Below are 461,373 nucleotides of genomic sequence, written 5' to 3'. Positions count from 1 at the left end.
TTGAATGTAGATGATATTCCTCTATTGCCAGAAGGTAAGGCATGGTTGCTCGTTGAGTTTGGGGGCGATTCAAAAGAGGATTCCGACAACCAGGCAAAAGCATTAATCGAAGATTTAAAAAATGAAAAGAATCAACCCAGTTCAAGTCTTTTCGATGACCCCGAACAGGAAAAAATGTTATGGGAAATTCGTGAATCGGGCCTTGGCGCTACGGCGTGGGTTCCCGGCGAACCCAATGGTGGCCCGGGCTGGGAAGATTCTGCTGTTCCGCCAGATAAGGTTGGCGATTATCTAAAAGACCTCCGCGATTTGTTTACCCAATATAAATTGTATCCCTCTATTTACGGGCACTTCGGGCAAGGTTGTATTCATTGCCGTGTGGGTTTTGATTTTCTTACTGAGGATGGGATAAAGGCGTACAAACAATTTACGGTTGATGCTTCACATTTGGTTGTAAAATATGGCGGTTCACTTTCCGGTGAACATGGCGATGGCCAGGCTCGCGGCGATTTATTGGAAATTATGTATGGCAAAGAACTCGTGCAGGCTTTCAGAGAATTTAAAATGATATGGGACCCTGAGTGGAAAATGAACCCGGGAAAAATTATTGATACGTATGGACAAACAAATAATTTGCGTCTTGGCACCACTTATAATCCGCCGGATTTAAAAACACATTTTCAATTTCCAGACGAGAAATACAGCTTTGCACACGCTACTAACTTATGTGTTGGTGTGGGCGAATGCCGCCGCCATGAACATGGTACAATGTGCCCAAGCTACATGGTAACCCGTGAAGAAAAACACAGTACCCGCGGGCGCAGCCGCATGTTGTATGAAATGATGGAAGGCGATGTATTAAAAGGTCAGTGGAGAAATAAAGCCGTAAAAGAATCATTGGATTTATGTCTTGCATGCAAAGGTTGTAAGGCCGATTGCCCGGTGAATGTGGACATGGCAACGTATAAATCAGAATTTTTGTCGCATTATTATGAAGGAAGGTTGCGCCCACGCACCGCTTATGCATTTGGCTACGTATATTGGTGGAGCCGGCTTGCATCGTTGATGCCGGGTGTTGCCAACTTTATGATGCACGCACCTGTTATAAAAAATATTACTAAAGCGATTGCAGGTGTGGCCTCGCAACGCAAGATGCCAAAATTCGCAGAGCGCACTTTTAGAAATTGGTTTCAGGATAGAAATACTGGGCAAGGAAACAAGATGCGAGATACGGGCACCCAGAAACGTGTAATTCTCTGGGCTGATACTTTCAACAATTTCTTTTTGCCAGAAACCCTGGTTGCAGGCTTGCAGGTTTTAGAAGCCGCAGGTTTTGAAGTCATAATCCCTAAAAAAATATTATGCTGCGGAAGGCCATTGTATGATTTCGGCTTGCTTAACCAAGCAAAAAAAATGCTGCTGGAAATTATGCATGTTTTAAAAGATGAGATAAGAGATGGTGTTCCTATCGTTGGTTTAGAACCTAGCTGTATCGCGGTTTTCAGAGATGAGTTGCATAATTTATTTCCTCACAATGAAGAAGCGAAGAGATTAAGTCAACAAGTATTTACGCTAGCTGAATTTTTAGAAAAGAAAGCACCGGATTTTAAAATTCCACAGTTAAAAAGCAAAGCTATTATTCAAGGCCACTGCCACCATAAGGCCATTATGAAAATAGATGCAGATAAAAGATTGCTTAAAAGAACAGGTCTTGACTTTGAAGTTTTGGATTCTGGTTGTTGTGGCATGGCTGGTTATTTTGGTTATGAAAAGGGTGAGCATTATGATGTATCCATCGGCGCCGGCGAAAGGGTTTTATTGCCAGCTGTAAGAACGGCTGGAAAGGAAACTTTTATTATTGCCGATGGCTTCAGTTGCCGTGAACAAATAGCACAGGAAACTGACCGTAAGGGATTACATCTTGCGCAGGTATTGCAAATGGCTTTGAGGGAAAAAGATAGTCATTATGCAAATCCTTACCCGGAACGGAAATACGTGGATGGTATGAAGTTGAAAGATAAAAGTAAAACAGTCAGGAACTTAATTGGTCTTGCTTCTATAGCTATTGCTATTACAGTCGTTATAATTATAAAAAGAAAGAAATAAGTATACGAAATGAAAAAGATTTTATAAATAAAACAGTTGTAATTACAGGCGCTTCAGCAGGGCTTGGAAGAGAGAATTACTGTCGACAGAATGGATGGGAACCCACCTATATTTTTCGAATACACCTCTACGTTATAACAGTGCATCATCAATTCTTAGTAATTCGGAACTGTGGAAAAAGTTGCTGATCAAACTTTTCAAACTAATTTTTAATTGACTTCCACCATTGCTTTAATTACTCCGTTTGAAGGATCGAGCCAACTCTGAAAGTTATCGCTTACTTCTTCAAACTTCACGCGATGTGTTATGTAAGTGGAAGGATCCACCTGCTTTGATTTCATGCACTGCACCACAAAATCGAAATCCTGGCGAGTGGCATTACGACTACTCATTAATGTAGCCTCTCGTTTATGAAATTCGGGATGGCTGATTGTGATTTCCCCCTTCTGCAATCCCACCAGCACATATCGTCCTCCATGAGCAATATACTGAAAAGCATTGTTGATTGCCTTTAGGTTGCCCGTTGCGTCAATTACTACGGTGGGCATATCATTATGTGTAATCTCTTTCAGTTTACTGAGTACATCTTCCTTCAAAGGATTTACAGTGTGTTCTACTTTTAATTTTTCTGTACAAAAGGATAATCGCTTTTCATTTACATCCATAGCAATTACATGTGCCCCGGCTATACGGGCAAATTCCATTAGGCCCAACCCTATTGGCCCGGCGCCTACCACAAGTAGGTATTCTCCAGGCTGAATATTTGCTCTCCTTATTCCATGTGCACCTATGGCCAATGGTTCTATCAAAGCCAGTTCATTGAGCTCCATTTCATTTCCTTGCAGTAAATATTTTACGGGAACAGAAATATATTCGGCCATGCCTCCGTCAATGTGCACGCCAAAAACATTAATAGCTACGCAACAGTTAGGCAGGCCATTGCGACATGCAATACATTCCCCGCAATTAAAATAAGGAATTAGAGAAACTCTATCCCCGACTTTAAACAAATCATTTGGCTCAATATCATCAACAATGGCGGCGAGCTCATGCCCCAGCACCCTCGGATAATTAAAATATGGCTGAGTTCCTTCAAAAGCATGAAGATCTGTTCCGCAAATTCCAACACGCTTTACTTTTAAAATCGCTTTTCCTTTTTCTAAAATAGGTTTATCTCTTTTGATGTAATTGAGCAAACCCGGCTTTTCGCAAATCAGAACATTCATAAATTCTTTTTAGCTGCTATTAAATTAAAAGTTTCATAATTCTGAAAATAGATTTTGCTGACGCTGCTTCGAACTATTGATTTTATTTTCAACGAAGTTAACGAGAGCAGATAGATGTTGGTCGTGTATTTGCTGAAATTTCAACATTCAAATCAAAATTTTTTCCATTCACATGCCGCCCAACCTTGCCTTTTATTCACCGAATGCCAAAACGTATCTAATGTAATGTGGCGACAAACCGGAGCGTCATCTCAATATTTTCGCTTCGGTTTAACCAACTCAGGCAACCGTAAAACGTTTTCAAAAATCCAAAAACAAATAACAATCGTTTCCACATTTTACGGCTGTATTTTTGTATAATTCACAAAGTCCGGTTAATTAATTATCTCAATGAGCTTATCCCCCAAAAAAAATAATACAAAAGAAATATTTAAGATACTCCCCGGGGCAATCGCTGCCTTAAAAAAAAATTTGATAGAACCAGTTTTTGGAGATAGCATTAGTGGCAATGTTGCCGAGGAAAAACTTCCCCTGAGGTCAGAACTGTTTACAGAAGAGCAGCTTGAAAAATATGCATTATCGCTTGCCGAAAGGCATACGTTACTTTCTAAAAATACCGCTGAGAACCTGTTGAAGCGCCTCGATGAAAATGAAAAAATATTACTGGAAGTTCATGAGAATTTAACGGAAGCCGTAAAATCCAATGTACGTATAGTGCCGGCTGCCGAATGGCTGCTTGATAATTTTTATCTGATTGAAGAACAAATATATACTGCAAAAAAACATTTGCCCAAGGGTTATAGCAGAGAATTACCACAGCTTTTAAAAGGCGCTTCGGCAGGTTTGCCGCGCATTTATGACATAGCCGTTGAAATTGTTTCTCACAGCGACGGTCATGTTAACCTGCACAGCCTCTCTCATTTTATCAAAAGTTATCAATCAATTAAGTTTCTGCAACTGGGAGAATTGTGGGCAGTTCCTATTATGCTCCGACTTGCCTTACTGGAAAATATTCGACGTCTTTCTATCCAGATATCGATTGATAATGCCAATAAAACGTTGGCAACATATTGGGCAAAAGAAATGACTGACACGGTTGAAAAAAATCCTAAAAATTTAGTGTTGGTAATTGCGGATATGGCCAGATCAAAACCTCCCATGCAAAGTTCTTTTGTTGCTGAACTATCAAGAAAGTTGCAGGAGCGGGGAAGCGCACTTACACTCGCAATTAACTGGATGGAACAGCATCTTAACGAAGAAGGGTTAAGCTGCGAAGTTATGATTCAGGCTGAAAGCCAAAAACAGGCGGCAGACCAGGTATCGATAAGAAACAGTATCAGTAGTCTTCGTTTCTTAAGCACAACAGATTGGCGCGAGTTTGTAGAAATAAATAGTGTAGTAGAGCAAACTCTTTTGCAGGACAGTGTTTACGGCAAAATGGATTTTTACACACGAGATCAATATAGGCATGCCGTTGAAGCGATTGCAAAAAAAAGTAAATTACCAGAGCATGAAGTGGCTGAAATGGCTGTTGAATACGCAAACAAAAATGCACAAAATGGTTTCGATGAAAAGAAGAGCCATGTTGGTTATTATCTCAGTGGCAAAGGAGTTCGGCTAATTGAAAAGGCGGCACACATGCACGTTAGTGCATTTGAAAGTTGCAGAAGGTTTGTTAATAAAGTTCCTCTCCTTGTTTATGCCGGTTCGATTAATATCTTAACCATCCTTTTGAGCTGGGGCCTTATAGCAAAAGCACATGAAGAAGGCGTTAGAAACTGGATACTATGGGTTTTTGGCGTTATATTATTTTTAGGCACAGGGCAGTTAATAACATCTATTGTTAACTGGCTCACCACATTGCTTACCCGACCCTGCTTATTACCAAAAATGGATTTTTCAAAAGGCATTCCGGAAGAATACCGCACAATGGTCGTAATACCAACGATGCTTAATCATCCTGCAGGAATAGAAGACCTGGTTGAAAACCTCGAAGTACGTTTTCTTGCAAACCGTGATGCCAATCTTTCCTTCGCTCTGTTAACTGATTTTAAAGATGCCAAACAGGAAACGATGGCGGAAGATGAATCACTGCTTCAATTTGTAAAAACTAAAATCATTGAATTAAACCGAAAATATGAAAGACCCGGTAACGATACTTTCTTCCTGTTTCACCGGCCGCGCCGCTGGAATGCACATGATAAAATATGGATGGGCTACGAACGCAAGCGAGGAAAGCTTGGAGAATTAAATGCGTTGATCCAGGGAAATGGAAAAGATTTTTTTTCTTTGATAATAGGAGACAAAAGCGTATACACTTCTGTAAAATATGTTATTACGCTTGACACAGATACACAATTACCAAGGGACGTTGCATGGAAGATGACCGCTACAATGGCTCATCCTTTAAATCATCCTGTATATAACACAAAAAAGAGAAGAGTTACGGAAGGATATAGCATACTTCAGCCGAGGGTTTCAAATAGTTTACCTCTTGGCAGCAGCTCAATCTATGCAAAAGTGCATGGCAATGAAGCTGGAACAGATCCTTATACAAGAGCCGTTTCCGATGTTTACCAGGATTTGTTTAACGAAGGTTCATTTATCGGCAAAGGGATTTATGATGTGGCTACCTTTGAAAAAGCTTTGAAAAACAGGTTTCCTGAGAACCGCATATTAAGCCACGATCTTTTGGAAGGTGCCTATTCCCGGTCAGGTTTAATTACCGATGCACAACTGTATGAAGAATATCCTTCCGATTACGTGTTAGATATGCAAAGGCGCCATCGCTGGATAAGAGGTGACTGGCAAATTGCGGGCTGGATAACTCCGCTTGTTACCGGCTTTGACAAAAAATTACATAGAAATCCACTTTCGTTACTTTCTATCTGGAAGATAACAGACAACCTCCGCCGCAGTCTTATCCCAATTGCTTTACTATTAATCTTTTTAGCAGGCTGGACCATTTTATCAAACCCTGTATTCTGGACCTTGGTTGTATTAGGAATTATTTTTCTTCCGGCCATACTTCATTTCGGCTGGCAGGTTTTCAAAAAACCGCCAGATGTACTTTTCATCCAACACTTAATATTTACAAGCCGTTCCTTAAAAGATAATTTATTACAACATGTAATAGATCTCACTTGCCTCCCTTATGAAGCCTATATAAATGCACACGCAATCTTAATTACACAATGGCGCGTTTATATTTCAAGAAAAAATCTTTTGCAATGGAACCCTTATAGTAATTACCGGCTTGAAAGAAAAACCGTTACCAATGCATACATTAAAATGTGGTCTGCGCCTTTTTTATCTGTCGTTTCCTTCTTATACGTAAGTATATATTATCCCTTTACTCTTGTTATTGCTTTTCCGTTTCTGATTAGCTGGCTGGCAGCTCCATTCATTGCGTGGTACGTAAGTCTTCCTGTTCCAGAAAAAAAGATAGAATTATCTGTTCCCCAAAATTTATACCTGCACAAGCTGGCACGAAAGATATGGCGGTTCTTTGAAACATTTGTTGGGCCGGAAGATAATTGGTTACCGCCTGATAATTACCAGGAACATCCTGTTGAAAGAATTGCCCACCGCACTTCACCAACAAACATAGGATTATGTTTGCTTGCCAATCTTACGGCCCGAGATTTTGGATACATTACAAACAGCGTTTTAATTGAGCGTACAACTAACACGATTAATACACTAATGAAGTTGGAAAAATACAATGGCCATCTCTATAATTGGTACGATACGATTTCATTGATTCCCTTAACCCCAAAATATATTTCTACGGTAGACAGCGGAAATTTTGTTGGACATATTTTGATTTTAAAACAAGGTTTGTTAACCATCGCCGATGAAAAAATAATACCTGAAAAATTATTCGAAGGTTTGCTAGACACTTTAGAAATCCTTATAGAAAAAACAGGAGATGCTTCAGCGCTAAGGCAGTTTAAACAGCAATTAGAATACACATTTCCATTGAAGATTGATAGCTTAGCTTCTCTTAAATCTTATCTGGATGAGCTGGATGTATCTTTTAGACATATACTTGTTGAACTAGATCTGGAACCGGGAAATGAAGATGACTGGTGGGCAGAAAAGGTATCTGATCAATTAAATAACATGAAACGGGATGTATCAATCTTTTTATCATGGATATCGTTAACTCCCTTTCCTGAAAAGTTTCAGCATCTCTTTCCTCATCTTCCAATATCACCTACTTTAAATGAGGTAGCAAAAAATGAAGAATTATTACTCGAAGAAATAATTGCGTGTTACGATACAGGAAATAGTGCAACAGAAAATGAATGGCTGAACGGTTTCAGGGCATGTATTACAGAATCTGCAAGATATGCCAAAGAAAAACTGCGCAACATCAGGCAACTTGTAATAAGATGTACAGAACTTTCTAAAATTGAATATGACTTTTTATACGACAAAACGCAGCATTTGTTATCCATCGGGTATAACGAAGATGAACATAGAAAGGATAATAGCTTTTACGATTTGCTTGCCTCTGAGGCGAGAGTAACAACTTTTGTAGCAATTGCACAGGGTAAATTACCGCAGCAAAGCTGGTTTGCGTTAGGCAGGCAGCTCACCAACCATGGAGCAACGCCTATCCTTCTATCATGGAGCGGCTCAATGTTCGAATACCTGATGCCTTTGTTAATAATGCCTTCCTACGAAAACACATTGCTTGACCAAACCAATAAAGCTATTGTTCAAAAGCAGATAGAGTATGGGAAAAAACGGGGAGTACCCTGGGGTATTTCAGAATCAGGTTATAATTTGTTAGATGCAAATCTTAATTATCAATACCGGGCATTTGGTATACCAGGCGTGGGATTTAAAAGAGGATTGGGGGAAGATTTGGTAATTGCACCTTATGCTACGATAATGGCATTAATGGTAGCACCCGAGCAGGCTTACGATAATTTGTTGACATTGGAACAGGCAGGTTTTGCGGGCAGGTACGGTTTCTACGAAGCAATAGATTACACATCATCAAGGTTGCCAAGACGAACAAACCACGCAGTGATAAGGTCATTTATGGCTCATCATCAAGGAATGGGTTTTTTATCGATAAGTTACCTTCTTTTAAATAAACCATTGCAAAAACGGTTTGAAGCAGATCTTCAAATGAGATCTGCCCTATTGTTGTTGCAGGAAAGAATACCAAGAATTACGACTTTCTATTCGCCAACCATACATGAATCTGATATAAGTGTAACGCCTGGTGGCACTGAATTAATGAGGGTAATCAACACTCCTCACACTATTATACCAGAAGTGCAATTGTTATCCAATGGCCGTTACCATGTAATGATTACAAACTCCGGAGGTGGCTATAGCAAGTGGAAAAATATAGCCCTTACCCGCTGGCGTGAAGATTGCACATGCGATAACTGGGGCACTTTCTGCTACATTCGCGATCTTGATAAGAACAACACATGGTCAGCTTCTTTTCAACCAACGTTAAAACAGGGCGATAATTATGAAGCTGTTTTTTCACAGGGTCGGGCAGAATTTCGTCGCAGAGACGCATCAATGGAAACGCATACCGAAATTGTTGTATCTCCGGAAGATGATATAGAATTAAGGAGAGTGCATATTGTCAACCGTTCGCGTAAGAGAAGGTCAATTGAAATAACCAGTTATGCAGAAGTGGTATTAGCGACATCTATAGCAGACGAATTACATCCTGCGTTTAGCAACCTGTTTGTTCAAACTGAAATTAACGAGCACCGGCACGCTATCATTTGTACCCGCAGACCCCGTTCAGAAGAAGAACAAAATCCATGGATGTTTCATTTAATGAAAGTTCATCATGCAGAAATTCAGCATATATCATACGAAACAGCAAGAGATAAATTTATAGGCAGGGGCAATACTGTTAATAATCCCCAAGCGATAGAGCGGGAAAACGGATTATCAGGAAGTAGTGGTTCTGTTCTTGACCCCATCGTTTCTATTCAATACCGGATTTTGCTGGAGCCATATCAATCTGCAACTATTGATATGATTTTTGGAATAGCCGAAACCAAAGAACTATGCAATAACCTTGTGGAAAAATACCAGGACAGAAATTTAATAAATCGCGGACTGGAACTGGCATGGACACATAGCCAGGTAATATTACGGCAAATAAATGCAGTGGAGGCTGATACGCTATTATACAGCAAACTTGCAGGATCCATCATTTATGCTAATTCTTCCTTGCGCACAGACGCGGCAACCATTATTAAAAATCAACGAGGCCAATCTGGCTTATGGAGCTATGGAATTTCCGGAGACCTGCCCATCATTCTTTTGAAGATTGAAGACATTGAAAATATTGAGTTGGTTCGGCAAATGGTACAAGCTCATGCCTATTGGTACTTAAAAGGGCTGATTACTGATCTTGTGATATGGAACGATGATCATGGCGGTTACCGTCAGATATTGAACGACAGGATCCATGGGTTAGTAGCACCGGGAGTTTCAGGAAATTTAAAAGATCAGCCGGGAGGAATTTTTATAAGATCTGCTGACCAGATATCGAACGAAGACAGGATATTATTTAATACCGTAGCACACGTGGTAATTTCAGATTCACTTGGATCACTGGAAGAGCAAATTAACAGGACAAATAAATTAAAATCAACTATTCCTCTTTTTGCCCCAACTAAATTTTATCCTTCTTTAGATACTTCTATAGATGTTACTTCTTTTTCAAATGAACTACAATTTTTTAATGGGCTTGGTGGATTTTCAAAAGACGGAAAAGAATATGTTATTATTACAGCCCCCGGTCAAAAAACTCCCGCTCCATGGATTAATGTATTGGGCAATCCTCAATTCGGCACCATCGTTTCTGAAAGCGGCCAGTCTTATACATGGGTTGAAAATGCCCATGAAATCAGGCTTACTCCATGGAATAATGACCCGGTTACCGATTTAAAAGGAGAAGCTTTTTATATCAGGGATGAAGAGAACGGAAAATTTTGGTCACCAACTTCTTTACCATGCGGTGGTACATCAGCTTATGTTACAAAACATGGTTTTGGCTATAGCATCATTGAACATTTGGAAGATGGCATTGCGTCTTCAATGACTATTTTCACTGATATAGAGGCACCAATTAAATTTATCATATTAAAAATAAAAAATAGTTCCGGCAGGGCGCGGCGCATTTCTATAACAGGATATATGGAATGGGTGCTTGGAGACATCCGTTCAAAATCATTGATGCATACGATAACAGAGATGGATAAACGAAGCGGGGCCGTACTTGCAAGAAATGCATACAGTTTGGAATTTGAAAGTCGGGTTGCTTTTTTTGATACGGATGATACGGTAAGGACATTTACCACAGACCGTTCAGAATTTATAGGGCGAAATGGGACAGTCAGCAATCCAGATGCTATGAACCGCGTACGACTTTCAGGAAAAAGAGGCGCAGCTTTGGACCCATGTGCTGCTATACAAGTTGCATTTGATCTTGTTGAAGATGAAGTACGGGAAGTTATATTTCGTTTGGGGGCAGGTAGAAACATGGAGGAAGCCCTTGCTCTAATACAACGGTTTGAGGGAAGTATGGTTGCTCAAAATTCATTGGAAAAAGTAAAACAATTCTGGCAATATTCTTTGGGAACGATACAAATTGAAACGCCTGATGTTGCCACTAATATACTTGCAAACGGATGGCTGAATTATCAAACATTAAGTTGTCGCATTTGGGCAAGAACAGGATTTTATCAATCTGGTGGCGCATTTGGTTTCAGAGACCAGTTACAAGATGTATTGTCATTGGTTCACCTGAAACCTGCACTGGTAAAAGAACAGATATTGCTTTGTGCTTCAAGACAATTTATTGAAGGCGATGTGCAACACTGGTGGCATCCACCTAAAGGTCGTGGCGTTCGCACCACCTGCTCCGATGATTACCTCTGGTTACCTTATGTTACCTCAAAATATATAGATACTTCGGGCGATATCGGTATATTAAATGAGTCTGTCAATTTTCTTGAGGGCCGTTTATTAAACGCGGGTGAAGAATCGTATTATGATCTTCCCATAAGGTCAGATAAAATGGCAACAATCTATGAACATTGCGTAATAGCAATTGAACATGGACTGCGTTTCGGAGAACATGGTTTGCCTTTTATGGGTTCCGGCGACTGGAATGATGGCATGGATAAAGTTGGTAATCATGGCAAAGGAGAAAGTGTTTGGCTGGCTTTCTTTCTATATAATGTTTTAATAAATTTTATAGAAATAGCCAGGCGAAAAAATGACAAGGCATTTGCAGAAAAATGCAAGCTGTCCGCAGAAACCCTAAAAATAAATATCAATAAAAATGCATGGGATGGTGAATGGTATCGCAGGGCTTATTTTGACAATGGCTCTCCGCTCGGCTCTAAGGAAAATGAAGAATGTAAGATTGATTCAATATCACAGAGTTGGTCGGTTTTATCAAAAGGAGGCGAGAAAGAACGTTCGCTTACTGCTATGCAATCTGCCGGTAAATATCTTGTTCGTAAAGAAGATGGCATGATACAATTGTTCGATCCACCTTTTGATAAATCTGACATGAATCCCGGTTATATCAAGGGCTATGTACCAGGTGTAAGAGAGAATGGTGGGCAATACACTCATGCTGCTATTTGGTTGGTAATGGCTTTTGCTGCTTTGGGTGATAAGGAAACAACATGGGAACTATTGAAAATGATCAACCCGGTTAATCGCGGTAGTGATGCTTCAAAAATAGGTATCTACAAAGTGGAACCCTATGTAATTGCGGCCGATGTATACGCAGAGCCAAATAATAAAGGCCGCGGTGGTTGGACCTGGTATACAGGATCTGCCGGGTGGATGTACCAGTTGGTTCTTGAATCTTTTGCAGGGTTTAAACGCAAAGGAGATACTTTGTATTTTACTCCATGCATTCCTGCTGAATGGAATTCATTAAAGATTAATTATCGCTATATGGATACGACGTATGAAATTGAATTGAAAAAAGTACTAAACAATGAACCGGCCAGGTTAATAATTGATGGCAAAGAGCAAAGCAATACATTTATTTTTCTCATAAATGATGGAGTTACACATAAAGTGGAATTTTTTATATAGTGTTACAGGCGGTGGGCGATTATTTTAATTACGTTTGAGCTAGTATTAGCTATTCATGTTGCTGAATGTTTTTTTGCTTTTAGGTTACATTAAAAGTTATCCAGCTTTTACTGTAACTTTTTTATTTATCATCCGTACTACCTCTATCTCCAACAAAAAAATTATATAGTATGAAAAAGTTATTGATCGGCTTATTTACTCTAATAAGCATTAACTCATTTGCACAAAGATGGGAAACCATTAAAGGCGACGGGCAAATAAAAAAAGAAACCCGCGAATTGAGCAATTTTACCTCACTCGCTTCACAGGGTTCTATGAATGTTCAGATTGCTTATGGAAATTCAAACAGCATAACAATAGAGGCTGACGAGAACCTTCTCCCGTATATTGAAACCACAGTCGAAAATGGAAAACTATCTATAAAGCCAAAGAAGAATGTAAATCTTAGATCAAAGTCAAAAATGAATGTACATGTATCGATGACGAAAATAAATTCACTACAATTAAGTGGGAGCGGTAATATCAGCGGAAGTGGAGCATTCACCAATGATACTAAAACAGATATGGCCGTATCGGGTTCCGGGAATCTTACATTAGACTTTGACACCTTTAAAGACCTTGACCTTTCAATATCAGGAAGCGGAAATATAAATTTAAAAGGAAAGGAAACAAATACTTTAAGCGCTCATATAAGCGGTAGTGGAAATATTGATTGCAGCGACGTTAATAGTAACGACGTTGACGCAAAAATAAATGGAAGCGGAAATGTAAAAGTATATGCAAGCAACAGTATTGATGCAAAAATAAGTGGAAGCGGAAATGTTTTTTATAAAGGAAATGCTGCAAAAATAAATAGTAAAGTTGCCGGCAGCGGAAAAGTTTTGAAAATGTAATAATTGTTCCTTCAAAAAATATAAATGCCACAGCTCAAATCTGTAGCATTTATATTTATAAGCACTGGTTATTTTTAGTTCATTTTAATTTTTAAAAAAAGAAAAAGTTGGAGAAGTACAATATCTTTAAATTGTTTTAAAAATCTCTCCATAAAATAAATCAAAATGAAAAGACTGTTTTTTTTATTTGTATCCGTTCTTTTTTTTGTTACTAACGTTAAAGCGCAGACGTACACGCCAACTCTTGAGAATTTGAAGGCACGTGAAGTTTTCAGTAACGACAGGTTTGGCCTCTTTATACATTGGGGACCATTCAGCATTCCCGGCGATGGAGAGTGGGTAATGAACAACAGGAACATTACCGTTAAAAATTACAGGAGGCTAATGGACTTTTTTAATCCCATTGACTTTGATGCAGCAGCATGGGTGAGCATGGCCAAAAATGCGGGGATGAAATACATCACTTTAATTACCCGCCATCATGATGGATTTAGTATGTGGAATACAAAGTATTCTGATTTTAATATAATGAACACGCCTTTTAAAAAAGACGTGGTAAAATTAATTGCGGATGAATGTCATAAACAAGGCATACAATTATTTCTATACTATTCTTTGCTGGACTGGACGAGAGAAGATTACCCGCATGAAACCGGCAGAACCGGCCAGCATACCGGGCGAAAAGGAAAAGGAGATTATGCCAGTTATCTTCAATTCATGAAAAATCAGCTTACGGAATTGCTGACTAATTATGGAACAATTGCGGGTATTTGGTTTGATGGCTATTGGGATCAGACAGCGCCGGAAGGAACTGTTGATCGTTCACCAAGAATTAACTGGCGTTTAGACGAAATTTATGGATTGATTCATAAACTCCAACCACGATGTCTCATAGGTAACAATCACCATCTTACACCATTTCCCGGCGAAGATTTCCAAATGTTTGAGAAAGATCTTCCGGGTCAAAACAGGTCAGGATTAAGTTTTCAGCAACCATCGCAACAGCTTCCTTTGGAAACCTGCGAAACCATGAATAATTCATGGGGCTTTAATATTACTGATACCAGTTATAAATCAGTAAAAGAATTAATTCACTATTTAGTAAACGCTGCAGGCAGAAATGCTAACTTTTTATTGAACGTGGGACCTATGCCTAACGGTAAGATACAACCGGAATTTGTTTATACATTACAGGAAATTGGACAATGGTTAAAGGAAAATGGAAAAACCATTTATGGGACGAAAGGAAATATTGTTGAGCCGCAAAAGTGGGGAGTAATAACTGCTGAGAATAAAAAATTATATGTTCATCTTTTGAATGTAACCGAAAATGAAACCTATATTTTTACTCCGGATTTAAAAGAAAAGATTATCAGCGCATCAACATTTGCAGGTGGAAGCAAAGTGAAATTCAAGCAAATGCATGAAGGCACCTTTATATATCTGGATGGAATTAAAACTAATGATACAGATACTATTGTTCAATTAAATATCCAGTAATTATTTGCGGTTGTAAATTATATGCAATACAGAAAGTAAACTGGCTATTTATGATAAAAAAACAGTGTAAATATTATTCCCGCAATAATAATAAGTGAAATTAAAACCGGAATTAACAGGCGCCTCTTTTTTGGTTCAGGATAAAGTTCGGTTGCTTCTCCAAATGAATTTAATATTTCGTTACGTACCGCTACATTCTTTTGAAATGTTTTTGGAACAGGAGGCGGCGTAGCTTTCGGAGTAAAAAATTCTTTTAACTCATCAACGTTTCCTGCCATCAACCAGTCTTGCAGACCTTCATACCAAACGGGAGTCTCTTGATTTAGTGACTGCACTTTTAATTGCTCCAAGTCAAAAGGTCCTTTTTTCATTTGACCATCATAGATGTAGTATTGGCGCATAGAATTTCAGAAGTTAAAGTTAAGGACGTTCCGATACCTCCAAACATGCAAAGTTTATATCTTGTTTGAGGAGGAATCGAGGGAACAAATTTAATTTTTTATAAATGTAAATTTAAAAGCGATAATAATCTTCCCTGTTTTTTTGTTTGTTATTATAAAAGAATTTGTTCTCTCCTTCATTAAAATCTGTTTCTTTGCCACCAATGTCTTTATATGTAACATCATTAAACTCGGGAAGTAATGGCAATTGTTATTATGTAGGTACTGAAAACGAAGCCGTTCTTATAGATGCAGGTATTTCTTGTAGAGAAGTTGAGAAGCGGATGAAGCGACTTAATCTTTCCATGAAAAAAGTAAAAGCGGTTTTTGTTTCTCATGAGCATTCAGATCATATTAAAGGCGTAGAAGTTTTAAGTAAAAAATACCAGGTTCCTGTTTATATAACGGCAGCCACCTTATTAAATGCCGGTCTTACACTTGAGAAACATTTAATAATGACTTTCAGCCAACACAAGTTTATCACTATTGGTTCCATCACTATAACACCCTTTCCAAAATTTCATGATGCAACGGATCCTAATAGCTTTATTGTTGATTGCAACAAAATTAAAGTGGGAATTTTTACGGATATCGGATCAACCTGTGAAAATGTAATTAAACATTTTCAATATTGCCATGCGGCTTTTCTTGAAGCCAATTATGATGAAAAGATGCTGAATGATGGTAATTATCCATATCATCTTAAGAAACGCATTAGTGGCGGAATGGGACATTTATCCAATACCGAGGCATTGGATCTTTTTAGAAAACACAAGCCTCCTTTTATGAGTCACTTATTCTTATCTCATCTTTCGAAAAATAATAATGATCCCCAATTGGTAAAAGATTTATTTAACACTAATGCTGATGGTGTGGAAATAATTATTGCCTCCAGGTATGAAGAAACAAAAGTGTACCATATTCAAAATTTAAAAAATATCCAAAGCAAACCTAAACCGCTTCGTATTACGCCAAAGCAGCTGGCATTTTCTTTTGCCTGATTAAAAATTCAGCAGCTTTTTACAAGATGTTCATCATTCATTTCAATAATCTTCGTCGGTAAACACCCTTATTACTTTTACCAATCTTGTCTCAAAATACTTACTCATTCCTGAAATAATTACACCAATTGATTTTCCGGATGCTGAATGTATAAATTGTATTTTACCATTTTCATTTTGAGTTATAATCCCCATGTGACCTACAATCCAGCCGTTAGTATCTGTTCCGGTAAAAAGAATTAAATCCCCTGGCTTACTTTCATCTAAAGAAACAGGTGTGCCTGCATTAGTAAAATCTTTAGAAATGCGTGGCACCTGTATTTTGAAATGATTAAATACGTAGGTTATAAATCCTGAACAATCGAAACCCTGTTCCTTTATTGCTGAGCCATATTTATATCTCACTCCAATGAGTGTTTTCGCAAAATAAACAATAGAATCTGCAGCTATATTTTTTGTATTTATAATTACAGGTGGAACGGCGTTATTTACTTTATTTATTTTATCTGCTGCAACCGGTAGTTCAGTTGGGGATACTGCACCAGAAGATTTATTTCGACGTGTGGTACTGCACGATTGTAAAAAAAAGATAGCGCCAATTATTACAGTGATCTGTTTGACATATTTCATAACTAAAGATTCCCTAAAACTATTCTATTTCAAATTCTAATAAGGAATCATCTTCTATAAATGCTTCCAGTTTATCGCCGGTTAGTAATTCTCCGATATTTACCTGGGAACCGGTAAAAATTATATCGCCAATATTTAAAGAGTAAGAATTAGAAATAGTAGAAATGATTTTATTAAAATTATAAATCATTAAACCGGAATTGCAGAACTGAACCATCTCCTTGTTTTTATACAAACAAAAATCAATGTTTTGTTTATCACTGAAATCACTTGCCTGCAGCCACTTTCCTATAACCGAAGATTTGTTCCAGGCTTTGGTGGCGTTCCAAAACAAATTTTTATCCATGGATTCGGGGTTATCATCAAACGCGATAAAATTAATGCCAACAGTTACTGCATCATAAAAATTTGCAGCAAAATTTTCATCGACATTTTTTCCTGCTTTGGAAATACGCAGTGCTAACTCGCATCCACAATAAAGCTCATCCGCGAATTCAGGATAATAAAATGTTTCTCCTTTCTGCAATAATGCAGTGGCTGGTTTGGTGTAGATTAGAGGTGTGCTCTTAACAATATTTATTTGTTCCTTTTTATTTGAAAAATAATTTTGTTCTACACAGAAAATTTGCATCAAAAATTTAATTATTAAATATACTACTGCCTGAATGAAGCATCCGCATCAAATATATTTATTAAATGAATTTTTTCAACATTATAAAATTGATTTATTAAAATAAATAAGGTGAGAGAGCGATGATGTTGAATTTACGAAGGAGTGGTTTAATTTTTTACAATCCTGTACGATTCGTTGATACCATCCAGTTTGAAATAGAGCGTATAAATGCCCGCGGGCACATTGCCTAAATGGATGTGGCCATTATTAATTCCCTGCACCGCAGAAAGTTCTGATTTTAAAACAAGTTTTCCTTCTACATCCATGAGCCTGGCTAGCATAACACCAGGTCTATCAGCATTAAACTGAACCATTAAATGTCCCATGCTACTAACCGGATTTGGAGATAAAGAAACAATAAGCCTGGGGGTTGCAGTTTTATTTTTATAAATTTTAATTGGTGATAATTCTATTTTCCCATCTTTATCCACAATACCCAAAGCATAGTATACAAAACTAAATGCTGCAGAAATATTTCCGTCGGTAAATGAATAATTATTTGTTACAGGAGAATTTCCTGCAGCGGCAACCTTGCCAATTTCATTAAAATTTTTCCCATCGTTACTTCTTCTAATTGAATAATAATCAGCATTCAATTCGGTTTGTGTGCTCCACGATAATAAAGGCATATTATTTTTTGTAGTTATACTAAATGACGATAAAATTATCGGAAGAGCGCCTGATGCAGTAAAAGAAGCGGTCATTCCAAGGAAGGCATGAAAATTACACTGGTAAGAATAAACGCCGGGTTGTGTAACTGTATAATCATAAGTTGTATGAGTAATATCCATTGGCATATCCCATGTAGCAGCTCCTGCCGGAATTGTAACGGATGTCGTCGTATGAGTTCCGGCTACCCACACCCAATGTATTACGTCACCAACAGCAACATTAAGAGTTGCAGGACTAAATTGAAAATTTTGCACATCAACATTCCACGTTGTGGCCTTAGATTGAAAGAATAAAAGAGAAAATAAAGGAAGTAATATTTTTTTCATTGAACAATAATTTTAGGAGTTATTATATTTAAAATAATATCGCCAAAAATCTTACACGATTTTATTATAGAACGTGAGGTTGAAAAAAAAGGTTGTCTATGTAAAAAATAAGACTTGAATTAAAGATTTGGTTTCTTTATCATGAAATCTACCGGAATATTAAACCAGGCAAAAGAAAAGCTTCTTCAACAAGTGAAGAAGATCTTTATTAACCAAAAAAAGTATTGGAAAGAAAAGTTGAAATAAATAAGTGTGGGTTAGATTTAAGCCGGTACTTTGGCGACAGAGATATCTTTAAGACTCTGTTCTAATATAACATTAAGCAAATGATTTGATTTTTCCCCGGATTTGATAAGATCATTTAAAGTCATTTTATCTAATAACTGATCTACCGAAAATTGAACCATCTGCCAAAGAGAACGAACAGAACAATCTACGGAGTTTGTACAAAACTTTAAGGAACCTGAATAATCACCGCAAAAGCTTTTATCAAATAACGGGCCGCCTAATGTTTTCAGTACCTGGTTCATATTAATATTTTCCGGCGGCTGAGCCAGAACATAACCTCCCTTATTACCGGGAGTACTATTAATGTAACCTTCAATACGAAGTTTACGTGTAAGTTTCGCAACATAAGCACCGGTTAGGCCTTCAGCTCCGCTCAACTGCGGAATGCTCATGCCATTTTTATCCTGGCATCTTGCAATCCGCAGTAATATTCTTAAACCATATTCTTCCTGTGCAGTAATTTTCATATATCTTTTTTAGATAATTATACGCCCAATGGATCAACCTTATAGCGGTCGATAAAGCGGGAACGCATACCCGCAATTTCTTCTTCTGAATTTTTCTTATTACATTCTTTATTATAAAGCCCAACCAATTCATCAGCGATCTGCCCGGCTGATTTACCTTCTATCTGGTGGCGTTGTAAAATTTCTACCAGTTCGCCATCTTTTAATATAGCTATGTTGGGTGAAGTTGGAGTTACGCCTAAAAGAAAGTTTTCGCGGAAATGATTTACGGCTGCTTTTTCCATTCCTGCAAAAACAGTATAGAGATTATCCGGAACCACTTCATTAAATAATGATAAAAGTACTCCCGGTCTTGCTGCTCTTGCTGCGCAACCGCAAACCGAATTCAAAACAACGAGAGAAATTTTTCCGTCTTTTTTATTCAATGCATTCTCAACATCTTCCGGTGTTAAGAGTTGTTCAAAACCCGCTTCGGTTAATTCCAGCCTGAAAGGCGCTGCTATTTGTTCGGGATACGTGGGCGCTGTAGTACCCATTAATGAATTCAAACTTATCTGTGCCATAATTTTATTTTTATATTTTATATTTTTTTACATAAATCCCAATTCCAAAGATGCTGCCTCACTCATCATACTTTTATCCCACGGCGGATCCCAAACCACAGAAACATCAACCTCGTTAACTCCTTCTATCATTCTCACTTTTTGATCCACTTCAATCGGAATTTCCTGGGCTGCCGGGCAACTCGGCGCAGTTAATGTCATTGTTATCTGAACGTTGTTTATTGGCAAAATATCTATCTTATATATCAATCCCAATTCATAAATACTCACTGGAATTTCGGGATCGTATATAGTTTGCAAGCAATCAATTACTTTTTGTTTTAATGCTTCTTCATCCATAATCATGTCGTTTTTTCTGGCTCGTTCACTCCTTTATAAGCAAGCGCATAATTTTTCATTTGTTTTATCATTGCCAGCAAACCGTTAGAACGCGTTTGCGCTAAATGATTCATCATACCAATCTCCCTTATAAAATCCAGTTTTGCATTTAAAATTTCATCCGATGTATGACCTGACAAAACTTCAATGAGCATACTAACCAGGCCTTTTACAATCATTGCGTCACTATCCGCTTTAAAAAAAACTTTACCATCAGCGAAATCTGTAACCAGCCATACGGTTGACTGGCAACCTTTAATTATATTTTCAGCCACTTTATATTTTTCATCTAACGGGGGAAGTTTTTTTCCCAGGTCAATGATGTATTCATATTTTTCTTCCCAGGTATCGAATAAAGAAAACGCATCTATAATTTCTTCTTCAGCTTGTTCTATTGTCCTGTTATCATTCATTAAGAAAGCATTTTAATTGCCTTTTGTAACCCGCTAACCAATTTATCAATTTCTTCTTTTGTATTATACATTGCAAACGATGCACGTACCGTGCCCGGAATTTGAAAACGAGTCATTAATGGTTGCGTGCAATGATGTCCTGTTCTTACCGCGATACCCTGGTTATCTAATAAAACACCAATATCCTGTGGATGAATATTTTGCATTACAAATGAAACAACACTTACTTTTTCCTTAGCCTTACCAATAATACGTAAGCCTGGTAAAGTTTCTAATTGTGTTGTGGCATATTTCAATAAATCATTTTCATGTTTTCTTATGGCATCTTTCCCGATTTCATTTATAAAATCCAGTGCAGATTTTAATGCAACTGTATCTGCAATATTGGGTGTGCCCGCTTCATACTTATACGGCAAATCAGCATAAGTGGTTTTTTCAAAAGTCACTTCTTTAATCATTTCACCACCGCCCATGAAAGGCGGCATACTTTCTAAAAGTTCTTTCTTGCCATATAAAACTCCCACGCCTGTTGGCCCGTAAACCTTATGCCCCGAGAAAGCAAAGAAATCACAATCCAATTGCTGAACATCAATATCCAAATGAACCGTAGATTGAGCGCCATCAATCATAACGACAGCGCCTACCTGATGAGCGGAATCAATAATTTCTTTAACAGGATTTATCGTTCCCAGCGAATTTGATGCATGAACAACCGAAACCAATTTTGTTTTGGATGATATTAAATTTTTATAGGCCTCCATATCCAATTCACCTTTGTCAGTAACAGGAATAACTTTTAATATTGCTTGCTTTTCTTCACAAAGTATTTGCCATGGAACTATGTTGGAATGATGTTCCATTCCTGAGATAATAATCTCATCGCCGGAATGTATATTTTGCCTTCCCCATGTATAAGCCACCAAATTTATTCCCTCGGTAGCTCCTCTTGTAAAGATTATTTCTTCAGGCAATAGGGCATTAATAAATTTTCTAACCGTTACCCTGGTTGATTCATAAGCCGCTGTTGCTTCTTCGGCCAGCGTATGAATTCCACGATGAATATTAGCATTATAATGAGAATAATAATTACTTAATGCATCGATTACAACTTGTGGCTTTTGCGAAGTGGCGGCATTGTCGAGATACACCAAACGTTTATCATTCAACTCACGGTTAAGTATTGGAAAAAACTCCCTGATACTTTGTACATCAAAAACGGGTGATATGGTGGTTAATGTTTCCATTTTAATTTACAGAGAGCCTGTCAAAAATTAATTTCTCTACATAATTTCGTAAAGGCTCATTCTTTATTTGCATAACAATATCTTCAGCAAAAGCGCCAAGCAACATAGATTGGGCATGCTCTTTAGAAATGCCACGTGTTCTTAAATAAAACAATGCTTCTTCATCTAACTGTCCAATGGTGCAACCATGAGAACACTTCACATCATCAGCAAAAATTTCTAATTGCGGCTTTGTATTAATAGTGGCGTTATCTGATAATAAAATATTTTTATTGGATTGATAGGCATTTGTTTTTTGTGCATCGGGCCTTACAAATATTTTTCCGCTGAAAACGCCACTTGCATTATCATCTAATATTCCTTTATAAAATTCATTGCTAAAACAGTTCGGTTTCGTATTATCAACCAATGTATGATTGTCAACATGCGTATTTCCTTTCAATAAATACAAACCATACAAATGCGCCTCGTTACCTTCCGCTTCCATCACAATATTCATATTGTTACGAATCAGTCCGCCATTTAATGAAATCGTTACTCCATGTGCGTAGCTCTTTCCAATTTGACGAACATGCGTGGTAGTTACCTGGCTTGCATTAACAACATCATTTTGAATTTTATAGTATTCAACAATTGCATTAGTGTTAACCACAATTTCCATTACTCCATTTGTAAAACTATCCATGGAGCCAACTGTTGTGAACGATTCTATCAATTGTAATTTTGCACTTTGATCAACATATACCAGGCTTCTGGGCTGTGCAAGTGTATGATTAATCCTTGTATCAGAAAGATGATACAAATAAACGGGATGTTCCAATACCTGGTTTTTATTTAAATGAATAAAAACACCACCATAAATAAAAGATGTATTCAGGGCATGAATCCCATCCTTAATAAAAAGACTGCTTTTCCCAAGATGTTCATTTACTAAATCCTGGTATTCACTTTTTACCGCATCCTCCAATGGCATTATGATACATTCCTTTTCATTAGAACGAATAACAGATAATTCAGGAATAAATCTTCCATTTACAAAAACCAATTCATCTGCATTTCCAGAACCCGGCAGGCGGATGGCGTCAATATCTGAAGCAGTAATTTTTAAATTATCTGCTGATAAATCATATTCTTTTTTAAAGAGATTGCCTACACTGGTAAATCTCCATTCTTCATTACGGGCCGAAGGAATTCCATTCTTATTAAAAGCTTTAAATCCTTCTTTTCTGATATTATTTAAAATGTCATCAGATGTTGAAGATTGCAACTTCCTGAATTTATCTTCTAAATAATTTATGTTGATTGTATCCATTTCTTCTTTTAATAAAATTTTACACCGCTTCGGCTAAACTGAGTTCATCTTTAATAAAATCGTAACCCTTTTCTTCTAACTCCAGTGCAAGTTCTTTGGTACCTGATTTTACAATCCGCCCGTTTACCAACACGTGTACAAAATCAGGTTGTAAATAATCAAGCAATCTTTGATAATGGGTTATCACAATAATTGCTCTTTCATTATTACGTAATTTATTTACACCGTTGGCAACAATACGTAATGCATCAATATCCAAACCCGAATCTGTTTCATCTAAAATAGCCAGCTTAGGTTCCAGCATTGCCATTTGAAAAATTTCGTTTCTCTTTTTTTCGCCACCGGAAAATCCTTCGTTTATAGACCTTGTTAGTAAAGATTTATCAATCTCTACCAATTGCATTTTTTCCTTCATCAGCTTTAAAAAAGAAACTGCGTCTAAGGGTTGCTGTCCATGATATTTTCTTTTTTCATTCAATGCCGTTTTTATAAAATTGGTAGTGCTTACACCGGGAATTTCCACGGGGTATTGAAACGCCAGAAACAAACCTTCACGTGCCCTGTCTTCAGGAGATAATTCAAGCATGTCTTTTCCAAGAAAGCTAACAGAACCTTCGGTAATTTCATACTCTTCCCTGCCTGCAAGTATAGATGCCAATGTACTTTTACCAGAGCCATTTGGCCCCATGATAGCATGAACTTCGCCTGCTTTTACTTCCAGGTCAATGCCTTTTAATATTTGTTTCCCTTCTACTGATGCGTGAATGTTTTTAATTGATAACATGTCTCTTTTAATATATTTTATAAAATGATTTTTGTTGAATTAGCCAACACTTCCTTCAAGGCTGATGGCTAATAATTTTTGTGCTTCCACTGCAAACTCCATCGGTAACTGGTTCATTACTTCTTTTGCAAAACCAGTAACTATTAATGCCACGGCAGTTTCTGCGTCTATGCCACGTTGCCTGCAATAAAAAAGCTGGTCTTCGCCAATTTTTGATGTGGTTGCTTCATGCTCTATTATTGCTGTTTTATTTTTTGATTCAATATATGGGAAAGTATGGGCTCCGCATTTATCACCAAGTAATAATGAATCGCATTGAGAATAATTGCGTGCATTTATTGCATTCTTTCCGGCACGAACCAAACCGCGATAACTATTCTGGCTTTTGCCTGCAGAAATTCCCTTTGATACAATCCTGCTTTTTGTATTTTTTCCAATATGGATCATCTTCGTTCCGGTATCTGCCTGTTGCATGTGATTGGTCAGTGCAACAGAATAAAATTCACCAATTGAATTATCTCCTTTCAATATAACACTTGGATATTTCCAGGTAATTGCAGAACCGGTTTCAACCTGCGTCCATGATATTTTCGAATCATTTCCCTGGCATATTCCTCTTTTGGTTACAAAATTGTAAATACCGCCTTTGCCATTTTCATCGCCCGGATACCAGTTTTGCACGGTTGAATATTTTATTTCCGATTTATTATGTGCAACCAGTTCTACAACGGCTGCATGCAACTGATTTTCATCACGCATGGGAGCCGTACAACCTTCGAGGTAGCTTACATAAGCTTCATCTTCTGCAATAATTAATGTACGCTCAAACTGGCCAGAGCCTAATGTATTAATTCTGAAATAAGTTGATAATTCCATCGGGCAACGAACGCCTTTTGGAATAAAACAGAACGAGCCATCTGTAAATACCGCGGAGTTCAAAGCAGCAAAATAGTTATCTGTCATTGGCACAACAGAACCCAAATATTTTTTAACGAGATCAGGATGATTTTGTATCGCTTCGCTCATGGAGCAAAAAATAACACCAATTTCGGAAAGCTGTTTTTTAAAGGAAGTTGCTACCGAAACACTGTCCATAACTACATCAACCGCAACGCCGGAAAGCCTTTTTTGTTCACTCAAAGAGATTCCGAGCTTATCAAAAGTTTTCAATAATTCAGGGTCTACTTCATCGAGGCTGCCTAATTGCTTTTTTTTCTTTGGCGCCGCATAATAAATTACATCCTGGAAATTAATGGGCGGATAATGAACATTTGCCCACTCAGGCTCTTCCATTTTCAACCAGTGTGCGTAAGCTTTCAAGCGCCAGTTGAGCATCCATTCCGGCTCATTTTTCTTTTCAGAAATGATACGAATAACATCTTCATTAAGCCCTTTTGGAACAACGTCAGTATCAATATCAGTTACAAAACCATACTTATAATCACTGGAAACCGTCTGCTCCAACACATCTAATTCTTCTTTCATTATGCCTTATATTTTATAAAAATGCCAATTATATTGGCTAACAAAGATAAAGGTTCTATCCGTTTATACAAAATAGTATAAATAGATTTAAAGCTTTTTATAGGTTTTCTTGGGTCGATTCATTCAAAAAGATCAGCGAAGAATTAATGCCCAAAAGGGTTTTGGCGATTAGCCGTTAAATGAAGCCAAACAAAAAAATTTCGCATTTAGTAAATGATAAAATAACTACTTCTTAATTGGAGCCTGAGTAATGACGTTAATAACGGTTTATTTGTTCAACCCTTCGCTTTTCGGTAAATTACAGTCCAGGTTTTTGGTTAAAAGCTTCGAAACTGATAATTAAATTCAATGAAGCACTTATTATCGTTGGCAATAATTTTTTTTCTGCCAACATTGCTTTTTTCGCAAACGGTTGTTTCCATAAATATTAATGGCGGTATTAATCCTGCATCCGCTGAATATATACATCAATCTATTAAAAAAGCAGAAAGCCAAAAAGCTGAATGCCTTCTTATACATCTCAATACACCGGGAGGTTTATTAAATTCAACAAGAGATATAGTAAGTGATTTTTTTAAGTCAACCGTTCCAATAGTTGTTTACGTTTCCCCGTCCGGTGCCCATGCAGGGTCTGCAGGTGTGTTTATAACAATGGCGGCTAATGTAGCAGCCATGGCTCCGGGAACAAACATTGGTGCAGCACATCCTGTATCCATGCAGGGAACAACCGATACCATAATGAATACAAAAGGCACCAATGATGCAGCTGCTTTTATTAGAACTATTGCTGAAAAAAGGCACCGCAATGTAAAGTGGGCCGAAGAAGCAGTGCGCTACAGTGTTGCAATAACTGATGAAGAGGCCATACAGGACAGTGTAATCGACTATATTGCCAATGATGACCGTGAATTGCTTGTTCAAATTAATGGGCAAAAAATGGAAGTAAATGGCGGTATTAAAATATTACAAACCAAAAATGCAAGTATTCAATCGAGTGACATGGGGTTCTTTCAAAAAGTATTAGATAAAATAAGTGACCCTAATATTTCTTACATATTAATGATGCTTGGCTTTTTTGGGTTGATATTCGAAATGTTTAATCCTGGCGCCATATTTCCGGGCGTAGCCGGGGTTATATTTTTGGTTGTAGCGTTTTATTCCATGAGTTCCATGCCGGTTAATTATGCAGGATTATCTTTAATAATTTTTGGTATACTTCTTTTCTTGCTTGAAATAAAAATTATCAGCCACGGCATCTTAACCATTGGCGGAATAATTTCACTTTTATTAGGGTCAATGTTTTTATTCAGGCAAAGCCCAACCGAAAACATTGTTGCGGTTTCGTGGGGTGTGATTATAAGTACCACTCTTGTAACTTCGTTGTTCTTTCTTTTTATTGTAGGAATGGGTTTAAAGGCACAAGCGCTGAAACCCGTTACAGGTGCTGACTCGATGATTGGAAGCAAGGGAGAAGCCATGAACTTAATTGACCCTGCAGGAATGGTAAAAATTAATGGTGAAATGTGGAAGGCAGTTTCAATTTCAGGAAAAATTAATGCCGGCGAAAGAGTTATTGTAAAAGAAATAAGAGACCTTACGTTGTATATCGAACAAGTGTAAATTCATTAAGACATTTACATAAAAAATAAAAAATCATCAATTACATTTAAATAAAAATTATGCCACAGCAACTACCAATAGCGTTAATTATAATTGTTGTACTCATCTTATACATCCTCGCCAGTTCCATTAGAGTTTTACGTGAATACGAACGTGGAGTTATATTCAGGTTGGGAAGGGTTCTAGGTGGCGGAGTAAAAGGGCCCGGCCTTATTTTGCTGATACCGGTTATTGATAAGATGGTAAAGGTTACGCTTCGTACAGTTGTAATGGACGTGCCGCCACAAGATGTTATTACGCAGGATAATGTTTCCATTAAAGTGAATGCGGTTATATATTTTCGGGTAATTGATCCACAAAAAGCCATTGTGGAAATAGAAAATTATCTGGCCGGTACTTCACAACTCTCGCAAACAACTTTAAGAAGCGTTTTGGGACAATCGGAGTTAGATGAACTTCTTTCGCAACGCGAAAAAATAAACATACGCCTGCAGGAAATTATAGACAACCAAACCGAACCGTGGGGCGTAAAAGTTACTCATGTAGAAGTAAAACAAATTGATCTTCCGCAGGAAATGCAACGTGCAATGGCCAAACAAGCAGAAGCAGAAAGAGAGCGCAGGGCCAAAGTAATTTCTGCTGAAGGAGAATTCCAGGCTTCGCAAAGATTGAGCGATGCAGCAAAAATATTGAGCGAACAACCGAGCGCATTAACCCTGCGTTACCTGCAAACTTTACGCGAAATAGCTACTGAAAATAATTCAACCACCATCTTCCCGGTACCAATTGATATTCTAAAACCTTTTATGAAAATCAATGAAGATGAGCAAAAGAAAAAAGATGCCGTAGTATAAAGCATGCTTCTAAAAGAGATACGATTACAAACCAAAAATCTTTCAGCTTTATATAACTTCTATAAAGAGGTTTTGGAATTAAAAACGTTTTATTCCGGTGAAAAAAGTATTGCTATTTCAGCAGGAAAATCAAGTTTAATTTTTGAAGAAACTAAAGGCGATGTAAACCCATTTTATCATTTTGCTTTTAATATTCCCCCCAACAAATTTGAAGAAGCATTTGAATGGATGAAACAAAAAGTTGAGTTGCTCTGGCTGGATGACTATAAAGGTTACATAGCAGATTTCGTGAACTGGCATGCAAAATCATTTTACTTTCTTGATCCTGCAGGTAATATTGTTGAACTGATTGCAAGGTTTGATTTAAATGATAATGTTGATGCAAGGTTTTCGTCTAACCTTATCCGTAATACAAGTGAAATTGGATTGGTGTATCCGCAAAAAAGCTTTCAACATGACGTAGAAAAATTATTAGTGCAATACCATCTTCCCTATTTTGATAAACAGCCGCCGTTACCGCAATTTAAGGCCGTTGGCGATGATGAAGGTTTATTTGTGATTGTTCCAGAAAACAGGGTTTGGTTTTCTTCAAAAAATACAACTTCGCAAATTTTTCCGATGCATATTTTATTTATAGAAGATAATAAGTTGAATGAGTTAAAGATGTAGACTTTAGATTGAAGCCTGAATAATTTATTAAAACTTAAACTCCGCACTTACCTTAAGTCCAAACTTCGGAATGCCCGGATTGTTTAAATAATTCAATCTCCACACACCATCAATTCTTAGTGCATGAAAGATGTTATCTATACCAACTCCCGTTTCCATATAAGGTGATTTATCAGGAACAGTGAAATGATAACTTATTGTAGAATCGTAATAACCATTAGCGATTTTATTTGCCTCAGACATGCCGCCAACTACGCCTTTGAAAGTGATCAGCGAACGCCATTTTAACCGCTTCATCACAGGGATATATTTGAAAGGAAAACTGCCAAAATTTTGTTCAACAGAAAGACTTACATATTTATCAGTTACAAATTCAAAGCGATTCATATTGTTGAATGCATACTTGTTATAATAGTAAGTATCATTTCCCTTAAGCACATTCAGTAAAACAATAGGTAGTGTACCCTTAGTAATACCCGCATCAAGAAAGTAAGAAAGATTACCAATTCTGCCATCAGGAAAATTATGTTCTAAATATAAATTCCATTTGCTAAAATTAAAATCACTTTTAAGCAATCCGCTATTCGTTTTCACTCCTTTTGTAAAGCTCAATGTTATGATTGGGTAATACCCGCCAAGACTTCCCCTGCGATAGTGTTGCGTTATATATCTTTCCTTATGAGACCATCTTAGTGAGAATGTTGCATCATTAACTGTATAATGATTAGATTCGGAAAGACTGTCCAAATAGGGTTTAAAATCACCATTAGTATAATACACGCTAAAAAAAGGTGTTAGAACATTATGATTAATATCCGCCCGTATGGCCCAATCATCACTTAAATATTTCAGGAAATTAACATCCGTATACTGGCTATTAATAAGCCTTGACTGGCTATATTTAACTCTTCTTAAGAAAGCAGCAAATATTGAATTTTGATCCAATTCGTCACTGTGGTCATAGGTTCCTGAAATATCATTGCTATGTTCTAAAGTTAGGGTTGACCACTTATGTGGATTCAAAACAAAAACAGATCGCAGCAGGTAACGAAATTGTTTATCTCTGAAGGCATATCCTGCATAACCCTTTAACTGTATGCGACCGTTGAATTTGTAATTCGTCTTTAATCCAAAAGTGACTCGATCACCTTCAATAATATTATTAGTATAGGTATAATAAATATTACCGATATCAACATGGCCAGCAGTATAATAGCCAGTGGTTAAGGCCGAAATAATTTTAGCATAAGTAACTACCGCAGGAATCTTTGTAAGTGTATCCATTAAAACATATACGGATCTTTCAGATTTAGTTAAAGGCTCAAATCGCTGAATAGGATTGACTTTAGCAGAATCAGAAGAATATGCGGAAATGGGAATATATTTTTTCTCAAATGCCGTATCAATAGAATTATTATTCAAAATGATATCCTTATAAATGGTCGTTTTCCTTGCTATCACGCCGATCTTTGTTTTTAAAGGCACCATTACATCCATATATAAAATAGTTTTTTCAGGTAAAAATTTTTGTTGATTTTCTGCCTGAAAAAATTGCGATATCTCAAACTTTTTTACAAAATTGATATTGGCATTTTTATCCATGTGCATCACCAGCGACTTAATTGCATACGATGTATCTGCAATCCACAAATACCCGTTGAAAGTATTGCTTCCAAAATGCGCCGGTGAAAACTGGACCTGTATGCAACGATGACTGCCAAAGTAAACGGTATCTAATATATGATACTCATACGCGTTTAATGCATTATCTGCAATCGGGCTTTCAAAATTTACATCGGCCAGCTTAATGAAGTTGTCGTAAATATTTATTTTCTTATAAAGACCATCTACAAAAGTCAAAATAGATTTATTATCAAACCCTGAGCTTTTGATGGCAGTGTAGTCATAGCGGTCTTTTTCAGGATTCTTCCGATAATAATAATTGGAATTGGTTTCTGATATAAAAACCGGTAACAACTTGTCATGATCTGCTGTTGTATCCTGGTTATTGAAAGCAAATGCTAATGGTCGCATCAGCCTATTCTTCTGCAATTTCTCAGGAAGATTTTTAAGGTCTGCTTCCATTTTATCATATACCTGGCACTGGAAAGTTTTATTGTTAAAAGCATCATTAACGGGTTTGTTTTTGATAACTTTTAATATGAGCCTTTGTGCCTTTGTGTATTTAGGTTTTATAGACAGCACTACTGCAGCCATTTCATTAGCGGCATGCTCTGCCTCAAAATTAATCACCTGCTCCGGTGCCTTACTTACAGCTTTCGCCATGATCTGATACCCGATCATTGAAATAGCAATAGAATCAGTTTTATCGCTTATGCTAAAAGTATATTTCCCTTTTTCATCGGTAATAACGCCGTTGCCGGAATTAAGAGCGTATACGCTGCAGGAAAACAAAGGCTGGCCGGTTTTCGCGTCCGTGACTACGCCGGTAATTAATCGCTCCTGACCATACATGTTACCACATATGGCAAGGAACAGGAGGCACATAATTTTATATGGTAAATATTTTTTTATAGACGGGCAGGTATTAAAAATCACCTGTAAAAATAATTCACAATATCCATTCGGAAAATTTCGCTTTTATTTTTGCTTTCCGGTTTGAATAATTACAACTCAATTAATAAGAGCGGTATAAAAGAAGAATGGTTGGGTTATACGAGGCAAAATGCCTTCTCCGGTATATTTATTTACCCGTTCCTAATGCCTGTTACTTTTTATAAACTCCGCAACAGCAATCATTGGTGCAATCCAAATTTCATTTTCATGCTGTTTCAGATAATGCAATAAACCGCTATGGGCTTCCAGCGAAACATTCAGCGAATGTTCGCCACCAACACCGTGGAAAAGAAAAACAAGCAGTGTGTGACTTGCCATTGCTTTTCTTACAAGTGCAATCATCTCATCGGTTGATTGGCCATTCATCGTGTAGCATCCGATGTTATACAAATCTATTTTGTCCATCGGCAACATCTCCCCTTTAACACCACGTGCTGCAATAAATTCATTTTTCAACGGATCGAGGTAAGACGTATCGTGAATTTTTAAATCTCCGCAGGGATATGCAAACGTTCGTTTTGATTTTCCATCAATTGCTTTTAAAATATTATTCATGGCCAATATTTCATTATCCATTCTTCGCACATCATAAGTATGCAGATCATAATCCGGTTGTACAAAAGATCTGCCGGATAGGCTTCCATCGCAAGGATGCCATATGGTGTGGTTGCCCAATTCGTGGCCTTCTGCAGCGGCAATTCTCCATTTATTTATCTGCGCATTTAATCCATTAAAATAATCTGAAATATAGAAAGTTCCTTTTAGCCCAACAGAATCAAGCGCAGGAATTACGTTTGTAAGATCGATATTCAATCCATCATCGTAAGTAAGAACCAACGCACATTTTTTTCCATGCCATGAATTGTCAGTTTGTGCGCTGGCATTAAACATAAGAATGAGATGAATTAATAAAATGAGTGAAATCTTTTGCATATAAGTGGTTTTATTGTGCTGGCTTTTTTTCATAATTAAGAAACCTGGTCGCCCACGGAATAAAATATTTAAAGTTCGGAGCATCCGTATGCCCGCCATCATGCTGCCGCCATGCAAGTTGGCCGTCCAGCAGCCCGGTATTAACGGGCGGCATTTTTTCTTTCATATAATCATTGGAAACTCCAAGATCTTTAGCACCCAATAATTTGAAAACAGTGCCTGCGGCAATTGTAGCCATATAGCTGCCTCTATGGTCCAGCCAATTGGCATCGCCCTTTTCGGGTACGCCATAACTAAAGAACGTTAGTCTCGGTGCACAAAGAGCAATTAATTCATGAGAGTCGACAGGCAGGTCGCAGCCTGTTTTGCTTCCAAAGCTTGCTTCGGATGCACCATACTTTAAAAAGTTTCCAGCCATCCAATAATATTCACCACCGGTTAAACTTTCTACCGCTTCCCCAAAGTTGCGGCGAAGCAGTGTGGCACCGCCTTTACCGGATGAACCAATTAAACCAACTGCAAACCGCGGTTCAAATGCAAGTGTAACCAATGCGGCTTTACCATACCGGGACACGCCTTCAATACCTACCTTTTTTGCATCTACCAAACTGTCTGTCTCCAGGTAATCGAGCGCCCGCGCTGCGCCCCAAGACCAAGCACGCAATGCGCCCCAATCATCTGGTTTGCGTGGCTGGCCTTTATTTACTAAGCCAATTATACCGACAGTTAAGCCGGCTCCGTTGTCGGCCTGAATGCTTGTTGGATCAATAGTTAAATAACCCCAACCTGCAGCGAGCAATTGTCCTGTTGGTGGCGCATCGCCGACAGGCGGCGGCGCAAAAAAATTAATGCTTGATTTCGTAATAGGTGAGTAAGCAGGATACTTATCAAAAATATTTTTTACTGCAGGATTGGTTTTTATCATCACATCTTTAAACGTTGTATTCAATGTTTCCATGTCATCTGCTGATGGCTGCGCCGGAGAAGGAAATGAAGGAAAGCCAAACATCATCAACACAGGAACCGGGCCTTTTACATTCATCGGCACAACCAAAATCATTTTTATATCAACATTGATCAACGGGTATTCCCGGTTATCAACATGACCAACAATTTGTTTCGCGACAACCGGAATAAATCCCGGAAATATAAATTCGCGATCAACCACTTTTACTGTCCATGTTACTTTAGGTACATTGTGCGGAATTCTTCCATATACTTCGCGTTCATAATCTTCAATAATCTCAGGCCGACGCACTTTCCACCACATATCGGCTGTTGTAATTTTCTTTCCATTTTTTGCCGTTAAAATATCCGGTATTTGTGGGCAAGGATCTGCTTTTGTCGTATCATAATTCGCATGATCTGGTGCTGATGGATTTCCGCTTGGCCCCGGCCTTAATACTTTTATGCCCAATTGTTGCATCATGTTTTCCTGGTCCTGCTGTGCCGTAAATATTTTAAACGGGGGATATTTACTGCTGTCTATTTTTGAATCCTGCGCCAGCGCTACGTGATTTATACTTGCAGCAAGCAAGAAAAAAATAAACTTTTTCATCGTTTAAATTTTGCAGATTAGAATTTTAATTACCTGATTACGATACCTGAATAATTGAATATCAAAATGTCCTATTTATATTGATATAATTTAACCCGCTGGATATTCCACTCACTAACGGGCACCCTTATATGCCTCCCCTGGTGATCCTGGTCTCCGTTCATGCGCCTTCCCGGCTGCCATTTTCCATTTATATATTTACCCTCATTTGCCTGTAAAATGCCTGCGGAAATTCTGTTAGTTCCAATTACGGAAAACGTTACTACAACGCCGGTTCCCGCAATTATAAAATCATTTTCATTTTCCTGTATAATAATGCAGCCAGTTATCGGCCAGCCTGGTTTTAAAGCATCAGGAGACCAGCCCAGTGTATAATCATGCGCTACTGATAATTTATAATTGCCTAAAATTATTTCCTGCTTTTTGTTTTGTGAATCGAGCAATACCCCTTCCATTTTCCCCGTACCGGTGTACTTTAATATTTCAGGTGACAGTTGTGATAATATCGAGTAGGCTTTACTGATAGGTTCTTCCTTTGGCTTATCTGTGGATTCTATAGAAAAAGGAGAGTAACCAATGGCCTGGTAATGCCCAATTGCGTAAAATACTTTTGCAGCATCCGACGGCTCAAAGCGTATTTCAGGAATAAACAGCGGATTATTTCTTCTCGTATAGAGATCACAATATTGTTTAAAATAAGGGTTGTAAAAATCAGGTGATAAAATGTCGATAGAAGGAGCAGCAACTTGCCAGATATCCATTAAATGAGGTAGAGGTCCGGCACTCGGGTATTGGCCTGGCTTAACATTACGATAATTTAATGCTGCATTTACATACATGGGTAAAGAATATTCATTCTTTCCGGCCGCGGCAACCGCATTAGCATATTTTGCATAATACCACGCCTGGAATATTTCATCGGTTGCAGGGCTTTTACCAAAAACATTTTCCCAATTGCCGTTAGTTGTAAAATTTGTTTTTGACCATTGATCTTTCAATTCAGGAACGAGTGAGTCTTTATTTGTTATAAGATAATTCATTAGTTCACGGGGAACATCGCGGTCAAAAGCTTTATCGGCATCGGCGGTTCTCTCCCTTGCTTCCGTAAGCATTCCGATTTCATTTTCTACCTGCACCATAATTACGGTGTGGCTTTTGTCAGTTTCTTTTATATGTTTCATTAAAACTGCAAAGGCAGCTTCGTCAGCATCAAGATTATTTTTGCTGAAAGCTGAAAGTATTTCCAGCCCCTTTCTTGTATTGTCCTGTGCACGTGGAAAACGTGACTCGTTTGTTTTAATCCATGCAGGGGCATAACAACTCATGCTGTTTTTCCACGAACCGAACCATAAGAGAATGACTCTTAAATTATTTTTTCGAGCGGCTTTTATAATATTATCTACTAAAGTAAAATCAAATGTTCCTTCTTTGGGCTTCAGCAATTCCCAATATACAGGTGATAAAATCGTATTAAGGTTCATGGCTTTGAACTTACTCCAGACCGGCCTCATATAATCAAGACTGGAAGCAGTGGAATTGCCAAGCTCACCTCCTAAAACCAGGAAAGGTTTTCCATCCACTATCAATTGCTCGGTAGTGCCTTTTTTTATTAAATAAGGCATACGAATTTGTGCACTCACCGATGAGTGAATCAGAATAATGAAAGAAAAAATAATCCCGTTTTGTTTTCTCATTAGACCATTTACGACGGTTAATATTTTATTCAGAAAATATACTAACGATGCATTAATAAGTTCACTCAATAGAGGCTTAACGAAGCAATTAAAACCCAACTGAATTGCCTCCATCCACGGGCAAAACGACCCCTGTTATATATGCTGATGCTGCAGATGCAAGGAACACCGCTGCATCGCCAATATCAGCCGGCATTCCCAAAGCTCCCATCGGGGTTCTTGACATTACTTTGTCTTTTCTTTCTTTATCATTATTCAAAGCTTTGGCCGACATCTCTGTTGCAATAAAGCCGGGCGCTATACAGTTTACCCGTATTCCTTTTGGAGAAAGTTCCACTGCCATTGCCCTCGTCATTCCTTCAATTGCCGCTTTTGAAGCACTATAAGCGATTACTTTTGGAATCCCATATTGAGACGCCATTGAGCTTATATTAATAATACTTCCGCTACCATTCTTTATCATACATTTTACAACTTCCCTGGAAAGAGCAAACATGGCTGTTACATTCGTATGCATAATTCTTTGAAATTCTTCATCAGTAACTTCTGTAAATTCCTTCTTTAAATTAATGCCTGCGTTGTTTACAAGAATGTCAATTTTTTTATGCTTTTTTATAAGATCATTTATCAATTCCGGAACCGACGAAAGGTTATCTAAATCGAAAGCAACCGGAATGCAAAGTTCGCCTAACTTATTTTTGGCAGTTTCCAATTTCACTTGGTCGCGGCCAATTATTATAACCGTGATTTTATTTTGCACAAATTTTTCGGCTATGGCTAATCCAATTCCTGATCCGCCTCCTGTAACAATGGCAATCTTATTTTTATCGCTCTTCATATTTATTTTTTTTCAATGAAAAATTATAGCTCCACTTATTTTTTCGCTTTCCGCGTATATTAGTAATCGTTAGCGACTGGTATAATTGAAAAGTTTATTTGGCTTGCAAGTAGTATCCATATAAGTAAAACTATATAAAAAATCATATTTTCAAAATAAAAATGTAACCGTTTACATTTTTTAAAATAATTCCTCTAAATTAGCCCATTCATAGTTGCTTATTAATGTTGAATTCTACAGAATCATTTGCTTTTAAACCTCATTACGATTGAGCATTTATATTACAAACAGGTTAATAATTCATTTACAAATAGACAATCTGCACCATGTCGGTAACTGCACGCAGTGCGCATTTTCAAGCAAGATATCTTCAATAAGATATACGGAAACAGTTTGTAAAAAAATGAGAGTAGAGCAGTATGCAGCATTTGATTGCACTGAACGAAAAGAATTTGAAGAAGTACAATCAATATTTGAAAATATTTGGAATCATGCTATCGAAAGAAGGGAACGTAAAGCAATAAGTAGGAGGCAGGAACATGGAATATCATTAGGCGTTTTATCTAATTATTTATTTATAATTTAAAATCGAGATTATGCATTTTCTTGGAACGATTGATTTGCTTTTTGTAATTCTTTACCTTCTTATCATCGCAGCTATTTCCGTTTGGTCAATAAGAAAAAGTAAAGCATCGCCTTCAGATTATTTTTTAGCCAACCGCAATCTTGGCTGGTGGGTTATTGGCGCATCTATATTGGCTTCAAATGTAGGATCGGAACACATTGTAGGACTTGCAGGTACCGGTGCAACTTCCGGGCTTGTAATGGGTCATTACGAAATGCATTCATGGATTGTTTTGGTACTTGGCTGGCTGTTTGTTCCTTTTTACATGCGCAGCATGGTGTACACAATGCCCGAGTTTTTAGAAAGACGTTTCAATGCAAAATCCAGGAGATTATTATCAATTATACAGTTACTCAGTTATGTAATTGCTAAAGCGTCCGTAACCATTTTCGCAGGCGCACTTGTATTTAATTCTTTCCTGGGAGTTAACTTCTGGACAGGCGCTATAATTCTCGTGGTGATAACAGGTATTTACACCATCCTCGGTGGCTTACATACAGTAATGTACACCGAAGCCATACAGGCATTTGTGTTACTGTTCGGCTCTGCGGTTTTATTATTTATCGGGTTAGATAAAGTGGGCGGCTGGCATGGGCTCATCAATTCTGTTCCAAAAGAAAAATTAAATATGTTCCGTCCTTTAAGCGACCCCGATTTCCCGTGGCTTGGAATTACTTTCGCGGCTCCTATTGTAGGCGTTTGGTATTGGTGTACGGATCAACATATTGTTCAACGTTGTTTAGCCGGCCGCGACGAAAGGCAGGCGAGAAGAGGAACCATATTTGCCGCGTATTTGAAACTGCTCCCTTTCTTCATTTTCTTAGTGCCTGGTTTAATCGCCGTGGCCCTCGTTAACCAGGGAAAACTAACCTTAACAGATAATGATGCAGCGTTCCCAACTTTGGTAAAAGCGCTTATGCCTTTGGGATTAAGAGGTTTACTTGCTGGTGGTTTGCTGGCAGCATTGATGAGTTCATTAGCTTCTGTTTATAATGCATGTTCAACTTTGTTCACCATGGATATTTATCAGAAAATGAAGCCGGAAGCAAGTGGTAAAGAACTGGTAAAAGTAGGTCGAATCGCCACTGGCGTGGTGGTATTACTCGGTATGGCCTGGATTCCATTAATGAGCAGGATATCAGGTACATTATATCAATATCTTCAAAGTGTACAATCTTATTTGGCACCTCCTATTGCCGCTGTGTTTTTACTTGGAGTATTCTTTAAACGTATAAATGGAAAAGGAGCGCTTACAGGAATGGTAGCTGGTTTTATAATTGGCATTATTAAGTTGACATTAGAATTATTTCAAACCGATTTAACAGGTGTGTTGCATGAGTTCGCAACCATCAATTTCCTTTACTTCTGTATTTTATTGTTCCTTTTTTCAATTGCTTTAATGGTAATCGTAAGCCTGCTTACTGCAAAACCTAACGATGAGCAAATAAGAGGATTAACATTCGCAACTACCGTAGCGGAAGACAGGGCTGCGAGCCGTGCAAGCTGGAACAAATGGGATGTTATTCTTTCCCTGATAGTTGTGGCAATTGTGGTTTCTATCTTCGTTTATTTCTCACCGTTAGGTATAGCTTAATAGTGTCAATATTAAAAATAAGATCTTGTCTTTTACTCCTTTATTAATGTATTATGAAAAAGATTTTTTTCCCATTGATTTTTATTTTTTTTGTTTCAGCAACATTTGCACAAAAGAAATATGCATATCCTTTCCAGAATCCTTCGCTATCAATTGAAGCACGGGTAAATGATCTTGTTTCAAGATTAACGCTGGAAGAAAAGGTAGCGCAAATGCTTAATGCAGCACCGGCTATTGACCGTTTAGGTATTCCCGCTTACGACTGGTGGAATGAATGTTTACATGGCGTTGCAAGAACCAAATTTCATGTAACATCATACCCGCAGGCAATTGGAATGGCGGCAACTTTTGATGTTAACTCCATGAAAAAAATGGGGGATTTCACTTCCGAAGAAGGGCGGGCTATCAATAACGAAAGCATCCGTAAAAATGATCGTAGCAGGTACACGGGCTTAACTTACTGGACACCTAACATAAATATTTTTCGTGATCCTAGGTGGGGACGTGGACAGGAAACTTATGGCGAAGACCCTTTTCTTACAGGAAGTATTGCCAACGCGTTTGTAACAGGTTTACAAGGTGATGATCCCAAATATTTAAAAGCCGCAGCCTGTGCCAAGCACTATGCAATCCATAGCGGACCGGAATCTTCACGACATACATTCGATGTAAATATTACTGATCATGATCTTTGGGATACCTACTTACAGGCTTTCCATGAGCTAGTGGTGAATGCAAAAGTAGCAGGAGTGATGTGTGCTTACAATGCTTACGGAGGCCAACCCTGCTGTGGCAACGATAAACTTATGGTTAACATCTTACGCAATCAATGGAAATTTACCGGCTATGTCACTTCTGATTGCGGTGCAATCGACGATTTTTACGAAACACATAAAATGTTTCCTGATGCAGAAAGCTCGGCTGCAGATGCGGTATTGCATGGAACAGATGTAGAATGTGGTAATGCAACTTATAAGACTTTAGTGAAGGCAGTAAAAGATGGAAAATTAACCGAGAAAGACATTGATGCGTCATTAAAAAGATTATTTACGATTCGTTTTCGTCTTGGGATGTTCGACCCCGTTAGTATGGTGAAATATGCACAAATTCCAATTACGGCTTTGGAAAGGCAGCCTCATAAAGCACTTGCGTTGGAGATGGCAAAACAGTCAATCGTCTTGCTACGCAATGAAAATAATATATTACCTCTTAGTAAAAACATCAATCATATTGCGGTCTTGGGACCCAATGCAGATAATGCTAACACACAATTAGGAAATTATAATGGTCAGCCTTCTATTGTTACTACCGTATTGCAGGGTATAAAAGATAAGTTGAAAAATGCGGATGTGTTTTATTCAAGGGCAACCGACTTTACAGCAACGACGCCACAGGATTTTTCAAAACTAATTGACAGTATTAAAAATGCTGATGTTATTATTTATGTTGGTGGAATTTCTCCACGATTGGAAGGAGAACAAATGAAAGTGGACAATCCGGGATTTAGCGGTGGCGATAGAACAACTATTGCATTGCCAAGCGTACAAACCGATTTTATGAAAGCATTGAAAGCAACCGGGAAGCCGGTTGTATTTGTAATGATGACAGGAAGCGCAGTTGCTATTCCATGGGAAGAAGAAAATATCCCGGGTATTATCGATGCGTGGTATGGCGGGCAGGCCGCGGGTACTGCTATCGCGGATGTTTTGTTTGGCGATTACAGCCCCGCAGGAAGATTGCCTGTAACATTCTATAAAAGCGATTCAGATCTACCACCATTTGAAGATTATTCCATGCAAAACAGAACCTATCGCTATTTTAAAGGAGTTCCGTTATATCCTTTTGGATTTGGATTGAGCTATACAAAGTTTACCTATGGTAATCTTAAATTATCTAAGACAAAAATTAATAAAAATGAATCAATTGCAGCCGAACTAACGGTTACCAATAGTGGCGAAATTGCAGGCGATGAAGTCGTACAATTGTATCTTACGCATAAAAATGTATCGGCTGAAGATCCACTTTATTCTTTAAAAGGTTTTAAAAGAATTAACCTTAAGCCGGGCGCGTCTCAAAAAGTAAAATTTATAATTACACCCGGTATGATGAAAGTTGTAAATGACAAAGGACAAAGTGTTTTAAATTCAGGCGATATAAAAATAAGCGTAGCAGGTTCGTTACCGTCACAAAGAAGTGCAGAACTTGGAGCTGCAAAACCTGCAACAGCAATTTTAAGTGTGAAATGATTTCAATCTATTTAATAAAATAATAATAATATATGCTCCTTTTAGGAATTGATATCGGTACCTCTTTTATAAAAGTTTCCGTGGTGGACGCAGTTTCACAAAAATGTATTTCAACCGCACAATATCCCGAAACAGAAAATGCAATCACTTCATTACAATCCGGGTGGGCTGAACAATCTCCTGAAATGTGGTGGGACCAAACTGCAAAGGCTATACGAAAATTAACTGCTGCGAAAGCCTTTGACCCAAAAGATATAGCGGCCATTGGTATATCTTACCAGATGCATGGACTGGTTGCAGTTGATAAACACCAAAATGTTGTGCGGGACAGTATCATCTGGTGCGACAGCAGGGCTGTTGAAATCGGCGAAAATGCTTTCAATGCCATAGGTGAATATATTTGTTCTTCCTGCCTTTTAAATTCTCCTGCAAATTTCACCGCATCCAAATTGAGTTGGGTAAAAAATAATGAGGCGGGGATTTATGAAAAAATTGATAAGATAATGTTACCGGGAGATTTCATTGCAATGAAATTAACCGGGGAAATTACCACCACCAATTCAGCATTATCCGAAGGAATTTTTTATGATTTTCAAAAAGAAGAAATTTCCAAAGATGTAATGAACTATTTCGGTTTTGATGATTCTCTCATGCCTGATGTAAGAACCTTATTCTCTTCACATGGAAACTTATTGCCCGCAATTGCCAAAGAACTTTCATTAAAAGAAAATATTCCCGTAACGTACAAAGCAGGCGACCAGCTTAATAACGCCTTATCCTTAAATGTACTTGAGCCGGGCGAAGTTGCAGCAACCGCAGGCACATCGGGTGTAATTTATGCAGTTACTGACCAGTTATTCAACGATAAATATTCGAGAGTAAATGCGTTTGCACACGTAAATCATACGGCTATGCATAAACGCTTAGGCGTTTTGCTTTGCATTAATGGAACCGGCATTATGAATAGCTGGATAAAAAAAGTGTGTGGCGATGGCCTGACCTATGAAGAAATGGATGCAATGTGTTCAGGCATAGATCCGGGAAGTGATGGTTTGTTTATTCTTCCTTTTGGAAATGGAGCAGAGCGCATGTTGCAGAATAAAATAGTGGGCGCACATATAAACAATATTGATTTAAATAAGCATTCGAAGGCACATATATTCCGTGCAGTTCAGGAAGGAATTGCATTTGCATTTCGTTATGGGCTGGATATCATGCGTGAAAATAATTTACACCCAACTATTATTCGTGCCGGCCGATCCAATTTATTTTTGAGCGATGTATTTATACAATCATTTGTAAATGCAACCGGCGTAGCTGTTGAATTGTACAGCAATGACGGAAGCGTGGGTGCCGCGCTGGGTGCGGGAATCGGGGGGGGCATTTACAAAAATTTTAATGAAGCATTCAGCAACTTTAAGCCCATTAAAAAAATAGAACCCGGAAATACAGACCTTTATGATGAACTTTATTTGAGTTGGAAAAAGCTGTTAGAAGCACATCTGAAAAAATAACGTTAAAGGCTAAAGATTTCTTTTGCATTTCTGGTAGTTTGTTCCGCAACTACCTCTAAAGCAATATTTTTTATCTCCCCAATTTTTTGTGCTATATATATCAAATAACTGCTTTCATTTCTTTTTCCTCTATATGGCACCGGTGTTAAATAGGGAGCATCAGTTTCAAGAACTATATGTTTAAGGTCAATATCTTTAATAATTTCTGCCAGCCCCGAATTTTTATAGGTAACAACGCCTCCTATTCCAAGATAAAAGTTTTGAGCAATAATATCTTTTGCATTTTGCAATGTTCCTCCAAAGCAATGAAAGATTCCTTTTAATCCCCGGGCATTGTATGTTTTTATTACATCAATTGTTTCCTGGAGGGCGTTTCGTGTATGCAACACTAACGGTATGTGATATTGAAGCGCCCATCCTGCCTGGAGAGTAAGGCTTTCATATTGTTCTTTTACAAAAGTTTTATCCCAATAAAAATCAAGGCCTGTTTCTCCTATAGCTGCAAATTTTCTTTCGCTCAATAATTTTTCAATTGCTGACAATTCTTCTTTATAATTTTCTTTTACTGAGCAAGGATGTAAGCCTGCCATTGCAAAACATTTACCCGGAAATTTTTTTTCAAGATGAAACATTGCGCTCGTTTCAGCGCTATCAATTGCAGGAAGAAAAAATTTATCAACTCCTGCTTTTACTGCACGCTCTATTACCTCATCAACATCATTTGAAAACTCTTTTAAATATAAGTGTGTATGCGTATCTATAAAATTCATGAAGCAAAGAAAAATTAAAAATCTTTAACGGTTTATTAAACTTGCTGATGCAACCATTGTCATAGGAGCATTAAAAATATTCATCTTAATCTTATCATTTATGAAACAAGTAAATCAAATTTCGAAACTAGCGAGCCTGTTGTTAATTGCCGGTATTGCTACGTTTTCTTCCTGCAAAAAAGATAACAGTACGAACCAACCCGCAGATACACCAGCAGTTGTTGCCACTATGGATGCGACTCAAAGTGACGCGATTGCAGAATCGCAATATGACGATGTGTTTAATATTACCATGGGTGTTCAATCATCTGATGTGGGAGAAGACATAGGTATTGGAGCCGGCGTTGGCGTTATTTACAACAACGATACAAATCCTGATGGAACTCCAACAAACACGCCCGATTCTGCTTCTTCCCGTTGCTTTACAGTAAATGTTGTTCCTCACATTGCCCATCAATTTCCCAAAACCGTTACCATCGATTTTGGTACTGCCGGCTGCCTTGGAAAAGACGGAAAATTAAGAAAGGGAAAAATTGTTGACTATTTATACGGGCCCGATGTCTGTTCCCGGAAGCACCGTTTCAACAACTTTTATAGATTACTCAGTCGATAGCTTTAAAATTGAAGGCACCCACACCGTCGAGAATACCAGCCTTTCAAATAAAAAACAGTGGACTGTAAAAGTTATTGATGGAAAAATTACCAATACTAACAGCGGAAGCTGGAGAACGTGGAATAGCACTAGAATTCATACCCAGGTTGAAGGAAATGGCACACCACTTTATCCTTTGGACGATAAATTTGAAATCACCGGAAATTCTTCGGGTTCAAACTCAAATGGCAATTCGTGGAATTCCGAAATAGTAACTCCTTTAGTTAAAAGATTTACCTGCCCATGGAAAGTTAAGGGAACTCTGAATATCACCCGAGATACAACTATGGCGATCCTGGATTACGGTGACGGTTCCTGCGATAACAAGGCTACCGTTACAATAAATGGCGTAACTCACATTATTACCCTGCACAAGTAAAATTGTTGTTGATTTGTTAAAAATAATTATATAACTTCACAACAGTTTTCATAGGGTACGGATTAAAAACGGGCCTGGGTATCTACCCAGGCCCAATTTTTTTACGGGGTTAAAGAATTTTAAATTGAAACCCCTTTGCCGAAAAAAAATCCAAAAATTTTGGCAAGGCGTATTCCAGCCTGGGAAAGGCTTTCACGCTATCATGAAAAACGATAATAGAGCCTGCCTTCGCATTATTGATTACATTGAGGTAACAATTTTCCGGAGAAATTTTTACATCAAAATCGCCGCTAAGTACATCCCACATGACTGTTTTCAATTTAAATTTTTCTCCTTGCAATGCTCTTAGCTGAAATTTTGTAATTCTTCCGTAAGGCGGCCTGAAAAATCCGGAATCAATAATATTGGATGCTTCTGCTATATCCTCAAGATATTTTTTATCATCGGTCTTCCAGCCGTTTAAATGATTAAACGTATGATTTGCGGGCTTATGCCCATCAGAAATAATTTGCTTATAAATGTCAAAATGCTCCTTTACATTTTTGCCAATACAAAAAAAAGTTGCTTTGGCATTGTATTTTTTTAATACCTCCAGTACAGACGAAGTTACCTGTGGAGTTGGGCCGTCATCAAATGTGATGTATAAAATATTTTCATTTGTTTCTACGTTCCACAAACATTCGGGATACAATTTTTTAATAAAAGCAGGCGTTTTTACAAAATAAAGCATGTAAGAAAAATAAATCTTTTTAATGAATTAAACCTTCCCAATTAGAGGTTGTCTTAAAATTCATTAAAAATCACCTATAAAACCAACCCTTATGAGACTAAAAAAATTTTTGATCGCTTCTACAGTAGTATTTTTTGCTATAGGATTTGCTTCCTGCAAAAAAGACAACAACAGCAATACTTCTGCCGATACAACAACTGAAACAAAAATGCAGGCAGATGATCAGGCGTTCTTTTCCAATGAAACGGATATTGCTACCAACGACGTAAATGCCTCTATAGATATCAATGGCGGCTCTTACAACCAAACACCCGCCGGTATTAACTCGCCAATATTATCATTACCCTGCGATGCAACAATTACGGTAGATACAACAAGCAATCCACGTACTATTACAATTAATTATAATGGCAATAATTGTAATTTAACCCGTAAGAGAACTGGCAGCGTGGTTGTATCTTTCGCCCCTGCTTTTAAATGGGGAACTGCCCAGGCACAATTGACTGTTAAGTTTGTCAACTTCAAAGTTATCCGCAATGTCGACGGAAAAAGCATTGTTATTAACGGCACAAGAACTATTACGAATGTATCTGGCGGATTGTTGAAAAACCTTGCCACTTTGGATAGTATTGAACATAAGATTGATGATACTAACATGTCAATTACTTTTGACAATGGCGCGCAACGCACTTGGGAAACTCATTTTACTAGAGTTTTCACATATAACAACGGCATCGTAATTTCTACCACGGGTAACATAAGCGGCAAGAACCGTTTTAATGATGATTTTTCTTGTACGATTTTGCATCCATTAGTAATCGAGCAAGGCTGTGACTTTCGTTTAGTTAGCGGACAAGCAGAACACACGGGTCCCAAGGTAAATGCCACAATTACATTTGGGCTTGATACAAATGGAAATCCTGTTAACAGTTGTCCACTTCTTTTTTATCTTAAGGTAGCTTTTACAGGCTCCAATGGAAATACGCTTTCTTATTTGCTTCCGTATTAATTTAATTAATCAAACCTATTTGCAAAGTCGCAGTCTCAACAAGCTGCGACTTTTTATTTTCCTCAATTCTTTGAAAATTATCTCTATACGTATCTTTACACAATGAAAAAAGTAAGAGTAAGGTTTGCACCAAGCCCAACAGGGGGTTTGCATTTAGGAGGCGTTCGCACGGCTTTATACAATTATTTATTTGCAAAAAAACATAACGGTGATTTTGTGTTAAGAGTTGAAGACACTGATCAAAACCGTTATGTTGAAGGAGCAGAACAATATATAATCGATTGCCTTACATGGTGCGGTATTCTTCCCGACGAAGGGCCCCATCACGAAGGTGAATATGGGCCTTACAGGCAAAGTGAAAGAAAAGATGTTTATAGAAAATATGCAGAAGAACTTGTAAAAAAAGGTCATGCATATTATGCTTTTGATACCCCGGAAGAAATTGAATCTTTAAGAGAAAAATTAAAATCAGAAGGAAAAAGCAATCTGCAATATGGCTATCATGTAAGAAACGATATGCGTAATTCTCTTACCCTTCCTGCCGAAGAAACAGAAGCGTTATTAAAAATAAATTTTCCACATGTTATCCGTATTAAAATTGAGGCCAATGAATTTGTATCCTTTAGAGATATGATAAGAGGCGACATACAAATGGATACAAGCTCTGTTGATGACAAAGTATTAATAAAAGCAGACGGCATGCCTACGTATCATCTTGCCGTGGTTGTAGACGATTATTTAATGAAGATAACACATGCGTTTCGTGGTGAAGAGTGGTTGCCAAGTGCACCAGTGCATGTGCTTTTATGGAAATATCTTGGGTTGCAACATCACATGCCCGAGTGGGCCCATTTTCCTCTAATATTAAAACCTGATGGTAACGGAAAGCTAAGTAAGAGAGATGGCGAACGGTTGGGGTTCCCCGTTTTTGCAATGCAATGGAAGGATCCAAATACCGGTGATTTATTGAAAGGATTTAAAGAACTTGGTTTCTTGCCCGAAGCATTTATAAACCTGCTGGCCGTTTTAGGCTGGAATGATGGAACTGAACAGGAAATATTCACCATAGACGAATTGATAGAAAAATTTTCTATTGAAAGAGTGCATTCAAGTGGAGCAAAATTTGATTTTGAAAAAGCAAAGTGGTTCAATCATGAATGGATAAAAAAGTTACCGGTCACCAATTATCAGTCATCAGTAAAAAAATTATTGCAGGAAAGCAGCGTCACAATTGATGATGAAAATAAACTGGAAAAGATTTTGCAATTAGTAAAAGACCGGTGTACTTTATTAACCGATTTTGTGCTGCAATCATCTTTCTTTTTCAAATTTCCCGATACGATTGATATAACTGCCGTTAAGCCGAAATGGGATGATAAGAAAAATCAATTTTTTGTAGAATTGATACGGGCTTATGAATTTATGAATCAATGGCAACATGATGAATTAGAAAAAGAGTTTAAAGAAATTGCTGCCGCGAACCAGATAAAATCAGGCGAGTTAATGCTTCCTTTGCGCATCATGCTTGTTGGTGGAAAGTTCGGCCCCGGTGTATTTCATATAGCAGAATTATTAGAGAAAGAAGAAACAATTAAAAGGATAGAACATGGTTTATCTTTATTAATAAAAAACCATAAAGTTGCTTTGTAACAAACCCTTTTATCTTTGTACTGCATGTCAATAAAAAATAGTATTCTCATAGATAAAGATTCAATAAAGCAACGGCCTATAAGAGTTCTTATTGCCAAAGTAGGACTTGATGGTCATGACCGCGGCGCTAAAGTTATTGCAACTTCACTTCGCGATGCGGGTATGGAAGTAATTTATACCGGGCTTCGTCAAACTCCTGAAATGGTTGTGAATACTGCCTTGCAGGAAGATGTAGACGCGATCGGCGTAAGTATTTTATCAGGAGCTCATAATACCGTATTTCCAAAAATATTACACTTGCTTACAGAAAAAAAGATGGATGATGTGCTGCTTACAGGTGGCGGTATAATTCCTGATGATGATATGAAATCTTTAAATGAATTAGGCGTAGGAAAATTATTTCCACCTGGAACACCCACAGCAACAATTGCTGCATATATAAAGGAATGGGTAAAAGTACATCGGGATTTTTAGTTGATTAAAAGAAACTCACTTAATCATTTCTATTGAAATTAATTACTGATATGTACCAGACACTTTTAACAGGATTGGAAAATGGAATATTTACAATTACAATCAACCGCCCAGATAAATTAAATGCCCTTAACAAAACGGTTTTAGATGAGCTTGATCAGGCAATGCAAACCGTTTATGAGGATAATAAAATCAGAGCGGCTATCATTACCGGGCAGGGAGGCAAAGCATTTGTTGCAGGTGCAGATATAGCTGAATTTATAGGAATAAATGATGAAGACGGCCCAATGCTGGCAGGTAAAGGTCAGCAAATATTTTTTAAAATTGAAAATTGCCCGAAGCCAGTAGTTGCGGCTGTTAACGGTTTTGCTTTAGGCGGAGGATGTGAGCTGGCAATGGCTTGTCATTTCAGGCTGGCAAGCGACAATGCAAAATTTGGCCAGCCGGAAGTTAACCTTGGACTGATTCCGGGGTATGGTGGCACACAGCGTTTAACCATGCTTGTGGGGAAAGGTAAAGCAATGGAATTAATGATGAGTGGCAATATGATTGACGCAGTTGAAGCTAAAGAACTTGGCCTCATAAATCATGTTACAACTGCTGAAAGTCTTCTGGAAAAAACAAAGGAAATATTAAACGTGATTCTATCAAAATCTCCAACTGCAGTTTCAAAAGTAATACAAGCGGTTAATGCATTTTATGATTTTGATAAGAATGGTTTTAATGAGGAAATAAAATTATTTGGAGAAGTATTTTCTTCCGCTGATAAAAAAGAAGGAACGACAGCATTTATTGAAAAAAGAAAACCGGTTTTTAAAGGAAACTGATTTTGTTAAACGTGAATGGAGTTTGCTGAATGATTGTCTTTACGTTTATGATTCACCAGTTACATTAAAAATTGTTGCATTAACTTTGGGAAAATGAAGATGGCAATAATAGACAGAGTTTTTTTGTTGTTATTATCAGTAATAATTTTATTTACTGCCTTCTGGATCTTTCGTACACATACGGTTTTAGAAAATTCAGGTTCTCCAACTACAGTGGTTCGCCTGTTCGATCTAAACAATGATTTACTGTATAATATAGTTACCATTTTCTCTATTATATTATTATTGCTTTCAAATATTTTTTACTGGAGAACCGGTAATGGAATTTATTTTTTGTGGAGTGTCTTTTATTTTATGGCCGGCATTATAGCATTAGCTGTACTTGAAAACGCAAGATTTTATTATATAAAGCAAAATGGAATATGGAACGGTAAATTTTCTTCAGGATTTATAGTTTCAGTTTATTTAATATTAATCGTGATTATTATAACAATCATCGATTTCTTCATTATAAATTATTTACGAAAAAAAGCTATGGCAAAACGTAAAAAATACGGACGGTTTTTTGGTAAACACGCTGGAAACCTTAATTAACTATTTAAATTAATTACATCACCAAGAAGACATAAGATGGAATACAGAATTGAGAAGGATACAATGGGAGAAGTGAAAGTGCCTGCCACGGCTTATTACGGCGCACAAACCCAAAGAAGTATAGAAAATTTTAAAATTGCACAGGATATAAACAGGATGCCAAAAGAAATTATCCGTGCATTTGCCTATTTAAAAAAAGCAGCAGCAATTACAAATTTTGATGCCGGTGTGTTATCTAAAGAAAAATGCGATTTGATTGGAAGAGTATGTGATGAAATCCTTGACGGCAAATTAGATGATGAGTTTCCTCTTGTTGTATGGCAAACCGGAAGTGGAACGCAAAGTAACATGAACGTAAACGAAGTAATTGCGTATCGTGGTCACGTGTTAAACGGGGGTAAACTTACCGATAAGGAAAAAGTGCTTCATCCCAATGACGATGTAAACAAATCGCAATCAAGCAATGACACCTTTCCAACTGCAATGCACATTGCCGCTTATACGATCCTGAATGAACTTACATTACCCGCAATTGAAAACCTCAAAAATACTTTAGTTGCAAAAGCGAAAGCGTTTATGTCAATTGTAAAAATTGGACGAACCCATTTTATGGATGCAACACCATTAACGCTCGGACAGGAATTTAGCGGCTATGCGTCACAGTTAGAACATGGAATTAAGGCTATAAAAAATACATTGCCGCATTTAAGTGAGCTTGCTCTCGGGGGTACTGCTGTAGGAACGGGAATTAATACGCCTCCGGGCTATTCAATAAATGTTGCTCAAAATATTGCAAAACTTACGGGGTTTCCTTTTCAAACTGCGGAAAATAAATTTGAATCACTGGCTGCACATGATGCAATTGTGGAGGCACACGGCGCTCTAAAAACCGTTGCTGTAAGCCTTATGAAAATTGCCAATGACATCCGGATGTTATCGTCAGGGCCACGCAGCGGAATTGGAGAAATTCATATTCCGGATAATGAACCGGGATCTTCCATAATGCCCGGAAAAGTAAACCCGACACAATGTGAAGCTCTTACGATGATTGCTGCGCAGGTTATGGGAAATGATGTTGCAATTAGCATCGGAGGCGCCACCGGCCAATTTGAATTAAACGTTTTTAAACCGGTAATGATTTATAATTTTCTGCATAGTGCCCGGCTTATTGGTGATGGATGTAACAGCTTTAACGAAAAATGCGCCAAAGGCATTGAACCTATATTAGATAATATTAAAAAGCATGTTGATAATTCTCTGATGCTGGTAACGGCTCTCAATACAAAAATTGGATATTATAAAGCCGCTGAAATAGCGCAGAAAGCGCACAAGGAAAATACCACGTTAAAAGAAATGGCCGTGAAACTTGGCTATGTAACGCCTGAGCAATTTGATGAATGGGTAATACCAAAAGATATGGTAGGGAAAATATAGGTTTCTTAAACCAATAAAGTTCGACAAAGCCTAAACCAATTTTTAGGCTTTTTCTATTTAATCGAAATTCGGTATTAGATTTTTAATTTAATTCTTTTTTAAAATTTTATCTGATAACTCCCGTACCATCCGAATAAATCATCCTCCATTCAGCAGATATCAGCATTCCACAAACTGATAATTAAATGCGATTATTTATCAAGATAAATAGAGCATAAGTTATTTATTCCTTGTTAGTTGTAATATAATAAAGCGCCCGTTAAAACGTTTGAGCATATGAATATCCCAGGAAAATCCCTTTTAATCCGAAAAATACGGTAGTATGCAGAAAATCTACTCTGGAACATTCAATATTCATGTATTACCCATTATTAAATCTTCAATCTCACGGTTTTTAAACCACAGAAAGGGAACACTGAAGATATTTGTCTTTTTATTTTGCTCTCTTCAATTCATTTTACCGCTCCGGTCCTTTGCTCAAAAAATGCTGTTCAGTTACAGTTATTTTAATGTTACGCGTAATAACGGCGGAGGAACACTCGAACAAGGGGATACGATTGAAATACATGCATTAGTTAAAATAAACAACTCAAGCAGTAATTTTTATTATGTTGATACAATTCCTGCTGGCACTCAATATGTCAATAATTCCCTGAAACTCGTTACCAACGAAGGTCTTTTATATACAGGAAGCGGTCCTTATACAGACGCAAGTAATGATGATGCAGGAGCGTATGATGCAACTATACCTGGAGTTCGTGTTAATTTAGGCACAGGTGCTTCAAAGGCGCTAAGCGGCGCCGGTTTTGGTAATGCTACCGGCGGCGGAACTGTACTTGCAGGCAATGTTCCAAAATTTTATGGATCTACTTTATTCATTGTTGCTTACAGGTTGTTAGTGACAGCTAACAATGGGGATACAATACATCCAACCGGCAATTTTCATATTGACACAGCAGGCGTATATAAAACTTATCGTTTTAATTATGGCGCAATAAAAGTTATTCAAAACCAGGCATTATGCACCAACTTTTCAAGTGCTAGTTTTTCGGCTGAAAGTTCTTTTGGCGATGGTAGTATTAAAAACAGGGCCTTGGCGGCTATCGTTCCCGGCTACACGAAAGTTAACCTCGATTTGAATAACCCGCAGGATAACTATTATTCCATTGTAAATAATACAAGTGCTGATGGAACAACGAATAATGCGGGCCCGTATAAACCCACCACCAATAACTCCCGTGTATTTGGAGGATTTTGGGATATAATAGGCGATCATACAGGAGCTACAAACACCTCAACAGGAAATTTACCTGTTGCAACAGGCGGAACTGGTGGCTATATGTTAGTTGTAAACGCAGCATTTACTACGGGAGAAGTTTACAGAGACACTATAAAAAATGTATGCCCCAATACTTATTATGAGTTTTCAGCATGGGTTAGAAATATTTGCGGAGTATGCGGCATAGATAAAAATAGTGCGGCAACGTACACACCCCGAGTGTTGCCTAATTTGTCTTACACTATTAATGATGTCGATTATTATACGACCGGAAATATATCTCATGATAATACCTGGCAAAAACGGGGATTTATTTATAAAACAGGGCCGACCGGAACGCAATTTAGGATTACCGTAAAGAATAATGCGGCTGGCGGAGGAGGGAACGACTGGGTGCTTGATGACATAAAACTTGCCACTTGCTATCCCAATCTTATTAACAGTCCAAAAGATACTGCCACCTCGTGCGCTAATGTTCCACTCTCTTTGAGTGATACGGTAAAAAGTTATTTCAATAATTATACTAATTTTTGTTGGGAGAAAAGCCTGGATGGAGTAAACTGGATTGGCACCGGCGTTTGCAGTTCAAAATACCAACACTCGTAAATGGCGAATGGGTATATACAGTTGATACAACCTTTACGCCGGTAGCAGCCGACAGCGGTACTTTTTACCGGCTAAAGGTGGCAACCACTCCGGGTAATTTAAATAATTCCTTATGTTCTGTAGGCAACAGCCAAAAAATATTCGTGAAAATATTTAATGTCAATTGCGCATTATTAGACAATTTACTTTTGGACTTTGACGGCTATATTATAAACGAAAAAGCAGTTCTTAAGTGGACTTCATCCGGAAGCGAAACAAACCTTAAGGAATATGATGTTGAAAAAAGCCTCGATGGAATAAACTTCTCACGTACAGGGATAATCCCAACCATATTATAGGTTAAGGCTTGAAAGTTTATCAGGCAACAATAAAAAATATTCAAAAATTATTGCGCTATATAATAGAAATGCGCCATTTAAAGTAAATGCAGTCAATCCCTTTAAAGAAGATTTAAAAATAAATATATTTCTACCCAATGAGGGAAATGTCTTTATAAGCCTTTATGATATATTCGGCAGGATGATAACGAAAAAGAATATGCAGTTTAGCAAAGGAACATCGCAAATAACTCTTAATGATTTAGGAAGTCTCTCTCCCGGAATGTATGTTCTGAGAACAGAATTCAACAATAAAATAGTTCAAAACAAATTGTTTAAAGTGAACTAGTAAACAATAGCAATACAAAGAAAAAATATTAACTAATAGCTACTAACGTATTCTAATAAACGAAATCCTCAGCTTGTTCTTTAAAAATCCATTGTTTAAATTTCAATAAAACTTTAATGAAACGATTGCGCAGAAATAAATTATTCCATTATTATTCACACCCATCATAAAGAAAACTGCCGGATTTTATTCCAGCACTTTTTTTTAGAAAAATTTTATTTAAAAAATATGGTAATTACCGATATCATAGGCGATAGTTGAAATACCATCCGTAAGACTTGTATGTATTTCGCCGACATTATAGGCGAACCATCGTTCCGCAGTTGCTAATGGAGTAGGGCTGCCTAATACAAAGAACTCATATTTCACTTTTATAACATTAGGAAAATTAAAAGTTGCTATCGTTACCGGAACTGCTTTTGCTAATATGGTCATTTTAAAAAAGCCTGTTATAGGAATTCCCGATATAGTACCGTTGATGTTCGGAGAATTCCATGTCGAACCATTTACTACATTATCTTTTAAAAATATATACTCACCGAAAACAGGTTTATCAAACTGAATAAAATCTGAGAAGTTCATATATTGATAATAATCGCCACCGGGCTTACGGAAATATGCTGAATCGGTTGCGCCAGATGGCGGAACATCATATTGCGCTATTGTTTTATAGGTATTAGCTCCAAAAACGGGAGCATAATTAATTACTGTTAAATACATAGAATCCTGGGTAGTGCCTGCAGCCAGGCTAAACGTCCAATTGGAATTTGGTGTAAGTGGAAAATAATCTCCCGAAGGAGCCACGCCCGGTAAAAATGTAAGACTAAAACTGCAATTGCTGGTGCCAAAAGTTACCGTAAAATTTTGTACGCCCGGGGCTACAGGGGTGCCGCTTCCCGTTAGTAAAATTGTTTGTACTCCCGTTGCTGTAAATGACCCCGTTTTAGAAAATACAACTCCATTTGCTATATTAGTTGAAATGGAATATTTCCCCGCCGTAGTAACATTTACCTGAACTTGTATCGTATTTGAGGCATCCAGTGGAATTCCCTGCTGGTACGCTCCGGCAATTGCAAAAGAAGTACAACTTCCACCTCCGCCGCCAAGAGTTCCTGACGCGGGCGGAGCGAAATTTATTATAAAATCGCATTGGCTATTGCCATAACTTAAAGTGAAATGTTGATCACCCGCGTTTGTTGGTATTCCGCTTCCGGTTAACGTTATATTTTGTACACCGGTAGAAGTAAACGTTCCCGTCTTCGAAAAGGAAACTCCGTTAATCGTGTTTGTTTTTATAGAGTATGTGCCTGCCTTTGCAACGGTCACCTGCACCTGGACTGTATTTGAAGAATCCAGCGCAACACCCTGCGAATACGTTCCTGCTAATTTTACAGGCTTACACCGTCCTGAACTATCGCCTAAAACACCAGAAGAAACGCCACCTCCACTTCCGGTATTACTAAATGATGACGTAAACTTGCCCTGTGTTATTTGAATTAATTTATTTGACGAATTGAGTGCAGAACCGGAAAAAGTTCCAGATATGTTAGTGCTAGTTAAAGCTGTTATAATAACTGTAAACTCTCCTATCAATTGATTAGCCTGGTAAATATTGCTACCTCCCGCGGTATATAAAAAGGTTGATTGAAACAATGAAGCTTTGTAAGTCCCGGTTATAAAAGAAGGGGCATAAAGCTCAAGATTAAAGGTCTGCGTTCCATCAAGTGATTTTCCGATAAGATGAAGAATCTTTGTATTGAAAGATGTAGATGAATCAATGTACGAACTGTCCATATTCCCTGCAAACAATTGTGAGCTGTCGTTAAATTGCCAGGTACCGGTTGGAGTTGTCTTTTCGCCGTGTTCAATACTGTATTCTTTTTGGCAGGCATTCAATAATACAATAGCCGCAAAAAAGTAAAGTGCAATTTTGATGTGTTTCATTGTACGAATTTAAAATTAATAGCTTTCGGCAATTTTATGAAACCTGCATTTCATCATTAACCAATGCCCCCGTTTCCACACTTTTAGCAGGAACACTTTTAGAAGTGTGTTTAAAAAAACGTTTTTGGAACACGAGTATTGTGATGATGCCAGTAGATATAGCCGCATCTGACAGATTAAAAATAGGCCTGAAAAATTCAAAGTCTTCGCCTCCCCAGAAAGGAACCCACAAAGGAAAATGGGTATTTCTTATAACAGGAAAGTAAAGCATATCAACCACTTTACCATGTAAAAAACCTGCATAGCCATGAGCCGGAAAAATTTTTGCAACATTATAGGCAAACTGGCTGCTGTCTTCAAAAATGAGCCCGTAAAACATGCTGTCTATAAGGTTTCCCAAAGCGCCTGAGAAAATAAGAGCCGCACAAATTATAAACCCTGGATGATATTTTTGTTGAATAATTTTTTTTATATAAAATACCCCAAAAATTACAGCCGCAAGCCTGAACAAAGTCAAAATAATTTTGCCCCAATCGCCGCCAAATTTCCATCCATAGGCCATCCCTTCGTTTTCAATAAAATACAAACGAAACCAGTTTCCCAATACTGCATGGGATTCCCCCATATGATAATGCGTTTTTACATAAATTTTTAACGCCTGGTCAGCTATAACAATAAGGCAAATAATTAAAAAGACATTTCTTCCTTTCACGTAATAAATTTAAGGAGTAAAGATAACAAAATTGGGCAAGGCTGGTATTCAAATACGTTAATAATTAGCAAAGACGTATTAGAATTTGGACTGTAATAATTGAATAATTTTTCAATCTCACTCTTCAAAATAAACTCTTTTAACCCTTTGCGATATACCGGTCATTATTTCGTAGGGAATTGTTTGTGACCACGCAGCAAGTAGATTTAGCGGCAGGCTTTCCCCAAAAACAATCACCTCATCGCCTTCTTTCGCTGCCTCAAGTTCTGTTATATCGAGCATTGTCATGTCCATACATACATTGCCAACTACAGGCAACATTTTACCATGTAACATCATTTTACCAATCCCATTTCCTACACTTCGCGGATAGCCATCAGCATACCCGATACGCACTGTCGCAATAGTACTATCTTTTTGGAGCCTGGCATTTCTTCCATACCCAACAGTATCACCCGCCTTTACTTTTTTTATTTGCGCTACAGTTGTTGTAAGTGTAGTAACATTTTTCAACCGTTGTTGCATTTTTTTATTACCGTCAATTCCATAAAGACCAATGCCAAGTCTTACCATATCCATTTGCAAATGAGGATGACGGGTGATGCCGGCCGTATTAGATATGTGCTTTATAAATTTATACCCCAAAGTATCTTCAATTCTTTCACAGCAATTTTTAAAAATTTTTGATTGCTGTAATGTAAACTCATCTTCTTTTACATTTTCTGCTGCAACAAGATGTGTAAAAACACTTACCACTTTTATCAATGAGTTTCCTTTAAGCATATCATTCAACGCATCTATATCTTCGCTTGTAAAACCAAGTCTGTGCATACCCGTATCAATTTTAATATGAACGGGGTAATAATTTATTCCTGAAGATTTAAGAAAATTTCCAAACTCATTTAAAATATTAAAAGAAAAAATTTCAGGCTCAAGATTATAATTCACTATAGATTCAAATGTTGATGGTTCAGCATTCATAACCATAACAGGCAATGTAATTCCTGCTTTGCGCAACTCAACGCCTTCGTCAGCATAAGCTACCGCGAGATAATCTACTTTATTATATTCTAAAACTGATGCGATTTCAAAGCCTCCGCTTCCGTAACTGAAAGCTTTTACCATTGCCATAATTTTTGTTCCCGGTCTAAGCAAAGACTTGTATTGTTTTAAATTATGAACGATTGCATTGAGGTTTATGGAAAGCACCGTTTGGTGGGCTTTTTGCTCCAACTTATGGCTGATTTCTTCAAAGCTAAAACTGCGTGCGCCTTTTATTAAGACAGTTTCATCCTGGAAATTAAGATGGTTAAAACTCAACAGGAATTCATCAACATTTTTAAAAAATCGTTTCTCTTTTAAAAACGAAAATTCCATTTGCATGGAAAAAATATCCGTTCCAATCCCAATCAATCTATCGATTTTTCTATGCTTAAAAAGCTTTGCAACTTCTTTATATAATTCATGCGGATGTTTACCCGATTGCAAAATATCAGATAGAATAACTGTATGCTTTTTATGTTGCTTTTGTTGTTCTAAAAAATTAAGAGCAATTTCTAAAGAATGTAAATCATTGCTATAACTGTCATTTATAATGGTACAATGATTAATGCCCTGTTTGAGTTCGAGCCTCATTGCAATAGGGTAAAGAAATTCAAATTTCTTCCTTATTTGTTCATCGCTTTTATTTAATAACAGAAGAACACACCAGCAATTGATGGCATTTTCAATTGATGCTTCATCAGCAAACGGAATACTTATAGAAACATTTTCGTCTTTATAAATTGCTTTTATTTTTGTATGGGACTTGCTTTTATTTATTGCTAAAACCTGAAGTTTATTATGGCCGCTTTTACCCCACGTAAATAATTCCAACGCTTTATTCTTAGCATTTATTTTAGATTGAAAAGCAAGAATAACCTTCATTATTTTTTCATCATCTGCACAACAAACCAATTGTTTTGCATGAACAAAGAGTTGTAGTTTTTCATTAATTTTTTCCGTTCTATTTTCAAATCCTTCGTCATGCGCATTTCCAATATTGGTAAGCAAACCAATAGAAGGTTTAATTATTTTTTCAAGACGATTCATTTCTCCGGGCTGTGAAATACCGGCTTCAAATATGGCGAGGTTGTGCGATTTATTAATGTTCAACACACTTAGCGGAACACCAATTTGAGAATTGTAACTTTTCGGGCTCCTGACTATTGAAAAATTTTCTTCAAGCAATTGGTTCAGCCATTCTTTTACAATTGTCTTTCCATTACTTCCCGTAATGCCAATTACTGTAAGCTTTTTAAAAAAGGCACGATGATAGGCAGCAAACAATTGCAAAGCATGAACGGTATTGTTAACAAGAATAATATTTGCAAGAGGAAGTTTTTTAGTACTTATATTTTTATCGGTTGTAACAAAATTTCTTACTCCTTTCGCATACAATCCTTCAATAAATTTATTGCCATCATGATGGGAAGATTTAATTGCGAAAAAAATTGTACCGGTTGTATCAATAATTTTTCGGCTATCGAGCGAAAGAGATAAGGGAACAGGCAAATCAATATTTTTATTTATTAATTTCCCTTTGGTAACTTTTGCAAGTTCCTCCATTGTATAGTGAATCGTTTCATTCACAACAGCTCAATTTATTTGATTAATTTTTTTTAAATCCGTCTGCGTAGCGTTTCTTTTCTTGTTGAATATATTGAAAATAAAACAGCGCCAGTAATACAACTTACAATCACCAATAACGATACCCATATTGCCAGATGAATATTAAAAATTTCAATCAACATTTTTAATCCGATAAAAACCAAAACAACAGCAATCCCTTCTTTCAGGTGCCTGAACTTTGTAACCGCTCCTCTCAATAAAAAAAATAAAGAACGCAGCCCTAATACCGCAAAAATATTTGAAGTATAAATGATCATTTTTGTTTGCGTAATTGCAAACACTGCCGGTATCGAATCCAATGCAAACGCAATATCAGTAGTTGCCAGCATAATCATAACTACAAAGAGTATGGTAAAATATTTTTTACCGTTAATTACTTTCGTGAATTTTCCATCGCCGTAATCACTAGTTAATGGCACTATTTTTTTTAAGAAAACATAGATGCTGTTCTTTTCAGGTTCGAACTCATTTTCTTCACTAATTAAAAACATTTTAACTCCGGTGTACACTAAAAACACTCCGAAAATATAAAGCACCCATTCAAACCTTTGCACTATTGCAATGCCAACCGTTATAAAAATAACTCTTAAAATAATGGCGAGTAAAATGCCCAGCAGCAACACCCTGTTGGAATGTTTTTCAGAAATACCGAAGTAGGAAAATATTAAAATGAACACAAAAATATTATCAATACTAAGTGCCCATTCCATCAGGTAAGCGCTTATATACTCCAGCGCTTTTGTTTGGCCGTTTTCAAAATAAACAAATAAAAAAAAGCCCAGCGCAAGGCTCACCCAAAAAACCGTTTGAAGCGATGCTTGTTTTATAGAAACTTTTTTTGATCTCTTACTCAGTAACCCAAGATCGAAAATCAATGCAATGACAATTACAATCCCAAAAACCGCATAAGTCCATTCCGTTGCATTCATGTTTATTAGTATTGTAACAAAGATATGTTTTGGAAAAAAAGTTTAACCAGTCTGCATTTAATTTAGCAATTGATTACACGCTATATTTTTTTCTGCGCCACCATTGGTAAATAATTCCAATAAGTACAATTACCAATACCGGAAGTGCAAGATTTATTACCTGCCAGTTTGTTTTTTGTTCAGCAACTTTTTTAGGATCGAGCAGGCGAAGTGTATAATCTTTGGCCCTGGCTTCGCTAAGGTTGGCCGTATTGATAAGATATTCAATGCAGTTTTCAACAAATTGTTTATTGGCAAACTGGTACTCATACTGTGTTCCAACTGTATAAGAATTTACACCCATTGGTAACGGGCTGCCCTGCTGAACACCGTTTAAAACAATATCACCATCTGCAACAACAATCATTTTATTATTGTTTATGCATTGAGTTAAAAAAGGAGTGCCATATTTTTCCAGCGAATCCATTTCCTGCTGGCTCACCCTATTTTTATACAAAGAAGAAAATCTGCCTTCGAGCAAAACGCCTGCGGGAATATCTCTCTTTTTAAAGGCTTCATCTTCAGGCGCATTACGGTTTTCTTCGCCGCTTATTAACGCGGGAGTTTCAATGGTTCTTGAATTTGCAGATGAACTTAAAAGAATTATTTTTTTAATTCCTGCTGCGCCCACGGTGTCAATAGAATTTACGAATCTCCCCGCAACTAGTCCAACATTTTTATTGATAAGGCTGTTTTGTTTCGATTCGAATAATGGAAAATAATTCCAGTGTAAAAAATCAAACTGATCTTTTCCATTAACTGAAAATGGCAAATAATCTGATTGCAAATCCATGATAAGATCAGGATTAATTCTTACTCCATATTTAAATAAAAGATCATCAAGATTAAGATTACGGTCATAAGCAATTACCTGGTTTTTTATTTGCAGGCTGTCCATCTCGGCTTCTAACTTATCGATAAACCAAATTACTTTTCCCCCACGCATGACATATTGATCAATTTTTAATTTTTCATCTTCAGTAAAAGATACGGTGGGTTTTACAATCATCAACAGTTTAAAAGTATCAGGAATTACTGGTTCTTTGGCAATATTTAAAGTGAACAAACTATAGTTTTTTCTCAGCACATTTTCCACAAGGTCATATACATTGTCGCCGGTCGGTTCTCCATTCCCTACTGAGTAGGCAATCATCGGCTTTTTATTTTCCATCAGTTTATACAGCGCATCTGCAAACTTATATTCAAGTAAAGCTTCGGAACTGTTTAACTCCGGGGGTGTAATTACCGTTTGGGTTCCCGAATATAAATTAACGGGCAAGATTTTATTTTTATATTGAACTAACGCCGCCGGGTAAACGTACTGGGATTGTTCGCCAGCCTTTAACTGAACTTTCAAATTAATGGGAACAATCCCGAGAGATGAAAGTGTATCGGCATAAGTTCTGGTAGTTCCCGGCATTTGCTCGTCGGGCGAAATAAGTTTATAGTTTATTCTGCCATTTGCATACTCTTTAAATTCCTGCAAAAGTTCTTCTGCTGATGTAGAAAGATTTTTGAAACCTGCCGGCATATCGCCTTTTAAAAAAATAGTTACCTCTGCAACACCATCCATATTGCCCAATATTTTCTTTACAGGAGGAGAAATGGTAAACCTTTTTTCATTAGTTAGATCAATACGTTTATGGATTACTGAAGCAAAAAAGTTCACGGCAATAATTGCAGCAATCACAACTATCCACCACCATTTTTTATTTTTAGCTGATAAGGACTTCATTATTACAAAACGCTATTTTTTTGATAGATTTTTTTGGGCGGCAAAAAGGAAAAGAAAAATAATACTCAAAAAATAAATTACATCACGGCTATCTACAACGCCACGGCTGATGCTTCGGTAATGAAAATCAATTCCAAGCATTTCAATATAATAATCTGCATTGCCACTAAAAACCGGGAGCTTACTTATAGAATTAAATCCAAAGTATAAAATAAGGCAGGCGAAAGCGCCAATTAAGAAAGCGATAACCGCATTTGAAGTGAGCCCGGAACACCACATACTTATTGCTGCAAAAACTGCTGCTAAAAATATCAAGCCTATATACGAGCCCGTAATTCCACCAGTATCAATACCACCTGCGGCAGACAATGCATGGATTGTAAAAACATATAAGAGTGTTGGAAGTAATGCAATGAGAATAACAGAAAGCACCGCGAAATATTTACCCAAAACAATTTGCCATTTTGTAAGCGGCCGGGTTTGCAAAATTTCAAAGGTGCCGGTTTTATATTCTTCCGAAAAGCTGCGCATCGCTAAAGCAGGAATCAGAAAGATAAATATCCAGGAAGCCAGGTTAAAGAATTTATCAAGCGTTGCGTAGCCAAAATCAAAAATATTACTGTCTTTTAATACGAAAAGATAAATACCGTTTACAACCAGGAATAAAATAATTGTAATATATCCCGTTAGCCCATTAAAAAACTGGTGCAATTCTTTTTTGGCAATTGATATCATAGTATTAAAAAAAGTGCAATTTAGGTCTTGAAAAATAATTATAGACTTTTCATTTAGTTAATGCAGCGTTTTAAGACAAGCCTGTGTCATATAAGTAGCTTGCTGGCCAAAATCAGGCTAACACCTGTTTTACATTTTATTTAAAGAATCTCTGAAAGGAATTTTACCAAACGTTCCTAAGAATTGAAAAGTAAACATTCAGGGAATCGGTTATGAAAAGTTTACCTAAACCAACTGGATAAACCCTGTTACAACAGGGTTTTATTTTTTTATGGAATCGATAAAGTTTTTGAATCATAGTAAAAAAAATTATTATGAAACTTTTCAAATCAAATTTATTTGTTGTCTGTGTTTTGTTATCATCAGCAACATTTTCGCAAACAAATAAAACTGTTCCTCCACCGCCGCCGCCGGTTCCGCCTGTCGTGGTATTCAATGCTCCACCTCCGCCACCACCACCGATTCCCCCAGTTAGTAAAAAGGATAAGATGGTTCCACCACCACCGGCCTTACCGAAATTGCCTGCGCCTCCCCCGCCACCGCCGTTAAGTAAAATCGATATAATATAATTTCGTGCTCAATTAAAGAACAACCTATATTTTATATAAATCAAAATGAAAAAAATTAAACTCCAAAACTTTCGCCACATCCACAACTGCGGCTTGCATTAGGATTATTAAAATAAAATCCTTTTCCATTTAACCCTTCGCTAAATTCTAAAGTGGTATTTACCAGGTATAAAAAACTTTTCAGGTCTGTAACTAATTTTATTCCTTTATCTTCAAACTCCTGGTCATTAGGTTTTTTTTCATTATCAAAATCCATTTTATAACTCAATCCTGAACAGCCGCCACTAACAACACTTACTCTCAAAAAATATTCTTTTTCCGATAGATGAGCATCTTTCAATAAACTGTGGACTTTATCTTTTGCTTTATCACTTATGTAAATCATAAAAAAATTTAATTTTCTAATTTGATACTTTTTGCTGTTACAAATTTAATTCACCTGATGGCCATAGTGAAATTATAAATAGTATTACAAGGTTTTCATTTCAAGATCAATATCGGCACTCGTCATTTCTGAAAGACAATTCGTGTCTCTTAATTTTGAAACAGTTGCCGCCACCCGTTCTATCGCATAATCAATTTCCAATTCTGTAGTGAACCGACTCAGCCCAAAACGTATGGCCGCTTTTGCCAGGTCATCTTCAACTCCTAACGCCTTTAAAACATAAGATGGCTCAAGGGTTGCGGAGGTACAAGCAGAACCGGAACTTACGGCAATATCCTTATTAAATCCAAGCATCAAAGCTTCGCTTACCACGTGCTTAAAGCTAAGATTAACTGTACTGGGTAACCGGCTTTCTTTACTGCCGTTTACATAAACATCCCCAAGCGTGAGTAACCCCGATTCAAGTTTATCTCTTAATCTTTTTATTTGCTCTGTATCCTTCTTCATCTCAATCCTGCAAAGTTCACAAGCCTTTCCAAAACCAACAATGCCGGGAACATTTAATGTTCCGCTTCGCATATTTCTTTCGTGTCCACCTCCATCAATTTGGGCAATTACTTTAACTCTTGGATTTTTACGCCGTATGTATAATGCGCCCACACCTTTCGGGCCATACATTTTATGCGCTGAAAAAGCCATCAGGTCTATTCCATCTTTGTTTACATCAATGGGGATTTTTCCGGCAGCTTGTGTGGCATCTGAAAAAAATAATATGCCATTTTTTCTTGCTATTGCACTTATCTCTTTTATTGGTTGAATAACTCCTATTTCATTATTAGCATACATAACGGCAATTAAAATAGTATTGGGTTTTATTGCCTTTCTCAATTCATCTAAATCAATTAATCCATCTTTATTTACGTTGAGATAAGTAATTTCTCCGCCCAATTTTTCAATATGCTTACAACTATCTAACACCGCTTTATGTTCTGTAAATACTGTAATTATATGATCGCCTTTCGAAGCATACATTTCAGAAACGCCTTTTAGGGCAAGGTTATCAGCTTCTGTAGCGCCGGAGGTAAAAATTATTTCTTTAGGTTCTGCTCCTATTAATTGCGCCACTTGTTCACGGGCGTAATCCACCGCTTCCTCTGCTTCCCATCCAAAAGAATGGCTTCTACTAGCGGCATTACCATAATGTTCCGTAAAATATGGAATCATTGCTTCCAATACCCGCGGATCAACCTGGGTAGTCGCATTATTATCAAGATATACCGGCAATTTTAGCATGAACGAAATCTTATTTTACCACCTGCAAATTTAAGCCAAAAGCATGTAACATAAAGTTATACTTTACGTAATGATAGAACGGGGTTTGTTGAAAATTTTATACTTCACCTACTTTTGATAAAACTTCTTTATGAAAAAAATTGAACATATCGGTATAGCAGTTAAAAAACTTTCTGTTTCTATTCCTCTTTTTGAAAAATTACTGAATACGCCCTGTTATAAAACGGAAGCAGTGGAAAGTGAGCAGGTTAATACCGCTTTTTTTAAAAAGGGAGAAAGCAAAATTGAACTGGTAGAAGCTTACGCACCGGGAAGTGTAATTAATAAATTTCTTGAAAAAAAAGGCGAAGGTATTCACCACATGGCCTTTGAAGTTGACAATATAGAAGAAGAAATGAAACGCCTCCTAAATGAAGGTTTTACTTTAATAACTGAAAAACCTAAAGAAGGCGCCGATAATAAAATGGTTTGTTTTCTTCATCCCAAAGATACCAATGGCGTCTTGATCGAATTGTGTATGGAGAAAAAGTAAACTTTTAGTCTTTATTAGTATGTAAATTATATCAAATACGGATTATACTTTATTTCATCTCCAATAGTAGTTGCCGGACCGTGACCAGGATATACTTTCACCTCTTGCGGCAATACAAATAATTTTTCTTTTATGTTCTTTATAAGACCTTCGTGACTGCCCCCTGGCAAATCAGTGCGGCCAATGCTTTGATAAAATAAAACATCGCCGCCGATAATAAATTTTTGTTTCTCACAATAAAAACAAATGCTTCCCGGAGAATGACCGGGCGCTTCAATAACCTGTAAGGAATCTTCACCCAATGAAACAATGTCACCTTCTTTAAGGAAAATTAATTCGCCTTTATAATTATCAAAAGGAAGATTGAACATTAATCCCGATGCGGGAGCCATTTGTAAAACCGCTTCTTCGTTTTTATGAATCTGGAGGGTTAACTGGTATGCTTCAGCAATATATTTATTTCCGAATACATGATCCAAATGACAATGCGTATTAATCAGCAATTTGGGTTGTAACTCATTCTTATCAATAAAGCTTTTTAAAGCTTCTTTTTCTTCATCGGAATAACAACCGGGATCAATAACAATGCAGTCCTTATTTTCATTATAAAGAATGTAGGTGTTTTCCTGAACAGGATTAAAAGTTAAAACTTTGATAAGGAACATAGCGTAGGTAAAATTGAGTTAAATTCATTTTATCGATTAACCCGAAACGTTTAATTTTAGGCCAATTATAACTACCGTACATGCAAGATCATAAGAATCAAATTGACAAAAAAATTTTTCTGCTTCTTTCACTTTTTTTCTTCTTAGGATTAATAGTAAATGCGCAGGTAAGTAGCGTGCAATTTGGCAAAAACAGGGTGCAGTATAAAAAATTTAAATGGCAATATTATCAAACTAAAAATTTCAATAGCTATTTTAACCAAAATGGCCAGGAACTTGCAAAATATGTTGCGCAGGTGGCAGAAGAGGAATTGCCTGCGATGGAAAAATTTGTTGAGTTTAGTTTACAACGCAGGGCAAACATTATTATTTATAACAGCTTTGGCGATCTACAACAAAGCAATATAGGAATTGGTATCGACTGGCAAAGTACTGGCGGCGTTACCAAATTGGTCAATAACAAAATGATTGTCTATTTCAACAGTAATCACGCTGACCTGCGCCGGCAAATTCGCGAAGGCATTGCCAAAGTGCTTACTGAAAATCTTTTATTTGGCGAAGATCTTGGCGAAGTGGCGGGTAATGCGGCGCTCCTCGATTTACCACAGTGGCTTATTGACGGCTACGAGGCTTACGCCGGGCAGAACTGGAGTACCCAGCTTGATGATCAATTAAAAAGTGAAATACTCAGTGGTAAATACAAAAATTTTTACCAGTTTGCTTTTGATAAACCATTACTCGCAGGCCACGCCTTTTGGTATTACATTGAAGAAAAATATAAAAGAGAAAACACCACTTATTTGCTATACCTGGCACGTGTTTATAAAAGTTTAAACAGGGCTTCGCAAACGGTTACTAAAAAAAGAAAGTTTAAAGAAGTACTTGCCGATTTCATGACCTATGAGGAAGACAAATATGATAATGATATTTCGCGTCGTAAAAATTATCCTAAAGGAAGCGAGATAACAGAGTATACCATCGGGAAAAGAATAGATTATTTTCATTTTAACGTTAACCCAAATAAGCGTAATGGGTCTTTTGCTGTGGTTCAATATAAGAAAGGAAAGTACAGGTTATTACTCAACGAAGACGATAAGGATAAAACCTTATTGAAATTTGGAACCAATAGTAAGATTGATGAAATAAATCTTAATTACCCTATGATGGCCTGGGATCCTAAAGGCACAAGGCTTTCCGTCTTATATGAAGAAGAAGGGCATATCAAACTTTTCGTGTATGACGTTATCACCCGGGTAAAACCTTACAAGAGAGATCTTACTGACCGCTTCGACCAGGTTCAGGATATGAAATATATGGATAACGGGCAAAGTTTACTTTTCAGCGCCGTAAAAAATGGTCATTCAGATATTTATTCGTATGATATAGAGAATGATAAATTAAGACAGATAACCAACGATGTGTATGATGATCTTGATCCTTCCTTTGTGTCGTTTCCCAATAAGACAGGAATTATTTTTTCAAGCAACCGCCCTGCGGCAAATACAAAAGGCTCGGATACATCCTTGCTTAATAATCGTTATAATATTTTTATGGTCACCGATTTTGCAAGTGGCCGGCCGGGACTTAACCAGATCACTCAACTTACCAATTTGAAATTTGGTGATGCCAGATATCCTACGCAATACAGCAATGTGCATTTCACGTTCGTAAGCGATCAAAATGGCGTTGGAAACAGGTATGCCGGTTTATTTTCAACCGAAAAAGAAGGCCTCGATACCTTGGTTCTTATAGGTGATGATATTCTTCGCAACCCTACTGAACTTGAAGTAGATTCATTATTAAAAGTGTATAAGAAAAAGGATATCGATTCTGTTGCTATAGTTTCTGTTTCGAAAGATTCTGCTTATGTATTTCCCTTAACCAATTACGAGAGCAGCCTTCTAGAAACAAGAGAAGCAGGAGAAAATCACCAGGTGAGTGAAGTTACAAGGCAAAGTGATGATAAGATTTTATATAAATTAAAGATTGATGAAAATGCTTTGCAACGAAGAAATGTAGGTTCTACGCCCACTGCCTATATGAAGCACCTGATGGAAATGGATAAAATTTCGAAGGGAGAGGAAGTTATTAAACCCGGCACTGATACGAGCCAGAGCGAAGACCTTTTTCAAAATGAATTTAAGGATGAAAAACGGGATACTTCCAGCCAGGGAAAAATCTTTGATGGCGAAGTTCCGGGCGGCGAACCCACCGTTTTATCAGAAGCGAAATTATATCCTTACAAGCCATTGAAATTTGCTACTGATTATATCGTTGCAGGCTTTAATAACGACGTTTTAGGAACACGATACCAACTGTACCAGGGCGGTTCAGGTCCTGTAAACCTTTCCTCCAACAGTGGTCTTGACGGAACATTACGAATGGGAATTGCAGATATAATGGAAGATATTAAGATATCAGGAGGTTACCGGCTTTCTACCAATCTAAAAGACAATGACTGGTTGCTCCAGTTTAATAACCTGCGAAGAAGACTTGACTGGGGCCTTAGTTATTACCGCACTGTCCAGGCAATAAATTTCGGCATTGACTCTACCAGCGGAAGTTATCCCGGCAAAATATTTTCAAATCTTTACCAGGGAAGTATCAGTTACCCTTTTGATGTAACAAAAAGTATTCGTTTAAACGTGGGCGTTAGGAAAGATCGCGGCGTGGTAAGTGCTTTCGATAATATTTCTTTAACAGCACCGGAAATTTCAAAAACGTACGGATTATTACATTTGGAATATGTGTATGATAACACATTAAATCCTGCACAAAACATCTGGAACGGTATACGTTATAAAGCATACGTGGACTGGAATTCACAAATAAGTAAATTAGCGTCTACCGAAGGCCGTTATACTTTTAATTTCGGATTTGATGCAAGAGGTTATTATCCCATCTACCGCAATTTCATATGGGCAGGCAGGGTTGCTGGGGATTTTAGCTGGGGCAATCAAAAACTTATCTATTACCTCGGCGGTATAGATAATTGGTTTATGTTTGGTAATAATGTAAAATCCAATGGGTCTTATCGCTATTTTAACCAGGCAAATAAGCCAGCGCCCGATGGCAATTATGCATTTCAATCTCTCGCCGTAAACCTGAGAGGCTTTATTCAGAACGCGGCAAATGGTAATAACAATCTTGTAATTAACAGTGAATTTAGATTACCGGTTTTTACAACGCTTTTTAGTAAGCCTATAAACAACGCCTTCGTAAGAAATTTCCAGTTAACACAATTTATCGATTTGGGATCTGCATGGAACGGAGCTTATAATAAACTTATAAGGCCCAATATAACATACGCTGATCCAAGTGACCCAACCGTTACTGTGAATATTAAAGCACCGGGTGTTGGTCCTTTTCTTGGTGGTTATGGCTTCGGTGCAAGAAGTACCTTGCTTGGGTATTTTTTGAAGATGGATGCCGGCTGGCCGATGAACGGTTTTTTTAAAGGTAAGCCGATTTATTATTTTAGTATGGGGCTTGATTTTTAGTTATCGAATTTTTTTTAATAGCTAATTGCCCGGTTTAATTATTAAGCCGGGCAATTTTTTTATAATGAAATAAAATATTCCGAAGAAAAGAAAGAAAATTATTGTCACGCCCCATGTCCTTGGATGCTGTAATGGATTTATGAACGGCTGTATTATTTCAAAAAGAAATTTAAAAGGACTGAAAAAAATATCCCAGCTGTTCCATCTTAAGAATCTTCCAATATAAATTCCGAAAAAACTTATGAGTAAACAACTGTACAGGATCAGATTTGTTTTTTTGTTATTAAATTTTAATTGTAAAAATAATTCAACCTGGTAAAGAGATATAAATGCCATGATTAACCCATTAATTGCTGCAGAAAAAATTAATATTACATCAAACCAAAGAGGAATGTTATTTCTCTCTCGTAAATGTACCAGGTCAGTAATAATGTATAAGGCGTTTGGGAAAAATAAAATCCATGCTATAAAAATTATCCAGTGTAATTTTTTCTTTCGGGATTGAATTAAAGACGAGCTTAACATACATGGAATTACCGCAAGAAAAAGGTTCCAGACAAAAAATAAATACATCAAACTACCAGAATAAAGAATTCTAAATAGTAGCAGCAAAATAGTAAATCCTACAGACAGTAACAGAAGACGGAATATCGTAATCTTCATTCAAAAATATTTTTTATGAAAGGATAAATTTTTGGCAAAAAGATGATACACGCAATTGCCAAACTTATTATTGATACAAGAAAAACCGCTCCTGCAGCCACATCTTTAATCACCTTTATATCTGGATGAATTGAAGTGCTTACAACATTTGAAAGTTTCTCAATTGCTGTATTAATCATTTCAAGGCCGAGAACCAGTGCCCAACAAAATAGAATAGCAATCCATTCATTAGTTCCTATTTTTAAAACAATTGCAAATACACAAGCGATTAATACAATCATTACTTGAATCCGGAAATTTCTCTCCACCCTGAAACAATATTTTATTCCCTGCCATGCATAGCTTAGAGATTTTATAAATCGCATAATTAATTATTTATTCTGTGTTTATAATATTCTACAACACCGTAAAGTAATATTAATCCAACACATAGTATCCATCCAATTACAATCATAGTTACCAGGTTATGTTCTCTTATTTCAACCTCCTGTAACGATCTTCCTGCAGCAACAAAATTAACAGGAGAAGAATGTACTTTAACTATAACCATCGCTATTCTCACATCGTTTTGTGGTTGGCAGGTTACGTGGTGTTCCCCATTTTTTTGCAAAATCAAAAACACCAGGCGGTAATTCAAGCATCTTGCCATTAAGATATCCCGATGAACGTGTTGGCTTCCCATTTGCATCATACAATACTGTAAATGGAGAAAGACTATAGCCAGCTCAAATTAAATTATGGACATAATGAGAAGATCAGAATTTGCTTAACACGTCATTTATAATTTCACATGCATGCAAAATTTCTTCATTAGAAATTGTGAGGGGTGGCACAATTCTTAAGCATTCAGGGGCAAATAAAAACCAATCGGTGAAAACGCCATTATCAATTAATGCATCTATGACCCCCTTATTTTCTTCAAAATTTTTAAACTCAAGGGCCATCATTAAGCCCGCACTTTTTATACTGTTTATCTTTTTTGATTGCAAGCTTGTACGAAACAATTCTTCTTTTTCAAATACGGTTGCTACAATTTTATTCTCCAATAAAAACTTGAATGCTGCAAAGCCAGCCGCACAACAAACAGGATGACCACCAAAAGTATTAATGTGTCCAAGCACCGGATTATTTGTAAGACAATCCATAATTTTTTTATCAGCAATAAAAGCACCTAAAGGCATTCCGCCGCCCAAAGCTTTTCCCAGTAGCAATACGTCGGGGATAATTCCAAATTGTTCAAAAGCCCATAAGCTTCCATTACGGCCAAAGCCGCATTGTATTTCATCAAGAATTAGAAGGGTTCCCGTTTCATCGCATTTTTTTCTAAGTGCCTGTATCCATTTTTTACCAGGAACTATTACGCCAGCTTCTGCTTGTATGGTTTCTGCGATTACGCATGCCGTTAGTGTAGTTATTTGTTCAATGCTTTCGTAAGAATTGAAAGTAAGATGTAAGATATCAGGCAATAAAGGCCGGAATGCATTGCGCCAATATTCACTTCCTAGGATACTTAACGAGCCTTGCGTGCTTCCATGATAACTATTGTTGAATGCAGCAATTTGTGTACGCCCGGTATATCTTTTTGCAAGCTTCATGGCGCCTTCTGTTGCCTCTGTTCCTGAAGTTGTAAAGAACACCGCGTTAAGTGAAGCGGGCAAATTATTAGTGAGCAATTTCGCATAGTTGGTTTGAGGAGATAAAACCAACTCACCATTTACCATTACATGGAGGTAATCATTTATTTGTTTGTTGATGGCTCCGATGACTTTTTTATTACCATGCCCAACATTACAAACACTTATTCCACCTATAAGATCAATATATTCTTTACCGTCAACATCGTACAATTTGCAACCTTCAGCTTTTATAATTTCAAGCGCTAAAGGCGTTGGAGAAGTTTGTCCAATATGATTTAAAAATATCTGGCGGTTAGTCATAATGAATGTACGAGGTTCGATGTGTGATGTACGATGTTAAAACATTTTCCCGTTCGTATTTTTTTACGAATTTAGGACACTATTATAATTAAATTATTGGAAGAATTTGCCAGGTTAAAAAAAACACGTTGCAAAGAATGCAAAATAAAAGCAAAAGTGCAGGGATTTCCTTTTCGTTTCTTTGCGAAAGCTTTTCTTTGCTGTAGGCTTTATTTATAAATAATGGTCTTTAAAGATGCTCAATGAACCAACAGTACAAGGGAGTGACCGTTCGGCAAGCTCAGGGTAAACTTCATTGGGATGCCCAAAGTGCTATAGCTCGTAAACAAAAAATAATATTATGTCGTTAATTATTGAAGTAAAAGGTATTAATCCAACATTTGGAAATAATTGCTACATAGCGCCCAATGCCACTATTGCCGGAGATGTTGTAATGGGTGATGATTGCAGCGTTTGGTTTAATGCTGTCTTGAGAGGAGATGTAAACAGCATCCGCATGGGCAACAAGGTAAATGTTCAGGACGGGGCCATTATACACTGCACTTATTTAAAAGCAGCTACGTCAATTGGAAATAATGTGAGCATCGGACACAATGCAATCGTACATGGATGCGTTATACATGATAATGTACTGGTAGGCATGGGCGCCATTGTGATGGATCATGCCAAAATAGGCAGTAACAGCATTATTGCTGCCGGGGCTGTGGTACTTGAAAATACTGAAGTTGAGCCAGGTTCCATTTATGCAGGTGTTCCCGCTAAGAAGATAAAAAATATTCCCGAGCAGTTAATAAGCGGTGAAATAAACCGGATTGCTGATAATTATGTGATGTATTCAGAATGGTTTAAATAAGGTTGAGATTGAATTAAGATTTATATTTTGAATTTATTGAAATCTTAACAATGCTTTTTTAACGTAGGTAACAAATTTGCATCTAATAAAATGAAAAAAATTTTGGTCGTGGCGTTTTGTGCCTGGATGCTTCCGGGATGTTTCATTTTTAAAAAGAATGAAAAATACGGGTGTCCAACCAATGGCAAAAATATTGGTGCAGAAAGAATTTTATCAGGAGACAAAGCAGCCATTAAAGCCGCCAGGAAAGCAAAAAAATTTAAATCATAAAAAGGAATATTTTATACTCTATTAAAACACCAAAACAAATTGTATGTGTTATCATTTAAAAACAAATTTCGGTGGAACAGAAGCAGTCATAGACGATAATTGCGGCGTTTCAAAATTCTATTCAATTGCAGATATTTTAGCCGATGGATTGAAAGTAAAATTTATAAACCAGGTGGATGATGCAGATACTTTAGATTGGGACTTCAAGTATAAAAAACATTTTCTCACTTTACATTACAGTATTTTTAATGGTGTTTCTATTTTGCCACACAATACAAAAGGTATTGCTAAAGAAAACAAAGCTGTAATTGAAGTTGCAAGATTTTTAGAAAAGAATGCTTATTAAATTTCAATGGGCAGGACTAATAACTTTTTAACTAATTAACTTTTTATCACTACCATTTCTTCGTGTCTATAGTACCCAGGATATTCACATAGCTGACATAACGGTCGGCGGAAATTTTCCCCTCTTCTACAGCTTGTTTCACAGCGCATCCCGGTTCGTCAATATGCATACAATTATTAAACCGGCATTCATTTACCAAAGCTCTCATCTCAGGAAAATAATGCGACAATTCATTTTTTTCAATATCCATTAAAGCAAATTCCCGCAGGCCAGGTGTATCAATAATTTTTCCGCTAATCGGCAAATCGAACATTTCTGCAAAGGTGGTTGTGTGAAGACCTTTACCGCTCCAGTCACTCACATTTTGTGTTTTTAATAAAAGCTCGGGAAACACAATATTTATAAAAGATGATTTACCAACTCCTGAGTGCCCGCTCAATAAAGTCGTCTTATTTTTTAAAAGATCCTTCACTTCGTCTATGCCTGTATGTTGGGCAAGGCTCATTGATAAAACTTTATATCCGTTTCTTTCATAAATAAATTTGAGTTCTTCAAATTTGTCAAGCTCCTTTTTTTTATATAAGTCACTTTTATTAAAAACAATAATTGCAGGAACATGATAAGCTTCTGAAGCAACCAAAAACCTGTCAATAAATCCTTGCGAAGTTTTAGGATCTTTCAATGTTGCAAACAAAAGGCTCTGATCCAGGTTGGATGCGATAATATGATGCTGGTGTTTGTTATGCGGCGATTGCCTGGTGATATAATTTTTTCTATCATGAATATTGGTAATTACCATATCGCCATCTTCAGTATCCTCTTGATCCACATCAACGATATCGCCTACCGCAACAGGATTTGTTGACGTTATATTATCAATTTTAAGCTTGCCTTTTATGCGTGCATTAAAAAATTCACCATTCTCATTTTTCACTACATACCAGCTTCCTGTTGATTTATACACAAGTGCGTTCATGGTGATAAGTTAATAAGTAAATTGGTTGATAAGTTAGTTAGTAAAATTCGTGTAATTCGCGTAATTCGTGGCGATGATTCGCGATATTTCAATTATGGAAATTTTCTAAAGATGGTAAATCTTAAAATGAATTCGAGTAAAAGAAGCGCCATAGCAGCAAAAACAAATGGGTAAAATTTTTCGGTAAAACGATGAAAGGTTGTTATTTCCACCTTCGATTTTTCAAGATGATCTATTGATGTATAAATATCCTGGAGGCTTTTATTATCGGTGGCTCTGAAATATTTACCTCCTGTTTGGTCCGCAATATTTTTTAATAGCTTTTCGTCTATAGCCACTTTTTCATTTTGCATTACAATACCCATTGGAGTACTTACCGGGGTGGGCGCATAGCCATCTGTTCCTACGCCAATGGTATATACTTTTATCTTAAATGTTTTCGCAATTTCTTTAGCCGTTGCGGGGTCGATTAATCCGCCGTTGTTAACTCCATCGGTTAATAATATAACAACTTTACTTTTAGCTTTACTGCTTCTAAGCCTGTCTACGCTCGTTGCAAGCCCGGAGCCAATAGCAGTTCCATCTTCAAGCAACCCGTTTCTTATTTGTTCAATCTGGCTAATCAACACATGATGATCTGTTGTAAGAGGGCATTGTGTGAAACTTTCGCCTGAAAAAATTACAATACCAATCCTGTCGTTAGGCCTGTCATTTACAAAATTTTCGGCAACTTTTTTTGCAGCCTCCATTCGGTTAGGGGTAAAATCCTGTGCTGTCATACTGCCGCTTACATCAATGCATAAAATTATATCTACTCCTTCTCCTTCGGATTGTTCTTCATCAAACTTTACCTGCGGCCTCGCCAGCGCAATTATTATACAACTTATTGCAAGCAACCTAAAAATGAAAGGAACATTTTGAAAAGTATTTTTCCAGGAACGCGTTTTCGATAATCCCTTTGTTGTAGAAATTCCAATAGCAGCCGTTTGCCGTTTTCCTTTTACAATTTTCCAATAAATAAGAACCGGAATAATGGCAAACAAAACCAGGAATAGCGGTTGCCCAAATGTTGTATTATTGAAATAATCAAACAGCACTTTCAGTTTTTGTATTGAGTTTGTTATTAATTTCTGTTATCGTGTCTTTTATTTCCTGCAGGCATTTTTCGCTTTCATAATTTGCCGGAATATATTTTGCAAACTTTACCGCGCTGCTCATGCGAAGGCAATTTGCAAAGGCAGTAAGTTTTTCTTTTCCTAAATTATATTCATCAAGATCCATCAGCATTTCATCTGAAGTGAGATGCATCTTGTAGGTTTTTGTTTTTCTTGAAATATAACGTTTAAAAATATCAGTAAGTCTTGTATGATATGCTTTCACTTCATTTTGCTGCAACAATTGTTCTTTCTCCAGGTCATTTAAAGATTGCATGGCTTCATCGTAAGGAGAAAGTTTAGATTTAAAAAGATCCGGAGCATTTTTCTTCTTAAAAAATTTAATTAAAAATCTTATCCAGAAGAAAAGTAAAATGAGAGCAACAACCAATATAGCCCACCACCACCATGCCCATTCTTTTTTAACTTCTATAATTGACTTTATATCATGAAATGTTTGAACACTATCCATTGGGGAAAAAGAGACCTGGATTGGAATTGAATCAGTAAGAAGATTAAACGAAGAATCGCCTTGCAGCGTTTCCATGTTTAACACCAAAGGAGGAATTACCTGCCTCCCGGAATCGAAGCTGGTAATGGTTATATCCTGGCTGAAATTTAAATTTCCGTTCAAATAAGATGAATCAATTTTATTTTCCCGTACTACCTGGAAATGCCCAAGTGTATCCGGCATATTAAACCAGGAAAGCCTGTAAGTGTTATCAGGCATGGATGTGGAAACCTTGTAATGAAATTGTTCCCCGATTAAAATATTATTTTTATCAACAGTAGTTTGTATGGAAGGAGCCTGGGCAAAATTATTTTGTGCAAGCAAAACAGAACCCAAAAGGAAAATTGTTATAACTAACGGTTTATGATAAACGCTTCTCTTCAATTGCTTTTGTTTCACTTTATTTTCGTCTTAAAAAAAACTGCTGAAGAATTTTTACATAATCCTCGTCGGTGCGTAAATGCAATAAGTCAGCACCTGATTTTTTAAAAATATTTTTGCAACTTTCACTATGCTTCATAAAGTTCTGCTGGTAACTATGCCGCACAAGCGCATCTGAAGTATCGAGCCATTGAGTTTTGCCTGTTTCAAGATCTTCCACTTCCATTAACCCAACGTTGGGAAGCTGCATATCCATTTTATCATATATCTTAAGCCCAATCACATCGTGCCTGCTTGCCATAACCCGTAACGCGTCTTCATATTGTTCATCAATAAAATCACTCATAATAAACGCAATGCTCCGGTGCCGGTTCGATCTTGAAAAAAGCTTTAAAGCTTCATTAATATTCGTGCCCGTTCGTTTAGGCTGGGCCGTTAGCAGTTCCCTTACAATGTACAAAGCATGCTGTTTCCCTTTTTTTGGGGGAATATATTTTTCAATTTTATCGCTGAAAAAAATAACCCCTACTTTATCATCGTTATTGATTGCGCTAAAAGTAAGTACTGCACCGATCTCGGTAATAAGATTTCTTTTGGTGCTGTGCACTGTGCCAAACAATGCGCTCGCACTTACATCTACCAGCAGAATTACCGTAAGCTCTCTTTCTTCCTCAAAAACTTTAGTGAAAGGATGAGCATAACGTGCACTAACATTCCAGTCGATAAACCTTACATCATCGCCATGGTAATATTCACGAACTTCCCTGAAGCTCATTCCTTTTCCTTTAAATGCAGAATGATACTCACCTGTAAAAAGATGCGTGGTGATCTTTTTACTGATGATCTCCAGCTCTTTTACTTTTTTTACTATTTCCGCAGTGGTGAGCAATTGATTAATTGTTTATCGTTGAATTGTTACATTATTATAAAAAAGTTGCTAATTCATTAAATCAATAAAATATCATGGTACGTTCACCATCTTCAATATTTCTGTAATGATCATTTCAACATTTATATTTTCAGCTTCGGCTTCGTACGTGAGACCAATGCGATGCCTTAAAACATCTTTGCAAATATTTCTTACATCTTCAGGAATTACATAGCCACGCCTGTTTAAGTATGCATAAGCCTTTGAAGCCAAAGCCAGGTTAATACTGGCTCTTGGCGAGCCACCAAAAGAAATTAATGGTTTCAGTTTGGCAAGATTATACGTTTCAGGAAACCGCGATGCAAATACAATATCCACAATATATTGTTCTACTTTCTCATCCATATAAACCTGCCTTACCAGCTCTCTTGCATTTAATATTTCATGTGTTGATACAACTGCGTTTATGTCCGGATGTTTTAAACCCTGCACATTTTGTCGAATAATTGCTTGCTCCTCAGTTTTTGTTGGATAATCAATAATTACCTTTAGCATAAACCTGTCCACCTGCGCTTCGGGTAACGGATAAGTGCCTTCCTGCTCAATTGGATTTTGAGTTGCTAAAACTAAAAATGGTTCTTCTAATGCGTAAGAATGATTGCCGATTGTTACCTGTCTTTCCTGCATTGCTTCCAGCAAAGCGCTTTGAACTTTTGCAGGTGCCCTGTTTATTTCATCTGCAAGAATAAAGTTGGCGAAGATTGGCCCTTTACGAACCATGAATTCATTTTTCTGCTGGTTATAAATCATGGTACCTACAACATCCGCGGGTAACAAATCTGGTGTAAACTGAATACGGCTGAATTGCGCATTAATCGTATATGCCAGTGATCTTATTGAAAGTGTTTTGGCGAGGCCGGGTACGCCTTCCAGTAAGATATGACCGTTGCTTAAAAGGCCAATTAAAAGACGCTCCACCATGTGGTTTTGGCCAACAATTACTTTACCAATCTCAGCATGAATTTTATCAATAAACGAAGCGGAATGATTAATCTTTTCATTCAGTAAGCGAATGTCTTCTGCGGTTTGTAACATTTTATTCAATAAAATTTAAATTAAAAACTCAAAGGGCGCAAATTACGAACAACCTATAAAACAAAAGCGTTGCAATAAATCGCGCCGGGAAAAAGTATGTTAAATTTGAAGCATAAAACTATACAATTATGGTAGATGAACAACTTATTACATCCAGCAACCAGCTTGAAGGATATAAAATAACAAAGCATTTAGGCATTGTCCGCGGTATAACTGTTAGATCACGCAGCCTCTTTGGAAATATTGCAGGCGGATTACAAACGTTGTTCGGAGGAACTATTTCCATTTATGTTGACTTATGTGAAAAAACAAGAGCAGAAGCCTATCAACACATGGTTCAGCACGCCAATGAAAGAGGAGCGAATGCAATAATTAATATACGATACGATGCTAACGAAGTGATGAATGGAGTTACCGAAGTGTTATGCTATGGAACTGCAGTGCAGGTGGTGAATTTGTAATTGCATTAAAGATCATTCGCTGAAAAATGATTCAATAATCAAAAGTCTTTCCCTCTTCTTTATCATAGTTTTCATTATACTTTACAAAGAAGTTGAGATAGACGACACGACTGAACCGCATAAACCATGGTTGCAAAATCACTATAAGTACCGCATTAAAAAGCAACCAGAATAACACCCTGTTATCATCAGCCGATATGCCTATTATAATCCACCAGGCAACGAAAGTGATTGCAGAAAATAACACTACCAATGCATAGCTTACATAACCTGTTCCGTACCAAAAGCCGGGTTCCAGGTCAAATTTCTGGTTGCAGACAGGGCATCGTTCATGCATATCTAAAATAGAAGAAAGCTTTAGTTTTTTATAAGGATTACTGTTCTTAAACATATCACCTCTGCGGCACCGCGGGCATCGCATGGTAAACATGCTCCATAAATAATTCGGCTTTGGCTTTTGCTCTTCTGTCATGTTGCAAAGGTATTCATTTAGTAGGTCAGCCTTATTAAAACCGGTTCAGATATAATTCAATTTAAAACAGTTTGTGTTGATGCCGCTATTTTTTTCCTTTCGCCTATCTGCTGGCGCCACATTGCATAATATAATCCCATTTGTCCAATCAGGTTTTCATGTGTTCCTGTTTCAATTACTTCTCCTTTTTCCAATACATAAATTCTATCTGCATGCATAATCGTACTCAACCTATGGGCAATCAATATAGTTATCTGTTCTTTTTTAGAAGAAACATTTTTTATTGTATTAGTAATTTCTTCTTCTGTTAAAGAATCGAGTGAAGAGGTTGCTTCATCAAAAATTAATAAATGCGGATGACGAAGTAATGCTCTTGCGATGGATAAACGCTGTTTTTCTCCGCCGGAAACTTTTACACCGCCTTCGCCAATTACAGTATCCAGGCCTTTATCTGCACGGGCAAGCAAAGTATTGCAGGATGCTTTTCTAAGCACATCGAGTACTTCTTCGTCGGTTGCAGTTGGATTTACAAACAATAAGTTTTCTCTTATAGTTCCTGCAAACAGTTGTGTATCCTGCGTTACAAAACCTATTTGCGTTCTCAGCGCATCAAAGTCAATATCTTTTCCATCAATTTTATTATACTTTATATTGCCTTGCTGGGGAATGTATAAGCCAACCAAAAGCTTTACCAAAGTTGTTTTTCCCGAGCCTGAAGGGCCAACAAACGCAATAGTTTCTCCTTTTTTAACGTCAAAACTTATATTATTTAAAGCTGGTTGTTGGGCCGATTGATGTTTGAATTTTACATTGATGAACTCGAGTTCTTCAATGTTGCGGATAGCTGCCGGTTTAGCAGGTTTAACCTCCGGTGCCTTCAACATCAGGTTATGAAAATTATTTAAAGACGCTTCTGCTTCGCGATAAGAAATAATGATGTTGCCGATTTCCTGCATGGGTGCAAATAGAAAAAAGCTATAAAATACCAATGAAAGATATTGACCCGGCGTAATAGCATTTCCAAATATGAGCCATAGTAAAGTAAACGTAATTAGCTGTTGCAAAAAATTAACCATCGTACCCTGTATAAAACTTATCGTACGGATGCTTTTAACTTTACGTAATTCAAGCTTCAGAATTTTAAAAGTATTATTATTTAACCTGCTCACTTCCTGGTCAGTTAATCCAAGGCTTTTTACCAGTTCAATATTGCGTAAAGATTCCGTTGTAGAACCTGCCAGTGCATTCGTTTCGTTTACAATATTTTTTTGAATAAGCTTTATTCTTTTACTAAGTAAACTTGTAACAACTGCTATTAAAACGATACCTATAGTGTACACCGGCATAATTACCCAATGCAACCTGAACGCATAAATAGAAATGAAAACAATGCTTACAATAATTACAAAAAAAACATTGATGAAATTAGTAATGAATTTTTCTGTATCTGCCCGGACTTTGGTAAGGATAGATAATGTTTCACCGCTACGCTGATCTTCAAAATCCTGGTAGGGCAACATCATGCTATGTTTCAGGCCATCTGTAAAAATAGTGGCGCCAAATTTTTGAATGAGTACATTCCCAAAATAATCCTGGAAGGCTTTAGCAATACGGCTTACCATTGCAGTGCCTATCAATAGCAAGAGGAAAAACAATAAACCATGATACTGGCCTTTGCCAAAGAAAAATTCATGTTCAGTCCTTGAGCTCTTATCGGGAAAAACATGTGGATGATTTACAAATAAATCAAGAATGCGACCAGTAATCGCAGGAGCAAATAGAGAAAAGATCTGGTTTACCGCCGCAAGAAACAGCGCTAAAACTACCAGCCATTTATAGGGCTTTATGTATGATAATAATATCTTCATTTAATAAAATTGAATCTGCAAATTTCGGGAAAAGAGTTTAGAGTTAATAATGTATCATCCCGCCCATCCTTCTCTATCCAAACTTCTGTATTGAATGGCCTCTGCAAGGTGTTCTGGCTTTATGTCGTTACTATCTGCAAGATCTGCAATGGTCCTGCTTACTTTTAAAATTCTATCATAAGCACGCGCTGAAAGATTTAAACGTTCCATAGCAACTTTCAACAAATTAGAACCGGCCTGCGTTATCACACAAATTTCTTTCAACATTTTACTGCTCATTTGTGCATTGGAATAAACGCCGGGATTATCTTTATATCGTTCAGCTTGTCTCTCCCGTGCTTTTATAACTCTTTCACGAATAGATTCACTTTTTTCAAACTCCTGTTTTGAAGAGAGCTCACTAAAAGCAACAGGCGTTACTTCTACATGAAGATCTATCCTGTCCAATAATGGTCCCGATATTTTATTCAAATATTTTTGAACAGCTCCGGGTGGGCAGGTACATTCTTTTTCGGGATGATTATAATAACCGCAAGGGCATGGATTCATAGAAGCAATCAGCATAAAGCTTGACGGAAAATCCAACGCAACTTTTGCCCTTGAAATAGTAACTTTCCTTTCTTCCATTGGCTGTCGCATCACTTCTAAAACAGTTCTTTTAAATTCAGGCAATTCATCCAAAAACAAAACACCATTATGTGCTAACGAAATTTCTCCCGGTTGCGGCAAGCCGCCGCCGCCAACTAATGCAACGTCAGAAATGGTATGATGCGGAGACCGAAATGGCCTCTTTGAAATGAGTGTTGCATTTTCAGGAAGTTTACCGGCAACGCTATGAATCTTTGTTGTTTCTAAAGCTTCCTGCAAAGTAAGCGGTGGAAGTATGGTTGGCAAACGCTTTGCCAGCATAGTTTTTCCAGCTCCCGGCGGCCCAATTAATATTGCATTATGCCCGCCGGCTGCTGCAATTTCCAAAGCTCTTTTTATATTCTCCTGCCCTTTTACATCACAAAAATCAATTTCAAAATCACTTTGCGCATTCGCAAATTCTTCGCGTGTATTCACAACCGTTGGTATAATGGAATTTTCATCAATAAAAAAATCAATTACTTCATTAATGTGTCCAACACCATACACATTTAATTTATTGACCATCGCAGCTTCACGTGCATTTTCTTTTGGAAGAATTAAACCTTTAAAGCCTTCTTTTCGTGCCTGTATTGCAATTGGCAAAGCGCCTTTAATGGGTCTAACGGTACCGTCTAGACTAAGTTCTCCCATGATTACATAATCGGTAAGTTTTTCCGCATTTTCTAACTGCTCACTTGCGCCAAGTGTTCCCATGGCAATTGGCAAATCGAATGCCGTACCACTCTTCCTGATATCTGCAGGCGCAAGATTAACAACCACTTTTGTTCTTGGAAAATGATAGCCATTGGCTTTAATAGCGCTTTCCATTCGCTCCAGGCTTTCCTTTACAGCATTGTCTGCAAGGCCAACTATAGAAGTAAATTTTCCACTGCTCACATTTACTTCAACCGTTATAGTAATTGCTTCAACGCCATAAACAGCGCTGCCAAAAGTTTTGACTAACATGAAATGAAATTAGCCAAAAAATTATATAAAGAAAATAAGCGGAAAGAAATAATAAATGAACCTGTCAGAGTTTCTCAAGCAGGTCAATTACCTTTTCTCTTTTAAGAATTAAATACCCCAACCGGTCATTGCTAATGCCATCTTTAAGATTATAATTAAAGGAGAGCTGTTCGTTTTCAACATTGGTCTCAAAATATTTAAACTTTATATTTGGAAACTCTTTTAAAGATTCGGCTATTTCATACAAATGCGTAGAAAGAATAAATAAAGAGCCTTTTATTTTAATAAGCCCTTCAATGACAACCGTACTACATTTCATGGCATCCAGCACGTTAGTTCCTTTGAATAACTCATCAATAAGAATCAGCCATTTTCTCCCATCATTAATTTTAAGAATTGTATTTTTTATACGTTGCACTTCATTATAAAAATAACTCTCGCCCTTAGCAACATTGTCAACAACATTTATATTACTAAGCAAACCATCAAACAAACAAAGCTCCATCGATTTTGCAGGAACACCCATCCCAATATGGGCCAGGAAAACAGCGCCACCAACGGCTTTTATAAAAGTGCTTTTGCCGGCCATGTTTGCACCGGTTAAGAAAACAAAATTACTGTTCTCGTCCAAATCAAGATCATACGCCACCGGCTTATTCAATAATATATGATACAACCCTTTTACTTTAAGATCGGGCTTTGAAGATTCAATAAAAGTTGGGAAAACCAATTTAAATTCTTCAATCGCCAGCGCCATACCATACCACGCATCTAACTGGTAATAAATTTCAATAAGCTCTGATAAATTTTGTTTAAAATGATACCTTATATAATGCGCAAGCGCCAGCATCTCATGCATAGAAAGGTCACTCGCCTTTTCTTTCGTAGCAAGAACATCTAATTGATGTTTTTCAATTAAAATGTTCGCTTTCTCTAAAATATTTTTCAGGTTTTCCGGTGCATCATCCTTCATAAAATTTTTAATGATATGTTGCATGCCTTTAATAAAATCGAAGGCATGACCCATTGAATATTTTACCAGGGAAAAGTCAGGTGCGTGAAATATCTTATAATAATACGCAGTAGAAACAGTAGGCCTGGCGGGAATTTGGTCAATGCTGCTTTCGTAAAATTTATGAATCATTAAAACAGAACCATTACTTATAGTTAATGGCCACCCATCTTTTTTTTCAAGAAAAAGCTGTAATGTTTTTTGTACATTTTGAATGGAAACAATTTCTTTTAGAGATGAACTAAAAATATGTCGCAATTTTTCACGCCCGCCAACCGTACGGGTAAAATTCAACTTATGAAAAATTGAAAATTCTTCATCATGTTGAAAAACCGCCAGGTCATTTAACGTGGTTTTGTCTGTTTCCATGTATGGTCACTTTTATTTCGTATATAGTTTTACGTTAGTTACCTGTTAAATAAAAGCCTTTCTCCTTTTATAGATTCATCAAACTCAAACTTTCCATAATTATCCTTGTTTAAATAAACGCAATTCCCGTTCACAAAAGTTTGGATTACAGAGGCAGGAAATATATGTCCTTCTAACGGGCTCCATCCGCACTTATATAAAAGACCCTCCTTTTTTACTGTTGTTGTTTCATTCAGATCAATCATTACCACATCCGCAAAATAACCTTCTCTTATATAGCCCCGGTTTTCAATTTTAAAACACTCAGCAACAGCATGGCTCATTTTTTCAACTACTTTTTCAAGTGAAATTTGATCTTTTTTGTAATACTCAAGCATAAGCAACAGCGGATGTTGCACGAGCGGCAACCCTGAATGTGCGTGTTCATACGGACCTTCCTTTTCTTCTAACGTATGTGGTGCATGGTCAGTTGCAATTACATCCAAACGATCATCCAGCAAGGCTTTCCAGAGAGCGGTTTTATTTTTTGAATCCTTTATTGCAGGGTTACATTTTATTAAATAACCGAGCGGTTCATAATCGTCAGCAGTAAAATGAAGATGATGAACACACACTTCCGCGGTAATCATTTTTTCTTTTAATGGAATATCATTTCTAAAAAGCGCTAATTCTTTTTCTGTTGAGATGTGTAAAATATGTAGCCGGCTGTTATATTTCTTTGCCAGTGACACTGCAAAAGAAGAAGATTGATAACAGGCATTCTCATCCCTTATTATTGGATGGTCAGCAGGTTCAAGTATTTGCTTGTTATTCTTTAAACGTTGATAATTTTTTTTAATTATTTTTTCATCTTCACAATGCGTGGCTATCAACAATTCGCTTTCTCCAAATATCTTATTTAATTGCGACTCATTATCTACCAACATATTTCCCGTACTGGAACCCATAAATATTTTAACGCCACATACTTCTCTTTTTCTTCTATTCATTTTTAAAACCTCGTCGGCATTGTTGTTGCTGGTTCCCATAAAAAAAGAATAGTTGGCTAAAGAAGTTGCTTTCGCAATAGCGTACTTTTCTTCCAGTAATTGTTCAGTAAGTGCGTTGGGTATAGTGTTAGGCATTTCCATAAACGAAGTAACACCACCTGCAACCGCAGCTTTGCTTTCGGTATATATTGTTGCCTTATGTGTCAATCCAGGCTCACGAAAATGTACCTGGTCGTCTATTGCGCCCGGCAACAAATGTTTTCCATCACCATTAATTTCAGTTACTTTTTCTTTTACATTAAAGGAATTGTCAATCCTTTCAATACGGCCTTTTTTGAGGTATATAGTTTTTAATTCTATCTTACCTTCGTTAACTATTGATATATTTTTTAAAAGATAATTTTCCATATCTTGAAATTTAATAATAAAGCACCAAACCCAATGCAAATTATAAAAAGCCTGATTACATCACTCGTATTTATTTGCCCGCTCATTTTAAGAGCTCAAACGACTTACCTCCCCGAAGGATCTAAAGAATACCAGTTTATTGACAGGCTTGAAATTAAGCAAGGACATTTTACCGACTTAAATTTCTCTACCTTGAAACCTTACAGCAGGCGCTCTATTGTGCAGGAAGCTGAATTTTTAGACAGCGCACGCATTGCAAATTCCACTTCGCTTACAGAAGAAAATAATCAATGGGCCGGGCTTAATCTTACCAAGATTGATGATTATAATCTTCATAGCATTCTTATGGATAATTCAGAATGGGTAACCGGTTCAAAAGAAAGTTTTTTAAGTAAAAAACCTGTTCTTAAAAGTTTTTATACGACACAGCCAAACCTGCTCGAAGTGAATGTGAAAGATTTTTTTCTTGCATTGAATCCTGTAATATCTTATTCAATGAGTAAAGAATCATCAAACAATGAAAATATTTTTTATAACAAAAGAGGAATAACGGCAAGAGGCAGAATTGCCAACCGTATTGGATTTTCTACAACCCTCACCGATAACCAGGAAAGAGCTCCATTGTTTGTTCAAAACCGTATTACCGATTTTCATGCGGTGCCTGGAGTTGGGTTCTATAAAACTTTTAAAAAAACCGGGGTTGATTATTTTGATGCGAGAGGTTATATAACTTTTAATGCAACAAAATATATTGACATACAATTTGGCTATGATAAAAATTTTATTGGCAATGGTTACAGAAGCCTTTTCCTGAGCGACTTTAGTAATAGTTATTTGTTCTTGAAATTGAATACAAAAATCTGGAAATTCAATTACCAGAATTTATTTATGGAACTGATGCCGCAGTTTACGCATAGCGGGGATAATCTTTTAAGCAGAAAATATGCGGCCATGCATCACCTGAGCATGAACCTTACCAAATGGCTAAATCTTGGCGTATTTGAAAGTGTAGTTTTTGGAAGGAAAGATATTTTTGACTTGGAGTACCTGAACCCGATTATCTTTCTCAGGCATATTGAAGGAACCGTCGGAAGTCCCGATAATGCCTTTGCCGGCGCTGATTTTAAGGCCAATGTTGCGCATCATTTTCAGTTCTATGGCCAGCTGCTTTTGGATGAATTTATTTTAAAAGAAATTACAAAAAATAATGGTTATTGGGCAAACAAGTTCGGTTACCAGCTCGGTGGAAAATATGTAGATGCCTTTACCATTAAGAATCTTGATCTGCAATTGGAAATTAACAGGGTAAGGCCTTTCACTTATTCGCATAATGATTCTGTTGCTAATTACACACATTACAATCAACCGCTTGCGCATCCTTTGGGAGCAGGGTTCCAGGAGTTTATTGGTGTTGCAAAATATCAGCCAGCCCCCAAATGGTATTTAAATGGAAGGATGATTTATTATTACCAGGGACTTGATTCTGCAGGACAAGATTTTGGAAGCAACCCATTTGAATTATATACCGCCCGCCCGATGGATTTCGGTTTCTTTATAGGAAGCGGAGATAAAATAAAAGTATTCAATGCATCGCTTGCATTGTCTTATGAACTAAGGGAAAATCTTTTTGTGGAAGCATCCTATTTATTTCGCAAAACTTCTGTTGGCAGCGGTATAGGCTCAGGCAATACCAGCATCTTTGGTATTGGCGTGAGATGGAATGCTGCCAGAAGAGAGTACGATTATTAGTTTCGTTTACTCCACCGTTAGAGAGAACGTAATCATCTTGGAATTAATCTTATCAATTACATTAGAGTAGCGAAGCGATGGATCTCGGCTATGCAGGTTTACGATTCCGCTGCTGAGTTTTATTTCCGGCGATAAAACAAAATATGGAAAGTAAATATTGCATCCAAGGCCAAGCTCAACACTGAAATCATAAGGCCTTAATTTTATTAAATCTTCTGCTTTTCGTGCACCCGCATTACTGGCAAGGTCATAATCAAATTTGCCGCCCGCAATAGTATAAACTTTAAAATTATCTATTCTATCGCTGCTGAATTTTATTTGTACAGGAAAACTCAATGTTATTGATTGAACTTTCTTTTCAATCAAAGAATCGGTCGAATAATTTTCAGCATATAAAAATGCTTTTTCGGAAAAAGTGAGATCCAGCGGATGAACTCTTAAATCGAAATGATTGCTCATACGAAGATTAACGAGCCATGCAAGATTAATGCCCGTGCTGTTAATGCTTTCAACATCCATGATAGTATCTGATTGTAAAAACATAGGATGGTGGGTAAAATTAAAATGAGACTTATTATAGCCTAAATTAATTCCAAAATGATAAGGTTTATCATCATGGCCTTCCTGGTTAATTACATCGCGTAACTGTGCCATAGACGCAGTAGAACAAAACACAAAAGATAGTACCAGTAAAATTATTTTTCGCCGCAATAAATGGTGCATATACCTAAACTCAATGTTTTGTAAAAACTGTGTCTATATTTTATTTTTTTTAAGATGTGAATGAAATTTTCCCTTTCAGGAAATTTTTGAACGGAGTTATTTAAATATTTATAAGCGTCATTATTTTTAGAAATCAATTTCCCAATATTTGGAGTAATAAATTTCATATAAAAATTGTAAAGACTTTTAATTATTGGTGAAGAAGGTTTTGAAAATTCTAGAACTACCAGCTTTCCGCCGGGCTTTAAAACCCGGTATATTTCAGATAATCCCTTTTCAAGATCTTCAAAATTTCTCACACCAAATGCAACTGTCACAGCATCAAACGAACTATCTTCAAAATAAATTGCCTCACTATCTCCATTTAACAACTGAATTTGGTGCTGTAAACCCAAATTTTCAATCTTTTTCCTGCCAATATTGAGCATTCCTTCGCTTATGTCAATACCGGTAATTTTTTCTGGTTTTAATATTTTATAACTGGTAACTGCAAAATCGCCGGTACCCGTTGCAACATCCAATATATTTTTTGGATGCAATGACGATAGTTCCCTGATTGCCTTTTTGCGCCACGTAACATCAATACCTGCACTCAAAAACCGGTTCAAAAAATCATAACGAAAAGCAATTTTATCAAACATGCTTTCTACTTGCTTTTTCTTGCTTTCGCCGGAGTCTTTGAAAGGCACTATAGCATCATGACTATAAGTTTTCATCGGCTCAAAGATAGTTTTTTGATTTTACAACCTGCCCGGTTAACTATTCTTTCACTTTTATTTTAGATTTTATCTTTTAAGAGAAAATTTAAAGCCCATAATACATAATGTATATTGCAGTTTTTATGCACATTAAAAAAGCAACATATCTCATAAGCAGCCCTTCTTTTGAAAAATGCCCTGCCTCTGATAAAGCTGAATATGCCTTTATTGGAAGAAGCAATGTGGGCAAGTCTTCGCTTATAAATATGCTTTGCAATAATGATAAACTTGCAAAAACTTCTAACTCGCCCGGCAAAACACAAATGATTAATCATTTTGAAATTGCAAGCGTACTAAAAGCCGGCGAATTCAATGAAACCAAATGGTACCTTGTAGATTTACCGGGTTATGGTTTTGCAAAAATATCGCAAAGCAGCAGGAGAAGATGGGAGCAAATGATTGAGAATTATCTTCGCAAAAGAGAAAATCTTACAAATGTGTTTGTGCTGATTGATTCGAGACATACTCCTCAAAAACTGGATTTGGATTTTATACAAAAACTTGCGTTGTGGCAAATTCCTTTTACCCTTGTTTTTACAAAATCTGATAAAGAAAAACAATCAGTAGTGAGTAAAAATATAAAACTGTTTTTAGAGAAACTTAGAACCACTCAACAATTTTTACCGCAGCATTTCATTACAAGCTCTGTTAAGAAAACCGGCAGAACAAAAATTTTAGATTTGATTAATGAAATGAATATCGATAGTAAAGCCGGAAGATCATTATAATCTTGTCAATTCAAAAAAGTAAAGGGGATAAAATTTCTATTCCGTTTTCACCGGAATAAGCATTAAAGAAAAGAGAAATCAGTTCACAATTTTGTTGGCACAGCTGCTGCTTGCAAAAGCCTCGGGCTTGGCTTTAAAAGCAAATCCCATTCCGAGAATGTAGCCCATTGCTTCACGCAAAGCTTCGTTACTTTTAAAATGAGGATTTGTATTAATGTCGGCATGTACTTCCATGTCCACATCATACAGGGTAAATAAGTCGCAAAGCTCATAAGCAATTTCAATACTTCTTGCAACTTCAACCAGCATACGTTCTTTGATGCTGTACACAAGCTTTGTTTTGTCGTTGTGTATAAACATAAATCCTCCATGTCCTTCACGAAGAAAAACAATTACGGTGGCAAACTCTGTATCAGCGCCTTTTACCTGGCTGTCGGTACCAATACAAACTTTTAATCTGTAACCTGCATTTGTTTCGCGTTGGATGGCTAATTCTACTGCACCTTTTATCGGAAGGTCAATAATGTCTCCATTAAATTTTCTCCAGTACATAAATTAAGGTTTTTTAAAATTACCGAAATTCCTGTAACAAAACAGGCAAAAATTATTTGGTAAAAATTATTTAACTAAGCTTTGAAGTCGTTTATCATTCACTGTTATGAAGCAACAAGATGATTTTAAATACGGCTATTACCATCTCCTTATATAAAACAAAAAGGGCCAGCCCCTAACGCTGACCCTTAACTTACACATGAATCTACCTTACAGTTTTACAATTCTTTCTGTCAGTCTTTGATTATTACTTATTATCTGTATAAGATAAATTCCGTTAGGGTTGTTACTTATATTAATGTTATTAATTCCTGATTTTCCTTTACCCGCTTGTATAATTCTTCCACTCATATCTGCCAGGTTGTAGCTATAATCTTCGGATGCATTTACCGTAACTTCGCTGTAAACCATGGTTGATACTTTAAATAATTTATTGGCATCAGTTGATTTTAATGAAATCACATTAGAATAAATTGCCTGATCAGTAGCGGATACCGCTTTAAGTCGGTAGTAAATATTATTGGCTACCGGCGGCGCATAACTAAAGCTTTGCACGCCTTGCGGTAATTTTGCAAGCGTTGTGAAAGCCGTGCCATTGGAAGAACTCTCTAGCGTTAAACTGCTAACGGGTTCGTCTGTAACAATACTCCAGCTAAAACTATGTTTGTCTTTATCTGCTTTGCCCGAAAGAGTTGCCTGCTTTATAGGCATTACCAACAGCGGCGAAAAAGTACCTGAAATATTGTAAGAACCCAAGCTTCCATAGTTAGAGGTGTTTGTATTACTCGCGCCTTCAACAACTAAAAAATACACTCCAGAAGTTAGCGCGGTATCAACCGTGGCATTTAAAATACTAACGGGGTCGTATACCTGTATTGTCTGCAAAGATGAATTAAGTAGCTCTAGTTTAACATCGAGATCCGCCCCTTCATTATTAGTCCCAACGGAAAATGGTTTTGCATCAATATGCAGCTGCCCTGCTTCTGTAAGATTAAATTTAAAAACATCTTTATCAGAAGAAGTTGTGATAATACCGCTATCAGCAAATAATGTATTATTTATCGTTATCGATGTTGGATTTACATTTGGGTTATCGCTATGGTCATCCGCCCGGTAAGTAAATCCGTTTGAAGAGGTAATAATTGAAAGAGCGTCCTGGTCTGCAGCGCATCCGTATGGAGTTGGACCATTGTACCATCCTGAGAAATTTCTGTAATAGCTATTGCCCATAACCGGCGCCCATGCGGTTTCTCCGGTACCGACACCCGTATTATATGTCGCAAGTAAGTTGCAACTCCCATCATACTTAGCCTGGTGCGAAAGTCCGACTGTGTGCCCGCTTTCGTGGGTGCAACATTCTGCCACATCCTTTGTATTATAAGGCCCAAGCCTGTCGGGAAAAACAAAGCCCGGAGTATCGTCGCCCCAAGTAAATGACCCTGTATACGACACTCCCCCAACTCCAGTATACCATCCACTCGTAGGTGTTACAATTATCCTTACCCGCCGGTTAAGAGGGGCGGATAAAAATTTAGTTGAATCGGTAGTTATATCAAGATTAAAAGGCCTGAAGTCTTCGGACACCCGGTTAAATATTTCAACTATTTGTGCATCCGATAATCCTGATGGTGCACACGCCAAAGGCATACCGCCATTCCATAATGTTGATTGGACATACTGACCATCGAAATCAAGAAAAATAGCAGCCTGTGCTGAAGGTAAACTGCTCAACATTGGGAGGCAACTGGATTTGCTTGAAAATAAAGTGAGTAAAGGGATCAATATTAATAATAGTTTTTTCATATTCGAGGGATTTAGGGTTCCTTCAAAAAAAATGCGTGGTAGATTTTTCTTATTTAAAAGTCCTGTATAAGGTCTGCCATTTTGATTTTATTAAAAGAGTAGTTTCCTGTATTATCTTTTACCAATTCATATCCGTCAGCAAATTTTTCATTAATAATGTGGCCGACATAAGTGATGGTATTATCATCATTTATTCTTTTAGAAACTGAGAGCAATGAATTTTTTAATAAGGGGGAGCGAATTATAACACTCGAAAGGTTACTATATTTCTGAACCGATGAAAGTATTATTCCGCTAAAAGAAAATTTATTTGCAAAATTGAATTGAATTGAAGAACCAACTTTACCGGTAAAGGCTTTATTAAGCTCCGAAGTGGATGCCGCAATGTTGTTTGAATAACTACTAAATAATTCCGGCCTTGAAGAGGTAACTACCTGGGCATGTGTGTCAATTGAAAAGCTTAGTAACAAGCACAACACAAATAATCTGGATGTGGTTTTCATAGTCTGGAATTTTGGGTTTCAGTTGTATCGGACAATTATTTAAACGACACACAGGTATAAAAATTATACGAAACCAAAAAAAAATTCCAATTCAATAAAATAAGAGAAAAAGTACTCGAATGGACTGGTATTAATACTGCCCCATGCTTAGTAAAACCAACGTACACGCCTCTTTCGGAAGAATCCCTCTTTCCTGAGCCATGGTAAAAAGTTCTTTGTTTTCGGCACCGGGATTAAATATAATGCGTTTTGGATGCAGTGAGAATATATAATTGTAGTATTGCTTTTGGTGCGATGGATTTAAATATAATGTAACCGTATCCACGTTATCAATGTCTTTTGCTGTTGTTTCGATTTTAACTTTGGCTACCGTGCCGGGACGTTTACCAATAGCCGCCACATCATGACCTTTGGATTGAAGAGCATTAATTGCGAGATAGCTATAACGTGAAGGGTTATCCGAAGCTCCCAAAACCAGTGTTTTTTTATTTGGCATAAATTACTAGTTCAAAAATTTTGCTTTTAATTCAGGTGTTGGAATCATACATTCATCTTTCTTGCCAAACCATTGATACCTGTTTTTCGCAATCCAATTATAAACTCCGTCTCTTATAAATGCGGGAACTATAATGAAGCCATATAATAATGGCCAAAGCCCTGTTAGTCTTTTTACGACTCTTAAAGCTGCCGTTGACCGGTCGTATACTTTCCCGTTCTCAACAAGAAAAAAAGACTTCATTATATTTTCCGGGATATTATGTTCTTCCAGTATTTGTTTTCCTTCACCTGATTGGAGGGAAGCAAAAAGAAACTGGTTTTTATTATCGCGTTTTATAACAAACTTCACAGCACCATTACACAGGTTACAAACACCGTCAAATAATATGATTGAATGCTGATACATTGAATTACAAAATTACTAAAACTCTTGCCCATGCGTAGCTTTTATGATTTTGTTAAGTAAAGCCGGGAAAGGTTTTAGCATGCTTATAAAAAGGTTAGTAGTAAATTCTTTGCCAAACAATTTCTGTATAGTGCGCCCGGTTCTTAATCTTTTTTCAAAGGTATTAGTCCATTTTTCTACAAATCGATTTTCCATTTGATCTCTTGAAATTTGCCTGCCAAAAAAAGCCAGGATATTTCCTGACGCAATTTTTGCTGAATGAAGCGCCATGCTCATTCCATTGCCACAAAGCGGTGTTATCATTCCGGCTGCATCGCCAATCATTAGAACATGATTTTCAACGAGTGTCTTTCTATCAAAACTAATTTGAGAGATAGTTACAGGCTCTTTAAAAATAAATTCTGCGTCAGTAAATATTTTTTTTAGAAAAGGATTTTTATACAAAACATTTTGCTCCATTTCTTTGATAGAATTATTATCCTTCAGGTTTTTTGCGGTGGTTAAATAACATAGGCAATATTCATCTCCTTCCACTTTCGAAATGCCACAGTAGCCATTTTTAAAATTGTGCAAAGCAATCGTATCAAAGGGGAACGAGGTTTTAATATGATATTTCACACCAATATAATTATTAAGCTTTCCTGGTTTTTTTTGTATAAAATCCCTCGACCATTTTACATCAAGGTTGCTTCGCTTACCAAAACTGCCGACAGCAACAGCACAATTAGCTGTTTCATTTTTATATTTAATATTAAAAAACTCATCGCTAAAAGTAACGTCACTCACTTTTGTTTCATCCAAAACAAGTACACCATTTTCAAGGGCTATTTTTTTTAATTCATTATCTATAAAAAAACGGCTTATGCCGAAACCGCCTAAATCAAGGTTTGCGTGTATGGACGTTCCGTTAGGAGAAGAAACAATTAATTTTTTTATAATAGGCAAATTAAGTTCTGAAAGATTGAGGCCTAAGCTTTCAATAAACTTCCAGCTTTCAAGACTAATGTATTCGCCGCACACCCGATGAAAAGGATATTTTTCCTTCTCAAATAAAATTACTTTACAATTATTTTTAGCTAACAATGTTGAAAGAGAAAGCCCGGCAAGTCCGCCGCCAACAATACCTACATCAAATTTCTTTGAACCGGAATGTAGACTTTTATTTGTGTTAAACTCGGCCAATTTATTAACGAATTATTTTTCCCCTTCCTGGTGAAGAACGGTTATTAAATACCTAAATGCCCATTTCCATTGAATATGATAGTTGGTAATTCCAGCTTTTTCAAAAATATTTTTCCATTCTGTTTTTTTAAATCCTCTGAGTACCGACAGCGGCGCATCATTTTTTACAAGAAAGGATTTAGAAAAAAGCTTTGTAATATATTTTATAGAATGGTAAGCCAGTGGATGCCGGTGTAAATCATTAATAAAAAATCCCGTTGTTGAATTTGTCTTCATCCATTGAAGCATTTCCACGAGTTCATCATCGGTGAAATGATGACAGAAAAGTGAAGAAAAAATTATATCGGGTTTATTATTCCCGAAATTAAAAAGCATGTAATCGGATACTATAAAATTTACATTTTTATAGGTTGATTTTTCTTTTGCAAAAACGATACAATCCGCATTAATATCAATTCCGGTGAATGTTGCTTCAATTTTATTTTTTATGCAAAATGCAGCAAGTGCATTTATATTATCACCGCCACCGCAGCCTATTTCGCAGGCAGAAATTTTTTTATTGTTACCCATGAGCTTTTGAAATCCTTTTACAGTTATTGCATGGCCGCCAAGATGAGCATTAATTAAATCAAGCTCTCTCATATTTTCAGCTATATCCTTAAAAGGAATGGCGCTACTATCAAGCAATTCTTTTTTGTATGAACGATGGCTGTAATCAATCATCAGATAAAATAAATGTCTCCAACGTAAGACCGGGTCCAAATGCGGCACCAAAAATATTTGCTTTCTTTTCTTTTTTCTCTTTCAGAGATTCCATTATTTCTTTTAATACAAATAAAATGGTTGGTGAAGACATGTTACCATAATTTTTCAAAACATTATAAGAGTATTGCAGGTCTTCTGTTTTTATATCAATGCTTTTTTCAATGGAAGTAAGAATTCTTTTACCACCGGGATGAATACACCAGTGAGAAATATCTTCTTTATTGCAATCAGCATTTTCCAAAGCATTGGTAAGAAGCTTATTAAAATCTTCTTCGATAAGATCCGGCACATATCCCGATAAGGTCATCAAAAAACCTGAAGAAGAAAGTTCCCAACTCATATCTTTCTTTCCTTTAAAAGCCACTTCGCTGTAAAAATTATTTATTCTTAATCCTTCATCTTTATAAGTATTATGGGTAACCAATACCGCGGCGCTTCCGTCTCCAAACAAGAGGCTGGATGCAATATTATCTGTTGTATTTTCTTTTTGGAAGTGCAATGTGCACAGCTCTGTACAAACAACCAGCACCCTGGCATTTTTATCCTGGTTACAAAATGCATCGGCCAATTTAAGGCCATGTATCGCGGCATAACATCCCATAAAATTTACAGACGTTCTGAAAATATTGGGTGATAAATTCATTGCTTCTATCACCTGCAAATCAAGACCTGGCGCACTTAAACCGGTACAGCTCACGGTAATTAAATGGGTTATTTCTTCTTTGGCTATTTTATTTTCAACGCATTTTTCAACAGCGTTTACGGCAAGAGCAGGCGCAGTTTTATTAAACCATTTCATCCGCAGCTCAACATTTGGAAAGGGTTCCAGGTTTTCGGTAGCGGGATAAAATTGCCATTCACCAGCGTTTAAACTATAATCCGGTAATACAGAATATCTTGTTTCAATAGCGCTTTGATTATATAAAAATTTGAGTTTGCGTTTATCCGCTTCATCCATAGCATACACATTCTGCATAAAAGATAAAATGTTCTTTTGATCGTGCCTGTAAGAAGGAACCGATGTAGCTATGGAAATTATTTTACTCAATAAGATGTAATATTAAAATCGTTATAAAACCAAGATTAGTACATATGGAAGCTAAAACATTCATCTGCATTGTGTTTTTAAAATCAGCTTCGCTATTATTTTTTAAAACTTTTCTAAACCATATGAAAAAATATACAAGCACCGGTATCATAAAGATTTGCAGAATGAAAAATCTCGTCCATTCTAGATTTAAAAAAAATTGCAAACCAAGCGCACAAAAAGCAAACGCATATATGATGCCAGTAAAAATAAATGTTCCTTTATAACCCAATTTATAGCTAATTGTTTTCACGCCATCATTTACATCTTCCTCATGTTGATAGATTTGAGTAAGCGGGTAAAAACCACCTATCAGTAAGCTTGATGCCACCATAGAAATAACGGGGACATTTGTTGCGTGGTTGCTATCCGCGCCATGATACACCAAAAAAAAAGTTACCGCTCCCTGGAAAATGATAACAGTCAAATAACCGGTAACGGGATATTTTTTTAAGCGAATCTTTCTATAACTGTATGCTCTCGATGCCAGGATGTACAAAAGAATTCCTATAGCAAATAACCCCGAAACAAAGAAACTTAAAACCACAGCCGTTATATCCATACAAACAGTAACAATAAATAATTGTTTGGTTGGCTGAAGGGGATTTTTTATGCCACCTACCGGGGATGTATCCCTGTCCATATAACTATTGTAACCATTGCTTGCGGGATACACCAGCAAATGAAGTATTACGAATACTAATGCTGCACTGTACCAGTTAATATGATTAACCTGGCTTAATGCAAAGAAATAAACCGGCATTAAAAAAAATGAGAAATGAAAACGCAGTAATTGCAGTGTTGATTGCAGTGTTTTATTCACTCACTAAATTTAGTGAATTTTTCAAAGGCAATTTTGCGCAACTATAATTGATTCCTGTATTATTTTATACTAACATCGTTACAGGATTCTCCATAAACTTTTTGAAAGTTTGAAGGAAAGCAGCCCCCACAGCGCCGTCTACGCTACGGTGATCGCAGCTTAAAGTAACTTTCATTACATTAGTCACGCCAAATCCGTCAGCCTTTTTAACAACAATTTCTTTTATGCGGCCTACAGCAAGTATAGCGCTGTCTGGCGGATTTATAATAGCAGTAAAATCTTCAATATCCATCATCCCAAGATTAGAAATAGTAAATGTATTTCCACTAAATTCTTCCGGCTGCAATTTTTTATTTCTTGCCTTATCATACAAGCCTTTTGCATCCGAGGCAATTTGAGATAATGATTTCTGATCTGCAAAGCGTATTACCGGAACGATCAATCCATCGGGCATCGCAACAGCTGATCCTATATGTATATGTTTATTTTGCCTGATGAAATCACCCATCCAACTGCTATTAACGGCAGGATGCTGCCTTAGCGCCATAGCACAGGCTTTTATAACCATATCGTTAAAAGAAATTTTTACCGGGCTAATTTCGTTTATGGCTACCCGTGAGCTCATTGCATTATCCATGTTAATTTCCATGGTCAGGTAAAAATGAGGCGCATTAAACATGCTTTCTCCCAATCTTCTTGCAATAGTTTTACGCATTTGCGTATTGGGAATATCTTCATAGCTTTCTTTACCTGTTTGTTCAAAAGGCTGAACAGGTTTCAAATCCGCTTCCTTTTTCCCTTCTTCTTTAGCTTGTGCTGGTGCAGGTTTGTAGGCATCCACATCTTTTTTAACTATCCTTCCGCCATCGCCACTGCCTTGAATTTTAGAAATATCTATTCCTTTATCAGCAGCTAATTTTTTTGCAAGCGGGGATGCTTTTACTCTTCCGCCTTCTGAGGATGATTCTATATTTTCAACCTTTCCTTCATTTTTATCAATAGTGCTTCCGGAAATTTCTTCCGATTGTTTTTCTGCTTGTGGCTTATTTGCGGGAGTTTCAGCACTTTTATTTTTTTCAGCATTTACGTAAGCGCTTACGTCAGTTCCCTCTTTTCCAACTATAGCAATAATTTCATTTACTTTAGCGGCTTGCCCTGCTTCAACGCCAATATATAAAAGAGTTCCTTCTTCATAACCTACAACATCCATGGTTGCCTTATCAGTTTCAACTTCAGCAATTGAATCGTCACTTTTTACTTTATCACCTACTTTTTTATTCCATTGAACTATTTTCCCCTCGGTCATTGTATCACTTAAAAGGGGCATGCGTATTACTTTTGCATCCTTAGGCAATTCAGCAACAGCTTTAATTTCGACGGCTTTTTCTTTTTGCTCCTCTTTAGGTTTTTGTTCGGATTCCTTTTTTACCGGTTCTTTTTTCTTTTTATCCGAATTATCTCCGTCGCTTTCCAAAAGGGACTTATAATCTTCACCTTCTTTCCCAACGATGGCAATAATGTCGTTTACTTTTGCCGCCTCACCCGTTTTTACTCCAATATATAAAAGCGTGCCTTCTTCGTAACCTACAACATCCATTGTTGCCTTGTCAGTTTCCACTTCAGCAATCGTATCATCGCTCTTTACTTTGTCACCAACTTTTTTATTCCATTGAATAATTTTCCCCTCGGTCATTGTATCACTTAAAAGAGGCATTCTTATCGCTTTCGCCATAAAATATTTACTATTTTTTTATAAAATTGAGTGGTGAAATTAATGCAAAATCAGCAAACGATTTTCTCTCGGTTTTCAGAGGCCATGGATTGCGATTATTTGCACGTTTTTTAATGAAGATTTTTAATAATCGAAGGCGCTTTTCCGGAGACAAAATTCTCCGTACGGGTTCAATTGTTTTATTAAACTCCCTGCCATTGTACTTCATCAAATCTAAATCTCCTTTCAACAACATCTTTAGTAATGAGTTCTCCCGTGGATGAAATTTTTTTAATTTGTGTTTCAAAAACAATATTGTCTTTTTTAAGTTTCACCACTTTATTACGGCAAAATAAATTTTCATTGTATTGAGAAAGTAAGCTGGTGAATTTTCCCGATTCTAACTGACTAATCCGGCTTGTTACAGTCTGTATAAGTTCGTGTGCAAGTTCAACAACGTCATAATTTATACCGGTTACTTGTTTTAAGGAAATCGCTTTTATTCCCCTGTCGAAATTTTCCTGGTTAATATTAAGGCCGATACCAATTACAGCCCACTGCCATAAATTACCCTTAATTACGTTCTCTATAAGAATTCCGCCTGCCTTCCTGTCATTAACGAAAATATCATTAGGCCATTTTATTTTTATATTTTCTTTAATATATTCTGAAAGAAGATCGAAACACCCGAGAGCCACTGCGACACTTAATTGAAATTGTTGCTGAACACGGAGCCAGTGCATTTGGTTATTAATAGTTAGTATCACATTTTCACCGCCCTGGCTTTTCCAGGTTTTCCCCCTTCTCCCTCTGCCAGCCGTTTGCTCCATGGCAAATACACCCTGGCCACTTATTGCTTCTGCTTTTTGAACCAATGCCATGGCATAGTTGTTGGTACTATCCACCTTCTCAAGAATAATCATTTTTTTTGATGTGGCTGGCATTAAAAGACTATTAATAAAGAATTAGTATTTTTGATAAAAAAGGGCTGATAAAGGCTTAAAAAACTGCAATCTACCCTAATAAAATTATTTTCTATGTACACGAGGTGCTTAGAATTTACTTAAAATGAACAACGTTTGAATAATTTAACCGTATTGGCTTCCAGGAAAAAGCCTGCTCTTACAAGATTAACAAGAAATAGCAAAATCTTCAAGACCATTATACATGCCATCCAGGAAAAAAAGGGCGAAAAAATAATTAGCCTTGATTTGAAAAAAATACCCGAAGCAGTTTCTGATTTTTTTATTATTTGTGAAGCGTCTAATAATATACAGCTCAAAGCTATTGCAGATTCTGTAGAAATGGAAGTTAAAAAGAAATGTGGGGAATTACCTTACAAGCATGAAGGAAGGCAAGGTGAACAATGGATTTTAATAGATTATGTAAATGCTGTGGTTCACATTATGCTGGCAGAGCCAAGGAAATTTTATAAACTGGAAGAAATGTGGAGCGATGCTTCGTCAATGGAGCATTAATAAATCAGCAAGCTATTATTAAATAATAAAATAATAAATCAAGACATTCGTCTTATAATGAAAAAAATCCTGTGTAATGCGGGTAACAAAAATAAAATATTGCGAGGCAAGAATATATGGCAACTGAAGAACAGAAAAAGAAAATAGTCCCAAAAAGGTTAAATCCTTTAAACAATAATAAGGGTACTGAAGATGATCCAAAAAAACGTCCAAGGCTTAGCATTTACTGGGTTTACGGAATAATTTTCGCCGCTATAATTGGATATAATCTCTATCATAATAATTCAAGCAGCGGGGTTGAGATTGACAATACTCAATTTTTTGCCATGCTTAAGCAAGGTGATGTTGACCAGATAAAAACAGTAGGCAACAAAAAAATTGTAAGAGTATCTATCAATCCTCAGGCAATCAACAATAACCCTGATTTTTACAGAAAGGTTTTCGGAGCCGATTACGATGCTGTAAAAAAAATGCCGGAACCACAGGCATATTTTGGCATTATAAAAGATGAAACTTTTGCCAATACGATGCTCCAGTTTTATAAGGAAAATCCTAATGTAAAACAAGTAGCCGATAGGCCCGGAGATGAGGGTGAATTATTCGGACAGATAGTAAGTACGCTGTTGCCGATTTTGCTTATAGGTTTACTATTTATTATGATGATGCGTAAAGTAGGCGCCGGTGGCGGCGGAGGTGGCCCCGGTGGTATTTTCAATATTGGTAAATCAAAAGCAACTCTTTTTGATAAAGGTGCAAGAGTGAATATTAATTTTGGAGACGTTGCAGGCCTGGATGAGGCCAAAGTGGAAGTAATGGAAATAGTTGACTTCTTAAAAACACCGAAAAAATATACCGCACTTGGCGGAAAAATTCCTAAAGGGGCTTTATTAATCGGCCCTCCCGGAACCGGTAAAACTTTGTTGGCTAAAGCTATGGCTGGTGAAGCACAGGTTCCTTTTTTCAGTTTGAGTGGTAGTGATTTTGTTGAAATGTTTGTGGGCGTAGGTGCAAGCCGTGTCCGCGATCTTTTTAAACAAGCAAGAGAAAAAGCTCCATGTATTATATTTATTGATGAGATAGATGCTATTGGCCGTGCAAGAGGAAAAAATATGATGATGAGCAACGATGAAAGAGAAAATACACTCAATCAATTGCTCGTTGAAATGGATGGTTTTGGAACCGACCTTGGTATTATAATTTTGGCAGCCACTAACCGTCCTGATGTGTTGGATAATGCATTATTAAGGCCGGGAAGGTTTGACAGGCAAATAACTATCGATCGCCCTGATTTGGTTGGACGTGAAGCTATTTTTAAAGTTCACTTATTACCGATAAAGATTTCTCAAACTCTCGACGTACATAAATTAGCTGAGCAAACTCCTGGCTTTGCAGGTGCTGATATCGCTAACGTTTGTAACGAAGCCGCATTAATTGCAGCACGTAAAAACAAAGATGCAGTTGATATGAGCGATTTCCAGGATGCTATCGACAGGGTAATTGGTGGACTGGAAAAGAAGAACAAAATAATATTACCGGAAGAAAAAGAAATTATTGCCTATCACGAAGCGGGCCATGCTATTTGCGGTTGGTTTCTCGAACATGCCTACCCGTTACTAAAAGTTACAATTGTGCCAAGAGGTACTGCAGCTTTGGGTTATGCGCAATACACTCCTAAAGAACAATATCTTTATAATACTGATCAACTACTTGACCAGATTTGTATGACATTGGGAGGCAGAGCTGCTGAAACTATTTTCTTCGGGAAAATATCAACAGGTGCAAGTAACGATCTGCAACAGATTACCAAAATGGCCTACGCGATGGTAACGGTTTATGGAATGAATGATAAAGTTGGTAACGTTAGCTTTTACGACCCGGCACAGGATAATACATTTACAAAACCTTTTAGCGAAGAAACCGGTAAAATGATTGATGAGGAAGTAAGAAAATTAGTAGAAAAGGCATTTATAAGAACAAAAGAATTACTAACGGAAAGAAAGAACGAAGTTGAAATTCTTGCACAGGCGTTGTTGAAAAGAGAAGTTCTTTTTCAAAGTGACGTGGAAGCTTTAATAGGCAAGCGCCCGTATGAAGAAAAGAAAGCACTTGACTTTGTTGATAATCCGAAGGAAGCAATTATAGATCCGCCAATTCCCGGAGTAATTTCTTAAAAATGATAATGAGATGAGGGTTTCTTCTTCTAAAGAAAAAATTTTAAAAAAAATAAGAGAGGCACTGACTAACCCAGTGCCTTTACCTTTCCCAAAAAGCGAGGGAACAACTTCTGTTTTTCCACAACAAAAGGAAGATCTTGAAATAACGTTTGCAGAAGAGTTTACAAAGCTGTTGGGCAAGTTTGCTTTTTGCGTAAGCGAAGCTGACATGAAGCATCAGTTGCAAAAATTGCTTTCAGAAAAAAAATGGACAAATATTTTTTGCAAAGAAGATAGCTTGGTAAAAATACTTAATGACGGGAAGCTTCCTAAACTCAACCAATCAACATTGGCGGATTGCGATGTTTCCATTACAACATGCGAATACCTTATCGCACGTACCGGTTCAATAGTAATGACTTCGGCACAGCAAAGCGGCCGTACCGTTAGTGCGTATGCCCCCGTTCACATTTGCATTGCGTACATTAACCAGCTTGTTTACGATACACGGGATGCTCTTAAATTATTAAAAACAAAGTATGGTAATTCTTTCCCTTCTTTTATAACTTTTGCCGCAGGCCCGAGCCGCACGGCTGATATTGAAAAAACGCTTGTTGTTGGTGTTCATGGCCCTAAAGAAGTTTACCTATTTTTGATTGATGAGCAGGCAAAATAAATATTTGCAGATTCAAATTTTCGCATGACTGATTCGCTTAAAAAAATATATTTCCTTTCTGATTTTCACCTGGGTGCTCCCGACCATGCAAGTAGTTTGATTAGAGAAAAGCGAATCGTTCAATTCCTTGATGAAATAAAAAATGATGCTTCCCACATATTCATTCTTGGCGACCTGTTCGACTTTTGGTATGAATATAAAAGAGTAGTTCCAAAAGGATTCGTAAGAATTTTAGGGAAGCTGGCTGAACTTACAGACAGTGGCATCATTATTAAATTTTTTGTTGGCAATCATGACATGTGGATGAACGGATATTTTGAAGATGAGCTTGGCATAGAAGTTTTTCATGAACCACAGGAATTTGATTTTAATGGAAAAAAATTTTTAGTTGGGCACGGTGATGGGCTTGGACCCGGAGATCACCGATATAAATTCATGAAAAAAATTTTTAGAAATAAATTATCACAAAAACTTTTCGGTGCGTTACACCCCGCTACAGGCATTGGAGTTGCAGATTACATGAGCCGCAAAAGCAGGGCAGCAACCGGAAAAACTGATGAGCAATTTTTAGGAGAAGATAAAGAATGGCTCATTATATTCTGTAAAGAAATGCTTACAAAAAAGCATTATGATTTTTTTATTTTTGGCCACCGGCATTTTGCGCTTGATTATAAACTGAACGAAACAAGCAGGTATATAAATCTTGGCGATTGGATTAAATATAACAGCTATGCTGTGTTCGACGGAAACAATACTGAGTTGAAATATCATAAATTATGAACTATTTCTTACAAAAATATTTACGTTTTTTTATCCTCCCTTTATTTTCATTTACCACAATTACAGCCAGCGCACAGGATGATTCTCTTTTTCGCTTTTTAAAAAAAATCGAATACCCGATTGCTTCTTTTACCGTTGATAATCTTGGAGAACTTTATATTATTAATACCGATAACCAACTGAAAAAATACGATGAACAAGGCGATTCAATTGGCGTATTTAACCAGGTTACCAAATTTGGAAAACTTAGCTATGTAGAAGCCCAAAATCCATGGAAAGCAATTCTATTTTACAAAAATTATTCAACAATTGTTTTGCTTGATAAATACCTGAATGTGCTGTCCAGCATCAATCTTCGTAAGCAAAATATTTTCCAGGTAAACGCATTAACCACTTCTTACGATAATAACATCTGGCTGTATGATGAACAGGATAATAAATTAAAAAAGCTTGATGACAGCGGTAATAAACTTTTTGAAACAGTCGACTTCCGGTTGTTATTCGATTCAGTTCCCAGTCCTCAGAAAATTATTGACAGTAATGGCTTTGTTTATTTATACGACCCCGAAAAAGGCTTATACATTTTTGATTATTACGGAAGCTTTAAAAGTAAATTACCTTTTTTGCATTGGACAGATATAACGGTAATTGACAAACAAATTTATGGGTTCGATGAAGAAAATCTGTATCGTTATAGTCCGCCATTCCCTGATGCAAAAAAATATATTCTTTCTCCGGAACTGCAAAATAATAATTCAATAAAAGTAAGCAACCATAAGATTTACGTTCTCAAAAATCAGCAGCTCAGAATTTATTCCCTGCAATAGGTTGAGGACTTGTTTTAAATTGCATTATGAAATTTCTTGACCAGGTTTATTTTGATAATTCACTCCGCAGCTACATAATTGTTTGCCTCATTATACTTATTGCATTTGTATTAAAGAGAATAATTTCAAAGTATGCTGCTTCTTTGCTTTTTAAATTAGTGAAACAAAAGAATGCGGGAAGATTAGATAAGCTAAGATTTGACAGCCTCGTTATTGCACCAATTGAAAGACTGTTGTTTCTTCTTATAAGCATTGCCGCAATCGACCGCCTCAATTTTCCGCAGGCATTTCTGTTTTCTATTCACAAAGTTACCAGCCAGGATATTGTTGAAGGCATTGCTTCCGCGATTATTATAATAAGTTTCGTATCACTGATAATCCGCTTCATGGATTTTCTGGTTTTGCTAATAAAAAGCAAATCACTTACTGGAACTACGCCAGGAGAACATCAACTCCTGTTTTTCTTTAAAGACTTAATAAGAGTTGTAATAATAATTATCGGCTTTGTTTTTGTTCTTAAAGTTTCTTTTGGGTTAAACATTGGAAACCTGCTCACGGGATTAAGTATTGTAGGCGCTGCTCTTGCACTTTCGGCCAGGGAAAGTCTCGAAAATCTTATTGCTTCTTTTATCATTTTTTTTGATAAACCTTTTCAAGCCGGCGACCTGGTAAAAGTGAATAATTTTTCAGGAACGGTTGAGCGAATCGGGCTTAGAAGCACACGCTTACGCACTGTTGAAAAATCGATGGTTACTGTGCCCAATAAACAAATGGTAGATAGCATTCTTGACAACTGGAGTATGCGGGATTTGGTGAGAAACGAAATCAGGACTTATCTGTCACCGCACACCTCTTCGGACGAGCTTGAAAAAGTTATTACAGGCATCAAAGAAATTCTTTCATTGAAGAAAGAAAAAGTTGACTCGTATTCTGTCTATCTGCAGGAAATAAATAATGACAATGCAATAATTTTAATAATTTATTTTACAAAGTTTGCTTTGCCGGTTGATGATCTGAATCAGTTGAGACAGGATATAAATGTAGATATTAGAAAGCTCCATGAAAAACACGACATAAAACCTGCCGCTCCAACTTCGGTAAAAATTGTAAGCTAAATTTTTAAAACATTTATTGATTAATTATCGCGGCTAGTTCTGTATCCCAATGGCCTGTTTTTCCATATTCAACTAATCGTCCTATTTCTTTGCCGTCTTTCGTAACAACAATGGTGGGTGTTCTGGTTATATTCATCGCATGGGCCAGGTTTCCATTTACATTTTTTTTCCTGTCAACGGCGTAAACCGTTATGTGATCATCCGGAAACGCTGATGCTTCCTGCACTTTATAAAATTTAGGTAAAATAAAATGAGTGTCTTCGCACCAGGTGCCACCGAAAAAAAGAAAATATATTTTGTCTTTATTATTTCTAAATGCATTCACTAACGCTGTATCAGGGCGGGGATAAATTCTTTGGCTTTCTGTGTACCACTTGTTAAATGCAGTATCACCGGTTAAATCATTTTTACCAATGATACCCCTTAGCATTTTCGCATTATCTCCTGACGAATCTGCAAGTACAACATACTGTTGTTGTGCCTGAGCCTTAACCCCATGGACAAAATTTAAAGCAACTACAATAATAAAAGTTAGCAGTAAGTTCCTCATTAGCTTTATAAATTGTTTTTCAGTTCCAGTAAAAAAGATTTTATTTTTTGTAACGATCCAATCATTTCATGCTTCTCACCGGCTGCTTTATTATTTTTTAAAAATTCTTTAGCTCCGTTAATGGTATATTTTCTTTCGCGAAGCAAATGATAAATCATTTTAAGATTTTTTACATCTTCCGGCCTGAAAAAGCGGTCGCCTTTTTTATTTTTCTTTGGCTTTAAAATAGAAAATTCATTTTCCCAATATCTTATTAAAGAAGTATTTTCTTTAAACATTGCGGCTACGTCTCCAATAGAATAATATTGCTTTTTAAAAAGAATTTCATCTTCAGGAATTTCTATAAGATCAGCATCAATGCCCATGTCTTTTAAACTTTTTCTGCCTCTCTTTGACTTTTGCGGAACTAAAGTTTGTGGCACAATATTTTTATTCTCCTCCTCCTTTTTTTGAGAACCGTTTTCAAATTCAAATGTTATTTGTGACAGCGCCATTAGTCAAGACTTTTTGCACTTCCTGTAGAAGCTATTTTTAATATTCGGTCAAATTGCTCTGGTGTAAGATCGTTATAAAAAAAATAAACCGGGTCAACCTCCTGCCTGTTTATGTGAACTTCATAATGGCAATGCGGACCGGTACTTTTTCCTGTACTTCCTACCCATCCTATCACTTCGCCTCTTTCTACTTTTTCTCCAACTTTTACTTTCACTTTATACATGTGCCCGTATAAAGTTTCATAACCGTAACCATGATTTATTACCACATGATTACCAAAACCATCCCCCGTTTGCCCTGCAACTTTCACCGTTCCATTACCGGTGGCGTAAACAGGTGTGCCCTGTGGAGCAGTAAAATCAAGCCCTTTATGCATTTTTGGAGTTCCGTATACAGGGTCAATTCTCATGCCAAACCCCGATGCTATTCTATCTAAATCGCGGTTGCTTACCGGTTGAATTGCAGGAATAGAAGCCAGTTTTTGTCCCTGATTTTTGATAAGATTTTCTATCTCATTATAACTTGCAAACTGGTAATTAACCCTTGCGCTGATATTATTAAGCGTTTTTGCTAATTCACTTCCCAACTGCTCGTCATTTATCGCTTCTATTTTTTGAATTTCATTATTTTGCTCAGTTAGTTTTGCACGGGCGCTATCGGGTAACGGATTAGCCTCAAAGATTGACCTGTACACCTGGTTATCTCTTTTTTCAAGCGATGCCATTTGCTGTTGCAGCGTTTGTGCCTGCGATGCGAGCACCTCAAATTTTTTTTCCAGCTTTTCATATTTCCATTCGGCAAGCTTAGCTTGTGGCGAAGGAATAAAACGGAATGCAAGTACAACAAGAATAAAAGCAGTAACTATTGCCGCTGCAATAAAGCCAAAAAAACGTAGCAACTTTACCCGCAAAGGAGTCACGAGTTTTTCGTAGCGTAATGTATTTGTATTATAGTAGTACTTAATTTTTTTCATCTCTTATTAAAAACAGGAAAATATATTTACTGCAATCAATGTTTTATCTAATGGCACAAACGAAATACCTTTGCCATCTTAAATTTTATAACACGCAAAGGTAAGTTCATAATACCTACAAATTAATCTTAAAATTCACGAGAGCATGATGCAGAGCGCAGAAATACGACAACATTTTTTTGATTTTTTTAAATCGAAAGGACATACAATTGTCCCTTCTGCTCCCATTGTTATAAAAGACGATCCTACCTTATTATTTACCAATGCAGGAATGAATCAATTCAAAGATTATTTCCTGGGAAATAAAAAACCTTCTTACACAAGGGTTGCTGATACGCAAAAATGTTTACGCGTCAGCGGTAAACATAACGACCTGGAAGAAGTAGGTGTGGATACCTATCACCACACTATGTTTGAAATGCTGGGCAACTGGAGCTTTGGAAATTCAACCGAAAATCCTGCACCGTATTTTAAAGAAGAAGCGATTGCATGGGCCTGGGAATTACTTACTGAGGTTTATAAAATTGATAAACAGCGTTTATACGTTACCGTGTTTGAGGGTGATGCAAAAGAGGGTTTACCAAAAGATGAAGAAGCCATTTCTTTTTGGAAAAAGTGGATAGCTGAAGACCGGATCATCATGGGAAAGAAAAAAGATAATTTCTGGGAGATGGGCGATAGCGGGCCTTGCGGGCCATGTACAGAAATTCATATTGATTCAAGAACGGATGAAGAGAGAAAAAAAACAGACGGAAAATCTTTAGTAAATAATGACCACCCGCAGGTAATAGAAATTTGGAATGTGGTGTTCATTCAATACAACCGCAGGAAAGACGGAAGCCTTGAACCATTACCCGCAAAGCACGTAGATACCGGAATGGGTTTTGAAAGATTGGTAAGAGTTATACAAAATAAACAAAGCAATTACGATACGGATATTTTCTCGGGAACGATTGAAGCAATTGAACATATTACTAACAAACCTTACCAGTCTTATTTGCAGGAAGGGATCGCGTTTCGAGTTATTGCAGATCATATACGTGCTATTAGCTTTACCATCGCAGATGGGCAGTTGCCAAGCAATATAGGTGCCGGTTATGTAATTAGAAGAATTTTGAGAAGAGCAGTTCGTTATTATTATTCGTTTTTTTACTATAGGGAACCACTTTTGTATCAATTGGTCCCGGTGATAGCGAAAGAATTTAAAAATGTGTTTCCGGAACTTTTCAAGCAGCAAGATTTTGTTGCACGAGTAATTAAAGAAGAAGAAGATGCTTTTTTGAGAACGTTAGACAAAGGTCTTAAAAGGCTTGATGAACAATTCAAAAAAGAAAGAGATTCTTTGATTGTAAAAATTGAACAAGGCATAATAGAAAAAAGTAGCTCCTACAATATTATCCTCGATGGAAAATTATTATTTGAACTATTCGACACATATGGATTTCCTCTTGATCTAACAAAACTAATTGCTTCAGAAACAAAGTTTGGCGGTATCGGATTTTCAGTTGATGAAGTGGGTTTTAATACAGAAATGCTTCAACAAAAAACCCGTTCCCGTGCCGCATCTGTTGTTGATACAGAAGATTGGATAATCCTAAGCAATGCCGAAGGATCAAAATTTGTTGGCTATGATACTTATGAAACAAAAGGCAAAGTTTTAAAATACCGCAAAACAAAATCACAGGGAAAAGAATTGTATCAAATTGTTTTGGATAAAACTCCCTTCTATGCTGAAAGTGGCGGCCAGGTGGGCGATACAGGTGTATTAATTTTTGATGATGAAAAAATTCCGGTTGTAAATACAAAGAAAGAAAATGATCTCATCATTCACTTTACAAATGAGCTCCCGGCAAATATTGACACAAAAGTTATAGCAAAAATTGATGTCGATAAAAGAAAGAAAACTGCCGTTCACCACAGTGCTACACATTTAATGCATGCAGCTTTACGTAAAGTGTTAGGCAATCATGTTGCACAAAAAGGAAGTTTGGTTAATCATGAATATTTACGTTTTGATTTTTCTCATTTTGCAAAAGTTACGGATGAAGAAATACGAAAAGTTGAATCACTCGTTAATGAAAAAGTTCGTTTAAACGTCCCCGTTATTGTACAGCAGATGCCAAAACAGGAAGCATTAAAAACCGGCGCCATGGCTTTATTTGGCGAGAAATATGGCGATACTGTTCGCGTTGTAAAAATGGATGCTGATTATTCAATCGAACTTTGCGGTGGTACTCACGTTGGCAACACCGGTGAGTTAGGTTTCTTTAAAATTATTGCTGAAACTGCTGTTGGCGCTGGTATCCGCAGGATAGAAGCTTTAAGCGGCAAAGCAGCAGAAGATTATATTCAAAAGGAATTTACGGCAATGCATCACATTCGTGAAAGCCTTAAAAACCCAAAAGATATTAATAAAGCAGTTGAAAATTTTATCACAGAAAATAATGAATTAAAAAAACAATTGGAAAAGCTGGAAGCAAAACAATTGTCTTCAATAAAAAATGATTTGTTACAAAAGGTTGAAAAGATTAAGGATATAAATTTTATCGGGCAGTTGGTTGATGTTCCTAATGCTGATGCTTTAAAAAAGATTTGTTTCTCTTTAAAAACTGAATTAAAAAATTATGTAATTGTTTTGGCTGCAGTCATTGATGGCAAACCAAATGTTGCGGTAATGCTCGATGATACTGTAGCTGCTTCTAAAAATCTTGAAGCGCCAAAAATTATTAAAGAATATATTGCTCCATTAATTAAAGGTGGCGGCGGCGGCCAGAAAACGCTTGCTACTGCCGGCGGACAAGACGCATCGAAGCTTAATGATGTAATTGAAAAAGTAAAAAGCCTTCTTTAATTTTTACAAAGCTTGCTTATACATGCATGTAATTTTTGAAACCCCACGTTTATTCCTCAGGCGCTTTACTGAAGCAGATGCAAAGCTTATTTATAAATTAAACAGCGACCCGGAAATAGTAAAATATGTTCATGAACCTGTTCTTGAAAATGAGGAGCAGGCAAAAAAAATTCTCACAGACTTTATATTGCCTCAATACAAGTTAAACCTGGGAAGATGGGCAATACATACTAAAGCCGATTATGAATTTATTGGCTGGTGCGGTTTAAAATATATTAAGGAAACAGGTATAATTGACCTTGGATACCGCTTATTGAAAACCGCATGGGGAAAGGGTTATGCAACAGAAGCAGCACAATACACACTCATTTACGGCTTAAGAGATTTGAAGATTAAAGTAATAACCGGCATGGCTCATGTTGAGAACATTGCTTCTATAAAAGTGCTGGAAAAAATTGGGATGAAATTTACCAGGGATGAAATTATAGACGGGCAACCCGTAAAAGTTTATACACTTTCCCTGCCTGAAACCACAGACATTTGTTAAACAAAAGTAATTATTTGCGAAAGGTTTCGTAGTTCCGTAAAAGTCTTTACTTTTGTTCTACTAAACATTTCGTATTTAAAAACTTTTACAATGAAAAAGAATATTTTTTTGATGACTGCCTTAATAGTTGGAAGTGTCTTCACAACCCAATTGTGGGCCCAAAATCCGTCTCCTAAAGAGAAAAAAACTGAAGAAATCATTATCCGCAAAAATGGCGATAAGGATAACAAAATGACCATCCAGGTAGATGGCGATAGTATTACCGTAAACGGGAAACCCTTATCTGAGTATCATGATAGTGATGTAACTATCATGAAAAGAGATTTAAGGAATCGCAGATCAGAAAACTTTTTATATACCCCTGATAATAAGTCAATGAATTTTGATTTGTTTCAAAATGACGATGAGAGTTCATCTCCACATACTTTTTTAGGAGTGCTAACCGAAAAATCAGATGAAGGTGTAAAAATAAATGAAGTAGTTAAGGGAAGTGCTGCGGAAAAATCGGGTTTACTCAAAGGAGATATTATTACCAAACTGGGAGACAAAGAAACCAGCTCTCCTGAAGACTTAATGGATGCTGTAAAATCTCATAAAGCAGGCGATGAAGTGAAGGTTTATTATACAAGAGATAAGAGAAAGAAAGATGTAAAAGTAAAATTGGGAGAAACAAAAGGAAATAAAAAAATTTCTATTTATAAAAACTTTGGGCCAGGCATGGGGAACAACGATTTTAATTTCAAAATGCCGCCCATGCCGGGGATGAACAACAATAACTTTTTTAAATTCAGATATGATAACAAGCCTAAGCTGGGTTTGAAAATTGAAGACACAGAAAATAATAGCGGTGTAAAAATTCTAAACGTTGAAGAAGGTTCCCCCGCAGATAAAGCAGGCCTTAAAAAGGATGATATTATTACATCATTCAATGGTGAAAAAGTAAACAGCGTTGATGAAATAATGGACAAAGTGAATGATTCGGAAGAAAATCAAAATTTAACTATTAAGGCTATGCGCAATAATTCTGAGATGAACTTTGAAGTTAAAATTCCGAAGAAGCTTAATAGCGCTAATTTGTAAAACAATTAAATAATCCAATAACTTAAATATTCTCACGGGTTTTAGTTTTGATAAAACGGGCTGCCTTCGGGCAGCTTTTTGTTTTGTTTATATTTTCTTCTGCAAAAATGGAAATGTCTTTTCATACCTTCGCAGCCATGTCGTCTTTTGAAAAATATGAAGCAGTGATTGGGCTGGAGGTACATACGCAGTTGCTTACAAAAAGCAAATTGTTTTGTGGTGATAGTACCAGGTTTGGAAGTACCCCCAATACCAATATAAGCCCCGTTTCACTGGCACATCCTGGCACTTTACCGGTGATGAATAAAAAAGCTATTGATTATGCAATTAAACTGGGACTTGCTTTTAACTGCGAAATAGTCCGCAACAATTATTTTGCAAGAAAGAATTATTTCTATCCCGATCTTCCAAAAGGCTACCAGGTTTCGCAACATACAACTCCTATTTGCAAAAATGGATATGTTACAATTAATGTGGAAGGTGTTCAAAGAAATATATTATTAAACAGAATTCACCTCGAAGAAGATGCAGGAAAAAGCATTCATGATATAGATGAAAAATATACCTGTATTGATCTGAACCGGGCCGGTGTTCCATTACTTGAAATAGTTTCTGAGCCTGATATGCATACTGCTGAAGAGGCATTTGCGTATGTAACAGAGATAAGAAAGATTGTGCGCTACCTTCAAATATGCGATGGCAACATGGAAGAAGGAAGTATGCGTTGTGATGCGAATGTTTCTGTTAGATTAAAAGGTGAAAAAAAATTAGGCACCAAAGTAGAAGTTAAAAATCTTAACTCTATCAGAAATGTAAAGAGAGCCATTGATTATGAAATAAACAGGCTCATAGATTTAATAGAAACCGGGCAGGAGGTTATGCAGCAAACGAGGAGTTTTGACGCTTCAAACGGAACTACATTTTCATTAAGATCTAAAGAAGAGGCTAATGACTATCGTTATTTTCCCGAACCTGATCTTACACCATTTCTTATTACTGATGAAAAAATTACAACAATAAGAGAGTCTTTGCCCGATTTGCCGGCAGCGCTGGAAAAGAAGTTTATCAGCGAATATTCTTTACCGTTAGCAGATGCAAAAGTACTGAGCGACGATAGGGAAACCGCCACATTTTTTCAAAATATAATTAGCCACACAACAAATTACAAGGCGGCTGCCAATTGGGTTTTAGGCCCTGTTAAGTCTTATTTAAACGAAAGCGATACATCAATTGAAGATCTCCCGGTTAAACCCAAAAAATTTGCAAAGCTTATAGAAATAGTTGAAAAAGAAAGTGTGAGCTTTGGTATTGCTGCATCAAAGATTTTTCCCGTTTTATTGCAGTATCCAGCAAAAGAACCCATTGAAATTGCAGAAGAGCTAAATGTATTGCAGGAAAAAAATGATGACTCACTCAACACCTGGGTAGATGAAGTTTTATCCAAAATGCCGGATAAAGTTTTGGAGTATAAAAAAGGCAAAAAAAATTTAATAGGCTTATTTTCAGGTGAAATAAAAAAATTAAGCAAAGGCAAAGCCGATATGAAAGCCGTAAATCAAATTTTAAATCAAAAACTAAATCAATAATTTCAATCTCTATGAAAAGTATAATAATTCTCATAAGCTCGTTCCTTTTATTATCGTGTAGCAGTACCCAAAAGAAAGGGACGTTTACAGTAAATGGCGAGTTAAAAGGCGCTCCTGACCAAAAAGTTTACCTGGAACAAATTTCTTTCAATCAGCAGCCGCCGCAGGTTTTAGATACTGTTGAAATGAGCAAAGGAATTTTCAAAGTAAAAGCAACAGCACCTGAAGAGGGCCTTTACAGGCTTAGATTTGAAAAGACCGCGGGCTATATTTTTATTAATGATAAACCAGAAATCGATTTTAATGCTGATGTAAAAGACTCGACCTTACAATCTGCAAGATTCAATACGCCTGCTAACATTTCTCTTACAAAATTTCTCATTCTTTTAGATTCTGCACATACCGTTTTAATAGGAGAAGACCGCAACTTAAAAGAAATCGAGCAACAACATAATGATAGCCTCACAATGCAGGCGCAGAACTATTTTAATACAACTTACACATGGTATAAAAATTTTCTGTACCAATATATTGATACTACCAAAAGCCCGATCGTTGCAATGTTTGCATTGGGTTATTCCCAGGAAATTGGAATGGATAGTGTAAAAACGCTTATCACAGGGTTGCAAAAAAAATACCCCAATCAAACTGCAGTCGCTGAAATTGCAAAACAATTTCAGGAATATACTGCTTCGCAAAATCAGCCCCAAAGTCAATCGCAGTCAACTCAAATTGCAGAAGGGCAAACTGCGCCGGATTTTACCTTACCTGATGTTGACGGAAAGCCCTTCACCTTAAGTTCATTACGCGGTAAATATGTGTTGGTTGATTTCTGGGCAAGTTGGTGTGGCCCATGCAGGGAGGAAAATCCTAACGTGGTTGCCACTTATAAGCAGTTCAAAGATAAAAATTTTACTATCCTCGGTGTGTCGCTTGATAAGGATAAAAAAGAATGGCTGAAAGCAATTAAAGACGATGGACTGGTTTGGAAACAAATTAGCGATCTGAAATTCTGGAATAGTGAAGCAGCAGCACTGTATGGCGTAGAAGGCATCCCTTACAATGTATTAATTGATCCAAAAGGTAAAGTTATAGCAACATCATTACGTGGCCCTGATCTAATCAATAAGCTCAATGAAGTCTTGAAATAAATTTCCGAAGGAAATGAAGAAAGAAATTCTTAAATAATTCTAAGTGCTTTTGAAAAAGTGGTAACTACAAAAGGAAGCGCCATCCAAAAATATTCCCTTACAAAAACAAGCATCAATATTATTCCTATTACTGAAAGAAAAAAGTAAAGCCAGTAAGGAGCGGTGGATTGAGATTCATTCATCAGGTAAAAATTTATGCAAATATATAGGTTAATGACTTTTTAAGTAAAATTCCTTCTGAAATAATTATCATTCTGCTTTTCAATATCTAAAAATATAGCCCGACAAATTTTTCAAGCAAATTTTTTATAGATAATCAATTAGTTAGAAGGGTATGATAAAAAAATGTTGCCAAATAAGATTTTAATTAAGCTGTTTCACCCTACCTTTGCACTCCTTTAAAAAATTGCCGGGATAGCGGCAAATAAATAAAAATTAAAAATGAGCAAATTACATTTCACCACTAAACATGCGAACGAGGCTACCGTACAACGAAACTGGTACATTGTTGACGGCACTAATCAAACCGTTGGTCGCATGTGCGCTAAAATAGCGTCCGTTCTCCGTGGTAAGAACAAACCGTATTACACACCTCATGTTGATTGTGGGGACTTTATTATTGTTACCAATTGCAACAAAGTAAAATTTACCGGCAACAAGCTGGAAGATAAAATGTACATTAATTACAGCGGGTATCCCGGTGGTAAGAAAGAGGAAAGCGCTGGAGATCTTTTAAAGCGCAGACCGGATGCTATAATTGAAAGAGCTGTAAAGGGAATGTTGCCTAAAAATCGTCTTGGACGCAAAATGTACAAAAAATTATTTGTGTATGTTGGTTCAGATCATCCACATACTGCGCAAAACCCTAAACCTTTAACTTTCTAATTTAATATAATGGAAAAACAAAAAAATGCAGTAGGTCGTAGAAAAGAAGCAGTAACACGGGTGTTTCTTTCTAAAGGTGATGGAAACATCAGCATTAACGGCAAGGATTATAAAACTTATTTTCCTCTTGTTTATTTGCAGAACCAGGTAGAAGCTCCATTCAAAAGTATTGAAGCAGCCGATAAATTTGACGTTGTCGTAAATGCAACCGGCGGCGGTGTAAAGGGACAAGCTGAAGCGGTAAAACTAGGTATTGCGCGTGCCTTATTACAGGTAAACCCGGAGTATAGGCCCGCTTTAAAAGAAGCAGGTTTACTCACCAGGGATCCACGGTCTGTTGAGCGTAAAAAACCAGGTAAGAAAAAAGCAAGAAAAAGCTTCCAGTTCAGCAAAAGATAAGGAAACTGGTCTTATTTCTGAATACAAATGTTTCTTGCACAATTGTTACTATTTAATAAACAACTTAATAATAAATAAATGGAAAATAATACTTCTTTACAACAGCAGCTTTTAGAAGCAGGAGTTCACTTTGGTCATTTAAAAAAGAAGTGGAATCCTAAAATGTTACCTTACATTTTTGCTGAGAAAAAAGGTATTCATATTATAGATCTCAATAAAACTGTAGAAGGTATGCAGGAAGCTGCTGCCGCATTAAAGTCAATTGCCAAAAGCGGTAAAAAAATAATGTTTGTTGCTACCAAAAAACAAGCTAAGGAAATTGTTACTGAAGCAGCTAAAAGAGTTAATATGCCTTTTGTAACGGAGCGTTGGCTCGGTGGCATGCTTACAAACTTTAATACCGTTCGTAAAAGCGTAAAGAAAATGCAAAGCATTGAAAAGATGCTAAATGATGGCACACTCGACAGCATTACAAAGAAAGAGCGCCTTACGCTTACCCGCGATAAAGAAAAAATGGAAAAAGTATTGGGTGGTATTGCGCAGATCAGCCGTGTTCCCGCAGCTTTATTTCTTGTGGATATAGGTCATGAGCATATTGCACTTTCAGAAGCAAAAAGACTTAACATTACTACGTTTGGCATGGTTGATACCAATTGTGATCCAAATAAAGTGGAATTTGCCATTCCGGCAAATGACGATGCTACAAAATCAATTGCTATAGTTACGAATTATATTATTGCAGCAATAGCAGAAGGGCTTGCAGAAAGACAAGCTGAGAAAACCGAGGAAACAGATGAGAATGCTGATGATACAAACAGAGATGCTATAAAATTTGATTTGGGTACTGACGAGGAAAAAGAACGTCGCAGAGGTGGTGGACCCGCCGGTGGCAAAGGTCGTGGGCCAGCTGGCCCTCAAAAACGCCGTGTAGCAAGTGCTGGCCCTGGCGGTAACAGGCCTGGTGGACCCGGTGGGCGCAGGTAATTAATTTCAAAAACATTTTTGTTTTTCCAATATCATTTGATCAACCTTGGGATGATTAAATTTTATTATTATACTATTGAATACATAGTTCAAAAAAATATTTAATTAAATGAGTACAACAACGATAACAGCAGCAGACATAAATAAATTAAGACAGCAAACCGGTGCCGGAATGATGGATTGCCGAAAAGCATTAACAGAATCTGATGGCGATTTTGAAGCTGCAATAGATTATCTAAGAAAAAAAGGTCAAAAAGTAGCCGCGCTTCGTGGAGACAGGGAAGCTAAGGAAGGTGTTGTTATTGCACAAACTTCAAAAGACAATAAGACAGGATTTATTATTAACGTAAGCTGCGAAACAGATTTTGTAAGTAAAAATGCTGATTATATTCAATTTGCACAATCTATAATGGATGCGGCAGTTGCAAACGATGTAAAAAGCGTTGAAGAGCTTAACAAAGTCAAAATCGGTAACGAATCAATTGCAGATAAAATAGATGGACAAGTTGCAAAGATTGGTGAAAAAATAAGTGTTTCAAGGTTTGAAAGAGTTGAAGCGCCTTATGTGGCCGCATATATTCATGGCTCTTACAGGATGGGAGTTTTGGTTGGCCTAAGCAAAGAAGCTGAGGAAGCAGGTAAAGATGTTGCCATGCAAATTGCAGCTATGAACCCTATTGCCATTGACCAGGCTTCAGTGCCTGCTGAAACAATAGCCAGGGAAAAAGATATAGCAATTGAACAGGTAAAAGCTGAAGGAAAACCGGCCGAAATGGCTGAAAAAATTGCGATGGGTAAGATCAATAAATTTTTTAAAGAAAGTACTTTACTTGCGCAGGCTTTTGTAAAGGATAATAACAAATCTGTTGCGGACTACCTGAAAAGCGTAGACGCAGATTTAAAAGTGACAGAATTTAAAAGAGTGGCTTTAGGTTCTTAATCGCATTTATCAAAAGAGTTTCATTCCATAAAAAAGAGTTGTGCTTCGCAGCTCTTTTTTTATGGAATTGATTGTGCAAAATGAAAATGAAGTTCTTTCCTATAATAAATCCATTATCTTCGCCCCGCTAAACAAAAATTTCATTTCCGCACATGCTTCCCAGGTTTAAACGAATCCTTCTCAAACTTTCCGGCGAATCTTTAATGGGCGATAATAATTTCGGTCTTGATTCGCGGGTGATTTCACAATACGCCCAGGATATAAAGTTGATAACCGAATTAGGCGTACAGGTTGCTATTGTAATTGGTGGCGGAAATATTTACCGAGGCATGAACGAGGCTGAAACCGGCATTGAAAGGGCCCAGGGAGATTATATGGGAATGCTGGCGACCGTTATTAATGGCATGGCCCTACAAAGCGGCTTGGAAAGAATTGGTGTTTATACACGGCTACAGAGCGCCATTAAAATGGAACAAATTGCAGAACCATACATTCGCCGTCGGGCTATCAGGCATTTGGAAAAAGGCAGGGTTGTTATTTTTGGCGCTGGTACCGGAAATCCTTATTTCACTACGGATACTGCTGGCTCGCTAAGAGCCATTGAAATAAAAGCGGATGTTATCTTAAAAGGCACAAGGGTCGATGGTATTTATTCGGCAGATCCCGAAAAAGATAACCTAGCAAAAAAATTTGAAAGCATAACTTTTGCAGAATGCATTTCTAAGAATTTAAAGGTGATGGATATGACAGCTTTTACCCTTTGCATGGAAAATCAGTTGCCTATTATTGTTTTTGATATGAATACCCCCGGAACTTTACATCGCGTAGTTACGGGTGAAAAAGTTGGAACTTTGGTTTCTGGATAATATTTACTTAATTTACACTTCGTTTTTTTAACGGCTGACTTGACCAACCTGGAAATTCAGCAAACAATACCTATGAAGTCCTTCAGGATGTAATCCCCGGAATAATTATTGTTTTTATTACTGATTAAAAAGCATGCTTATGTGGGTATGGTGGATAATATCCTTTACTATTCTTATTGTGTGCAGCATATTTGCCTACCGTATGATCGTTAGCTCTTATGAGTTTTTGCCTGTTGATAAAAGATATTTTTTGGGGTTTTTCAAAAATCCTGCAGGCGCCGAAACAGGACCGCTTCAAAAGGAGTCTCTTAAAACATTAAAAAACAAAGTACAATCGGTAGAGGATAGTAATACATTTTATCAGATACAACTTTCAAAATTTCAACAACGTTTAAAAATTTTGGAGGATTTAAATACGCCAAAAAGCGCGGATGAAGCCATCTATCAGAAGAAAGCTAGGGTGGAAGAAGAAGACTGGAAAGAAATGTATTATGAAGAAAATGAGCAAAAAGAAAAACTTGAAAACGAACTTGATGTTACTAAACAGATGTTGGAACAGGCAGACAATAAACTTCAGGAATTTTCGGAGAATAATTTTCGTAGCACTCAACTTCAAAGTGAATATGAAAACAAATTATATGAAATCAATTCCCTTCAAAACGAGATAGAACTTTTGCAAAAACAACTGGTAGCTTCAACAGAACGTGAAAAAGAATTGGAGCAGCTATTACTTTCTGAAATAACCATCCGCGAAAAATATTCTATGCTGCAAAAAGAATATGTTCAATTGCAAAGTGATGCCGATGAACTGAGAAGAAGGATGCTTGAGCTTAATAAAAAAGATATGAATCTTGAAATGCGCCTTGCTCATCTTGGGGAGCTGGAAAGCAAACTTGCCATCTGCGAACAGGAAAAATCAAAATTAAAATCTTACCTTGAAAAGCGCCTTTTAGGATAAATGTTCCTTTTGATGAATAAGCAATGATCTGAATTGTTTTGTTTATCTAATTAACGAATTTGTTTGCAAAATCCCTCCCTTGTTTTATAATAAACAATTTTTTAATTTTCGGATCGACCTATGTTTCATGCCTTTAATATTCAGTTGGTAATTTAATTATCTCACTCTCTAAACTTACACTTATGAATTTTCAAACAATGAACAAGCAAAGAAAATTTGTTTTAATTGCCTCCGCAATTGGTGTCATTTCCATGTTTTTACCATGGGTTTCAATACCATTCTTAGGTAGCGTGAATGGTATGCATGGTAGTGGAATATTTATTTTTCTATGTTTTGTCGTGGCGGGCATTATTACCCTTTTAGGGGATCAAACTAAGAATTTTGACACCAGTATGTGGACCATTACTTTAGTTACAGGAGCAATACCTATACTGATTATTTTGTATTATTTGATTGATGCATCAGGCAATACTATTTTCGGATCCGTAATAGGTTTTGGCGTTTATATTGGTGGATTAGCAGCCATAGGCGTTTTAGCATCTGCTTATATTTTCCGGTCGCCAACAGATAATTTAAAAGACACTTTTAACACCATGAAGAAAAATATAGAAAGCAAAATTAATACTCACGACAATACAACTACCGGTTCCACTACACCCGATAATAGTAATAGTAGTCTTACCAACACAAACCCGCCGGCTTAAATTAAAATTGTTTCTTTATTTTTTTAAAGCACCTTTTTAGCAGGTGCTTTTTTTTCTTTTATACATCTCAGCGTTTTAATTCAATAGAATATAAGTTGTACGTTCGTTAATTTCGTGTATTGTTTTATCAAACCTATTTTAAAAAAAAATGCAAATAACTACAGACTTAGCAGGACTGAGAAAAGAATATCGTTTGCAATCTCTTCTCGAAAAAGACGTTGATGGCAACCCTATGAAGCAATTTGAAAAGTGGTGGCACGAAATAAACGAAAGCGCTATTGATGAAGCAAATGCCATGACGCTTGCTACGTGTACCCGTGACAGTAAGCCTACCGCACGGATAGTGTTATTGAAAGAGTTTAACAAAGATGGATTTGTATTTTTTTCAAATTATGAAAGTAACAAGGGCAGGCAACTTAACGCTAACCCTTTCGCATCTCTTGTGTTTTTTTGGAAAGAACTGGAAAGACAGGTGAGAATTGAAGGAACGGTTGAAAAAATAAGTGAAAAGGAAAGTGATGAATACTTTTCAAAACGCCCGCTTGAAAGTCGTATTGGGGCATGGAGCTCTCCGCAAAGCCAGGTAATAAAAAATCGCGAAGTACTCGAAAATAATTTTACCCGGTATTCTGAAAAATTCTCAGATAAGGAAATTAATCGGCCTCCTCATTGGGGAGGATATATTTTAAAACCTAACTTAATAGAGTTTTGGCAAGGCGGACCCGGCAGGCTTCACGATCGATTACGATATATTATCAATGAAAAAGATTCATGGATCATTGAAAGACTCGCTCCTTAAAGACTAAACTTAAGCTTCTTTTTTTGCCGCGCTTTTTTTAGCCGGTGCTACGGTTTTTGAAGGCCTGGATTTTCCAAAAGAGCCTTTAAATATTTTTCCTTTTTTTGTTTTTTTATCACCACGTCCCATGAAAGATTTTTTTATAGTTAAATATTATAGTTACAAATAGGTGCAGTTGTTTAACAACTACATAAAAAAAAGCAAGATACATAAATGCATCTTGCTTTGTAAAAATTTTACCAACAATCAGATTTTCGCTGATAATTCTTTTCCTGCCTTAAATTTAGCAACCTTCTTGGCTTTAATTTTAATAACAGCTCCTGTTTGAGGATTGCGACCATTGCGGGCAGCTCTTTTACTTACGGAAAAAGTACCGAAACCAACGAGGGTAACTTTGCCTCCGCCTTTTAAGGTTTTAGTAACAGCTTCTACAAAAGAATCTAAAGAAGCATTTGCTTGTGTCTTGGTAACTCCTGCATCATCGGCCATCTTGGCGATTAGTTCAGCTTTGTTCATAATATTTTTATTTGATTTTTTAACTGCAACAAATATATAAGGTTTTTCATTGCAACGAAATTTTTTACAATTTTTTTTTTAAACTTCTTTTGCTGAAATCCGCAATTGGCAAAGGTTTTACATCAAATCGCAAAAAGATCTTTACCAAAAAATTGATTTTTTATTAAAAGATAACGTCCGAAATTTTTCACTATTTTTTTCGGAAATCCTTTACAGTAAAGGGTTTTATAGAATAGTTGTATGTAGAGTGAACAATAATAAATTATACCAACAATTACTGCACAGTCTTTAGAAGCGTTCGAAATGCAATAAATTGATTTCCCCATTTTAAGAAAGCTTTCTCACGAAGAAGTGGCGCATAACCATGAATATATTCTTCGTAGTCTTTTTTTTCTAATGAAAAATATTGTATAACATAGGTCTTTCCTTCACTTTCATCCTGATCAAGCAATTTAAAAAAACGGTGATCATAAAAAAATCCTGTGGCAAGTATTTCAGGAATATGAATTTCTTTTTGCCAACGCAGCCATTCTTCTTCAATATTATTATCAACTTTTATGGTGATATTATATACAAACATATTCAGGGTTTAAGTTCGAGATACACCGGGCAGTGATCGCTGTGCTTTACCTCAGGAAAAATTTTTACATCTTTAATCATATCGCGAAGGCTTGTTGAAACATTGATATAGTCTATTCTCCAGCCCTTGTTTTCCAATCTTGTACTAGGCCGCATCACACTCCACCACGTATAGTGATCCGGCTCTTTATTAAGATGCCGGAAGCCATCAACAAAATCGTTATTCATAAATTTATCAAGCCACGCTCTTTCTTCAGGCAAAAATCCAGAGGTCTTTTTATTTGAAACAGGGTTATGAATATCTATATCCTTATGCGCAATATTATAATCTCCACACACAATTATTTTTGTTCGTGTTTTTCGAAGTTCATTCAGGTAATCAAGAAATTCATCGAGCCAAATGTATTTATAAGACTGACGCGGTTCACCAGTTGTGCCCGAAGGAAAGTATGCGTTAATTAAAGTAATATCGCCAAAGTCCGCCCTTAATACTCTTCCTTCAAAATCGCTTTGTTCCTTACCATGTCCATATTCCACGTTAGTAGGTTCTATTTTGGTTAAAATGCCCACACCACTATATCCTTTTTTCTGCGCCAGGAAAAAGTAAGGCCGGTAACCTGCAGATTCAATTGCAACGCGATCTATATCTGCTTCATGTGCTTTTACTTCCTGGATACAAACGATATCTGCAGGATCAGTTTTTAGCCAATCAATAAACCCCCTTTTTATTGCAGCTCTTATTCCATTTACGTTATAAGTAATGATTCGCATAAATAATCGTTTATAATATTTATAATTGTAAAATTAAACATCAATAATGGAAAACACAGATGATATTCAACAGGATTTAATTACGAATGACATTCACCCTTATTTTCAATATACGCAAGCCACGCAAGGGCAACGTTTCTTAAACTTTGTTATTGATAATCTTTTAATGCGTTTAACATTAACCTATGCATCAGGTTATGTAGTCGCCAGGATGTTGCTTTTTATAGCTCCTTCGTTTTTGTATTGGCTGGTTGATGACGATAGCAAAGTAGGTTTAATTGCATTATCCTATTTGATAATTATTGTAAACTATCTCGTGTATTATACACTGTGTGAAAAATTATTCAAAGGACAAACGCTTGGAAAACTTATAACCGGAACTATGGCTAGAAGAACCGACGGGGAGGAATTATCTTTCAAAGATGCGCTGCTAAGAAGCCTTTCCAGGTTGGTGCCACTTGAGATGTTTAGTGGGTTTGGTGTGCCATGGCACGATTCATGGACCCATACAATGGTTGTAAAAAAATAGTATCGTTAGAAAAATTTTTTTATGACTGAATAGACGTTAAGCATCATAATCTAATTGCGGCCTTAACCATCTTTCTATTTCTTCCACCGGCATATTTTTTCTTTTTGCATAATCTTCCACCTGGTCTTTAGCAATTTTTCCTACTCCAAAATATTTGCTTTCCGGATGAGCAAAATACCAACCACAAACAGAAGACGCAGGATACATTGCCAATGATTCAGTTAAAATAATTCCAGCATTTTGGGTGGCATTCAACAATTCAAAAAGCTTATATTTTTCTGTATGATCGGGGCATGCAGGATAGCCGGGTGCCGGTCGAATTCCCAAATATTTTTCAGCTATCAGTTCTTCTGAAGACAAATGTTCATCGGTGGCATAGCCCCAAAATTCTTTTCTTGTTTTTTCATGTAACAATTCTGCGAAACCTTCTGCGAGCCTGTCGGCAAGCGCCTGCAACATTATCTTGCTATAGTCATCCAACTCCTTATTAAATCTTTCTATGTGAGTTTCTATACCATGAATAGACACAGCAAATGCGCCTATGAAATCGCTTTCCGGCTTTATAAAATCTGCTAGAGAAATATTTGGTTGTCCCGGAGCTTTGGCCATTTGCTGGCGCAAAAATTCAAGGTTTATATTTTTACCGCTTTTTGTCTTCACCTGAACCGTATCATCATTACTCGCATTTGCTTCCCAAAAACCAATGACGCCTTTTGCGGTTAACCACTTTTCTTTAATTATTTTTTTCAAAAAAATCTGCGCTTCATTATAGAGTTTGGTTGCAGCTTCGCCTATTTTTTCATCGTTTAAAATTTGTGGAAACTTACCGTGCATTTCCCATGCAATAAAAAAGGGCTGCCAATCTATGTATTTATAAATTTCATTAAGATCATAATCTTCAAAAACCTTCGTTCCGGTAAAAGTTGGTTGCACAGGGTTAAAACTTTCCCAGTTAATTACTGGTTTATTTTGTTGGGCCTTTTCAAACGGCAATAATGTTTTTGCAGATCTTTTGTTACCGAAGTCCTTTTTCAGTTTGTCATATTCAGCTTTTATAGCTGAAAGAAAAGCAGGCTTCGTTTCCTTATTCAATAAGCTTCCCGCAACAGTCACGCTTCTTGAAGCATCAAGCACATGAACTACCCCATTATCGAATTCGGGGGCAATTCTAACGGCCGTGTGTAAACGAGAAGTAGTGGCGCCTCCAATCATTAATGGGATATCAAAATTTTGCCTTTTCATTTCTTTTGCCACATGAACCATTTCATCCAGGGAAGGGGTAATTAAACCGCTAAGGCCAATCATGGCAACTTTATTATCCCGGGCTGCCTGTAATATTTTCTCAGTTGGAACCATTACGCCCATATCAATTACTTCATATCCATTACAGCCTAATACAACCCCAACAATATTTTTACCAATGTCATGTACGTCGCCTTTTACTGTAGCCATTAAAATTTTTGCAGGGCCAGCGCCTTCTATATTTAATATTCCAGCTTTAATATTTGCTTGTTTTGTCTTTTCTTTTTCCGCTTCAATAAAAGGGAATAAATAGTTCACACTTTTTTTCATAACCCGGGCACTCTTTACCACCTGTGGCAAAAACATTTTACCACTGCCAAACAGATCACCCACTATATTCATTCCGTCCATTAACGGACCTTCGATTACATCGAGAGGTTTGGGGTATTTAAGGCGTGCTTCTTCGGTATCACCGTCAATAAAATCAGTAATACCATTTACTAACGAGTGGCTTAAACGCTTTTCAACCGGTTCATTTCTCCATGCTTCATCTTTTACAATTGCTTTATTTTTTGCTTTAACAGTGTCAGCAAATGCAAGTAATTTATCCGTGCCATCTTCACTCCTGTTAAGAATAACATCTTCACATAATTCTTTTAATACAGGATCAATCTGTTCGTAAATCTGTAACTGGCCTGCATTTACTATTCCCATATCCATACCTGCCTTTATAGCATGATATAAAAAAACGGAATGCATCGCCTCCCTAACGGCCTCGTTACCACGAAAAGAAAAGGAAACATTACTAACACCACCACTCACTTTTGTAAGCGGCATCAGCTTTTTAATTTCACGTGTTGCTTCTATAAAATCGACACCATAATTGTTATGTTCCTCAATACCGGTTGCAATAGCAAAAATGTTAGGATCGAAAATTATATCCTGCGGCTCGTAACCTGCAACAGTAGTAAGTATATCATAAGCACGCTTACAAATTTCAACTTTACGTTGCTTGGTATCGGCCTGGCCATTTTCATCAAAAGCCATAACAATTACTGATGCGCCAAAGCTTTTACAGATAAATGCCTGGTCTAAAAATTTTTCTTCTCCCTCTTTTAACGAGATAGAATTCACAATGCATTTCCCCTGCACACATTTCAATCCGGCCTCTATAATGTTGAATTTAGAAGAATCAATCATTATAGGAATCTTGGCGATATCAGGTTCTGCCTGCAGGAGATTTAAGAAAGTCGTCATCGCCTTTTCGCCATCAAGCAAAGCATCATCCATATTTACATCAAGAATCTGCGCACCGTTTTCTACCTGCTGTCTTGCAACAGACAGCGCTTCTTCATAATTTCCTTCTCTTACAAGACGTGCAAATTTTTTTGAGCCGGTAACATTAGTTCGTTCGCCAATATTTACAAAATTAGTTTCAGGACGAACTACTAAGGGTTCTAATCCTGAAAGACGTAAAAACGGTTTTATAATTTTATTTTCTGTCATCTTTATCTCGTTTTATCAGCCCTGAATACATCAGGCTTCTTCCAAAACCGGCAATTCTCTTGCTTTAAATTTTTTAACCTGTTCGGCAATATGTTTTATATGATCCGGGGTTGTTCCGCAACAGCCACCTACTATATTTACAAACCCTTCTTTTGCCCACTCTTCAATAATGTGCGCTGTTTCTTCAGGTTGTTCATCATATTCCCCAAATGCATTTGGTAAACCTGCATTAGGATATGCTGATGTGTAACAACCTGCAATTTCACTAAGCTCTTCAATATATGGGCGCATTTCTTTTGCTCCCAATGCACAATTTAATCCAACACTTAATGGATTTGCATGAGACACTGAAATGTAAAACGCTTCCAACGTTTGCCCACTTAAAGTGCGTCCACTCGCATCCGTTATAGTGCCACTTATCATGATGGGCAGTTCCTGTTTTTTTGTATTCCTGAAATATTTTTTAATTGCATAAATCGCCGCTTTTGCATTGAGTGTATCAAAAATTGTTTCAATTAAAAGCAGATCAACACCACCATCAACCAAGCCCCTTATTTGTTCGTAATAAGCGTTAGCCACTTCATCAAAAGTCACGGTGCGAAAGCCGGGATTATTTACATCTGGTGAAAGACTCAATGTTTTATTGAGAGGACCAATAGCGCCCGCAATAAATTTTTCGCTTTTACTGTTTGTCTCTGCAAGAAATTTATCAATTGCATTTCGTGCGCATTTTGCTGCCGCAACATTTAGCTCATACGCCAGGGATTGCATATCATAATCTGCCTGCGCTATAGATGTACTGCTGAAGGTGTTGGTTTCAATAATATCGGCACCGGCTTTTAGATACTCTTTGTGTATTGCCTCAATAATCTGAGGTTGCGTAATGCTCAGCAAATCATTATTTCCTTTTACATCTTTATGCCAATCTTCGAACCTTTCTCCGCGAAAATCTTTTTCTTCGAGTTTATAACGCTGAATCATAGTTCCCATAGCGCCATCAATTATAAGAATGCGCTCATTGAGACATTCCTTTATTGTTTTTTTCATTTGCAAAAATTAAAATAGACTTCAATTGAAAATACCTGATGCCAAAAGTGAAATGAAAAAGATAAACGAATTAAAAATCCTGGAGATCGGTGCAGAATGTTTCGTTTATTAGTTCAGATTAATTGACTTTTCGCATATCCCCGGATGAACAATAAACAAATCCGCCAGGGATGGTGCAAAATTAGACCAAAGCAGTTATATATCAAAATGGATTTACCCTACCTTTATGACGAAATTGAATTTTTTAACTCGTCTTTTTCGCGAAGCTTGTTTGCAAATTTTCCAATAGTAAGTCCTTGCACCACTATTGAAAATAATACAACGATGTAAGTTATAGAAACGAACATATCGCCATACATATACTTCGGCACAGACAGGGCCAGTGCTACAGAAATACCCCCACGCAAAGCGCCCCAGGTAAGAATTGGAATGGCATTATTTTCAAACGTTTTCTTACTTTTTAAAATAATTATTGGAATTGAAACCGAGATTAACCTTGCAAATAATACAATTACCACAGCAATGCACCCAAGCCAAAAGAGTGTAAGGTTAAACGCAACGATCAACATTTCAAACCCAATTAAAAGAAATAAGATTGCGTTCATTAATTCGTCCATCAATTCCCAAAACTTACCAAGGTAATCCCGTGTAATATCACTTACTCCTGAGTCCATCCCTTTATCTCCTGTTATTAATCCTGCCATAACCATCGCTAACGGGCCACTTACGTGCAATTCTCCTGCAAGTGAATAACCTCCCATTACAATGGCAAGCGTTATCATTACTTCCACAACATAATTATCAATAGATTTTATAGACCAATAACATAAATAACCTAACAACCAGCCCAGCAATAGTCCACCACCGGTCTCTCTCACAAAAAGCCATAAAACATTCCATACAGAAATATTTGCGAGACCAATTTTTGCAACTTCGTAGAAAGTTATAAACAACACAACACCAACTCCATCATTGAAAAGACTCTCACCACTTATTTTTGTTTCTAATGAGGCAGGAATTTTTGCTCTTTTCAAAATACCAACAACGGCTATGGGATCAGTAGGTGAAATTAACGCTCCGAATAAAAGGCAGTATAAAAAATTAACCTTCAGGCCAAAAATCAAAATAGTTAAGTAAAGAAGAAAACCAACTACGAGCGTTGATATAAGAATGCTAATGGTAGAAAAAGTGAGTATCGCTTTCCTTTCACTTCTCAATTTCTTTACATCGATGTGGATAGCTGCAGCAAATAACAGAAAGCTGAGCATTACTTTTAAAACAACTGTATTAAAATCTATAGCCTTAATTGACTCGATAGTGCTTACAAAAAATTTTGGGTAAATATTATCTAATGTGATTACAACTAGCGATGCAATAATCGAAATTATCATTATCCCGATTGTGCCCGGAAGCTTTATAAAGCGCTGGTTAATATAGCCGAAAACTGCAGCTAACAAGATGATTACTGTAATTATATTATATATTTCCATTGTGTTCTTGTAATATAAGAACTATTTACAGCAATCTTTTTTTCGCACAAAAACAGCCTTGAAAATTTTCCAAAGAAAACTACCAATGGTATTTATGACTGTCACGATTAAATGATTTTATTTGTAAAATAAAAAATGAACTCAGTCTAGCAATTTTTCTGTTCACATCCAGATAATTCAGTTTCTATCTCTATGGTGCTATGATGAATTTTATGATGCATTAATTTATGTTTTAAATTTTGAACCAGATCCATTTTTTCATTAAAGTTCAGGCAATCATTTAAGGAAATATGGGCAGTTAAAGCGTTTTCGGTTGTGCTTAGTGCCCAAATATGAATATGATGTACATCTGTGATGTTTTCCTGGTTGCCTATGAGTTGCTTTATTTCACTTATGTCAATATCAGGTGGAACAGCGTCTACTGATAACCGAAAGCTATCAGCGAGCAAGGACCATGTTCCCACCAATATCACAATCATAATAATAAGACCAATTACCGGATCAACCCAATACCAACCCGTATAAACAATCAAGATACCGCCGGCAACAACCCCGGCAGAAACCAATGCGTCGCTCATCATGTGCAGGTAAGCGCTTTTAATATTAAGATCGCCATGCCTGTTCTTAAAAAACATTAATGCAGTAACCACGTTTATAATAATGCCAACACCAGCCACCCACGCAATTACATCACCCTTTACGGCCTCTGGATTAAATAATCGGCGTACTGATTCAAACCCTAAAATGCCAATAGCAATTAATAAAAAAACTGCGTTGAACAATGCCGCCAGTACCGTAGTTTTTTTATAGCCATAAGTGAATTTTTCGGTTGACTTCTTTTTGGCTAAACGAAAAGCAATAAGTGATAACACAAGGCTGGCAACATCGCTGAGATTGTGCCCTGCATCTGTAAGTAACGCCATGGAATTATTTACAATTCCCACAACAACTTCTATAATTACAAATAATGCGTTAAGGCTTATTCCAATAATAAATGCTTTGCCATGATCGGGAGGAATTATTGCATGATCGTGATGGTGATTATGATTATGATGATGAGCCATTTATTTTAGCATTTAACAGGTATATAGCAAAGGTATCAAAGATGAAGTTGCAAAATTTACGGTTTTGGTAAAGTTTATAAACCTGGTTTTTCTTATTAGAGAATTTTTTAAAGGTTAAATCATGGATTGATTTTTCATATTATAAAATAGATTTACCACAAGTGCTGTCCATCCTGTTTGATGGCTGGCCCCCAATCCACGTAAATTATCTCCATGAAAATACTCGTGAAATAGAACGAGATCCCGGTTTTCATCTCTTTGGTAAAACCAATTGTAAGGCCCATTTACCAGTCGTTCATTTTGTTCATTCTTCTCAAAAATATTTAAGAGCCGACTGGTTATTTCCGTTGCAACTTCTGTGAGCGTTAGATAAATTCCTGATCCTTTAGGGCACTCAACTTTATATTCATCTTCATAAAAATATCCAAAGATTTTTATGGCGTGAATAAACAGAAAATTCAATGGCATCCACACTGGGCCGCGCCAATTGGAGTTTCCCCCGAACATGTTAGATGTGGAATCGGCGGGATCGTAGTGAATTGAATAATGAGAACCCTCAAAATCTAATGAATACGGATTTTCTTGGTAATACTTAGACAGGGCACGAATACCACCATTTGAAAGAAATTCGGATTCATCGAGCACTCTTTCAAGAATGGCAGTTAGTCTTTCTTTACTAACCATTGATAATAAAATACAATCATCATTACTTTTATCCTGGCTGGGAAGATAGTTGTGGTTTTCTTTTCTGTAGTTTTGAAACCATTGCATACGTTTGGTAAAGTCCGTCAATTTATCACGCTGCTCTTTTTCAATAACTGTTACAGCAAATAAAGGGATAAGGCCTATTGCAGATCGCACTTTTAACGGAAAGGCATCTGACTTATTTAGTGAAAGTACATCATAAAAAAACTTATCTTCTTCATTCCACAATCCCATTTCGTTCAACGCTTCGCCTATAATAACAAAATGCTCGTAGAATTTAGTACCCGCATCTTCAAACGATTTATCATACATAGCAATTTCAAGGGCAATATCCATCATTCCAAGCGCATACATGCCCATCCAGCTAGTGCCATCGGCCTGCTCCAAAAGTATATTCCCTTCTAACACCATGCTGCGATTAAAAAGCCCAATATTATCGAGTCCGAGAAAGCCTCCTTCGAAAATGCTATTACCATTTGCATCTTTGCGATTGATCCACCAGGTGAAATTGATGATCAATTTCTGAAATATTTTTTTCAAAAATTCTATATCATTCTTGCCGTACAAATTTTTTTCAGTTCGGTAAACCTGCAGTGCGGCAAAGGCATGAACTGGTGGATTTACATCACTAAAATTCCATTCGTAAGCGGGCAACTGACCTTGCGGATTCATATACCATTCTCTCATTAACAATACTAACTGGTGCTTTGCAAAATCAGGATCAATTAAGGCTAAAGAAATACTATGAAAAGCGGCGTCCCACGCTGCGTACCAGGGATATTCCCATTTGTCGGGCATTGACATTACATCCTGGTTTTTTAAGTATCTCCAGTCGCAGTTTCTGCCATTTTTTCTTTGGTCTGTAACGGGCGTTATTCCATCGCTGGTGTTGAGCCAGCGATCCAAATCATAATGATAAAATTGTTTATTCCACAATAAGCCGGCGAATGCCTGGCGCTGTATATTTTTTTGATCTTCAGAAATGTTAGATGGAATTACAGCATCATAAAACTCATCAGCTTCCTTTTTCCGTTTTTCAAATACCTGTTCAAATTTTTTAGGAAATGGCTCAGCAGTTTCAGTGTTTGTAAGCCGCAAATAAATCGCTGTACTATCCTTTGCCTTTATTTCAAAATTGTAAACAGGGGAGCATTTTGTTCCATCTTTTTTTTGTTTAAGCTTCTCATCATTTTTTCCATTAATGATAGCCTCATGAAATGCATCTTTTACAAATTCAGTTTTGTTTTCTCTATTAAAAAGTTTTTCAAAATTGGTTTCATTTTCTGTAAATAAAACTTCGTTAGCTTCCTGGAAATAAAGAAAATAATCGCCAAGCAATTTATGTTGGGCCTTTACAGCCCGGTTGCTTATAAAGCTTATTGAGGGCTTATTTTTTTCGCCGGCATATTGCCACCTGTTATAAAAAAGTAAAGTTGGTAAAACGGTGAGAGAAGCACTTTCATTTCCGCGATTAATAATTTCAATCTTTATAAAAATATCTTCACTATTATTTTTCGCATACTCAATGTACACATCAAAATATTTATTATCATTAAAAATTCCGGTATCCAAAATTTCATATTCAGGATCTTGTTTGGATAGGCCGCTATTCTTTTTAATAAGATCATCATAAGGATATTGCGACTGCGAGTATTTATACAAATATCTCATATAATAATGCGTCGGAATATTATCGAGATAATAATATAATTCCTTCACATCTTCTCCATGAACTCCCTGCGGATTACTGAGTCCAAAAAGCCTTTCTTTCAATATAGGATCCTTCCCGTTCCATAAGGCAATTGAAAAGCATAAATTTTGATATATATCTGAAATGCCCGCCAGGCCATCCTCCCCCCATCGGTATACGCGGCTTCTTGCATGATCATGTGGAAAATAATTCCATGCATCGCCATCTTCGCTATAATCTTCTCTTACGGTTCCCCATTGCCTTTCGCTCAGGTAAGGTCCCCATTTTTCCAAGGGTACTTCTTTCTTTGAATTTTCGTTTAATCTTTTATGTTCTGCTGTGTTCATCTTATAGATCATCGTTGGTTATTCGGTCAATTGCAAATTGCCAATGCTCATTTAATTAATACTGTAAGCCCATATTTTCTTCATATATGCTTAACCGTTAGTGGAAAAGCCTGGGTACAACAACATTCCTCCATCGGCAAAAATAGTGGTACCAGTTACATAATCCGATTCATCGCTTGCCAGCCATACGGCTACTTTTCCTATATCTTCCGGCTGACCAATGCGGCCATAAGGAATCAAAGTGAGCAACTTGTTTAGTGCTTCAGGAGTATCCCACGCCGGTTTATTTATGGGCGTTTGAATAGCACCGGGGCCAATGCTATTAACTCTTATTTTTTTAGGCGCAAGTTCCTGTGCCAAACTTTTCATCATCATATTAATACCTCCTTTGCTTGCTGCATAATTTGCATGGCCAGCCCATGGAATTACTTCATGAACGCTACTCATGCAAATAATTTTTCCTGCAGCACAACTGCGTTCTTGTACGATACCTCTTCTTAAAAATTCTTTTACTGCTTCTCTTGTACATAAAAACTGCCCGGTTAAGTTTACATTAATAACTAATTGCCAATCTGCCAGGCTCATGCTTTCAATTGGCGAATCTTTTTGAATGCCGGCGTTATTTACCAATATATCAATAGTGCCATATTTATCGTACATCTGTTGAAACATTGCGTGCACTTCATCTTCTTTGCTCACATCAGCTTTTAATGCAATTGCATTGCCCCCGTGTTTTTCAATTTGCTTAACCACATCATCTGCCACCTCGGGATGGCTAACATAATTCACAACAACGTTAGCGCCGTCATTTGCAAGAGCAATTGCCACAGCAAGCCCAATTCCGCTATTAGCACCGGTTACCAGTGCGCTTTGTCCTTTTAGTCTAGGATTAGAATTCATAATTCATAATTTTTAATTGTTAGCCATGGAATATTAAGTCAAATAAGGCATTTGTAAAAAAATAAGGCAATATGGTGGTTTTATTTATTTCATAAATGTTAATAATAAATTACAACCGCCTCAATTTTTCTGGGTTTCTTACGTTCTATCTTCATTCGGCCCTAATTCAAAAACGATAATTTCTTTATAAGAAAAACGCCTGCTTATGAAAATTTTATTTTGTTTTACATGCCTCGCCTTGTTATTTTCAAAAAGCTCTGTTGCACAGGTATCAAAAGTAATACCACAAGAAGCGAATGACTTCTATAATAAATCAATGCCTCTTTTGCGCACGCAGGTAAAAAATATTGTTTTACATACTGCGAAAGCTATTGAAAATCGCAAAATTAACGCAGATAGCCTTACACAAACTCTAAAAGCAAATAAGACATTGAAGCAAATTAGTAATAACGATATTGCAGGCATCATTGTTTTAATTATGGTGCAGGCATCGAAAGATGCGGATGCCGATTTAAAAAACATGGTACTTGCAATAAGCCATTCAAACGAACAAAAAGAGAATTACCAGGATGATGCAAACGAAAGGCAGAATTTGCAACTGCAGATGATAATGGATCGTAAAAGCGATATGGCAGAAGAAGTAAGTTATGTTATGAAAAAAATATCGGGCACACAACAGAACATTATTAATAATTTGAAATAAAATTTCTGAATAAGTAATTGGTGTAACAATATTATTTACTGCCAGATGAAATTATATGCCATCCATTTGACATCTTCTGCAAATAAATATAGCTGCAATGTTCACTTTCATTGTTTGTGTTGGTTAACGAAGTAACCGCTATTACAACTTTACTTTGTTGTGGCGGAATATCCTGTAAATTGAATTTATAGTAACCATTTCCTGCTTCAATAATTTCCTTTATATTTTTTGGATCAGTTTTGTCCATCATTGTTGTGTCCTGGAAATTATAGATTACATAACGATTTATTTTATTATTCACGGTATCCTGTTTAAAATAAAGATCAATAGAGTAATCGTAAATGGCAGGCCCGGAAGTATTCAATATTATTCCAGGCTGAGCCGGTTTTTCAGCATCAATCCAATTCATCGGAGGAACAATTGCCGGATACTTATAATAATTATTTCTCAGGCTATCGCTCCATCCGTTAGGGTTACTGTTAAACGAACTGCTGCTAAAGAAAACGCTTCCTTGTACTTGCGGGTATTCACGCAATCTTTTTATTTGATTCGGTAATTCATTTTTGTTTTTCCACGCATAAGATCTCGCTTCCATTGACCGGTAAATTCCCTGGCCAATATATAATTGCCTTCCATAAGTATGCCTGGCCCACCAATCAATTAGCACTTCGTACCCCACCACCTTTTGCCCAAATTCCCAATACAACTGAGGCACGACGTAATCGATCCATTTCATTTTTAACCATAATAAAATGTCAGCATATAGATCATCATAATTTGTTTGTCCCGCCTTTGTGTTACTTCCTTCCGGATCCTTATCAATATTGCGCCAAACACCAAATGGGCTTATACCAAATTTGCAAAGAGGCTTTTCCTGTTTAATAGTTTTACTAAGCATTAGTATAATAGAATCTACATTACTCCTGCGCCAGGTTTCTCTATCCAATCCATTTCCATATTTTCTAAACGATGCAGTATCCTCAAATTCTTTTCCTTTTATTCTGTAAGGGTAAAAATAATCATCAAAATGAATGGCGTCGATATCATAACGGCTCACCACATCTTTCACAATATTGCATACATATTTTTGAACGTCCTTATTTCCCGGGTCAAAAATTTTATTGCTCCCGTAATTTATAAACCATTCCGGGTGAATCTTTGTAACGTGAGTAGGAGAAATTGATGACGTATTTATATTGAAAACAGCTCGGTATGGATTCATCCATGCATGAAATTCCATTCCGCGTTTATGGGTCTCCGTTATCATAAACTCCAGCGGATCGTAATAAGGGGACGGGGGTTTTCCCTGTGTGCCGGTAAGCCATTCACTCCACGGTTCATATTGAGATGGGTAAAAAGCATCAGCGGCCGGACGTATCTGCACCACAACGGCATTCATTCCATTTCTTTTATGCATATCGAGCAGGTTAATGAATTCGGCTTTTTGGCTTTCTGTACTAAGAAATTTTGTTGAAGGAAAATCAATATTATCAACGGTGGCAACCCACACTCCCCGAAATTCATATTTAGGTTGAGCAGCTATTTTTCCTGATAATAAAAAAGTAATGGCGGTTAAAATGTAGCAGAGGTATTTCTTCATGAATCAGTAATTGAAAAGGGCTAATTTACGTAAACCATTTTTATAATTAAGGCATACCTGTTTTATTTAAACACGATAATAACAAATTATAAAAAAGTGGAGTAATTGAAATTGAAATTATTCGCTCTTGTGATGCAACGGAATTATAGATTCAGCATTAAATTCGTTGCGGTATATCCTTATCAATACAATAAAGTAAGTTATTAATAATGGCCCAAAAACCAATCCTAAAAATCCAAACATACTTAACCCGACGATTACTCCAAAAATTGTAATTACCGGGTGCACATTACCAATTTTGCGGAGCACTGTTATACGGGCAACATAATCAATATTAGTAAGCACAACCAGCGAATAAATGCCAAGACCAACGCCTTGCCAAACATGATCAATAGCAAAAAGATACACTGTAAGCGGTACCCAGATGAGTCCTGTGCCAATGATAGGTATTAAGGAAGCTACGCCTGTAAGAAATCCCCATAGCGCAAAATCGCCCACGCCAAAAATAGCATATCCGAGGGCTCCAACTAAACCCTGTATTAGTGCAAGTAATGGAATACCTATCGCATTAGCTCGTATCATTATATCAGTTTCAGCACTTAGCATTGCCCGGTTTTTTTCTTTTAATGGAATAAAATCGTTTAAATATTTTTCCATTTCAATCCCATGCACCAACATATAATATAAAACAAAGAACATGAGTATTAAATTGGTAATAAAATTTGCTGTACCGCTAAGAAACAGAGGAAGACTACCAGCTATTTGCTTTGTTGCATTTTTTAAAGCCTCGGTATTAAAAAATTCTATGCCTGTTGCTTCTTGTATCTTTTGTGAAAAGCTCTTCACTGCTACCAGCAACTGAACAGGATTATTAAAAAGTGCAACGAGTTTTGGTGTTACCAAAACAACAGCAAGATATACCGGCAGGCAAATAAGGATAGTGTAAGCAAGTATGTAAAGCAAAGCCGTCCAGCCCGGGCTCCATTTCCTTTTTTCAGTAAGCTTTAAATAAGATTTCCTGCTTAAGATGTATAATGTTATCGCTCCTAAAACTCCCGGTAAAAAAACATAGAAATGTTTAAGCATTAATACACCTATAAGTATGATAAGTGCCAATAACATTATTTGCCGCAAGCGGTTATTAAATCCTGTCATTGGATAAAACTAATAATAATTTTATGAAATCAATAGCAAGGCTAAGCTCAATCCTTCCACACAGAAACGCCTTCGCTGCAATTGGCGCAGATGTCAATATTTTTACGGCTGGTCATCAATTCTTTTCGAAATTGTTTATAGTTGTCATTATTCCATATCTCTTTAAAAGACTGATTTTTTAAATCTCCTAATTGATGAGAGGCATCTTTATCAAAGCAGCAGGGGACAACCAATCCATCCCATGTAATAACGTTAGCCTGCCACAGTTTCCAGCAATGATTAGCCAGTTTATTTTTGGCAATGTATTCACCATTTTTGTTTTTCTTATATCGGCTGTACTTTTCGTTTATGGGTATCAGTTGATTTGGGTCATTTTCATAGTCATACACCTGTGCCGTTTTAAAGCGGACTTCATCAACACCTACTTCTTTTGCTAGTTTCTTTATTTCTCCCACCTGGTGTTCATTAGGCTTTACCACGAGAAACTGAAAAAATACAAATGGTGTTTTGCTGTTGAGTTCTTTCTTCCATTTCACAATATTCCTAGCGCCTTCTATTACTTTATCAAGATTGCCACCGATGCGGTATTGCTTATATACTTCCTGCGTAGTTCCATCAATAGAAATAATGAGCCTGTCTAACCCACTCTCCACGGTTTTTCGTGCAACCTCGTCCGTTAGGTAATGAGCATTTGTAGAAGTGGCCGTGTATATTCCTTTGTCTGAAGCATACTTAACCATATCTAAAAAATTCCTGTTAAGGTATGGCTCGCCTTGGAAATAGAAAATCAGGTAAAGAATATCTTTATAAATATCATCAATCGTTTGCCTGAAGAAACTGTTTTCCAACATTCCTGTTGGTCTTGTAAAAGCACGAAGGCCACTGGGACATTCCGGGCAACGAAGATTGCAGGAAGTGGTAGGCTCAAATGAAATAGACATTGGTAAACCCCATTGTACCGGTTTATTAATAATTCTGCTTACATAAAAACTGGAGAGTACTTTAGCTGCATTCCATAATCTGCGCAGGGTAAGTTTTCGTAAAAATCCAATGCTGTCGTTATAATTTATCCGGGGCATACAGCGCAAAGATATATTAACTAAACTATGCAGTGAGTTAAAGAGCCTTTACCGTAAGCGAATCAGTATTGGTGATCAAATCAGGGGAGGTAGTTGCAACCTGTATTAAAGGAGGTTGATTGAAATCCATTTTTTTATTGAGAAATTTATCATAGTTGGCCGCTATAACATTAAACGTAATAAAGTCCATCACAAATCTTCTTGTTTCGTAAGGAAGGTATTTTTTAATATCCCAGAAGTTTGCATTTTTTTTACCACTCTTTTTAATTCCAGACTGTACCCTGCCAGGGCCGCAATTGTAAGAAGCAACGGACAATAAAAGATCGCCATCATAATAAGCTAATTGATCTCTAAAAAACTTAGCGGCAGCCACGGTAGACTTAATAAAATTTTTGCGTTCATCGTATTTACCACCAATACGCAAACCATAATCCCTGGCAAGCTCACCCATAAATTGATAATAACCCACAGCACCCACCGGAGAAACTGCGTTAGCGTGAAACTGCGATTCCAATGCAGGAATCATTTGTAATTCTAAGGGAACTTCGTATTTGTCGAAAATATCAACGGTTTTGGGGAAAAAATTTTCGCCTTTGTTGAAAATATAAATAATGTATTCGCGTTGTTTCTTAGAATAAGACTTTATATATTCTTTAGTTTGCGCTCTATATTCCTCCAGGGTAGCTGGATATACCACTGAAAGTGGATTTATAGCCATAGATGGTTCAGTTCCACGCATCGTTTCAATAGCGCTGAAATCAGGTGAATCAATAATTGATTTTGCTGATGTAGTAAAGCCAACTATAAAAAAGGTTATAATCAGGCCGAATAAGATCTTTGATTGAATAGTTTTCATCACTAATAATTTAAGTGTACTGATGTTCCTGATATTCGCAGGATTTTGTTATAAGCAAAAATTTTCCATTTAAATTCTCAACTTCGTTATTGGAATCAAAAATTTCTTTTGGACAAATCACCAGATTTTTCAGTGTTATTTACTTACGCCTGAAAGCGTAATTAAAAAAGAAGGATAGCAAATTATTAATCAATTAATGAACTTCTTTTTTTTCGCAGGATGTTGCAAAAGTAATACCGAAAATTGGAAGATGCAAGATTTGGGGTTAAAAGACCGTTAAAGAAACAACATGAAAAAAATTATTTTTTTTATAATCAGTTTTATATCAACTGCGTATGCCCAGTCTTCTAAAGAATATTTTATTTCACAAAAAAATATTATTGCCGAAGAAAGGCAAGCCTTTACCAATGCTTTAAACACCGAAAATGCCTCCGGAGCCTCTCAAAATTTCAAAGTGAGCTATTATAGATGCGAATGGAAGGTAGATCCTTCGGTGCGTTATATAACCGGAAATGTTACTTCTTACTTTAAACTTACTTCCGCTACTGATACCGTTTCTTTCGATTTAACTGATAGCCTCATTGTTGACAGCGTAATTGAGCATAGCAAAAAGATTGCTTTTACTCATTCCAATAATATCTTAACAATAGATTTCGGTGCATCAAAATCAAAAGATTCATGGGATTCTGTAAGCATCTGTTACCAGGGCGTTCCTCCCACAACCGGTTTCGGGTCATTCATTAACTCCGTACATAACGGCATCCCTATAATGTGGACCTTGAGTGAACCTTATGGAAGCCGCGACTGGTGGCCTTGCAGAAACGGACTGGATGACAAAGCAGATTCAATTGATGTGATTATTACAAACCCGGCAGCATATACCGCGGCCTCCAATGGGCTAAGGCAAAGTGAAATTATTAATGGTCCGGATAAAATTACTCATTGGAAACACCGCTATCCCATTGCAACTTATTTAGTATGCATGGCAGTTACAAACTATGCGGAGTTTAAAGACAGCGTGCAGCTTGGAAATATTAATTTACCGATGCAAACTTTTTGCTATCCTGAAAATCTTTCTCTGTTTCAGGCAAATACTCACCTGGTACTCGAAACTCTTAAATATTACAGTAGTGTATTTGGCAACTATCCATTTATAAAAGAAAAGTATGGGCATGTACAGTTTGGTTGGGGAGGCGGGCAGGAACATCAAACATCCACATTCATTGTAAAGCCCGATGAAAACTTAATGGCTCACGAGCTCGGGCATCAATGGTTTGGAGATAAAATAACCTGTGCCAGTTGGCAGGATATCTGGTTAAATGAAGGCTTTGCCACGCACCTTGCCAGCATGGATTTCGAAAGAAAATATCCCCTTTTGGTTACGGATACCCGAAAAAAAGAAATCGAAAACATTACTTCCCTTCCGGGAGGTTCTGTTTGGGTTGATGACACCACTAACGTAAACCGTATTTTTAATGGAAGACTTACCTATACAAAAGGTTCTCATCTTTTGTATATGTTACGGTGGAAACTGGGAGATAGTATTTTTTTTAAAGGAATGAGAAGATATTTTAATGATTCCTCTATAGCATTTGGTTTTGCAAAAACAGGCGATTTTAAAAGAAACCTGGAAGCAGTAAGCGGAGTTGTTTTAACAGAATTTTTTGATGATTGGTTTTATGGACAGGGATATCCTTCTTACAACGTGCAATGGACGCAGATTGGAAATGATTATGTAAAGGTAAAAATGAGCCAGGTTACATCAGATCCTTCTGTAAGTTTTTTTGCACTGCCGGTTGCGTTAGAATTTAAAAATGCCACGCAACAAAAAACAATAGTTGTTAACAACACTTATAATGGAGAAATATTTTTCAATCACATCGGTTTTATTGCTGACAGTGTAATTATAGATCCGTATTATTGGTTGATTACAAAAGATAATGTTTCACAAAAAATAAACGATAATATTAACAGTGAAAATTTTGTACAGGCATTTCCAAATCCCTTCACAAATAACCTGAGTATATATCTTCATAATTTCAACAACACAAAAGTCTATTTCAAAATTTATGATGTTAATGGAAGGTTGATGTATCATCAGAATTTTTCAATCAATGAATCATTGTTCCGGGATATTAATACACAATTCTTTTCCAAAGGAGTTTATCTTTTTAGTATACAAACAGGCAACGGATTCAAATCTGTAAAAAAGATTTTGAAACAATAATTTCAGATGCATATTATTGCATGGAATTATTAAGAATAACCTGTGGCAAGAAAAAAGAAACGCTCTTCTTCTAAATATTTTTTCAAAATAATTTTTTGGCTGGCATTTGCATCTGTTACGGCTTATTATGTGGTTAATTATTTTACACAATCATCCGATGTTTTTTATCCTGATTTTCAAATTGCCATTCCGCGTGGATATCAAATCCATGGTATAGATGTGAGTAAATATCAAAATGTGATTAACTGGAAGGAAGTAAAAGCAATGGATGCCGATGGAATTAAAATTGGCTTTGCATTTATAAAAGCCACTGAAGGTGTTGGCAATGTTGATAACCAATTCAGGCGTAACTGGCTTAAAGCCGGGGAGCAAAATATTTACAAAGGAGCTTATCATTTTTTTATTGCCGGCAAAAGCGGAAGAAGGCAGGCCGCCAATTTTATAGAAATAGTAGATTTAAAAAACGGAGATCTTCCCCCGGTAATAGACATTGAAAAAACATTTGGTGTTTCTCCTGCCGAAATAAAAAAAGAAGTAACAGAGTGGCTTACCGTTGTACAAAAATATTATGGCGTTCGCCCGGTAATATATACCAATATCGATTTTTATAGTAAATACCTGCAAGACTCTTTTGATGATTACCCTATTTGGATAGCGCATTATTTACAACCCGTAAAACCACGGATTGACCACAAGTGGATGTTTTGGCAGCACAGCGAAAGCGGCAGGGTAAACGGTATTAAAGCTCCTGTTGACTTTAATGTTTTTTCAGGTGATAGTACAGATTTTAAAAACCTGCTTATTCAATAATATTTATTTGATAATGAACAGCAATTAATCGGTATGATCAGCTATAATAAACCAGTTTGTCTTTATTTTTTTGAATAATAAAGTAAAATAACCCCCAAGGCTACCCGAAGATCTTTGCAAATCCCATTTACCAATAACATAATAATATAAAGAAGAAAGAGGTTTCATTTCAAGCACATCGAAGTTAAGTCTCCCCATGGATGCAGTATCCGGATAATGTTTTTTATAATTATTGAGCGTGGTATGCCAGCCGTATGTAATTCCTGATTTTCCTATAAACATTAAAGAATCATTTTGCCAATAACCTTTCATAAAATCATCAATACTGCCAGAGTTCCAGGCATTCACTTGTGTAGACAAAACTTTACGAATAGCAATTTTGTCTTTCCTGGATTGAGCAAACGATGATAAAAAAGAAAATATTACCAGGCCTGCAATAAAAAGTTTTTTCATGTACCGAAAAAAAATAAAAATAATAATTTAATCAATGAGCGTGTGTATTACCTGTGCGAAACTGGCCGCAGTAACGAAAATTTAAAAAATGGGCAAATAAAATCAGCGAGACAGCAGGAACCAAAAAAAGAAATTCGTGTGAGTAAAATACCTGTTTTAGAACTAAAAACATAAATCCTCCCGTAAAAACAATTAACGGTTTCCAATTTTGATGATGGCGCCGGTATCCGTGCGATAGAGAATAACATCCTACTACAAATGCAATCCCTATCATCGTCCATTCGAATAAAGAATTATTAATGATGTTTATCCCAAATAAAGGAAGGGAGGTTAAGATTAACGGCAATATGGCGCAATGGATAGCGCAAGCTACGGACGTTATCATGCCCATCAAATCCCAATTAATACGTTTTAAAAAACTTATCATAAAAGCAAAAATAAGTATATTTGCAACAACGATGCATAATTATAAAACAATTTTTTTAATCATGGTTTAAATTTGCACTTTATATATTACGTACAGTAAAATCTACTACCTCTTTAAAATATGAAAAAGAAATTATTTATATATGGAAGCTTCTTTGTTATACTAATCACTGTATTCTATTTTTTGCTTTTTGCCGGTAATGATTATTATAAAGTAAAACTGCCGGTGATGAATTATGTACAAACCTTTTCGTTTACCGGGCAAGATGGAAACATAGTTAACGAACACAACGTAGATGGGAAAGTATATGTAGCTGATTATTTTTTTACAACCTGCAAAGGTATTTGCCCAAAGATGAATGCAAACCTTGCTACAATTTTCGAAAAATTCAGAAACGATAGTGACTTTGCTATAATCTCCCATACTTCTATGCCTGAAACAGATTCGATTCCTTTGCTGAAAGCTTATGAAGGAAAGATGGTTGGCCTGAATCCACAATATGCAGCTAAATGGTATTTTGTAACAGGCACAAAAGATTCGTTATATAAAATGGCCCGGCAAAGCTATTTATTGGATAATGATAAAAATAACAACGATAATATAAAAGATCATTTTATTCACACCCAATTTTTTGCACTGGTCGATAAAGCAAGGAGGGTGCGTGGAATTTATGATGGCCTTAAAGAAGATGAACTGCATCGATTGCAGCAGGATATTGAAAAATTATTAAAGGAACCTGCGGGGGATAATATTTTTAATCATTCAAATTTTAGCAATACACCGGGGTAATATTTTATGACCGATGAAGTAAAAAACATATTAAAACAAAATCGTTTAAGCGTAACTGATAGCCGCTTAAATATTCTCGAACTTTTTCTTAAGCACACTAGTGCGCTTTCGCATGCTGATATTGAAAAAAACAGTGCTGAGCCTTTCGACCGGGTCACTGTTTACCGCACTTTGCAAACGTTTGTAGAGAAAGGTATCATTCATCTTATTCCTACAAAAGATAATTCCATTAAATACGCCTTATGTAAAAACGATTGTGCACCGGGCCACCACCACGATAATCATGTTCATTTTATATGTGATGAATGCCACAAAACCATTTGCCTCGATGAAGTAAATGTGCCGGTAATAAAGTTACCCAAAGGATTTAAACCACAACATTCGGAGATGGTTGTAACGGGGGTTTGCGGCGAATGCAAGTAAATTATTTGACAACATCTTCTATCCAGTCGCCCATAACTTTTAATGCTTCAGGAGCAAATGTTTCTTCAAGTTCTCCATATTCGCCAATGGTGCATTTTCTACAATGCTGAAATAAATGATTAAGCCCCGGCAGCTCTATTGTTTTGTAATTTTTGGACTTACTTTTTTTAAGCGCTGATTCAATGGCCGGCAAATTTATTTTTGGATCAACCTGTATATCTTTTGAACCATTCAATGCAAGAACCGGTATGGAGAGTTTCTCCAGGTCTTTTGCAGGATCATGTGTTAAGAAAAATTTCCACCATTTGGAATGGAATAAAATATACCTTGATTGAAAAGAAGCAATGGCTTCTTCATCTGTTCCATGAATGAGAGCTTTCAATGTTTCCGGCGATTGCTTTTTTTTCCAATCGTAATATATTTTTGATACTTCATTTTTATAATCACCCACATTTACATAAGATATGGCAGCATTAACGATTGCACGATGGAGGTCAAGAAATTTTTGAATCAGAACCTCACTCATGCCGGCACTTTGCATAGGTAAACTATTTTGGTAATCGTTTATTACTGATCCCGGAACTCCTGTGCCAGCGAGTAATACAATAAACGATACATCCTTGTCTCGGGCGGCTACCATGGGCGCAATCATTCCTCCTTCACTATGCCCAATTAATCCAATGCGCTTAACATTTACATCTTTCCTCGATTCAAGATATTTAATCCCGGCTTCAACGTCATTGGCAAAATCCGCTGACGAGGACGTATCAAAGTTGCCCGTAGTTTCTCCCATTCCTCTATCGTCCACTCTTAAAACTGCAATTCCTCTTTTGGTTAAGTAATCTGCAATTACAGCAAATGGTTTATGTTCAAAAATATTTTCATCCCTGTCCTGTTTTCCACTTCCTGTTATTAATAAAACCGTCGGGTATTTTTTATTTAAAGGTCCCTTCGGTTTTGTAAATGTTGCGCCATATTTCATTGAATTATCGGCATTGGAATATACCACGTCTTCACTTAAATAATTAAACGGCGGCTTTGGGGTTTGTGGCCTTTTCGGTGGCTCAAAAGTTGATCCGTTTGTTTTTGAAATATTAAGAGCCAATTGCCCATTGCCCTGGTGCCACAAACCTGCTATGGAATCTTTTGTAATAAATTTTCCCTTATAAAATCCTGAAATAATTTTTAAACCAATGGTTATACTATCATCGATAGCGTCAATCTCGCTGCATGGCAGATTTTTAGCATTTTGGGAAGGGCTGTCCCACTTTCCATGCACTTTTCCTAAACTGTCATTGTAAAAATGAAATACTATTGGAATTTGGTTTCCATTCACGCTGATATTTCCACTCCAGTTACCAATAATATTTTGGGAGAAGGAAAAAGATGAAACCAGCACGAGAATGTTTACAAAAAAAAGTTTACGCATTTTTCATAAAAATACATAAACTTCTTTCAGAGCTCTGTTGAGATAATTTTTTTGAATTGATTTTATTTACTACCAAAAACATTTTTCAAAATATCTGTCACCCGGGCTGCAGGGTCTTTCCTAATGTTTACTTCTTCTTGTGCCACATAATAAAATAACCCATCAAGTGCTTTCCCCGTTACGTAGCTGTTAATGTCGGCATCAACAGGCTTACTGGTAAATCTATTGTAAGTACTAAACACGTCTTTCCAGTATTTATTAGCGTCTGTTTTTTTAAGAGATTCTTCAATAACCGGGCGAAACGCGGTAGTTAATGCAGGCGAAGTAGTTTTTCTTAAATAGCCGGTTGCAGCCGTATCGCTTCCTCTTAAAATATTTAATGCATCCGTTACAGTCATCTTTTTTATAGCATCCAAAAAAATAGGAGCCGCTGCTTTTGAGGCATCTTCTGCTGCGCGGTTCATGCTTAATTCAGCATTATCCACCAATTTTCCAAAACCTAACATTCGGATTTTATTTTCAACATCACGTATCTGTTGTGGCAATAATATTTTTACAGCAGCATCTTTAAAAAATCCGTCAGTAGCAGATAATTTATCGCCGCTTTTTTTTGCACCTAATGAAAGAGCTTCTTTTAAACCTGAAACAATTTCATTGCTTGATAAATTAGAAGAAGATTTGGAACCTGATTTTTTTCCAAATAAAGAACTTGCTTTTTTGAACATTCCATTCAGGTTACCCGATGAATCTTTTTGAGCAAATAATAAAACCGAAGCAAGTAAAAAGATAATTGAGGTAAGAATTTCTTTCATAGAGAAGTAAATTAAAATAGAAATCAAATCTACCCTTTAAACCATAAACCAAATGTGAAAATTAAGTAAGGATCGATGTTTGAAAGGGGCCAAATAAAAACGCATTTTCTATTTCTTTATTATGAGATTGGCTTCCTTTACATTTGAAATTTATACCCAACACCTTTAACAGTTGTGATACAATCGTTACCAAGCTTCTGTCTTATTTTCCTTATGTGTACATCAATAGTTCGGTCCCCAACTATAACATCAGATCCCCAAACTTTATGTAGAATTTCATTACGTAAAAAAACTTTAGATGGTTTTGAAGCCAGCAAAGCAAGCAATTCAAATTCTTTGCGGGCCAAGATAATTTCTTCATTATTGAAAGTAACAATATATTTTTCCCGGTCAATTTTAAGATCGCCAATTTGCAAAACGCTACCTGATTCTTTTATAATCCTTCTAAACAATGCATTCACACGGCTTACCAATACTTTTGGGCTTATAGGTTTGGTAATATAATCATCACCGCCTGTTTCCAGTCCTTTAATTTCAGTACTGTCATCGTTTAACGCCGTTAAAAACATAATGATGGTATGTTCAAACGCAGGAAGTGTTCTTAGTATTTTACAAACCTCAAATCCGGTTTTACCCGGCATCATCACATCAAGAATTATTAAATCAGGATTGTGGATTTTAGCTAATTCTATTGCTTCATTACCATTCCTGGCAGTAATAACTACATACCCCTCAGATTGCAGGTTAAAGCTCACAATCTCGAGGATATCGGGCTCATCATCCGCAATTAAAATTGTCCTCGGCTTGGTTTCTTGTGCCATAATAGGCAAACCTATATTAAAAAAAATTCTGATGGAAACTGTTTACAATTTTTTAATATTGAGTTTATACGTAAGGGGATTGATCACCATTGACATATCTTCTTAAAAAAAGGTTAATCCCAATTATGAAGCAGCCTTTTGGGTGCCTGTAATCTCTTATAAATCAGGCAAAGCAATAAATTTGCAACCATTGGTCGTATTTTTGCTACTTAGCTTATACAAATTATGAGGCTTACTTTTTACATTTTCACTACTTATTTTTTTATTCCGCTTTTTACCCTTGCTAACGGCGATACTACAACTATCCCTTTAAACAGGCAGGTTTTTCATGACAAGATTATTGCGCAGCAAAAAAGAGCGGATAAGGCCGATGGCCGTATTGACGGATTGATAAAAGTTTCTACCAATCCTGAAATAAATCTGCAGGTAACTGATGCTATTTTCAGAAAAATAAATGTTTTAAGGAACGATATCGAAATTAATGCCCAACTCGCTACTAATAATGATAAAATACGTTACTTGCGTTATGTGGAGTACCTGGTAAGAGATTTTACCAATAACTGGAGATCCCACAAAATTGAACCTGCGCTTGCGCCGTTGCTGGTTGATAATTTTGCCGACATAATGTATGCCAATCTAAGAGGTGAAAGTATGGCAACGCTCATTCAAAACGTGCCTTACGAAGTAGGGTTAATTAACTCGCAAATATTTGATGAAAACCCCGGGTACAAAGAGAGTCAGAAGATCTTATTCTTGAAATTTTGCAAGCTTTATCCGGATAAAATTTTAGCGTATATAGGGCCCTATGTAAATGAACCATTTGCTGATTCGTTAGTAATTGCAGCCTTTATAAATAATCCGAGCCAGTTATATTCTTATGCGCAGGCAGTAGGTAGCCCTCAGGGGAGGTTAATAAGACGAAATAATGATGTACGGGTAAAAACCATAGTAGCATTAAGCAACGTTCAGCGTGCACTTTTCTATTTTCCTTTTTTAGATGATCTCATTAAGGGACGTCAAACAATAGAAACCATTGCGAAGTACGCAGGCTCTTCAGACAAAACTTATGACAGTGTGGGCTATTTTAAATTACTAGTAAGAACAGAGGAAAATTATTACCCAAGGCTTGTGGCCGGTGACACGCCTGTTGCTATGATTGGTTCAGATGGATTAATAGACATGCTGAAGAGAAAGGCTGTTCAACATTTTATTAAACCTATAAACGATCTGCATGAAAGCCCAAATCCTGCTGTACGGTTCCGCGCCATTGAACCCCTTAGCGCTGAAGATTTATATTATATGATGGTATTTGGAGAAAATGATATTTATACTTCGAGCTATAAATATGCATTTGACAGAATGATGCAGAAAATGGGGCCCGTGCCACATGGAGATTCTTTGCTAATGACCTTAAACTTTGACCATTTTAAAAAGTTTATTAAAATGGCAGCAGAATACAACAAGCTGGATGTCTTTTTAAAGAGTATGCCCGCGGGTGAATCCGAAACGTTGATGCAGGCTTTTGTTTCTAATCTTGAAAAAACCGGAAGCCTTGAGGACGCGGTTGATGTTGCTGATGCTTATGGAAGTATCGCTAACCCTGTATTGCAAAAATCAATGCTGAATAATGTTGAAGCAAATGAGCAGAGATGCCTGAAAGATAATAACGAACATGGAAGTAAAATCTATAATCTTTTAAGAATTATATTTCTTTCTTCTGATGAAAAAAATGGAATTGATCTTTCAAAAGAAATTGGAATTCCACCGGTGTTTACAGTTAATTATAATTACCTGGCAGATGACTCGGGCCGCATTATTGAACAAGTATTTTTCTATGGAGATAAGGATGGCAAACAATCTTACAACAGCTACCTTACTTCTTTTCCGCGAAGTGACTGGCAGATTACACAAAAGAAAGAATGGATAGAAATAAAATCGATTAAAGGCAAGCCCATCTGGATATTTGCCAACCTCCCGCTGGACAATGAAACTGATAAAGACGCAGACGCTCAAAAAGATCTCATTAATTATCTGGAGGCTATTGGACTGAAACCGTCAATTGTTATACATCGTGGCCATAGCTATCACCTGCCTTATACCATACAGCAGCTTTCCGAAAATGCAAAAATCATCATGTTGGGTTCATGTGGTGGATATCAGAACCTTAAAACTATTTTGAAATTCGCCCCGGAGGCTCACATCATTTCAACAAAACAAACAGGTGCAATGGATGTAAACAAACCTATTATTGACGCACTGGATAATACGCTGCGCAATGGGGAAAATATTGACTGGAGGCAAATGTGGGCAGGACTAACCAACTACTTTAATAAAACTTCAAGAGAAACAAGGGAAACTTTTGAAGATTATATTCCACCACAAAAAAACCTCGGCGCCTTATTGATAAAAGCGTATAGCCGTGGAGGTGAGGTAGTACAATAAGCCACATCATCCGTTTAATTCTGAATTGGTTTCCGTAATTTTTGAAATCACTTGTTCTCTTAACCTGTAAGTTTTCATTTAAATTTGCGAAATGTCCGAAAAAAAAAAGCGCAAAAAACTATTGGATTTCAGTGTGCTTAGAAGAGTTTTTGCTTTTACCAAACCATACAAAAAGAAATTATATTTATCGATATTCCTTTCGATACTCCTCGCAGTTGTTTCACCGCTGCGCCCTTTCTTGATTCAATACACAGTGAATGTTTTTATCAAAGACAAAAACATTCATTGGCTTATTCTTATAACCGTTATACAAATAGGAATTTTATTAATTGAAACAGGCATGCGTTTCTATTTTGCTTTTTTAACCTCGTGGCTTGGACAAACAGTTGTAAGAGATTTACGAGTAAAGGTTTATAAAAAAATTCTTGGGTTTAATCTTTCTCAATTTGATAAAACGCCGATTGGAACATTAACTACACGAACCATTAATGATATTGAATCGATCAATGATATTTTTTCTGACGGGCTTATTCCAATTATTTCAGATCTGCTTTCAATTGTTTCTATTTTGTTATTTATGTTCTTTGTCGATTGGAGATTAACGTTAATAAGCCTTGCGCCTTTTCCAATATTAATTATTGCCACTTATTTTTTTAAAGAAAGTGTAAACAAATCGTTTATAAAAGTAAGAAATGCAGTTGCGGCGCTTAATGCTTTTGTGCAGGAACACATTACAGGAATGAGCGTGGTACAAGCTTTTGCTGTAGAAGATAAAGAATTTAAAAAGTTCAGAGAAATAAACAAGGAACACCGCAATGCCAATATCAGGGCAATACTTGCTTACTCAGTTTTTTTTCCTGTGGTTGAAATCATTTTGGCATTTTCAACCGGTTTGTTAGTATGGTGGGGCGCCAATAACGAGTTTAATGCGGGAGTAATTATTGCCTTCATTATGTACCTGAATTTATTATTCAGGCCGCTTCGCGTGATAGCAGATAAATTTAATGTATTGCAGATGGGGATGATTGCGAGCGAAAGAGTCTTTAAAGTTTTGGACAATCCTGATGTAACACCGGAAACGCATAATGGAATTAGTCAAATTAACATGCTGGGTAAAGTGGAGTTCGATAAAGTTTGGTTTGCTTACATTAGTGAAGACTACGTTTTAAAAAATATTTCATTCTTAATTAAGCCGGGGGAAACGCTGGCCATTGTTGGGCATACAGGAAGCGGCAAAACCTCCATCATCAGCCTTATAAACCGGTTGTATCATATTAATGAGGGAACAATAAAAATTGATGATAAAAACATAGAAGCTTACGATATTGAATTTTTAAGAAGTAAGATAGCCGTCGTGCTGCAGGACGTTTTTTTGTTTGGTGGTTCGGTTTATGATAATGTAACTCTTCGAAATCATTCCATTTCAAAAGAGCAGGTGGAAGAGGCTGCGAAAATGATTGGCGTGCATGATTTTATTATGCAATTGCCCGGCGGATACGACTACAATGTAATGGAACGCGGTGCCACACTTTCTTTGGGACAAAGGCAGTTATTATCTTTCATAAGAGCTTTACTTTTTAATCCCGCTATTTTAATTTTGGACGAGGCAACTTCTTCTATCGATAGTGAAAGTGAAGTACTGATTCAGCATGCTATTGATACATTAATTAAAGGACGTACCTCAATTGTAATTGCCCATCGTTTATCTACTATACGCAAGGCCAGTAAAATTATGGTTCTTGATAAAGGCGAAATTAAAGAAACAGGAACTCACCAGGAACTTTTACAGCTTAAAGGACATTATTACAAATTGCATAAAATGCAGTTTGCAGAAAAAGAAAATGTCGTTTAATTATTTGGTTGCCCTGTCACCCGTTTGAAATTCTTTTTCCGGCCGCATTTGAGGAAATAACAATACATCCTGTATAGAAGGTTGATTCGTAAGTAACATACACAGCCGGTCAATTCCAAAACCAATACCACTGGTTGGCGGCATACCATATTCCAAAGCACGCAAAAAGTCATAATCAATAAACATTGCCTCATCATCCCCGCGTTCCATAAGCTTTGCCTGTTCTTCAAAGCGTTCTCTTTGTTCCAGGGGATCATTGAGCTCACTATAAGCATTAGCGATTTCCTTACCGTTAACTATCAATTCGAAACGCTCAACCAGGCCGGCCTTGCTGCGGTGCTTCTTTGTAAGCGGGCTCATTTCTAACGGGTAATCAATTATAAAAGTGGGTTGTATAAAATGATGTTCGCATTTTTCTGAAAAGATTTCATCAACCAATTTCCCCTTTCCCATGGTTCTATCTGCGTGTATGCCTAACTGTTGGCAAACTTCTCTTAACCCTTTTTCATCTTTTTCGCTTATATCAATTCCGGTATATTCTTTAATAGCATCGTACATTGTTATTCTCTTGTATGGTGCTTTAAAATCAATTTCATTTGCTCCTGACGTTACCTTAGAAGTACCATTAACAGCTATGGCAGTTGTTTCCAAAAGTTGCTCGGTTGTTTCCATCATCCAGATATAATCTTTGTAGGCGGTGTAAAATTCAAGCACTGTAAACTCCGGATTGTGGGTACGATCCATTCCCTCGTTACGAAAATTACGGCTGAATTCATACACCCATTCAAAACCGCCAACGATTAATCTTTTCAAAAAAAGTTCATTGGCAATGCGGAGATAAAAAGGAACATCCAATGCATTATGATGTGTTACAAAAGGCCTTGCTGCCGCACCTCCGGGAATATTTTGCAATACAGGTGTATCCACTTCAAGTGCCCCACGTTCGTTTAAAAAGTTGCGAATGGTATTAATCATTTTAGTACGCCTTATGAAGGTTTCCTTCACATGCGGGTTCACAATCAAATCAGCATAACGCTGGCGATACCTGAATTCTGCATCAGTAACTTCATCAAATGTTTCTCCGTCTTTTTCTTTTACAACCGGCAATGGCCTAAGCGATTTGGAAAGCAATGTAAACGACGTAACGTGAATTGAAGTTTCCCCGGTTTTTGTTGTGAAAACATAACCCTTTACACCGATGATATCCCCTATATCCAGGAGTTTTTTCCAAACAACATCGTACAGCATTTTATCTTCACCGTTAGTAACATCATCTTTCCGGACATAAATCTGTATTTTACCACTATAATCCTGCAATACGGCAAAAGAAGCTTTTCCCATATCCCGTATGCTCATTATTCTTCCGGCAATACACACATTTGCAAAATCACTTTTATTTTCTTCTCCTGTATAGCTTGATTTTATAAAAGCTGCGGTACTGTTTACCGGGTATAACTCAGCCGGGTATGCATCAATCCCAAGTTTTGAAAGTTCTTTTAATTTTTCTCTCCTGATAGTTTCTTGCTCTGATAAATGTTGATTATTCATAATTGTAAATAAAAAAGTTTGTCGTTATAAAGACAAACAATACTAAATTTTTTACAAAGGTAACTTTTGGCGTGGAGACGAACAAAGTAACAAATTCTGCTTAAAGCCTGGCAGTAGGTTCATTAAAAAATTTGAGGCTGCAGTTACCCCATTATCATGTAGCAATTTTTTCTCCGTAGTTGAAATTTTTCTTACACGGGCGGAAATATCTCCATAACTAATATAAATCGTTCTGCCTTTTTCGTTACTCAAATCACCAGATTTGCGATTGATATTTTCCATAATCAGGTTCATAATTGCGCGGGTGTACTGCTTCATGTTTTTAATATCGTAGGGTGCAATAGCCGTGTTACCATCACTTAACGCTTTTATTTGTTCATCTCTTTCCAACTTAAGGCCAAGAGTTTGCGGATTATAGATTACTTGTTCGCTTGTTAAAGGATTGCCATTATCTCTGCAGGAGTCAAACATATTTATGGGATAATTGCATAAAGTTCCTCCATCGACATATAAGTCATATTTGCACAATGTATCTTTTAATGAAACTTCATTACCCAAACTATCAATAGGTACAGGTTTAAAATAAAATGGAATGCATCCGCTTATGTGCACAGCTGTTTTTAATGTCATGTGTGGCCATTTTTCCCAGGATAAAATCTCAAGTTGCTGTTTAGTAACATTGGTTCCGGTACAATAAAAATCTTTGAAGTCAGTGTTTTTTTTATGCAATTCATGCAGTTGGAGAAAAGTTGTATTAGGATTTCCGGTCTTTCTTACAATAAGCTCTGCAAGCCAGTTTTCAAATTTATCTCCTTTGTAAACTCCGTATTCTTTTTTTACTCTCTTTATTTTTCCAAAAATATCTTTCCCATCGTTAAACTCCTGGATCTTTAAAGTCTGCAGGATAGAATCAATTTCATTTGCATTATATCCCAGAGAAATCATTAAACCGGCAATAGCTCCTGCTGAAGAACCAGCGACTCTTTCTACGTGCGAAAGGATACCTTTTTGTTCCAAAACTTCGAGTGCGCCTCCATAAGCAAGTCCGCGAACGCCCCCGCCTTCAAGGGCTAAATTTTTATATTGATAATCATATTGAGAAAAAACCAAAGTAGGAATTAGAAGTATTGCTACAAAACATAATTTCATTTGGTGAAATTACAATAGTTAATAACCCTCAGCGAGATATAAAACCTGATGAAAAGTTAAAAATTTCGGGGTAGTTTTTCAGGCTAAAGCCAATAAAACCTGCCACGCCTCATTCACTTTTCCTTCATTTAGCAATGCGGCAGCATACAGATGCAATTCTGTTTCCATTTCTTCAGGATTCAATGAATAATATTGAAAAATATTTTTCAATATTTCATCTTCAAATGAAGGATCAACTGAAGGTAATTCATGAACATTGGCCAACTGGCCTAAATGATTTCCTGTTAATATGTTGCTATGTTTAATAGATTCAGGGAGGTTATCTATTCCAAGGCCAATTAATATAGTTGGTTTTTCAACTTCAAATAAATTATCTCTGTTTATTCTTGCATACCAATTACCACCTAATCGTGCAACAAGATCTAGCTTTTGTTGATCAATCTTACCGTTTTTATCAAGAATATTTTCACTGATATGCATCAACAGTACTTCTGCAATAATGAGATTTCCTGCGCCCGGTTCCTTACCCAACGATTTTATTTCAATTACTTTACATTCCATCTGCACAGGGCTTTCTTTAACTCTTGGTGGTTTTATTACACTTGAAGGTTCTTTGGTAAAACCAGTTTTTATAAATTCATCTGTGCCTTTTGGAAATTCGCAACTGCTGAGACTTACCTGCTGCACCATATTATAAGTTACAATGTTTACAGCCACTTCAGGAACTTCAAGCAAATTTTCGAATGTATGCTTGGTTGTGTTATCTCTCACCTTCCTTGAAGGGGAAAAAATAATTACCGGCGGATTGACGCTGAATAAATTAAAATAGCTAAAGGGACTAAGGTTTACAGATCCTTTTGAATCTATAGTTGAAGCAAAACAAATTGGCCTTGGCGCTATAACATAATTAAGAAAATTTTGTACTTCTGCAACTTTAATATCTTTTAATAAAATTGTTTTATACATACAATTAAATACTCTTTTTTAAAGCCAGAATCGAAAAATCACTTTCATCTTTTACAATTGTATTTTTTAATCTCCCAAGATTTTCTATTTCCATCTCTACTTCATCACCTTCCTTCAACCATTGTTCCTTATATTCCGGGTTATTGAGTTTTCCTGTTCCGTTTAATTCAAGGAAACAGCCCGTGCCTACTGTTCCGCTTCCGATAATATCACCAGGATATAATTGCACGCCATAACTGCAACGTTCAATAATTTCTGCAAATGTCCAATCCATATCACCAAGATTTCCTTCACTTACCTGCACTCCATTTACCCAACATTTCATAGTAAGATTATAAGCATTGCCAATATGATTTTCTTTTGCCGGAATTAAATATTCTTCCAACTCATCTGGCGTAACCAACATAGGGCCTATTACTGTAGAAAAATCTTTTCCTTTTGCAGGTCCCAGGTTTAATTTCATTTCTTCCATTTGTAATTCTCTTGCACTAACATCATTCATGATCATATAACCTCCTATATATTCATCAGCTTCTTCAGCTTTAATATTTTTTCCAGGCTTACAAATAACAATGGCCGCTTCCAACTCAAAATCAAGTTTAACAAGATGATCCGGCATACATACAATTTCGCCAGGGCCTTGTATACTATTGTGATTGGTAAAATAAAATATCGGGAACTGGTCAAATTCAGGTATCATATCCATTCTCCTATTTTTTCTTGCGGCTGCAACATGCTGACGAAAGGCGTATCCATCCCTGCAACTCGTTGGATTAGGAACGGGGGCAAGTATTTCAACATCTTCCATTTTAATACCTGTAAATTTTTTGTTGCCGTCTAGCAATGAACGGTTTATAGAATGAGCCAATGGAAAAATATCTTCCCAATAATTTAAAAACATCGTCATAGAAAGTGGAAGGTCCGGATGCATCCGATCTGTATCATATAAAATTCCATCTACCAAAAATGCCAATTGCGCATGGTCTTCCTTTAAATAAGAAACTAATTTCATCTGTAATTATTTATTGATGGCGCAAGGTAATTTATTTTATAAAGGCAATAAATTATGCCTGAAAATTGAAAAGAATTTCAACACCTCATTAATTGTAACCAAATACAAATGATCTTTTTTTATATTTTATTAAATTTGGGTAAAGAATCGCCTTTATGAAATTCGAAAAAATAAATAACAAAGGGCAGGCTCAAATATTCACAAATAAAACACTTGAATTTTTTACAAGAACACATCCGTTGGTCATCTGGAGTATGTACCTGCCCTTCATCGCCTATCTGCCTTATTATGCATCGAATAAGTATGGATTTAGTAGTTCAAGAATTGCTTTGATTTTTTTTGCAGGCGTTATATTCTGGACTTTTTTTGAATATATGGTTCATCGCTTTATTTTTCATTTAATTACCGAAAATCCGCGAACTAAAAGAATTGCCTACATTCTGCATGGCAATCATCATGAATTTCCCAGGGACCGCACCAGGCTTTTTATGCCTCCTTTACCAAGCATAATTATTTCTTCGGTAGTTTTTGTAATGATGTATTTATTAATGCTGGAAAATGCGTATGTTTTTTTCCCTGGATTTATTTTAGGATATCTTCTTTATGCAAGTATGCATTATGCTATTCATGCGTGGCCTCCGCCGCTTAAATGGATGAAACCCATCTGGCGGAATCATCATTTGCATCATTATAAAAATGATGAAAAAGGCTTTGGAGTAAGTTCCCATTTTTGGGATAAAGTTTTTGGAACAGGTTTCGATTTAAAGAAAGAAAAAGAAGATAAAGAGGCTGTTAAAAATCTAATGTTTAAAGACTGATTTTTTCAAAACATTTTTCGGTAAGTCCTGTGAACCTTTTCACGAACGGCACCGGTGGCATCATGCAAGGCAATCATTTTCTTGTTGAAATCCCCTACCCATGCAAGTTCCGCTTCCGTTATTGTATTCCTGGGTACTACTTCGAGTTGTAACTTTCTTATCATGCCGCTTTCTATTCCTTTATTCTGGAATTTCTTTTTGCAGCCCATAACTATAAAGCGTATACGATGAATTTTCGTTGTTTTTTTAAGCCATAAAAATCTTATTTTATTCAACAGGTTGAGTTTTCCTTTCAAAGGCTTTAGAATAACGTTGATGTCAGGAACTGCGAGTATGAAAGCAATTGGTTCGCCATTATAATAAGTAAACCAGATTATTTTTTCATCTACAATTGGCCTCATTTCTTTAAACGATTGCTTTATCGTATCTAATTTAATTGGCGTAAAATTTTCAAAATCGCTCCAGGCATCATTATATATTTCCATAAAATCTTTCGCAAATTTTTCAAAATTTTTCATTTCAAAATGAACAAAAGAATATTCAGGTTTATTACCAATCCAATCTGCAATTTTTGTAAACCGATCAGGAAACGGCTTCGTTACATAAATGACATTTGTGTACTGATCGTAAAGAGTTTTGAACCCATAGTTTTCAAAAAATTGCTGGTAGTATTTATGGTTATAGCTCATGCCCACACCTGGTGGCATAAACCCCTCAATCAGCAATCCCCAGTATTTATCATTCTCCCCAAAATTGACCGGGCCGTCCATTCCCTTGGCATTATGTTGCTGTAGCCATTGCTTTGCCGTATCAAAAAGTTCGAACGCTGCGGCCTCATCATTTATACATTCAAAAAAACCGATGCCACCAATTATTGCATCAGGATTTTTATTTTTTTCGTAATTAATAAAAGCTGCAATGCGGCCAATGGTTAACTGATCTTTTTTTAAAATCCATCTTTTGCAAATACCATGAGAATGAAAATTATTTTTTTCAGGATCAAAAACTGATTCTATATCATTATGAAGCGGAGAGATAAAATTGCGGTCATCTTTATATAATCTATGCGGAAGTAAAAGAAATTCCTTTCGTGTTTTTTTATCGTTCACTTCTAATATCATAGATGCCTAAGATACAAAAATCGTTTACTTACCAACTATCCTCAGCATCGCTTTTTTTTCTTTGGCTAAATTGTTTTTTCGATTCAATTTTTTGCAATTGCCTGGTTATAATAAGGTCGGCAATTATTACAGGAGCGTCAGCATTTTCATTTTCTTTCAGAAGCTCTTTCAGCTTTTTTTCATTGACATCAACGCGGTAAAGTAATTGAACCAAAGCATTAAAATCTTCGTTGATTAAATCATTTATAAAAGAAATCAGTTGGTTCCTTAAGTCATTAGAAGGAACTTCCCGGATAGAATTTGTGAGAACAATTATTTTATCCGGTGTTGATATTCTATTTTCTTTATCCATTATTACATCATTTATTAATGTTCGTAAAACACCAAAGACTTTCTCAATATTTCCCTAAAGCTCCTAAACTAAATAATGCAAAATCATATTTTACAGGATCCTGTACATCAAATTTTTTTAAGGCTTCAGTTAATTCAATTGCGGCCCGCCAATCTACCTGTTTTCTTTTTAGTAAATTAAAATGTTTAGCAACTCTTGCCACGTGTAAGTCTACCGGGCAAATCAATTGTGAAGGTGAAATTTTTTTCCAGATCCCAAAATCAACACCTTTATCATCATTACGTACCATCCAGCGTAAATACATATTTAAACGCTTACAGGTTGAATTTTTTTGTGGCGAAGCAATATGCTTTTTGGTTCTCGCAGGCACATCTTCCAAAGAAAAAAAATATTGATTAAAATAGTTTAAAGAATGTTCAACTACATTATCAAACTGTTTTATTGTTTTATTGTTGAAGAAAGCAACTTCCAATGAATTATGTTTTGAATAGTGAAATTTAAAGAACGAAATAAAATATAAAAGATCAGTATCATTAAAAGTACGGTGACAAAATCTCTCTACTTTTTTTAAATCTTCATCATTGTGATGCAAACAAAAATCATAAGGTGCATTATCCATTAATTGCAAAAGCAATTTGCTTTTATTGATAATAGTCTTCCTGATTCCCCATGCAAATGTTGCAGCAAAAAAACCCGCAATTTCTATATCTTGCTTTTTTGAAAATAAATGTGGAATGCAAACCGGATCATCTTTAATAAAAGATGGATTATTAAATTGAATTACTTTTTGATCAAGGAATTTTTTTAAGTCTCTTGCTATATTCTCTTTTTCCATTCACGCGGATTTCTCGAATGATGAAATATAGCGATGATTTGAATTTGATTTCCGGAAACTTTATAAATAATATTATAAGGAAATCTTTTGATTTTTGAACTTCTCAAATTTTTGTATAAGTATGAGGCTGCTAAAGGATTACGTTTTAAAGATTCGATTTTAGAATCCAAACATTCCTGAAAGCTCCTGGCTAATCCGATATTATGTCGTTCATACCAATTACGAGCTTTCAACGTGTCATTTTTGGCTTCAGGAGTAAAAAGAACTGAAAAAACTTTCATCTTTTATTCATTTCCTTTTTTACATCTTCCCAAGGAATAAGAGATTCAGGATTTTCATCAAGGTCGCTTAATCTTTTATCTAATTCCTGCATTTGCTCGGTACTCAATTTACCTATTAACAACTCATCATCAATACTATCCCACAAAGCCTCTACAAGTTCTAATTTTTCCTTCGGCGGCAATTTCAAAAGTTCATCTCTGTTGTATGACATAATTCTTCATTGTTTTTTACAATTTACAAAAAGATACATAAACCTAAAAGCTAATTCTTTTATCCAATCGCATTTGCCAAATCATCAATTAAATCATCGGCATCTTCAATGCCTACACTCAATCTTATCAACGAATCGACCAATCCGTTTTTAATTCTTTCTTCACGCGGTATGCTTGCATGCGTCATACTTGCAGGATGCCCGATAAGGCTTTCAACACCACCAAGGCTTTCTGCCAATGCAAAAAGCTTAGTTGATGAAAGTACTTTATAAGCAGCTTCCATACTGTCATCCTTCAAGGTAAAACTCATCATACCACCAAAGCCACGCATTTGCTTTTTAGCAATTTCATGATTAGGATGATCTTCAAATCCGCACCAAAAAACTTTATCAACCTTTGGGTTTTTTTTGAGCCACCTGGCAATTTTTTCTCCATTCTCACAATGGCGTTGCATTCTTACATGCAATGTTTTTACTCCTCTTAAAATTAAAAAGCAATCCTGTGGGCCAGGAACCGCACCTGTGCTATTTTGTATAAAGGCAAGTTGTTCATTAAGTTTTTCATCATTCATAATTAAACAACCATGCACCGAATCACTATGGCCGCCAAGATATTTTGTAGCAGAATGTACAACGATATCAGCGCCAAGATCCAAAGGATTTTGTAAATAAGGTGATGCAAAAGTATTATCAACACAAAGCAAAATATTATGCGGCTTTGCAATAGATGCAACCGCTTTAATATCGGTTATGTTCATCATTGGATTAGTAGGAGTTTCTGTCCAGATGAGTTTTGTATTTGCATTTATATATTTCGAAATTTCATTGGCGTCCTGCATATTTATGAAATGAAATTTCAATCCATATTTTTGAAATATTTTAGTAAACATTCTATAAGTACCTCCGTACATATCATTGGCTGCAATTACTTCATCGCCCGGGTTTAGAAGTTTTATAACTGCATCAGTTGCTGCCGAGCCACTTGCAAAGCAAAGTCCGTATTTGCCATTTTCTATTGATGCTAATGCATTCTGCAATGCATGCCGGGTGGGATTTTGCGTTCTGGCGTATTCATAACCTTTATGAACACCCGGGCTTTCCTGCACATAGGTAGATGTTTGAAAAATAGGAGTCATAATGGCTCCTGTTGAGGGATCGGGCTCGAGGCCTGCATGTATTAATTTTGTTGAAAGTTTCAATTCAATTTAAATTTTAATAACCCTGTTAATCACCAGGAATAGTTTGTTAATTGGAAGATGTAAAAAGTGATTGATTTTTTTGCAAAGATAGAAGGAATTAATCTGCCAGAAGTTTGTCTAAATTTTCAGAAGCAAATTGCAACAGCTCGGGAAAAAATTCCCTATAACAATTTTGAAGTTCGGCGTAATATTCATTAAATATTTCATAAGCAATTTCAGATTCATTTAGGTAAGCTGCCCTGTAAACAAGCCCTTGGAAACTTCTTTGGATACCTTCCTTATATTGGTAGTTATACAACCAGTTTTGCGACCTCATGTGAGAAAACATTTTTTGAAAACGCAAAGGAAGCAAAAGGAGATTATTATCAAGCAATTGATAAACCTGTTGTGAAAACGCTTCGATATTTCCGTATTCCCCAAATTGCTTTTCGTCGATCGCAAGAAAATGATCATAAACAACGTCAATAAAAGCGCCGGAGTATAAGCGATACTGAGGCCTGAAATAAGTTTTTGCTTTTGCAGTTACAGGATGTGCATCAGTAAATTCATCAATTAACCGATGCAAATAAATTCCTTTTTGAACTTCTTCGGGGTAATCATATTTTGTTTTTCCTTTTACAAAATCACTAATCATATTTCCTGCAAGTATATCCGTTTTGTTAAAAGAGAGAAACGCATGAGCAAGGTAATTCATCTCCAAAATAACATTATTCCTTGTTAAGAACTGGTTATAAAGTAGGGCTTTTGATTATTGGCATATAATTTTCACTAACAAAATATTATTCACTTTTAAAATAATTGTTATGGCAGACAGAGAACAAATAACGCAACCGTCTATGGGGAGTAATGAATTAGGAACAGAAACAAGTGATACTCACTTAGAAGGTGGGGTTTCGGCAGGAAGCGATACCCAACTGCATCTTGCAGCAAAGGCCGGAAATAAACATAAGAAAGATAAAAACGTCAACGACGATGAAAAGGTTATAAAAAAATCCAATGGCGAAAATGAATTTATCCAGGCGAATGAAACCGATGAATAATTTTTCATCATAAGCTATAAGGCGGGCGCACAGCCCGCCTTTTGTTTAAATAATAAATGGTTGTAGAATAATTTCCTCAAGAAGAATAAGCACCAATGAACGAAACCATTGAAGTTCCAAAAATTACTAAAAGGATATTAAAAAGTATTGTAAAAGATGAAGAGAAAACTGCAAGAGCAGCTAATTTAGTTTATGTAACCGACCAGGAACCCGGCATTGAAAGAAAAAAGAAAGGCGATAAGTTTGAATACTATTTCAATGGAAAAATTATTAACGATGATGAAGAACTGCTTCGCATAAAACATTTAGTAATTCCGCCAGCATGGACTAATGTGTGGATCTGCAAAAAAGAAAATGGTCATTTGCAGGTTACCGGTTATGATATTAAAAACAGGAAACAATATAAGTATCATCCACACTGGAACTCTCTACGAAACCATACAAAATTTTACAGACTTTTAGATTTTGGAAAAGTACTTCCTGCCATAAGAGAGCAACTGGAAAAAGATATCAACTCACCTGAGCTATCATTAAAAAAAGTGCTGGCAGCAGTGGTTAAATTAATGGAACGCACTAATATTAGAATTGGCAATAATTATTATGAAAAAACTTATGGCTCGTTTGGACTAACCACTTTAAAAGATAAACACGTGAAGTTTAATGGCCATTCTGTAACCTTTGCCTTTGTTGGTAAAAAAGGAGTCTCACACAACATCACACTTAAAAATAAAAAACTTGCAGGCATTATAAAAAAATGCCGTGATATACCAGGGAAAGAATTATTCCAATTTTATGATGAAGAAGGCAATCATCAATCAATTGACTCCGGACTTGTAAATAATTATATCAGGGAAATAAGCAATGCAGATTTTACGGCCAAAGATTTTAGAACGTGGTCAGGAACGGTGCAGGCTTTTCTTGCATTAAAATCAATAGGATGTTGTGATACGCAAACAGAAACCAAAAGAAGAATCGTTGAAGCGCTTGACACCGTTTCGGAGCAATTAGGCAATACGAGAACCGTTTGTAAAAAATATTATGTTCATCCGCTTATCCTTTCATTGTATGAAAGTAAAGACCTGGAAAAATATATGAATGAACTCGACAGGATTGAAAATAGTAATAATAAAATTGACCTTACGCCGGAAGAAAAAATTGTTCTAAAAATTTTAGAATCCAATTAAAAAAAACTTTCTGTAAATTGGCGCATTATGTTTTCTATTTATAAGAAAGAAGAGAATGGATTTGAAAAATTTATTTTAAAAGATAACGATTCAAATACATCTGCAGTAATACTTCCGGCTTGTGGCGCCATTCTTCATTCGTTTGAAACCATCTATAACGGGGATCGCATAAACGTAATTGATAGTTATTCAACAGCGGATGATTTTAAAGAAAATGTTGAAACCAAAGGTTTTTTAGGTACAAAATTGTCTCCATTTGTTTGTCGCTTAAAATACGGGGCTTATCATTTTGGTGAAAAAAAATATACGTTTGAAAAATTTTATCTTGGAAAAAATGCTTTACACGGCATTTTATATAACAAGCCATTTAAAGTAACGGGACAAACCTCCAACGAACTTCATGCTTCTCTAACGATGAAATATGAGTACCGGGCCGAAGATGGCGGCTTTCCTTTTAATTATGATTGCATTGTTACCTGGCAATTGGAAAACGATAATAAACTTTCAGTAACTACAGAATGTATTAATAAAGACGAAGGATTAATTCCAATACAGGATGGATGGCATCCATATTTTAATTTGGGCGATTCAGTTGATGAATTACAACTTGAATTTCAATCGAAGGAAATGGTTGAATTTAACAGTGAATTACTACCAACACAAAATCTTATTCCATACGCTGAGTTTAATTCGCTTAAAAAAATTGGTACCATTTTTCTTGATAATTGTTTTACACTGAATATGGAAGCCTGCCAGCCGCTGTGTGTTTTGCGCAATCCTTCAAAGAAAATAGAGATAGAAATTCATCCTGAAAAATCATATCCTTATTTGCAAATTTATATTCCTCCGGATCGCAAAAGTATTGCGATAGAAAATCTAAGCGGCGCACCCGATGCTTTTAACAACGGTATGGGTGTTATAACACTTGAACCCGGAGAATCGACGTTATTTAAAACGACTTACAAGATTAAGCTTTTATTACAGGTTCATACTTTTATATAAATTTTCTTTTTATCCATCCACCGGGCAATCAGCCATAAAAAAGTAATCATACAAAGGGCATATAACAACGAGCCATTTTTTAAATTGGAAGAAAAAATGGGTTTGCATACATGTTCATAAAACCAGCTAAAAGGAGTGAAATAAACCGGCTTTCCTGTTGCATCTGTTTCATTTGCAGGGATTTTTATAAGTCCTAATGCACGCGGTAAAAACCCACTTAATATAAAAATAAAAAGCGGGTTCTTGCCAAACACATCAAAGAATCTAGTAAGCCATCCTTTTTTATTTTTTAATTCAATTAAATAAATCATGACGGCAAGAATAACCGTGGCTAGCCCTGTAGTGTAGACGACGTAAGAGCTTGTCCAGATTTTTTTATTAATCGGGAAAACCATATCCCACGCATATCCTGCAAAAAGAAATATCGCGCCTGCCACAAATAGCCCGTTAACCATTTCTGGTGTTTTTCCTTTTTTAATAATGTAATCACCAATGAGGTATCCAAAAATTACCTGCACGATAGCACCAAATAAACTCATGAATCCTTCCGGATCAAATGCAATTGGATGGCCATTTAAAGATTCACCGTGGTACATGTGAGCCTCACCCAGAATTGATTTATCCACATTGGTTCCAAACCAGCCGGTTAAACTAAATGGATCCGCAGGATTGCCAGCCACACATAAAAACCAGTAACCTAAAAGAATAACACAAGCTACAAAAAATGCCCCGCGAATTTTTAAGAAATAAATAATTATGGATGCAAAAAAATAAGCAAGAGCGATACGCTGCAATACTCCTAAAATTCTTACACCCGCAGGATGCCCTTCAGCATTAATATAACTCCAGCGCTTAAACGCTAAATAATTGTTGTCCCATTGTACAAAAGGCATCCAGTTAAGAAAAAGGCCTATTAGAAAAATAAGTGTAGTTCTTTTAATTATTTTTTTCCAGAATATCGAAGGACCTGCCACTTCGAGCCGTGGCATTACAAAAGCCAATGCATTTCCTACTGCAAAAAGAAAAAAAGGAAAAACAAGATCTGTAGGTGTACCGCCATGCCACGGCGAATGATCTAAAGGAGCGTAAATATGCTCCCAGCTTCCGGGGTTATTTACCATAATCATTAAGCATACAGTGGCTCCCCGAAAAACATCAAGCGAGTAAAATCGTTCCTTCATTATAAATTATTATTTAACGAATGTACTTAATTGTGTAAAGAAGTAATCTTTGATTATTAACCTTTAGAAATAAAATTGTTGATATAAAATAACATGCACAAAAAAGCAACCTTTCAGTTGCTTTGATGTTCAATTTTCATGGGCTTAAGACATTACGGGTTCATAATGTTGAAGATTACCTAACGTGGATTGTTCTACTTCTGCAAAATATTTTTTTTGAATTTGATTCAATTCTATCATACCAACATTTATCCAAGATCGATAATGCATATTTATAAAACAAATTGATAATATTTATATTTACATAGACAAAATCTATACAATGAACATTCAGCATTTAAAATATATTCTTGAAGTTGATACACAGAGACATTTTGCAAAGGCTGCACAAAAATGTTTTGTTACACAACCTACGCTTAGTATGATGATCCAGAAACTGGAAGAAGAACTGGGTGTGAAAATTTTTGACAGGAGCAAGCAACCCGTTGTGCCTACGGAAGCTGGCGAAGCGATAATAAAGCAGGCAAAAATAATTTTACAGGAAGCTGATAAAATGAGGCTTATTGTGGATGAACTTAAAGGAGAAATAAAGGGCGAATTAAAGCTCGCTATTATACCCACCGTAGCACCTTATCTATTGCCATTATTTTTAAATTCGTTTTTAAAGAAATACCCATTGCTGAAAATAAAAATAGCTGAATTTACCACCGAACAGATTATCGAAAAGTTGAAAAATCATCAACTGGATGCAGGTATACTGGCTACTCCACTTAATAACGATGCTTTAAAAGAACAGCCACTCTATTATGAACAATTTGTAGTGTATGCGTCCAGGAATGAAACTTTGATGAAGAAAAAGTTTTTAATTCCAAATGATATTGACATTAATCATTTATGGTTATTGGAAGAAGGGCATTGCCTTAGATCTCAAATTTTAAATTTGTGCGAACTAAGAAAAAAAGGCTTGGGGGTCAGCAACCTTGAATACGAAGCAGGAAGTATTGAAACATTAAAAAAAATGGTAGATATGAATAACGGTATTACAATATTGCCGGGACTTGCGTTGAATGAACTAAGCAAAAAAGATAAAAAGTTCGTGCGTCATTTTAAACCGCCAGTTCCGGTTCGCGAAATAAGCATTGTTACTTACCGCCATTTTATAAAACAAAGAGTGATTGATATATTAAGAGAAGAAATTTGCAATTCAGTTCAAAAAGAAATGCTTTCCGCAAAAAGAAAACAGGTTACTCAAATTGAAAAATAAAATTTTGCTTTTATAACAACTTTAAAAATTTAATTTCTGTATTTTTTTATGCATGGAAGGTATTTCCTGCACAGATGCCGAGCCATACCAGAGATACATTTCGGGACCAAGTAAATTTGCTTTTATAGCCGGATCAGTTGATAAAAGTTTTTTTGCATCTTCAAAATTGGAGACGTTTAGAATAAAAAGCCCGCTGTATAATTTATTTTTTCCAAACGGCCGGCTAACACGAGGTCACCATTATCCGCAAGCCTGCCAATGTTATTAAGATGGCTGTGAAAAATAGAATCTTCGGTTGCCTTATCAAGAGTCGTGTTACTTCCGGGCTTCAGCAATACCAGTATATAATTTTTCATTCCATAATCATCAGCATGTAATTTCTTTGCAAGTACCGAATCGTATTTTTCAGCAACAGATTGTGCATTAACTGATATAAGAAACAGGAAAAAACAAGACAACAGAACGGACAGCTTTTTCATAATTATTTATTTAAACCAAAACGGAAAAAATAAGAGATTGCCTTAAGGATTAGTTTACTCATACCAATTTCTTAAAAATAAACCCAGGTAACTAAACTAACACTCCTGCATGAAAAGCTATTACCGTTTGTAAAAAAATTATTGGTTGATTATTTAGCAACAGATTTTATTGCCAACTATAATAAAAAACTTTAGTTACCAGATGAAACCAATTGGTTGATCTCCTGTAAATATTGTTGCTTTTTATGTTCCCGGTGTTTCTTACCAAATTCAGTGTGGTATTGGTGCTTATCGAGAAATTTCTTCTGAATTTTATTCCATTCTTTTTCATCGTGAAGATTGTTATAAATCTTCATCTCTTCAAATAGCGTATTGCTTATTTCATAAAAATCATTTCGGCCAAGATAATCCAGGTCTGCATCGCAAATTATTTTTTCCAAAATAGTTTTCGGAGTCTGAGGAATTTGAGTGGCCATTATCATTCCGCAAATAATTTTAATGTCGCCATCAGTATAACCAAATGAAGGCAGATTTTTTCTTGCCATTTCACATCCTTTTTCTTCATGATCTTTATATTTTGCAGTAAATCCTGCATCATGATAAAGAATCGCTATTCTTAAAAGTTTTATTTCTTCGGCCGATAAATTTTCAGTTGCTGCAATTTTCATTGCTGCATTAAAAACATCGAGTGTATGATGCAACCCGTGATAGCTGAGATTACCTGGCAATTCCTTTTCCAGGCATTGCAGTATAAATTTTTCTTCGGGGGAATATGTATTCAAAACCATGTGATTTTAAAGTAGCTTCTATAAAACGATCTAAATTATTGATTATTACAAAATAATTTAATCGAAAAATCCTATTTACTATTTATAGTATTCACATTATCCCAATTATCGGTCCGAAACAGGTTTACCGGCAGGCCTTCTTTGTTAAACAATTCTGCAATTGAAGAATTTGTAAAGTCGAAACGAACCGCTACCGGATTCTTTATATTTTCATTCCACACTTCAACTGTATTGCCAGTAATCTTGGCTGTAGCGGGTAAAAAAATCTTATCAGCACCTGCTATATAAAAACCATTGATGGTATCGCCTTTGCTCTTTAAACCATCGTTGGCATTTGTAAAATAAATGGTAACTCTGTTCCTTTTAACATGCATGCTTTTTAACATCGGGTATTTATAAGGGAAATTAGTTTTACCATACGTTTGAGAAAGGGCAAGATTAGCCAAACGATAACCCACATCTTTTTTATCTTTTGGATGAATATCTTTTAAGTCGTTTACAAGGTCGGTTATAACAACCATTCCTGTATTTGGCACGTCAAGGGTATTAGTTTGTGCTTCCTGCAATAATGCTGCAGAACCAGAACCATAACCTGAAAACGGAGCAATTTGAACAAAGTAAAACGGAAAATCCGTTTGCCAGGCTGTTCGCCATGATTTTATCATGGTTGAAAATAATTGGTGATAAGTAGATGCCGTGCCAACATTTGATTCTCCCTGGTACCAGATAACTCCGGCAATATTATAATTTGTGATTGGGCTGATCATTGCATTGAAGGTTACAGACGGCTTGATAGGCCAACCCTTCGACGGCTTAAGACTATCGGCTGCCTTTTTTAAAACAGCGTTATTATCTACAGAGTCTTTTGGCGTCCACACTTCAGCGGGTGTACCACCCCAGCTTGCCTCAATAAGCCCCACAGGAACTGATAATACCTCGTGCAATTTCTGACCAAAAAAATAACCGGCAAGGCTGAAAGTTTTTAAATCTTCCGGGTTACACACGACCCAATAACCTTTTAAGTCATCCTGAGGAAAGGCTGCTGTTAATTTTGGAACATGAAACAATCGTATACTTTGATTAGCCGATTTTTCAATATCATTTGTATACTGTTTAATTCCCCAGCTATAACTCATTTCCATATTGCTTTGGCCGCTGCAGGCCCACACCTCACCAATCAAAACATCATCAATTACAATTTTATTATTGCCTTTTATTGTGAGTGAATATGGGCCACCAGCTATTGGAGTTTTAATTTTTAAAATCCATTTCGCTTCAGGAGAACCTGAAGTTGTATAACTTGTAGTATCCCAGGATGGAGATATAATTATTTTTTCTCCAGGTTCGCTCCATCCCCAAATATTTACATACGTATTTTGCTGAAGCACCATATGGTTGCTGATGACAGCTGGTAAGCGTACATCTGCTTTTGCATGTAAAAAAAAGGTGGAGCAAATAACTATTGAAAAAAAAGCAATCGTAAATTTTTTCATTTCGAATTATATTTTATAATGATATTCGGTATCTAAATTTTTTCACTCAACTCAAGCCACCTCATTTCTTTTTTATCAAGAAGAACAATTATGTCGCTCACTCTTTCTGCCGCCTCCTGTAATTTTTCAAAATCCAAATTACCGTTATTCATTTTTACTTCTAATAATTTTTTTTCTTTTTCCAAAGCAGGAATTTCTTTTTCCAGTAACTCAAATTCATGTTTCTCCTTAAAAGTAAATTTTTGACCAAGCCCGTCTATATTTTTAGGTTTTACTTTTTCAATATTGTTTTGTGCGGTAGCTACAATGGCCTTGGGTTTATTTTCTTCCAGTTGCTTCCATGTTCTGTACTGTGTATAATTACCCGGGAAATCTTTAATCTCTCCATTGCCTTCAAAAGCAAATAAATGATTCACCAGGCGATCCATAAAATACCTGTCGTGACTCACAATTAATATACAACCGGGAAAATCCTGCAGAAATTCTTCGAGTGTTCTTAAGGTCTGTAAATCCAAATCGTTGGTAGGCTCATCCAACACTAAAAAATTAGGATTACGAAATAAAATACTCAATAAATGTAAGCGTCTTTTTTCACCCCCACTTAATTTACTTAATGGAGTAAATTGCTGTTGGGCCGTAAAGCCAAATTTTTCCATGAACTGGGTTGCGCTAATTTTACTTCCATCGGCCAGGGGGAAAAATTCTGCAAAATCTTTTACATATTCTATGGCTCTTTTATCTTCTTTATATTGCAAACCTTCCTGTGCAAAATTTCCAAATACAACTGTATCACCATGATTAATTTTTCCACTATCCGGCGGAATAAGATCAAGTGCAATTTTAAGAAAGGTCGATTTTCCGGTTCCGTTTTTACCAACAATTCCTATACGTTCTCCCTTTTTAAAAGTATAATCAAATCCTTTCATTATAACTTTATCTCCATAAGACTTATACACTTTTTTCATCTCAAGAACCTTACCGCCGAGACGTGTCATTTTAACCTGTAAAGAAACCTCGGCTGTATCTTTTCGCTGGCTCACCCTTTCTTCAATATCAGCAAACGCATCCTGCCTGCTTTTTGATTTGGTAGTTCGTGCCTTTGGTTGCTTACGCATCCATTCCAATTCTTTCCTGAAAATATTTTTATCTTTTAAAAGCTCACTTTGCTGCACCTCAAGCCGTAATGATTTTTGTTCCAAAAAATAATCATAATCCCCTTTGTACACATATAATTTTTCATCCTCCAGTTCAATTATTTCATTACAAACCGTGTCTAGAAAATACCGGTCATGGGTTACCAATAACAATGTACTTTTATTGGAAGCCAGAAAATTTTCAAGCCACTCTATCATTTCAACATCAAGGTGGTTGGTAGGTTCATCGAGAATAAGCAAACATTTACCTTCATGCAATTGAGCTTCTATTAAAGCCTGGGCTAGTGCAACTCTTTTTCGCTGGCCACCACTTAAATTTTTAACCTGCTCATTAAGATGGTGAAGATCCAGTTTTCCTAAAATTTGTTTCAAATCACTTTCAAAACTCCACGCATTAGCTTCGGTGAGCTCGGTAACGAGCTCGCTTATACGATGTTCATCATTGCTTTCACTCTCCAGTAAAATTTCATATTCCTTAACAATACGCACAACGGGATTATCGATATTTAAAATATTGTCCCAGATAGACCGGTCGTTTTCAAAGGCCGTTTCCTGCTGTAGCATAATAACTTTTACGTCCTTATGTATCCAAACAGTTCCGCTATCAGCGGTATCCTGACCCGCAATTATTTTAAGTAATGTTGATTTACCGCTTCCATTGCGTGCTACAAAGGCAATTTTATCTCCTTCTTCCACATGAGAGCTTATATTGCTGAAAAGTTTTCGAACGCCGAACGATTTACTTAAGTTTTCTACTGAGGCATAATGCATGCTGCGAAGGTACTTGACACGCAGAGGTAATTAAAATAATATATTAAAAAATTATCATTTTGTGAATTCATTTAGCAAAAAATACTAACACTATTACGTTTTCGTTTTGTGTTCGGTAACATAAATCGATTGTTGACGCTCAGCACATTTATCCTAAGTCAGAAACTTTAAAAAAGGCAATAGTTCATTAACTTTGCGCCCACTCAAAAATATAAATGAATTATTTTGCACATCCCACAGCCGTAATAGATGATGGCTGTGAAATAGGCCCTGGAGCTAAAATCTGGCATTTTTCTCACATAATGCCCGGTTGTGTCATCGGCGAAAATTGTAACATCGGGCAAAACGTAGTAGTATCGCCAAAAGTAGTTCTTGGCAAGAATGTAAGAGTTCAAAATAATGTATCTATTTATGAAGGTGTTATATGCGAAGATGACGTTTTCCTTGGCCCCTCAATGGTATTTACCAACGTAATTAACCCAAGAAGCGCCGTTAGCCGGAAAGAAGAATTTAAAAAAACGATTGTAAAAAAAGGCGCTTCAATTGGCGCAAACGCAACTATAGTTTGCGGGCATAATATTGGTGAATATGCTTTTATAGGAGCTGGCGCGGTGGTCACTAAAGAAGTGGCTCCTTATTCGCTGGTTGTCGGGAATCCTGCCCGCCACGTTGGCTGGATGAGTGAATATGGAATTAAGTTAAGTTTCGATAAAAATAATATTGCCGTTTGTCCTGAAAGTAAGCAGGAATATTTACTGGAAAAGAATCAGTTGAAAAGAATAAAATAAAGATGAAAAATTTTGCACTAATAGGCGCCGGAGGCTACATAGCTCCGCGACATATGAAAGCCATAAAAGATACAGGTAATAATTTAGTGGCGGCATTAGATAAAAACGATTCCGTAGGGATTCTTGACAGTTATTTTCCGGATGCAGATTTTTTTACAGAATTTGAGCGCTTCGACAGGCATTTGGAGAAATTAAAACGCCAGGGCACAAAAATTGATTACGTATCAGTATGCAGCCCTAATTATTTACACGATGCGCATATCCGATTTGGGCTGCGAATAGGCGCAGACGTTATATGCGAAAAACCTATCGTACTAAATCCATGGAACATTGACGCTTTAGAAGAAATAGAAAAAGAAACAGGCGGCAGAGTCTTTACTATTTTGCAACTACGCCTTCATCCCGCCATTATTGCTTTAAAACAAAAAATTGATGCAGCACCTCGCGGGAAAAAATATACAGTAGATCTGCAATATATCACTTCACGAGGCCATTGGTATCACACCAGTTGGAAAGGAGATATTACAAAAAGTGGTGGCATTGCTACCAATATCGGTGTTCATTTTTTTGATATGCTAATGTGGGTTTTTGGCGAAGCGAAAGAAAATATTGTCATGCAACATACAACAACCACTGCATCCGGTAAGCTTGAATTAGACAAGGCAACTGTGACCTGGATGCTGAGTATAGACGTTAATACACTTCCTGCAGATGTAAGAGCGGCGGGTAAACGCACTTTCAGAACGTTAACTATTAATGGAGATGCTTTTGAATTCAGTGAAGGCTTCACAGAATTGCATACACAATCCTATAATGATATAATTGCAGGGAAAGGGTTTCCAATGACCGAATCAAAAAGAGCAATTGAATTAGTTCATAAAATAAGACAAGGCTGATAATGAAAAAAAATATTTTGATTACCGGGGGAGCTGGCTTTATAGGTTCCCATCTCACAAGGCTTTTTATAAATAAATACCCTGATTATACAATAGTTAATCTCGATAAACTTACTTATGCCGGCAACCTGGAAAATTTGAAGGATATTGAAGATAAACCCAACTATACTTTTATAAAAGGCGATATAGAAAATATGGAATTAGTAAAAAGTCTTTTTATAAAGTATGATTTTACCGGTGTTTTACACTGCGCTGCAGAAAGCCATGTTGACCGGTCAATAACCGATCCGTTAGCATTTGTAAAAACGAACGTATTAGGAACCGTATCATTATTGCAGGTAGCTAAAGATGCATGGAAAGATAATTATGAAGGAAAATTATTTTATCATATTTCTACAGATGAAGTGTATGGAAGCCTGGGTGAGACAGGTTTTTTTACAGAAGAGACTGCTTATGATCCCAGGAGTCCTTATTCTGCGTCGAAAGCTTCCTCTGATCATTTTGTAAGTGCCTACCATCATACTTATCACTTACCCGTAATTATATCCAATTGTTCCAATAATTACGGCCCTTATCATTTTCCTGAAAAGCTGATTCCTCTTTGCATCCATAATATTATTAATAATAAACCATTGCCTATTTATGGCAAAGGTTTGAATGTTCGGGATTGGTTATTCGTTGAAGACCATGTAAGGGCTATCGATACTATTTTCCATAACGGGAAGCCAGGAGAAACTTATAATATCGGTGGCCATAATGAATGGAAAAATATTGACATCATAAAAGAACTTTGCCGGCAGATGGACGAAAAACTCGGCCGGGAAAAAGGAACTTCTGAAAAGCTAATAACTTTTGTAAAAGACAGGGCCGGTCATGACTTACGGTATGCCATAGACGCAACTAAGTTAAAAAATGAATTGGGCTGGCAGCCATCACTTCAATTTGAAGAAGGCTTATCCAAGACTATAGACTGGTATTTAAATAATACTGAATGGTTGAATGATGTAACGAGTGGCGCTTATAGAAGTTATTATGAAAAGCAGTATGGGATATAGTTTGTATAACTTCATAATCTTAATACAATATTAAAGACTCAAATTCTAACTAAATGAAAGGAATTGTTCTCGCAGGTGGGAGTGGAACCAGGTTGTATCCTATAACAATGGGTATTAGCAAGCAACTCATGCCTATTTATGATAAACCAATGATCTATTATCCGCTATCGACATTAATGCTTGCAGGCATAAAAGAAATTCTTATCATAACAACTCCTGAAGATCAACAACAGTTTAAGCGTTTATTAGGCGATGGGAGCCAGTGGGGATGCAATATTCAATACGAAGTACAGGAAAAGCCAAACGGGCTTGCCCAAGCATTTGTAATTGGTGAAAAATTTGTTGGAAAAGATCCGGTAGCATTAGTCTTGGGAGATAATATTTTCTATGGAAGTGGCTTTTCGAACTTGTTACAAAAATCTGCAAATCCTGATGGAGCAGTAATTTTTGCTTATCCTGTTAGCGACCCTGAGAGATATGGTGTGGTAGAGTTTGATAAGGATCTTACCGCTGTAAGCATAGAAGAAAAGCCATCAAAACCAAAATCTAATTATGCGGTGCCCGGCTTATATTTTTACGATAATAGCGTTGTAGAAATTGCAAAAAATATTGCGCCCTCAGCCAGGGGCGAATATGAAATTACAGACGTAAACCGCAAATATTTATCAGATAAAAAATTAAAAGTGGCTGTACTTAACCGCGGATTTGCCTGGCTGGATACAGGAACTTTTGAATCACTTCACGATGCTTCAGAATTTGTTAGAGTGATTGAAAAGAGGCAGGGCTTTAAAATCGGTTGCTTAGAAGAAATTGCTTATCGGATGGGATTCATTAATAAAGAGCAATTGAATATTCTTGCGAAGAAATTTGAGAAGAGTGGATATGGGGAGTATTTGAAGAATGTGGTATAGAGCTTCGGTATTATTATTAAACAGTTTTTCAACTTCCAGGACTAAGTTGGGCGCCAATAATTGCCCTGTTGTAAAACAATAATTGCCCTGTTGTAAAACAAGTGAAGAAAAAAATATTATATCTTCGGTCGCTATTTTATCAGCCTATTCCGTAATATCGAAATCAATTAAACAAAGAAATCAATGAAACTCATTGGAATTGCTGTATTTGTTTTGTTTACAATTTGTTTTTGTTCTACCGGTTTGCATGCGCAAGCTAATTTATTTAACACAAATGATCTAAGTAATACTAATATAGATAAGTATAGTGATGATGATATAAGTTCTATGCTTAATAAAGCAAAAGAGTCAGGCTTATCAGAATCACAATTGCTCAAATTAGTTGCCGATAAAGGTTTACCTCCGTCCGAAATAACCAAGTTGCGTAACAGGCTGCAATTTATCAGTAAAGAGAATTCTTCCAGCGGAAGCAATTTTTTAGAAAATACAGCAGAAGATTCTTCGTCCGGACATGAATATAACACTTCAGTTTCTGAAATTCCGACACAAGCATTTAAAACTGATCCAACCATATTTGGATCTGAACTTTTTGCGAGCAGCAGTTCAGTTTTTGAGCCTAACCTTCGCATTCCGGCGCCAGCTGGGTATATGCTAGGGCCAGACGATGAAATTGTCGTTTCTGTGTATGGATATAGTGAAAAAAAATACAATCTCCGGGTAAATGAACAAGGCGAAATTTATATACCCAATGTGGGTCCTATAATGGTGAGCGGATTAAGTATTGAAGAAGCCAGGGACAAAATAAAGGCCAGACTAGCCTCAACAATATATAAAGCCATTAATAACGGTCGGACTGAAGTACAGGTTACTTTAGGAAAAATAAAAAGCATTCGTATAACGGTAATTGGCCAAGCTAGAAAGCCAGGAACATTTACTGTATCATCCTTAACTACTCTTTTCAATGCACTTTATTTATGTGGTGGTCCTACCCCTATGGGAAGCTATCGGGATATCGAAATTATTCGTGGCAATAACATTAAAAGAACAGCAGACCTGTACGCATTTTTAGTAGATGGTAATCAGAAAGACAATATCTTACTTCAGGAAGGCGATGTAATACGGATTCCATATTACAAAAACAGGGTAACAATTTCAGGTAACGTCAAACGAGAGGGCAAGTTTGAATTAGTTGATTCCGAAACATTCAGCGATCTTCTTAAATATTGCGGAGGTTTTACTGATAATGCTTATAGAGGAGCTGTTACAGTGACAAGAATTACAGACACAGAAAAGAAAATCATCGACATTCAATCATCGGACTACAATAATTTCAAACCAAGAGGCAGTGATGAATATATCGTTAGAAAATTACAGGATGAGTATGCTAACCGGGTTGTTATCTCCGGTGCTGTAAACAGGCCTGGGCCATACCAATTAACTTCAGGTATAACTGTTAAAAATTTGATCGATAAAGCAGGCGGATTAACGAAGGATGCATATACAAAACGAGTTACTATTTTCAGATATCATGCTAATAAAACGCCGGTATCTGGTTCTATAAATCTCGATTCTGTTTTGCAAAGTAATCAAATTGTTTACTTGCAAAAAGATGATTCTCTTTATGTACATTCAATTTTTGAATTCAATGATAAAAATTATATTACCGTTGAGGGCAATGTAAGAAAACCAGGGAACGTTCAATGGCGGGAAAATTTTACACTTCATGATCTGCTTCTTTCTGTCGGAGGTTTGACAGAGTCGGGTGACTCTTCTAATATTGAGATTTCTAGAAGAATAAAAGATGCAAATGTTGATAAAGCTAATCATAATGAAAGCACCATTTTTAATGTAGACCTTTCTAATAACAATCAATCACAAAATGATGTACTCCTGCAGCCATTTGATATGGTAATAATTAAAACACTGCCCGGTTATACGCCACAAAGAAGTGTTTTAATTCAAGGGGAAGTAAAAAGCCCTGGAAGATATGGTTTAGAAAAAAGCGGCGAAAGAATCAGCGAAATCATACAAAGAACCGGAGGATTTAAAGCATCGGCTGATAGTAATTCTATTACTATTAGAAGAAGGTCAAAATCCAATTTAACTAATCAGGAAAAAGGAGGGCTTTTCCAAAGAATTCTAGATATTAGTCCCGATAGTCTTGCTCAAAATTCGAGGCTCTCCCAAGAGATAAATAAGACCTACGATTTGATTAGTGTTGATTTGGGCACAGCACTCTCGCATCCTGAAAGTTCTGAAAACCTCGCCTTGGAAGATGGCGATATATTGACGATAAACCGAAGCAGCAACTTGGTGAAGATATCCGGCGAAGTTTATTTTCCAACAATTGTAGCATATAAGGTTAATAAAAACCTCAAATACTATGTGCAACAGGCAGGTAATTTTACAGGGTATGCCCGTAAAACAGGGGCGTTGGTAATTTATCCAGATGGGAAAGCCGCCTCAGTAAAACATTTCTTATGGTTCAAAAGTTATCCTTCTGTTACACCAAGATCAGAAATTTATGTACCCCAAAAGGAAAAAAGTAACAGACCCAAACTTAGCATAGCAGAATTGGCATTGCTTGTTTCGTCGTTGGGAATTATGGCAAATGTGCTGAAACTATAACAACTACTTCAAATAAATAACGCATAATGCACCGTGAGGAACTACAAATAACGCAAGATCAAACTACGGAAAGTGTTATATTAATGCGCATCTTTAATAGTATCGTGCATAAATGGTGGCTTTTCTGCATAGTTGGATTGGTGGGGGGGATTATCGGATTTATATATGCCAAACTTCAGAAGCCAGTTTACGAAAGTTATCTTTCATTTGCGTTAGATGAAGGTGGTTCAGAAGGAGGTGCATCGGGAGCTATGGGACTTGCAGCTCAATTTGGAATATCAATTGGCGGATCTCAGGATGTTTTTACAGGGGATAATATTTTAGAAATAATGCAAAGCAGGCGGGTGATTGAAAGAGCATTGCTTTCTGTAGATACTTTTGACAACAAACCCATGACTTTAATTGAGTATTACCTGCAAAACAATCCACGAAAAAACAAAGAGGTTAATATTCATTTTTATCCTGGCGAGCAGAGAAGCAGCTTTTCGTATTTAAAGGATAGTATACTTTATAATACGTATCTGGAATTTAAAAATTATCATATTACTGCCAGAAGACCGGATAAAAGACTTAATATTTATGAACTTTTAGTTACCAGTAGATTTGAAGAATTCTCAAAAGTTTTTACCGATAAATTAATATTGGAAACAAACAGTTTTTATACGGAAATACGAAGTAAAAAGTCAAAAGAAACTTTAGAGATTTTGGAAAAAAGAGTTCCGGATATGAAGGAAAAATTAGACGCAACAATTACAAGTAAGGCAGCCATACAGGATGCTAACCTGAATACTGCCTTTGAAAATGCTCGAATCCCTTTATTAAAGCAGGAGAGCAATGGACAAGTTTATGCGGCGGCTTATGCAGAAATGTTTAGAAATCTCGAGCTTGCCCGCTTTCAATATTTGAAGAGCATTCCGCTAATGCAGGTTATTGATAATGCAGATTATCCGATGAAAAAAATTAAGATGAGTAAATTAAAAACTGCAATTATTTTTTCAGTGATGGCGGCTTTCATCTTCTTAGTGATTTTTATAATTATGAATTTTTTTAGATTTAGAGCCTCATAACACATCACAAATTTTTTTGCAACAATTTCACATAGCACATTTTGTATTTTTCGCCCACCACCTTTTCTTTACAATTTAATATTTCCGGATTTATCACTTGAAGAACGCTCATTGTCATAGCTCTTTTAAGTGCCGTTTCTATATTTTTAACAGAGGATGATTTGCTTAGGATTGCTCCCTGGTAAAAACTCTGGTGAGCGTACTCTCTATCAATCAAAACCAATGGTTTTCGCATTGCGATCGCCTCTAATGCGCTAATTGGCTGGGTTTCTTCGTTGCTGGGCAATGCATATACAGAACAGTTATAATACGCCGCCACAAGTTCTTCCGAAGCTTTCGGCAACTCCCTGATCCACAAAATATTTTTATTGTCTGCTATAAGTGTTTCCAATTGTCTCCCATAAGTCAATTCACCATCGAGCAGGTTTCCTATAATTACAAGATTTGCATTTAAATTTATGCAAGCTAGTGCAAGGTTATACTGATTTTTTCTAGTGCAGATATTACCAACGCAAAGAACATAATTGTCAATGCGGTATTCCATCTTAAAATTGAAATTGGGAATTTCAAAATATTTATCTTCTACAATATTTGGTATTATTTCCATCTTAGAAGCAGGCACACGGTAATATTTATTCAGCACATTTAACTGCAGATTATTTAAAACAATAATTTTATCGATGATTTTGTAGTAATGAATTAATTGTCCGACATAATCAGGGAAAAAGTGTCGATAATAAAACCCTAACTTTGATTTAAATGTGTCATGATAAGGTGATAACACTGTTGCGACTATTTTTTTTTCCGCTTTTTTAGCCCAATCGATTAGGTGATAATTATGAGGGCCAACTCCCCATAAATGAAGAATGTCAAAGTCGCTATCTCTGCTCCAAATATCCAGTTTACTTGCTTCAACTCCTGCTTTTATTACAGCGTCTAAAGTATTCAACATTTGCAGATCAAATCCGCCAAAGGCAAAACAGTGTGGCTGGCATGGAAAATATTTTACTTTCACTTTATAATTTTAAAACTTAGGACTTTGAACTAGGTTTTGATAATTTGCTATTTTATATTTTCGTGAATTTCACCAAAATAACGTTTGAAGCTCTTTTCCCTGATATCCTGGTTCGCTTAGATTGTTTTAATAAATGGGTGAAAAATTTACCCGGGCGGCGACCTATCGCCTTCAAAATTTTCATTTTTGATTCTAATTGTGCAGACCCATAAATAGAAAATTTAAAAGACAAAATAGCGCTTCTTAACAAGCCGGGATATTCGGGCATAAAAAACTCGGGTTTTAGTCCAAGAATTTTTGCAATTTTTATATAAGAATTCATGTTCCAGCGTCCCATATGATGCGGGGGATGGTTAAGAACATCATACCAATCGAGTTCAAAATCCATTGGTGAATAGGGTGTACTTATGAATATAGACCCAGCGGGTTCTAGTAAATCTGCCATTTCAGCTAGAAATTTTTTCGGATCTGCGATATGCTCCAGGACATGAAATGCAGTTATAGTACTGAAAAGAGTTTCTTCGTGCACCGATTTAAATTTTTGTATATCCATACAAAATACTTTATAGCCTTTATTTCTGCATATTTCAATACTCGCATCTGTCGTATCCAGCCCATATAAATCTATTATGAGACGCCCGCCTTGGTTAATTACATCAAAAAACTGACCATCACCACATCCAACGTCAAGCAATTTTATTCCTTTTGAGCCCTTTGCTAAAAGATCAAGAACCTTATAATATTCCCATCTGTTTTCAACATAATATTTTGGTTGGGAGGTTACCCAATCATAAAAAGACCTGGACCCTTCGATTTGAGGAAATGCAAACTCGAAACTGCATTCATTACATCGCAGCAATTCATAGTCAACAATTTCTACATCTTTAAGCACTGGAGTATTAAATTGTATTGATAATTGACTTTTGATATAGGCCGAGTCAAGACTTTTGATTTTTTTGGACAATCCGCCACAAATAGGGCAAATAACGCCATTATCGATTTCCATATTTTATTAACTTCTTAAAGAAAATTTTAGCCAAATAAAGAACTAATTTGACACGATGTTTTATTATAGTGAAAACATTATTTATATTTAATTTCCACACACTATAATAAGGCGTATTATAGGTCTTCATGTCAATCCCGTAAAGTTCTTTTTCATTGAGGACGTCAGCATAATTGTTACGAATAAAATTTATGTTGCGCTTCTGAACCTCGGAAACATTTTGTTGTATTCTTCTGGTTCCACCCCATTCTTTTTCCGAATGGAATTTTAATGCAAAGACTCCATTCTTATATCCTGCCTTAATAAGTCTTAATGAATACTCCACGTCATCATAGGTATGTGGCGACAGTTTTTCTTCCAAAACGCCGAATTTATCAATCACATCGCAAGGGACACAAATCGGGCTTTTAAAGGGGAAAGCCCGATAATTAAATTGACCTGGTATAACAATTTTCGTACTAACTGATCCATGTCCACATATATTCTCAATGAAATCTTTAAAGGGCATATTTTCTTCATTCGTCAACCAGTTTCTTTTGAAATTCGCCCCCATTCTAAACGAAACAATTCCCAACGGCTTTTTACTCCATTTATAAATAAATTCTATCTTCTCCTCAATCTTAAAATCCTTGATAATTACATCATCCTGCAAAATGATATTAAACCCATATTTTCTTTGGTCCGAGTTTCGCAAGCCGGCATTAATAGATTTCGTTTCATGAACGTCTGGCGTGTGAATCTTCATTATTTTGACAGCCGAATTTTCCTTTATTATTTTATCAATTATCTCTTCAGACCTATCGGTACATCCGTCTAATACCGGATAAATAAAGCTATTATTATTGCAACACTTAATAACAGACCCCAAGACTTTTTCTATCAAGTCTTCTTTATTATGAATAGTTATGATATAATTGAAGATAGGTTGCATTAACGCAATTTTGCCATTACCCACGTAATTTACTGTTCAAATAATTGAAAGCTAATTTATAACTTGGAACGATAAAAAAGATGCTATAACTTATTACCGTTGCCCAAATAATTCCGCTAACCCCAAAATTTAACGAAAAAAATATCTTCAATAAGACTGAACCGGTACCCGCTAACCCTACCATTATAAGTTGTTTAGAAAGTAAAGGTCCGCTGTTCAAGAAAGTTGACATTACTCCTCCATAATTTCCCAAAAGCACAAAAACATAAAAACCGACTAATAGCGACCACGAAGGGATATATTGAGCGCTAACCCAAATCGTTACTATTTGTTTGCCAAAAATTAATAAAGGAAGAGAAATGATGGCCGCACTGATAATACTTAGCATAAGCCCTTTTTTCACCGTATTTTTTGCCCATGCAATGTCGCCACTTTCCATGGCTTCTGCAAAAGCGGGCCATAAGGGTTGAATGATATATTGCGTAAACATAGAAAAAAAGAAGAGCTTTTTTACAATTTCATAACCCGCAACTGCCGAAGGCCCTAAGGTTTGTGTTATAACGATGTCATCCGAAGCATTTGCAAGTAACGTAAAGAGCCCCAATAAAAAAAAAACCAACCCTGATTTAATGAGAGCTTTGCCTGTTTTTAAGTTAAAAAAACGAAAGTTAGGTATAAGACTTTTTCGCTTTTTACTAAACAGGTGAATCCCGTTTAAAGTTGTTGCAATAATTGGTCCGCCCGAATAAGCGAGCACCAGCCAGGTAAGACTTCCTTTAAAGTAAATACAAATAAGGAGTCCCGCAAAGCTTACCAGGGAACCAAGGATTAGCCAAAGCTGAAATCTGTAACCCTCCTGGTAGCCATCCTGTATTCGTTGTATTATTCCTAAAGGGATATTTATCAATAATATCATAACCAAGGTAAACATAGTTGGTCCTGCCTCCCGTACTGCTAATGCAGACCTTACATTAAAAACATCTTTCCACGAAATAAAAGGGAAAATGGAAATAAAAATGAGAAAAAGCAAAAAGGATATACCCAATAAAATAAAAAATGTACTGGAAACTGCAACCTGTGCTTCATTAACATTATTGCGTCCATTCGCCTTCGATACAGCATTGAGAAGGCCGTTGCCTAAACCCAAATCTGCAAAACCCATAAGAGTAATAACAGAAGAAATTGCCATCCACAATCCGTAACGTTCAGAACCTAAATAATGAACGGTTAATGGTACCGTAATTAGATTAATAGCTGCAGAAAATATTTTCACCACCGCTGTACTCCCCCCGGTTAATAAAATACGTCTGTAGCGTTCATGTGATTTACCTTCTACGTTAGTTATATCGTGTGGTTTAAATTGAAAAATCGTTTTTAATTTCAACCAGTTCGTAACGATCAGGCCTATTATTCTACTCATTACGTGCGAAAATAATTAAATAAAGTGAAGTTGATTTGTTGTGCGACTAGCGCTACACACATTATTGAAATTATTAAAAATAACGTCCTGCTATTTAGGCTAAATAAAGTTAAATATCGTAGACAACATCGTTTAAAACACTGAAATATCTTTTTGTATGTTTGCTCCACAACAAAAATTATTTTGAAAATTTCCGAAGGTTTAAAAATTACAATCGTCACTGTTTGCAAAAACAGTGACGATTTTTTGGAGGAAACAATTAGTAGTGTTATCAAACAAACTTATCAAAACATTCAATATATTGTAATTGATGGTAATTCAACTGATGCCACTGTAAACATTATTAAACAATATTCATCCAATATTGATTACTGGGTTAGCGAAAGAGATAATGGGATGTATGATGCAATCAATAAAGGTTTAAAACTTGCCACCGGGGATTATATTCTAATACTTAATTCTGATGATGTATTGGCAAACAATGATACCATAAAAAATGCAGTAAACCTGATAGGCAATGACAGGCTTGATTATTATTACGGGAACCTCATTAAATTAAAAGACGGGAAAAACAAAAAAGTTAAATTGTTTCCTGTTACATTTAAGCAACTATTATTTTCAACCCATGGAACGTTTGTGCCACATCCCTGTTTTTTTATTTCCAGGGAATTTAATAAAGAACTGGCGGGTTATGACCTCACTTATCAATATGCCTCTGATTATGATTATATATTAAGAGCTTTATTTGCTGCAGGCAGAAAAGGAAAATATCTTAACATGTATATATCAAAGTTCAGGATACATGAAAACAGCATTACAGCAACGGGGAAAATAAACTTTGAAAGAAAAAATATATTACGGCAACATGGATATTACCAACATTCCTACCTTAGCCGCGTTTTCTTTTACTATACGTTATGGATATATTACAAACTGCTAAACGCAGGAAAAAGTTACCGAGGTACTTAAGTATGCATTACTGGAGTAATCTATTCTTAATGTGTTATATATTTACAATGCCCTTTGTTTCTGCATTTGCATTTACAGGTACTATTTCCTGGCCATTAATTTTTGCCGTGTTTTTATTCTTGATAATGGGGGCAAAAATTATTCAACGTGGAGCATTGCCACCTCACTTTCTGGGATTCGACCTGGTAATAATTTTCTTCTTCCTGTTCATTGTTGTTTTTTCATATTTTATAAACGGATGGGGTAATTCTAAATCTTTGAATCATACGGTAGCTTATGGCTCCACGTTTTTACTTTTTTATGTGGCAATAAAATTCACCTTTTTTAGTGCACCGAATAAAAATCTACTTCTAAAGCGAATTCTTCAATTTATAACTTACACTACTATTCTGAGTGCTTTGTATGGGAATGTCGAGTTTATTTCAAGTAATTTTTTTGGGTTAAATCTCAATGATTATATACCGAGACCCAGTGAAGTAGAAGCATGGTATGATGCAACTGTATTAGGATTGTTTTACAGAGCCAGGGGCTTTGCTCCAGAATCGGGACACTATACTTTTATGATGGAATTGTTTGCTCCACTTGTTATTTATTATTTATACTTCTCAGGGTTATGTAAATGGCATAAATTATTGAAAACGCTTTCAATAATTATTATTGTACTTAGTTTTATTTTTGCTGTGAGTACTGCATCATTTATAATCGTCCCTTTAGCATTTATATGCGCTGCTGTCTTTTACGCAAAGAAAATTTACTTGTATATAAAACGATTTTTAAGAAAATTTGTAATTACCACTTTCCTTATCTCTACAACAGTTATATTATTAAATTATTTTTTATCTTTTTATACCTTAATATTATTGAGTATAACAAGTAAGCTTGATTCGACCTCATTTGATGACAGGGAAGCAAAAATTGATTTTTTTTATTCAAATTTCTCCCGTTTTGGTCTCGTCAAAAAAATTTTCGGTGCCGGCCCGGCGGGATATAATATTTTAGGGTTTGATGAAACTAATAGTATCCTTTCGTTATATCATAATATAACTTTTGAAATGGGATTTTTGGGGATTTTTCTCATTTTATCACTCCTTTTTTATCTTATTATATGTGCTTTGAAAATAACGGATAAGATTGGCTTTTTTTTGCTTGCTTCTCTTCTTTCCGGAATTTTCCATTTTTACTTCATTGCAAATTTTTGGTACCCCTGGTTTTGGTTTATTGCTACGGTTGTTATTTTTTGCAGCAAACAAAATAAATTTATATTTAATAATTATAAAGTAGTCGATATTATTTAGTAACTTGATTAAAGTACATTATCACTTGCAATCCGATTTGCACTGCCCAGCAACCCCTGAAATTTTTGTTACCCGGCAGCCTAAACATTAGAATCCGACTTATGTACTAATTTCTTTTGCTGATAGATTTATAATGGCTTTCATTATAAAGTTTTGTTTTTGTAGTTTACTATTTATTAAGGCACATGTTATAATTTTTAATATTGTGTAGGCTAATGGTCGTTTTTAAAAGAATCTTACATATGGCAAATAATGCTGCCAATCATCATAGCAAAAAACATTTTTTTAATACCTTTCATTTCTTGTTATTGCTTTTTTCCATCTTGAGTTTAACAGCAAACGGCAGTTCACTCTTAAAGAAAAGCCTTTGGCCAAAAGAAAATTCCCCCGATAGTTCTCCGGCAATCTCAACAAAAAACACAATTTATATAAAAGATTTCGGCGCGGTTGCTGATGGAGTCACAAATAATACAGAAGCATTCCAAAAAGCATCTGCGTTTCTGGAGGCAAACGGAGGAACACTTATTATTGGCGCAGGAACTTATATTGTTGGGAAACAAAAACTATCAGGAAGTTACTCAGCAGGGGTGTCTTACACCGCAGAACCAATTCTTAGCTTATTAAATGCAAAAAAACCAGTTATAATTAAGGGATACAATGCCATATTAAAGGCTGCAAGCGGATTAAAATTTGGATCATTCAACCCCGTAACGGGCGAAAAAGACAGTATACGAAAAGAGGGCAACAGAAGCTCATACAATGCATCTGCATTCACCTTTATAAGTATAATAAACTGCTTATCAATTACCATAAAAGGCTTAACTCTTGATGGCAATGCAGGAAAATTAAATATCGGCCCTGCTTTTGGCCCTGAAGGCATTCAACTGTCTGCATTAGGTATTGGTCTTTACGGAAATAAAAATGTAAGCGTTGCTGATTGCTATATACATCATTGTGCGTTGGATGGAATAATTGTAGCATGGCCGGGTTTAAAAGTTAGTGATCCTGTTTATCCGCATACAATAACTAATGTAAAGTGCGAATATAATGGCAGGCAAGGTTTATCATGGGTTGGCGGCAATAATTTAACAGTAACTGATTGTGAATTTTCTTCAACAGGCAAAGCGTTAAATATGAGCTTACCCGTTATTAGTAAACCATCAGCAGGTATTGATATTGAAATTGAAAACTCCATTATTAGAAACGGGAGTTTTATTAATTGCTTTGTGTATAATAATGCAGGACCGGGTATTATTTCAATAGGGCATGATACCTACAATATAAATTTCAAAAGATGCACATTTATTGGCACAACTAACAGTGCAGCATACCCTAAGTCGAAGGGATTCAGTTTTGATAATTGCACATTTGTAGGAATGGTACAAAGAATTTATGGCTCCGCAGATAAAAGTAAAGCTTGTTTTTTTAAAGATTGCCTTTTTACAATGGATTCTAAAATGTCTCCTGATCGTAGAGTATTTGGCGATACATGGGAATTTTATGAAGGGCAAAATGTGATTTTTGACCATTGTACCTTTGATGCAGCAACTAAACACCTGCCTACTGTTAATACACCGGAGATTGTATTTTTAAATTGTACCTTCTCTCAAAACAGCAATGAGAATTTTAATGCTGCAGCAATTTTTAAAGGCACAACAAAATTTGTAATGAAAGGGAAAGGAACGCTTATTACCTCGCAATCTGATTTCACGGGTAAAATAATTTACAACAATCAGGTAGTCACCGACATTAGAAATGTAAGGCTTTGATGCTTGACTGCATTGAGTTACTCGCTTTCTGTCATTATTTCATTACTCATGATCGAAGCTTTTATGCACAAATATTGCATCAAATTGTTGCAGTTCTCCGGAATTAGAGTGGGTATAATTATATTGATTAAATAAACGGAAACCATTTTTTCTTAGCAATAAAAATATTTCGTCCGGATATCTTTGCCCAACGTATGTTGAAATAATTATTATTTCTAAATAAATAACTTTAATCTTATTCGCTTCAATAGTCTTACTTGCACCCTGGATGATTTCATACTCAGTTCCTTGCGTATCGATTTTTAAGATATGAATAACTTCAATGTTATGCTTTTCGACAAATTCATCAATTGTTATGGAATTTATTTTGACAGTTTCGACTGTTTCCAGTAAATTTTCGCCCCAATTTTTTGCACTATCCTTACTTGTCGGAAGTATTGAATTTGTTGCTGATGATTTGTTAACATGAAAATCGAGTTCACCGCTAACGTTTGAAAGTGCCACGTTAAATATTTTTACATTAGGAAAAGTTTTTACGTTGCGTTTTAATACTTCAAACGATGATAAAAAAGGTTCGAAAGAATAAATAGAGGGATTTTTGAACAGTTTATTATAAATTACTACGGTTTCACCGAAATGAGCGCCTGCATCAAAAACGGTTACATCAGCGGATCTCATTAAATATTTCTGGGTTTTGAAAGCGTTTTCCGAGTTGGAGTTTAATTCTGAAATTCGGTAGCCAAGGTGATAAAACACGGAATATAAAATTCTTTTCATCTAATTAATTTTATTAAAAATCGGGATTAAATTTTAAATATAGTTCTTTAGAACTCATTATTTTAACAGCTACAACAATTTAGAGAATCTTCGAAGCAACAACATTTTTCTCAGACGTTATTTTCTTTCAATCTTTATTCACGCTCACATAATGACTGATTTGGAAGTATCAGCTAATTATCCTTTTTTTGGCAATTACTAAAGTTATACCCCGTTGAAAATTCTTCATATTATTTACATGACCAGTGTATCGGGGGCGGAAAAACATTTGCTTGATTTGTTGCCTGCCGCTAAAAAACTGGGTATTAACTGTGAATTGATATGTATATGCCCAATAAAAAACAGAACTAGCTTATTGGAATATTGCAGTGAAATGGAGCGTAACGCTGTAAAGACCACTTTATTTACCGCCTCTTCAAAAATTTCCTATATCAATCTTGCAAGAAAAATTGCGGGATACATAAAATCAAATAATATTCAGGCAGTCCATTCACACCTGTTCAGTGCCGATCTTATAGTAGTTCTTGTGAAAAAACTCTATCTTAAAAATCTAATTACATTATCAACCAAACACGGATATGAAGAAGAATATTTAATACAATATGGGCTAGGTAATAAGAAAATCAGAAATAACTTTTATTATTATATTTCAAAATATGTGATAAATAATACAACTCATAACCTTGCAGTTTCACGCTCATTATCCAGGTTATATGTTCATTTAAGACTTGGTAAAAAGCAAATGCCTTATATCCATCATGGTATTAAATTGCAGCCTCCCGTCGAAAAAAGTGTTCGCATTGATGAAAATCCAAAAATATTAACGGTCGGAAGATTATCAGTAATTAAAGGTCATACGTACCTTATACAGGCGCTTCCAGAGATTATTAAGGCATTCCCTTCGATTAAAGTGATTTTGGTCGGGGATGGCCCATTGAAAACCGATTTGATAAACGAGGCTACTTCTTTACAGGTGATTGACCATATTAAATTTGCAGGTTTCGCAAAACCTGAAGATTACTCGCAGGAATGCCAGGTTATGATACTGCCGTCTCTTTTTGAATCCTTCGGGCTGGTTTACATTGAGTCCTTTGCTCTAAAAATTCCGGTTATAGCCTTCGATGCTGAAGCCGGTAACGAAATAATTGAAAATAATGAAACCGGTATTTTAGTTCCTAAAGGAGATGTATCTGCTTTGGCAGAAAAAATTATTTATTTGCTTTCGTCATCATCAGAACGGGAGCGGATATCCGCAAATGCCTATAATGAGTATGTTTCCTACTATAACGTAGCAAGAATGGCAAAAGAAACAGCTGATTGGTATCGGGAGATTATAGCAGTTTGACCATAATTTAAAACAATTTTTTATACCACACTGCTGGCTCTAAAGTATATGCATAAACAATAAAGTTACCTCGATTTATGAATTATTTGCTTTACGATCGCTTGATAATACTTTTTAAATTGATTTGACGTTGAATAATTTCTGTATAACAGAACTTTATCCAGAATCTATATCTTCAAAATTATTCACCATAGTTAATGAACTTCATTTCAAAAATATCCAGGTTCATTTTAAGCCGATTTCATTCTGTATTATATTTTTTAAGAATAGTCAGGTTAAAATTATTATACCCCGGAATTACCATTGATTTTAAAACCAGGATAGAAGGTAATTGCTCGATTGTCTGTATTAAAGGAGGGAGACTAATTATTTCAAATTCCAAAATATCTTTCGGTACAAACATAATTGCTGACACTGGCAGTATACTTCTGATAGACCAGTCATTCATCGGAAGAAATTGTGTTATAACCGCCAAGAAAAAGGTGATGATCAATAAAAACTGTCTCATTGCAGAAATGGTGGTTATCCGGGACCAGGACCATATAACAAAAATTTTAAATGGAAAACATAAACAAGAAGAGTTCGTAACAGCGCCTGTGGAAATAGCAGAAAATGTCTGGATAGGTGCCAAAGCGTCTATATTAAAGGGAATTCAGATAGGAGAATTTTCAGTTATTGCAGCATCAGCAGTCGTTACTAAGAGTGTGCCTTCCTTCCAGGTTTGGGCAGGTATTCCGGCAAAATTTATGAAACAGGTAACTACAACTGATTAATGATATTGAAAAAATCATATTATTTTCATTAATAAGTTCAATTTATGACGGACACTTTAGGTGTTAATTTGATTATACCTTAAATATTAACCTTTTTACAAATTTAAATAACAAAAGACACGCATTAAATATTACCTTTTCCAATCCTCACAATTATAAAAATAATACGCTTAAATTAAACTTAGTTAAACTATTTAAGTTACCATTTTTCGCATTTTATAAAAAGGAAAGCTACTATAAAATCGCTTTCCTAAAGACAAAATACCAATACAAAAACAGCGTTTAATTGGTCTTTAAGCGGCTCTTAATACCAGCCCGCTTCTCACCATCCCTTTATGGCTTTATAATCAATTATGCTTGACATATACATGTTATTTAAGGTTAAAGAATTACAGTTAACGCATAGTAAAATTCATACATGCGTTTTTATAAATGTTAATAGATAAGACTTATGGTAATTTAGTGGAGTTAAAATAAAGAGAAGTAAATACTCCACGAATTACTCCACTTAAATAGTGATTAAATGGAGTAAATATTAGTAAAATAAAGAAGTGTAAAAGTTTGAAACCCTTGATTTTACTGGATTTCATAAATTCACTTTACTGTAAATAATTAATTTCAGCGGAGACTAAGGGATTCGAACCTATTTGTTTTTTGTTTGTTCTGGTTTCTTTGAACCTTAGTGTAACACAGTAAACACGGACATTTATACAAATACAACCAAAATTAACCAAACCTGCATTAAAAAATAATTGCTACCAAATTTGCTACCTTCAACAATAGGTTATACATTTGATGAACGTTAAATGTCAAAGTATATGGGTACTATCCGTTTTGTACTTCGTACAGATAAGCCAGATAAAGAAGGCTTTTCACCAATTCAAATGGTTTATCAACTTGGGGGCGTCCGCAATCCCGTAAACGAGAAATACGAACATAAGAGGAAATATTTTACAACAGGCAAAAAGCTACATCCTGTTAATTGGGATAATGATTCACAACAGGCAATATCCAGGGAGAGGAGCTACATAAAAAAGGCAACAAAGGAGGGAAATATTTCCAACTTTAATTTTGATTTATTACCGTCTTCGAATGATATTAAAGATATAAATTCAGAGCTTGCGTCCTTTTGTAGGGATGTGGCTGATATTGAAAAGCGGTTTAAGTTGAACAGAGTTATTTATTCCGCCGAAATGGTCATTGAAGAATTAAAAGATAGTAGGCTTCCAACAACCAAAAAGAAGGCCCCCACTAACCAGGTATTTGATTTTATAGAAAAGTATATTGAGGACAACAAGTTAAGCCGTGAAGCGGGCAGCATGTCTGTTTATAAATCTTTAAAAAATCATTTGCAGAATTATCAAATCGAAAAAAAAAGAAGGGTTGCTTTTGATGAAATCGATCTTTCTTTTTTTATGGATTTTCAAAACTACCTTATAAAAAGCAAGAGCAAGAGAGCGCCAAACGGTCTTGGGAATGTAACAATCGCAAAGCAGCTTTCTACATTAAAAACATTCCTGAATTATGCCCGCATGCATGGGATTACAGTTTCAGACTCGTATAAGGATTTTAAAATAAAAAAAGAGAGTTTAGAAGTTATTGCATTGACTAACGAAGAGTTTGAAACCTTATACAATTTTGATCTTTCTAAAAATAAAAAGCTTGACCAGGTAAGGGACGTTTTTTGTTTTTCATGTGCAACTGGACTTCGTTATTCAGACCTTGCGCAATTAAAAAGAGAGCATATTAAAAAGGATGAAATCAGGTTGATTGTAACCAAAACAAAACAGCAATCCAGCATACCGTTAAATCCTTTCTCTCATTCTATACTGGAGAAGTATTCGAAAATGCTTCGCCCCTTGCCTGTTATTTCAAATCAAAAAATGAATGATTACTTAAAGGATCTTTGCAAACTTGCAGAAATAAATGAGCCTGTTCAAATTGTTCGTTTTCGTGGGGCTAAACGGGAAGAAAATTCATATCCTAAATATGAATTAATCAGTGTTCACACCGGGAGAAAAACCTTTTGTACTTTATCACTTGAAAAGGGGATGAGCGCAGAAGAAGTAATGAAGATAAGTGGTCATAAAGATTATGCCAGCTTCTCACGGTATGTAAAGATTACAGAGCAGCGTTCAAAAATTGTAATGCGCAATGCCTGGGGAGAGATTCGTAAGCCTAAATTAAAGGCTGTGTGATAAATCAGTAACCAACAAGGGGCAACAGTTGCGGACCGTACCCCTTGTATTAATAATCAATAAAAATCAATTATCATGAACACAAAAGTAAAAAAAGCAAATGTAAAAAAACAGGCATTTGATATGCCAATTAATGAACATCAAAAAGAAATGGACAAGATTGCAAACAAAATGGCTTTATTATTTGAAAAGAAAATTACCGCCAGCAAATTTGCAAAATGGGTAGTAATCGCAAAGGACAATTTGGATACCCGCGATGATCTGATGTGGGGGTTAGGACATGAAATTTTACCAGCATTGATTGAGGCAAAAACCCCCCAAGACAGAATTAAGTTTCTAAAGAAAGAATTACCTACCTCCTTTGAGTATTACGAATTTGCTAATAGGTCTTTATTTCAATTAGGCGAAAACTTTCTAAAAAGCTTCAAAGGCCTTTTTTTTGGCGCTTGGCAGATAGAGGAATTTATGAGTATATATTTACCTCTCTTGTCTATCTGTGAAATGCTTGAAGATTACGAGTTTCATAAAGATGAACTGGAAAAGGAAACAAAAAAAGCAGCATAAACAAAAAAAGCAGCATAAACACAAAAAGCCCCTTAACCGGGGCTTTTTTATTTCGATTATGCTTTGTCGTTAGTTTGCCTAAACAACTCCACAGCAAGTATTTTTTTCGTTCCTTTTCTATTTTAACAAAATATTAACGAACCTAACGAATGATGCCGAATGATACCGAACGATATATCGTTTTTGAGGTTTTTCGCTCCCTCTAAAGTGTCTTTTTTACCACTAAGATTCTATTATTTAGCACTTGATTACATTCTGGTTCGCTCATTTCCTATCAGGTAAAAAGTAAAATTTTATCACTATGTCTGACAATTATTTAACTCGAAAACAGGTAGCAAACAAACTACAGGTTGTGCCCAAAACTGTAAAGAATTGGACCGATAAAGGAATATTGAATTCTCATAAAATCGGTCGTGTGATTCGCTATAAAGAAAGCGAAGTTAATTCCGCTATATCAACTGGCACCGATTCACATAACGAAAGAAATACAAACAATGGATAACATTATTCTTTCACAGATACCTGTACAAGATTTGCTAGCCCTGGTTAAACAGGCAGTCCGTGAAGAAATTGTCACTAACTCAACTCATTCAAATGATACTAGCATTGATAAGCCAGTCACCCAGGCGGAGCTTTGTAAGTTTTTAGGAGTCACAGAACCAACAGCACTTAGCTTGAGAAAGAAAGGGAAGATTCCTTTTTTTCTGGTAGGCACACACGTTAGGTTTAATATCCCGGAGGTAATGAAGGCGCTCGAAGACACGAAGTATAAAAATAAAAAAAAGTGAAGTTCAAATCCAATTGTCTCTATGAAATGAAACCTTAACAAAATGATTACCAACTAATTTTTACATAATGAATAATCCGTGTAGCAAAAAAGGTAGCAATTGAGAACAAATCCAATATAAAAGCCTGTAGTTACGAGCTGACAGGCTTAAAAATGTATAACCGAAATGGAACCAAAGATACAAGAAACCGCTAATAAAAATGCCTGTGCGGTTCAACATGACGCAGGTACAGCCGATGCAAAATTATATTTTGGTAAAGACGTCTTAGATTCGAAAAGCTGTGTAACCATACCAATAGGTATTTTTCTTGATAATGTTCAAGGAGATACTTACCAAGAGTATGTTTTTAAGGTTAGGTCAATTAAAGATAAAGATGCACGGACAGACGCAAAAAAAACTGGTGTTCCCATCGTTTGTATTTCAGGATGTGGCAATAGTCGCACAAATGCTGGCATTACTGAACACTCTGGTTTTATCGGGATGGATGCGGATGACGTTCCCAATATTCAGGCGATAAAAAAGCAACTAAGGAATGACCCTTATGTTTATGCATGCTTTGTGTCAATTTCGAATACGGGCCTTTGTATAATATTTAAAATCGTTCCGGATAAACATCGGGAAGCTTTCGAGGGACTTCGTATCTATTTATATGAGAAATACAAATTAACAGTTGATGAGCGCTGCAAGGAAATTTCACGCGCCCGGTTCGTTTCTTACGATCCGTCTCTAATATTGAATGAAAAAAGCAAAGTATTTAAACTTTATCCAAAGCGCGAAACAGCGGCAGCCCGTAAAGAAAATTCACGGCCTGCAATTGGTGTCAAGAGTGATTTTGAAAACGTTATACTAAAAGAAATTGAGGAAAGGGGTATCGATCTTGTGCCTTCATACGGAATATGGCTAAACGTTGGATTTGCTATTGCTAATCAATTTAAAGAGGATGGGAGGGATTATTTCCATAGAATAAGTGCATTTGGTGATTATGATAAGGCGATGTGTGATAAGCAGTATGACGCTTGCTTATACTATGACAGGAAACGGGACATTAAAAACCATGCAATTACAATAAACTTCTTCTTTAATATTTGCAAGGCAGCCGGGATCACAACTGAATCCCCGGAAACTGCAATGATAAAAAAAGCTGCTTACACTCAAAAGCAGGCTGGATGTTCGTCCCAAACTATAATAAATAATCTTGAAAAGTTTGTTGGCTTTTCACCGGAACAGACTATTGATATTGTTACCCAGGTAATGGAGAAAGACTATGTTAATGAGGATACCTCAGACATGGAATGCATAAGAGAATTTTTGAAAGCAAATTACACACTGAGAATAAACGAAATTACTAACCGGTTAGAAAATGACAATAAAGAGCTTACTAATTATGAGATACACAGTATTGAACTTGCTATAAAGGAAAAATTTCCTAAAACTGATTATACCACTATCGGCAAAATACTCGATTCAAATTTCATTCATAAATACCATCCCATTTTTGAATTTTTTAAAAAGAATGTCGATTACAGGCCTACTGGAGCCATTGATGAATTATTCGCATGCATTAAGACCAATACAGGCGACGGGATTTGTGAAGATGCTGTAGGGGAAGAGTACGCACGTTATTTTGGAAAAAAATGGATGGTTGGTATGGTTGCATGCTTATACGAAAATGTTTCCCCTCTAATGCTTATTCTTTGCGGGATGGATCAGGGCACTGGCAAAACTTTTTTCTTTGAAAATTTTCTCCCAAAGGAATTAAGCAAATATTGCACAATTAAAAATCTTTCTTCCCTAACAAGTGACACATTTAAGCGGGACATGGATATCGCGATTTCCCGTTATTGGCTTATTTATGATGATGAGATGTCCGGTAAATCGAAACGTGACCAAGGAGCTATAAAAGCATTGCTTTCTACCGGGGGAACTAATGTGAGGGCCGCTTATGCTAAGGCTGAGGAAAGCCGTAAGCGTATAGCAACTTTTGGGGGCACAACTAATGACCTGCAAATATTAGGAGATCACACAGGCAATAGAAGGTTCATTCCAATTGAGGTTTTGAGTATCGACTTCGAACGAAAAGATAGAATAAACCCCGTTGACTATATTATGGAAGCATATCACTTATACCATGACGGATTCCAGTATAACGTACTGGGAAGTGATATGAAACTTTTAAATAGTTGCACTGCTAAGTTTACTCAGATTCAGACAGAGTTTGAAATGGTTATCCAACTTTACAAAAAGCCCTTAAATGAGTATGATACTAACGGAGTTTATAGGACTGCCACTGATATTAGAAACAGGATTGAACTTTTCTCAAAAGAGAAAATAAACCCTAATAAACTTTCGGCAGCGTTAAGAGCTATTGATATTGAAGGGAAGCAAAGAAAAATCGAAGGGGTTTTTGCATCATGGTATTTTGTTGTTGAAAAGCGTGTGATTATTAATAGGCCTGAGTTTGAATGTATTTCTGGTGCGGATGATTTACCATTTTAAAGGGGCCGGTATTAGCAGTATTAACGTTTGTATAGGAGAGTATAGAATTAAAAAATTAATAATAGCCTATAAGAATAATTATATAATCCTAATGCTACTATACAAACGTTAATACCGCTAATACTCTGACTTTAATAACCCAAATACAATGATAAAAATTTCAGAATTATCGTTAATCACAGACGCGAAAACGTTTTTCGAAACTGATAAAATATTATCAATGGATGTTTTTTGTATTGACAGTTTGCCAGCTGTACAGAAATTAATATTGGAAGCCAAAGACGCATCGTTTAAATACCGCGGAAATCTTTATATGCCGTTAATCTTTAAAGGGAGTCCGGAAAACTGGTTTCTCAATTTAAAGCAGGGATTTCCGGCTAAAGTTGCGGGGCAAGAGATGACTATTTTTTTTGATGGTAATCTCAATTCATTATTACGGCAAAAGAAGGTATATGATTTAACCAGGCATTACAAAAAAGGTGAGGTAAAAATAGCCAAGGAAATTGACTTCTTTATTGAAAGGTACATCACACCTTATGAAGCAAAGGGATACAGTTTTCATAACTTATCCATTCCTCAGATTGGCTCTAACAAAATAACTTCAATTACCTGCAAATAGCAGGCAAAATCAGGAAAATTATGGCACAATTTAAAAAGGGAGAAAGCGGAAACATTACAGGCAAGCCGCCAGGATTAAAAAGTAAAAAGACACTAATACTTGAAACATTCGCGCAAACAATTGTTGAAGGCGGCATGAAAAAGTTTAAAGCAGAACTGAATAAATTGGAAGGCAAAGAATTTATTACGGCTTACATGACCTTATTTGAATACGTAAAGCCAAAATTGCAACGTACAGAATTAACCGGGCTGGATGGGCCTGTGAGAATTGAAGTAAAGGTTAAGCAGTCGACATGAGGGACTATGAAATCTTATGGCCTGAATGGAATGAATTAATTAATGAAAGGTTTGTTCCTCTAGTTGATAATACAGACAGGTATTTAATTTTGTGGGGCGGCCGTGGTTCGTCTAAATCCGATTTTGCAGCAAAGAAATTAATCTATAGATGCCTTACTGAAAAGTATTTTAGATACATACTGGTTCGCAATGAGTACATATCGATTAAGGACAGCCAGTTTCAGACATTAAAAGATATTGTTTTTGATCTAGGGCTAGATCCTTTGTTTCAGTTCAAAGTAAGTCCGCTCGAGATCGTTTGCATTAATGGAAATAAATTCCTTGCCAGGGGCTGTGATGATACCACACGGCTCAAATCAATTAAGGATCCCACCGGGGCATGGTATGAAGAAGATATTATTTCAGAAAAGGATTTTATAACGATCACGACTTCGATTAGAACAAGTAAAGCAAATTACTTGCAAGAAATATTTTCAATCAATCCTGAAGTGGAAGGGGACTACACGCAAAATTGGTTTTGGAAGAAGTTTTTTGAAGATAAACTAGAAACAAGTTTTACCGATATAACGCGGGTAGAAATAGACCAGAACAAAACTATTGAAATGCGATATACTTCGCATCATAGTACGCATAAGGATAACCGTTATATACCTGATGAATTTATTGCTTTTCTTCAGGAACTTAAAAAAACAAATCCATACTATTACACCATTTATTGCCTGGGGCGTTGGGGTAATAAGATCACAGGCGGCCAATTTTATAAACTTTTTTCTATTGGGAAAAACGTAAGTGAAACAAAGTATAATCCATCATTGCCTTTATGGCTGTCATTTGATTTTAATGTGCTTCCCGGCGTGTCTTGTGGTATCTTCCAGATAGAGAGCAGGAAAATGAAAATGATAGACGAAATTCAACTGCCAAGCCCAAACAATACGACTTCAAATGTTTGCCGGGAAGTCATAAGAAAGTATCAAAATCATTCAGCTGGAATGTTGATCACTGGAGACCCAGCAGGTGTGCACGAAGATACACGAAGCGAAAAGGGTTTTAATGATTATACAATCATTCAACAGGAGTTAAAGCAGTTTCTTCCGTCTATGCGTTACGGTAAGTTAGCGCCGCCGGTTGTAATGAGGGGGAATTTTATAAACACAATTTTCGAAACTGGATATGAGGGGATTGAAATAATAATAGGCAACAGGTGTAGCAAAATGATTAATGATCTTTTGTATGGTTTAGAAGCAAGCGACGGGACTAAGTTAAAACAGAAAGTTAAAGACGCTGACACGGGCGCAACGTTCGAGAAACACCATCATTTTACAGACCTTTTAGATTATGCAGTTACTTCCATCTTCCCGGGAGAATTTGATAAATACCGAAGAGGTGGACGGCCAATGTTAATTACTTACGGAAAAAATATTTCTAACCATAATAGTGCATACAAATGAAAAAATTTAATGGGTATATCCATTCAATGCTAATGGAAAAAATAAAATTAATGGCTAATGAATATCTTGCAAGTATTGATACTGATTGGGCCTTGTTCGTATTGGTAGCCGCTGCAAAAAGAAAAGCGGCGAACCTTAATTATAAAGATGGTCCTGAAACTTTGAAAGATGCTTACCTGCTAAGACTTGACGCTTCGCTTGAAGCTGATATCAATAACCTTTCAGACTGGTATGATTTTGAAAATAGTTTCGTTGTTGAAAAGGGCGATGCCAACGAATGTTTAAAAAAGCACTTAATAAAAAATTGGGGGACTCATTTAAGGGATATTGTAAACGGCTGTCTTGTTTATGATAGAATGTTTCAGATCAGAAATGAACATCCAGCCTGGCTAGCTGCAAAGGAATTAATTCACGAATCTGAAACGGAAATAGACATCCTGATAAAGAAAGGGTTTTTAAAAATCAGCATGTATTCTTCTTACTATGCGACACTTAAAAAGTAAGGTTCAAATCGCTGTTGCTCCAAAAATATTTTTTTAAAAATCAATGAGTATAGGCATTGATGCAGGCTATATTTAATAAGGTAGCAAATTTGGTAGCAATTTTAATCTCCATTAGACTTGTTTAATATGAGTTGATCCTTTATTTTTTGAAATTCCTGGACGGCTTGCTCTATTACGGGATTGCCTGAATGGATAATTAAGCTGAGGTATTCAGTATCTTCAATAACTTGCCCATTAGGGCCAATTTCAAAACTTATTACCGTTTCATCATATTTTAAATAAGAATTTTCGATACTCGAGTTTGCAAACCATTCGTCAAACCTTTTGTTTCGGAGTTTTTTCTTATTATCACCATTGTCGCAATGGAAAATCAATACACAGTCATTCACATCAGAAAAAAACTCAGTAACTATATTGATAATTGTGTTCTTTATTTTGGAGTCCATGGCCTCTTTCTTATCTTCATTGTCACCTACTTTTGTAAAACCAAAAAAAAATCCTTTTTCAAAAAGGATTGTGCCCGACTTTACAATATCTAAGTAGTCTTTTAATGGATAAAAATACGCCCTGTAAACAGTATCAGTTTTTGTTTGAAACCAAGCAACTGTAATATCTTCTTCAGTATCGAATGAATGGGAATAAAAGTCTTTTACGACCGGTAACATTATTTCTCTCTGTGGGTGAAATCCACCTTAAACGAGGAAAGCTTTCCAGCTTGGGCAAAGTGCTTCTGAATTTGAGCTTTCTTATCTTTGAGAGATTTAATTAGCTCAATTGCCTTTTTATTCGAAGGTGATATAATTATTTTATTTTTCATTTTTTATATATAAACCAAGTGATTTTAAAAATAAAGTTAATATTCTTAAAAGTCAATTCCAATAGTAGTAACGTAGTGGTAAACTCGGTGAGCACAGGAGTATGGATAAAACTAAGCTATGACAAGGATATTAGGAAGCTGTTCAATCGAATTGCAATTTAAAAACTAGTCAAAGTTACGAAAAATTTCAGTAAAATTACTACGATGTTTTCTTATTGCCTTTCTTCATGTAAATATGAATCAAAAATACCTATCCAACAAATTTTTCCACTTTTATTAGATTAATGCAAACAATAACCGTTAAAAAAGGATGCTTCAACTAACTGCGGTTGGGACTAAAATTAGTTTTGCAAAATGGATTGAAGTAATTTGTCCCCTGTGGTTTAATCAATCTATTTAGTGTTAAATTAAATTATTTTTATATTGCCATTCATTTGGCATTTAACGTACGGGCCGTGTTTTTACATGGCCCTTTTTTTTCCAAAAATTTGTAACTTATAATTCCTTCTTGCGCTTCAAATAGCTCTATCCTTGTGCTGTAATTAGCAATTAAGCTAATTGAGTTATCACACAAAAATTTACAACATGAACGCTTCAGTTAAATCAATAGAAGATAAAAACAATGAGTACAAAAAAATCATTGAAAAAAACGACGGCAAATCTTTTCACGATATACTTGCTGCCCGCGAAAGTGAGGATCCCGGGGTCAATGACCGTGAATACAGGAACGCTTTAATCATCGGTAAACATGACACGAATGCTTTTATGTCGAAAGTGACTAACCACACGCACCCTGACCACGCTAACGCGTTAAGTGTTTTTAAAGATCGATACGGTAATAATCGAGCGAAAGCTGAAGCCGACTTTAACGACAAGGCTGTAAAGATGATGGGAGCTACCCGGAATTATAAACAGAATACAGCTTACGAAAATAAAGTGCTTTCCTCGTTCAAAATAAGCACTGCTGATGAGCAGGGGTTGTACAATAAGTTCAAAGAGTATATGCGTAATAAATGGAAAGCTATTGGCTACGCCGATGACGTGGATTACATAAATAATTTCTTAGACGTTCATCCAATGTTGCAACTGAAGAATAAAAACATTGAATTGCCTGTACCCGAACATCGTTAAAAAACTGTTTTTATGAGTAACAAAAATAAGCGCCGCCAAATCAGAGCAACTTTGCCGCTTGGGTTTTTAAAGATGTTCGATAATATCTGTGAGAATGAAGGGAAAAAAGAGAGTGAGCTTGCACGCGAAGCAATAGTAAAATATTTGCAAACATACTCTTCTAACAAAGTAATTCAGGAAGAGAAAGAAATGCAAACAGCATAAAGATTTTATTTTAAGTGCCTAGAACGAGGGGCCGCTGAGGAATTCGGGGTTGAAGCCTTACCAGCACCGCCGAAAACTGGCCCCATTTTTTAATGAATACATGGAAAACGACGGATACGATATAATAATTAATCGCCGGTTAATAACCGATCTTCTCATCGATATTTATGCAAACCAAATTGCATTACAGCAAACCATTAGTAATACACTTTGTAAAACAGATGAAGAGAAAAAACGGTTTGCCGAATCTGTTCTTTATGTAACGAACGTAGCAAAAGATGAAATAGTAAAGAACCTGTATGAAGATCATGGGGAAAGCATTGATATAAACGATTTACTTAAATAATGTACATGCCAGACCTAAACAACATACCGCAACCAATTTTTATAAAGAGTGCCCCTATTGCTGAAATTGTAAGAGCCTTCAATATTGCAGGCATGCCAACTATGCCACCAGAGCAAAACCAGTTTCAAGGTAAGATACAGGCATTCACACCGGATAAGCCGCTTTATATGTCTCCCCTGGGTACGCCTGTTATGCAGGATATCACTTTTGGATCTGTTCTTTATACGGATCAAAATACAGGTAGGCAAAGAACCACAAAGCCGCTAACCCTCATAAATATTCTTTTCAGTTGTTCTATGACAAAGAATATAGTTAGAACATCTATCCCCGGCCGTAATGGTACGATAAAAGAATTTGTTGGACTTGATGATTGGCAAATAAAAATTAATGGCCTTATCGTTGGCGGCAACGGGCACCATCCAGCCGACGAAATAATCGCGTTAAAAAATCAACTGATTGCAAACGTGCCCATTCCTGTCATTTGCGCTTATTTGAATAACCTGGACATTAATAATATTGTTATAAAGGATATCACTTTCGAACAGGAAGCGGGCGGCTATTCTTCCCAGCCGTTTACTATAAATGCATTAAGTGATCATGATGTGTTGTTGCAGGTTTTGTGAACTTTCCAACGTTTTGAGCCAAAAAAATTGTACAAAAAATTTATGCAATTTTTTTTTTTAAAATATTTCTTGGTATCGGTATTGTGTTTACATTTGTAAGTATAAAGTAGTCCCGGTGGGATTCAAACCCACATTAAAACATTAGACAGATGTCGGCTCTATTCAATTGAGCTACGGGACTAACTTAAAACTTTGGCCGTGGATGTTACCGCATCTACGGCTTTTTTTATTATATCAAAAATAGTTAAATAGTTTTCTTCATTTGGCTAAATTTTATAGTATTTGCTCACATGTGTTAGTGAACAAATTCAAAATTAAAGTACAACAACCTATTTAAAGAATTGTTAAGTCTTAATATTTTATATAATAGTAATAACCTCTTCCCTCAATACGGCTAACCAAAGGTACTTTCCGGTTTTTACGCTATCGGGGACAGGTTTATTAAGCCTTTATAAAACAGGCCTGAAACATAATTTTTACATTGTACTGTGTGTATTATTTTCACCTGACAGGTAAACTAAAGGTAAAATCTGGCTACAAAAATTATCAACAAACGGCCTAAACTGATAAGGCTTTCATGCGTTATTAACAAAATTTGCATCGTGTGCAAAACAAAAGTTTTGCGTAATGTGAGAGACTGAGCTATTTTTGCTCTGTTAGTTTAAACAATCACTCTTTCAAAGAACTCTAATTCTAGAAACCTTCTTGTAAAACTCACCCTGGCCGGTGAGTTTTGCTATTTTGTAAAATTATTTTTTCACACTCACAAAACACAGTCAATCTTTTGAACAGTCTGTGGAAAAGAAGTGTGTATAATTATGTAAGCTATATGCACATTGAGTTTAAAATTTTTTTGCACATTTTAAATAAAATTTTTTCGAAAAGAAAAAGTGCATATTTATGCGGCTTTGAGAAGTTAATGAGTACGGACTTATACTATTTGACGTGCAATAGCTCAATCAACGCAATATTTTTGCTTTTTTGCTACCTTTTTTGCTACCCCTATTGCTTATAAATAATAAAACCCTTACTGAATAAGGGTTTTTGAATTTAGTAGGCGGAGACTAAGGGATTCGAACCCTTGATACAGTTTCCCGTATACACACTTTCCAGGCGTGCTCCTTCAACCACTCGGACAAGTCTCCATTATTATAAATTCTTAAAAAAGGAGTGCAAATGTACATCATCATTCCAACACTTTTTCCATTTGCATACTGCGTGAACCTTTAATGAGTATTTGGGCATTTTCAAGATGTTGATTATGCAGCCAACCTTTAACTTCTAAGGCATTATCGTATTTAATATATTTATGATTGAGGTTATTAAAATTTTTTCCTACAAGAACTACATCTTCCCATTTATATTTATCAATAAGTGAAATTAATGCTGCATGCTCTTTTTCGCTGTCTGCGCCCAGTTCCATCATAGCACCAAGCAGCAGAATTTTTTTATCTCCTTTCATAGATGCGAAGTTTTCGATGGCTGCCTTCATGCTGCCCGGATTTGCATTGTACGCATCTAAAATAATGGTATTACTTTTTTGTTGTATTAATTGAGAACGGCTGTTGGAAGGTGTATAACTTTCAATAGCATCTTTTATATTTTTATCATCTACTTTAAAATATCTGCCAATACAAACAGCAGCTAGTACATTTGAAAAATTATATGCTCCTGTAAGTCTTGTTTTTATATTGAAGGAGTCAGGACCTAAAATTTGTATTTCTGGAAAAGGATCTGTTTTGATGATTTTACCTTGCAGGTTCTTTCCTGAAGCGCCATAAAATATTTTATTATTTAAGTTTTTACATAGCGCAGCAATAGCGTCGTCATCTGAATTTACAAATGCTGTTCCGTTAGTATTGCGGAGATAGGCGAAAAGTTCTCCCTTGCCTTTTTTCACATTTTCTACGCCCCCAAATCCTTCTAAATGTGCTTTCCCGATATTAGTTATTAAACCATGTGTAGGCATTGCGTATTCGCAATAGCCTGCTATTTCATTTAAATGATTGGCGCCCATTTCAATTACAGCCATTTCCGCATCGGGCTTAACCTTTAAAATCGTGAGAGGAACGCCAATATGGTTATTCAAGTTTCCTTCTGTTGTATAAGTCTTGTACGTTGTTGAGAGTACTGCATGTACCAGCTCTTTAGTTGTTGTTTTTCCATTACTACCGGTAATAGCAATAAATGGAACGCCGCTTTCTTTTCCCGGAATAGCATTGAATTGCTGGCGATGGAATTGTGCCAGCTGTTGTAACGTTTCAAGTGCATTATTTGTATAAATAATACGCTCATGGTTAAACGAAGTTATTTCATCTGCAAATACATAAGCCGCACCTTTTTCAAGAGCTTGTTCTGCAAAAAGATTTCCATTAAAATTGGGGCCTTTTAAAGCAAAGAATAAATCGTTCGTTTTTAATTTCCTTGTATCTGTTTGAACAGAAGGATATCGCTGGTATATTTTATAAATTTCTTCAATTTGCATGTTTCAAATTTAAAGACTGCTGTTTTTATTATTAAAAATAAAAAACCTCTCATTTTTCAATAAGAGGTTTCGATTTATAAAAAAATTATTTAACGTCTTTGCTTTTTATTTTGCTTACGTTTTCCAAATATATTACCTTCTTTAAATCCGTTTCCTTCAGGACTTCCTAGTCTTGTCATTGCACAACGGAATCCAACTGTACTGCTTGCCTGGTCCTGTTCCATATAACGTCTTGCTCCGGGAGATAACCAATATGGCATATCATTCCAGCTCCCCCCTTTTATAACACGGGATTTGTCACTAATTAAAGAAGTTATACCATAACCGTAAGTCACACTCGAAATTGAGTCACCATCAAGATAGTTTATAACGTCGCCTTTTTGGTAGTTGCGGCGGGTAACTGCTTCAGAATCTGTTACCACTACTTTCTTCAAACGTCCCAAAGTATCTCTCTCATAATCCCCCTGGGCATCTTTATAAAATTTGCTGAATTTATTCCCGCGATAAGGATTTACGTCATCTTCATCAAGTGATGTTAGCGGACGATAAACATCTCCTACCCATTCGCTCACGTTACCGCTCATATTATATAATCCGAAACCATTAGGATAAAACGATTTGATAGGACCAGGTATCGCTGCACGGTCGTTTAAGCCCCCGGCAACGCCCATTACGTCACCATTACCTCTTTTGAAATTCGCTAAAAATTGTCCCTGCCAGCTTCCCCGGCGGTTATCACGCAGTCCGTTTACATTCTTGCTCCAGGAATAAACCTGTTGGTTCGAAAGCAATTCTTCACCATGATTTTTTTCTTTGGTGCGGGGGCTCGGATTTTGAGCAACAATTCCATACGCTGCATATTCCCATTCGGCTTCTGTTGGTAAACGATATCCCGGTAATAAAAGACCATCTTCAAATGTGATTACTTTTCTTGGCCTTCCACTCACATCTTTAAGCCCACCTTTTTTGGGAGCCGTTTTATTGTTTATCATGTCGGGGTTCATAAGATACGTATCTGTATTAAACGTCTGATCGCCCTGGCCACCTTTCATTTCCGCTAATGGTGCTCGCTTATTTAAATAACCTTTATCAATTAATATTTTTTCATTTACACGATCACTTCTCCAGATACAGAAATCGTGCGCTTGTTCCCATGTTACACCTACTACCGGATAATAATTATACGCAGGATAGCGAAAATAATATTCCACATAAGGTTCGTTATACGCAAGTTCACTTCTCCAAACCAAAGTATCCGGTAACGCCATTCTCATTACGGCAGTGTCATTATCAAATGTGTTAGCCAGCCAATAAAGATATTCGCGATAATGTACATTGGCAACCTCTGTTTCATCAATATAAAATGAATTCACACTTACACGCCGTGGTATATTATTCCAATCGCCCATAACATCTTCTTCTTTGGCGCCCATTACAAATGTTCCGCCTTGTATGAAAACCAGGCCTGGACCGGTTTTCTGTTCTTTGGCTTTAAGTACATGGAAATTACCATAGTTCTTATCATCATAATTCCATCCGGTTACAGAGGATTTATCTTTCTTTTTATGACAAGACATAAATGTGAAAGAAGAGGCCAGGATAATAAGGCATAAATTTCCGGCAGATATTGATTTTTGCATGTGCATTCGTTTAGAAGATTATTTAACGAAAGGTTTTCTTTATTATTGTATTAGGGTATCAATTTGTAGATGCGAATATAGATACTTTATCTGATTTCGATTTTAGCAGAAAATAAATATAAAAGGCTTAAAGAATTTTTTGCAAACCATTCACAAATAAAGGATAGCGCCATCTTTAAATGTATTTACCCAAAAATGTTTTTTGTAGAAATTTAAAATCCTTTTATTGATTTAATTAACAGATGGCGATTTGATTGAGCAATAAATGTACGATAAAATCCGTTCAGGTAACAATAAAAAATTTATAAATATTTTTCAGAAATTTATTCAAACTGGTTTTGCGAAATAAAACCTGTTGAATTATAAGTGGTTTATATTTTAATTGGCTATTTCTATAAAAAATTTATTTTTACAAAACCCAAAAGAAATTTCTATAAGGTCCAGCTCTACCTAACCAAGCAAAATTTACACATGAAACAAGCAACTTTGACATTAACGGCATTAGTGATGCTGGTTGGGAGTGTATTTGTCGTTAACGCACAAAGCACAGCAAATTCAATTAATGTTGTTACGACAGCAGTTCCATTTTTAAGAATTTCTCCAGACGCCCGTGCCGGTGGTATGGGAGATGTAGGAGTTGCCACTATACCGGATGCGAATTCATCTTTTTGGAATCAGGCTAAATATCCTTTTGCTGCCAGCAAATCTGCAATTGCGGTTACTTACACTCCATGGTTGAAAGGCCTAGATCTTAACGATGTTTATCTTGCCTCGCTCGCAGGGTATTACAAACTAGATGATCGCCAGGCCATTTCAGCATCTCTCCGGTATTTTAGTCTTGGAAACATACAGTTTACCGATAACCTTGGTAATAACCTACAAACATACCGGCCCCGTGAGTTTGCATTTGATGCAGGTTATTCTCTTAAACTTGCAGATAACCTGGGACTGGGAATTGCCCTCAGATATATTAATTCAAATTTGGCAAGTGGACAATCCGCAAGTGGCTCCACTTATAAAACAGGAAGTGCGGTAGCAGGCGATGTTTCATTGTTCCACGATGGAACGGTAAATAGCAGTGACGGCTCAGGCCTTAATTGGGGTATAGCACTTTCTAACCTTGGTTCAAAAATATCATACACGAATGATGCATCTGAAAAAGATTTTATTCCCGCCAACATGGGGCTGGGAATTGCTTACGTAAAGGCTTTTGATGAAAGTAATAAAGTTACTTTCGGATTAGATGTGAATAAGCTATTGGTTCCTACTCCTCCACTTGTTGGCGATTCTGCGGGCCTTGTGGCCTATCATAGTAAAGGTGTTGTAAGCAGTTGGTTTAGCTCATTCAGCGATGCACCAGGCGGGTTTAAGGAAGAATTAAAAGAATTTCAAATATCTGTTGGAGCTGAGTATTCCTATAATAGCCAGTTTGCTTTCAGGGCAGGTTATTTTTATGAAAATCCTACAAAGGGCGACCGCAAATATTTTACTCTTGGGGCTGGGTTAAATTATAATATGTTTGGATTGAACTTTTCTTACCTCGTTCCTTCAGGTAACGGAATCAACCGCAATCCATTGTCGAATACACTCCGTTTTAGTATTATTTTTAATCTTGACAAAGAGACTGCAGTCGGAACTACGCAAGAATAATTTAATCTTTTAAAAAATAAATTTTAAAGCTTCATTTATGAGGCTTTTTTTATTATTGCCATGTCGGGAAATTTTTAAAAGTCTCAATCTTAATAATGCTATTGCGGTGTTAATAAACTTTTAGTAAGATTCAAATTATATTTGCCGTAATAAAAATTAAGCGTAGAATACATAAAAAAATTACATGTCATTTAGAATAGGTTTTGGAATTGATTTTCACCAATTGGTAGCTGGGAGAGATTTATGGATTGGTGGCGTAAAACTTCCTCATGTGAAAGGCGCTCTTGGGCACAGCGATGCTGATGTATTGCTTCATGCTATTTGCGATGCATTACTTGGCGCAGCTTGCCTTGGGGATATTGGTGTTCATTTTCCCGATACATCTGCGGATTTTAAAGACATAGACAGTAAAATACTTTTACAAAAAACTTACAGGCTTATTGCCGAGGCTGGTTATAAAATCGAAAACATCGATTCAACAGTTTGCCTCGAACAACCTAAAATAAAACAATACATTCCCGAAATGCAAAAAGTAATTTCAACAATTCTTTCATTAAATGAAAATGCAGTTTCTATAAAAGCAACCACATCCGAAAAAATGGGATTTGTTGGCAGGGAAGAAGGAGTTGCAGCATATGCAACAACTTTGCTTATTTCGATTAATAATTGACACAACTTTATTTTTTTAAACTCATGCATCATTATCTTTGTCGCAATGCATGAAGTGGTAATAAAAATCATCAACACATCAGGAAACGATTTACCTGAATATTCAACTGCAGGTTCTGCAGGTATGGATATAAGAGCTTATTTGCAAAATCCTGTTATATTACAACCTTTGGAACGAGCTATGATTCCTACAGGAATTTTTTTAGAAATACCAAATGGTTATGAAGCTCAAATGCGCCCCCGAAGCGGCCTTGCACATAAACAAGGGATAACCTGTTTAAATTCACCGGGTACCATTGACAGCGATTACCGCGGTGAACTAAAAGTTATCCTGATAAATTTATCATCGCAGGAACAAATTATCAACCACGGAGAGCGTATAGCCCAGGTCGTTATATCGAAAGTGGAGCGGGCACTGTTGCAACCTGTTGAAAAATTGGAAGTTTCTTCACGAGGTGAAGGAGGTTTCGGACATACTGGCAAGGTTTAATTTTTAAAAAGTAAAGTGAATAATGAAATATTTGATTACGATTGTTTCCTGCGTGCTTATAATTTATTTAATAAGCAGTTGCAGGTCAACAAAAAAATTGCAGACAGCAATTAGTAAAAAAGACACACAGTTAGTGATATCGCCCACGCCAGTAAAAACAGACTCTTTAAAAAATGCTTTTGATATTTTAAAATCACTTGAAAAAAACAGGATAAATTTTACCACATTTTCCGCCAAGATAAAAGTTCAATATGAAGATTATAAAGGGAAGCAACCAGACTTCAATGCATTTGTAAGATTATATAAAGACAGTGTTTTATGGGTTTCCATTAATGCAACGTTTCTTAGTATTGAGGCATTTAGAATTCTTATAACAAAGGACACTATAATTATTTTGAATAAATTGAATAAGCAGGTAGAATATCATCCGTTTAATTATATCGAAGACATTGCGCACATTCCTTTGACTTTTGCTACGCTCCAGGACCTCATCATTGGTAATCCTATTTACGTTAGTGACAGCATTGTTTCATACAGGCAAACAGAAAATCATGTGTTATTGGGAACCGTAAGCGAGTTTTTTAAAAACCTGTTAACTATATCTGCAGATAATAATCTTCTTGAGCGAAGCAAGCTTGATGACATTGACGTGGGGCAGAACCGCACCGCAGATCTCAGTTATGGCGAATATGAAAAAAATAATGGATTTTATTTTGCAACCTATCGTGAAATAACTGTTGCTGAAAAAACAAAAGTTGATATAAATCTTAATTTTAAGCAATATGACTTTAACAAGGAATTATCATTCCCATTCAGCATTCCAAGAAATTATAAAACAAAATAAACGTTACTTTTAAAATATAGACTCCTGTAGTAAATTCATAGCTTTCTGCATAAATAATTACTCATTTAATTTTATTAAAAAATTCCCGGCATGCGAAAGACAATTGTATTAGCGATAACTTTTCTTTTATTTTTTATCAAGGCGACAGCGCAACAAACTGATGATAAAGATGCATTACAACAACAGCGGGAACAATTAAGAAGAGAAATTGCAGAAACTGAGAAAGCGCTAAATGAAACCAGGAAAACTGCAAAAGTAAATATCGGTCAGCTTTCCCTCATCAATAAAAAGCTTGACCTGCAGGGAAACGTAATTGACAATATTAGCAGCGAAATAAAAAATCTTAATAATAATATTTACCTCGCTCAAAAAGAAGTTAATAAAATGTCTCGCATTTTAGACACGCTTAAACAGGAATATTCCAACAGCATGGTATATGCATATAAAAGCCGGAGTAATTATAATTTCTTAAATTTTATTTTTTCTGCTTCGAGTTTTAATGATGCAATAAAAAGGGTAGCCTATTTAAAGTCTTACAGAAGTTATCGCGAAATGCAGGCGGAAAATATTTTGAGAACGCAAGATATGCTGGCCGATCGCATAAAGGTTTTATCCGGAACAAAAATTAAAAAGAACTTTGCGTTGAAAGAGCAGGATAGAGCAATGACACAGCTTGAAAAACAACAGGAAGAAAAAAAATCTATTGTTAATAAATTAAAAAGCCAGCAAAAAGAATTAACAGCACAGGTAAACGCAAAACGAAAGCAGGATGCCAAGCTGAAAAATATGATAACGGCCATGATTAGACGTGAAGTGGAGATTGCGAGAAATGAGGCTGCTAAAAGAGAAAAGGCACGCCTGGCGGAATTGAAAAAAAATAATGCTAATTCTAAAAATACAGTTGCCAATAGTAATATAACTAAAACTACAAATCCCTCAGCTAACTCTAAACCTACAGGAAGTGTATTAGTAAGTTCAGAAGCGGATAAAGCATTGGATGCAAATTTTTACAAAAATCGCGGAATACTTCCATGGCCTGTGTCAGGCTATATTACAGAACATTATGGGCCTAACAAATTACCTGGGGGAGTAATTTACGATAATCCCGGAGTAACTATCGGCGCCAAAATAGGCGAGCCTGTTAAAGCCGTTTTTGAAGGGCAGGTAACACTCGTGAGTTATATGGAAGATAAACTGGCCGTATTTATAAAGCACGGTAAATACTTTACGGTATATAGCAATCTAGCTTCGGCAAATGTGCAAAGAGGAGACGAGGTGAAAACCGGGCAAGTGATAGGTAAAACAGGAGAAAATGATGAAGGACAGGGTGAAGTTGACTTTATTATAATGCAGGAAACTACCAACGTAAATCCTGAGCAATGGCTTAGGCATTAATGCGACCGGGCACCGGGCAGACTAAAGTACTTATTCTCCTAAAACTTTTTTATAAAGATTTTCATAAACGGGAACTATGGTGGAAATATCAAATTTTTGCGCCTGCTCCAGGGCATTTTTTTTCATTTCTTTAAAGGCAATATCATCAGAAAAAATGTGAGTGATATTCTTGCTCATATTTTCCACATCTCCTACATTACTTAAAAAACCGGTAACTCCTTCTATGTTTATTTCAGGAAGCCCTCCTACGTTGGTTGATATTACAGGAACACCGGCAGCCATCGCTTCTAATGCTACCAATCCAAAACTTTCATATTCACTTGGCAAAATGAAAAGATCAGTGATTGCAAGTATATCTTCCATTTGTTCCTGGCGGCCGAGGAATTTTACATCAGCATGGGCGTCCATTTGCCGGCATAATCCCTCAATGTGCGTACGTTCCGGACCATCACCCACAAATAAAAGTTTCGAAGGAATTTGCTTATTTACTTCTTTAAATACATTTACCACGTCGTCTACTCTTTTTACTCTTCTGAAATTGGAGGCATGTAATAAAATCCGTTCATTCTTTGGTGCAATAATTTGCCTGAAAGCCTGCACGGGCGTACGTTCAAAACGTTTTATGTCTACAAAGTTATAGATGACTTCGATATCTTTTTCCATCTTGAAATTTCTATAAGTTTCATCACGAAGATTTTTAGAAACCGCTGTAATCGCGTCGCTCTCATTCATAGAAAATGTAACAACCGGCGAATAAGTTTTATCCTTTCCTACCAAAGTAATATCAGTGCCATGCAACGTAGTTATCACCGGAATTTGTATTCCTTCTTTCTTCAAAATCTGCTTTGCCATATATGCCGCAGACGCATGTGGAATAGCATAATGAACATGCAAAAGCTGTACGTCGTTATTAATAATAACATCCACCATTTTGCTTGCCAACGCGGTTTCGTAAGGGGGATAATCAAATAATGGATAAGTAGGAACGCTCACTTCATGATAAAAAATATTGGCGTGAAAAGCATTTAATCTTACCGGTTGTTGATAGGTAATGAAGTGTATATTGTGGCCTTTATCTGCAAGCGCCTTACCAAGTTCTGTTGCCAATACCCCGCTTCCACCATAGGTAGGATAACAAACGATTCCTATATTCATAAAAATTTTTTTATCAAATTACGGCCCAATTTACAACTTCTTTTATGCAGCAATTTTACGATTTATAAAAACACAGTTTTTAAATAAATTGTTTAGGATTAGATTATATCTTTTTTAAAATATTTTTTTGTTCGGAAGAAAATTAAATAGAAACGCTTACAGGGAATTGCGTTTTATCTATACCGTTAGTGAAGCTAAAGATATCGCGTTAGTACACTTTATTTTGCCATGTCACTTTCATTAGATTCATTTTCATTATAACGAGGTTCATTCAGTTCCACCAGCCTTCTGGTTTGCTTATTTCTTACTCTCATATTTAATAACTCAACCATAAATGAAAATGCCATGCCGAAATAGATATAATTTTTTAAATGAAGGTCCTCGGCTTTTTCGGTATCCCAGCCTTCAATTACAAGGCTTAACCCAATCATAACAAGAAATGAAAGGGCAAGCATTTTAAATGTTGGATGCTTGTGAATAAAGGCTGCGATTTTTGGGCTAAATAAAAACATTATTGTAAGAGCTATAACTACGGCAGCAATCATAATCTCGACATGCTTTGCAGTGCCGCCCGCAGTAATGATGCTGTCAAATGAAAACACCATATCAATTAAAATTATTTGAACTACGGCTTTAGTGAAACTCAAAAATTTTACCTTCCCCTTTAGGATACTCATATCTTCTCCTTCCAGCTTTTGATGAATTTCATGAACAGATTTATAAATAAGAAAAATACCGCCTGCAAGCATTACTAAACTTGCCAAATCAAATCCTTTTTCAAATAGTGTAATAACTGATTTACCCTTTTGTGATAACAGCCATCCCAGTCCCAGCAGCATTATACTTCTTACAATCATACCTTGCACAATCCAGAACAGCCGGGCCTTTTTATGTTTATCTTTTGGAAGCCGGTTAATAATTATACTTACAAAAATTACATTGTCAATACCTAAAACTATCTCGAGTATTACAAGAATAATAAAACTTATAATACTTTCACTGGTGAATAAATAACTCATGTATTAGAATTAAAATGTAATTTAAATTAAAGACCTGCAAATTTTTTTTGCAATGCAGGGACCTTCATAAATAAAGCCAGTCCATACCTGTACCAGTGCCGCACCTGCTATAAATTTTTCATCGGCATCAGCGGGTGTAAAAATTCCGCCGCTGCTTATTACAGGAATTTTTCCTTTTGTTTTTTTTAAAATTAAATGAGTAATCTCAGTAGATTCCGCCATAAGAGGCTTCCCGCTTAAACCACCTGCTCCTGCTTTATCAATTATTTTTTTAGATGAATTTAAATTAATCCTTTTTATTGTGGTATTAGCGGCAACAAGCCCATCCAGCTTTATTTCCATTGCTAAATCAATAATATCATCCAGTTCATCTGTTGAAAGATCAGGAGAAATTTTTAGCAGTAAAGGCTTCTGAGTTTTTTTCGTTTTATTTAAACTTTGTAAATGCAAAAGAATTTTTTTTAAAGAATCTTTTTGCTGAAGATCTCTTAATCCTGGTGTGTTGGGTGAACTTACATTTACCACAAAATAATCCACGACATTATGCAAAAGACTAAAACAGGTCTCATAATCTTTCCAGGCATCTTCATTCGGTGTGTTTTTATTTTTGCCAATATTTCCACCGATAATTATTTTTTTCTTTTCATTTAAATAAGCCGCACTGTTTATAAATTTATATAAACGTTCTGCAACTACAACAACTCCATCATTATTAAAGCCCATGCGGTTTACAATTGCCTTATCTTTTGGCAATCGAAATAATCTTGGTTTGGGATTTCCATCCTGGGGCACAGGTGTTACGGTTCCTATTTCAACAAAACCGAAACCCAATGTCATTAGTTCATTAAGGTACTTTGCATTTTTATCGAAGCCTGCAGCAAGCCCTACAGGGTTTGGAAATACAAGCCCAAAATAATTTCGTTCTAACGCGGTTGAATTGATGCTGAATTTTTTCCGAAGAAAAATTTTTATAAAAGAAAACTTGCAGGCAAACTTCAGCAGGTTCATTGAAAAATAATGCACTTTTTCGGCATCGAACCAGAATAAAATATTTCGCACCAGCTTATACATGATGGCGGCGAAGATAAGAAGATACAATTTACGATGTGAGACGTATTGATGTACGATGTACGTTCAATTGCCTATTGCCCGTTGTTTATTGATCAATCACTGTACTATTCGGTGTCATAGCGATCAACACTTTCTATTCCCGGAAGATTTTTTAAATGCTCGACAAGATCTTCCAGTTCATCTTTATCGTGCACATATACTTTTATGTTACCTTCAAAAAGACCTTCTTTTGCTTCGATGGTGAGTGCATTAATATTAATTTTTAAAGTACCGCTTATGAGATTAGTTATTTTATTTATAACGCCAACGTCGTCCAATCCGACAATTTTAATACCTGTTAAGAATGAAATCTCTTTGTTTTTAACCCATTTTGTTTTCACAACTCTGTGTCCATAATTCGACAATAATCTTGCTGCATTCGGGCAGGTAGTACGGTGAATTTTAAGTCCTTCACCTTGTGTTACAAATCCAAAAACATCATCGCCGGGAATTGGCTTGCAGCAATTGGCAAGCGTGTACATAATTCTATCGCTGCTTTCGCCGAAGATGATAAGTTCTGCATCTTTTTTATTGTAATTCCTGTTTTCAATTTCACTTTTTTCTTCATGCGCTGGCTTATGAACTTTTGGCGCAAAAATTTTATCGCCAATTACATTAAACTCTTTGAGTTCTTTAAGATCAATTTTTTTTAAAGAAATTTCATAAAACAAATCAAGCGAGGATTGAAGTTTATAAAAACTCGTAAGCTCTTCTATATTGGGTGGATTCATAGCGGCGCCCATGTTTTCAAGCTTTCTTTGAAGAATATATTTTCCCTCTTCACCTATTTTTCTTTTCTCTTCTTTAAGTGAATCTTTTATCTTGGTTTTTGCCTTTGGCGTTACAACAAATTTGAGCCATTCGCTGTTGGGCTTTTGTTTTGTTGAAGTGATAATTTCTATCTGGTCTCCGCTGCGAAGTTTATGGCTTATGGGAACAAGCTTATGATTAACTTTTGCCCCAATACATCTTTCTCCAATTGCAGTATGAACTGAAAATGCAAAATCAAGTGCGGATGCACCAATGGGCAACATTTTAACATCCCCTTTTGGCGTGTATACATAAATTTCTTCTGCTAAAAATGAAACTTTAAAGTCCTGTAGAAAATCAATTGAATTAGTATCGTGGCTACTCAGCATATCTCTTATTTGCTGAAACCATTTATCAAAACGGTTTTCTTCATCAGTGCCCTCTTTGTATTTCCAGTGCGCAGCAAGTCCTTTTTCTGCAATGTCATTCATCCTTTTGGTTCTTATCTGCACTTCAACCCATTTGCCCTGGGCTCCCATTACGGTTGTGTGCAAAGCTTCATACCCATTACTTTTTGGGTTACTAAGCCAATCTCTTAATCTTTCGGGTGCCGGAGTATATTCATCTGTAACCAGGCTGTACACTTTCCAGCAATCTTCCTTTTCTTTTTCAGGAGGAGAATTTAAAATAATCCGTATGGCAAAGAGATCATACACTTCATCAAATGACACGCCTTTCTTTTTCATTTTATTCCATATCGAATGAATACTCTTTGGTCTGCCATAAATTTCAAAATTGAAATGGCTTTGTTGTAATTTTTCTTTTATTGGTTTTATAAATTCATTAATGTAACGGGTGCGTTCCCTTTTGGTATTATCCAGTTTTTTGGCAATGTACTTGTAACTATCTGGCTCCATATATTTCATAGCCAGGTCTTCCATTTCGGTTTTTATATTGTAGAGCCCCATCCGGTGGGCAAGAGGCGCATACACATACACTGTTTCAGATGCAATTTTCAGTTGCTTTTCACGCTTCATGCTGTCGAGTGTGCGCATGTTATGAAGCCTGTCTGCCAGCTTAATCAAAATAACCCGCGGGTCGTCTGTTACTGTGAGTAAAATCTTTTTAAAATTCTCTGCCTGTTGCGATGTATTGGCATCCAGTACATTTGAAATTTTTGTGAGACCATCTACAATCTTTGTAATCTCGCTTCCAAATTCCCTTTGAATATCTTCGAGTGTTACATCGGTGTCTTCAACAGTATCGTGAATTAATGCGCAAATAGTACTGCGAACACCAAGCCCGATTTCTTCTACACATATCATTGCAACAGCCAAAGGATGTAAAATGTAAGGTTCACCGCTTTTTCGCCGCATAGTCTTGTGTGCTTCAACTGCTATTTCAAAAGCCTGGCGTACCAGTTCTTTATCTCCTGGTTTTAATTTCGGCTTTAAAGCCCTTAGTAAAGCACGGTAATGTCGAAGGATTTCTTTTTTTTCCTCTTCTTCATTTAATGAATATTTGGGGACGTCAAGTGTAGTTTCCATACAATACGAATTTACATAGAAATAAGCTGATGGTATTTACATTAGAAATTTTCGATTTTTATTTATAATTTTTTTAAAATTATAATTCGCATTTTATTAAAATCCATAATTCTTAGTTACATGCATTTTTTTTAACCTAAATCATTTACTTTTGCCGCCCCAAAAGCGCATGTGGTGAAATTGGTAGACACGTCAGACTTAGGATCTGATGCCGCAAGGTGTGGGGGTTCGAGTCCCTCCATGCGCACTTCTCCAACATAATTTTCTCCGAAGGAAAATTATAAACACCGTTTCTTACGGTCGATAAAATTTAATTAATGGCAAACGTAACAAAAGAAAGTATTGGCAATCTTCATGATAAACTGACAGTAAAAGTTTCTAAAGAAGATTATTATCCATCATTTGAAAAAGCTATAAAAGATTATAGCAAAAAAGCAAATATTCCCGGTTTTAGAAAAGGTATGGTGCCAACGGGTATGGTTAAAAAAATGTATGGCGCCTCTATTTTTTATGATGAAGTTATCAAGGCGGTAGAAAAAGAAATCCAGGAATATCTTACTAAAGAAAAACCTGTGATTTTTGCTCAGCCGTTACCCATGGAAAGTGACATGAGGAACCTTGATATGTCAAATCCTACCGATTATGAATTCCCTTTTGAAATAGGCCTTAAGCCGGAAGTTTCAGTGGATGTTTTATCAAAAGCAAAGCCGTATTTGTATAAAGTGAAAGTAACTAACGAGATGGTAGACGAAGAGATAGAAAAATTAGTTACCAAGCATGGAAATATGAAGGATGCTGAAACGGTTACCGGCCCTGAAAATGTTTTGAATGTTTTATTTGAAGAAAGTGATGCAGAAGGAAACCCTTTGCCAGAAGCACTCTCAAAAGATAATTCTATTTTGGTAAAATATTTTGCTGAAGATTTTCGCCCTCATTTATATGGCAAAAGTAAAGATGAGTCTGTTGTATTACAATTAAAAAATGCATTTCCTGAAAAAGAAAGAGAATGGATTTTATCTGATTTAGGACTTGATAAGAATGATTCTTCTTCAGGAGAGAAGTATTTTAAAATGACCATAACGAAAATAGGTTTGGTTGAAAAAAAACAACTCAACGAAGATTTTTTTAGCCTGATTTTCCCGGGTAAAGAAATAAAAACAGAAGAGGCATTCCGCGAAGCAATGAAAGAAGAATTGCAGCAACAATGGGATGCTGCAAGCAAAAGTCAGATGCATGATCAGCTGTACCATATTTTATTGGAAACACGTCTTGCTTTACCCGATGAATTTTTAAAAAGATGGATTGCTATAGGTGGCGAAAAAAAGAAAACCCCGGAAGAAGTTGAAGCGGAATATCCTTCATTTACCAACCAGTTAAAATGGACGTTGATAAGCGATAAAATAATCAGCGAGAATAAGATTGATGTTTCTGAAGAGGAATTGAGAAATTATATGAAAGAAGAAGTTATGCGTTATTTCGGACAAATGAATATGGGCGACAATAGCGAATGGATAGATAGTTATATTGACAGGATGATGAAAGATGAAAAGCAGGTTGATAGCAGTTATAGAAAAATACTTACCGAAAAACTATTCAACTTTATTGAAACGCAGGTTACACCGGAGGAAAAACAATCGTCGCCCGAGGAGTTGTTAGCAATGCAGCATCACCATCATCATTAATTGAAAAGTCGACGACCAACAACGAGCTAATTGACTTTTTAACAATAGTCTTCTAATAGTAATAAACAGGTACTTACTCCTCTGTCCTTTTGTCTCTTTTTTTTGTTAGCATAATATTTGGGAACTTCATAGCTGTAAATTGCTTTTTTATTAAACTTAATTTATGAATACAGGAAAAGAATTTGAAAAATATGCTGTTAAGCATAAAGGCATTAGCAGTAATACGCTGCATGGATATATCAATCATAATATTACTAATCTTACTCCGAATATTATAGAAGAACGTCCTATGAACGTAGCAGTAATGGACGTTTACAGCCGCCTCATGATGGACAGGATTATTTTTTTAGGGTATCCTGTAAATGATGAAGTAGCAAATATTATTACTGCCCAATTGCTTTTTTTGGAAAGCACTGACAGAACAAGGGATATTCAATTGTATATTAATTCTCCCGGTGGAGCAGTATATGCAGGTTTAGGTCTTTATGATACCATGCAGTTTGTTACACCCGACATAGCTACAATTTGTACAGGTATGGCGGCAAGTATGGCAGCAGTATTAATGGCAGCTGGAGCTGCGGGTAAACGAAGTGCGTTAAAACATGCAAGGATAATGATGCACCAACCAAGCGGAGGCGCTGCAGGCCAGGCATCTGATGTTGAGATTACTGTAAACGAAGTTAGAAAAGTGAAGCATGAGCTTTATGAAATTCTTAGCGATCATGCCGGTCAAACTATGGAAAAAGTAACCAAAGATAGCAATAGGGATTTCTGGATGACAGCACCTGAAGCGAAAGAATATGGCTTAATTGATGAAGTTTTATTGATCAATTCCAAAAAGGCAAAAAAATAGATATTCAAAATAAAATACAAGCAAATGAATCTTTATAAAATAAATTCAACACGTTTTGAAGAAGAGGAAGAGCCGGAAAAATCAGTGCCGGAAAATCCTATGGAGAAAATGATGGGCGGAATGATGTTCGATAAAAAATTTATTGAGCAAAGGAAAATTTTTCTTTGGGGTGTTGTAGATGATAAAAGTGCAAAAGATATTACCAACCGACTATTATATCTTGATGCAATGGACCCGGGAAAAGAAATAACATTTTACATAAATAGCCCGGGTGGCGTTATTACAAGCGGTATGGTTATTTACGATACCATGAAAATGATCAAATCTCCCGTAAGCACTGTTTGTATGGGAATGGCAGCCAGTATGGGCAGCATTTTATTGAGTGGGGGAGAAAAAGGAAAACGCTTTATTTTCCCTCATGGAGAAGTGATGATACACCAGCCCAGCGGCGGGGGACAAGGAACCAGTGCAGATCTTGAAATTATTGCGGTACAAATTTTAAAGGCAAAACAATTAGGCGCTAAAATTCTTGCTGAAAATTGCGGCCAGACTTATGATAAAGTGATGGAAGATTTCGACAGGGATTACTGGATGGATGCCACTGAAAGTAAGAAGTATGGCATAGTTGATGGGATTTTAAACAAACTATAAAGCAACTTTCTGCGTTATTTGATTGTCATTTAAAAGATCCTTTTTTGCAGAAACTCGAAAAAGATCATTTAAAATCGTAATTTAAACAAGGTTGATATAAAATTTATATAAACAAATAGCCAAATGGCGAAACAACAAACCTTACATTGTTCTTTTTGCGGAAGAAGTCGTGATGAAGTTAAAATTCTTATCGCAGGACAGGAAGGCCATATTTGTGAGAATTGTGTAGAACATGCGCAAGAAATTATCACACAGGAAATTTTTCCGATGCCGGAAAAAAATAGCCAGTCATCAGCATACAAACTATCCGTAAAGAAGCCGATTGAGCTAAAAAAATTCCTTGATGAATATGTAATTGGGCAGGATGATGCAAAAAAGGTATTGGCCGTTGCGGTTTACAATCATTATAAACGCTTGAATCAAAAAGTAGACAGCGATGTTGAAATAGAAAAAAGTAACATTATAATGGTAGGAGAAACCGGTACCGGTAAAACGCTGCTTGCTAAAACAATTGCACGTGTACTCAACGTGCCGTTTGCCATTGTTGACGCAACTGTTTTTACCGAAGCAGGTTATGTTGGTGAAGATGTTGAAAGTATTTTAAGCAGATTATTACAGGTTTGCAATTTTGATGTGAATGCGGCTCAAAAGGGAATAGTTTATATTGATGAAATAGATAAGATTGCCCGTAAAAGCGATAATCCAAGTATTACACGTGATGTAAGCGGCGAAGGAGTACAACAAGGATTGCTCAAACTGCTGGAGGGAACAGAAGTATTGGTACCACCGCAGGGAGGACGCAAACATCCTGAACAGAAACTGATAAAATTAAATACGAGTAATATACTTTTTATTTGCGGAGGAGCTTTTGATGGTGTTGACAGGCTTATTGCAAGAAGAATTAATACTAATGCAATTGGTTTTAACGTAAACAAAGAACTCCAGGATTTTCAACGGAAGAATCTGTTACAATTTGTAAATGCGCAGGATCTAAAATCATTTGGACTTATCCCTGAATTACTGGGAAGGCTTCCGGTGGTAACTTTCCTTAATCCGTTGGATAAAATTACCCTAAGAAATATTTTAACCGAACCCAAAAATTCTCTTATCAAGCAATATAAGAAATTATTTGAGCTGGAAGGGATTGACCTTGTAATTGAAAATGAAGTCTACGATTTTATGGTTGACAAGGCTATGGAATATAAATTGGGAGCCCGCGGCCTTAGAAGTATTTGCGAGAGTATATTAACCGATGCAATGTATGAATTGCCATCTCAAAAAGTAAAAACTTTTACACTCACAATGGACTATGCTCAGCATAAATTTAAAATAAGCAAGCTTAGTATGTTGAAAGTTGCATAATAAAGAGTTGTTTCCAATTAAAGTTTCGGGAATTTTATTTTAAAAACTTCATTCTTAAGTTTCTTTTCCACTAATTTTAAACAAAATTGAAATTATAATCTTCATTTGTTTATTTCATTTTATTTTTACCCGAATGCTTATTGATTAAGATATTTTGTGCTTCATTTAATAAAATAAATTTGAGATGGTTGATGTAATTCTTGGCCTGCAATGGGGCGATGAAGGGAAAGGAAAAATTGTAGATTATTTTGCTTCCGGTTACGACGTAATTGCAAGGTTCCAGGGGGGCCCTAACGCAGGGCACACGCTTTATGTTGATGGTAAGAAAATCGTTCTTCATCAAATACCTTCAGGGATTTTTCATGATAATAAAATTAATTTAATAGGCAATGGTGTTGTACTCGACCCGGTTACGCTAAAAAAGGAATGTGATGCAGTTGAGTCGATGGGAATTAACTGCAAGAAAAATCTTTATATAAGTGCAAGAACCCATTTGATATTGCCTTCACATAGGGCGCTTGATAAGGCCAGTGAACTGGCAAAAGGAAATGATAAAATAGGATCTACCCTCAAAGGCATTAGTCCTTCGTATATGGATAAAACAGGTAGAAATGGCCTCCGGGTAGGCGACCTTCTTGATAAAAGTTTTATTTCTCAATACATCAAACTTCGTCTAAAACATCAAAAGTTGTTAGATAACTTTTCCTTTAATGAAGATATTTCAACATGGGAAGAAGAATTCTTTGAAGCGCTTGAATTTTTGAAACAGTTACAAATAGTAAATGGTGAATATTTTGTAAATGACGCAATTCAAAAAGGCAAAAAAATTCTTGCAGAAGGTGCGCAAGGAAGCATGCTTGATATTGACTTTGGAACATTTCCTTATGTAACTTCTTCCAATACAATTACGGCTGGTGTAAGTAGCGGGCTTGGCATAGCGCCACAAAAAATTAAAGAAGTGTTTGGTATTACCAAAGCCTATTGCACGAGAGTGGGAAGCGGACCATTCCCTACGGAACTGGATGATGAAAACGGCGAACTTTTACGAAAAACGGGAATGGAGTACGGGAGCACAACAGGTCGTCCGCGCAGATGCGGGTGGATTGATCTTGTTGCTTTAAATTTTGCATGCATGATAAATGGAGTTACTCAGTTGGTTATGACCAAAGCGGACGTTCTGGATGCTATGGATATTTTGCAGGTTTGTAATAATTATAAAATAAATGGAGAGGAAACTAATCAGGTTCCATTTCAAATGATGAGGTCGAAAGTAGAACCTGTTTATAAAAAGTTTTCAGGATGGAAAACAGATATTACGTCAATAAAAAATTTTAATAACTTGCCACCTGAAATGAGTGCCTATATTAATTATATCAATGAAACATTAGGCGTTCCGGTAAAGTTTATTTCAAACGGACCTGGAAGCGACCAGATTATTGTGGCATCATGATTGTTGCTCTAAAAAAATATTAAATAATTTTTGGCAAATTAAAAATCTAATTGAAATTTTACATAATTAATCCTTTAAGAAAATTATGAAAGCAAAATCTGAGAAGGAAAAAAAATTTCCTGAAAAAAAACCGGCGGCAAGTACTTCTAAGACCACATCAAAGAAAAAGGAGGATGATTTGGACGATGATGATGACGATTTAGTTGATGACGACATACCCGTGAAAAAATCAAAAACTTCTTCATCAAAAAAGAAAGGTACAGATGATGATGACGATGACGACGACGATGTGGAAATTGATGATGATTGGGAAAAAACTGATGACGCAGATGACTTCGATCCTGACTTTGAAGAGTTTGATATACCAAAGTCAAAGATTAAAAAAGCTCCCGGGAAAAAGGGCAAAGCCGACGATGATTTTGACCTTGATGATGACTTTAAAGACCTTGATCTTTTTAATGATGGGGTGGATGATGATGAAGATGATGATTTTTAGCAGCGATATTTATTAACTTTCCCGCTGTTGATCATAATTTTGAAAAGACAATTCTCATCATATTTCATAGAAGATTTATCAACTTTTAAATTTCAAATGCTAAACTTTATAAAGAAGTTTAGCATTTTTTGTTTCTTAGACAATAACGATTATAACTTTCATAAATCGTACGAATGTATTGCAGGAGTCGGCATGTTGCGCTCTTTGGTTTCTAACGGTATTAATAGTTTAAAAGATTTTGATCGAATTAAAAGGGATTCCGATGATTGGATTTTTGGCCACGTCGCTTACGATGTAAAAAATGAAATTGAAAATCTTCAATCCTCAAATCCGGACAGTATTGGTTTTCCTGGCTTCCTTTTCTTTGTTCCCGAAATTGTATTTATTTTGTCCGGAAATGAAATAAGAATAGGAGTTTATAGTTCACTAAATGCGCAGGAAATTTTTGAGGAAATTATCTCATCGGAACCTGTAAAAATTATCGATTACCCCTCTCCGTTATTAAAGTCGAGGTTTACTAAAATAGAATATATAGAAACCGTTGAAAAGTTACAGCGACATATATTAAGAGGTGATTGCTATGAAATAAATTTTTGCCAGGAATTTTACGCGGATGATATAATGATTGATCCGCTTTCAGTTTACAGAAAATTAAATACACTATCGCCAAATCCTTTTTCAGCTTTTTATAAGTACCACGATAAATATCTCATTTGCTCCAGCCCGGAGCGGTTTCTAAAGAAAACAGGAGCTACAATTATTGCCCAGCCTATAAAAGGTACTGGGAAACGTATTATGAATGATTCGAAGGTTGATCAACAACGCAAAGATGATTTGCTAAATAGTGATAAAGAGCGTTCGGAGAACATAATGATTGTAGACCTTGTTAGGAACGACCTTGCCAAAATATGTACTCAAGGTTCGGTAGTGGTGAGTGAATTCCTGGCTATTTATTCATTTCCACAAGTACATCAAATGATCTCTACCATTACCGGAAATGTAAAAGAAAATATTTCATTAGCCGATATTTTTTACGCAACGTTTCCGATGGGATCTATGACAGGGGCTCCTAAAAAAAGAGTAATGGAATTAATTGAAAAATATGAAAGGACAAGCCGGGGTTTGTTCTCAGGCACTGTAGGCTATATAACGCCGGAAGGAGATTTTGATTTTAATGTGGTAATTAGAAGTATCCTTTACAATAAATCAAATTCCTATCTGTCTATTCAGGCGGGTTCGGCTATAACAGCTAAAAGCGAGCCGGAGCATGAATATGAAGAATGTTTATTAAAAATATCCGCTATGAAAAAAGCCCTTGAATAATTGGTTTTTATTTTGATGCTTTCTTCTTATAAATTGTTTTCGTGTCAAAGTTTGCCTCTCCTAACAGGTGTTGCACACATTCATTAAGGATGCCATATTTATTAGTGATAAAAAGAGGCATTTTAGCATTCGGCAATCGCATATTAACGGTGTCCCCGGATGCCATCGTGTTATCAAATCCAGGGTTATAACGATTAAAATCGTTAATATCCATGTCAATATTTTTTGCAATTATTGATGCGATATATCTTCCGGAAACTTTCATACTGTCAGAATTCGCAGATTCTTCTTCTGACATGTCTGGTTTTAAAACACCTCCCACTCCATTTAAACTAGTATAATCGAAATTATTATTTGTTGACGTTTCCATTATAAAATGGGTGGCAATAAACTTCTTTACGTGGTTACGTGATTCTTCCGGAAGGTAATATTGAAGTTTCCAGAAATTACGGCTACCACTTTTATTTATCGCAGTATACACTCTTCCTGGCCCTCCGTTGTAAGCAGCTATCACGAGAAGCCAATCATTAAAATTCTTGTAAAGGCTCAATAAGTATTTGGCAGCGGCATTCGTGCTTTTCGTATAGTCTGTTCGGTCATCAACGTTTTGATTAACTTTCAGGCCATAACCTTCAGCCGTATAGGGCATAAGTTGCCAGGGTCCACGGGCACCGGCAATTGAGAGGGCATTTGATTTTAAATCACTCTCAATAACAGCCAGGTATTTCAATTCCTTTGGCAAACCATATTGAGTAAGAATGCCATCAATTAGATTAAAATAAGGCAGAGCAGTCGCTTTCATATGCTCCAGGTATTTTCCATGAGCCTGCAGGTAATCCTGCATATAAGTCTCCGCGTGGGGATTTACCTGGGCGGTATAAGGAATAGAAGGATTATAAGAATAATTTTTGAACAGATCTTTAAAACCATATTTGGTAACCTGGCTTACATATTTCACCTTTTCCTGTTTAGGAGGAGTAGAAGATTTGATCACTTCATCTATTGCCTTATCTTCTATTTTAATGTTTTCCGGAATTACAGTATCCGCAATATTTTGCCGATAAAATTTATTTCCGGCAAACGAGCAATTTGTAAATGCAATTTGTAAAACAAAAAATAAAATTGATATGATTAAAATCTTCTTCATTATCTAATACCTTTTGTAATTTTTCATAAGCTTATCAGATAGTTCGAGCAAAGTCAATTCATTGTGTTTATTGGTTATAACCTGCAGGCCGAAAGGCATTCCATTAGAATGTTTAAATAATGGCAACGAAATTGCAGGAGTGCCGGTAAGATTCGCATACACCGTGTATATATCGGCGAGGTATATTGCAATTGGATCCTTTTGCATACTTCCTGCTTCAAATGCAGTTGAAGGTACTGTTGGCATTATTAAAGCATCAAAACTTTTGAAAATTTCTTCTGTCTGGTTTACAAGTAACCTTCTTATCTGCTGTGCCTTTGTAAAATAAGCATCATAATAACCTTCACTTAAAACAAAAGTGCCAAGCATGATGCGCCTTTTTACTTCTTTGCCAAAACCTTCACTTCGTGTTTTCTTATAAAATTGCGCAAGGTCTTCAGCATCATTTTGATGGCGAAAACCATACCTCACTCCATCATAACGTGACAGGTTACTCGAAGCTTCTGCGGTGGTGAGTACATAATAAGCAGGCACAATAAAATCTATAAGATCGAAATCAATTTCCTCTATTTCATTACCATCTTCCCTTAGTTGTTCTGCCAAATCATAAATATTTTTTTTTATTTCCTGGTCTAAGCTTCTATGCCCCAGTGCATTTTTTAATAAAGCAATCTTATATTTTTTTGGTTGATGAGAGATTTGAAATTCCTTTTGTTTTTGCTGGTTTACAGTGCTGTCATATTCATCAGGGCCATTAATAACTTCCAAAACTATTGCTGCATCTTCTACATTATTTGAAAAAATTCCAACCTGGTCAAAAGAAGAAGCGTAGGCTATGAGCCCATTTCTGGATATACAACCATAAGATGGCTTAATTCCCGTTATTCCGCAGAAATCGGCAGGTTGCCTCACTGAACCACCCGTATCGCTCCCAAGGCTAACCATGCAAAGGCCAGCTTGCACCGCTACGGCAGAACCTCCGGAGGAACCACCGGGAACTTTACTTTTATCCAAAGCGTTTAAAACCCGTCCATACACTGAATTTTCATTGGTACTTCCCATCGCAAATTCATCGCAATTACAACTACCGATAATAATTGCATCTTCTTTTAATAAGTTTTCTACAACAGTTGAATTATAAACTGAAACAAAGTTTTTTAAGATGCCGGAGGAGGCAGTTACTGTATGATCTTTATAGCAGATAACATCTTTTATTGCTATTATAACGCCGTGCAGCTTGCCACAAGGCTTCCCGCTTATCCTTTTTTCATCAAGATGTTTTGCCCTTTCAATACTTTCTGATGCATACACTTCCACAAATGCATTGAGCTTCCCGGTTATATTAATTTTTTCAAGATAATAATTAGTTGCTTCGAGGCAGGTCGTTTCGCCTTTGAAAACTTGATCCTGGTAAATGGATATGGTACTATATGAAAACAAGGAATGTAATTTATTAAAAACGGCTAAGGCGTAGTTGTTTTAAAAACGCAACCACACCTGAGCCGTAAAAATCTATTCTGTAATTTGTTTCTTAAGAGGCCTTGGTTTCTCTTACAACTTCCTGACGCGAAACGTCCTGCCTTTGAACCGGTGGAGGAGTGTTATCCTTTTCACGCATTCCGGCATCAATTTCATTCTTAACGTGTTCTTTGGCGTCATTGAATTCTCTAACGCCTTTTCCGATTCCTCTCATAAGATCCGGAATTTTTTTACCTCCGAAAAAAAGCAGTACCACAAGAAGAATTAAAATCCACTCAGATCCACCAGGCATGGATAGTAACAATACAGGTTTTAATAAGTTAATTGTCATTTGTTAAATAATTAGAGAATCAAAGATACATTAATAATAACAATGTGAAATAAGCAAATCTTATTTCAAATTTGTTTAACAGTTAAATTATAATTTATTTAATGTAGCGGCCACATTTTGCTTTTCCATTTGCAGCTTCATAAGGAGAAATGCCACGTGCGCAGGAAGCAAATATTACAGAAAGGACAACAGCGATAATACAAACTTTTTTCATTTCAATAAATAATAGTGAGGTACAGGTTATATCATTCACAAGTTTAAAGGAATGCAAGTATATAAAATAAAAAACCGGGAAACAATGTTTTCCCGGTTTTATTAAAAAAATTTATAATTATTTCATCCTTTTTTCCTGGATACGGGCACTTTTACCACTTCTTTCACGAAGATAATACAGTTTGGAACGGCGCACCTTACCTATTTTGTGTAATTTAATACTATCGATATTGGGAGAAAAAAGCGGAAACAAACGTTCAACTCCAACGCCATCACTTATTTTTCTTACTGTGAAAGTAGCTGTACCGCCTTCGCCCTGGCGCTTAATCACATCGCCTTTGAAGCTTTGGATGCGCTCTTTATTACCTTCCTGAATTTTATAGTTCACGGTAATATTATCACCAGCCTTAAATTGCGGAAGTTCTTTTTTCTGAGTTAATTGTTCGTGTATAAATGCTATTGCATTCATGGCTTTTTATTTTAGGAGTGCGAAGGTAAGTGAATTTTTTTATTTGGATAACGATTTTCCTGATAAAATCAATTTGAGCTAAAAATCTAAAACAGGGGAAACTAATAAGTTAATTGTTAAGCTTTACCTCGCCACATTTACTGCCCTTTTTTCCCTGATTACTGTAACCTTTATTTGTCCGGGATACGTCATTTCGGTCTGTATTTTCTGGGCTATTTCAAAACTTAACTTGTCGCTTTCTCCGTCGCTTACTTTATCTGCTTCAACAATAACCCTAAGTTCACGCCCTGCTTGTATTGCGTAAGCCTTTTCAACTCCCTGATAAGCAAGAGCCAGGTTTTCAAGATCTTTTATGCGCTGAAGATACTGTTGCATAATTTCGCGCCTTGCACCCGGCCTTGCGCCACTCATTGAGTCACAGGCCTGAACTACCGGCGAAATAACATATTGCATTTCCACTTCATCGTGATGGGCGCCAATAGCATTGCATACTGCAGGATTTTCGCCATATTTCTCGGCCAGTTTCATTCCAAGAAGTGCGTGACTTAGTTCAGTTTCATCATCCGGAACTTTACCTATATCATGTAATAAACCTGCACGTTTAGCCAACTTAACATTCATGCCTAATTCTGCTGCCATTACGCCACAAAGATTAGCTACCTCACGGCTGTGCATTAATAAGTTCTGACCGTAGGAAGAACGGAATCGCATTTTGCCAACAATTCTTACTAATTCTTTATGGAGGCCATGGATACCAAGTTCAATCACAGTTCTTTCGCCAATTTCGATAATTTGTTCTTCCAGTTGCTTTCTTGTTTTTTCAACAACCTCTTCGATGCGGGCAGGATGAATACGCCCATCTGCAACTAAGCGTTGAAGTGATAAGCGGGCAATTTCACGACGCAAAGGATCAAATGAAGAAAGTATAATCGCCTCAGGTGTATCATCAACTATCAAATCAACTCCTGTAGCGGCTTCTATCGCCCTGATGTTTCTACCTTCGCGACCAATTATAGAGCCTTTTATTTCATCGCTTTCAAGATTAAAAACCGTAATAGCGTTTTCAATTGCTTGTTCTGCAGCCGTACGTTGAATGGTTTGAATAATAATTTTGCGGGCCTCTTTATTAGCTCGCAGCCTTGCGTCATCTACTATTTCCTGTTGAATAATAAGCGCCTGGGAATTTGCCTCCTGGCGTAATGTATCTATGAGTTGCGCTTTGGCATCCTCGGCGGAAAGCTCTGCAACTTTCTCGAGGCGACGAATATGCTCTTCCTGGTGTTTTTCCAGTTCGGTTCGTTTAATATTCACTACCTCAATCTGCCGGTTGAGCGTTTCTTTTATTGCCTCATTTTCTTTAATGATGCGTTCAACGTTCTGGTCTTTTTGATTAATAGCCTGCTCTTTCTGTTTAATACGGTTTTCAGCGTCACTAATTTTTTGATTCCGCTGAAAAACCTCTTTGTCATGTTCTGACTTTAGCTGTACAAACCTTTCTTTGGCTTCCAGTTGCTTTTCTTTCTTAATGGTCTCAGCCTGAATTTGAGCGTCGGAAATAATTTTTTGAGCTTGTTGTTCTGCAGTTTCTACTTGTTTTTTTGTGTTTTTGGCAAATAAAATTTTACCCAGAACGATGCCCACAATTAAAGCGATAGCACCAATTATTATTGGGAGTAGTTGTTCCATTGTTTTTTAATGATTTTTTAATGCGTTTCATAATCGTTTGTCCTCTTCCTGTGCCTATTTCATAATGAGAAATGTGCGAATAGACGAAGATAGCAAAATTGTGCGGAAAAAGTATTGACGCGAGCCTGGAAGAAATATTCTAAAACGTACAAAGTACCTTAGTATTCATTTGTTTAACCGTGCTTTATAAACATTGGTACATTTATATAACCACATCAAGTTGTTTATTTATCTTCTCAAGGGTTTCGATAAATTCTTTATTTGTAGCATCGCTGCCTGAGGCAGACTGTGGCTGTGTTGCATACCAAATCAAAACCATCGAAATATAATCCTGCATGTCTTTTCCTGCAAACTGAGTGCGGAATTCCATTATTTTATCATTGATAATTTTCAATGTTTTTCTTACCACCTCTTCATCTGAAGGAAGTACTTTAATACGATAGATTCTGTCACCAATCACAATATTAGCCGGAATAAGTTCTGCTGCCATATTAGTTATTTAGCATTGCCATGCATTTATCAAGATCTTTTATGTACTGATTGATTTTTTTCTCAATGTCATGTTTTTCTTTGTCGTTTAATTTTCCTGCGGAAGCTTTAAGAATACCAGTTTGTATTTCAAGAGAATTTATTTTTTCTAGATATTCTTTTTCATTTTTCCGAAAGGTTTCAATTTCGTTACTGAGGTTTAAATTCTCTTTTTGAAGTGCAGCATATTTTTTTAGCAGTAGCTGCACCTTGGCGTTGATAGAATTAATATGTTCTTCAATTGCACTCATTAGCTATTTCTTCTTATTTCTGCTTCCATATTTTTTTCTATTGAATTGATGATCTTATTCATCATAGCATCCGTTTCATTATCTGTTAATGTTTTTTCTTTATCAGAAAATGTAAAACTAATAGCCATAGACTTTTTGTTTGCCCCTAACTTTTCACTTTCGAATACATCAAACAATTTAAACTCTTTCAGTTTGGAAATCTTTAATGTTTTTATTGATTCCTCAAGCGCTTGATAAGAAGCTGATTTATCAACTATAATTGAAAGATCCCTTTGTACCTGTGGAAACTTAGGAATTTCTTCAAAAGATATTTGGTTTACTTTTATTGTTGACAGTAATTGCTGCCAATTTAAATACAAATAAAATACAGGTTGCTTTATCGAAAATTTTTCCAGGACGCTATTTTTTATGCTTCCCATTTTTGCAATTGAATTTGTTTTAATTGCAGCCATGATACAATCATTCAAGAAATCATCATGACTGTTTGAAAACTTATATTCAGTTACTCCTGCCAATTTGAAAATAATTTCACAAACACCTTTCGCAAAATAGATGCCTGTTTTTTCACCTTTATTTTTCCAGTCGTTTTCTTTTTTGTTTCCGGTAAAATAAATAGCGAGGCTTTCGGTTTCAACATACTTTTCCTGCTCGGTCTTAGCATATATTTTTCCAAATTCAAAAAATAGTAAGTCGGCATTTTTCCTGTTGATGTTGTATGCGATACTTTCCAACCCTGTTGGCATCATTGAGGGACGCATAACATTCAGTTCTTCGCTTAGACTGTTTATAATTATCACAGTTTTTGACAGCACCTGTTCATCGAAATATTTGCTGTTTGTAATTGAGTTAGTAAAAATTTCAGAAAACCCGTTTCCTGTTAGCCACCCTGCTATTTTTTCTTTTAAAGATGCTTCATCAGCGCCGGTTTCAATTGCAGGAGCCATTTTAATAGTTGCAGGAATTTCTATATTATCTAGCCCGTCTATACGCATAATTTCTTCGATAACATCAGCGGGAAGTGTTATATCGGGATTGCTAAATGGCGCTGCTATTCTTATTTCGTCTATACCTTCTTTTAGTATTGAAAAATTTAAACTCTTTAAAATATTTTTTACCGTATCCTGGTGATAGTTTTTGCCACTAATTTTTTTAAGGTAATGATTTTGTAAACTAATCTCGTTTTGTTTTTTAGGAACAGGATATATGTCAATAATTTCTGATGAAATCTTTCCGCCACAAATATCCTTAATGAGCTGTGCCGCTCTTTTCAAAACATTTACGGTATTACTTATATCAACTCCTTTCTCAAACCGTGTGGCCGCCTCAGTTCTTAAATTATGCCGGAAAGATGTTTTCCTGATATATGCGGGGTTAAACCATGCACTTTCTAAAAAAATATTTACCGTATTGTTTGTAACTCCGCTTTCCAGTCCCCCAAAAACACCACCAAAGCACATAGGTTCTCCTTCACCGTTACATATCATGATATCTTCCCGGTTAACGGAACGGGTCTTTTCATCCAGCGTAATAAATTTTGTGCCTTCAGGCAGGGTTTTTACAATTATTGAATTCCCTTTTATTTCGTCGGCATCAAATGCGTGCAATGGCTGGCCTGTCTCGTGAAGAATGAAATTGGTAATATCTACAATATTATTAATTGGCCGAACGCCAATACTTTTAAGCCTGTTTTGTAACCATGCGGGTGAGGTATTGATCCTAATTCCTGAAATGCTTACGCCGGCATACCTGCTGCACCCTTCCTTATTCTCTATAATAACATTGATTTTTTGGGATGTATTATCATTCTTAAAGTTGGTGTTAAATGGCGAATTTATTTTTATATCGGCCCTGTTGTGATGGCTCAGGTAAGCGCATACATCTTTGGCAACTCCCAGGTGGCTCATAGCATCCATACGGTTAGGCGTCAGGCCTATTTCAAATATCCAATCATTATATGGTTTAAAGAAATCACTTGCTTCGGTTCCTGGTTCAACATCATCAGGCAGTACAATAATCCCCCGGTGGCTTTCGCCAATACCAATTTCATCTTCGGCGCATATCATTCCGTTACTTTCAATTCCCCGTATTTTAGTTTTTTTTATAATTAAGGGTTCTCCATTAATTGGATATAGAGTTGTTCCAGATGGCGCAATAATTACTTTCTGCCCAGCGGCAACATTATTTGCGCCACAAACTATTTGCAGCGTTTCACCTTTACCGTTATTAACGGTTGTGATTTTTAATTTATCAGCATCCGGATGTTTTTCGCAGGTAAGAATTTCCCCTACTACTAAACCTGCCAGTGAACTTTTTATTTCTTCATAATACTCAAGATTTTCCACTTCAAGGCCCACTGATGTTAAAATTTCAGAAACTTTCTGGGGGCTTTTGATCAGTTTTGAAGTTATTTCCTCCGGCAAATAATCCCTGAGCCAACTGTAACTAATTTTCATGTATATATTTAAGAATGATCGTCTTTTTTCTTTCGAAATTCAAAAATAAGAAAGAAGGAGGTAAGAAAACGGCTTATGAATTTTTAAAATGCTTTTGCAGGGCGGGTTCCAGGTAAAAGATGAAATTTTGTTACGAAAAAAAGCAATTTTTGCTACCAGTAATTAGGAAATTTATTTGTAAAATTTGCAAAAATTTGGCATTTCTTTTCTGCACACGGGCGTGTGAATTAAGAGAGCTTTTAAACGGAAAAATAAATTGTTTTGTGGATTACAGCCTTTATTTCGTTGATAACAGAAATTTTTTTGTGAGTTGAATGTTAATTGGTGTGGTATAAAAATTAAGGCTTAACAATTTCTTTAAATAGGTTATTGTACTTTAACTTAGCCGCCCCACTAAAAATTTTAAACTAATTTCATTTATTAATTAACCTTACTAATCAGCACCTTTTTATATAACATGGATCTTACTAACCTTAATAAAGAGAGAAAATCAAGACGAAAAAATGGTTCGTTGGAACTTGGAACAATGATGTTCGGTAAAGTTCCACCACAGGCAAAAGATCTGGAAGAGGCCGTACTTGGCGCTATAATGATTGAAAAAAATGCATTCGATGTTGTAATCGAAATTTTAAAACCTGAATGTTTTTATGTAGAAGCCAATCAGCGTATTTTCAGGGCTATGCAGGGGCTTCAGCAGAAAAATTCGCCAATCGATTTGCTTACGGTGGTGGAGGAATTAAGGTTGAGAGAAGAAATTGACCTTGTTGGTGGTCCTTATTATGTAACAAAACTTACCAACGCTGTAGTATCTTCTGCTAATATTGATGCCCACGCCAGAATCGTTTTGCAAAAATTTATCCAGAGAGAATTAATTCGTATAAGCGGTGAAATTATTGGCGACGCATATGAAGATAGTACTGATGTATTTGATCTCCTGGACGATGCGGAAACAAAGCTTTTTGAAATTACAAATAATCACCTTAGAAAAGATTACGCCAGCATTGATACGGTATTGGTAAAAACTATTCAACGGATAGAAGATTTGCGCACTCGGCAGGATGAAATTACAGGCGTGCCAACCGGCTTCGCTATTCTCGACCACTTAACATATGGCTGGCAACCATCTGACTTAATTATACTTGCAGCACGTCCTTCTGTTGGTAAAACGGCATTTGCGCTTAACCTTGCCCGTAATGCTGCATTGCATCCAACTAAACCAACAGCAGTAGGCTTTTTTTCCCTTGAAATGAGTGCAGGACAATTGGTGCAAAGAATTCTTAGTGCCGAGAGCGAAATATGGCTTGAAAAAATTGCCCGGGGAAGACTTGAAGAACATGAGATGAAGCAACTCTACAAGAAAGGAATTGAAAGGCTTGCCTCTGCGCCAATACATATTGATGATACTGCAGCGCTAAATATTTTTGAATTGCGGGCTAAGTGCCGCCGTTTAAAAAATAAACATAATGTTGGGCTAATTATTATCGATTATTTGCAACTCATGAGTGGGGCGGGGGAAAATAGAAATAGCAACCGTGAGCAGGAAATAAGTAGAATTTCAAGAGATCTTAAGGGACTTGCAAAGGAATTGCAGGTTCCTATTGTCGCCTTAAGTCAATTAAGCCGCGAAGTTGAAAAAAGAAAAGAAGGCAATAAAATGCCGCAATTAAGTGATTTGAGAGAGTCGGGCGCTATTGAACAAGATGCGGATTTAGTAATGTTTTTATACCGGCCGGAATATTACGATATTACTTCAAATGAATTAGGAGAAAGTAATAAGGGCGAAACCCATGTGCGAATTGCAAAACATCGAAACGGGCAACTTGAAACCATAAAACTAAAAGCATTACTGCACATCCAAAAATTTGTTGAAGACGACAGCGATGATTTTAGTAAAAGCCTGCCCCAGGGAGGAAACTGGAAGCCGGTAAAGGATATAGACGGCGACGGAGCAAAATTGTATATACAAAAAGGAAGCAAAATGAATGATGGTGAATTTGATGACGAAACACCATTTTAAGAACAACAATGCTACCCCGGTTTTCAATAATATCTTATTGCGATGGAATTGCCATTTTTTTTTGAAGAAAATCTGCCTGTTGAAGGAAATTTCATATTGAAAGAAGAGACTTCAAAACACATTGTGCAGGTATTGCGTATGCACGAAAATGAAAATCTTCTTATTACTAACGGTAAAGGACAACTGCTTACTGCCACTGTAATAAATGCCAATAAAAAAAATGCCGAAGTACAAATTATAAACAAAGCTGATAGACCAAAACACAGTGCCAGAGTGAGTATAGGAATTTCACTCATAAAAAATACAAATCGTTTTGAATGGTTTTTAGAAAAGGCTACTGAAATCGGCGTATCTGAAATTATTCCACTTATTTGCGAACGCACGGAAAAGCAGCATCTCAGATACGATAGAATGAAGAATATTATTGTAAGTGCAATGTTACAGTCGCAACAGGCTTGGCTACCCGTATTGCATGAACCTGTAAAGTTTAATACGATAATAAATGATACCCGTCATCAAAATAAATTTATTGCACATTGTGTTGATGATGGAAAACAACGTTTCAGTGATAGAGTGGTTTCAAAGGAAGATCAATTAATTTTAATTGGCCCGGAAGGGGATTTTACGGCAGATGAGATTTCGAATGCAATCCAAAATAATTATATCCCCGTTAGCCTTGGAGAAACGAGATTAAGAACAGAGACCGCAGGCATCGTTGCTGCGGTCTTGCTTTTAAATAGATAATTTGTAAGTTGTATTACTCTTGTACAACGAGCCTGAATCCGTTTCCGTGAATATTTACAATTTCAATGCTCGGGTCATTTTTTAAATATTTGCGAAGTTTGGCAATATAAACATCCATGCTACGCCCGTTAAAATAAGTATCACTTCCCCATATTTTTTTAAGAGCTGTTTCCCTGGGTAACAAATCATTTTTATATTCACAGAGCATTTTCAGCAATTCATTTTCTTTTGGCGATAATGTCTGAACATCTTTACCAACGCCTAACTGGCGCAACCTTGGATTAAAATGATATTGTCCCAAATCATACTCTGCATTGGCTTCTTCGCGATGCAATTCTTCGTTACGTTTTAAAATCGCTTTTATCTTATGTAAGAGTACATCACTGTCAAACGGCTTTGTTATATAATCATCTGCTCCAAGTTTATATCCTTTAATAATGTCATCCTTCATCGTTTTTGCAGATAAAAAGAACAAAGGCATATCAGGATCAACATTCCTTATTTCTTCTGCAACTGTAAAGCCATCCATATTTGGCATCATAACATCGAGCAGACATATATCAAACTTTTCACGTTGAAAGGCAGCAAGACCAAGCCTTCCATCTCTTTCCAATACAACATCATAGTCATTAAGTTCAAGGTAATTTTTTAAGACCATTCCAAGATTTGGATCGTCTTCACAAATTAGAATTTTAGGTTTTTTACTCTCCATAATCATTTTTTTATTCTTAATAAAGGTATTTAGTTTTTGTTAAATTGATTTACATAATTTATATACGACTGCTAATTACAGCAAATTGGTTACTTAAAAAGTTAAAACATTCTTATCATTTTCATTTTGAGTTTGTAACTTTCAAAAAAGATTATCAAATGTCAAATAAAGATGCATTTATTACCGCGATTAAAAACGGGTACACGTTTAAAGGGGAAACTATAAAAATTGGTGCGGCTATGCTTGATGGTGAGGTTATACCGGAAGCGGAAATATTTCTGCCACTGAAAACAATGAATCGGCATGGGCTTGTAGCGGGTGCAACAGGTGGTGGAAAGACAAAATCTTTCCAAATGATTGCAGAAGGGTTAAGTGATGCAAGTGTTCCTGTGTTATTGATGGATATTAAGGGAGATCTAAGCGGGATTGCTGCTGCCGGAACCATCAATGATAAAATTACAGCACGTTATCAAAGCTTAAAGATGGAATATAAGCCCTGTACTTTTCCTGTTGACTTACTAACGCTAAGTCAGCAAAAAGGCGTAAGGCTAAGAGCTACAGTTTCTGAATTTGGCCCGGTACTTCTTACTAAAATTTTAGGATTGAACGACACGCAAGGTGGTGTGGTTGCCATGATATTTAAGTATTGCGATGACCATAAACTTCCACTACTAGATTTGAAAGATTTTATTAAAGTGTTGCAATATGTAGGCAACGAAGGAAAAGCAGAATTGCAGGCTACATATGGAAATATTTCAACAACATCTACCGGAACAATTTTACGCAAAGTGATTGAATTGCAACAACAGGGAGCTGATGTTTTTTTTGGAGAGAAAAGTTTTGAAGTAGAAGATTTAATGCGCATTAGCGATGATGGCCGCGGTATGATTAGTGTTTTAAGGGTGACTGATCTTCAGGACAGGCCTAAGTTGTTTTCAACCTTTATGCTGCAAATGCTTGCCGAGCTATATGCCGTTTGCCCTGAAGAAGGTGATCTTGATAAACCCAAGCTCATTATTTTCATTGATGAAGCACATCTTATTTTCCAGGAAGCCAGTAAAGCTTTGCTGGAAGAAATTGATACGATCATTAAGTTGATACGGTCCAAAGGAATAGGAATCTATTTTTGTACGCAGAACCCAATGGATGTACCTGCGAGTGTGCTGGGCCAGTTAGGCTTAAAAATACAACATGCTTTAAGAGCCTTTACGGCAGCGGACAGAACCGTAATAAAACAAACTGCTCAAAATTATCCTGAGACAACTTTTTATAAAACGGAAGACCTGATTACCCAGTTGGGAATTGGTGAAGCGTTAGTTACAATTTTAAATGAAAAAGGAATTCCTACACCCTTGGCGCATGTAATGATGTGTACACCTAGAAGTAGAATGGATGTGCTCACAGACGCGGAAATTGATGGTATAGTGAATCATTCCAAGTTAGTGGCAAAATACAACCAGGTAATTAATACCAGTAGCGCCTACGAAATGCTAACGGCTAAATTACAGCAGGCCGCTGCGAATACCCAGGCTAATGCTACTGCTTCATTGAAACAAGCTAAGCCTGAAGAAAGCACCTTGGAGAAAGTGGCCAATAATACAATAGTAAAAAGCATGATGAGAACAGCCGGGACAACAATTGTCAGAAGTTTATTGGGTTCCCTGGGCCTTGGCGGACGAACCAGAAGCTCATCAAAAAGTTGGTTTTAATTGGAGATTTAAACCCGAGTTGCATAAGAACAAGGTCGCAGGGCCATGCAACCTCCTAACGGTTTATTTAAACGTATTTAAGTAAATCATTTCGTATTGGCCTAGTACTCAACAAAAACTACCATTAAATAAGTTTATAAAGTAGAAACCCTTATTTTTAAAAAATACTCTTAAAAAATCTTGCTTAATAGTATTTTCCATACTATCTTCGTCTCGGTTTTTCATAGGATATTGGATTTTAAAGCGGGACTAGATTTCTATCTGGGTCCCTTTTTTATTTTATAGGGCATCTCTGCGGGGATAAGGCTTCTACCTTTTTTCTCATTAAAGATCATTATCGCAAGCTCGCGTGTTTTTTTGTGAATATTACATTTCAAGAGTAGGATTAGATTTGTACCTCGCTTCTTTTTGTAAATGCTAATTGGGCTTCATTATAATAAAACCATCCCCTGTAATTGATACTATATTTTCTTCCTGCAAAAAATTTAAAACTTTAAGAATTTTATTTTGATTAAAGCCATGCATTTGACGCAGCAATTCTTTTGAGCTCGAAGGTTTCTCTGTGATCGAATTCTTGATTCCCTCTTTTATCTTTTCAAATTCTTCTTTTGAAATCGCGGGATTTTTTTCATGCAGGCAATTGTCGCAAATTCCACAACGCTTCACATCTAAATCATTAAAGTAAGCGGCAAGCATTTTACTTCTGCACGAATGTTGTTCTCTTACATATTTTAAAATAGCTTGTAGCCTTTTTTCAAAGGCGTCTTTTCTTTTTAGAATATTTTGTTGATTGATTATAAGGTCAGATGTATTAACCCTGTTTTGAAGAAATTTTATTTGTGGATTTTCTTTTTGAGGAGTATAATCTATTATACCCATTTTTTTTATTTCAATAAGATCTGCAATAACCTTTTCTTTTTTTAAAGAGATAAATTTTGCAAGCTTGGTTTCATTAACGGGCGATGGATAATCAAATATTCCTTCATAAGACCTGAGAAGCCCTTTTATCACAGGATCGTATTGCGGATATGTTTTTTCAAACAATTCCAACTCCGCCTTTTCCGTTGTAAAAACAACCGTTGATGGTAAAAAAAACTGATCGCTATAACTTATCAATTCTTCCTGCTCCAGAATTTTTAATACATTATTTACGGTGAAGGCATTCAGGTTAAATTTTTTTACAAAGTCATTTATATCAAAGTCAAATGATAAGTCTTCTCCACTTCCTGAAGGCAATTGAAAATAATTAACCAAAGCTGCATATACATTTTTTATGGTAGGTATATCTGGAAATCTTATAGATGATTGTTTTTTTAAATCACTAATTTCCTGTTGGTTAAAAAGTAAGACTGCATACGCCTTTTTGCCGTCTCTTCCAGCCCGTCCGGCTTCTTGGTAATAATTTTCAAGAGCATCGGGCACGTCATAATGAATCACTGTTCTTACGTCTGGTTTATCAATGCCCATTCCGAAAGCATTGGTGCAAGCCATAATGCGTGTTTTATTATTGATCCATTCTTCCTGCCTTATGTTGCGTAAATCATTAGAAAGACCTGCGTGGTAATGGCTTGCCTTTATGCCATTTGTATTAAGCAGTTCTTCAATTTCCCGGGTTCTTCTGCGGGTCTTGCAATAAACAATGCCACTGCCCTTAACCTTTTTTAAGATTTCAATTAATTTATTTTGTTTTGAAGAAGGATTAAAAACACTATACGAAAGATTGCTTCTTTCAAAAGATTGCTGAAACCTGTTGTATTTATTTTTAAAATTAAGTTTGTCGCAAATATCATTCTGCACTTCAATTGTTGCAGACGCTGTAAGCGCTAAAACAGGAACATTTCTTAATGAATCACGTATCGCTGCTATACGAAGATAAGGTGGCCTGAAATCATATCCCCATTGGGAAACGCAATGTGCTTCATCAACCGCAACTAGGTTAATGTTTATTGAAGAAAAATATTCAAGAAATAATTCTGTTTCCAGCCTTTCCGGTGAAACAAATAAAAATTTAAAGTTTCCATATGCCGCATTTTTAAGTGTTTTTACAACTTCTACGTAGCTCATCCCGGAGTAAATTGAAAGCGCCGGAATACCCTTTTGTTTAAGGTTTGCAACCTGGTCTTTCATTAAGGCGATCAGCGGACTTATAACCAAACACAATCCTTCCTTCATCATCGCGGGCACCTGGAAACAAATTGATTTTCCACCACCGGTAGGCATTAATGCAAGTGTATCGTGTCCTGTAAGGATCGAATTAATAATTTCATCCTGCAAAGGCCTGAAAGTATCGTAACCCCAATATCTATTCAAAATTTCAACCGCATTTTCCATACACTATTATAATCTATATTGAGGATTTGTAACTTATTTAATATTATAAAAATACAGTCGAAAATAAAGGAGATTTAAAATTGATTGCATTTTTAAAAAATCGCTCTCTTCTTAAGTATTATTTTTACAAAAATACTTTTGATGGAATTTATTTTTGATCTTAATAATATTCAAACCATTGCAAACAATTTTATTTCTTTATTTGATAAATATAAAATAATAGCATTTAGCGGGGAACTGGGTGCAGGCAAAACCACACTTATTAATGCAATATGCAAACAACTTGGGGTAAATGAAAGCGTTACAAGTCCTACGTACTCTATAATCCAGGAATATTATTCTGACAGCATCATTATTTACCACATGGATCTTTACCGCATTAAAAGTATTGAAGAAGCTATTGAAGCAGGAATAGAAGACTGTTTGCAGAGTAAAAATTTATGCCTGGTTGAATGGCCTGAGAAAGCGATGTCACTATTTCCCGGCGAAACTGTTTATGCATCGTTAAAAACAGTTTCTAATAGCGTTAGAAAATTGATTGTTCAACTTCCCCAATAAAAAATTATTTTTATATTCTCTTTAATAGAAATCAAAAATGGCAACATCAAAACCTTTTGTTTCACCCTCCTTTAAATATGAAACCCTGGAAGAGACGCTGGATGTGAAGCCGAAAGGAGTTGAATTATTTATAGGTATTCCTAAAGAAACTTCGTTCCAGGAAAACCGAATTGCGCTTACTCCCGAAGCAGTAAGTGTATTGGTTGCCAATGGCCATCGCGTTGTTATGGAAAGTAAAGCAGGGGAAGGAGCCAGTTACTCAGACAGGGATTATAGCGAAGCAGGAGCTAAAATTGCTAAAAGCAAAAAGGAGGTTTTTGAATGCGATATCCTTGTAAAAAGTGCACCTGTTGGCGAAGATGAACTGAACTTGTTAAAGCCTCATCAGTTTATAATATCTCCAATCCATCTCGCAGCGATGAAACAGCATATTCTTGCAGAGATGATGAACAAAAAAATTACTGCCTTAAGCTTTGAGAATTTAAAAGATGACAGTGGCCACAACCCAATTGTTCGTAGCATGAGTGAAATTGCGGGCAGCGCAGTTATGTTGATCGCCGGCCAATACCTTAGCAATGCAAATAATGGTAAAGGAGTGCTTGTTGGCGGAATTTCGGGTATCCCTCCAACCAAAGTTATTATTATAGGTGCAGGTATTGTAGGAGAGCAGGCTGCACGAACAGCGCTGGCAATGGGAGCAAGTGTAAAGGTTTTTGACAATAGTATTTATCGTTTAAAACGATTGCAAAATAATATAGGAGTGCGCTTATATACTTCCGTTATAGAACCTGGAATTTTGGCAAAGCAATTGAAAACCTGCGATGTTGCGGTGGGCGCTTTATCTTCTTACGGAGGACGGACACCTCTTGTTGTTACTGAAGAAATGGTAAGCAGAATGCGCCCGGGGAGTGTAATTGTAGATGTATGTATTGATCATGGCGGCTGTTTCGAGACTTCGTCTATTACTTCTCATAAAGATCCTGTATTTAGAAAATATGACGTAATTCATTATTGTGTTCCAAATATTCCAAGCGGTTTTGCACGCACAGCTTCACAATCTATAAGCAATGTTTTAATGACATTGTTGTTGGAAATGGCTGATGAAGGCGGAGTTGAAAACCTGGTTTGGTATAAAATAAATATCAGGAGTGGAATATATTTATTCAGGGGAGCACTTACCAATTTTCAACTCAGTGAACGTTTTGATTTGAAATTTACTGACTTGAATTTATTGATTGCCAGCAGCAGGTAAGCTATTTATAACTTAGCATATCGATCGTTTCTTCACAAAAGCTGTATTCATTTTTGTCATTGCTGCTAACAATTACCAGGCGATTATTGCAATAATTTTTTATCAGCGAATGATACAATAAAATTCCTTCATTATCCAGGTTAGTAAGTGGTTCATCCAATAATACTGCAGCTACATCGCTAAAAATTGCCTGGGCAAGTTTTACTCTTTGTTTCATTCCGCTGCTGTAATAACGTATTTGCTTATGCGAAGATTTTTCAAGGCCGAGGGCAAAAATAATTTCCTTTGTATCAATTGAAGAAATGCATCCTTTCATCTTTTGGTGGAAGGTGAAGAACTCTGTAAGCGTCATTTCTTCTACTACTTCAAGGTAAGGCGCAGCAAAAGAAATTTTTTTAAATATTTTTTCCGGTTTAATATTTTTATCGGATTGCTGGTAGAATATTTCTCCTTCATTATGAATAGTTGAACCGCCAATAATCTGAAGCAATGTTGATTTACCTGAACCGTTAGGTCCGGTAATTGCATAATGTTTGTTATTATCAAATTGAAAACTAAGATTGCGGAAAATCCAGTCCCTGTTATAGCGCTTGCCGAGATTGTTCAGGCTAATTTTCATCAATAATTTCTTTCGAAGACACTTTTAGGATGCCTCGTTTACTGTCTCTTATAAATTTCAAAATTTCGGTCTTTTCCTCCGAATCCGGTAGTTCTTTTTCGATAAACTCAGTTGCCTGAGTAATATTTAATCCACGCATATAAATGTTGCGATAAATTTCAAGTATGCTGTTTATTTTTTCTGAATTAAACCCTCTCCTTTGTAGCCCAACAGAATTTACGCCAACGTAACTTAGTGGTGAACGCCCTGCTTTAATATAAGGTGGAACGTCTTTTATTACTTCAGTGCCGCCTGCGATGTAACAATGGGCACCTATTTTTGAAAATTGAATTGCGGCCGCCATACCACCAATTATAGCATAGTCTCCTATTTCTACGTGGCCAGCGAGTTGTACAGAGTTAGCGATGATCACATGATCTCCCAAAACGCAATCGTGAGCTATATGGCAATAGGCCATCAATAAACAATTACTGCCAACCTTGGTTTTCCATTTATCTTTTGTACCGCGATTTACAGTTACACATTCCCTGATGGTTGTATTGTCTCCAATTTCAACAAATGTTTCTTCTCCGTCAAATTTTAAGTCTTGCGGAATAGCGCCCAGAACAGCTCCGGGAAAAATACTACATGATTTTCCTACAATAGTATTTTTCATAATAACTGCATGAGCCATTATGTGGGTACCTTCACCAATTGCCACTCCTTCTTCTATAACTACAAAAGGATCAATCTTTACATTATTACCTATCTGCGCTGCAGGATGAATATGAGCAAGAGGACTAATCATAAATCAGGCTTTGGGTCTTTTTACTATTTGAGCAATTAAAATGGCTTCAGTAACTACTTTATCTCCAACATATACTGTTCCTCTCATTTCGCAAATCCCTCTTCTTATCGGATGTAGTAATTCCATTTTTAAAATTAGTGTATCACCGGGAACTACTTTTTGTTTGAATTTGCAATTATCAATTTTAAGAAAATAAGTATCATATTTATCAGGAGAATTCCTGGGAATTGCTATAAATCCTCCTGCCTGTGCAAGAGCTTCTGCCAGCAATACACCAGGCATTACAGAATTGCCGGGAAAATGTCCCTGGAAAAAAGGCTCATTATAAGTTACATTTTTTATTGCGACCACATGAGTTTCGGTGAGTTCAATTATTTTATCAACCATTAAAAAAGGATACCTGTGTGGAAGAGTTCTTTCTATTTCCTGGATGTCAAGTAACGGTGGCAGATTGGGATCGTATTTGGGAATATCCTGCCTATGCTTATACTTCTTTATATGTTCTTTTATTTTTTTAGCAAACTTAATATTTGAAGAATGACCGGGCCTGTTTGCGATAATGTGTGCCTTAAACGGATAGCCAACGAGAGCCAGGTCGCCAACAACATCGAGCAACTTATGCCTTGCGGGTTCATTGGGAAAACGCAAAGTAAGATTGTTTAAGATGCCGGCTTCACTAACCTTTACATCGTTTTTATGAAATATTTTCGATATGCGATCAACCTGGTCGCCAGTTACTGGTTTGTCAACCACCACTATTGCATTATTAATATCGCCACCTTTTATAAGGTCATTGGCAATAAGAAGTTCGAGTTCATGAAAAAAACAAAAAGTTCTGCTGGGCGCAATTTCTTTTTTGAAATCTCCGATATTTTTTAGATCGGCATGTTGTGTCCCCAAAACCGGTGAATTAAAATCGATAAGAGTATTGATGCGGTATCCATCATAAGGTAACGCTACCATCTCTACTTTTTTGTCATCATCAACAAAATTTATGTTATGCTGAATGTTATAATAGATTTTTTGTGCGTTTTGTTTTTGAATACCTGCTTCGGACAGATATTCAATGAAAAGCTGTGAGCTACCATCAAGAATAGGTACTTCTTCCCCATCAATTTCTATAAGCACGTTATCAATAAGCATCCCGGTAAGAGCTGCCATCAGGTGCTCGATTGTTCCCACTCTTGCCCCGTTACTTTCTATAGTTGTGCTACGGTTGGTTTCTATTACATTATCAACATCAGCCTTTACAACTGGTTTGCCCGGAAGGTCTGTTCTTTGAAAATTAATCCCGGTATTAGCTGCTGCAGGCTTTATGCGCATTGTTACAGACTGCCCCGTGTGAATACCGGCACCTGAAATAACGACTTCTTCTTTTATAGTATGCTGAAAATATTCCTCTTTAGGATTCGATGATTCCATGGATACGAAAGTATGAAAACTATTGCTTTTAAAAATTACCGGCCTAAAGCGGGACTTTAAAATTTTGTTTAAAAAAAATTTCTTATTCTGTCACCTTCTCATTACTAAGGCGTTCTACAATTTGCTCCAATTCTTTAATTCTTTTTTCCAACTCTGGAAGATTACGATTTAATATCTGGCTGCGGAGAGCATGGGAATAATCAAAAGCCGGAGATCCAGTAACGGCTGTATTGGGTGTTTTAATAGATTTGCTTACGCCACTTTGCGCATTTATTTTGCTTCCGTCTGCAATTTGCAAATGCCCTACAATTCCTGCCTGTCCCCCTATCATTACATTGTTACCTATTTTAGTGCTTCCACTAATACCCGATTGGGCCGCTATTACAGTATTGTTGCCTACTTCAACGTTATGGGCAATTTGTATAAGGTTATCAAGCTTGGCTCCTGATTTTATTAAAGTAGAACCAATGGTTGCCCGGTCAATTGTAGCATTGGCGCCTATTTCAACATTATCTTCTACTATAACATTTCCTATTTGTGGAACTTTTTTAAAGCTTCCGTCTTGCTGTGGTGCAAAACCAAATCCATCTCCGCCAATAACAGAGCCGGCGTGGATGGTTACATTTTTTCCTATTACACAATCATGTTGAATTTTTACTCCAGGAAACAAAATGGAATCATCGTCAATAGTAACATTATCTCCGATATAAACTTGCGGAAAAAGCTTTACATTATTGCCGATTCTTACATTATTTCCGATATAGGTAAATGCCCCAATAAAAATATTTTCACCCAAACTTGCAGTATCTGAAATATAGACGGGTTGTTGAATTCCTGTAAGATTGGCTTTGGCCATTTGTTCGTAAGCACTTAAAATAATTGCGAAAGCTGAATACGCATCAGGTACGCGAATGAGCGTAGCATTCACTTTTTTTTCTACCTGCTGTGTGTTATTAATAATTATGATAGACGCTTTTGTGGAGTACAAAAATTCTTCGTATTTGGGATTGGCAAGAAATGCAAGCTGCCCCGGCTCTGCACCTTCAAGTTTCCCAAAAGATGAAACTGTAACAACAGGATCGCCTTCAATTTCCCCATTTATAAGGGAAGATATTTGCTTTGCGGTAAACTCCATAATTCTTTATCTATCTATACAGACGATCAATTTATTTAAAGGTTAAACTACAATAATTCCATATTTGGAAAACAAATGTAAAATTTTTTTACCGTGCCAAATAATGTTTGATTTATTAGAGCATTATCCACTTCTGAAATATCTTTAATTGTTCCATCTTTAAATAAAATATTTATATGCTCGTCCTTGTTGCTATAAGTCTTGTTCCCGGTTTCGCCAGTAAATACTAGATACCGGGCCTCGTCATTACTAATCTTAAAGTACTGGATTGCTAATTCTGTTTTTTCTTTTACCACATTATCATCAATTATAGTTCCAGAATATTTTATTTTAAGAAGCCTTCGATTGATAATTCCCTTGCAAAGAACGGATAAAATTTTGTCAGGATGAAGTGCCCAGCTTTTTATTGCAGAAAGAACATCGTAATCATCAACCATGCAAAAATCGTCCAGGTGGTTTTCAATTTCTTCCTCTTTAAATTCTTTGTGCAAAAAATTATTAAAAGCTCCTGAAAGCGCCTGGGCGTTTACAATTCTTGCCCTTTTGATAATATTAACCAACATCTTTTCTGCACATAATACTGTTTTATGCAGGTAAACCTGCCAATACATAAGCCTGCGTGATACTAAGAATTTTTCTATGGAATAAATCCCCTTTTCCTCTATCATTAACTCGCCATCATGCACGGTAAGCATTTTAATTATGCGGTCGTAACCAATAACACCTTCACTTACACCCGTAAAAAAACTATCCCGAATTAAATAATCCATGCGGTCAACATCTAATTGGCCGCTTACTAACTGGTGAAGAAATTTTTTAGGATAATCATCTTTAAAAATATCTATAGCCATTTCCAATTTGCCAGATAATTCTGCATTCATTTTCTCCATCAGCATCAACGATATTTTTTCGTGGCTTACGTTTTTTATCAAAACCTGTTCTAGTGCATGCGAGTAAGGCCCATGGCCAATGTCGTGAAGAAGAATTGCAATTTTTGCGGCCTGCTCTTCCTCTGCCGAAATTGAAAATCCTTTTCCTTTGAGTTCTTTTATGGCGTTACACATTAAATGATAAGCGCCCAAAGAATGATGCAGACGCGTATGAACAGCCCCGGGATAAACCAATTGAGCCATGGCCATTTGGTGAATGCGCCGCAAACGTTGATAATAAGGATGCGATATAATTGTATAAACCAACTCGTCGTCAACAGTTATAAAACCATAAACCGGGTCATTGATTATTTTTCTGTACGCCATCTATTTTTAAATTGTTAAAATGATAATGCGAATTTGCAAAGGTAATTTTTGGGGAGGGAATAAATTACATTTGTAAGAATCGCGCCCTGGTATGTTCAGTGATGATTTATCAGTGCGAAAAAAGTTTATTATACAATATCTGGTAAAAAATTATAAATGAGTGCAGCAAAAATTTTATGGGTAGATGATGAGATGGAAAGCCTGAAATCTCAAATTATGTTTTTGGAAAATAAAGGCTACGAAGTAAAATCGTTGAGTAATGGATTCGATGCAATTGATTATGTGAAAGACAATATTGTAGATGTGGTATTGTTGGATGAAAGCATGCCGGGTATTACCGGCCTGGAAACTTTGCAAAAAATAAAAGAGATAAACTCCCAGGTCCCCATAGTTCTGATAACTAAAAATGAAACAGAAAACTTAATGGACGAAGCCATTGGTTCGCAAATAACTGATTATTTAATAAAGCCGGTAAATCCAAACCAGGTATGGCTTTCGCTAAAAAAAATAGTTGACAACAGGAGGTTGGTAGCAGAAAAAACAACGTCGGCATATCAAAGGCAATTCAGGGATTTATTTATGGCGCTTAATGATAATCCTGATTATAACGGATGGATGGATATTTATAAAAAGCTTGTGTATTGGGAGCTGGAAATGAAAAAAAGCGATAGTCCGGAAATGCAGGAAGTTTTTCAATCGCAAAAAAATGAAGCCAATACTGAATTTTTTAAATTCATTTCAAAAAATTATTCTGACTGGGTAACCAATCCTGCAGCTCAGTCGCCGATAATGAGCCACACATTGATGAAGTATAAAGTGTTTCCTCATGTTGAAAAAAGCGGCGTTCCTACCATTTTTTTGTTAATAGATAATCTTCGCTTCGATCAATGGAAAGCTATCCAGCCAATCTTTTCGGAAAACTTTCGCATACACGAAGAAGAAACTTTTTATTCAATTTTACCTACAGCAACACAATACAGTCGCAACGCAATTTTTGCGGGCATGCTTCCAATAGATATTGAAAAACAATTTCCAACTGAATGGAAGAATGATGATGAAGAAGGAGGCAAAAATTTATTTGAACAGGATTTTTTCAAGGCCCAGTTAAAAAAGCTTCGTAAAGATGACCTCAAATATTCTTACACTAAAATAACTAACCACCAGGATGCGCAAAAATTAGTAGATAACGTGCACAATCTATTGAGTAATGACATAAGTATTATTGTTTACAATTTTGTTGATATGCTTAGTCATGCCCGTACGGAAATGGAAGTATTAAAGGAACTTGCTGCAGATGAAGTGAGTTACAGAAGCCTTACTGCATCATGGTTTGAGCATTCGCCATTGCACCAGGCATTAAAGAAAATCGCTGATAAAAAATTGAATTTAATTGTTGCCACCGATCATGGAAGTGTACGAGTAAATTCTCCTCAAAAAGTTGTGGGTGATAAACAAACCACCGCTAATCTTCGCTACAAACATGGCCGTAACTTAAACTACGAAGCAAAAGAAGTATTGGCCTTTCGCGACCCACGGCAAGCTGGTTTGCCTGTTCCGAATGTAAATTCATCTTTCATTTTTGCAAAGCAGGATGGATATTTATGTTATCCTAACAATTACAATCATTTTGCAAATTATTACCGCAATACTTTTCAACATGGTGGTGTAAGTCTTGAAGAAATGATAATACCTGTAATACGAATGACTACCAAAGTGTAGCCCTTAACCGCGAAGGAAAAATAAAACGGTTTAATTTATTAGATTTGCTTACATGAAATACAATCAAACTACATTAAAAAAATTAGAAAATATTTTGGATGAATGCGGCTACATTGTTCGTTACGAACGCGGCTCTTTCCAAAGTGGTTATTGTATTCTTGAAGATAAAAAGGTAGTTGTGCTCAATAAATTTTTAAATCCTGAAGGAAGAATAAATACTTTGATGGATCTTATCCCATCTTTAAATGTAAACTACGACATGCTTACAAAAGACTCTCAAAAAATGTATGATGAAGTCATTCTGAAAAACGAAACATTGGAGAAGTAAACATCTTTCCTAAAATTCTCTTTATATTTTTTAGCTTTGGGTACGTGAATTATCCTGAAATAAAAATTACATTCCTCGGTACAGGCACCAGTGGCGGAGTTCCTATGATAGCTTGTGGTTGTTATGTTTGTTCCTCTCCTGATGAAAAAGACAAGCGTTTACGAAGCAGCATTTTGGTTCAGAGCAGCAGAACAACTTTGGTAGTTGATACCACGCCGGACTTTCGTACACAAATGCTTAGGGCGAATGTAAGAAAGTTGGACGCCGTTATTTTTACCCATCCGCATAAGGATCATATAGCAGGGCTCGATGATGTAAAAGCCTTTAATTATTTTCAAAATAAACCAATGGATATTTATGCAAATGAATTAACCCAGGAAGCATTGAAAAGAGAATTCAGCTACATTTTTGCGGATAAAAGATATCCCGGTGTTCCAAGTGTAACGATGCATACGATAACTGATAAAACTTTTATAGTGGGTGATATTCCTGTTACGCCCATTCTTGTTTATCATTTGCAGATGCCGGTTCTTGGGTTCAGATTTGGTAAGTTTGCTTACATTACTGATGCCAACAGAATTGACGATGAAGAAAAACAAAAAATTATTGGAAGCGATACGGTTGTTATAAATGCGCTTCGGAAGGATTCACATATTTCGCATTTTAATTTACAGGAGGCAGTGGAGCTTGTAGATGAAATGGAGATACCCAATGTTTATTTCACGCATATAAGCCACCAGCTTGGCACACACGAAGAGATCAATTACGAACTTAAGCCTCACAGGCAATTGGCATACGATGGATTGCAACTCCAATTTTAATGTTGAATCTTAATTTTATAATTTCTGCTCCCTGCTTTCGACATTTGATTAATTCATTTAATTGAGTATTTTACCTTAAAAAATTAAATGTGGAAACAGTTTCTAAATAACTACTTCATTTTTACCAGAAAGGAAAGAAGGGGAACCATAATTATAGTTACGCTGATTTTATTCTTTGCATTAGTTCCTTTCTTGTATTCCATGGTTATACCTCAAAACCAATATAATTATAGTGATTATAAAAATGAAATTGCCCGGCTAAATTCTACAAAAAATGATTCTGTAAAAGATAAGATGTATGCAAGAAATTTTGATGACCAATTTAATGATGATCATTCGTTATCCGAAGAAAAAAAATATGCAGTAACAAAGACCGAGACTTTTTATTTTGATCCTAATACTGCATCGCAGGATGATTGGAAGAGATTAGGTATAAGAGAAAAAACAATTCATACTATTCAAAATTATATCTCAAAAGGGGGCAAATTTTATAAACCAGAAGATATTAAAAAGATATGGGGTTTATCTCCAAATGATGCACAGCGTTTAATCCCATACGTTAGTATTAAAAATACTAATAAAAAATATACTTTTGAAAAAGCAGAATATCCGGCAAGTAAATCTTTTTCTGCGAAATCAACCTTGCTTATTGATATAAACGTTGCCGATACAACCGCACTTATTAGCCTTCCGGGAATAGGAAGTAAATTAGCTCAGAGAATTATTGCTTTCCGAAATAAACTCGGTGGATTCTATTCCGTTGACCAGGTTGCAGAAACTTACCTTCTTCCTGATTCCACTTTCCAAAAGATTAAGCCGAGGTTGGTAATAGGTAGCAATCCTGTTAAACAAATAAACATCAATACAGCTTCTGTAGATGAAATGAAAGCTCAACCGTACCTGAGGTATAATATAGCCAACGCAATTTATCAATACCGGCAACAACATGGAAATTTTAAATCTGTTGAAGAAATTCGAAAAATAATGTTGGTTACCGAAGAAATATTTAATAAGATTCAGCCTTATTTAACAGTTCAATAGATCCTTTGTTTTTGTAAAACTAACAACTGTTAGTATTTGTTTATTTAATTTATCTTGCAACTCATTAAATTAAGAAAATGGATTTCAAACATACCGAACTTACGGAACAGGTTGTACATACAGCGAGAAATTTTGCCCAACAATATATTAAACCGCATGTAATGGAATGGGATGAATCCCAGGAATTTCCTGTTCATATATTTAAAGAACTGGGAAAGCTTGGAATGATGGGTGTGCTGGTGCCGGAAGAATACGGTGGGGCCGGTTTAGGTTATATTGAATATAGTAATGTTATCCAGGAAATTGCCAAAGTTTGCGGTTCTATTGGTTTGTCGCTGGCCGCACATAATTCGTTATGCACGGGCCACATACTTTCTTTTGCTAATGAAGAACAAAAAAGAAACTATTTGCCTAAGTTGGCAACAGCCGAGTATATTGGTGCATGGGGATTAACTGAGCCAAATACTGGAAGCGACGCGGGCAACATGCAATGTGTTGCACAAAAAGATGGGGATGAATGGCTCATTAATGGGACAAAGAACTGGATTACGCATGGTAAAAGCGGCGATGTTGCAGTAGTTATTTGCAGAACAGGAGAACCACATACGAGAGATAATTCGACTGCGTTTATAGTACCCCGTGAGACAAAAGGTTTAGCCGGAGGCAAGAAGGAAAATAAATTGGGAATGCGTGCAAGTGAAACTGCAGAAATGATTTTTACTGATTGCCGCATTCCTGATTCGGCAAGGATGGGAAATATTGGCGACGGCTTTAAACAGGCAATGTATGTGCTCGATGGCGGACGTATTTCAATAGCATCACTTGGTTTAGGAATTGCCAAAGGAGCTTATGAAGCTTCCGTGCAATATGCAAAAGAGCGGCACCAGTTTGGAAAACCAATTTCCGAGTTCCAGGCAATTTCTTTTAAGCTTGCAGATATGGCTACTGAAATTATGGCCGCAGAGTTATTAATTAATCACGCTTGTGAACTCAAGATGGATAAGGAAAATGTTACCAAAGAAGCAGCAATGGCAAAATATTATTCCAGTGAGATTGCTGTGAAAGTTGCAACCGACGCCGTTCAGATTTTTGGCGGTTATGGTTATACCAAAGATTTCCCAGTCGAAAAGTTTTATCGCGATAGTAAATTATGTACCATTGGGGAAGGAACGAGCGAAATACAAAAAATAGTTATAGCAAGAGAAACTTTAAAATGACTTTTAAGAGTGGATGAAAATAAAAAACCGGAATTTTATTTCCGGCTTTGGTACTTAAAAGTTTTATAGTCATACCGCTTTATTCCCTCCGAAAAAACCTCCTAATTTATCCTTTGCAAATTCTTCAATCTTTTCGCCGGTTGCTCCTGGAATAAAGTCTGAAATTTTATCTAAAAGATCCCCGCTGTCTTGGGTAGTGGCGGTGGACGTCGCCTGCGTGTTAGCCGTAGTAGCATTTCCGGTAGGAATAATATTGTCTATTGCTCCGGCCACCATTGGAAATTTTTCTTTTATATATCCCGCTATGGTTCCTAGAATGCTGTGGGATTGCTCCGCAGTAAGACCATGTATACTCTGTAATTTTTGGATTAACTCTTCCATGATTAATTTTTTAATTATTATTAAATTATTTGTACCACAAAATATGTATTTTATGTTAAAACATTCAGCGAGTATTAACATTACTATTTATTGAAACCGAAAAATATAAAAAGAAATAGTTGGCTATTTTTGTTTTCGTATACTTATCAATAACTATCCGTAATCCTCATGAAAAAAAATTATTGTTTTTGGTTTTGCAAAACTTTTTTAATCGTATTTACTGTAGTAATTTATAACAATGTCTCAGCGCAGGATCAAACTGTAAAAGACATGCTGGCCAAAGCGATGAAAGAAATTAAAAAGGAAAAAATTGACAGTGGGAAAGCATGGAAAACCGGGGGACTCTTCAATCTGAATTTAGGTCAGGGAAGCCAAAGTAACTGGGCTGCCGGCGGAGATGATTTTTCTTTATCCATAGCTTCTTATCTTGGTTTCTATTCATTTTATAAAAAAGACAAGTACAGTTGGGATAATACAATAGATTTTAATTATGGTTTGGTAAACACAACAAGTCTTGGCACCAGAAAAAATGATGACCGGATAGATTTGTTATCAAAATTTGGATATGCATTGAGCCCAAAATTAGATGCAGCAGCATTATTTAATTTCCATTCTCAATTTTCAAAAGGCTACAATTACAAAAGCGATGGCACTAAAGATCTTTTATCTGACTTTCTTGCGCCGGCTTACCTTCTAGTGAGCTTTGGATTAAATTATAAACCTGTTAAAGGATTGTCCATTTTCGTATCGCCTGTTACATCACGATGGACGATTGTAAACAATGATACTTTGTCTGCCAAAGGAACATATGGTGTAACTCCCGGCAAAAAAGTTAAAAATGTACTTGGTGCATTTGCGAGTATGACTTATTTAACTGATCTGAATAAAACCATTACTTACAATGGAAGGCTTGATCTGTTTTCAAATTATGAGCATAATCCACAGAAGGTCGATGTGATGATGAACAATATATTCACGGCTAAACTTTCTAGATTACTAACGGCAAGCCTTAGCCTTAGTTTAATCTACGATGATGATGTAAAACTATTTGGTCCAAATCATGATTCTCCTGCTTTACAGTTAAAGTCACTATTGGCAGCTGGATTGGGTGTGAAGTTATAATCTTAGATAAGTTCCTTCTCCTTTGAGGAAAGTGTTGGGATAGGTCTTTTTACAAATTTTCAATAATCCCCGCAATGCCCTGGCCGCCGCCAACACATGCAGTTACAATTCCATATTTCTTATCAAGACGTTTCATGTCATTAATAATTTGTACCGTTAGTTTTGCGCCGGTGCATCCAAGCGGGTGCCCTAAAGCAATTGCACCACCGTTGATATTTACTTTGGCCGGATCAAGTTCTAATGTTTTAATAACTGCTAACGCTTGTGAAGCAAAAGCCTCGTTCAATTCTATTAAATCTATTTGAGATAAATTCATTCCGGCACGCTTCAAAACTTTTGGGACAGCTTCTACAGGGCCGATGCCCATAACACGTGGATGAACTCCTGCACTTACACATTGTACCAAACGTGCAATTGGTTTCAATTTTAATTCATTCATCATTTTTTCACTCATTACAATTACAAAAGCTGCGCCATCGCTGGTTTGTGAAGAATTACCTGCGGTAACAGTGCCACCCAAAGCAAATGCAGGTTTTAGTTTTGCAAGCGCTTCCATTGATGTATCTGCACGCACGCCTTCATCAGTATCTACAACGAAAGTTCTCTTTTGTTTCTTATTATTTTGATCAACATAAATTTCTTCAACAGGCATCGGAAGAATACCACTTTTAAAATAACCGTTAGTAATTGCATTCATGGCTTTTTGATGCGAATGCAGACTGAATTCATCCTGTTGTTCACGGCTTACATGGTATTCTTTTGAAACTGCTTCAGCAGTTAATCCCATTCCTAAATAATAATCAGGGGTTTCTGATGCCACAGAATAAGCAGGAACCGTTTTCCATCCCGAGGTAGGAACCATAGTCATGCTTTCTGTTCCGCCAGCAATAATGCAATCTGCCATTCCGGTTCTTATTTTTGCTGTAGCGATAGCAATCGTTTCTAATCCGCTTGCACAATAACGGTTAACTGTCATGCCCGGAACTTCTATTCCCAGCGCTCTTACGCTTATCATTCTGCCAACTTGTAAGCCTTGCTCAGCTTCAGGTACAGCGTTACCTACAATAAGATCATCTACTTTTTTACTATCTAGTTCGGGTACGCTTGCCAGTAAGCCCTTAATAACATCAACTGCTAAATCATCAGGGCGATAAAATCTGAAACCACCTTTTTTTGATTTGGTGACTGCTGTTCTGTAACCTGCTATGATATATGCTTCCATAAATTTTTTTGTTGTTCTCTGTTTACTGATAAAAGTGTGAAGCAAATTAATTCTTATCTCGCAAAAAGAAATGTTTAAATAAATGTTTGCATCCCTGGTATTATTAAAAATCAATTTAAATAATTAGCAACAATCGGCACTCTTCTTCCTACTCCAAAAGCTTTTGGAGAAACACGAATGATTGGACAAAATTGGTTTCTTTTATATTCATTCTTATTTACCATGCTTAAAATCCTGTCAACAAGAGCCGCATCAAAACCCTGAGCTTTTATTTCATTGGGGCCTTTCACTTTTTCAATGTACTGGTATAAAATTTTATCGAGGATATCATATTCCGGTAAACTGTCGCTGTCTTTTTGTTCATGCCTCAATTCTGCAGAAGGTGCCTTTGTGATGATGTTTAATGGAATTATTTCTTTTTCAATATTAATAAATTTTGCAAGCTCATACACTTGTGTTTTATAACAATCGCCAATTACGCCAAGCCCCCCGGCCATATCGCCATATAACGTTCCATAACCCGTTGCCAGTTCACTTTTATTGGAAGTGTTTAATAAAATATATCCGAACTTATTGGCAAGTGCCATTAATAAATTTCCTCTTGTGCGGCTTTGAATATTTTCTTCAGCAATGCTAAATGGCAAGTTTTTAAAGTAAGGTTCAAGGTCTTGTATAAACTGATCGTAAATATTTTTTATAGAAATGATATCATAGGGATTGCCCAGATTTTTACTTAGCTGTTCAGCATCCTTCACTGAATGAGAAGTTGAAAATTCAGAAGGCATTAAAATTGCTCTCACGTTTTCTTTACCTAATGCCTTGCACGCAAGCGCAAGCGTTACTGCGCTGTCGATCCCGCCACTACTTCCAATAATAGCTTTGGTAAATTTCATTTTAAAAAAATAGTCGCGGATGCCTAAAATAATTGCATCATGCACTTGTGAAATATTAAGAGACGGCACATAATATAAAGTATCCAGTTGCTCTACGGGGCCTGTCAGCGCAGGTTCAATGACGGCAGATTCTATCGTTCCATTATCATTAAGAATTACTTCGGCAATGTCTTCTTTGAATTGAGGAAGCTGGTGACACAAATTGGCGTCTTTGTCGAAAACCAAGGATGCGCCATCAAATACAATTTCAGTTTGGCTGCCGACTGCATTGCAATAAATAAGTGGAAGTTTATATTTTAAAACATTGGCCTTAATAACAGCTTTGCGGTCTTCAATATGAGTATAATCAAAAGGCGATGCAGAAATGTTTATCATAACATCGGGCTGCTGGCTCATTAAAATATCCATTGGACAAATACGGTACAACGGATTATCACCAAGGTTCCAAATATCTTCGCAAATAGTGAGTGCAATTTTTTTCCCTTTAAATTCTATTACATTCCAGTTATAGGCTGGCTCAAAATAACGATACTCATCAAACACATCATAAGTAGGCAGACAAGTTTTGTGAGCGACGTTTTGTATTTGTTTGTTATAAAGAAAAAAGGCTGCATTAAAAAGATCTTTACCTTCTTTTACAGGGTTGCGATCGGGAGCGCCAACTATTACCGCAATATCATCAGCATATTCTTTAATAACATCAATGCTCTGATAGCATTTATTTATAAAATCAGAGAAGTCAACAAAGTCTCTTGCGGGATAGCCGCAGATACTCATTTCGCTGAAAACAATAAGATCAGCATTTTTCGTTTTTGCCGATTTTATGGCTTCAATAATTTTATGAGTATTACTTTCGAAATTGCCGATGTGATAATTTTGCTGCGAAAGAATAATTTTCATATTGCAAAATTAGCAGAATAAAATTTCAAAGGTTTTTTCAATTAACATATGCTCTACAATTTTTTTTCTTTTATTTGTTGAATGAAGAGATTATTCATCCTACTGTCTTGTGTTATTTTTTGTTTATCCTGCAGAAGCAATAAAAATATTCCTGATGTATCTGGTATAAAAGTAAACCTTGAAACTAAAAGATATGAACGGGATTTTTTTTCAATAGATACTTTGAACATTGCGGCATCTATGAACTCGCTGCTACAAAAATATCCCAAGTTTACCCCTGATTTTGTTGAGAATATTCTTGGCCTCGATATGGATAGTTTATTAATTCCGGGAAATGAACAAGACAGTGCCATTCGTTTATTTATTCACGATTACAGGCCCGTCAAAGATTCATCAGATTTGATGTATAAAGATTTCAGTAAAGAAACCAGTGAGATAAAAAATGCATTGCAGTTTGTAAAATATTATTTCCCTCAATATAAATTGCCGCAGTTTTTAATAACTTTTATTGGCCCCATCAATGCAAATTTTGAAACATCTTTTGGAACGCAAGGTGATGTGCTTACTTCGGAAGGGCTTGGAATAGGTTTGCAACTTCACATGGGTAAAAATTATTCACTATATAAGAGTCGGGAAGGAGAGGAGCAATACCCGGATTACCTTGCCAACAATTTTGATGAGAAACATATAACGGTTAACTGTATGCGAAATATCATCGACGATTTATATCCGGATAATACAAACGGCAAGCCCCTGATTGAACAGATGGTTGAAAAGGGAAAAAGGATTTATCTGCTCACTAAATTTTTGCCCAATACACCCGAATACATTTGTTTTGGTTATACTGAAAAACAACTAAAGGACTGTTATAAAAATGAGGCCGTAATTTGGGATTTCTTTTTAAACAATGACCTGCTGAATAATGCAGAACAAAACATCATAAAAAATTATATTGGTGAAAGCCCAAAAACACAAGAACTTGGAGAAGACTCGCCGGGCAACATAGGAACGTTTACCGGGATGCAAATTGTGAAACGATATTTGGAAAAATTTCCTGAAACCACTTTGCAGGATATTATGAAAACTGATGCAAGCGAAATTTATACCAAAGCAAAATACAAGCCGAGGAGTTAATTCAATTTTAGAGGAACTATCATTTCAAAAGCGGGAATATTGACAAGAAATGTTTTTTTGTTATTGCTGTTTTCCATAAAATAGATGCCATGCATTTTACCTATTTCACTTCTTAAATTACAGCCACTCACATACTGGTATTTTTCAGACGGATTTATATGAGGCTGTACTCCAATAACACCTTCACCTTCCACCTCGCGATGTTCGGCATTACTGTCGAAAATATACCAATGCCTTCTTAATAATTGCACCGGAAAGGGATTATTATTTTCTATGGTAATCCGGTAAGCGAACATAAATTCGTTTGTAACAGGATTGCTATACTCAGGCTGATAAAATGTTTCAACACTTATTTTAACGCCCTCTGATATTTTGGAAATCATATCTGGTGGTTGATTATAAAGTTATCAAAACTCGGTAAAATATACTAAAGATATTTCTCACGTTATTTTTTTAATAGTTCAATAGCAGGATTTATAATCTTTTTGTTTTCCTATATCCTGCTTTAATCAGCCATTGTAAAATCTTTTCCCTGTTATCGCCCTGAATAATTATTTCGCTGTTTTTTACTGAGCCGCCGGTGGCGCAAAAAGATTTTAATTGTTTGCCCAATTTTTCCAGGTCAGCTTCTTTCCCTGAAAATCCTTCAATTAAGGTAACCAGCTTTCCTCCGCGGTGTTTGGCGTCCAGTCTCACTTTCAGCAATTGCTCATTCACGGGTAGAGTCTCATCTTCGGTTTTTTCTCCCGGCTTAAAATTTGTGTCGGTAGAATAAACGATGCTATCCATATTATATAACTTTTTCTTCGTCATATTATTGTATTATATCTGCTTTTAAACTTAAGTCTAAACTTTTAGCCTGATGTATAATTGCACCGCTTGAAATAAAGTCGACGCCCGTAGCAGCATACGATTCTATGTTTTGGAAATTAATTCCGCCACTTGCTTCTGTTTCGTAAGCGCCATCAATTAAAGTAAGCGCTTCTTTAATTTCATTAACAGAAAAATTATCTAACATAATTCTATCAACCTTTCCTATGCGTATAACTTTTTTTACATCTTCAATACTGCGGGTTTCAACTTCTATTTTTAATCCCGGTTTTTTTTCCTGGACGTACCGCCATGCTTTTGTAATAGCGGGTTCAAGGCCACCACAATAATCTATATGGTTATCTTTTAGCATAATCATATCATAAAGCCCAAACCTGTGATTATAACCGCCGCCAATTCTTACTGCTTCTTTTTCTAATAGCCTGAAGTTGGGAGTTGTCTTTCTTGTATCCAGTAATTTGGTGTGATACCCTTTTAATTTATCGGTATATTTTTTTGTAAGTGTAGCAATACCGCTCATGCGTTGCATGCAATTAAGAACAAGGCGCTCACAGGTAAGTATGGTATAAATTTTTGCTTCTATTTCAAATCCAATTTCATCTGGCTGGATTTCATCACCATCCTGTTTAAATTTTTTTAAAATTGAAGTTGAATCCGAATAAGAAAATATTTTCTCCGCTACGTCTATGCCGGCTAATATCCCGTTATCTTTTATTTTTAGAATTGCTTTTCCTTTTGCTTTGGGATCAATGCATGCAAGCGTAGTATGATCGCCGTCTCCAATATCTTCTGCTAACGCATTTTCAATAAGCTGGTGGAGTTTTTCTCCAAAAGTCTCAGGGTGATTCATAAAAACAAAAGTATAACATGCAGTTGAAAGCTGAACGGTCGTAAAATGAAAACCCCGGCGATTGTCAGGTTCATTATGATCTATTAAATTAACTTTTTATTTTTCGAAGCGCAGTTCTTGTAAAACTTCTGTAGTACCTTTTTGCTTCATAAAAACTGTTGTACGAAAAGTGCCATTGATTGTTTTCAAATTTCCGATACAATATTGAGATCCCGAATTGTCACTTTTATGAAGAATTTCAAAATCTTTTACAGTATTCGAAGCAAAGAAATCGTGCAACACCAATTCTGCCTGGCTCTTGCTGTATGAATTGCTTTTTCCGGGAAGCGTAATTTCTATCGTATTGTCGAAATATGTAGCAAGATGAGAAGCGTCTCCCGCTTTTAAGGCTTTTACAACATCATCAAACGATGGCGATATAAAAGAACTGATACTTACCAATAAAGCCACAGAAAGTAAAAAATTTTTCATAATAAAATTTATTGGTTAATATATGCTTGTCTAAAAACGTGCCAACATAAAAAATATTTCTTAATTAAAAAATAATGATAATATTCTCCTATAAAATTAAACAATTTACGGTTTGTTAAGATTGAATAATTAGCTTTGAAAAATGGAAGCAAAAAAAGTGATTTTAATAATTATGGATGGTTGGGGGCTTGGAAAGAAGAAGGAAAGTGATGCAATAAAAAATGCAAATGTTCCTTTTGTAAGTTCTTTATATAAAAAATACCCAAATACAACGTTGGTAACCTGTGGCGAAGCCGTTGGTTTACCTGCGGGTCAAATGGGCAATAGCGAAGTGGGCCATTTGAATTTAGGCGCAGGTCGCATCGTTTACCAGGAGTTGGAAAGAATAAATGTTGCTGTAAGAAACGGCGAATTTCAAAAGAATAAAATTTTACTCGATAGCTTTAATTATGCAAAGGATAATAATAAATCGTTGCACCTGATGGGGCTGGTAAGCGATGGTGGTGTTCATTCACACATTAATCATCTAAAAGCTATTACATCACTTTGTAAAGAAAAGAATATTGAAAACGTATACATACATGCGTTTACAGATGGCCGTGATACGGATCCCAAAAGCGGATTGTTTTTTTTAGAAGATTTACAAAAGCATCTTGAACAAACAACCGGTAAAATTGCAACTATCACTGGCCGCTATTATGCTATGGATAGGGATAAAAGATGGGAGCGGGTTAAAATTGCTTATGATGCATTGGTACATCGTACAGGTCGGGAAACTGGTAATATTTTCTCGGCTATAAGTTCATCTTATGAAAAAGACATCACTGATGAATTTTTATTACCCGTAATTAATTCGGATACTCCCGGTTCGGGTATCAAGGATGGCGATGCCGTTATATGTTTCAATTTTAGAACTGACAGGTGTCGCGAAATTACTGAAGCGCTTACTCAAACTGCTTTCCAGGAGTATAACATGCATCCGCTTAACCTTGATTATACTACAATGACCATGTATAATCATACTTATAAAAATATCCATGTAATTTTTGAAAAGGATGATTTATCAAGTACTTTGGGAGAAATATTGGCTGCCAATAATAAAAAGCAAATCCGGATTGCTGAAACAGAAAAGTATCCACATGTAACATTCTTTTTCAGCGGCGGACGTGAGGTGCCATTTGAAGGAGAAAAAAGGATTATGATTCCATCACCCAAGGTTGCAACGTACGACCTTAAACCGGAAATGAGTGCGAATGAAGTGACAGAGGCATTATTGCCTGAAATAAAAAACAAAACAGCGGATTTTATTTGCCTGAATTATGCAAATGCAGATATGGTAGGGCATACAGGAATTTGGAACGCCGTTATTAAGGCGGTGGAAACAGTAGATAAATGTGTAGAAAAGGTAGTAACTGCAGGTCTCGAAAATGGCTACACAATATTTTTAACAGCCGATCATGGAAATGCAGATTATTTGATTAATGAAGACGGAACTCCTAATACGGCGCATACGCAAAACCCTGTTCCTTTTTTTATTATTGATAAAGATTGGAAGGGCGAAATAAAAAGTGGAAAGCTGGGTGACCTGGCACCCACTATTTTGAAGATGATGCAGCTTCCCATTCCGCCGAAAATGACTGGTGAGATACTAATTAATTCCTAGCAAAACAAGAAGGCAAATTTTAAGTAATTACCGCCTGAAAGTTTTATCAAAGGTGGTTGAAAGATTAATTGCTAACACTCAAAATTGCAATTTCCTTAAAAATTATTTAGGTAACCTACAGATTCGTTCCGGTCAACGCTTAATTTGCGGCCCTTTAGAGGACAAATTAATGGGTTAATGCAAATGCCTACGCATAATTTTTCCATACCATGCAGCATTTATACCTATATTTTGTCATATCTTAGTAGGGTTAAACCATTCAAAAACTATGACAGAAGAGCTAATGATTCAAGGTTGTCTTGATAACATGGCTCCTGCGCAGGAGGCTTTGTACAATCGTTTTAGCCCACGGATGTTGGGCGTTTGCTACAGGTTTGCACGAAACAGGGAAGATGCGGAAGATATGATGCAGGAAGGGTTTATAAAAGTATTTTCGCAAATTCACCAATTTAGAAACCAAGGTGCACTTGAAGGGTGGATAAGAAGAATTATAGTACATACTTGTATAAATGTATTGAAGAAGAATAAAAAATTTACTGATAGTGTGGATCTTTTTCATGCCAGCAGTATTTACCTGAATGAAGACAATATTCCGTCAATATTGCAGGCAAAACAGGTGGTGGAGTGTATAAGATTATTACCGGTTGGCTATAAAACAGTATTAAATCTTTATGCAATTGAGGGCTATTCACATAAAGAGATTGCTTCTATTCTTGATATTGAAGAAAGTACCAGCAGGTCCCAATACACGCGGGCAAAATCGATGCTTGAAGATATTCTTTTGAAAAAGAAAATTATTCAACAACCAAGAGAGAAGATAAGAATGGTTTCGGGAACTACTTAGTTTTACTATGAAAATAATGTAACCTATATTACCAACAACTGAAATTATGTGACCGATGGAACGCAGATTTTCGATGAATGATTTTGAGCAATCGTTGAAGGAACAGGCTGATGAATTTAAAATGATTCCTTCAAAGAGAGTTTGGCACGGCATTTATAATGACTTGCATCCCGGAAGAAGGTGGCCTTCTATTTCAATGTCATTTTTGCTGATATTTACGCTTGTAGTTATCGGTCATCTTAATACACATACCGGAACACAATCCAATAGTGCAAAAGTTCTTATTAGCCCAAAAGATATGTTGGGTAGTTTGAAACCTATTGAAATTTCAAAGGCTGTTCAAAGAGCTATTCCGCAAAAAAATATTTCTTCCAGGCCCAGTGGCGTTAATCCAACGTCATCCCAACCCGGTAATTTGAAATCGAACTCGAAAACAATTACTAAGAACTATCCATCAAATAATGAGTTAGCAACTAATGTACTATTGACCCAAAATAGTGCTCAAAATAATATAAAACTTGCTCCCCAATCAAGTTCCGAAGAATTTGAAAATAATAGTGTACTTCTTTCTGAAATAAAGGATAATCCTTCTAAAGTTGGTAATACTCAAAATAATCAATCAATAAATAATATTGCAACGAACGAAATCATGAAGGGGATAATTCCCTTAAATAATTCGGATAATTTGAAGCCGGTCCAACAAATTACTTTTGGCAGGAGTAGTTTAAAGGATGTAAAATTTGTAAGCAATAAGAATCCGGAAAACGAAATAACAACAACCAATAAACCTGGTGAGTTACATAAAAAACCAACCGTTGTAAAGCGAAAAAAGAATGCTAAAATAAGCTGGGTTTATTTTGCGGCACCCGAGGTTAATATTGTATCATTTGGTGGAGAACCTATTCGGCCATCACCATTGATGAATGCCGCTAATCCCCCTTCCGTTGCTATAAATCAAAGAAATTATAAAGTATTGCACAATTCCGCATTTGGTTTTGAAGCAGGCGTCCAAATGAATTATTCATTAATTAAAAAATTGAGTTTTACTTCAGGGTTTCACATTACTTATTCTGGTTATAATATTATTTCAAATGAAGTTCATCCAACGTTTGCAAACTTACTGTTGAAAGATCCGTCAACGGGTAATGTATATTCAAAAAGCTATATCACGCATTATGGTGATGGAACAGGACAAACAGGTGTTTCAATCCGCAACTATAATTTGCAGGTGTCAATACCCATAGGCTTGCAATATACGTTATTGGGAAGCGACAAGGTGCATCTCAATGCTGCTGCAGATTTTGAGCCTTCCTTGGTTGTTAAAAGCAATGCTTATATGCTTTCTTCTGACGGAAGAAACTATGTAAGCGATCCTGAATTATTAAGAAAAATAAATATGAGCAGTAATTTTGGTTTATTTGTTTCATTTGTTTCTTCGAAATTTAATTGGCAAATAGGACCCAATGTACGCTATCAGTGGCTTTCAACATATAAAAAAGATTATTCAATACAAGAACATTTAATTGATTATGGTATACGGATTGGAATTTCTCCAATTAGAAAATAATTCCCTATTAATTTCAATTTAACTTCTATTATAAAATGGAGCTGCTTCACATAATGTTGCGGCTCTTTTTTATTAGTAATTTTGAAGATGCAAAAACTTTTCAGGGCAATTTATATAATACCGTTATTCTTTTTGTGTTCATGTCATACCAAAGATAACAAGCAAGTGGAGGCTGTTATTAATAATAATGATGAGCCGCAATTTTTTTTCCCGGTAACTGAATTTCTCTTAGGACAGTTGAGAGAAATTGATAGCCTGCCGGTCACGCCACTTAAAATAATAACTGATAACGATATTCGGGATTCTATATGGTTGAAAAGGTCTGACGTCAGAAGATTTGCAAAACCTTTTCTTAGCCCCGTAATTGATTCTAATACTATGCAAAGTTATTTTGTAGAGAAATCGTTTTTGGATCAAACTATAAATGCTGTTACTCTTTCATACGACCCGGTAAAAAAACTGCCTGATTCTATTCAATTAAATCATTGGGATGTATATATTGATCCTCAAAAAAATACCGTTCAACGCGTTTATATGGTTAAAGAAGAAAATATTAATGGAACAACAATAACCACCCACTTAACATGGAAAGCAGGTAAGTCTTGTAGTATTACGACTATTAAACAACAGCCTAAAATGGCTCCCGAAGTGAGAAGTGAAATTGTGAAATGGGATCTAGATGATTAACTCCTTCTGAATTTTTTAAGCCTTTAATGAATTACTATGACACCGGAAGTATTCCAGACTATATTAAAAACACTACCAGTTGAGCCTGGAATTTATAAGTATTACGATAATAAAAGCGAATTAATATACGTTGGCAAAGCCAAAAGTATTCGTAAGCGAGTCAGTTCCTATTTTACCAAAACATTTACCGGTTATAAAACTTATGAGCTTGTAAAAAGAATTGCAAGAATAGAATTTACCATTGTTGACAACGAACAGGATGCTTTTTTGCTTGAAAATTCTTTAATAAAACAGTTTCAGCCAAAGTTTAATATTAACCTAAAAGATGACAAGTCTTACCCATATCTTGTAATAAAAAGCGAGCCCTTTCCAAGAGTTTTTCTCACAAGGTCAAAAATTAATGATGGCTCTCAATACCTTGGGCCGTTTACTTCTGTTGGTAAAGTGAGGGAATTGCTTTTATTTATAAAACAAAATGTGCAATTGCGAACCTGTAAGTTAAACCTAACGGAGCAGAATATACGCAAAGGTAAATTTAAAGTTTGCCTCGAATATCACCTGGGAAATTGTAAAGGTCCGTGTGAAGGATTACAATCATCAGAGGATTATGCCGATGGGCTTGCAAGACTTAAAAATCTTATGAAAGGAAATCTGAACCCGGTGATCCATCATTTTAAAAATGAAATGGAGCAATGTGCGGCAGATATGGAATTTGAAAAAGCAGAACTTATAAGAAAAAAAATTGAGCACCTCCAAAATTATAAAGCTAAATCTAAAGTAGTAAATGAGAATTTAGGGACTATGGATGTTTTCTCAATTTTAAAAGAAGGAGATATTGCCTATGTAAATTATTTGATGGTAAATGAAGGCACTATTGTTCTTACCAAAACAATTGTGCTCGAGCAAAAGCTTGAAGAAACTGACCAGGAAGTTTTACTATTTGCCATTGGCTATCTTCGAAATACTTTCACAAGCGAAGCAAAAGAAATTATTCTCCCATTTGCGTTAGAATATCCGGAAGAAGGCATCACACTAACTGTTCCTAAAGCGGGCGACAAGAAAAAACTATTAGAGCTTTCTGAAAAAAACGTCAATTATTTTATTGAAGAATTGAACCGCAAAAAAATGCTTCAGCTTGAGGGTAAATCCGATAAAGAAAAGCATAGGGCGTTATTGCAGTTGCAAAAGGATCTTCATTTACCTAACGTACCTGTACATATTGAATGTTTTGATAACTCTAATTTCCAGGGAAGCTACCCTGTAGCGGCAATGGTATATTTTAATAACGGTGTTCCTGATAAAAGTCAATACCGGAAATTCAATATTAAAACAGTTTCGGGCATAAATGACTTTGCCAGCATGAAGGAAGTTGTGAGCCGGAGGTATAAGAGATTAAAAAATGAAAACACCTCGTTCCCCCAACTTATAATTATAGATGGCGGAAAAGGACAATTAAATGCAGCTGTTGAAGGGTTGACAGAACTGGATCTAATAGGAAAAACTACAATTATTGGCCTTGCAAAAAATGAGGAAGAAATCTTTTTTCCCGGCGATCAGCAATCAATAAAACTGCCGTGGGATAGCGAAAGCCTTAAACTTATAAGACGAATAAGAGATGAAGTTCATCGCTTTGGAATTAATTTTCACCGCAACCAACGCAGCCGGGGAACATTTGTGAATGAATTGGAGATGATAAAGGGAATCGGAAAAAATACGGCCGATATTCTGTTAAAGAAATTCAGATCAGTGAAAAAAATAAGGGAACTCTCGCTGGAACAACTTGCAACAGTGGTTGGCAATTCAAAAGCCGAAATTATTATTAATTACTTTAATTCTTTTCAGGATGAAGTAGGTGAAACATCCTACCAATAGTATAAATAAAAAGGGCCCGGATAAAAATCCAGCCCCGTTTAAAATCCAATATCCTATGAAAAACCGTTATAAAAGTAAGAGGAAAAAAATGAATTAAACGGTTGAGTGAAATGTTTTTATACACATTAAAAGAATCGCTAAAGCAAGCAAAAACACTGCAACTTTTTATAATCACTTTCAACCTCACGAATTGGTTTTGTAGTGATTGTTTTTCTCAACCATCCTTGCTATGAAAAATAATCGGCTTCATTTCATCATGGTTCGCCCTTTTTTTAAATTCATTTGGGACTAGTTGTTGATTGTTGCTGGTGTAGCAATTATGTGGCATAAAAAAGGAAGCATAACTGCTTCCCCTTTTTTTGTTTACATAAAAATTTATTTAATAACTCCACAGATTCTGTTCGTAATCAAAGATTTTGTTTTGAATATTTTCGCCTTCAAGCAGTTGTAAGATTCGATTTTGTTTTAATCCTTGTTGTTGAGATAACATCTCATCAAACGGATTGTTAAGCGTACTCTTAATGATGCGGCCATAAAACATGCGGCTTTCAAAAAGCTCTTCCCAACTCATACGGGCTCCATAATTTTTTCCGTTATATACTTCATACTTGGCGAAGATTGGCCTCATGTCAGGATAATATACCCAGAAAAGCGGGGCTTCGCCAAGGTTTATACCCTGTGAAGTGATTACATTTTTTAATGGAGCAATTCCTAAAATTCTCCAGAATAATCTCGAACTTTCTTTATCAAAAATTACTTCTTCCTTAATTTCAAATTTATAAAATGAATCCAGGTTTACTTCAGGTGTTGTTTGTTTGTATCCTGTAACATTTCCCAGCGAGTCATACATGGGAACAGATACTGGCTCACCGGCAACCATTTTGGCAACTTCCGCCACCGTCATAGGAGTTGTAAACCTATCATCAGACGGATTGAAAACAGTTACACCACCATTATCAGGACCATCCTGTATCGCTTTAAACAAAATAGAAATAAAACGTTGGTTACCGTTATCTTCATTTGCCGAATAACGAAAAGGCAAATTCATTTTTTCACGTGTGTCAATTTCACGCCATACTTTTTCACGGTAAACAGCATCGTCTTCGCGCAAATATTCATAAGGCAGAGGTGTCCTGTCTTTTACCAGGTTACGTTCTATGGCATCATCCGGGCGCAATGATGGTTTCACAAAAGTAATAGGCAAGCTATCAATTTTTGGAGGTGCAATTACAACGGCGGTATCCACCTTAGCACTTGGATTAATATCAGCTTTTGTTTTTGAATTGGTAGTCCGCTTAGCCGTTGTACGTTTTTTTACAGTACGTGTTTTATGCACGGGTTTCTTTTTCTTCGCCTGTGCTTCTGCAACATTGCTAATAATGCCTAAACAAAGAACAAGTGCTAAGCATTTTACCATAATAGTTTTCATAACCTTTTATATTTATTCTTTAGTATAATATGAAACCGGGTCCCGGAATTGTTCTTACTGTTCCATCAGGTCCCTGAACTCGAACGTTATCAAAATTAATTGAAGTTCCGGGAATACATTTTGCCAACTGTGCCGACAGGCCAGCAAGGCTTCCACCGCTAATTGTTGCAGTTGTTACACTTGGAAAGTTTGCACCCGAAAAATAAACAGTAGCACTTAACACATTAAATCTTGCATCAAAATCAAAATTCTCTAAATCAGCCCTGCAAAATTGTTGATTTTTAAAAACCACTGATTGCATTCTTCCGCCAGCATTTGGGCCAACTTTAAGTATGGGATCAGGAATTCTTTTTATCCTGAAATCATAAGAACTGTTTTTTCCATCAGCATTTATATTAATTGTTGTTTTTCCTACTTCTTTTACATTAACTGTGAACTTACCGGGAGTACCTGAAGGAGTCAAACTACCGGAAGATATAGATACATGTGTTTTATCCCAACCTGTTCCCGAATTAATTGTTACAGGATTAGGAACCCCTATATAAAATACATTCATTTTATCAAGCATAACTGCTGCTCCGCCAGGAGTACCTACCACATATTTAACCGGTACTGATTGTGTTTGAATTTTATTATTTTCATCCCTGTAAGAAACGTTCACGTTCACGGTATGTTCGCCAGCTCCGCTAACAGCAGTAGTGTATTTACCCTGGCCATTTGTTACAGGCACATTACTACCATTAATAGATATGGTTGGAGCTGCAGCAGAACTATAAGCACCTACACCTGCCGTAATTTCCAACTGTTGGCCCGGCATCAGGTAAGTTGAATTCGTCCCTACCAGAACACCTGTTTTATCCATGTGAACCTCAACAGCGCCAATTTGATTATGGCAATAAGTAACTACCATATTTTCAGCATTCTTAATATTATTCTGAAATTTACTAAGTATAGTTAATGCTGCAACCGTTGGGGTCATGTGAAAGAAAGTCTGGGTAAAATCTTTGTTTTTTCCTTCCTGTGATTTTGGAGGTACGGTATTTACAGGAAAAATATTCTCAAATTCTTTTTTTATAGAAGGGTCAATGTTCAACATTTCATCTTTATATTGATCAAGCCGCGCTTTTAATTCCGGCCCTTTACCTTTGGTTTCAAATAAACGGGTAGAGGCATCAAGATTGTCAGCCCGATAATCCTGCACGCTATCTTTTAATTTATCATCCCATTTCATCCTAAGGTCTGCTGCGTTCAATAAAGCAGTTTTTAAACTATCAATATAAGTCATCATATCACCTGAAAGTTGCTTGGCCTTCATTGCCTTAGGCTCCCAAATTACAGCTTTGTCATGCGATTCAGGCTTACTCAATTTTTCTTCAAGAGATTTATATAGTGTATTGTTTGAAGTTGTAATATTAGCATTAGAAGTCATTAAACTTGTATTCACAACTTTAAATGCATTAATTACCTCGTTAGATACATTCAGGGCGAGAATCGCCGTAAGTACTAAGTACATAACGTTGATCATCTTTTGCCGCGGTTCTCTGGGTAATGCCATGGTATTTAATTTTTACTTTGGGTTTTTTGAAATTGGATTATTATTAATTATCTACCCTGCATTGCACTTAACATGTTACCATAAACATTATTAAGTTTTTGAAGGTTATTTGCCAGCGCACTTATTTGTTCTTTTGTAGATTGAGCATCTTCTACGGTTGAAACCATTACTTCACTAGCCTGGGCCATTCTGCCATAGAAACTGTTTAAAGTTTTCAGGTGATTATTACTTTCATTTAACTCCAGTTCATAAATAGTATTTAATGAGCCAAGGTTCTTAGTAAGTACCTGAACCTGATCGTGGAATCCTTTAGCACTATCAGCGGCGCTATTAAAACTGCTCATAGTATTTGCCGAATTTACATAGGCATCTTTCATCATTCCAAGAGCAGAAGTTGCTTCCTTGGTTTTGGCGGAAAAGTCTCCTGTTGATTTTACAACGTCGCCAACCTCTCCAAGATGGGAAACGGTAGTACCTAATTTTTGGAAATTATCACCCAGTTTTTTCATATTTGCAGGGGTAATATCGGCTTCCATCAGCATCTTATCCATTGATGCTAAAGCCGGATTACCTTTTACTGTTTCTACTGCTGCTGGTGCATGATCATGTCTTTGAGGTTTTACCCACTCAATAGCTGCATAAACCAGGAATATTCCGGTTTCGGTAAACATACCTACACCAAGTAAAGTGTCTGCATAAGCCTGGTGGGTTAATTTTGCCCAGGCAGCAAATATAACTACAGCTGCTCCGGCGCTTACTAATACGTCGATAAGGGTTAGAAAGGTTCTTTTAGGTTGGGCCATGATGATTAGATTTTAATTTTGATTTAGTTGGGTTTATAAAATACAAAGCCCATATTAAATTACTAATACAGGCCAGTAAGATTTTTGCTAAATTTTTTTTCTATGGAATAATATTTATTTTCTACCTTTTTTACTGGTAACTGGAGGTAAGTCGATAACACAACGGAAACCGATGTAAGATTTGGATGTATCCTGGTATTCGTAAGATCTTGTACTTGTTTGTAAAAAGTATCCAACATCTTTCCAGCTACCACCGCGGATTACTTTACGTTTCATACGTGGGGGATCCTGGTCTGTAGCATTCCAGCGAATATCAGGGTTCATGTCGTGTTGAAAATTATAACCGCCTTCATAGTATAATGAAGATGTCCATTCAGCTACGTTTCCGGCCATATTGTATAAACCGAAATCGTTTGGCCAATAAGCATCTGCACGAACGGTATAGAAACCTCCATCTTCAGGGTAATTACCCCTGCCTGGTTTAAAGTTGGCAAGTAAACATCCTTTCCTGTTTCTCAGGTACGGACCGCCCCAAGGGTAAGGAGATTGTGATCTTCCGCCTCTTGCTGCATATTCCCATTGCGCCTCGGTTGGAAGACGGAAAGGAGATTCGGTATTCCTGTTTTTATTTAATAAGAATGAATTAAGCAAATGAGTACGCCATTCGCAAAAAGCAGTAGCCTGTTTCCAGTTAACTCCCACTACAGGATAATTACCGAAAGCCGGGTGACTATAATATTGTTTTGCCATTGGTTCGTTATATGAGTAAGCAAAATCTCTAACCCACACTAATGTATCGGGATATACAGGGATATCATACCGAACAATAAACTTTCCACGCGGAACATTTGCATTTTCTCTTTTAGCAGCTTCTTTAAAATCGAAAACCTCTGAGTGATACATTATTTTCTGGGGGTCAATTTCTTTTCTGCCAAAAATCCTATTATCAGGCGTTACAATCATAGCATCTATTTTTTCCATAGTTGCTTTGTCGTTCCATTTGATGGTTGAAACTTTTTTCCAGTCAAGATATTCATTGCCGTCAGCTCCCTGCTTTACATATCCAAGAAGTTTGCCTGCAATAGAATCTCTAACCCAATCTGTAAACTGGCGATATTCGTTATTGGTAATTTCAGTGGCATCCATCCAAAAGCCACTTATAGAAACCTGTTTGTTACGAGCTGTAAAAGCATAGTTTACATCTTCATCACTAGGCCCCATGTGGAAAGTGCCCGGTGGAATATAAACCATTCCCGGAGGTTTTGGCAAAATATAACGGCTTGCAGGAGCTACGCCATGTAACTGGCCATCATTAGGAAGGCCTTTTGACTTGCCGGATTTGCCACAACCAGTTAAGATAAAAATAGCCAATACAGCTATTGCGGTGAACAATTTGGTTTTCATTGCTTTTTACTTTGAGGGTAAGGACAAATGTAATAATTAATTTGATTTAAATACATGATGCTCTATTATCGAATGCTGAATTTGAAATAAACATTTCCCGATCATTAACTTTATGAAACGGCTAAATATTTTAATTATTGTAAAAAAGTATTCAAATATTTTCGATTTGTGTACAAAAAATGCGCAGAAATTTTCAAGGGATTAACGTGAAATTAAAGCTACGATAAAACCCGAATATAAAGATGCTTCTAAAAAAGTTTTTTTTAAAAAACTGCGTTAAAGATATTCACATTTTTATTTTTTACTAAAAAAAGTTGGTTTTTATCTCTCAATTCTGCAAATGGTTTATAAATCTCACCATAAATTCAGCCTTATCTTTTCAATTTTGTTCATAATCTAGCACTTGCGTAAAATGTAATCATCAAACATTTAATAGTAAATTTGTATACTTTATTATGGCAAAAGGAAAGAAGGAGAACTTAGAATTAAGTGGTGTGGAAGAAACAATTGAAGTATTTGGCGCACGGGAACATAACCTGAAAAACATCGATATTTCCATTCCCAAAAACAAGCTTGTTGTAATCACCGGTATTAGTGGCAGTGGTAAGTCGTCGCTGGCTTTCGATACTATCTATGCGGAGGGCCAACGTCGTTACATGGAAAGTTTTTCTGCCTATGCACGCCAGTTTATGGGCGATATGGAAAGGCCGGATGTTGATAAAATCACGGGCCTCTCGCCTGTTATTTCTATTGAACAAAAAACTACCAATAAAAATCCAAGGAGTACTGTTGGAACAGTTACTGAAGTTTATGATTTTTTGAGATTACTTTTTGCAAGAATAGGAGAAGCCTATAGTTATAATACCGGCAAGAAGATGGTTAAGTGGAGTGAAGATGAAATCCTCGATAATATTTTTTTAAAATTTTCCACTAAGAAAATCAGCTTGCTTGCTCCGTTGGTCAGAGGGCGTAAAGGTCATTATCGGGAACTATTTGAAGATGTAAGAAAAAAAGGATTTTTAAAAGTAAGAATTGATGGAGATATAAAAGACCTCGTTCCAAAAATGCAGGTAGACAGGTATAAAATTCATGATATAGAGTTAGTGGTTGACAGGCTGCAGGTTACTCCCGATCAAAAAGTGCGACTAAGCCAAAGCTTACAGAAATCACTTCAATTAGGAAATGGCTTACTTTTTTTATTATTAAATGATAGTGGTGAACTTGTTCAATACAGCCGCCAGCTAATGTGTGAAGACACGGGGATAAGTTATGAAGAACCTTCACCCAATACTTTTTCCTTTAACTCTCCTTATGGCGCCTGCCCGATTTGTAAAGGACTAGGTAATGTGTATACAATTAGCATAGATGAAGTTTTACCTGATAAAAGCAAAAGCATAAATGAAGGTGGCATTGTGCCATTGGGCGAAGAGCGTGATGCGAGCGTGTTTCAACAAATCGTTGGATTTTCTAAAAAGCATAAAATTAATTTAGATATCTCTATAAAAGATTTACCTGAAGCACAACTCAACCTGCTTTTATATGGTGATGGAATTGCTAATACAAGCTTCGAAGTAGATGTAAATGATGAAACAATCCCTGATACATATACAGGAAATTATGAAGGAATAATTCCGATGCTGAAAAGATGGTTTTCTTCATCGTATAGTACAGAAGCATTAAGAGGATGGGTAGAAAAGTTCATGCAACTAAAAACCTGCAATGCCTGTAACGGAAAACGGTTAAAGAAAGAAAGCCTTTGGTTTAAAGTTGATGATAAAGATATTTCTGAATTAAGCGATTTGGATCTTGAAAAATTGTTGGATTGGTTTTCAGGTATTGAATCAAGATTAGAAAAAAGACAAAATGTAATTGCAAAAGATATTTTAAAAGAGATAAGAGAAAGAGTCCAATTTTTATTAAATGTTGGTCTAAATTATCTTTCCCTCAATCGCCCGTCTAAAAGCCTCAGCGGCGGGGAGTCTCAGCGTATACGGCTTGCTACCCAAATAGGTTCTCAATTGCAGGGAATTACCTACATTCTCGATGAGCCAAGTATTGGTCTTCATCAAAGAGATAATCAACGGCTTATCGAGGCGCTTAAAAACCTAAGAAATATTGGTAATAGTGTGCTGGTAGTTGAACATGATAAAGATATAATGATGGCTGCCGATTATCTTATCGATATTGGTCCGCAGGCGGGCAAGCACGGAGGAGAAGTAGTGGCGAGCGGCATTCCAAAAGATTTATTAAAATTAGATACAGTAACTTCTTCATATCTCAATGGAAAAATGCAGATTCGGGTTCCATCGGAAAGAAGAAAAGGGAATGGCCATACACTTCACTTGAATGGTGCTTCGGGAAATAACTTGAAAAATATTAATGCCGAATTTCCTCTTGGTAAATTTATTTGTGTGACCGGTGTAAGTGGCAGTGGAAAATCAACCCTCATTAATGAAACATTATATCCTCTTTTAAGTGTTCATGCTTATAAGAGTAAAATGACTCCTCTTTCTTATAAGAACATAAAAGGACTGGAGTACATTGATAAGGTGGTAGAGATAGATCAATCACCCATTGGCAGAACACCAAGAAGCAACCCCGCAACTTATTGTGGCTTTTTTACGGATATACGCACATTATTTGCATCTGTACCAGAAGCAAAAATAAGAGGTTATAAAGCCGGCCGGTTTTCTTTCAATGTAAAGAGCGGGCGATGTGATGTATGCGAAGGTGGCGGAATGAGAGTAATCGAAATGAATTTTTTGCCTGACGTGTATGTTCATTGTGAAAAATGTAATGGGAGAAGATACAACCGCGAAACGTTGGAAATAAGGTATAAGGGCAAATCGATCAGCGATGTGCTCGATATGACGGTTGATGAAGCCGTGGAATTTTTTCAAAATGTTCCTTATATATATCGTAAAATAAAAGTTTTGCAGGAAGTAGGGCTGGGATACATTACACTTGGGCAAAGTGCAGTAACATTAAGTGGCGGCGAAGCCCAACGCGTAAAGCTGTCAACCGAATTAAGCAAGCGGGATACGGGTAAAACATTTTATATTTTGGATGAGCCCACCACCGGGCTACATTTCCAGGACATTCAACACCTGGTAGATGTTTTAAATAAATTAGTTGATCGCGGTAATACGGTTCTTGTTATAGAACACAATATAGATATCATTAAAATTGCAGATTACATTATTGATCTAGGCCCGGAAGGAGGGCAGGGTGGAGGTAGAATTTTATTTGAAGGAACACCGGAAGAACTTTCTAAAAATAAAGAAAGTTTTACCGCCGTTTTTATAAAGGAAGAACTTGCAAAATACAAGAGATAAAAAAATGGCAAAGCATAGTAACAAAGTTGGAAAATTATAGTTTCAGAGGTTACATCGCATTTAAAATGCATTGTTTAATGGGTAACTTTTATTATATACTTTGCCAATATTGCCAGCCAATTTGTTGAGCAAATTTTTTTTAAAATCTTTTAGGACATTTCATGTGACTTGCAACATTCCTGTCGTAAATATTGTCGAATATAGCTCCGAGGCGAACGGCTAATTTTAGTGATATTGAAAAATAAGCATCGGTTTGATTTGGATTACCTCTCTGTGAGCCGGGAGAAAACCGTGAAGCTCCTGCTACATAAATAGAGTTGGTTTTATCAAATATTGCCCTTGCAATGCTTGCATTTTGCGGCGTTAAATATTTGTTGAATAAATTGGGATCAATATAGTCCGTACTTACATCATCTATATAATCAGTAAACGTTTTTCTTTCTAATACTTCAAGGCTTAGATTTACCCGATCAGACAGGTAGTATTTTGCTCCAAGCCCCATCGGAATATTAACCTGTGTTAATGCATAATTTTTTCTTTGGGGATATTCAGCAAATCCTTCCCCTTCTGTGTGAAGTGGTTGTAAGTAATACCAAGTCATATTCCCATTTGCATCCGTTAAAGAGCCTTGTGGGTTGAAATGAAAAACTCCTACGCCTATTACTCCATAGGGCCTGAGGCGAGGCTTATAACTTTCTTCACCGCTATATAAAAGCATTAATGGAAAAATTTCGGTAGCAATATATGCTTCAGAAATGTTTGACCTGAAATCGAGATTACGCTGCTTTCGCCACAATTCATTTACACCTTTGGTATTAATAATGTTATCGAAGCCGTCAATTTTTCCTATATCTGCAGCGGCGCGTATTCCAAGCCATTCGTTTGGATAGGCGGTTAAGAAAACCCCTTTCATTATTTTGGTTAACGGTAAGTTCAGGTCTTTAAGAAAAGTGGTTCCCTTTCCGTGATGCCCTCCTAAATCTCCCAGGAAAAATAATGGACCAACATTTATTCCTACCTCAACTCTTGCTTTTTCATTGCCGAATATTAATGATTGGGAATAACTTTTTGCAGAGAAAAGGAAACTTAGTGTTGCTAATATGAAACACGTAAGCCGAAAGGTAGGTAAACGTTTTTTCATAAGACGGTCAGATTTTTTTATTTTACAAGCTATAATGGATTTATTTTTTACCCCGTTAAGGATAATATATTGATAACGGAAAGAAGGAATTTATTATTGTACCTGCAAGGAACTAAATATCCTTTATCATGGAAATATGCGGGATGCTATCTTCCATATAAATATTACCATTAGCTACGAAAGAAAAATTTTCGTAAAATTTAATTAAGTACACCTGGGCGCTTATTATTACCGGGATGCGGCCAAATAAAAGGTAAAGTTGTTCAAGTGATTTTTCAAACAATTGTTTTCCTAAAGATTGCCCCCGAACAACCGGAGACGTCACAACACGGCCGATGGATGCCGCTTTATTATAAGATATACCCGGCGGGATAATTCGGCTATAGGCTACCAGGAGATCATTTTCTATGGCCGTAAAATGATACGATTTAAAATCTTTATTATCACAATCCTGGTAAACAACATTTTGTTCTACTGCAAAAACTTCAATCCTTAATTGAAGAATCTTGTATAATTCTTGATTGGTTAATTCATTGAAAGATTTGCATTGCCACGTTATCATAAAATCTCCACTTAATTTTTAATATTTCAATATCCATACTTGCCTTTCCAGCGTTCTTTCAAAAATCTTCTCAATTCTTCTTCTCTTGAATTTTTGCCTGGATTATAAATCAGCGTATTTTTTATTTCTTCAGGAAGAAATTCCATCGCGACAAAATTATTTTCATAGCTGTGTGCGTATTTATAATCTTTTCCATAATCCAGATTTTTCATAAGTCTGGTTGGTGCATTGCGGATTGCAAGTGGCACAGGTAAATCTCCATATTTCTGCACCAGCGTTTGTGCTTTACCGATAGCTTCCACAGTGGCATTGCTTTTTGGCGATGATGCAAGATAAGTTACACATTGAGATAAGATAATACTTGATTCCGGATAACCAATCATATTCACAGCCTGGAAAGTATTTGTGGCCAGCAAAAGTGCATTCGGATTTGCATTGCCAATATCTTCGCTGGCGAGAATTACCAAACGCCTCGCAATAAATTTTACGTCTTCACCACCTTCAATCATACGTGCCAGCCAATATACAGCAGCGTTAGGGTCGCTACCGCGAATTGATTTGATAAATGCCGAAATGATATCATAATGCTGCTCGCCTTTCTTGTCGTATAAGGCAACTTTTTGCTGGGCGACATTAATCACCAGTTCGTCAGTTATTACTAAATTTTTTGAAAGTTCTTCACTCTCCAAAAGTTGCTGATTAAATACCAACTCAAGCAGATTTAATAACTTTCTTGCATCGCCTCCTGATAAATTAATTAATGCTTCTGTTTCTTTTAATTCAATATTTTTTTGCGAAAGAATTTTATCATCTTTTATTGCATGCTGTAATAATTTAATAAGTGATGCTTTTTCCAATGGCTTTAAAATATAAACCTGGCAACGGCTTAGCAAAGCGCTGTTTACTTCAAATGAAGGATTCTCGGTAGTTGCGCCTATTAAAGTAATAATCCCCTTTTCAACTGCCCCCAACAATGCGTCCTGTTGTCCTTTATTAAAACGATGAATTTCATCAATGAAAAGAATTGCATTATCAATTTTTTTTGATTCTTCAATTACTTCACGCACTTCTTTTACCCCCGAAGAAATTGCACTTAATGTATAAAAAGGGAAGTCTAAAGTTTTTGCAATAATATTAGCTATGGTGGTTTTGCCAACTCCTGGCGGTCCCCACAAAATCATTGAAGGAATTTTTCCATTCTCTATTGAATTGCGCAAAACACTTCCCTTACCTGTAAGGTGTTCCTGGCCAATAAGGTCATTTAATTTTCTGGGACGAAGCCTTTCTGCTAATGGTGGATTCATTAATTGAAAATTAAAAAGTAAAGATTGAAAATGAATCCAAAATTAGAATATCATTTTTCCCCGTGAAAAGATATTTATTGAGCTCTTTTAAAGTCAATTAAATAAATAAGGAATTATATCGTTAAGAGTGACGGGTGCTTGTTTATCATCCAATTCAATAACCAGGCAGTAACCATTTGCACCGCCTGCTTTTAACAATGCATTTACAAGTTTTTGCTGATCGCTTTCTAATCGTTTTCCATTCCATATTTCTTTTGTGCATAAACATCCTGATGTTGGCGTTAATGGGTAATATGGTTGTTTTGAATAAATAGCAGGGTCTATCGTTGTGCCATGAGCAATAATTTCTGTGCGGCCTGCCAGCCCGGCATAATAGGAATAGAATAAAGGCAAATAGTTTTGCAAATCTGCAGGTATTAATTTTTTATAATAATCAATGTTCCAGGTCGTATCTGTTATACTACTGTCACGCATAAACGCTTTAATGTTTTCTTCAACGGGCATTGATAATTGAATGTTAGCTGTAGGGCCAATAAAGCTACTCATAGAAACACCGAAACCATTCATGAAAAATATTCCCTGCGGCGTATTTCCGCCCCGCAGATAAAAAGGAAGATTAGTAATGCTCCTTGCAAGCTGCGGGATATTGAAAATTATACCATTACTGTCTGTTATAAATTTCCCATCGTAACGCCTTACAATCATTAACCCCGGGTAATTACGGTTTTTTCTTTGAATGCTATAGGCTATGGTTTGGCCAGGTAAAAATTTGCTGCTGAAAAGTTCGGTAAGTAATTTATTTGATAAAAAAGTTCCCTTGGTTTTTTGTTCCGATATATGCACCTGCAACATATATAAAATCGGATTGATAATTCCCTCGTCGCCAAATTTTGTTTCAATTAATTTACTGATCGTATTAATTATTAGAGGATCTTTTTTTTGCTGCAGCAGATACTCAGCGCACAATGCAAATACCTTTGGATCATCAGTGCTGCTAAGTAATTTTTTTACCTGCTGAAAAAAAATACCAGGATAATTTGTGTAAGCAATTCCGAGTAGCGCTTTTTGAAAATCTAAACTCCTCGTCTCAACTTCGTCGAATGCTTTATGAACTTTTGCATCAACTAATGGAGATTTATACAACAACACTTCCAATGCATCAAAGGCGTCCTCCCAATTTTCTTCTGTTGAATCATTTAATGCAGAAGATAAACTTTTATTGATGGAATATCTTATGAGCCTGTCATGCAATTTAGCCCGTTCAACAGCAGTTGTGTAAGACGTATAAAGAGGCGCATCGTATTGGGCAAAGAGTACGGTAGTTGTAAATACAAAAAGTAATAAAAGGAAAAAATATTTATTCAATATGATTTTCTGTAACATTTTACTCTTCTCCAAAATAATCTAAATCTATTTTTTTTATTTCATAAATATTTTGAATAGAAACTCCAAGATTATAGTCTATCATATATTGAGCTAATTTTTCTCCATCTATCAATACAATTTTTGTTTCATTTTTTGGTGTGTAATCTTTTGCTTCTTTAGTAAAAGAAGAAGTAGTAATAAAAATTCCTTTTTTAGCACCTTGTCCAGCTAGAGCTCCAACAAATTTATGTAGTTCTGGCCGTCCAACTATTCCTTCCCATCTTTTAGCTTGAACATAAATAACATCAAGCCCGAGTTTATCTTCTTTAATAATTCCATCGATTCCCTCGTCTCCACTTTTGCCGATTGCTTTTCCTGCATCTTGTATGGAGCCGCCATAACCCATTTTTACTAAAAGTTCAACAACAATTTTTTCAAAAAAAGATGGATGAACTGACTTAAGTTTTGATAGTATTTCTTGTTCTAAACCATTTCTAATTTTTCTGTAACCTACTTCAATTTGTTCTTCTGGAGTTTCTTTAAAAAGATCATCGATAGCCGGCTGGCTTGAACTAAATGAGATCTCATGACTATCTTCCTTTTTTGTATTTATAAACTCCGTAAACTCCGAAAATCTTCTTAAAAATTTTACGTCTATTTCATTTGGATTTTCATCTAAAACCTGTTTTCCTCTTGGTGTAATAATAATAGTTCCTCTTTTTGGTGCATCAATTAATCCTGATTTCTTGAGATAAGTTCTTGCCCAACCAACTCTATTATTAAAAAGGAAGCTTTGACCACTTGGGAGTAATTCTGCTTTTTCTTCGTCAGTCAAATTAAATTTATTTGCAAGAATTTCTATAAGATCATTTACTCTGTATTCCTTTCCATCGGCAGTTAACTTAAGCAGAGGAAGCATTAATGTTTGATAGTCTGGTATCATAAATTTATTTCAAATTCAATTTTATCTGCAACTCTTCCAATTGTTTTTCATCAATAGTCGATGGGGCATCTATCATAACATCTCTTCCTGAATTATTTTTTGGAAATGCAATAAAATCGCGGATTGATTCGCTTCCTCCCAGGATAGCGCAAAGCCTGTCAAAGCCAAATGCAATGCCGCCGTGCGGCGGAGCGCCATATTCAAATGCTCCTAATAAAAATCCAAATTTATATTGCGATTCTTCTTTGCTCATGCCTAATGCAGCAAACATTTTTTCCTGTAATTCTCTTTGATAAATTCTGATAGATCCTCCGCCAATTTCATTTCCATTTAAAACCATATCATAGGCATTGGCTTTAATTTTGGAATAAGGATGCTCCAAATATTTATCAGCATTTTCAATAATTGGATTGTTGTTGATCATCACTGCTATATCTTCCGGTTTAGGCGAAGTAAACGGATGATGACGGGCAACCCAGCGATTGCCTTCTTCATCATATTCAAACAAAGGAAAATCGGTAACCCACAATAATTTAAATTCTTCGGGCTTGCGCAGACCTAATCTACCGCCCATATATAACCGCAGTTCGCTGATGGCTTTCCTGGTCCTTTCTTCTTTACCTGCAAGAATTAAAATCAGATCACCAGGATTTGCTTTGCAATATTGCGCTAATTCTTTTAATTGCTGTTCATTAAAGAATTTATCAAAACTGCTTTTTAATGAGCCGTCCGTATTAACTTTTACAAAAGCTAATCCGCCCATTCCAATTTGCGGACGCTTTACCCAATCAATTAATTCGTCTGTTTGTTTCCTTGAATAATCGCTGCAGGCAGGAACGGAAATCGCAACAATAGTTTCGGCATTATTAAAAACAGCAAACTCTGTTTTGTTTAATCCTTCAAAATAATTTTTGCCTTCCACTTTTAAATTGGCAATCTTCATTTCAAATCTGATATCCGGTTTGTCATTTCCGTAATTCCACATGGCGTCTTCCCAGGTCATTCGTTCTACCGGTGCAGCGTAGTCGATATTTTTTACTTCTTTAAAAATAAATTTTATCATCCCTTCAAACATCTGCAGAATATCATCCTGTTCAACGAAAGCCATCTCGCAATCAATCTGTGTAAACTCCGGCTGCCTGTCCGCACGCAGGTCTTCATCACGAAAGCATTTTACTATTTGGTAATATCGATCGTAACCACTCACCATCAATAATTGCTTAAACGTTTGCGGTGATTGAGGCAAAGCATAAAACTCCCCAGCGTTCATCCTGCTTGGAACTACAAAATCTCTTGCTCCTTCAGGTGTTGACTTAATTAAAAACGGAGTTTCAATATCAATAAAATTATGCTGGTGTAAATAATTTCTTGCAGCACGGTTTACCGCATAGCGCAGTTCAATATTTTTTTTAACTGCATTTCTTCTTAAGTCAAGAAAGCGATATTTCATTCTTATATCATCACCACCATCAGTATCGTCCTGTATGGTAAATGGAGGCACAGCAGACTTATTTAATACTTTAAATTCTGAAATCAAAATTTCAATATCTCCCGTTGGAATATTCTTATTTTTATTGCTACGCTCACTAACGGTTCCGCTTACCTGTAAAACAAATTCCCTTCCTAATGGATTTTTATCGAGCTGTTCGGTAAGCTTTTCATTAAATAATAATTGTGTGATGCCATACCTGTCTCTAAGGTCAATAAAAGTTATGCTGCCAAATTTGCGAATTGTTTGCACCCATCCTGCAAGAGTTACTTCTTTATTTACGTCTGTTATTTTTAATTCACCACATGTGTGTGTTCTGTACATTTTATTTGCTGTTTCTTTTTAAACGGCTGCAAAGATATGGCTTATCCTTTTTCACAGTATAAAAAACGAGCCAGGATCCGGCAGAAAACCAGGAAAGTTTTATAGAATTAGTTAAATATCTAAGAGTTCGGATAAACCTTCCTCGTTTGCAGTTCTTTACTCACCAACACTCACCCTTACTCCCTCGCTATGCGCAGTAAATTCCGGCGCATACATAGATTGAATGGTTGTAATGCCATTGCTGAAATTTCCGCTATGTGTTACAAACATCGGGTATTCGAAAACGTAAGTGCCCTTGTTTAAATAACCGAAGAAAAAATTAGTGCTTACGTCTTTTGTTGTTTCATAATAGCCCAAACCATCCTGGTATTTATATGCGCTTATAACATTAGTTGGTTCCATGCAGGATGCCCTCATATCTTTCATGTGAACGTATTCCATATCACGATCTACACGAAGTTCAATGCGTACTTTTATTTTATCGCCGATACGAATTTTATCTCCATCATTAACAGGCACAAGCCCAGGGCCTTTAACAGAATTTTTTTCAATAAATAATTTTTTAGAAAGTTTTAACGGCGTTTCTGAAAAAGTAATTTTATCAAGATTTTCAAAATATTGCCAATAGACAGAACCCCATGAAGCAGACTGGTTAATTGGTTCATTGGTTGATTGGTTAACTGGTGAAGAGACGGTTACTGATATATTTCCCATTTCAGGATTTACTTTATCACCATCGATCTTTCTTTTAAAATAACCGGTTCCGGCTTCCTGTTTTTCATTTTTATTATTGATGATAGTATTGCCGAGTTTTATGCTAACGATTTTTTCCTGCGAAAGCCAGTCTGTTCCCTGTAATAAAAAAGCGTAGCAGGCCTCTGCTGTGGCTTTGGTAGTTTTCCAGTTATTGGTTTGTTTATTTTTTAATAACCATGTTTTAAGATCGTCAATTGTTTTTGGATCTTTTTCAATTTCAGAAAATGCTTCTATCATCATTGACTGGGATTCTATCGGGGCCTGGTACCACCAATAGCCGCCATTGTTCCAGTCTTTCCAATACATTCCCAACTCTTCATTATCAATTGAATTTTCTTTTAATGATTTAATAATGTTCTTTGCTATTGCGTTATCGTTTGTTCTGTTAATAGATAAAGCGATCATTGCCTGCATATATTTACTTTGGTTGAGCCAGTATTTTTTAGATTGCTTACGGTAATAGTTAAACGCAGTTTGTGTTTCTTTTGCAATTGAATATTCGGGGAAGAAACTTCGCATATATAAATATTGAATCGCTATTGTTGAAAGATGATTTCCTTTAAGGTTTGATTTGGATTTTATCAAATCATCATAATCTTTCTTCAGCATTTTATCTAAGTACGGAATTGCTTTATCCAAAATGGTTTTTAATTCATTCTGCTGGAAAGAAGGATAGGCATTCAATTTTTTAAGATGCCCGATTCCTGTTACGATGTATTGTGTCATATAACGGTTATCAGGCCCGCCTTTGAACCAAACAAATCCACCATTGGATGATTGCATTTCACTTAATTTTTGCAGTGCTGATTCTAGTTGGAGACTCATTTTAACCATATCAAAAAGCAAAGCAATATTTTTCTTCTGCTTTTGTTCATTTTGTGCTTGCAATACCCAAGGGGTTTCTTCGAGCAACACTGATTTTAATTCTTCATTTTTTTGAAGATTGCTTAGCAAAGCAGTTGTGTCTGTTGTTTTCCATTTTTCAAAAATGGCTTTTATTTTGGGTGATGAGTTTACAATTTTTGTTGCAATTGCATTGGCATAGTAACGGTTAAAGGTTTGCTCTGCACATTCATAAGGATATTCCATTAAATAAGGCAAAGCCTGTATGGCATACCATGCAGGATTGGTTGTATATTCTATTGTTAAGCCATAACTGCTTAGTGTAGACGAAGATTTGGAATTAATTAATTTTTCAAATTTAAAATCTTTTGCTCCATCGCCTCTCATGGGTAAGGGCATAGTTTCCGTTACCAACATTCGGTTGGTTACAACAGGAATGGCGAGTTCTTCACCATCACTTACGTCGCCTGCTTTTGCAACAATTCTATATACCACAGCGTCATTAAAATTTGCGGGGATTTCAATGTTAAATTTTACCAAAGTGCTTTGCCCTGCTTTCGCTGTAAAATTTTGTGCAGGGATATTATTTTTAAACCACTCATCAACGGGGTTCATCGTGGATGCATTTAATAAATGAAGCTCTGCCTGCCCGCTTACTTCTTTATCGCCAAGGTTTACAATTTTTGCTGTGAATTCCATGTGGTCACCTTCTCTTAAAAACCTTGGTGCATTGGGTTGCACCATTAAATCTTTTTGTGTAACGATCGTGTTTTCTGCATAACCGGTCGCAAGGTCTTTCGTATGTGCCAATGTCATCAGTTTCCATTGGGTCAATGCTTCAGGCATGGTAAAACTGAATTCAATATTGCCATCTTTATCGGTTCTAAGTTCAGGATAGAAGAAAGCTGTTTCGTTGAAATTTTTTCGGATTTGAATTTGAGATTGATCTAAGTTCTCGGAATTTTTATCATTCTTAATATTTACAGTGGCACTCATTAATTCTTTTGTTTCCCCTATTTTTTTTAAACCATATCCGGTAACAAGAACTCCACTTAAATCTGCTTTATTCATTTCTGCTGGGGCAGCTGCTTTATCATATGCAATTGCATTCCCTCTTATTCGAATACCTGAAACTTTTCCTTGCAAATAATTATTAACAGGAATATAATTCAATGCATCATAGCTTTTTCCGGTCTGCTCAATATATTTTTCATTCCAATATTTTTCCGTTGATTGAACTGAACTAAAATTTTGAGAACCGTTCCAACTTTGATAGCCATAGTGTGTAGGCCATATATTCAAAGCATTCCAACTGTGCGGTTTAAACTGGTCAAGTGATGCATCATACATACTTGCCAGCATTTCCGCTGCAACTTTCTGTCCCTTATGGCCGCTAATTTTTACTTTCCATTTTTCTTCACTGCCGGGTAATGTTTTATCACGATAGGTATCAAAAGAAATATTCAAATCTTTATTACTCCATGGAACTAAAATATTGAAGCATCTAAAATAAATACGATTGTCTTTTACAAAGAATTGCGAAACACCAAAGCCTCCGCGATCATCTTCAGCGGCTTTAAATCCAAAATTCTTCTTTTCATTACTAAGAGAATAAAATTCATAATTGCCTATTGGCTTTTGCCCTTTGCCTGTTTGTTCTTTATCAATTTGTTGAATGACGAAAACATCCTTGGCAGAAGTTCCTGAAATAAATTCTGCGTTCTCGCCCGGTTCAACCACATTTTTTATTGTTGTGTTCCATGCGTATGAAGGTGCAGGCAATGATGCCGCGTTCATATCGTACAATTGAAAATATTTTACATCTTTTACATCCTGTCCATATTTATCTTTTGATGTGGCTTCAGCTACATACCAACCCTGAGAAAATTTAGCATCTGCCAATTGCCAATTGCCTATTGGCTTGGTGCTATCTGTTTTTGAGAAAACCATTTCACCTTTTGGCCAGCTTTCTTTTTTATTTTCATCCTGGTATTCATCGTTAGGGAAATATTTTAAGAACTCTTCCCTGGTCATAATAAATTCATCAGGTTGCGGCCAATAGCGGCTGCGGATAAGTCTTTGCGGTGGCTGAAGTTTATAAATCTTTACTTCAACTTTCGAAGGTTCAAATTCGCCGCTTAAATTTTTTGTGCTTACAAAAATGTATTTCAGGCTATCAACAGGTATTGCATCTTCCGATGGTAATGTAAGCTGCAGATTCAAGGCTTTGTATCCAGCTGGAACAATTGCATTAGTACTTCTTGTTTCGCCATTAATATCGGTTACATTCGCTTCCACCTTATAATCAAAAACAGGATCAGTATTTTTATCAATACTTAAATCCGGAATAGCCGCAAAATTTAATGTGAATTTTCCATTAGCATCTGTTGTTGTTTCACCGTTGGTAATTTCCAAAGGTTGTGATACGGGTTGAGGCCAACGCCAGAACATCCAGGGATATAAAAACCGTGCAACTCTTGTTACACGATACGTTACATTAGCGTCATCAATATTATTTCCGGCATAAGCTTTGGCAAATCCGGTTATACTAACTGAATCGCCTACACGATAGGTGCCTTTTACTTTTTCAAATTCTGTATAAAATTTTGGCCGCTTATATTCTTCAACAGAAAAATCAATTGATGAATTTTCATAATCATCAACTTCAATACTGAATTCCCCGTTGAGTTTGTTTTCCGGCAAATGGAATTTTCCATTGAAAGAGCCGTATTCATTCAATAAAAGTTTTAATGAATCTACCTTTTGTGAATTAGCATCGTTCAAATATATTTTTATAGAATCTTTGTTTTGTAAAAGTTTATTCTTTTTGGTTTTATAATCCTGGGTTACACCGATGCCTTTAAAATAAACCAATTGCCCGGGGCGATAAATGCTTCTGTCAGTGAATAAAAATATTTTCGCTTTGTCTTCATCATATTCTTGTTGATTATCATAATCGTCATCTGTCTCATTATCATAATTATAGCTGTATTGGTATTCATCTAAAAACAAATGATCTTTCTGGTAAAATATTTCCAATCGAAATGAGTTGTTCTCATCTTTTTTGTTTCCTGAAATTTTTAGGTAGCCGTGTTCGTCAGCAGTTAAAAACTCTTTTCTTTCCACCGTGTTTTTTTGAGTGCTATAATCATATTTCTGCTTCCATACCTGCACTTTTGCGCCGTCTAAAGGCTGACCTGTTTTACGATCCAGGATAAAATATTCAAGTCCGTTATTAATATAACTAATGTTCGATACATGAAAATATTGAACCGCCAATGGATTTTTATCCAAATCAAAATCTCCCGCGACGCTTGCCAGTAAAGCATACTGGCCCACAGGTAAACCATCTACTTTTATTTCAACAGAATGACTCAGGTAATCATCTGTTGCTAGTAGGTTCTGCTTCCAGCTTCGTATAAATGTTTGTGTAGTAAGTTTTTTCCAAAGCTGATCGTTATCGTCATTTCTTTCAATGAGCTTTTTAAACTTCGGAGTCATCTCGATTATCCTGAAGTTAAGAGAAGAGAAATTTTTATAAGTGACCAACGTTCTAAAAGGTTCGCTGGGAATATTTACTTTTTCAGAAGTAAGACTTACATCTTTATGCAAAATTTGGTTTAGTAAATTTTTTGCATTGATACCGCCTTCGCTGCCGGGAAATTTATTGGCTATAGCTTCAGCAATTTGTTTTGCTTTCTTAACTGTGTAACGGGAAGTATCGGTATTTTTTTGATTAGCATTTGCTTTTTCAAAAATTTGTTGGGCAATTAAATAACCTGCCTGCGCACTTGCTGCATTATTTGAAAATGTGTTTGAAATATTTTGTAAAGCCACAATGTACAATTCATCTTTATTGTTCATTATTCCATATTGCTTAACAAAATTGATGCGTTCAATATCTGCATCAATTAAGGCATCGGGCTTGGAATCACTTGCATGAAAAGATAATAGGTGCTGGAAAATAAGTAACGCCTTAAAGTGCAGGGAAGCAGAATCTTTATTTTCAAATTTGTGCATTACAAACTCTGATGCCGGTGCAAAAGCTTTTTCATCTTTTATTTCAAAAGCGTAGGCCGGCCTGGTAATATTGTTCTCATCACTTTTAAAATAATCCAAAGCACGGTGTGCCAGGAGATCGTAGAGTGTAGGCCTTGAATATCGGGCATTGCCTTTTATAATTATCGCATCAAAAGGCTCTAATGTTGTTTGCTGTAAAAGTTTTTCTTCTTTAATTGATGCCTGGTAGAGCTTGGCTATTTTTTCATGAAAATCATTGGCGGTCCATGTTAAAATATCGTCTTTTTTAAAACCCTGTGTTTTGGTTCTGTTGTAAATCTTCCATCTTTGTTGCTGAAAAAAATTCCAATACATTTCTGCTGTAATACTTTCTAATATAGACCTGGCGGGTTCTTTAGATGAAGCAATTTCAAGCTCAAAAGTATCAATACTTTTTACTGTGGCATCTTCTTCAATATTTTGTTGCAGTGTTATTTTATATAGCAGGGCTTTTATAACCTGGGGTTCATTACTGGCTTTTTTAGAGAGACTGTATATCTTATTAACTTCTGCCAATGCAGATTTAGTAAGTCCTTTGCCTACAAGGTCATCAATTTTTTTCCATTGACTTGCATAATTGCCTGACGGTTGTTGAGCATATAAAGCTGAAAAACCAAAAGAGACAATGACGACAAGCGATAGGCCACGGATTAAATAATTTTTAAAATGCATGTAAATGAATTTATTTAAAGATAGAAAACTATACCAACTGGTTGTATTACCACTTAGTTAGATGCAGATTCCCTTAAAAATTCATAATTCAAAAAAATTTATAAATTTTTTTTGTGAGTATTAAACTATGGAAACATAATGAAGTCTCACCTTAGGTTTTTTATAGCGGAAGTAATTCCGACAAAGAAAAATAAACAATAGTGGATTTAATAATTTGGGGCCATAATCAAAAATAGAGCCGCCGCCAATTGGATTGGGGCGGTTTTTTATTATGTTGCAAGCTTTATTTAAGATTGTGATATACCTTTTGTACATCATCATCCTGCTCCAGGTTATCTACAAGCTTTAAAACTTCGTTGGCCTGGTCTTCGGAAAGTTCAATGGTGTTCACAGGAATTCGGGTAAGCTCTGCCGTTATAACTTCAATTCCTTTATCTTCCAATGCTTTACTCATGTGCCCGAATTCATTGAAAGGCGTGCGGATAACTATATTTCCTTCAATATCCTCGCCAATTTCTTCCAGGCCAAAATCAATTAGTTCCAGTTCGAGTTCTTCAATATCGAGCTTGTTATTTTTTATTTTAAACTCACCCACATGGTTAAACGTAAAAGCAACGCTTCCGCTTGTGCCAAGCGAGCCATGCGCTTTATTAAAATGCATCCTTACATTAGCAACGGTACGTGTAGGATTATCAGTTGCAGTTTCCACAAGCAACGCAACTCCATGCGGCGCATATCCCTCATACAACATTTCATGGTAGTCGGTTTTGTCTTTACCCATCGCACGTTTTATTGCCGCTTCCACACGATCTTTGGGCATGTTCACCGCTTTGGCATTTATAATGCAGCGCCGCAAAGCAGAATTATTATTAGGGTCAGGCCCACCTTGTTTTACAGCAATATCTATTTCCTTCCCGATGCGTGTGAATTGCTTCGCCATTTTATCCCAACGGGCAAACATGGTCGATTTTCTTACTTCAAATATTCTTCCCATAATAAATAATAATCAATTGTCAATTTGCAAATACTAAATAATCTCTGCATCACAATTTGCGCAAATCTAAAGCCTTAAATTTAAAATCTAAAATCATATCATTTACTTTTGTCACATGTATAAAATTTATAGTTATTCAACTTTACATTCTTTTGCGCAAAATATATTTTTAAAAATTGGGTGCAGCAATGAAGACGCGACAATTGCTGCTGATTCTTTACTAATTGCGGATCTCCGAGGCGTTGATAGTCATGGTGTGGCAAGGCTTTCAGGTTATGTTCGTTTATGGGAAGCCAAAAGAATTAATACTGTGCCTCAAATAAAAATTGTTCATGAAACACCTTCAACTGCTGTTGTTGATGGCGATGCGGGGTTAGGCTTGGTGGTGGCCCCGTTTGCCATGCAGGTGGCCATTGATAAAGCAAAAAATGTTGGTACAGGCTGGGTGAGCGTAAAGAACAGCAATCACTTTGGCATAGCAGGCTCACATGCGATGATGGCATTAAAAAGTGACATGATTGGTATTGCCATGACTAATGCGTCGGCTTTAGTTGCACCAACATTTTCTACGGAACGAATGCTGGGAACTAATCCAATTGCAGTTGCAATACCTGCAGGAAATGAACAACCTTTTGTAGCTGACTTTGCAACAACAACAGCGGCTAACGGAAAACTGGAAATATCGCAGCGCAAAAATGAAGACGTTCCTAGCGGTTGGGTACAAACGAAAACCGGTGAGCCATCTACAAATGCAAGCGAACTTAAAAATGGCGGTGCATTATTACCACTGGGCGGCGATAAGGAACATGGAAGCCATAAAGGCTATGCCTTGGGTTCTATCGTTGATATTTTTTCCGCAGTGTTAAGCGGGGCAAATTATGGTCCATGGGTTCCTCCTTTTCCTGCTTATGTTCCCATGCCTGAAAATATGCCCGGAGAAGGGATTGGCCATTTTTTTGGTGCCATGCGCATTGATGCTTTTCGCCCGGCTGAAGAATTCAAATTGCACATGGATAAATGGATTAGGGCATTCAGTTCCTCAAAGACTGTTGAAGGGCAAAAGAAGGTAATTATTCCCGGTGAACCTGAAGTTGAATTTGAAAACGAAAGAAGAAAAAATGGCATTCCTTTATTAGAATCCGTTGTTGAAGATTTGAAAAGGGTTGGTAATAAATTTGGAATGGAATTGTAAAAAATGAGCCGCCGCCAATGATTGCTGTAAAAAATTGTTGGTAAATAGTACATTTGCAACCCGGTTCAATAAAAATTCCGGGCAAAGGAAATGAAAGTAATGAAGTTTGGAGGCACCAGTGTTGGAAAGCCTGAAAGAATGTTTGAGATCGCGAAGCTAATCACCAAAGACACCGAACCAAAAGTTGTAGTCTTGAGTGCATTAAGCGGCACCACCAATTCACTTACAGAAATAAGTAATAGCCTTGCTAAAGGCGACAGGGTAGCAGCCAAGCAACGCATTGATGCCTTGGAACAGCATTATCAGAATTTTATTCTTCAGCTTGTAAAAAAAGAGGACACCTACAATAAAGCAAAATCAGTTTTAGCAGAGCATTTTGAATTCCTGAATATTATATTGAAAATTTCTTTCAGTGAAGCTTTAAATAAAGATATTCTGGCACAGGGGGAATTACTAAGCACAAAGCTTTTTAGCATTTGCCTTGAAGAAAAAAATATAAAGCATGTATTATTACCGGCTCTTGATTTCATGACGATAGATTCCAGCGCTGAGCCGCAGGTAGGCAGTATTAAGGTGAAGCTGTCTCAGATTCTGCAAAAGCATAAAGACCATACACTTTTTATTACGCAAGGTTACATTTGCCGCAACGCAAAAGGCGAAGTTGATAATCTTAAAAGAGGGGGGAGTGATTATTCTGCCTCCTTAATTGCAGGAGCTATTGGCGCATCGGTTTGTGAAATCTGGACTGATATTGATGGCATGCATAATAACGATCCAAGGATTGTTAAAAACACAAAACCTATCAGCCGCCTGAGTTTTGATGAAGCTGCCGAGCTTGCTTATTTTGGCGCTAAAATTTTACATCCTGCAAGTATATGGCCAGCCCAATATTTTAATTTTCCCGTTAAATTACTAAACACAATGCAGCCGGAAGCACCGGGAACTTTAATAGAAAGTGAAGCCGGAAGTGTTGGTGTGAAAGCAATTGCAGCGAAAGATTTTATTACTGCAATAAAAATTAAAAGCAGCAGAATGTTGTTGGCTTATGGTTTTCTCCGGAAAGTTTTTGAAGTATTTGAGAAATATCAAACTCCAATTGACATGGTAACAACTTCTGAAGTTGCGGTCTCTCTTACTATTGATAACGATGCATATTTAAGTGAGATTATTAAAGAACTGGAATTGTTTGGAACAGTAGAAGTTGATGCAGACCAGACAATCGTTTCTATCGTTGGTAATCAGATCACACAAACAAAAGATGTGATTGCAAAGATATTTACAACATTATCTGGCATTCCTGTCCGGATGGTAAGTTATGGCGGTAGTCAGCATAATATTTCAATTCTTATTTCACGAGAGCATAAAGAAAAAACATTACAGCTTTTGAATAAAGGGTTGTTTGATATGTAAATCAAAAAGATATCCCGAGTTTTCTATACACAAAGCTCATCAGCCACATCGGGCCTATCAATAAAAACTGAATGTCTTTAAAAAAAGAAGGTTTTTTGCCTTCAACTTTATGGCCATAGAATTGGCCAATCCAGGCGAGGACAAAAATTATAATACAGAAAAGCCATAAAGAAAAAGGCAAAAATGTTTCAACTGCATAACATAATCCAAGGCAAAAAATACCAAATAATAACATGCCGATACCAATCTTAATTGAAAGGGATAAATAGTAAATTGTAGTTAATAATAGTACAATCATTGCAACATTCAGTTGCAAACCTTCCCTGATAAATAAAGGGAGTTTAATGCAATACAACAAACCTGTTATGGAGAAAAAAATTGCAGGTACACATATCCAGTGAATCAATTTATTGGTTTCATTGGTATGGCTTTCACCATATTCATTCAGCCATTGATGAATTGTTCTCATTGCAAATCGTTTCCTCTAATTTATTTCAAAAAGATGAATTGCGATAATCCGGCAAAAATTCAATTTAATTTTTTGCATATAAAAAGCTTCCTGTTTTTGCAGAAAGCTTTTTAAAAATGTAAAGATAATAACGAACCTAAATTATTAGCATCGCATCACCATAACTGAAGAAGCGGTATTTATCTTTTATAGCTTTTTTGTAAGCATCCATTATAAGATCATAACCTGCAAAAGCGCATGTCATAATGAGCAGGCTTGTTTTAGGCAAATGAAAATTTGTAACTAACGAATCTGCAATATTAAATGTATAGGGAGGATGAATAAAATGGTTTGTCCATCCTTCAGAAGGCTTTAATAATTTTTGTGCAGTGAAAGAGGTTTCCATAGCACGCATTGTTGTAGTTCCAATTGAACAAATTCTCTTGCCGGTTTCTTTTGCTTTGTTCACAATGCGGCACGCTTCTTCGTCTATGTTATAATATTCCGCATCCATTTTATGCTTACTTAGGTCTTCCACTTCAATGGGGCGGAAAGTTCCTAAGCCTGTATGTAAGGTAACTTCGGCAAAACGAACCCCTTTTATTTCCAGGCGTTTAATCAGCTCGGGGCTAAAATGAAGCCCGGCTGTTGGCGCTGCTACAGCTCCTTCATGCTTTGCATAAACTGTTTGGTACCTTTCTTTATCTTCTTCATCAGGTTTACGCTTGATGTATTTCGGCAAAGGAGTTTCACCCATGAAATAGAGCATTTTTCTAAATTCATCCTCAGGTCCATCCCATAAAAAACGTATCGTTCTTCCGCGGCTGGTAGTATTGTCAATTACTTCTGCTACCAGTTCATCACTTTCGCCAAAATATAATTTATTACCAACGCGGATTTTTCTTGCAGGATCAACTATTACATCCCATAGGCGGTTCTGCTTATGTAATTCTCTCAAAAGAAAGACTTCGATTTTTGCGCCGGTTTTTTCTTTACGGCCGTACATGCGGGCGGGGAAAACTTTCGTGTTGTTTACGACAAAAACATCTTTATCATCAAAATAATCCAGGATGTCTCTGAAATGTTTATTTTCAATTTTTCCTGTTTTTCTTTCAATCACCATCATCCTGCTATCTTCTCTTCGTTTAGTAGGATTTTGCGCAATAAGATTTAAAGGAAGGTCAAATTTGAATTGACTAAGTTTCATGTGCAATTATTATTTTAAAGTTAATTGTCACATGCCATTACTGTTGTTACAGAGATACGTGCCAATTTATTCTGGCCACTTATCATGTTACGGCATGATTTTTTAAGTGCGCAAAGGTAGTACTTTTTTATAAAATAGAAATTAATTTTTAAAAATTTAATTTGGGAACCGAGGCAATTAAATTTTTGGTATACACATTTTTAGGATGGTAATATATTGCATCGGCCTCTCCAATTTCCTCAATCTTTCCTTTATTCATAACCATAATCCGGTTACTTATATAATGTACCACGCCAAGATCATGAGAAATAAAAATGCAGGTAAAGCCAAGTTCTTCTTTCAGGTCATTTAATAAATTAAGCACCTGGGCCTGTACACTTACGTCAAGAGCTGAAACACTTTCATCACAAATAATAAATTCAGGGTTAAGGCCAAGAGCTCTTGCAATACAAATGCGTTGGCGCTGGCCGCCACTGAATTCATGCGGATAACGGTTAAAGTGCTCCGGCTTTAAATCCACTTTTTTAAGCAGATCCATAATTTTTTCTTTGCGTTGTTTTTCAGTTGGCAGTATATCATGAATTTTCATCGGCTCATTAATGGCCTGACCGATTGTAATACGTGGATTCAGTGAGCCATACGGATCCTGGAAAATGATTTGAATATCTTTTCTCATCCTTCTTAGTTCATCTTTAGGTATGTGCGCTATATTTTTTTTATTGAGAAAAATATTGCCTGATGTCGGTTCAATCAATCTTATTAATGCTCTTCCTAAAGTAGTTTTTCCGCAGCCGCTTTCGCCAACCAATCCTAATATTTCCCCTTTTCTTATTGAAAAACTAACATCGTCAACGGCTTTAAATTCCTTAAGAATTTTACCTGTAAAACTTTTTTTTACCGGGAAATAGACTTTAAGGTTTTCAACTTTCAAAAGGTCGGTTGCAGGTTCAAAATCTTCCTTTTTATTTTCTTTATGAATTATTTTTAATTGATCCGGCTTAAATGACTCACTTAGGAAATCACTTATGACAGGAAGCCTTTTTCCTTTTGAGGCGGGGGACGGCCTGCAATTTATTAATGCCTTTGTATAGGGATGTTTAGGGTTTGTAAAAATTTCTTTTGTAGTATTGGTTTCAACAATTTCTCCCTTATACATTACAATTACCATATCTGCAATTTCAGAAACAAGCGCAAGATCATGAGTAATATAGATTACACCCATTTGGTGCTTTTGCTGCAACTCTTTAATAAGTTGTAAAATTGTTTTTTGAACAGTTACGTCCAGTGCAGTGGTTGGTTCATCAGCAATAAGTACCGAAGGATTACAACTCATTGCCATAGCAATCATTACTCTTTGCTTTTGCCCGCCACTTATTTGATGAGGATAACGATGAAGCATACCCGCAGGATCTGGTAATTTAACCTGGTTAAAAAGTTCAATGGTTCTAGTCTTTGCTTCGCCTGGTTTTAGCTGTTCGTGTAGCATTAATGCTTCCATAACCTGGCCGCCACATGTTTGAACAGGGTTGAGCGACGTCATTGGTTCCTGGAAAATCATGGAAATTTTATTGCCTCTTATTTTTCGCAGATATTTTTCGTCAAGGTCAAGCAGATTAACTTGCCTATCATCTTCTGAAAAAAGAATTGCTCCATTTTTATATTGAGCCGGTGGGGACGGCAGCAGCTGTAATATGGATAAAGAACTAACGGTCTTGCCTGAACCTGATTCACCAACAATTGCAATAGTTTCACCTTTATTTAGAGTAAACGATATATTTTTTACTGCGGAAAAGCTTTCATTGCCGGTGACAAAATCAATACTTAAATTTTTTATCTCAAGAAGTGGGTAAGTCATTAAAGTAAATTATACACAAGACTTTAAACTTTTAAAGAAATAATATTCTGCGAAATGGATGTTGAAAAAAATACTGAATAATTAAAACTTTAAGTGTCGCACAGTAAGGCCGTCATTAATTAATTGTTTCAGAGAATCAATTCCAATTTTTAAATGTCGTTCCACAAATTGTGCGGTAACACTTGCATCACTTTCTACAGTTTTCACACCCTCCGGAACCATTGGCGAATCACTAACTAATAATAAGGCGCCAGTTGGAATTTTATTAAAAAATCCAACAGTGAAAATGGTTGCAGTTTCCATGTCAATAGCGTAGGCCCTTATTTTTTCCAGGTAGGCTTTAAGTTCGTCATCATGCTCCCAAACTCTCCGGTTAGTGGTATAAACGGTACCGGTCCAGTAGTCGAAAGCATGATCACGAATAGTTGTTGAAATTGCCTTTTGCAAAGCAAAGGCCGGAAGTGCCGGAACTTCAGGTGGAAAATAATCGTTGGAGGTTCCTTCTCCTCTTATCGCGGCAATCGGCAAAATGAGATCGCCTATTTTATTTCTCTTTTTTAACCCGCCACATTTGCCTAAAAATAAAACTGCTTTGGGATTAATGGCACTTAGTAAATCCATAATAGTAGCAGCACCCGGGCTTCCCATGCCAAAATTAATAATGGTAATATCGTCTGCAGTTGCGCATTGCATTGCCTTATCTGTGCCTACAATTTTTACTTTATGTATATCGGCAAACATTTTTACATAGTTGCTAAAGTTGGTAAGAAGAATATATTCCCCAAAATTTTCCAGTTTTTCGCCGGTATACCTGGGAAGCCAGTTGTTTACAATTTCTTTTTTTGTCTTCATATTTCTTTTAATCCGCTTGTTGTTTATTGCTATTAATAAAAATACAATTTTAGATTGATGATTTAGATTTGTAAATATAATTTGCCAATTTCCGTCGGGTGATTACAGGTAAACCGGTAATCATTTTGCAGGAAACGAAAACTCAGCATGATAAAAATTGAATTTCCAAAACAACGGGTTACATTAAGGCAACGGGAAGGGCTAAACGAAGTTTTTGATGTAATAAGAAAAAAATGGTTGCAATTTACCCCGGAAGAATGGGTACGCCAAAACATGATACATTACCTGTTAGCTAAAAAATATCCTGCATCATTAATAGCAGTTGAAAAAGAAATCAAACTGGGAGAATTATCAAAACGTTGCGATATTGTTATCTATAGTAGAAGTGCTAAGCCATTCATGATAATTGAATGCAAAGAAATGAAGGTGGCTCTTTCTGACAAGACATTAAACCAGGTTCTCAGGTATCATATTACACTGCCTGCTAAATATTTGATAATAACAAATGGGAGCTACTGCCTTGGATTTGAAAAAACTGGTAGCCAGTTTTTTCAAATAAATGAATTTCCTGATTATGAAATTGAACCTTAAAATTTAAAAACTGTAAACGATCTATGGGAAAATTCCTAATTCGGCGTAAGATGTTGCCACTTTATTAATGGCACAAACATAAGCCGCTGTTCGCATGTCAGGGATAGCAGGAGTTTTCTGCCAGATATCAACAATTTCCCGGGTTGCAGTTATCATTGTTTCTTCCAGCCCGCTTCTTACAAGGTCTATTTCATCTGCACCATGCATAATAAAATCTCTTTCTAACGAAGTAACCGTTTTACCCGTTAGTTCTTCAAGTTGGCCAAGTATATGATGATTCATATTTTCAGTAAATCTTTTTTCAAGCCTACCGTAACGGACATGGCTCAAATTCTTAAGCCATTCAAAATAACTAACGGTAACACCACCGGCATTCAGGTACATGTCAGGCACAACCAGAATTCCTTTCAAATTTAGAATTTCATCGGCTTCGGGAGTGAGAGGACCGTTAGCTGCTTCTCCAATTATTTTCGCTTTTATTCTTGCGGCATTCTCACCATTAATAACATTTTCTAACGCAGCAGGAATTAATATGTCGCATTCCATTTCAAGTGCTTCAGTATTCTTCGTAAAATTTTGAGAGCCCGGAAAATCGAGAATCGAACCGGTTTTTGTACGATGAGTCAAAACCTTGTTCACATCAAGTCCATCATTATTCCAAATGGAGCCTTCGTATTCTGCAAGGCCAACAATTATGGCTCCCGCCTGTTGAAAAAACAAGGCTGTATGATAACCTACATTGCCTAACCCCTGCACACATACGCGTTTTCCTTTTACTCCTATAGGCAAATCCAGTTTAGCCATAACTGAAGGCATATTACATACTTCGCTGAGTCCATAAAATACACCGAGGCCGGTGGCCTCTTTTCTTCCTCTTACACCGCCCTGAGTTACAGGTTTCCCCGTTACGCATCCTGCTGCGTCTATCTCTCCCGGATGCATTGCAACATATGTATCGAGTATCCATGCCATTTCTCTCTCGCCGGTTCCGTAATCGGGAGCCGGAACATCTGTCCCTGGCCCAATGAAATTTTTCTTTATTAATTCGGCAGTATAGCGGCGCGTAATTTTTTCCAACTCATATGGTGTATATCCACGGGGATTAATTTTTATTCCACCCTTAGCTCCGCCAAAAGGTACGTTCACAATTGCGCATTTATAGGTCATAAGTGCAGCAAGCGCCATTACTTCATCCTGGTTTACTGCAAGACTAAAACGAATACCGCCTTTGCATGGGGTTTTATGATGTGAATGTTGAACCCTATATGCTTCAATAGTTACTATGTCTCCATTTTCTCTTTTTATAGGGAAACGCATTTGATAAACACTATTGCATTGTTTTATTTGTTCCAAAATTCCGGGGTCCCAATCAGTAAAAACGGCTGCTTTGTCAAAACTTCTTTCAACGCTTTCAAAAAAACTATAGCCTGCTGGAGATGACATAAAATGTTTTTAGAATTTATTAATGAATCAAACTTAAAATATTATTTTTTTATCGATTCTAAGTTTTATAATTATTCAATGGGAATTATAAAATCTTTTCTTTTTTCGAAACTTTAATGTCAATTCTTATAAGGTATAAAAAAAGAACAGTAAGAATGATAATACACACAGCCATTACAACGTATATTTTATCATGACTCCTCATCATTGTATCCATATCTTTTGCTGTGGATCCCGTGGAGGATTGTGCGAATAGCAGGCAGGCTAAAAATGAGAATATAACGGAAAGGCTTAAACGCTTAAATAAATGCGGTTTGATCATCAAATTAAATTTTTATTTATAAGCAGGTTCAATCTTATTTTAAGATTGCTGATCCATATTCCTAATAACACCCAGCCAATAACTGCAGGCCAGAATACCATTTCCATTTCCGGCGTAAGGTTATCCCCGCCAAGAGCCGGGTTACCACCGCCTTTCGCTCCTTCCATTCCGCCGGGATGCAGTGATTGAACAAGTCTCGGTAAAATCATTATTAATGGTATATAAATGAAGTAAGCAAAAATGTTATATACTGCACTGATGCGGGATCTCTTATCAATATCATTCATGGAGCTACGCAACACCATGTAGGCGAGATAGATTAATACTGCTATTGCTGCAGCTATTTGTTTTGGATCGTTGCTCCAGGGCTCTCCCCATGTATACGTCGCCCAAATGGAACCTGTAGCAAGGCCCAAAATACCAAAAACAATTCCTGTTTTTGCAAACTCGGCTGCATAAATATCGTGTTTAAGATTCTGGGTACGCAGGTACGCAATGGAATAGCTTAACGAAAGAGATAATAGAACGATTTGACCAAACCACATGGGCACATGGAAGAAAAAATTGCGTATACTTTGGTGTAAGTTTCCAATAATCGGTACAGGTACTAAAAATCCCCAGGTAAATGTGAAAAATAATAACAGGATACACAATATTTTCCACCACTTAAATTTCATCAATAAAATATTTTCTTTTATGCAATCGCATTTGAATGCGGCAAAATTATGATAAAACTTTTGTCATTCTTGTTTTGGCCGAAGATTATTATTGCAATTAACATGGATCCAATTCGGAGGTGCAGACTTTAATTGTTTAAATACGAGTATGGGTAAATAGTGATGCTGGCGATTGAGTTATGGAAGATATTTATTGACAGGTTTTTGTAAATTTGTTTTTTTGCTTTTGCATTGTACTACCTGTAGAATGAACTTTGATAAAAATTATATTCCTTTAAATTACTCTTCCTCACCATCTGGCCTTATTGAGTGGCTTAATGGCTTTTCCCGGCATTTAAAAATAAAACCTGACGATAATAAAATTGAATATCCTGAAAATTTTGCTTCCGGATTTGCTAAGGTTCATAATATTGAGCCAGGTCTTACTTATCGCATAGTTGATTATGATCTAAATACTGATTTTATTCTTAACCGTCAGCCGGTCAGTAAATTCTCTCTTATAATTTACTTTTATAAATACACTAATGTTGAAAGACTTTTTATTTCAATTGATGATGAGATAATAACTATTGAAGATGAAAGTACATTTAGCGCAGTAATAATGACGAATAGCTTTACTTCTCAGAAAGTTGAATTGAGTAAAGGCACAAAAGTAAAAGGCCTAACCCTTCAGCTGTCAGCGGACTGGTTAAGAGAAAAAATACAGGAGACCGATAGTTCTAATTACAAATTATTCAGGAAGCAAAATGTTTTCAAGGATTTATTAAATGCAAAAGAGCAAAAGTTGCTAAATGAAATTTTTGCCGGTGGCTCTCAATCTTTTACTCCTTTACTATATACGAATACCCGTGTGTTACGCCTTTTAGAAGGGTTTCTTGAAAATATGCTACGGGTAAACCTTTCAGATTTTTCAAAAACACTCACGATCAAAGACTTTCAAAGTGTAGCAAAAATTGAAAGGATTCTTCTTGAAAATTATACATCCGATTTTCCTAAAATTGAAAATCTTGCACGAATAGCATTAATGAGTGAGACTAAACTTAAAAATGCTTTTAAAAAAGCATATGGAATGGGGTTATTCGAATACTATCAGAAAAACCGCATGCATAAGGCCAAAGAACTCCTCAATATGAAGAAATATTCAGTATCTGAAGTAGGCGTAATGATAGGATATCAGAACCTGAGTAATTTTTCAAGCGCTTTTAAGAAGGAATTCGGCCATTTGCCCAGAGAGTGCAATAAAATAGGTTAAAACGACAATCCGCGCCAAAAAAAATCTTTTACGGTTATTGACATGCCGTTTACGGCTAATATTATCCATTGCATAACAATAATTTTATAAAGTTCCCTAATCCATCTTCTTAAATTATCTAGCTGATAAGACCACACACTACACTTGCCTGGAATAAATTTTCTACGCAAAGCACAAGAAACCGGCCTCCTCTACGGAGGCTTTTTTGGTGTTCAAAATTATTTTTTATAGGTAAAGAACTTGCGCTTTTTAGTTAAAGACGGATTATTATCTAAAATTACCGTTCTTTTCAATGGCTAATTAATCTATAAAGCTGCACATGGTTTTATACAGTCATTCACTTAACTTTGCACCCCATAATCAAAAAATATGAGTGGCGCATTAAAAGAAGTTAGGAACCGTATTCAAAGTGTAAAGAGCACCCAGCAGATAACCAAAGCTATGAAAATGGTCAGCGCTGCCAAATTGCGCAGGGCGCAGGATGCAATTATACAAATGAGGCCTTACGCCCAAAAATTGCAGGAAATGCTTTCCAATATCGTTAGCAGCGCCGAAGGGGATGTGAACATGGCACTTGCCGTGGAAAGACCGGTTCAAAAGGTTTTAGTGATTGTAATAACAAGCGACAGAGGATTATGCGGAGGTTACAACAGCAATCTTATTAAGCTTGCGAAGCAGGTTATAAAAGATAAATATGCAAATTTAGCCGCACAGGGAAATGCCGAAATGTTGCCCTTAGGCAAAAAGGGATATGAGCATTTTACCAAGAATAAATTTAAAGTTATTGATAATTATTGGCACATTTTTGCTGAACTAAATTTTGATCATGTAGCTGCTGTTGCAAAATTTGCAATGGATGCCTTTGAAAAAGGAGAGGTAGACGCAGTTGAACTTGTTTATAGCGAATTTAAGAATGCCGCCACACAAAAGTTTATTGTTGAACAATTTTTACCGGTAAAAAAATCTGAAAAGAAAAAAGGCGAAGCAAAAGCAGATTTCATTTTTGAGCCGGGTAAAGATATTTTGATTAGGGAACTGATGCCTAAAATATTGAATACACAGTTGTATAAAGCCATATTAGATGCACACGCCAGCGAGCATGGCGCACGTATGACTGCTATGGACAAGGCAACAGAAAATGCAGAAGAACTATTAAAGAATTTAAAAATAAGCTACAATAGGGCAAGACAGGCTGCCATTACAACAGAACTTACTGAAATAGTAAGTGGCGCAGCCGCATTGCAAGGATAAACGCCTAACCCTCGCCGCAGGCGCGGGATTGGGAATTTTAAATTGAAAAAATATAGCCCTATCGGGTTTGGGGTATGGATCTAAGTGTAATAATCCCACATATTGAAGCACTGATATTTGCAAGCGAAAAACCTTTGCCCGTAAATGAATTGGTGGAGCACATAAATAATGCACTTGGTTTTATTGAAGACCGCGCAACGCCAGACCAGGTTGAAGCCGCGATAAAAGCCATTAAAGAAAAATATGAATCAGAATTCTATCCTTTTGAAGTGGTAGAAAGCGGTGGCGGTTTCCAGTTTTTAACTAAAAAGGAATTTCATAAAACGATTGCCCAACTTAACGGGGATAGATTTCTAAAGAAATTATCAGTTGCATCTCTTGAAACGCTCTCTATTGTTGCCTATAAGCAACCCGTTACCAAGTCGGAAATAGAAATAATACGGGGCGTTAATTGTGATTATGCTATACAAAAACTGCTTGAAAAAGATTTAATTGTTATTGTAGGAAGAAATGAAAACTCTCCCGGGAAGCCCTTAATATATGCTACTTCCAAATCCTTTATGGATTATTTTGGCATTAACAGCCCGGAAGATCTTCCCAAAATAAAAGAGGTACTTAACCAGGAAATTATTGAAGCAACAAAAGTTGAAGAGATACAATTTGAAATATCCTCACAAGAAAACCCGGAAGAATTTTTACAGGCTGAAGAGGAAACAAGTGAAGTGGTGGATATCAACGATACCATTCCTGAATAAATATTAATAAAATAATTGTTTAATTAGTTCATTGGCTGATTAACACAACATCACATTACCATTATGCCGCAGGTTTTATCTCATAAACAACTTTTATCTATAGCTGAAGAATTTGGGACTCCCGTATATGTTTATCATGCAGAAAAAATTGCTGAGCAGTATTCAAAGCTTATAAATGCATTTAAGAATACAGATGTAAAATTTTTTTATGCCTGCAAAGCATTAACCAATATTAATATTCTGCGATACATAAAATCTATAGGCGCCAATATTGACTGTAGTTCAATTAATGAAGTGAAACTGGCCTTGTATGCAGGTTTTACACCCGAAAGAATTTTATATACCTCCAATGGTATTGCATTCGACGAAATTGATGAAGCTAAAAGTCTGGGTGTAAATATCAATATCGATAGTCTTTCCAATCTTGAAAAGTTCGGTGAAAAATACGGGCATGCTTACCCGGTAGGTATTCGCCTTCGGCCTAATATTTTAGCAGGTGGAAATTTAAAGATCTCCACAGGGCATGATAAAAGCAAATTCGGTATCCCGGTAGACCAGATTGAACAAATATTGTCGGTTGTTCATAAGTATAATTTATTTATCCGTGGTTTGCAAATACATACCGGGAGCGACATTGACGATGTGGATGTGTTTGTAAAAGGCATAGAAGTTTTGTTTGATATAATTCCTCATTTTAAAGAACTGGAATTTGTTGATTTGGGCGGAGGTTTTAAAGTGCCTTATAAAGAAGGTGATACTGAAACAGATATTAATGCACTTGCACAAAAGGTAAGTGAAGCGTTTGCTAACCATCCTAATCCTGGTAATAGACATTTGCAGGTATGGTTTGAGCCGGGAAAATTTTTGGTAAGCGCTTCAGGATATTTAGTTACCCAAGTAAACGTAATTAAAAAAACCTCAGCCACAACTTTTGCAAGCGTCAACAGTGGATTCAATCATTTAATACGTCCAATGTTTTACAATTCCTATCATCGAATTGAAAACATAAGTAATGAAAACGGACCTGAAAAAAAATATTCAATCGTAGGTAATATTTGTGAAACAGATACATTTGCCTGGGATAGAAAAATCAGCGAAATAACAGAAGGTGATTACCTCGTTTTTTATAATGCAGGTGCCTATGGATTTGAAATGTCATCCAATTTTAACTCACGTTTTAAGCCGGGTGAGGTTTTAATTAAGGAAGGGAAAGCAACGCTCATCCGGCGGAGAGATTCTTTTGAGGATCTTTTACAAAACCAACTGTTATAAAAAAAGTAAACACGCATAGGCAATCGCATGCATGTTTACTTGTATTTACTCTTTCAATCATTACTGGCCTTTATGTGGCAATTGTATTTTATTCCTGGTTATTATTTCGGTCATAGTTACGGTTATTACTGTTCCCATACCTGAAATTTTGTTGGGCACTAATGATTGCCTGGTCCCGCTCAGTTTTGAGCCTGCGAATTTCTTCTCTTCTTTGCGTATGGCTCATACTTTTATTGTGCCTTGCGTCTCTTATTTGATTTTTATAGTCAAGCTTAATAGATTGAATTTGCAAAGCTAATTTGTAAGGCGTTCCTCTATACTCATACGGGGCGGGATAATCATAGGGATAACCAAACGGGTAGCCGTAGCCGGGATAACCATAATACGGATACGGAGCGCCGTAACCCCAGCCGAATCCAACTGAAGGTGAAACAATTATTCTTGTTCCTGGCCTGTAGCTATGATGATAACCGTCACGATCATGATCAACTCTTACCTGCGCAGAAGCGCCAAATGCAAGGCCAGTTGATACTAATAATATTAATAATGTTTTCATACTAAAAGTGTTTTTTATTTTCTTTTTATTAGACGTCAAAAAGTATGAAAGTGAAAGGGATAATTTACTTATAACTATTCTTTAACTAATCGTTTTGAGTGATAAAAAAACGCGGAGCTTTTGCTGGTTTAAATTCAATAAAAACAAACCATGCAGTTATGAAGGTGGATAATAGCAGCCAAGATAAAATGGGTATATTAAGTTGTATAACGGATGGAGAATTTGAAAACCATCCACCTGTTTTATAAATAATAAAGACACCCAGGATATTTTTTAAAATTTCCCATAAAAGTGCAAATCGCTTGCGGTCCATAAGTTCTGTAAATGAATAAACACTCAGGAAAATAAAAAGGCCGTACACGAAGAATCCCGGTGAACCGATGGCGGCAATATTTGCAAAAAGATAACTCGTTGCAATCAGCAATATCGTTAATTGTGTCCACGACCAAACTACCAACTCATTTGAAGATTCGGGAGCATATTTTTCGAAATGGTAAACATTGTCGATTTTATAAACAGGAAATTTTTCAGCAACGTCAGCGGGCCTCCAACCGGTTGGCATCAGCCAAATTTTAAACTTATCCTTCCATCCTTTTGTATGCCACGCATCTTTTATTAAAAGCCATGCATGAATGAAATTTATTTTTATCGGATTCCATGTTCTTGCAGGCCGTGTAATACCGTACACTGGTGGGACACCTTGTAATTCCTGCTGGAAGGTGCCAAATAATTTATCCCATATAATAAAAATCTGGGAAAAATTTTTATCAATATATTCTTTATTTATTGCATGGTGTACCCGATGATGCGATGGAGTTACAATAACCTTTTCCAGCCAGCCCATCTTATTTATATGTTGGGTATGATACCAGAACTGTGCAAATAACTGGATGGGCGCCACAATTGCAATTACTTTTGCTGGAACGCCCAGTAATGCAGCGGGAATTAAAAAAACGGTAAATACTTTCACTATTTCAGCAATGCTTTGCCTAAGTGCACAGGCAAGGTTAAACTCCTCGCTGCTGTGGTGAATAATATGTAAGTTCCAGAAAATATTGAATCGGTGTTCAATGCGATGTACCCAATAGCCCGCAAAATCTAAGGCAATAAAAGCAGCGACATATACCCAAACGACAGGCGTAAGATGAATGACTGCAATTTTATTAACGAGCCATTCGTAACTAATAATTACTACGCTGAGGCCCAGTACATCTTTGGTTACATTGGTAATGCCGGAACTGAGGCTGGAAATCATATCCATTTGCCGCACGGTATCTTTCCCCTTGTACCAGCCATACCATTTTTCTAGTAGAACCAAAGCCAGGAAAACAGGCATAGCAATCAGTAATATTTTACCGTAAGTTTCCATATAATAAATCGTTACTAAAATTACCAAACTTTATAAAAAGAATATTATAAATAATAAGGTACGCTTAAAAATTTTTCGCTGCATATCGACTCGAATAACAGCAATTTTTTCTTTTCTTTAAGAGTTCCTGTGTCAATTTGTCTAATATTTATTATTGGCAAAAAGTTTGACAATGCTACCTTTGCAGCCAATTTTTAAAAAATGGACAAAAATAAAAAGCATAAAGAAAACACTGAAATGGAAAATCAGGTAGAAGCACAGGATTTTTCGACAGATGAAAATAATAATATTGATCTGGAAGATGTTGCTGAACCCCTGGTTCCCGATGAAACAAAACAAAAACTCAGGGAAGAACTGGAAGAGCAGAAAGATAAATACGTGCGCTTATTTGCTGAGTTTGATAATTATAAAAGACGTACTTCTAAAGAACGTATTGAATTGATTCAAACGGCGGGAAGAGAAGTGATCGTTTCAATGCTGCAGGTGTTAGATGATTGCGACCGTGCTGAAAAGCAATTGCAGCAAACAGATGATGCGGAGCAAATTAAGGAGGGTGTACAATTAGTATTTAATAAGCTTAGGAAAACTTTGCAGGCGCAAGGCCTTAAAGCAATGGAAAGTCTTCATACCGATTTTGATGTGGAAAAACACGAAGCTATTACAGAGATACCTGTTGATGATAAAAATTTAAAAGGTAAGGTGGTTGATGAAATTGAGAAAGGGTATTACCTCAATGATAAATTGATACGATTTGCCAAAGTCGTTATAGGAAAATAAAAGTTCCTGACTAAAGCACCATCAGCCGGTAACTGCAACGGTTGATGGTTTTGTTTTAAGCAGTTCACAATAAATTGTATGGTAAGTTCAATGGCTTCAAAAAGAGATTACTACGAAATTCTAGGCGTAAGCAAATCCGCCGCAGCGGATGAAATTAAAAAAGCTTATCGCAAAGTGGCTATGCAACATCACCCGGACAGGAACCCCGGTGATCATACCGCTGAAGATAAATTTAAAGAAGCTGCGGAAGCCTATGAAGTATTGAGCGATCCTGATAAAAGAGCACAATATGACAGGTTTGGCCACAGCGCCTTCAGCTCCGGTCGTGGCGGTGGTGGCGGCTTTTCAGGGCAAGGCATGAACATGGACGATATCTTCAGCCAATTCGGTGATATCTTTGGCGAAGATGTTTTTGGTGGTTTTTTTGGCGGGGGCGGCAGGAGCAGCGGTCGCTCAGGAGGCAGAAGCAAAGGAACGAGGGGAAGCAACCTGAGGGTAAAAATTAAAGTGAATTATGAAGAGATAGCCAAGGGTGCCAGCAAAACTATAAAAGTGAAAAAATACATTGCCTGCAACACCTGCGGCGGTTCCGGGGCAAAGGATAAGAATAGTATGCAAACCTGCAGTACCTGTGGTGGAAATGGCCAGGTGCGCCGGGTGCAAAATACTTTTTTAGGACAAATGCAAACGGTAACTACCTGCCCTACCTGCAATGGCGAAGGCTCTGTAATTACCAGCAAATGCACTACCTGCAAAGGGGAAGGAAGAATGTATGGTGAAGAAACTGTTACGTTAGAAATTCCTGCTGGTGTCCAGGAAGGCATGCAGCTAAGCATGAGCGGAAAGGGAAACATGGGTGAGCGCGGTGGCGGCCCGGGCGACCTTATTATTTTGATAGAAGAAGAAGCACATCCCCAGTTGCACAAAGAAGGGCTGAATGTGGCTTTCGATTTATATATTTCATTTCCCGATGCGGTTTTTGGAACCAATGCAGAAGTGCCGACTATAGATGGAAGGGCAAAGATTAAAATTCCTCCCGGCACACAGAGCGGAAAAATTTTCCGCCTTAAAGGCAAGGGTTTTCCCTCAATAAATTCGCATGAAAAAGGCGACCAGCTTATTCACGTTAATGTATGGACGCCACAAGTTGTTTCGGCCGAAGAAAAGCAATCGCTGGATAAAATGATGCAAAGCGAAAATTTCAAACCCAAGCCAGATAAAAATGATAAAAGTTTCTGGGAAAAAATAAGAGAAACATTTAGCTAAAAAAATTATTCCTTTCGCTTTCTCTTCTTTTTCTTCTCGTAATAAATCACTTTGCATTTATCGATTAAACTGGTAAGTTCATTTTCAAGATAATCGCCGGGCTTGGCCGATGACACGGCAATATTTTTGATATCATCCCATTCAATGTCGGGTATGTATTGCGATTCACGCAATTTTAATCCAAACATGGTAACGGCGGATGCAAATTTAAGGCTGTTCGATATTGAATCAAAAGGCAGATAATTTTGTGAACAGATATGCGTAATGAAGACTCCTGTGGTATCTGCAGGTAACCTGTAATGCAAGGTAACATTTGCAAAATACGGTTTAAGGGGTTTAATGCTGTCCTTATTTTCAGGCACTATTTCAAATACGGCTGTATTGCCTGTGCCTGCTCCTATTTCACCACCCTCTAGTTCATCGCCTTTTTCGGCAAGTACATTCCGTTTGTTATCATACCCAATGAGCCTGTATTCTTTTACCACATCAGCATTAAAATTTACCGTTAGGTGCACATCGTTAGCAATTGAATAAAGCGTTTGTGTAAATTCAGTAACCAATACTTTTTCAGCCTCCCTTATATCATCTAAATAGGCAAAGTTTCCATTTCCTTTTTTGGCCAATATTTCAATTTTTGAATCTTTATAATTTCCCATTCCCACGCCAAGGCAAGTGAGGTAAACTCCCGTCTGTCGTTCTTTAGTTATTAATTCCTCCAATTCTTTTTCAGTCGTTTGCCCAATATTAAAATCTCCATCTGTTGCAAGGATAATGCGATTGTTTCCGCCTTTTATAAATGTAGACTCAGCAAGTTTATAGGCCGAACGTATGGCAGCTTCTCCCGGTGTATCGCCAGAGGCAACAAGCTGTTCAATTGCTTTGGTAATTTTTTCTTTTTGATCGCCACTTGTTGGTTGTAACAATACACCTACCGTTCCCCCATACGTTACAATTGAAACCGTATCTTTTTGCCTGAGATTATTTACCAGTAACCGAAACGCTTCTTTTAATAAAGGCAACCGGTTTGGAAGATCCATACTACCAGAAACATCTATCAAAAAAACAAGATTAGAAGGGGGAACTTTATCGAGATTGAGTTTCCTGCCTGAAAGATTGAGAAATAAAAGTTGATGCTGGTTGTTCCACGGGCAATCGGTTACCTGCGATTCTATCCGGAAAACATTTTTACCATCCGGTTCTTTATAATTAAAATTAAAGTAATTGAGCATTTCGTCTATGCGAACTGCATCCGGCGGAACTTTGCTATCCTGGTTAATAAATCTTCGTACGTTGCTGTAAGATGCCTTATCAATACGCATCGCAAAAGCAGTAGTATGGTTATTGCCTGCTTTTATAAAATCATTTTCAATAATGCTGCTGTAGCTTTCATTATCATAATATGCAGTAGGGTACAAGTGTCCTTCGGAGCCGATTGTGAGAGAAACCAGCTTTTGTTTTTGCGTACTAACGGAGGTTGTCAGCATTTTCAATGTTATCTCCTGGTATGCATCGGTTCTAATTTTTAATGCTCTTGTTTCATAGCCTTCTGCAGAAAAAATAAGGGAGTCGTATAAACGCGAACTGGGAATACCAAAACCACCGGTAATACCACTATAAAATAATGAGCGGGTGGCCGGCATATAAATTTTTACATTCTGTAATGGCTGATTTTTTTCATCCTTTACATCGCCCCTGATATAATGTTGTGCAGTAGTGTGGCAAACCAGGGCTAAAAAGAAAAAAGTAAAAATTACTTTTGGCAAAGGGTTGTTTATTTTGTAAGATATATGCTTATCATCAAAGCCGCAAAATCTTCTAAAAAAATGAACGTTAAATTCTATTCAACTAATTGGTATATCTCTTTAATATTTCGCCCCAAACCATCATAGTCCAATCCATAACCTATCACGAATTTATTGGGGATATTAAAGCCCAAATAATCGATTTTCAATGGATGTTGTAAAGCATCAGGCTTATGCAAAAGTGAAGCAATTTTTAAAGAGGTTGGGTTTTGATGTTCTAATTGAGGCAAAAAGTGATATAATGTTTTGCCGGTATCAACAATATCTTCAATAATAATTACTTCTCTTTTATGAAGGTCAGCATCAAGGCCTATAGCGGTGATAACATGACCTGAAGTTTTTATTCCTTTATAAGAAGCAAGTTTTATAAAACTTATTTCAGCTTCAATAGTAATATGTTTAAAAAGATCAGCTGCAAAAATAAAAGCGCCATTTAAAATGGCGATAAACAAAGGTTTCTTTCCCTCATAATCCCGGTTAATTTCCGAGGCAACTCTTTTAACCTGTTGCTCAATTTCGTCTGCGCTTAAATAAGGTATAAATTCTTTATCATGTACTTTAATAAAAGGCATAAGTTATTTTGAAATGATGAGTTGCTGTCCGGCTTGGAGATTATTATCTTTTAAATTATTCCATTCTTTAAGTTGGGTTACCGACACGCCATATTTTTTTGAAATGGCGTAAAGGCTTTCTTTCGGTTGCACTTCGTGGGTTCTCGATTCGGTTAATGAAGGAGGAGACGCATTTGTTTCTGACTTATTCTTATTTAAATCTTCCGTTACTAACGGTGGCCGAAGCAGAATTTTAGTGCCTGGATAAATATTATCTGCGGACGTAATATTATTATAATTATAAAGGTTTTGTAGGATGATCCCGTTTTTTTGTGCTATATCATACAAGGTCTCATTTTGCTGGGCTATGTAATAATCCCGGTCGCCTTCTTTTTGTTTTTTTTCAAGAAAAATATATTGATCCTTATCGAGCAAACCGTCTTTTTGTAAATCATTTATTTCGAGTAAGCGACTTAGATTGATATTATTCTGAGAGGCGATGGCAAGTAATGAAGTTCCTTTGGGAACAAACAAAGCCTTGCTTCCATTTATGGTGAGTTTAGTAGGTTCTGAAAGATTATCCTCAGCATCATTTTGCCCCGTTGATTTTAATACATCATTTACACTCTTATCTTCCGGGTCATTGTTATATTTTGATGCATCGAAAACAGGAACTTCACCAATTCCTTCCAAAGTGTATTGCTCTAAATTATTGTCTTCAATATTTTTTATAAGAATTTGTGGATACTTAGGATTGGTTGCATAACCAGCTTTCCGTAATCCATAAGCCCACGCTTTATAATCGCGGGGATCAAACTTAAAAAGAAAGGCGTACCTGTCGCTGCTTCTTAAAAAATTGGAATGGTCCCGGTAAGAATCTTCTGCATTTTTATAAGCCCTGAAACATTCGCCGGGCGCATCATCATCATGACTAACGGTTTCTGCAGTCCAGGTGCTTTTGCACTTAATACCAAAATGATTATTTGATTTCTTTACCAGATCGCTGTTGCCGTTTTCCGTTTCTAAAATTCCCTGCGCCAGTGAAATAGCGGCTGGTACGCCCATGCGTTTCATTTCGCTTATAGCAATATCCTTATAGGTTGCAACATATTCAGCCACCGTCATGTATTGCGCACAAAGTATTTGCGAAAGGGAAAAGGAAATTATTAGTAATAAGATTAATTTTTTCATTAAAAAATGTGATGAGGATTGTCTTTTAATTAAAGACAACCAAATTTATTTTACTTTTTCTGAATAAGCATCAGTCCATCTCTAACGGTCAACAGTACATGCTGTATTCTGTTATCTTTTTCCACGTGCTCGTTAAAAGCGTGAATGGCCTTTGCATTTTTCCCGGTAATATTTTCTTCGAGCACTTCTCCATGAAACAACACATTATCAGCCAATATAAATCCTTCTTTTTTCAGCAACGGCAAAGTTAATTCGTAATAATTAATATAATTTACCTTGTCAGCATCAATAAATATTAAGTCCCAGGTTTCATTTAAGGTTGGAATTATATCCAACGCATTTCCTACGTGTAAAATTATTTGTTTGGTATATAACGATTTGCTAAAATAATTTCGGGCAATATCGGCGTCTTCTTTTCTTATATCAATTGTATGTAATTGGCCATCGGCAGAAAGTCCTTTTACAAGGCATAAAGCGCTGTAACCCATGAATGTGCCTATTTCCAAAATTCTTTTTGGCTTAATCATCATGCTCATCATTTCAAGCAGTTTCCCTTGTATGGGCCCGCTCAGCATGTTTGCGTGAGGATGATTTTTTATTGTATATTTTTCAATCTCCTGCAATAAACTATCTGTAGGTGTTGTAAATCTTGCTGCGTAATCTTCAGCTTCGGTATTTATTATTTCCATTCTGTCTGAGAATTTTACAATGCCTTCTTTTTAGAAATTAATAAAAGCCCCAGGAAAGTAAGCAATCCATTTACAATAATCAGTTCTTCGGCAAATACATACCCGTTAAATAAAACAGTTGAATATTTATCAATAAAAAAACATGCTAACGGAGCTAAAATACATATAACAGGGGTTGCTTTATCCAGTACGTTTCTTTTTTTGGCATACAACGAAAAAGCAAATAAACCAATAAGAGGCCCGTAAGTATAAGTAGCCACTTTAAAAATTGCACTTACAACTGAGGCGTCATTTACGGCATTAAATAATAAGATAACAAGTAATATAAGTATAGAAAAAAATACATGCACATAAGTTCTTTTTCTAACCATTTGTTTTTCACTTTGATTTTTATTTTTATCAAAATTCAAAAAATCAATACAAAAAGAAGTAGTTAAGGCAGTAAGCCCGGAGTCAGTGGTGGCAAAGGTTGCAGCGGTAAGCCCCAGCATAAATACAACGGCGGGTACTCCTTTAAAATGATTTAAAGCAATTTCAGGAAATAAATAATCTGTCCTTGGCTGGTGGGTAACAGTGTCCAAAGGAATGGCAATTCCCATTTTCTTCGCATAGATATATAGTAAAGCTCCCACACTTAAAAAAAACAAGTTGATGAGCACAAATACAAAAGTAAATGTGAGCATATTCTTCTGCGATTCTTTTAAGTTCTTGCAACTCAGGTTCTTTTGCATCAAGTCCTGGTCGAGGCCAAACATTCCGATCGTTACAAATATTCCTCCTAAAAATTGCTTGGTGAAATGGAATTTGTTTGTAGAAAAATGCTCAGTAAAAAATATTTTTGAATAGTTGCTTTCTTTAACCGTTTTAAATGCCTCGCCAATGTTTAAATGCAAACTGTTGCAAATAAAATAAATGGAAAGAAACACTGAGGTTACTAAGAAAAAAGTTTGAAGTGAATCAGTAATGATAATTGTTTTTAATCCGCCTCTGAAAGTATATCCCCATATTAGCAATAAACAGATAACAATTGTTAACCAAAATGGAACGCCCATTTCATCGAAAATAAAACGCTGCAAAACTATTGCCACCAAATAGAGCCTGAATGCTGAACCAATAGTTCTTGAAATCAAAAAAATTGCTGCCGCAGTTTTATGGCTCACTTTTCCTAAGGTTCGTTCTATTACTTCGTAAATTGAAATCAGGTGCATTTTATAATAAAGAGGTAATAAAATTCCTGCAACAACAAAGTAGCCAACGGCGTTACCTAATACAAATTGGAAGTACCTGAACTGCGAACCAGCAAGGTTTCCAACCTCGCCGGGAACAGAAATAAAAGTTACGCCACTCAGTGCGGTACCTATCATTCCAAACGCAACAAGATACCATCTGGAAGAACGGTTCGCAATAAAAAAAGTAGCGTTATCCGATGATTTTCTGGACGTGAGATAAGAGACTACAATAAGCATTAAAAAATAGCCGATGATGAAAGAAAGTAAAACAACAGGAGACATAAGCGTGATTGAAAGTCTGCCGACAGGCAGGAGTTTTTATATAAAAGAAAATTAGGTTTTAAAAGTTTTTATTTTGAAATTTATTCAAGATAAATAAAAATATGGCAATAACATCTTTGGCCGTTTTTTGTGGTTCAAAAGAAGGAAATAATCCGTTGTTTTGTGAGCATGCAAAGGAATTAGGGTACCTGCTCGCTCAAAAAAATATTACACTGATTTATGGCGGAAGTAATAAAGGAATTATGGGCGCCGTTGCCAATGGTGTTCTCGAAAAAGGAGGGAGAGTAATAGGAGTAATTCCAAAACTTTTAAATGGTATTGAACATAGCCATGCCGGAATTTCTGAAATGCATGAAACAGAAGATATGCATGAAAGAAAAAAAATGCTGTATGCAAAAGCAGACGCGGCATTGGTTTTGCCCGGCGGATATGGAACGATGGATGAACTTTTTGAAATGCTTACCTGGAATCAACTGAATATTCATGATAAAAAAATTTTTATTCTTAACTCCGCGGGATTTTACAACCATCTTATTGCCCATTTTAAAATGATGGAACAGGAAAACTTTTTATATAAAAAAATCACAGAACAGTTGACAATTATATCTTCTCCCCAGGAGCTAATTTTAATTTAACAGGTTTTCATTTTCCTACGCAAAATATTTTTAAATAATTTTAGTGAATTAACCTTAAACATATTTAATGAATCGTGTTGTTTTTATTACAGGAACTACTTCAGGAATCGGTAAAGCATGTGCCGAAAAATTTGCAGCGGCGGGAGATAACATTATTATAAACGGACGAAGGGAAGAGCGGTTGATTGAATTAAAATTATCGTTGGAGAGTCAATATAAAATTGAAGTTCTGATAGCCGCTTTTGATGTGCAAAGCAAAAAAGAAGTTTTTGACTGCATCAATTCTTTTCCCGACAAATGGAAAAGTGTTGATATCTTGATTAATAATGCAGGGCTGGCGCTTGGCAGAGATTTCTTTGACGAAGCATCACTCGATGATTGGGATACGATGTTACAAACCAATGTAAATGGTTTACTGTATGTGAGTAAAGCAATTTTACCATTTATGGTTGCGCGAAACCAGGGGCACATAATTAATCTTGGATCTGTTGCAGGGGATGATGTGTATGAAAAGGGAAATGTCTATTGCGCCAGTAAAACCGCGGTGGAAGTAATTAGCAGGGCCATGAGAATTGACCTGTTACAACATTCTATTAAGGTAACTAATATTAAGCCGGGTGCTGTAGAAACTGAGTTTAGTACGGTGCGGTTTAATGGCGATTCGGCCAAAGCTGCAAAAGTTTATGAAGGATTTACCCCGCTAACCGGAACCGATATTGCACAAGCTATCTTTTACTGCGCTTCTCTTCCTGCAAATGTTTGTATTAACGAACTGGAGATTACACCCGTGGCGCAGGCAAATGGTATTTTTTTACTTAAGAATTTGTAGTTACTGCAACAAATTTTCTACTAAATCGTTAAGAAAGGGAAGATTAGGTTAAAAAGTAGACAATTCACTTCTTTTTAAGCTAAGAAAAGAGGCTGTTCACTTTAAAAAGCCAGCTATTTTTTGTAACATTGTTCATTCAATCTCCTTGTACCTGCATGAAAAACCTTTTGAAAATTCACGTATTAATTTTGGTATGTTTGGCATTTCAATTTTCAGTTTATAGTCAGGATGTTATCCGGCAGGTTTCCTGTTTCGACTCTACACTTAAAAAAGAAGCGGATAGCTTAAAAGAAAGTTTTTATAAACAGGGATTTATAGTAGTTAAAGAAGCAACGATGATGATGGAAAGCGAATACGAAATGCCCGTGATCGTACCATTAACGCAGGGAAGCTGGTACCAGTTTGTTTTTATTGGCGATCTTAGTTCAAAATTATATGAAGTAAGAATGTACGACTACAATGAAAAACAGGTAGTATATGTAAAACATTATGCGCAGGATAAGATGGCCAACATTATAAGTTACTCTTATATTCCTAAATTTACAGAATACCACATGATAAAACCGGTGCAGGTAAACAAATTAAAAAAGAAAAATGTGTGCGGATATATTATGATGCTGAAGAAAGTAAAATAGTTTTTTTGTATGCTTGTTGATAACTTAACCCGGAGCGTGATTAACTCCGGGTTTTTTATGCAGATACTTCAAATGTTTCAAAGGCGAAAAGGCATTAAAGATCTTGTTTATCGCAACGGCTTATTACTCTTACGCCGAACGAATGATTACCTGAATAAGAACAAATGATTAATCTATTGACTTAGCGAAATTCTTACCTGGACTCCGGCCCGTGTATCAACCGTTGGAGGCGATGATGAGATATATGGATTTACCCGACGCTGATCAAAATATAATTTTACATTTATGCGGTTGCTGATATAATAATCTATGGTCGGACTGATAGTAATTTCTTTACTACCATTCGTTGCAAAAGCACTGTTCTGGTCGAGCCGGCTATTAGAAGTGACATTATCTCTTACAGAAAAATCTAGCCTGAAGTTCATCTCGTTGTCCAGCTTCTTACTGTCTTTTTTCGCAAACGGTACTTTAAAAGGAAGTTTCAAACCTTTCTTACGGAATCCACCGCCAAAAGTATATTGAGTAGAGCGTACTTCGCTCAACTGGTAGTCAATAAGACTGAGACTCAGTTGCCGCTGTTTTAGATATTCAAATTTCAGGCTGAGTTGGTTGGTAAAAGTCATATCAATACCCAGTAAAGGAGCAAACTGTTCCTGTATGGTGATATTTGGAATTAAAAAGAATGGTATGTAGTTATTATTACCAGCAGTGGTATCAATAAATGAAGGATAACCATATCTCGAAACGTCCTGGTAGTAGAGTGCCGAAGTAAAACTATTCATGCCAAGGCTTGCATTATAAGCATGCGTTAAGGAGAAATTAGTAAATATTTTGTCCAGTCCGGGTACGCGGCTTAAGCCGTTAAAAGTAATTCTCCAGTTAGGTTTGGGCAAAATATCCCTGAAAGGATTGGATTTTATATTGGAATTATTTTGTCTTACTAACGAAACTTTTAAAGGATCCTGGCCAGTATAAGCAGCAATAAATGAAGGAACTAATACATCTACTGCATACCGTCCATAGCCCAATGCATATCCATCATTGGAGATGGGGTTACCTGCTAATTTATTATAGGTATTTTGCTGACCCAACCGTTTTGATAATATCTGCCGGTAATCCTGGAACTTTAGAAAAGTGGAAGATATTTGGTTAGGATCATATTTCCCAAAAAGTGTATTAAACGCAATATAACTAACGCTAAATCCGCCCTGTACGTAAGGACTTAGGTGAGAAAAATGGTTACCCGTTCCGGTTGTATCCTTAAATGTCTCTGAGAAATTTTTTGAAAATGTTTTATCAATATTTACATCTATAGTCAAATCCCTTACCGGCTCAAGCTGTGCGGAAGCTGAAATTTTTTGATCAAAACTCTGAACAAATAAATCGTTAAAAGTAGAATCTCTTGTAATCAATCCCTTTCGGGCAGCTTTGTTCAGCCAGTTGGTATCAGGTTGTCTTCCCAAAATGAAATCAAATCCTGGCGCCATACTTCTGAAATTTTCACCTAAAATTTGTGTACTGTCTGTATAGCCCGGTAATCTTGTATGACTATTTTGAGAAACTGTTGCATTAATTGATTTTATACTGGTCAATAATTTGCCTAAAACTCTTGCTGGGCCATTTACTTCAGGTAAGGTATTGTTATTTGGCTTAGGTGCCAACTGGGTTTTTGGATTAGGTTTTTTTGAGGCAGATGTATCTCTTTCTGTCTTCTGCCTGGGTTGGTCAATTGCTCTTAACCATTTCGATTTGCTGTAAAGTCTTGTAAAATCGAGCTGGAGATTTGCTTCTTCCTGTTGCCCGTTTTCTAAAAAATTACCAAGATTTACTGCAAGCCTTGATGCTCCAATCCATTGATAATTGGCTGTATAGCCCAGGCGTAAAGTAGTCCAATCCGTTAATGGAAATTTATTGAGTGGTACGTTATAAGAAAAATTAATTGTCTGGGTAAATACAGTATTGCGACCACCGGCAAAGAAGTTTCTCCTTACCGTATCCTGCTTTGCTTTTGTATTCAGTCTGCCATACGGCTCATCAATTCTTGCATTATTAAGGGCGGAATAATCAATGTTGAAAGAATGGGTAATATCCCATCTTACAATATAATTTCTGTCGAAAGTAAAATACTTATCAAACGTTTCAGGAATTACATATTTTTCTCCCCCGATACTTCTTGGTTTTATTACACCAAATTGCCTGAATATATCCGCTCTGAAACTAAACTGTGAAGGAAGTGGATTAATATTAAAATCTTTTATAAGGTCGAACCAATGTGTTTTAGTTTTCTTGAATAACTTTTTAAAAGGTTCAAAATATTTTGGCTGGGGAGTAAAATTGTACCCAACTCCGGCTCTTTGCTTAGTTACATTATCATATTCAATCAGCGGATTATGCGCTTCAGTTTTTGTATAAGAATAACTAAGGTCAACATTTTCGATGTCCCATGGTTTCGGTTTTTTATTGCTGGTTCTGTTTTTATGAACGTTTGTAAAGCTGATGGTTTTCGTGGAAGTAAAATCCACCGCATCGCTTCTTATAGAATCTCTTTCCCGTTTTGGCGCCTGGCTAAGCTTTTGTTTTAAGGTAATATCCTGGTCTAACGGGTCATATTGGGGGGTGCTTACCGCTTTTGAATAACTTGCATAAAAAGGAATCGATAATGCAGCTTTCTTTGGCAACAATTTACCAAGTTCAAGGTTGGCTGCGGCATCAAGCTGTAAAAAATAATCTTTATATCTTTCACCCACCCGTTGCTCAAGTGTGCCAAAGCCATGGCTATGTGTGTTGGCAGAAAGGGAAATTGTTCCAAGGTCAGCGAGATTGGCATCCACACGGGCCAATGATGCCCAGCCTCCCTTTTCGTCGAGAGAAGACAGGCGCAATTCATTAAACCAAAGTTCTCCGCAAGCCGATCCACCGTTCACAGTTTTTACACCCATTAAAATACCGGTTACCTGGCCCAAATTCGGATTTCCTATTATCGAGTAAGTTTGACCGTTAGACTGTAATTGCGAGTACAGGGCATTGATAGGAGCGGTGGATAAATTTCTTAAGTTTTTAATTTTAGTAAGCACATCAAGGTCCAGGTCAAGATTGTTTCGTTGTATCCATAGCGTATCATTATATTCCCTGCTATCGGGATTAAGACCTGTATTTAAAGGCGTAAGTTTTAATGGAATTTTTACTTCGTAATAATTGGAAACAAAGTCACTTCCTATTCTAACAACGGCTACGAGGTCATCGTCGTTGAGTTGGGTCTGTAAAGTTTTTTCTGCATGAATATACATTTGCAGTTTACGAAACTGCCTTAAATCCCTGTTAGCAAAAGTTTGAAAAACGGCTTTACCATCATTTTTATTAAGCCCGCAAAATTGCAGCGTAAGTGATTGTTCGTTTTGTAAAAGATTTACGCCATTGTTACTCAGGGTTTGCACTCTTTGTATGTCCGCCGGAGTGCGATAAGGCAAAGGTGATCTCTTATCATTTTCTTCAATATTTACAGCTCCTACATTAAAATCGTTGGTAACCTCAGGACTATAATTGCCAGTGGTATCTATTTTATATTGAAATTTTCTCCAGGTATTTCTTACGAGAGCCAGCTTTCCAAACCGCACAACAACGCTGTCATCAAAACCAGTTAGAAACATTCTTATAAATCGTATGGATTTAAAATCAGGAATGTTGCCGATTTTTTTATTATAATTTTCAATCGGGATTCTTAACTGGTACCACGTTTCAGGCCTCGATGTACCATCAACAAGTTTTACATTAACTACTTTTTTATCCACGATAAAATTTTGACCGATATTCATCTCCGGGCTGGTAGGAGGTTTCAGGTCCACCGTGTATTGAAAATATTCTTCGGTTTCATTGAGCGTATTATCGCGGTTCAAATCTTCCTGGTCGGGATAAAGCGTTGCGGCAGAAGAATATTGCGAATTATTATCAGCAATCGGTGAATTACCTTGCGGGCTGTTGAAGTTCTTATAACGTGTAAGTATATCCGCATTTAGCTTGTCGAGATCGCTCCCGCGATAATAATGGTAGTTATCTGAAGAAGGGTCTGCCAATGCATTTTTGTATGCCTGTGAGCCCGTACCAAAATTGGCGGCAAGTACATTTAAATAATCGGTTCTGCGTTTTGTTATTTCAGCACTATCAGTCAATCCGTCAAAACCAACATCCTGGTAAGGCCTGTCGTTAGGATCATTGCTAAATGCATTAGTTACCTGCGTCGGATTACGCGGTACTACGCCCCAAATCGATGTATCGACCTGTGCGGGAAGATTTGGAGTAGGAAGGCCATTTTCATAAAATCTCCGGGAATCTTTCAGTACATCTTCTGAAATGTTTCCAAGGTTTATAAAAAATTTCCCTCCGTTACTTGCGGGGTTATTTATAAAAGGATCCTGAACCCAGCATTCAATGTATTCCACATTTGCCGTTTCAAAGTCAGTCTGGTCAATGCTTCTCATTAAGCCGCCCCACCGTTTGGACGGATTAAGTAATTTACCAGAGGGTGAAACGTCCGCCGCAGATGCATCATAATTATAGGGTCCGCGATCCGTTGGGTAATAAGCAAGATCAAAAGTAACCAACTGGTTTTGGCCAAAGTCGGTGGTGATCTGCGGAAAAATTTCAGTCTGTGAAATTGCACGCACCCTGGCATCGGAAAGAGCCGTTTTATTTCCCCGCAAGGGATTATTTATATTTTTAGGGTCCTGTAAAGTGGGTTCAATTTGATACCACGCAATTTTTGCCCTGTTTTTGCCATAGTCTAAATTGTCGTTGTTGGCTGCTTCGGGAAATAGAAGCGTGTTTCCGCTGGAATCTGTAGCCCCGTAAGGAGTGGAAGCCAACGCCCAACTGATAGGAGGGAAGCGAAGATCAATGTCGCTTTTGCTTCCTTCAAAATCATCAATGTAAACAACGCCGTTGCTGCCTTTACCTATTTGTGGTGCATGGCCGGGTTTTAAATAAGCCGCTTCGGCGTAAGCGTTTATAGCTGATGGTGCTGTGGTGGTATAAAATGGAAGCTTATCCAATAACTTTGTTAACCTCGGAACGTCTTTGTGGTAATTCACATCCAACCCATACATGGTATTGCGGATAGGATCTTCGCCATAATCAACTTTTGTAAAGAAGGGTCTTTCACTTAACCTAACCATTGTACCACCAATGGTAAGTTGTTCTTTGGCCGTATTTTTAACCTGGTAATCCAATCTTAAACCTAAATAGCTTTTCTGCTGTAGACCAAAGGTGGCGTTGTTTTCAAAGTTAACCTGCACCGGTACGCCGGCGTTAATAATCGCCTGGTTAATTACCTTAATTGTACCAAGGTCATAATTGATGGTGTAGTCTATGTTTTCACTTAGCCTTTGGCCGCCGGCACTAACGGTTACCGAGCCTGGCGGAATATTATAGCCGATACTTATATCAGAGGAAGAGGATGATTTTGCCGAGCCTTTTATTACAAACCGGTCCAGGTTTGGAAATTGCTGTTGGGCGATCACTTTTATTGAATCGTATAATGGATAATATAAACTATCTCTCGCAATTGTTGTATCTGTAAAAACTTTGGGCGCAAGATCGCGGCCGAAGGGCTGCAATAATGGAAATATAACCCTACTGTATTGCGGAAGAACAGTATAACCTTGCACGAAATCAAAAACCCCATCGGGTTGAGGATCGTTTTGATTATTCAGCCTGTCAAGATTTACTAAGGTTAAAATAGGTGTACCCAAATTAAGGTTGCCAAAGGGAAGGTATCTTTTTGCGCCCAGTCCCGGTTGTTCATATAATACATTCAGGTTAAAATCCTGTTGGTCGAGTGTTCCAAAACCCACGCTGTAAACGTTCTTCATCATCAATTGCCATATAGGAAGATTGGGCCTTTGAGATGTCGCTTTCAATAATTTAAGAAACAAAACTTTTTGATTTGCTGATGTTGAATCTGGCGGAATATCCTGTGAAAACTCACCCACCTGGTAAATTCTTCCGTTATAGGAATATTGATAAGCAACTGCAAGCACTTCATCAGCCTGTAATGGCTGACTCAATGATAAAAAACCAACTTTAGCATTGTATATATATTGAGTAGAATCCAGTTTTCTTGCAAATGTTTTTTCAAAATCCTGAACAGGACTTAATCCCAATGTAGTTTGCAATTGATTTGTAATCAGTGCAGGGTTTCGGCTATTAGGATTGCTGGTAATATCCCGGTATTCTGAGTTGGCATTATTATCAGGTAAATTTCCTGTAACAGTAAAAGGATGGTAGGGATTATTTTCTCCTAAATCCATCAGCCCAACAATTTCTCTTGCATTGGTAGTAGATCCATTTTTATTGGTTACCCATACTTCCATTCTTAAAATATTTACCGGGGTTGTTATCGCCGGTAAATTGCTCATCGCTTTATTGTAATTGTTTTTAAAATACTGGCCCAGTAAAAAGTGCCTGTTCTCTTCATAATCATCAGCTTTAAATTCAAATTGCTGTGCCGCGCTTCCGCCCTGCAGGTTTACTGACTGTCTTTGTGATTTTTGATTAGCTAAAATAGCTGTTACAAAAAGCTTCCCAAATTGTAATTGAGTTTTTATTCCAAACAAAGATTGTGCGCCCGGAATCAATGTGCTCCTTGAAGGAAAAGAAACATTACCTGCTTCAAAACGCTTTAAGATTTCATCATCCTTCCCGGTATAATCAAGTTTAAGCTGGTTTGTAAAATCGAAATTGGCAAGTGTATTATAACTAATTGGAAATTTTAATTTATCCCCTATATTGGCATTTACATTTAATTGTGTTGCCATATTAAAATCGAGTCCGCCATTTTTCCTCGCCCTTTCAGCCAGCGTGGGATTTTTGGTATTTTGTCCCTGGTATCCTGCAGTAATATCTACATTTCCCTGCGGTTGAATATCTATTTTACCGTTTCCAAATAACCGGTTGAATAGATTGTCGTAGATGCTTAGTTTTGGTTTTACCTGGCCCCGGTTAAGTATATTTAAGGTATTTGCTCTCTTTCTAAAATAATCCGTTTCAGCCTTGTGGGCTTGCATTTGCATAAATTCATCGAATGTATAAGAAGTAGGAGTTCTGTAATATTTGTTGCCGATTTTTTCATAAACAGTATATTTTTTTGTGGCTGGATCGTAAGCGATGGAGTCGGTAATATTAGAAGGATTGGCCAGGTCAAAAGTGTTTCTTTGATTGGAAAAGAAATCTCCTCTTGTATCATGAATAGGATAAGGCAACGAATCGTTTGTATAAAGCCTGGTGGTATCCTGTGCCGTTGCACGATTGATTCCTGTAAATGAAAATACCATCCCGCATACACAAGCCATTAACAACCCAAAAAAATTTGGAGCCAGGTCTTTTTTAAACAACATCCCACGATTAATTAAGGTAGATTTCTGTCAAATAGCTTTTAGGGCTTTTTTTATTAATTCTTCAAGGTTGTTTATTGTTGGGTTGGAAATTACGATTTTTTTAATTGATTGTTCGGCAACTGGCTTTCCGATTCCAAGGGCCACCAATGCATTTAACGCATCCTGGTGCAAAGTATTGCCAACAGTTGTATTTAAAGGTTCAGTTGATGATAATTTTGACATTTTATCTCTAAGTTCAAGAACGAGTCGTTCGGCTGTTTTTCTACCGATACCTTTCACGCTCTCCAATAAAGAAGCATTGTTTTGCAGGATTGCTTTACTGATTTCTTCAGGCTTTAAATGAGACAACATCATTCTTGCCGTTGCTGCACCCACGCCGGAAACACTTATCAACATTACAAACATTTCTTTTTCCATTGAATCAAAAAATCCATACAAAGTATGCGCATCTTCCTTTACCTGCATGTAAGTATATAGTTTTCCTTCGTTTAATTTTTGAATGTGAGAATAGGTGTTTAAACTAATATTTACTTCATACCCTAAACCTTGCACATCCACATAAACAACGGTTGGAGTTTTATACAAGAATTTGCCTGATAAATATGCTATCATACATTTTTTAAGAGTGCCAAAAATAAGTAATTCACTGTAATGATGCCATATAAAAATATTCGCCTTACTTCACAATCGAAGCTGATAATAAAGTATGTTGTATTTTTATCCCCTCAAAAAAGACTGATTGAATAAATGGATAAAAAAATTACAGCCGCGATTACAGCCGTTGGAGGCTATGTTCCCGATTACCGACTTACTAATGCTGAGCTTGAAACGATGGTTGACACCAATGATGAATGGATAAAATCGAGAACGGGTGTTGAAGAAAGAAGAATTCTTAAAGGAGAAAATAAAGGGGTTTCAGAGATGGCAATTCCCGCGGTGTTGGAGCTTTGTAAAAAAAGAGGAATAGATCCTGTGGAAATTGATTGTCTTATTTGCTGCACTGTTACGCCTGATATGACGTTTCCTGCAACCGCAAATATTATAACTTATAAAATTGGGGCTGTTAATGCATTTGGATTCGATCTTTCAGCAGCCTGTTCCGGGTTTTTATTTGGAGTAACAACAGGAGCATCTTTAATTGAAAGTGGCCGTTATAAAAAAGTGGTGGTGGTTGGTACCGATAAAATGAGCGGCATTGTAGATTACAGCGATCGTAAAACCTGTGTACTTTTTGGAGATGCCGCAGGTGCTATTTTATTAGAACCGAATGAAGACGGATATGGAATACTTGATAGTCTTTTAAAAACTGACGGAAGCGGTGCTGAATATCTTAAGATGGTTGCCGGTGGCTCTGCTAAGCCGGCTTCAGTAGAGACAGTATTAGCAAAAGAACATTATATCTTCCAGGAAGGACCGTCAGTGTTCAAGTTTGCTGTAAAAGGAATGGCAGATGTATCCTACGAATTGTTGGAAAGAAATCATTTAACGGGCGATGATATTGCATGGCTGGTTCCTCACCAGGCCAATAAAAGGATAATTGATGCAACCGCCAACCGTATGGGATTAAGTATGGATAAGGTGATGATTAATATTCAACGGTATGGCAACACAACTTCTGCAACAATACCTTTGTGTTTGTGGGAGTGGGAAAACCAGTTGAAGAAAGGCGACCTTATTGTATTGGCTGCTTTTGGCGGAGGCTTTACGTGGGGCGCAACACTGGTGAAGTGGGCGTATGATACTCCAAATTCATAAGAGATGCGCAGTTTCTGTCACACAGCTATTGAATAAATCAATTTTGTAAGTCTTCTTTAGTTAAAATACGTTGAGAACGATACAATGGCACCATATTAGATAGAATCTATTAATCAATATTTTTTAATAAAAAGAAATTACCATGGACAAAACTGAAAAATTACACCTGATGGAAAAGATACTTCGTGAGTTGGATGACGTGGCTAACAGCCAAACTTCACTACTGAAAAAAGTTGCCCAGCTCGAAGCAGAAAACATAAATCTTGGAAACGGGTTACTCGAAAAACAACTTCCCGAAATTCATTCTAAAACAGATGATGCTCTTAATGCGGCTATAAAACTGCAGGCAGAATTTGCTGAAGTAAAAGATAAATTCATTAAGGATAATAAGCTGGATGAAGTATTACCTGAAGCAAAGTGACAATTATTTCTTCCTGCAAAAGACAATGAAGTCTGTTGCCGGAATTTTTTCAATTCCATTTTGCCGCATCATTGTCACTAATTGCCCGCGATGAAAAGTCTGGTGATTAAATAAATGAACCAGCATTTCAAATACTGGCTGTTTAAAATATTCTTTTTTTGAATTGTGATAAGCAAAAACATGGGTAAGATTAATTTCATTTGAATTGGATATCCAGTCACTCCACTGTTTGGAAAGGGATAAAAGTTCTTTAGAAAGTTCTTCAAAATTTCCCTTAAAATTTACGCCGGGCCACTCCACATGTTCCTGGAGTTTTAAGCGTTGCCACCAAATACTTTCTACATCCATTAAATGTATAACCGTTTTATAAATACTTGAAAAGCTGCTTTTCGTTTCTTTATAAATAATATCTTCCGGTAACTGAGCAATTCTTTCCATAAGTGTTTTATTTGCCCAAAGATTGTATGCAGCATATTGTTGCAAAAGTTGCTTCATGTTTTTACTACTTTTGCCAAACTTAAATATTCATTTTTTTATTTTGGCTTATTAATTATACACATGCCTTCACAAAAAGATTTTCTCAAGGGATTTGGTTCGGTAGCTATTCATAGTGGTCACGAAGCCGATGGTAATAACGCTCACCTTACACCTATTTATGCAAGCAGCACCTATGTTTTTGATACTGCGGACCAGGGCATGCGGCGTTTTAATGGTGAAGAGAAAGGTTATATATACAGCCGTTGGGGCAATCCTACAATGACAGAGGCGGAACAAAAAATTTCGGCTTTGGAAAGTTTTGGTATTACTAAAAATGGCGAGCCACTTCAATTAAAATCAATCCTGCATTCCAGTGGTATGGCCGCTATAAGTGCTCTGCTGTTGGGTGTTTTAAAAAGTGGTGATAAAATTTTATCCCATTTTTCCTTATACGGTGGCACTCAGGAATTAATGGATAAAGTGCTGCCGCAATTAGGAATAGAAACGGTAATAGTTGACCTGCGGGATTTAAATAAAGCCGAAGAGGTGTTAAAAAATGATGACAGGATAAAATTGCTATACCTGGAAACTCCTGCTAATCCTACCATTCAATGCGTAGATATTGATGAACTAACGAAGCTGGCTAAAAGAAATAATTTAATAGTGGCTGTAGATAATACTTTTGCCACCCCTTACCTGCAACAACCTTTTAAATATGATGTTGATTTTGTGTTTCATTCTACAACCAAATTTTTAAATGGCCATGGTACCGCTATTGGGGGAGTAATTGTTGGTAAGGATCTTGAGTTTATGAACGGCCGTATGGAAAAAGTGCATCGTTTATTGGGAGGCAACTCCAACTCATTTGATGCATTTCTATTAACCCAGGGAATGAAAACGCTGGAAGTAAGAATGGAACGTCATTGTAACAATGCCATGCAGGTAGCTAAGTTTTTGCAACAAAATAATTCAATTGCAAAAGTGAATTATCTTGGTCTTACTTCTCATCCTGATTATTCAACAGCAAATAAACAGATGAAACATCCGGGAGCTATGTTAAGCTTTGAATTAAAAGATGGACTGCTTGCAGGAAAAAAGTTTATAGATAAATTACAAATGTGCGTAAGAGCCGTTTCTTTGGGAACATGCGATACGCTTCTGTCGCATCCTGCATCAATGACTCATTTTGGAGTACCAAAAGAAAAGAGAGAAAAATATGGAATCACCGATGGACTTATAAGAATGAGCGTCGGAATTGAAAATGTAGAAGACATTTTAAACGATTTAGACCAGGCTCTTAAATAATTATGGATGAATATTTCAATAAGAAAAGCAGAAAGAAAAGATTGTAAAAGGCTGATGGAACTGATATATGAGCTCGCGGTTTTTGAAAAGGCACCACAGGAAATGACCGTTTCATTAGAACATTTTGAAGAAAGCGGCTTTGGACAAAATCCTGTGTGGTGGGCATTTGTGGCTGAAGTGGACGGCAAAGTTGAAGCCTTTGCTTTATATTATATTCGTTATTCTACGTGGAAGGGGCAGCGTATGTATCTTGAAGATATTTTAGTGAGCGAAGAGTTTAGGGGCAAAGGAATCGGTAAGTTATTATTTGATAAATTATTAGAAGAAGCGGAAGACAGAAAATTGAGTGGCATTGCTTGGCAGGTACTTGATTGGAATGAGTCGGCGATTAATTTCTATAAAAAATACAAAGGGGTAAAATTCGACGACAGCTGGGTGAATTGCGCTATAAATTTTTAAAATAAAATAATGTCCAAAAAAATTAGAATGGGAGGTGATGGTTTGCTGATTGTTCCTGATAATCCTGTAATACCATTTATTGAAGGAGATGGAATTGGGCCTGATATCTGGAAAGCAAGTGTCCGTGTTTTTGATGCGGCCGTTGCAAAGGCTTATGAGGGTAAGAGAAAAATAGAATGGATGGAAGTGCTGGCCGGCGAAAAGGCGTTTAACCTTACAGGTGAGTGGATGCCTGCTGCAACCATGGAAGCCTTCAGGGAATACTTATTAGCTATAAAAGGTCCACTCACAACGCCAGTTGGCGGAGGAATACGCAGTCTGAACGTGGCTTTAAGACAGGAGCTTGATCTCTTCGTTAATTTAAGGCCCGTAAGATATTTTGAAGGAGTTCCGTCTCCTATGTGGCAGCCCGAGAAAGTTAATATGGTTATTTTCAGGGAGAATACCGAAGATATTTATGCAGGAATAGAATTTATGACCGGTACACCTGAGGCAAAAAAATTACTGAAGTTTCTGCAGGAAGAATTGAATGTGAAAAAAATCCGCTTTCCGCAAACAAGTTCTTTTGGTATAAAGCCGGTTAGTAAGGAGGGTTCTGAAAGATTGATACGATCTGCAATAGAATATGCCATTGTCAACAAATTGCCTTCTGTTACATTTGTTCATAAAGGAAACATTATGAAATTTACGGAAGGCGCATTTAAGAACTGGGGATATGAGCTAGCTGTTCGCGAATTTCCAAACGAAGTTTATACGTGGAATCAATGGGAAGCTACCAAAAAAGAAAGCGGCGAAGCAGTTGCCAATGAAGAAATGAGAATTGCACAGATTGGCGGAAAAATAATTATTAAAGATGCCATTGCTGATAATTTTTTACAACAGGCTTTATTGGCTCCGCAAAATTATTCAGTCATTGCTACGCTGAATTTAAATGGAGATTACATAAGTGATGCACTGGCCGCCCAGGTGGGTGGAATAGGAATTGCACCAGGTGCAAATATTAATTTTTTAACCGGCCATGCTGTGTTTGAAGCCACACATGGAACAGCTCCGAGATTTGCGAATACCAATACCATGAATCCTTCTTCGGTAATATTAAGCGGAGTGATGCTACTGGATTATATGAACTGGAAAGAGGCAGGCGAATTGATAACTAACGGTATAGGTAAAACGATAAAAAACAGGAAAGTAACTATTGATTTTTATAACCTGATGAAAGATGCAACACTTCTTAAAACAAGTGAGTTTGCTGATGAAGTAATAAAAAATCTGTAGTTAATTTGCATGATATTATTTTTAAATTTTACAGACATTTTTAATAAACAAAACCTTGAATTAAATGACAAAAATTAAAGTCGCTAATCCTGTAGTGGAACTTGATGGAGATGAAATGACAAGAATCATCTGGAAATTTATTAAGGACAAATTGATATTGCCTTACCTCGATCTTAATATAAAATATTTTGATCTTGGTATGGAGCACCGCGACGAAACCAATGACCAGGTAACTATAGACGCTGCTAACGCCATCAAAGAATGTGGTGTTGGAATTAAATGCGCTACAATTACTCCTGATGAATTAAGAGTGAAAGAATTTAAGCTTAAACAAATGTGGAAGAGCCCGAATGGCACCATCAGGAATATATTGGATGGGACTGTTTTTCGTGAGCCAATTGTAATAAAAAATATCCCGAGGTTGGTTCCAAACTGGACGGCGCCCATTATTGTTGGCCGTCACGCATTTGGCGATCAATATCGTGCAACCGATACCGTTATAAAGGGGAAAGGTAAGCTCACTATGAGTTTTACACCGGAAGGTGGCGGCGAAACGCAGACTTTTGATGTATATAATTTTAAAGGAGATGGTGTAGCGCTTTGTATGTATAATACAGATGAAAGCATACAAGGGTTTGCAAGAAGTTGTTTCAATATGGCGCTCAGTAAAAAATGGCCTTTATATCTTTCTACAAAAAATACAATTCTTAAAAAATACGATGGCAGGTTCAAAGATATTTTTGAAGAAATCTATCAAGAGGAATTCAAAACAAAATTTGATGAAGCAGGAATTACCTATGAGCATCGCCTGATTGATGACATGGTTGCCAGCGCTTTAAAATGGAATGGAAATTTTGTGTGGGCCTGTAAAAATTATGATGGCGATGTGCAAAGCGATACGATTGCACAAGGCTTTGGCTCATTGGGCTTAATGACATCAGTTTTAATTACCCCTGACGGTAAAACTATGGAAGCCGAGGCCGCTCATGGAACTGTAACCAGGCATTTTCGGGAATACCAGAAGGGAAATCCCACCTCAACTAATCCCATCGCTTCAATTTTTGCATGGACAAGAGGCCTTGCTTTTAGAGGTAAATTAGATAATAATGATGAGCTAATTAATTTCTGCAATACGCTTGAAGCAGTATGTATTGAAACGGTTGAAAGCGGGAAAATGACAAAGGACCTTGCTGTGTGCATTAGTGGTAGCAGGGTTTCGCACGGTACAGATTATTTATATACAGAAGAATTTTTGGAAGCGATTAACGAAAATCTTCAAAATAAATTGAAATAGTTTTGTCATTTTAAGAAATCTGTTGGTAAATGTTTTTTTCGGAATAAATTTTGAGGTTGATTAATAATCAAAAATTGAAACTGCTGATTTAAAAATGGGCATACTTATAATTTTTGACTTCTATTTTTAATAAACTTGGCTCGTCATACTGTTCATTTTTTAATGAAATAATTTAATATATATTAAGTGCTTTTTAAATCATTTTGTTGGTTCGATATAACAAATTTTAGAGAAAAAGCGTTAATGAATTATTAGTAGAAGAATTTATAACTATTCTATCGCAAAAAACTTTTATTATAAAAATGAAGAGAATTTTGCTTAAAAACAAAATGTCAATAATTAACTATCAATTTTCATATTCTCACCACTGCAATTAGATAAAAAATTATTATGTCCAAAATTCTTGTTGTTGATGATGATACTGATATCCTTTCGGTGATGGAAATACTTCTAACAATGAAAGGTTTTGAAGTAGAAGTTACCACAAAAGGCGAGAATACCTTTCCAAAAATTGAAACATTTAAGCCGGACCTTATTCTGCTGGATGTACTCATTTCAGGTCATGACGGACGAAATATTTGCAGGAAATTGAAATCAGATAATGAAACAAAACACATTCCTATAATTATGTTTTCTGCCCATCCTGGTGCCGCTGCCACTATTGCGGAATATGGCGCAGATGATTTTATTGCCAAACCATTTGATGTAACCAATTTGCTCCAAAAGGTAAAACACCAGCTTGGCTTAAGCAAAAACTAAATCTATAGCGGCATATTTCATTTTTAATATTCCGGCCTGGTTAAATTCTTTCAATTCATATTAAAGCAATTGGTTTACCTGATAAAAATTTGCGACTTTTATCATAAATCATCTTGCTAATGAAAGTCCTTTTCTTTATTGTCAATAAGAAAAATCGTTCCCTTATTTTTTTCTGCTTCATTTCTCTTTTTACAATATTTATTTCTTGCAATAAAAAAAATAAACTGGTAGAGGTTGATCCATCCTTCAGCCAATACATTGACGCTTACACCTCAGGAATTGTTTCTAAAACAACTTTAATAAGAATTAAACTGGCCGCGGACGCTTCCACCACGCACACTGTTGGAGAGCCAATTGATAAAGATCTTTTTAGTTTTTCACCCTCTGTAAAAGGAAAAGCAATTTGGCTCGATGCACGAACGATTGAATTTAAGCCCGATGGAAACCTGGTTCCTGATAAATTATACCAGGTAACTTTTAATCTTGGTAAAGTAACCAAGGTTCCTGCTAAGTACGAAGAATTTAATTTTAATATTAAGACCATTAAACCTGCATTTACCGTACAGGGTTTTGGCTTAAGAAGTAATGACCAGAAAGATAAAATGATGTTGTTAGGTGAAATTGAAACCGCAGATATTGAAGACAATTCATTGGTTGAAAAAATATTGACCGCTACAGAAAATGATAAGAATTTACAAATTAGCTGGCAACATAACGCTGCCGCCAAGACGCATAATTTTACCGTTACTTCAATACAACGGGAAACTACGGCGCAACAAATGCAGCTTAGCTGGAATGGCAAGCCATTAGGCATTGATAACGTAAACAGCAAATCTTTAGAAGTACCTGCTGTCGGAGATTTTAAGGTGCTGAATATTATGGCAATGAACGATGCTGAGCAATATGCCTCCGTTCAGTTTAGCGATCCCATTGCAACCGGCCAGGAGCTTACTGGCCTAATAACGATAAGTAATCAACCGGAAATAACTTATACGATAAATGGAAGCGAAGTAAAGCTATATACCGGCGATAATTTCAATGGAGATTATAACATTAGCGTAAACCCGGGAATAAAAAATACCTGGGGCGATACCTTGCAGAAAGGTTATGCTGCAAACGTATTTTTTGAAAACCGGTTGCCCTCCGTAAAGATACAGGGCAGGGGAAATATACTTCCTAAGTCCGGCCATCTCGTTTTGCCTTTTGAAGCGGTTAATTTAAATGCAGTCGACATCAGTATCATTAAAATTTACGAGAATAATATTCCGCAGTTTTTGCAGGGAAATGATTTAAATGGTGAAGAAGATTTGCGTCGTGTAGCCGTGCCCGTGGTACAAAAAACGCTACGACTTGATGATGATAAAACGCTTGACTTGCATAAAAAGCAAAACTTTTCTTTAGATATTGATAAGTTCCTGAAAACCGAACCGGGCGCCATTTACAGGGTTACCATCGGCTTCAGGCCCGATTATTCTTTATATACCTGCCATGCTGATTCTTCAGCCAATAAAGATGATGAAGATGAAGATAATTATAACGATTATTATGACAACGATCAACAAAATACCGTAGATGATAACGATGAATTCTGGAAGCGGTATAACAGTTATTACCCTTATGGTTATAATTGGAAACAGCGTGATAATCCCTGCTCAAAATCTTATTACAATAAAGATCGCTGGGCAACAAGGAACATTATCGCCTCCAATATTGGACTTACCGCTAAACGTGGGGCCAGCAATACGATTACAATTGCGGTGTCAGATATTTTGACAACCAATCCGCTTCCCAATGTGGAACTGCAGGTGCTCGATTACCAGCAACAAATAATTGCAAAAGTAAACAGTGATAATAATGGCTTTGCAACGTTTGATTGCAATCGGAAACCCTATCTTATTATAGCCAAACTGAATGATGAAAAAGGATATTTAAGTGGACGATGGCAGCAGCCTTCCGCTTAGTCGCTTTGATATTTCCGGTGAAGAGGTAAAGAACGGTATTAAAGGATTTGTATTTGGCGAAAGAGGTGTTTGGCGCCCCGGCGATTCCATGTATATCAATTGCATCGTGGAAGATAAGGATGGTAAACTTCCTAAAGATCATCCTGTGCAGTTTGAATTGTACACGCCACAGGGACAGTTATACAAACAAATAATTCAAACAAATGCCAATGAAGGCTTTAATGTTTTTAAAACAAAAACCCTGGAGAATGCACCCACAGGCAACTGGCTGGCCAAAATTAAAGTAGGTGGCGCCACATTTGAAAAAAGAATTAAAGTGGAGTCGGTAATGCCTAACCGGTTAAAAATTGATCTTGACTTTGGAACAAATCCTTTGCTTGGTAAAAATGCTTCAAACGCAGGGTCGCTCTCTGCACATTGGTTATTTGGCGCTACTGCAAAAAATTTAAAGGCGAAAATTGATGCGTCTCTTTTTATAAACCGAACAGCATTTTCAAAATTTGCAGGATACGATTTTTATGATCCAACAACGAAATACGCTACGCAAACCAAAACAATTTTTGATGGAACATTGGATGATGAGGGAAAGGCAACCGTAAAGCCAAACTTTGAAACGGATGACAATGCACCTGGAATATTAAATGCTAACCTCGCGATAAAAGTTTTTGAACCCGGCGGAAGTTTTAGTGTGGATAATGTTACGATTCCTTACAGCCCATACTCCAGTTATGTAGGTGTAAAAATGCCGGAAGGTGAAAAGCCCTGGGGATTTTTATTAACAGGGAAAACGCATACTGTGCAGATTGTTGATGTAGACAATCGTGGAAATCCTCTTACAGGCATACAGGATGTGGAAGTGCAGTTTTATAAAATTCAATGGCGCTGGTGGTGGGATGCAAGCGGCGATAACCTCAGCAATTTTACCCAGGATAAATACAACAAATTAATTAAAGCAGAAACCGTTCATTTAACTAACGGTGCCGGCAAATGGAACTTCAATGTTGGGGAAAATGATTGGGGAAGATATCTTGTTTTAGTGAAAGATATTAAAAGCGGGCATATCACTGGTGATGTGGTATATGTTGACGGCCCCGACTGGCAAAGCCGCAATAATACTGATGATCCCACTGCAGCCTCCATGTTATCATTTACAGCAGATAAAGAAAAATACAATGTGGGGGATGAGGTTACACTTACCATCCCGAGCAGCAAAGGCGGCCGTGGATTGGTCAGTATCGAATCCGGAAGTAAAGTACTCCGTTCTTTCTGGGTAGAGACTGAACAGGGCCAAACGTTAGTGAAATTTAAGGCTGAGGAAACCATGTCGCCCAATATATATGTAAATGTAAGCCTGCTGCAGCCACATGCGCAAACGATAAACGATTTGCCAATAAGAATGTATGGAGTGTTGCCGGTAATGATTGAGGATAAAAATACTTTTTTAAAACCGGTTATAAATATGGCCGGAACGATACAGCCGGAAAAGCAGGCAAGCGTTACCGTTAGTGAGCAAAATGGAAAGGAAATGACGTACAGTATTGCCATTGTTGATGAAGGATTGCTTGACCTTACCAGGTTTAAAACACCAGACCCGCATGAATATTTTTATGCGAAAGAAGCATTGGGAGTAAAGAGCTGGGATTTGTATGATTACGTGATAGGCGCTTGGGGTGGTAACCTGGAGCGCATTCTTACCATTGGCGGCGATGAAGGGAACAACGGCCCCATACAACCTAAAAAAGCAAACCGATTTAAGCCCGTTGTAGAATACCTTGGCCCTTTTCATCTTGGTAAAGGGGAGAAGGCAACGCATAATTTTACATTGCCGCAATATATCGGCTCAGTCAGGGTGATGGTAATTGCGGCTAACCGTGGCAGTTATGGAAGCGCTGAAAAGGCGGTTGGTGTAAAAAAACCGTTGATGTTGCTGGCTACTTTGCCAAGAGTGCTCGGGCCGGAAGAAACGATAAAAATTCCGGTAACCGTTTTTGCAATGGATAATAAAATTAAAAATGTACATGTTACGTTGCAAACAAACCCTTTCCTGGAGGTAACCGGCGCCAATTCGCAGGAAGTGAATTTTACCGAAACCGGCGAACAAATGATTTATTTTGATGTGAAAGTAAAGCCCAACGTTGGCATAGGAAAAGTAAAACTTGTTGCTGCCGGCGGCGGTGAAAAAGCAGATTATGATGTGGAGCTTGATGTGCGAAATCCCAATCCTTTTGTAACAAGGGTTAGCTCGAAGATATTGTCCGGAGGCGGGCAGTGGACTACCAGTGCAACGCCGATAGGAACTCTCTCAACCAGTAAAGCAGTACTTGAAATATCAGGCATTCCGGCAATGAATCTTGAAAAAAGACTGGACTATCTTATTGAATATCCGCATGGATGTATTGAACAAACAACCTCTGCTGTATTTCCACAGTTGGTATTAAACCAGCTGACCGATTTATCAGATTACCGTAAAGCGCAGATTGATAAAAATATAAAAGCCGGGATTGAGGCCATTCGCAATTTTCAACGCAACGATGGTGGTTTCAGCTATTGGCCCGGCGAACCCGAAAGTGATGAGTGGGGCACAAACTACGCCGGCAATTTCTTGCTGGAAGCACAGCAAAACGGGTATACCGTGGGTGAACAATTAATGCAGGAATGGAAGCTATTTGAGCGCAACAGGGCAACTTCATGGATGCCCACTACCAATAACTTCTATGGCGGCGATCTTACGCAGGCCTACCGGCTCTATTTGCTAGCGCTCGCAAAGTCACCGGAGTTGGGCGCTATGAACCGGCTGAAAGAATTTAAATATATTTCGCCCGAAGCGAAATGGAGGCTGGCTGCGGCGTACAAGCTGGCGGGCGAAGACAATACCGCATTGCAGTTGATCAGCGGGCTGCCGTTGACTTTTAATACCAACCATTCACCGGGCATTACCTATGGTTCTGATCTTAGAGATGAAGCCATGGTTTTAGAAACACTAACGTTGCTGGGCAGACGCACTTTAGCATCGGATCTTGTGAATACCATTGCTGCAAAACTTTCGGAAGATACCTGGTATAGCACGCAAACAACCGCTTATTCATTAATTGCAATTGCAAAATATTGTGGCAAAAATCCTTCAGGTTCAAAAATAATGGCAGGTGGCTCTGTAAACGGAAAAGCCATCAATATCAATTCATCTTCTTACGTAACGCAGTTGCCGCTGGATATAAGCAAAGGCGCAGCTAATATAACGGTAACGAATAAAGGCAGTAATACGTTGTATGTTCAAATCATTTCAGAAGGGCAGCCTTTAACCGGCGAAAACCTGCAGGTGCATAATAATCCCGCTATCCTGGGATTAAATGTAACTTATCTCACAAGAGATTTGAAACCAATTGATGTAACTAAAATGATGCAGGGCGCCGATTTTATTGCAAAGGTTACGGTTAGAAATCCCGGCAGGCGTGGTTATTATGAGCGGATGGCGCTTACGCAGATTTTCCCCAGCGGCTGGGAAATTTTAAACACCCGCACACAGGATGTTGAAAGCGCTTTTAAATCTTCCCCATTCGATTACCAGGATATAAGAGACGACAGGGTGTACACGTATTTCAATATAACTGAAAATGAGGCCCTCACTTATTATATACAACTGAATGCTGCTTACCTCGGTAAATATTTTTTACCTGGAACCTATTGCGGAGCGATGTATGATAATACCATTAATGCAGGAGTGAATGGGAAGTGGGTGGAGGTGGTGAAGGAGTGAAGAAGTACGAAATTCGTTAAAGGGTTGCACTGACTCTATAAATTGAGTCTTCAATCAAGTTTAGGATGCAAGTATTTAATTTATCGCAGGTTTAGTCTCGAACATTTTGAAGATGAAAAAAGAACAAACACATCAGCTATTTGAACAGTTTGAGCATGCATGTTACATTTATAAAGGTATTGAGTGCTGGAGTGCAAGAGAATTACAAAACATTTTTAATTATACTGACTGGCGTAATTTTTTAAAAGTAATTGATAAAGCAAAGGAAGCCTGCAAAAACAGTGGCGGGGAGGTTTCCCATCATTTTGTTGACACTACCAAAATGATAAATCTTGCTAAAGGGGCCCAACGTGAAATTGAAGACATTGCGCTTACAAGGTATGCCTGTTATCTTATCGCTCAAAATGGCAATGCGGCCAAAGCTGAAATTGCTTTTGCCCAAACTTATTTTGCTGTACAAACCCGCAGGCAGGAAATTATTGAACAAAGGCTATTGGACATTGCAAGAGTAACTGCAAGAGAAAAATTATCAAAATCGGAAAAGAAGCTTTCCGGTATTATTTACGAAAGAGGTGTAGACGACAGAGGGTTTTCTATTATCCGCAGCAAAGGCGACAAGGCGCTGTTTGGAGGATTTACTACTGGCGACATGAAGGTGAAATTACAAGTCCCGCGTACCAGGCCTTTAGCGGATTTCTTACCCACGCTTATTATTAAAGCAAAGGATTTTGCAACTGAACTTACCAGCCATAATGTAACTGAAAAAGATTTGAAAGGTCAAAATACTATTTCAAAAGAACATATTGAAAACAACCTGGCCGTGCGAAAAATGCTGATTGAAAGAAGCGTAAAGCCTGAGCAACTTCCTGGTGCAGAGGATTTAAAGAAAGTGCAGCGGAGGCTGGAAAACGATGAAAAGAAAGTTATAAAAGACGTAAAGAAAAAGAAATGAAGCTATTCTTTGGTTTGAGTTATGGTCAATTTGCCGACGACTGAAATTAGAATGATATAAAAAATTCAATCAAAATTTTATTTCCAAACAGTAATTTTTGTGAGCAACATCAAATTATTTGAAAGTAAAAAAATTCGCAGCCACTGGGTTGCAGAGAAAGAAACATGCTACTTTGAGGTTAGAAAAGAACTAACGGATGAATGGGAAAACAGGGCGTAAAAAAAGGACAACAATTTGCAACGCTTATCGATGTTATTACGCAGGCATGAGCTACTAAAGTAAAATAAGATAATTTTTGTTTTACATTTAAGCCGAAAAATGAACCCTAAACTAAAAAGTACAAATACACAATTAAATACAAAGCATTTGTTTGCTGTGGTTTGCCGGCTTATAAATGAAAGCAAAATATCAATTGCAGTTGCCGTAAATCAGCGCCTCACTGTCTTGTATTGGAATATCGGGAAAATGATAAGAAGTGAAATCCTTAATAATAAAAGAGCAGATTATGGGGAACAGGTTATTCATAATTTATCCAAAAAATTAACCGGAGAGTATGGCAGGGGATGGAGTAAACAACAACTTTGGAATTGTCTCTACACTGTAGAGATTTTTCCAAAAGAAAAAATAATCTCTACACTGTCGGGAGAATTAAGCTGGTCGCATTTAAAAGAATTGATTTACATAAAAGACAATTTGCAAAGGGAATTTTATATTCAATTGTGCAGAAGCGAACATTGGAGTGTGCGCCAGTTGAGAGAAAGAATAAACAGCATGTTATACGAACGTACCGCACTTTCAAAAAACCCGGAATCACTTATACGTAAAGAGCTTGCTGCACTTAGCAATAATGAACCTGTTTCACCTGATTTGTTTTTCAGGGATCCTTATTTTCTTGATTTTTTGGGATTGCATGACACGTTTAGTGAAAAGGATCTTGAAACGTCAATCATTGCCGACTTGCAGCGTTTTATTATTGAATTGGGTAATGATTTTGCTTTCCTGGCAAGGCAAAAAAGAATACAGGTAGATGGTGAAGACTACTATATAGATTTACTTTTTTATAATAGGCAGTTACAGAGATTGGTTGCAATTGACCTTAAGTTGGGCAAATTTAAAACTGCCTATAAATCGCAAATGGAATTATATCTTAATTGGCTAATTAAATATGAAAAGAAAGAAAATGAAAACACACCAATAGGATTGATTTTGTGTGCGGACAAAGCTGATGAGCATATAGAACTCCTCGAGTTGGATAAGGGCAATATAAGGGTTGCCCAATACTATACAAGTCTGCCATCTAAAAAATTGTTGCAGCAAAAGCTGCACCATGCACTAATAATGGCAAAGGAAAAACTGAAACCAAAATAACTTCTCAAAAAAATACGCCTAAACGGTATTTTCAAACCTGCATGTTTGCTCGCTCCATGTCAAAAATCCCTCTTAAAATAAAGTTTTTCTTTCTGATAGCTGTGGGTTTATACACCTGGTTTTACTTTTGTCTTCCTTCAAAATTATTTAATGCTCCCACAAGTTTTGTTATTGAGGATAAAGATGGCAATCTCTTGAATGCATCTATTGCTGCGGATGGGCAATGGCGTTTTCCTTACGATGAAAATGTGCCGGATAAATTTATAAAATGCATCACCACATTTGAAGATAAAAGATTTTATAGCCATCCCGGAGTTGATATAATTGCATTTTCAAGAGCAACTTTAAGGAATGTGAGAAGCAAGGAAGTGGTGCAAGGCGGCAGCACACTAACGATGCAGGTTATACGCTTAAGCCGCCATGAAACTAAAAGAAACATCTGGGAAAAAATTATTGAGAGTATTCAATCTGTAAGATTGGAATGCAGCTATTCCAAAAAACAAATCATGGCGTTGTATGCATCCGAAGCGCCATTCGGAAGTAACGTAGTTGGGCTGGATGCTGCATCGTGGAGATATTTTGGGCGCAGCCCTGAAAAATTAAGCTGGGGTGAAATGGCATCGTTGGCTGTTTTGCCAAATGCACCAGCGTTAGTACATCCCGGTAAAAACAGGCAGGTGCTCTTAAAAAAAAGGAATGCATTGCTGGATAAATTGCTGACGAATAAAATTATTGATCAATCAACCTGTTATCTTTCGAAATTAGAACCGCTTCCCGGAGAGCCGGTTTCTTTACCGCAACTTGCTCCGCATCTGTTGCAAAGATTTAAACAAGAAGCGCAGGTTAATAAAAGTTTGCCATCAAGATCTAAAACAACAATTGATATCAACCTTCAAAAAAATGTAATTGATATTTTAAATCAGCATCACAATGTTTTAAAAGGAAATGGAATTAATAATGCCTGTGCATTGGTGCTGGATGTTGAAACAGGAAATGTATTAGCTTATGTTGGGAATATTTATGATACCAAAAATGCAGAGCTTGAAAGTGATGTAGACGTTATAAAAGCGCCAAGAAGCCCCGGCAGCGCTTTAAAGCCGATATTGTATGCAGCAATGTTTAGTGATGGAATGATTTTACCCAACTCGCTTGTTCCTGATATTCCAACGCAGATAGGAGGATATGCTCCGCAAAATTTTGACCTGGGTTATGATGGCGCTGTTCCTGCGTCTATTGCGCTGGCACGCTCTTTAAATATTCCTGCGGTGAAATTATTGCAGCGATATAAATATCAACGATTTTATGATTTGCTGAAACAACTTGGAATTACAACACTCAATAAACCGGCAGATAATTATGGCCTTTCATTAATCCTTGGAGGTGGTGAAATAACCATGTGGGATCTTGCGGGAATTTATGCAGGTATGGCACGTACTTTAAATCATCAGAAAAAAAATAATGGAGTTGCTTTAAAAGAAGATTTTCATGCGCCCAATTATCTTGTAAGTAATAAGCCGATAAAAAAATCTGCGGATGATGTTATTAATTCTTTAGATGCCACGTCTATATGGTTTGCTTTCCAGGCAATGGAAGAAGTGATGCGTCCCGGTGAGGAAGGATTGTGGCAGGAATTTTCTTCATCACAACAAATAGCCTGGAAAACAGGCACGAGCTTTGGCTTCAGGGATGCGTGGGCAATAGGCGTTACGCCAAAATATGTTGTTGCTGTGTGGGCGGGCAATACAGATGGGGAAGGAAGGGCCGGGCTGATTGGTGTTCAGACTTCAGCTCCGATTATGTTTGATATTTTTCGTGAATTGCCTTCATCAAAATGGTTTTCAAAACCTGCAAATAATTTTGCTTTTATTCCGGTATGCCGTGAAAGTGGCTTTAGGGCAAATATTGATTGTCCGGATGTCGATACGATTATGGTACCAAAAAACGGGTACAGGTCACCGTTATGCCCCTATCATAAATTGATTCATTTAGACCCAACAGGCATTTACCGGGTAAATGAAAGTTGTGAATCTCCTTCCAATATGATTCACAAAAGCTGGTTTGTGTTAACGCCTGCGATGGAATGGTATTACAAACAGAAGAACCATGATTATAAACCACTGCCTTCGTTTAAGCCTGGCTGTGAGTTTGCCGAAACAGGAAAGCAAATGGAATTAATATATCCCGTACAAGGCGCTAAAATTTACGTGCCATTGGAAATAGATGGGAAACGTGGAAAAACAATTTTCACTGCCGCTAACCGGAAACCGGGAAGTAAAATTTTCTGGCATCTCGATGATGAGTATATTGGTACCACAATAAATTTTCATCAAATGGCTGCAAGCCCTTCTCCCGGCAAACATTTACTTACTATTGTAGATGAAAACGGGGAAAGCATTAGCAGGGAGTTTGAAATATTGGAGAAAGAGAAGTGAATACAATATGCGGTGTACGAAGTTTGATGTACGATGTTGTTAATGCAAAAAAATATGGTTCTTTTACAATCCACGCCCGGCGAAGGTTTTGTTCCTTCTCCTTTAGGAGAGATCCTGTCCCGATTTTTCGGGAGGTTGGGGGTGGGGCTAAATAGACAATTATGAATTCTTCTCAACAAAGATTTTTTAAACTTGCAAATCACCCTTTCAAATTCAGGATGTATTTATTGACCCGGCTCCCTGCCGCTTTTTTTTCAGGAGTCAAAGTGAGAGAAATTAATGAAGAAAGATGTGTTACATCTGTTCCTTATAAATGGCTTACACAAAACCCATTTCATTCCACTTATTTTGCTTCGCTTGCAATGGCAGCAGAAATGAGCACTGGAACTATTGCATTGAGCAACGTGTATGAAAGAAAGCCATCGATATCAATGCTTGTAACAAAAATGGAAGCAACATATTTTAAAAAAGCGACGGGTACTATTTTTTTTACTTGTGAGCAGGGAGAAGAAATTGCATCAATAATTGACGAGGCTGTTAAAACAGGAGAAGGGAAAAGCGCAATTGCAAAATCAACCGGTAAAAATAAATTCGGAGAAATAGTCGCTGAATTTTTATTTACATGGTCTTTTAAAACAAAATCTCCTGGGAAATAAACTCTGGCAAATCATTTTGCAGTTTGATTTCTTACCTTCAATTTACATTGTTAATTTATACAACGAATTATGAAGATTGCATTTCATGGGGCAGCCCGTACCGTTACAGGATCCAAACATTTACTCACTTTAAAAAACGGCAAAAAATATTTACTTGATTGCGGAATGTTCCAGGGAATGGGAAATGAAACTGATACATTGAATCGCGATTTTGGATTTATACCTGCGGAAATAGATTACTTAATTCTATCGCATGCGCATGTGGATCACAGTGGCCTTATACCAAAGTTGGTTAAAGACGGATTTACCGGGAAAATTTTTGCAAACGATGCAACAAAAGATTTATCAGCAATTCTTATGGCTGATAGCGCCGGCATACAGGAAAATGATATAAAGTTTGAAAACAAAACACGTGCAGCACAAGGACAGCCTTATCTGCAGCCTTTATATGGAATGGAAGATGCGGTAAAAGCACTTGATTATTTTGTGATAGTAAATTATGGCCAATGGCATAGGATAGACGAAAATGTTCAATTCATGTATCTTGATGCGGGCCATATAATTGGCAGCACAACCGTTCATTTAAAAATAAATGAAAACGGGAAAGAAACACGTCTTACTTTCTCCGGCGATGTCGGAAGATACAGGGATGTTATATTAAAATCGCCCGGGGTTTTTCCGCAGGCCGATTATATTATTATGGAATCAACCTATGGAAATAAATTGCATGATGAGGTTACAGGCACAGCCGATGCACTTTTGCAATGGGTAACAAAAACATGTTTACAAAAAAAAGGGAAATTGATTATTCCTGCATTTAGTGTGGGACGTACGCAGGAAATTTTATTTTTTTTAAACCAGCTTGAAAATGAAAACAGTTTACCACCTGTAAAATATTTTGTTGACAGCCCGTTAAGCCTTGAAGCAACTGATATTATTAAAAGCTATCCTAAATATTTTAATAACCGTATTCAAAAATTATTAATGAGTGATGAGGATCCCTTTGGTTTTAAGGGATTGCATTTTATTAAAAGTGTTGAGGAAAGTAAGTCACTTAATTATTTGAATGAACCATGTGTTATTATTTCCGCAAGTGGTATGGCAGAAGCAGGAAGAGTGAAACATCATATCAGTAATAATATTGAAAATAGCCGCAATTCAATTTTACTTTCCGGTTATTGCGAACCTAATTCATTGGGAGGAAGATTAAAATTGCACCCAAAAGAAGTGGGCATTTTTGGACAAGCCCATGAGGTGCATGCAGAAATTGGAGAAATTAAAAGTATGAGTGCACATGGTGATTACCAGGATTTGAGCCAATGGCTTGCGTGCCAGGATCCAAAGCAGGTGAAGAAATTATTTCTAGTTCACGGAGATTATGATGTACAGGTAGATTTTAAAAACCGCCTGTTAGGTAAAGGTTTTACTGATGTTGAAATTCCGCAAAGGCATTGGGAAATTGGTTTAACGTAAAGGCAATATTATTGCAGAGATTGAATGCGTGCCACATATTTGCCCAACATATCAAACTCTAAATTTACAGTATCGCCTTCTTTAATATTTTTGAAGTTAGTATGTTCAAATGTGTAAGGAATTATGGCAACGGCAAAAGTATTTCGGGCAACATTAAAAGCAGTAAGGCTAACTCCATTAACACATATCGAGCCTTTCTCTATTATTAAAGCAGCTTTATTTTCATCAAAACTGAAAATAAATTCAAAGCTTCCATCAAGGTCTTTCTTCAAAATACATTTCGCGGTTCCATCTACATGCCCCTGAACAATGTGTCCATCAATACGGCCATTCATTTGCATGGCACGTTCGAGATTTATAACGTCTCCTTGTTTCCAGTTTTGCAGGTTTGTCTTTTCCAAAGTTTCCTGTATGGCGGTTACCTGGTATTTATTGTCGTTAATATCTTCTACCGTAAGACATACACCGTTATGACAAAGGCTTTCATCAATTTTTAATTGGGAAGAAATATTGCTATTAATCCAAAATGTTTTGTTCGTTCTGTCGACGGAGACGCTTTGAATTGTTCCAAGCGCTTCAATAATTCCGGTAAACATGGTTATGGTTTTTAAATGAGCTTTTCTGGCTTATGATTTCTAAATTTAAAAATTTACTTTATCTTCGCATTCCTAAAAAAAATAAAAGGAAAAATTTTATGCTCATTATTGATTCAAAAGATTGCGAAAATATTGATAAAGCGCTCAAAAAGTACAAGAAAAAATTTGAGAAAAGCCGCACATTACTGCAGCTTCGTGAGCGCCAGTCTTTTACCAAGCCTTCAGTAAAGAGGCGTGGTGAGATTTTGAAGGCAGTTTACAAACAACAAATTGCCAGCGGTAAAATAGAAGCGTAGAATATCTTAATTATATCTTCTTACGGATAGCTTAGGTTTATTAACTTTACAGCTACCGTTTTTTTATGCCTGTAACTGAAAATTATCCTATTCGGGAATTTTTGAATTATCTTACTTTTCAAAAGCGATATTCCAGGCATACCATCATTTCTTATGAGAATGACCTGGCAGGTTTTTTTGATTTTGTTGTTTTACAATATAATTCTTTGGAATTAGCCGAAATTTCTTCGTCGATAGTTCGTTCCTGGCTTGCCTCCTTAAAGGAAGATAAGATTGCCTCTAAATCTATTAACCGTAAAATATCTACTCTCAAATCATTTTTCAAGTACCAGCTTAAAATGAATAAAATCGAGGTTAACCCGGTATCCGCGATTGTTTCATTAAAAATAAGCAAACGGCTTCCTTCTTTTGTTGCACAAAAAGACCTTAAAACATTGTTTAATGATACAGAATTTCCGGATACCTGGGAAGGTAAAACAAACAGGCTTTTGCTGCTGATTTTTTATCAAACAGGTATAAGGCTTAGTGAACTTATTAATATAAAAGAATCACATATTGATAAGAGTAATGGCGCTATTAAGGTATTAGGGAAAGGTAATAAGGAAAGAATAATTCCGGTAAATAATGCATTATTAAGGGAAATTGACAGTTATAATGCCGGCAAGAATTTTTTATCCGGCGACACCCAAAAATCTTTTTTGCTTATTAATAAAAAGGGCAAAAAATTATACCCAAAATATGTATATAATGTCGTAAAAAAATGCCTCGGCGATGTTTCTACCAATGAAAGAAAAAGCCCGCATGTTCTACGACATAGTTTTGCAACGCACTTAACAAATAACGGAGCCGATATTAATGCGATAAAAGAGCTTCTCGGCCACGCAAGCCTTGCTTCTACTCAAATTTATACTCATAATTCAATTGATAAATTAAAAGAGGTGCACAAGCTGGCCCATCCTAAATCATAAATCTTTCGCGGATATAAATAATTATGAAATTTTTCTTTGAAAAATGCGTTCTGGAATGTAACTTCATTCAAACAGTTTTTATGTCTCTCCTCAAAATTGTTTATTGCTTACCACCGTCTAAATCTAATCGAAATTATATTTATTGTTCACTGTTAAAATTTATGAATTCTATGAACGTTAAAATTCAAACTCTGCATTTTGAAGCAGACACAAAATTGGTTACCTATGTGGAGAAGAAACTCTCTAAACTTGCACAATTTCACGAACGAATTACCAAGGTAGATGTTTTTTTAAAGCTGGATAATGTGGTTCACAATATTAAAGACAAGGTTGCTGAAATTAAGGTACATGTACCCAGGCACGATTTTTTTGTAAAGCATTCTTCGAAATCTTTTGAAGAAAGTTTTGATATAGCATTAGAATCGGTTATAACACAAATGAAAAGAAAAAAAGAAAAGATGGCAGCCTGAATCTAAATAAAAGGTTTTAAATGTATCCCCCGTTTCGGGGGATTTTTTTTGAACCCACAATTTTGAAATGATTTTAGTATTTCATAAAATAATTCTTAATTATTTCAGGAATAATAAGAGTTTTCTTTCCGATGAGCCAACTAGTTTACTGACAATAATTTTTATTTTTCAAAATTTTTCCATTAAACATTTTCCATTACCTTTGCCTTCCCAAAAAATAACCTATAGAGGTATGCAAATTTGGGAAGTTCATTACAAATGTGTGTTTGCTGCAATTGCCAGTGTAGCTCAGTTGGCCAGAGCAGCTGATTTGTAATCAGCTGGTCGGGGGTTCGAATCCCTCCACTGGCTCAGTTAAAATGGCAATAAGCAATTAGAAAATTGCCAGGAACCAATTGGAAGGGCAGTTACCAGAGTGGCCAAATGGGGCGGACTGTAAATCCGCTGTCTTCGACTTCGGTGGTTCGAATCCACCACTGCCCACTTTAAATATTGTTTAAGTTGTTTTTAAACAAAATAAAAAGTTATTTGAAATAGATGAGGTGGACTTCTTTCAAGCTGTTGTAGCTCAGGGGTAGAGCACTTCCTTGGTAAGGAAGAGGTCGTGAGTTCAATTCTCATCAACAGCTCAGAATTATTGGAAATAGTTTTTAATAATAAACTAGAATAATAAGCGGAAGTAGCTCAATTGGTAGAGCGATAGCCTTCCAAGCTATAGGTCGCGAGTTCGAGACTCGTCTTCCGCTCAATAAGAATTGCTGCATAAATGTATTATAGGGCGGCAAAAGAAACATTTTTAAAACAAAAATTAAAACAAACACAATGGCAAAAGAGAATTTTAAAAGGGATAAACCCCACGTTAACGTTGGTACTATCGGTCACGTGGATCATGGTAAAACAACGCTAACAGCCGCTATAACCGATATTTTGTCTAAAAAAGGTTTAGCGGAAAAAAGAAATTATGATGATATTGATGGTGCTCCTGAAGAAAAAGAAAGGGGTATTACAATTAATACTGCTCACGTTGAATACGCGACTGCAAATCGTCACTATGCACACGTAGATTGCCCAGGTCACGCGGATTATGTAAAGAATATGATTACAGGTGCGGCCCAGATGGATGGCGCCATTTTAGTGGTTGCCGCTACTGATGGCCCTATGCCACAAACAAGAGAGCATATCCTGTTGGCCCGCCAGGTAGGTGTGCCACGTATGGTAGTTTTCATGAACAAAGTTGATTTGGTAGATGATCCTGAATTGATCGAATTAGTTGAAATGGAAATTCGTGAACTGTTAACTAAAAACGGTTTCGACGGTGATAATACTCCTATTATTAAAGGTTCTGCAACAGGAGCTTTGGCGGGTGACGCAAAATGGGTTAAGGCTATTGACGATTTAATGGATGCAGTTGATTCATACATTCCGTTACCTCCCCGCCCTGTTGACCAGCCATTCCTTATGAGCGTTGAAGACGTATTTTCAATTACCGGTCGTGGAACTGTTGCTACAGGTCGTATTGAAAGAGGTCGCATTAAAGTAGGAGAAGGAGTTGAAATCGTAGGTTTAATGGAAAAGCCATTAACTTCTACAGTTACGGGTGTTGAAATGTTTAAAAAATTATTGGACGAAGGCGAAGCTGGTGATAATGCAGGTTTGTTATTACGTGGTATTGAAAAAACCCAGATCCGTCGTGGTATGGTACTCTGCAAACCAGGTTCAATAACTCCGCATACAGAATTCAAAGGAGAAGTTTATGTATTAAGCAAAGAAGAAGGCGGACGTCACACTCCATTCTTCCAGAAATATCGCCCCCAGTTCTATTTCAGAACAACTGACGTTACGGGTGAAGTTGAATTACCAGCAGGAACTGAAATGGTAATGCCTGGTGATAATACAAGCCTTACCGTTAAGTTAATTGCTCCTATTGCAATGGAAAAAGGTTTGAAATTTGCAATTCGTGAAGGTGGCCGTACGGTAGGTGCAGGGCAGGTTACTGAGATACTGAAATAATTGCTCACCTAAATCCTCCCGACGGGAGGACTTTGTGGAAGCTTTTAATATCTTTGCAAAGTACTTAGGCGGCATGCTTAAGTACTTTGTTTTTTAAAAAGTTTTATAATTACAACTTCACACTTCATTATTTGAATTTGGGAAGTTTAAGTTCTTAAGCCCCTTTATGGGCGGGTATACGGGCATAGTTCAACGGTAGAATAGAGGTCTCCAAAACCTTTGATCAGGGTTCGAATCCTTGTGCCCGTGCAATGAATGCGGGATTTGAAATTTATTGGTAACAATTTTCAAATTGCGTTATATTCAAATTTTCAAATTGTTTTTTTATGAATAAAATATCATTATACATCAGGGATTCTTATAAAGAAATGATGCAAAAGGTAACGTGGCCAACCTGGGAGGAACTACAACAATCTACTATGATTGTTTTGGCTGCCACTGTTATTATAACCGCACTTGTGGCATTAATGGACTTTGCGTCGAATGGGGTTTTGAAATTTGTTTATTCTTTATTTAAGTAATTATGACAGAAACTAATAATATCGAACAGGAAACCACAACTGATGAAAGCGGGGAAATAAAATCTGCTGCTCCCGAAAAGGAAACCAAGTGGTATGTTCTAAGAGTGGTAAGCGGTAAAGAAAGAAAGGTAAAAGAATATCTCGATAAAGACATTATAAGAAACGGATGGGATAAATTAATTCTCCAGGTTTTTTTACCCGTTGAAAAGGTTTATAAAGTGCAGAATGGCAAAAAGGTAATGCGGGAGCGTAACTTTTATCCTGGTTATGTAATGATAGAGGTTGTTGATGGAAAGCTTACCGATGAAATTGTTCAGCATCTAAGCAACATCAGTAATGTAATGCATTTTTTAACAGATGGCAAAGGCTCCAAAGGAAATATTATCAGTCTTCGAAAAGCTGAAGTGAACAAGATGTTGGGTAAGGTTGATGAAATGGCCGATGCAGGCGGAATGACCATGAGTGAACCATTTATCGTAGGCGAAACTATTAAAATTATTGATGGACCGTTTAATGATTTTAATGGAGTAATTGAGGAAGTAACGGATGAAAAGAAAAAGTTGAAAGTACAGGTTAAGATCTTCGGCCGTGCTACTCCTGTCGAATTAAATTATATGCAGGTAGAAAAAATTTCTTAAAAATATTTTTTATAATACTAACCCGTCTCAAACCTGAGATGGGTTTTTTGTTTCCAAAAATTATTCTTCTTTTCGCTTCACTAATAAATACCAGTCATTTTCCAAAGGAAGATATCCCAAATCATAACAAAAAAAATAAACATTCCCCTTTTTATTGGTATAGGTGTTTGTAATGTATTTAAACTGAAATCCTTTTTCCAGCAACTTATCTTTGGTTGTTTTAGTCATATCTTCTTTACCGAAAAAATTTTCCAGGATTCGCCTGTTCTTACCTAACGCGTTATTGATGTTTCTTATAAGATTGGTTGTGCCGGATTTTAATTGATTGTTATAATTGTTCCGACAATAATCATCGCAGAATTTTTTATCGGTTCTTCCTTTAACTGGTTTCGCGCAGGTTAAACAAAGTTTTATTTTTGTTTCTGACGTCATAAAAGTTAGTTTGATTTACAGAGTAAGATACAATAACTATTTTTCATGTACAAGCGTTTACAAACGGTTATATCCAACTATAAACGATTAAAATACGAGTAACGCTTTTTGAGGATTGCATCTTTGTGATGTTGATGAAACAAAATGAATTTGGATCGTCAACTGAAATAAAAAATTTAAAAACAAGTTCATCTAAAAATGATGAGCACAAAACTCAAAGTCATGAATGCTTTAAAAAACAAAGTTCAATTAATTGGAAATTTAGGTAATGCACCTGAAGTACGTAACACAGAAAGTGGTAAAAAGCTTGCACGCTTTTCTATTGCAACCAGCGAAACTTATCGCAATGCGAAAGGTGAAAAAGTAAAAGAAACACAATGGCACAATTTAATTGCCTGGGGCAAAGTGGCGGATATTGCTGAAAAATATTTAACGAAAGGAACAGAAGTTGTCATCGAAGGAAAATTGATGAACAACAACTACACCGATAAAGACGGTAACAAAAAATACAGTACCGAAATTCAGGTCCATGAATTATTATTGTTAGGAAGTAAAGCATCTGCTTAACCATTTGGCCACGGATTACAAATTCTTTTTAAATAAGTTTGTATAATCCGTGGCTATTTTATTAAATCAAATGACCGGAAGGCAATGCAAAATATTAATTCAATAGAACGTAATGAGGTGTTTGATCTTGCTTACAGGTTTGTAACCGAAACAAGCGAAAATATTTTTCTTACAGGCAAAGCCGGTACAGGTAAAACAACTTTTCTGAAATATCTGAAGGAGAACTGCGCTAAAAATATTATCGTCGCGGCGCCCACAGGAGTTGCTGCTATTAATGCTGGTGGCGTCACGTTACATAGTTTATTTCAATTGCCTTTTCATCCTTTTTTGCCAACAAAAAATAATAACGATGAGTTGCTGGCAAAAATCAGGTTTAATAAACAACGGCAACAATTGCTTCGCAAAATGGAATTGCTGGTTATTGATGAAATAAGTATGGTCCGTTGCGATACTATGGATGCAATAGATACAATTTTAAAATCGGTTCGAAGAAATTATAGCACTCCTTTTGGCGGCGTACAATTATTATGTATTGGCGATCTGTTTCAATTGCCGCCCGTAGCGCAGCGCCACGAATGGAGTATTTTGCAGGAATATTATCCATCGCCATTTTTCTTTGATAGCATTGTTGCTAGGGAGCAAATGCCGTTGCTTATTGAGTTGAATAAAATTTACAGGCAAAAAGAAGATTCATTTGTTGCTTTGCTCAATAAAGTCCGCAACAACAATATGAGCGGTGATGATTTCGAGGATTTGCATCTTCGATATAATCCTGCATTCAGGCCAGCGATTGAAGAAAAATATATAACCCTTACTTCTCATAATAACCAGGCAGATCAAATTAATGCCCGTGAACTGCAAAAGTTATTACCTCCATCTTATAAGTATGAAGCAATTATTGAAGGTGACTTTCCTGAAAATAATTATCCTGCTGATGGTTCGCTTGTTTTAAAACTTGGCGCACAGGTAATGTTCTTAAAAAATGATGTAATCAGTAAACGATATTTTAATGGGAAAATAGGCATTGTAAAATCTTTGGATGATGAGGAAATAATTGTTGAATGCGATGGAGCAGATATTTCTGTATCAATGGAAACCTGGGAAAATTCACGTTATGTTTTAGATAGGATCGATGGAAAATTACAGCAGGAAACTTTAGGGACATTTACTCAATTTCCTTTGAGGCTTGCATGGGCAATTACCATTCACAAAAGCCAGGGACTTACATTTGAAAAGGTTATGATTGACGCTGGTGCAGCTTTCAGCAGTGGCCAGGTGTATGTTGCCTTAAGCCGATGTACCAATCTTGATGGTATTGTTCTCCTGTCAAAAATTCCTGCTGAAGCTATTTATAGTAATGATAATGTTACAAAGGGACATCAGGCCTTAACTCACAAAGGTTCATTGGCGGATCGATTTGCCGGGGCAAGGCAAATTTATACGCAACAATTATTGGAAGAGATCTTCTCTTTTAATGAAATATCAACTGTTGCTGATGCTTTATCTTATCAAATCAAAGAGCATTCAGATAAACTAAATCAAGAAGGAATTGAATGGATAGCAAATTTTAAAAATGATTTTTTAGCTGATAAGAAGATTGGTTTAAAATTTGTCAGCCAGGTGTCAACATTAATGAAAGATGAACCTGTAATAGAAAATAATGAAATGCTGCAAAAAAGGATCAATGCTGCAGCAAATCATTTTGAACAAAAAATTGCTGGTTACCAGCAGTCACTCAAAAACCATCCTTTAATTACCGAACACCGGGAAGTTGCAAATATTATCAATGAATATATGAATCAATTGGCGTTGAGTTTATATAGCACCAATTACTTTTTGCAATATTGTAAACAACCTTTTTCTGTTACATCGTTTTTACAACATAAATTAAAGTTTGCCCAGCCAGCATTTAGATTATCAATTTATGCAAGCGGCAAAAAGCAATCTTTTACAGATGTTCCAAATGTTGAATTGTATGAGATGCTGAAACAGTGGCGAGATGAGATTTGTGATAAATCAGGAATGCCTATTTACATGATTGCCAACCGGGCTACGTTAACGGAAATTGCAACCTATCTTCCTCTAACTAAAAAAGATTTATTACAGATAAGTGGCTTTGGGAAAGCAAAAGTTGATAAGTACGGCGATGATGTTTTGCAATTAGTTCAGGAATATTGTTCTGCAAACAATATAGAAACTAACATAGTTGCCAAAGAGGCTAATCCAAAAAGAGAACGAAAAGAAAAAAATAATGAAGTAAAGACGGATACCAAAACACTATCTTATAATTTATTTAAAGAAGGAAAAACTGTTGCTGAAATTGCTAAAGAAAGAAATTTTACTGTAAGCACTATCGAGGGCCACCTGGGGTGGTTTGTAGGAAATGGCGATATTGATATAAATGAATTGGTGTCTTTGGAAAAACAACTCCTGATAAAAGCAGCTGCTAAAACTTATGGCAACTCCAGCCACAAAATTCTAAAAGATAATTTACCTGAGAATATTACGTATAGTGAAATAAGGTTAGTTATGGCTGTGGAGAAAGTAAATTCCTGAATATTTGTTTCTTAATAATCAATCAAAAAACTTCTTGCAGTAATAAATTATTTTTGTACCTTCGCCCTCCCAAAAAAAGTTCTTTAGTAGAAATCATTCATTGGGAGTCCTGAAATGCTGCGCTTGTCGAAGTATCGAAGGACGCTAACACCAAAAAATTAAATATGGCAAAAGAAATTACGGCCTATGTCAAGCTCCAATGTAAAGGAGGACAAGCCAATCCTGCACCGCCAATAGGCCCTGCTCTAGGTTCAAAAGGTATTAATATCATGGAATTTTGCAAACAGTTCAATGCAAGAACCCAGGATAAACAAGGGAAAATCCTTCCCGTTCTCATTACAGTTTACGGAGATAAATCATTTGATTTTATTATAAAAACTCCTCCCGCTGCAGTACAATTAAAAGATGCCGCTAAAATTCAAAGTGGCAGCAAAGAACCCAATCGTAATAAAGTAGGTAAAGTATCCTGGGCACAGGTGGAAGAAATTGCCAAAGATAAAATGGCAGATCTTAACGCCTTCACTTTGGATAGTGCCATGAAAATGGTTGCCGGTACTGCCCGCAGTATGGGATTAACTGTTGATGGAACCGCTCCATGGGAAAAAAATTAATTGTACTGGATTTGCATTCACGCAGATTTTATAAACTTTTGAAAAAATGATTACTAAAAAAAGAAAAGAAGCCAACGCTAAAGTTGATCAAAATAAAACTTACTCGCTTAAGGAAGCTTCATCACTTATAAAAGATATTAATACAACCAAATTCGACAGCTCTGTTGATCTTCACATTCGTTTAGGGGTTGATCCTAAAAAAGCAGACCAGGCTGTACGTGGCACAGTTTCGCTTCCGCACGGAACTGGAAAAACAAAGAAGGTACTGGTGCTTTGCACTCCTGATAAAGAACAAGCTGCAAAAGACGCCGGTGCTGATTTTGTTGGCCTGGATGAATTCATAACAAAAATTGAAGGCGGCTGGACAGATGTAGATGTAATTATTGCAACTCCTTCGGTAATGCCGAAAATTGGTAGGCTGGGTAAAGTATTAGGACCAAGAAACCTGATGCCCAATCCTAAAACAGGAACAGTAACTAATGACGTCGTAGCAGCAATTAGTGATGTGAAAGGCGGTAAAATTGCTTTTAAAGTAGATAAAGTAGGAATTGTTCACGCGTCAATTGGAAGAGTAAGTTTTTCTCCCGATAAAATTGAAGCCAACAGCCAGGAACTTATTAATGCTATCATTAAATTAAAACCATCAACCTCAAAAGGCATTTATTTGAAAAGCCTTAGCATGGCAAGCACGATGAGCCCGGGCATTACTATTGATGCAAAATCTGTTCAGAATTAATAAAATTTATTTGCTTCGGTTGTAAGTTAACAAGCCAAAGCAGCAAAACACATTGTATGAATAAAGAACAAAAGCAGGAAGTGATTGAAACTTTGAAAAATAAATTTTCTCAGTATTCTAACTTCTATATAACCGATACAGAAAACCTTAGTGTTGCACAAGTTACCAATCTTCGTCGCCATTGTTTTGATAAACAAGTGGAAATGAAAGTGGCAAAAAACACACTCATTAAAAAGGCGCTGGAAAGTCTTGATAATGATAAATATTCGGGTGTGTACGATTCATTACACCAGGTAACTGCCTTAATGTTTAGCGAAAGTCCTAAAGATCCTGCACTTATTATCAGTAGTTTCCGTAAACAAATAAACGGTGAAAAACCCGTATTAAAAGCAGCATTTTTAAATGGTGATATTTTCGTAGGAGACAATCAACTGGTTGCCCTTACCAAAATCAAGACAAAAAATGAACTGATTGGTGAAGTAATTGGGTTATTAATGTCGCCTATACAAAGAGTAATAGGTGCGTTACAAAACAGGCCTGAAACAAATGAGAACAGCGAACCTAAAGCCGAAGCTACCGAAGTAAAAGCGGAAGCGGCTCCAACTGAAGCAAAAACAGAAGTTAATCAACCGGAAACTGAAGGAACAGAACCTAAAGCGGAAGCTTAATTATAATGTGTATTATTAGCAATTAGCTAAATTATTAATAAACAATTTTTTTAAAAAACCCTCCGACGGACCCTGATTATTATCAGGGAAAGAAGCCGGAAAAAATAAAATCAAAAAACAATGGCAGACGTAAAAGCATTAGCTGAAAATTTAGTAAGCTTAACGGTAAAAGAAGTTCAGGAATTAGCTGAATTCTTAAAATCAGAATATGGAATTGAACCAGCAGCAGCAACAGTAGTTGCGAGTGCAGATGCAGGTGCCGGAGCAGCTGCAGTTGAAGAAAAAACATCTTTCAATGTGATTCTTAAAGCCCCGGGTGCTAATAAATTGGGTATTGTAAAAATCGTAAAAGAACTTACAGGCCTTGGTCTTAAGGAAGCGAAAGACCTTGTTGATGGCGCGCCCAAGGCCGTTAAGGAAGGTGTTGATAAAGCAACTTCAGAAGAAATTAAAAATAAGCTTACTGAGGCCGGCGCTGACGTTGAAATACAATAATATTTGTATTAAATAATTTGCAGAGGCCGGGGATTTTCTTCGGCCTTTGCTTACTTGAAGCATTTTTGTTTAAATTGTCTTACTGTAAAAATTCCCTAAAATATTCTTAGGGGAAGTTACTTTTAAGATATTTGAATAATTATGCTTACTTTTGCACTCCTTTATTTTCGGGTAACTGACAAAATACCTGTAATTACCCTTGTAAAGGTGCTCTCACTTTAAAATATTTTAACTAAAATATGGCTCCAACTAAAGTAGCTCCAGATCAAAGAATCAGTTTTGGAAAAATTGAACATTTGGCGGAAACCCCTGATCTATTGGGGATACAGATACAATCTTTTAAAGACTTTTTCCAGTTAGAAACCACACCCGATAAACGTAATGTTGAGGGTTTGTTTCGTGTGTTTAAGGAAAATTTTCCTATTACCGACACGCGAAATATTTTCATGCTGGAATTCCTGGATTATTTTGTAGATCCTCCACGTTACACAATCGAAGAATGTATTGAAAGAGGCCTTACTTATGCAGTACCTCTGAAAGCCAAACTTCGCCTCAGCTGTAATGATGAAGAACATGTGGATTTCCAGACAATTGTTCAGGACGTATTTCTTGGGAATATACCTTACATGACTCCCCGCGGTACTTTTGTAATTAACGGTGCAGAAAGGGTTGTCGTAAGCCAGTTACATCGCTCACCAGGTGTATTTTTTGGTCAATCAGTTCATCCGAACGGTACTAAAATATATTCTGCCAGGGTTATTCCTTTTAAAGGCGCCTGGATGGAATTTGCTACAGACATTAATAATGTGATGTATGCTTATATTGACCGTAAGAAAAAATTCCCGGTTACAACTTTATTGCGTTCTATAGGTTACGAAACTGATAAAGACATACTGGAACTTTTCGGAATGGCTGAGGAAGTGAAAGCTGATAAAAAAACATTGCATGCTAATGTCGGAAAACGTTTGGCAGCAAGAGTACTTCGTACATGGGTTGAAGATTTTGTGGATGAAGATACCGGCGAAGTTGTGAGTCTTGAAAGAAACGAAATTGTCCTGGAAAGAGATACAATTTTGGATGATGATAATATTGCAATGATTCTGGAGCTTGAGGTGAAGAGCGTTTTCATTCAGAAAGAAGAAGTAAGTGGTGATTACGCAATTATTTATAATACATTAAATAAGGATACATCCAATAGTGAGATTGAAGCGGTGCAGCACATTTACCGCCAGTTACGCGGTGCAGATGCACCGGATGATGAAACTGCCCGTGGCATTATTGATAAATTATTTTTTAGTGATAAACGTTATGATTTAGGTGAAGTAGGTCGTTATAAAATCAACCGTAAGCTTGGTTTAAATTATCCAATTGAGAAAAAAGTTTTAACTAAGGAAGATATTATTGCGATAATAAAATATCTCGTTTTGCTTACTAATGCAAAAAGTGAAATTGATGATATTGATCATTTAAGTAATCGCCGTGTACGCACCGTGGGTGAGCAGTTATATGCTCAGTTTGGCGTTGGTCTTGCCCGTATGGCACGTACCATTCGTGAAAGAATGAACGTAAGAGATAATGAAGTATTTACCCCGGTTGATTTGATCAATGCAAGAACTTTATCATCGGTTATCAATTCATTTTTTGGAACGTCTCAATTATCACAATTTCTTGACCAGACGAATCCGTTAAGTGAAATCACACATAAACGTCGTATTTCAGCACTCGGACCTGGTGGTTTAAGCAGGGAGCGTGCAGGATTCGAAGTACGTGACGTGCACTATTCACATTATGGACGTCTTTGTACAATTGAAACTCCTGAAGGACCAAACATTGGTTTGATATCTACACTTTGCGTTCATGCAAAAATTAACGAGATGGGTTTCATTGAAACTCCCTATCGTAAAGTACATGATGGCCATGTAGATATGAAGAAAGTATATTTCTTAAGTGCTGAAGAAGAAGATACCGCAAAAATTGCACAGGCAAACGCGCCGCTTGATGAAAAATCCAATTTTCTATTTGATAAAGTGAAATCACGGGAAACCGGTGATTTCCCTATTCTTGATAAAAATGAAGTTGAATATATGGACGTGGCGCCCAACCAGATTGTTGGATTGAGCGCTTCATTAATTCCTTTCCTTGAGCATGATGATGCCAACAGAGCATTGATGGGTTCAAACATGCAACGCCAGGCTGTTCCATTGATTCTTCCGCAGGTACCTATTGTGGGTACCGGCCTTGAAGGAAAAGCGGCCAGGGACGCGAGGATTCAGATACATGCTGATGGGGATGGCGTTGTTGAATACGTTGACGCAAATGAAATCCATGTTAGATATAACAGGAACCAGGCACAGAAATTAGTAAGTTTTGAAGAGGATCTTATTGTTTACAGGCTTACTAAGTTTATAAAAACCAATCAAAGTACTTGCATTAATCTTCGTCCTGCTGTAAAGAAAGGCCAAACTGTAAAATCAGGCGATTTCTTAACCGAAGGATATGCTACAAAAGATGGTGAATTAGCGCTTGGGCGTAATTTAAAAGTGGCATTCATGCCATGGAAAGGTTACAACTTCGAGGATGCTATTGTTATCAGCGAGAAAGTGGTAAAAGAAGATTTGTTTACTTCAATACATATAGACGAGTTTGAACTTGAAGTAAGAGATACAAAATTGGGTGAAGAAGAATTAACTCCTGATATTCCTAACGTAAGTGAAGAAGCTACAAAAGACCTGGATCAGCATGGTGTAATAAGAATCGGTGCACAGGTTAAAGAAGGAGATATTCTTATCGGAAAAATTACTCCTAAAGGCGAAAGCGATCCAACACCGGAAGAAAAATTATTAAGGGCAATCTTTGGCGATAAGGCCGGAGATGCAAAGGATGCTTCATTAAAAGCACCAAGTGGAACGGAAGGTGTTGTAATCGATAAGAAATTATTCCAGCGTGCAAAGAAAGATAAGAACGGTAAAGTAAAAGAAAAGGCTTCTCTTGAAAAGATTGATAAGACGCATGAGAAAAACGAAGCCGATCAATTAGAATTACTCATCAGCAAGCTTTTGGTTTTGTTGAAAGATAAAACTTCAGCGGGCGTAAGTAATAATTTTGGAGAGATGCTTATTGGCAAAGGTTCCAAATTCACACCAAAAAATCTTTCTAATATTGATTATCAGAATGTAAATCCTCTCGGATGGACTGGTGAAGCAAAAACAGATGATCATATCAATACTTTGTTGCACAATTATAATATTAAGTATAACGAAGAATTAGGAAGGTACAAGAGAGAGAAATTTAATATTTCAATTGGTGATGAATTACCAGCTGGCGTATTAAAGCTTGCGAAAGTTTATCTCGCTGTTAAACGTAAGTTGAAAGTGGGTGATAAAATGGCGGGCCGCCATGGTAATAAAGGTATTGTTGCAAAAATTGTTCGCCAGGAAGATATGCCTTTCCTTGAGGACGGAACTCCCGTGGATATAGTATTAAATCCGTTAGGTGTACCAAGTCGTATGAACCTCGGGCAGATCTATGAAACTGTTCTTGGATGGGCTGGTGAAAAATTAGATAAGAGATACGCAACTCCGATTTTTGACGGTGCTTCCGTTGCAGAAATTGCAGAGCAGATTGAAAAAGCAAACCTGCCAACATTTGGACATACTTATTTATATGATGGTGAAACCGGCGATCGTTTCGATCAGAAAGCGACTGTGGGCATCATCTACATTATTAAGTTACACCACATGGTTGACGATAAAATGCATGCACGTTCAATCGGGCCGTACAGTTTAATTACTCAGCAACCTCTGGGTGGTAAAGCACAGTTTGGTGGTCAGCGTTTTGGTGAAATGGAAGTATGGGCATTGGAAGCTTACGGTGCATCAAACATCTTGCAGGAATTACTGACATTGAAATCTGATGATATTATTGGAAGAGCCAAGACTTATGAGGCTATTGTGAAAGGTGATAATATTCCAAGACCCGGCGTTCCTGAATCATTCAACGTATTGGTTCATGAATTAAGAGGTTTGGGATTGGATTTACAATTCGAATAATTCCTTTAGCAGAGATATTGGAAGATCAGAAAAAAATAAATTAAAAAGCTCAAGATCCTCATTTGGATTTGGGGTAAATAAAATAAAATATGATAAGAAAAGAAAATCGTCCACGTCCAACGTTTTCTCAAATTACAATTGGCCTTACTTCTCCTGATTCTATTTTAGAAAGAAGCTACGGTGAAGTATTAAAGCCTGAAACAATTAACTACCGTACTTACAAACCTGAAAGAGATGGTTTGTTTTGCGAAAGAATTTTCGGGCCGGTAAAAGATTATGAATGCGCCTGCGGAAAGTATAAGCGTATCCGTTATAAAGGTATTGTGTGCGACCGCTGTGGTGTTGAAGTTACAGAAAAGAAAGTGCGCCGCGAAAGAATGGGACACATTAAATTGGTGGTTCCTGTTGTTCATATCTGGTATTTTAAATCGCTGCCAAATAAAATTGGTTACCTGCTCGGCATGAGTTCTAAGAAATTAGAAACGATTGTTTACTATGAAAGATTTGTGGTAATACAATCAGGTATCCGTGCAGATAAAGGCCAGAACTATGGCGATCTTTTAACTGAAGAAGAGTACCTGGATATTTTGGATACCCTTCCAAAAGACAACCAGCATTTGCCTGATGAAGACCCTGATAAGTTTATAGCTAAGATGGGTGCAGAAGCGGTTCACGATATGTTACAGAGAATCGATCTCGATCAATTGTCTTTCGATCTTCGTAACGCTGCGGCCAACGAAACATCACAACAACGTAAAGCAGATGCTTTAAAGCGTCTAAGCGTGGTAGAGAGTTTCCGTGATGCTAATACAAGAATCAATAACCGTCCTGAATGGATGGTGATGCAATACATACCGGTTATTCCGCCTGAACTGCGTCCACTGGTACCGTTAGATGGTGGCCGTTTTGCTTCATCTGATTTAAATGATTTATACCGACGTGTTATTATCCGTAACAACCGTTTAAAAAGATTATTGGAAATTAAAGCTCCTGAAGTAATTCTTCGTAATGAAAAAAGGATGTTGCAGGAAGCTATTGATTCATTATTTGATAACTCAAGAAAATCTAATGCTGTAAAAGCAGAAGGCGGACGTGCGTTAAAATCGTTGAGTGATGTTCTAAAAGGTAAACAGGGACGTTTCCGTCAGAACCTGTTAGGAAAGCGTGTTGATTACTCAGGTCGTTCTGTAATTGTGGTAGGGCCTGAATTAAAAATGCATGAATGCGGTTTGCCAAAAGATATGGCTGCTGAATTATTCAAGCCATTTATCATTCGCAAATTAATTGAAAGAGGAATTGTAAAAACTGTAAAGAGTGCCCGTAAGTTGGTTGATAAAAAAGAAGCCATTATTTGGGATATTCTTGAGAATATATTAAAAGGACACCCTGTTATGTTGAACAGGGCTCCAACATTGCACCGCCTATCAATCCAGGCTTTCCAGCCAAAGTTGATCGAAGGAAAAGCAATTCAGTTACATCCATTGGTTACTACCGCATTCAACGCGGATTTCGATGGTGACCAGATGGCTGTTCACGTTCCTTTAAGCAACGCTGCAATTTTAGAAGCTCAGATGTTGATGCTTTCTTCACATAATATATTAAATCCTCAAAACGGAACACCGATTACCCTTCCGTCACAGGATATGGTTCTTGGATTATATTATATTACGAAAGCAAAGAAGTCTACCAAAGACCAGGTGGTAAGAGGCGAAGGAAAATCATACTATTCTCCTGAAGAAGTAATTATCGCTTATAACGAACAGAAAATTGATCTGCATGCAACCATCAAAGTGAAAGTTGATATTCGCAATGATGATGGAACATTTCAAAATAAATTAATTGATACAACTGTTGGCCGTGTAATATTTAATCAGCATGTTCCCAAAGGCGCTGGTTATGTAAATGCTTTGCTTACTAAAAAAGCATTACGTGAAATTATTGGTGATATTATTAAATGGACTAACATTCCGGCCACTGCAAAATTCCTGGATGATATAAAGCAGCTTGGTTTCCGTATGGCTTTTAGGGGTGGATTGTCGTTTAATATTAATGATCTTATTATTCCTGACACTAAACAGGAAATGATTGATAATGCAACAGGCGAGGTTGATGAAGTTTGGGATAACTATAATGCCGGGCTTATCACCAATAATGAAAGATATAACGGTATCATTGATATCTGGAGCAGGGTAGATACACGTCTGACTGAAACGCTTATACGCGAATTGGCCGCAGATAAACAGGGTTTCAATTCTGTTTACATGATGCTTGATTCCGGTGCAAGGGGTTCCAAGCAGCAAATTAAGCAGTTGGCTGGTATCAGGGGTTTAATGGCAAAGCCACGAAAATCAGGTAGTACCGGAAGTGAAATTATTGAAAACCCTATCCTTTCTAATTTTAAGGATGGGTTGAATGTATTGGAATATTTTATTTCTACACACGGTGCTCGTAAAGGTCTTGCAGATACAGCATTGAAAACTGCTGATGCAGGTTACTTAACAAGGAGGCTTGTGGACGTTGCACAGGACGTGGTAATAAACGAAGAGGACTGCGGAACATTAAGGGGAATTGCTACTACGGCGCTAAAAGATAATGAAGATATTATTGAACCGTTGTATGATAGAATATTGGGAAGAACTTCTTTACATAATGTTTATAACCCGGTTAATGACGATTTGATTGTAGAAGCCGGTGGTATAATAACTGAGGAAATTGCACATGCCATTGATGAAGCAGGTGTTGAAAATGTGGAAATACGTTCTGTACTTACATGCGAAAGCCGTCGTGGAGTTTGCGTTAAATGTTATGGCAAAAACCTTGCTTCAGGTTATACTGCTCAAAAAGGAGATGCAGTTGGTATCATTGCAGCGCAATCAATTGGTGAGCCGGGAACACAGCTTACTTTGCGTACATTCCACGTGGGTGGTGTTGCAGGTTCTGCATCTGTTGAATCTACGTTGAACGCTAAATTTGACGGCACGATTCAGTTTGATGGATTGCGTACAGTCGATGCCGTTAGTAACTCAGGCGAAAAAACAAAAGTGGTTATTGGCCGCACAGGTGAAGTAAGGATTATGGATGTTAAGAACGATCGTCTCCTTATTACCAATAACGTTCCTTATGGGGCAACACTTAATGTAAAAGACGGACAGAAAATTACAAAAGGAGAAGTTATTTGTACATGGGATCCGTTCAATAATGTTATTGTTTCTGAAATTGATGGTAATATCAAGTTTGAACATATTGTGGATGGCATCACTTACCGTGAAGAAGCTGATGAACAAACAGGGCATAGGGAAAAAGTTGTTATTGAAACTAAAGATAAAGCCCGTATTCCTTCATTAATTGTTGAAGGTAAAAAGGAATCCAAATCATATAATTTACCAGTTGGTTCGCACATCATAATGGATGAAGGCGAAGAGGTAAGAGCTGGCCAGGTAGTGGTAAAAATTCCAAGGGTATTAGGAAAGTTAAGAGATATAACAGGAGGTTTGCCACGTGTAACTGAATTGTTTGAAGCAAGAAATCCGGGTAACCCTGCAGTTGTTTCTGAAATTGACGGTGTGGTGTCTTTTGGAAATATTAAGCGTGGTAACAGGGAAATTATCGTGGAAGCAAAAGACGGAGTGGTGAAGAAATACCTTGTACCTCTTACCCGCCAGATTTTGGCGCAGGATGGTGACTTTATAAAAGCCGGTGTTGCTTTATCTGATGGACAAATTGCCCCTGCTGATATTCTTTCAATTAAAGGCCCGTTCGCGGTTCAGGAATACGTGGTAAATGAGATACAGGAAGTGTATCGTTTGCAAGGTGTAAAAATCAATGATAAACATATTGAAGTGATCGTTCGCCAGATGATGCGTAAGGTAACTATTGAAGATGCTGGTGACACTAAATTCCTCGAAGGAGATACCGAAGACAGGTACGATTTTAATACAGAGAATGATTGGATCTTCGACAAGAAGGTTGTAACCGAATCCGGTGATAGCACTAAAATGCGTCCTGGTAAAATTGTTACACTTCGTGAAATAAGAGAAGAAAATTCTATTCTTCGCCGTGCCGATAAGAAAACGGTTGAGTATCGTGATGCAAGACCTGCAACTTCTTCTCCATTATTATTGGGAATTACAAAAGCTTCATTGGGCACACAAAGCTGGATATCTGCAGCATCGTTCCAGGAAACAACTAAAGTATTGTCTTCTGCTGCCATACAAGGTAAAACAGATACGATGCTTGGCCTGAAAGAAAATGTAATTACCGGCCATCCAATACCTGCAGGAACAGGATTGAGAGAGTTTGAAAATATGATCGTGGGTAGCAAAGAAGAATATGAACTATTAATGACTACAAAAGAAGCAATGGCTTTTGATGAAGAAGAATAGAAATGATATTTAGATGAATAATATTAAAAAAGAGTAGGAGAAATCTTACTCTTTTTTAGTATCGCTAAACCGCAGAAAAGTCATCGATCAATTCTTATGGGTCCGGTATCCATCTAGCATCCAGCATCCGGCATCCCCATCCAGTCTAGCATCTAGCACTTAGTATCCAGCATTTATTCCTTAACAACTTTAGCTCCTAACACAGCGAGCGCAACGCTATCCGTTCCCTTCGGAGCAAAATATTTTGTTTTAAAATTTTTAGATTCACCGGGATGTAATACTTCGAAAACAGTTTCTTTGTCTGTTTCCAGTAATGCATGTGTTTTACTGTAAAATGATAAATTTATAACTACATCCTTAAAAACGGCAATGGTGGCTTTATTAGTGAGTGAACCTTTAATAACGGTTTGCCCAAAAAGATTTCGTTTATCATGCCCGTCAACAAACAAGAAATTTTGCGGGCTTTTTTCTTCTTTCTCCTTGAGGCTTTCTTTTGTTTTTTCATAAACCTCTTTTTCAGTCGAAGCTTTTTTGGCGTCGCTGCCACAGGAAAATGCTATGAAAGAAAACACAGCCAATAATAAAATGAGTTTTTTCATTGAATAAAATTTATCACAATAAAAACAATTTTAAGGAAAAATGATACATAATCTTTTAAGATCAGATGGAATAACCGCAGCAAAAAGCTGCAAGGCATTGAGCACAGGCCTATAAATAAGGCGTTAAGAAAATTTGATTGATAGTCGTTAAGAAATGAAATTGTTGTTACCAAAGCCTGGCATTGCACGTAGTGGGTAAGTTGCACTTAGCCTGGATATAGGCTATCGCCGGGATTAATTTTATTTTATACAATCATTCATATTTTTAGTTTTTTTATGAAGCGTTGATTTTTTTTGTTATTAAGGATTTGAGATTAAAATACCGAATTCTATAACTTAAAATAAGTAAATTATCATTATGCTTCAGTGCCCAGCCATAAAGCCCCGCCAATACTATTTCGGGTGGCACCTGTAACCGACGACAGCACGGTGTATTGCTCCCGCCAACGGAGCGCCCCCAGCAATGCCATTATCAAAGCTTCTTTATATTTAACTACATCAGCAGCGGGAATAACAATTTCAAAATTTATCTCGTCAAGTTTTTGTTGTAATCTTTTTATAAGGAAAGTATTAAAAGCGCCACCGCCCGTTATAAACAAATACTGAACCTTTTCTTCTTTAAATACCACGAGAGAATTCTTTATTTGAATACAAATATGCTCAACATATGTGCGCAAAGTATCCTCAACATTCAGGTTAAGCGAAGTTAATAATGGATAAACTATATCGGTTCCGAAACTATTAGCCAAAGATTTGGGGGCGGGAAGTTTATAATATTCAAGCCCATTTAATTGAAAGAGTAAATCTTCGTTTACGCTTCCCCGTGATGAAATAATTCCTTCGTCATCATATGCAAGATCTATCTTCTCTGCCAGCATATTTAAAACCCGGTTGGCAGCACATATATCAAAAGCAATGACTTCATTTTTTTTATGGATAGAAATATTGGCTATACCGCCTATGTTTAAAAAATAATTGTATTCAGTGAATAATAATTTTTCTCCCAAAGGCACTATCGGAGCACCCTGCCCGCCAAACGCCACATCAATTGATCTCAGGTCGCTTACCACCGGAAGTTGAGTTGCTGCTGCAATTGCGGCCCCATCGCCTAACTGGTGAGTCATTTTTCTCTCAGGCATATGAAACGTGGTGTGCCCATGTGAAGCAATAAGATTTACCTGGTGATGTAAATTCTTTTTATCAATAAACTCGTTAATTTTTTGCCCGGTATATTCTCCGTATTCTGTATGCAATAAAAGATAATCTTTTGCAGAAAGAAAGATAGCTTCCTGCAATTTTTGATGCCATTCTTTATTATAACCTAAGCAGGTCGCCTGCATAATTTCATAGTGCCATGTACCACCTTGGTCCTGTAGTTCTGTAAAAACGATGTCTATTCCATCAAGCGAACTTCCACTCATTATTCCAATCACCTTGTAAACCATTTTCTTGGATTTTTTACCTTTTTAAACTTTTAGAATTTAGATTTGTTCAAATTTATAACTTTAAGAATTGGATAACACCTTCTGTCAACTTTAAAACGTGAATCATGGTAATCAATCTTAGTGAAGAGCATTCGTTGGTGAGTAATTACCTGGCCGAATTGAGAGACGTTGAAATCCAGGAAGACAGGGCCAGGTTTCGCAGGAACCTCGAAAAGATAGGAGAGATCAGCGCTTACGAAATAAGTAAAAAATTATCCTGGATTGAAAAAGAAGTAACCACCCCGCTGGGTACTTCCACCTGTAAAGTTTTGGAAAAGCAGCCTGTACTGGCCACTATTTTAAGAGCAGGGCTTGCCATGCATACCGGCTTATTGAATTATTTTGATAAGGCAGATAATGCTTTTATAAGTGCGTATCGTAAACATAATCCCGATGGAACTTTTGAGATAAGCCTCGATTATATTAGTTGCCCCGAAATGGAAGGCCGGGTGGTTATTATATCTGATCCAATGCTGGCTACAGGTTCTTCATTGGTAAAGACAATACAATATATCAGGGGGGAAGGCAATCCTGCTGAGATTCATATCGTATGTGCGCTCGCCTGTACAGTAGGTATTGAATATATTCTGCGTGCTGAACCTAAGGCAATAATCTGGTGTGGCGATATTGATGATGAGTTAACAGCAAAGGGGTATATTGTTCCCGGCTTAGGAGATGCGGGGGACCTTTCATACGGTGTGAAAGTCCAAATGTAATACCACATTTTAGAATTAGTTTGAACCTTACGTGGCTTCTGAAATCAAAAACAGAAAAGACTTTCGCGAAAGACAAAAACAACCTTTTCTTTGTGCTCTTCGCGCCTTTGGGGTGAATTTCTTTTCACACTCGAGGGTTGCTTTATACCACGAAGCCACAAAGAACACAAAGGATTTTATTGGCGAAACAACAAAGTTTTTCTTTGTGCCTTTCGTGCCTTTGTGGTGAATTTCTTATTAGGTTCGAGGTTTATTTTATACCACGAAGACACAAAGAACACTAAGGATTAAATTGGCCGAAAAAACAAAGCTTTTCTTTGTGCTCTTCGCGCCTTTGTGGTGAACTTCTTTTTAAGCTCAGAGGTTTATTTTATACCACGAAGCCACAAAGAACACTAAGGATTTTATTGGCCGAAAAAACAAAACTTTTCTTTTTGCTCTTCGCGCTTTTGTGGTGAATTTCTTTTGGTCTACTGGCTTGCCGGGTTTAGGGTGCAGCGGTACAATAAAAATTACGGTCTTTTGTTATTATAGGTTTTTGAGGTATAATAAAAAATTTACTCCTATCTTTAAATATCAGAATATTGCCTGTAATGAAAACAAGACTATCTCTTTTTGCTATCCTGTTACTTATGAGTTTTTTTGCCAATGCGCAGGATCCTCATTTCTCGCAATTTTTTGCTTCGCCCCTTACCTTAAATCCCGCATTAACCGGGAAATTTGATGGCACCTTACGGGTGGCCGGTAATTATCGCAATCAATGGCCGGCATTTAATAATGTATATACCACGTCAACTTTAAGTGTTGATTTTCCTATTTTAAAAAGCAAGCTTCCTGACTATGATACATGGGGCCTGGGTATTTTAGCCTTAACAGACAAAGCAGGAGGAGGAGTGCTCACCAACAATTACCTGGGAATTTCTACTTCCTACCATAAATCGTTAGATGAAGATGGATTCCAGCAATTAGGAATCGGCTTCCAGGGAACTTACGGCCAGAAAAGACTAAATACCGACAACCTGAAATTTGAAGACCAATTGACTCCATTCGGGTTTACCGGTGTAACTGCAGACGTGTTTAATGCGCAACAACTCAACATCAATTATTTGGATGTGAATGCCGGCTTATTGTTTACCAGTTCCACCAGCGAAGACAATAATTTTTACGTCGGCGCATCTATGTACCATATCAACCGGCCAAAGGAAAGTTTCCAGGGCGGTAACTGGAATATTGCAACACGTACTACCATTAGCGCGGGCGGCTATTTTCCGGTATCCGATATTCTTACTTTGCATACCAGTGGTATTTACCAGTACCAGAATAAGGCAACCGAAACAACCGTAGGCGGAGCGCTTGCTGCCGTCCTTGATAATGCCAGCACTAATCCTTCTAATATTTATTTAGGTTCCTGGTATCGTTTCGATGATGCTATCATTCCTTACCTCGGTCTCGAATTTGCAGGAATGAGAATCGGTGCTACGTACGACATTAATATTTCCAGTTTAAAAGCAGGTTCTCAAAGCCGCGGGGGCATGGAAATTTCATTGATCTATGTAAAAAAACCTGCAGGTTCCAAAGGAATTCCTTGCCCGAAATTTTAGATCGATACTTGCAACAGATTTTACTTGATTTATATCATGCTGGTTTTGCCGGGGATTACACAGATTTGCATGGATTTTTTTTGTTTTTGATTTACGCCCCTTCGTGTAATTTAGTGTAATCCGTGGCATTTTCTTTCATCCATGAAATCCGTGGCCTCCTTTTTATCCGTGTAATCCATGGCCCATCTTTCCCCCTTTCTTAATCCGTGTCCATCTGCGTAATCCGTGGCCAATATTTTCTTTTATTTATCGCTAAGAAAAAATTTGGCATCTAATAACCCTAAGGTTATCTTTGCCGTCCCTTAATAAAATCTGCCGCGTTGGTCAAGGGGTTAAGACGCCTCCCTTTCACGGAGGAATCACGGGTTCGAATCCCGTACGTGGTACCAAAAAGCCAAAGCCTTGTAATTTATTACGAGGCTTTTTTATTGATTGGAATTCGCACCTTGTGACAATTAATTTAAACTTTTAACCTTGCAGTTATATTACAAAACTTATAATTGTTTTAATAAAGAATATTGGAGAATAATATTTGTAATAATTTTAAACGTATATGAAGATTTTAACAATTATCGGAGCCCGGCCTCAATTTATAAAAGCCGCTATTGTAAGTCACAGAATTAAAGAAGATTCAACAGGTATCCAAGAAATTATATTGCATACTGGCCAGCATTACGATAGTAATATGAGCCAGGTCTTTTTTGAACAGATGGATTTGCCGAAGCCACACTACAATCTTGAGATTGGTAACTTATCTCATGGCGCAATGACCGGAAGGATGCTGGAATCTATAGAAGAAATAATAAAAAAAACAATGCCACAATATGTAATGGTATATGGAGATACTAATTCTACCTTAGCGGGAGCATTAGCGGCATCAAAATTACATATTCCTGTTATCCATGTAGAATCAGGACTGCGTTCTTTTAATATGGAAATGCCGGAAGAGATTAATAGAATCCTGACGGATCAAATAAGCAATGTGTTATTCTGCCCTACGGACCAGGCTATATCAAATTTAAAAAATGAAGGATTTGAAAACAAGAATTGGATAAAAATTATTAAGAACGGAGATGTAATGTTTGATGCATCTATCTATTTTGCTGACTATGCCTTACCACCCTCATTTAATGTACCCTCAAAATTTGTTTTGGCAACTTTACACAGAGCCGAAAATACAGATGATAAAAATCGTTTAAAGGAAATTGTAGAAGCCTTTAATGAAATAAACACTCAAATCCCAGTAATTATTCCACTGCATCCCCGTACAAAAAAGTTATTAGATGAATTCCAGATTCCTGTACACTTTTTTACCTGTGAGCCCTTGGGGTATTTTCAAATGTTGTATATGCTAAAGAATGCATCTTTAGTAATGACAGATAGTGGCGGTCTTCAAAAAGAAGCTTTCTTTTTTCAAAAGCCCTGTGTTACACTCAGAGATCAAACTGAATGGGTAGAGCTGATTGATAGCGGATACAACATTCTCGCAAAAGCAGCCCGGGAAGATATTTTATTTAAATATTCTACTATGATAAACAAGAAATTTTATTTCTCTCACGATTCGCTTTATGGAGATGGAAAAGCATCTGAGGTTATTGTAAATTTTCTTAAAACACATTCGTAAAATTTACAAAGGACATTTATCATAGGAAGGATTGATCGTCTCCGGTTGAATCATTACCATTATATCCTTTGCGCATTTATGCGCTGCATAAGTAGTTATTTCATTGTTGAATGAAGGCTATTTCCTTGCTATTTGCCATAGGAATTCCCATGGGAAATAGCAATACCCTAATAAAGAGATACCCTTACATCGTGACCAGGAGGAACGGCGGATATGATTTTATTATTTTTTGCGTTATACAATTGACATCCATTTATAAAAAAATTATTATGGGTAAGCAAAAGGGATTGTACCTGAACGCTAAATCAGGGAACATATTATATTATAGCTGGAAGGAGATACCCTGTATAAGAACCATACCCGCAAACGTGTATCAATCGCCGGCGGTGATTGCGCATAAAAATGCCAATGGCTTATCCACCACTATGGGCGCATCTTTCAGGAGGTTGCTGGACGGTGTGCTGCCCTATCCAAAAAATATGGAAATGCAAACCAACCTAAGAATTGCCTTACTAAAATTACTTAAGAGCGGCGTGGTTAATATAGAACCGCCTGCCGCAATACCTTTTATCGGCGGACTGAGCTTTAATGAAGCCTCCGTGTTGAGCAATTGTATGAAAGTACCGCTTAGTATTACTTTACAAAGCCCTGATGAGTTTGCCGTGCACCTCCCGGAAATGGTTCCCACCCTGGGATTTAATGCCCCTCCCGCAACCAGCCATATCCGGCTTAAAATAGCGGCTGCCTGTTGTAACATCGCCACGGGTGAAGCATTACAAAATTATAATGACGCTATTACGATACCGTATAATGCTGAAAGGATTTCTGCCCAAACAAAACTTTTCTCCTTCCCAATGCCGGCGGGCAGAATTACCATGGTGGTAATAGCCCTGGATTATTTTGGTAACGTGAATGGAGCATCCTCATTACTGCTCAATGAACGATTCAGGCCCTCCCGGGTAATGGGTGGCGTAATACGGTAACGATAACTATGCAATTTATTTGTGAAAGTTCTTAAACCAAAGGGATGTTTTGGGGGGAAAGCAGCTATTTGAAAATCCCGCATGAAGACTGGTTTACAGGCGTTTCTGCCCGTATTTTTTGCACACCGGAGGGTGCTTTTAACTAACTAACCCACCTTATTAATTTCACTTCGATAAACCAAAATGCCTTAATTTCGCGGCTCAAATTTATTTAAAGAGTAAATCTTTCTATCCTGTTATTCCTGTTACAAAAGAAGACCTTATCAGTAAATTCTCTTGACCAAAAATCAACGGCATCTAATTTGATTAGCAGAAACAGATTAATTACTTTTTGAATATAATTTCTTGTTGTACCCTGTGATTGGGGAAGGGCGAAGCCCTGTGCCGGGGAATTGATGGCGAATATTGGGATGCCGGTTCCTCAGTTTTCCAGCTGATTATCCTGGTAACCTGGTTTAATGTATTTATTGTGATTATATAACAACAAATTATTATTATTTTTTAACTCCTGGTATGAATAAATCTGGCCGCAACTCAAGATATTTATTACTCATCCTTTTCGGGCTTATCCTGCTTGCATCCTGCGTGGACACCCGAAAAGTAGCCTATTTTAACGATGTAAAGGATTCAACGCTTATAGCCTCAAAAGCGGGATTGGAACCTGTTATACAAAAAAAAGATATCTTAAGTATTGCCGTAAGTAGTTTGAGTAACGAAGCGACAATTGTTTTTAATACACCTAATTTGCCCGCATCTCCTATAGCTTCCACTAACAATACTTCTCAAACTGCGGGTTACTTAGTAAATGAAGATGGATTTATTAAATTTCCGATTCTTGGGAAGATTCCTGCTGCCGGGCTTACGCAGAAACAATTGGAGAATAACATTACGCAACTACTGGTGGATAAAAAGTTATTGTTTGACCCCATCGTCACGTCAAGATTTTTAAATTTTAGGGTTACAGTTTTGGGAGAGGTGAATCGGCCGGGCGTTGTATATGTTCCAAGTGAACAGATCAACATCCTGGAAGCAATAGGGGATGCCGGGGATCTTACTATATATGGGCTTCGGGATAATGTAATATTAATCCGTCAACAAGATTCTGTAAAGCTGATAAAAAGATTAAATCTTAATTCCTCCAAAATATTACAATCCCCATATTTCTTTTTGAAATCAAATGATGTTGTTTATGTGGAACCGGGTAAAGCCAAAGTAGCTAGTCTCAGTGTTACGCAACAACGCTTGCCTGTTATCCTAAGCGGTCTTTCCCTTATAATTATATTATTAACGAACGTTTTTAAGTTATAAAATTGCTTCTTTATTAAATTATTTTATCTGAATGCAACAACTAGTAAACATGAACGAGCCTGATGAAAGCGAAGGTCTTTCCCTAGGTGATGTATTTTATAAATTCCTCCCTTATTGGCCGCTTTTTGCATTGTTGGTGGCCATTGGTATGACTTCTGCCTGGTTATACTTGCGTTATAAAAGGCCTGTTTACCAAACAACGGCAGTTCTATTAATTAAGGATGATAAAAATACTTCCGCTAATACAGATTTGATCGATGCATTGGATATGTTTGGCTCTAAAAAAAACGTGGAAAATGAAGTTGAGGTGCTGCAATCAAAAACACTTATGCAGGAAGTAGTGAAAAATCTGCATTTGTATGCTCCAATAACTATAGAAGGAAGAGTTACAAATCAATCAGGATATGAATCATGTCCTATTGTAATTGAAGCGAAAGATCCGGATTCTATTAAAGTTGCACAAAAAATTCCATTTTCTTATAACGAGGCTTTACAATCAATACACATTGGAAAAAATGACTTTCCCTTAAACCGATGGGTTTCCACATCTTTTGGCGTCTTGGAATTTCTTCCTAACAAATATTATCATTTCACAGGCAAAATAGATGAACCGAATGATTTTTATTTTTCTTTGTTGAGAGTAAAAAATACTGCAAACAGTATCCTGGGCAGTATTACTATTTCGGCTTCCAGCAAGGAATCGTCTGTTATTAACCTAAGTATAAAAGGAGAGGATCCCAAAAGGGGAGAAGATATTTTGAATGAATTGTTGCAGGTATATAATGAAGCCGCGATACTTGATAAAAATATGCTGGCGGCTAATACGCTGAAATTTGTAGAGGATCGGTTAAAGTTTGTATCAAATGACTTGGACTCTGTGGAAAGACAATTACAAAGCTTTAAGGCGAGGAATAAAATTACAGATATCAGTGCACAGGGCCAGATTTTTTTGCAAACAGTTGCGACTAACGATCAAAAAATCAGCGATCTTAACATGCAGTTGGCGGTGCTGGATCAGGTAGAAAATTATGTAAAAAGTAAGGAGGGCATGGGCGGTATAGTTCCCGCCACCTTGGGTGTGGCCGATCCTTCCTTAACGAATCTAATACAAAAATTGTCTGATCTTGAATTACAGTATTCCCAAACCAAAAAAATAGTCCCTGACAACAATCCAAGTATCATTGCCCTTTTGGATGCAATTAATAAATTAAAACCGGGTATTTTAGAAAATATCAATAGCCAGCGTACAAATCTGCTCGCTGCCAGGGACGATTTATCCTCTACCAACTCATCTTATACATCGATGCTTAAAACCATCCCTGAAAAAGAAAGAGAATTGCTGGGTATCAGCCGACAACAAGCGATTAAGAATAATATTTATACATTCCTCTTACAAAAGCGTGAAGAAACAACCCTGTCGTATGCTTCTGCCGTTGCCGATAGCCGTGTCATAGACAAAGCGGAAACCTCAGACGTTCCGGTCAGTCCTAAAAAATCGCTTATATATTTCATAGTTTTCGTAGGCTCTTTGGCTTTTGGGATCGCCGCTATTTCCATTAAAACAATGCTCACCCGAAGCATTCAGGATCGTGCTGAAATTGAAAAATATACAGATATTCCATTTTTGGGGGAAGTAAATTATGACAGGTCAAAATCCGCTATTGTAATTGCCGAGGGCAAACGCAGTTTTATCGCCGAACAGTTCCGACAATTACGAACATCATTAGGGTATATGGGTATCGATGAAACCCATAAAAGGATACTCATAACCTCCAGCATTTCTGGAGAAGGGAAAAGCTTTATTGCTATCAACCTGGGAATCAGCCTTGCCTTAATGGGAAAAAAGGTGGCATTACTTGAACTGGATCTTCGGAAACCCAAATTGAGCGAGCAATTTGGAATTTCAAGGCACGTGGGTCTTTCGAATTATTTAATTGGAAAATTGCCGGTTGAGAACCTGATGAAAAGTACCGGAATTGACAACTTGTTTTTAGCGCCGGCTGGACCTATACCACCCAATCCTTCAGAGTTAATTTCAAATGGTAAGTTGCAGGAATTACTAAGTTATCTTGGGGAAACATTGGATTATATTATAATGGACACTGCTCCTATAAACCCGGTTACTGATGCTTTTATCATATCTCCCTTAGCTGACGTAACCCTCTTTATAATCAGGCATGATTATACGCCCAAAATGTTCTTAAAAAAACTGGAACAGCAGCATAAAAAAGATGCGCTTAAAAATCCCGCCATTGTGTATAATGGTATTAGAGGTAAAGGGGTAAACAAATATGGATATGGATATGGATATGGGTACACTGAAGAAGAAAATGAAACAAGCTGGTTAAAAAAGATTTTTAGAAGATAAAGAAAGTGGATATACTAAATCTAATCGGGCGAACCCAACAACTTTTTGACAACGACATTTCAGAAAACGAAAGCGAGCTGTGTTACCATATAAGAAATTCAAGTTTTCTAATAATTGGCGGTGCCGGCTCCATCGGGCAGGCAGTAACAAAGGAGATTTTTAAGCGATTTCCACGAAAACTGCATGTGGTCGATTTGAGTGAAAACAATTTGGTGGAACTTGTCCGGGATATCAGAAGTTCCTACGGCTATATTCCCGGAGATTTTCAAACTTTTGCCCTTGATATTGGTTCATTGGAATACGAATATTTTACGAAAATAAATAAGCATTATGATTATGTTTTAAATTTATCTGCATTAAAACACGTAAGAAGTGAAAAAGATCCTTTTACATTGATGCGGATGATAAACGTAAACATTTTTAACACAGATAAAACTATTCAAACAGCAATAGAGAATAATACAAAAAAATATTTTTGTGTTTCAACGGATAAAGCGGCGAACCCTGTGAATTTAATGGGAGCTTCCAAAAGAATTATGGAAATGTTCCTGATGAAAAGAAGCAGCGAAATTAATATTTCGACGGCCCGTTTTGCTAATGTGGCCTTTTCAGATGGATCTTTATTATACGGGTTTGATCAAAGAATAAAAAAACGCCAACCTATTGTTGCCCCAAAAGACATTAAGCGATATTTCGTAACACCGAAAGAATCAGGGGAATTATGCCTGATGTCGTGTGTGTTTGGGCAAAACAGGGATATTTTTTTCCCAAAACTGACAGCAGATTTGCATTTAATCTCTTTTGCTGAGATAGCAGTAAAATACCTGGAAGCATTAGGTTATCAGCCTTATATCTGCGCTGATGAAGATGAAGCAAGATCTTTAATGGCCACATCACCTTTAAAAAAGAAATGGCCTTGCCTGTTTACGTTGAGCGATACCACGGGGGAAAAATCTTTTGAAGAATTTTTTACTGAAAAAGAACAAACAGACCTAAGTAGGTTCAGGAATATTGGTGTAATAAGGAACGATTTGAAAACAGAGGGAGAAAAATTGAATTACTTTGAAGCCAGAATTAACGAAATGAAGAAAATGGGGAAATGGGAGAAAAGTGAGATCATAGAATTGTTTAACGAAATGATTCCAAATTTTGGTCATAAAGAGACTGGTAAATATCTTGACTCAAAAATGTAACAACAATGAATAACATAGATTTTGAATGAAAGAATACTAATAACCGGGAGCAAAGGGTTCGTTGGAAACTCATTAACTTCCTTATTGAAATCCAAGTCATTTGAAGTTTTCGATGTTGGAAGTAGCAATACGCTCAATTTATGTGATTGGGAAGCCGTTAAGAATATTCCAAAATCTGAAATAATCGTTCATTTAGCGAGCAAAAGTTTTGTTCCTGATTCGTTTAAAACCCCGTTAAGTTTTTATAATAATAATATCTTATCGACATTAAATATTCTTGAAAAGGCTAAGATAGATGGGGCAAAAGTAATTTTTTTTAGCACTTACGTCTATGGTACTCCTATATATCTACCAATTGATGAAAATCACCATAAAAGCCCTAAAAATCCTTATACCCAATCAAAATTAATTGGTGAAGAGTTATGTGAAGCATATTTTAGAGATTTTGGAGTTCCCGTTACTATTTTTAGACCATTTAATATTTATGGTGCAGGTCAGAAATTCCCCTTTTTTATTCCGACTGTAATTAGTCAGATAAATAATAAAGCTATTCAATTGAATGATTCGAGACCTAAACGTGACTTTATTTATATTGATGATGTAGTGGAAGCTGTGCATCTGTCAATTATTGATAACGACAAATTCTTTAGAATCTATAACCTTGGTTCCGGAGTTTCGACTTCAATTAAAGATATTGTCGATGCGATTATTAATCTTTCACAATCTAAGGCGCGCGTTCATTTTACCAATGAAATTCGGCAAGGGGAAATTTTAGATACTATTGCTGATATATCTAAAATACAAAACGAATTGAACTGGAAGCCGAAAATTTCAATAACTAGGGGGTTAAGATTAACTATAGAATATTTTAAAAAAAATAGAGATACTTGATAATAATTGAATGAAAGCAATAGGACAGAAATGAAAGAATGAGGTTTTACTAAAATTGGGTGTCAGGTAAAGGACCAGTTTTAAAGAAGTTTAAAAAGTGTAGAAAATCTAACGACAAGAATACTTAGAAAAATGAATACCCTTGCTAATGCTAGCTAAAAGTAAAGTGTGCAAACTATTAATTATTGGAGATATGTATAGTCAATATATCGAAAATTTTTCTCTAACATTAAATAATTATGATGATTCATTAGAAATTGATATTGTTAATCCTATTTCCATTAAAGAAATCCAATACGAAAAACGCGAGCCTTATAATAAGGTTTTTAGCTATCGACCGCTAAATCCGATAATAGCTAAAATTCCAAAATTAAGAGGAATTTTGACTAAGAGGAAATTAAATAAAACCATAGATAATGTAAATAAAAATATCGCTCAATATGATGTAATTTTAATACAGGGATTTTGGTTACCTAATTGTTACGTTTTCTCTAAATTAAATAAACAAAATATTTTCTCTGTCGGGGCGATATGGGGTTCAGATTTCTATAAGAGACAGGAAAATGAATATAAAATTTTTAGTACCATCGATCATTGCGATCTACTCGTGATTTCAACCCAGGAGATGGTAAGGGATGTCTTGAAGGTAAAACAGGTTGATCAAAGCAAAATCAGAAATTGCTTTTTTGGATTAGCGCCTCTTCTTCCTTTGTTTCAGCTACAAAATATAACGGGAAAGGAATCAAAAAAAATATTAGGATTTAACGAAGATGATTTCATTATTATTTGCGGATATAACGGATCTCCCAATCTCCAACATCACAAAATAATATCGATGTTATCTCAGATTGGATCAAAACTACCAGCAAAAACAAAAGTTATCCTTCCAATTACTTACGGTGGTAGTAATGAATACAAAATGGAGATCAAAAAAGAACTGAAAGCAAGTGGATTGGAACATGTAATCTATGAGAACTTTTTATCCGATGAAAAAATAGCTCATTTGAGAAAGGCGACGGATCTAATGATCCAAATTCCAATAACAGATGCATTTTCAGGGTCATTGCAGGAACATTTATTCGCACAAAACATAGTAATTGCGGGAAATTGGTTGCCTTACCATTCTTTAAAAGATAAAGGAATTTATTATGAAACAATTGATAGTGTTACCGAATTAAAGGAAAAGCTATTATTTGTATTTGAAAACCTGACTGATATAAAAAATAAAGTAATTCAATCAAATACAGCGGAGAAATTTAAATCATCTTTATGGAGTGAATGTATTAAAGATTGGCACAGTGTAATAATGGAGTATAAGTCAAACGCAAATGAGCCCTGATATAAGTCAATTGATTATTAATCCTAAGACCACGTTGAAGCAAGCTTTAACGCAAATGGACGATGTTGGTTATAAATTATTAATGATTGTTGATGTAAATGGTTTTTTCAAAGGCTTAATTACAATTGGAGATATACAAAGAGCCATTATTGCCAATAAATCTTTAGATGAACCTGCTGTCTTGTTTAGCAGGTCCGATTTAATTCTTGGTAACACAAATGACTCCTTATCAGAAATAAGAAGGCAAATGTTGTTATATCGTTTAGTATATATGCCTATAATTGATGAGAATAAGAAGGTAATTAAGATAATTTATTGGGAAGATATTGTAAAGGATGAGGAAAATAGAATATATCCTATTTTAAATTTGCCAGTGGTAATTATGGCCGGAGGAATTGGCTCCCGGCTAAAACCATTAACCAATATTTTACCCAAACCACTTTTGCCTTTTGGCGAGTCAACTATTTTAGAGAATATTATAGATAGATTTAAAAAATATAGTTGTTTTAATTTTGAGATTTCGGTTAATTATAAAGCGGATTTAATACGTTTTTATTTTGATAGTTTGGGGGAGAAAGATTATCATATCAATTTCTTTACTGAAGAAAAACCCCTAGGCACAGCCGGTAGTTTGCACTTACTAGAGGATAAATTACTAACAACTTTTTTTGTATCTAATTGCGATATCTTAATTGAAGAAGATTATTCGGCAATTCATAAATATCACCGCGAAAATAAAAACGAATTAACCATTGTTGCCTCAATAAAAAATTATGACATACCTTATGGAACAATAGAAAGCGGAATAAATGGCGAGTTAATTTCGCTGAAAGAAAAACCCCAATTAGATTTTATGATCAATAGTGGGATGTATATTCTGGAGCCTCATTTACTGAAAGAAATTCCCAAAAGTACTTTTTTTCATTTGACTCATTTAATAGAAAGAATTAAAGGTAGAGGAGGTAAGGTAGGAGTATTTCCGATTAGTGAAAAATCATGGATCGATATAGGGGAATGGCAGTTTTATTCAAAAGTTTTATTTCAATGAGTTCTTATAAGCATAAATGAGTCTAAAAAAACAAGCGATTTCGGCAAGTTTCTGGACAACACTTTCTTTTGCGGTGCAGTCTTTAATCCAAATCCTACGATTATCCATCCTAACTCGTTTTTTAGAGAAATCTGATTTTGGTTTAGTGGCAATTGTTACTCTTGTACTGGGTTTTACTCACATTTTTGCCGATCTTGGTGTTTCTGTGTCCTTGTATTCCCGAAAATCAATCTCAGAAAAAGAATATAGTACTTTATATTGGGTGGCTCTGTTGTTAGGGCTAGCCCTTTATTGCCTGCTCTGTTTATTTTCGCCCTTTATTGCAAAGTTTTACCAAATGCCAGAATTAAAAATGTTAATTCCAGTGATGGGTATAGATTTATTAGTTACGACTGCAGGAAGACAATTCCGTATTTTCAAGGAAAAATCTTTAAAGTTTAAATCGTTAGCCATTATTGATATAGTGGGATCTGTATTGTCAATAATAATTGCGGTATGGGTCGCTATAGAAGGGGGCGGCGTTTGGAGCATTGTATTGTCAGCGCTTTTTGCCTCTTTTATATCTTCTTTGCTTTTAATTATTACAGGATTACGCAGTCATCCACTTCTATTTTACATTTCTTTAAAGGAAGGGAAAGCCTTTTATAAAATCGGATTATATCAAACGGGCTCACAAATCCTGGATTATTTTGCCTCACAATTAGATATATTAATTATTGGTAAGGTTATGGCTGCGGCAGATTTGGGTGTTTACAATCTCATAAAGCAACTTGTATTAAAAATTTACGGACTTATAAACCCAATTATTTCAAGTGTCGCTATTCCTGTTTTAGCAACTTTAAATGATAATTTATATTTACTAAAAGAAAAGTATTTGCAAATGATAAAAATATCATCTTTTGTGAATCTTGCTATTTATGGTGTGACGGCTTTATTGTCAAAGGAAATTATAACCATACTATATGGTGAATCTTATGTTAATGCAGACATTATTTTACAGATTTTTTGTATTTGGGGTGGCATCACTTCTATCATGAGCATTGCAAGCGCAATAATTGTGGTAATGGGTAAGACGGATGTGGGTTTCAGATGGACATTAATAAGGGTAATCGCAAACCCTTTATTTATTCTCATTGGATATCAATTTGGACTAATTGGAATAGCAATTTCTCAATCTCTTTATTCCCTGTTTTTTTATACGGTTTATTGGAAATTAGTTATAAATAAGATTTTAAAAACATTAGAGTATAAAGAATATCTTCTTGCTTTTTTGAAATTTTTCTTATCTTCTTTATTTCTATTTTGGATCCTTACATTATTGAAAACCTTTTTAGGGGAGTATAGAAATTTTTTATGGTCGAATTTAATTCTTTTTGGTACTTTATACCTACTTGGGTATTTAATTCTTAATAGAAATTTATATAAATCATTTTTGATTACTTATATAAGGAAAAAAGTTATTTGATAATTGTGGCCTTTCATCAAGGTTTTCCCTGAGTCTCCAACATAAAGGATCTGCCGAAAAAGCCAGTATAAAAAGTATTTCCGTAAACAGCAAGTTCAATTCTGACTTTATGATGTTAATAATAGCCACTCAGGAGATTGAAACCGAATCCTTTCTTATCAATGAATTAAATGAAATTGCCCATCATTTTGATAGGGTCGTTGTTATTACAACGCAAAAGAGCAATAACATAACGCACAAATTTGAAATAATAATATCAAAAAGAAGTGACTTTCTTTTGCCTGCTATTCTCCATTCCATGAAGAAATTATTCTCCAAAGAGGCCTATCAAGAACTTCGTGACAGGAAAAAAATGCGTGTAAATCCTGGTCTAAAATCGTTGATTTATAATTGGATAACTACATGGATGATAGAAAGAAGATTACAGGGCTACCTGGGGAAAATATGGCAGGGAGAAGAAATGATTTTGTATTCCTATTGGTTAAACGTCTATGCCTATTTCGTGGCCAATGTAAAAAAGAGAAACCCCCAAATTACGGCTATTTCAAGAGCACATGGTTTTGAAATCCGCGATTTTAATGATTATATCCCATTTCGCAGAACTATCGACACCTATTTGGACAAAATTATTTTTATTTCGCGCTACACTAAAATAGAATATGAGTCAATAGTGAAGAGGATTGCTAATGAAGTGAGGGCCGAGCAAAGAGTAATTCGTTTAGGAGTGAATAATTTGGGACAATTTGTACCCAATGCATTTAATCATAATAATACATTACATATTGCCTCATGTTCCGGAATACATCAATTGAAACGTTTAGATTTGATAATAGATTCGTTAGCTGAAGTATCAGAAGCCGTAAAATTAAATTGGGTCCATTTTGGTGACGGAAGCGATTTCAACATGATATTAGATTATGCAAAGAAAAAACTCGCAAAAAATAATATTACTTATTCTTTTAAAGGCCAATTAGCAAATTCAGATATCTTAAAATATTACGAAAACAATGATGTTGATATATTTATCAATGCAAGTGATTATGAAGGTATCCCTGTATCAATAATGGAAGCTATGTCTTATGGGATTCCGTGCATAGCTCGAAATGTAGGCGGCAATAGCGAAATTGTAATTAATGAAATATCCGGGAAATTAGTACCAAATGCAGCCTCTGCCCGTTTAATTGCAGATGTTATCCAGGAATTTCATTTCCAAAAAGTACATGATTTTCAGAATTACCTTGAATTACGTTCTTCCACCTATAAATACTGGACGGAAAATTTCAATGCTATTAAGAATTATGATACTTTTTTAAACTATATTCTTAACGGAAACAGAATACTATCAAATGCCGGATAGCTTATTTAAAAGGGCATTCATAGTATATATATGTTTGACCCTTATTGAGTATGGTTTACTGATTTCCGGGAATTCATTACTGAAATTTTATGGGTATGCCATTACATTTGGGTGGCTTTTTTTAGGCAGAAACAAAATGCCCAATGCAAAAGAAAGCAAGGAAATTATTTTTTTCGCGATATATCTTATCTTAGCCATGATTTCACTCCTGTGGTCGGATGATGTAGCAACTGGAAGTTACTATCTTTTATCGATGGCAAATATGATAGTTCTGATATTAGTTGCCTCAACTTTATCATGGAATAAAAGAGATCTAAATGTTCTTCTTTTTGCTTTTCAATTATCAGCAACAATTTTTTCAATATTCTTAATTATTAAAGGACAGCTTTACCATGGATTTTCCAGATCAACACTAGTTGTGAACGGATTAGAACAGGATCCCAATAATTTATCCGCAATGCTGGTCATACCAACCTTAATCTCTCTATGGAGAATTTTAAATAAGCAATACATTACTCTATTAAACAGAAAATATATAGTTATAAATTATTTATTCCTGGGCTCATGCATTTTAGCTATGCTAATGTTAAGTTCACGTGGGGGTTTATTTGGACTGATATGTGGATCCTTATTCTTACTTTTTTTTCATAATAGATTTGCTCAAAAAAATAAAATTCGGTCAAACAAACTGTATATAATAACATCGATAGCTATAGTATGTACAATTTTATTTTTTTTTATCCCACACCTGGACCAGGAAACATTAAAGCGTTTATCATTCCAAAGAATTCGGGAGGATAAGGGCAGCGATCGTTTGTTAATCTGGAATATCGCCTTCCAGCAATTTTTAACTGCGCCTTTATTTGGAATTGGTATAGGAAGCTTCCAGGGAATTACCAAAGTGGGTGTACATAATCAATTTATTATTGTGGGTGTTGAATCAGGAATAGTAGGATTCATTTTATTTGCCACCTCTTTAATAATCTTATTTATTAAATCATTTAAAAGTAAAACGAGTCTCTTACCTGCGTTATTGGTAGGCACATTCGTGGTGATATTTTTTTTGGACGCTTATAACAAAAAGTATTTCTGGAATGGTATTCTTTTATCCATAATAATATTAACAATGGAAAAAAACAGTAGACGGTCGAATAATCAGCTTATTCATTCATAGACAATTCATGAATATTTTAATTTGCAGTAAATTATTTTTTCCTGAAAACGAAATAGGAGCAATAAGGCCAACGAATTTCGCGAAATATTTAAACGCCATGGGGCACAGTGTAACCGTATTAACCGGAGTTCCCAAATCATTATTCTTAGGGTCTCAACAACTGAACGATTCGATACATATTGAAAGAGTTGATCATTCAGGTTTTGCTCTAAAGTTGATTTCCGGCGTGGAAAATAGAATTAGTAATCGAGAATCTCAGTTGGCGCTTTCACGGATACAATCTCAAAAAAAGCAAACAATTATAAATAGGTTGTATCAAAAATTTAAATCCTTTAGATTGGAAATGTACAACCTTTATCTTGAAATTGACTGGTTCCTCCAGGCAAAAGGTGTGATCAATAAAAAAATGGGTGATATCACCTATGACATTGTGCTTTCCTCTTTTGGTCCTTTGGGCTCCCATCTGATTGGGCGATTCGTAAAGAAGAGCAAAAGAGCAAATTTTTGGGTGGCAGATCTACGCGACATTATGCACAATGAAGAATATTCCAAAGTTATTAACCTCATCTATCTGTATTTTGAAAAAGAGATGATTAAAAAAGCGGACAGTATTACGGTGATTTCCAATGGTCTTCGTGAGGTGCTTGAAAGAACTGTTGGACAACAAAAATTCAGGAGTAAGAATGTTTCCGTTGTCCATAATGGATATGAAAATGAAATTGAAACTATTAGAGCGAAAAACAATTCAAATATTTTAAAGATTGCATATACAGGTTCATTATATTCCGGGAAAAGAGATATGTCTTTATTATTTGAGGCAATAAAAGAGTTAGTCCATGAAAAGAAAATAGAAAGAAATAAAGTGGAAATTCATTATGCCGGGACCAGCAGTTCTGATCTTTACGAGCAGGCATATTCACACGGAATCCAAGATATGGTGCACGATCATGGATATCTTCTTCGGTTTCAAGCTATCGAACTTCAGAATTCTTGTGACTTTTTAGTTGTTTTAAGCTGGAATACAAGGAAAGAACAAGGCATTTTATCCGGTAAATTTTTTGAATACCTTCAGGCATTTAAGCCAATAATTGCTATCATCAATGGCGATCTGAAAGATTCTGAATTAACAAAGATGGTTAAAGATTTAAATCTTGGTATAGCGTGTGAGTACGTTAGAAAAGATATTGATCTATTATTATTAAAAGGTTATTTAGTGAATCAGTACAATAATAAGATCTTGGAAGGGAATATAGTGTTCAACCCAAATCTTGAACAAATAAAAGAATTTCATTATCAAAAAATTTCGCATAAGCTCGAAAAGATCTGTCAGGATATGACTTTAAAGTCTAATCTCCTAAGAGGGTAGGAAAATCATAGAGTATTCAGTTTATTAATGCAAATCAATCTAATATATTAATGACATGATCGCAATTATTGATTATGGTGTTGGAAACGTAGGCTCTATCTTGAATATGATGAATTATATTGGAATTCCTGCTATTGTAACGAAGGATTATTCAGAAATTAGGGATGCTTCGAAATTAATATTACCGGGAGTTGGTTCGTTTGATCAGGCTATTACCTTATTTAATAAATCCGGACTTAAGGAACTTATAGACGAAAAAGTAAACAACGAGGCAACTCCAATTCTTGGTATTTGTTTGGGAATGCAAATGATGACACAAGGGAGCGCGGAAGGTGAATTACCAGGCTTAGGCTGGTTTGAAGCAAAATGCATCAAATTCAAATTTGATGGCACTCTTCATGGCCGGCAAAAGATTCCACATATGGGTTGGAATGATATTACCCCCGTCAATAGCGGAACTAGCCTTTTCAAAATGATTGACCAAGAGCTTAAATACTATTTTGCACATTCTTACCATATAACAGGGGCAGAAAAATATTCTATTGCTACCGCTAGTTACGGATATGATTTTACGGTTGCAATAAAAAACGGGAACAAATTAGGTGTTCAGTTTCATCCTGAACGAAGTCATATGTTTGGAGTTAATTTGTTTAAATCGTTTTCGGAAATTTAACATGCTAAAAAAAAGAATTATTCCCTGTTTGCTGTTAAAAGGAAAGGGCTTTGTCAAAACAATGAACTTTAAGCACCCGGTCTACCTCGGAGATCCATTGAATATTGTCAAGATATTTAATGTAAAAATGATTGATGAGTTAATGATTCTCGATATCACAGCCTCTGCGGAAGGCAGGAAACCTAATTTTGAATTGATTCAAAAAATATCAAGTATCTCTTTCTCTCCATTAACCTATGGTGGGGGAATAACTTCCCTGGATGAAGCCAAGCGATTATTTAGTATCGGTATTGAGAAAATTTGTTTAAATACTGCAGTCTTTAAGAATCCTAAGCTTCTCCACGAAATAAATAAGTTATACGGAAGCCAAAGCCTTATTGTTTCTTTAAATATCTTTCGAAATTTTCTGGGCAGTTACCGCATAGTGGATAATTCAACAAAGTCTATTGTTACTGATTTATCAATTCCTGAAAGTGTAAAGTGGTTGGAAAGTAACGGCGCTGGTGAAATCCTGATTAATGATGTCAATAATGACGGAGTAATGAAAGGGTACAATATTGATTTGATTAAAATGGTAACTTCTGTGTCAACAGTTCCAGTAATAGCTTGCGGTGGTTGCGGAAACCTCGGACATATAAGGGAAGTCTTAACCGAAGGGGGTGCCTCCGCCGCGGCTGTTGGGAGTTTTTTCGTGTTTAATGGTAAACATAAGGCTGTACTCCTTAGTTACCCCTCTCAGGCTGTAATTAGTAACCTTTTAAAAAATTAGCTAACCTCTATATGAAAGTTTGTACACGATGTGTGATGGATTCAGGAGATCCTCAAATTAGATTTGATGAATTTGGAGTATGTAATTATTGTAAAGATATAGAAATCTTATTGAAGGCACGGTGGAGCCCAAATGACGAAGGAACGAAGATACTTAATGATTTACTGGAAAAGATTAAGAAGGACGGAAGGGGCAAAAGTTATGATTGTGTTATTGGCTTGAGTGGCGGAATTGATAGTTCATACCTTACCTATCTTGCAACGCAAAAATGGGGGCTACGAGTGTTGGCCGTACATGTTAATGCCGGTTGGAATTCTGAAATTGCAGAATCTAATATCGAAAAGTTAGTTAACAAATACAAAATAGATCTGTTTACTTATGTTGTTGATTGGGAAGAAATGCGGGATCTGCAATTATCCTATTTTAAATCGGGGATTGTTAACCAGGACACTCCCCAAGATCATATTTTCTTTTCACAACTCTTTAAAATCACGGCAAAGGAGAAAATTAAATATATAATGACGGGAACAAACTTGGCGACTGAATCAATTTCTATTTCTGGTTGGGGCTCGGATGCAATGGATTCAAAGCAACTTCATTACATCCATGATAAGTTTGGTTCCATTCAATTGAAATCCTATGATACTATTTCCCTTTTTCAGCGACTTTACTTTACGTTAAAACAAACCGTTGTAAAACCTTTGAACCTGATCGCGTATGATAAAGATGAGGCTGTTAGATTTCTTGTCCAAGAGGTGCAATGGAAGGCCTACGGAATTAAACACGGGGAATCAGTTTTTACCCGGTTTTTTCAAAATTATTGGTTGCCTGAACGTTATGGTATAGATAAACGCAAAGGCCACCTTACCAGTATGATTATGTCAGGAATGATCACCAGGGATGACGCGATAAAAGAACTTGAAAAGCCATTGTACGACCCTCACCAACTAAAACTTGACATTGAATATGTATGCAATAAGCTTGAAATTGATAAACAAGAATTAGAAAAATATCTCACGATGGAAAAAGTTACTGATAAATCCTATCCCTCAAATGAAAAAATTCTGGCGTTTATTATGTATATGAAAAACTTGATGAAATTTAGACATAAATCCTAAAAGATGCCTCCTCCTAAAGAGTGTTTATCATCCATTATAAATATTGTCAATTCAATATAATTAAAAGCTGAATGAAAATTTTAATGATTTGCGATTTTTTTCACGAAAATCAACAATATCAGGAAAACCTTTTGGCTAAATATTATCTAAAACAAGGACATGATGTTACAATCATTGCATCCACATTTATCTCGGTATTCGATTATTACGAGAATAATTATAATAAAAAGAGTAAAATTCATAGTTGCCATATCAACGGGTATAAATTAATCCGATTGCCCTACTCAATAAATTTTTATAATAAGCTGCGTAAATTAGAAAATTTAAAAAAATATATCGATAACGAATTACCTGACTTAATATACGTTCACGGAATACCTTTAAATCTCATAGATCCTATTTCTTATAAGAAAAGAAACGCTGGTTGTAAATTAATCTTCGATTTCCACGGGGATTTTAGTAATTCTGCCAATAACTGGCTGTCATTAAATGTACTTCACGGGATATTTTATCGCGTAGTAATGAAAATGTATTTTAAAAATCTGGATAAAATTTTCTATATCACCCCAAACGGGGGAGAATTTTTAAATAAAATTTACGGTATTCCTTTTAGTCATATGTCCATTCTTCCGCTTGGGGCAGATACAGATTATATTAATTTAATAAAGACCAGACAAACAAACATTTCTATAAGGGAGGAGTTAGGAATTAATCACAATGATTTTGTGATCTTTTCGGGCGGCAAATTTGTTAAAGAAAAAAAAATAGAATTAGTTATACAATCTTTTTTTCTAATTCAATCAACTGTCGCTCATTTGATCATCGTTGGGGATACCAAAGACGAGACCTACAAAAAAGAAATACTAGAGTTAATAAATTCTCATCCGAGAATTCACTATATAGGCTGGGTTGATGGCGAGAGAGTTTATGATTATATGTCAGCGTGTAATGTAGCCGTATTTCCGGCAAGCCAGTCTGTTTTATGGCAGCAAGCAATCGGGGTTGGGTTACCTTTGATAATTGGGCAATCATTGGCTCAGGATGTAACATATTTAAACAGGAACAATCACATATTCATTATTGAGAAAAACTCGGTTACGCCAGAAAAAATATACAGTTATTTAAAATTATTAATGGATGATCCCAATCTTTTAGCATCAATGAAATTAAATGCAATTAAAACAACAAGAGATTTTTTATCTTATGATAAAATATCAGAAATTACAATAAGATAATATGGCTAATTTGATTAATTTAAAAACATTTACAGATGCAAGAGGCAATCTAACTGTTATTGAAAAAGTTATCCCTTTTGATATTAAAAGAGTCTTTTATATTTATGGTGTGGACAATTCCGTACGAGGACATCATAGACACAAAAAAACCATTCAATCTGCAATTGCAATTCAGGGGGAATGCCAAATACATAGTCAATCCGGCGAAGATTTACCCATCGAGATATTTTCTCTTAATTCACCTTCGAAATGCCTTATCATTAATCGAGAAGATTACCATTGGATGGACAATTTCTCCAAAGATTGTATCCTTATGGTGTTTGCCTCTGAATATTTTGATGCTAACGATTACATATATGAACCATATAAAAAGATATCCCGATAAATTATTTTTTAAATAAAGCCGTAGTTAATGCGCATAAAACATTTTGGGGTTTTTAAGAATCAAATGAAAGCTCTTGATTGGGAAATCTTAAGAAACGATCAAACAGAAGGACCTTACTATTTGCCTTATCAAAAGAAAGATTATTTATTAAGGGTTGAAGCAACTGAACCATCTTTATCAACAAAAATAATTCTCCAAGAGATAGAAAGAATTGGACTGAAAAAGGTATTTTCCATTGGTTCGGGGATTGCTATCCAGGAATATCAATTGAAGAAATTTTCAAAGTGTAAAGTAGTTGTAACTGACTACAATCCTTCTGTAATGCGATTGAAGCAATTCCAGATTTTCGATGACGCATTTATTTTAGACGCATTTAAGGATCCGCTTCCGGTGGATAAAAGCTGGGTGGTTCTTTTTCCTCGGATCGATACAGAATTTGATGATTTTCAACTAAATGAATTATTTGAAAAATGTCACAAGTCAGGAATAAACAGTATATGTTTTATTCCGGCAGAATTATTAAGTTTTCGAATAATACTTGCAGAAATAAAAACTTTCGTGATTAGTATGATTAAAGGAAAACCACGTGTGTTTTGTGGCTATGCAAGGACTTTGGGATCTTTTAGGAAACTTTGGGATCCGTATTATATTTTAGCCAGGAAATTTAAAACAGATAAAGCAATATTTTTCTTGCAGGCAAAATAAAGTTCCATAATGATAGAATATGAAAACCTGGGAAGATTAAATCATCCCTTTTTTGAATCTTATAGAAAAATATTTGATGAAATACTTGAATCAGGTTGGTATATTTTAGGGAAAAATGTCGCAACATTTGAGCACGAATTTGCAAACTATATCGGATCAAATCATTGCGTCGGTTTAGCGTCTGGCCTCGACGCACTCAGTCTAAGTCTTCGTTGTTTTGAATTTCCTGCCGGCACAGAAGTCATTGTACCATCCAATACTTATATAGCTACCATTTTATCTATTGTGCAAAATGGCTTAAAGCCAGTTCTCGTTGAACCCGACATCAATACCTATAATATAGATCCTGCTAAGATAGAGGAAAAAATTACATCCAAAACGCGTGCAATTATGTTGGTACATTTATATGGAAAGTGCTGTGATATGGATCAGATTCTTAGCATATCTGCGAAATATAAATTGCGTTTAATAGAAGATTGCGCCCAAGCTCATGGCGCTAAATTTAAACAACAGATTGCCGGTACTTTTGGTGATTTTGGAGCACATAGTTTCTATCCAACTAAAAATTTAGGCGCACTTGGGGATGCAGGAGCAGTGACAACAAATAATGTTTTAATGGCGGAAAAAATCAAAGCCCTGAGAAATTATGGTTCTAATCTCAAATACGTAAACGATTATGTGGGTTATAATTCACGCCTCGATGAAATGCAGGCTGGGTTTTTATCAGTTAAATTAGCATCCTTAAATAAAATTAATGATCATAAACGCAAACTGGCTAAACTATACTTAGAGAATCTTAAAGCTGAATTTATTAAACCAGTTATACATGATGACTATTATGATGTGTACCACATATTTAATATCCGGCATCCTAAAAGGGATCATTTAAAAAAATACCTTCTCGAATTCGGAATAAAAACAGAAATTCATTATCCAATTGCTCCTCATAAGCAAAAAGCTATGAAAGGAATAATCGATGGGGATTATCCAATATCTGAAGAAATTCATGCTACTACACTTAGCTTACCGATCTCCTATTTCCATACCGAAGGAGACATACTCCGGGTGATAGAGGTCTTAAATTCTTTTAGCTAAAAATGAAATATAATTACTGCACCCTCTTTGATAAAAATTATTTGCCCCACGTATTATCATTATACGATTCTCTTAAAAGGAATATATCAAATTTTACCTTGTATTGTCTATGTATGGATGATGAAAGTCATCAGTATTTGCAAAGGATAAAGAGTCATTCGATTATTCCGATTTCATACCGGCAATTGGAAAGCCACTATGCTGAGCTATTAAATGCTAAAAAAAACAGATCCCGGGTTGAATATTACTTTACATGTTCATCTGCCATCTGCAGTTTTATTTTTGATAGTTATCCAGCGACTGAGCTTCTCACATACCTTGATGCTGATCTATACTTTTTTTCTTCCCCGGTGCCGATCTATGAGGAATTAAAAGACGCATCTGTTGGTATAATTGAACATGGGTTTTCGTTCTTCGGTAAGAGATATTTAAAATATGGACGATTTAATGTAGGATGGGTTTCATTCAGGAATGATCAATTTGGGAGAAAATGCCTGGAGGATTGGAGAAAAAATTGTCTTGAATGGTGTTACGACCGGTTAGAGGATGGGAAATTCGCAGATCAGAAATACTTAGATTATTGGCCGGAAAAGTATTCCGGTGTTCATATTATAACGCATGCCGGTGCAAATCTGGCCCCGTGGAATGTGGGGAGGTTTCGTTTAAAATTGGCTCCTGCTACTCACCAAATTTTAGTCAATAATCAAAATCTTATATTTTATCACTTCGCGAGTTTTAAACAAGTTGATACAAACAGTTATATTACCAACGTTAGTAAGTATTTGGTTCCTCTTACTGGCATTTTAAGGAACAACATCTATATTCCTTATTTGAGAAGTCTTATAAAATATAATGAAGTCCTTTCTATTAAATTCAATCATAAAGATAGAGCCGAAGCAAAAAATTCTTCGACAAAAAACAAATTAAAAAGCGCCTCGCGAAATTTAAGAAAATTTATTTGCCGGGATCACATCAAAATCTGACATCCCGTTTGAAAAATATATTAGTAGTTACAGCCGTGTTTCCGCCCGAACCTGTCGTTTCCGCTAATTTATCTTTTGATATTGCGGATTCATTGGCTGAAAGAAACTCAGTAACTGTTATTTCTCCCAGGCCGAGTCGCCCTTTTGGATTTCGATTTACAAATGAAAGATTAGTTTTCAATTTTAATCATGTCCAGGTAGATTCATTCGTACACCCTTCTTCCGGGATTTTTGGCCGCCTCAGGGAAAGCTATAGTTTTGGACAGCATTGTTATAAATATATTTCTGAGAACCATAACCATATAGATAGCATCTATGTCAATACATGGCCCTTGCTGGGGCAGTACTTCGTTGTTAAGGCCGCAAAAAAGTATAGTATTCCAATAATCGTGCACGTGCAGGATATTTATCCCGAATCTTTAACAAAAAAAATACCGTATGCCGGGTTGTTTCTAAAGGGAGTATTAATGCCACTTGACAAGTATATCCTGAGCAAAGCAACAAGAATAATCGTTATTTCAAAAAAAATGAAAGATTACCTTGTACAATCGAGAAAACTGAATGCTGATGGCGTTGCAGTTATTCCTAACTGGCAGAATGAAGATCTCTTCCTGAATCAATCTAAACAGCCGGTTAAAACTTCAGATACCCTGTTCACATTTATGTACTTAGGGAACATTGGCCCGGTTGCCGGAGTAGATTTATTATTGAAAGCTTTTGCAAAAACTAACCTAAAAAATGCCAGGCTCGTAATTGCAGGATCGGGTTCAATGAAAGAAAGACTGGAAAAGGATGCAAATTTTTTTTCAGATAGCATTATAGAATTTTGGCCTGTTCCCAATGGTAAAGTACCTGAAGTGCAAGGCATGGCAGATGTATTGTTGCTCCCGGTAAAAAAAGGTAATGCGTCTACTTCAATCCCTTCAAAATTGCCAGCATATATGTTTTCAGCCAAGCCAATCATTGCCTGCGTCGATGAAGATAGTGATACCGCTGTTGCGATAAATTCAGCTAAATGCGGATATGTGGTTGGGCCAGAAAATATAGAGTTACTAGTCCTCACAATGAAAAAGGCTTATAAAATGGATAAGACTAGTCTTGAAAAGTTAGGCAATAATGGCAGAGACTTTGCCTTATTGAATTTCTCAAAAAAAAATAATTTGCGAAAGGTAATTTCGCTTATTGAAAATTTAGTTGATGGAAATAAAAAGGATTGAAAGAGAGGACGTGCCCCAGGTCGTTGAGGTTCATAAAGATTCATTCAAAGGTTTTTTTCTTACTGAACTCGGCGACCATTTTCTTACCGTTTATTATGACTCGGTGCGTAAGGATAAAAAAGCAATATTAGTGGGTCTTTATAATGAAAAGGAGTTGTGCGGCTTTTTTGCCGCTACTAGTTTATCTAAGGGATTCAATAAACAACTAATAATCAACAACTTTCTTCAATTTTCGTTTATTGGCTTCCGATTGTTATTTACTCAAATATCATCTTTATCCCGGTTGTTTAAGAACTTTACCAAAACTCACAAGGACTTTCAGGATGATGGCGACTATGCGGAATTACTTTCGATAGGCGTATCGGTTAATAAACAGGGACAAGGTATCGGAAAAAATTTATTAATAGAGTTTGAAAGACAAATGCTATTAAGGGGTTGTTCTTCTTTATCTCTCACTACCGATTTCAATAATAATGAAAAAGCGATACAATTTTATAAAGGCTTAGGATATGAGGTCTATTATGATTTTATCGCATATCCTAATCGAAGAATGTATCGAATGATAAAAAAAATAGCCTGAGAATTATGAAAATAAGCTTTGCTCCACCATATATAGACGATGCTGTTATCAACGAAGTTGTTGATTCATTAAAATCCGGCTGGATTACAACGGGACCTAAAGTAAAGGCTTTGGAAGATGAAATTAAAAAGTTTTGCGGAGCGAAAGAAGTGTTGTGTGTGAATTCATGGACTTCAGGCGCTATTATGATGCTGAAATGGCTAGGGGTGACAACTGGTGATGAAGTGATTGTACCAGCGTATACCTACAGCGCTACTGCTTTAGCGGTATTGCATGCTGGGGCAACACCAGTAATGGTGGATTGTGGCGAAGATTTTAATATTTCGGTGGAGGCTATTCGCAAAGCAATTACACCAAAAACGAAAGCGATTATTCCGGTTGATATTGCCGGCTTCCCTTGTGATTATGATGATATAATGTCGTTGGTAAAGGATGAAGATGTATTGAAGATGTTTCAGCCAAGTTCTACGGTTCAGCAAAAATTAGGGCGAATACTTGTAATAAATGATGCTGCTCATTCGTTGGGCGCCTGGTATAAAAAGGACATTCTAACGGGTTGTGAAACGGATGTAGCCATTTTTTCTCTTCACGCTGTAAAAAATGTTACTACCGCTGAAGGTGGGGCCATTTGTTTGAATTTACCTCGATCCTTTGACAATAACGAATTATATAAGGAATTGCGTCAAATGACTTTGAATTGCCAAACTAAAGATGCTTTTTCAAAGAGTAAAGCTGGTGGGTGGCGTTACGATATTGTGGGCCTGGGAATGAAAATAAATATGGCTGATGTGAATGCTGCTATTGGATTGGCGCAAATGCGGCAATACCCGGAATTATTAAAAGAGCGTAAACGGGTATTCGAAAAATACAATAGCGCTTTTAGCAAATATAATTGGGCAATTCTGCCCCCCTCTAAATGTAACGGAAAGGAAAGTTCCTATCATATTTATGCATTGCGCATAAGGAATGTTTCAGAAGAAGAGCGGGATGCGATAATTGAAGAAATCGCAAAACACGAGGTGGCTGTTAACGTACATTTTATACCTATGCCTATGCTCAGCTTTTTTAGGGAACAGGGCTATCAAATGGCAGACTATCCGCAATCTTATAAGAATTTTGCCGGTGAAATATCTTTGCCGGTTTACCCTCAATTAACAGATGGGGAAGTGGCGTTTGTTATTAAAATAGTAATTGAGGCTTGCGAAAATGTCATTGAAAGAGGATGATCCGATTTTTTGATATTTTGTTTTCTTTGTTAGGCATCCTTATTTTATCTCCACTTTTGGTGATGATTTATTTATTGGTAGCGATGGAAAGCAGGGGTGGTGGATTTTACATTCAAAAAAGGGTTGGGAGAAATGGGGTTGATTTTAAATTATTAAAATTCCGTTCCATGCGGATCGGATCAGATAAAAACGGTTTAATAACCGTAGGCGAAAGAGATCCAAGAATGACGAAAACCGGGGCCTTTATCCGGCGATTTAAATTAGATGAGTTACCGCAGCTTTTCAATGTTTTAAAGGGGGATATGAGTTTGGTTGGACCCCGCCCTGAGCTAAGGTATTTTGTTAATCTATACACACCCGAACAAAGAAAAGTACTAAGTGTTAGACCAGGCATCACCGACTATGCATCAATAGAGTATGTTAATGAAAATTTTATTTTGGGTTCGGCGGTAAACCCTGAAAAAGTTTATGTCGAAGAAATCTTGCCTGACAAAATTCGCTTGAATATGAAATATATTCAAAGCTATGGCATGAAAGAATACTTCCGTCTCATTTTTTTAACCCTATGGCACATAATAAAAAAGAATTAAAGCAAATCCAAAGTAAGACTTGAGTTACTTAGGTAGGTATCGATATTCAACAGTATTCATTAGTTAGAATCAAATAAATTTATTTTAGAATGAAAGATTTTGCATTAATAGGGGCAGCAGGCTATATTGCTCCCCGACATTTAAAAGCCATAAAAAATACCGGAAATAATCTCGTAGCTGCTATGGATCCTTTTGACAGTGTAGGAATAATAGACAGTTACTTTCCGAATGCTGATTTTTTTGTTGAGTTTGAAAGATTCGACAGGCATATAGACAAATTAAAAAGAAAAGAAAAACCGATTCACTATGTCTCAGTTTGTTCTCCCAATTATTTGCATGATAGCCATATACGGTTTGGACTAAGAAACAACGCTGATGTGATCTGTGAAAAACCAGTAGTATTAAACCCATGGAATATTGATGCCCTGCAGGAAATTGAACGGGAAACCAATAAGCATATTTTTTCGATCCTACAGCTCCGCCTTCACCCTGCTATAATAGCACTCAGAGAAATGGTAATGAATGGCCCCGGAGATAAGGTTCACGATGTTGATTTAACCTACCTTACTTCAAGGGGACACTGGTATTATACTTCGTGGAAAGGAGATATTAGTAAATCCGGAGGTATTGCGACTAATATAGGCGTGCATTTTTATGACATGTTAACCTGGGTATTTGGGGACGTAAAACAAAATATTGTACATATTCATACGCACGATAGGGCTTCGGGATATCTGGAACTGGAAAAAGCTCGTGTAAGGTGGTTCTTAAGCATAAACGAAGAAACAATTCCGGAAGAAATACGAAACCTTGGAAAAAGGACTTTTAGGTCTATCCAGATACAAGGCCGGGAACTTGAATTTAGCGACGGATTTACAGACTTACATACAAAATCATACGAAGGGATTCTTTCCGGAGAAGGTTTTCGTATAGGAGAAACCAAAAAGGCTATCGAAATCGTACACGATATCAGGCATGCTAATCCAATTGGCTTAAAAGGTGATTATCATCCTTTAGCGAATTAAAATAATTCTAATTAAACTATAACTTTAGTTTTAGAGCTGGAAATGAATACATATTTGAGAACGGATCAAATTAAACACATCCCGTCTTGCAAGGTCTAATTCTTCGACGCTAAACTAAAACATCAAATCGTTTAACTTATAGCAGGTGATAAAATACACTTTCGCCCCAATAAAACTGGCATTCATAATACTATCATTTAGCTCTTTGCAGGCAAACGCGACAAAATATTATGTGTCTACATCCGGTAACGATGCTAATAATGGCATGTCTCCCCGTACTGCATGGGGTACATTAAATAAATTAAATTCATTTACAATTACAAAACGTGATAGCATATTTTTTAATCGTGGTGATAGTTTCTACGGTGAGCTAAAGGTGTCAGCTGACAGCCTTTATTTCGGTGCCTATGGAGTCGGCAATAAACCAGTTATAACCGGATTTCAACATATCGCAATGAAAAGTGCAGGCCATAATATTTGGGCCGGTACTGTTAATGACAGCTATCTTAATATGGTTTTAATCAATAACGTCGTAGGGCATAAGGCACGCTATCCCAATTCAGGCTATCTAATTTTTACTTCATACTCAGGCAGAAATCAAATAGCCGGGGATCTTAGTGGAACACCAAATTATGCCGGGGCAGAAGCAGTTGTCAGAGATGCGCATTATATAATTGACGTTACCAAAATTACTTCCCAGTCAGGAGGTACATTGAATCTTTCCCCTGCACTTACTTATGTACCGCAATATGGAGGCAATGGATATTTTATACGAAACACTTTGCAGGTATTAGATACATTAGATGAATGGGTTTATTCAGGAACTACTTTAAGTGTTTATGCTCCTGCAGCACCAAATGTTCAGGCGTCAACAATTGACACACTGGTGTATTTAAACCATAGGAAATTTATAACTGTTGATGGGTTAAGTTTTCAAGGTTCAAATTTTTCTGCTATTGACATTAATGCTTCAAATTCCATAACGATTAAAAATTGCTCTGTAAACAACAATGGCTCATTTGCAATTTATGGGCTATTATCTAACTATACCACCATCGAAAATGATAGCATTCAAAATAGCCTTGCAAGTGGAATTACTTTAGGAATATCTTCATCGGCGATATTACCTTGTCCGCATACTAACATTTCAAATAATTATATAACCCATTCGGGAACTATAAAGGGGATGGCCTTATACTATTTTGATAAGGCTCTTGGCATTAATGTTTATGGAGATACTTCAAATATAATAGGAAATGAGGTTGATAACTCTGGTTATATAGGCATTATGTTTCATGGAAAGAGCAGCTTTGTTTATCATAATTATGTGAATACTTTTTGCTTAAATACCGATGATGGGGGAGGAATATATACTGTCGTCGGGGGTTATTCTCCAGATTATAACGATGGTAGTATTATCAGGTCAAATATCGTGTTAAATGGTATAGGCGCTCCCTTAGGAACTTTAGACGGTGCTCATGGATCGTCTGCCGCCCCGGGCATATATTTAGACGATCATTCGCGAAGGATTATAATAGATTCGAACTCCATTTCAAATTGCTTATATGCGGGTATTAATATCAATCATTCACATAGTATAACCGTTACTAATAATTTAATTTTTAATAGTACCGGAAATGGAATTGAAATTACACATATAGACACGCCAGGCGGCGATTTTAATATTAAGCACAATGTTATTTTGATAACGGGTGCACAATACTCAAATATAAAAAATTCGTATGGAGATTTGATTAACACAGTGGATAGTAATTACTACGCCGGAAGCAATTTTAATCACCACGAAGTTTATTATAATCTAAAAGATTGGGCGAATATCAGCGGGCAGGATGCTCATTCAACATTCGAAGTTAATACGTCCCCAGGCACGAGTGTCCCTCTGTTCTTACATAATCGTAACCTGACAGATACTACAATTAAGCTTTCAAGTCCTTACAAAGATTTTTTTGATTCCGTCTATAATAGCTCCATAACGCTGCACCCTTTCACATCTGTCATCTTATTTAAGTTATGAAGTAGAAGTTGATCGCATTCCTGCCTATCTATTAAAACTAACGCTTCTTTTTTGTAAGGTTTTTCGCTCGAATCGCAGAGCGCTTCAAGAAAATATACAAATAGATCGTCGGCCGATCTTCACCTTCACCCCTTTTGAGTACGTTTTAAAAGTAGACAATTTTCATTGTCTGCAGGAAAAGCCTGATGAGACCGATCTTTATCCAGGTATGGCGAATGGCATCCTACGAAACCAGTATCTCCGCCGTTACCTATTCAATACGCAATAGAATAAAACATGGCTCGTAATAACGAACGATTACCCTTGGAAAAAGTAATCTTACAATCTGCTATAAATCAAAAAAAGATAAAAAAGAAGTGATGCTGGTGAGCCAGCCGCTGATACCGAACTTCTTCATCAAACTATTTTTCCCGATGACGGTATTCGCTTCCAGCATGCCAGCTATCTCCTGCCTGAAAAAATAGGCTTTGCCGTCGTTGCTTAAACTGGTGTAGGATAGGATACTTGCCCTGCGCAGGTTGTACACCTTGCGCTTGCTCATGTGCAATTCCTGGCATACCTCCTGTACATCCATTAAGATATCACTGAATTTTGTTCCGGGTGGCATGTGGTACGCAAATTCTTTGGGTGTCTCTTCGGATTTGTACAAAGAAGAAATGGAATTGCCTGCAACCCGTTGTTGGTTGTTTTTCATTTGTTTTTGATTGAAATGATAAAATGGTTTTGTTAAATGAGGTGGTTTTCAATCAAAGCGGTAAACTATGCATTTTAATTGTAACGTCAAAGCATATGCGTGATTTTTTTGATGGAGCGTTGTGTTTGTTTCTTTCATTTCCCATTAAGGTTTTATTGCCACAAAGGTGCAAAGGAACGCGGAGAGGAATTAATTCTTTATGTACTGAGCGTCTTTGAGGTCCACTTCTTTTTTTTACCACTAAGGCACAGAGGGCACCAAGGGACATGCATTCTTTGAGTGATTAGTGTTCTTTGGTTTAATCTTTTCTTATGGTGTTGTGGAATAGAGTGGTATAAAATTGTAAAGAGTGGAAAAGAATCACACAAAGGTGAATTCTGCAACGGTACCTGGAATAGTACGGTAAAATTTACCACCTGCAAATATTCGCTAACAGTTGCCCGTTATCTATTCGCTTCACACAAGCGTATACACAATTTGCAAGCAACGTATGAAGCATGGTATTTTATTTTTTTAATTTCTAAATCTACATTTTATGGGAACCATCAACAAAGGTATCCTCGGAGGTTTCTCCGGCAAAGTAGGAACAGTAATTGGAGGCACCTGGAAAGGCATAAATTATATGCGCAGCCAGGCCAGCCGCCGCAATTTTAACGCCAGCCAAAAGCAGTTGGAGCAGCAATTGAAATTCGGGCTCATTATGCGCTTTCTTCAGCCTATGGCGGGTTTGCTTAACATCAGTTTTCGCGATTTTGCAATTAAAATGACGGGCATTAATAATGCCTTTGGCTACAACATTAAAAATGCCATAACCGGTATGTATCCTTCGTTTACGATCGATTATTCGCTGGCACTGGTAAGCAGGGGAGACCTGCCTAACGTGTTGGGGCCGGCAGTAACGGCGGGAGCAGGCAGCCTGGTTACTTTTAGCTGGACAGATAACTCCGGCGTAGGTACAGCAAAGGCTACTGACCAGGCCATTTTGGTTGCTTATTGCCCGTTGCAAAAGCAGGCTATTTACACAACGGTGGGCGGCCTAAGAAGCGACCTGGCGGGTGAACTGAACCTGTTGCCTTTTTCGGGCCTTGCAGTTGAGACCTACATCGGTTTCATTGCTGAAGACGGAAAGAGTGTTGCCACCAGTATTTTTACCGGTGAGGTAACGGTTAGCTAAAACCATTACCAGACGAAAGAGCGGCCCGGGCCGCCCTTTTATAACAGTTAGGCCTATACGTTAATTACCTGCCTTTAGAGCCATCCCTGTTGAAGCTGCCTGCGGGCAGCTTTTTATTTATGGAACGTAGCGCGGCTGCTCTTGCCGGAACCGCCGACAGCCATAGAATAAAATTTTAAAAGAAATATTATATTTTTAAAGCAGATGTGCAGAATTTATTACAGGAACCAGTTATGGCTGGAACATTTGATAAGGATGACCTATCGCATGGGATTGCTGCATCGGTTTGCACATTTTAACCTTACAGGTTCTTGTCCCTGGTACGCTCCGGCGAACAAATTTCTTCAACCTGGGGTTACGATTGCTTTGTTTTGGCAATGGAACATTCTTTTAGTGAAATGGCGTTTCATCTATCTTATTAAAACAACACTCCCCTTCTTATACAATTTATCGCCAACATCGCAAAGCGCTTCCAGGTAATAAACAAAAACGGAAGTGGTTTGATCTGCGCCGCTTACCCTGCCATTCCAGCCATAAGTTTTACTATTAGGGGGGAAATTTCGTGCCTCATACACGAGGTGGCCATAACGGTCATAAATTGAAAACCGGAGAATGGTTTTTATGCCGCGTGTTAACGGGTAAAAGTAATCGTTCAGGTTGTCACCGTTTGGGGTAAATGCGTTAGGCATCAGCAGGTAAGAATCCTGACATTGTATATATATATGTATCGAATCGCTGGCCACGCAGCCGCTATCCGAGGTTACTTTAATGAAAAATGTATTGGAGCTGGAAACGACACCGTTTGGATCCGGGCAGGTGGTGCAGCTTAATAAATTCCCGGGAGTCCAGTTGTAGGAAGCCACATTGCTGCTATAGGTGGGGTTGATTGAAAATGATGAATTATAAGGAAGAAATTGATCCGGGCCTGCATCTACCGCCGGCCGGCTCTTCACATGCACGGTGATATTGGTACTGCTGGTGAAGCATCCCACTGAATCAGTTAGCCGGGCTGTATAAGTGGTAGTTTGCGAAGGTCTGGCTACCGGACCGTAGGTGTTGGTGCCTGAAAGGCCATCCGCCGGGGACCACTGGATCTTTTTACCGGGGGGATCTACGTTTAGGTGGATGGTATCATTCAGGCATATATACGCATCAGTCGCGGCTGGAACGGCGGTAAAAGGAGGATAAGCTTTCACCATAATGCTATCGCTTACAGTGCACCCAAATTGACTGGTAGCCTTCACATAATATTTTGTGTCGGTAGTTGCCGATGTAAGCGTCGTGTCACATGTTGCACATGTTAAGGAATTGGAAGGAGACCATCGTATGCTGTCGCTATGAAAAGCGAGAAGTGTGTCCATAGTTCCCGCACAAAGTGTATCTACGTGAGGAATAACATACAAAAACGGCAATGGATTGACGATAATCTTCTTTACCAAGGTGTCTTCACAGCCATTCTTATCAATACCTGTTAATTGCACATCATAAGTTCCCGGATTACTGTAAACAAAGGGCTGAGGCTGATAAACGCTGTCATTTACATTAGTTACTCCAAAATTCCAATACCAAAGATTTACAGAATCTGCAGGTATAAACGGTTTAGAAGTGTTCGTGACATTATACAAGCTGTTAAGACAAATGGAAGATGGAGCCGTAAAACTAAGATCGGGCCCTCTTACTAAAAGAGGATGGTTTAGCCGGATAGTATCCTGGCAATATTGCAACCCATTGTTAATAATTACGTAATTGCTAAAACTCCCAAAGTTGGATGTACGCATGAGAAATGAAGAATCTTTAAAAGGACCACCCTGTTCTCCGTCAACGAACCAGGTGTACAAAGCTGTAGAATTATTGTAATTATTTACAACAGTAAAAGTGGTAAGAGCATTTTTACAAACAGAAGTATCAGGATTTAAGAGAACCGGATCTGACGTGTAGATGTTCTGAGAATATGTATCGGCGCACCCAGTAAGGCTGTCTGTAACACTTAGCTTTGTGACAAAAGTGCCTGAAGCCGGAAACGTATGGGTAGCATTTATTGTATGGACGATGGGTGAACCATCACCAAAATCCCACGATACAGTTGATAGATTACCCTGGCTTGTATTCGTGAATGAAAAGGTTTTTTTATCGGTGCAGGTATTTGAATAATTAAAATTCGCTATGACCCCTATTATATTAATTTGCACTGTAATGGGATTGCTATAGCAGCCATTGTACATGGGTAAAATATAAACGGATTTTGTTCCTAACCTTTTGAATTTATGTCCGGCAATTGTATCGGAAATGCTTAAGGAGCTGCTATCGCCAAAATTGTAATAATAGGTATTAGCATTTGTGGCTTTTGCCACAAATTGTGCAGTTTCAGAACCGCAAATGGTAGTTTTTTCGGCATAGGCAACCTGGTTAGTTGGCGGTATTCCAAAACCAATTCGGGCGAAATTATAAGTATTGGTACATCCTTCATAAGTAACGATGGTAACGACAGGAGAAAAATTTCCCGGCAAGGTATAGGTATGATTTGTGGTATTATTAATTGTTGTTACAATGGGGCTTCCGTCGCCAAAATCCCATTTATAATTCTTTACTGAGCTACCAACGGGTACGGTAACATTCGCATTGAAGCTAACGTTCGCAGGAACACATCCAGAAGTGGGCGAAACTGACCCGGTAATAGGAGGAACCTGAACATTTATAGTTGTTTTAGTTGTATCAAAACAGCCAGTTACATCGGTTGCCAAAAGTTTGACGTTGTAAGTGCCAAGGGCTGCAAAATTATGGGGTATACTATTAGTATTGCTAGTCACTATTCCAGATCCATCGCCAAAATCCCAGTTAAAAGCATTGATGTTACCACTGCTTGATGCAGTAAAATTTATAGTCCCGGGGGCACAAATATAACTTCTGTCATAACCGATAGATGCTGTTATCACGGGGTTAATAACAATTGTCTTGGTTACCACGGAAGTAGTTTGACCATAAATTGCGATTAGTTTTACCGTGTATGAACCGGCATTTTTAAAAGTTATTATCGGGTTTGGTTGATTGCTTGCTGCAACATTACCGAAATTCCAAACAAACCCGGTCGGACTTCCCGTTGAAGTTTGGGTAAATTGTATCGTTGATGGACTACAAAACAAGCCATTATTTGTTGAGTAGGTAAAATCCGCAGTCTGAGATTTTGCAACCAAAGCAACCGAAAAAAAGTAGAGAAATATTACGATTTTGTTCATAGGGTAAATGTTATTTCATCTCCATCCTTTATACGGGTTTTTTGATAGTACATATTGCTCCATAAACTTCATGTTTGTATTTGATATTGGGTTTGCCTGGTAATGAAACAATTAATTCCGGGAAATTTTTATCAGCCTGTAATCTTTACTTATTTTTATAAAAGCAATTTCGCAGGTTTTCCCTCATACGTCAAAAATTATTCCGCAATTTATGCTAATGATGCTTCTTATAACGGCTTAGATAAATTATTATTATTGTTTAAATCATTAAAAGCAATCTGTTTTTTACAGATAGGCTTCGGCGTTAGATTGACAGCGAAAGCCGTTTTAATTTATACATCACGTCATTGATTTGTAATTTTATGAAATTGATTTTGTGCAGTCGCCTGGTAATAGATCATGTATGTTTGCCTGTATTTTAAGCCGTTATCAATGATTCTATTCCCGTAAAACGTGGCCCTGGTAAATATCCTGAGAATATTTTTCTACGTTGATTTATATATTTACCCAATATTTTTATTATTACGCGTTATTATAATTGTGGCATCATTTTAGCCGCTATTTAATTCTGATATACCTTATATTTGCAACACTTTTTTAAGAATATAAAGTTTTATTAGTATCAATGACTGATTTTAGTTTATTACATTAATGAACAAACTAAACCCCTTGAACTTTTTTTACAGACTTATAAAGAACAGGCCCACCGTACCGCGTTGGATTATTTTTTTGTTAGATCTTACTATCTGTTCCGTCTCCCTGTTATATGCTTACCTGCTCCGCTTCAATATGGATTTTGAGAAGATAAAGCATTTAGGAATCTGGACTCCCCTTTTGGTGGTAACGGGGCTGAATATTATTTTCTTCAGAATATTTCGCACCTATGAAGGCATCATTCGTTTATCAAGTGCCCAGGAAGGCCTCAGGTGCGTTTCTGCTGTGTTCTGTTCCTCCTTATTCTTATTGAGTTCTATAATCATCGGTGCTGTTTTCGAAGTAAGTTTTATTGTCCCCATGTCTGTATTATTCATTTATTTTTTTATAGCATCCTTCTTAATATTTTCTTATCGCATACTCATAAAAGAATTATATCACCGGAGCCTCAAGGAAAAACTTACGGCTGAAAATGTGATAGTATATGGAAAAACCATTAATGGTGCACTGCTAAAAAATGCCATTGAATCCATTCCGAATCATCAGTACAAGGTCCTGGCATTTGTGGATAATAATGAAAAGCTGTGGGGAAAATCAATTGATAATGCCAAAATCTATTCCTGGGAGGAGGTGAAACTCATCGCAAAAAAGTGTAGCGCTAAATATTTATTCCTCGCATCAGACGATATGCAAATAGGGGTAAAAAATGAAATCGTAGATTATTGTTTGGTCAATAATATCAGCGTAAAAGTTATTCCTGCCGTTCAAAAATGGGTAGACGGACATTTAAATACCCACCAGATCAAGAACCTGCAGATTGAGGATCTGTTGAACCGGCCAAGCATTAAGCTGGCGCCTGAAAATGTGCAGCAATATTTAACCGGGAAGAGAATATTAATTACCGGGGCGGCCGGTTCCATTGGGAGCGAAATTGTGAGACAACTGGCGGGCATCCATGTGGAACAACTGATTTTATGCGATAGCAGCGAAACGGGTTTATACGAGGTACAAAACCAGTTGCAACAATTGTCCCGCACGGACGAAAATATTATCATCCGGGTATGCAACGTAAGGCATAGGGATGCTATGGAAAATATTTTTAAGAATTATAAACCCCAGCTTGTTTTCCATGCGGCCGCGTATAAACATGTCCCTTTAATGGAAATGCATCCCTGTGAAGCCGTAATGAACAATGTGCTGGGAACAAAGATAGTAGCCGATCTTTCCATAAAATTCGGGGTAGACAGGTTTGTTTTCATTTCCACAGATAAGGCCATTAATCCTACCAATGTAATGGGCGCTACCAAGAGAGTCGCCGAAATGTATTTGGGTGAATTGCAAAAAAGCCATAAACATAACGGTAGCAGCGTCTCTGAAAGTTTCAATGTACAGGAAAAGGTGGTTTTTTATAAAAAATCGCCTACCAAATTTATTACCACCCGATTCGGAAATGTATTGGGTTCTAATGGCTCGGTAATTCCCAGGTTCCAGCAGCAAATAGATAATGGAGGGCCGGTAACTGTTACCCATCCGGATATTACCCGTTATTTCATGACGATACCCGAAGCCTGCTCACTGGTGTTGGAAGCAGGAACAATGGGCAAAGGAGGAGAAATATTTGTGTTTGATATGGGCGAACCGGTGAGGATAACAGATCTTGCTCATAAAATGATTAAACTGGCTGGTTTAATTCCCGGAAAAGATATCCAGGTGGAATTCACAGGATTAAGGCCGGGGGAAAAATTATATGAAGAATTATTGAATAAAAACGAGGAGGTTATTGCAACGCATCACAAAAAAATAATGATCTCCCGCGTTAACAGTTCCGGCATAAACAATACAATAAATAATATTGAATACCTGGTAGAACTGGCGACGCAAAACAAAAATATGGCCGTGGTAAAACAGATGAAAATGATAGTGAGGGAATTTATCAGTAAAAATTCGATATACGAAAAATTGGATGCGGAGCAGCAGTTAGAAACGGTTCAGGTGGTTGTAGAGAATTGACAACTGCAGGTAAAATTTCTTTGGTTTCAACATTTATGGAGAAGTCTTTTATATTTTATTTGAAATCAATCTTATCTTTGAACCGGATTAATTTTTTTTACGTTCGATTAAATAAAAAACTTAAAAGGATTTGGCACATTTTTTATAGCAATTAAACAAAGGGCCTGAAGGAGGATAAAAATTAATTTCAGCAACAGGCAACTATTTAGAAACTTTATACAACCTTATTATTAATTAATAACCCTAATATAAATCAAATACAAACAATTATGAGTAATAATTTTATTAAAACATCTGTTCTAACGGGAACCTTATTATTAATCTCCTTAGCGATGTTTGCACAGGCACCTTTTACCGGAACCAAAGGGTTCAGGAAATTTTCCCTTGGAATTAATGTAGGCGCACTGCGTCCGTCAATTATTACCGGCGGCTCTAACGATTTTACAAAGCCACAATATGATCTTGGCTATGGCGCTAACCTGAGATATCAGTTTACCCATCGCCTGGGTGCCCAGTTAGATTTCGTTGGTGGGAAACTTAAAGGAAATAATGACAAGAATTACTGGAATGGGCTTCCTGCCACAGACCGCCCGATTTCTTCTTTTGAAACAAAAATGGGGTATTCTTTTGCTTTGAGCGGCGTATATACATTTGGCACTATCAACTGGCTTCATTCTACAACCAAAGTAGTTCCTTATGTTACCGGTGGTGGTGGAGTAGTGGAATATAAGCCCACGACTACCGATAGGGCAACAGGTACTTCAACTGCATTTGATAACGGTAAAGCGCTCCATAGCTTTTTTGTTCCAATAGGCATTGGTTTGAAATTTAATTTATCAGAAATGATCAATCTTGACCTGGGATATAGGGCTAACATAGTTGATAATGATAATTTTGACGGTACTTATTGGCATGCAGATGTGCATCGCGATAAATATTCCTATGGTTTTTTAGGGGTAGACTTCGCGTTTGGCAAAAAAGGACAGAAACAACTCTTGTTTGATAATCCTGCTTCTAAGTTGAATGATATTTTACAGAGCCAGATTACACACGTTCAGACAGAAGTAGATTCTTTGAAACTGGGAATAACTGATACAGATGGTGATGGTGTTGCTGATATTTTTGATAAAGAACCAAATACACCCGCCGGATGTCCTGTAGATGCTCATGGTGTATCAAGAGATACTGATGGTGATGGTGTTCCGGATTGCAAAGACAAGCAATTGATTACTCCAACTGAATGTCAACCGGTAGATGCTGATGGTGTAGGTAAATGCCCTGATCCTGAATGTTGCAAGAACATGGTAATGGCAGATTCTGACAAATGTCACATGTTGAACTTCCCAAGTATTTCTTTCAAAGGAAACAGGAGAGCTCTTACCAGTGATGCAAAAGCAATGCTGGCAACAGTTGCCGCTCAATTGAAAAATAATGCAGCATGTTCCATAATTATTACTGGTTATCCTGCCGCTTCCAAAGCATCACAGGCGCTTTGTAACAACAGGGCACAGGCCATTAAATCTTATTTAACAGAGAAGGAAGGAATCAGTTCCGACCGCATTGAAACTAACTGTGAAGTTGGTGGTGGTGATGTGAATACGGTAGATATTAAATCTAAATAAAGCTACTTTTTGATTAATGATGAACCCCTTCTTTTTTTAAGGAGGGGTTTTTTTATGATATAATACGGGGCTATGATATTGCATGAACGGTAATGCTGCTGGAACCTTCTGGTGAATTCGGGAACATTTTCTTTCTATATATCTTTGGTGATACTTCCTCGCGACTGTCACATGGAGATAGTTATTGTGACTTTATATTTTTTTTGCCAACATATATTTACCTGCTTTATCTTATTGACGAAGGGTATAACCGTTCGCGTATGGTTTATTGTAAAGCATTGGCAGGCTCTATTGAAGACTACGAAACTTTACTGAAACAATAATTAAAAAATAAAACTCTGGATCACGGTAAATTCAGCAAGCTTACTTTGAATGGGAATAAATTTGATGTAACGTACCAGGACAGACGCAATATATTTTAAGGGCACACGGGTAAGTTTATTACAGACTTGCTATGTTTTTACATGAACAGGGCTTCAGAACCGTTATGATTTTACAAGCCGGAATTAAACAGATCCATCCCCCTGGTGTTGTGGTAAGGCTGCTTGCCTAAATGTTTATATGCTTTAGGAGTTGCTTCCCGTCCGCGTGGGGTGCGCATTATAAACCCTTCCTGGATTAAGAATGGCTCATATACTTCTTCCAGTGTTCCCGTTTCTTCACCCACGGCCGTGGCAATGGTGGTGATGCCTACAGGGCCGCCTTTAAATTTTTCTATAATAACACTTAAAATGCGGTTGTCCATTTCATCGAGCCCATATTCATCTACGTTTAATGCCTTTAGAGCATGTGTTGTTATTGCAAGGTCAATAACTCCGTTGGATAACACCTGTGCAAAATCCCGTACCCTGCGCAAAAGGCCATTCGCTATCCTCGGCGTTCCGCGACTTCGGCCGGCAATTTCGCTGGCAGCATCTGAAGTTATTTTTGTATTAAGAATGGAGCAGGAGCGTAAAATTATTTTTTGTAACGTTTCTGCATTGTAATATTCCAACCTCGATTTTATTCCAAAGCGAGAGAGCAAAGGTGCGGTTAAAAGCCCGCTGCGGGTGGTAGCGCCAATTAAAGTAAAGGGATTAAGATTTATCTGTACGCTTCTTGCATTAGGGCCGGTATCAATCATAATGTCAATACGGTAATCTTCCATCGCAGCATACAGGTATTCTTCCACGACATTGCTAAGGCGATGAATTTCGTCAATAAACAGCACATCATGTGGTTCAAGATTAGTTAGGAGTCCTGCAAGATCACCGGGCTTTTCAATAACCGGTCCGCTGGTTTCTTTTATGTTTACCTCAAGTTCGTTGGCTACAATGCGGCTGAGCGTTGTTTTCCCCAATCCCGGGGGGCCATGAAAAAGAATATGATCCAAAGCCTCGTTGCGTAATTTGGCAGCTTTTATAAAGATCCTCAGGTTTTCAATTATCTGGCTTTGCCCGCTGAATTCTTCTATTACCGCCGGGCGAATGTTGTTCTCAAATTCTTTATCTGCCGGTGATAATATTTCTTTTTCCGTATTTAAATTTTGATTGGGCATTTGTTATCTTTAACAACCCTGTAAAACTAAAACTTATTTATTACAAGAATTGGAAAATACTTATTACTTTGAGAATCAGTATTAACCTTATGAGAACGTTAAATTGAAGGGTTAAAGCCAACCTTTCACCAATCCATTTCACCATTAATAAAAAGGTGTATTTGTGACACTTAATTAGAAATTAAATTTGCTTATGCGTAAAACAACCCTGCGTTATTGGATGTGCCAGGTTTTAGGATGGGGAATATGGCCGGCGTTCACTTTATTCTTTGTTTTTTTCTACGCAAATGATATGTACCTTAAGCCAATTGAAAAAAGAAACATCTTTTTTGCGGTACTGGCAATTGAATTTCTTTGGAATATTTTGGCCACACACACGCTCAGGTATGTATTAAAAAAGCTAAACTGGATTACATTTCCTTCAAACCGGGTTATAGCTTTATTTTTATTGAGCGTTACGCTTACCGGGCTTGTAAGCTTTTATGGGGCAAAATCCACTGCTGTGCTCACGGGCTATTCTCTGGTAGAATACGATAAGCGCGAGGCTTTCAAGGCTGCAGTTTCAAAAGAAAAAGCGTTAAACCTTTCAGGTACTGATTATTATCGCAATACGCAAAAAGAATCTGATGGGTATACGGCTGCACAAAATATAAAGAAAAGTACAGGCTGGTATAGAAACAGCGCGGGAAACTGGCAATATGAAGACCAGGACAAAGGGCGTTTTTGGTGGGATATTATATTAACATTTTTATTTGTGTCCCTATGGCTGCTGCTGTACATGGTGTGGCATTATCTCGTTCGCAACCGTAAGGACGAGATTGACAAAATTAGTCTTGAAAAAACAGTAAAAGAACTGGAACTCAATACCATCAAATCTCACATTAATCCACATTTTATCTTTAATTCTTTAAACAGTATTAGGGCGCTTGTGGATGAAAATCCGCAACGGGCACGAACCGCTATTACGGAGCTCTCCAATATTTTGCGAAGCAGCATGCAGGTAGAAAAAATGGAAACAGTTCCCCTGCATAAAGAACTGGATATAGTGAAAGATTATCTTGCATTGGAACATATGAGGTTTGAGGAAAGATTAAAAATAGAGATGGATATTGATGAAGATACATTGGAGCAACCCGTACCTCCCATGATGTTGCAAACGCTTGTTGAGAATGCCATTAAGCACGGGATTAGCAAAAAAATTAAAGGCGGTGTTGTTCGGGTAACATCCAAATTTACTGATCACCATTTTGAGCTAATTGTACAAAATACCGGGACGCTTAGCGATGAATTTGTTCCTGAAGGCTTTGGGTTAAAAAGTACACGCGACCGGCTGAAATTTTTGTTCCAGGGCAAAGCCGACTTTCAAATTACAAAGATCAATGGCAGCGAAGTGCAGGCCCGGATAGTAATGCCAGTATCTTTTTAATTCTTTTTTTAAAACTAAAACTTCCTTCGAAAGCAAAATCTGTTTACTTTGCTGTTGAGAAAATTTCTTTCAATATTATAAATCTTTAAAACTATGCAAAAAGCAATCATTATTGATGATGAGCGTCTTGCCAGGAATGAGTTAAAAAAATTATTACAGGAATTTCCTGATGTAGAAGTAATAGGTGAAGCAGCTAATGCAAACGAAGGAATTGAAAAAATTGAAAGCCTTAACCCCGACCTGGTATTTCTTGATATACAGATGCCGGGAAAATCGGGTTTTGATATGCTTACGCAAATTGAAAGAGCACCGCATGTAATTTTTGTAACTGCTTATGATGAATACGCTTTAAAGGCATTTGAAGTAAATGCTTTGGATTATTTAATGAAACCCGTGGAGCCCAAAAGACTGGCCGACGCGTTATTAAAAGTGAAGCAAAAAGATGAAGAAGAAATGCTCTCGTACAATAACCGCGGCATGTTGCATGAGAACGACCAGGTATTTGTAAAAGATGGCGAGCGTTGTTGGTTTGTGAGGCTATCGGATGTAAGACTTTTCGAAAGCGTGGGCAATTATGCAAAAGTTTTCTTTGGAAATAATAAACCCCTTATTTTGAAATCTCTAAACGCTTTGGAGGAGCGGCTCGATGATAAAGTATTTTTCAGGGCCAATAGAAAGCATATTATTAATTTAAGGATGATTGACAAAATTGAACCCTATTTTAATGGGGGTCTTTTGCTCGATTTAGTGGGTGGTGAAAAAATTGAAGTGAGCAGGAGGCAGGCGGTGAAGTTTAAAGAGATGATGAGTTTATAGACTGCTCGAAGTTTTGGATTTTTTTTCAAAGAAAGATTACAGGAAAATTATTTATCATGAAACCATACTCCCTGTTTTTTACTGTTTTCTTATTCATATCCTGTTCTCACGCTTCAACTAAAAAAGATGAAGCCATTTCAAATAATGACAGCCTCAATACAATAATGGAAAAATATGCCCCAGGTCTTGGTGAAATCATGGGTGGTATCCAGATGCATCACGCAAAACTGTGGTATGCCGGAATTAATGACAACTGGAAACTTGCACAATATGAAATTGATGAACTTAAGGAAAGATTTGAGCAGGCAAGAATGGTAGAAACCAGCAGACCCGAAGTTAAAATGATCCCCATGATGTATCCTGCAATTGATAGTATTAACGCTGCCATCGGCCATAAAAATTTAATTCAATTCAAATCAGGATTTCAACTCTTAACGGCCTCCTGCAATAGCTGCCATAGCGCCAATAATTTTGAATTTAATATTATTACTATACCGACTGCGCCGCCGGTAAGTAACCAGGATTTTAAAGTGCGCAGATGATTTGGCCGTTTTCAGAGTTGTTTCAGGACGATCGCCTGGCCTTCTGGGGCATCATCAAACTCTTTCTTATAATGGTTGTGGAAAGTTTAGAACGTTTAGAGAGTTTTCTCAAACTTTTACGGGTACTGAATGGACAGCGGAAGAAATTTCCATAATAAGATTTTCATCCTTTTCAATTGCATTGCCCACTACAATTACGTCGGCACCGGCTTTACAATTAAGGTAAGCTTTTTCAGGGTCAGTAATGCCGCCGCCAATTATTAAGGGAACAGAAATACATCCGGAGACTTGTTCTATCATACTTTCCGTAATAGCTCTTTTTGCGCCGCTGCCTGCATCCATATAAATTAATTTCATGCCCAGCATTTCTCCCGCCATTGCAGTACACATGGCTATTTCATTTTTGTCAGCAGGGAGCGGGCTTGCATTAGATATATAAGAAACGGTAGTAGGAGCACCACCATCAATTACCATATAACCGGTGCTCATTATTTCCAGTCCGCTTTGCTTTATTACAGGGGCGCTTATAACATGCTGGCCTATCAATAAATCTGCATTGCGGCCGCTTATTAGTGAAAGATATAGTAAAGCATCTGCTTTTTTTGAAACCTGGTTAGGGCTGCCTGGGAAAAGTATTACGGGAATAGAGGAATGTTGCTTTATAAGCCCAATACATTCATCAATATAATTAGATACTACAAGGCTTCCGCCCACCAAAAAATAATCAATACCCGCAGCTTTACCCAACCCGATTAACTGGTGCATCTTTTCATTATCTACCTTGTCGGGATCAATTAAAACTGCAAACGATTTTTTGCCTGAATTTTTTCTTTCACAAAGGGAGCTGTATATACCTTTTAACTTCATTTACGGACGGTTAAGTGCAAAAATGTCAAATTTTTTGTTCTTATAAAAATTAACGTTTAACAAATTACGTATTAATTCTTTGTAACGTTCAGATAGAGGCTGCCTTCTTTTAAATTTTGTAATTTTAAGCATGGTAAATGTTTTAAAAGAAATAGCATTTAAAACGGCCCGTAGCGGGGGAAAAGGCGGCCAAAATGTAAATAAAGTGGAAACGATGGTAGAAGGATGGTTTCATATTAATTCATCTGCTATTTTAAATGAGGAACAAAAAACTTTAATTCTCGAAAAGCTTGCCAATAAAATAACAGGAGGCGGTTATTTATTGGTAAAAAGCAGCACCGACAGGTCGCAGTTGGGCAATAAAGAAAATGTGATAAAGAAAATAAACAGTTTAATAAACAAGGCCCTTGTTAAAAGAAAAGTTAGAAAACCAACCAAGCCTACAAAAGCGTCCAAAGCGACCAGAATTAAAATAAAAAAGGGAAAAGGCATTATTAAAGAAGGGCGAAGAAAAGTTAAGAATTATGATGAGTAAATTTCAAAACATTAGTGGCAATTGATGCTTTTATGCTTGCAGACGCCGGTATCATTCACCAGGGAATATTTTCATTCAAATACTTCATTCAAAGATTTTCACAACCTTAATGTCCGATCTTCTCTATCGTTAAAGATTATACCATTAAATTTGACCATTTTAAACATAAGAATTTTTGAGCAGCATTAAAAAATTAGCGGGACAAACAGTTTGGTATGGCGTAAGTTCTATTGCAGCAAGGTTTTTATTTTACCTGCTAACTCCTTATTTCACTTACAAGCTTTCGAGTACAGGTTATGGTGATATGAGCATCCTGTATGCCGCTATTCCTTTTTTGAATGTGATTTTTACCTATGGAATAGAAACCACTTATTTCCGTTTTGCATCGAAAGAAGATTATAAAAAAGATATTTACAGTACCGCTACTATCTCCATTTTATGCAGTACGATTTTGCTAACATCCATTTTAATTTTATCCCGTGCTTCGTTTGCACATTTATTAAGATTAGATAATCACCCGGAATTTATTACTTATTCGGCTTTAATAATTGGGCTTGACACGCTAACCACGCTTCCATTTGCAAAGTTGCGGCTTGATCAAAGACCACGCAAATATGCATTGATAAGAGTTTCAACAATTATTCTGCAGATACTGATCACCTATTTTTTGATATCGGTTTGCCCCAGCGTAGCCAAAGCAAATCCGTATGGATTTATCGCTACTTTTTATAAGAAAGGTTATGGTGTTGGATATGTGATTATTGCCAATTTATGTGCATCATTTTTCGCCCTGGTACTCTTACATAAAGAGTTTTTCGCCTTTGAATTTAAATTCAATAAAAAGGTTTGGTCAACAATGATGGTTTATTCTTTGCCCTTGCTTATCGTGGGTTTTGGAGGGATGATCAATGAGACTTTTGACAGAATAATGCTTACATGGCTTGCGCCTGTTGATAACATAACTGCCGCTAAAGACCAGGTGGCTATTTACTCCGCCTGTTACAAGCTATCCATCTTAATCACTCTTTTCATACAAGCTTTCCGAATGGGTGCAGAGCCTTTTTTCTTTAAACAGGCCGAAGGCCAAAACCCGCAAAAGGTGTATGCAAGGGTGATGAAATTTTTTGTTATTACCATTACCATTATGTTTCTTGTAGTAGCCATGTATCTTGATATCTGGAAGTATTTTTTAACCAAGGAGCCGGGTAAGTTAAACATCTACTGGACGGGGCTTAAAGTGGTGCCTATCCTGCTCCTGGCTAATATGTTTCTTGGAATTTATTATAACTTATCAATTTGGTATAAGCTTACGCATAAAACTATAATAGGTGCCTATATTACGCTCATTGGTGCGGGTATTACACTCATCATAAATTACATCTTTATTCCTTACTTCAGTTATATGGCTTGTGCCTGGGCCACTTTCTTTTGCTATGGAAGTATGATGGTAATTTCTTTTTTGTGGGGGCAAAAACAATATCGTATTCCCTATGCATGGAAAAAACTCTGTGCTTATATTTTGATAGTTGTGCTTCTGTTTTTTATTCACGAAGCATTTACTTATTTCTTTAAAGGAAGCTTTATTAATCTTGCATCAGCAACTATACTCTTACTACTTTATTTGTGGTTTGTAATGACTGTTGAAATAAAAGAATTACAAAGGATACCCTTTTTAAAAAAGTTTTTACCAGGTAATTATAAGATAAAAACTGGGGCTGAAATTGAATATTAATTTTCAATTTTTAAGTTGAAACAATTTCTACAAAAAATATTGCGTCCGCTATTAACTAGGCTTGCTTCAAATGCATCAGCACCAGATAAAAAAGATGTTTTTAAATCTTTAAGCAAACTGCTAATCGATTTAAATAAAAAGAAAAGCAAGCGCGGACTTATCCTAAATGTGGATTTCAATAAGGATAAATTTATCATCTTTAGCGATCATCATAAAGGCAATAAAGATGATGGAGATGATTTTGCATCAAATGAAAAAAATTATTTAGCGGCGCTTGATTATTATTATAACAACGAGTTTAATTATATAAATCTTGGAGACAGCGAAGAATTATGGAAGTATAAACCCGCAGAGGTTATTTCAGAAAATAGTACGCCATTAAAATCCGAAGCACGGTTTCATGAGCAAAATAAATATTTTAAAACTTTTGGCAACCACGATCTTACCTGGGAAAATAAAATTGATGTTGACATTTGGTTTAAAGGAATATTTATGCTGCCGCTCCCGGTTTTTGAAGGGTTGATTTTAAAGACAAAAGTTGAAGATAAATTTTTATCAATCTTTGTTACGCATGGGCACCAGGGTGATAAAATGAGTGATAATAATGGTTTAAGTACCTGGTTGGTAAGCCACATCTGGCGGCTATTGCAAAGGTACCTTGATATAAATGTAAATACACCGGCAAAAGATTACATCTTAAGAGACAGGCATAACATCATAATGTATGAATGGAGCAGCAGTAAAAAAGATTTATTGTTGGTGACCGGGCATACTCATAAACCGGTTTTTGCTTCCGGATTGTACTCCAATCATCCAAGCAACAGGATTTATAATGAGGAGGTAACGGCTAACGTTACCCGAAATAAAATGACACCTTCTTATTTTAATAGCGGTTGTTGTTGCTATAATGATGATGATATTACAGGTATTGAAATCGCCAATGGCAAAATTGCTCTTATTAAATGGCATTGGGTTAATAACGCATCGGAAAGAGTTGTGCTGGAAGAAGCAGAACTGAAAAACATTATTAGCGATTTATATCACTATCATTAATCATCTTTTCAATCATTATCATTCGTGTTTATAAAGGCAGCTCTCTTTGGAGAAGGTACGGGGCTATTCATTCCTTTAATTCCTTTCCATAACACTTCATTAAAGTCAACCTCATTAACTTCATCTTCTTTTGAAAAATTAAACGCAGCAGTTTTTTCAGTAAGCTTATTGGTTGCCATGTATATTTGGTTGATGTCAGTTTGTGGTGGTACATGGTCAAAAGTGCTGAGATCAGGAGTTGCTGTAAAGCTAAGCCACAAAGGAGTTGCCGCTGCATCATACTGACTCATTGGTGGTAATCCTAGTACTAATTCAATAGTTCTTAATAAGCTTGTTGTAGTGTAAGGAGTATGGTCAACATAGTGCCTCTTCACATAAGGGCTCACAACATAAGCAGTGCTCCTGTGAGCATCCACGTGATCGGGTCCGTCCTGTGCATCATCTTCAGTAATTATTACAAGGCTTTCTTTCCAAACAGGACTTTTGCTAAGGTAATCGATAAACATGCCAACTGCAAGATCGTTGTCCGCAACATGCGCTAAAGGCGTTGGCCTTCCTTTTCTTAAACCTTCTGTGTGATCGCAAATAAGCCGTAATGTGTTGAGCCGAGGTAAAGCGTTTACGCTTACCAGTGAGTCGAAATCTTTTTTCCATTGGCCAACCCTGGTGGTATCTCTCACGTTCAAATCCCAACTTGTAAAATACGGGCAAAAATGATCTTTTAAAATAGGAATGTTCGGTTTATAGTCATCCGCAAATTCTCCGTAAGTGCGGTAGCTTATGCCTGCACGCTTACAATAATTCCAGATAAATCCGTTTTTATTGTTAGCGATTTCCCTTGTTCCTTCAGCATCATACGTACCACCCCGTCCACCATAGCTTGTTACCCAGTTTTTTTCCAGGTAATCATTTGCATAACCACCGAGACTCCAGTTATGCCCATCTGCACTCACTTCCGCATCTATATAATAATTATCAAGTAATACGAAATCATTTACCAGCTTATGTTGATTGGGTGTAACTTTTTCACCAAATAAAACAAGGCTTGAATCGCCATTACCTTCTTTTATGTCTCCCAATACCTGGTCGTAGGTACGGTTTTCTTTTATGATGTAAAATACATATTTAATAGGCGATGGTTCGCCAACTTTTTCGGGAATTGGATTTCCTTTTTCGCCCACGGAAACTGTTTCTTTTTCTTTTGTGTAAGGCGTATTATCGTATACCTGCCTGGAATATTCTCCTAACTGTTTTGAGGTGGGAACATCAATGATGCTCATAGTTCCAATAAACAGGCCACCAATATATTGAACGGTTTTTATTTTGGAAGTATCACCTTTTCTAAATGTAATGGTTTCCTTCTTCTTATAAGGATTGGGACCTTCAGGGTTAGCGAAAGACGAAAAGCCCTTACCGTTAGTTACGTAAATTTTGTTACCAATTGCTTTTACACAAGTCGGGTACCAGCCTGTAGGAATAAATCCTTCGGACTTACTCTCACCTGGTTCACTTACATCAAAAACGGCAAGACAATTATTATCTGCATTGGCGATGTATAAAGTTTTTTCATCAGGGCTTAAAGCAAGACCGTTAGTTGTGGAACCTTGTGGTGCATTTGGGTACAAAGAAGTAGTTAAAGTCTCTATTACTTTTTTTGTAGTCAAATCAATTATTGAAACAGAATTATCGTTAGCATTGGCAACGAAAATAAACTTCCCATTTTTAGTTAAGCAAATATCATTCGGGTGACTACCCGTTGCTATAGATCCCGTAAATGTTTTACTCGCCGTATTAAATACATATAATTTATCGCAACCCCAGCAAGTGATATACAATTCTTTTTTGTCAGGGGATAACAAGCAGGTGTAGGCTTCTCCATCAAGTTTATATTGGCCTTTTATTTTTTTTGTCCGGAGATCAATAATGTATAATGAGTTATTGTCTTTTGTAACCACATACAAAAGATTTTGTTTGTCATCTATATCAATTCCTGCGGGTGAAATTTTATTGGGCCATTTATTACCAAGTTTTAAAGAATCTTTCAAAAGAAGCTTATTATTTCTGATGGCGTATTTCAAAATCCAGTTATCGTTTCCACCGGAAGCATACAGAAATTTTTCATCGGCACTAAACTTTAGTCCTAGCCAGCATTCTTTTACAACGATATTATCCAATATTTTTCCTGTAGGAACATCAATCAGTTGAATGCTTTGTGTGCTTTGTCCGTTGTTGGTAACGGCCATTAATTTTTTTGAATTACTTACGGCTATATTAAGAGGGAGGTCACCTAATAAAAAGCCCTGTCCCGCAGGAGACAGGCTCCATCCATTTGGCAATGTAATTTTAGATTCTGTTTGTGTTTTTTGAGCAGAAGCAATTAAGCCGAAAAAAATAAAATAAAAAAGTAAGAAGGCAATATTTCTCATGTTGATTCAGATTTTCAAAACTCGAATTTACAATGTTTATCGTGGATGAATGTTATGTTTTAATTATCAATTAGGCGTGTTACATTTTTCTTAGTTGCAATCATCTTAACAAAATCACATCAGGTTCAAAATTATGGGAGGAGAAGAGAATCGTTGCAAAAAGCAGAACACTGTGGGCTCAAAAAACCTACAAGATAGACGAAGAAGAAATAAGGAGAATTAACCTCAAATATTGTTATAACATTATTTGCTTTTTGACTGTATCTCCTTACCTTTGCCGCCAAATTGAAACAGGACTTAATTAATAAGCATTTATGGCAAATATTGGAAAGATAAAACAGATAATCGGAGCCGTTGTGGACGTGCATTTTGCTAATAACAGCAAACTTCCCGAAATTTTTCATGCATTGGAAATTACAAAACCAAATGGTGATAAACTTATTTTGGAAGTACAGCAGCATTTAGGAGAAGACAGCGTGCGTTGCATAGCAATGGACGGAACCGAAGGACTGAAAAGAGGCATTGAAGCTGTGGATTTAGGCTCGCCAATATTAATGCCTATCGGTGATGAAATAAATGGCCGCCTGTTTAACGTAACTGGCGACGCTATTGATGGCTTACCACAGGTAAGTAAAGTGAATGGACGCCCGATTCACAATAAACCGCCACTATTTGAAAATTTAAGTACCGCTTCTGAAATTTTATTCACTGGAATTAAAGTTATTGACCTTATTGAGCCTTACGCAAAGGGAGGAAAGATTGGTCTGTTTGGAGGTGCCGGTGTGGGTAAAACGGTATTGATACAGGAACTAATTAATAATATTGCAAAAGCATATAGTGGCCTTTCAGTATTTGCAGGAGTAGGCGAGAGAACCCGTGAAGGAAATGATTTAATGCGTGAAATGATTGAGGCTGGGATTATGAAATATGGTGATAAATTTATCCATAGTATGGAAGAAGGCGGCTGGGATCTTGATTCAGTAAATATGGAAGAATTGAAAGAATCGAAAGCAACCTTCGTGTTTGGACAGATGAATGAGCCGCCCGGTGCAAGAGCAAGGGTTGCATTAAGCGGACTTACTGTTGCTGAATATTTCCGTGATGGTGACGGTACAGGCAAAGGAAAAGATATTTTATTTTTCGTTGATAATATATTCCGTTTTACCCAGGCTGGCTCCGAAGTTTCTGCCTTATTGGGAAGGATGCCAAGTGCGGTAGGTTACCAGCCAACGTTGGCAACGGAAATGGGACTGATGCAGGAGAGAATTACCTCAACACGTAATGGTTCTATTACCTCAGTTCAGGCGGTTTATGTTCCTGCTGATGATTTAACGGATCCTGCGCCTGCAACAACTTTTGCCCACCTGGATGCAACAACAGTATTGAGCAGGAAAATTGCCGATTTAGGAATTTACCCGGCAGTAGATCCCCTGGATTCAACTTCAAGAATTTTGACGCCGGCTATTGTGGGCGATGAACATTATAATTGCGCAAACAGGGTTAAACTTACTTTGCAGCGGTATAAAGAATTGCAGGATATTATTGCTATTCTCGGTTTGGATGAATTGAGTGATGAAGATAAACTAACAGTAAGCCGTGCACGAAGAGTTCAGCGTTTCCTTTCTCAACCATTTCATGTTGCAGAACAATTTACAGGTCTTAAAGGTGTGCTGGTTTCAATAGAAGATACCATCCGCGGTTTTAATGCTATAATGGATGGAGAAGTTGATGAATATCCTGAAGCTGCGTTTAACCTGGTAGGTAACCTGGAAGACGCTATTGCAAAAGGTAAAAAAATGATGGAAGCAGCCAGCGCTTAATTACATAATTATGAATTTAGAAATCTTAACACCCGAAAGAAAAATTTTTAGCGGAGATGTTTATGGTGTTCAGCTTCCGGGGATCGATGGAATGTTTGAGGTACTCGAAAAGCATGCCCCAATAGTAAGCGCATTAAAAGCGGGTAAACTTAAAATCTTAAAAGATAAAAATTCCAATACATTTTATGCCATTCAAAGTGGATTTGTGGAAGTGTTGAATAACCGGGCTACCGTGTTGGTTGAAGGGGCAAAAGAGGCCTGAGGCCTAAACTAAAAAAAATTTTTTGAACTCTGTATTTGCTGCAGGGTTTTTTTGTGTATGTAATTCTACATTTCATTTAAGATTTTATTTTAATTGCTGCTTACTACAATTACACGCTTCTCAATTTTCAGGTTTAGGCTAATTAATATCTATCTCTTCCGGGTTTTTTAAGAAAACTTAAACTTTTTATTATAAAAGCGGCATAATAATCTCTTATGTATCCCCGCAGGTAGAAATTAAATCTTAACCCTAAAAAATAATTTATGAAAATTACACTCTTAAAAATTTCTATTGCAGCTATTCTGGTTTCTGGCATAACTATAATTGGCTGTAAAAAAGAAACTACCGTTCAAACACCTACTACCACATTAGACTCTTCAAAGGTTACTACGCAATACAATTCATCTCTTGACCTTTCGAATTATTCCACTATTGCGGTTTCTGATTCAGTGCTGGGAGTATCAGGTACAAATGATACTGCAGAACTTACAAGCACCGAGGCCATTTATGTTCAGGCTTTTAAAGATAGTCTCGCTGCAAGAGGCTTTACCGTGGTTCCGCTAAGTTCTCATCCTGACCTGGTATTAAATATTTCCAGGATTTCGGCTACTTCCAATGGAAATATTGATAGTACCAATTATTGGAACAGCTACGCGACTTTCTATAACCCATCTTTATATGGATTTGCAAATGCAACTTACAGCAATAGCTTTACAACCAATAACCAGGTGAGCACAGGCGTTCTTAGTTTTGAATTGCTTGACCTGAAAAACGTATCCATGTTAAATCGGATTTCTATTATCTGGAATGGACAGGTATCAGGAAGTGCAACTTACCAGAACGGATCATTAGTAAAGCAAGTTGTTGGCATTTTATTAGAAAAATCACCATTACATCATACAACACCTTAATTGTTTTTTTTGTACCTGCAAAAATTAGCCCTCATTTTTCTGAGGGTTTTTTTATTTTAAAATCTCCTAAAATGCAACAAAGCCAAAACCGAAAGGGGCATTAATATCAATAAAAGAAATGCTATTGAATGGTGCATTGTAAAGAAGGCTAAGAGTGTAATAAGTAAAATATAAAATGGGTAAATAAAAAAAAGCAGCCCGGTCATGATGGAATCATAGTGATCATTCGCTTTATTTTTTATTGATAAATGAATGGCAAAATATAATGGAGCATGAAAAATAAATCCTATTAAAGAAGGTATAAAAAGCAATATTCTTGTTATTAATGACTGATCGATGTAAAAATATTTTTTTACTTTTTCTTTATCATTTTTATCAATTTCAAAAACCAGGTTTTGAAGTTGTTCTTTCAAAATCTCATTAAACTGATTGATGGCTAAGCCATCGGAAAAATCTGGATTGATTTGTTTTTTTGTTATGATGTTTCCAAAGTTTATAAACATCGTTTTGCCAAATTTTCTGAAGCTGCTGTAGTTAATTCCCAATGGTAAAACCTCGAGTGGCACGCCCTGCTGCCATGCAGCTAAAGCAAGCCTTGCTGTTCCTTTTTTAAGCGGTCGAAGATGCCATTCGTTAATACATCTGCCTTCACTAAAAATTAAAACAATGCCGTTGTTTTTAAATATATGATGGCATGCATTGAATGTTGTATAATTATTTTCCAGGTTTTCAACTCCTTCACTCACCCGGTAAACAGGAAGCATATAGAATGATGTAAGAATCCTGGTAATTATTTTTCCTGCAAAAGCATCTCCCCGCGCCAAAGAATAAACAGGATTTCTAAACAACGACGCCAATATGATAGCATCTAAAAATGAATTCGGATGGTTTGCTGCTATAAGTAATGGCCCCTCCCTTCGTAAAAGGCTTTTATTATTGATTATAATTTTGCGGCAAATAAAACGTATAAAAAGCCTTGCAGGAAACAATAAGATTTTATAAAGCAAATCAGTTTTATTAAAAATTAAATTTCTCTCAATTCGTTTAATCCCCGCTGATTAATTTAACTGCGGATCAATAGGAAAGTTGACCATTACTTCGTAATCACCTCCCAGGTGTTTTACAGAATGTTTCCAGACATCTTCCGGCCTGGTATCAAAAATTAATTTTCGTGTAGCCTGTACAGTTAGCCAACTTTTTTCTTTCAATTCAGCATCCAGTTGTCCCTGGCTCCAGCCGCTGTAGCCAATAAAAAAGCGTATACGATCCTTGCTTATATCATTATTCTTAAGATTAGCCAGCAGGCTTTCATAATTGCCTCCCCAAAAAACGTTTTCCATAACCTCTTCACCGCCGCTTATCAATTCAGGATACTGGTGCAAAAAATGTAACGCGTCTTTTTGAACAGGGCCTCCCTGATATACCGGAAAATCATTAAGGTTTAAATCGGGGATGAGTTGTTCAAGAGGTTTAGGGAATTTTTTATTCAGGGCAAATCCAAAACTCCCTTCATCAGTATGTTCGCAAAGGAAAATAACTGCACGGCTAAAATTAGGATCCTTCAAAAAAGGATTTGCGATTAATAAAGTGCCCTTCGAAGGATAAATCATAATTCTAAATTATATTTAATTGTTGAATAAATATTTTACCAATATCCTTTTTATTTAAAATTATAAAAGATAAGGGTTAGTTAAAATTTTAGGCCATACACTTTCTATTGCATTTTCGCAGTTGTGAAGTTTAAATTTGCTGTATATGAAGAGAATTTTCCCTATCATCACTATACTCATTTTTTTGTCTTTGTTGGGTCTTATTTATTTTCAGTATGTGTGGATCCAGCAGGCACTTGAGGATAAGGCTCAACAGTTTGAAAACAGCATGAATCGAGTGACAGCAACTGCAGCTACAGATTTAGCAGAGGATAAAGGAAACTTATCACCTTTTGACAATCGAAAAAATGCAGATATACTTTTTCCTTTAAACGCATTTCCGTCTACGATTGTCCATAGATTTACAAAGGAAGAAATACGTACTAAGATTACAAGGGCATTTGAAAAAAATAATATAAAAAATGTCGATTTTGAATTTGCAATCACAAACATGTCATTGATTGGCGATGACCTTCAATCAAAAAAATATGCCGAGGCTTACCTCGATACTGTGCACAATCTTAATTTCGTATCGCCAATTCTATCCCCTGGCGGAAGTTTCGCTGAAGGCCTTGCACCGCAGGAATTACTTGTAATTGTGGTACCGAATGTAAACAAGATTATCTGGAAACAAATGTTCTGGATGATAGTGGGAGCACTGGTGTTTACTTGTATCATTTTTGCAGCCTTCTTTATTACCTTAAGGGCATTGTTTAACCAAAAGAAACTAAGCGAAATAAAGTCTGACTTCATCAATAACATGACTCATGAATTTAAAACTCCACTGGCCACTATTTCGCTTGCCGTTGATGCGCTCAAGAATGAAAAAGTAATTAATGACAGAACGAAAATGGATTATTTTTCAGGCATTATTAAAGATGAAAATAAAAGGATGAATAAACAGGTAGAGACCATATTACAAGCGGCTTTACTTGATAAGCAGGAAATTCAACTTAATGAGAAGCCGATTCGTGCGCATGATTTAATTCACGCGGCCATAAATAATATCCAGCTTCCCTTAGCTGAAAAAAAAGGCAAACTGGAGACTCATTTAAATGCAACCAATGATTTAATTATGGCCGATGAAGTCCACATAATAAATATTATAAATAACCTGCTTGATAATGCAATAAAATATTCCAAAGACAACCTGTTGATTAAGTTATCCACTCAAAACTTAAATAATCATATTCGAATTAAGATTGAAGACAATGGGATTGGAATGAATAAAGAAACTCTTAATAGAATTTTTGAAAAATTCTACCGGGCCCATACCGGTAACATTCATAATGTAAAAGGGTTTGGCCTCGGACTTAGTTATGTAAAATCGATTGTAGATGCACACAAAGGAAAAATAAAAGCCGAAAGTGCGATAGGCAAAGGCAGTTGCTTCACGATAGACTTTATGGTTTTAAAACAATAGCAGGTTTCTTAACATTCTCGCTTAATTTTCTCAATAACCTCTCCAATCAGTAATTTCTCCTCAGGAAATAAGTGAGGTAATTTCTTAAATGCCATTTTGGCCTTATATCCGGTGACATTATCCATATTTTTTCCACATTCAATTCACAGGTTCTGCACATGTGCTTTTAAGAAAAATGCTCTAAGACTCCCTGTACAAAGTCCTTATAAGGTGGTGTATAAAAAAGATTTGTTTAAAAATGTTGTGTAAGTGGGAAAAAGTGTTATTTTGTGGTAATTTAAATTTTACAAATCTAATTCGTTCATAATGACAGGCTTTATTGGTGAATACGAAGCTACGTTAGATGCGAAAGGTCGTTTTCTGCTGCCTTCAGGCATTAAGAAACAGTTGCCGGAAAGCGGTAGTGAACCTTTCGTTCTGAACAGGGGATTTGAGAAATGCCTGAGTTTATACACATCCAAAAGCTGGAAACCCTTATTTTCTGATTTAAGCAACCTGAATGATTTTGATCCCAAAGTAAGGCAATTCAAGCGGTATTTTTTAAACGGCGCCACCCAGGTTGAACTTGATAATGCAGGCCGCCTTTTATTGCCAAAAAACCTTATGGACTATGCGGGGCTTGAGAAAGATATTGTGCTGGTTTCGGCAATTGATAAAATTGAGATTTGGGATAAAATAAAATATCAGCAGTTCTTTGAAACTTTTTCACCAGAGGCATTTAGTGATTTGGCAAAAGAAGTTATGGCGGGAGATAAAATTATAAAATCATAAAATGCAAAAGGGCATATACCATGTGCCGGTTTTGATGCAAGAAGTAATCAATGGTTTGCAAATTGATCCTTCCGGAATTTATGTGGATTGTACTTTTGGCGGTGGTGGTCATGCGTCGGCTATACTTAAGCATTTAAACAGCAGTGGAAGATTGATTGCTTTTGACCAGGATGCAGACGCAGTTAAAAACCTTCCCGATGATGACAGAGTAATTTTCATACCCCATAACTTCAGGCATCTTCAACGCTTTCTCCGCCTTCATAAAATTTCAAAAGTAAATGGAGTCCTGGCCGATCTTGGTGTTTCAAGTCACCAGTTTAATGTAGGCGAAAGAGGATTTTCTACACGCTTTAATGGGGCTTTGGATATGCGGATGAATCAATCAGAAAAACTAGATGCGGCCTACGTCATTCAAAATTATAGTGAAGAGAGATTGCATAAAATTTTTGAACAATATGGAGAAGTAACTAATGCAAAAACGCTTGCAAAGTTGATTGTTCAATTACGAAAAACGCAATCACTTAAAACTATAAATGAATTTAAAAATGCACTTTATCCTGTCGTAAAAGGAAATCCTGAAAAATACTTTGCACAGGTGTTCCAGGCATTGCGGATAGAGGTAAATGATGAGTTTGGTGCGTTGAAAGAAATGTTGCTGCAAGCACCCGATGTACTTGTGCCAGGAGGGAGAATTGCAGTAATTACTTTTCATTCATTAGAAGACAGGCTTGTAAAAAATTTTTTTAAGAATGGAAATTTTGATGAAATACAGGAAAATGATTTGTATGGAACATTGTCAAAAAATGAGTTAAAAGTAATAACAAAAAAACCAATTACACCTTCACAGGAAGAATTGAAAAATAACCCAAGGTCTAGAAGTTCCAAATTGCGTATTGCTGAAAAAATAAAAGTTTCGAACAACATTTCTAAGTAAAAAAATACATTAGATAAATCTGAAAAATGACTGAAGAGAAAGATAACGATAATAAAAAGAAATCTTTCACGAAAAGAAACCGGAAAAGATTATTGTATAACGCATGGCTTGTGAAGAACATTCCATTTTATCTTTTTGCCTCGGCTCTTGCCATAATCTACATCGCTAACGGTCATTACGCTGATAAAATTGTAAGGAAAATAAATTCCACTGCGAAAAACTTAAAGGAAAAAGAATACGAATTTAAAACAGTAAAACGCGATGTGATATTCAGAAGTAAAGAGAGCGAATTGGCTAAAGCCGTTGAACCATTGGGCTTGAAAGAATTATTAGTGCCGCCGGTAAAGCTCATTGATACTTTAGAAAGTAAATAATTAGAAACTGAATTAGAAACTAAAATATTGGATGTAAAAAAAGACATATTGTGGCGCATCTATTTATGTTTTCTTGGCATTATCGTGCTGGGTACAATAATACTGGGCCGTGTTGTTTATATCCAAAGAGTACAGGGAGCATATTGGAAAAAAATGAGTAATACCCAGCATCTAAAATATATGGATATAAACGCTGAACGTGGAACCATCTACAGTGAAGATGGAAATATGCTCAGCACATCTATTCCTGTATTTGATGTATATGTAGATTTTGGGGCAGACGGCCTTCGCGAAAAAAATGGCAAAAGGTTCTATGATAATCTCGATTCTTTAAGTATCGCTTTGGCGAAATTATTTAAAGATGCACCTGTATCATCTTACCGGAAACTTTTGGTGGCAGGGTATAAGAACCAGGACAGGTATTATCCGTTAAAAAAGAAAATTTCATTTGAAGAATATACATCTCTGAGAAATTTTCCATTGGTAAGACAAGGCCGCAATAAAAGTGGGTTCATTGTAGATGTAAGAGATAACAGGGTTAATCCTTATGTGTTACTCGCAAACAGGACCGTGGGGCTTTCCCGCGGAGATACCAGTAAAAATGTTGGTTTAGAAAGATCTTATGATAGCGTTTTAAAAGGACAGACCGGAAGCAGGCTTATGCGATATATGGCTGGTGCCTATGTTCCGGTAGATGGCGCTCAAATAGAACCCGAAAACGGAAAAGATATTATAACCACCATCGACACTTACATGCAGGACGTAGCGGAAAATGCGCTTATGAAAATGATGGTTGCAAATAATTCATTGCATGGAACCTGTATTGTAATGGAAACACAAACAGGTAAAATAAAAGCAATCGCCAACCTTGGAAGAAGAACCGATGGAGAATATATTGAAGATTATAATTACGGCCTTGGCCGAAGAACAGAGCCAGGATCTGTTTTTAAACTGGCAACATTAATTTCATTACTTGAAGATAAATATGTTGATACGGGAAGCATAGTTGATTGCGAAGGCGGCCGAAAAGTTTTTTACGGTCTTCATATTACAGATTCACATTTGGGAGAACATGAAATGACTGTTAAAGAAGCGTTTGCCCGTTCATCAAATGTGGCATTTGCAAAGATGGCTGATGAATATTATCATAACCAGCCAATGCGTTTTTATAATCATTTGCATGCTTTGCGTCTTGACACTGCCACAGGCATTGATATTGTTGGTGCAGCTTCTCCTTACATAAAAAAGCCCGGAAGTAAATACTGGACAAAAACAACATTGCCGTTTATGGCTCACGGTTATGAAGAATTAGTAACGCCGTTGCAATTACTGATGTTGTATAATGCAGTTGCCAACAATGGTAAAATGATGCAGCCTTACCTGGTTAATTCTATAAATGAAATGGGGCGGCCCATTAAAACTTTTGAGCCTAAAGTACTTATTGATAAGATATGCAGCGATGAAACTCTGGGGAAAGTTAAGGGATGTTTGATGGCGGTATTGCAAAGTGAGCATGGAACTGGGCATGCTCTTGAAACTAATGTTTACAACATTGCAGGCAAAACAGGAACAGCAGTAACGGCAATGGATAACCGGGGTTATAATAAAGGAAATAAAATTTATCAATCTGCTTTCATGGGCTATTTTCCTGCCGAGAATCCAAAATATAGTATTGCCGTGGTGATACAAAATGGGAGTGATTCAAAACTTGCTTACGGCGGTGTGGTATCCGGACCTGTATTTAGAGAAGTTGCTGATAAAATTTATGCGGAAAGAATTGGCAGCGAGCCGCTGGCTCAATTACCAAATGGAACTGACAGCAGTGCATTAAGATTCTTTGGTTTAAAAACTGATTTGAATAAAATACTAACTACGTTTAATTATCCTTCATCTGATTCTGCAATAGCCGGATCCTGGAGATCAACAGTTCTTAACTATAATTATGCGCAACTTAATTCAGCATATAATACAACAGGCCCTGTAAAAAAAGTGCCGGATGTAACAGGATTTGGTTTGAAAGACGCTGTGTATTTATTAGAAAATATGGGATTAAAGGTAGAGGTTAAAGGACAGGGAAAAGTGATTTATCAATCGTTGGCACAGAACACAGATTTTCACAAGGGACAATCAATAAATCTTCAGTTGAATTAATGGCATTACTGCAACAAATATTATACAAAGTAAAAATTATTTCGGTTGCAGGTGCGCCTGTAAGTGAAGTAAGTGATTTACAAACGGATTCACGAAAAGTGAAGCCGGGTAGTTGTTTCATCGCTGTAAAGGGAACGCTTACTGATGGTCATTCTTTTATTAATGCTGCTATTACTGGCGGTGCATCAGTAGTTGTATGCGAAATTTTACCGGCAACTCTTAGTGATAATATACAATACATCGTTGTTGGAAACAGCGCAGTTGCTGCAGGTATAATGGCACATAATTTTTATGGCGAATTATCAGGAAAAATAAAGCTCGTTGGAGTAACGGGAACTAACGGAAAAACTACCATTGCAACGCTACTGTTCAAATTGTTTTCTCAATTAAATTACAAATGCGGGTTGATAAGCACTGTACAAAATCAGATAGCTGGCAAAATATTACCATCAACTCATACCACACCCGATGCTATTAGTCTTAATAAACTCATTGCAGAAATGTATGCGGAAGGTTGTACTTATGTTTTTATGGAAGTAAGTTCACACGCCATAGATCAGCATCGTATTGCGGGCTTAACATTTGCAGGCGGAATTTTCAGCAACATCACTCATGATCATCTCGACTACCACAAAACCTTCGACGAATATATAAGAGTTAAAAAACAATTTTTCGATTCATTACCGTCTTTTGCATTTGCAATAAGTAACGCGGATGACAAACGGGGAGCTGTGATGTTGCAGAACACAAAGGCTAAAAAATATTTATACAGCCTAAAAACAATGGCCGACTTTAAAGGGAAAATTATAGAGAACTCGTTGCGCGGCCTTGTGTTAGTCATAAATGATATTGAAGTTCATTGCAGGCTTATTGGCACTTTCAATGCTTATAATCTTTTAGCGGTATATGGTGCAGCGGTTTGTCTTAATGAAAACAAGCAAACTGTTTTGCAGGTCCTTAGTGGTCTTACCGGGGCAGAAGGGAGGTTTGATTATATGGTTTCACGAAATGAAAAAATAATTGGAATAGTGGATTATGCGCATACGCCGGATGCGTTATTGAATGTATTGGCAACAATAAAAAATTTAAAACATGGCGAAGAAAAAGTAATTACTGTTGTTGGTTGCGGAGGAAATAGGGATAAGGCCAAGCGACCTGTAATGGCTGAGGTAGCGTGTCAATACAGTGATCAAATAATTTTTACATCAGACAATCCAAGAAATGAAGATGCTGCGCAAATAATAAAAGATATGGAAGCGGGCGTACCAATTATTGCAAGAAAAAAATATATATCAATTGTTGACAGGAAAGAGGCCATTAAAACAGCAGTGAACCTAGCCGGGCAACAGGATATTATTTTGGTGGCTGGTAAAGGACACGAGAAATACCAGGAAATAAATGGGATAAAATATGATTTTGATGATAAGAAAATTTTATCTGAAATGTTTCAATTGGTTGGAAAATAAATAAAGTTAAATGCTCTATCACCTCTTTGAATGGTTTACTAAAAATGGAATAAAGTTTCCGGGAAGCGGGCTATTTCATTTTATCACCTTCAGGGTGCTGGTGGCGGTTTTATTATCGTTGTTTATTACAACAGTATACGGTAAACGCCTTATAAATATTTTAAAGCGAAAGCAGATAGGCGAGTCCGTTAGAGAGTTGGGTTTGGCAGGTGAAAAAATGAAGTCAGGTACTCCCACAATGGGGGGCATTATAATTTTATTGGCAATATTAATCCCAACATTATTATTGGCAAACCTTGACAAGGTATATGTACGGCTGATGTTGTTGTGTACTGTATGGCTGGGTATAATAGGATTTATAGACGATTACTTAAAAATAAAAGCAAGGCGTATTGCGAAAGCAAGAGGAGAGATTTATAAGAAAAATGATGCTGATGGTCTTGCAGGACGGTTTAAAATATTTGGCCAAATAATGCTGGGAATTATCATTGGTTCTACTTTATATTTTAACCAGAATGTTGTAGTGAAACGTGAGGTGATAACTGATAATTATGGAATACAGAATAACGCACTTCAACGCGGAGAACATCGGCTTGGAAAAAATGAAGACACATTGGTGATCGATGGAAAAGTGCACAGGTTTGTTACGGTGAAAACGCCGATAACAACCATTCCGTTTGTGAAAACGCACGAGTTTAACTATGCAAAATTATTACCGGAAAGCTGGGCGAACTATACCTATATATTGTACATCATCATTGTAATATTTATTGTAACGGCGGTATCAAACGGGGCCAATATAACGGATGGATTAGATGGGCTTGCAACAGGGGTGAGTGCCATAATTGGATTGGGCCTGGGAGTTTTTGTTTTTGTAAGTGGCGATGTGCGTATCGCGGAATACTTAAACATAATGTATATACCCAACCTTAGTGAGTTGTCCATTTTTATAGCGGCGCTCGTGGGCGCTTGTGTTGGATTTCTTTGGTACAATGCTTACCCGGCGCAGGTTTTTATGGGCGATACCGGAAGCCTGGCATTAGGTGGCATTATTGCATCATTGGCGATAATAGTTAGAAAGGAATTATTAATACCGATATTCTGTTTCGTGTTTTTGGTAGAGAATTTAAGCGTAGTCGTCCAGGTTAGTTATTTTAAATACACTAAAAGAAAATATGGAGAAGGCAAAAGAGTTTTTCTGATGAGTCCCTTGCATCACCATTATCAAAAGCTGGGGTACCATGAAAGTAAAATTGCAGTTCGCTTCTGGGTGGTAACGATTTTATCGGTAGTATTTGCAGTAGTAACATTAAAATTGAGATAGTTTGAAATAAGTATTTAATGAGTTCTGGATTTGTCTTTATGAAAATGTTTTTTAAAAAAATTTGATCCTTTCCAATTCCAATGATGACAGTTTTCTGACCTGTTAAATTCATTCCGTTGAAGAACCAATTTTTTTAATTGCGTGAACAATTAAAAAAGAAATGAAAAAAAAAATAGTAATACTGGGCGCCGGCGAAAGCGGTGTAGGTGCGGCTTTGCTGGCTCAGCAAAAAGATTATGATGTTTTTGTAAGTGATGCTTCTTTAATCAATGCTTCTTTTAAAAGTGAGTTAACATTAAACAGCATTGATTTTGAAGAAGGAGTTCATACCAAAGAAAAAATATTTAGTGCAGATGTTATTGTGAAAAGCCCGGGAATACCAGAGAAAAATGACCTTATAAAAGAATTAAGGAAAGAAGGAGTTGAAATAATCAGTGAGATAGAATTTGCATTTTGGTATAAAGGCGGCAGTAAGATTATTGGAATAACGGGCAGCAATGGGAAAACAACAACAACATCGTTGGTTTACCATATCTGTAAAGAAGGTGGACTTGATTGTGCGATGGTTGGCAACATTGGATATTCGTTTGCAAGGCAGGTAGCCAAAGAGCCAAAGCGGGTATATGTGGTTGAGATAAGTTCTTTCCAGTTAGATGATATAAAAACATTCCGGCCGGATGTTGCAATATTAACCAACATAACAGAAGACCATTTAGACAGGTATGAATACAATTTCGAAAATTATATAGCGAGCAAATTCAATATCATAAAAAATCAAACAAAGAATGATGTATTTATTTATAACGCGGATGATGAAGTAACAGTAAAATATTTAAACAAATTTTTAAACAGTACTAACCCACTACCAATCAGCATGAGAAAATCGCTACCGCAAGGTGCTTACATAACCAATGCAGAAATGCATATAAAATGGCAAAAAGAAGAAATGAATATGAGCGTGGAAGACTTTGCCGTTAAGGGCAAGCATAACCAATATAACACCATGGCAGCAGGACTTTCTGCGGTTGTGATGGATATACGAAAAGAAAAAATAAGAGATGCCGTGCAAACTTTTGAGAGTCTCGAGCATCGTATGGAAACGGTGGCAACAATTAAAGGTGTCGAATTTATTAATGATAGTAAGGCAACCAATACAAACAGTACCTGGTTTGCTTTGGAAAGTATGACTAAACCAACCATACTTATTCTCGGTGGGGTTGATAAAGGAAATGACTATTCATTTTTAAAAGACCTCGTAAAAGAAAAAGTTAAGGCCATCGTGTGTTTGGGAATTGATAACCGTAAAATTCACGAGGCATTTGGTAACGATGTAGGGTTGATGGTTAACACAACGAGTGCAAAAGATGCGGTCCAGGCGGCTTTTCATTTTGCCAATAAAGGCGACGTGGTTTTATTATCTCCGGCTTGTGCAAGTTTTGATCTCTTTAAAAATTATGAGGACCGGGGGAAACAATTTAAAGAAGCAGTAAAAGATTTATAAAAATAAATTTCCTACGCTGTAAAGTTTATTAACGATACAACTTCGGGATGAGGCAAATGAGCAACTCAAAAGATATATTGACCAATTCATTTTCCTCCTCAGCGCATGAGGTAACGGGTAACCTGTTAAAACGAACGAAAGGAGATAAAGTGATTTGGGCAATTGTGGTAGTGCTTACCATGGTAAGTATATTGGTAGTATATAGCAGTATAGGTTCATTGGCTTATAAAATGAATAAAAGCACGGAAAGTTATTTGTTTAAACAAATTGGTTTTATAGCACTGGGTGTGTTGATTATATATTTTGCACACCGGGTTAATTATACCATCTACTCACGGGTCGCAACAATTTTGTTTTTAATATCTGTTCCGCTATTAATTTATACATTGAAATTCGGAAGCAGTATAAATGAAGCTAATCGCTGGATAAAATTACCGGTGATTAATATGACCTTCCAGACATCAGACCTGGCAAAGCTTGCGCTTTTTATGTATATAAGCCGTCAATTAAGCCGCAGGCAAAATGTTATTAAAGATTTTAAGAAGGGATTTTTGCCCCTAATCGTTCCCGTTATAATAATATGCATTCTTATTGCCCCGGCAAATTTATCCACTGCATTATTAATTGGCGGTACTGCAATGATGCTAATGTTTATTGGCAGAGTAAGCCTGCGCCATATTATGCTGGTTGTGGCCTCTGCTTTAGTCCCGCTAATGCTGTTAATACTTGTTGCAACACATTATTATAATAAAGAGGATCATACTTCAAAAGATTTACCATCAATATTAACGTTTGGACGAATGTCAACCTGGATAAAGCGTGTTCAGGATTTTATGTACAGCGACAAATCAGATGCATCATACCAGGTACAACAGGCCAAAATTGCAATTGCAAAAGGTGGATTATTGGGAAAAGGCCCGGGTAAGAGTGAACAAAGAAATTTTTTGCCACATCCTTATAGCGATTTTATTTATGCAATTATTATTGAAGAATACGGATTGGCAGGAGGAACGATTATTGTTTTAATATACCTGCTTTTTTTATTTCGGAGTATACGAATTTTTCAAAGGTGTCCTTATGCCTTCGGAGCATTCCTGGCTGTGGCTTTAAGTTTTACTCTTGTGATACAGGCAATGGTAAACATGGGGGTAACAGTTAACCTTTTTCCAACAACGGGCGTTACGTTGCCCCTGGTCAGCATGGGTGGTAGCAGTCTTTGGTTTACGTGTTTTGCAATTGGAATTATTTTAAGTGTTGCACGTAATGTTGAGCAAATGGAAGGAAAGGAGCCAGAGCCGGAGTTAGAGCCGGTTGAATCGTAAATAAAAATATTACAATGGTAGTATGATGAGCAATGGAAATATAATTGAAAAGTTGGAAGATGTCATTCCCGCTGAGCGTGGAGATAAACGCATAATAATTGCAGGCGGTGGAACGGGTGGCCATATTTTTCCGGCATTGGCAATAGCGGCAGCGTTGAAAAAACTGCTGCCGGGTATAGAAATTTTATTTGTTGGCGCGAAAGGGAAAATGGAAATGGATAAAATTCCTGAAGCAGGTTATAAAATTATTGGCCTTACCATAGCAGGATATAACAGAAGTTCTTTGATTAAAAATATTTCATTGCCATTTAAACTGGCGCAAAGTTTTTTGCAGGTTACAGGAATATTGCGAAAATTCAAACCAGATGTAGTTATCGGCGTGGGCGGGTATTCAAGCTTCCCGGTTTTAAGGCTTGCGCAAACAAGAGATATCCCCACGTTTGTTCATGAGAGTAATTCTCTCCCGGGCAAAAGCAATATTATGCTAGGCAAAAGAGCAACAAAAATATTCGTGGCTACTGACGGAATGGAAAAATATTTCCCCGCAGGCAAAACTGTTATAACGGGAAACCCTGTTCGCAGTATTTTTTCCGAAAAAATCTCAAAGCACGAAGCATTGAGTTTTTTTGGATTAAAGCCAGAAATAAAAACAGTTTTTGTAATTGGAGGAAGCCTTGGTGCAAAAAGTATAAATGAAACGATAGCTAAAAACATAGATGTTTTTAAAAAAAATAATCTGCAGCTTATTTGGCAAACGGGAAAATCTTTTGCAGTGCAGGCTGCAAAAGCTGAAGAGGAAAAGAATAACATATGGACCAACGCATTTATTTCACGGATGGAATATGCGTACGCAGCTGCAGATGTAGTGGTAGCAAGGGCTGGTGCAATGACAATTGCTGAATTGGCGGTAGTAGGCAAGGCGGCTGTTTTTGTTCCATATCCATTTGCGGCAGAAGATCACCAGGCGGAAAATGCACTGGCGCTGGTTAGAAAAGATGCTGCAATAATGATTCGCGATGCAGACGTGCAGAACCATTTGATGCACACGTTACTTGAATTAATTAAAGATGAAAAAAGGATTCATGAGCTGGAAACAAATATTTTAAAAACGGCGAATGAACATGCAGATGAAACAATTGCAGATGAGATTTTAAAAATTATAAAAAATAAAAATAATTAATCTTCTTATGTAAGATTATTGAATGAAAGATTATACAGCCATATCACGAATTTACTTTATTGGCATTGGTGGCATAGGAATGAGTGCCCTTGCTAAATATTATTTGAACAAAAATGCTTTGGTAAGCGGTTACGATAAAACAGTAACCAACTTAACAAGGCAGATGGAAAATGATGGAATTAATATTCATTATGAAGATGATATTGAACTTCTTGATAAAAACGCTCAATTGGTTGTTTATACTCCTGCAGTTCCTAAAGACCATAAAGAACTCAATTATTATTTACATAATAATTATGAGCTGATAAAACGAAGCGCTTTACTTGGAGAAATAACTAAGTCTTCTTTCAATATTTGTATAGCCGGCACACATGGCAAAACAACTATAAGCACGATGGTTGCTCATATTTTGCGGCATTCCGGGTTTGGGTGTAATGCTTTCCTAGGTGGCATTTCGGTAAATTATCATACCAATTTCTGGAACAGCGATAACAACGTTTCTGTTGTGGAAGCTGATGAATACGATAGGAGTTTTTTGCAGTTATCCCCGGATATTGCTTTGATTTCTGCTATGGATGCGGATCACCTGGATATTTATGGCACTAAAGAAAATATGGAACATTCTTTTGTTCAATTTTCCGGCAAGCTTAAAGAGGGTGGTTTGCTGTTAACTAATTATAGTTTGCCTGCCGGCAAATTTTCTGCGGCTAACCGTTTACGTTATAGCCTTCAGAATAATGAGGCTGATGTTTTTGCCGATGATATAAAATTGTTGAACGGCGCCTACGAGTTTAATATTAAATCAAAAAGCTGGCAGCTTAATAATGTAAAACTCAATATGGGTGGCATGCATAATATTGAAAACGCTGTTGCCGCTATTGCGATAGCAAATCATCTTAGCATTGAGCCGGAAAAAATAAAAGCGGCGGTTGACGATTTTAAAGGAGTAAAAAGACGCTTTGAATATATTATTAAGAATGATAAAACAGTCTTTATTGACGATTATGCCCACCACCCTGAAGAACTGAAAGCGTTGATTAAAAGTGCTAAAAATTTGTTCCCGGAAATGAGATGTACAATTGTATTTCAGCCGCATTTGTTTAGCCGTACCAGGGACTTTGCGAATGAGTTTGCAGAAGTATTAAATCTTGGTGATGATGTGTACCTGCTGCCCATCTATCCTGCCAGGGAATTGCCTATTGAAAATGTAACGAGCGAAATTATTGCAGACAGAATGAATGAAGCAAAAGGCATCTGTTGCACAAAGGAGCAGTTGTTGCAAATATTAAACCATAGCAAATTACATGAGCATGATTTGGAATTAGTAATTACGGCAGGAGCCGGAGACATAGATCAACTTGTGCAACCAATAAAAGGGATTTTATTGAAATAATATTTTATAATAAATGTCAATAAACAGTAAATACAAACTTAAAAAGATTCTTGCGGCGATGATATGGATTATCATTGGCTCAGGAACAGTTGTATTACTGGTTGCCGCAATAGAGAGAAGAAATAACGAACGCTGTTCTCGCATCGAAATTGAAATTACCGGTGTGCAGAATAATTTTTTTATTGATAAGAAAGATGTGATTTCAATTTTAGAAAAAACAAATGAAGGTAAGTTGGAGAAAATGCCTGTACATGCGATTGATCTTGCTATGATGGAATCCGAATTGCAAAAGAGTAAATGGATTAAAAAAGCCGAACTGTTCTTTGACAACAATAACGTTTTGCAGGTAAGGATAACCGAAAGGGAGCCGATAGCGAGAATTTTCACAACTTCAGGGATGTCATTTTACCTGGATAGTTCTTTAACCAGGCTTCCATTGAGCGATAAATTTTCACCTCGGCTGCCTGTGTTTACTGATTTTCCTACTGATGTAATTGTACTTTCTAAACAGGATAGTAATCTTATTAAAGATATAAAAACACTCAGTCAATTTATTAATACCAATTCTTTTTGGATGGCTCAGATAGACCAGGTTGATATTTTGCCTAATCGCTCATTCGAGTTAATTCCAAAGCTGGGGAACCAGGTTATACGTTTCGGTGATGCAGAAAATTGCGAAGAAAAATTTAATAACCTACTGTGTTTCTATAAACAAGTGTTAACAAAAATCGGGTGGTCACATTATTCGGCAATTGATGTTCAATATAAGGGCCAGGTTGTAGGTGTAAGAAGAGGCGCCAATGAAATTAAAATGGATTCGTTGCGCTCCATTCAAATTATGAAAGCTTTAATTGAAGAGGCTCAAAAGCATACAAATGATTCGACAAATATTCAATTGGATCAGCCCGCTGATGATAATAATATTAATACATCAAGAGAAATTGAAAGTGCGCCGGATGAGAATCTGAAAGTGAATACAAGTAATAATAAAGAACGCGTTGCTGTAGCCCCCATTCACGTTCCTGAAAAACCAACATCCGGTAGTAAAAGTGCAACCAAAAAGAATGCCCTAACCATCCATTCATCATCTGTTGAAAAACCAAATCCTGCCCCTTTGAAATCTAACATTGCAAAAAAACAAGGCAATCAAAAGGACGCGGGAAAAAGCAAAAAAGTTCCGAAGGCAGTAATGCCACCAAAAACCGATTATTAATTTATTAAATGATTTTTAAAAATAAAATATAAACAACAACACAACACGCCTTATAAAATTTAAATCTGTTAATCAATGACAGGGGATAAAAAGGCATATAAAAACAAAAATATGAACAACGAACAACCCATCATCGTAGGCCTCGACATTGGCACCACAAAAATTGCAGCCATTGCCGGCAGAAAAAATGAATTCGGTAAACTTGAGATTCTTGGCTTTGGCCGTGCAAACAGTAATGGCGTGCAACACGGAATGGTGTTGAACATTGACCAAACAATAAAAGCCATCCAAACAGCTTTGGAAAATTGTTATGCCAGCAATCCCAATCTTCCTATCAGCGAAGTGTATGTTGGTATTGCAGGCCATCATATTAAAAGCCTTCAAACGCGGGGAGACATTGTTCGCCAGAATACGGATGAAGAAATTAAACAATCTGAAATTGATCAGCTCATCAACGATCAATATAAAACCTATATACCGGCAGGCGACCAGATCATTGATGTAATTCCTCAGGAATTTACTGTAGATAATTTTCAAAATATTCCCGATCCGATTGGATATAGCGGTGTGAAGGTGGGCGCTAATTTCCACATCATTACCGGAGATAAAAATGCGATCAGGAATATAAATCGCAGTGTTGAAAAAGCCGGTCTTATTACAAAAGATCTTGTATTGCAACCATTGGCGTCTGCCGCAGCAGTAATGTGTGATCATGATTTAGAAGCTGGTGTCGCTATTGTTGATATAGGCGGTGGTACCACAGATCTCGCTGTTTTTTATGAAGGAATATTAAAGCATACTGCAGTGATTCCATTTGGCGGAGAAAACATTACCAATGATATTAAAACAGGACTTGGTGTTTTAAAAACACAGGCTGAGCAAATGAAAGTACAATTTGGAAGCGCTCTTGCTGATGAAGCAAAATCAAATGCTTTTATTACAATTCCCGGGCTACGTGGTATGGCTCCAAAAGAAATAAGTGTAAAAAATCTTGCGGCAATTATACAGGCGCGTATGAGCGAAATAATGGATTTTGTTTCTTACCACTTAAAACAGGTAGGGCTTGATAACCGCTTGCTTAATGGTGGTGTAATCCTTACAGGTGGCGGATCCCAGTTAAAACATTTAATTCAGCTAACGGAGTACGTTACCGGATTAAATGCACGTATTGGTTATCCAAATGAACATCTTGCTGCAGGCCATATTGAAGAATTAGCCAAGCCAATGTATTCAACATGCCTTGGTTTAATATTGAAAGGATACAATGATTATGAAAATAAGCGCAAGCAATTTGAATTGCAATATACAAAAGTTAATATTCCTGCTCATTTACAACAGCCAAGTGTAGACGAAGTTGAAGCAGATATTACGAACCATAAAAATATTGTGGTAAAGCCCCGGAAAACTTTAAAGGGATTTATGGATTCTTTTAAAAATGGCTTGATTGAAATGTTTAAAGAAGAAGGAGATTCAGAATTATAAGCTAACCTGTTAATTACATTATAACTCATTAAATTTAAAACACATGATTCATTTTGATTTGCCCAAAGAACAATCATCTATCCTAAAGGTGATCGGCGTTGGCGGTGGTGGCAGCAATGCAGTCAACCACATGTATAGCCAGAATATTGAAGGCGTAAACTTCATAATCTGTAATACTGATGCGCAGGCAATTGCAACCAGCATGGTTCCTAACAAAGTACAATTAGGCCCGCATTTAACGCAAGGCCTTGGCGCCGGCGCTAATCCTGCAATAGGACGTGAAGCCACTGAAGAAAGTCTTGAAGAAATAAAACGCATATTGGAAGTGAATACCAAAATGGCATTCATTACTGCCGGGATGGGTGGCGGCACAGGCACTGGTGGTGCGCCTATCATTGCAAAAATTTGCAAAGATCTTGGTATTCTTACCGTAGGCATAGTTACAACTCCCTTTGCCTATGAAGGCAAGAAGAGAATTGCCCAGGCAGAAGATGGGATAAGTAAATTGAAAGATCATGTGGATACGCTTCTCGTTATAAGTAATGATAAAATGCGTCACCAGTTTGGCAACCTTACGATGAAGGCAGCGTTTGCCAAAGCTGATAATGTGTTAGCAACTGCAGCCAAATGTATTACTGACGTAATTAACAGCACAGGCCAGATAAATGTTGACTTTGCAGATGTGTGTACAGTGATGAGAAAAGGAGGTGTTGCTATTCTAGGCAGCTCAGCAGCAGACGGCGAAAACCGTGCCCAGAAGGCAATTGAGCAGGCGCTTAATTCTCCTTTGTTGAATGATAATGATATCCGCGGAGCAAAATGGATTTTAATAAATATAAATTCTGCTGAAGGCGATAATGAATTTACAATGGATGAAGTTGAAACCATACAAAATCATTTGCTGAGCCAGGCGGGGGAAAATACAGATGTGATTCTGGGGCTTGGATATGATAATACGCTCGAAAGTAAAATAGGTATCACCTTAATAGCAACCGGGTTTGAACATAAAGACCCTTTTGATAAAAAAGAAGAGCCAATAGAAGAAATAAAAGCAGAGGAAAAAATTGTGATGACGCTGCAGCATTCTGAAGATGAAAAAAAACAATACCGTCAGCCTGTTTTTGTTTTTGAAGAAAAGAAAGAAGAAAAGCCTGTAGAAGAAATAAAAGAAGAAGAAAACATAATTGAGCAGAAAGGATTTAAATCAATTAAAGAAGAAGATGTGTATGCTTCAGTTTCGGAACAAAAAATTGAGAAAGGGATGGAGCCTACAATAGTAGAAGTACCAATATCTTCAAAGGTAGAATTACCAGTGCGCAATGAAGAAATTACTGTTGATAAATCATCTGAAACAGTTATCCATTTCACGTTATCTTCGGAACCCAATCCAATACCTGTTGAAGCAAATCAACACGTTCCCTCGAAAACTAAAACGACTGTTCTTAACAATCAACCAAATAATAATAAAAAAGAAGCTAGCACCGTCCCAACGTCAGGCGGTTATTTAGCGAAGCCTGCACAGATCTATGCAGAAGCTAAGCCAAACAAGGAATCCAAATCTGTAGAGGAACCAACAACTCCAATAGCGTTTTCAAAACAGGAAGACGAACCCGTTATTGATATGCAATTGGTAGTTAAAAATTCCCATGAAGCGGAGGAGGAAAAGGAAGAACCGAAAGTACGCCAAACGATGCCCATCATGATGCCTTCTGTTGAGGAACTGCCACCGGTAGACGAAGCAGGAGATCTAAAGCGCCGGGCTATGGACCGCATTGCGAAGCTGAGAAATTTATCTTTCAACGTAAACGCTGCGGACCCTAACAATGAGTTTGAGTCGGTTCCTGCTTACCTCCGCCGCAATATGGAATTGCACAATTCCATTGCCGACGTAGAGAGCTTTTACAGCAATTACACCGTTAAGTCTGATGAAAATAATAAAGCTGAAATAAGCACTATCAATACTTTCCTGCATGGAAAAAAACCAGATTAAATGAAGAAGTTATAAGTTAAAAGGTTAATTGGTTTTACCAAATACCTGGAGGCTAATACCTGATTTTTATATTCGTTGTTGTGTGTACTGTTATTTTTGTTTGCCCCGGAGACTCACGTTAGCCGGGGTTTTTGTTGCAGATTATGATAGTGTTTATCGAAATGGTTGCAACTGTATTTATAAAATAAGAATTATTGTTATTTTGTATCTGATAAAATTTTAAACATTGAAAGTAAAAAACCGGTTAAGAACGATTATCATAATTTTGCTTTTGATGAATTCATGCTTTTATTTTTCATGTAAGCAAAAAAAGAATTACAAGGAACCAACTGTAAAAATAGAAACCAACTTTGGCGACATCATTGTTGAGTTGTATCCTGAAAAGGCGCCGAAAACCGTTGCGGCATTTTTAGCTTATGTAGATTCAGGTTATTATAAAGATGGTTCTTTCTATCGTGTTTTAAAAGCCGAAGATCAGCCTTCGAGTTCTTTTAAATCTGATTTGATACAAGGTGGTATTTGGGAAACAAAAAATAAAATGCAAATAAAGTTACCGGGCATTCCACACGAAACCACAAAACAAACCGGCATACTCCATAAAGATGGAACTATTTCTATGGCAAGGCTTGCGCCGGGAACTGCCAGTACCGAATTTTTTATTGTGATAGGTGACCAACCTGCTTATGATTATGGTGGCGATGCGAATGCAGACGGGCAGGGCTTTGCGGCTTTTGGCCGGGTGATAGAAGGAATGGATGTAGTGAAAGATATTCACAAGCAACCGGATAATGAAACAAATTTTACCCCGCCAATAGCGATTAAAAATATTGTGAGATTATAGTTGAATGACTTTATTGAAACCTCTTCATATTCTCCGCTTTCACCTGATTAAGTATAGAAATAAAGCGGTTGATATCAGGATCGTAACCTCCTGCATTTTGTATAATCTTTCCACTTTCATCAACAAAAATATATAGCGGTTGTGCGTTGGAGTTAGCAATGGTTGCTTCAAAATCGAGATTCTTTGCGCCTACAGTATTAACGGATGATTGATCGAATTTTGAAACATATTTTTCGCTGTCCGGTAATTCTCTTTTTTCATCGACATATAAAGAGACTACAACGAAATCATCATGCAATCTTTTACTTACTTCAGGCTTCGACAAAACTTCACTTTCCATTTTGCGACAATTGGCACAGCTATGCCCGGTAAAGTCTATCATCACTGGCTTATTCATTGCTCTGGCGGCTGCAATGGCTTCGTTAAAATCAAAAAATGTTTCTACGCCTGCAATTTCAGATGCAAGTATATCAGTATATTTTTTTGGTCTAATGTAAGCAACAGTTTTGCCTGCATTTGATGAATCGTTATTCGATGAACTCAACTGGCTGTTTCTTATTAATTTTTCTAGATTAAAATCCTGTGTTTTATTTTCCGGTAACCACCCACTGATGCCATTTAAAGGAGCACCCCACAATCCCGGTATCATATAAACAGTAAATGCAAGCGGAATAATTGCAAATAATAATCTTGTTACAGAAAGATAGGGATGACCATAATCGTTTAACGGTAAATGGTCATCATGACTGAATTTTAATTTGCCCAGCAAATAAAATCCTAACAAGCCAAAAATGATAATCCATAATGAAAGATATACTTCCCTGTCGAGTAAGCGCCAGTGATAGGCAAGATCAGCATTAGATAAAAATTTTAATGCCATGGCGATTTCGATAAATCCAAAAGAAACTTTCAAAGTGTTTAACCAACCCCCTGATTTTGCAATTTTATTAAGCAATCCAGGGAAGAATGCGAACAATGCAAAGGGTAATGCGATGGCTAATGAAAAACCAAGAAAGCCGATGATGGGTCCGAGCCTTTCTTTTTGTTGCGTAACATCAACCAATAAATTTCCAATAAAAGGCGCCGTACAGGAAAATGAAACCAATACTAACGTAAGAGCCATAAAGAAAATCCCTGAAAAGTTGTTGGTGCTTGCTTTTGAATCAACTTTATTCGTCCATGAAGAAGGCAATGTAATTTCAAATGCACCTAAAAAAGATATCCCGAAAACCATGAATAGTATAAATACAAAAATGTTAAATGTAGCGCTCGTTGATATTTGGTATAAGGTATCTTTTCCAAAAATTAAGGTAAGAAAAAATGCGAATGCCGTAAATATGGCAATAATTGAAAAAGAATATAATGTCGCATTTTTTATTCCCTGTGCACGTGATTGGCTTCGTTTTAAAAAGAAAGTTACGGTAACAGGGAACATTGCGTATAGGCATGGCTGTAATACCGATATAAATCCCCATCTTAATCCATCAAGAAAAGTGTGCGACAAAGTTTTCTGCGTTGCGCCAACGACTTGTGCCGTTGCATTTTGATCAATAAAGAACAATGCAATTAAACTTAAAATAACCGTAATAAACAATCTATAAATCTTCATGACCGAATTTAAAAAAATAGGATAACAACTAAGGTTATCCTATTAAAATTACTGTATCAATTTTTAATTTTAAAGAGCTATATCAAACGCAACTGTCTTGGGAGGCAGGCATTGTTTGTCATTACAAACCATGTACTCAATAGTGCCTGAAACTTTTTTAGAACCGGGCGCCACTTTTACTGTTTGAATAAAATCAACGTTTTGTTCAAAATACTTTTGGTTAACATTGAATTCCTTTTCAAAAATCGTTTTCATTTTTCCTGCTTCTTTTGCTTTTCCAACAGATTTGGCATTGGTAAAACTAAGTTCTGTAGGTTGTGCGCCGCCATCGGGATTATATATTGAATAAATATGCCATTTAGGATCTACTGCAGTTTTTATATGGACCTCGTATTGATTATTACTTTTCTTTACAGTACTGTAGCTAAACTTTACTGGGTTTAATATTTGCCCAAAAGAAGTATTTATGATGAAAGCGGATAATAGAATAAAAATTATTTTTTTCATGGTATCTTTTCGTTTCTGCAATAATAAAAAATAACAAACGATAATACGGTAACAAGAGCTACGGCAACTGCCTTTTTAACGTTAGTTTATAGAAAATAAATCTAAAAAAACCTGCCTTCCATCGGTATTACCTAATAAGCTATTACAAGCCCGTTCGGGATGCGGCATCATTGCAAAAACATTTCTTTCTTTATTGCAGATGCCCGCAATATTATTAGTAGATCCATTAGGTGAATAATCAACGTTGAAAAGACCTGCTGTATTGCAGTAGCGGTACAGCACCTGGTCCTCTTTTTCTAATTTATTAATAACTTCTTCACTGGCATAATATCTTCCTTCGCCATGGGCCACAGGAATTTTTAGTACATTTTTCTTTTCCTTTTTATTCTCACCAATTAACAACACGTTTTTGCAAACAAATTGCATATTGCTGTTTCGCAAAAGAACACCGGGTAATAAACCGCTTTCGCATAAAATCTGGAAGCCGTTGCATATTCCCAGAACTTTTCCACCTTTATTTGCAAACTCAATTACACTTTGCATCATCGGGCTAAACCTTGCTATTGCTCCGCACCTTAAATAATCTCCAAAGCTAAAACCTCCGGGTAATACAATACAATCCTGCTTATTAAACATCGAAAGATCCCGGTCCTTATGCCATAGCGGAATTACTTGCTGTTGAAGATCATTTTTTAGAGCATCCATCACGTCCCTGTCGCAATTAGAGCCGGGAAAAACAACTACACCAAATTTCATTTACTTTTTATTGATTTATAATGCAAAAATACTAAGATTTATTTTTTTATAATTGCCATATAAATTACAAAGGCTACCATTACCCAATGAATAGACAAAGGAATCCATCTTTTGGTTGGGTAATAAAAGAAACATGCAATAAACGCTGAAAGCGGAACGGTAGCCAAAATCCAGTATTGAAAATGGTGGCTACTGTTAATGAACGGAACAAACAGTGCAACAATTAAATACAAAACAATTAGCCCCCAACTTTTACGAACCTGTACAATTTGCTTCCTGGCATTTAATTGCACAAACAAACCTCCAACCACCGCGGTAATCAATATTAAAACTATCCCTATGTATTGCGCATTATTTTTAGCAAATAAAGGATAATCAATATGAAAGCCCGAAACCTGGAAACTATATAATTTATTAGTCAGAAATAGCCATGCAAATAATAAATACCATGGAGTGGCTATGCCTAAGATTGCAATAATCCATTCCGCAATTTTTGGTGGCCGCGTAATTAATAATGCGAAAATAATCATTAACGAAAAAGCAAGAGATGGAAAATAAAAAAAAGTGGTAATGCCAATTACAATTCCAATATTGTACAGTGTTGATTTGGCATGGGGATTATTATAAAGGCTGCTCATTTTGGCCCAAACCCAAATAAGTAAAGTGTTTATTACTAATGGTGCGCTTAAAACGTTCCATTCTGCAAAGAATGAGGTAATGAGAAGGTAACTCATACCGGGCAGGTAATTGGGTTTTTGCATAAGCCTCCTGTTATTAAGGAGCCTGTTAAAACTTATTGCCTGTGTGTATAAAAGTAAATAGGTTATTATTGAATAAACCTCCGGAAAGCTATCAAATACAGGCTTAATAGTTAGCAGGATTTTATTATAAAGAAATGCATCTGATTTTTGAACTACAGGAATTTGCGGCGATATAAACCATTGAAGCTTCAACAGCAAGCCATACACAAGAAGCATGAAAGTATTAAAAGGATTATTAGCCCGGAAAGTGCCTGTCACAAATGAGAGTTAGAGTGAAGAACAAAAATAAAAAATTTATAACGCCCAGCACTATAACATTCCATCAAAGAAATTATTATCTTATTGATGAAAAATAATACACCAAAGATATTTAATACTGCTTCTTCTTACAGAAGTTGATTCTGTATTAATATTCAATCTTTGCAAAGCAAATATAATTTCTATACATGCAGGGAACAATTATCTGGTAAGAACTTACCTGTTTCGCATAACGTGGCATAAACTCATAGCCACGGTCGAGGCTTCTAAGTGGCGGATTCCTGGTAACTTTTCCGTCGGATGAAACTGTTTGATCGTTGATGAGTTGATTACGCCTTTCCAGTTCATTAAACAAGAAATGCAATTGGCCACCCGTTAACATAATACAGTAAGAAAGAAAATTATCGTTATCGTCGTCATACTGAGATTTATGAATAACATTGCTCCAGATTAAATTACCGGTTTTATCCAAATCCAGCACCACTATGTTTTCGTAATAATATCTCACCTGGCCGTTATTGTTATAGTAATAAGGATAACGGCTGGAATACCAATAAGAAGATGGAGAATACAAGTAATAAGAATCATACGGTGAAAACGATGGATACCCATATAAATAATTATAACGATTCCAGGGAGTGCCACGGCTTTGTGTTGTATGATCTTCGGCAGTTAGAATAAATCCACCATCTTTTTTTAAAATAAGATCTCTTATAAAATAATCATTAAAAGCAAGCCTTGTGCCTCCTTCATTTTTTGCTATTTGTCTTAGGGTATCATTAAAGTCTGCAAAATTTTGTGAAACAAGGTTATCATTTTTTTTGTTCCATACGGCTGTGTAAAGCCCTTCGATATTACCATTTTTCCTTTTATAAAATAAAGAATTGATGAGGTATTGCTGGTTAACATTATCAACTTTCAATTTAATTTCATCAAGATAATTTCCTGAAAGATTAAGTTCATTTAAAGTGAAATTATCATCTTGCGGGCCCTTTGTTACCAACATTAATTTTTGAAGATAATCCCTGTAGTTTAGTTTGGTGCCTTTTGTAAAAACAAAATTTCCTGTATTGTCAACAAAGAAATCGCTGAAAATATCTTTACGATCTTCGTATGGGGTTTCAATTCTCGATTTATGTAATAACCTGAGGCTATCATCAAAAAGCAAAGTCGTAAAATTAAATTTATCATATCTTTTTTGAATCTTATAAATCATAATTTTCGACTTGTCTTCACTGTTGATAGTGCTGTAAATCTTGTTATCGGCAAAAAAACTAATGTGCGTTGTATCAAGTTCAAACGGTGTTTTTATTAATTTTCCATTGCCATCTATTGCTGCTGCCATGCAATGGAGTGTACTTCTTTTCTGAAACTGGTAAATGATATAGGCGAAATCGGGATAAGCCACAAAATCTACATTAATTGTTTTATCAGGCATAAAATCAAGGTCTACTTTATCTAGTGATTTCATTCTATTGTCGTATATACTTACCGCATATTTATTCCTGACATTTTTATATACTAAAAAGTTGCCTCCAATCTTTCCGATAATGTCAAAATCGAGCGAACGTGTATCATCAACCTGTGGCTCACTATAGGTTATTTGTTGCGAGATGGCCTTGAAAGAAAATAAACTTAAAATAAAAAAAATGAGAATGTTTTTCATGAAATTTCTGTTCATTTATTAAAAGTAAATAAATGCTTTTACGTAATAACTAAATTGCAAATAATTTACTTTTGATTAATTACTAATTTACGATAAATATATGGCTGTTGTTCTAATATCAGGCGGTACCGGCCTTATCGGTAAAAAATTAACAAGCCATTTAATTGAGCGCAAATATGAAGTGATTATTTTATCGCGAAATAAAAAGAATTCCTCCTCAAATCCGCTTGTATCCTATAGCCCTTGGGACATAAAAAATCAATTAATTGATGCGGACGTAATACGAAAGGCTGACTACATTATTCATTTGGCAGGTGCAGGAGTGATGGATAAAAACTGGACAAAAGAATATAAACAACAGATTATTGATAGCCGCACCAAAAGCAGCGAGTTACTTGTAAAAGCGATAAACGAAAATAATCATCAGTTAAAAGCTTTTATTTCTGCTTCTGCAATCGGCTGGTATGGGGCCGATGCACGACCGCTTATACATAAAGATGGATTTATTGAAACAGATCCTGCGGATAAAACGTTCCTGGGCGAGACTTGTGTATTATGGGAAAGTAGTGTTGATGCTATTGCGCAAGCCGGTATAAGGCTTGTAAAACTTCGCACGGGTATAGTGTTGGATAATGAAGGCGGTGCATTTAAAGAATTTAAGGCGCCTTTGAATTTTGGTGTTGCCGCAATATTAGGCGACGGAAAACAAATAGTGAGCTGGATACACATTGATGATATTTGTCGCATGTATATTGAAGCAATGGAAAACAAAGGAATGAGTGGTGTGTATAATGCAGTTGCGCCGTTGCCCGTTAGTAATAAAAAATTGATTTTAACAACAGCCGAAAAATTGAGAAATAAATTTTTTATACCCGTTCATATTCCGATATTTTTTTTAAAATTGTTTATGGGTAAACGCAGTATTGAAATTTTAAAAAGCGCAACTGTATGCGATAAAAAAATTAAATCGACAGGCTTTACTTTTTTATATCCTACTATAGAATCTGCGTTAGATGAATTAATAAGTTCCCCGAAGTAAAATTGATTTTAAGTTTTTTATTCTAGCCGAACTTTTTTTTGAAATTCTTTACAAATCGTCTGTTGTAAATTTTTTCATTGCAAAAAAGAAATAGCCGCAGATATAAGCCAGGCTTGCAACTACCATTATCCATAAATCGGGCGCTCCATCATAAATTATTTTATTACCAAAAGGAATCGGCAACATTACATCAGTAACCTGTAATGGTAAAAAATATCCAATAGGCGATAAGCCAAACTTATGATTAATTAACATGGTAATGATAAACTCGAAAATTAATCCATATAAAAAAAATACGGCAATAGCTGCACCGCTCCTTCTAAACAATACCGCGAGAAACATTGCAAAAGTTATATAGGCAACAGTTTGAATGAAGATATAACCAACATTTTCGATTCCTTCAAAACTGAAAGAAGAACCGGTTGTGAGTGAACCAAAAAGCAAGGCAACAAGAAAATTGAAAAACGTGGCCACCACAGCAAACAGGATGGCAAATACAAATTTTACGGAAACGAATTGCATGCGGGTCCATCCATCAATTATATTTTGCCGGTGAGTTTTAAAATTAAATTCATTGGTGAGTAACATAATAAAAAGTATTCCCGGAAAATATAACAGCCAGCTACTCATAAAGCCCACTGTTTGCCACACTTTTGGAAAAGCATAAGGAGTGCCGAGAAGCAACTGGCTCTGGGGCAAAGATTGAATGGTTAATTCATTTACATAAAACCCCGTATAGTTAATACCGAGTATAGCAAATGTGTAGAGAATAGAAAATATCCAAAATGCTTTATAGTTTTTTACTTTAAGCCATTCAACTTTTAATAAATGTAGCATGCCTTTAATTATTGGTAAGTTCAAAAAATCTCGATTCGAGACTTTTCTTTTTAAGAATAAGATGATTAAGAATAATGTCTTTGCCAAAGCAAAAGTTATTAATTGCTTCAAGGTCTGCAGTGCCTACAGGATAAAATACTTTAACCATTCCACCTTCTTTCGTTACTCTTGTTTGGCCAGGCATTTTTTGTAAAACTTCTATTAGTCGCTCGCTATTTTTTGCCCCTACTTCTACCATATCTTCATTGGATAAAATTTCGTTTACATCACCTGAAGTAATTAATTCGCCTTTTCTTAAAATAGCTACATGCGTGCAAACTTTTTCTACTTCATCAAGGAGGTGACTTGCCATTATAATTGTTTTACCTTCACGATAAAGGGTTTTCATCAGTTCGCGTATTTCGGCTATCCCTACAGGGTCCAGCCCGTTAGTGGGTTCATCAAAAACCAACACTTTGGGATTGCCTAAAAGACAAGATGCGATGGCTAATCTTTGTTTCATTCCAAGAGAATAAGTACTGAATTTTGAATCCTTTCGTTTCGTGAGGTCTACCATTTCGAGTACCCTTGGTATATCTTCCTTACCATGTTGTTTTATTTCTGCAGCTATTTCAAGATTTTTTACACCGGATAAATAATGATAAAAATTGGGCGTTTCCAGCAAGGTGCCAATTCGCCTGCGATGAAGTTCAGTGGGCGCTTCGTCAAAAAGTTTGTAGGTGCCCGAGGTAGGCTTTAAGATATCCATTATTGTACCAAGCATCGTCGTCTTACCGCTACCGTTAGGTCCCAGTATTCCAAAAACAGAACCTTCAGGAACTGAAAAACTTACCTTTTTTAATGCTTGTATTCTGCCATACGATTTGGATAAATCCTCAACAGTTAGTATCGCCATAAGTTTTAAAATTATTATAGGAGGTTTAAAGATACAAACACGGGAAGGAAACCATTGCCTAAAATTTTTTGGACGGTAAGATTTATTTCTAATTTTTATTGGCCATAGATTATTAACTTACAATCAATTAAAAATTCTGCCAAACTAATCTTCTTTTCTGATTAAAAACCTTACAAAATGTTGAAAAAACTTTACACAAAAAACCTAAGTCTAATTTTATTTTTTATCGCAATTAGTTATTGCAATAAAATTATTGCTCAATGCGGTGTGCCACCTACCAGTGGCTCCGTTACTATCTCGATAGCCAATAATATAGTAAATACTTATTACCCCGGCACGGGCAATCCGGTGGCAGGTACGACCAGCTTAACCGTTGGCCCAGTTGATTCCCGGGGTAACGCAACACCTATTTCAACAGGTGATCTAGTATTAATAATACAAATACAAGGAGCGGATATTAATTCGAACAATAATGATGCTTATGGGGATAATTCTGCAGGAGCTCCCGCGTCGGGATACCTTAATGCTAATCTTAGAGCCGGATATTATGAATATAACACAGTTGCAGGCATAACGGGCTCTGTTATAACTTTTGGTTACAGTTTGGCCAATAGTTATTTTGATCGGGATTTTACTCCAACAAATTCTATTCAAAAGTATGAGGTGATAAGAATTCCGCGGTATTATGATTTGAAAATTAAAGCCGGAGCATCTGTTACATGCCCATCATGGAGTGGAAGTACAGGAGGTGTGGTTGCTATCGATGTAAATAATAAGTTTACATTAAGCGGTTCAATTGATGTAAGCTATAAAGGATTTAGAGCAGGGGGTGGCAAAAACTTAACGGGAGCAACTGCCGGAAACAGTAATGGAACCGGCACATTAACTAATACAGACTACAGGTGGAATTCTCCTATAACAACAGCGGCAAACGCAACAGGAGGTGCAAAAGGCGAGGGTATAGCCGGCACGCCAGCGTATTTGTTTGAAAACGGAACTGCACTTACAACAACTAACGGTATTGAAGGATATATTGGAGGCAGTATGGGCAGAGGTGCACCGGGCAATGCGGGTGGTGGTGCAACTGATGGGGACCCTTCACTAAATCAATACAACGCCGGCGGGGGCGGAGGCGGTAATGGTGGTAGTGGCGGAAACGGAGGAAGTGGTTGGCATGGAGCAAGCGGAGATGTAAACACCTATCCTACGGGCGGATATGGCGGTGTTGCTTTTGGTGAAGTTTCCACTGAAAGATTTTGCATGGGCGGAGGCGGTGGCGCCGGATCCGCTGATAACAGCCTTCCGTCTAACGAATATAGCTGTAGCGGAGGCGGTGGCGGAGGTATTATAATTGTGAGAGCGACCCAATATACTGGAAGCGGAAGTGTTTTGGCAAACGGATCAAATGCTCCTGGTGTTACTGATACATATACTCCTCCGCAAACCGATGCTGCCGGCGGCGGGGGAGCAGGCGGAAGCATTATCATGGTGACCACTGGGTCAGGCCCGGTTGGATTAAATAACATAACTGCCTCGGCAATCGGAGGCAGTGGCGGAGATATGACAAACTACTATGACTATGGTCCCGGCGGCGGTGGAGGCGGTGGTATTATAATTACTAATGGTACATTTTTATCAACAAATGTTTCAGGCGGTACTAACGGATTAACACTATCTGGTTCTCCGACCGGAAATGCTGATAATAATTATAATGCAACACCGGGCGATAATGGAAAGATAATTTTATTAGCGAACCCTCCGGAATTTATAAATTCAATTAATCCCGGCTCGCCTTGCGGTGTGCTTCCGGTAAAACTAACGGACTTCCTGGCCACTGCTAATAATAATGCAGTTAACCTGCAATGGAAGATAGCCAATGTGATAAAATTAAAAAGTTTTGAACTTGAATATAGCGCCGACGGAATTTCCTTTTCAAAACTAACCACGGTAAGTTATCACGACAGGCTATCAGAATATAATTACACACATATAACGTCATCATCCCAAAACTTTTACAGGCTTAAAATGATAGATGATGAAGGCAGATTTTTTTACAGTAAAATTTTAAGTGTTCAAATAAAAGATTCACAAAATAAAATTTTATTAATGTATCCGAATCCCGCATACAACGATCTTACTTTGAAATTAACAACTATACAAAATGGACCAGTTGATGTTAGAATAATTGACAATGCGGGCAAGGTTCTCATCAATAAAATGTATACATTACAGAAAGGTGAAAATTATTTATCCATTGATGGAATTGATAAATTGCCCGCATCTCTTTACCTTGTAAAAGTAAAATCATCATTCCTTAATATAGTTGAAAAATTAATTATCAATAAAAAATAAAAGAAAGTAGGTCAAATAAAAAAGCCGGGTTAATAGCCCGGTTTTTTTATTTAGTTTCTTATGGGTTTTCCCGTTTTCAAAACACTTTGTAATCTTTCCAGTGTTTTCTTTTCGCCGCAAAGGCTTAAGAATGCTTCTCTTTCGAGGTTAAGTAAATATTGTTCACTTACTAATGTAGGTTCGCTGAGATCGCCACCACACATAACATAAGCCAGCTTTTTTGCAATTATTACATCGTAGTCGGTAATATAATTTCCGCGGTGCATTCCATTTATTCCTGCATATAGCATTCCCAAAACAGAGCGGCCCAAAACTTTTATATCAGTTCTTTGTAAGGGCATTGTATAACCATTATCAAATATTTCTATAACACTTTGTTTTGCATCAGCGATTCTTCTCTGTTGGTTCATACTTATTTCGTCTATGCCTTTACGTAAGATTCCTAAATTATATGCTTCAAACGCTGATGTAGAAACTTTAGCGGTACCAATGGTGAGGAACCTGCTTTGAAGTGTAATAGTTTCCGGTTCATTTTCATGCATTTCATCCGCGGAACGTAAAGTAAATTCTTTAGTTCCTCCGCCCCCAGGTATAAGACCAACTCCCAACTCAACAAGACCAATATAACTTTCTGCAGCAGCCTGCACTTTATCGCTGTGTAAACACATTTCGCAAGCGCCACCGAGGGTCAAACCATGCGGCGCAACTACCACGGGTATGGACGAATACCGTACCCGCATCATGGTATTTTGAAACATGCGGATTGCCAGGTCAAGTTCATCATATTCCTGTTCCGTCGCAAGCATAAAAATCATTCCTACATTGGCTCCGGCACTAAATTGAGGGCCTTCATTTGCAATAACTAATCCTTTATATTTTTCCTCGGCTATAGAGATAGATTTATTCATAGCTTCCAAAACTTCACTGCCTATGCTCCCCATTTTAGTATTCCACTGCAGGCCAACAACATCATCACCCAAGTCATATAGATTGCAGGCAGTGTTTTTCCAAACTGTTTTTTCTTTAAGGTCACTTAAAATAATAAAGGAATCGCCGCCGGAAAGTTGTAAATATTTTTTGGTACTAACGTCGTAGTATAAACGCTTTCCATTTTCAATTTTGTAGAATGAAATATTGCCTTCAGTAAGAAAATCGTTAACCCAATTTGCGACATCGTAGCCCGCGGATTTCATTGCAGCAGTGGTTTCTTTTACTCCCAACACATCCCATGATTCAAAAGCTCCTATTTCCCAGCCAAAGCCCGCTTTCATAGCATCATCAACGCGATAAATTTCATCACTTATTTCAGGAATGCGATGTGAGATGTAAGAGAAAAGACTGTAATGAAATGAGCGGTAAAATTCGCCAGCTTTATCCTTTCCCGCAACTAAAACTTTCAATCTTTGTTTCAGATCGTCAATTGGTTTTGCTGCATTAAGTGTTGCAAACTTTGGTTTTTGTCGGGAGGTATATTCGAATTTTTTAAGGTCGAGCGTGAGAATTTCTTTTTGACCTTCATCGCCTTTAGTTTTCTTAAAAAATCCCTGGCCTGTTTTATCACCTAACCATTTATTATCAACCATTTTTTGCAACCATAAAGGAATAACAAATGTGTCTTTCGCTTCATCACCAGGGCAATTATCCTTTACACCTATCGCTACTTTTACAAGGGTGTCTATTCCTACAACATCGGCAGTTCGACACGTTGCAGATTTCGGCCGGCCAATTACGGGACCTGTTAGGGCATCGATATCATCGATAGTTAAGTCAAGCTTTTCCATAATATGGAATATTGACATAATACTGAAAACCCCAATACGATTGGCAATGAAAGCAGGAGTGTCTTTGCAAAGAACGGTTGTTTTCCCAAGATACAGATCACCATAATGCATTAAGAAATCAATAATCTCTGTATCAGTATCTGGTGTTGGTATGATTTCAAGAAGCTGTAAATATCTCGGGGGATTAAAAAAATGTGTGCCGCAAAAATGTTTTTTAAAATCATCACTTCTGCCCTCCGTCATAAGATGAATAGGAATACCTGAAGTATTGGAAGTAATTAACGTTCCAGGTTTGCGAAATTTTTCAACTTCATCAAAAATTGACTTTTTAATATCCAATCTTTCGACAACAACTTCAATCGTCCAATCGCAGGAGGTGATGTCTTTCATGTTATCTTCAAAATTTCCCGTAGTAATATTTTTAATAACATCTTTTGTAAAAACAGGAGATGGATTAGATTTTATTGCTGTGGCCAATGCATCGTTTACAATTTTATTTCGGTTAGGTTTCAGCTCTCCTTCTTTTGCGGGGCTGGCAATATCAAGCAACAAAACCTGTAAGCCAATTCCCGCAAAGTGGCAGGCAATGCGACTTCCCATTACTCCACTTCCTAACACCGCTACTTTTTTTATCGTTCTTTTTTGCATAATAAATTAGTTAGTTAAACAACCATTTAATGTGAAATTAGGAAAATTTCCTGAGGTTAATAAATCGAAACCGATAACTTACAATTACTGGTTCTGTATATAAGAATAATCGCGTGTTATTTGTTTTTATCAGCAGTTGAAACTGCACTCCAGTCAATATTTCCCCGACCACTATCCGCAATGGATTTCATATTATTTTGTAGCAATTTTGCAAGAGGCATTGATTGATTTACCGTAACTGCCTGTTGCAAAACAAGGTTCATATCTTTTAAACCTAACTTCATATAAAAGGCAGCTGGTTCAAATTTCTGTTCTAATATAATTTTACTGTAATTATGATACAATGGTGTATTAAATAATGTTTGAGAAAATATATTCCACATTTGGTCTGCATCAATTCCGCTTTTGTTGGCGAGATTAATGCTCTCACCAATAGCTTCAAGTGCGGATGCAATCAAAAAATTACCACAGAGTTTTACGGTATTGGCGGCAACAATTGAATCTCCAAAATCCCAAACATTCAAGCCACCCGTATCCTTTAACAATGGCTCTGCCTGCCTGCGGATGCTTTCTTCGCCACTAATTACATAGTTTAATTTTTTGGCTGTCGCTGCCTCCGGCCTTCCGAAAACAGGTGAAGCAAGATAATACTGACCATGTTGTATATGAAGTGAAGAAAGATATGCGGCAGTTTCCGGAAGAATAGTGCTCATGGAAATATGCACACTGTCTTTTTCGAGATTTTTTAACAGGCCACCTTCTCCCTCACAAATACTTTTTAATGCCGCATCATCAGAAACCATGGTGAAAACCGTAGTGCATTGTTTTGCAAGCCCGGCAATACTTTCACAAACATTGGCTCCTTTTTCGCTAAGTGGTTTCGTTTTTGAAGAAGTTCTATTGTAAACGTATAATGTGTGCCCGCTTTCAATTAAATTTAATGCAATAGGAGTTCCCAAATTACCTAATCCAATAAAACCTATATTTTGTTTCATAAAAATTTTTTTTGATCCCAAATTATGTGACAGATGCACCCGGATTAATTTTATCTTCAGGTTTTACAAAATGTAATTTTCCTTCTTTGTCTTCTGCCATTAATATCATGCCATTGCTTTCAATTCCTCTCATTTTTCTCGGGGCAAGATTGGCAACTACCACCACCTGTTTTCCTGCAATTTCTTCAGGCTTAAAATGCAATGCAATGCCAGAAACTATGGTTCTTTTTTCAAAACCAAGATCTACTTCAAGCTTTAAAAGCTTGTCTGCTTTTTCAACTTTTTCTGCCGAAAGAATAGTCCCGACTTTCAAATCTATTTTTGCAAAATCATCAAAGACAATTTCCGGTTTTATTGATTCCATTTTATTTTCTTCTTTATTTTGGTCAACTGTTGTTTGTAATTTATTAAGAGAATCAACCAATCCTCTCTTTAACTTTTCAATTTGAAAATTAATCTCTTCATCCTCAATTTTCCTGAATAACAATTCAGGTGCTCGTAAGCTATAACCAACACTTAACAATTTTGATTTTCCGGCGTTTTCCCAATCGAGCATTTTGTCAACAACCTTCATCATGTAAATCATTTTCTTTGCCGTAAATGGCAAAAACGGATTGATAAAAATGGAAAGGTTTGCACATAGCTGTAAACAAATGTGAAGACAATTGTCAATTTTATTCTGCGCTTCTATTGCCGGTTGTCCGTTATTGTTAGTCTGTTTTGCAACAATCCATGGTTGTTTCTCCTGCAGGTATTTATTTCCTTTTCTTGCCAAATCAATCACTTCATACAATGCATCGCGAAACTTATATTGGTCTAAAAGATTTTCAATTTTAATTTTAGTTTGTTCAAATTCTGCCACCATTTTTTTATCAGCATCATCAATAATGTCAGCGTGCAAAGTAGGTACTTTTCCGTTGCATAATTTATGCATCAATACAAAAGTTCGGTTAACAAAATTTCCGAAGATGGCAACGAGTTCGCTGTTGTTTCTGTCCTGGAAATCTTTCCAGGTAAAATCATTATCCTTTGTTTCCGGAGCATTCGCACATAACACATACCTGAGTACATCCTGCTGGCCGGGAAAATCTTTCAGGTATTCATCAACCCATACAGCCCAGTTGCGGCTTGTAGAAACTTTCTGGCCTTCAATATTTAAAAATTCATTTGCAGGAACGTTATCGGGTAAAACAAAATCACCATGCGCCTTAAGCATGGAAGGAAAAATGATACAATGAAAAACAATATTATCTTTTCCAATAAAATGAACCAGCTTGGTATCTTCTTTACACCAGTAATCTTCCCAGTTCTCAAGAAGTTCTTTAGTGGCTGAAATGTAACCAATAGGTGCATCAAACCAAACATACAACACTTTTCCTTCAGCATTTGGTAACGGAACCTTTACTCCCCAGTTACTATCTCTTGTCATGGCTCGTGGCTGTAACCCTTTGTCCAGCCAGCTTTTGCACTGGCCGTAAACATTATTTTTCCATTCCTTATGATCTTCGAGTATCCATTTGCGTAAGAATTGTTCATAGTTCTGCAATGGGAAATACCAATGTGTTGTTTTTCTTTTTACCGGAACCGCATCGCTTAATGTACTTCGTGGATTTATTAAAATTTCCGGGCTTAGAGAAGAGCCACAATTTTCACATTGATCACCAAAAGCATGTGGATAGCCGCACACAGGGCATGTTCCGGTAATGTACCTGTCTGCTAAAAAGGTTTGTTTTTCTTCATCAAAAAACTGTTCAGTTTGTTTTTCTTCAAATAAGCCTTTTTCATATAGATTTAAAAAAAAGTCTGAAGCTGTTTTATGATGAACGGGGTTTGAAGTGCGGGAATAGATATCAAATGAAATCCCCATTTCCGCAAAACTTTCCTTAATAATTTTATGGTACTTATCAACGACCTGCTGGGGAGTAATATTTTCTTTCATGGCTCTAATGGTGATTGGAACGCCGTGTTCATCACTTCCACAAACAAATTTTACATCCAGTCTTTTTGCCCGTAAATAACGGACATAGATATCCGCAGGAAGGTAGCAGCCGGCAAGATGCCCGATATGATTGGGGCCATTGGCATAAGGTAAAGCCGCTGTTATTAAATACCGTTTAAATTCTTTCATAATCATGTTACCGCTAATTCAAATATTTACGGATTGCAAAAATACCTAAACCATTTCAATGCCCAAACAAACAAAAATCCGCTTAAATTGTAGGAGTTTTAAATGAAGAATAAATCCAACTGAATTTACTTTCCGTCAAATTCTTTAATATTAACTTGGGGAGCTAATACGTTATGATCTTTTAACAATAATTTCTTTGGGCAAATTTAAATTGACACTTTGTTTAATATCATTGGATGAAACGTCTGGGTTGGGGTTTGAATTGTAATTTTTTAAATTGAATTATTAATACTTCATGAATCGTAAAAACTTTCTTTCTTCAATTGTTCCTTTAGCAGCATCTGTTTCTGCAGTGGCGAAAGGTGGGGGAGATCTCAACAATAGCTGCGCAATTTTTGAAGAAAATAAGATTAGTAAAATTCCTCCTTATTTGAAACCGGGTGACGTAATTGGAATTACGTGTCCTTCCGGGTATATTAGTTTTGAAGAGATTCAACCGGCTATTGATAAATTGAAAGAATGGGGTTTCCAGGTTCGGATAGGCCATACCGTTGGAACCCGGGATTTTTCATTTGCAGGGAATGATGAATACAGGGTAGAGGATTTTCAAAATATAATTGACGATGATTCTGTAAAAGCAGTTTTGCTGGGGCGTGGCGGTTATGGAGCTGTAAGAATTATTGATGCAATTGATTTTAAAAAGTTTGCAAAACATCCTAAATGGATAATAGGTTTCAGCGATGCAACGGTATTTCATTCGCACATAAATAAAAACTTTGGAATCGCTACTATTCATTCAAAAATGTGCAACAGTTTTCCATCGGATTGGAGCAGCGCAACTCCCGGGCAAATTGATTCAATTGATTCAATTAGAAAGTGTTTAACAGGAGAAAATATACAATACCCTGTTGCGGTAAATACTTTTAATAAAACCGGAGCTGCGGAAGGAATTTTGGTGGGTGGTAATTTATCTATTTTACAAAACCTTGCGGCAACAAGATCTGATATAAATACGGATGACAAAATTTTATTGATTGAGGAAGTTGATGAGTATTTATACAGTATTGACAGGATGTTGTGTAACCTGCAGCGAAGTGGAAAATTACAGAACCTAAAAGCTTTAATTGCCGGCGGTTTCAACAATATAAAACCGGATGACCCCAGTGATAATTTTGGCAAAACGGTTTACGAGATAATTCTTGAAAAAGTGAAAGAATATAATTACCCGGTATGTTTTGATTTTCCCGTTGGACACCAACGAGAAAATTATGCGGTGAAATGCGGTGTAAAATATCGATTAAATGTTTCAGATAATTCAGTTACTCTTAATCAAGTTTAATTCTTAATTAGTCTAATTTTAAATGGAATGCTTTTTGAAACTAGTGGATCAACAAGTAAACAATAAAACTATCCACCTATAAAATAAAACCCTTGATTACAATTCCTCCATATTTAAAACCGGGCGATACAATAGGCATATTGTGCCCTTCCGGGTATATGCCTTATGAAAAAGCAGTGACGGCTATTGAAACACTTACAGGATGGGGGTTTCATATAGTGACAGGTAAAACACTGGGCCACCAGTTTAATTATTTTTCCGGAACCGATGAAGAACGGTTAAATGATCTTCAGCAAATGATGGATGATGACAATATCAAATCTATCTTTTGTGCAAGAGGTGGATATGGTATGGGAAGAATTATTGATAAACTCAGTTTCAAAAAATTTAAAAGAAATCCAAAATGGATTATTGGTTTTAGTGACATCACGGTTATTCAAAGTCATTTATTTTCGAAATATAAAATAGCGTCTATGCATGCCCCGATGGCTGCGGCGTTTAACGACGGTGAAAATAAAAATCAATATATTCAAACCTTGCATGATTCTTTAATTGGACGGAAAGCAGATTATGTAAGCGCTGGTAATGAATTTAATAAAAAAGGAAAAGCATCCGGTATATTGGTTGGTGGAAATTTATCACTGCTTGCACATCTTACCGCTACATCATCGGAGTTAAAAACAAAAAATAAAATTTTGTTTATCGAAGATGTTGGCGAATATATTTATAATGTAGATAGAATGATGTACCAGTTAAAGCGAAGCGGTAAGCTTGATAAACTTAAAGCTTTGATTGTCGGAAGATTTACTGAAATGAAAGATACAACAATACCTTTCGGTCAAACTGTCGAAGAAGTAATAAGAGATATTGTAAAAGAATATGATTATCCTGTATGTTTTAATTTTCCTGTAAGTCATGATAAAGAA

The 461,373-nt window shown here is 36.6% G+C and carries 397 protein-coding genes and 9 tRNA genes (2 of these 406 cut by a window edge); 224 read left to right on the top strand and 182 right to left on the bottom strand.

The window, feature by feature from the left end; translation table 11 throughout:
• On the top strand, positions 1–2,106 hold the 3' portion of the coding sequence (locus tag FW778_RS07150; protein ID WP_150413905.1) for an FAD-binding and (Fe-S)-binding domain-containing protein. 1,086 nt of this gene lie to the left of the window's left edge; 2,106 of the gene's 3,192 nt are visible here — the last part of the coding sequence; its start codon lies beyond the left edge, outside the window; it ends in the stop codon at positions 2,104–2,106.
• A 209-nt stretch (positions 2,107–2,315) separates the two neighbouring features.
• On the opposite strand, the gene FW778_RS07145 is transcribed toward FW778_RS07150, so the two are convergent.
• Positions 2,316–3,332 (bottom strand): zinc-binding alcohol dehydrogenase family protein, encoded by a 1,017-nt coding sequence (locus FW778_RS07145; protein ID WP_150413904.1) that lies wholly within the window; start codon positions 3,330–3,332, stop codon positions 2,316–2,318.
• A gap of 390 nt (positions 3,333–3,722) precedes the next feature.
• On the opposite strand from FW778_RS07145, the gene FW778_RS07140 reads away from it, so the two are divergent.
• From FW778_RS07140 to FW778_RS07130, 3 genes are all read left to right on the top strand, one after another.
• A complete protein-coding gene (locus FW778_RS07140; RefSeq protein ID WP_150413903.1) occupies positions 3,723–12,449 on the top strand; it encodes a GH36-type glycosyl hydrolase domain-containing protein in 8,727 nt (2,908 codons plus the stop codon).
• Between the two features lie 170 nt (positions 12,450–12,619).
• A complete protein-coding gene (locus tag FW778_RS07135; RefSeq protein WP_150413902.1) occupies positions 12,620–13,342 on the top strand; it encodes a head GIN domain-containing protein in 723 nt (240 codons plus the stop codon).
• A gap of 165 nt (positions 13,343–13,507) precedes the next feature.
• Complete coding sequence (locus tag FW778_RS07130; RefSeq protein WP_150413901.1) at positions 13,508–14,842, top strand: alpha-L-fucosidase; 1,335 nt, start codon at positions 13,508–13,510, stop codon at positions 14,840–14,842.
• Positions 14,843–14,886: 44 nt separating this feature from the next.
• On the opposite strand, the gene FW778_RS07125 is transcribed toward FW778_RS07130, so the two are convergent.
• Positions 14,887–15,243 carry a DUF4339 domain-containing protein gene (locus tag FW778_RS07125; protein WP_150413900.1) on the bottom strand — a complete coding sequence of 119 codons (357 nt, stop codon included), beginning with the start codon at positions 15,241–15,243 and terminating at the stop codon, positions 14,887–14,889.
• A gap of 203 nt (positions 15,244–15,446) precedes the next feature.
• Here FW778_RS07125 and FW778_RS07120 point away from each other — a divergent pair, with 203 nt between their 5' ends.
• Positions 15,447–16,283, top strand: coding sequence for an MBL fold metallo-hydrolase (locus FW778_RS07120; protein WP_150414417.1), 837 nt, complete (start codon positions 15,447–15,449; stop codon positions 16,281–16,283).
• 42 nt (positions 16,284–16,325) lie between these two features.
• Here the strand turns inward: FW778_RS07120 and FW778_RS07115 are convergent, their stop codons facing one another.
• The 11 genes from FW778_RS07115 to sufB form a co-directional block, all read right to left on the bottom strand.
• Positions 16,326–16,913, bottom strand: a complete 588-nt coding sequence (locus tag FW778_RS07115) for a C40 family peptidase (RefSeq protein WP_150413899.1) — start codon at positions 16,911–16,913, stop codon at positions 16,326–16,328.
• Positions 16,914–16,932: 19 nt separating this feature from the next.
• Positions 16,933–17,544: a fumarylacetoacetate hydrolase family protein gene (locus FW778_RS07110; protein WP_150413898.1), complete on the bottom strand. Its 612-nt coding sequence runs from the start codon at positions 17,542–17,544 to the stop codon at positions 16,933–16,935.
• Positions 17,545–17,693: 149 nt separating this feature from the next.
• A complete protein-coding gene (locus FW778_RS07105) occupies positions 17,694–18,584 on the bottom strand; it encodes a plastocyanin/azurin family copper-binding protein (protein ID WP_150413897.1) in 891 nt (296 codons plus the stop codon).
• Between the two features lie 263 nt (positions 18,585–18,847).
• Positions 18,848–19,339 carry an RrF2 family transcriptional regulator gene (locus FW778_RS07100; RefSeq protein ID WP_150413896.1) on the bottom strand — a complete coding sequence of 164 codons (492 nt, stop codon included), beginning with the start codon at positions 19,337–19,339 and terminating at the stop codon, positions 18,848–18,850.
• 17 nt (positions 19,340–19,356) lie between these two features.
• A complete protein-coding gene (locus FW778_RS07095; RefSeq protein WP_235906100.1) occupies positions 19,357–19,902 on the bottom strand; it encodes a BrxA/BrxB family bacilliredoxin in 546 nt (181 codons plus the stop codon).
• Positions 19,903–19,929: 27 nt separating this feature from the next.
• Entirely contained in the window at positions 19,930–20,241 is a 312-nt protein-coding gene (locus FW778_RS07090; RefSeq protein ID WP_150413895.1) for an iron-sulfur cluster assembly protein, read from the bottom strand.
• A gap of 2 nt (positions 20,242–20,243) precedes the next feature.
• The gene (locus FW778_RS07085; RefSeq protein WP_150413894.1) at positions 20,244–20,693 is read right to left on the bottom strand and encodes a SufE family protein; all 450 of its coding nucleotides are present in this window, start codon (positions 20,691–20,693) and stop codon (positions 20,244–20,246) included.
• Positions 20,693–21,937, bottom strand: coding sequence for an aminotransferase class V-fold PLP-dependent enzyme (locus FW778_RS07080; RefSeq protein WP_150413893.1), 1,245 nt, complete (start codon positions 21,935–21,937; stop codon positions 20,693–20,695). Before FW778_RS07080 ends, FW778_RS07085 begins: the two co-directional genes overlap by 1 nt.
• A 1-nt stretch (position 21,938) precedes the next feature.
• Positions 21,939–23,249, bottom strand: coding sequence for a Fe-S cluster assembly protein SufD (sufD, locus tag FW778_RS07075; protein ID WP_150413892.1), 1,311 nt, complete (start codon positions 23,247–23,249; stop codon positions 21,939–21,941).
• Between the two features lie 19 nt (positions 23,250–23,268).
• On the bottom strand, positions 23,269–24,033 hold the full coding sequence (gene sufC, locus FW778_RS07070; RefSeq protein WP_150413891.1) for a Fe-S cluster assembly ATPase SufC: 765 nt from the start codon (positions 24,031–24,033) through the stop codon (positions 23,269–23,271).
• A gap of 39 nt (positions 24,034–24,072) precedes the next feature.
• Positions 24,073–25,518 (bottom strand): Fe-S cluster assembly protein SufB, encoded by a 1,446-nt coding sequence (gene sufB / locus FW778_RS07065; protein ID WP_150413890.1) that lies wholly within the window; start codon positions 25,516–25,518, stop codon positions 24,073–24,075.
• 348 nt (positions 25,519–25,866) lie between these two features.
• Here sufB and FW778_RS07060 point away from each other — a divergent pair, with 348 nt between their 5' ends.
• Genes FW778_RS07060 through FW778_RS07050 form a run of 3 tightly spaced genes read left to right on the top strand, consistent with a single transcriptional unit; the run spans position 25,867 to position 28,661 of the window.
• The gene (locus tag FW778_RS07060) at positions 25,867–27,138 is read left to right on the top strand and encodes an NfeD family protein (protein ID WP_150413889.1); all 1,272 of its coding nucleotides are present in this window, start codon (positions 25,867–25,869) and stop codon (positions 27,136–27,138) included.
• A 59-nt stretch (positions 27,139–27,197) separates the two neighbouring features.
• A complete protein-coding gene (locus FW778_RS07055) occupies positions 27,198–27,992 on the top strand; it encodes a slipin family protein (RefSeq protein WP_150413888.1) in 795 nt (264 codons plus the stop codon).
• A gap of 3 nt (positions 27,993–27,995) precedes the next feature.
• On the top strand, positions 27,996–28,661 hold the full coding sequence (locus FW778_RS07050) for a VOC family protein (RefSeq protein ID WP_150413887.1): 666 nt from the start codon (positions 27,996–27,998) through the stop codon (positions 28,659–28,661).
• A gap of 27 nt (positions 28,662–28,688) precedes the next feature.
• Here FW778_RS07050 and FW778_RS07045 read toward each other — a convergent pair whose 3' ends face one another.
• From FW778_RS07045 to FW778_RS07025, 5 genes are all read right to left on the bottom strand, one after another.
• The gene (locus tag FW778_RS07045; protein ID WP_150413886.1) at positions 28,689–31,169 is read right to left on the bottom strand and encodes a DUF5686 and carboxypeptidase-like regulatory domain-containing protein; all 2,481 of its coding nucleotides are present in this window, start codon (positions 31,167–31,169) and stop codon (positions 28,689–28,691) included.
• Positions 31,170–31,379: 210 nt separating this feature from the next.
• Positions 31,380–32,171 (bottom strand): polysaccharide deacetylase family protein, encoded by a 792-nt coding sequence (locus FW778_RS07040; RefSeq protein ID WP_150413885.1) that lies wholly within the window; start codon positions 32,169–32,171, stop codon positions 31,380–31,382.
• 10 nt (positions 32,172–32,181) lie between these two features.
• Complete coding sequence (locus FW778_RS07035) at positions 32,182–33,729, bottom strand: alpha/beta hydrolase family protein (RefSeq protein WP_150413884.1); 1,548 nt, start codon at positions 33,727–33,729, stop codon at positions 32,182–32,184.
• Positions 33,730–33,800: 71 nt separating this feature from the next.
• Positions 33,801–35,423, bottom strand: a complete 1,623-nt coding sequence (locus FW778_RS07030) for a GH35 family beta-galactosidase (protein WP_150413883.1) — start codon at positions 35,421–35,423, stop codon at positions 33,801–33,803.
• Between the two features lie 88 nt (positions 35,424–35,511).
• On the bottom strand, positions 35,512–36,261 hold the full coding sequence (locus FW778_RS07025) for an SDR family NAD(P)-dependent oxidoreductase (protein WP_150413882.1): 750 nt from the start codon (positions 36,259–36,261) through the stop codon (positions 35,512–35,514).
• Positions 36,262–36,664: 403 nt separating this feature from the next.
• Here FW778_RS07025 and FW778_RS07020 point away from each other — a divergent pair, with 403 nt between their 5' ends.
• The 4 genes from FW778_RS07020 to FW778_RS07005 are packed head-to-tail and all read left to right on the top strand — an operon-like array spanning position 36,665 to position 42,240.
• Positions 36,665–36,847, top strand: coding sequence for a hypothetical protein (locus FW778_RS07020; RefSeq protein WP_150413881.1), 183 nt, complete (start codon positions 36,665–36,667; stop codon positions 36,845–36,847).
• Positions 36,848–36,857: 10 nt separating this feature from the next.
• Complete coding sequence (locus FW778_RS07015) at positions 36,858–38,480, top strand: sodium:solute symporter (protein WP_150413880.1); 1,623 nt, start codon at positions 36,858–36,860, stop codon at positions 38,478–38,480.
• A 53-nt stretch (positions 38,481–38,533) separates the two neighbouring features.
• Positions 38,534–40,726, top strand: coding sequence for a glycoside hydrolase family 3 C-terminal domain-containing protein (locus FW778_RS07010; RefSeq protein ID WP_150413879.1), 2,193 nt, complete (start codon positions 38,534–38,536; stop codon positions 40,724–40,726).
• Between the two features lie 32 nt (positions 40,727–40,758).
• Positions 40,759–42,240: a xylulokinase gene (locus FW778_RS07005; protein WP_150413878.1), complete on the top strand. Its 1,482-nt coding sequence runs from the start codon at positions 40,759–40,761 to the stop codon at positions 42,238–42,240.
• A gap of 2 nt (positions 42,241–42,242) precedes the next feature.
• Here FW778_RS07005 and FW778_RS07000 read toward each other — a convergent pair whose 3' ends face one another.
• Entirely contained in the window at positions 42,243–43,010 is a 768-nt protein-coding gene (locus FW778_RS07000; RefSeq protein ID WP_150413877.1) for a TatD family hydrolase, read from the bottom strand.
• 100 nt (positions 43,011–43,110) lie between these two features.
• Between FW778_RS07000 and FW778_RS06995 the strand changes: the two genes are divergently transcribed.
• On the top strand, positions 43,111–43,623 hold the full coding sequence (locus FW778_RS06995) for a hypothetical protein (protein WP_150413876.1): 513 nt from the start codon (positions 43,111–43,113) through the stop codon (positions 43,621–43,623).
• Positions 43,568–44,041: a hypothetical protein gene (locus FW778_RS06990; protein ID WP_150413875.1), complete on the top strand. Its 474-nt coding sequence runs from the start codon at positions 43,568–43,570 to the stop codon at positions 44,039–44,041. Before FW778_RS06995 ends, FW778_RS06990 begins: the two co-directional genes overlap by 56 nt.
• A 109-nt stretch (positions 44,042–44,150) precedes the next feature.
• On the opposite strand, the gene FW778_RS06985 is transcribed toward FW778_RS06990, so the two are convergent.
• Positions 44,151–44,771 (bottom strand): polysaccharide deacetylase family protein, encoded by a 621-nt coding sequence (locus tag FW778_RS06985; RefSeq protein WP_150413874.1) that lies wholly within the window; start codon positions 44,769–44,771, stop codon positions 44,151–44,153.
• A 91-nt stretch (positions 44,772–44,862) separates the two neighbouring features.
• Here FW778_RS06985 and FW778_RS06980 point away from each other — a divergent pair, with 91 nt between their 5' ends.
• The 9 genes from FW778_RS06980 to FW778_RS23700 all read left to right on the top strand — a co-directional run bounded on the left by FW778_RS06980 (position 44,863) and on the right by FW778_RS23700 (position 53,310).
• Positions 44,863–45,780, top strand: a complete 918-nt coding sequence (locus tag FW778_RS06980; RefSeq protein ID WP_150413873.1) for a hypothetical protein — start codon at positions 44,863–44,865, stop codon at positions 45,778–45,780.
• A gap of 102 nt (positions 45,781–45,882) precedes the next feature.
• Positions 45,883–47,430: a glutamate--tRNA ligase gene (gltX, locus tag FW778_RS06975; RefSeq protein WP_150413872.1), complete on the top strand. Its 1,548-nt coding sequence runs from the start codon at positions 45,883–45,885 to the stop codon at positions 47,428–47,430.
• A gap of 24 nt (positions 47,431–47,454) precedes the next feature.
• Positions 47,455–47,904 carry a cobalamin B12-binding domain-containing protein gene (locus FW778_RS06970; protein ID WP_150413871.1) on the top strand — a complete coding sequence of 150 codons (450 nt, stop codon included), beginning with the start codon at positions 47,455–47,457 and terminating at the stop codon, positions 47,902–47,904.
• A gap of 32 nt (positions 47,905–47,936) precedes the next feature.
• Positions 47,937–48,731 (top strand): enoyl-CoA hydratase-related protein, encoded by a 795-nt coding sequence (locus FW778_RS06965; RefSeq protein WP_235906097.1) that lies wholly within the window; start codon positions 47,937–47,939, stop codon positions 48,729–48,731.
• A 93-nt stretch (positions 48,732–48,824) separates the two neighbouring features.
• Positions 48,825–49,325 carry a hypothetical protein gene (locus tag FW778_RS06960; RefSeq protein WP_150413870.1) on the top strand — a complete coding sequence of 167 codons (501 nt, stop codon included), beginning with the start codon at positions 48,825–48,827 and terminating at the stop codon, positions 49,323–49,325.
• Between the two features lie 36 nt (positions 49,326–49,361).
• Positions 49,362–50,759 carry a class II fumarate hydratase gene (gene fumC, locus FW778_RS06955; protein WP_150413869.1) on the top strand — a complete coding sequence of 466 codons (1,398 nt, stop codon included), beginning with the start codon at positions 49,362–49,364 and terminating at the stop codon, positions 50,757–50,759.
• 322 nt (positions 50,760–51,081) lie between these two features.
• On the top strand, positions 51,082–52,644 hold the full coding sequence (locus FW778_RS06950) for a hypothetical protein (RefSeq protein WP_150413868.1): 1,563 nt from the start codon (positions 51,082–51,084) through the stop codon (positions 52,642–52,644).
• Positions 52,617–52,982 carry a hypothetical protein gene (locus tag FW778_RS06945; protein ID WP_202552098.1) on the top strand — a complete coding sequence of 122 codons (366 nt, stop codon included), beginning with the start codon at positions 52,617–52,619 and terminating at the stop codon, positions 52,980–52,982. The genes FW778_RS06950 and FW778_RS06945 overlap by 28 nt, the downstream gene beginning before the upstream one ends.
• A gap of 46 nt (positions 52,983–53,028) precedes the next feature.
• Positions 53,029–53,310 carry a T9SS type A sorting domain-containing protein gene (locus tag FW778_RS23700; protein ID WP_150414414.1) on the top strand — a complete coding sequence of 94 codons (282 nt, stop codon included), beginning with the start codon at positions 53,029–53,031 and terminating at the stop codon, positions 53,308–53,310.
• A 219-nt stretch (positions 53,311–53,529) separates the two neighbouring features.
• Here the strand turns inward: FW778_RS23700 and FW778_RS06935 are convergent, their stop codons facing one another.
• The 6 genes from FW778_RS06935 to gldF form a co-directional block, all read right to left on the bottom strand.
• The gene (locus tag FW778_RS06935) at positions 53,530–55,254 is read right to left on the bottom strand and encodes a hypothetical protein (protein WP_150413866.1); all 1,725 of its coding nucleotides are present in this window, start codon (positions 55,252–55,254) and stop codon (positions 53,530–53,532) included.
• A 34-nt stretch (positions 55,255–55,288) separates the two neighbouring features.
• Positions 55,289–55,966, bottom strand: a complete 678-nt coding sequence (locus FW778_RS06930) for a lipoprotein signal peptidase (RefSeq protein WP_150413865.1) — start codon at positions 55,964–55,966, stop codon at positions 55,289–55,291.
• A gap of 117 nt (positions 55,967–56,083) precedes the next feature.
• Complete coding sequence (locus tag FW778_RS06925) at positions 56,084–58,597, bottom strand: bifunctional UDP-N-acetylmuramoyl-tripeptide:D-alanyl-D-alanine ligase/alanine racemase (RefSeq protein WP_235906095.1); 2,514 nt, start codon at positions 58,595–58,597, stop codon at positions 56,084–56,086.
• A 29-nt stretch (positions 58,598–58,626) separates the two neighbouring features.
• On the bottom strand, positions 58,627–59,565 hold the full coding sequence (locus tag FW778_RS06920; protein ID WP_150413864.1) for a TerC/Alx family metal homeostasis membrane protein: 939 nt from the start codon (positions 59,563–59,565) through the stop codon (positions 58,627–58,629).
• Positions 59,566–59,638: 73 nt separating this feature from the next.
• On the bottom strand, positions 59,639–61,339 hold the full coding sequence (gene gldG, locus FW778_RS06915; RefSeq protein ID WP_150413863.1) for a gliding motility-associated ABC transporter substrate-binding protein GldG: 1,701 nt from the start codon (positions 61,337–61,339) through the stop codon (positions 59,639–59,641).
• Positions 61,340–61,351: 12 nt separating this feature from the next.
• Positions 61,352–62,074, bottom strand: coding sequence for a gliding motility-associated ABC transporter permease subunit GldF (gene gldF, locus FW778_RS06910; RefSeq protein ID WP_150413862.1), 723 nt, complete (start codon positions 62,072–62,074; stop codon positions 61,352–61,354).
• A gap of 314 nt (positions 62,075–62,388) precedes the next feature.
• Here gldF and FW778_RS06905 point away from each other — a divergent pair, with 314 nt between their 5' ends.
• Positions 62,389–62,643 carry a hypothetical protein gene (locus FW778_RS06905; protein ID WP_150413861.1) on the top strand — a complete coding sequence of 85 codons (255 nt, stop codon included), beginning with the start codon at positions 62,389–62,391 and terminating at the stop codon, positions 62,641–62,643.
• A 55-nt stretch (positions 62,644–62,698) separates the two neighbouring features.
• Here FW778_RS06905 and FW778_RS06900 read toward each other — a convergent pair whose 3' ends face one another.
• Both FW778_RS06900 and FW778_RS06895 read right to left on the bottom strand, forming a co-directional pair.
• Positions 62,699–63,028, bottom strand: a complete 330-nt coding sequence (locus FW778_RS06900; RefSeq protein ID WP_150413860.1) for a HesB/IscA family protein — start codon at positions 63,026–63,028, stop codon at positions 62,699–62,701.
• An 84-nt stretch (positions 63,029–63,112) separates the two neighbouring features.
• Positions 63,113–64,321 carry an IscS subfamily cysteine desulfurase gene (locus FW778_RS06895; RefSeq protein ID WP_150413859.1) on the bottom strand — a complete coding sequence of 403 codons (1,209 nt, stop codon included), beginning with the start codon at positions 64,319–64,321 and terminating at the stop codon, positions 63,113–63,115.
• 130 nt (positions 64,322–64,451) lie between these two features.
• Here FW778_RS06895 and mce point away from each other — a divergent pair, with 130 nt between their 5' ends.
• Positions 64,452–64,853: a methylmalonyl-CoA epimerase gene (mce, locus tag FW778_RS06890; protein ID WP_150413858.1), complete on the top strand. Its 402-nt coding sequence runs from the start codon at positions 64,452–64,454 to the stop codon at positions 64,851–64,853.
• Positions 64,854–64,879: 26 nt separating this feature from the next.
• Here mce and FW778_RS06885 read toward each other — a convergent pair whose 3' ends face one another.
• Positions 64,880–65,518 carry an MBL fold metallo-hydrolase gene (locus tag FW778_RS06885; protein ID WP_150413857.1) on the bottom strand — a complete coding sequence of 213 codons (639 nt, stop codon included), beginning with the start codon at positions 65,516–65,518 and terminating at the stop codon, positions 64,880–64,882.
• Between the two features lie 80 nt (positions 65,519–65,598).
• Here FW778_RS06885 and FW778_RS06880 point away from each other — a divergent pair, with 80 nt between their 5' ends.
• Positions 65,599–69,018 carry a hypothetical protein gene (locus tag FW778_RS06880; protein WP_235906094.1) on the top strand — a complete coding sequence of 1,140 codons (3,420 nt, stop codon included), beginning with the start codon at positions 65,599–65,601 and terminating at the stop codon, positions 69,016–69,018.
• A 21-nt stretch (positions 69,019–69,039) separates the two neighbouring features.
• Here the strand turns inward: FW778_RS06880 and FW778_RS23695 are convergent, their stop codons facing one another.
• The 4 genes from FW778_RS23695 to FW778_RS06860 form a co-directional block, all read right to left on the bottom strand.
• Entirely contained in the window at positions 69,040–69,591 is a 552-nt protein-coding gene (locus tag FW778_RS23695) for a DUF1361 domain-containing protein (RefSeq protein ID WP_394349790.1), read from the bottom strand.
• 86 nt (positions 69,592–69,677) lie between these two features.
• Positions 69,678–70,046 carry a diacylglycerol kinase gene (locus tag FW778_RS06870; RefSeq protein WP_150413855.1) on the bottom strand — a complete coding sequence of 123 codons (369 nt, stop codon included), beginning with the start codon at positions 70,044–70,046 and terminating at the stop codon, positions 69,678–69,680.
• 2 nt (positions 70,047–70,048) lie between these two features.
• On the bottom strand, positions 70,049–70,372 hold the full coding sequence (locus tag FW778_RS23410; protein ID WP_235906092.1) for a hypothetical protein: 324 nt from the start codon (positions 70,370–70,372) through the stop codon (positions 70,049–70,051).
• A 64-nt stretch (positions 70,373–70,436) separates the two neighbouring features.
• Positions 70,437–71,618, bottom strand: coding sequence for an aspartate aminotransferase family protein (locus FW778_RS06860; RefSeq protein WP_150413853.1), 1,182 nt, complete (start codon positions 71,616–71,618; stop codon positions 70,437–70,439).
• 340 nt (positions 71,619–71,958) lie between these two features.
• On the opposite strand from FW778_RS06860, the gene FW778_RS06855 reads away from it, so the two are divergent.
• The 3 genes from FW778_RS06855 to FW778_RS06845 all read left to right on the top strand — a co-directional run bounded on the left by FW778_RS06855 (position 71,959) and on the right by FW778_RS06845 (position 73,087).
• Positions 71,959–72,471, top strand: coding sequence for a gamma carbonic anhydrase family protein (locus FW778_RS06855; RefSeq protein ID WP_150413852.1), 513 nt, complete (start codon positions 71,959–71,961; stop codon positions 72,469–72,471).
• A gap of 90 nt (positions 72,472–72,561) precedes the next feature.
• Positions 72,562–72,741: a hypothetical protein gene (locus tag FW778_RS06850; RefSeq protein ID WP_150413851.1), complete on the top strand. Its 180-nt coding sequence runs from the start codon at positions 72,562–72,564 to the stop codon at positions 72,739–72,741.
• A 43-nt stretch (positions 72,742–72,784) separates the two neighbouring features.
• Positions 72,785–73,087: a hypothetical protein gene (locus FW778_RS06845; RefSeq protein ID WP_150413850.1), complete on the top strand. Its 303-nt coding sequence runs from the start codon at positions 72,785–72,787 to the stop codon at positions 73,085–73,087.
• A gap of 49 nt (positions 73,088–73,136) precedes the next feature.
• On the opposite strand, the gene rsgA is transcribed toward FW778_RS06845, so the two are convergent.
• The 5 genes from rsgA to FW778_RS06820 all read right to left on the bottom strand — a co-directional run bounded on the left by rsgA (position 73,137) and on the right by FW778_RS06820 (position 78,072).
• Entirely contained in the window at positions 73,137–74,063 is a 927-nt protein-coding gene (gene rsgA, locus FW778_RS06840; protein WP_150413849.1) for a ribosome small subunit-dependent GTPase A, read from the bottom strand.
• Positions 74,064–74,155: 92 nt separating this feature from the next.
• Positions 74,156–75,160, bottom strand: a complete 1,005-nt coding sequence (locus FW778_RS06835) for a vWA domain-containing protein (RefSeq protein WP_150413848.1) — start codon at positions 75,158–75,160, stop codon at positions 74,156–74,158.
• Positions 75,150–76,127 (bottom strand): protein BatD, encoded by a 978-nt coding sequence (locus tag FW778_RS06830; RefSeq protein WP_150413847.1) that lies wholly within the window; start codon positions 76,125–76,127, stop codon positions 75,150–75,152. The genes FW778_RS06835 and FW778_RS06830 overlap by 11 nt, the downstream gene beginning before the upstream one ends.
• Position 76,128: 1 nt before the next feature.
• Complete coding sequence (locus FW778_RS06825) at positions 76,129–76,998, bottom strand: DUF58 domain-containing protein (protein WP_150413846.1); 870 nt, start codon at positions 76,996–76,998, stop codon at positions 76,129–76,131.
• A gap of 72 nt (positions 76,999–77,070) precedes the next feature.
• Positions 77,071–78,072, bottom strand: a complete 1,002-nt coding sequence (locus FW778_RS06820; RefSeq protein WP_150413845.1) for an AAA family ATPase — start codon at positions 78,070–78,072, stop codon at positions 77,071–77,073.
• 128 nt (positions 78,073–78,200) lie between these two features.
• Here FW778_RS06820 and FW778_RS06815 point away from each other — a divergent pair, with 128 nt between their 5' ends.
• A complete protein-coding gene (locus FW778_RS06815) occupies positions 78,201–78,533 on the top strand; it encodes a YbjQ family protein (protein ID WP_150413844.1) in 333 nt (110 codons plus the stop codon).
• Between the two features lie 31 nt (positions 78,534–78,564).
• Here the strand turns inward: FW778_RS06815 and FW778_RS06810 are convergent, their stop codons facing one another.
• The 5 genes from FW778_RS06810 to FW778_RS06790 form a co-directional block, all read right to left on the bottom strand.
• Positions 78,565–79,005, bottom strand: coding sequence for a DUF983 domain-containing protein (locus FW778_RS06810; RefSeq protein ID WP_150413843.1), 441 nt, complete (start codon positions 79,003–79,005; stop codon positions 78,565–78,567).
• A 56-nt stretch (positions 79,006–79,061) separates the two neighbouring features.
• Positions 79,062–80,873: an ABC transporter ATP-binding protein gene (locus FW778_RS06805; RefSeq protein ID WP_150413842.1), complete on the bottom strand. Its 1,812-nt coding sequence runs from the start codon at positions 80,871–80,873 to the stop codon at positions 79,062–79,064.
• Positions 80,874–80,927: 54 nt separating this feature from the next.
• Positions 80,928–82,469 (bottom strand): YifB family Mg chelatase-like AAA ATPase, encoded by a 1,542-nt coding sequence (locus FW778_RS06800; RefSeq protein WP_150413841.1) that lies wholly within the window; start codon positions 82,467–82,469, stop codon positions 80,928–80,930.
• A 64-nt stretch (positions 82,470–82,533) separates the two neighbouring features.
• The gene (locus FW778_RS06795) at positions 82,534–83,850 is read right to left on the bottom strand and encodes a MutS-related protein (protein ID WP_150413840.1); all 1,317 of its coding nucleotides are present in this window, start codon (positions 83,848–83,850) and stop codon (positions 82,534–82,536) included.
• A gap of 38 nt (positions 83,851–83,888) precedes the next feature.
• A complete protein-coding gene (locus tag FW778_RS06790) occupies positions 83,889–85,247 on the bottom strand; it encodes a dihydroorotase (RefSeq protein WP_150413839.1) in 1,359 nt (452 codons plus the stop codon).
• Between the two features lie 33 nt (positions 85,248–85,280).
• On the opposite strand from FW778_RS06790, the gene FW778_RS06785 reads away from it, so the two are divergent.
• On the top strand, positions 85,281–86,996 hold the full coding sequence (locus FW778_RS06785; protein ID WP_150413838.1) for a hypothetical protein: 1,716 nt from the start codon (positions 85,281–85,283) through the stop codon (positions 86,994–86,996).
• A gap of 6 nt (positions 86,997–87,002) precedes the next feature.
• Here FW778_RS06785 and porT read toward each other — a convergent pair whose 3' ends face one another.
• On the bottom strand, positions 87,003–87,650 hold the full coding sequence (porT, locus tag FW778_RS06780; protein WP_150413837.1) for a type IX secretion/gliding motility protein PorT/SprT: 648 nt from the start codon (positions 87,648–87,650) through the stop codon (positions 87,003–87,005).
• A gap of 41 nt (positions 87,651–87,691) precedes the next feature.
• On the bottom strand, positions 87,692–88,435 hold the full coding sequence (ubiE, locus tag FW778_RS06775) for a bifunctional demethylmenaquinone methyltransferase/2-methoxy-6-polyprenyl-1,4-benzoquinol methylase UbiE (RefSeq protein ID WP_150413836.1): 744 nt from the start codon (positions 88,433–88,435) through the stop codon (positions 87,692–87,694).
• Between the two features lie 125 nt (positions 88,436–88,560).
• On the opposite strand from ubiE, the gene yihA reads away from it, so the two are divergent.
• Entirely contained in the window at positions 88,561–89,205 is a 645-nt protein-coding gene (gene yihA, locus FW778_RS06770) for a ribosome biogenesis GTP-binding protein YihA/YsxC (RefSeq protein ID WP_150413835.1), read from the top strand.
• A gap of 78 nt (positions 89,206–89,283) precedes the next feature.
• Here the strand turns inward: yihA and FW778_RS06765 are convergent, their stop codons facing one another.
• The 11 genes from FW778_RS06765 to FW778_RS06715 all read right to left on the bottom strand — a co-directional run bounded on the left by FW778_RS06765 (position 89,284) and on the right by FW778_RS06715 (position 99,479).
• Complete coding sequence (locus FW778_RS06765) at positions 89,284–89,757, bottom strand: ribonuclease H-like YkuK family protein (RefSeq protein WP_150413834.1); 474 nt, start codon at positions 89,755–89,757, stop codon at positions 89,284–89,286.
• 210 nt (positions 89,758–89,967) lie between these two features.
• A complete protein-coding gene (locus FW778_RS06760) occupies positions 89,968–91,560 on the bottom strand; it encodes a T9SS type A sorting domain-containing protein (RefSeq protein WP_150413833.1) in 1,593 nt (530 codons plus the stop codon).
• A gap of 53 nt (positions 91,561–91,613) precedes the next feature.
• On the bottom strand, positions 91,614–92,063 hold the full coding sequence (locus tag FW778_RS06755; protein ID WP_150413832.1) for a hypothetical protein: 450 nt from the start codon (positions 92,061–92,063) through the stop codon (positions 91,614–91,616).
• Between the two features lie 130 nt (positions 92,064–92,193).
• The gene (locus FW778_RS06750; protein ID WP_150413831.1) at positions 92,194–92,559 is read right to left on the bottom strand and encodes a CoA-binding protein; all 366 of its coding nucleotides are present in this window, start codon (positions 92,557–92,559) and stop codon (positions 92,194–92,196) included.
• Positions 92,560–92,565: 6 nt separating this feature from the next.
• Positions 92,566–92,967: a thiol-disulfide oxidoreductase DCC family protein gene (locus FW778_RS06745; protein WP_150413830.1), complete on the bottom strand. Its 402-nt coding sequence runs from the start codon at positions 92,965–92,967 to the stop codon at positions 92,566–92,568.
• Between the two features lie 15 nt (positions 92,968–92,982).
• Entirely contained in the window at positions 92,983–94,149 is a 1,167-nt protein-coding gene (locus FW778_RS06740; RefSeq protein ID WP_150413829.1) for an NAD(P)/FAD-dependent oxidoreductase, read from the bottom strand.
• A gap of 12 nt (positions 94,150–94,161) precedes the next feature.
• On the bottom strand, positions 94,162–94,872 hold the full coding sequence (locus FW778_RS06735; RefSeq protein ID WP_235906085.1) for a methyltransferase domain-containing protein: 711 nt from the start codon (positions 94,870–94,872) through the stop codon (positions 94,162–94,164).
• Positions 94,865–95,962, bottom strand: a complete 1,098-nt coding sequence (locus tag FW778_RS06730) for a type III polyketide synthase (protein ID WP_150413828.1) — start codon at positions 95,960–95,962, stop codon at positions 94,865–94,867. Before FW778_RS06730 ends, FW778_RS06735 begins: the two co-directional genes overlap by 8 nt.
• On the bottom strand, positions 95,955–96,824 hold the full coding sequence (locus FW778_RS06725; protein WP_235906077.1) for a UbiA family prenyltransferase: 870 nt from the start codon (positions 96,822–96,824) through the stop codon (positions 95,955–95,957). The genes FW778_RS06730 and FW778_RS06725 overlap by 8 nt, the downstream gene beginning before the upstream one ends.
• A 64-nt stretch (positions 96,825–96,888) precedes the next feature.
• Positions 96,889–98,556 (bottom strand): pyruvate dehydrogenase complex dihydrolipoamide acetyltransferase, encoded by a 1,668-nt coding sequence (locus tag FW778_RS06720; RefSeq protein WP_150413827.1) that lies wholly within the window; start codon positions 98,554–98,556, stop codon positions 96,889–96,891.
• Between the two features lie 182 nt (positions 98,557–98,738).
• Positions 98,739–99,479, bottom strand: coding sequence for a biotin--[acetyl-CoA-carboxylase] ligase (locus tag FW778_RS06715; protein ID WP_150413826.1), 741 nt, complete (start codon positions 99,477–99,479; stop codon positions 98,739–98,741).
• A gap of 135 nt (positions 99,480–99,614) precedes the next feature.
• Here FW778_RS06715 and rsfS point away from each other — a divergent pair, with 135 nt between their 5' ends.
• The 6 genes from rsfS to FW778_RS06685 all read left to right on the top strand — a co-directional run bounded on the left by rsfS (position 99,615) and on the right by FW778_RS06685 (position 105,564).
• A complete protein-coding gene (gene rsfS, locus FW778_RS06710) occupies positions 99,615–100,013 on the top strand; it encodes a ribosome silencing factor (protein WP_150413825.1) in 399 nt (132 codons plus the stop codon).
• A gap of 116 nt (positions 100,014–100,129) precedes the next feature.
• Positions 100,130–102,184 (top strand): ATP-dependent zinc metalloprotease FtsH, encoded by a 2,055-nt coding sequence (ftsH, locus tag FW778_RS06705; RefSeq protein ID WP_150413824.1) that lies wholly within the window; start codon positions 100,130–100,132, stop codon positions 102,182–102,184.
• Between the two features lie 13 nt (positions 102,185–102,197).
• The gene (locus FW778_RS06700; protein ID WP_150413823.1) at positions 102,198–102,842 is read left to right on the top strand and encodes a LutC/YkgG family protein; all 645 of its coding nucleotides are present in this window, start codon (positions 102,198–102,200) and stop codon (positions 102,840–102,842) included.
• A 24-nt stretch (positions 102,843–102,866) separates the two neighbouring features.
• Complete coding sequence (locus tag FW778_RS06695) at positions 102,867–103,622, top strand: UDP-2,3-diacylglucosamine diphosphatase (RefSeq protein WP_150413822.1); 756 nt, start codon at positions 102,867–102,869, stop codon at positions 103,620–103,622.
• The gene (locus tag FW778_RS06690) at positions 103,619–104,449 is read left to right on the top strand and encodes a hypothetical protein (RefSeq protein WP_150413821.1); all 831 of its coding nucleotides are present in this window, start codon (positions 103,619–103,621) and stop codon (positions 104,447–104,449) included. The genes FW778_RS06695 and FW778_RS06690 overlap by 4 nt, the downstream gene beginning before the upstream one ends.
• Before the next feature lie 26 nt (positions 104,450–104,475).
• Positions 104,476–105,564, top strand: coding sequence for a mechanosensitive ion channel family protein (locus tag FW778_RS06685; protein WP_150413820.1), 1,089 nt, complete (start codon positions 104,476–104,478; stop codon positions 105,562–105,564).
• 13 nt (positions 105,565–105,577) lie between these two features.
• On the opposite strand, the gene FW778_RS06680 is transcribed toward FW778_RS06685, so the two are convergent.
• The 3 genes from FW778_RS06680 to FW778_RS06670 are packed head-to-tail and all read right to left on the bottom strand — an operon-like array spanning position 105,578 to position 107,582.
• Positions 105,578–106,114 (bottom strand): thioredoxin family protein, encoded by a 537-nt coding sequence (locus FW778_RS06680; RefSeq protein ID WP_150413819.1) that lies wholly within the window; start codon positions 106,112–106,114, stop codon positions 105,578–105,580.
• 5 nt (positions 106,115–106,119) lie between these two features.
• Entirely contained in the window at positions 106,120–106,608 is a 489-nt protein-coding gene (locus FW778_RS06675; RefSeq protein ID WP_202552095.1) for a MerR family transcriptional regulator, read from the bottom strand.
• Complete coding sequence (locus tag FW778_RS06670) at positions 106,608–107,582, bottom strand: M23 family metallopeptidase (protein ID WP_150413818.1); 975 nt, start codon at positions 107,580–107,582, stop codon at positions 106,608–106,610. The genes FW778_RS06675 and FW778_RS06670 overlap by 1 nt, the downstream gene beginning before the upstream one ends.
• A 145-nt stretch (positions 107,583–107,727) precedes the next feature.
• On the opposite strand from FW778_RS06670, the gene alaS reads away from it, so the two are divergent.
• The 5 genes from alaS to FW778_RS06645 all read left to right on the top strand — a co-directional run bounded on the left by alaS (position 107,728) and on the right by FW778_RS06645 (position 114,797).
• A complete protein-coding gene (gene alaS, locus FW778_RS06665; RefSeq protein WP_202552094.1) occupies positions 107,728–110,433 on the top strand; it encodes an alanine--tRNA ligase in 2,706 nt (901 codons plus the stop codon).
• A 22-nt stretch (positions 110,434–110,455) separates the two neighbouring features.
• Entirely contained in the window at positions 110,456–110,980 is a 525-nt protein-coding gene (locus FW778_RS06660) for a GNAT family N-acetyltransferase (protein ID WP_150413817.1), read from the top strand.
• 90 nt (positions 110,981–111,070) lie between these two features.
• Positions 111,071–112,060, top strand: coding sequence for a PDZ domain-containing protein (locus FW778_RS06655; protein WP_150413816.1), 990 nt, complete (start codon positions 111,071–111,073; stop codon positions 112,058–112,060).
• 113 nt (positions 112,061–112,173) lie between these two features.
• Positions 112,174–113,646, top strand: coding sequence for an Asp-tRNA(Asn)/Glu-tRNA(Gln) amidotransferase subunit GatB (gene gatB / locus FW778_RS06650; protein ID WP_235906071.1), 1,473 nt, complete (start codon positions 112,174–112,176; stop codon positions 113,644–113,646).
• A gap of 11 nt (positions 113,647–113,657) precedes the next feature.
• Positions 113,658–114,797 (top strand): AhpC/TSA family protein, encoded by a 1,140-nt coding sequence (locus FW778_RS06645; RefSeq protein ID WP_150413815.1) that lies wholly within the window; start codon positions 113,658–113,660, stop codon positions 114,795–114,797.
• A gap of 29 nt (positions 114,798–114,826) precedes the next feature.
• On the opposite strand, the gene FW778_RS23040 is transcribed toward FW778_RS06645, so the two are convergent.
• Positions 114,827–114,979, bottom strand: coding sequence for a hypothetical protein (locus FW778_RS23040; protein WP_202552093.1), 153 nt, complete (start codon positions 114,977–114,979; stop codon positions 114,827–114,829).
• Positions 114,980–115,238: 259 nt separating this feature from the next.
• On the opposite strand from FW778_RS23040, the gene rplM reads away from it, so the two are divergent.
• The 8 genes from rplM to pdxH all read left to right on the top strand — a co-directional run bounded on the left by rplM (position 115,239) and on the right by pdxH (position 121,332).
• A complete protein-coding gene (rplM, locus tag FW778_RS06640; protein ID WP_150413814.1) occupies positions 115,239–115,682 on the top strand; it encodes a 50S ribosomal protein L13 in 444 nt (147 codons plus the stop codon).
• A gap of 9 nt (positions 115,683–115,691) precedes the next feature.
• The gene (gene rpsI / locus FW778_RS06635; RefSeq protein WP_150413813.1) at positions 115,692–116,081 is read left to right on the top strand and encodes a 30S ribosomal protein S9; all 390 of its coding nucleotides are present in this window, start codon (positions 115,692–115,694) and stop codon (positions 116,079–116,081) included.
• A gap of 78 nt (positions 116,082–116,159) precedes the next feature.
• A complete protein-coding gene (gene rpsB, locus FW778_RS06630; protein WP_150413812.1) occupies positions 116,160–117,065 on the top strand; it encodes a 30S ribosomal protein S2 in 906 nt (301 codons plus the stop codon).
• 109 nt (positions 117,066–117,174) lie between these two features.
• Positions 117,175–118,005, top strand: coding sequence for a translation elongation factor Ts (tsf, locus tag FW778_RS06625; RefSeq protein WP_150413811.1), 831 nt, complete (start codon positions 117,175–117,177; stop codon positions 118,003–118,005).
• 152 nt (positions 118,006–118,157) lie between these two features.
• Positions 118,158–118,871 carry a UMP kinase gene (pyrH, locus tag FW778_RS06620; RefSeq protein WP_150413810.1) on the top strand — a complete coding sequence of 238 codons (714 nt, stop codon included), beginning with the start codon at positions 118,158–118,160 and terminating at the stop codon, positions 118,869–118,871.
• A 139-nt stretch (positions 118,872–119,010) separates the two neighbouring features.
• Positions 119,011–119,829, top strand: a complete 819-nt coding sequence (locus tag FW778_RS06615) for a hypothetical protein (RefSeq protein WP_150413809.1) — start codon at positions 119,011–119,013, stop codon at positions 119,827–119,829.
• A gap of 182 nt (positions 119,830–120,011) precedes the next feature.
• The gene (locus tag FW778_RS06610) at positions 120,012–120,533 is read left to right on the top strand and encodes a hypothetical protein (protein ID WP_150413808.1); all 522 of its coding nucleotides are present in this window, start codon (positions 120,012–120,014) and stop codon (positions 120,531–120,533) included.
• Positions 120,534–120,681: 148 nt separating this feature from the next.
• Entirely contained in the window at positions 120,682–121,332 is a 651-nt protein-coding gene (pdxH, locus tag FW778_RS06605) for a pyridoxamine 5'-phosphate oxidase (RefSeq protein ID WP_235906064.1), read from the top strand.
• Positions 121,333–121,341: 9 nt separating this feature from the next.
• Here pdxH and FW778_RS06600 read toward each other — a convergent pair whose 3' ends face one another.
• From FW778_RS06600 to FW778_RS06585, 4 genes are all read right to left on the bottom strand, one after another.
• Positions 121,342–121,461, bottom strand: a complete 120-nt coding sequence (locus FW778_RS06600) for a 30S ribosomal protein THX (RefSeq protein WP_150413807.1) — start codon at positions 121,459–121,461, stop codon at positions 121,342–121,344.
• A gap of 117 nt (positions 121,462–121,578) precedes the next feature.
• A complete protein-coding gene (locus FW778_RS06595) occupies positions 121,579–121,884 on the bottom strand; it encodes an HU family DNA-binding protein (protein ID WP_262714408.1) in 306 nt (101 codons plus the stop codon).
• A 238-nt stretch (positions 121,885–122,122) separates the two neighbouring features.
• A complete protein-coding gene (locus tag FW778_RS06590) occupies positions 122,123–122,428 on the bottom strand; it encodes a DUF4286 family protein (protein WP_150413805.1) in 306 nt (101 codons plus the stop codon).
• Between the two features lie 2 nt (positions 122,429–122,430).
• Complete coding sequence (locus FW778_RS06585) at positions 122,431–123,198, bottom strand: exodeoxyribonuclease III (protein WP_150413804.1); 768 nt, start codon at positions 123,196–123,198, stop codon at positions 122,431–122,433.
• A gap of 46 nt (positions 123,199–123,244) precedes the next feature.
• On the opposite strand from FW778_RS06585, the gene FW778_RS06580 reads away from it, so the two are divergent.
• Positions 123,245–123,727: an RDD family protein gene (locus tag FW778_RS06580; RefSeq protein WP_150413803.1), complete on the top strand. Its 483-nt coding sequence runs from the start codon at positions 123,245–123,247 to the stop codon at positions 123,725–123,727.
• Positions 123,728–123,763: 36 nt separating this feature from the next.
• On the opposite strand, the gene metH is transcribed toward FW778_RS06580, so the two are convergent.
• The 6 genes from metH to FW778_RS06550 all read right to left on the bottom strand — a co-directional run bounded on the left by metH (position 123,764) and on the right by FW778_RS06550 (position 133,718).
• A complete protein-coding gene (gene metH, locus FW778_RS06575; protein ID WP_150413802.1) occupies positions 123,764–126,475 on the bottom strand; it encodes a methionine synthase in 2,712 nt (903 codons plus the stop codon).
• A 30-nt stretch (positions 126,476–126,505) separates the two neighbouring features.
• The gene (locus tag FW778_RS06570) at positions 126,506–127,522 is read right to left on the bottom strand and encodes a homocysteine S-methyltransferase family protein (protein WP_150413801.1); all 1,017 of its coding nucleotides are present in this window, start codon (positions 127,520–127,522) and stop codon (positions 126,506–126,508) included.
• Positions 127,523–127,746: 224 nt separating this feature from the next.
• Entirely contained in the window at positions 127,747–129,012 is a 1,266-nt protein-coding gene (locus tag FW778_RS06565) for a cation:proton antiporter (protein WP_150413800.1), read from the bottom strand.
• Between the two features lie 146 nt (positions 129,013–129,158).
• A complete protein-coding gene (locus FW778_RS06560; RefSeq protein WP_150413799.1) occupies positions 129,159–130,076 on the bottom strand; it encodes a cation diffusion facilitator family transporter in 918 nt (305 codons plus the stop codon).
• 114 nt (positions 130,077–130,190) lie between these two features.
• Complete coding sequence (locus FW778_RS06555; RefSeq protein ID WP_150413798.1) at positions 130,191–132,818, bottom strand: MGH1-like glycoside hydrolase domain-containing protein; 2,628 nt, start codon at positions 132,816–132,818, stop codon at positions 130,191–130,193.
• A gap of 90 nt (positions 132,819–132,908) precedes the next feature.
• Positions 132,909–133,718, bottom strand: coding sequence for an SDR family oxidoreductase (locus tag FW778_RS06550; RefSeq protein WP_150413797.1), 810 nt, complete (start codon positions 133,716–133,718; stop codon positions 132,909–132,911).
• Between the two features lie 205 nt (positions 133,719–133,923).
• Here FW778_RS06550 and FW778_RS06545 point away from each other — a divergent pair, with 205 nt between their 5' ends.
• Positions 133,924–134,421, top strand: a complete 498-nt coding sequence (locus FW778_RS06545) for a hypothetical protein (RefSeq protein ID WP_150413796.1) — start codon at positions 133,924–133,926, stop codon at positions 134,419–134,421.
• A gap of 31 nt (positions 134,422–134,452) precedes the next feature.
• Here FW778_RS06545 and FW778_RS06540 read toward each other — a convergent pair whose 3' ends face one another.
• From FW778_RS06540 to FW778_RS06525, 4 genes are all read right to left on the bottom strand, one after another.
• Complete coding sequence (locus tag FW778_RS06540) at positions 134,453–136,021, bottom strand: glycoside hydrolase family 10 protein (protein ID WP_150413795.1); 1,569 nt, start codon at positions 136,019–136,021, stop codon at positions 134,453–134,455.
• Positions 136,022–136,138: 117 nt separating this feature from the next.
• The gene (locus FW778_RS06535) at positions 136,139–137,143 is read right to left on the bottom strand and encodes an AI-2E family transporter (RefSeq protein WP_262714407.1); all 1,005 of its coding nucleotides are present in this window, start codon (positions 137,141–137,143) and stop codon (positions 136,139–136,141) included.
• 80 nt (positions 137,144–137,223) lie between these two features.
• Positions 137,224–138,255, bottom strand: a complete 1,032-nt coding sequence (locus FW778_RS06530) for a radical SAM/SPASM domain-containing protein (RefSeq protein ID WP_150413793.1) — start codon at positions 138,253–138,255, stop codon at positions 137,224–137,226.
• Between the two features lie 37 nt (positions 138,256–138,292).
• Positions 138,293–139,111: a lytic transglycosylase domain-containing protein gene (locus FW778_RS06525; RefSeq protein ID WP_150413792.1), complete on the bottom strand. Its 819-nt coding sequence runs from the start codon at positions 139,109–139,111 to the stop codon at positions 138,293–138,295.
• Between the two features lie 289 nt (positions 139,112–139,400).
• Here FW778_RS06525 and FW778_RS06520 point away from each other — a divergent pair, with 289 nt between their 5' ends.
• Entirely contained in the window at positions 139,401–141,338 is a 1,938-nt protein-coding gene (locus tag FW778_RS06520; RefSeq protein WP_150413791.1) for a M1 family aminopeptidase, read from the top strand.
• Between the two features lie 42 nt (positions 141,339–141,380).
• A complete protein-coding gene (locus tag FW778_RS06515) occupies positions 141,381–142,148 on the top strand; it encodes a glycoside hydrolase family 25 protein (protein ID WP_150413790.1) in 768 nt (255 codons plus the stop codon).
• A gap of 24 nt (positions 142,149–142,172) precedes the next feature.
• Here the strand turns inward: FW778_RS06515 and FW778_RS06510 are convergent, their stop codons facing one another.
• A complete protein-coding gene (locus tag FW778_RS06510) occupies positions 142,173–142,601 on the bottom strand; it encodes a Cif family virulence factor (protein WP_150413789.1) in 429 nt (142 codons plus the stop codon).
• A 31-nt stretch (positions 142,602–142,632) separates the two neighbouring features.
• Positions 142,633–142,986, bottom strand: coding sequence for a MerC domain-containing protein (locus FW778_RS06505; protein WP_235906173.1), 354 nt, complete (start codon positions 142,984–142,986; stop codon positions 142,633–142,635).
• Positions 142,987–143,148: 162 nt separating this feature from the next.
• On the opposite strand from FW778_RS06505, the gene FW778_RS06500 reads away from it, so the two are divergent.
• Positions 143,149–143,817 carry an SCO family protein gene (locus FW778_RS06500; RefSeq protein WP_150413787.1) on the top strand — a complete coding sequence of 223 codons (669 nt, stop codon included), beginning with the start codon at positions 143,149–143,151 and terminating at the stop codon, positions 143,815–143,817.
• 6 nt (positions 143,818–143,823) lie between these two features.
• Positions 143,824–144,240: a Fur family transcriptional regulator gene (locus tag FW778_RS06495; protein ID WP_150413786.1), complete on the top strand. Its 417-nt coding sequence runs from the start codon at positions 143,824–143,826 to the stop codon at positions 144,238–144,240.
• Between the two features lies 1 nt (position 144,241).
• On the opposite strand, the gene FW778_RS06490 is transcribed toward FW778_RS06495, so the two are convergent.
• The 3 genes from FW778_RS06490 to FW778_RS06480 all read right to left on the bottom strand — a co-directional run bounded on the left by FW778_RS06490 (position 144,242) and on the right by FW778_RS06480 (position 147,302).
• On the bottom strand, positions 144,242–145,669 hold the full coding sequence (locus FW778_RS06490) for an alpha/beta hydrolase family protein (protein WP_150413785.1): 1,428 nt from the start codon (positions 145,667–145,669) through the stop codon (positions 144,242–144,244).
• Between the two features lie 62 nt (positions 145,670–145,731).
• Positions 145,732–146,481, bottom strand: coding sequence for a DUF4197 domain-containing protein (locus FW778_RS06485; protein ID WP_150413784.1), 750 nt, complete (start codon positions 146,479–146,481; stop codon positions 145,732–145,734).
• Between the two features lie 137 nt (positions 146,482–146,618).
• A complete protein-coding gene (locus FW778_RS06480) occupies positions 146,619–147,302 on the bottom strand; it encodes a response regulator transcription factor (protein ID WP_150413783.1) in 684 nt (227 codons plus the stop codon).
• Between the two features lie 225 nt (positions 147,303–147,527).
• Between FW778_RS06480 and FW778_RS06475 the strand changes: the two genes are divergently transcribed.
• Together FW778_RS06475 and FW778_RS06470 are read left to right on the top strand one after the other, a co-directional pair.
• On the top strand, positions 147,528–149,744 hold the full coding sequence (locus FW778_RS06475; protein WP_150413782.1) for a hypothetical protein: 2,217 nt from the start codon (positions 147,528–147,530) through the stop codon (positions 149,742–149,744).
• A gap of 91 nt (positions 149,745–149,835) precedes the next feature.
• The gene (locus FW778_RS06470) at positions 149,836–151,596 is read left to right on the top strand and encodes an ABC transporter ATP-binding protein (RefSeq protein ID WP_150413781.1); all 1,761 of its coding nucleotides are present in this window, start codon (positions 149,836–149,838) and stop codon (positions 151,594–151,596) included.
• On the opposite strand, the gene lysS is transcribed toward FW778_RS06470, so the two are convergent.
• The 4 genes from lysS to FW778_RS06450 all read right to left on the bottom strand — a co-directional run bounded on the left by lysS (position 151,597) and on the right by FW778_RS06450 (position 156,271).
• Positions 151,597–153,144: a lysine--tRNA ligase gene (lysS, locus tag FW778_RS06465; RefSeq protein ID WP_150413780.1), complete on the bottom strand. Its 1,548-nt coding sequence runs from the start codon at positions 153,142–153,144 to the stop codon at positions 151,597–151,599.
• Positions 153,145–153,195: 51 nt separating this feature from the next.
• Complete coding sequence (locus tag FW778_RS06460) at positions 153,196–154,293, bottom strand: patatin-like phospholipase family protein (RefSeq protein WP_150413779.1); 1,098 nt, start codon at positions 154,291–154,293, stop codon at positions 153,196–153,198.
• A gap of 78 nt (positions 154,294–154,371) precedes the next feature.
• On the bottom strand, positions 154,372–155,259 hold the full coding sequence (locus tag FW778_RS06455; RefSeq protein ID WP_150413778.1) for a flavin reductase family protein: 888 nt from the start codon (positions 155,257–155,259) through the stop codon (positions 154,372–154,374).
• 4 nt (positions 155,260–155,263) lie between these two features.
• Positions 155,264–156,271, bottom strand: coding sequence for a fumarylacetoacetate hydrolase family protein (locus tag FW778_RS06450; protein WP_150413777.1), 1,008 nt, complete (start codon positions 156,269–156,271; stop codon positions 155,264–155,266).
• A gap of 155 nt (positions 156,272–156,426) precedes the next feature.
• On the opposite strand from FW778_RS06450, the gene FW778_RS06445 reads away from it, so the two are divergent.
• On the top strand, positions 156,427–157,089 hold the full coding sequence (locus tag FW778_RS06445; RefSeq protein ID WP_150413776.1) for a sterol desaturase family protein: 663 nt from the start codon (positions 156,427–156,429) through the stop codon (positions 157,087–157,089).
• 5 nt (positions 157,090–157,094) lie between these two features.
• Here FW778_RS06445 and FW778_RS06440 read toward each other — a convergent pair whose 3' ends face one another.
• The 7 genes from FW778_RS06440 to FW778_RS06410 all read right to left on the bottom strand — a co-directional run bounded on the left by FW778_RS06440 (position 157,095) and on the right by FW778_RS06410 (position 161,783).
• Positions 157,095–158,210 (bottom strand): GNAT family N-acetyltransferase, encoded by a 1,116-nt coding sequence (locus tag FW778_RS06440; RefSeq protein ID WP_150413775.1) that lies wholly within the window; start codon positions 158,208–158,210, stop codon positions 157,095–157,097.
• A 28-nt stretch (positions 158,211–158,238) separates the two neighbouring features.
• The gene (locus tag FW778_RS06435; protein ID WP_150413774.1) at positions 158,239–158,562 is read right to left on the bottom strand and encodes a hypothetical protein; all 324 of its coding nucleotides are present in this window, start codon (positions 158,560–158,562) and stop codon (positions 158,239–158,241) included.
• Between the two features lie 43 nt (positions 158,563–158,605).
• On the bottom strand, positions 158,606–159,397 hold the full coding sequence (locus tag FW778_RS06430; RefSeq protein ID WP_150413773.1) for a TIGR02757 family protein: 792 nt from the start codon (positions 159,395–159,397) through the stop codon (positions 158,606–158,608).
• A complete protein-coding gene (locus FW778_RS23690; RefSeq protein ID WP_150413772.1) occupies positions 159,379–159,678 on the bottom strand; it encodes a type II toxin-antitoxin system RelE/ParE family toxin in 300 nt (99 codons plus the stop codon). The genes FW778_RS06430 and FW778_RS23690 overlap by 19 nt, the downstream gene beginning before the upstream one ends.
• A complete protein-coding gene (locus FW778_RS06420; RefSeq protein WP_150413771.1) occupies positions 159,675–159,890 on the bottom strand; it encodes an addiction module protein in 216 nt (71 codons plus the stop codon). The genes FW778_RS23690 and FW778_RS06420 overlap by 4 nt, the downstream gene beginning before the upstream one ends.
• A gap of 59 nt (positions 159,891–159,949) precedes the next feature.
• On the bottom strand, positions 159,950–161,089 hold the full coding sequence (locus FW778_RS06415; protein ID WP_150413770.1) for a cystathionine gamma-synthase: 1,140 nt from the start codon (positions 161,087–161,089) through the stop codon (positions 159,950–159,952).
• A gap of 97 nt (positions 161,090–161,186) precedes the next feature.
• Positions 161,187–161,783, bottom strand: coding sequence for an acyl carrier protein phosphodiesterase (locus tag FW778_RS06410; protein ID WP_150413769.1), 597 nt, complete (start codon positions 161,781–161,783; stop codon positions 161,187–161,189).
• 109 nt (positions 161,784–161,892) lie between these two features.
• On the opposite strand from FW778_RS06410, the gene FW778_RS06405 reads away from it, so the two are divergent.
• From FW778_RS06405 to FW778_RS06395, 3 genes are all read left to right on the top strand, one after another.
• A complete protein-coding gene (locus FW778_RS06405; RefSeq protein ID WP_150413768.1) occupies positions 161,893–162,129 on the top strand; it encodes a hypothetical protein in 237 nt (78 codons plus the stop codon).
• A gap of 95 nt (positions 162,130–162,224) precedes the next feature.
• The gene (locus FW778_RS06400) at positions 162,225–163,313 is read left to right on the top strand and encodes a DNA topoisomerase IB (protein WP_150413767.1); all 1,089 of its coding nucleotides are present in this window, start codon (positions 162,225–162,227) and stop codon (positions 163,311–163,313) included.
• 27 nt (positions 163,314–163,340) lie between these two features.
• A complete protein-coding gene (locus FW778_RS06395; protein WP_150413766.1) occupies positions 163,341–164,315 on the top strand; it encodes an aldose 1-epimerase in 975 nt (324 codons plus the stop codon).
• Here the strand turns inward: FW778_RS06395 and FW778_RS06390 are convergent.
• The gene (locus FW778_RS06390) at positions 164,300–165,496 is read right to left on the bottom strand and encodes an acyltransferase family protein (RefSeq protein WP_150413765.1); all 1,197 of its coding nucleotides are present in this window, start codon (positions 165,494–165,496) and stop codon (positions 164,300–164,302) included. The genes FW778_RS06395 and FW778_RS06390 overlap by 16 nt on opposite strands.
• 322 nt (positions 165,497–165,818) lie before the next feature.
• Here FW778_RS06390 and FW778_RS06385 point away from each other — a divergent pair, with 322 nt between their 5' ends.
• Positions 165,819–166,760, top strand: coding sequence for a hydrogen peroxide-inducible genes activator (locus FW778_RS06385; protein ID WP_150413764.1), 942 nt, complete (start codon positions 165,819–165,821; stop codon positions 166,758–166,760).
• Between the two features lie 176 nt (positions 166,761–166,936).
• Here the strand turns inward: FW778_RS06385 and FW778_RS06380 are convergent, their stop codons facing one another.
• From FW778_RS06380 to FW778_RS06365, 4 genes are all read right to left on the bottom strand, one after another.
• On the bottom strand, positions 166,937–167,239 hold the full coding sequence (locus tag FW778_RS06380; RefSeq protein WP_202552092.1) for a hypothetical protein: 303 nt from the start codon (positions 167,237–167,239) through the stop codon (positions 166,937–166,939).
• A 191-nt stretch (positions 167,240–167,430) separates the two neighbouring features.
• A complete protein-coding gene (locus FW778_RS06375) occupies positions 167,431–168,021 on the bottom strand; it encodes an HD domain-containing protein (RefSeq protein ID WP_202552091.1) in 591 nt (196 codons plus the stop codon).
• A gap of 77 nt (positions 168,022–168,098) precedes the next feature.
• Positions 168,099–169,520: a sialate O-acetylesterase gene (locus FW778_RS06370; protein ID WP_150413762.1), complete on the bottom strand. Its 1,422-nt coding sequence runs from the start codon at positions 169,518–169,520 to the stop codon at positions 168,099–168,101.
• A gap of 32 nt (positions 169,521–169,552) precedes the next feature.
• Positions 169,553–171,445 (bottom strand): ABC-F family ATP-binding cassette domain-containing protein, encoded by a 1,893-nt coding sequence (locus FW778_RS06365; RefSeq protein ID WP_150413761.1) that lies wholly within the window; start codon positions 171,443–171,445, stop codon positions 169,553–169,555.
• A 215-nt stretch (positions 171,446–171,660) separates the two neighbouring features.
• Between FW778_RS06365 and FW778_RS06360 the strand changes: the two genes are divergently transcribed.
• The 6 genes from FW778_RS06360 (at position 171,661) to FW778_RS06335 (ending at position 178,790) form a co-directional block, all read left to right on the top strand.
• Entirely contained in the window at positions 171,661–172,233 is a 573-nt protein-coding gene (locus FW778_RS06360) for an acyltransferase (protein ID WP_150413760.1), read from the top strand.
• 2 nt (positions 172,234–172,235) lie between these two features.
• Positions 172,236–173,129 (top strand): Gfo/Idh/MocA family protein, encoded by an 894-nt coding sequence (locus FW778_RS06355; RefSeq protein ID WP_150413759.1) that lies wholly within the window; start codon positions 172,236–172,238, stop codon positions 173,127–173,129.
• A gap of 2 nt (positions 173,130–173,131) precedes the next feature.
• On the top strand, positions 173,132–174,184 hold the full coding sequence (gene rfbB, locus FW778_RS06350; protein WP_150413758.1) for a dTDP-glucose 4,6-dehydratase: 1,053 nt from the start codon (positions 173,132–173,134) through the stop codon (positions 174,182–174,184).
• 53 nt (positions 174,185–174,237) lie between these two features.
• The gene (gene rfbA, locus FW778_RS06345; RefSeq protein ID WP_150413757.1) at positions 174,238–175,095 is read left to right on the top strand and encodes a glucose-1-phosphate thymidylyltransferase RfbA; all 858 of its coding nucleotides are present in this window, start codon (positions 174,238–174,240) and stop codon (positions 175,093–175,095) included.
• Between the two features lie 183 nt (positions 175,096–175,278).
• Entirely contained in the window at positions 175,279–177,723 is a 2,445-nt protein-coding gene (locus FW778_RS06340) for an SLBB domain-containing protein (RefSeq protein WP_150413756.1), read from the top strand.
• A 26-nt stretch (positions 177,724–177,749) separates the two neighbouring features.
• Positions 177,750–178,790 carry a Wzz/FepE/Etk N-terminal domain-containing protein gene (locus FW778_RS06335; RefSeq protein WP_150413755.1) on the top strand — a complete coding sequence of 347 codons (1,041 nt, stop codon included), beginning with the start codon at positions 177,750–177,752 and terminating at the stop codon, positions 178,788–178,790.
• A gap of 4 nt (positions 178,791–178,794) precedes the next feature.
• Here FW778_RS06335 and FW778_RS06330 read toward each other — a convergent pair whose 3' ends face one another.
• Genes FW778_RS06330 through FW778_RS06315 form a run of 4 tightly spaced genes read right to left on the bottom strand, consistent with a single transcriptional unit; the run spans position 178,795 to position 183,162 of the window.
• Positions 178,795–179,805, bottom strand: coding sequence for a glycosyltransferase family 4 protein (locus tag FW778_RS06330; protein ID WP_150413754.1), 1,011 nt, complete (start codon positions 179,803–179,805; stop codon positions 178,795–178,797).
• Between the two features lie 52 nt (positions 179,806–179,857).
• Complete coding sequence (locus FW778_RS06325; RefSeq protein ID WP_150413753.1) at positions 179,858–180,811, bottom strand: class I SAM-dependent methyltransferase; 954 nt, start codon at positions 180,809–180,811, stop codon at positions 179,858–179,860.
• Positions 180,798–181,742: a glycosyltransferase family 2 protein gene (locus FW778_RS06320; protein WP_150413752.1), complete on the bottom strand. Its 945-nt coding sequence runs from the start codon at positions 181,740–181,742 to the stop codon at positions 180,798–180,800. The genes FW778_RS06325 and FW778_RS06320 overlap by 14 nt, the downstream gene beginning before the upstream one ends.
• 16 nt (positions 181,743–181,758) lie before the next feature.
• Positions 181,759–183,162 carry a lipopolysaccharide biosynthesis protein gene (locus FW778_RS06315; RefSeq protein WP_150413751.1) on the bottom strand — a complete coding sequence of 468 codons (1,404 nt, stop codon included), beginning with the start codon at positions 183,160–183,162 and terminating at the stop codon, positions 181,759–181,761.
• Positions 183,163–183,345: 183 nt separating this feature from the next.
• Here FW778_RS06315 and FW778_RS06310 point away from each other — a divergent pair, with 183 nt between their 5' ends.
• The 3 genes from FW778_RS06310 to FW778_RS06300 all read left to right on the top strand — a co-directional run bounded on the left by FW778_RS06310 (position 183,346) and on the right by FW778_RS06300 (position 187,195).
• Complete coding sequence (locus FW778_RS06310; RefSeq protein ID WP_202552090.1) at positions 183,346–184,131, top strand: glycosyltransferase family 2 protein; 786 nt, start codon at positions 183,346–183,348, stop codon at positions 184,129–184,131.
• A gap of 47 nt (positions 184,132–184,178) precedes the next feature.
• Positions 184,179–185,426 (top strand): hypothetical protein, encoded by a 1,248-nt coding sequence (locus FW778_RS06305; protein WP_150413749.1) that lies wholly within the window; start codon positions 184,179–184,181, stop codon positions 185,424–185,426.
• Between the two features lie 242 nt (positions 185,427–185,668).
• A complete protein-coding gene (locus FW778_RS06300; protein ID WP_202552089.1) occupies positions 185,669–187,195 on the top strand; it encodes a right-handed parallel beta-helix repeat-containing protein in 1,527 nt (508 codons plus the stop codon).
• A 42-nt stretch (positions 187,196–187,237) separates the two neighbouring features.
• On the opposite strand, the gene FW778_RS06295 is transcribed toward FW778_RS06300, so the two are convergent.
• Positions 187,238–187,972: an FkbM family methyltransferase gene (locus FW778_RS06295; RefSeq protein ID WP_150413747.1), complete on the bottom strand. Its 735-nt coding sequence runs from the start codon at positions 187,970–187,972 to the stop codon at positions 187,238–187,240.
• 238 nt (positions 187,973–188,210) lie between these two features.
• Here FW778_RS06295 and FW778_RS06290 point away from each other — a divergent pair, with 238 nt between their 5' ends.
• The 11 genes from FW778_RS06290 to FW778_RS06240 all read left to right on the top strand — a co-directional run bounded on the left by FW778_RS06290 (position 188,211) and on the right by FW778_RS06240 (position 199,002).
• Positions 188,211–189,317, top strand: a complete 1,107-nt coding sequence (locus FW778_RS06290) for a glycosyltransferase family 4 protein (RefSeq protein ID WP_150413746.1) — start codon at positions 188,211–188,213, stop codon at positions 189,315–189,317.
• 485 nt (positions 189,318–189,802) lie between these two features.
• A complete protein-coding gene (locus FW778_RS23035) occupies positions 189,803–190,090 on the top strand; it encodes an acyltransferase (protein ID WP_202552088.1) in 288 nt (95 codons plus the stop codon).
• Positions 190,091–190,908: 818 nt separating this feature from the next.
• Positions 190,909–192,288 (top strand): tyrosine-type recombinase/integrase, encoded by a 1,380-nt coding sequence (locus FW778_RS06280; RefSeq protein ID WP_150413744.1) that lies wholly within the window; start codon positions 190,909–190,911, stop codon positions 192,286–192,288.
• Between the two features lie 75 nt (positions 192,289–192,363).
• On the top strand, positions 192,364–192,852 hold the full coding sequence (locus FW778_RS06275; RefSeq protein ID WP_150413743.1) for a hypothetical protein: 489 nt from the start codon (positions 192,364–192,366) through the stop codon (positions 192,850–192,852).
• Positions 192,853–193,153: 301 nt separating this feature from the next.
• Positions 193,154–193,354, top strand: coding sequence for a helix-turn-helix domain-containing protein (locus tag FW778_RS06270; RefSeq protein ID WP_150413742.1), 201 nt, complete (start codon positions 193,154–193,156; stop codon positions 193,352–193,354).
• Positions 193,347–193,640, top strand: a complete 294-nt coding sequence (locus FW778_RS06265) for an excisionase family DNA-binding protein (protein ID WP_150413741.1) — start codon at positions 193,347–193,349, stop codon at positions 193,638–193,640. The genes FW778_RS06270 and FW778_RS06265 overlap by 8 nt, the downstream gene beginning before the upstream one ends.
• Positions 193,641–193,805: 165 nt before the next feature.
• Positions 193,806–196,136 carry a VapE domain-containing protein gene (locus FW778_RS06260; protein ID WP_150413740.1) on the top strand — a complete coding sequence of 777 codons (2,331 nt, stop codon included), beginning with the start codon at positions 193,806–193,808 and terminating at the stop codon, positions 196,134–196,136.
• 148 nt (positions 196,137–196,284) lie between these two features.
• The gene (locus tag FW778_RS06255) at positions 196,285–196,755 is read left to right on the top strand and encodes a hypothetical protein (protein WP_150413739.1); all 471 of its coding nucleotides are present in this window, start codon (positions 196,285–196,287) and stop codon (positions 196,753–196,755) included.
• A gap of 20 nt (positions 196,756–196,775) precedes the next feature.
• On the top strand, positions 196,776–197,051 hold the full coding sequence (locus tag FW778_RS06250; protein WP_150413738.1) for a DUF5681 domain-containing protein: 276 nt from the start codon (positions 196,776–196,778) through the stop codon (positions 197,049–197,051).
• Positions 197,048–198,499, top strand: coding sequence for a PBSX family phage terminase large subunit (locus FW778_RS06245; RefSeq protein ID WP_150413737.1), 1,452 nt, complete (start codon positions 197,048–197,050; stop codon positions 198,497–198,499). Before FW778_RS06250 ends, FW778_RS06245 begins: the two co-directional genes overlap by 4 nt.
• On the top strand, positions 198,496–199,002 hold the full coding sequence (locus tag FW778_RS06240) for a hypothetical protein (protein ID WP_150413736.1): 507 nt from the start codon (positions 198,496–198,498) through the stop codon (positions 199,000–199,002). Before FW778_RS06245 ends, FW778_RS06240 begins: the two co-directional genes overlap by 4 nt.
• Positions 199,003–199,103: 101 nt before the next feature.
• Here FW778_RS06240 and FW778_RS06235 read toward each other — a convergent pair whose 3' ends face one another.
• Both FW778_RS06235 and FW778_RS23030 read right to left on the bottom strand, forming a co-directional pair.
• Complete coding sequence (locus FW778_RS06235) at positions 199,104–199,667, bottom strand: DUF6169 family protein (RefSeq protein ID WP_150413735.1); 564 nt, start codon at positions 199,665–199,667, stop codon at positions 199,104–199,106.
• Positions 199,667–199,819 carry a hypothetical protein gene (locus FW778_RS23030; protein ID WP_202552087.1) on the bottom strand — a complete coding sequence of 51 codons (153 nt, stop codon included), beginning with the start codon at positions 199,817–199,819 and terminating at the stop codon, positions 199,667–199,669. Before FW778_RS23030 ends, FW778_RS06235 begins: the two co-directional genes overlap by 1 nt.
• A 585-nt stretch (positions 199,820–200,404) precedes the next feature.
• Between FW778_RS23030 and FW778_RS06230 the strand changes: the two genes are divergently transcribed.
• The 4 genes from FW778_RS06230 to FW778_RS06215 all read left to right on the top strand — a co-directional run bounded on the left by FW778_RS06230 (position 200,405) and on the right by FW778_RS06215 (position 202,123).
• Positions 200,405–200,950, top strand: a complete 546-nt coding sequence (locus tag FW778_RS06230; protein WP_150413734.1) for a hypothetical protein — start codon at positions 200,405–200,407, stop codon at positions 200,948–200,950.
• A gap of 12 nt (positions 200,951–200,962) precedes the next feature.
• On the top strand, positions 200,963–201,154 hold the full coding sequence (locus tag FW778_RS06225; RefSeq protein WP_150413733.1) for a hypothetical protein: 192 nt from the start codon (positions 200,963–200,965) through the stop codon (positions 201,152–201,154).
• A 100-nt stretch (positions 201,155–201,254) separates the two neighbouring features.
• Complete coding sequence (locus FW778_RS06220) at positions 201,255–201,500, top strand: hypothetical protein (protein WP_150413732.1); 246 nt, start codon at positions 201,255–201,257, stop codon at positions 201,498–201,500.
• A gap of 5 nt (positions 201,501–201,505) precedes the next feature.
• On the top strand, positions 201,506–202,123 hold the full coding sequence (locus FW778_RS06215; RefSeq protein WP_150413731.1) for a DUF6046 domain-containing protein: 618 nt from the start codon (positions 201,506–201,508) through the stop codon (positions 202,121–202,123).
• Between the two features lie 107 nt (positions 202,124–202,230).
• On the opposite strand, the gene FW778_RS06210 is transcribed toward FW778_RS06215, so the two are convergent.
• From FW778_RS06210 to FW778_RS06195, 4 genes are all read right to left on the bottom strand, one after another.
• Positions 202,231–202,304, bottom strand: a tRNA-Asp gene (locus FW778_RS06210).
• An 877-nt stretch (positions 202,305–203,181) separates the two neighbouring features.
• Positions 203,182–203,268: transfer RNA gene (locus FW778_RS06205), tRNA-Ser, on the bottom strand.
• Positions 203,269–203,309: 41 nt separating this feature from the next.
• The gene (locus tag FW778_RS06200) at positions 203,310–204,608 is read right to left on the bottom strand and encodes a UDP-N-acetylmuramoyl-tripeptide--D-alanyl-D-alanine ligase (protein ID WP_150413730.1); all 1,299 of its coding nucleotides are present in this window, start codon (positions 204,606–204,608) and stop codon (positions 203,310–203,312) included.
• A gap of 89 nt (positions 204,609–204,697) precedes the next feature.
• Positions 204,698–206,248, bottom strand: a complete 1,551-nt coding sequence (locus FW778_RS06195; protein WP_202552086.1) for an SUMF1/EgtB/PvdO family nonheme iron enzyme — start codon at positions 206,246–206,248, stop codon at positions 204,698–204,700.
• Positions 206,249–206,719: 471 nt separating this feature from the next.
• Between FW778_RS06195 and porV the strand changes: the two genes are divergently transcribed.
• The 5 genes from porV to FW778_RS06170 all read left to right on the top strand — a co-directional run bounded on the left by porV (position 206,720) and on the right by FW778_RS06170 (position 211,296).
• Positions 206,720–207,898, top strand: coding sequence for a type IX secretion system outer membrane channel protein PorV (porV, locus tag FW778_RS06190; RefSeq protein WP_150413729.1), 1,179 nt, complete (start codon positions 206,720–206,722; stop codon positions 207,896–207,898).
• Between the two features lie 184 nt (positions 207,899–208,082).
• Positions 208,083–208,568: a 2-C-methyl-D-erythritol 2,4-cyclodiphosphate synthase gene (ispF, locus tag FW778_RS06185; RefSeq protein ID WP_150413728.1), complete on the top strand. Its 486-nt coding sequence runs from the start codon at positions 208,083–208,085 to the stop codon at positions 208,566–208,568.
• A 45-nt stretch (positions 208,569–208,613) separates the two neighbouring features.
• The gene (gene dut, locus FW778_RS06180; protein WP_150413727.1) at positions 208,614–209,057 is read left to right on the top strand and encodes a dUTP diphosphatase; all 444 of its coding nucleotides are present in this window, start codon (positions 208,614–208,616) and stop codon (positions 209,055–209,057) included.
• Positions 209,058–209,079: 22 nt separating this feature from the next.
• Complete coding sequence (locus FW778_RS06175) at positions 209,080–209,901, top strand: DUF4292 domain-containing protein (protein ID WP_150413726.1); 822 nt, start codon at positions 209,080–209,082, stop codon at positions 209,899–209,901.
• Positions 209,902–209,991: 90 nt separating this feature from the next.
• Entirely contained in the window at positions 209,992–211,296 is a 1,305-nt protein-coding gene (locus FW778_RS06170) for a murein hydrolase activator EnvC family protein (protein ID WP_150413725.1), read from the top strand.
• A gap of 30 nt (positions 211,297–211,326) precedes the next feature.
• Here the strand turns inward: FW778_RS06170 and bshA are convergent, their stop codons facing one another.
• The 4 genes from bshA to FW778_RS06150 form a co-directional block, all read right to left on the bottom strand.
• Complete coding sequence (bshA, locus tag FW778_RS06165; protein WP_150413724.1) at positions 211,327–212,451, bottom strand: N-acetyl-alpha-D-glucosaminyl L-malate synthase BshA; 1,125 nt, start codon at positions 212,449–212,451, stop codon at positions 211,327–211,329.
• 218 nt (positions 212,452–212,669) lie between these two features.
• Positions 212,670–213,470 (bottom strand): TerC family protein, encoded by an 801-nt coding sequence (locus FW778_RS06160; RefSeq protein WP_150413723.1) that lies wholly within the window; start codon positions 213,468–213,470, stop codon positions 212,670–212,672.
• 21 nt (positions 213,471–213,491) lie between these two features.
• Positions 213,492–214,541 (bottom strand): quinone-dependent dihydroorotate dehydrogenase, encoded by a 1,050-nt coding sequence (locus FW778_RS06155; protein WP_150413722.1) that lies wholly within the window; start codon positions 214,539–214,541, stop codon positions 213,492–213,494.
• Between the two features lie 104 nt (positions 214,542–214,645).
• Entirely contained in the window at positions 214,646–216,877 is a 2,232-nt protein-coding gene (locus FW778_RS06150; protein ID WP_150413721.1) for a RelA/SpoT family protein, read from the bottom strand.
• 165 nt (positions 216,878–217,042) lie between these two features.
• Here FW778_RS06150 and FW778_RS06145 point away from each other — a divergent pair.
• From FW778_RS06145 to FW778_RS06110, 8 genes are all read left to right on the top strand, one after another.
• Positions 217,043–217,124 (top strand) — tRNA-Leu (locus FW778_RS06145).
• A 70-nt stretch (positions 217,125–217,194) separates the two neighbouring features.
• Positions 217,195–218,559 carry a trigger factor gene (tig, locus tag FW778_RS06140; protein ID WP_150413720.1) on the top strand — a complete coding sequence of 455 codons (1,365 nt, stop codon included), beginning with the start codon at positions 217,195–217,197 and terminating at the stop codon, positions 218,557–218,559.
• Between the two features lie 163 nt (positions 218,560–218,722).
• Entirely contained in the window at positions 218,723–219,412 is a 690-nt protein-coding gene (locus FW778_RS06135; protein ID WP_150413719.1) for an ATP-dependent Clp protease proteolytic subunit, read from the top strand.
• 24 nt (positions 219,413–219,436) lie between these two features.
• Positions 219,437–220,063 (top strand): ClpP family protease, encoded by a 627-nt coding sequence (locus tag FW778_RS06130; protein ID WP_150413718.1) that lies wholly within the window; start codon positions 219,437–219,439, stop codon positions 220,061–220,063.
• A gap of 123 nt (positions 220,064–220,186) precedes the next feature.
• Positions 220,187–221,425, top strand: a complete 1,239-nt coding sequence (clpX, locus tag FW778_RS06125; protein WP_150413717.1) for an ATP-dependent Clp protease ATP-binding subunit ClpX — start codon at positions 220,187–220,189, stop codon at positions 221,423–221,425.
• 184 nt (positions 221,426–221,609) lie between these two features.
• The gene (locus tag FW778_RS06120) at positions 221,610–222,875 is read left to right on the top strand and encodes an adenylosuccinate synthase (protein ID WP_150413716.1); all 1,266 of its coding nucleotides are present in this window, start codon (positions 221,610–221,612) and stop codon (positions 222,873–222,875) included.
• Positions 222,876–222,960: 85 nt separating this feature from the next.
• Positions 222,961–223,371 (top strand): hypothetical protein, encoded by a 411-nt coding sequence (locus FW778_RS23025; RefSeq protein ID WP_202552085.1) that lies wholly within the window; start codon positions 222,961–222,963, stop codon positions 223,369–223,371.
• A 96-nt stretch (positions 223,372–223,467) separates the two neighbouring features.
• Positions 223,468–224,694 carry an anthranilate synthase component I family protein gene (locus FW778_RS06110; RefSeq protein ID WP_235906060.1) on the top strand — a complete coding sequence of 409 codons (1,227 nt, stop codon included), beginning with the start codon at positions 223,468–223,470 and terminating at the stop codon, positions 224,692–224,694.
• Between the two features lie 7 nt (positions 224,695–224,701).
• On the opposite strand, the gene FW778_RS06105 is transcribed toward FW778_RS06110, so the two are convergent.
• The 8 genes from FW778_RS06105 to pheT all read right to left on the bottom strand — a co-directional run bounded on the left by FW778_RS06105 (position 224,702) and on the right by pheT (position 233,251).
• Positions 224,702–225,841 carry a lytic transglycosylase domain-containing protein gene (locus FW778_RS06105; protein ID WP_150413713.1) on the bottom strand — a complete coding sequence of 380 codons (1,140 nt, stop codon included), beginning with the start codon at positions 225,839–225,841 and terminating at the stop codon, positions 224,702–224,704.
• Positions 225,842–225,844: 3 nt separating this feature from the next.
• Positions 225,845–227,281: an Asp-tRNA(Asn)/Glu-tRNA(Gln) amidotransferase subunit GatA gene (gene gatA / locus FW778_RS06100; RefSeq protein ID WP_150413712.1), complete on the bottom strand. Its 1,437-nt coding sequence runs from the start codon at positions 227,279–227,281 to the stop codon at positions 225,845–225,847.
• 91 nt (positions 227,282–227,372) lie between these two features.
• The gene (locus FW778_RS06095) at positions 227,373–227,651 is read right to left on the bottom strand and encodes a Sec-independent protein translocase subunit TatA/TatB (protein WP_150413711.1); all 279 of its coding nucleotides are present in this window, start codon (positions 227,649–227,651) and stop codon (positions 227,373–227,375) included.
• Between the two features lie 331 nt (positions 227,652–227,982).
• A complete protein-coding gene (rplS, locus tag FW778_RS06090; protein ID WP_150413710.1) occupies positions 227,983–228,333 on the bottom strand; it encodes a 50S ribosomal protein L19 in 351 nt (116 codons plus the stop codon).
• A gap of 123 nt (positions 228,334–228,456) precedes the next feature.
• Positions 228,457–230,019 (bottom strand): ribonuclease Y, encoded by a 1,563-nt coding sequence (rny, locus tag FW778_RS06085; protein ID WP_150413709.1) that lies wholly within the window; start codon positions 230,017–230,019, stop codon positions 228,457–228,459.
• A gap of 202 nt (positions 230,020–230,221) precedes the next feature.
• Positions 230,222–230,509, bottom strand: coding sequence for a cell division protein ZapA (locus FW778_RS06080; RefSeq protein ID WP_150413708.1), 288 nt, complete (start codon positions 230,507–230,509; stop codon positions 230,222–230,224).
• Position 230,510: 1 nt separating this feature from the next.
• Entirely contained in the window at positions 230,511–230,798 is a 288-nt protein-coding gene (locus tag FW778_RS06075) for a hypothetical protein (protein ID WP_150413707.1), read from the bottom strand.
• The gene (pheT, locus tag FW778_RS06070; RefSeq protein ID WP_150413706.1) at positions 230,798–233,251 is read right to left on the bottom strand and encodes a phenylalanine--tRNA ligase subunit beta; all 2,454 of its coding nucleotides are present in this window, start codon (positions 233,249–233,251) and stop codon (positions 230,798–230,800) included. Before pheT ends, FW778_RS06075 begins: the two co-directional genes overlap by 1 nt.
• Before the next feature lie 457 nt (positions 233,252–233,708).
• On the opposite strand from pheT, the gene dnaB reads away from it, so the two are divergent.
• Both dnaB and FW778_RS06060 read left to right on the top strand, forming a co-directional pair.
• Positions 233,709–235,268: a replicative DNA helicase gene (gene dnaB / locus FW778_RS06065; RefSeq protein WP_150413705.1), complete on the top strand. Its 1,560-nt coding sequence runs from the start codon at positions 233,709–233,711 to the stop codon at positions 235,266–235,268.
• 42 nt (positions 235,269–235,310) lie between these two features.
• Positions 235,311–236,012: an RsmE family RNA methyltransferase gene (locus FW778_RS06060; protein ID WP_150413704.1), complete on the top strand. Its 702-nt coding sequence runs from the start codon at positions 235,311–235,313 to the stop codon at positions 236,010–236,012.
• 13 nt (positions 236,013–236,025) lie between these two features.
• On the opposite strand, the gene FW778_RS06055 is transcribed toward FW778_RS06060, so the two are convergent.
• Positions 236,026–236,724 carry a response regulator transcription factor gene (locus FW778_RS06055; protein WP_150413703.1) on the bottom strand — a complete coding sequence of 233 codons (699 nt, stop codon included), beginning with the start codon at positions 236,722–236,724 and terminating at the stop codon, positions 236,026–236,028.
• 158 nt (positions 236,725–236,882) lie between these two features.
• On the opposite strand from FW778_RS06055, the gene FW778_RS06050 reads away from it, so the two are divergent.
• On the top strand, positions 236,883–238,433 hold the full coding sequence (locus FW778_RS06050; RefSeq protein ID WP_150413702.1) for a helicase HerA-like domain-containing protein: 1,551 nt from the start codon (positions 236,883–236,885) through the stop codon (positions 238,431–238,433).
• A 417-nt stretch (positions 238,434–238,850) separates the two neighbouring features.
• On the opposite strand, the gene FW778_RS06045 is transcribed toward FW778_RS06050, so the two are convergent.
• Positions 238,851–240,764, bottom strand: coding sequence for a RecQ family ATP-dependent DNA helicase (locus tag FW778_RS06045; RefSeq protein ID WP_150413701.1), 1,914 nt, complete (start codon positions 240,762–240,764; stop codon positions 238,851–238,853).
• A 141-nt stretch (positions 240,765–240,905) separates the two neighbouring features.
• Here FW778_RS06045 and tsaE point away from each other — a divergent pair, with 141 nt between their 5' ends.
• Both tsaE and FW778_RS06035 read left to right on the top strand, forming a co-directional pair.
• Entirely contained in the window at positions 240,906–241,322 is a 417-nt protein-coding gene (gene tsaE, locus FW778_RS06040) for a tRNA (adenosine(37)-N6)-threonylcarbamoyltransferase complex ATPase subunit type 1 TsaE (protein ID WP_150413700.1), read from the top strand.
• 37 nt (positions 241,323–241,359) lie between these two features.
• Positions 241,360–242,574, top strand: a complete 1,215-nt coding sequence (locus FW778_RS06035; protein WP_150413699.1) for an alanine dehydrogenase — start codon at positions 241,360–241,362, stop codon at positions 242,572–242,574.
• Between the two features lies 1 nt (position 242,575).
• Here the strand turns inward: FW778_RS06035 and FW778_RS06030 are convergent, their stop codons facing one another.
• From FW778_RS06030 to FW778_RS06010, 5 genes are all read right to left on the bottom strand, one after another.
• A complete protein-coding gene (locus tag FW778_RS06030; RefSeq protein ID WP_150413698.1) occupies positions 242,576–243,193 on the bottom strand; it encodes an ABC transporter ATP-binding protein in 618 nt (205 codons plus the stop codon).
• Positions 243,183–243,980 (bottom strand): acyl-ACP--UDP-N-acetylglucosamine O-acyltransferase, encoded by a 798-nt coding sequence (lpxA, locus tag FW778_RS06025; protein WP_150413697.1) that lies wholly within the window; start codon positions 243,978–243,980, stop codon positions 243,183–243,185. Before lpxA ends, FW778_RS06030 begins: the two co-directional genes overlap by 11 nt.
• Before the next feature lie 3 nt (positions 243,981–243,983).
• Positions 243,984–245,402: a bifunctional UDP-3-O-[3-hydroxymyristoyl] N-acetylglucosamine deacetylase/3-hydroxyacyl-ACP dehydratase gene (locus FW778_RS06020; protein WP_150413696.1), complete on the bottom strand. Its 1,419-nt coding sequence runs from the start codon at positions 245,400–245,402 to the stop codon at positions 243,984–243,986.
• Positions 245,403–245,484: 82 nt separating this feature from the next.
• Positions 245,485–246,537 carry a UDP-3-O-(3-hydroxymyristoyl)glucosamine N-acyltransferase gene (gene lpxD, locus FW778_RS06015; protein WP_150413695.1) on the bottom strand — a complete coding sequence of 351 codons (1,053 nt, stop codon included), beginning with the start codon at positions 246,535–246,537 and terminating at the stop codon, positions 245,485–245,487.
• A 47-nt stretch (positions 246,538–246,584) separates the two neighbouring features.
• On the bottom strand, positions 246,585–247,793 hold the full coding sequence (locus tag FW778_RS06010) for an HD domain-containing protein (RefSeq protein ID WP_150413694.1): 1,209 nt from the start codon (positions 247,791–247,793) through the stop codon (positions 246,585–246,587).
• Positions 247,794–247,949: 156 nt separating this feature from the next.
• Here FW778_RS06010 and porX point away from each other — a divergent pair, with 156 nt between their 5' ends.
• From porX to FW778_RS05985, 5 genes are all read left to right on the top strand, one after another.
• Entirely contained in the window at positions 247,950–249,512 is a 1,563-nt protein-coding gene (gene porX / locus FW778_RS06005) for a T9SS response regulator signal transducer PorX (protein WP_150413693.1), read from the top strand.
• Positions 249,513–249,564: 52 nt separating this feature from the next.
• Positions 249,565–249,840: a hypothetical protein gene (locus FW778_RS06000; protein ID WP_150413692.1), complete on the top strand. Its 276-nt coding sequence runs from the start codon at positions 249,565–249,567 to the stop codon at positions 249,838–249,840.
• Positions 249,841–249,884: 44 nt separating this feature from the next.
• Complete coding sequence (locus tag FW778_RS05995; protein WP_150413691.1) at positions 249,885–250,661, top strand: MBL fold metallo-hydrolase; 777 nt, start codon at positions 249,885–249,887, stop codon at positions 250,659–250,661.
• 87 nt (positions 250,662–250,748) lie between these two features.
• Complete coding sequence (locus tag FW778_RS05990; RefSeq protein WP_150413690.1) at positions 250,749–251,702, top strand: helix-hairpin-helix domain-containing protein; 954 nt, start codon at positions 250,749–250,751, stop codon at positions 251,700–251,702.
• Positions 251,703–251,779: 77 nt separating this feature from the next.
• Positions 251,780–252,919 carry an acyl-CoA dehydrogenase family protein gene (locus FW778_RS05985; RefSeq protein WP_150413689.1) on the top strand — a complete coding sequence of 380 codons (1,140 nt, stop codon included), beginning with the start codon at positions 251,780–251,782 and terminating at the stop codon, positions 252,917–252,919.
• A 69-nt stretch (positions 252,920–252,988) separates the two neighbouring features.
• Here FW778_RS05985 and FW778_RS05980 read toward each other — a convergent pair whose 3' ends face one another.
• Entirely contained in the window at positions 252,989–253,300 is a 312-nt protein-coding gene (locus tag FW778_RS05980; RefSeq protein WP_150413688.1) for a hypothetical protein, read from the bottom strand.
• A gap of 168 nt (positions 253,301–253,468) precedes the next feature.
• Between FW778_RS05980 and FW778_RS05975 the strand changes: the two genes are divergently transcribed.
• A complete protein-coding gene (locus tag FW778_RS05975) occupies positions 253,469–254,422 on the top strand; it encodes a DUF3078 domain-containing protein (protein WP_150413687.1) in 954 nt (317 codons plus the stop codon).
• Positions 254,423–254,471: 49 nt separating this feature from the next.
• Here the strand turns inward: FW778_RS05975 and FW778_RS05970 are convergent, their stop codons facing one another.
• On the bottom strand, positions 254,472–255,644 hold the full coding sequence (locus FW778_RS05970; protein WP_150413686.1) for a thiolase family protein: 1,173 nt from the start codon (positions 255,642–255,644) through the stop codon (positions 254,472–254,474).
• A gap of 110 nt (positions 255,645–255,754) precedes the next feature.
• Positions 255,755–257,437, bottom strand: a complete 1,683-nt coding sequence (locus FW778_RS05965; protein ID WP_150413685.1) for an NAD+ synthase — start codon at positions 257,435–257,437, stop codon at positions 255,755–255,757.
• An 81-nt stretch (positions 257,438–257,518) separates the two neighbouring features.
• Here FW778_RS05965 and gldB point away from each other — a divergent pair, with 81 nt between their 5' ends.
• Entirely contained in the window at positions 257,519–258,571 is a 1,053-nt protein-coding gene (gldB, locus tag FW778_RS05960) for a gliding motility lipoprotein GldB (protein WP_150413684.1), read from the top strand.
• On the opposite strand, the gene apaG is transcribed toward gldB, so the two are convergent.
• From apaG to FW778_RS05940, 4 genes are all read right to left on the bottom strand, one after another.
• Positions 258,568–258,954 carry a Co2+/Mg2+ efflux protein ApaG gene (gene apaG, locus FW778_RS05955; RefSeq protein WP_150413683.1) on the bottom strand — a complete coding sequence of 129 codons (387 nt, stop codon included), beginning with the start codon at positions 258,952–258,954 and terminating at the stop codon, positions 258,568–258,570. The genes gldB and apaG overlap by 4 nt on opposite strands.
• Positions 258,955–259,045: 91 nt before the next feature.
• Positions 259,046–259,384 (bottom strand): translation initiation factor, encoded by a 339-nt coding sequence (locus FW778_RS05950; protein ID WP_202552084.1) that lies wholly within the window; start codon positions 259,382–259,384, stop codon positions 259,046–259,048.
• A 1-nt stretch (position 259,385) separates the two neighbouring features.
• Positions 259,386–260,252: a carboxylating nicotinate-nucleotide diphosphorylase gene (gene nadC, locus FW778_RS05945; protein WP_150413682.1), complete on the bottom strand. Its 867-nt coding sequence runs from the start codon at positions 260,250–260,252 to the stop codon at positions 259,386–259,388.
• Between the two features lie 96 nt (positions 260,253–260,348).
• Complete coding sequence (locus FW778_RS05940) at positions 260,349–260,723, bottom strand: DUF4783 domain-containing protein (protein ID WP_150413681.1); 375 nt, start codon at positions 260,721–260,723, stop codon at positions 260,349–260,351.
• Between the two features lie 142 nt (positions 260,724–260,865).
• Between FW778_RS05940 and gpmI the strand changes: the two genes are divergently transcribed.
• The 5 genes from gpmI to uvrC all read left to right on the top strand — a co-directional run bounded on the left by gpmI (position 260,866) and on the right by uvrC (position 267,356).
• On the top strand, positions 260,866–262,386 hold the full coding sequence (gpmI, locus tag FW778_RS05935; RefSeq protein WP_150413680.1) for a 2,3-bisphosphoglycerate-independent phosphoglycerate mutase: 1,521 nt from the start codon (positions 260,866–260,868) through the stop codon (positions 262,384–262,386).
• A 268-nt stretch (positions 262,387–262,654) separates the two neighbouring features.
• A complete protein-coding gene (locus FW778_RS05930) occupies positions 262,655–263,230 on the top strand; it encodes an RNA polymerase sigma factor (RefSeq protein WP_150413679.1) in 576 nt (191 codons plus the stop codon).
• 55 nt (positions 263,231–263,285) lie between these two features.
• Complete coding sequence (locus tag FW778_RS05925) at positions 263,286–264,797, top strand: hypothetical protein (RefSeq protein ID WP_150413678.1); 1,512 nt, start codon at positions 263,286–263,288, stop codon at positions 264,795–264,797.
• 87 nt (positions 264,798–264,884) lie between these two features.
• Positions 264,885–265,484: a hypothetical protein gene (locus tag FW778_RS05920; RefSeq protein WP_150413677.1), complete on the top strand. Its 600-nt coding sequence runs from the start codon at positions 264,885–264,887 to the stop codon at positions 265,482–265,484.
• A gap of 36 nt (positions 265,485–265,520) precedes the next feature.
• A complete protein-coding gene (gene uvrC, locus FW778_RS05915) occupies positions 265,521–267,356 on the top strand; it encodes an excinuclease ABC subunit UvrC (protein ID WP_150413676.1) in 1,836 nt (611 codons plus the stop codon).
• A gap of 379 nt (positions 267,357–267,735) precedes the next feature.
• Here uvrC and porN read toward each other — a convergent pair whose 3' ends face one another.
• From porN to porK, 4 genes are all read right to left on the bottom strand, one after another.
• Positions 267,736–268,785: a type IX secretion system ring subunit PorN/GldN gene (gene porN / locus FW778_RS05910; protein ID WP_150413675.1), complete on the bottom strand. Its 1,050-nt coding sequence runs from the start codon at positions 268,783–268,785 to the stop codon at positions 267,736–267,738.
• A gap of 19 nt (positions 268,786–268,804) precedes the next feature.
• A complete protein-coding gene (gene porM / locus FW778_RS05905) occupies positions 268,805–270,340 on the bottom strand; it encodes a type IX secretion system motor protein PorM/GldM (protein WP_150413674.1) in 1,536 nt (511 codons plus the stop codon).
• 47 nt (positions 270,341–270,387) lie between these two features.
• Positions 270,388–271,143 (bottom strand): type IX secretion system motor protein PorL/GldL, encoded by a 756-nt coding sequence (gene porL / locus FW778_RS05900; RefSeq protein ID WP_150413673.1) that lies wholly within the window; start codon positions 271,141–271,143, stop codon positions 270,388–270,390.
• 114 nt (positions 271,144–271,257) lie between these two features.
• Positions 271,258–272,547 (bottom strand): T9SS ring complex lipoprotein PorK/GldK, encoded by a 1,290-nt coding sequence (gene porK / locus FW778_RS05895; protein WP_150413672.1) that lies wholly within the window; start codon positions 272,545–272,547, stop codon positions 271,258–271,260.
• 455 nt (positions 272,548–273,002) lie between these two features.
• Here porK and uvrA point away from each other — a divergent pair, with 455 nt between their 5' ends.
• Positions 273,003–275,882: an excinuclease ABC subunit UvrA gene (gene uvrA / locus FW778_RS05890; protein WP_150413671.1), complete on the top strand. Its 2,880-nt coding sequence runs from the start codon at positions 273,003–273,005 to the stop codon at positions 275,880–275,882.
• Positions 275,883–276,021: 139 nt separating this feature from the next.
• Here uvrA and FW778_RS05885 read toward each other — a convergent pair whose 3' ends face one another.
• The 8 genes from FW778_RS05885 to FW778_RS05850 all read right to left on the bottom strand — a co-directional run bounded on the left by FW778_RS05885 (position 276,022) and on the right by FW778_RS05850 (position 290,334).
• The gene (locus tag FW778_RS05885) at positions 276,022–277,023 is read right to left on the bottom strand and encodes a hypothetical protein (protein WP_150413670.1); all 1,002 of its coding nucleotides are present in this window, start codon (positions 277,021–277,023) and stop codon (positions 276,022–276,024) included.
• 112 nt (positions 277,024–277,135) lie between these two features.
• Positions 277,136–277,585: a GNAT family N-acetyltransferase gene (locus FW778_RS05880; protein WP_150413669.1), complete on the bottom strand. Its 450-nt coding sequence runs from the start codon at positions 277,583–277,585 to the stop codon at positions 277,136–277,138.
• A 26-nt stretch (positions 277,586–277,611) separates the two neighbouring features.
• The gene (locus tag FW778_RS05875; protein WP_150413668.1) at positions 277,612–278,889 is read right to left on the bottom strand and encodes a replication-associated recombination protein A; all 1,278 of its coding nucleotides are present in this window, start codon (positions 278,887–278,889) and stop codon (positions 277,612–277,614) included.
• A gap of 93 nt (positions 278,890–278,982) precedes the next feature.
• Positions 278,983–280,272 (bottom strand): hypothetical protein, encoded by a 1,290-nt coding sequence (locus FW778_RS05870; protein ID WP_150413667.1) that lies wholly within the window; start codon positions 280,270–280,272, stop codon positions 278,983–278,985.
• 1 nt (position 280,273) lies between these two features.
• The gene (locus FW778_RS05865; protein ID WP_150413666.1) at positions 280,274–281,197 is read right to left on the bottom strand and encodes a restriction endonuclease; all 924 of its coding nucleotides are present in this window, start codon (positions 281,195–281,197) and stop codon (positions 280,274–280,276) included.
• 4 nt (positions 281,198–281,201) lie between these two features.
• Complete coding sequence (gene aspS, locus FW778_RS05860) at positions 281,202–283,010, bottom strand: aspartate--tRNA ligase (RefSeq protein WP_150413665.1); 1,809 nt, start codon at positions 283,008–283,010, stop codon at positions 281,202–281,204.
• Between the two features lie 156 nt (positions 283,011–283,166).
• Complete coding sequence (locus tag FW778_RS05855; protein ID WP_150413664.1) at positions 283,167–289,340, bottom strand: alpha-2-macroglobulin family protein; 6,174 nt, start codon at positions 289,338–289,340, stop codon at positions 283,167–283,169.
• A gap of 283 nt (positions 289,341–289,623) precedes the next feature.
• Positions 289,624–290,334: a YebC/PmpR family DNA-binding transcriptional regulator gene (locus FW778_RS05850; RefSeq protein ID WP_150413663.1), complete on the bottom strand. Its 711-nt coding sequence runs from the start codon at positions 290,332–290,334 to the stop codon at positions 289,624–289,626.
• A 115-nt stretch (positions 290,335–290,449) separates the two neighbouring features.
• Between FW778_RS05850 and FW778_RS05845 the strand changes: the two genes are divergently transcribed.
• Positions 290,450–291,526 carry an Ldh family oxidoreductase gene (locus FW778_RS05845; protein WP_150413662.1) on the top strand — a complete coding sequence of 359 codons (1,077 nt, stop codon included), beginning with the start codon at positions 290,450–290,452 and terminating at the stop codon, positions 291,524–291,526.
• Between the two features lie 90 nt (positions 291,527–291,616).
• Positions 291,617–292,936, top strand: coding sequence for an aspartate kinase (locus tag FW778_RS05840; RefSeq protein WP_150413661.1), 1,320 nt, complete (start codon positions 291,617–291,619; stop codon positions 292,934–292,936).
• Position 292,937: 1 nt separating this feature from the next.
• Here FW778_RS05840 and FW778_RS05835 read toward each other — a convergent pair whose 3' ends face one another.
• The 4 genes from FW778_RS05835 to FW778_RS05820 all read right to left on the bottom strand — a co-directional run bounded on the left by FW778_RS05835 (position 292,938) and on the right by FW778_RS05820 (position 297,298).
• A complete protein-coding gene (locus tag FW778_RS05835) occupies positions 292,938–293,405 on the bottom strand; it encodes an Mpo1 family 2-hydroxy fatty acid dioxygenase (protein ID WP_150413660.1) in 468 nt (155 codons plus the stop codon).
• Positions 293,406–293,541: 136 nt separating this feature from the next.
• On the bottom strand, positions 293,542–294,591 hold the full coding sequence (queA, locus tag FW778_RS05830) for a tRNA preQ1(34) S-adenosylmethionine ribosyltransferase-isomerase QueA (RefSeq protein ID WP_150413659.1): 1,050 nt from the start codon (positions 294,589–294,591) through the stop codon (positions 293,542–293,544).
• Positions 294,592–294,739: 148 nt separating this feature from the next.
• Positions 294,740–296,446, bottom strand: coding sequence for an ABC transporter ATP-binding protein (locus FW778_RS05825; RefSeq protein WP_150413658.1), 1,707 nt, complete (start codon positions 296,444–296,446; stop codon positions 294,740–294,742).
• 81 nt (positions 296,447–296,527) lie between these two features.
• Positions 296,528–297,298, bottom strand: a complete 771-nt coding sequence (locus FW778_RS05820) for an AMP nucleosidase (RefSeq protein ID WP_150413657.1) — start codon at positions 297,296–297,298, stop codon at positions 296,528–296,530.
• A 147-nt stretch (positions 297,299–297,445) separates the two neighbouring features.
• On the opposite strand from FW778_RS05820, the gene FW778_RS05815 reads away from it, so the two are divergent.
• Complete coding sequence (locus tag FW778_RS05815) at positions 297,446–297,889, top strand: type I restriction enzyme HsdR N-terminal domain-containing protein (RefSeq protein WP_150413656.1); 444 nt, start codon at positions 297,446–297,448, stop codon at positions 297,887–297,889.
• A gap of 21 nt (positions 297,890–297,910) precedes the next feature.
• Here the strand turns inward: FW778_RS05815 and FW778_RS05810 are convergent, their stop codons facing one another.
• The 3 genes from FW778_RS05810 to ccsA form a co-directional block, all read right to left on the bottom strand.
• Positions 297,911–299,332 carry a Glu/Leu/Phe/Val family dehydrogenase gene (locus FW778_RS05810; protein ID WP_150413655.1) on the bottom strand — a complete coding sequence of 474 codons (1,422 nt, stop codon included), beginning with the start codon at positions 299,330–299,332 and terminating at the stop codon, positions 297,911–297,913.
• A gap of 85 nt (positions 299,333–299,417) precedes the next feature.
• Positions 299,418–299,654, bottom strand: coding sequence for a CcmD family protein (locus FW778_RS05805; protein ID WP_150413654.1), 237 nt, complete (start codon positions 299,652–299,654; stop codon positions 299,418–299,420).
• Positions 299,654–300,331, bottom strand: a complete 678-nt coding sequence (gene ccsA / locus FW778_RS05800; RefSeq protein ID WP_150413653.1) for a cytochrome c biogenesis protein CcsA — start codon at positions 300,329–300,331, stop codon at positions 299,654–299,656. The genes FW778_RS05805 and ccsA overlap by 1 nt, the downstream gene beginning before the upstream one ends.
• A gap of 247 nt (positions 300,332–300,578) precedes the next feature.
• Between ccsA and FW778_RS05795 the strand changes: the two genes are divergently transcribed.
• The 4 genes from FW778_RS05795 to lysA all read left to right on the top strand — a co-directional run bounded on the left by FW778_RS05795 (position 300,579) and on the right by lysA (position 304,861).
• Entirely contained in the window at positions 300,579–301,583 is a 1,005-nt protein-coding gene (locus FW778_RS05795; RefSeq protein ID WP_150413652.1) for a helix-turn-helix domain-containing protein, read from the top strand.
• A gap of 369 nt (positions 301,584–301,952) precedes the next feature.
• Positions 301,953–302,834, top strand: a complete 882-nt coding sequence (gene atpG / locus FW778_RS05790) for an ATP synthase F1 subunit gamma (RefSeq protein ID WP_150413651.1) — start codon at positions 301,953–301,955, stop codon at positions 302,832–302,834.
• Positions 302,835–302,908: 74 nt separating this feature from the next.
• Complete coding sequence (gene scpB / locus FW778_RS05785) at positions 302,909–303,589, top strand: SMC-Scp complex subunit ScpB (RefSeq protein ID WP_150413650.1); 681 nt, start codon at positions 302,909–302,911, stop codon at positions 303,587–303,589.
• Positions 303,590–303,652: 63 nt separating this feature from the next.
• Positions 303,653–304,861: a diaminopimelate decarboxylase gene (gene lysA, locus FW778_RS05780; RefSeq protein WP_150413649.1), complete on the top strand. Its 1,209-nt coding sequence runs from the start codon at positions 303,653–303,655 to the stop codon at positions 304,859–304,861.
• Positions 304,862–304,949: 88 nt separating this feature from the next.
• Here the strand turns inward: lysA and FW778_RS05775 are convergent, their stop codons facing one another.
• Together FW778_RS05775 and FW778_RS05770 are read right to left on the bottom strand one after the other, a co-directional pair.
• Entirely contained in the window at positions 304,950–305,417 is a 468-nt protein-coding gene (locus FW778_RS05775) for a hypothetical protein (RefSeq protein WP_150413648.1), read from the bottom strand.
• 85 nt (positions 305,418–305,502) lie between these two features.
• Positions 305,503–306,786, bottom strand: coding sequence for a sterol desaturase family protein (locus tag FW778_RS05770; RefSeq protein WP_150413647.1), 1,284 nt, complete (start codon positions 306,784–306,786; stop codon positions 305,503–305,505).
• Positions 306,787–306,987: 201 nt separating this feature from the next.
• Between FW778_RS05770 and FW778_RS05765 the strand changes: the two genes are divergently transcribed.
• The gene (locus FW778_RS05765; RefSeq protein WP_150413646.1) at positions 306,988–307,563 is read left to right on the top strand and encodes a nucleotide exchange factor GrpE; all 576 of its coding nucleotides are present in this window, start codon (positions 306,988–306,990) and stop codon (positions 307,561–307,563) included.
• Between the two features lie 90 nt (positions 307,564–307,653).
• Positions 307,654–308,829: a molecular chaperone DnaJ gene (gene dnaJ / locus FW778_RS05760; protein ID WP_150413645.1), complete on the top strand. Its 1,176-nt coding sequence runs from the start codon at positions 307,654–307,656 to the stop codon at positions 308,827–308,829.
• 5 nt (positions 308,830–308,834) lie between these two features.
• Here the strand turns inward: dnaJ and FW778_RS05755 are convergent, their stop codons facing one another.
• The 5 genes from FW778_RS05755 to FW778_RS05735 form a co-directional block, all read right to left on the bottom strand.
• Entirely contained in the window at positions 308,835–310,592 is a 1,758-nt protein-coding gene (locus FW778_RS05755) for a vWA domain-containing protein (RefSeq protein WP_150413644.1), read from the bottom strand.
• A gap of 74 nt (positions 310,593–310,666) precedes the next feature.
• Positions 310,667–311,203: a hypoxanthine phosphoribosyltransferase gene (gene hpt / locus FW778_RS05750; protein ID WP_150413643.1), complete on the bottom strand. Its 537-nt coding sequence runs from the start codon at positions 311,201–311,203 to the stop codon at positions 310,667–310,669.
• A gap of 3 nt (positions 311,204–311,206) precedes the next feature.
• Positions 311,207–312,373: a glucosaminidase domain-containing protein gene (locus FW778_RS05745; protein WP_150413642.1), complete on the bottom strand. Its 1,167-nt coding sequence runs from the start codon at positions 312,371–312,373 to the stop codon at positions 311,207–311,209.
• Positions 312,374–312,423: 50 nt separating this feature from the next.
• Positions 312,424–313,062, bottom strand: a complete 639-nt coding sequence (locus tag FW778_RS05740) for an O-methyltransferase (protein ID WP_150413641.1) — start codon at positions 313,060–313,062, stop codon at positions 312,424–312,426.
• A gap of 14 nt (positions 313,063–313,076) precedes the next feature.
• Positions 313,077–314,573 carry a sodium:solute symporter gene (locus FW778_RS05735; protein WP_150413640.1) on the bottom strand — a complete coding sequence of 499 codons (1,497 nt, stop codon included), beginning with the start codon at positions 314,571–314,573 and terminating at the stop codon, positions 313,077–313,079.
• Positions 314,574–314,674: 101 nt separating this feature from the next.
• On the opposite strand from FW778_RS05735, the gene FW778_RS05730 reads away from it, so the two are divergent.
• From FW778_RS05730 to FW778_RS05720, 3 genes are all read left to right on the top strand, one after another.
• Entirely contained in the window at positions 314,675–315,208 is a 534-nt protein-coding gene (locus FW778_RS05730) for an LOG family protein (protein ID WP_150413639.1), read from the top strand.
• A 67-nt stretch (positions 315,209–315,275) separates the two neighbouring features.
• Positions 315,276–316,037: an SDR family NAD(P)-dependent oxidoreductase gene (locus tag FW778_RS05725; RefSeq protein WP_150413638.1), complete on the top strand. Its 762-nt coding sequence runs from the start codon at positions 315,276–315,278 to the stop codon at positions 316,035–316,037.
• 197 nt (positions 316,038–316,234) lie between these two features.
• Positions 316,235–316,672 (top strand): hypothetical protein, encoded by a 438-nt coding sequence (locus tag FW778_RS05720; RefSeq protein ID WP_150413637.1) that lies wholly within the window; start codon positions 316,235–316,237, stop codon positions 316,670–316,672.
• 173 nt (positions 316,673–316,845) lie between these two features.
• Here FW778_RS05720 and sov read toward each other — a convergent pair whose 3' ends face one another.
• Both sov and ruvA read right to left on the bottom strand, forming a co-directional pair.
• On the bottom strand, positions 316,846–324,060 hold the full coding sequence (sov, locus tag FW778_RS05715; RefSeq protein WP_150413636.1) for a T9SS outer membrane translocon Sov/SprA: 7,215 nt from the start codon (positions 324,058–324,060) through the stop codon (positions 316,846–316,848).
• A 27-nt stretch (positions 324,061–324,087) separates the two neighbouring features.
• Positions 324,088–324,672, bottom strand: a complete 585-nt coding sequence (gene ruvA, locus FW778_RS05710; RefSeq protein WP_150413635.1) for a Holliday junction branch migration protein RuvA — start codon at positions 324,670–324,672, stop codon at positions 324,088–324,090.
• 135 nt (positions 324,673–324,807) lie between these two features.
• Between ruvA and FW778_RS05705 the strand changes: the two genes are divergently transcribed.
• The gene (locus FW778_RS05705; protein ID WP_150413634.1) at positions 324,808–325,815 is read left to right on the top strand and encodes a beta-ketoacyl-ACP synthase III; all 1,008 of its coding nucleotides are present in this window, start codon (positions 324,808–324,810) and stop codon (positions 325,813–325,815) included.
• A gap of 142 nt (positions 325,816–325,957) precedes the next feature.
• Positions 325,958–326,236 carry a hypothetical protein gene (locus tag FW778_RS05700; protein WP_150413633.1) on the top strand — a complete coding sequence of 93 codons (279 nt, stop codon included), beginning with the start codon at positions 325,958–325,960 and terminating at the stop codon, positions 326,234–326,236.
• Between the two features lie 3 nt (positions 326,237–326,239).
• Here the strand turns inward: FW778_RS05700 and FW778_RS05695 are convergent, their stop codons facing one another.
• On the bottom strand, positions 326,240–326,731 hold the full coding sequence (locus FW778_RS05695) for a DinB family protein (protein ID WP_150413632.1): 492 nt from the start codon (positions 326,729–326,731) through the stop codon (positions 326,240–326,242).
• 63 nt (positions 326,732–326,794) lie between these two features.
• Between FW778_RS05695 and FW778_RS05690 the strand changes: the two genes are divergently transcribed.
• The 12 genes from FW778_RS05690 (at position 326,795) to FW778_RS05635 (ending at position 344,401) form a co-directional block, all read left to right on the top strand.
• A complete protein-coding gene (locus FW778_RS05690) occupies positions 326,795–328,018 on the top strand; it encodes a trans-sulfuration enzyme family protein (RefSeq protein ID WP_150413631.1) in 1,224 nt (407 codons plus the stop codon).
• A 6-nt stretch (positions 328,019–328,024) separates the two neighbouring features.
• Positions 328,025–328,477, top strand: coding sequence for a GNAT family N-acetyltransferase (locus tag FW778_RS05685; RefSeq protein ID WP_150413630.1), 453 nt, complete (start codon positions 328,025–328,027; stop codon positions 328,475–328,477).
• 9 nt (positions 328,478–328,486) lie between these two features.
• A complete protein-coding gene (gene icd / locus FW778_RS05680; protein ID WP_150413629.1) occupies positions 328,487–329,752 on the top strand; it encodes an NADP-dependent isocitrate dehydrogenase in 1,266 nt (421 codons plus the stop codon).
• Between the two features lie 64 nt (positions 329,753–329,816).
• A complete protein-coding gene (locus FW778_RS05675) occupies positions 329,817–331,046 on the top strand; it encodes an isocitrate dehydrogenase (NADP(+)) (RefSeq protein ID WP_150413628.1) in 1,230 nt (409 codons plus the stop codon).
• Between the two features lie 390 nt (positions 331,047–331,436).
• On the top strand, positions 331,437–331,805 hold the full coding sequence (locus tag FW778_RS05670) for a response regulator (protein WP_150413627.1): 369 nt from the start codon (positions 331,437–331,439) through the stop codon (positions 331,803–331,805).
• Positions 331,806–331,924: 119 nt separating this feature from the next.
• On the top strand, positions 331,925–333,766 hold the full coding sequence (locus tag FW778_RS05665) for a hypothetical protein (RefSeq protein WP_150413626.1): 1,842 nt from the start codon (positions 331,925–331,927) through the stop codon (positions 333,764–333,766).
• Entirely contained in the window at positions 333,738–337,520 is a 3,783-nt protein-coding gene (locus tag FW778_RS05660; protein WP_150413625.1) for an alpha-2-macroglobulin family protein, read from the top strand. Before FW778_RS05665 ends, FW778_RS05660 begins: the two co-directional genes overlap by 29 nt.
• A 112-nt stretch (positions 337,521–337,632) precedes the next feature.
• The gene (gene dinD, locus FW778_RS05655; protein WP_150413624.1) at positions 337,633–338,472 is read left to right on the top strand and encodes a DNA damage-inducible protein D; all 840 of its coding nucleotides are present in this window, start codon (positions 337,633–337,635) and stop codon (positions 338,470–338,472) included.
• A gap of 318 nt (positions 338,473–338,790) precedes the next feature.
• On the top strand, positions 338,791–339,840 hold the full coding sequence (locus FW778_RS05650) for a PDDEXK nuclease domain-containing protein (RefSeq protein WP_150413623.1): 1,050 nt from the start codon (positions 338,791–338,793) through the stop codon (positions 339,838–339,840).
• Between the two features lie 41 nt (positions 339,841–339,881).
• Entirely contained in the window at positions 339,882–342,272 is a 2,391-nt protein-coding gene (pbpC, locus tag FW778_RS05645; protein WP_235906058.1) for a penicillin-binding protein 1C, read from the top strand.
• 161 nt (positions 342,273–342,433) lie between these two features.
• Complete coding sequence (locus tag FW778_RS05640; RefSeq protein WP_150413622.1) at positions 342,434–342,928, top strand: DUF4442 domain-containing protein; 495 nt, start codon at positions 342,434–342,436, stop codon at positions 342,926–342,928.
• 69 nt (positions 342,929–342,997) lie between these two features.
• On the top strand, positions 342,998–344,401 hold the full coding sequence (locus FW778_RS05635) for an MBL fold metallo-hydrolase RNA specificity domain-containing protein (protein WP_150413621.1): 1,404 nt from the start codon (positions 342,998–343,000) through the stop codon (positions 344,399–344,401).
• A gap of 8 nt (positions 344,402–344,409) precedes the next feature.
• Here FW778_RS05635 and FW778_RS05630 read toward each other — a convergent pair whose 3' ends face one another.
• Positions 344,410–344,997, bottom strand: a complete 588-nt coding sequence (locus FW778_RS05630; RefSeq protein WP_150413620.1) for a riboflavin synthase — start codon at positions 344,995–344,997, stop codon at positions 344,410–344,412.
• 98 nt (positions 344,998–345,095) lie between these two features.
• On the opposite strand from FW778_RS05630, the gene rpsU reads away from it, so the two are divergent.
• The 11 genes from rpsU to nusG all read left to right on the top strand — a co-directional run bounded on the left by rpsU (position 345,096) and on the right by nusG (position 349,900).
• Positions 345,096–345,293 (top strand): 30S ribosomal protein S21, encoded by a 198-nt coding sequence (rpsU, locus tag FW778_RS05625; protein WP_150413619.1) that lies wholly within the window; start codon positions 345,096–345,098, stop codon positions 345,291–345,293.
• Positions 345,294–345,358: 65 nt separating this feature from the next.
• Positions 345,359–346,261, top strand: coding sequence for a tyrosine-type recombinase/integrase (locus FW778_RS05620; protein WP_150413618.1), 903 nt, complete (start codon positions 345,359–345,361; stop codon positions 346,259–346,261).
• Between the two features lie 170 nt (positions 346,262–346,431).
• The gene (locus FW778_RS05615) at positions 346,432–346,731 is read left to right on the top strand and encodes an HPF/RaiA family ribosome-associated protein (protein WP_150413617.1); all 300 of its coding nucleotides are present in this window, start codon (positions 346,432–346,434) and stop codon (positions 346,729–346,731) included.
• A 277-nt stretch (positions 346,732–347,008) separates the two neighbouring features.
• Positions 347,009–347,082 (top strand) — tRNA-Thr (locus tag FW778_RS05610).
• A 50-nt stretch (positions 347,083–347,132) separates the two neighbouring features.
• Positions 347,133–347,214, top strand: a tRNA-Tyr gene (locus FW778_RS05605).
• Between the two features lie 74 nt (positions 347,215–347,288).
• Positions 347,289–347,360 (top strand) — tRNA-Thr (locus FW778_RS05600).
• A gap of 44 nt (positions 347,361–347,404) precedes the next feature.
• Positions 347,405–347,477, top strand: a tRNA-Gly gene (locus FW778_RS05595).
• Between the two features lie 76 nt (positions 347,478–347,553).
• A complete protein-coding gene (gene tuf / locus FW778_RS05590) occupies positions 347,554–348,741 on the top strand; it encodes an elongation factor Tu (RefSeq protein WP_150413616.1) in 1,188 nt (395 codons plus the stop codon).
• A gap of 178 nt (positions 348,742–348,919) precedes the next feature.
• Positions 348,920–348,990, top strand: a tRNA-Trp gene (locus tag FW778_RS05585).
• Between the two features lie 77 nt (positions 348,991–349,067).
• Positions 349,068–349,262 carry a preprotein translocase subunit SecE gene (gene secE, locus FW778_RS05580; protein ID WP_150413615.1) on the top strand — a complete coding sequence of 65 codons (195 nt, stop codon included), beginning with the start codon at positions 349,068–349,070 and terminating at the stop codon, positions 349,260–349,262.
• Between the two features lie 2 nt (positions 349,263–349,264).
• Positions 349,265–349,900 carry a transcription termination/antitermination protein NusG gene (gene nusG, locus FW778_RS05575; RefSeq protein WP_150413614.1) on the top strand — a complete coding sequence of 212 codons (636 nt, stop codon included), beginning with the start codon at positions 349,265–349,267 and terminating at the stop codon, positions 349,898–349,900.
• A 60-nt stretch (positions 349,901–349,960) separates the two neighbouring features.
• On the opposite strand, the gene FW778_RS05570 is transcribed toward nusG, so the two are convergent.
• A complete protein-coding gene (locus tag FW778_RS05570) occupies positions 349,961–350,332 on the bottom strand; it encodes a hypothetical protein (protein ID WP_150413613.1) in 372 nt (123 codons plus the stop codon).
• Positions 350,333–350,554: 222 nt separating this feature from the next.
• On the opposite strand from FW778_RS05570, the gene FW778_RS05565 reads away from it, so the two are divergent.
• The 8 genes from FW778_RS05565 (at position 350,555) to rpoC (ending at position 364,396) form a co-directional block, all read left to right on the top strand.
• Complete coding sequence (locus FW778_RS05565) at positions 350,555–350,899, top strand: single-stranded DNA-binding protein (RefSeq protein ID WP_150413612.1); 345 nt, start codon at positions 350,555–350,557, stop codon at positions 350,897–350,899.
• Between the two features lie 84 nt (positions 350,900–350,983).
• Complete coding sequence (locus FW778_RS05560) at positions 350,984–353,455, top strand: helix-turn-helix domain-containing protein (protein ID WP_150413611.1); 2,472 nt, start codon at positions 350,984–350,986, stop codon at positions 353,453–353,455.
• 164 nt (positions 353,456–353,619) lie between these two features.
• Positions 353,620–354,066: a 50S ribosomal protein L11 gene (rplK, locus tag FW778_RS05555; RefSeq protein WP_150413610.1), complete on the top strand. Its 447-nt coding sequence runs from the start codon at positions 353,620–353,622 to the stop codon at positions 354,064–354,066.
• 46 nt (positions 354,067–354,112) lie between these two features.
• Positions 354,113–354,802: a 50S ribosomal protein L1 gene (gene rplA / locus FW778_RS05550; RefSeq protein WP_150413609.1), complete on the top strand. Its 690-nt coding sequence runs from the start codon at positions 354,113–354,115 to the stop codon at positions 354,800–354,802.
• A gap of 56 nt (positions 354,803–354,858) precedes the next feature.
• Positions 354,859–355,470 carry a 50S ribosomal protein L10 gene (gene rplJ, locus FW778_RS05545; protein WP_150413608.1) on the top strand — a complete coding sequence of 204 codons (612 nt, stop codon included), beginning with the start codon at positions 354,859–354,861 and terminating at the stop codon, positions 355,468–355,470.
• A 120-nt stretch (positions 355,471–355,590) separates the two neighbouring features.
• Positions 355,591–355,965, top strand: a complete 375-nt coding sequence (gene rplL, locus FW778_RS05540; RefSeq protein WP_150413607.1) for a 50S ribosomal protein L7/L12 — start codon at positions 355,591–355,593, stop codon at positions 355,963–355,965.
• 239 nt (positions 355,966–356,204) lie between these two features.
• Positions 356,205–360,014 (top strand): DNA-directed RNA polymerase subunit beta, encoded by a 3,810-nt coding sequence (rpoB, locus tag FW778_RS05535; RefSeq protein ID WP_150413606.1) that lies wholly within the window; start codon positions 356,205–356,207, stop codon positions 360,012–360,014.
• An 89-nt stretch (positions 360,015–360,103) separates the two neighbouring features.
• A complete protein-coding gene (gene rpoC / locus FW778_RS05530; protein ID WP_150413605.1) occupies positions 360,104–364,396 on the top strand; it encodes a DNA-directed RNA polymerase subunit beta' in 4,293 nt (1,430 codons plus the stop codon).
• 173 nt (positions 364,397–364,569) lie between these two features.
• Here rpoC and FW778_RS05525 read toward each other — a convergent pair whose 3' ends face one another.
• Positions 364,570–364,995: a hypothetical protein gene (locus FW778_RS05525; protein WP_150413604.1), complete on the bottom strand. Its 426-nt coding sequence runs from the start codon at positions 364,993–364,995 to the stop codon at positions 364,570–364,572.
• Positions 364,996–365,351: 356 nt separating this feature from the next.
• Positions 365,352–366,440: an anhydro-N-acetylmuramic acid kinase gene (locus FW778_RS05520; RefSeq protein ID WP_150413603.1), complete on the bottom strand. Its 1,089-nt coding sequence runs from the start codon at positions 366,438–366,440 to the stop codon at positions 365,352–365,354.
• A 104-nt stretch (positions 366,441–366,544) separates the two neighbouring features.
• Here FW778_RS05520 and upp point away from each other — a divergent pair, with 104 nt between their 5' ends.
• From upp to FW778_RS05375, 29 genes are all read left to right on the top strand, one after another.
• Positions 366,545–367,195: a uracil phosphoribosyltransferase gene (gene upp, locus FW778_RS05515; RefSeq protein WP_150413602.1), complete on the top strand. Its 651-nt coding sequence runs from the start codon at positions 366,545–366,547 to the stop codon at positions 367,193–367,195.
• Positions 367,196–367,788: 593 nt separating this feature from the next.
• The gene (locus tag FW778_RS05510) at positions 367,789–368,796 is read left to right on the top strand and encodes a PorP/SprF family type IX secretion system membrane protein (protein WP_150413601.1); all 1,008 of its coding nucleotides are present in this window, start codon (positions 367,789–367,791) and stop codon (positions 368,794–368,796) included.
• 314 nt (positions 368,797–369,110) lie between these two features.
• A tRNA-Glu gene (locus tag FW778_RS05505) sits at positions 369,111–369,185 on the top strand.
• A gap of 164 nt (positions 369,186–369,349) precedes the next feature.
• Positions 369,350–370,420, top strand: a complete 1,071-nt coding sequence (gene wecB / locus FW778_RS05500; RefSeq protein WP_150413600.1) for a non-hydrolyzing UDP-N-acetylglucosamine 2-epimerase — start codon at positions 369,350–369,352, stop codon at positions 370,418–370,420.
• A 269-nt stretch (positions 370,421–370,689) separates the two neighbouring features.
• Positions 370,690–371,403, top strand: coding sequence for a hypothetical protein (locus tag FW778_RS05495; RefSeq protein WP_150413599.1), 714 nt, complete (start codon positions 370,690–370,692; stop codon positions 371,401–371,403).
• Positions 371,404–371,916: 513 nt separating this feature from the next.
• Positions 371,917–372,711, top strand: coding sequence for a polysaccharide biosynthesis/export family protein (locus FW778_RS05490; protein WP_150413598.1), 795 nt, complete (start codon positions 371,917–371,919; stop codon positions 372,709–372,711).
• A 31-nt stretch (positions 372,712–372,742) separates the two neighbouring features.
• Complete coding sequence (locus FW778_RS05485) at positions 372,743–375,079, top strand: GumC family protein (RefSeq protein WP_150413597.1); 2,337 nt, start codon at positions 372,743–372,745, stop codon at positions 375,077–375,079.
• A gap of 5 nt (positions 375,080–375,084) precedes the next feature.
• Entirely contained in the window at positions 375,085–376,272 is a 1,188-nt protein-coding gene (locus FW778_RS05480; RefSeq protein WP_150413596.1) for a UDP-N-acetylglucosamine 4,6-dehydratase, read from the top strand.
• A 21-nt stretch (positions 376,273–376,293) separates the two neighbouring features.
• Entirely contained in the window at positions 376,294–377,163 is an 870-nt protein-coding gene (locus FW778_RS05475) for an NAD-dependent epimerase/dehydratase family protein (RefSeq protein ID WP_235906056.1), read from the top strand.
• 148 nt (positions 377,164–377,311) lie between these two features.
• Positions 377,312–378,502 (top strand): glycosyltransferase, encoded by a 1,191-nt coding sequence (locus FW778_RS05470; protein ID WP_150413594.1) that lies wholly within the window; start codon positions 377,312–377,314, stop codon positions 378,500–378,502.
• Positions 378,492–379,550: a nucleotidyltransferase family protein gene (locus FW778_RS05465; protein WP_150413593.1), complete on the top strand. Its 1,059-nt coding sequence runs from the start codon at positions 378,492–378,494 to the stop codon at positions 379,548–379,550. The genes FW778_RS05470 and FW778_RS05465 overlap by 11 nt, the downstream gene beginning before the upstream one ends.
• A 16-nt stretch (positions 379,551–379,566) precedes the next feature.
• On the top strand, positions 379,567–381,015 hold the full coding sequence (locus FW778_RS05460; RefSeq protein WP_150413592.1) for an MOP flippase family protein: 1,449 nt from the start codon (positions 379,567–379,569) through the stop codon (positions 381,013–381,015).
• A gap of 109 nt (positions 381,016–381,124) precedes the next feature.
• On the top strand, positions 381,125–382,372 hold the full coding sequence (locus FW778_RS05455; RefSeq protein WP_150413591.1) for a glycosyltransferase: 1,248 nt from the start codon (positions 381,125–381,127) through the stop codon (positions 382,370–382,372).
• A gap of 136 nt (positions 382,373–382,508) precedes the next feature.
• Entirely contained in the window at positions 382,509–383,546 is a 1,038-nt protein-coding gene (locus FW778_RS05450; RefSeq protein WP_202552082.1) for an O-antigen ligase family protein, read from the top strand.
• A 7-nt stretch (positions 383,547–383,553) separates the two neighbouring features.
• Entirely contained in the window at positions 383,554–384,912 is a 1,359-nt protein-coding gene (locus FW778_RS05445; protein WP_150413589.1) for a glycosyltransferase family protein, read from the top strand.
• A 55-nt stretch (positions 384,913–384,967) separates the two neighbouring features.
• Complete coding sequence (gene hisH, locus FW778_RS05440; protein WP_150413588.1) at positions 384,968–385,585, top strand: imidazole glycerol phosphate synthase subunit HisH; 618 nt, start codon at positions 384,968–384,970, stop codon at positions 385,583–385,585.
• 1 nt (position 385,586) lies between these two features.
• On the top strand, positions 385,587–386,354 hold the full coding sequence (locus tag FW778_RS05435) for an AglZ/HisF2 family acetamidino modification protein (RefSeq protein WP_150413587.1): 768 nt from the start codon (positions 385,587–385,589) through the stop codon (positions 386,352–386,354).
• An 11-nt stretch (positions 386,355–386,365) separates the two neighbouring features.
• Positions 386,366–387,472 (top strand): N-acetyl sugar amidotransferase, encoded by a 1,107-nt coding sequence (locus FW778_RS05430; protein ID WP_150413586.1) that lies wholly within the window; start codon positions 386,366–386,368, stop codon positions 387,470–387,472.
• Between the two features lie 71 nt (positions 387,473–387,543).
• Complete coding sequence (locus tag FW778_RS05425; protein ID WP_150413585.1) at positions 387,544–388,707, top strand: glycosyltransferase family 4 protein; 1,164 nt, start codon at positions 387,544–387,546, stop codon at positions 388,705–388,707.
• 1 nt (position 388,708) lies between these two features.
• Complete coding sequence (locus FW778_RS05420; RefSeq protein WP_150413584.1) at positions 388,709–389,092, top strand: sugar 3,4-ketoisomerase; 384 nt, start codon at positions 388,709–388,711, stop codon at positions 389,090–389,092.
• 27 nt (positions 389,093–389,119) lie between these two features.
• Entirely contained in the window at positions 389,120–389,797 is a 678-nt protein-coding gene (locus FW778_RS05415; RefSeq protein WP_150413583.1) for a hypothetical protein, read from the top strand.
• A gap of 9 nt (positions 389,798–389,806) precedes the next feature.
• Positions 389,807–390,892, top strand: coding sequence for a DegT/DnrJ/EryC1/StrS family aminotransferase (locus FW778_RS05410; protein WP_150413582.1), 1,086 nt, complete (start codon positions 389,807–389,809; stop codon positions 390,890–390,892).
• Positions 390,893–391,005: 113 nt separating this feature from the next.
• The gene (locus tag FW778_RS05405; protein ID WP_202552081.1) at positions 391,006–391,875 is read left to right on the top strand and encodes a hypothetical protein; all 870 of its coding nucleotides are present in this window, start codon (positions 391,006–391,008) and stop codon (positions 391,873–391,875) included.
• Between the two features lie 8 nt (positions 391,876–391,883).
• Positions 391,884–393,092 carry a glycosyltransferase family 4 protein gene (locus FW778_RS05400; RefSeq protein ID WP_150413580.1) on the top strand — a complete coding sequence of 403 codons (1,209 nt, stop codon included), beginning with the start codon at positions 391,884–391,886 and terminating at the stop codon, positions 393,090–393,092.
• Complete coding sequence (locus FW778_RS05395; RefSeq protein WP_202552080.1) at positions 393,073–393,672, top strand: GNAT family N-acetyltransferase; 600 nt, start codon at positions 393,073–393,075, stop codon at positions 393,670–393,672. The genes FW778_RS05400 and FW778_RS05395 overlap by 20 nt, the downstream gene beginning before the upstream one ends.
• A 5-nt stretch (positions 393,673–393,677) precedes the next feature.
• The gene (locus tag FW778_RS05390) at positions 393,678–394,898 is read left to right on the top strand and encodes a DegT/DnrJ/EryC1/StrS family aminotransferase (RefSeq protein WP_150413578.1); all 1,221 of its coding nucleotides are present in this window, start codon (positions 393,678–393,680) and stop codon (positions 394,896–394,898) included.
• Positions 394,895–395,488 carry a sugar transferase gene (locus FW778_RS05385; protein WP_150413577.1) on the top strand — a complete coding sequence of 198 codons (594 nt, stop codon included), beginning with the start codon at positions 394,895–394,897 and terminating at the stop codon, positions 395,486–395,488. Before FW778_RS05390 ends, FW778_RS05385 begins: the two co-directional genes overlap by 4 nt.
• Positions 395,489–395,577: 89 nt before the next feature.
• Positions 395,578–396,513: a Gfo/Idh/MocA family oxidoreductase gene (locus tag FW778_RS05380; protein WP_150413576.1), complete on the top strand. Its 936-nt coding sequence runs from the start codon at positions 395,578–395,580 to the stop codon at positions 396,511–396,513.
• Between the two features lie 145 nt (positions 396,514–396,658).
• Entirely contained in the window at positions 396,659–398,548 is a 1,890-nt protein-coding gene (locus tag FW778_RS05375; RefSeq protein WP_150413575.1) for a right-handed parallel beta-helix repeat-containing protein, read from the top strand.
• A gap of 328 nt (positions 398,549–398,876) precedes the next feature.
• Here FW778_RS05375 and FW778_RS05370 read toward each other — a convergent pair whose 3' ends face one another.
• The gene (locus FW778_RS05370; protein ID WP_150413574.1) at positions 398,877–399,242 is read right to left on the bottom strand and encodes a helix-turn-helix domain-containing protein; all 366 of its coding nucleotides are present in this window, start codon (positions 399,240–399,242) and stop codon (positions 398,877–398,879) included.
• Between the two features lie 535 nt (positions 399,243–399,777).
• Between FW778_RS05370 and FW778_RS05365 the strand changes: the two genes are divergently transcribed.
• Positions 399,778–400,416, top strand: a complete 639-nt coding sequence (locus FW778_RS05365) for a DUF6266 family protein (RefSeq protein WP_150413573.1) — start codon at positions 399,778–399,780, stop codon at positions 400,414–400,416.
• Between the two features lie 410 nt (positions 400,417–400,826).
• Here the strand turns inward: FW778_RS05365 and FW778_RS05360 are convergent, their stop codons facing one another.
• Positions 400,827–403,649 carry a PKD domain-containing protein gene (locus FW778_RS05360; protein WP_150413572.1) on the bottom strand — a complete coding sequence of 941 codons (2,823 nt, stop codon included), beginning with the start codon at positions 403,647–403,649 and terminating at the stop codon, positions 400,827–400,829.
• Between the two features lie 669 nt (positions 403,650–404,318).
• Here FW778_RS05360 and FW778_RS05355 point away from each other — a divergent pair.
• Both FW778_RS05355 and FW778_RS05350 read left to right on the top strand, forming a co-directional pair.
• A complete protein-coding gene (locus tag FW778_RS05355; RefSeq protein WP_202552079.1) occupies positions 404,319–406,313 on the top strand; it encodes a polysaccharide biosynthesis protein in 1,995 nt (664 codons plus the stop codon).
• A 269-nt stretch (positions 406,314–406,582) separates the two neighbouring features.
• On the top strand, positions 406,583–407,935 hold the full coding sequence (locus tag FW778_RS05350) for an OmpA family protein (protein ID WP_150413570.1): 1,353 nt from the start codon (positions 406,583–406,585) through the stop codon (positions 407,933–407,935).
• Positions 407,936–408,428: 493 nt separating this feature from the next.
• Here the strand turns inward: FW778_RS05350 and ruvB are convergent, their stop codons facing one another.
• Complete coding sequence (gene ruvB, locus FW778_RS05345) at positions 408,429–409,472, bottom strand: Holliday junction branch migration DNA helicase RuvB (protein ID WP_150413569.1); 1,044 nt, start codon at positions 409,470–409,472, stop codon at positions 408,429–408,431.
• 193 nt (positions 409,473–409,665) lie between these two features.
• Between ruvB and FW778_RS05340 the strand changes: the two genes are divergently transcribed.
• The 3 genes from FW778_RS05340 (at position 409,666) to FW778_RS05330 (ending at position 412,256) form a co-directional block, all read left to right on the top strand.
• A complete protein-coding gene (locus FW778_RS05340) occupies positions 409,666–410,898 on the top strand; it encodes a sensor histidine kinase (protein WP_235906034.1) in 1,233 nt (410 codons plus the stop codon).
• A 93-nt stretch (positions 410,899–410,991) separates the two neighbouring features.
• Positions 410,992–411,714 carry a LytR/AlgR family response regulator transcription factor gene (locus FW778_RS05335; RefSeq protein WP_150413568.1) on the top strand — a complete coding sequence of 241 codons (723 nt, stop codon included), beginning with the start codon at positions 410,992–410,994 and terminating at the stop codon, positions 411,712–411,714.
• 56 nt (positions 411,715–411,770) lie between these two features.
• Positions 411,771–412,256: a hypothetical protein gene (locus tag FW778_RS05330; protein ID WP_150413567.1), complete on the top strand. Its 486-nt coding sequence runs from the start codon at positions 411,771–411,773 to the stop codon at positions 412,254–412,256.
• 108 nt (positions 412,257–412,364) lie between these two features.
• Here FW778_RS05330 and FW778_RS05325 read toward each other — a convergent pair whose 3' ends face one another.
• The gene (locus FW778_RS05325) at positions 412,365–413,123 is read right to left on the bottom strand and encodes a geranylgeranylglyceryl/heptaprenylglyceryl phosphate synthase (protein ID WP_150413566.1); all 759 of its coding nucleotides are present in this window, start codon (positions 413,121–413,123) and stop codon (positions 412,365–412,367) included.
• A gap of 130 nt (positions 413,124–413,253) precedes the next feature.
• Here FW778_RS05325 and arfB point away from each other — a divergent pair, with 130 nt between their 5' ends.
• From arfB to FW778_RS05310, 3 genes are all read left to right on the top strand, one after another.
• Positions 413,254–413,658 (top strand): alternative ribosome rescue aminoacyl-tRNA hydrolase ArfB, encoded by a 405-nt coding sequence (gene arfB / locus FW778_RS05320; RefSeq protein WP_150413565.1) that lies wholly within the window; start codon positions 413,254–413,256, stop codon positions 413,656–413,658.
• Between the two features lie 175 nt (positions 413,659–413,833).
• The gene (locus tag FW778_RS05315) at positions 413,834–415,390 is read left to right on the top strand and encodes a lipopolysaccharide biosynthesis protein (RefSeq protein ID WP_150413564.1); all 1,557 of its coding nucleotides are present in this window, start codon (positions 413,834–413,836) and stop codon (positions 415,388–415,390) included.
• Positions 415,391–415,405: 15 nt separating this feature from the next.
• The gene (locus FW778_RS05310) at positions 415,406–416,443 is read left to right on the top strand and encodes a metallophosphoesterase (RefSeq protein WP_150413563.1); all 1,038 of its coding nucleotides are present in this window, start codon (positions 415,406–415,408) and stop codon (positions 416,441–416,443) included.
• A gap of 8 nt (positions 416,444–416,451) precedes the next feature.
• Here FW778_RS05310 and FW778_RS05305 read toward each other — a convergent pair whose 3' ends face one another.
• Positions 416,452–418,869 (bottom strand): bifunctional YncE family protein/alkaline phosphatase family protein, encoded by a 2,418-nt coding sequence (locus FW778_RS05305; RefSeq protein ID WP_150413562.1) that lies wholly within the window; start codon positions 418,867–418,869, stop codon positions 416,452–416,454.
• Positions 418,870–419,183: 314 nt separating this feature from the next.
• On the opposite strand from FW778_RS05305, the gene atpD reads away from it, so the two are divergent.
• From atpD to FW778_RS05290, 3 genes are all read left to right on the top strand, one after another.
• On the top strand, positions 419,184–420,689 hold the full coding sequence (atpD, locus tag FW778_RS05300; protein ID WP_150413561.1) for a F0F1 ATP synthase subunit beta: 1,506 nt from the start codon (positions 419,184–419,186) through the stop codon (positions 420,687–420,689).
• 10 nt (positions 420,690–420,699) lie between these two features.
• Positions 420,700–420,951, top strand: coding sequence for an ATP synthase F1 subunit epsilon (gene atpC, locus FW778_RS05295; RefSeq protein ID WP_150413560.1), 252 nt, complete (start codon positions 420,700–420,702; stop codon positions 420,949–420,951).
• Positions 420,952–421,214: 263 nt separating this feature from the next.
• A complete protein-coding gene (locus FW778_RS05290) occupies positions 421,215–421,862 on the top strand; it encodes a DUF4136 domain-containing protein (protein WP_150413559.1) in 648 nt (215 codons plus the stop codon).
• Between the two features lie 56 nt (positions 421,863–421,918).
• On the opposite strand, the gene FW778_RS05285 is transcribed toward FW778_RS05290, so the two are convergent.
• Entirely contained in the window at positions 421,919–422,869 is a 951-nt protein-coding gene (locus tag FW778_RS05285; RefSeq protein ID WP_202552078.1) for a 1-acyl-sn-glycerol-3-phosphate acyltransferase, read from the bottom strand.
• 51 nt (positions 422,870–422,920) lie between these two features.
• The gene (locus tag FW778_RS05280; RefSeq protein WP_150413557.1) at positions 422,921–423,472 is read right to left on the bottom strand and encodes a YqgE/AlgH family protein; all 552 of its coding nucleotides are present in this window, start codon (positions 423,470–423,472) and stop codon (positions 422,921–422,923) included.
• A gap of 145 nt (positions 423,473–423,617) precedes the next feature.
• On the opposite strand from FW778_RS05280, the gene FW778_RS05275 reads away from it, so the two are divergent.
• The 15 genes from FW778_RS05275 to FW778_RS05205 all read left to right on the top strand — a co-directional run bounded on the left by FW778_RS05275 (position 423,618) and on the right by FW778_RS05205 (position 442,876).
• Positions 423,618–424,934, top strand: coding sequence for a sensor histidine kinase (locus FW778_RS05275; RefSeq protein ID WP_150413556.1), 1,317 nt, complete (start codon positions 423,618–423,620; stop codon positions 424,932–424,934).
• Between the two features lie 306 nt (positions 424,935–425,240).
• Entirely contained in the window at positions 425,241–425,705 is a 465-nt protein-coding gene (gene mraZ / locus FW778_RS05270) for a division/cell wall cluster transcriptional repressor MraZ (RefSeq protein WP_150413555.1), read from the top strand.
• Between the two features lies 1 nt (position 425,706).
• Positions 425,707–426,639 (top strand): 16S rRNA (cytosine(1402)-N(4))-methyltransferase RsmH, encoded by a 933-nt coding sequence (rsmH, locus tag FW778_RS05265; protein ID WP_150413554.1) that lies wholly within the window; start codon positions 425,707–425,709, stop codon positions 426,637–426,639.
• A gap of 26 nt (positions 426,640–426,665) precedes the next feature.
• The gene (locus FW778_RS05260; protein WP_150413553.1) at positions 426,666–427,013 is read left to right on the top strand and encodes an FtsL-like putative cell division protein; all 348 of its coding nucleotides are present in this window, start codon (positions 426,666–426,668) and stop codon (positions 427,011–427,013) included.
• A 48-nt stretch (positions 427,014–427,061) separates the two neighbouring features.
• On the top strand, positions 427,062–429,164 hold the full coding sequence (locus FW778_RS05255) for a penicillin-binding protein (RefSeq protein WP_235906028.1): 2,103 nt from the start codon (positions 427,062–427,064) through the stop codon (positions 429,162–429,164).
• A complete protein-coding gene (locus FW778_RS05250; protein ID WP_150413551.1) occupies positions 429,164–430,630 on the top strand; it encodes a UDP-N-acetylmuramoyl-L-alanyl-D-glutamate--2,6-diaminopimelate ligase in 1,467 nt (488 codons plus the stop codon). Before FW778_RS05255 ends, FW778_RS05250 begins: the two co-directional genes overlap by 1 nt.
• Positions 430,631–430,640: 10 nt before the next feature.
• Complete coding sequence (mraY, locus tag FW778_RS05245) at positions 430,641–431,954, top strand: phospho-N-acetylmuramoyl-pentapeptide-transferase (RefSeq protein WP_150413550.1); 1,314 nt, start codon at positions 430,641–430,643, stop codon at positions 431,952–431,954.
• A gap of 160 nt (positions 431,955–432,114) precedes the next feature.
• On the top strand, positions 432,115–433,455 hold the full coding sequence (murD, locus tag FW778_RS05240; RefSeq protein ID WP_150413549.1) for a UDP-N-acetylmuramoyl-L-alanine--D-glutamate ligase: 1,341 nt from the start codon (positions 432,115–432,117) through the stop codon (positions 433,453–433,455).
• A gap of 56 nt (positions 433,456–433,511) precedes the next feature.
• Entirely contained in the window at positions 433,512–434,777 is a 1,266-nt protein-coding gene (locus tag FW778_RS05235; protein WP_150413548.1) for an FtsW/RodA/SpoVE family cell cycle protein, read from the top strand.
• 22 nt (positions 434,778–434,799) lie between these two features.
• Positions 434,800–435,957 (top strand): undecaprenyldiphospho-muramoylpentapeptide beta-N-acetylglucosaminyltransferase, encoded by a 1,158-nt coding sequence (murG, locus tag FW778_RS05230; RefSeq protein ID WP_235906027.1) that lies wholly within the window; start codon positions 434,800–434,802, stop codon positions 435,955–435,957.
• A gap of 22 nt (positions 435,958–435,979) precedes the next feature.
• Entirely contained in the window at positions 435,980–437,350 is a 1,371-nt protein-coding gene (gene murC, locus FW778_RS05225; protein WP_150413547.1) for a UDP-N-acetylmuramate--L-alanine ligase, read from the top strand.
• Positions 437,351–437,363: 13 nt separating this feature from the next.
• Positions 437,364–438,563 (top strand): cell division protein FtsQ/DivIB, encoded by a 1,200-nt coding sequence (locus FW778_RS05220; RefSeq protein WP_150413546.1) that lies wholly within the window; start codon positions 437,364–437,366, stop codon positions 438,561–438,563.
• Between the two features lie 111 nt (positions 438,564–438,674).
• Complete coding sequence (ftsA, locus tag FW778_RS05215) at positions 438,675–440,045, top strand: cell division protein FtsA (RefSeq protein WP_150413545.1); 1,371 nt, start codon at positions 438,675–438,677, stop codon at positions 440,043–440,045.
• 43 nt (positions 440,046–440,088) lie between these two features.
• Positions 440,089–442,035 carry a cell division protein FtsZ gene (gene ftsZ, locus FW778_RS05210; protein ID WP_150413544.1) on the top strand — a complete coding sequence of 649 codons (1,947 nt, stop codon included), beginning with the start codon at positions 440,089–440,091 and terminating at the stop codon, positions 442,033–442,035.
• A 274-nt stretch (positions 442,036–442,309) separates the two neighbouring features.
• A complete protein-coding gene (locus FW778_RS05205; protein WP_150413543.1) occupies positions 442,310–442,876 on the top strand; it encodes a peptidylprolyl isomerase in 567 nt (188 codons plus the stop codon).
• Positions 442,877–442,886: 10 nt separating this feature from the next.
• Here the strand turns inward: FW778_RS05205 and FW778_RS05200 are convergent, their stop codons facing one another.
• From FW778_RS05200 to FW778_RS05180, 5 genes are all read right to left on the bottom strand, one after another.
• Entirely contained in the window at positions 442,887–444,485 is a 1,599-nt protein-coding gene (locus FW778_RS05200) for a protein-disulfide reductase DsbD family protein (protein WP_150413542.1), read from the bottom strand.
• 69 nt (positions 444,486–444,554) lie between these two features.
• Positions 444,555–444,992, bottom strand: coding sequence for a protein-disulfide reductase DsbD domain-containing protein (locus FW778_RS05195; RefSeq protein WP_150413541.1), 438 nt, complete (start codon positions 444,990–444,992; stop codon positions 444,555–444,557).
• Between the two features lie 81 nt (positions 444,993–445,073).
• On the bottom strand, positions 445,074–445,748 hold the full coding sequence (gene purQ / locus FW778_RS05190; protein ID WP_150413540.1) for a phosphoribosylformylglycinamidine synthase subunit PurQ: 675 nt from the start codon (positions 445,746–445,748) through the stop codon (positions 445,074–445,076).
• A gap of 38 nt (positions 445,749–445,786) precedes the next feature.
• The gene (locus FW778_RS05185; RefSeq protein WP_150413539.1) at positions 445,787–446,767 is read right to left on the bottom strand and encodes a DUF6427 family protein; all 981 of its coding nucleotides are present in this window, start codon (positions 446,765–446,767) and stop codon (positions 445,787–445,789) included.
• A 148-nt stretch (positions 446,768–446,915) separates the two neighbouring features.
• Complete coding sequence (locus FW778_RS05180) at positions 446,916–448,433, bottom strand: hypothetical protein (RefSeq protein WP_150413538.1); 1,518 nt, start codon at positions 448,431–448,433, stop codon at positions 446,916–446,918.
• A 100-nt stretch (positions 448,434–448,533) separates the two neighbouring features.
• Here FW778_RS05180 and FW778_RS05175 point away from each other — a divergent pair, with 100 nt between their 5' ends.
• Positions 448,534–449,472, top strand: coding sequence for a TIGR01777 family oxidoreductase (locus FW778_RS05175; protein WP_150413537.1), 939 nt, complete (start codon positions 448,534–448,536; stop codon positions 449,470–449,472).
• A gap of 48 nt (positions 449,473–449,520) precedes the next feature.
• Here FW778_RS05175 and FW778_RS05170 read toward each other — a convergent pair whose 3' ends face one another.
• A complete protein-coding gene (locus FW778_RS05170) occupies positions 449,521–450,309 on the bottom strand; it encodes an ABC transporter permease (RefSeq protein ID WP_150413536.1) in 789 nt (262 codons plus the stop codon).
• Positions 450,310–450,313: 4 nt separating this feature from the next.
• Positions 450,314–451,204 (bottom strand): ABC transporter ATP-binding protein, encoded by an 891-nt coding sequence (locus tag FW778_RS05165; protein ID WP_150413535.1) that lies wholly within the window; start codon positions 451,202–451,204, stop codon positions 450,314–450,316.
• Positions 451,205–451,381: 177 nt separating this feature from the next.
• On the opposite strand from FW778_RS05165, the gene FW778_RS05160 reads away from it, so the two are divergent.
• A complete protein-coding gene (locus tag FW778_RS05160; protein ID WP_150413534.1) occupies positions 451,382–453,556 on the top strand; it encodes a T9SS type A sorting domain-containing protein in 2,175 nt (724 codons plus the stop codon).
• A gap of 50 nt (positions 453,557–453,606) precedes the next feature.
• On the opposite strand, the gene FW778_RS05155 is transcribed toward FW778_RS05160, so the two are convergent.
• The 3 genes from FW778_RS05155 to metG form a co-directional block, all read right to left on the bottom strand.
• Entirely contained in the window at positions 453,607–455,985 is a 2,379-nt protein-coding gene (locus tag FW778_RS05155) for a 3-hydroxyacyl-CoA dehydrogenase/enoyl-CoA hydratase family protein (RefSeq protein WP_150413533.1), read from the bottom strand.
• A gap of 116 nt (positions 455,986–456,101) precedes the next feature.
• Positions 456,102–456,980, bottom strand: coding sequence for an NAD(P)-dependent oxidoreductase (locus FW778_RS05150; protein ID WP_150413532.1), 879 nt, complete (start codon positions 456,978–456,980; stop codon positions 456,102–456,104).
• Positions 456,981–457,002: 22 nt separating this feature from the next.
• Positions 457,003–459,108 carry a methionine--tRNA ligase gene (gene metG / locus FW778_RS05145; RefSeq protein ID WP_262714395.1) on the bottom strand — a complete coding sequence of 702 codons (2,106 nt, stop codon included), beginning with the start codon at positions 459,106–459,108 and terminating at the stop codon, positions 457,003–457,005.
• Positions 459,109–459,403: 295 nt separating this feature from the next.
• Here metG and FW778_RS05140 point away from each other — a divergent pair, with 295 nt between their 5' ends.
• Positions 459,404–460,447 (top strand): S66 peptidase family protein, encoded by a 1,044-nt coding sequence (locus FW778_RS05140; RefSeq protein WP_150413531.1) that lies wholly within the window; start codon positions 459,404–459,406, stop codon positions 460,445–460,447.
• 92 nt (positions 460,448–460,539) lie between these two features.
• Positions 460,540–461,373, top strand: the 5' portion of a protein-coding gene (locus tag FW778_RS05135; RefSeq protein WP_150413530.1) for a S66 peptidase family protein. It continues 75 nt past the right edge of the window; only the first 834 of its 909 coding nucleotides appear in the window; its start codon is at positions 460,540–460,542; its stop codon lies off the right edge, out of view.

Origin of the sequence: Ginsengibacter hankyongi (genome assembly GCF_008710285.1) — a bacterium.
In the GTDB taxonomy this organism is placed as follows: Bacteria; Bacteroidota; Bacteroidia; order Chitinophagales; family Chitinophagaceae; genus Ginsengibacter; species Ginsengibacter hankyongi.
The sequence above is the reverse complement of the archived record's forward strand: the minus strand, read 5'-3'. Positions and strand labels throughout refer to the sequence as shown.

What these genes read in the sequence shown, in the direction of transcription:
- FW778_RS05495 (WP_150413599.1), top strand. Translation starts at nt 370,690, where the DNA reads ATGGGTAAGCAAAAGGGATTGTACCTGAACGCTAAATCAGGGAACATA.
- FW778_RS07135 (WP_150413902.1), top strand. Translation starts at nt 12,620, where the DNA reads ATGAAAAAGTTATTGATCGGCTTATTTACTCTAATAAGCATTAACTCA.
- FW778_RS23040 (WP_202552093.1), bottom strand. Translation starts at nt 114,979, where the DNA reads ATGAATGAATCTCAATCCACCGCTCCTTACTGGCTTTACTTTTTTCTT.
- FW778_RS05470 (WP_150413594.1), top strand. Translation starts at nt 377,312, where the DNA reads ATGCTAGCTAAAAGTAAAGTGTGCAAACTATTAATTATTGGAGATATG.
- dnaB (WP_150413705.1), top strand. Translation starts at nt 233,709, where the DNA reads ATGGATCTTACTAACCTTAATAAAGAGAGAAAATCAAGACGAAAAAAT.
- FW778_RS05180 (WP_150413538.1), bottom strand. Translation starts at nt 448,433, where the DNA reads ATGAAAAACATTCTCATTTTTTTTATTTTAAGTTTATTTTCTTTCAAG.
- FW778_RS06080 (WP_150413708.1), bottom strand. Translation starts at nt 230,509, where the DNA reads ATGGCAGCAGAACTTATTCCGGCTAATATTGTGATTGGTGACAGAATC.
- FW778_RS06490 (WP_150413785.1), bottom strand. Translation starts at nt 145,669, where the DNA reads ATGCGTAAACTTTTTTTTGTAAACATTCTCGTGCTGGTTTCATCTTTT.
- scpB (WP_150413650.1), top strand. Translation starts at nt 302,909, where the DNA reads ATGGATCTAAGTGTAATAATCCCACATATTGAAGCACTGATATTTGCA.
- FW778_RS06700 (WP_150413823.1), top strand. Translation starts at nt 102,198, where the DNA reads ATGAGGGTTTCTTCTTCTAAAGAAAAAATTTTAAAAAAAATAAGAGAG.
- FW778_RS05745 (WP_150413642.1), bottom strand. Translation starts at nt 312,373, where the DNA reads ATGAAAAAATTAATCTTATTACTAATAATTTCCTTTTCCCTTTCGCAA.
- hisH (WP_150413588.1), top strand. Translation starts at nt 384,968, where the DNA reads ATGATCGCAATTATTGATTATGGTGTTGGAAACGTAGGCTCTATCTTG.
- rsgA (WP_150413849.1), bottom strand. Translation starts at nt 74,063, where the DNA reads ATGAACGCACTTGTGTATAAATCAACAGGAAGCTGGTATGTAGTGAAA.
- FW778_RS06380 (WP_202552092.1), bottom strand. Translation starts at nt 167,239, where the DNA reads ATGAAAAAGCTGTCCGTTCTGTTGTCTTGTTTTTTCCTGTTTCTTATA.
- rplL (WP_150413607.1), top strand. Translation starts at nt 355,591, where the DNA reads ATGGCAGACGTAAAAGCATTAGCTGAAAATTTAGTAAGCTTAACGGTA.
- FW778_RS06295 (WP_150413747.1), bottom strand. Translation starts at nt 187,972, where the DNA reads ATGAAAAGAATTTTATATTCCGTGTTTTATCACCTTGGCTACCGAATT.
- FW778_RS06545 (WP_150413796.1), top strand. Translation starts at nt 133,924, where the DNA reads ATGAAAATTTTATTTTGTTTTACATGCCTCGCCTTGTTATTTTCAAAA.
- FW778_RS06920 (WP_150413864.1), bottom strand. Translation starts at nt 59,565, where the DNA reads ATGAATGCAACGGAATGGACTTATGCGGTTTTTGGGATTGTAATTGTC.
- gltX (WP_150413872.1), top strand. Translation starts at nt 45,883, where the DNA reads ATGAAAAAAGTAAGAGTAAGGTTTGCACCAAGCCCAACAGGGGGTTTG.
- FW778_RS06570 (WP_150413801.1), bottom strand. Translation starts at nt 127,522, where the DNA reads ATGAAAAAAACAATAAAGGAATGTCTCAATGAGCGCATTCTTATAATT.
- FW778_RS05885 (WP_150413670.1), bottom strand. Translation starts at nt 277,023, where the DNA reads ATGAAAAAACGTTTACCTACCTTTCGGCTTACGTGTTTCATATTAGCA.
- FW778_RS05850 (WP_150413663.1), bottom strand. Translation starts at nt 290,334, where the DNA reads ATGGGAAGAATATTTGAAGTAAGAAAATCGACCATGTTTGCCCGTTGG.
- sufC (WP_150413891.1), bottom strand. Translation starts at nt 24,033, where the DNA reads ATGTTATCAATTAAAAACATTCACGCATCAGTAGAAGGGAAACAAATA.
- secE (WP_150413615.1), top strand. Translation starts at nt 349,068, where the DNA reads ATGAATAAAATATCATTATACATCAGGGATTCTTATAAAGAAATGATG.
- FW778_RS05920 (WP_150413677.1), top strand. Translation starts at nt 264,885, where the DNA reads ATGCAAAAACTTTTCAGGGCAATTTATATAATACCGTTATTCTTTTTG.
- FW778_RS05160 (WP_150413534.1), top strand. Translation starts at nt 451,382, where the DNA reads ATGTTGAAAAAACTTTACACAAAAAACCTAAGTCTAATTTTATTTTTT.
- FW778_RS05360 (WP_150413572.1), bottom strand. Translation starts at nt 403,649, where the DNA reads ATGAACAAAATCGTAATATTTCTCTACTTTTTTTCGGTTGCTTTGGTT.
- lysS (WP_150413780.1), bottom strand. Translation starts at nt 153,144, where the DNA reads ATGAATAATCAACATTTATCAGAGCAAGAAACTATCAGGAGAGAAAAA.
- FW778_RS23035 (WP_202552088.1), top strand. Translation starts at nt 189,803, where the DNA reads ATGATCAATAAAAACTGTCTCATTGCAGAAATGGTGGTTATCCGGGAC.
- tuf (WP_150413616.1), top strand. Translation starts at nt 347,554, where the DNA reads ATGGCAAAAGAGAATTTTAAAAGGGATAAACCCCACGTTAACGTTGGT.
- FW778_RS06935 (WP_150413866.1), bottom strand. Translation starts at nt 55,254, where the DNA reads ATGAAACACATCAAAATTGCACTTTACTTTTTTGCGGCTATTGTATTA.
- FW778_RS07040 (WP_150413885.1), bottom strand. Translation starts at nt 32,171, where the DNA reads ATGCAAAAGATTTCACTCATTTTATTAATTCATCTCATTCTTATGTTT.
- lpxA (WP_150413697.1), bottom strand. Translation starts at nt 243,980, where the DNA reads ATGATTAGTCCTCTTGCTCATATTCATCCTGCAGCGCAGATAGGTAAT.
- FW778_RS05930 (WP_150413679.1), top strand. Translation starts at nt 262,655, where the DNA reads ATGACAGAAGAGCTAATGATTCAAGGTTGTCTTGATAACATGGCTCCT.
- FW778_RS05280 (WP_150413557.1), bottom strand. Translation starts at nt 423,472, where the DNA reads ATGATTTATCCTTCGAAGGGCACTTTATTAATCGCAAATCCTTTTTTG.
- FW778_RS05380 (WP_150413576.1), top strand. Translation starts at nt 395,578, where the DNA reads ATGAAAGATTTTGCATTAATAGGGGCAGCAGGCTATATTGCTCCCCGA.
- lpxD (WP_150413695.1), bottom strand. Translation starts at nt 246,537, where the DNA reads ATGGAGTTTACCGCAAAGCAAATATCTTCCCTTATAAATGGGGAAATT.
- FW778_RS05460 (WP_150413592.1), top strand. Translation starts at nt 379,567, where the DNA reads ATGAGTCTAAAAAAACAAGCGATTTCGGCAAGTTTCTGGACAACACTT.
- FW778_RS06150 (WP_150413721.1), bottom strand. Translation starts at nt 216,877, where the DNA reads ATGGAAACTACACTTGACGTCCCCAAATATTCATTAAATGAAGAAGAG.
- FW778_RS06900 (WP_150413860.1), bottom strand. Translation starts at nt 63,028, where the DNA reads ATGATTTACATAAGTGATAAAGCAAAAGATAAAGTCCACAGTTTATTG.
- bshA (WP_150413724.1), bottom strand. Translation starts at nt 212,451, where the DNA reads ATGAATATAGGAATCGTTTGTTATCCTACCTATGGTGGAAGCGGGGTA.
- FW778_RS06850 (WP_150413851.1), top strand. Translation starts at nt 72,562, where the DNA reads ATGAAAAAAATTTTGGTCGTGGCGTTTTGTGCCTGGATGCTTCCGGGA.
- porL (WP_150413673.1), bottom strand. Translation starts at nt 271,143, where the DNA reads ATGGCCCAACCTAAAAGAACCTTTCTAACCCTTATCGACGTATTAGTA.
- FW778_RS05880 (WP_150413669.1), bottom strand. Translation starts at nt 277,585, where the DNA reads ATGATAACGTGGCAATGCAAATCTTTCAATGAATTAACCAATCAAGAA.
- pbpC (WP_235906058.1), top strand. Translation starts at nt 339,882, where the DNA reads ATGTTTGCTCGCTCCATGTCAAAAATCCCTCTTAAAATAAAGTTTTTC.
- FW778_RS06120 (WP_150413716.1), top strand. Translation starts at nt 221,610, where the DNA reads ATGGTTGATGTAATTCTTGGCCTGCAATGGGGCGATGAAGGGAAAGGA.
- ruvB (WP_150413569.1), bottom strand. Translation starts at nt 409,472, where the DNA reads ATGCCCAATCAAAATTTAAATACGGAAAAAGAAATATTATCACCGGCA.
- FW778_RS06765 (WP_150413834.1), bottom strand. Translation starts at nt 89,757, where the DNA reads ATGTACTGGAGAAAATTTAATGGAGACATTATTGACCTTCCGATAAAA.
- FW778_RS06055 (WP_150413703.1), bottom strand. Translation starts at nt 236,724, where the DNA reads ATGGAGAGTAAAAAACCTAAAATTCTAATTTGTGAAGACGATCCAAAT.
- FW778_RS23030 (WP_202552087.1), bottom strand. Translation starts at nt 199,819, where the DNA reads ATGAAAAATAAAATAATTATATCACCTTCGAATAAAAAGGCAATTGAG.
- FW778_RS06960 (WP_150413870.1), top strand. Translation starts at nt 48,825, where the DNA reads ATGAAGATGGCAATAATAGACAGAGTTTTTTTGTTGTTATTATCAGTA.
- rsmH (WP_150413554.1), top strand. Translation starts at nt 425,707, where the DNA reads ATGCAAAAGGGCATATACCATGTGCCGGTTTTGATGCAAGAAGTAATC.
- rfbA (WP_150413757.1), top strand. Translation starts at nt 174,238, where the DNA reads ATGAAAGGAATTGTTCTCGCAGGTGGGAGTGGAACCAGGTTGTATCCT.
- FW778_RS05765 (WP_150413646.1), top strand. Translation starts at nt 306,988, where the DNA reads ATGGACAAAAATAAAAAGCATAAAGAAAACACTGAAATGGAAAATCAG.
- FW778_RS05205 (WP_150413543.1), top strand. Translation starts at nt 442,310, where the DNA reads ATGAATTCATGCTTTTATTTTTCATGTAAGCAAAAAAAGAATTACAAG.
- FW778_RS05195 (WP_150413541.1), bottom strand. Translation starts at nt 444,992, where the DNA reads ATGAAAAAAATAATTTTTATTCTATTATCCGCTTTCATCATAAATACT.
- FW778_RS06695 (WP_150413822.1), top strand. Translation starts at nt 102,867, where the DNA reads ATGACTGATTCGCTTAAAAAAATATATTTCCTTTCTGATTTTCACCTG.
- FW778_RS06355 (WP_150413759.1), top strand. Translation starts at nt 172,236, where the DNA reads ATGAAAAATTTTGCACTAATAGGCGCCGGAGGCTACATAGCTCCGCGA.
- rpoC (WP_150413605.1), top strand. Translation starts at nt 360,104, where the DNA reads ATGATAAGAAAAGAAAATCGTCCACGTCCAACGTTTTCTCAAATTACA.
- FW778_RS07100 (WP_150413896.1), bottom strand. Translation starts at nt 19,339, where the DNA reads ATGAAAATTACTGCACAGGAAGAATATGGTTTAAGAATATTACTGCGG.
- FW778_RS07030 (WP_150413883.1), bottom strand. Translation starts at nt 35,423, where the DNA reads ATGAGAAAACAAAACGGGATTATTTTTTCTTTCATTATTCTGATTCAC.
- FW778_RS23695 (WP_394349790.1), bottom strand. Translation starts at nt 69,591, where the DNA reads ATGTATTTATTTTTTGTCTGGAACCTTTTTCTTGCGGTAATTCCATGT.
- FW778_RS06610 (WP_150413808.1), top strand. Translation starts at nt 120,012, where the DNA reads ATGAATTTTCAAACAATGAACAAGCAAAGAAAATTTGTTTTAATTGCC.
- FW778_RS05525 (WP_150413604.1), bottom strand. Translation starts at nt 364,995, where the DNA reads ATGAAAAAACTCATTTTATTATTGGCTGTGTTTTCTTTCATAGCATTT.
- FW778_RS06460 (WP_150413779.1), bottom strand. Translation starts at nt 154,293, where the DNA reads ATGAAATTATGTTTTGTAGCAATACTTCTAATTCCTACTTTGGTTTTT.
- porK (WP_150413672.1), bottom strand. Translation starts at nt 272,547, where the DNA reads ATGAAAACCAAATTGTTCACCGCAATAGCTGTATTGGCTATTTTTATC.
- FW778_RS06160 (WP_150413723.1), bottom strand. Translation starts at nt 213,470, where the DNA reads ATGAGTTATTTATTCACCAGTGAAAGTATTATAAGTTTTATTATTCTT.
- FW778_RS06455 (WP_150413778.1), bottom strand. Translation starts at nt 155,259, where the DNA reads ATGTATAAAACAATTTTATTAAAAGATATTAAAGTTGCAGAAGTACAA.
- FW778_RS05465 (WP_150413593.1), top strand. Translation starts at nt 378,492, where the DNA reads ATGAGCCCTGATATAAGTCAATTGATTATTAATCCTAAGACCACGTTG.
- FW778_RS07025 (WP_150413882.1), bottom strand. Translation starts at nt 36,261, where the DNA reads ATGAAGAGCGATAAAAATAAGATTGCCATTGTTACAGGAGGCGGATCA.
- FW778_RS07095 (WP_235906100.1), bottom strand. Translation starts at nt 19,902, where the DNA reads ATGGCACAGATAAGTTTGAATTCATTAATGGGTACTACAGCGCCCACG.
- FW778_RS06660 (WP_150413817.1), top strand. Translation starts at nt 110,456, where the DNA reads ATGCATGTAATTTTTGAAACCCCACGTTTATTCCTCAGGCGCTTTACT.
- FW778_RS06885 (WP_150413857.1), bottom strand. Translation starts at nt 65,518, where the DNA reads ATGTTCCTTATCAAAGTTTTAACTTTTAATCCTGTTCAGGAAAACACC.
- FW778_RS05485 (WP_150413597.1), top strand. Translation starts at nt 372,743, where the DNA reads ATGCAACAACTAGTAAACATGAACGAGCCTGATGAAAGCGAAGGTCTT.
- FW778_RS06565 (WP_150413800.1), bottom strand. Translation starts at nt 129,012, where the DNA reads ATGGAAATATATAATATAATTACAGTAATCATCTTGTTAGCTGCAGTT.
- FW778_RS05170 (WP_150413536.1), bottom strand. Translation starts at nt 450,309, where the DNA reads ATGCTACATTTATTAAAAGTTGAATGGCTTAAAGTAAAAAACTATAAA.
- FW778_RS06880 (WP_235906094.1), top strand. Translation starts at nt 65,599, where the DNA reads ATGCAAGATCATAAGAATCAAATTGACAAAAAAATTTTTCTGCTTCTT.
- FW778_RS06440 (WP_150413775.1), bottom strand. Translation starts at nt 158,210, where the DNA reads ATGATATTAGAAGTGAACGATAAAAAAACACGAAAGGAATTTCTTTTA.
- rpoB (WP_150413606.1), top strand. Translation starts at nt 356,205, where the DNA reads ATGGCTCCAACTAAAGTAGCTCCAGATCAAAGAATCAGTTTTGGAAAA.
- FW778_RS06135 (WP_150413719.1), top strand. Translation starts at nt 218,723, where the DNA reads ATGAATACAGGAAAAGAATTTGAAAAATATGCTGTTAAGCATAAAGGC.
- FW778_RS06505 (WP_235906173.1), bottom strand. Translation starts at nt 142,986, where the DNA reads ATGATAACGTCCGTAGCTTGCGCTATCCATTGCGCCATATTGCCGTTA.
- FW778_RS05640 (WP_150413622.1), top strand. Translation starts at nt 342,434, where the DNA reads ATGAATTCTTCTCAACAAAGATTTTTTAAACTTGCAAATCACCCTTTC.
- FW778_RS05560 (WP_150413611.1), top strand. Translation starts at nt 350,984, where the DNA reads ATGCAAAATATTAATTCAATAGAACGTAATGAGGTGTTTGATCTTGCT.
- FW778_RS05775 (WP_150413648.1), bottom strand. Translation starts at nt 305,417, where the DNA reads ATGAAAACATTATTAATATTATTAGTATCAACTGGCCTTGCATTTGGC.
- FW778_RS06470 (WP_150413781.1), top strand. Translation starts at nt 149,836, where the DNA reads ATGTCCGAAAAAAAAAAGCGCAAAAAACTATTGGATTTCAGTGTGCTT.
- FW778_RS06680 (WP_150413819.1), bottom strand. Translation starts at nt 106,114, where the DNA reads ATGAGGAACTTACTGCTAACTTTTATTATTGTAGTTGCTTTAAATTTT.
- FW778_RS07125 (WP_150413900.1), bottom strand. Translation starts at nt 15,243, where the DNA reads ATGCGCCAATACTACATCTATGATGGTCAAATGAAAAAAGGACCTTTT.
- FW778_RS06400 (WP_150413767.1), top strand. Translation starts at nt 162,225, where the DNA reads ATGAACGAAACCATTGAAGTTCCAAAAATTACTAAAAGGATATTAAAA.
- porN (WP_150413675.1), bottom strand. Translation starts at nt 268,785, where the DNA reads ATGAAAACTATTATGGTAAAATGCTTAGCACTTGTTCTTTGTTTAGGC.
- FW778_RS05770 (WP_150413647.1), bottom strand. Translation starts at nt 306,786, where the DNA reads ATGGAAACTTACGGTAAAATATTACTGATTGCTATGCCTGTTTTCCTG.
- FW778_RS05970 (WP_150413686.1), bottom strand. Translation starts at nt 255,644, where the DNA reads ATGGAAGCATATATCATAGCAGGTTACAGAACAGCAGTCACCAAATCA.
- FW778_RS07060 (WP_150413889.1), top strand. Translation starts at nt 25,867, where the DNA reads ATGAAGCACTTATTATCGTTGGCAATAATTTTTTTTCTGCCAACATTG.
- FW778_RS05615 (WP_150413617.1), top strand. Translation starts at nt 346,432, where the DNA reads ATGAACGTTAAAATTCAAACTCTGCATTTTGAAGCAGACACAAAATTG.
- FW778_RS06540 (WP_150413795.1), bottom strand. Translation starts at nt 136,021, where the DNA reads ATGAAGAAATACCTCTGCTACATTTTAACCGCCATTACTTTTTTATTA.
- FW778_RS06500 (WP_150413787.1), top strand. Translation starts at nt 143,149, where the DNA reads ATGAAAAAGAAATTATTTATATATGGAAGCTTCTTTGTTATACTAATC.
- aspS (WP_150413665.1), bottom strand. Translation starts at nt 283,010, where the DNA reads ATGTACAGAACACACACATGTGGTGAATTAAAAATAACAGACGTAAAT.
- FW778_RS06760 (WP_150413833.1), bottom strand. Translation starts at nt 91,560, where the DNA reads ATGAAAAAACTATTATTAATATTGATCCCTTTACTCACTTTATTTTCA.
- FW778_RS07050 (WP_150413887.1), top strand. Translation starts at nt 27,996, where the DNA reads ATGCTTCTAAAAGAGATACGATTACAAACCAAAAATCTTTCAGCTTTA.
- FW778_RS07005 (WP_150413878.1), top strand. Translation starts at nt 40,759, where the DNA reads ATGCTCCTTTTAGGAATTGATATCGGTACCTCTTTTATAAAAGTTTCC.
- FW778_RS06560 (WP_150413799.1), bottom strand. Translation starts at nt 130,076, where the DNA reads ATGGCTCATCATCATAATCATAATCACCATCACGATCATGCAATAATT.
- FW778_RS05845 (WP_150413662.1), top strand. Translation starts at nt 290,450, where the DNA reads ATGTATAAAATTTATAGTTATTCAACTTTACATTCTTTTGCGCAAAAT.
- FW778_RS06510 (WP_150413789.1), bottom strand. Translation starts at nt 142,601, where the DNA reads ATGAAAAAACTTTTTATTGCAGGCCTGGTAATATTTTCTTTTTTATCA.
- FW778_RS05340 (WP_235906034.1), top strand. Translation starts at nt 409,666, where the DNA reads ATGCGTAAAACAACCCTGCGTTATTGGATGTGCCAGGTTTTAGGATGG.
- FW778_RS06685 (WP_150413820.1), top strand. Translation starts at nt 104,476, where the DNA reads ATGAAATTTCTTGACCAGGTTTATTTTGATAATTCACTCCGCAGCTAC.
- FW778_RS05965 (WP_150413685.1), bottom strand. Translation starts at nt 257,437, where the DNA reads ATGAAAATTATTCTTTCGCAGCAAAATTATCACATCGGCAATTTCGAA.
- FW778_RS06950 (WP_150413868.1), top strand. Translation starts at nt 51,082, where the DNA reads ATGCAGAAAATCTACTCTGGAACATTCAATATTCATGTATTACCCATT.
- FW778_RS05635 (WP_150413621.1), top strand. Translation starts at nt 342,998, where the DNA reads ATGAAGATTGCATTTCATGGGGCAGCCCGTACCGTTACAGGATCCAAA.
- gldB (WP_150413684.1), top strand. Translation starts at nt 257,519, where the DNA reads ATGAAGAGATTATTCATCCTACTGTCTTGTGTTATTTTTTGTTTATCC.
- FW778_RS05200 (WP_150413542.1), bottom strand. Translation starts at nt 444,485, where the DNA reads ATGAAGATTTATAGATTGTTTATTACGGTTATTTTAAGTTTAATTGCA.
- FW778_RS06340 (WP_150413756.1), top strand. Translation starts at nt 175,279, where the DNA reads ATGAAACTCATTGGAATTGCTGTATTTGTTTTGTTTACAATTTGTTTT.
- FW778_RS05490 (WP_150413598.1), top strand. Translation starts at nt 371,917, where the DNA reads ATGAATAAATCTGGCCGCAACTCAAGATATTTATTACTCATCCTTTTC.
- metG (WP_262714395.1), bottom strand. Translation starts at nt 459,108, where the DNA reads ATGAAAGAATTTAAACGGTATTTAATAACAGCGGCTTTACCTTATGCC.
- FW778_RS06905 (WP_150413861.1), top strand. Translation starts at nt 62,389, where the DNA reads ATGAAACTTTTCAAATCAAATTTATTTGTTGTCTGTGTTTTGTTATCA.
- nusG (WP_150413614.1), top strand. Translation starts at nt 349,265, where the DNA reads ATGACAGAAACTAATAATATCGAACAGGAAACCACAACTGATGAAAGC.
- FW778_RS05925 (WP_150413678.1), top strand. Translation starts at nt 263,286, where the DNA reads ATGGAACGCAGATTTTCGATGAATGATTTTGAGCAATCGTTGAAGGAA.
- FW778_RS06430 (WP_150413773.1), bottom strand. Translation starts at nt 159,397, where the DNA reads ATGGAAAAAGAGAATATAGCAAGAGACTTAAAAAAATTCCTTGATCAA.
- FW778_RS06315 (WP_150413751.1), bottom strand. Translation starts at nt 183,162, where the DNA reads ATGAGTAGAATAATAGGCCTGATCGTTACGAACTGGTTGAAATTAAAA.
- FW778_RS07020 (WP_150413881.1), top strand. Translation starts at nt 36,665, where the DNA reads ATGAGAGTAGAGCAGTATGCAGCATTTGATTGCACTGAACGAAAAGAA.
- apaG (WP_150413683.1), bottom strand. Translation starts at nt 258,954, where the DNA reads ATGATTTCCAAAATATCAGAGGGCGTTAAAATAAGTGTTGAAACATTT.
- FW778_RS05385 (WP_150413577.1), top strand. Translation starts at nt 394,895, where the DNA reads ATGATCCGATTTTTTGATATTTTGTTTTCTTTGTTAGGCATCCTTATT.
- FW778_RS05855 (WP_150413664.1), bottom strand. Translation starts at nt 289,340, where the DNA reads ATGCATTTTAAAAATTATTTAATCCGTGGCCTATCGCTTGTCGTCATT.
- FW778_RS06405 (WP_150413768.1), top strand. Translation starts at nt 161,893, where the DNA reads ATGGCAGACAGAGAACAAATAACGCAACCGTCTATGGGGAGTAATGAA.
- murC (WP_150413547.1), top strand. Translation starts at nt 435,980, where the DNA reads ATGAAAGATTATACAGCCATATCACGAATTTACTTTATTGGCATTGGT.
- FW778_RS05260 (WP_150413553.1), top strand. Translation starts at nt 426,666, where the DNA reads ATGACTGAAGAGAAAGATAACGATAATAAAAAGAAATCTTTCACGAAA.
- FW778_RS06250 (WP_150413738.1), top strand. Translation starts at nt 196,776, where the DNA reads ATGGCACAATTTAAAAAGGGAGAAAGCGGAAACATTACAGGCAAGCCG.
- FW778_RS06320 (WP_150413752.1), bottom strand. Translation starts at nt 181,742, where the DNA reads ATGCAACCTATCTTCAATTATATCATAACTATTCATAATAAAGAAGAC.
- FW778_RS07055 (WP_150413888.1), top strand. Translation starts at nt 27,198, where the DNA reads ATGCCACAGCAACTACCAATAGCGTTAATTATAATTGTTGTACTCATC.
- lysA (WP_150413649.1), top strand. Translation starts at nt 303,653, where the DNA reads ATGCCGCAGGTTTTATCTCATAAACAACTTTTATCTATAGCTGAAGAA.
- FW778_RS06785 (WP_150413838.1), top strand. Translation starts at nt 85,281, where the DNA reads ATGCAAATTATAAAAAGCCTGATTACATCACTCGTATTTATTTGCCCG.
- FW778_RS07110 (WP_150413898.1), bottom strand. Translation starts at nt 17,544, where the DNA reads ATGCAAATTTTCTGTGTAGAACAAAATTATTTTTCAAATAAAAAGGAA.
- upp (WP_150413602.1), top strand. Translation starts at nt 366,545, where the DNA reads ATGGTAATCAATCTTAGTGAAGAGCATTCGTTGGTGAGTAATTACCTG.
- FW778_RS06075 (WP_150413707.1), bottom strand. Translation starts at nt 230,798, where the DNA reads ATGAGTGCAATTGAAGAACATATTAATTCTATCAACGCCAAGGTGCAG.
- dinD (WP_150413624.1), top strand. Translation starts at nt 337,633, where the DNA reads ATGAAAAAAGAACAAACACATCAGCTATTTGAACAGTTTGAGCATGCA.
- FW778_RS06395 (WP_150413766.1), top strand. Translation starts at nt 163,341, where the DNA reads ATGTTTTCTATTTATAAGAAAGAAGAGAATGGATTTGAAAAATTTATT.
- FW778_RS05835 (WP_150413660.1), bottom strand. Translation starts at nt 293,405, where the DNA reads ATGAGAACAATTCATCAATGGCTGAATGAATATGGTGAAAGCCATACC.
- FW778_RS06755 (WP_150413832.1), bottom strand. Translation starts at nt 92,063, where the DNA reads ATGAAAACCACATCCAGATTATTTGTGTTGTGCTTGTTACTAAGCTTT.
- sufD (WP_150413892.1), bottom strand. Translation starts at nt 23,249, where the DNA reads ATGGATACAATCAACATAAATTATTTAGAAGATAAATTCAGGAAGTTG.
- FW778_RS06410 (WP_150413769.1), bottom strand. Translation starts at nt 161,783, where the DNA reads ATGAATTACCTTGCTCATGCGTTTCTCTCTTTTAACAAAACGGATATA.
- FW778_RS07035 (WP_150413884.1), bottom strand. Translation starts at nt 33,729, where the DNA reads ATGAAAAAGTTTATTTTTTTCTTGCTTGCTGCAAGTATAAATCACGTA.
- FW778_RS06645 (WP_150413815.1), top strand. Translation starts at nt 113,658, where the DNA reads ATGAAAAGTATAATAATTCTCATAAGCTCGTTCCTTTTATTATCGTGT.
- FW778_RS06035 (WP_150413699.1), top strand. Translation starts at nt 241,360, where the DNA reads ATGGCAACATCAAAACCTTTTGTTTCACCCTCCTTTAAATATGAAACC.
- FW778_RS05570 (WP_150413613.1), bottom strand. Translation starts at nt 350,332, where the DNA reads ATGACGTCAGAAACAAAAATAAAACTTTGTTTAACCTGCGCGAAACCA.
- FW778_RS07085 (WP_150413894.1), bottom strand. Translation starts at nt 20,693, where the DNA reads ATGAATGATAACAGGACAATAGAACAAGCTGAAGAAGAAATTATAGAT.
- FW778_RS05805 (WP_150413654.1), bottom strand. Translation starts at nt 299,654, where the DNA reads ATGATCAAACCGCATTTATTTAAGCGTTTAAGCCTTTCCGTTATATTC.
- rpsI (WP_150413813.1), top strand. Translation starts at nt 115,692, where the DNA reads ATGGAAAAACAAAAAAATGCAGTAGGTCGTAGAAAAGAAGCAGTAACA.
- ftsZ (WP_150413544.1), top strand. Translation starts at nt 440,089, where the DNA reads ATGATTCATTTTGATTTGCCCAAAGAACAATCATCTATCCTAAAGGTG.
- FW778_RS06990 (WP_150413875.1), top strand. Translation starts at nt 43,568, where the DNA reads ATGTCTGTTCCCGGAAGCACCGTTTCAACAACTTTTATAGATTACTCA.
- FW778_RS06220 (WP_150413732.1), top strand. Translation starts at nt 201,255, where the DNA reads ATGGAAAACGACGGATACGATATAATAATTAATCGCCGGTTAATAACC.
- FW778_RS06385 (WP_150413764.1), top strand. Translation starts at nt 165,819, where the DNA reads ATGAACATTCAGCATTTAAAATATATTCTTGAAGTTGATACACAGAGA.
- rplS (WP_150413710.1), bottom strand. Translation starts at nt 228,333, where the DNA reads ATGAATGCAATAGCATTTATACACGAACAATTAACTCAGAAAAAAGAA.
- FW778_RS05875 (WP_150413668.1), bottom strand. Translation starts at nt 278,889, where the DNA reads ATGAATCCACCATTAGCAGAAAGGCTTCGTCCCAGAAAATTAAATGAC.
- FW778_RS06110 (WP_235906060.1), top strand. Translation starts at nt 223,468, where the DNA reads ATGCTAAACTTTATAAAGAAGTTTAGCATTTTTTGTTTCTTAGACAAT.
- fumC (WP_150413869.1), top strand. Translation starts at nt 49,362, where the DNA reads ATGGAATACAGAATTGAGAAGGATACAATGGGAGAAGTGAAAGTGCCT.
- FW778_RS07120 (WP_150414417.1), top strand. Translation starts at nt 15,447, where the DNA reads ATGTCTTTATATGTAACATCATTAAACTCGGGAAGTAATGGCAATTGT.
- FW778_RS06335 (WP_150413755.1), top strand. Translation starts at nt 177,750, where the DNA reads ATGCACCGTGAGGAACTACAAATAACGCAAGATCAAACTACGGAAAGT.
- pheT (WP_150413706.1), bottom strand. Translation starts at nt 233,251, where the DNA reads ATGAAAATTAGTTACAGTTGGCTCAGGGATTATTTGCCGGAGGAAATA.
- FW778_RS06230 (WP_150413734.1), top strand. Translation starts at nt 200,405, where the DNA reads ATGAACGCTTCAGTTAAATCAATAGAAGATAAAAACAATGAGTACAAA.
- FW778_RS05455 (WP_150413591.1), top strand. Translation starts at nt 381,125, where the DNA reads ATGATGTTAATAATAGCCACTCAGGAGATTGAAACCGAATCCTTTCTT.
- FW778_RS05325 (WP_150413566.1), bottom strand. Translation starts at nt 413,123, where the DNA reads ATGAAGTTAAAAGGTATATACAGCTCCCTTTGTGAAAGAAAAAATTCA.
- FW778_RS06260 (WP_150413740.1), top strand. Translation starts at nt 193,806, where the DNA reads ATGGAACCAAAGATACAAGAAACCGCTAATAAAAATGCCTGTGCGGTT.
- FW778_RS06325 (WP_150413753.1), bottom strand. Translation starts at nt 180,811, where the DNA reads ATGGAAATCGATAATGGCGTTATTTGCCCTATTTGTGGCGGATTGTCC.
- FW778_RS05250 (WP_150413551.1), top strand. Translation starts at nt 429,164, where the DNA reads ATGGCATTACTGCAACAAATATTATACAAAGTAAAAATTATTTCGGTT.
- FW778_RS05820 (WP_150413657.1), bottom strand. Translation starts at nt 297,298, where the DNA reads ATGAAGACAAAAAAAGAAATTGTAAACAACTGGCTTCCCAGGTATACC.
- atpC (WP_150413560.1), top strand. Translation starts at nt 420,700, where the DNA reads ATGAATTTAGAAATCTTAACACCCGAAAGAAAAATTTTTAGCGGAGAT.
- porV (WP_150413729.1), top strand. Translation starts at nt 206,720, where the DNA reads ATGAAACAAGCAACTTTGACATTAACGGCATTAGTGATGCTGGTTGGG.
- FW778_RS06045 (WP_150413701.1), bottom strand. Translation starts at nt 240,764, where the DNA reads ATGGAAAATGCGGTTGAAATTTTGAATAGATATTGGGGTTACGATACT.
- FW778_RS06000 (WP_150413692.1), top strand. Translation starts at nt 249,565, where the DNA reads ATGAAATACAATCAAACTACATTAAAAAAATTAGAAAATATTTTGGAT.
- FW778_RS05405 (WP_202552081.1), top strand. Translation starts at nt 391,006, where the DNA reads ATGGATGATGAAAGTCATCAGTATTTGCAAAGGATAAAGAGTCATTCG.
- FW778_RS05725 (WP_150413638.1), top strand. Translation starts at nt 315,276, where the DNA reads ATGAATCGTGTTGTTTTTATTACAGGAACTACTTCAGGAATCGGTAAA.
- FW778_RS05275 (WP_150413556.1), top strand. Translation starts at nt 423,618, where the DNA reads ATGAAGAGAATTTTCCCTATCATCACTATACTCATTTTTTTGTCTTTG.
- FW778_RS06735 (WP_235906085.1), bottom strand. Translation starts at nt 94,872, where the DNA reads ATGATTGATTACAGCCATCGTTCATACAAAAAAGAATTGCTTGATAGT.
- FW778_RS05435 (WP_150413587.1), top strand. Translation starts at nt 385,587, where the DNA reads ATGCTAAAAAAAAGAATTATTCCCTGTTTGCTGTTAAAAGGAAAGGGC.
- FW778_RS06495 (WP_150413786.1), top strand. Translation starts at nt 143,824, where the DNA reads ATGACCGATGAAGTAAAAAACATATTAAAACAAAATCGTTTAAGCGTA.
- pdxH (WP_235906064.1), top strand. Translation starts at nt 120,682, where the DNA reads ATGCAAATAACTACAGACTTAGCAGGACTGAGAAAAGAATATCGTTTG.
- FW778_RS05650 (WP_150413623.1), top strand. Translation starts at nt 338,791, where the DNA reads ATGAACCCTAAACTAAAAAGTACAAATACACAATTAAATACAAAGCAT.
- FW778_RS05940 (WP_150413681.1), bottom strand. Translation starts at nt 260,723, where the DNA reads ATGAAAAATTTTTTACTTTCTGTGGCTTTATTGGTAAGTATCAGTTCT.
- FW778_RS05865 (WP_150413666.1), bottom strand. Translation starts at nt 281,197, where the DNA reads ATGATACCAGACTATCAAACATTAATGCTTCCTCTGCTTAAGTTAACT.
- FW778_RS06820 (WP_150413845.1), bottom strand. Translation starts at nt 78,072, where the DNA reads ATGTTACAAACCGCAGAAGACATTCGCTTACTGAATGAAAAGATTAAT.
- FW778_RS05695 (WP_150413632.1), bottom strand. Translation starts at nt 326,731, where the DNA reads ATGAAGCAACTTTTGCAACAATATGCTGCATACAATCTTTGGGCAAAT.
- clpX (WP_150413717.1), top strand. Translation starts at nt 220,187, where the DNA reads ATGGCGAAACAACAAACCTTACATTGTTCTTTTTGCGGAAGAAGTCGT.
- rpsB (WP_150413812.1), top strand. Translation starts at nt 116,160, where the DNA reads ATGGAAAATAATACTTCTTTACAACAGCAGCTTTTAGAAGCAGGAGTT.
- FW778_RS06155 (WP_150413722.1), bottom strand. Translation starts at nt 214,541, where the DNA reads ATGTATAAGCTGGTGCGAAATATTTTATTCTGGTTCGATGCCGAAAAA.
- FW778_RS07090 (WP_150413895.1), bottom strand. Translation starts at nt 20,241, where the DNA reads ATGGATGAAGAAGCATTAAAACAAAAAGTAATTGATTGCTTGCAAACT.
- FW778_RS06590 (WP_150413805.1), bottom strand. Translation starts at nt 122,428, where the DNA reads ATGTTTGTATATAATATCACCATAAAAGTTGATAATAATATTGAAGAA.
- FW778_RS05815 (WP_150413656.1), top strand. Translation starts at nt 297,446, where the DNA reads ATGATAAAAATTGAATTTCCAAAACAACGGGTTACATTAAGGCAACGG.
- FW778_RS05840 (WP_150413661.1), top strand. Translation starts at nt 291,617, where the DNA reads ATGAAAGTAATGAAGTTTGGAGGCACCAGTGTTGGAAAGCCTGAAAGA.
- FW778_RS06555 (WP_150413798.1), bottom strand. Translation starts at nt 132,818, where the DNA reads ATGAACACAGCAGAACATAAAAGATTAAACGAAAATTCAAAGAAAGAA.
- murG (WP_235906027.1), top strand. Translation starts at nt 434,800, where the DNA reads ATGATGAGCAATGGAAATATAATTGAAAAGTTGGAAGATGTCATTCCC.
- FW778_RS05795 (WP_150413652.1), top strand. Translation starts at nt 300,579, where the DNA reads ATGAACTTTGATAAAAATTATATTCCTTTAAATTACTCTTCCTCACCA.
- murD (WP_150413549.1), top strand. Translation starts at nt 432,115, where the DNA reads ATGAAAAAAAAAATAGTAATACTGGGCGCCGGCGAAAGCGGTGTAGGT.
- FW778_RS06585 (WP_150413804.1), bottom strand. Translation starts at nt 123,198, where the DNA reads ATGCGAATCATTACTTATAACGTAAATGGAATAAGAGCTGCAATAAAA.
- FW778_RS06215 (WP_150413731.1), top strand. Translation starts at nt 201,506, where the DNA reads ATGCCAGACCTAAACAACATACCGCAACCAATTTTTATAAAGAGTGCC.
- FW778_RS06435 (WP_150413774.1), bottom strand. Translation starts at nt 158,562, where the DNA reads ATGGATAAAGAAAATAGAATATCAACACCGGATAAAATAATTGTTCTC.
- FW778_RS05810 (WP_150413655.1), bottom strand. Translation starts at nt 299,332, where the DNA reads ATGTCATCTCCAGCAGGCTATAGTTTTTTTGAAAGCGTTGAAAGAAGT.
- FW778_RS06870 (WP_150413855.1), bottom strand. Translation starts at nt 70,046, where the DNA reads ATGCGATTTATAAAATCTCTAAGCTATGCATGGCAGGGAATAAAATAT.
- arfB (WP_150413565.1), top strand. Translation starts at nt 413,254, where the DNA reads ATGGTAAATGTTTTAAAAGAAATAGCATTTAAAACGGCCCGTAGCGGG.
- FW778_RS06240 (WP_150413736.1), top strand. Translation starts at nt 198,496, where the DNA reads ATGAAAAAATTTAATGGGTATATCCATTCAATGCTAATGGAAAAAATA.
- FW778_RS05430 (WP_150413586.1), top strand. Translation starts at nt 386,366, where the DNA reads ATGAAAGTTTGTACACGATGTGTGATGGATTCAGGAGATCCTCAAATT.
- FW778_RS06475 (WP_150413782.1), top strand. Translation starts at nt 147,528, where the DNA reads ATGAGGCTTACTTTTTACATTTTCACTACTTATTTTTTTATTCCGCTT.
- ruvA (WP_150413635.1), bottom strand. Translation starts at nt 324,672, where the DNA reads ATGATAGCATATTTATCAGGCAAATTCTTGTATAAAACTCCAACCGTT.
- FW778_RS07000 (WP_150413877.1), bottom strand. Translation starts at nt 43,010, where the DNA reads ATGAATTTTATAGATACGCATACACACTTATATTTAAAAGAGTTTTCA.
- FW778_RS07145 (WP_150413904.1), bottom strand. Translation starts at nt 3,332, where the DNA reads ATGAATGTTCTGATTTGCGAAAAGCCGGGTTTGCTCAATTACATCAAA.
- FW778_RS05665 (WP_150413626.1), top strand. Translation starts at nt 331,925, where the DNA reads ATGAAAGTCCTTTTCTTTATTGTCAATAAGAAAAATCGTTCCCTTATT.
- FW778_RS06060 (WP_150413704.1), top strand. Translation starts at nt 235,311, where the DNA reads ATGGAATTGCCATTTTTTTTTGAAGAAAATCTGCCTGTTGAAGGAAAT.
- rfbB (WP_150413758.1), top strand. Translation starts at nt 173,132, where the DNA reads ATGAAAAAAAATATTTTGATTACCGGGGGAGCTGGCTTTATAGGTTCC.
- FW778_RS05415 (WP_150413583.1), top strand. Translation starts at nt 389,120, where the DNA reads ATGCGCATAAAACATTTTGGGGTTTTTAAGAATCAAATGAAAGCTCTT.
- FW778_RS06390 (WP_150413765.1), bottom strand. Translation starts at nt 165,496, where the DNA reads ATGAAGGAACGATTTTACTCGCTTGATGTTTTTCGGGGAGCCACTGTA.
- rplJ (WP_150413608.1), top strand. Translation starts at nt 354,859, where the DNA reads ATGAATAAAGAACAAAAGCAGGAAGTGATTGAAACTTTGAAAAATAAA.
- FW778_RS05150 (WP_150413532.1), bottom strand. Translation starts at nt 456,980, where the DNA reads ATGAAACAAAATATAGGTTTTATTGGATTAGGTAATTTGGGAACTCCT.
- FW778_RS05520 (WP_150413603.1), bottom strand. Translation starts at nt 366,440, where the DNA reads ATGGTTTACAAGGTGATTGGAATAATGAGTGGAAGTTCGCTTGATGGA.
- FW778_RS07045 (WP_150413886.1), bottom strand. Translation starts at nt 31,169, where the DNA reads ATGTGCCTCCTGTTCCTTGCCATATGTGGTAACATGTATGGTCAGGAG.
- FW778_RS05870 (WP_150413667.1), bottom strand. Translation starts at nt 280,272, where the DNA reads ATGTTACAGAAAATCATATTGAATAAATATTTTTTCCTTTTATTACTT.
- rplM (WP_150413814.1), top strand. Translation starts at nt 115,239, where the DNA reads ATGAGCAAATTACATTTCACCACTAAACATGCGAACGAGGCTACCGTA.
- FW778_RS06715 (WP_150413826.1), bottom strand. Translation starts at nt 99,479, where the DNA reads ATGCCAGCCACATCAAAAAAAATGATTATTCTTGAGAAGGTGGATAGT.
- FW778_RS06985 (WP_150413874.1), bottom strand. Translation starts at nt 44,771, where the DNA reads ATGCTTTATTTTGTAAAAACGCCTGCTTTTATTAAAAAATTGTATCCC.
- FW778_RS05390 (WP_150413578.1), top strand. Translation starts at nt 393,678, where the DNA reads ATGAAAATAAGCTTTGCTCCACCATATATAGACGATGCTGTTATCAAC.
- FW778_RS05990 (WP_150413690.1), top strand. Translation starts at nt 250,749, where the DNA reads ATGTGGAAACAGTTTCTAAATAACTACTTCATTTTTACCAGAAAGGAA.
- FW778_RS05335 (WP_150413568.1), top strand. Translation starts at nt 410,992, where the DNA reads ATGCAAAAAGCAATCATTATTGATGATGAGCGTCTTGCCAGGAATGAG.
- gldG (WP_150413863.1), bottom strand. Translation starts at nt 61,339, where the DNA reads ATGAAGTCCTTATCAGCTAAAAATAAAAAATGGTGGTGGATAGTTGTG.
- FW778_RS06485 (WP_150413784.1), bottom strand. Translation starts at nt 146,481, where the DNA reads ATGAAAGAAATTCTTACCTCAATTATCTTTTTACTTGCTTCGGTTTTA.
- dnaJ (WP_150413645.1), top strand. Translation starts at nt 307,654, where the DNA reads ATGGCTTCAAAAAGAGATTACTACGAAATTCTAGGCGTAAGCAAATCC.
- FW778_RS06175 (WP_150413726.1), top strand. Translation starts at nt 209,080, where the DNA reads ATGAAATATTTGATTACGATTGTTTCCTGCGTGCTTATAATTTATTTA.
- yihA (WP_150413835.1), top strand. Translation starts at nt 88,561, where the DNA reads ATGCACATTAAAAAAGCAACATATCTCATAAGCAGCCCTTCTTTTGAA.
- FW778_RS06130 (WP_150413718.1), top strand. Translation starts at nt 219,437, where the DNA reads ATGAATCTTTATAAAATAAATTCAACACGTTTTGAAGAAGAGGAAGAG.
- mce (WP_150413858.1), top strand. Translation starts at nt 64,452, where the DNA reads ATGAAAAAAATTGAACATATCGGTATAGCAGTTAAAAAACTTTCTGTT.
- porT (WP_150413837.1), bottom strand. Translation starts at nt 87,650, where the DNA reads ATGGCACAGTTACGCGATGTAATTAACCAGGAAGGCCATGATGATAAA.
- FW778_RS05165 (WP_150413535.1), bottom strand. Translation starts at nt 451,204, where the DNA reads ATGGCGATACTAACTGTTGAGGATTTATCCAAATCGTATGGCAGAATA.
- FW778_RS06235 (WP_150413735.1), bottom strand. Translation starts at nt 199,667, where the DNA reads ATGTTACCGGTCGTAAAAGACTTTTATTCCCATTCATTCGATACTGAA.
- FW778_RS06245 (WP_150413737.1), top strand. Translation starts at nt 197,048, where the DNA reads ATGAGGGACTATGAAATCTTATGGCCTGAATGGAATGAATTAATTAAT.
- FW778_RS06690 (WP_150413821.1), top strand. Translation starts at nt 103,619, where the DNA reads ATGAACTATTTCTTACAAAAATATTTACGTTTTTTTATCCTCCCTTTA.
- FW778_RS06050 (WP_150413702.1), top strand. Translation starts at nt 236,883, where the DNA reads ATGTCAAATAAAGATGCATTTATTACCGCGATTAAAAACGGGTACACG.
- rplA (WP_150413609.1), top strand. Translation starts at nt 354,113, where the DNA reads ATGATTACTAAAAAAAGAAAAGAAGCCAACGCTAAAGTTGATCAAAAT.
- ispF (WP_150413728.1), top strand. Translation starts at nt 208,083, where the DNA reads ATGTCATTTAGAATAGGTTTTGGAATTGATTTTCACCAATTGGTAGCT.
- FW778_RS06010 (WP_150413694.1), bottom strand. Translation starts at nt 247,793, where the DNA reads ATGGCGTACAGAAAAATAATCAATGACCCGGTTTATGGTTTTATAACT.
- atpG (WP_150413651.1), top strand. Translation starts at nt 301,953, where the DNA reads ATGAGTGGCGCATTAAAAGAAGTTAGGAACCGTATTCAAAGTGTAAAG.
- FW778_RS05370 (WP_150413574.1), bottom strand. Translation starts at nt 399,242, where the DNA reads ATGAAAAACAACCAACAACGGGTTGCAGGCAATTCCATTTCTTCTTTG.
- ftsA (WP_150413545.1), top strand. Translation starts at nt 438,675, where the DNA reads ATGAACAACGAACAACCCATCATCGTAGGCCTCGACATTGGCACCACA.
- FW778_RS06450 (WP_150413777.1), bottom strand. Translation starts at nt 156,271, where the DNA reads ATGAAATTAGTTTCTTATTTAAAGGAAGACCATGCGCAATTGGCATTT.
- FW778_RS06105 (WP_150413713.1), bottom strand. Translation starts at nt 225,841, where the DNA reads ATGAAGAAGATTTTAATCATATCAATTTTATTTTTTGTTTTACAAATT.
- FW778_RS06255 (WP_150413739.1), top strand. Translation starts at nt 196,285, where the DNA reads ATGATAAAAATTTCAGAATTATCGTTAATCACAGACGCGAAAACGTTT.
- FW778_RS06030 (WP_150413698.1), bottom strand. Translation starts at nt 243,193, where the DNA reads ATGAAAATTAGCCTGAACAATCTCGGCAAGCGCTATAACAGGGACTGG.
- FW778_RS05950 (WP_202552084.1), bottom strand. Translation starts at nt 259,384, where the DNA reads ATGACGAAGAAAAAGTTATATAATATGGATAGCATCGTTTATTCTACC.
- FW778_RS07105 (WP_150413897.1), bottom strand. Translation starts at nt 18,584, where the DNA reads ATGAAAAAAATATTACTTCCTTTATTTTCTCTTTTATTCTTTCAATCT.
- FW778_RS05700 (WP_150413633.1), top strand. Translation starts at nt 325,958, where the DNA reads ATGGACAAAACTGAAAAATTACACCTGATGGAAAAGATACTTCGTGAG.
- dut (WP_150413727.1), top strand. Translation starts at nt 208,614, where the DNA reads ATGCATGAAGTGGTAATAAAAATCATCAACACATCAGGAAACGATTTA.
- FW778_RS05735 (WP_150413640.1), bottom strand. Translation starts at nt 314,573, where the DNA reads ATGTCTCCTGTTGTTTTACTTTCTTTCATCATCGGCTATTTTTTAATG.
- ubiE (WP_150413836.1), bottom strand. Translation starts at nt 88,435, where the DNA reads ATGAAAACTTATAGTCATGATGCTATAGTGCCTTTCAAAGACTCCGGC.
- FW778_RS06800 (WP_150413841.1), bottom strand. Translation starts at nt 82,469, where the DNA reads ATGTTAGTCAAAACTTTTGGCAGCGCTGTTTATGGCGTTGAAGCAATT.
- FW778_RS05690 (WP_150413631.1), top strand. Translation starts at nt 326,795, where the DNA reads ATGCCTTCACAAAAAGATTTTCTCAAGGGATTTGGTTCGGTAGCTATT.
- FW778_RS05305 (WP_150413562.1), bottom strand. Translation starts at nt 418,869, where the DNA reads ATGAGAAATATTGCCTTCTTACTTTTTTATTTTATTTTTTTCGGCTTA.
- gpmI (WP_150413680.1), top strand. Translation starts at nt 260,866, where the DNA reads ATGGAAGCAAAAAAAGTGATTTTAATAATTATGGATGGTTGGGGGCTT.
- uvrC (WP_150413676.1), top strand. Translation starts at nt 265,521, where the DNA reads ATGACACCGGAAGTATTCCAGACTATATTAAAAACACTACCAGTTGAG.
- FW778_RS06980 (WP_150413873.1), top strand. Translation starts at nt 44,863, where the DNA reads ATGAGACTAAAAAAATTTTTGATCGCTTCTACAGTAGTATTTTTTGCT.
- FW778_RS07015 (WP_150413880.1), top strand. Translation starts at nt 36,858, where the DNA reads ATGCATTTTCTTGGAACGATTGATTTGCTTTTTGTAATTCTTTACCTT.
- FW778_RS05740 (WP_150413641.1), bottom strand. Translation starts at nt 313,062, where the DNA reads ATGGAAATAATAAATACCGAAGCTGAAGATTACGCAGCAAGATTTACA.
- FW778_RS05630 (WP_150413620.1), bottom strand. Translation starts at nt 344,997, where the DNA reads ATGTTTACCGGAATTATTGAAGCGCTTGGAACAATTCAAAGCGTCTCC.
- tsf (WP_150413811.1), top strand. Translation starts at nt 117,175, where the DNA reads ATGAGTACAACAACGATAACAGCAGCAGACATAAATAAATTAAGACAG.
- FW778_RS05330 (WP_150413567.1), top strand. Translation starts at nt 411,771, where the DNA reads ATGAAACCATACTCCCTGTTTTTTACTGTTTTCTTATTCATATCCTGT.
- FW778_RS05420 (WP_150413584.1), top strand. Translation starts at nt 388,709, where the DNA reads ATGGCTAATTTGATTAATTTAAAAACATTTACAGATGCAAGAGGCAAT.
- sov (WP_150413636.1), bottom strand. Translation starts at nt 324,060, where the DNA reads ATGTTGTTTAAAAAAGACCTGGCTCCAAATTTTTTTGGGTTGTTAATG.
- FW778_RS06805 (WP_150413842.1), bottom strand. Translation starts at nt 80,873, where the DNA reads ATGAAGATATTATTATCATACATAAAGCCCTATAAATGGCTGGTAGTT.
- FW778_RS06195 (WP_202552086.1), bottom strand. Translation starts at nt 206,248, where the DNA reads ATGCAAAAATCAATATCTGCCGGAAATTTATGCCTTATTATCCTGGCC.
- FW778_RS06745 (WP_150413830.1), bottom strand. Translation starts at nt 92,967, where the DNA reads ATGTATCAGCATTCAATCATATTATTTGACGGTGTTTGTAACCTGTGT.
- FW778_RS06655 (WP_150413816.1), top strand. Translation starts at nt 111,071, where the DNA reads ATGAAAAAGAATATTTTTTTGATGACTGCCTTAATAGTTGGAAGTGTC.
- FW778_RS05730 (WP_150413639.1), top strand. Translation starts at nt 314,675, where the DNA reads ATGGCAATAACATCTTTGGCCGTTTTTTGTGGTTCAAAAGAAGGAAAT.
- FW778_RS23025 (WP_202552085.1), top strand. Translation starts at nt 222,961, where the DNA reads ATGAAAGCAAAATCTGAGAAGGAAAAAAAATTTCCTGAAAAAAAACCG.
- sufB (WP_150413890.1), bottom strand. Translation starts at nt 25,518, where the DNA reads ATGAAAGAAGAATTAGATGTGTTGGAGCAGACGGTTTCCAGTGATTAT.
- FW778_RS05425 (WP_150413585.1), top strand. Translation starts at nt 387,544, where the DNA reads ATGAAAATTTTAATGATTTGCGATTTTTTTCACGAAAATCAACAATAT.
- FW778_RS06095 (WP_150413711.1), bottom strand. Translation starts at nt 227,651, where the DNA reads ATGACAATTAACTTATTAAAACCTGTATTGTTACTATCCATGCCTGGT.
- FW778_RS06995 (WP_150413876.1), top strand. Translation starts at nt 43,111, where the DNA reads ATGAAACAAGTAAATCAAATTTCGAAACTAGCGAGCCTGTTGTTAATT.
- FW778_RS06810 (WP_150413843.1), bottom strand. Translation starts at nt 79,005, where the DNA reads ATGACAGAAGAGCAAAAGCCAAAGCCGAATTATTTATGGAGCATGTTT.
- FW778_RS07080 (WP_150413893.1), bottom strand. Translation starts at nt 21,937, where the DNA reads ATGGAAACATTAACCACCATATCACCCGTTTTTGATGTACAAAGTATC.
- FW778_RS05675 (WP_150413628.1), top strand. Translation starts at nt 329,817, where the DNA reads ATGACAAAAATTAAAGTCGCTAATCCTGTAGTGGAACTTGATGGAGAT.
- ftsH (WP_150413824.1), top strand. Translation starts at nt 100,130, where the DNA reads ATGGCAACTGAAGAACAGAAAAAGAAAATAGTCCCAAAAAGGTTAAAT.
- FW778_RS06270 (WP_150413742.1), top strand. Translation starts at nt 193,154, where the DNA reads ATGTCTGACAATTATTTAACTCGAAAACAGGTAGCAAACAAACTACAG.
- metH (WP_150413802.1), bottom strand. Translation starts at nt 126,475, where the DNA reads ATGACAGAAAATAAAATTATAAAACCGTTTTTACGTCTTTCAGGATTA.
- alaS (WP_202552094.1), top strand. Translation starts at nt 107,728, where the DNA reads ATGATGCAGAGCGCAGAAATACGACAACATTTTTTTGATTTTTTTAAA.
- FW778_RS05290 (WP_150413559.1), top strand. Translation starts at nt 421,215, where the DNA reads ATGAAAATTACACTCTTAAAAATTTCTATTGCAGCTATTCTGGTTTCT.
- atpD (WP_150413561.1), top strand. Translation starts at nt 419,184, where the DNA reads ATGGCAAATATTGGAAAGATAAAACAGATAATCGGAGCCGTTGTGGAC.
- FW778_RS06675 (WP_202552095.1), bottom strand. Translation starts at nt 106,608, where the DNA reads ATGGCGCTGTCACAAATAACATTTGAATTTGAAAACGGTTCTCAAAAA.
- FW778_RS06020 (WP_150413696.1), bottom strand. Translation starts at nt 245,402, where the DNA reads ATGGAATCATCGAATCCTAAAGAGGAATATTTTCAGCATACTATAAAA.
- FW778_RS05825 (WP_150413658.1), bottom strand. Translation starts at nt 296,446, where the DNA reads ATGACTTACCCACTTCTTGAGATAAAAAATTTAAGTATTGATTTTGTC.
- FW778_RS05445 (WP_150413589.1), top strand. Translation starts at nt 383,554, where the DNA reads ATGAATATTTTAATTTGCAGTAAATTATTTTTTCCTGAAAACGAAATA.
- FW778_RS06445 (WP_150413776.1), top strand. Translation starts at nt 156,427, where the DNA reads ATGAAATTCGAAAAAATAAATAACAAAGGGCAGGCTCAAATATTCACA.
- FW778_RS07140 (WP_150413903.1), top strand. Translation starts at nt 3,723, where the DNA reads ATGAGCTTATCCCCCAAAAAAAATAATACAAAAGAAATATTTAAGATA.
- wecB (WP_150413600.1), top strand. Translation starts at nt 369,350, where the DNA reads ATGAAGATTTTAACAATTATCGGAGCCCGGCCTCAATTTATAAAAGCC.
- pyrH (WP_150413810.1), top strand. Translation starts at nt 118,158, where the DNA reads ATGCTTCCCAGGTTTAAACGAATCCTTCTCAAACTTTCCGGCGAATCT.
- FW778_RS05510 (WP_150413601.1), top strand. Translation starts at nt 367,789, where the DNA reads ATGAAAACAAGACTATCTCTTTTTGCTATCCTGTTACTTATGAGTTTT.
- FW778_RS06420 (WP_150413771.1), bottom strand. Translation starts at nt 159,890, where the DNA reads ATGTCATACAACAGAGATGAACTTTTGAAATTGCCGCCGAAGGAAAAA.
- FW778_RS05980 (WP_150413688.1), bottom strand. Translation starts at nt 253,300, where the DNA reads ATGGAAGAGTTAATCCAAAAATTACAGAGTATACATGGTCTTACTGCG.
- rny (WP_150413709.1), bottom strand. Translation starts at nt 230,019, where the DNA reads ATGGAACAACTACTCCCAATAATAATTGGTGCTATCGCTTTAATTGTG.
- FW778_RS05395 (WP_202552080.1), top strand. Translation starts at nt 393,073, where the DNA reads ATGGAAATAAAAAGGATTGAAAGAGAGGACGTGCCCCAGGTCGTTGAG.
- FW778_RS06670 (WP_150413818.1), bottom strand. Translation starts at nt 107,582, where the DNA reads ATGAAAAAAATTAAGTACTACTATAATACAAATACATTACGCTACGAA.
- purQ (WP_150413540.1), bottom strand. Translation starts at nt 445,748, where the DNA reads ATGAAATTTGGTGTAGTTGTTTTTCCCGGCTCTAATTGCGACAGGGAC.
- FW778_RS07010 (WP_150413879.1), top strand. Translation starts at nt 38,534, where the DNA reads ATGAAAAAGATTTTTTTCCCATTGATTTTTATTTTTTTTGTTTCAGCA.
- ccsA (WP_150413653.1), bottom strand. Translation starts at nt 300,331, where the DNA reads ATGAAATTTAAGTGGTGGAAAATATTGTGTATCCTGTTATTATTTTTC.
- FW778_RS23410 (WP_235906092.1), bottom strand. Translation starts at nt 70,372, where the DNA reads ATGATGCAAATGGGAAGCCAACACGTTCATCGGGATATCTTAATGGCA.
- FW778_RS06855 (WP_150413852.1), top strand. Translation starts at nt 71,959, where the DNA reads ATGTCGTTAATTATTGAAGTAAAAGGTATTAATCCAACATTTGGAAAT.
- FW778_RS06790 (WP_150413839.1), bottom strand. Translation starts at nt 85,247, where the DNA reads ATGGAAAATTATCTTTTAAAAAATATATCAATAGTTAACGAAGGTAAG.
- porM (WP_150413674.1), bottom strand. Translation starts at nt 270,340, where the DNA reads ATGGCATTACCCAGAGAACCGCGGCAAAAGATGATCAACGTTATGTAC.
- tig (WP_150413720.1), top strand. Translation starts at nt 217,195, where the DNA reads ATGGCAAACGTAACAAAAGAAAGTATTGGCAATCTTCATGATAAACTG.
- FW778_RS05140 (WP_150413531.1), top strand. Translation starts at nt 459,404, where the DNA reads ATGAATCGTAAAAACTTTCTTTCTTCAATTGTTCCTTTAGCAGCATCT.
- FW778_RS05685 (WP_150413630.1), top strand. Translation starts at nt 328,025, where the DNA reads ATGAATATTTCAATAAGAAAAGCAGAAAGAAAAGATTGTAAAAGGCTG.
- FW778_RS06525 (WP_150413792.1), bottom strand. Translation starts at nt 139,111, where the DNA reads ATGAAAACTATTCAATCAAAGATCTTATTCGGCCTGATTATAACCTTT.
- FW778_RS06225 (WP_150413733.1), top strand. Translation starts at nt 200,963, where the DNA reads ATGAGTAACAAAAATAAGCGCCGCCAAATCAGAGCAACTTTGCCGCTT.
- nadC (WP_150413682.1), bottom strand. Translation starts at nt 260,252, where the DNA reads ATGAATCACCCTGAGACTTTTGGAGAAAAACTCCACCAGCTTATTGAA.
- FW778_RS06300 (WP_202552089.1), top strand. Translation starts at nt 185,669, where the DNA reads ATGGCAAATAATGCTGCCAATCATCATAGCAAAAAACATTTTTTTAAT.
- FW778_RS06860 (WP_150413853.1), bottom strand. Translation starts at nt 71,618, where the DNA reads ATGACTAACCGCCAGATATTTTTAAATCATATTGGACAAACTTCTCCA.
- FW778_RS06290 (WP_150413746.1), top strand. Translation starts at nt 188,211, where the DNA reads ATGACCAGTGTATCGGGGGCGGAAAAACATTTGCTTGATTTGTTGCCT.
- FW778_RS05175 (WP_150413537.1), top strand. Translation starts at nt 448,534, where the DNA reads ATGGCTGTTGTTCTAATATCAGGCGGTACCGGCCTTATCGGTAAAAAA.
- FW778_RS06845 (WP_150413850.1), top strand. Translation starts at nt 72,785, where the DNA reads ATGTGTTATCATTTAAAAACAAATTTCGGTGGAACAGAAGCAGTCATA.
- FW778_RS06615 (WP_150413809.1), top strand. Translation starts at nt 119,011, where the DNA reads ATGTGGGTATGGTGGATAATATCCTTTACTATTCTTATTGTGTGCAGC.
- tsaE (WP_150413700.1), top strand. Translation starts at nt 240,906, where the DNA reads ATGGAATTTATTTTTGATCTTAATAATATTCAAACCATTGCAAACAAT.
- FW778_RS06280 (WP_150413744.1), top strand. Translation starts at nt 190,909, where the DNA reads ATGGGTACTATCCGTTTTGTACTTCGTACAGATAAGCCAGATAAAGAA.
- FW778_RS06795 (WP_150413840.1), bottom strand. Translation starts at nt 83,850, where the DNA reads ATGGAAACAGACAAAACCACGTTAAATGACCTGGCGGTTTTTCAACAT.
- porX (WP_150413693.1), top strand. Translation starts at nt 247,950, where the DNA reads ATGAGTGCAGCAAAAATTTTATGGGTAGATGATGAGATGGAAAGCCTG.
- uvrA (WP_150413671.1), top strand. Translation starts at nt 273,003, where the DNA reads ATGGCAAAAGGAAAGAAGGAGAACTTAGAATTAAGTGGTGTGGAAGAA.
- FW778_RS05220 (WP_150413546.1), top strand. Translation starts at nt 437,364, where the DNA reads ATGTCAATAAACAGTAAATACAAACTTAAAAAGATTCTTGCGGCGATG.
- FW778_RS05705 (WP_150413634.1), top strand. Translation starts at nt 324,808, where the DNA reads ATGGATAAAAAAATTACAGCCGCGATTACAGCCGTTGGAGGCTATGTT.
- FW778_RS05235 (WP_150413548.1), top strand. Translation starts at nt 433,512, where the DNA reads ATGAGCAACTCAAAAGATATATTGACCAATTCATTTTCCTCCTCAGCG.
- FW778_RS06275 (WP_150413743.1), top strand. Translation starts at nt 192,364, where the DNA reads ATGAACACAAAAGTAAAAAAAGCAAATGTAAAAAAACAGGCATTTGAT.
- FW778_RS05620 (WP_150413618.1), top strand. Translation starts at nt 345,359, where the DNA reads ATGCCTGTAACTGAAAATTATCCTATTCGGGAATTTTTGAATTATCTT.
- FW778_RS06750 (WP_150413831.1), bottom strand. Translation starts at nt 92,559, where the DNA reads ATGCCAAATAAAAAAACACTGGTTTTGGGAGCTTCGGATAACCCTTCA.
- FW778_RS23690 (WP_150413772.1), bottom strand. Translation starts at nt 159,678, where the DNA reads ATGAAAGTTTTTTCAGTTCTTTTTACTCCTGAAGCCAAAAATGACACG.
- FW778_RS06200 (WP_150413730.1), bottom strand. Translation starts at nt 204,608, where the DNA reads ATGCAAATTGAAGAAATTTATAAAATATACCAGCGATATCCTTCTGTT.
- FW778_RS06895 (WP_150413859.1), bottom strand. Translation starts at nt 64,321, where the DNA reads ATGCTAAAATTGCCGGTATATCTTGATAATAATGCGACTACCCAGGTT.
- rpsU (WP_150413619.1), top strand. Translation starts at nt 345,096, where the DNA reads ATGCTCATTATTGATTCAAAAGATTGCGAAAATATTGATAAAGCGCTC.
- FW778_RS06170 (WP_150413725.1), top strand. Translation starts at nt 209,992, where the DNA reads ATGCGAAAGACAATTGTATTAGCGATAACTTTTCTTTTATTTTTTATC.
- FW778_RS05350 (WP_150413570.1), top strand. Translation starts at nt 406,583, where the DNA reads ATGAGTAATAATTTTATTAAAACATCTGTTCTAACGGGAACCTTATTA.
- FW778_RS06520 (WP_150413791.1), top strand. Translation starts at nt 139,401, where the DNA reads ATGAAAAAAATTATTTTTTTTATAATCAGTTTTATATCAACTGCGTAT.
- FW778_RS06530 (WP_150413793.1), bottom strand. Translation starts at nt 138,255, where the DNA reads ATGCCCCGGATAAATTATAACGACAGCATTGGATTTTTACGAAAACTT.
- FW778_RS06720 (WP_150413827.1), bottom strand. Translation starts at nt 98,556, where the DNA reads ATGGCGAAAGCGATAAGAATGCCTCTTTTAAGTGATACAATGACCGAG.
- FW778_RS05975 (WP_150413687.1), top strand. Translation starts at nt 253,469, where the DNA reads ATGAAAAAAAATTATTGTTTTTGGTTTTGCAAAACTTTTTTAATCGTA.
- FW778_RS05985 (WP_150413689.1), top strand. Translation starts at nt 251,780, where the DNA reads ATGGATTTCAAACATACCGAACTTACGGAACAGGTTGTACATACAGCG.
- queA (WP_150413659.1), bottom strand. Translation starts at nt 294,591, where the DNA reads ATGAAACTTAGTCAATTCAAATTTGACCTTCCTTTAAATCTTATTGCG.
- FW778_RS06305 (WP_150413749.1), top strand. Translation starts at nt 184,179, where the DNA reads ATGCCCTTTGTTTCTGCATTTGCATTTACAGGTACTATTTCCTGGCCA.
- FW778_RS06480 (WP_150413783.1), bottom strand. Translation starts at nt 147,302, where the DNA reads ATGGCACAAGAAACCAAGCCGAGGACAATTTTAATTGCGGATGATGAG.
- FW778_RS05670 (WP_150413627.1), top strand. Translation starts at nt 331,437, where the DNA reads ATGTCCAAAATTCTTGTTGTTGATGATGATACTGATATCCTTTCGGTG.
- FW778_RS06580 (WP_150413803.1), top strand. Translation starts at nt 123,245, where the DNA reads ATGGAAAACACAGATGATATTCAACAGGATTTAATTACGAATGACATT.
- FW778_RS07130 (WP_150413901.1), top strand. Translation starts at nt 13,508, where the DNA reads ATGAAAAGACTGTTTTTTTTATTTGTATCCGTTCTTTTTTTTGTTACT.
- mraY (WP_150413550.1), top strand. Translation starts at nt 430,641, where the DNA reads ATGCTCTATCACCTCTTTGAATGGTTTACTAAAAATGGAATAAAGTTT.
- FW778_RS06360 (WP_150413760.1), top strand. Translation starts at nt 171,661, where the DNA reads ATGAATTATTTTGCACATCCCACAGCCGTAATAGATGATGGCTGTGAA.
- FW778_RS06600 (WP_150413807.1), bottom strand. Translation starts at nt 121,461, where the DNA reads ATGGGACGTGGTGATAAAAAAACAAAAAAAGGAAAAATATTTAAAGGC.
- FW778_RS06370 (WP_150413762.1), bottom strand. Translation starts at nt 169,520, where the DNA reads ATGAAAAAATTTACGATTGCTTTTTTTTCAATAGTTATTTGCTCCACC.
- FW778_RS05365 (WP_150413573.1), top strand. Translation starts at nt 399,778, where the DNA reads ATGGGAACCATCAACAAAGGTATCCTCGGAGGTTTCTCCGGCAAAGTA.
- FW778_RS06970 (WP_150413871.1), top strand. Translation starts at nt 47,455, where the DNA reads ATGTCAATAAAAAATAGTATTCTCATAGATAAAGATTCAATAAAGCAA.
- FW778_RS06535 (WP_262714407.1), bottom strand. Translation starts at nt 137,143, where the DNA reads ATGTTATTGGCACTTATCATACTTATAGGTGTATTAATGCTTAAACAT.
- rplK (WP_150413610.1), top strand. Translation starts at nt 353,620, where the DNA reads ATGGCAAAAGAAATTACGGCCTATGTCAAGCTCCAATGTAAAGGAGGA.
- hpt (WP_150413643.1), bottom strand. Translation starts at nt 311,203, where the DNA reads ATGCCTTTTATTAAAGTACATGATAAAGAATTTATACCTTATTTAAGC.
- gldF (WP_150413862.1), bottom strand. Translation starts at nt 62,074, where the DNA reads ATGATATCAATTGCCAAAAAAGAATTGCACCAGTTTTTTAATGGGCTA.
- FW778_RS06265 (WP_150413741.1), top strand. Translation starts at nt 193,347, where the DNA reads ATGGATAACATTATTCTTTCACAGATACCTGTACAAGATTTGCTAGCC.
- FW778_RS05155 (WP_150413533.1), bottom strand. Translation starts at nt 455,985, where the DNA reads ATGCAAAAAAGAACGATAAAAAAAGTAGCGGTGTTAGGAAGTGGAGTA.
- gatB (WP_235906071.1), top strand. Translation starts at nt 112,174, where the DNA reads ATGTCTTTTCATACCTTCGCAGCCATGTCGTCTTTTGAAAAATATGAA.
- FW778_RS07115 (WP_150413899.1), bottom strand. Translation starts at nt 16,913, where the DNA reads ATGAAATATGTCAAACAGATCACTGTAATAATTGGCGCTATCTTTTTT.
- FW778_RS05410 (WP_150413582.1), top strand. Translation starts at nt 389,807, where the DNA reads ATGATAGAATATGAAAACCTGGGAAGATTAAATCATCCCTTTTTTGAA.
- FW778_RS05565 (WP_150413612.1), top strand. Translation starts at nt 350,555, where the DNA reads ATGAATGCTTTAAAAAACAAAGTTCAATTAATTGGAAATTTAGGTAAT.
- FW778_RS06550 (WP_150413797.1), bottom strand. Translation starts at nt 133,718, where the DNA reads ATGAATTCTAATCCTAGACTAAAAGGACAAAGCGCACTGGTAACCGGT.
- mraZ (WP_150413555.1), top strand. Translation starts at nt 425,241, where the DNA reads ATGACAGGCTTTATTGGTGAATACGAAGCTACGTTAGATGCGAAAGGT.
- icd (WP_150413629.1), top strand. Translation starts at nt 328,487, where the DNA reads ATGTCCAAAAAAATTAGAATGGGAGGTGATGGTTTGCTGATTGTTCCT.
- FW778_RS06365 (WP_150413761.1), bottom strand. Translation starts at nt 171,445, where the DNA reads ATGCATTATGCCTCAGTAGAAAACTTAAGTAAATCGTTCGGCGTTCGA.
- FW778_RS05450 (WP_202552082.1), top strand. Translation starts at nt 382,509, where the DNA reads ATGCCCAATGCAAAAGAAAGCAAGGAAATTATTTTTTTCGCGATATAT.
- FW778_RS06815 (WP_150413844.1), top strand. Translation starts at nt 78,201, where the DNA reads ATGGTAGATGAACAACTTATTACATCCAGCAACCAGCTTGAAGGATAT.